At 54.8% G+C, this 376,049-nt stretch carries 322 protein-coding genes, 12 tRNA genes, 8 rRNA genes, 2 other RNA genes, 4 pseudogenes and 1 riboswitch; of the genes and pseudogenes, 190 read left to right on the top strand and 158 right to left on the bottom strand.

The annotated features are described in order from the left end of the window. Position 1: 1 nt before the first annotated feature. Both EA20_RS0108190 and malK read right to left on the bottom strand, forming a co-directional pair. On the bottom strand, positions 2 to 1,300 hold the full coding sequence (locus EA20_RS0108190) for a maltoporin (RefSeq protein WP_200868314.1): 1,299 nt from the start codon (positions 1,298 to 1,300) through the stop codon (positions 2 to 4). 25 nt (positions 1,301 to 1,325) lie between these two features. After that, on the bottom strand, positions 1,326 to 2,435 hold the full coding sequence (malK, locus tag EA20_RS0108185) for a maltose/maltodextrin ABC transporter ATP-binding protein MalK (RefSeq protein ID WP_024966360.1): 1,110 nt from the start codon (positions 2,433 to 2,435) through the stop codon (positions 1,326 to 1,328). 364 nt (positions 2,436 to 2,799) lie between these two features. Here malK and malE point away from each other — a divergent pair, with 364 nt between their 5' ends. The 3 genes from malE (at position 2,800) to malG (ending at position 6,526) form a co-directional block, all read left to right on the top strand. Next, the gene (gene malE, locus EA20_RS0108180; RefSeq protein ID WP_024966359.1) at positions 2,800 to 3,999 is read left to right on the top strand and encodes a maltose/maltodextrin ABC transporter substrate-binding protein MalE; all 1,200 of its coding nucleotides are present in this window, start codon (positions 2,800 to 2,802) and stop codon (positions 3,997 to 3,999) included. Positions 4,000 to 4,066: 67 nt separating this feature from the next. Continuing rightward, the gene (malF, locus tag EA20_RS0108175; RefSeq protein WP_024966358.1) at positions 4,067 to 5,626 is read left to right on the top strand and encodes a maltose ABC transporter permease MalF; all 1,560 of its coding nucleotides are present in this window, start codon (positions 4,067 to 4,069) and stop codon (positions 5,624 to 5,626) included. 9 nt (positions 5,627 to 5,635) lie between these two features. Next, complete coding sequence (malG, locus tag EA20_RS0108170) at positions 5,636 to 6,526, top strand: maltose ABC transporter permease MalG (RefSeq protein WP_024966357.1); 891 nt, start codon at positions 5,636 to 5,638, stop codon at positions 6,524 to 6,526. 617 nt (positions 6,527 to 7,143) lie between these two features. Here malG and malQ read toward each other — a convergent pair. Both malQ and malP read right to left on the bottom strand, forming a co-directional pair. Then, entirely contained in the window at positions 7,144 to 9,231 is a 2,088-nt protein-coding gene (malQ, locus tag EA20_RS0108165; RefSeq protein WP_024966356.1) for a 4-alpha-glucanotransferase, read from the bottom strand. Positions 9,232 to 9,240: 9 nt separating this feature from the next. Further along, a complete protein-coding gene (gene malP, locus EA20_RS0108160; RefSeq protein WP_024966355.1) occupies positions 9,241 to 11,649 on the bottom strand; it encodes a maltodextrin phosphorylase in 2,409 nt (802 codons plus the stop codon). Positions 11,650 to 11,961: 312 nt separating this feature from the next. Here malP and malT point away from each other — a divergent pair, with 312 nt between their 5' ends. Beyond that, positions 11,962 to 14,688, top strand: a complete 2,727-nt coding sequence (gene malT, locus EA20_RS0108155; RefSeq protein WP_024966354.1) for an HTH-type transcriptional regulator MalT — start codon at positions 11,962 to 11,964, stop codon at positions 14,686 to 14,688. 60 nt (positions 14,689 to 14,748) lie between these two features. Here malT and EA20_RS0108150 read toward each other — a convergent pair whose 3' ends face one another. Then, positions 14,749 to 15,744: an acyltransferase gene (locus EA20_RS0108150; protein WP_024966353.1), complete on the bottom strand. Its 996-nt coding sequence runs from the start codon at positions 15,742 to 15,744 to the stop codon at positions 14,749 to 14,751. Between the two features lie 162 nt (positions 15,745 to 15,906). On the opposite strand from EA20_RS0108150, the gene glyQ reads away from it, so the two are divergent. Together glyQ and glyS are read left to right on the top strand one after the other, a co-directional pair. Then, on the top strand, positions 15,907 to 16,815 hold the full coding sequence (gene glyQ / locus EA20_RS0108145) for a glycine--tRNA ligase subunit alpha (protein ID WP_024966352.1): 909 nt from the start codon (positions 15,907 to 15,909) through the stop codon (positions 16,813 to 16,815). A 9-nt stretch (positions 16,816 to 16,824) separates the two neighbouring features. Further along, entirely contained in the window at positions 16,825 to 18,894 is a 2,070-nt protein-coding gene (gene glyS, locus EA20_RS0108140) for a glycine--tRNA ligase subunit beta (RefSeq protein WP_024966351.1), read from the top strand. Between the two features lie 362 nt (positions 18,895 to 19,256). On the opposite strand, the gene EA20_RS0108135 is transcribed toward glyS, so the two are convergent. Then, positions 19,257 to 19,550 carry an HTH-type transcriptional regulator gene (locus EA20_RS0108135; protein ID WP_024966350.1) on the bottom strand — a complete coding sequence of 98 codons (294 nt, stop codon included), beginning with the start codon at positions 19,548 to 19,550 and terminating at the stop codon, positions 19,257 to 19,259. Positions 19,551 to 20,058: 508 nt separating this feature from the next. Here EA20_RS0108135 and EA20_RS0108130 point away from each other — a divergent pair. Continuing rightward, on the top strand, positions 20,059 to 20,775 hold the full coding sequence (locus EA20_RS0108130) for a DUF3053 domain-containing protein (protein WP_024966349.1): 717 nt from the start codon (positions 20,059 to 20,061) through the stop codon (positions 20,773 to 20,775). Positions 20,776 to 21,685: 910 nt separating this feature from the next. Beyond that, positions 21,686 to 22,165: a hypothetical protein gene (locus EA20_RS20965; RefSeq protein WP_200868313.1), complete on the top strand. Its 480-nt coding sequence runs from the start codon at positions 21,686 to 21,688 to the stop codon at positions 22,163 to 22,165. On the opposite strand, the gene EA20_RS20175 is transcribed toward EA20_RS20965, so the two are convergent. From EA20_RS20175 to EA20_RS19585, 3 genes are all read right to left on the bottom strand, one after another. Continuing rightward, positions 22,125 to 22,604, bottom strand: coding sequence for a type VI secretion system tube protein TssD (locus tag EA20_RS20175; RefSeq protein ID WP_071995392.1), 480 nt, complete (start codon positions 22,602 to 22,604; stop codon positions 22,125 to 22,127). The two genes, EA20_RS20965 and EA20_RS20175, sit on opposite strands and share 41 nt — an antisense overlap. Positions 22,605 to 22,798: 194 nt before the next feature. Continuing rightward, a complete protein-coding gene (locus EA20_RS0108110) occupies positions 22,799 to 23,512 on the bottom strand; it encodes a hypothetical protein (protein WP_024966345.1) in 714 nt (237 codons plus the stop codon). Then, the gene (locus EA20_RS19585) at positions 23,491 to 23,949 is read right to left on the bottom strand and encodes a GNAT family N-acetyltransferase (RefSeq protein WP_024966344.1); all 459 of its coding nucleotides are present in this window, start codon (positions 23,947 to 23,949) and stop codon (positions 23,491 to 23,493) included. The genes EA20_RS0108110 and EA20_RS19585 overlap by 22 nt, the downstream gene beginning before the upstream one ends. A 496-nt stretch (positions 23,950 to 24,445) precedes the next feature. Between EA20_RS19585 and EA20_RS0108100 the strand changes: the two genes are divergently transcribed. The 7 genes and pseudogenes from EA20_RS0108100 (at position 24,446) to EA20_RS0108070 (ending at position 30,383) form a co-directional block, all read left to right on the top strand. Further along, positions 24,446 to 26,380, top strand: a complete 1,935-nt coding sequence (locus EA20_RS0108100) for a PTS mannitol transporter subunit IICBA (RefSeq protein ID WP_024966343.1) — start codon at positions 24,446 to 24,448, stop codon at positions 26,378 to 26,380. Positions 26,381 to 26,479: 99 nt separating this feature from the next. Continuing rightward, a complete protein-coding gene (gene mtlD / locus EA20_RS0108095) occupies positions 26,480 to 27,628 on the top strand; it encodes a mannitol-1-phosphate 5-dehydrogenase (RefSeq protein ID WP_024966342.1) in 1,149 nt (382 codons plus the stop codon). An 80-nt stretch (positions 27,629 to 27,708) separates the two neighbouring features. After that, positions 27,709 to 28,254, top strand: a complete 546-nt coding sequence (mtlR, locus tag EA20_RS0108090; RefSeq protein WP_038381548.1) for a mannitol operon repressor MtlR — start codon at positions 27,709 to 27,711, stop codon at positions 28,252 to 28,254. 72 nt (positions 28,255 to 28,326) lie between these two features. Beyond that, positions 28,327 to 28,689, top strand: a complete 363-nt coding sequence (locus tag EA20_RS0108085) for a YibL family ribosome-associated protein (protein ID WP_024966340.1) — start codon at positions 28,327 to 28,329, stop codon at positions 28,687 to 28,689. 541 nt (positions 28,690 to 29,230) lie between these two features. Further along, positions 29,231 to 29,722, top strand: a pseudogene (tssD, locus tag EA20_RS19580) (type VI secretion system tube protein TssD). A gap of 11 nt (positions 29,723 to 29,733) precedes the next feature. Beyond that, a complete protein-coding gene (locus EA20_RS0108075) occupies positions 29,734 to 29,919 on the top strand; it encodes a hypothetical protein (protein WP_024966339.1) in 186 nt (61 codons plus the stop codon). Next, complete coding sequence (locus EA20_RS0108070) at positions 29,916 to 30,383, top strand: hypothetical protein (protein WP_024966338.1); 468 nt, start codon at positions 29,916 to 29,918, stop codon at positions 30,381 to 30,383. The genes EA20_RS0108075 and EA20_RS0108070 overlap by 4 nt, the downstream gene beginning before the upstream one ends. 106 nt (positions 30,384 to 30,489) lie before the next feature. Here EA20_RS0108070 and EA20_RS0108065 read toward each other — a convergent pair whose 3' ends face one another. Beyond that, positions 30,490 to 30,756, bottom strand: a complete 267-nt coding sequence (locus tag EA20_RS0108065) for a type II toxin-antitoxin system RelE/ParE family toxin (protein WP_024966337.1) — start codon at positions 30,754 to 30,756, stop codon at positions 30,490 to 30,492. Continuing rightward, the gene (locus EA20_RS0108060; protein WP_024966336.1) at positions 30,740 to 30,964 is read right to left on the bottom strand and encodes a TraY domain-containing protein; all 225 of its coding nucleotides are present in this window, start codon (positions 30,962 to 30,964) and stop codon (positions 30,740 to 30,742) included. Before EA20_RS0108060 ends, EA20_RS0108065 begins: the two co-directional genes overlap by 17 nt. Positions 30,965 to 31,125: 161 nt before the next feature. On the opposite strand from EA20_RS0108060, the gene EA20_RS21225 reads away from it, so the two are divergent. After that, a complete protein-coding gene (locus EA20_RS21225) occupies positions 31,126 to 31,254 on the top strand; it encodes a hypothetical protein (RefSeq protein WP_255342990.1) in 129 nt (42 codons plus the stop codon). A gap of 320 nt (positions 31,255 to 31,574) precedes the next feature. Here the strand turns inward: EA20_RS21225 and EA20_RS0108055 are convergent, their stop codons facing one another. The 5 genes from EA20_RS0108055 to EA20_RS0108035 all read right to left on the bottom strand — a co-directional run bounded on the left by EA20_RS0108055 (position 31,575) and on the right by EA20_RS0108035 (position 37,567). Beyond that, the gene (locus tag EA20_RS0108055) at positions 31,575 to 32,645 is read right to left on the bottom strand and encodes a sugar ABC transporter substrate-binding protein (protein WP_024966335.1); all 1,071 of its coding nucleotides are present in this window, start codon (positions 32,643 to 32,645) and stop codon (positions 31,575 to 31,577) included. Between the two features lie 71 nt (positions 32,646 to 32,716). Next, positions 32,717 to 33,715, bottom strand: a complete 999-nt coding sequence (locus EA20_RS0108050) for an ABC transporter permease (protein ID WP_024966334.1) — start codon at positions 33,713 to 33,715, stop codon at positions 32,717 to 32,719. Continuing rightward, the gene (locus EA20_RS0108045) at positions 33,712 to 35,217 is read right to left on the bottom strand and encodes a sugar ABC transporter ATP-binding protein (RefSeq protein ID WP_024966333.1); all 1,506 of its coding nucleotides are present in this window, start codon (positions 35,215 to 35,217) and stop codon (positions 33,712 to 33,714) included. Before EA20_RS0108045 ends, EA20_RS0108050 begins: the two co-directional genes overlap by 4 nt. Before the next feature lie 496 nt (positions 35,218 to 35,713). Further along, the gene (gene sodA / locus EA20_RS0108040; RefSeq protein WP_024966332.1) at positions 35,714 to 36,331 is read right to left on the bottom strand and encodes a superoxide dismutase [Mn]; all 618 of its coding nucleotides are present in this window, start codon (positions 36,329 to 36,331) and stop codon (positions 35,714 to 35,716) included. A 210-nt stretch (positions 36,332 to 36,541) separates the two neighbouring features. Continuing rightward, a complete protein-coding gene (locus tag EA20_RS0108035; protein WP_024966331.1) occupies positions 36,542 to 37,567 on the bottom strand; it encodes a LacI family DNA-binding transcriptional regulator in 1,026 nt (341 codons plus the stop codon). Positions 37,568 to 37,911: 344 nt separating this feature from the next. Here EA20_RS0108035 and EA20_RS0108030 point away from each other — a divergent pair, with 344 nt between their 5' ends. From EA20_RS0108030 to alsE, 4 genes are read left to right on the top strand one after another with little or no spacing between them, the layout of a single operon-like run. Continuing rightward, entirely contained in the window at positions 37,912 to 38,370 is a 459-nt protein-coding gene (locus EA20_RS0108030) for a PTS sugar transporter subunit IIA (RefSeq protein ID WP_024966330.1), read from the top strand. Next, on the top strand, positions 38,370 to 38,636 hold the full coding sequence (locus EA20_RS0108025; RefSeq protein ID WP_024966329.1) for a PTS sugar transporter subunit IIB: 267 nt from the start codon (positions 38,370 to 38,372) through the stop codon (positions 38,634 to 38,636). Before EA20_RS0108030 ends, EA20_RS0108025 begins: the two co-directional genes overlap by 1 nt. A 28-nt stretch (positions 38,637 to 38,664) precedes the next feature. After that, the gene (locus tag EA20_RS0108020; protein ID WP_024966328.1) at positions 38,665 to 39,927 is read left to right on the top strand and encodes a PTS ascorbate transporter subunit IIC; all 1,263 of its coding nucleotides are present in this window, start codon (positions 38,665 to 38,667) and stop codon (positions 39,925 to 39,927) included. A gap of 25 nt (positions 39,928 to 39,952) precedes the next feature. Further along, positions 39,953 to 40,633, top strand: coding sequence for a D-allulose 6-phosphate 3-epimerase (gene alsE, locus EA20_RS0108015; RefSeq protein ID WP_024966327.1), 681 nt, complete (start codon positions 39,953 to 39,955; stop codon positions 40,631 to 40,633). Positions 40,634 to 40,833: 200 nt separating this feature from the next. On the opposite strand, the gene fdhD is transcribed toward alsE, so the two are convergent. Continuing rightward, positions 40,834 to 41,646 (bottom strand): formate dehydrogenase accessory sulfurtransferase FdhD, encoded by an 813-nt coding sequence (gene fdhD, locus EA20_RS0108010; protein ID WP_024966326.1) that lies wholly within the window; start codon positions 41,644 to 41,646, stop codon positions 40,834 to 40,836. A gap of 322 nt (positions 41,647 to 41,968) precedes the next feature. Between fdhD and fdnG the strand changes: the two genes are divergently transcribed. The 5 genes from fdnG to EA20_RS0107985 all read left to right on the top strand — a co-directional run bounded on the left by fdnG (position 41,969) and on the right by EA20_RS0107985 (position 48,187). Then, positions 41,969 to 45,019, top strand: coding sequence for a formate dehydrogenase-N subunit alpha (fdnG, locus tag EA20_RS0108005; protein ID WP_071995394.1), 3,051 nt, complete (start codon positions 41,969 to 41,971; stop codon positions 45,017 to 45,019). Positions 45,020 to 45,031: 12 nt separating this feature from the next. Continuing rightward, entirely contained in the window at positions 45,032 to 45,925 is an 894-nt protein-coding gene (gene fdxH, locus EA20_RS0108000; RefSeq protein ID WP_024966324.1) for a formate dehydrogenase subunit beta, read from the top strand. Further along, positions 45,922 to 46,572, top strand: coding sequence for a formate dehydrogenase cytochrome b556 subunit (fdoI, locus tag EA20_RS0107995; protein WP_024966323.1), 651 nt, complete (start codon positions 45,922 to 45,924; stop codon positions 46,570 to 46,572). The genes fdxH and fdoI overlap by 4 nt, the downstream gene beginning before the upstream one ends. After that, complete coding sequence (fdhE, locus tag EA20_RS0107990) at positions 46,572 to 47,498, top strand: formate dehydrogenase accessory protein FdhE (RefSeq protein ID WP_024966322.1); 927 nt, start codon at positions 46,572 to 46,574, stop codon at positions 47,496 to 47,498. The genes fdoI and fdhE overlap by 1 nt, the downstream gene beginning before the upstream one ends. A 74-nt stretch (positions 47,499 to 47,572) precedes the next feature. Next, positions 47,573 to 48,187 (top strand): glutathione S-transferase, encoded by a 615-nt coding sequence (locus EA20_RS0107985; protein ID WP_024966321.1) that lies wholly within the window; start codon positions 47,573 to 47,575, stop codon positions 48,185 to 48,187. A gap of 204 nt (positions 48,188 to 48,391) precedes the next feature. On the opposite strand, the gene EA20_RS0107980 is transcribed toward EA20_RS0107985, so the two are convergent. Then, positions 48,392 to 48,871 carry a type VI secretion system tube protein TssD gene (locus tag EA20_RS0107980; protein ID WP_024966320.1) on the bottom strand — a complete coding sequence of 160 codons (480 nt, stop codon included), beginning with the start codon at positions 48,869 to 48,871 and terminating at the stop codon, positions 48,392 to 48,394. A 241-nt stretch (positions 48,872 to 49,112) separates the two neighbouring features. After that, positions 49,113 to 49,469, bottom strand: a complete 357-nt coding sequence (locus EA20_RS0107970) for a hypothetical protein (protein WP_024966318.1) — start codon at positions 49,467 to 49,469, stop codon at positions 49,113 to 49,115. 608 nt (positions 49,470 to 50,077) lie between these two features. On the opposite strand from EA20_RS0107970, the pseudogene EA20_RS19575 reads away from it, so the two are divergent. Further along, positions 50,078 to 50,725: pseudogene (locus tag EA20_RS19575) on the top strand (NapC/NirT family cytochrome c); the annotation flags it as partial. Between the two features lie 2 nt (positions 50,726 to 50,727). After that, a pseudogene (locus EA20_RS21085) lies at positions 50,728 to 50,964 on the top strand (hypothetical protein); the annotation flags it as partial. Positions 50,965 to 51,045: 81 nt separating this feature from the next. Here EA20_RS21085 and EA20_RS0107960 read toward each other — a convergent pair. Further along, positions 51,046 to 53,037 (bottom strand): autotransporter outer membrane beta-barrel domain-containing protein, encoded by a 1,992-nt coding sequence (locus tag EA20_RS0107960; protein ID WP_024966317.1) that lies wholly within the window; start codon positions 53,035 to 53,037, stop codon positions 51,046 to 51,048. 140 nt (positions 53,038 to 53,177) lie between these two features. On the opposite strand from EA20_RS0107960, the gene EA20_RS0107955 reads away from it, so the two are divergent. The 7 genes from EA20_RS0107955 to ghrB all read left to right on the top strand — a co-directional run bounded on the left by EA20_RS0107955 (position 53,178) and on the right by ghrB (position 60,244). Then, entirely contained in the window at positions 53,178 to 53,741 is a 564-nt protein-coding gene (locus EA20_RS0107955) for a DNA-3-methyladenine glycosylase I (RefSeq protein ID WP_024966316.1), read from the top strand. A gap of 110 nt (positions 53,742 to 53,851) precedes the next feature. Continuing rightward, complete coding sequence (locus EA20_RS0107950; RefSeq protein ID WP_024966315.1) at positions 53,852 to 54,511, top strand: OmpA family lipoprotein; 660 nt, start codon at positions 53,852 to 53,854, stop codon at positions 54,509 to 54,511. 213 nt (positions 54,512 to 54,724) lie between these two features. Then, positions 54,725 to 55,750: a LacI family DNA-binding transcriptional regulator gene (locus EA20_RS0107945; protein ID WP_024966314.1), complete on the top strand. Its 1,026-nt coding sequence runs from the start codon at positions 54,725 to 54,727 to the stop codon at positions 55,748 to 55,750. Between the two features lie 362 nt (positions 55,751 to 56,112). Beyond that, positions 56,113 to 56,862, top strand: a complete 750-nt coding sequence (locus tag EA20_RS0107940) for a sugar phosphate isomerase/epimerase (RefSeq protein WP_024966313.1) — start codon at positions 56,113 to 56,115, stop codon at positions 56,860 to 56,862. A gap of 3 nt (positions 56,863 to 56,865) precedes the next feature. Continuing rightward, positions 56,866 to 57,819 (top strand): sugar kinase, encoded by a 954-nt coding sequence (locus EA20_RS0107935; protein WP_024966312.1) that lies wholly within the window; start codon positions 56,866 to 56,868, stop codon positions 57,817 to 57,819. Positions 57,820 to 57,931: 112 nt separating this feature from the next. Further along, positions 57,932 to 59,215, top strand: coding sequence for an MFS transporter (locus EA20_RS0107930; RefSeq protein WP_024966311.1), 1,284 nt, complete (start codon positions 57,932 to 57,934; stop codon positions 59,213 to 59,215). Positions 59,216 to 59,269: 54 nt separating this feature from the next. Beyond that, the gene (ghrB, locus tag EA20_RS0107925) at positions 59,270 to 60,244 is read left to right on the top strand and encodes a glyoxylate/hydroxypyruvate reductase GhrB (protein ID WP_024966310.1); all 975 of its coding nucleotides are present in this window, start codon (positions 59,270 to 59,272) and stop codon (positions 60,242 to 60,244) included. 127 nt (positions 60,245 to 60,371) lie between these two features. Here ghrB and kduD read toward each other — a convergent pair whose 3' ends face one another. From kduD to EA20_RS0107905, 4 genes are all read right to left on the bottom strand, one after another. Then, complete coding sequence (gene kduD / locus EA20_RS0107920) at positions 60,372 to 61,133, bottom strand: 2-dehydro-3-deoxy-D-gluconate 5-dehydrogenase KduD (protein WP_024966309.1); 762 nt, start codon at positions 61,131 to 61,133, stop codon at positions 60,372 to 60,374. Positions 61,134 to 61,153: 20 nt separating this feature from the next. Further along, entirely contained in the window at positions 61,154 to 61,990 is an 837-nt protein-coding gene (gene kduI, locus EA20_RS0107915) for a 5-dehydro-4-deoxy-D-glucuronate isomerase (protein ID WP_024966308.1), read from the bottom strand. 74 nt (positions 61,991 to 62,064) lie between these two features. Further along, positions 62,065 to 63,072 (bottom strand): 2-keto-3-deoxygluconate transporter, encoded by a 1,008-nt coding sequence (gene kdgT, locus EA20_RS0107910; RefSeq protein WP_051516346.1) that lies wholly within the window; start codon positions 63,070 to 63,072, stop codon positions 62,065 to 62,067. Positions 63,073 to 63,157: 85 nt separating this feature from the next. After that, on the bottom strand, positions 63,158 to 63,631 hold the full coding sequence (locus tag EA20_RS0107905) for a YhcH/YjgK/YiaL family protein (protein WP_024966306.1): 474 nt from the start codon (positions 63,629 to 63,631) through the stop codon (positions 63,158 to 63,160). Positions 63,632 to 64,026: 395 nt separating this feature from the next. Between EA20_RS0107905 and EA20_RS0107900 the strand changes: the two genes are divergently transcribed. Continuing rightward, entirely contained in the window at positions 64,027 to 65,277 is a 1,251-nt protein-coding gene (locus EA20_RS0107900; protein WP_024966305.1) for a valine--pyruvate transaminase, read from the top strand. 36 nt (positions 65,278 to 65,313) lie between these two features. On the opposite strand, the gene ibpA is transcribed toward EA20_RS0107900, so the two are convergent. Beyond that, positions 65,314 to 65,733: a small heat shock chaperone IbpA gene (ibpA, locus tag EA20_RS0107895; protein WP_024966304.1), complete on the bottom strand. Its 420-nt coding sequence runs from the start codon at positions 65,731 to 65,733 to the stop codon at positions 65,314 to 65,316. Between the two features lie 296 nt (positions 65,734 to 66,029). Here ibpA and EA20_RS0107890 point away from each other — a divergent pair, with 296 nt between their 5' ends. Then, positions 66,030 to 66,392, top strand: coding sequence for a YceK/YidQ family lipoprotein (locus EA20_RS0107890; RefSeq protein WP_024966303.1), 363 nt, complete (start codon positions 66,030 to 66,032; stop codon positions 66,390 to 66,392). A 4-nt stretch (positions 66,393 to 66,396) separates the two neighbouring features. Here EA20_RS0107890 and EA20_RS0107885 read toward each other — a convergent pair whose 3' ends face one another. From EA20_RS0107885 to yidA, 8 genes are all read right to left on the bottom strand, one after another. Next, positions 66,397 to 67,674, bottom strand: a complete 1,278-nt coding sequence (locus EA20_RS0107885; protein WP_024966302.1) for a DUF3748 domain-containing protein — start codon at positions 67,672 to 67,674, stop codon at positions 66,397 to 66,399. Positions 67,675 to 67,716: 42 nt separating this feature from the next. Continuing rightward, positions 67,717 to 68,658 (bottom strand): 2-hydroxyacid dehydrogenase, encoded by a 942-nt coding sequence (locus EA20_RS0107880; RefSeq protein ID WP_024966301.1) that lies wholly within the window; start codon positions 68,656 to 68,658, stop codon positions 67,717 to 67,719. Position 68,659: 1 nt separating this feature from the next. After that, entirely contained in the window at positions 68,660 to 69,967 is a 1,308-nt protein-coding gene (locus tag EA20_RS0107875; protein ID WP_024966300.1) for an MFS transporter, read from the bottom strand. 189 nt (positions 69,968 to 70,156) lie between these two features. After that, positions 70,157 to 71,305 carry a galactonate dehydratase gene (gene dgoD, locus EA20_RS0107870; protein ID WP_024966299.1) on the bottom strand — a complete coding sequence of 383 codons (1,149 nt, stop codon included), beginning with the start codon at positions 71,303 to 71,305 and terminating at the stop codon, positions 70,157 to 70,159. After that, positions 71,302 to 71,919 carry a 2-dehydro-3-deoxy-6-phosphogalactonate aldolase gene (locus tag EA20_RS0107865; RefSeq protein ID WP_024966298.1) on the bottom strand — a complete coding sequence of 206 codons (618 nt, stop codon included), beginning with the start codon at positions 71,917 to 71,919 and terminating at the stop codon, positions 71,302 to 71,304. The genes dgoD and EA20_RS0107865 overlap by 4 nt, the downstream gene beginning before the upstream one ends. Beyond that, positions 71,903 to 72,784, bottom strand: coding sequence for a 2-dehydro-3-deoxygalactonokinase (locus EA20_RS0107860; RefSeq protein ID WP_024966297.1), 882 nt, complete (start codon positions 72,782 to 72,784; stop codon positions 71,903 to 71,905). Before EA20_RS0107860 ends, EA20_RS0107865 begins: the two co-directional genes overlap by 17 nt. Beyond that, positions 72,781 to 73,476, bottom strand: coding sequence for a FadR/GntR family transcriptional regulator (locus EA20_RS0107855; protein ID WP_024966296.1), 696 nt, complete (start codon positions 73,474 to 73,476; stop codon positions 72,781 to 72,783). The genes EA20_RS0107860 and EA20_RS0107855 overlap by 4 nt, the downstream gene beginning before the upstream one ends. A gap of 234 nt (positions 73,477 to 73,710) precedes the next feature. Beyond that, positions 73,711 to 74,520: a sugar-phosphatase gene (yidA, locus tag EA20_RS0107850; RefSeq protein WP_024966295.1), complete on the bottom strand. Its 810-nt coding sequence runs from the start codon at positions 74,518 to 74,520 to the stop codon at positions 73,711 to 73,713. Between the two features lie 342 nt (positions 74,521 to 74,862). Between yidA and EA20_RS0107845 the strand changes: the two genes are divergently transcribed. Continuing rightward, complete coding sequence (locus EA20_RS0107845; RefSeq protein ID WP_024966294.1) at positions 74,863 to 75,444, top strand: response regulator transcription factor; 582 nt, start codon at positions 74,863 to 74,865, stop codon at positions 75,442 to 75,444. Between the two features lie 155 nt (positions 75,445 to 75,599). Here the strand turns inward: EA20_RS0107845 and gyrB are convergent, their stop codons facing one another. The 4 genes from gyrB to dnaA form a co-directional block, all read right to left on the bottom strand. After that, positions 75,600 to 78,008, bottom strand: coding sequence for a DNA topoisomerase (ATP-hydrolyzing) subunit B (gene gyrB / locus EA20_RS0107840; protein ID WP_024966293.1), 2,409 nt, complete (start codon positions 78,006 to 78,008; stop codon positions 75,600 to 75,602). A gap of 17 nt (positions 78,009 to 78,025) precedes the next feature. Further along, on the bottom strand, positions 78,026 to 79,111 hold the full coding sequence (gene recF / locus EA20_RS0107835; protein WP_024966292.1) for a DNA replication/repair protein RecF: 1,086 nt from the start codon (positions 79,109 to 79,111) through the stop codon (positions 78,026 to 78,028). A gap of 180 nt (positions 79,112 to 79,291) precedes the next feature. Then, positions 79,292 to 80,392 carry a DNA polymerase III subunit beta gene (dnaN, locus tag EA20_RS0107830; protein ID WP_024966291.1) on the bottom strand — a complete coding sequence of 367 codons (1,101 nt, stop codon included), beginning with the start codon at positions 80,390 to 80,392 and terminating at the stop codon, positions 79,292 to 79,294. Between the two features lie 4 nt (positions 80,393 to 80,396). Then, positions 80,397 to 81,788 carry a chromosomal replication initiator protein DnaA gene (gene dnaA / locus EA20_RS0107825; protein ID WP_024966290.1) on the bottom strand — a complete coding sequence of 464 codons (1,392 nt, stop codon included), beginning with the start codon at positions 81,786 to 81,788 and terminating at the stop codon, positions 80,397 to 80,399. Between the two features lie 600 nt (positions 81,789 to 82,388). Here dnaA and rpmH point away from each other — a divergent pair. From rpmH to mnmE, 5 genes are all read left to right on the top strand, one after another. Further along, positions 82,389 to 82,529 carry a 50S ribosomal protein L34 gene (gene rpmH, locus EA20_RS20165; protein ID WP_003849659.1) on the top strand — a complete coding sequence of 47 codons (141 nt, stop codon included), beginning with the start codon at positions 82,389 to 82,391 and terminating at the stop codon, positions 82,527 to 82,529. A 17-nt stretch (positions 82,530 to 82,546) separates the two neighbouring features. After that, positions 82,547 to 82,906 (top strand): ribonuclease P protein component, encoded by a 360-nt coding sequence (gene rnpA / locus EA20_RS20160; protein ID WP_071995391.1) that lies wholly within the window; start codon positions 82,547 to 82,549, stop codon positions 82,904 to 82,906. Next, on the top strand, positions 82,870 to 83,127 hold the full coding sequence (yidD, locus tag EA20_RS20155) for a membrane protein insertion efficiency factor YidD (RefSeq protein ID WP_071995390.1): 258 nt from the start codon (positions 82,870 to 82,872) through the stop codon (positions 83,125 to 83,127). The genes rnpA and yidD overlap by 37 nt, the downstream gene beginning before the upstream one ends. Before the next feature lie 2 nt (positions 83,128 to 83,129). After that, positions 83,130 to 84,773: a membrane protein insertase YidC gene (gene yidC, locus EA20_RS0107815; RefSeq protein ID WP_024966288.1), complete on the top strand. Its 1,644-nt coding sequence runs from the start codon at positions 83,130 to 83,132 to the stop codon at positions 84,771 to 84,773. A gap of 86 nt (positions 84,774 to 84,859) precedes the next feature. Then, positions 84,860 to 86,224: a tRNA uridine-5-carboxymethylaminomethyl(34) synthesis GTPase MnmE gene (mnmE, locus tag EA20_RS0107810; protein WP_024966287.1), complete on the top strand. Its 1,365-nt coding sequence runs from the start codon at positions 84,860 to 84,862 to the stop codon at positions 86,222 to 86,224. 382 nt (positions 86,225 to 86,606) lie between these two features. Here mnmE and EA20_RS0107800 read toward each other — a convergent pair whose 3' ends face one another. Continuing rightward, entirely contained in the window at positions 86,607 to 87,623 is a 1,017-nt protein-coding gene (locus EA20_RS0107800; RefSeq protein WP_024966286.1) for a saccharopine dehydrogenase, read from the bottom strand. Between the two features lie 106 nt (positions 87,624 to 87,729). Between EA20_RS0107800 and EA20_RS19570 the strand changes: the two genes are divergently transcribed. Both EA20_RS19570 and EA20_RS0107785 read left to right on the top strand, forming a co-directional pair. After that, positions 87,730 to 88,392: a TetR/AcrR family transcriptional regulator gene (locus EA20_RS19570; protein ID WP_024966285.1), complete on the top strand. Its 663-nt coding sequence runs from the start codon at positions 87,730 to 87,732 to the stop codon at positions 88,390 to 88,392. Between the two features lie 1,138 nt (positions 88,393 to 89,530). Beyond that, positions 89,531 to 90,256 carry a 4'-phosphopantetheinyl transferase superfamily protein gene (locus tag EA20_RS0107785; RefSeq protein WP_024966284.1) on the top strand — a complete coding sequence of 242 codons (726 nt, stop codon included), beginning with the start codon at positions 89,531 to 89,533 and terminating at the stop codon, positions 90,254 to 90,256. A 363-nt stretch (positions 90,257 to 90,619) separates the two neighbouring features. Here the strand turns inward: EA20_RS0107785 and EA20_RS0107780 are convergent, their stop codons facing one another. Next, entirely contained in the window at positions 90,620 to 91,930 is a 1,311-nt protein-coding gene (locus EA20_RS0107780; protein WP_024966283.1) for an NCS2 family permease, read from the bottom strand. Between the two features lie 207 nt (positions 91,931 to 92,137). On the opposite strand from EA20_RS0107780, the gene yieH reads away from it, so the two are divergent. After that, positions 92,138 to 92,800, top strand: coding sequence for a 6-phosphogluconate phosphatase (yieH, locus tag EA20_RS0107775; protein ID WP_024966282.1), 663 nt, complete (start codon positions 92,138 to 92,140; stop codon positions 92,798 to 92,800). An 81-nt stretch (positions 92,801 to 92,881) separates the two neighbouring features. Here yieH and EA20_RS0107770 read toward each other — a convergent pair whose 3' ends face one another. From EA20_RS0107770 to ravA, 24 genes are all read right to left on the bottom strand, one after another. Then, positions 92,882 to 94,117 (bottom strand): MFS transporter, encoded by a 1,236-nt coding sequence (locus tag EA20_RS0107770; protein ID WP_024966281.1) that lies wholly within the window; start codon positions 94,115 to 94,117, stop codon positions 92,882 to 92,884. A gap of 113 nt (positions 94,118 to 94,230) precedes the next feature. Further along, a complete protein-coding gene (gene phoU / locus EA20_RS0107765) occupies positions 94,231 to 94,965 on the bottom strand; it encodes a phosphate signaling complex protein PhoU (protein ID WP_024966280.1) in 735 nt (244 codons plus the stop codon). A gap of 17 nt (positions 94,966 to 94,982) precedes the next feature. Next, entirely contained in the window at positions 94,983 to 95,753 is a 771-nt protein-coding gene (pstB, locus tag EA20_RS0107760) for a phosphate ABC transporter ATP-binding protein PstB (protein WP_024966279.1), read from the bottom strand. 43 nt (positions 95,754 to 95,796) lie between these two features. Further along, the gene (gene pstA / locus EA20_RS0107755) at positions 95,797 to 96,684 is read right to left on the bottom strand and encodes a phosphate ABC transporter permease PstA (RefSeq protein ID WP_024966278.1); all 888 of its coding nucleotides are present in this window, start codon (positions 96,682 to 96,684) and stop codon (positions 95,797 to 95,799) included. Then, positions 96,681 to 97,643: a phosphate ABC transporter permease PstC gene (pstC, locus tag EA20_RS0107750; RefSeq protein WP_024966277.1), complete on the bottom strand. Its 963-nt coding sequence runs from the start codon at positions 97,641 to 97,643 to the stop codon at positions 96,681 to 96,683. Before pstC ends, pstA begins: the two co-directional genes overlap by 4 nt. Before the next feature lie 83 nt (positions 97,644 to 97,726). Continuing rightward, positions 97,727 to 98,767 carry a phosphate ABC transporter substrate-binding protein PstS gene (gene pstS / locus EA20_RS0107745; RefSeq protein ID WP_024966276.1) on the bottom strand — a complete coding sequence of 347 codons (1,041 nt, stop codon included), beginning with the start codon at positions 98,765 to 98,767 and terminating at the stop codon, positions 97,727 to 97,729. Between the two features lie 543 nt (positions 98,768 to 99,310). After that, positions 99,311 to 101,140, bottom strand: coding sequence for a glutamine--fructose-6-phosphate transaminase (isomerizing) (gene glmS / locus EA20_RS0107740; RefSeq protein ID WP_024966275.1), 1,830 nt, complete (start codon positions 101,138 to 101,140; stop codon positions 99,311 to 99,313). A 159-nt stretch (positions 101,141 to 101,299) separates the two neighbouring features. After that, positions 101,300 to 102,670: a bifunctional UDP-N-acetylglucosamine diphosphorylase/glucosamine-1-phosphate N-acetyltransferase GlmU gene (gene glmU / locus EA20_RS0107735; RefSeq protein WP_024966274.1), complete on the bottom strand. Its 1,371-nt coding sequence runs from the start codon at positions 102,668 to 102,670 to the stop codon at positions 101,300 to 101,302. 157 nt (positions 102,671 to 102,827) lie between these two features. Next, positions 102,828 to 103,247 carry a F0F1 ATP synthase subunit epsilon gene (locus EA20_RS0107730; protein WP_024966273.1) on the bottom strand — a complete coding sequence of 140 codons (420 nt, stop codon included), beginning with the start codon at positions 103,245 to 103,247 and terminating at the stop codon, positions 102,828 to 102,830. A gap of 89 nt (positions 103,248 to 103,336) precedes the next feature. Next, positions 103,337 to 104,719 (bottom strand): F0F1 ATP synthase subunit beta, encoded by a 1,383-nt coding sequence (gene atpD, locus EA20_RS0107725; protein WP_024966272.1) that lies wholly within the window; start codon positions 104,717 to 104,719, stop codon positions 103,337 to 103,339. Between the two features lie 31 nt (positions 104,720 to 104,750). After that, positions 104,751 to 105,620 carry a F0F1 ATP synthase subunit gamma gene (gene atpG, locus EA20_RS0107720; protein WP_024966271.1) on the bottom strand — a complete coding sequence of 290 codons (870 nt, stop codon included), beginning with the start codon at positions 105,618 to 105,620 and terminating at the stop codon, positions 104,751 to 104,753. Between the two features lie 54 nt (positions 105,621 to 105,674). Further along, on the bottom strand, positions 105,675 to 107,216 hold the full coding sequence (gene atpA, locus EA20_RS0107715) for a F0F1 ATP synthase subunit alpha (RefSeq protein ID WP_024966270.1): 1,542 nt from the start codon (positions 107,214 to 107,216) through the stop codon (positions 105,675 to 105,677). Between the two features lie 14 nt (positions 107,217 to 107,230). Continuing rightward, positions 107,231 to 107,764 (bottom strand): F0F1 ATP synthase subunit delta, encoded by a 534-nt coding sequence (gene atpH / locus EA20_RS0107710; RefSeq protein ID WP_024966269.1) that lies wholly within the window; start codon positions 107,762 to 107,764, stop codon positions 107,231 to 107,233. Between the two features lie 14 nt (positions 107,765 to 107,778). Next, the gene (gene atpF, locus EA20_RS0107705) at positions 107,779 to 108,249 is read right to left on the bottom strand and encodes a F0F1 ATP synthase subunit B (protein ID WP_024966268.1); all 471 of its coding nucleotides are present in this window, start codon (positions 108,247 to 108,249) and stop codon (positions 107,779 to 107,781) included. Between the two features lie 103 nt (positions 108,250 to 108,352). After that, positions 108,353 to 108,592 (bottom strand): F0F1 ATP synthase subunit C, encoded by a 240-nt coding sequence (atpE, locus tag EA20_RS0107700; RefSeq protein WP_003849523.1) that lies wholly within the window; start codon positions 108,590 to 108,592, stop codon positions 108,353 to 108,355. A gap of 50 nt (positions 108,593 to 108,642) precedes the next feature. Next, entirely contained in the window at positions 108,643 to 109,461 is an 819-nt protein-coding gene (atpB, locus tag EA20_RS0107695) for a F0F1 ATP synthase subunit A (protein ID WP_024966267.1), read from the bottom strand. 8 nt (positions 109,462 to 109,469) lie between these two features. Further along, complete coding sequence (atpI, locus tag EA20_RS0107690; RefSeq protein ID WP_024966266.1) at positions 109,470 to 109,850, bottom strand: F0F1 ATP synthase subunit I; 381 nt, start codon at positions 109,848 to 109,850, stop codon at positions 109,470 to 109,472. 838 nt (positions 109,851 to 110,688) lie between these two features. Beyond that, on the bottom strand, positions 110,689 to 111,312 hold the full coding sequence (gene rsmG / locus EA20_RS0107685) for a 16S rRNA (guanine(527)-N(7))-methyltransferase RsmG (RefSeq protein WP_024966265.1): 624 nt from the start codon (positions 111,310 to 111,312) through the stop codon (positions 110,689 to 110,691). Between the two features lie 84 nt (positions 111,313 to 111,396). Further along, entirely contained in the window at positions 111,397 to 113,286 is a 1,890-nt protein-coding gene (gene mnmG / locus EA20_RS0107680; RefSeq protein WP_024966264.1) for a tRNA uridine-5-carboxymethylaminomethyl(34) synthesis enzyme MnmG, read from the bottom strand. A 456-nt stretch (positions 113,287 to 113,742) separates the two neighbouring features. Then, the gene (gene mioC / locus EA20_RS0107675; protein WP_024966263.1) at positions 113,743 to 114,186 is read right to left on the bottom strand and encodes an FMN-binding protein MioC; all 444 of its coding nucleotides are present in this window, start codon (positions 114,184 to 114,186) and stop codon (positions 113,743 to 113,745) included. A gap of 256 nt (positions 114,187 to 114,442) precedes the next feature. After that, entirely contained in the window at positions 114,443 to 114,937 is a 495-nt protein-coding gene (gene asnC, locus EA20_RS0107670) for a transcriptional regulator AsnC (protein WP_200868311.1), read from the bottom strand. A gap of 89 nt (positions 114,938 to 115,026) precedes the next feature. Further along, positions 115,027 to 117,120 carry a 5-histidylcysteine sulfoxide synthase gene (gene ovoA, locus EA20_RS0107665; RefSeq protein ID WP_051516343.1) on the bottom strand — a complete coding sequence of 698 codons (2,094 nt, stop codon included), beginning with the start codon at positions 117,118 to 117,120 and terminating at the stop codon, positions 115,027 to 115,029. A gap of 124 nt (positions 117,121 to 117,244) precedes the next feature. Next, the gene (gene viaA / locus EA20_RS0107660) at positions 117,245 to 118,708 is read right to left on the bottom strand and encodes an ATPase RavA stimulator ViaA (RefSeq protein WP_024966260.1); all 1,464 of its coding nucleotides are present in this window, start codon (positions 118,706 to 118,708) and stop codon (positions 117,245 to 117,247) included. Further along, positions 118,705 to 120,201, bottom strand: a complete 1,497-nt coding sequence (ravA, locus tag EA20_RS0107655) for an ATPase RavA (RefSeq protein WP_024966259.1) — start codon at positions 120,199 to 120,201, stop codon at positions 118,705 to 118,707. The genes viaA and ravA overlap by 4 nt, the downstream gene beginning before the upstream one ends. 256 nt (positions 120,202 to 120,457) lie before the next feature. Here ravA and kup point away from each other — a divergent pair, with 256 nt between their 5' ends. Further along, positions 120,458 to 122,326 carry a low affinity potassium transporter Kup gene (gene kup, locus EA20_RS0107650; RefSeq protein ID WP_024966258.1) on the top strand — a complete coding sequence of 623 codons (1,869 nt, stop codon included), beginning with the start codon at positions 120,458 to 120,460 and terminating at the stop codon, positions 122,324 to 122,326. A gap of 48 nt (positions 122,327 to 122,374) precedes the next feature. Here kup and qseC read toward each other — a convergent pair whose 3' ends face one another. Together qseC and qseB are read right to left on the bottom strand one after the other, a co-directional pair. Next, the gene (gene qseC, locus EA20_RS0107645) at positions 122,375 to 123,721 is read right to left on the bottom strand and encodes a quorum sensing histidine kinase QseC (protein ID WP_024966257.1); all 1,347 of its coding nucleotides are present in this window, start codon (positions 123,719 to 123,721) and stop codon (positions 122,375 to 122,377) included. Further along, a complete protein-coding gene (qseB, locus tag EA20_RS0107640) occupies positions 123,718 to 124,380 on the bottom strand; it encodes a quorum sensing response regulator transcription factor QseB (RefSeq protein ID WP_024966256.1) in 663 nt (220 codons plus the stop codon). Before qseB ends, qseC begins: the two co-directional genes overlap by 4 nt. 219 nt (positions 124,381 to 124,599) lie before the next feature. Here qseB and EA20_RS0107635 point away from each other — a divergent pair, with 219 nt between their 5' ends. The 7 genes from EA20_RS0107635 (at position 124,600) to rbsR (ending at position 131,062) form a co-directional block, all read left to right on the top strand. Next, entirely contained in the window at positions 124,600 to 125,004 is a 405-nt protein-coding gene (locus EA20_RS0107635; RefSeq protein WP_038381552.1) for a YgiW/YdeI family stress tolerance OB fold protein, read from the top strand. Between the two features lie 251 nt (positions 125,005 to 125,255). Continuing rightward, positions 125,256 to 125,675, top strand: a complete 420-nt coding sequence (gene rbsD, locus EA20_RS0107630) for a D-ribose pyranase (protein WP_024966254.1) — start codon at positions 125,256 to 125,258, stop codon at positions 125,673 to 125,675. Between the two features lie 6 nt (positions 125,676 to 125,681). Next, positions 125,682 to 127,190, top strand: coding sequence for a ribose ABC transporter ATP-binding protein RbsA (gene rbsA, locus EA20_RS0107625; RefSeq protein WP_024966253.1), 1,509 nt, complete (start codon positions 125,682 to 125,684; stop codon positions 127,188 to 127,190). Further along, a complete protein-coding gene (rbsC, locus tag EA20_RS0107620; RefSeq protein WP_024966252.1) occupies positions 127,190 to 128,158 on the top strand; it encodes a ribose ABC transporter permease in 969 nt (322 codons plus the stop codon). The genes rbsA and rbsC overlap by 1 nt, the downstream gene beginning before the upstream one ends. A 24-nt stretch (positions 128,159 to 128,182) precedes the next feature. Then, entirely contained in the window at positions 128,183 to 129,064 is an 882-nt protein-coding gene (gene rbsB / locus EA20_RS0107615; protein WP_024966251.1) for a ribose ABC transporter substrate-binding protein RbsB, read from the top strand. A 63-nt stretch (positions 129,065 to 129,127) separates the two neighbouring features. Further along, positions 129,128 to 130,057, top strand: coding sequence for a ribokinase (rbsK, locus tag EA20_RS0107610; RefSeq protein ID WP_024966250.1), 930 nt, complete (start codon positions 129,128 to 129,130; stop codon positions 130,055 to 130,057). 3 nt (positions 130,058 to 130,060) lie between these two features. After that, the gene (rbsR, locus tag EA20_RS0107605; RefSeq protein ID WP_024966249.1) at positions 130,061 to 131,062 is read left to right on the top strand and encodes a ribose operon transcriptional repressor RbsR; all 1,002 of its coding nucleotides are present in this window, start codon (positions 130,061 to 130,063) and stop codon (positions 131,060 to 131,062) included. Here the strand turns inward: rbsR and mdtD are convergent. Continuing rightward, complete coding sequence (mdtD, locus tag EA20_RS0107600; protein ID WP_024966248.1) at positions 131,059 to 132,462, bottom strand: multidrug transporter subunit MdtD; 1,404 nt, start codon at positions 132,460 to 132,462, stop codon at positions 131,059 to 131,061. The two genes, rbsR and mdtD, sit on opposite strands and share 4 nt — an antisense overlap. Before the next feature lie 513 nt (positions 132,463 to 132,975). Between mdtD and EA20_RS0107595 the strand changes: the two genes are divergently transcribed. The 5 genes from EA20_RS0107595 to rrf (EA20_RS0107575) all read left to right on the top strand — a co-directional run bounded on the left by EA20_RS0107595 (position 132,976) and on the right by rrf (EA20_RS0107575) (position 138,326). Then, a 16S ribosomal RNA gene (locus EA20_RS0107595) occupies positions 132,976 to 134,517 on the top strand. 75 nt (positions 134,518 to 134,592) lie between these two features. Continuing rightward, a tRNA-Ile gene (locus tag EA20_RS0107590) sits at positions 134,593 to 134,669 on the top strand. Between the two features lie 145 nt (positions 134,670 to 134,814). Then, positions 134,815 to 134,890, top strand: a tRNA-Ala gene (locus EA20_RS0107585). Between the two features lie 206 nt (positions 134,891 to 135,096). Then, positions 135,097 to 137,999, top strand: a 23S ribosomal RNA gene (locus EA20_RS0107580). 211 nt (positions 138,000 to 138,210) lie between these two features. After that, positions 138,211 to 138,326 (top strand): 5S ribosomal RNA (gene rrf, locus EA20_RS0107575). Together the 16S, 23S and 5S rRNA genes with 2 tRNA genes alongside form the textbook arrangement of a ribosomal RNA operon. Before the next feature lie 81 nt (positions 138,327 to 138,407). On the opposite strand, the gene mobB is transcribed toward rrf (EA20_RS0107575), so the two are convergent. Then, positions 138,408 to 138,935: a molybdopterin-guanine dinucleotide biosynthesis protein MobB gene (mobB, locus tag EA20_RS0107570; protein WP_024966247.1), complete on the bottom strand. Its 528-nt coding sequence runs from the start codon at positions 138,933 to 138,935 to the stop codon at positions 138,408 to 138,410. A gap of 12 nt (positions 138,936 to 138,947) precedes the next feature. Continuing rightward, positions 138,948 to 139,532 carry a molybdenum cofactor guanylyltransferase MobA gene (gene mobA, locus EA20_RS0107565; protein ID WP_369699782.1) on the bottom strand — a complete coding sequence of 195 codons (585 nt, stop codon included), beginning with the start codon at positions 139,530 to 139,532 and terminating at the stop codon, positions 138,948 to 138,950. A 75-nt stretch (positions 139,533 to 139,607) separates the two neighbouring features. Between mobA and EA20_RS0107560 the strand changes: the two genes are divergently transcribed. The 4 genes from EA20_RS0107560 to polA all read left to right on the top strand — a co-directional run bounded on the left by EA20_RS0107560 (position 139,608) and on the right by polA (position 144,821). After that, positions 139,608 to 139,877 (top strand): YihD family protein, encoded by a 270-nt coding sequence (locus EA20_RS0107560; RefSeq protein WP_024966245.1) that lies wholly within the window; start codon positions 139,608 to 139,610, stop codon positions 139,875 to 139,877. Positions 139,878 to 139,960: 83 nt separating this feature from the next. Beyond that, positions 139,961 to 140,953 (top strand): serine/threonine protein kinase, encoded by a 993-nt coding sequence (locus EA20_RS0107555; protein ID WP_024966244.1) that lies wholly within the window; start codon positions 139,961 to 139,963, stop codon positions 140,951 to 140,953. A 46-nt stretch (positions 140,954 to 140,999) separates the two neighbouring features. Beyond that, complete coding sequence (dsbA, locus tag EA20_RS0107550; protein ID WP_024966243.1) at positions 141,000 to 141,629, top strand: thiol:disulfide interchange protein DsbA; 630 nt, start codon at positions 141,000 to 141,002, stop codon at positions 141,627 to 141,629. Between the two features lie 405 nt (positions 141,630 to 142,034). Then, on the top strand, positions 142,035 to 144,821 hold the full coding sequence (gene polA, locus EA20_RS0107540; RefSeq protein WP_024966242.1) for a DNA polymerase I: 2,787 nt from the start codon (positions 142,035 to 142,037) through the stop codon (positions 144,819 to 144,821). A 401-nt stretch (positions 144,822 to 145,222) separates the two neighbouring features. Here the strand turns inward: polA and yihA are convergent, their stop codons facing one another. After that, positions 145,223 to 145,858 (bottom strand): ribosome biogenesis GTP-binding protein YihA/YsxC, encoded by a 636-nt coding sequence (gene yihA, locus EA20_RS0107535; protein WP_024966241.1) that lies wholly within the window; start codon positions 145,856 to 145,858, stop codon positions 145,223 to 145,225. 555 nt (positions 145,859 to 146,413) lie between these two features. On the opposite strand from yihA, the gene yihI reads away from it, so the two are divergent. Continuing rightward, positions 146,414 to 146,941: a Der GTPase-activating protein YihI gene (gene yihI, locus EA20_RS0107530; RefSeq protein ID WP_024966240.1), complete on the top strand. Its 528-nt coding sequence runs from the start codon at positions 146,414 to 146,416 to the stop codon at positions 146,939 to 146,941. Between the two features lie 273 nt (positions 146,942 to 147,214). Further along, positions 147,215 to 148,573, top strand: coding sequence for an oxygen-independent coproporphyrinogen III oxidase (gene hemN, locus EA20_RS0107525; protein ID WP_038381546.1), 1,359 nt, complete (start codon positions 147,215 to 147,217; stop codon positions 148,571 to 148,573). A gap of 112 nt (positions 148,574 to 148,685) precedes the next feature. Here hemN and glnG read toward each other — a convergent pair whose 3' ends face one another. The 3 genes from glnG to glnA all read right to left on the bottom strand — a co-directional run bounded on the left by glnG (position 148,686) and on the right by glnA (position 152,786). Then, entirely contained in the window at positions 148,686 to 150,095 is a 1,410-nt protein-coding gene (glnG, locus tag EA20_RS0107520) for a nitrogen regulation protein NR(I) (protein WP_024966238.1), read from the bottom strand. A gap of 7 nt (positions 150,096 to 150,102) precedes the next feature. Beyond that, a complete protein-coding gene (gene glnL, locus EA20_RS0107515; protein WP_024966237.1) occupies positions 150,103 to 151,152 on the bottom strand; it encodes a nitrogen regulation protein NR(II) in 1,050 nt (349 codons plus the stop codon). 224 nt (positions 151,153 to 151,376) lie between these two features. Continuing rightward, positions 151,377 to 152,786, bottom strand: a complete 1,410-nt coding sequence (gene glnA / locus EA20_RS0107510; protein WP_024966236.1) for a glutamate--ammonia ligase — start codon at positions 152,784 to 152,786, stop codon at positions 151,377 to 151,379. A 434-nt stretch (positions 152,787 to 153,220) separates the two neighbouring features. On the opposite strand from glnA, the gene typA reads away from it, so the two are divergent. The 5 genes from typA (at position 153,221) to fabY (ending at position 158,081) form a co-directional block, all read left to right on the top strand. Next, positions 153,221 to 155,044, top strand: coding sequence for a ribosome-dependent GTPase TypA (typA, locus tag EA20_RS0107505; RefSeq protein ID WP_024966235.1), 1,824 nt, complete (start codon positions 153,221 to 153,223; stop codon positions 155,042 to 155,044). Between the two features lie 139 nt (positions 155,045 to 155,183). Beyond that, on the top strand, positions 155,184 to 155,780 hold the full coding sequence (yihX, locus tag EA20_RS0107495; protein WP_024966234.1) for a glucose-1-phosphatase: 597 nt from the start codon (positions 155,184 to 155,186) through the stop codon (positions 155,778 to 155,780). Further along, positions 155,780 to 156,652, top strand: a complete 873-nt coding sequence (locus EA20_RS0107490) for a virulence factor BrkB family protein (RefSeq protein ID WP_024966233.1) — start codon at positions 155,780 to 155,782, stop codon at positions 156,650 to 156,652. Before yihX ends, EA20_RS0107490 begins: the two co-directional genes overlap by 1 nt. After that, positions 156,649 to 157,086 (top strand): D-aminoacyl-tRNA deacylase, encoded by a 438-nt coding sequence (gene dtd / locus EA20_RS0107485; protein WP_024966232.1) that lies wholly within the window; start codon positions 156,649 to 156,651, stop codon positions 157,084 to 157,086. The genes EA20_RS0107490 and dtd overlap by 4 nt, the downstream gene beginning before the upstream one ends. Before the next feature lie 56 nt (positions 157,087 to 157,142). Further along, complete coding sequence (gene fabY / locus EA20_RS0107480; RefSeq protein WP_024966231.1) at positions 157,143 to 158,081, top strand: fatty acid biosynthesis protein FabY; 939 nt, start codon at positions 157,143 to 157,145, stop codon at positions 158,079 to 158,081. 7 nt (positions 158,082 to 158,088) lie between these two features. Here fabY and rluF read toward each other — a convergent pair whose 3' ends face one another. From rluF to EA20_RS0107465, 3 genes are all read right to left on the bottom strand, one after another. Then, positions 158,089 to 158,961: a 23S rRNA pseudouridine(2604) synthase RluF gene (gene rluF / locus EA20_RS0107475; RefSeq protein WP_024966230.1), complete on the bottom strand. Its 873-nt coding sequence runs from the start codon at positions 158,959 to 158,961 to the stop codon at positions 158,089 to 158,091. 102 nt (positions 158,962 to 159,063) lie between these two features. Then, the gene (locus tag EA20_RS0107470) at positions 159,064 to 160,746 is read right to left on the bottom strand and encodes an AsmA family protein (RefSeq protein WP_024966229.1); all 1,683 of its coding nucleotides are present in this window, start codon (positions 160,744 to 160,746) and stop codon (positions 159,064 to 159,066) included. Positions 160,747 to 160,876: 130 nt separating this feature from the next. Further along, positions 160,877 to 162,265 carry an NCS2 family protein gene (locus tag EA20_RS0107465; protein ID WP_024966228.1) on the bottom strand — a complete coding sequence of 463 codons (1,389 nt, stop codon included), beginning with the start codon at positions 162,263 to 162,265 and terminating at the stop codon, positions 160,877 to 160,879. A 176-nt stretch (positions 162,266 to 162,441) separates the two neighbouring features. On the opposite strand from EA20_RS0107465, the gene EA20_RS0107460 reads away from it, so the two are divergent. After that, a complete protein-coding gene (locus EA20_RS0107460) occupies positions 162,442 to 163,125 on the top strand; it encodes an SDR family oxidoreductase (RefSeq protein WP_024966227.1) in 684 nt (227 codons plus the stop codon). On the opposite strand, the gene recG is transcribed toward EA20_RS0107460, so the two are convergent. The 5 genes from recG to gmk are packed head-to-tail and all read right to left on the bottom strand — an operon-like array spanning position 163,110 to position 168,988. Further along, positions 163,110 to 165,191 (bottom strand): ATP-dependent DNA helicase RecG, encoded by a 2,082-nt coding sequence (gene recG, locus EA20_RS0107455; protein WP_024966226.1) that lies wholly within the window; start codon positions 165,189 to 165,191, stop codon positions 163,110 to 163,112. The two genes, EA20_RS0107460 and recG, sit on opposite strands and share 16 nt — an antisense overlap. After that, positions 165,188 to 165,886, bottom strand: coding sequence for a tRNA (guanosine(18)-2'-O)-methyltransferase TrmH (gene trmH / locus EA20_RS0107450; protein ID WP_024966225.1), 699 nt, complete (start codon positions 165,884 to 165,886; stop codon positions 165,188 to 165,190). Before trmH ends, recG begins: the two co-directional genes overlap by 4 nt. Before the next feature lie 3 nt (positions 165,887 to 165,889). Further along, positions 165,890 to 168,013, bottom strand: coding sequence for a bifunctional GTP diphosphokinase/guanosine-3',5'-bis pyrophosphate 3'-pyrophosphohydrolase (gene spoT, locus EA20_RS0107445; protein WP_024966224.1), 2,124 nt, complete (start codon positions 168,011 to 168,013; stop codon positions 165,890 to 165,892). Positions 168,014 to 168,035: 22 nt separating this feature from the next. Then, the gene (gene rpoZ / locus EA20_RS0107440; RefSeq protein ID WP_016191359.1) at positions 168,036 to 168,311 is read right to left on the bottom strand and encodes a DNA-directed RNA polymerase subunit omega; all 276 of its coding nucleotides are present in this window, start codon (positions 168,309 to 168,311) and stop codon (positions 168,036 to 168,038) included. Positions 168,312 to 168,364: 53 nt separating this feature from the next. Next, on the bottom strand, positions 168,365 to 168,988 hold the full coding sequence (gene gmk, locus EA20_RS0107435; RefSeq protein WP_024966223.1) for a guanylate kinase: 624 nt from the start codon (positions 168,986 to 168,988) through the stop codon (positions 168,365 to 168,367). Between the two features lie 253 nt (positions 168,989 to 169,241). Here gmk and ligB point away from each other — a divergent pair, with 253 nt between their 5' ends. Next, positions 169,242 to 170,933, top strand: coding sequence for an NAD-dependent DNA ligase LigB (gene ligB / locus EA20_RS0107430; RefSeq protein ID WP_024966222.1), 1,692 nt, complete (start codon positions 169,242 to 169,244; stop codon positions 170,931 to 170,933). On the opposite strand, the gene EA20_RS0107425 is transcribed toward ligB, so the two are convergent. Further along, positions 170,908 to 171,525, bottom strand: coding sequence for a trimeric intracellular cation channel family protein (locus EA20_RS0107425; protein ID WP_024966221.1), 618 nt, complete (start codon positions 171,523 to 171,525; stop codon positions 170,908 to 170,910). The genes ligB and EA20_RS0107425 overlap by 26 nt on opposite strands. Positions 171,526 to 171,796: 271 nt before the next feature. Here EA20_RS0107425 and EA20_RS0107420 point away from each other — a divergent pair, with 271 nt between their 5' ends. Continuing rightward, on the top strand, positions 171,797 to 172,198 hold the full coding sequence (locus EA20_RS0107420) for a hypothetical protein (RefSeq protein ID WP_051516342.1): 402 nt from the start codon (positions 171,797 to 171,799) through the stop codon (positions 172,196 to 172,198). Positions 172,199 to 172,308: 110 nt separating this feature from the next. Here EA20_RS0107420 and EA20_RS0107415 read toward each other — a convergent pair whose 3' ends face one another. Next, positions 172,309 to 172,647 (bottom strand): zinc ribbon domain-containing protein YjdM, encoded by a 339-nt coding sequence (locus EA20_RS0107415; RefSeq protein WP_024966219.1) that lies wholly within the window; start codon positions 172,645 to 172,647, stop codon positions 172,309 to 172,311. A 124-nt stretch (positions 172,648 to 172,771) separates the two neighbouring features. Next, positions 172,772 to 173,635, bottom strand: coding sequence for a YicC/YloC family endoribonuclease (locus EA20_RS0107410; RefSeq protein ID WP_024966218.1), 864 nt, complete (start codon positions 173,633 to 173,635; stop codon positions 172,772 to 172,774). Positions 173,636 to 173,991: 356 nt separating this feature from the next. Between EA20_RS0107410 and rph the strand changes: the two genes are divergently transcribed. Further along, entirely contained in the window at positions 173,992 to 174,708 is a 717-nt protein-coding gene (rph, locus tag EA20_RS0107400) for a ribonuclease PH (protein ID WP_024966217.1), read from the top strand. 55 nt (positions 174,709 to 174,763) lie between these two features. Further along, on the top strand, positions 174,764 to 175,405 hold the full coding sequence (pyrE, locus tag EA20_RS0107395; protein ID WP_024966216.1) for an orotate phosphoribosyltransferase: 642 nt from the start codon (positions 174,764 to 174,766) through the stop codon (positions 175,403 to 175,405). 39 nt (positions 175,406 to 175,444) lie between these two features. On the opposite strand, the gene slmA is transcribed toward pyrE, so the two are convergent. The 3 genes from slmA to coaBC all read right to left on the bottom strand — a co-directional run bounded on the left by slmA (position 175,445) and on the right by coaBC (position 177,805). After that, positions 175,445 to 176,041 (bottom strand): nucleoid occlusion factor SlmA, encoded by a 597-nt coding sequence (gene slmA / locus EA20_RS0107390; RefSeq protein WP_024966215.1) that lies wholly within the window; start codon positions 176,039 to 176,041, stop codon positions 175,445 to 175,447. Positions 176,042 to 176,157: 116 nt separating this feature from the next. After that, a complete protein-coding gene (dut, locus tag EA20_RS0107385) occupies positions 176,158 to 176,616 on the bottom strand; it encodes a dUTP diphosphatase (RefSeq protein ID WP_024966214.1) in 459 nt (152 codons plus the stop codon). Continuing rightward, positions 176,594 to 177,805: a bifunctional phosphopantothenoylcysteine decarboxylase/phosphopantothenate--cysteine ligase CoaBC gene (coaBC, locus tag EA20_RS0107380; protein ID WP_024966213.1), complete on the bottom strand. Its 1,212-nt coding sequence runs from the start codon at positions 177,803 to 177,805 to the stop codon at positions 176,594 to 176,596. Before coaBC ends, dut begins: the two co-directional genes overlap by 23 nt. Positions 177,806 to 178,004: 199 nt before the next feature. Here coaBC and radC point away from each other — a divergent pair, with 199 nt between their 5' ends. The 4 genes from radC (at position 178,005) to mutM (ending at position 180,262) form a co-directional block, all read left to right on the top strand. After that, positions 178,005 to 178,676: a DNA repair protein RadC gene (radC, locus tag EA20_RS0107375; RefSeq protein WP_024966212.1), complete on the top strand. Its 672-nt coding sequence runs from the start codon at positions 178,005 to 178,007 to the stop codon at positions 178,674 to 178,676. Between the two features lie 271 nt (positions 178,677 to 178,947). Next, positions 178,948 to 179,184 (top strand): 50S ribosomal protein L28, encoded by a 237-nt coding sequence (rpmB, locus tag EA20_RS0107370; RefSeq protein ID WP_004154798.1) that lies wholly within the window; start codon positions 178,948 to 178,950, stop codon positions 179,182 to 179,184. Positions 179,185 to 179,200: 16 nt separating this feature from the next. Continuing rightward, positions 179,201 to 179,368, top strand: coding sequence for a 50S ribosomal protein L33 (rpmG, locus tag EA20_RS0107365; RefSeq protein ID WP_001051798.1), 168 nt, complete (start codon positions 179,201 to 179,203; stop codon positions 179,366 to 179,368). A gap of 84 nt (positions 179,369 to 179,452) precedes the next feature. Next, positions 179,453 to 180,262, top strand: coding sequence for a bifunctional DNA-formamidopyrimidine glycosylase/DNA-(apurinic or apyrimidinic site) lyase (mutM, locus tag EA20_RS0107360; RefSeq protein WP_024966211.1), 810 nt, complete (start codon positions 179,453 to 179,455; stop codon positions 180,260 to 180,262). 20 nt (positions 180,263 to 180,282) lie between these two features. Here mutM and coaD read toward each other — a convergent pair whose 3' ends face one another. The 8 genes from coaD to EA20_RS0107320 form a co-directional block, all read right to left on the bottom strand. Next, positions 180,283 to 180,759, bottom strand: a complete 477-nt coding sequence (gene coaD / locus EA20_RS0107355) for a pantetheine-phosphate adenylyltransferase (protein ID WP_024966210.1) — start codon at positions 180,757 to 180,759, stop codon at positions 180,283 to 180,285. Then, positions 180,756 to 181,535 (bottom strand): glycosyltransferase family 2 protein, encoded by a 780-nt coding sequence (locus EA20_RS0107350; RefSeq protein WP_024966209.1) that lies wholly within the window; start codon positions 181,533 to 181,535, stop codon positions 180,756 to 180,758. Before EA20_RS0107350 ends, coaD begins: the two co-directional genes overlap by 4 nt. After that, positions 181,536 to 182,810, bottom strand: coding sequence for a lipid IV(A) 3-deoxy-D-manno-octulosonic acid transferase (gene waaA / locus EA20_RS0107345; RefSeq protein ID WP_024966208.1), 1,275 nt, complete (start codon positions 182,808 to 182,810; stop codon positions 181,536 to 181,538). A gap of 104 nt (positions 182,811 to 182,914) precedes the next feature. Continuing rightward, positions 182,915 to 184,048 (bottom strand): glycosyltransferase family 4 protein, encoded by a 1,134-nt coding sequence (locus EA20_RS0107340; protein WP_024966207.1) that lies wholly within the window; start codon positions 184,046 to 184,048, stop codon positions 182,915 to 182,917. Beyond that, positions 184,041 to 185,126 (bottom strand): putative lipopolysaccharide heptosyltransferase III, encoded by a 1,086-nt coding sequence (gene rfaQ, locus EA20_RS0107335; RefSeq protein WP_024966206.1) that lies wholly within the window; start codon positions 185,124 to 185,126, stop codon positions 184,041 to 184,043. The genes EA20_RS0107340 and rfaQ overlap by 8 nt, the downstream gene beginning before the upstream one ends. 76 nt (positions 185,127 to 185,202) lie before the next feature. Further along, the gene (locus tag EA20_RS0107330; protein WP_071995393.1) at positions 185,203 to 186,198 is read right to left on the bottom strand and encodes a glycosyltransferase; all 996 of its coding nucleotides are present in this window, start codon (positions 186,196 to 186,198) and stop codon (positions 185,203 to 185,205) included. An 11-nt stretch (positions 186,199 to 186,209) separates the two neighbouring features. Next, positions 186,210 to 187,307 (bottom strand): glycosyltransferase family 9 protein, encoded by a 1,098-nt coding sequence (locus EA20_RS0107325; RefSeq protein WP_024966204.1) that lies wholly within the window; start codon positions 187,305 to 187,307, stop codon positions 186,210 to 186,212. Between the two features lie 213 nt (positions 187,308 to 187,520). Further along, positions 187,521 to 188,627 carry a glycosyltransferase gene (locus EA20_RS0107320; protein WP_235192640.1) on the bottom strand — a complete coding sequence of 369 codons (1,107 nt, stop codon included), beginning with the start codon at positions 188,625 to 188,627 and terminating at the stop codon, positions 187,521 to 187,523. Between the two features lie 287 nt (positions 188,628 to 188,914). On the opposite strand from EA20_RS0107320, the gene EA20_RS0107315 reads away from it, so the two are divergent. Next, positions 188,915 to 189,877, top strand: a complete 963-nt coding sequence (locus tag EA20_RS0107315) for a deacetylase (protein WP_024966202.1) — start codon at positions 188,915 to 188,917, stop codon at positions 189,875 to 189,877. An 11-nt stretch (positions 189,878 to 189,888) separates the two neighbouring features. Here the strand turns inward: EA20_RS0107315 and EA20_RS0107310 are convergent, their stop codons facing one another. From EA20_RS0107310 to rfaD, 4 genes are read right to left on the bottom strand one after another with little or no spacing between them, the layout of a single operon-like run. Continuing rightward, a complete protein-coding gene (locus EA20_RS0107310; protein WP_024966201.1) occupies positions 189,889 to 190,809 on the bottom strand; it encodes a glycosyltransferase family 2 protein in 921 nt (306 codons plus the stop codon). Next, a complete protein-coding gene (gene rfaC / locus EA20_RS0107305; protein WP_024966200.1) occupies positions 190,809 to 191,801 on the bottom strand; it encodes a lipopolysaccharide heptosyltransferase RfaC in 993 nt (330 codons plus the stop codon). The genes EA20_RS0107310 and rfaC overlap by 1 nt, the downstream gene beginning before the upstream one ends. After that, on the bottom strand, positions 191,789 to 192,850 hold the full coding sequence (rfaF, locus tag EA20_RS0107300; protein ID WP_024966199.1) for an ADP-heptose--LPS heptosyltransferase RfaF: 1,062 nt from the start codon (positions 192,848 to 192,850) through the stop codon (positions 191,789 to 191,791). Before rfaF ends, rfaC begins: the two co-directional genes overlap by 13 nt. A 16-nt stretch (positions 192,851 to 192,866) precedes the next feature. Further along, positions 192,867 to 193,799, bottom strand: a complete 933-nt coding sequence (gene rfaD / locus EA20_RS0107295) for an ADP-glyceromanno-heptose 6-epimerase (protein ID WP_024966198.1) — start codon at positions 193,797 to 193,799, stop codon at positions 192,867 to 192,869. Between the two features lie 231 nt (positions 193,800 to 194,030). Between rfaD and EA20_RS0107290 the strand changes: the two genes are divergently transcribed. Together EA20_RS0107290 and tdh are read left to right on the top strand one after the other, a co-directional pair. Then, positions 194,031 to 195,239: a glycine C-acetyltransferase gene (locus EA20_RS0107290; RefSeq protein WP_024966197.1), complete on the top strand. Its 1,209-nt coding sequence runs from the start codon at positions 194,031 to 194,033 to the stop codon at positions 195,237 to 195,239. Continuing rightward, positions 195,239 to 196,267 (top strand): L-threonine 3-dehydrogenase, encoded by a 1,029-nt coding sequence (gene tdh, locus EA20_RS0107285; RefSeq protein WP_024966196.1) that lies wholly within the window; start codon positions 195,239 to 195,241, stop codon positions 196,265 to 196,267. Before EA20_RS0107290 ends, tdh begins: the two co-directional genes overlap by 1 nt. Before the next feature lie 52 nt (positions 196,268 to 196,319). Here the strand turns inward: tdh and EA20_RS0107280 are convergent, their stop codons facing one another. From EA20_RS0107280 to envC, 4 genes are all read right to left on the bottom strand, one after another. Continuing rightward, on the bottom strand, positions 196,320 to 197,228 hold the full coding sequence (locus EA20_RS0107280; RefSeq protein WP_024966195.1) for a hypothetical protein: 909 nt from the start codon (positions 197,226 to 197,228) through the stop codon (positions 196,320 to 196,322). Then, positions 197,221 to 198,456 carry a glycosyltransferase gene (locus EA20_RS0107275; RefSeq protein WP_024966194.1) on the bottom strand — a complete coding sequence of 412 codons (1,236 nt, stop codon included), beginning with the start codon at positions 198,454 to 198,456 and terminating at the stop codon, positions 197,221 to 197,223. The genes EA20_RS0107280 and EA20_RS0107275 overlap by 8 nt, the downstream gene beginning before the upstream one ends. A 67-nt stretch (positions 198,457 to 198,523) precedes the next feature. Continuing rightward, complete coding sequence (locus EA20_RS0107270; RefSeq protein ID WP_024966193.1) at positions 198,524 to 199,459, bottom strand: divergent polysaccharide deacetylase family protein; 936 nt, start codon at positions 199,457 to 199,459, stop codon at positions 198,524 to 198,526. 3 nt (positions 199,460 to 199,462) lie between these two features. Continuing rightward, positions 199,463 to 200,770: a murein hydrolase activator EnvC gene (gene envC, locus EA20_RS0107265; protein WP_024966192.1), complete on the bottom strand. Its 1,308-nt coding sequence runs from the start codon at positions 200,768 to 200,770 to the stop codon at positions 199,463 to 199,465. A 327-nt stretch (positions 200,771 to 201,097) separates the two neighbouring features. Here envC and EA20_RS0107260 point away from each other — a divergent pair, with 327 nt between their 5' ends. From EA20_RS0107260 to cysE, 5 genes are all read left to right on the top strand, one after another. Continuing rightward, positions 201,098 to 201,529, top strand: a complete 432-nt coding sequence (locus EA20_RS0107260; protein ID WP_024966191.1) for a rhodanese-like domain-containing protein — start codon at positions 201,098 to 201,100, stop codon at positions 201,527 to 201,529. Between the two features lie 15 nt (positions 201,530 to 201,544). Further along, a complete protein-coding gene (gene grxC / locus EA20_RS0107255) occupies positions 201,545 to 201,796 on the top strand; it encodes a glutaredoxin 3 (RefSeq protein ID WP_024966190.1) in 252 nt (83 codons plus the stop codon). A gap of 51 nt (positions 201,797 to 201,847) precedes the next feature. Beyond that, positions 201,848 to 202,312 (top strand): protein-export chaperone SecB, encoded by a 465-nt coding sequence (secB, locus tag EA20_RS0107250; RefSeq protein WP_024966189.1) that lies wholly within the window; start codon positions 201,848 to 201,850, stop codon positions 202,310 to 202,312. Continuing rightward, the gene (gpsA, locus tag EA20_RS0107245) at positions 202,312 to 203,331 is read left to right on the top strand and encodes an NAD(P)H-dependent glycerol-3-phosphate dehydrogenase (protein WP_024966188.1); all 1,020 of its coding nucleotides are present in this window, start codon (positions 202,312 to 202,314) and stop codon (positions 203,329 to 203,331) included. The genes secB and gpsA overlap by 1 nt, the downstream gene beginning before the upstream one ends. Before the next feature lie 65 nt (positions 203,332 to 203,396). Next, the gene (gene cysE, locus EA20_RS0107240; protein WP_024966187.1) at positions 203,397 to 204,218 is read left to right on the top strand and encodes a serine O-acetyltransferase; all 822 of its coding nucleotides are present in this window, start codon (positions 203,397 to 203,399) and stop codon (positions 204,216 to 204,218) included. Between the two features lie 55 nt (positions 204,219 to 204,273). Here the strand turns inward: cysE and trmL are convergent, their stop codons facing one another. From trmL to cpxR, 3 genes are read right to left on the bottom strand one after another with little or no spacing between them, the layout of a single operon-like run. After that, entirely contained in the window at positions 204,274 to 204,744 is a 471-nt protein-coding gene (gene trmL, locus EA20_RS0107235) for a tRNA (uridine(34)/cytosine(34)/5-carboxymethylaminomethyluridine(34)-2'-O)-methyltransferase TrmL (RefSeq protein WP_024966186.1), read from the bottom strand. Between the two features lie 54 nt (positions 204,745 to 204,798). Further along, positions 204,799 to 206,175, bottom strand: a complete 1,377-nt coding sequence (gene cpxA / locus EA20_RS0107230) for an envelope stress sensor histidine kinase CpxA (protein ID WP_024966185.1) — start codon at positions 206,173 to 206,175, stop codon at positions 204,799 to 204,801. Next, entirely contained in the window at positions 206,172 to 206,870 is a 699-nt protein-coding gene (gene cpxR, locus EA20_RS0107225) for an envelope stress response regulator transcription factor CpxR (protein ID WP_024966184.1), read from the bottom strand. The genes cpxA and cpxR overlap by 4 nt, the downstream gene beginning before the upstream one ends. A 151-nt stretch (positions 206,871 to 207,021) precedes the next feature. Here cpxR and cpxP point away from each other — a divergent pair, with 151 nt between their 5' ends. The 5 genes from cpxP to EA20_RS0107200 all read left to right on the top strand — a co-directional run bounded on the left by cpxP (position 207,022) and on the right by EA20_RS0107200 (position 211,804). After that, a complete protein-coding gene (gene cpxP / locus EA20_RS0107220; RefSeq protein ID WP_024966183.1) occupies positions 207,022 to 207,531 on the top strand; it encodes a cell-envelope stress modulator CpxP in 510 nt (169 codons plus the stop codon). 119 nt (positions 207,532 to 207,650) lie between these two features. Next, positions 207,651 to 208,553 (top strand): CDF family cation-efflux transporter FieF, encoded by a 903-nt coding sequence (fieF, locus tag EA20_RS0107215; RefSeq protein ID WP_024966182.1) that lies wholly within the window; start codon positions 207,651 to 207,653, stop codon positions 208,551 to 208,553. Positions 208,554 to 208,761: 208 nt separating this feature from the next. Beyond that, complete coding sequence (pfkA, locus tag EA20_RS0107210) at positions 208,762 to 209,724, top strand: 6-phosphofructokinase (RefSeq protein WP_024966181.1); 963 nt, start codon at positions 208,762 to 208,764, stop codon at positions 209,722 to 209,724. 143 nt (positions 209,725 to 209,867) lie between these two features. Beyond that, positions 209,868 to 210,860, top strand: coding sequence for a sulfate ABC transporter substrate-binding protein (locus tag EA20_RS0107205; RefSeq protein WP_024966180.1), 993 nt, complete (start codon positions 209,868 to 209,870; stop codon positions 210,858 to 210,860). 182 nt (positions 210,861 to 211,042) lie between these two features. Further along, positions 211,043 to 211,804, top strand: a complete 762-nt coding sequence (locus EA20_RS0107200; RefSeq protein WP_024966179.1) for a CDP-diacylglycerol diphosphatase — start codon at positions 211,043 to 211,045, stop codon at positions 211,802 to 211,804. A gap of 172 nt (positions 211,805 to 211,976) precedes the next feature. Here EA20_RS0107200 and yhjD read toward each other — a convergent pair whose 3' ends face one another. Both yhjD and EA20_RS0107190 read right to left on the bottom strand, forming a co-directional pair. Beyond that, complete coding sequence (gene yhjD / locus EA20_RS0107195; RefSeq protein WP_024966178.1) at positions 211,977 to 212,981, bottom strand: inner membrane protein YhjD; 1,005 nt, start codon at positions 212,979 to 212,981, stop codon at positions 211,977 to 211,979. Positions 212,982 to 213,039: 58 nt separating this feature from the next. Beyond that, positions 213,040 to 213,939 (bottom strand): LysR family transcriptional regulator, encoded by a 900-nt coding sequence (locus EA20_RS0107190; RefSeq protein WP_024966177.1) that lies wholly within the window; start codon positions 213,937 to 213,939, stop codon positions 213,040 to 213,042. A gap of 114 nt (positions 213,940 to 214,053) precedes the next feature. Here EA20_RS0107190 and EA20_RS0107185 point away from each other — a divergent pair, with 114 nt between their 5' ends. Continuing rightward, positions 214,054 to 214,812, top strand: a complete 759-nt coding sequence (locus EA20_RS0107185) for an SDR family NAD(P)-dependent oxidoreductase (RefSeq protein ID WP_024966176.1) — start codon at positions 214,054 to 214,056, stop codon at positions 214,810 to 214,812. Positions 214,813 to 214,852: 40 nt separating this feature from the next. On the opposite strand, the gene EA20_RS0107180 is transcribed toward EA20_RS0107185, so the two are convergent. After that, positions 214,853 to 215,704 (bottom strand): PhzF family phenazine biosynthesis protein, encoded by an 852-nt coding sequence (locus EA20_RS0107180; protein WP_024966175.1) that lies wholly within the window; start codon positions 215,702 to 215,704, stop codon positions 214,853 to 214,855. Positions 215,705 to 215,748: 44 nt separating this feature from the next. On the opposite strand from EA20_RS0107180, the gene EA20_RS0107175 reads away from it, so the two are divergent. Then, on the top strand, positions 215,749 to 216,372 hold the full coding sequence (locus tag EA20_RS0107175; RefSeq protein WP_024966174.1) for a glutathione S-transferase family protein: 624 nt from the start codon (positions 215,749 to 215,751) through the stop codon (positions 216,370 to 216,372). 3 nt (positions 216,373 to 216,375) lie between these two features. Here the strand turns inward: EA20_RS0107175 and EA20_RS0107170 are convergent, their stop codons facing one another. Continuing rightward, positions 216,376 to 217,833 carry a PLP-dependent aminotransferase family protein gene (locus EA20_RS0107170; RefSeq protein ID WP_024966173.1) on the bottom strand — a complete coding sequence of 486 codons (1,458 nt, stop codon included), beginning with the start codon at positions 217,831 to 217,833 and terminating at the stop codon, positions 216,376 to 216,378. A gap of 137 nt (positions 217,834 to 217,970) precedes the next feature. Here EA20_RS0107170 and EA20_RS0107165 point away from each other — a divergent pair, with 137 nt between their 5' ends. Beyond that, a complete protein-coding gene (locus tag EA20_RS0107165; RefSeq protein WP_024966172.1) occupies positions 217,971 to 218,552 on the top strand; it encodes a LysE family translocator in 582 nt (193 codons plus the stop codon). Between the two features lie 165 nt (positions 218,553 to 218,717). Here the strand turns inward: EA20_RS0107165 and EA20_RS0107160 are convergent, their stop codons facing one another. The 3 genes from EA20_RS0107160 to EA20_RS0107150 all read right to left on the bottom strand — a co-directional run bounded on the left by EA20_RS0107160 (position 218,718) and on the right by EA20_RS0107150 (position 222,739). Next, positions 218,718 to 221,117, bottom strand: coding sequence for a phosphoketolase (locus EA20_RS0107160; protein ID WP_024966171.1), 2,400 nt, complete (start codon positions 221,115 to 221,117; stop codon positions 218,718 to 218,720). A 146-nt stretch (positions 221,118 to 221,263) separates the two neighbouring features. Next, positions 221,264 to 222,031, bottom strand: coding sequence for a triose-phosphate isomerase (tpiA, locus tag EA20_RS0107155; RefSeq protein WP_024966170.1), 768 nt, complete (start codon positions 222,029 to 222,031; stop codon positions 221,264 to 221,266). Between the two features lie 120 nt (positions 222,032 to 222,151). Next, positions 222,152 to 222,739: a DUF1454 family protein gene (locus EA20_RS0107150; protein ID WP_024966169.1), complete on the bottom strand. Its 588-nt coding sequence runs from the start codon at positions 222,737 to 222,739 to the stop codon at positions 222,152 to 222,154. A 91-nt stretch (positions 222,740 to 222,830) separates the two neighbouring features. On the opposite strand from EA20_RS0107150, the gene EA20_RS0107145 reads away from it, so the two are divergent. After that, on the top strand, positions 222,831 to 223,265 hold the full coding sequence (locus EA20_RS0107145; protein WP_024966168.1) for a DUF805 domain-containing protein: 435 nt from the start codon (positions 222,831 to 222,833) through the stop codon (positions 223,263 to 223,265). Positions 223,266 to 223,295: 30 nt separating this feature from the next. On the opposite strand, the gene fpr is transcribed toward EA20_RS0107145, so the two are convergent. After that, entirely contained in the window at positions 223,296 to 224,042 is a 747-nt protein-coding gene (fpr, locus tag EA20_RS0107140; protein ID WP_024966167.1) for a ferredoxin--NADP(+) reductase, read from the bottom strand. Between the two features lie 305 nt (positions 224,043 to 224,347). Between fpr and emrD the strand changes: the two genes are divergently transcribed. After that, positions 224,348 to 225,526, top strand: coding sequence for a multidrug efflux MFS transporter EmrD (gene emrD, locus EA20_RS0107135; RefSeq protein WP_024966166.1), 1,179 nt, complete (start codon positions 224,348 to 224,350; stop codon positions 225,524 to 225,526). 59 nt (positions 225,527 to 225,585) lie between these two features. On the opposite strand, the gene glpX is transcribed toward emrD, so the two are convergent. The 3 genes from glpX to EA20_RS0107120 form a co-directional block, all read right to left on the bottom strand. Beyond that, positions 225,586 to 226,596, bottom strand: coding sequence for a class II fructose-bisphosphatase (gene glpX / locus EA20_RS0107130; protein WP_024966165.1), 1,011 nt, complete (start codon positions 226,594 to 226,596; stop codon positions 225,586 to 225,588). Between the two features lie 231 nt (positions 226,597 to 226,827). Beyond that, complete coding sequence (glpK, locus tag EA20_RS0107125; RefSeq protein WP_024966164.1) at positions 226,828 to 228,339, bottom strand: glycerol kinase GlpK; 1,512 nt, start codon at positions 228,337 to 228,339, stop codon at positions 226,828 to 226,830. 34 nt (positions 228,340 to 228,373) lie between these two features. Next, positions 228,374 to 229,219: an MIP/aquaporin family protein gene (locus EA20_RS0107120; RefSeq protein WP_024966163.1), complete on the bottom strand. Its 846-nt coding sequence runs from the start codon at positions 229,217 to 229,219 to the stop codon at positions 228,374 to 228,376. A gap of 447 nt (positions 229,220 to 229,666) precedes the next feature. Here EA20_RS0107120 and zapB point away from each other — a divergent pair, with 447 nt between their 5' ends. After that, complete coding sequence (gene zapB, locus EA20_RS0107115) at positions 229,667 to 229,906, top strand: cell division protein ZapB (protein WP_024966162.1); 240 nt, start codon at positions 229,667 to 229,669, stop codon at positions 229,904 to 229,906. An 81-nt stretch (positions 229,907 to 229,987) separates the two neighbouring features. On the opposite strand, the gene rraA is transcribed toward zapB, so the two are convergent. From rraA to priA, 7 genes are all read right to left on the bottom strand, one after another. Continuing rightward, positions 229,988 to 230,473, bottom strand: coding sequence for a ribonuclease E activity regulator RraA (gene rraA, locus EA20_RS0107110; RefSeq protein WP_024966161.1), 486 nt, complete (start codon positions 230,471 to 230,473; stop codon positions 229,988 to 229,990). Between the two features lie 106 nt (positions 230,474 to 230,579). Further along, entirely contained in the window at positions 230,580 to 231,509 is a 930-nt protein-coding gene (locus EA20_RS0107105) for a 1,4-dihydroxy-2-naphthoate polyprenyltransferase (RefSeq protein ID WP_024966160.1), read from the bottom strand. Positions 231,510 to 231,704: 195 nt separating this feature from the next. Beyond that, positions 231,705 to 233,036 carry an HslU--HslV peptidase ATPase subunit gene (gene hslU, locus EA20_RS0107095; protein WP_024966159.1) on the bottom strand — a complete coding sequence of 444 codons (1,332 nt, stop codon included), beginning with the start codon at positions 233,034 to 233,036 and terminating at the stop codon, positions 231,705 to 231,707. A gap of 11 nt (positions 233,037 to 233,047) precedes the next feature. Next, positions 233,048 to 233,578: an ATP-dependent protease subunit HslV gene (gene hslV, locus EA20_RS0107090; protein WP_024966158.1), complete on the bottom strand. Its 531-nt coding sequence runs from the start codon at positions 233,576 to 233,578 to the stop codon at positions 233,048 to 233,050. Positions 233,579 to 233,668: 90 nt separating this feature from the next. Next, entirely contained in the window at positions 233,669 to 234,514 is an 846-nt protein-coding gene (ftsN, locus tag EA20_RS0107085) for a cell division protein FtsN (RefSeq protein ID WP_024966157.1), read from the bottom strand. A 171-nt stretch (positions 234,515 to 234,685) separates the two neighbouring features. Beyond that, complete coding sequence (cytR, locus tag EA20_RS0107080; RefSeq protein ID WP_024966156.1) at positions 234,686 to 235,723, bottom strand: DNA-binding transcriptional regulator CytR; 1,038 nt, start codon at positions 235,721 to 235,723, stop codon at positions 234,686 to 234,688. A gap of 184 nt (positions 235,724 to 235,907) precedes the next feature. Continuing rightward, the gene (priA, locus tag EA20_RS0107075) at positions 235,908 to 238,106 is read right to left on the bottom strand and encodes a primosomal protein N' (protein ID WP_024966155.1); all 2,199 of its coding nucleotides are present in this window, start codon (positions 238,104 to 238,106) and stop codon (positions 235,908 to 235,910) included. Positions 238,107 to 238,320: 214 nt separating this feature from the next. On the opposite strand from priA, the gene rpmE reads away from it, so the two are divergent. Beyond that, positions 238,321 to 238,533, top strand: coding sequence for a 50S ribosomal protein L31 (gene rpmE, locus EA20_RS0107070; RefSeq protein ID WP_024966154.1), 213 nt, complete (start codon positions 238,321 to 238,323; stop codon positions 238,531 to 238,533). A gap of 75 nt (positions 238,534 to 238,608) precedes the next feature. Here rpmE and metJ read toward each other — a convergent pair whose 3' ends face one another. Further along, on the bottom strand, positions 238,609 to 238,926 hold the full coding sequence (metJ, locus tag EA20_RS0107065) for a met regulon transcriptional regulator MetJ (RefSeq protein WP_024966153.1): 318 nt from the start codon (positions 238,924 to 238,926) through the stop codon (positions 238,609 to 238,611). 244 nt (positions 238,927 to 239,170) lie between these two features. On the opposite strand from metJ, the gene metB reads away from it, so the two are divergent. The 6 genes from metB (at position 239,171) to metF (ending at position 246,293) form a co-directional block, all read left to right on the top strand. After that, positions 239,171 to 240,331: a cystathionine gamma-synthase gene (gene metB, locus EA20_RS0107060; RefSeq protein WP_024966152.1), complete on the top strand. Its 1,161-nt coding sequence runs from the start codon at positions 239,171 to 239,173 to the stop codon at positions 240,329 to 240,331. 2 nt (positions 240,332 to 240,333) lie between these two features. Next, the gene (locus tag EA20_RS0107055; protein ID WP_024966151.1) at positions 240,334 to 242,763 is read left to right on the top strand and encodes a bifunctional aspartate kinase/homoserine dehydrogenase II; all 2,430 of its coding nucleotides are present in this window, start codon (positions 240,334 to 240,336) and stop codon (positions 242,761 to 242,763) included. Positions 242,764 to 243,491: 728 nt separating this feature from the next. After that, on the top strand, positions 243,492 to 243,851 hold the full coding sequence (locus tag EA20_RS20140) for a tlde1 domain-containing protein (protein ID WP_071995388.1): 360 nt from the start codon (positions 243,492 to 243,494) through the stop codon (positions 243,849 to 243,851). Next, on the top strand, positions 243,848 to 244,351 hold the full coding sequence (locus EA20_RS0107045) for a hypothetical protein (RefSeq protein WP_024966150.1): 504 nt from the start codon (positions 243,848 to 243,850) through the stop codon (positions 244,349 to 244,351). Before EA20_RS20140 ends, EA20_RS0107045 begins: the two co-directional genes overlap by 4 nt. Before the next feature lies 1 nt (position 244,352). Further along, positions 244,353 to 244,823: a type VI secretion system tube protein TssD gene (gene tssD / locus EA20_RS0107040; RefSeq protein WP_024966149.1), complete on the top strand. Its 471-nt coding sequence runs from the start codon at positions 244,353 to 244,355 to the stop codon at positions 244,821 to 244,823. A gap of 567 nt (positions 244,824 to 245,390) precedes the next feature. After that, the gene (gene metF, locus EA20_RS0107035) at positions 245,391 to 246,293 is read left to right on the top strand and encodes a methylenetetrahydrofolate reductase (RefSeq protein ID WP_024966148.1); all 903 of its coding nucleotides are present in this window, start codon (positions 245,391 to 245,393) and stop codon (positions 246,291 to 246,293) included. A 146-nt stretch (positions 246,294 to 246,439) separates the two neighbouring features. Here metF and ppc read toward each other — a convergent pair whose 3' ends face one another. Further along, entirely contained in the window at positions 246,440 to 249,091 is a 2,652-nt protein-coding gene (ppc, locus tag EA20_RS0107030) for a phosphoenolpyruvate carboxylase (protein ID WP_024966147.1), read from the bottom strand. A gap of 256 nt (positions 249,092 to 249,347) precedes the next feature. Then, positions 249,348 to 250,517 carry an acetylornithine deacetylase gene (gene argE / locus EA20_RS0107025; RefSeq protein ID WP_024966146.1) on the bottom strand — a complete coding sequence of 390 codons (1,170 nt, stop codon included), beginning with the start codon at positions 250,515 to 250,517 and terminating at the stop codon, positions 249,348 to 249,350. 182 nt (positions 250,518 to 250,699) lie between these two features. Here argE and argC point away from each other — a divergent pair, with 182 nt between their 5' ends. The 4 genes from argC (at position 250,700) to argH (ending at position 255,181) form a co-directional block, all read left to right on the top strand. Continuing rightward, positions 250,700 to 251,704, top strand: a complete 1,005-nt coding sequence (gene argC / locus EA20_RS0107020) for an N-acetyl-gamma-glutamyl-phosphate reductase (RefSeq protein ID WP_024966145.1) — start codon at positions 250,700 to 250,702, stop codon at positions 251,702 to 251,704. Positions 251,705 to 251,719: 15 nt separating this feature from the next. Next, positions 251,720 to 252,493: an acetylglutamate kinase gene (gene argB / locus EA20_RS0107015; RefSeq protein WP_024966144.1), complete on the top strand. Its 774-nt coding sequence runs from the start codon at positions 251,720 to 251,722 to the stop codon at positions 252,491 to 252,493. 19 nt (positions 252,494 to 252,512) lie between these two features. Next, the gene (locus EA20_RS0107010; protein WP_024966143.1) at positions 252,513 to 253,727 is read left to right on the top strand and encodes an argininosuccinate synthase; all 1,215 of its coding nucleotides are present in this window, start codon (positions 252,513 to 252,515) and stop codon (positions 253,725 to 253,727) included. 80 nt (positions 253,728 to 253,807) lie between these two features. After that, the gene (argH, locus tag EA20_RS0107005; protein WP_024966142.1) at positions 253,808 to 255,181 is read left to right on the top strand and encodes an argininosuccinate lyase; all 1,374 of its coding nucleotides are present in this window, start codon (positions 253,808 to 253,810) and stop codon (positions 255,179 to 255,181) included. A 107-nt stretch (positions 255,182 to 255,288) separates the two neighbouring features. Here the strand turns inward: argH and EA20_RS0107000 are convergent, their stop codons facing one another. Next, positions 255,289 to 256,020, bottom strand: coding sequence for a glutathione peroxidase (locus EA20_RS0107000; RefSeq protein ID WP_024966141.1), 732 nt, complete (start codon positions 256,018 to 256,020; stop codon positions 255,289 to 255,291). Positions 256,021 to 256,156: 136 nt separating this feature from the next. Between EA20_RS0107000 and oxyR the strand changes: the two genes are divergently transcribed. Beyond that, positions 256,157 to 257,074 carry a DNA-binding transcriptional regulator OxyR gene (gene oxyR / locus EA20_RS0106995; protein ID WP_024966140.1) on the top strand — a complete coding sequence of 306 codons (918 nt, stop codon included), beginning with the start codon at positions 256,157 to 256,159 and terminating at the stop codon, positions 257,072 to 257,074. Here the strand turns inward: oxyR and sthA are convergent. Beyond that, the gene (sthA, locus tag EA20_RS0106990) at positions 257,057 to 258,457 is read right to left on the bottom strand and encodes a Si-specific NAD(P)(+) transhydrogenase (protein ID WP_024966139.1); all 1,401 of its coding nucleotides are present in this window, start codon (positions 258,455 to 258,457) and stop codon (positions 257,057 to 257,059) included. The genes oxyR and sthA overlap by 18 nt on opposite strands. Positions 258,458 to 258,659: 202 nt before the next feature. Between sthA and fabR the strand changes: the two genes are divergently transcribed. Next, a complete protein-coding gene (gene fabR / locus EA20_RS0106985; RefSeq protein ID WP_024966138.1) occupies positions 258,660 to 259,301 on the top strand; it encodes an HTH-type transcriptional repressor FabR in 642 nt (213 codons plus the stop codon). Between the two features lie 11 nt (positions 259,302 to 259,312). Further along, positions 259,313 to 259,672, top strand: coding sequence for a YijD family membrane protein (locus EA20_RS0106980; RefSeq protein ID WP_024966137.1), 360 nt, complete (start codon positions 259,313 to 259,315; stop codon positions 259,670 to 259,672). Positions 259,673 to 259,715: 43 nt separating this feature from the next. On the opposite strand, the gene trmA is transcribed toward EA20_RS0106980, so the two are convergent. Continuing rightward, complete coding sequence (gene trmA, locus EA20_RS0106975) at positions 259,716 to 260,816, bottom strand: tRNA (uridine(54)-C5)-methyltransferase TrmA (protein WP_024966136.1); 1,101 nt, start codon at positions 260,814 to 260,816, stop codon at positions 259,716 to 259,718. Positions 260,817 to 260,940: 124 nt separating this feature from the next. Then, positions 260,941 to 261,126: riboswitch (cobalamin riboswitch) on the top strand. A gap of 69 nt (positions 261,127 to 261,195) precedes the next feature. On the opposite strand from trmA, the gene btuB reads away from it, so the two are divergent. The 8 genes from btuB (at position 261,196) to EA20_RS0106935 (ending at position 269,645) form a co-directional block, all read left to right on the top strand. Continuing rightward, positions 261,196 to 263,061 carry a TonB-dependent vitamin B12 receptor BtuB gene (gene btuB / locus EA20_RS0106970; RefSeq protein ID WP_024966135.1) on the top strand — a complete coding sequence of 622 codons (1,866 nt, stop codon included), beginning with the start codon at positions 261,196 to 261,198 and terminating at the stop codon, positions 263,059 to 263,061. Next, positions 263,006 to 263,857, top strand: coding sequence for a glutamate racemase (gene murI, locus EA20_RS0106965; RefSeq protein WP_038381544.1), 852 nt, complete (start codon positions 263,006 to 263,008; stop codon positions 263,855 to 263,857). The genes btuB and murI overlap by 56 nt, the downstream gene beginning before the upstream one ends. A gap of 373 nt (positions 263,858 to 264,230) precedes the next feature. Further along, positions 264,231 to 265,772: ribosomal RNA gene (locus tag EA20_RS0106960) — 16S ribosomal RNA — on the top strand. 89 nt (positions 265,773 to 265,861) lie between these two features. Beyond that, positions 265,862 to 265,936: transfer RNA gene (locus EA20_RS0106955), tRNA-Glu, on the top strand. 218 nt (positions 265,937 to 266,154) lie between these two features. Continuing rightward, positions 266,155 to 269,057 (top strand): 23S ribosomal RNA (locus tag EA20_RS0106950). Positions 269,058 to 269,268: 211 nt separating this feature from the next. Then, positions 269,269 to 269,384, top strand: a 5S ribosomal RNA gene (gene rrf / locus EA20_RS0106945). Positions 269,385 to 269,484: 100 nt separating this feature from the next. Next, positions 269,485 to 269,561 (top strand) — tRNA-Asp (locus EA20_RS0106940). An 8-nt stretch (positions 269,562 to 269,569) separates the two neighbouring features. Then, a tRNA-Trp gene (locus EA20_RS0106935) sits at positions 269,570 to 269,645 on the top strand. 124 nt (positions 269,646 to 269,769) lie between these two features. Here EA20_RS0106935 and hdfR read toward each other — a convergent pair. After that, on the bottom strand, positions 269,770 to 270,594 hold the full coding sequence (gene hdfR / locus EA20_RS0106930) for an HTH-type transcriptional regulator HdfR (protein WP_024966133.1): 825 nt from the start codon (positions 270,592 to 270,594) through the stop codon (positions 269,770 to 269,772). 121 nt (positions 270,595 to 270,715) lie between these two features. Here hdfR and EA20_RS0106925 point away from each other — a divergent pair, with 121 nt between their 5' ends. Beyond that, positions 270,716 to 271,054 (top strand): DUF413 domain-containing protein, encoded by a 339-nt coding sequence (locus EA20_RS0106925; RefSeq protein ID WP_024966132.1) that lies wholly within the window; start codon positions 270,716 to 270,718, stop codon positions 271,052 to 271,054. 29 nt (positions 271,055 to 271,083) lie between these two features. Here EA20_RS0106925 and EA20_RS0106920 read toward each other — a convergent pair whose 3' ends face one another. After that, positions 271,084 to 272,604 carry a YifB family Mg chelatase-like AAA ATPase gene (locus EA20_RS0106920; protein WP_024966131.1) on the bottom strand — a complete coding sequence of 507 codons (1,521 nt, stop codon included), beginning with the start codon at positions 272,602 to 272,604 and terminating at the stop codon, positions 271,084 to 271,086. 344 nt (positions 272,605 to 272,948) lie between these two features. On the opposite strand from EA20_RS0106920, the gene ilvL reads away from it, so the two are divergent. The 6 genes from ilvL (at position 272,949) to ilvA (ending at position 279,491) form a co-directional block, all read left to right on the top strand. Continuing rightward, positions 272,949 to 273,047: an ilv operon leader peptide gene (gene ilvL / locus EA20_RS20135; RefSeq protein WP_071995387.1), complete on the top strand. Its 99-nt coding sequence runs from the start codon at positions 272,949 to 272,951 to the stop codon at positions 273,045 to 273,047. Between the two features lie 140 nt (positions 273,048 to 273,187). Next, entirely contained in the window at positions 273,188 to 274,834 is a 1,647-nt protein-coding gene (gene ilvG / locus EA20_RS0106915) for an acetolactate synthase 2 catalytic subunit (protein WP_024966130.1), read from the top strand. Further along, a complete protein-coding gene (gene ilvM, locus EA20_RS0106910; protein WP_024966129.1) occupies positions 274,831 to 275,088 on the top strand; it encodes an acetolactate synthase 2 small subunit in 258 nt (85 codons plus the stop codon). The genes ilvG and ilvM overlap by 4 nt, the downstream gene beginning before the upstream one ends. Positions 275,089 to 275,106: 18 nt before the next feature. After that, complete coding sequence (locus EA20_RS0106905) at positions 275,107 to 276,033, top strand: branched-chain amino acid transaminase (RefSeq protein ID WP_024966128.1); 927 nt, start codon at positions 275,107 to 275,109, stop codon at positions 276,031 to 276,033. Between the two features lie 59 nt (positions 276,034 to 276,092). Then, positions 276,093 to 277,943 (top strand): dihydroxy-acid dehydratase, encoded by a 1,851-nt coding sequence (ilvD, locus tag EA20_RS0106900; protein ID WP_024966127.1) that lies wholly within the window; start codon positions 276,093 to 276,095, stop codon positions 277,941 to 277,943. A gap of 3 nt (positions 277,944 to 277,946) precedes the next feature. Continuing rightward, a complete protein-coding gene (gene ilvA, locus EA20_RS0106895) occupies positions 277,947 to 279,491 on the top strand; it encodes a threonine ammonia-lyase, biosynthetic (protein WP_024966126.1) in 1,545 nt (514 codons plus the stop codon). Here the strand turns inward: ilvA and ilvY are convergent, their stop codons facing one another. Beyond that, positions 279,492 to 280,373: an HTH-type transcriptional activator IlvY gene (gene ilvY, locus EA20_RS0106890; RefSeq protein ID WP_024966125.1), complete on the bottom strand. Its 882-nt coding sequence runs from the start codon at positions 280,371 to 280,373 to the stop codon at positions 279,492 to 279,494. It abuts the gene before it with no gap. Positions 280,374 to 280,538: 165 nt separating this feature from the next. On the opposite strand from ilvY, the gene ilvC reads away from it, so the two are divergent. Next, a complete protein-coding gene (gene ilvC / locus EA20_RS0106885) occupies positions 280,539 to 282,017 on the top strand; it encodes a ketol-acid reductoisomerase (RefSeq protein ID WP_024966124.1) in 1,479 nt (492 codons plus the stop codon). Between the two features lie 253 nt (positions 282,018 to 282,270). Here ilvC and ppiC read toward each other — a convergent pair whose 3' ends face one another. After that, positions 282,271 to 282,552, bottom strand: a complete 282-nt coding sequence (gene ppiC / locus EA20_RS0106880; protein ID WP_024966123.1) for a peptidylprolyl isomerase PpiC — start codon at positions 282,550 to 282,552, stop codon at positions 282,271 to 282,273. A gap of 86 nt (positions 282,553 to 282,638) precedes the next feature. On the opposite strand from ppiC, the gene rep reads away from it, so the two are divergent. Next, a complete protein-coding gene (rep, locus tag EA20_RS0106875) occupies positions 282,639 to 284,666 on the top strand; it encodes a DNA helicase Rep (RefSeq protein WP_024966122.1) in 2,028 nt (675 codons plus the stop codon). 46 nt (positions 284,667 to 284,712) lie between these two features. Here the strand turns inward: rep and gppA are convergent, their stop codons facing one another. Together gppA and rhlB are read right to left on the bottom strand one after the other, a co-directional pair. Then, entirely contained in the window at positions 284,713 to 286,197 is a 1,485-nt protein-coding gene (gppA, locus tag EA20_RS0106870) for a guanosine-5'-triphosphate,3'-diphosphate diphosphatase (protein ID WP_024966121.1), read from the bottom strand. A 5-nt stretch (positions 286,198 to 286,202) separates the two neighbouring features. Then, positions 286,203 to 287,495: an ATP-dependent RNA helicase RhlB gene (gene rhlB / locus EA20_RS0106865; RefSeq protein ID WP_024966120.1), complete on the bottom strand. Its 1,293-nt coding sequence runs from the start codon at positions 287,493 to 287,495 to the stop codon at positions 286,203 to 286,205. A 117-nt stretch (positions 287,496 to 287,612) separates the two neighbouring features. On the opposite strand from rhlB, the gene trxA reads away from it, so the two are divergent. The 21 genes from trxA to EA20_RS20125 all read left to right on the top strand — a co-directional run bounded on the left by trxA (position 287,613) and on the right by EA20_RS20125 (position 303,764). Further along, positions 287,613 to 287,945 (top strand): thioredoxin TrxA, encoded by a 333-nt coding sequence (trxA, locus tag EA20_RS0106860; protein ID WP_024966119.1) that lies wholly within the window; start codon positions 287,613 to 287,615, stop codon positions 287,943 to 287,945. A gap of 358 nt (positions 287,946 to 288,303) precedes the next feature. Further along, positions 288,304 to 289,563, top strand: coding sequence for a transcription termination factor Rho (gene rho, locus EA20_RS0106850; protein WP_024966118.1), 1,260 nt, complete (start codon positions 288,304 to 288,306; stop codon positions 289,561 to 289,563). A 291-nt stretch (positions 289,564 to 289,854) separates the two neighbouring features. Continuing rightward, complete coding sequence (gene wecA / locus EA20_RS0106840) at positions 289,855 to 290,958, top strand: UDP-N-acetylglucosamine--undecaprenyl-phosphate N-acetylglucosaminephosphotransferase (RefSeq protein ID WP_024966117.1); 1,104 nt, start codon at positions 289,855 to 289,857, stop codon at positions 290,956 to 290,958. 35 nt (positions 290,959 to 290,993) lie between these two features. Beyond that, positions 290,994 to 292,049: an ECA polysaccharide chain length modulation protein gene (wzzE, locus tag EA20_RS0106835; protein WP_024966116.1), complete on the top strand. Its 1,056-nt coding sequence runs from the start codon at positions 290,994 to 290,996 to the stop codon at positions 292,047 to 292,049. A gap of 23 nt (positions 292,050 to 292,072) precedes the next feature. Then, positions 292,073 to 293,203: a non-hydrolyzing UDP-N-acetylglucosamine 2-epimerase gene (gene wecB, locus EA20_RS0106830; protein ID WP_038381543.1), complete on the top strand. Its 1,131-nt coding sequence runs from the start codon at positions 292,073 to 292,075 to the stop codon at positions 293,201 to 293,203. Continuing rightward, the gene (gene wecC / locus EA20_RS0106825; protein WP_024966114.1) at positions 293,200 to 294,462 is read left to right on the top strand and encodes a UDP-N-acetyl-D-mannosamine dehydrogenase; all 1,263 of its coding nucleotides are present in this window, start codon (positions 293,200 to 293,202) and stop codon (positions 294,460 to 294,462) included. Before wecB ends, wecC begins: the two co-directional genes overlap by 4 nt. After that, positions 294,459 to 295,526, top strand: coding sequence for a dTDP-glucose 4,6-dehydratase (rfbB, locus tag EA20_RS0106820; protein ID WP_024966113.1), 1,068 nt, complete (start codon positions 294,459 to 294,461; stop codon positions 295,524 to 295,526). Before wecC ends, rfbB begins: the two co-directional genes overlap by 4 nt. Positions 295,527 to 295,551: 25 nt before the next feature. Further along, a complete protein-coding gene (rfbA, locus tag EA20_RS0106815; protein ID WP_024966112.1) occupies positions 295,552 to 296,433 on the top strand; it encodes a glucose-1-phosphate thymidylyltransferase RfbA in 882 nt (293 codons plus the stop codon). Beyond that, positions 296,411 to 297,103, top strand: a complete 693-nt coding sequence (gene rffC, locus EA20_RS0106810) for a dTDP-4-amino-4,6-dideoxy-D-galactose acyltransferase (RefSeq protein ID WP_024966111.1) — start codon at positions 296,411 to 296,413, stop codon at positions 297,101 to 297,103. The genes rfbA and rffC overlap by 23 nt, the downstream gene beginning before the upstream one ends. 4 nt (positions 297,104 to 297,107) lie before the next feature. Further along, positions 297,108 to 298,238: a dTDP-4-amino-4,6-dideoxygalactose transaminase gene (gene rffA / locus EA20_RS0106805; RefSeq protein WP_024966110.1), complete on the top strand. Its 1,131-nt coding sequence runs from the start codon at positions 297,108 to 297,110 to the stop codon at positions 298,236 to 298,238. A gap of 1 nt (position 298,239) precedes the next feature. Beyond that, positions 298,240 to 299,490, top strand: coding sequence for a lipid III flippase WzxE (gene wzxE, locus EA20_RS0106800; protein WP_024966109.1), 1,251 nt, complete (start codon positions 298,240 to 298,242; stop codon positions 299,488 to 299,490). Next, complete coding sequence (locus EA20_RS0106795) at positions 299,487 to 300,560, top strand: TDP-N-acetylfucosamine:lipid II N-acetylfucosaminyltransferase (protein WP_024966108.1); 1,074 nt, start codon at positions 299,487 to 299,489, stop codon at positions 300,558 to 300,560. Before wzxE ends, EA20_RS0106795 begins: the two co-directional genes overlap by 4 nt. Then, entirely contained in the window at positions 300,557 to 301,918 is a 1,362-nt protein-coding gene (wzyE, locus tag EA20_RS0106790) for an ECA oligosaccharide polymerase (protein WP_024966107.1), read from the top strand. The genes EA20_RS0106795 and wzyE overlap by 4 nt, the downstream gene beginning before the upstream one ends. A 42-nt stretch (positions 301,919 to 301,960) precedes the next feature. Next, the gene (gene wecG, locus EA20_RS0106785) at positions 301,961 to 302,701 is read left to right on the top strand and encodes a lipopolysaccharide N-acetylmannosaminouronosyltransferase (protein ID WP_024966106.1); all 741 of its coding nucleotides are present in this window, start codon (positions 301,961 to 301,963) and stop codon (positions 302,699 to 302,701) included. 179 nt (positions 302,702 to 302,880) lie between these two features. Then, a tRNA-Arg gene (locus EA20_RS0106780) sits at positions 302,881 to 302,957 on the top strand. Between the two features lie 73 nt (positions 302,958 to 303,030). Further along, positions 303,031 to 303,106 (top strand) — tRNA-His (locus tag EA20_RS0106775). A 15-nt stretch (positions 303,107 to 303,121) separates the two neighbouring features. Then, a tRNA-Leu gene (locus EA20_RS0106770) sits at positions 303,122 to 303,208 on the top strand. A gap of 28 nt (positions 303,209 to 303,236) precedes the next feature. Continuing rightward, positions 303,237 to 303,313, top strand: a tRNA-Pro gene (locus EA20_RS0106765). 78 nt (positions 303,314 to 303,391) lie between these two features. Next, positions 303,392 to 303,468 (top strand) — tRNA-Pro (locus EA20_RS0106760). 34 nt (positions 303,469 to 303,502) lie between these two features. Further along, positions 303,503 to 303,616, top strand: a non-coding RNA gene (locus tag EA20_RS20130) — RtT sRNA. Between the two features lie 34 nt (positions 303,617 to 303,650). Beyond that, positions 303,651 to 303,764: non-coding RNA, RtT sRNA (locus tag EA20_RS20125), on the top strand. 641 nt (positions 303,765 to 304,405) lie between these two features. On the opposite strand, the gene hemY is transcribed toward EA20_RS20125, so the two are convergent. Genes hemY through hemC form a run of 4 tightly spaced genes read right to left on the bottom strand, consistent with a single transcriptional unit; the run spans position 304,406 to position 308,428 of the window. Continuing rightward, entirely contained in the window at positions 304,406 to 305,593 is a 1,188-nt protein-coding gene (gene hemY, locus EA20_RS0106755) for a protoheme IX biogenesis protein HemY (protein ID WP_024966105.1), read from the bottom strand. Positions 305,594 to 305,595: 2 nt separating this feature from the next. Then, on the bottom strand, positions 305,596 to 306,726 hold the full coding sequence (gene hemX / locus EA20_RS0106750) for a uroporphyrinogen-III C-methyltransferase (RefSeq protein WP_024966104.1): 1,131 nt from the start codon (positions 306,724 to 306,726) through the stop codon (positions 305,596 to 305,598). Positions 306,727 to 306,743: 17 nt separating this feature from the next. Next, positions 306,744 to 307,490, bottom strand: coding sequence for a uroporphyrinogen-III synthase (gene hemD / locus EA20_RS0106745; protein ID WP_024966103.1), 747 nt, complete (start codon positions 307,488 to 307,490; stop codon positions 306,744 to 306,746). Further along, the gene (hemC, locus tag EA20_RS0106740; protein WP_024966102.1) at positions 307,487 to 308,428 is read right to left on the bottom strand and encodes a hydroxymethylbilane synthase; all 942 of its coding nucleotides are present in this window, start codon (positions 308,426 to 308,428) and stop codon (positions 307,487 to 307,489) included. The genes hemD and hemC overlap by 4 nt, the downstream gene beginning before the upstream one ends. Positions 308,429 to 308,715: 287 nt before the next feature. Here hemC and EA20_RS0106735 point away from each other — a divergent pair, with 287 nt between their 5' ends. From EA20_RS0106735 to corA, 9 genes are all read left to right on the top strand, one after another. Beyond that, positions 308,716 to 311,271, top strand: a complete 2,556-nt coding sequence (locus EA20_RS0106735) for a class I adenylate cyclase (RefSeq protein WP_024966101.1) — start codon at positions 308,716 to 308,718, stop codon at positions 311,269 to 311,271. Positions 311,272 to 311,425: 154 nt separating this feature from the next. Beyond that, entirely contained in the window at positions 311,426 to 311,704 is a 279-nt protein-coding gene (locus EA20_RS21275) for a lipoprotein (protein ID WP_024966100.1), read from the top strand. Positions 311,705 to 311,731: 27 nt separating this feature from the next. Continuing rightward, positions 311,732 to 312,556, top strand: a complete 825-nt coding sequence (dapF, locus tag EA20_RS0106725; RefSeq protein ID WP_024966099.1) for a diaminopimelate epimerase — start codon at positions 311,732 to 311,734, stop codon at positions 312,554 to 312,556. After that, positions 312,553 to 313,260, top strand: coding sequence for a DUF484 domain-containing protein (locus tag EA20_RS0106720; protein ID WP_024966098.1), 708 nt, complete (start codon positions 312,553 to 312,555; stop codon positions 313,258 to 313,260). Before dapF ends, EA20_RS0106720 begins: the two co-directional genes overlap by 4 nt. Beyond that, a complete protein-coding gene (gene xerC / locus EA20_RS0106715) occupies positions 313,257 to 314,165 on the top strand; it encodes a tyrosine recombinase XerC (RefSeq protein ID WP_024966097.1) in 909 nt (302 codons plus the stop codon). The genes EA20_RS0106720 and xerC overlap by 4 nt, the downstream gene beginning before the upstream one ends. Further along, complete coding sequence (yigB, locus tag EA20_RS0106710; RefSeq protein ID WP_024966096.1) at positions 314,165 to 314,881, top strand: 5-amino-6-(5-phospho-D-ribitylamino)uracil phosphatase YigB; 717 nt, start codon at positions 314,165 to 314,167, stop codon at positions 314,879 to 314,881. The genes xerC and yigB overlap by 1 nt, the downstream gene beginning before the upstream one ends. Positions 314,882 to 314,943: 62 nt before the next feature. After that, positions 314,944 to 317,106: a DNA helicase II gene (gene uvrD / locus EA20_RS0106705; RefSeq protein ID WP_024966095.1), complete on the top strand. Its 2,163-nt coding sequence runs from the start codon at positions 314,944 to 314,946 to the stop codon at positions 317,104 to 317,106. Positions 317,107 to 317,262: 156 nt separating this feature from the next. Beyond that, entirely contained in the window at positions 317,263 to 317,319 is a 57-nt protein-coding gene (gene ysgD, locus EA20_RS21270) for a YsgD/CorL family protein (RefSeq protein WP_369699783.1), read from the top strand. Between the two features lie 142 nt (positions 317,320 to 317,461). Beyond that, positions 317,462 to 318,415, top strand: a complete 954-nt coding sequence (corA, locus tag EA20_RS0106700) for a magnesium/cobalt transporter CorA (protein WP_024966094.1) — start codon at positions 317,462 to 317,464, stop codon at positions 318,413 to 318,415. A gap of 41 nt (positions 318,416 to 318,456) precedes the next feature. Here the strand turns inward: corA and mdtI are convergent, their stop codons facing one another. The 4 genes from mdtI to EA20_RS0106680 all read right to left on the bottom strand — a co-directional run bounded on the left by mdtI (position 318,457) and on the right by EA20_RS0106680 (position 320,923). Next, positions 318,457 to 318,786, bottom strand: a complete 330-nt coding sequence (mdtI, locus tag EA20_RS0106695) for a multidrug/spermidine efflux SMR transporter subunit MdtI (protein WP_024966093.1) — start codon at positions 318,784 to 318,786, stop codon at positions 318,457 to 318,459. Beyond that, positions 318,773 to 319,123 carry a multidrug/spermidine efflux SMR transporter subunit MdtJ gene (gene mdtJ / locus EA20_RS0106690; RefSeq protein ID WP_024966092.1) on the bottom strand — a complete coding sequence of 117 codons (351 nt, stop codon included), beginning with the start codon at positions 319,121 to 319,123 and terminating at the stop codon, positions 318,773 to 318,775. The genes mdtI and mdtJ overlap by 14 nt, the downstream gene beginning before the upstream one ends. Before the next feature lie 369 nt (positions 319,124 to 319,492). Beyond that, on the bottom strand, positions 319,493 to 320,392 hold the full coding sequence (gene rarD / locus EA20_RS0106685; RefSeq protein WP_024966091.1) for an EamA family transporter RarD: 900 nt from the start codon (positions 320,390 to 320,392) through the stop codon (positions 319,493 to 319,495). A 57-nt stretch (positions 320,393 to 320,449) separates the two neighbouring features. Further along, complete coding sequence (locus EA20_RS0106680) at positions 320,450 to 320,923, bottom strand: thioesterase family protein (RefSeq protein ID WP_024966090.1); 474 nt, start codon at positions 320,921 to 320,923, stop codon at positions 320,450 to 320,452. Positions 320,924 to 321,091: 168 nt separating this feature from the next. Here EA20_RS0106680 and pldA point away from each other — a divergent pair, with 168 nt between their 5' ends. Genes pldA through rhtC form a run of 3 tightly spaced genes read left to right on the top strand, consistent with a single transcriptional unit; the run spans position 321,092 to position 324,505 of the window. Next, positions 321,092 to 321,970, top strand: coding sequence for a phospholipase A (gene pldA, locus EA20_RS0106675; RefSeq protein WP_024966089.1), 879 nt, complete (start codon positions 321,092 to 321,094; stop codon positions 321,968 to 321,970). Positions 321,971 to 322,027: 57 nt separating this feature from the next. Then, a complete protein-coding gene (gene recQ, locus EA20_RS0106670) occupies positions 322,028 to 323,854 on the top strand; it encodes an ATP-dependent DNA helicase RecQ (RefSeq protein ID WP_024966088.1) in 1,827 nt (608 codons plus the stop codon). Between the two features lie 24 nt (positions 323,855 to 323,878). After that, entirely contained in the window at positions 323,879 to 324,505 is a 627-nt protein-coding gene (gene rhtC, locus EA20_RS0106665) for a threonine export protein RhtC (protein WP_024966087.1), read from the top strand. Between the two features lie 23 nt (positions 324,506 to 324,528). Here the strand turns inward: rhtC and rhtB are convergent, their stop codons facing one another. Continuing rightward, on the bottom strand, positions 324,529 to 325,152 hold the full coding sequence (gene rhtB / locus EA20_RS0106660) for a homoserine/homoserine lactone efflux protein (protein ID WP_024966086.1): 624 nt from the start codon (positions 325,150 to 325,152) through the stop codon (positions 324,529 to 324,531). Between the two features lie 99 nt (positions 325,153 to 325,251). Here rhtB and pldB point away from each other — a divergent pair, with 99 nt between their 5' ends. Further along, positions 325,252 to 326,244, top strand: coding sequence for a lysophospholipase L2 (gene pldB / locus EA20_RS0106655; protein WP_024966085.1), 993 nt, complete (start codon positions 325,252 to 325,254; stop codon positions 326,242 to 326,244). Positions 326,245 to 326,316: 72 nt separating this feature from the next. After that, on the top strand, positions 326,317 to 327,117 hold the full coding sequence (yigL, locus tag EA20_RS0106650; RefSeq protein ID WP_024966084.1) for a sugar/pyridoxal phosphate phosphatase YigL: 801 nt from the start codon (positions 326,317 to 326,319) through the stop codon (positions 327,115 to 327,117). Between the two features lie 101 nt (positions 327,118 to 327,218). Here yigL and glpQ read toward each other — a convergent pair whose 3' ends face one another. After that, positions 327,219 to 328,277 (bottom strand): glycerophosphodiester phosphodiesterase, encoded by a 1,059-nt coding sequence (gene glpQ / locus EA20_RS0106645; RefSeq protein WP_024966083.1) that lies wholly within the window; start codon positions 328,275 to 328,277, stop codon positions 327,219 to 327,221. A gap of 18 nt (positions 328,278 to 328,295) precedes the next feature. Beyond that, positions 328,296 to 329,645 carry a glycerol-3-phosphate transporter gene (gene glpT / locus EA20_RS0106640; protein WP_024966082.1) on the bottom strand — a complete coding sequence of 450 codons (1,350 nt, stop codon included), beginning with the start codon at positions 329,643 to 329,645 and terminating at the stop codon, positions 328,296 to 328,298. A 375-nt stretch (positions 329,646 to 330,020) separates the two neighbouring features. Between glpT and EA20_RS0106635 the strand changes: the two genes are divergently transcribed. Next, positions 330,021 to 330,872 carry a carboxylate/amino acid/amine transporter gene (locus EA20_RS0106635; RefSeq protein ID WP_024966081.1) on the top strand — a complete coding sequence of 284 codons (852 nt, stop codon included), beginning with the start codon at positions 330,021 to 330,023 and terminating at the stop codon, positions 330,870 to 330,872. A gap of 40 nt (positions 330,873 to 330,912) precedes the next feature. Here EA20_RS0106635 and EA20_RS0106630 read toward each other — a convergent pair whose 3' ends face one another. Continuing rightward, positions 330,913 to 331,389, bottom strand: coding sequence for a DUF1456 family protein (locus tag EA20_RS0106630; RefSeq protein ID WP_024966080.1), 477 nt, complete (start codon positions 331,387 to 331,389; stop codon positions 330,913 to 330,915). A gap of 94 nt (positions 331,390 to 331,483) precedes the next feature. Further along, on the bottom strand, positions 331,484 to 332,425 hold the full coding sequence (gene metR, locus EA20_RS0106625; protein ID WP_024966079.1) for an HTH-type transcriptional regulator MetR: 942 nt from the start codon (positions 332,423 to 332,425) through the stop codon (positions 331,484 to 331,486). A 134-nt stretch (positions 332,426 to 332,559) separates the two neighbouring features. Here metR and metE point away from each other — a divergent pair, with 134 nt between their 5' ends. Further along, positions 332,560 to 334,830: a 5-methyltetrahydropteroyltriglutamate--homocysteine S-methyltransferase gene (gene metE, locus EA20_RS0106620; RefSeq protein WP_024966078.1), complete on the top strand. Its 2,271-nt coding sequence runs from the start codon at positions 332,560 to 332,562 to the stop codon at positions 334,828 to 334,830. A 51-nt stretch (positions 334,831 to 334,881) separates the two neighbouring features. Here metE and EA20_RS0106615 read toward each other — a convergent pair whose 3' ends face one another. Continuing rightward, positions 334,882 to 335,709, bottom strand: coding sequence for a dienelactone hydrolase family protein (locus EA20_RS0106615; protein ID WP_024966077.1), 828 nt, complete (start codon positions 335,707 to 335,709; stop codon positions 334,882 to 334,884). A 288-nt stretch (positions 335,710 to 335,997) separates the two neighbouring features. On the opposite strand from EA20_RS0106615, the gene udp reads away from it, so the two are divergent. The 9 genes and pseudogenes from udp (at position 335,998) to tatD (ending at position 344,258) form a co-directional block, all read left to right on the top strand. Beyond that, positions 335,998 to 336,759, top strand: a complete 762-nt coding sequence (gene udp, locus EA20_RS0106610) for a uridine phosphorylase (RefSeq protein WP_024966076.1) — start codon at positions 335,998 to 336,000, stop codon at positions 336,757 to 336,759. Between the two features lie 168 nt (positions 336,760 to 336,927). Next, positions 336,928 to 338,460, top strand: coding sequence for a DNA recombination protein RmuC (gene rmuC / locus EA20_RS0106605; protein ID WP_024966075.1), 1,533 nt, complete (start codon positions 336,928 to 336,930; stop codon positions 338,458 to 338,460). 74 nt (positions 338,461 to 338,534) lie between these two features. After that, positions 338,535 to 339,290, top strand: coding sequence for a bifunctional demethylmenaquinone methyltransferase/2-methoxy-6-polyprenyl-1,4-benzoquinol methylase UbiE (ubiE, locus tag EA20_RS0106600; RefSeq protein WP_024966074.1), 756 nt, complete (start codon positions 338,535 to 338,537; stop codon positions 339,288 to 339,290). 12 nt (positions 339,291 to 339,302) lie between these two features. Beyond that, positions 339,303 to 339,908 (top strand): SCP2 domain-containing protein, encoded by a 606-nt coding sequence (locus EA20_RS0106595; RefSeq protein WP_024966073.1) that lies wholly within the window; start codon positions 339,303 to 339,305, stop codon positions 339,906 to 339,908. After that, positions 339,905 to 341,542 carry a ubiquinone biosynthesis regulatory protein kinase UbiB gene (gene ubiB, locus EA20_RS0106590; protein ID WP_024966072.1) on the top strand — a complete coding sequence of 546 codons (1,638 nt, stop codon included), beginning with the start codon at positions 339,905 to 339,907 and terminating at the stop codon, positions 341,540 to 341,542. The genes EA20_RS0106595 and ubiB overlap by 4 nt, the downstream gene beginning before the upstream one ends. 106 nt (positions 341,543 to 341,648) lie before the next feature. After that, a complete protein-coding gene (tatA, locus tag EA20_RS0106585; RefSeq protein ID WP_024966071.1) occupies positions 341,649 to 341,894 on the top strand; it encodes a Sec-independent protein translocase subunit TatA in 246 nt (81 codons plus the stop codon). A gap of 3 nt (positions 341,895 to 341,897) precedes the next feature. Continuing rightward, positions 341,898 to 342,306 (top strand): annotated as a pseudogene (gene tatB / locus EA20_RS21080) (Sec-independent protein translocase protein TatB); the annotation flags it as partial. Between the two features lie 331 nt (positions 342,307 to 342,637). Then, positions 342,638 to 343,396, top strand: coding sequence for a Sec-independent protein translocase subunit TatC (gene tatC / locus EA20_RS0106575; protein WP_024966069.1), 759 nt, complete (start codon positions 342,638 to 342,640; stop codon positions 343,394 to 343,396). 70 nt (positions 343,397 to 343,466) lie between these two features. Next, positions 343,467 to 344,258: a 3'-5' ssDNA/RNA exonuclease TatD gene (gene tatD / locus EA20_RS0106570; RefSeq protein ID WP_024966068.1), complete on the top strand. Its 792-nt coding sequence runs from the start codon at positions 343,467 to 343,469 to the stop codon at positions 344,256 to 344,258. A gap of 21 nt (positions 344,259 to 344,279) precedes the next feature. Here the strand turns inward: tatD and rfaH are convergent, their stop codons facing one another. Next, the gene (gene rfaH, locus EA20_RS0106565; protein ID WP_024966067.1) at positions 344,280 to 344,768 is read right to left on the bottom strand and encodes a transcription/translation regulatory transformer protein RfaH; all 489 of its coding nucleotides are present in this window, start codon (positions 344,766 to 344,768) and stop codon (positions 344,280 to 344,282) included. A 234-nt stretch (positions 344,769 to 345,002) separates the two neighbouring features. Next, a complete protein-coding gene (locus EA20_RS0106555; protein WP_024966065.1) occupies positions 345,003 to 345,905 on the bottom strand; it encodes a LysR family transcriptional regulator in 903 nt (300 codons plus the stop codon). Between the two features lie 133 nt (positions 345,906 to 346,038). Between EA20_RS0106555 and EA20_RS0106550 the strand changes: the two genes are divergently transcribed. Continuing rightward, on the top strand, positions 346,039 to 346,764 hold the full coding sequence (locus EA20_RS0106550; protein WP_024966064.1) for a pirin family protein: 726 nt from the start codon (positions 346,039 to 346,041) through the stop codon (positions 346,762 to 346,764). Between the two features lie 175 nt (positions 346,765 to 346,939). On the opposite strand, the gene EA20_RS0106545 is transcribed toward EA20_RS0106550, so the two are convergent. From EA20_RS0106545 to EA20_RS0106530, 4 genes are read right to left on the bottom strand one after another with little or no spacing between them, the layout of a single operon-like run. After that, entirely contained in the window at positions 346,940 to 347,761 is an 822-nt protein-coding gene (locus EA20_RS0106545; RefSeq protein WP_024966063.1) for an alpha/beta fold hydrolase, read from the bottom strand. Positions 347,762 to 347,803: 42 nt separating this feature from the next. Next, positions 347,804 to 349,435 (bottom strand): MFS transporter, encoded by a 1,632-nt coding sequence (locus EA20_RS0106540; protein WP_024966062.1) that lies wholly within the window; start codon positions 349,433 to 349,435, stop codon positions 347,804 to 347,806. Next, entirely contained in the window at positions 349,422 to 349,844 is a 423-nt protein-coding gene (locus EA20_RS0106535) for a DoxX family protein (protein WP_024966061.1), read from the bottom strand. The genes EA20_RS0106540 and EA20_RS0106535 overlap by 14 nt, the downstream gene beginning before the upstream one ends. A 4-nt stretch (positions 349,845 to 349,848) precedes the next feature. After that, complete coding sequence (locus EA20_RS0106530; RefSeq protein WP_024966060.1) at positions 349,849 to 351,723, bottom strand: amidohydrolase; 1,875 nt, start codon at positions 351,721 to 351,723, stop codon at positions 349,849 to 349,851. Between the two features lie 325 nt (positions 351,724 to 352,048). Between EA20_RS0106530 and EA20_RS0106525 the strand changes: the two genes are divergently transcribed. Genes EA20_RS0106525 through EA20_RS0106505 form a run of 5 tightly spaced genes read left to right on the top strand, consistent with a single transcriptional unit; the run spans position 352,049 to position 359,278 of the window. Beyond that, positions 352,049 to 352,735, top strand: a complete 687-nt coding sequence (locus EA20_RS0106525; protein ID WP_024966059.1) for a hydrolase — start codon at positions 352,049 to 352,051, stop codon at positions 352,733 to 352,735. A 57-nt stretch (positions 352,736 to 352,792) separates the two neighbouring features. After that, positions 352,793 to 353,041 carry a DUF1427 family protein gene (locus EA20_RS0106520; protein WP_024966058.1) on the top strand — a complete coding sequence of 83 codons (249 nt, stop codon included), beginning with the start codon at positions 352,793 to 352,795 and terminating at the stop codon, positions 353,039 to 353,041. A gap of 2 nt (positions 353,042 to 353,043) precedes the next feature. Next, the gene (locus tag EA20_RS0106515) at positions 353,044 to 353,298 is read left to right on the top strand and encodes a XapX domain-containing protein (protein ID WP_038381542.1); all 255 of its coding nucleotides are present in this window, start codon (positions 353,044 to 353,046) and stop codon (positions 353,296 to 353,298) included. A 44-nt stretch (positions 353,299 to 353,342) separates the two neighbouring features. Next, positions 353,343 to 353,729, top strand: coding sequence for a response regulator (locus EA20_RS0106510; RefSeq protein WP_024966056.1), 387 nt, complete (start codon positions 353,343 to 353,345; stop codon positions 353,727 to 353,729). After that, complete coding sequence (locus EA20_RS0106505; protein WP_024966055.1) at positions 353,726 to 359,278, top strand: ATP-binding sensor histidine kinase; 5,553 nt, start codon at positions 353,726 to 353,728, stop codon at positions 359,276 to 359,278. Before EA20_RS0106510 ends, EA20_RS0106505 begins: the two co-directional genes overlap by 4 nt. Positions 359,279 to 359,453: 175 nt before the next feature. On the opposite strand, the gene EA20_RS0106500 is transcribed toward EA20_RS0106505, so the two are convergent. Beyond that, complete coding sequence (locus EA20_RS0106500) at positions 359,454 to 360,074, bottom strand: response regulator transcription factor (protein ID WP_024966054.1); 621 nt, start codon at positions 360,072 to 360,074, stop codon at positions 359,454 to 359,456. Positions 360,075 to 360,749: 675 nt separating this feature from the next. Here EA20_RS0106500 and ubiD point away from each other — a divergent pair. Next, positions 360,750 to 362,252, top strand: a complete 1,503-nt coding sequence (gene ubiD, locus EA20_RS0106495; protein WP_024966053.1) for a 4-hydroxy-3-polyprenylbenzoate decarboxylase — start codon at positions 360,750 to 360,752, stop codon at positions 362,250 to 362,252. Positions 362,253 to 362,275: 23 nt separating this feature from the next. Beyond that, on the top strand, positions 362,276 to 362,977 hold the full coding sequence (gene fre / locus EA20_RS0106490) for an NAD(P)H-flavin reductase (protein ID WP_024966052.1): 702 nt from the start codon (positions 362,276 to 362,278) through the stop codon (positions 362,975 to 362,977). A 71-nt stretch (positions 362,978 to 363,048) separates the two neighbouring features. Here the strand turns inward: fre and fadA are convergent, their stop codons facing one another. Together fadA and fadB are read right to left on the bottom strand one after the other, a co-directional pair. Then, on the bottom strand, positions 363,049 to 364,212 hold the full coding sequence (gene fadA, locus EA20_RS0106485) for an acetyl-CoA C-acyltransferase FadA (protein ID WP_024966051.1): 1,164 nt from the start codon (positions 364,210 to 364,212) through the stop codon (positions 363,049 to 363,051). 10 nt (positions 364,213 to 364,222) lie between these two features. After that, a complete protein-coding gene (gene fadB, locus EA20_RS0106480) occupies positions 364,223 to 366,409 on the bottom strand; it encodes a fatty acid oxidation complex subunit alpha FadB (protein ID WP_024966050.1) in 2,187 nt (728 codons plus the stop codon). A gap of 187 nt (positions 366,410 to 366,596) precedes the next feature. Here fadB and pepQ point away from each other — a divergent pair, with 187 nt between their 5' ends. The 8 genes from pepQ (at position 366,597) to EA20_RS0106440 (ending at position 376,008) form a co-directional block, all read left to right on the top strand. Next, the gene (gene pepQ / locus EA20_RS0106475) at positions 366,597 to 367,928 is read left to right on the top strand and encodes a Xaa-Pro dipeptidase (RefSeq protein ID WP_024966049.1); all 1,332 of its coding nucleotides are present in this window, start codon (positions 366,597 to 366,599) and stop codon (positions 367,926 to 367,928) included. After that, positions 367,928 to 368,539, top strand: a complete 612-nt coding sequence (locus EA20_RS0106470) for an IMPACT family protein (RefSeq protein ID WP_024966048.1) — start codon at positions 367,928 to 367,930, stop codon at positions 368,537 to 368,539. The genes pepQ and EA20_RS0106470 overlap by 1 nt, the downstream gene beginning before the upstream one ends. A 30-nt stretch (positions 368,540 to 368,569) precedes the next feature. Then, complete coding sequence (gene trkH / locus EA20_RS0106465; RefSeq protein ID WP_024966047.1) at positions 368,570 to 370,021, top strand: Trk system potassium transporter TrkH; 1,452 nt, start codon at positions 368,570 to 368,572, stop codon at positions 370,019 to 370,021. 17 nt (positions 370,022 to 370,038) lie between these two features. Then, entirely contained in the window at positions 370,039 to 370,575 is a 537-nt protein-coding gene (gene hemG, locus EA20_RS0106460; protein WP_024966046.1) for a menaquinone-dependent protoporphyrinogen IX dehydrogenase, read from the top strand. Positions 370,576 to 370,984: 409 nt separating this feature from the next. Continuing rightward, positions 370,985 to 372,526: ribosomal RNA gene (locus EA20_RS0106455) — 16S ribosomal RNA — on the top strand. A gap of 75 nt (positions 372,527 to 372,601) precedes the next feature. After that, positions 372,602 to 372,678 (top strand) — tRNA-Ile (locus EA20_RS0106450). Between the two features lie 145 nt (positions 372,679 to 372,823). Next, a tRNA-Ala gene (locus EA20_RS0106445) sits at positions 372,824 to 372,899 on the top strand. 206 nt (positions 372,900 to 373,105) lie between these two features. Next, a 23S ribosomal RNA gene (locus EA20_RS0106440) occupies positions 373,106 to 376,008 on the top strand. Positions 376,009 to 376,049 lie beyond the last annotated feature (41 nt).

Genomic DNA, 376,049 nt, shown 5'->3' with positions numbered 1-376,049 from the left:
ATTACCACCAGATTTCCATCTGCGCACCGAAGGTGATCTCATCATCATCGCCCCGGCTGAAGGTTCTGGCGCTGGTGTCGTTCATCGCCAGACCATTGTTCACGCCAGCGTCGCTGTCATAGCCCCACTTCTCATCCCAGTTCGCATAGGTGGCGAAGACGCGGATAGCCGGACGGGACCAGATGCTGTCGCCTGCCTGCCACTGCTGCGCCAGCGTCACCTTATACTGGCCGTTGCGGTCGCCGGTACGCTGAGATTTCACGTTGTCATAACCGGCTTCCAGCAGGGTACTCATCGTCGGTGTCCATTTGTACATCGGACGGACGCCTACCGTATACCAGGTCGTGCCATTGTTGTTATCGCGATCGGTATCCTGATACATCGCCACATACATCAGGCTCCAGGTATCGTTGAAATCCATCGCACCGTGATCCAGGATGCGGATCATGCTGCCATTGTTATTGATGGACGCCCCGTTGGCGTGACCGTTCGCGGCACCGGTATTGGGTGAAGTCATTGAGTCTGCGGCGTACTGCACCACAAATTTGTTATAGCCATTGTAGATGCTCTGGGTGTGCTCTGCGGTCAGCAACCAGCCATCTTTGGTGGCATCATCCGCCAGCGAGTAGCCGTCACGGGCGTTGGCACGGCCATAATCGACACCCAGCTCCAGCACGCCGCCTGGGTTGGTTTGCAGCCCGGCGAGACGCACGTCGAACACGTCGTTGGAGGTGGCAATTTCGTCACGCTGATCGGCGATATAGCCAAATGAGCCGCCGCTTTCGGTGTTACGCGTGGCGGCGAAAGAGAGCTTACCAAAGCCCAGGTCAATGTCTTCCAGACCGGCACCGGGACCGGAGATATCCCAGTAGTAGAAGTCAATCATATGCACGTCATGACGCTGATAGAAGCGCTTACCGGCCCAGATGGTGGAGCCAGGCAGCGCTTCGATCAGGTTTTTCCCCTTCACGTTTGCTTCACGAAAAGCGGGTTCGGTATCTTCCCAGTCATTTTGCTGCGAAACGGAATAGGCGACGTTGGTGTCAAAATAGAAACTTTTGTCGCCCTCTTTCCAGACTTCCTGCCCCAGCTTTAATTCAGCATAGGTTTCACATTCGTTACCGAGGCGGTACTTGCTCTGCGCGCCGGTGGCGGTAAAACACTGTTGTTCGCCGCCGCTGCCGGACCAGCCGATACCGGAACGGGCGTAACCCGTAAAATCAACCGCCAGCGCCTGAGTGGACATTACGCCGGCAGCCACTGCGAGCGCGAGAGTGGAAAGTCGTTTAGTTATCATCATCTTCTCCTGTAGGGGACATGTGCTTTTAAACGCCTGGCTCGGGATGCAACCGGCGGCAGGCCGTCCCGTCTTCACGGAACAGATGACAGCGGTGTGGCGGCAAGCCGATAGCGAATGTGGCACCTTCTTCTACCAGCACCACGTCGTTCTGGCGGTAAACCAGGTTTTGACGAATTGCCGGAATCTGGATATGGATCTGCGTTTCGTTCCCCAGCTGCTCAACGACCTGCACCTCGCCGGAGAGCCTGATTTCAGCCTCTTCGCCCGGCAACAGATGCTCAGGACGGATACCCAGCGACAGGTTGCTGCCTGCGATGACAGCGTTGCCCTCCACGGGCAGCCAGACCCACTGGCGATCGGGCAGCTCGACCTGAACGCGTTCGGGTTCAGCGGCAATGACCTTGACCGGCAGGAAGTTCATTTTGGGGGAACCGATAAAACCGGCCACGAAGCGGTTGGCCGGATAGTGATAGAGCGCCAGCGGCTTGCCGGTCTGCACAATGCGTCCGGCGTTAAGCACCACGATTTTGTCGGCCAGGGTCATCGCCTCAACCTGATCGTGCGTAACGTAAATCATCGTGCGCTTCAGGCGCTTATGCAGGCGGGAAATCTCAATACGCATCTGAACGCGCAGGGCGGCATCAAGGTTAGAGAGCGGTTCGTCCAGCAGGAATACCTTCGGCTCGGCCACCAGCGTGCGGCCAATCGCCACGCGCTGGCGCTGTCCGCCGGAGAGCGCCTTGGGACGACGGTCCAGCAGATGGGCGAGCTGGAGCACTTCCGAAACCTGATTAACGCGATGGTCAATCTCCGCTTTCTTCGTCCGCGCCAGCTTAAGGCCGAAGGACATATTTTCTGCCACCGACAGATGCGGATAGAGCGCGTAGGACTGGAAGACCATACCGATGCCGCGATCCGCTGGCGGGACTTCATTCATCCGCCTGTCGCCAATTTTCAGCTCGCCGGAGGTAATCTCCTCCAGCCCGGCGATCATTCTAAGCAGAGTCGATTTACCACAGCCAGAAGGGCCGACAAAGACCACAAACTCGCCCTCCCCGATCGCCAGATTGATGTCGCTGGAAATCACCGTGTCGCCAAAGGCTTTACAGACGCCGCTAAGGGTAACGCTCGCCATCCTGAACTCCTGTCGGTACTGCGGAAAGATAAGTAATGGCAGGAAGAGTGCGGCTAATGCGGCAAAGCGTAATCATCCGTAACCGGGTTTTTCATGGGGGAGAGGCAGGGAGGATGGGACACAGGCGGCGCCGCCGGTAAGTTCCGTTTAAAAAGCGGTTTCGTGATCGCTGCTGCAAAAAACGATGGTGTTTTCTCTCTCCGGAGGCGTATTCGGGGTGAGTGTGTTAACGGGGTCACATTCTGACAGCTGGGGGCGTAGAGCGGGGGAGGATGAAGCCCGACCAGCTTGAACCCACACTGGCGCCGTACCCTCTCATTCCCTCCGTCACGCGAGCAATCGCCGGAAATAAAAGGACTGGATTATGGCTCTCAGCATACAAACTGTCGTTAAACGCACCCTCGCCCTTTCCGCACTGGCTTCGCTGGCGTTCTCTGCCGCCGCCGTCGCTAAAATAGAAGAAGGCAAGCTGGTTATCTGGATCAATGGCGATAAAGGCTATAACGGCTTGGCGGAAGTCGGGAAAAAGTTTGAACAGGACACCGGCATTAAGGTGACTGTTGAGCATCCGGATAAGCTTGAAGAGAAGTATCCTCAGGTTGCCGCGACCGGCGACGGACCGGACATCATCTTCTGGGCCCACGACCGTTTTGGCGGTTATGCCCAGTCTGGCCTGGTGGCGGAAGTGAGCCCGGATCAGGCGTTCAAAGATAAGCTCTTCCCCTTCACCTGGGATGCCGTGACGTTCAACGGCAAACTGATCGGTTATCCGGTAGCCGTCGAGTCACTCTCGCTGATTTACAATAAAGATCTGATCAAAGAAGCGCCTGAAACCTGGGAAGAGATCCCGGCGCTGGACAAAAAGCTGCGTGGCCAGGGCAAGAGCGCCATTATGTGGAACCTTCAGGAACCCTACTTCACCTGGCCCGTCATTGCGGCTGACGGTGGCTACGCCTTTAAATATGCGGAAGGCAAATACGATACCAAAGATACCGGCGTCAATAATGCCGGTTCGCAGGCTGGCCTGCAGTTCATCGTCGATCTGGTGAAAAATAAACATATCAGCGCCGACACGGACTACTCGATTGCCGAAGCGGCCTTTAACAAAGGCCAGACGGCGCTGACCATCGACGGCCCCTGGGCCTGGGCGAACCTCGACAAGAGCAAGATCAATTACGGCGTGGCGCTGCTGCCAACCTTCCACGGCAAGCCTTCCAAACCCTTTGTTGGCGTCCTGACAGCAGGCATCAACGCCGCCAGCCCGAACAAGGAGCTGGCGAAAGAGTTCCTGGAAAACTACCTGATTACCGATGAAGGCTTAAGCAAGGTTAACAGCGATAAGCCGCTCGGCGCCGTGGCGCTGAAGTCCTACCAGGCTCAGCTGGAAAAAGATCCGCGCATCGCCGCCACCATGGAAAACGCCAAAAATGGCGAAATCATGCCGAATATCCCGCAAATGAGCGCCTTCTGGTATGCCGAGCGCAGCGCAATCATTAACGCCGTCAATGGTCGTCAGACCGTGCCGCAGGCGTTGAAAGAAGCGGAAACCCGCATTAATAAATAACCGCCGCCACTGCTGAATAGCGGAATGGGTCATCGCTGGCCCATTTCGTGCCGAGAAGGATTGTTTTATGCCCTTAACCCAGACCGCTGACCGGAAAAACCGGCCGGTAAACAACGCGATCGCCTGGAGCTTCCTCGGCCTGTTTGCCCTGATAGCCGGTTATTTGATTGTGCTGATGTATGCGCAGGGAGAGATCCTCTTCGCCATACTGACGCTGATCCTCGCCAGCCTCGGTTTATTCATTTATGGCAACCGCCGCGCCTACTCCTGGCGCTACGTCTATCCTGGCCTGGCGGGAATTGGCCTGTTCGTCCTGTTTCCGCTGGTATGCACCATTGCCATCGCGTTTACCAATTACAGCAGCACCCACCAGCTCTCGCTGGAACGCGTCCAGAACGTGCTGATGGATCGCCAGTATCTTGAAGGTAAAACCTGGAGCTTCGCGCTCTATCCCGCAGATGAAAAATGGCAGCTGACGCTGACCTCGCCGGAGAATGGCGATCTGCTGGTCTCAAAACCCTTTGCCTTTACGCCCACCGAACCGCAAACGCTGGCGATGACGCCGCAGAGCGCACCGACCTCGGAGAAAGCGGGCCTGCGCGCAGTCACGCAAAACCGTCAGGCGCTGGGCCAGCTGACGGCGGAGCTTCCCGACGGCACGACGCTGCATATGAGTTCCCTGCGCCAGTTTTCCGCCACCAGACCGCTCTATCAGCAAAGCGAAGATGGCAGCCAGCTGACCAACAATCAGAATGGCAAAATCTACCGCCCGAATATGACTACCGGCTTTTATCAGCAGGTAGACAACCAGGGCGCATGGCAGACTGAGGTGCTCAGCCCCGGCTTTACGGTCAGCATTGGCTGGCAGAACTTCCTGCGCGTTTTCCAGGATGAGGGCATTCAGAAACCGTTCCTGGCGATTTTTGTCTGGACCCTGCTCTTTTCGCTGATCACCGTAATCCTGACCGTCGCCGTTGGCATGGTGCTGGCCTGCGTGGTGCAGTGGGATGCCCTGAAAGGGAAAGCGGCCTATCGTCTGCTGCTGATCCTGCCCTATGCGGTGCCCGCGTTTATTTCCATCCTGATTTTTAAAGGGTTATTTAACCAGAGCTTTGGCGAGATCAACCTGATGCTCTCCACGCTCTTTGGCATCAAGCCCGCCTGGTTCAGCGATCCGCTGACCGCGAAAACCATGCTGGTGATCGTCAATACCTGGCTCGGTTACCCCTATATGATGATCCTCTGTATGGGCCTGCTGAAGGCGATCCCCGACGATCTTTATGAAGCCTCCGCCATGGACGGCGCCACACCGCTGCAGAACTTCTTCCGCATTACGCTGCCGTTGCTGATAAAACCGCTGACGCCGCTGATGATCGCCAGCTTCGCCTTTAACTTTAATAACTTTGTGCTGATCCAGCTGCTGACCAACGGCGGGCCGGACAGGATTGGCACCACCACGCCGGCGGGCCATACCGATCTGCTGGTCAGCTATACCTATCGCATCGCCTTTGAAGGCGGCGGCGGACAGGACTTTGGGCTGGCGGCGGCCATTGCCACGCTGATTTTCCTGCTGGTTGGCGGACTTGCGGCCATCAACCTGAAAGCCTCACGCATGAAATTTGATTAAGGGTCCCTTATGGCGATGGTTCAACCGAAATCGCAGCGCGTCAGGCTGCTGATCACACATCTGTTACTGCTGGGCTTTATCGCCCTGATCCTGTTCCCGCTGCTGATGGTTTTCGCCATTTCGCTGCGGCCCGGCAACTTTGCCACCGGTAGCCTGATCCCCGACAGCATCTCCTGGGATCACTGGAAGCTGGCGTTAGGCATACCGGTTACGCATGCTGACGGCAGCGTCACGCCGCCGCCCTTCCCGGTGATGCTCTGGCTGTGGAATTCGATCAAGATTGCGGTCATCACCTCGATTGGCATTGTGGCGCTTTCAACCACCTGCGCCTATGCATTCGCCCGCATGAAGTTTCGCGGTAAAAGCACGCTGCTGAAAGGGATGCTGATCTTCCAGATGTTTCCCGCGGTGCTGTCGCTGGTGGCGCTGTACGCCCTGTTTGACCGGCTGGGCATCTACGTGCCTTTTCTGGGTCTGAACACCCACGGCGGCGTGATTTTCGCCTACCTGGGCGGCATTGCGCTGCACGTCTGGACGATCAAAGGCTACTTTGAAACTATCGATGGCTCGCTGGAGGAAGCCGCCTCGCTGGATGGCGCCACGCCGTGGCAGGCGTTCAGGCTGGTGCTGCTGCCGCTCTCCGTCCCGATTCTGGCAGTGGTGTTTATTCTCTCTTTTATCGCCGCGATCACCGAAGTGCCGGTCGCTTCACTTTTACTGCGGGACGTTAACAGCTATACGCTGGCGGTAGGCATGCAGCAGTATCTGAATCCCCAGAACTACCTGTGGGGTGATTTTGCGGCAGCGGCCATCCTCTCCGCCATTCCTATCACGGCAGTGTTTCTGATTGCGCAGCGCTGGCTGGTAGGGGGACTGACTTCAGGAGGCGTGAAGGGATGAGTTAAGCCGCAGAAAATCGCGTTTATTATTTGAGAAGTACTTTTAAGAACGTCTTTGCAGTTTGCGCCTGTGTCTCTGGTGGCCGTAAGGCCACCTTTTTTATGCAACTTTTTCTGCATCCGGCTTATTACTCAGCCCGCCTGCGTCAAAAATTCCACTACGCCCACTACTCAGCCCACATTATCTGCATAGCCACTGCCTGCCTCATTCGCGCCCACTTTACTCATCTTCCTGCCCGTTCCCCCTTTTCGTCAGGGTACGAATACTGGCAATCCTTCGTGATTGTCGCGCTCAGTTACCGCAGAAAAGGGAATAAGCCCCGGTTAACATGCAGCATAGTAATGAAATCAGAGTAAATAACGGCAGGCTTAAAGCGACACGCTGTAGATGAGATCAGAAATGCGTCATTCGGCATAAAACGTTTCAGAGGAAGAGGGCTAATCTGTACACAAGATGAAGAGGCAGCCAGTGAGGAACCCGACATTAACCTGATCGCAGCGCATTCAGGGTATCCAGAAAAGAGTCAGGCGGGATATGTTCTCCCGCCTGACGACGTACAATGTAACAGCAACGATAGCCACGCCAGTCACCTCATCAGTGACTGCTGAAGTTTAGGGTCAGTTCACCGAGACTTTCCGGCGGCGCTTATCCAGATCTTTAATCAGTTTATTGACCTCCGGGTCAGCAAACATCGCTTCAAGCGTGTGAGAAAGCTTGCGCCGCCAGTTAGGATATTCATCGCTGGTGCCGGGCACGTTGACCGGGGCTTGCATATCCAGCCAGTCTTCAGGCTGCAGCCCCAGCAGCGCGCAGGCGCTGTCGGCCACATAGCGCTGCATACCGCGTCGCAGTACGGGCGTCAGCGGCATAAACGCTGCCTGGCGCCCGGTGCTTTTCGGCACGCAGCCGTAATGGTGCAGGCTGTTGAGTAAACCCTGGCGTGCCCTGGCCCGCTCCGCGTAGAGCCCCTGCAACAGGGTTTCATCGCGATACAGGCCCAGTTTTTTTCCCAGCGTCAGGTCGTCGCTCTGCCAGTAGCCACGCAGCGTAGGCAGATCGTGCGTGGTTAGCGTCGCCATCGCCTGTACGGGGTAGGACTGTGGCGCGCGAAAGGTGCACTCCGCATCGCGTTCAAAGTAGAGCACTTTATAGGAGTAAACGCCGCTTTCGCGCAGTTTGCTGATGATTTCCACCGGTACGGTACCGAGATCTTCACCAATCACCATACAGCGATGACGCTGGCTTTCCAGCGCGAGTATGGCTAACAGATCGTCGATAGGGTACTGAACGTAAGCGCCTTTATCCGCCGTTCCGCCTGCCGGGATCCACCAGAGACGCAGCAGCGCCATCACATGGTCGATGCGCAACGCGCCGCAGTGGGTCATATTTGAACGCAGCATATCGATAAACGGCTGATAGGCGCGGCTGACCATCGCCCAGGGATCCATCGGCCGCAAATCCCAGTTCTGCCCCTGAGGGCCGAGAATATCCGGCGGCGCACCGACCGAGGCCTTCAGGCAGTAAAGTTCGCCATCGCCCCAGGTCTCTGCGCCGCCTTCCACCACGCCGACCGCGAGATCGCGGTAGAGCCCGATGGACATTCCCGCCTGCTGGCTCGTCTGGTAGCAGGCGGCAAACTGCGTTTCCGCCAGCCACTGTAGCCAGAGGTAAAATTCCACCTCCCCGGCATGCTGTTCACAAAAAGCCCGGACCTCTGGCCCGCGCGCGTGACGGTAGGCTTCCGGCCAGGCGTTCCAGCCCTGCGCCACGCCAGTAGTGGCCGCCAGATGCGCATAGAGCGCATCGTATGCAGCCTGCAGATAGAGGCTCTCGCCGCCCTCGCTGATGAAGCGGGCGAAGGCCTGCCGCTGCGTATCCTGCGCGTTACGGGCGTTGAAGTAACGATTTGCCAGCCGCAGCCCCTGCAGTTTCAGCGTCATCACGCGGCTGTAATCGACCCAGTCCGACTGACGCGCCGCGTTCAGCGCGCTCTGCGTATCGGGGTCCTGCCACCAGCGTTGCGCCGCCTCGCTGAGGCGAAAGTCTTCCACCGCGCCCACATCAATATAAATAACATTCAGCCAGCGGCGGGAGGAAGGGCTGTAAGGGCTGGCCGCTTCCGGATTGCCGGGATAAAGCGCGTGAATAGGATTAAGACCGACGTAAGCGCCGCCGCGGGACGCCACGTTGGTTAACAGCTGCTGCAAGTCACCAAAATCCCCAATGCCCCAGTTATGTTCTGACCGTAGCGTATAGAGCTGGACGCAGGCGCCCCACAGTTTTTTACCGGCCAGCAGGGCATCCGGCTCGTAGCAGCGCTGCGGCGCGACGATAACGCGGCACTCCCAGCTGCGATCGGCCTGGGTTAGCGTTAAGCGGTGATAGCCAGGCAGAATGCGGCCTGAAAGTACCAGCGTCATTCTGCCGTTCACCCGCCCCTGCTGCACCGCCCCGCCTTCCTGCTGGAAATGCCAGTGATATTCGCCCTCACCACTGACCGGCAGCGCATAGCGGCTGCCTTTAGTGAAGACCTTCACTGCCGGGACCGGACTGGCCAGCGGCTGGCGGCCAGCGGTCCAGCCCATCGCGTTCAGCAGCTCCCGCTTGGTTTCGCTGGCGATCGCCTGCTGTTTGCCGTGGGCATTGATAAAGCCGGAAGCAATCCCCGCCTCAAGGGCGGCCTGCTCCAGTGCCTGATTTTCCATAAGATCCCCTTAGCGCTTCGCCTGCCAGATCCGCTGCTGGTAGTCACGAATCGACCGGTCAGAGCTGAACATTCCCACTCTTGCCGTGTTCAGAATGGTGCTGCGCGTCCACTGCTGCGTATCACGGTAAAGCGCCTCGATCTTCTCCTGCGCCGCCAGATAGCTGGCGAAATCGGCCAGCACCAGCCAGTGATCTCCACCGGAAAGCAGACTGTCGAGCATGGGCCGGAACGCCGCTTTATCGCCATTGCTGAAGAAGCCGTTTTCCAGTTCTTTCAGTAATTTATCAAGGAGCTTATCTTTTTTACGCAGCTTCAGCGGATCGTAGCCTTTTTTCAGCAGCGCCTTCACGCCTTCAACCGTAAGGCCAAAGATAACGATATTTTCTTCACCAACCTGCTCAGCAATTTCCACATTCGCGCCGTCAAGCGTCCCGATGGTCATTGCGCCGTTCAGCGCCAGCTTCATATTGCCGGTGCCTGACGCCTCTTTCCCGGCGGTGGAGATCTGCTCAGAGACGTCCGCCGCAGGAATAATCAGCTCAGCAACGGAAACCTTATAATCCGGCAGGAACACCACTTTGAGACGATCGCCCACCAGCGGATCGTTGTTTATCTTCTCTGCCACTTTATTGATGGCGTAGATAATATTTTTGGCCAGGTAGTAACCCGGTGCGGCTTTTGCGCCAAACAGGAAAACGCGAGGCACACAATCTTTCTGCGGATTATCCCGAAGCTGACGGTAAAGCGAGAGGATATGCAGCAGGTTCAGGTGCTGGCGCTTATATTCATGCAGCCGTTTAATCTGCACATCAAAAATCGCGTCAGGGTTCAGCGTGATACCCATCGTTTGCTTAACGTAATGCGCCAGCTTGACCTTATTTTCCCGCTTAATGTGCTGGAACTGCTGCTGAAACGCCGCGTCGTCCACAAAATCTTCCAATCCCCTGAGCGCGTCCAGATCGGTGACCCAGCCGGTCGTGCCAAGCTTGTCGTCAATCAGCGCCGACAGGGCGGGATTACACTGCTTCAGCCAGCGGCGAGGCGTGATGCCGTTGGTGACGTTATGGAATTTCTCCGGCCAGAGCTGGTGATACTCCGTAAACAGATCTTTGACCACCAGATCGGAATGCAGCGCCGCCACGCCGTTAACGGCGAAGCCGCTGACCACGCACAGGTTAGCCATTCTGACCTGCTTATCATGATGAATGGCGAGCTTTTGCCATACGGCGCTGTCACCGGGCCAGCGTGCCTCAACCACTTTTTTAAAGCGGGCGTTCATGGCCTTGATCAGCGAGAAGTGGCGGGGCAGCAGGCTGCGAACCAGTTTTTCATCCCAGCACTCCAGCGCTTCCGGCATCAGCGTATGGTTGGTGTAGGCAAACGTCCCGCTGACGATTTTCCAGGCCGCATCCCATTCCAGCTGATGCTCATCCAGCAGGATCCGCAGCAGCTCCGGAATGGCGATGGTCGGATGCGTATCGTTAAGCTGGATCACTTCATACTGCGGCAGGGTTTCGATGCTGCGGCCCAGGAAATGGTGACGGCGCAGGATATCGCGCACCGAGCAGGCGCACTGGAAATATTGCTGCATCAGGCGCAGACGCTTGCCCGCCAGATGATTATCGTTCGGATAGAGCACTTTCGTCAGCTTCGCGGCATCAATGCCGTTCTGCTCGGCTTTCAGGAACTCGCCGTCGTTGAACAGGCCTAAGTCGAAAGGCTCAATGGCGGTGGCCTGCCACAGCCGCAGCGGCTGGGTGATGCCGTTCTGATAGCCGACCACGGGCAGATCCCAGGCCTCTCCGCGCAGCGTGAAGGCGGGCTGCCACTGCTCGCGGCCCGCCGCATCCTTGATCAGCTTGCCGCCGAAGCTGACATCCACCGCCAGGGCCGTATTGTGATTCGCCCAGGGATAGCTTTCGCGGTGCCAGATGTCGGGCGCCTCCTGCTGTTTCCCCTCCTCAAAAGACTGACGGAACAGGCCGTACTGATAGTTCAGGCCGTAGCCGGTTGCCGGCTGGCCGACCGTCGCCATCGAATCAAGAAAACAGGCCGCCAGCCTGCCCAGCCCACCGTTACCCAGCGCCGGATCGACTTCCTGCTCAAGCACATCAGCCAGATCCACGCCCTGCTCTTTTAACGCTTCGCAGACCGTGTCATACCAGCCGAGGTTGCTCAGATTATTGGCGGTCAGCCGCCCGATCAGAAATTCCATCGACAGGTAATTCACGTGACGCAGCGATGTTTTCTCCGCCATCGCCTGCGGCTGGGCGTTCAGCTGTTCAGAAAGCGCCGCGCTGGTCGCCTGCCACCACTGATGTGGCGTCATATCCTGCGCCTGTTGCAAACCGAAGCCCTGCCACTGGCGCTTTAGCGCGGCCAGAAACTGCGCTTTATCCAACGTAACCTGCTGCATCACATACCCTCACTGTCCGAAATATTGGGGGGAAATTTTTTGACTATGCTGCATCGGGGTCAGACGGGCGGCATCCTCCCGCCAGGGTTTAGTCAGGGAGGAGTCGCGGGGCGTAGCCGGAGGAAAAAGGCGGTGGGGGAACGTACCGGAAAGTCCTATTTTTAGAATTGTGACGAAGTACGACTAAACGAAACGCCAAAATGAAACTAGCTTGCAATCAACGCATTGAAGGCAGACTTTAAGAAACAGGATTAATTACGCCCTCTAAAATAAATAAAAATCCCTCTGGGCTCCGCCATAAGAACCAAAATTATGCTGATACCTTCGAAGCTGAGCCGCCCGGTGCGGTTACAAAATACGGTGGTGCGCGAGCGTTTGCTGACCAGGCTTTCTGCCGTGCCTCAATATCGTCTGACGCTGGTGACCAGCCCGGCGGGTTACGGTAAAACGACCCTGATGGCGCACTGGGCCTCGGGTAAAAATCACCTCGGCTGGTATTCGCTGGACGAAAGCGATAATCAGCCGGAACGTTTTGCCACCTATCTGATTGCCGCTATCCAGTTAGCGACCGGCGATCACTGCAAAAAAAGCGAGGCGCTGAGCCTTAATCACCAGTATGCCAGCCTCTCCGCGCTGTTCGCCCAGCTGTTTGTCGAGCTGTCTGAGTGGAACGCGCCGCTGCTGCTGGTGATCGATGATTATCACTTGATCCATAACGACGCGATCCATGAAGGAATGCGGTTTTTCCTGCGCCATCAGCCGGAAAACGTCTCGCTGCTGGTGCTTTCCCGCACCCTGCCGCCGCTGGGCATCGCCAATCTGCGCGTACGCGACCAGCTGCTGGAACTGAATGCTGACCAGCTCGCTTTTACCCATCATGAAACGCAGCAGTTTTTTGACTGCCGGCTGGCCGATCCGATCGATCAGGCTGACAGCAGCCGCCTGTGCGATGACGTGGCGGGATGGGCCACTGCGCTGCAGCTGATTGCGCTCTCTGCCCGGCAGTCCACCACGCCCGCGCAGCAGTCCACCCAGCAGTCGGCGCGCAAGCTTTCCGGGCTGAACGCCAGCCATCTTTCGCAGTATCTGGTGGAAGAAGTGCTGGACCGGGTGGATAAACCGACCCGCGACTTCCTGCTCCGCTGCTCCCTGCTGCGTTCAATGAATGATGCGCTGATTGTGCGCCTGACCGGCGGCGATAATGGTCAGGAGCGGCTGGAAGCGCTGGAGTGCCAGGGACTGTTTATCCACCGAATGGACGATACCGGGGAGTGGTTTAACTTCCATCCGCTGTTTGCCTCCTTCCTGCGGCAGCGCTGCCAGTGGGAGCTGGCGGGCGAACTGCCGGAAATCCACCGCGCGGCGGCGGAAGGCTGGCTGGCGCAGGGCTTTCCGGCCGAGGCGATCCACCATGCGCTCGGCGCAGAAGATATCACCCTGCTGCGGGACATTTTGCTCCAGCACGCCTGGTCCCTGTTCAATCAGAGCGAGCTGGCGCTGCTGGAATCCTGCCTGAGCGCCCTGCCTTACGATTGCCTGATCCAGAATCCGAAGCTGGTGCTGCTGCAGGCCTGGCTGGCGCAGAGCCAGCACCGCTATGCGGAAGTGGAAGCCCTGATCGCCCGCGCCAGCGATGAAATGCAGCGGTGCAATATTATTATGGATCGGGAGCTTACCGCAGAGTTCGACGCGCTGCGTGCCCAGGTCGCCATTAACGATGGCCGACAGGATGAAGCGGAGCGGCTGGCCAGCGAAGCGTTACGTTACCTTCCCTATGACAGTTATTACAGCCGCATCGTGGCGACCTCCGTCACCGGCGAAATTCTGCACTGCCGGGGAGATTTCGCCCGCGCCCTGCCGATGATGCAGCAAACGGAGCAGATCGCCCGTCGCTATCAGGTTTACCATTACGCGCTCTGGGCACTGCTACAGCAGAGCGAAATCCTGATTGCCCAGGGTTTTTTGCAGGCGGCCTACGAGATGCAGGATCGCGCCTTTGAGCTGGTGCGCGAGCAGCATCTGCAACAGCTGCCTATGCATGAATTTCTGCTGCGTCTGCGCTCGCAGCTGCTCTGGTCATGGTCCCGCTTCGACGAGGCTGAACAGGCGGCACGACAGGGGCTTGAAGTGCTGACCAACTTCCATCCTCAGCAGCAGCTACAGTGTCTGGCGATGCTGGCGAAATGCTCGCTGGCCCGGGGACAGCTCGACAACGCCCACCACTACCTCCAGCGCTGTGAAGCGCTGCTGAAAACCGGTCAGTATCACGTTGACTGGCTGACCAATACCGACAAGACCCGGGTGATTTACTGGCAGATCACCGGCGATAAGGCCGCCGCACGCCTCTGGCTTCAGCAGGCCGCCCGATCGGGCGAAGCGAGCAACCACTTTCAGCAGGGACAGTGGCGCAATATCGCCCGGATGCAGATCCTGCTGGATAAATTTGAGGAAGCGGAAGCGATTCTGGACGAGCTGAACGCTAACGCCCGGCAGTTTCGCCTCGCCAGCGATCTCAACCGCAACCTGCTGCTGCTCAATCTGCTTTACTGGCAGACCGGACGGAAAAGCGAGGCGCAGGTCGCGCTGATTGAGGCGCTGGAGCTGGCAAACCGCACCGGTTTTATCAGCCACTTCGTGATTGAGGGCGAGATTATGGCCCAGCAGTTGCGACAGTTAATGCAGCTTAACCTGCTGCCGGAGCTGGAGCGCCGTCGCGCTCAGCATGTGCTGCGTGAAATCAATCAGCATCATCGCCACAAATTTGCCCACTTTGATGAAGGGTTCGTCAGCAAGCTGCTTAACCATCCGCAGGTGCCTGAGCTGATCCGGACCAGCCCACTCACCCAGCGCGAATGGCAGGTGCTGGGGCTTATCTATTCCGGCTACAGTAATGACCAGATCGCCGGGGAGCTGGATGTGGCCGCCACCACCATCAAAACACATATCCGCAACCTGTATCAGAAAATGGGTATCGCGCATCGCCAGGATGCCGTCCAGCAGGCGCATCACCTACTCCAGGTGATGGGGTATGGCACCTGATGCATCGCCCGTTCAGCCGCCTCCAGGCTGAACGGACAGCGTCCACAGCGAGTTCAGTACTCAACTCACCAGATGCCTGGTATCCAGCCTGCGCAGCACCGTTGCCAGCAGCAGGCTGCCGCCCAGCGTCACCATAAAAATCAGCGGAATATCCAGCAGCGGCCGGTTCGTATAGTCCAGATCGTGGGTGCGCATATAGTGGATAAACAGCGCGTGAAAGCCGTAAATGGGCAGCGAATTGCGGGAAATTAACGCTAAAAACGGCAACGTGCGCTGATTGAGGCAGTTCTTAAACAGCAGCAGCAGGCTGACCGCCGCGATAAAGACTACCGGTCCGCAGTAGAGATACCAGGTGTCGGCAAAGGCGCCGTTGATGGCCATCTGTTTTTTGGTGCCCACCGCAATGCCTGCCACGCTGGCGATAAACGCCAGGCCTGCCAGCCAGCTGAGCCAGCGTCTGTCGGTGTTCATCATGCCGATTGCCCGGCCAAACAGGGCATAGAGCACGTAATAGAAGCTGTCTCCGCTGATGTAGAGGTTCAGCGGTAGCCACTGAAACGATCCGACAGATTGCTCAACGGTATTGGGGTTGGCGAGCACGGCCAGCACTACTGTCACTGCCGCGAGATAGCCCGCCGTCACCGGCTTGACCTGAATCAGCGGCGAGAGCAGATAGATAGTGATAATGGCGAAGAAAAACCATAAGTGGTAGAAGACGGGCTTCTGAAACAGGTTTCTGACCGAAAGCCCCTCGCTAATCGGCGTCAGCCAGGTGATGTAGGCCAGCGCGACCAGGCTGTAGAAAAGAAGGCAGAGCGCAATACGTAAAAAGTGACGGCCCTGAGCGCTGCGCTCGCCAAAAAACAGATAGCCCGAAATCATAAAAAAGATCGGCACGCAGACGCGCGAGGCGGAGTTAAGCAGGTTTGACAGATCCCAGGTCGTTTCGCTGACCGATCCGGCATTGGTCACATACCAGGTCGTCGTATGGATCATAATCACCATCAGGCAGGCGACAGCGCGTAAATTGTCTATCCAGTTAACCTTTTCCTTCATCTCATCCTCAATCCCCAGGCATCAGTGCGTACCAGAGCGTAGCCAGGTGGCTGATAATCAACAACCTGAGCGGACGAAAATCAGATCGGGCTGACTATCGCCCGGTCAAAGGGTATACTGGCGCCCACTTTTTATAACTACTGTCTCGCGTGCGAATCCAACATGCAAAAGTTTGATACCAAGACCTTTCAGGGACTGATCCTGACCTTACAGGATTACTGGGCACGCCAGGGCTGCACCATTGTTCAGCCACTGGACATGGAAGTGGGTGCGGGAACCTCTCACCCGATGACCTGCCTGCGGGCGCTCGGCCCGGAGCCGATTGCCGCCGCTTACGTGCAGCCTTCCCGCCGTCCGACCGACGGCCGCTATGGCGAAAACCCTAACCGTTTACAGCACTACTATCAGTTTCAGGTGATCATTAAGCCGTCGCCGGACAATATTCAGGAGCTTTATCTCGGCTCGCTGAACGAGCTGGGTCTGGATCCGACCATCCACGATATCCGCTTCGTCGAAGATAACTGGGAAAACCCGACGCTCGGCGCCTGGGGCCTGGGCTGGGAAGTCTGGCTGAACGGCATGGAAGTGACGCAGTTTACCTATTTCCAGCAGGTTGGCGGCCTTGAATGTAAGCCTGTGACCGGTGAGATCACCTACGGTCTGGAACGCCTCGCGATGTATATCCAGGGCGTGGACAGCGTTTACGATCTGGTCTGGAGCGACGGTCCGCTGGGGAAAACCACCTACGGTGACGTGTTCCATCAAAATGAAGTTGAGCAGTCGACTTATAACTTCGAGCACGCGGACGTCGATTTCCTGTTCACCTGCTTTGAACAGTATGAGAAAGAGGCGCAAAGCCTGCTGGCGCTGGAGAAACCGCTGCCGCTGCCTGCCTACGAACGTATTCTGAAAGCGGGCCACACCTTTAACCTGCTGGATGCCCGCAAGGCGATTTCCGTGACCGAACGTCAGCGCTATATCCTGCGCATCCGTACCCTGACCAAAGCCGTGGCTGAGGCCTACTATGCGTCTCGCGAGGCGCTGGGCTTCCCGATGTGCAAAACGAAATAAGAGGCAGCCATGACTGAAAAAACTTTTCTGGTGGAGATCGGCACCGAAGAGCTGCCGCCAAAGGCGCTGCGCAGCCTGGCCGAAGCTTTTGCCGCCCATTTTACCGCTGAACTGGACGCCGCTGGCCTGAGCCATGGCGAGGTATGCTGGTACGCCACGCCGCGTCGTCTGGCGCTGAAGGTGGCCAGCCTGAGCGCTGCCCAGCCAGATCGCGAAGTGGAAAAACGCGGCCCGGCGATTGCCGCTGCCTTTGACGCCAACGGCGTTGCCACCAAAGCCGCTGAAGGCTGGGCACGCGGCTGCGGCATTACTGTCGATCAGGCCGAGCGTCTGAGCACCGATAAAGGCGAATGGCTGCTGTACCGTGCGCACGTTAAGGGCGAAAGCGCCCAGTCGCTGCTGCCCGCGATGATCGCCACCTCGCTGGCGAAGCTGCCGATCCCGAAACTGATGCGCTGGGGCAACTCCGACGTCCAGTTCGTCCGTCCGGTGCATACCGTGACGCTGCTGCTGGGCGAAGAGAGTATTCCCGCCACCATTCTGGGTATCGACTCAGCCCGTACCCTGCGCGGCCACCGTTTTATGGGCGAGCCGGCATTCACTATCGACAATGCCGACCAGTATCCGCAGATCCTGCTGGAGCGTGGCAAGGTTCAGGCTGACTACGAAGCCCGTAAAGCCCAGATTAAAGCAGATGCCGAAGCGGCAGCACGCGAGATCGGTGGCGTCGCGGATCTGAGCGACAGCCTGCTGGAAGAAGTGACCTCGCTGGTAGAGTGGCCGGTCGTGCTGACGGCGAAGTTCGAAGAGAAGTTCCTCGCGGTGCCGGCCGAAGCGCTGGTTTACACCATGAAGGGCGACCAGAAGTACTTCCCGGTTTACGACAGTGCCGGCAAGCTGCTGCCAAACTTTATCTTCGTGACCAACATCGACTCGAAAGATCCCCAGCAGATTATTTCCGGTAACGAGAAAGTGGTGCGTCCACGCCTGGCCGATGCGGAATTTTTCTTCAACGCCGATCGTAAAAAGCGTCTGGAAGATAATCTGCCGCGTCTGGAAACCGTGCTGTTCCAGAAAGAGCTGGGCACGCTGCGCGATAAAACCGACCGCATTCAGGCGCTGGCGGGCTGGATTGCCAGCCAGACTGGTGCTGACGTCAATCACGCGACCCGCGCTGGCCTGCTCTCCAAATGCGACCTGATGACCAATATGGTGTTCGAGTTTACCGACACCCAGGGCGTTATGGGGATGCATTACGCACGTCACGACGGTGAAGCGGAAGACGTTGCCGTGGCGCTGAACGAACAGTATCAGCCGCGCTTCGCCGGTGACGATCTGCCCTCCAACCCGGTTGCCTGCGCACTGGCTATCGCGGACAAGATGGATACGCTTGCCGGTATCTTCGGTATCGGTCAGCATCCGAAAGGGGATAAAGACCCGTTCGCCCTGCGCCGCGCCGCGCTGGGCGTGCTGCGCATTATCGTGGAGAAGAACCTGCCGCTCGATCTGCAAACGCTGACCGAAGAAGCCGTTCGCCTTTACGGTACCAAGCTGAGCAACGCCAACGTCGTCGATGAGGTGATTGACTTTATGCTGGGCCGCTTCCGCACCTGGTATCAGGAGGAAGGTCATAGCGTCGATACTATTCAGGCAGTGCTGGCCCGTCGTCCAACCCGTCCGGCGGATTTCAATGCCCGCATGAGAGCGGTATCCCACTTCCGCACGCTGGACGATGCCGCCACGCTGGCCGCCGCCAACAAGCGCGTCTCCAACATTCTGGCGAAATCAACGGAGCCGCTTAATGAGCGCGTTCAGGCTTCGCTGCTGAAAGAGAATGAAGAGATCAAGCTGGCAACCTACGTTTCCGCCCTGAGCAGCAAGCTGCAGCCTTACTTTGCTGAAGGTCGCTATCAGGATGCGCTGGTCGAGCTGGCCCAGCTCCGCCCTGCCGTTGACGCCTTCTTTGAGAAGGTGATGGTCAATGCGGAAGATCGCGAGGTCCGCATCAACCGTCTGACGCTGCTGGCGAAGCTGCGCGAACTGTTCCTGCAGGTTGCTGATATCTCGCTGCTGCAGTAACTAACGTTTCGCTGCCTAAACAAACCCGCCTTTTGGCGGGTTTTTTTGGCTCTCCGTTCTGCCTTACCCCTTAACCCGAACGATAAATCCTTGCTGATGGGTTTCAGCGCACCTGATACGTGAAACCTCCGCCTGGTGCCTTTGTGCGGTGGACATCACCCCTGTTATTCCCTCAGCGGAACCATTCTCTTCATCGACAGCCCGCTTTACCCGAAATGCAGGCAGGCTGAACACTTCAAGCTTAAAGAAGGAGTAGTTATTTATATTCAGCAGAAAGGGGGTTTATCGGAAAGCGAAAAATACCGGTTGGGCAGGCGGGACGCGGCTGAAAGACAAAACCCGCCAACAGGCGGGTTTGCCGGCTACCCCAGCAGCTCACGGCTGAGGCAGGGATTCGACTGAATGAGCTGCATCAGTTTCTGGGCGCTGCGCGAAGGTTTGGTGCGCTTGGCTTCCCAACTTTTCACCGACGAAACGCTCACGCCCATTGCGAGGGCGAACTCATTAATTTCCATGCCAGTAATTTCACGGATACGCTTTGGTTCTGGCGTAGAAACTTCCCCCTTTAATGGGGGCGCCGCTTTAATAACTTCGCGCGTTAATACAATGTGTTCGAGACTGGACAGCAATTCAGTCATAGGATCTTTAGTTTCCATAAAGCACTCCTCATAAAAATCACAAAATGTGAACGACCAGAGGGAAGAACCTGAGACTCAGGCTCATAAAGCTGGCGGGCATTAGCCGCTGAGAAGCTCTTATCAGGAAAGCGAGAGGCAGCTCAAAGAAACGCCAGGAACATAATTATTAGATCAAAAACGCCAGTTTGCGTGATGTTTTTTTGACTATTTTTCGATCTTGCACACTGCCCTGGATTGCCCGGAGACAGCGGTATACGCTGCGATAAGGCATCCTGCCTGACCTGGTAACGGTTACAGTTTAAGAAAGCATTGCTTATCATTAAAAACACTTTAGGAATATTCTGGAGCCTGCTGGCGAAGGTCCGCACCGTTTTACCGGTTATCTGTCACAACGGGGAGATTTCTTCCCTCACCGATCCGCCTTTTCATATCCTCCTGAGGCGAGGTAGACTATTCTTTAGACGCGGCAAAAGCCTCGCTTATTCGAGCCAGATATAAGCCTTTTTTATTTACAGGAGTTACTCCCATGACCTCAGGAATTTCACGCGCCTGGACGCGTCTGCTGGTGCCTATGGCAACACTTATGCTGGTTTTCCAGCTGACCGGCTGTGGCGACAATGAAGCCGACCAGCGCAAAGCCTTTAATGACTTCCTGCAAAATACCGTTATGCGCAGCGGCGAACATTTGCCAAGCCTGAGCGAAGACCAGAAGCAAAAATTTGGTAAATACGTGACCGATTACGCCATTATTTACGGCTTTTCTCAGCAGGTTAATCGCGCGGTCGATACCGGTATGAAGCCCGTCGTTGATGAGCTTTCGGCTATCCGCACGCCGCAGGATTATCTGATCCGTCGTGACTCATTGCGTCAGGCAAGTGGCTCGCTTAACGTGATGACACAGCAGATCCAGTCAGCCAGAAGCCAGGCAGACAGCAGCAAAGCGGCCCTGAAGCAGCCTGACGACCTGAAGCCGACCTATGACAAGGTTTATGACAAGGTAGTAACGCAACCCTCTGATACGCTGATTACGCTGCTGCCTTCGCTGCAGGCGCTCAGTGAGAGTGCGGTGCAGGCCGGTGATTTCCTCCAGCAGCAGGGTGAGCAGGTTACCTTTAACGGTCCGGCTATCCAGTTCCCGACTCAGCAGCAGGCCACCCAGTACAACACGCTGATGAATAACCTCTCCGCGAATGCTCAGGCGCTGACCCAGGCGCAAAGCGCTCTGCAGCAGGATCTCCGTTAACCTGCCTTTCAGAGGCGTAACGGGATATAAAACATTTTGAAAAGCAGCCGGCTGAGGCTGCTTTTTTATATCCGGCTTGCGGATAAAGAGGGATAAATACAGTTATTTATGGTTTAAGCGCCCGCTGAAGATGATGCTCAATAAACCCAGCAATGCATATACCTGATAAGTACGCTGATCCCCGCCTTTAGTAAAATATCGTCGTTCAGAGATGCCGTTTTCATCTCGCGTTTTATACCCGATATGATGAATTTTCCCTATGACCTTGCCGGGCGTAGCCTTTAATAGCGCCCTTTCAGCTTAAAATAATGAAGGCCATCGCCGGGCGTAAGGCACAATTATTACTTTCCGCACAGATATCTGACCTTATTCAGCACGCCAAGTGATTTGCTATCTGGTAAAACTTTTCTACACCATCGGGACAGTTATACCAGGATTAAGGCTCTGCTTTTGACCATTTTCAACCGAAGATACCCTGGTGCCAAACAGTAAGATTAATTTAAGCCAGCCCATAATTCATCCATTCTTTGTGTGGGCATTTTAATTTCATGGAGCGAAGTAAAATCATGGCAATTCCAGCGTATCTCTGGCTGAAAGACGATGATCGTACGGCCTCCATTGGGTGTATTGTTGCCTTATCCGACGTAAGTAAGAAAAGGGCTGACAGGGAGTTAATCGTAAAGTTAAATCAACACCTCTTATTTTTTTATTATTTATCAGCGCCTGCTCTTCAGGCATCAGTGATAATGAAGAGCAGGTGCTATATTGGAAAGTAACATCGGCGATAAATCATCAAGACAGTAGTAATCTTTCAGAATCTGACTATGACCCTATCTCTGAGTATATTTCTGATGGGCGGACGCGCTGGATAACGTTATACCAAGAATTAAATAAGGAGCCATTTCTCGGGATGAATTCTTTTCAGGAGGGGTTAACGATATCAATGGCCTATACTTTGCCTGACCATCCATCAGAGGTGTTGAAATTTGTTGATGAAAATAACGTTAATTCAATATGTGGCATGCCATTTATTGAACCAACCGGGGATGAAATCAATAAGTACTATTTAAAAGCCAGAACCGCAATTATGGCTGTGAATCCAGGTATCCCCTGGAAAAAAAGATGTTTATCCATTATGGATAACATAATGAAAAAGGGCCTGTATCCGCTTACGAACAGAACCAGCGCTAATTCACCTGGCTGTATAAACCATACATCCGGGGGAAACTTATCAGGTGTGTTTCCAGGAGCTTTTCAGGGGATTGTTACCGCTTTTATCCCCTGCTCACCGGAAATACCGCAGCGCATTCTGGCGGTACTAATAACGGATATTATGATAATGCCGCTTTTTAATATGTTGCTCGCTCGTTCCATGAATCGCTATAGATGACATTACCTTCACAATGCTTCCATGTGATTTTCTCATAGCGCAAAAGAAGAGTTTCAAGGTGTGTCCCTGTGCTTGCACCAGGATACAAACCTGGTGTGATTGAAGTTACTTTTACGCCTTCCAAAATAATGTTAAAATATTCTTGCTCTAAACCTGAATCATTTGCTTGATACATTTTTATCGTTGCTGACTTTAGTGTCTTTCCAGAGCTCAATGCCCGAAATAAAAGAGGAGTCACACGGTCAAACTCCTTTTGAATCATAATCGGCATATGTATGCGTGTACCGGTTAATCTCCCTGTATTCCCATCCACAGGAATATTAACGTTATGAGTTAATGACTTTAGTTCAATTGCACCTTCACGCCCGAACACAAGGGAAGGTCCGACCATAGGTGAGCCATTTTCGTCTGTTAACCATAAATAAGCTGGGCTTGACATAAAACCTCCTTGTAAATCATTTGTCGTATTTATCGAATCTTGCGGTGAGCTTCGGTAATATTATTACCAGCGCGATAATTAAAATAATTGTTAATACCAGCCAGTATGTAGGAAAGAACTTCAGAAAGATCAATCCAAATCCAATAAGGCATACCAGAAGAAGCCCTTCATTCAAAATAAGAGACAGAATGGTCTTAAACATGATATTTATTCTTTACGAAGTCATAAATTTCATCGAAGTTACGATAAACCCCCATCTGAACATCTTTTATTACTCTGGATAAGAAAGGCTCGATGAAATAATAAAGCATTTCTAATTGTGCGGAATAGAGTATTGCGTAGTACTTTGGATCAAGCGTTTTTAGCCTACGAGCAGCAAGAGCACATTTCTGATCGGTTCCAAATATCTGGAACATCCAGACAATGTTAGGAATCCGCGCAGCAAGCCTCTCGATGACGGTATCAGATACTAAGTTTGACATATTCAATGCTTCTGATAGCGCAACCGCAAGTCCTATGCGCGTAGCCCTGGCTGTTGTAATACAGGCAGCAATTCCAGCGCTCTTTGTATCAACAGAACGCACCATGCCCTTATGGTCATCATTTCCCGCATCGTTGATGACCATTTGAAAATAGAGATAAAATATGTGGCCTATCACGTCACGGTATCGATAAATGGATATTATTGAATACAACATCCGTTCCTCTTCGGATTGTAATTCTCTACATACATCGTGATATGACGGGATAAGACAGGAGGAATACCAACTTGCTCGCTCAATACCAGAGTAAATATCAGAACCTATGCCCTTCATCGCTTTCCATGTTGATGTGACTCCTTGTTGCCCATAAATGGCCAGCTGCCGATCGCTCTGGAACTTCATTTTTAGATAATCAGATGCCTGCATAATGTATCCATACTCAATGCGTGGTTATGAAAGTGTACATTGAAAAAAGGGCAATTCAAAACGCCATTGGTGGGAGCATTAGGAGTAGAAAACAATGTTAACGCTTTAAAACCGCGCTTACGCGCTTCGTCTTTAATGGCGTTAATAATCTGGCTGCTAAAACCCCATCCGGTATACGCAGGCAGCGTAAAAACAGCCTCAACGCTGCCGGAAGTGAGATCGAGATAACCGGTCGCCGCGGGTCTGGCATCCGGGCCTTCAACAATGAAAAAGGGATTGGCGGCGATAACGGCCCGGTAACTTGCCGGCATAGCGTCAGGAGCCCAGGCATCGATCACCGCAGCAGCATAGCTGCGCTGACATCCATGGCGAATAGCCTGGTTTCTGATATTCCAGCACGCTTCTGCGTCAGCGGGTATCGCCAGCCTGATATTCATCGACTTTCATCTCCTGGTTTTAGCGCTGATAAACGCCTTTATTGTCCGAAGATACTTTACTCGCAGGGTACAGAGTAGCGGGACATGAAAACGCGTGATTTTCTTACGTACGGTGTTTAGCAAAATTGCGGCCAGGGGAAACTGTGAGCGGACGCATTCCAGCCTGAAAATATTTTGTGATATTTATCACATTTCAATCACAAACCTCCTACACCAAAAAGTGATGCAAATCACATTTCAAACCGTTTTTTGCGCGTTTTTACGCCAGCGTCTTTTTTTTACACTACATATTTGTGACATGAGTCACTAAAATACGCCCTAAAGTCCACATAACTTAGTGATTTACGTCACACTTTTCAGGGTCGCTACGCAGCGTCATATTCGCGTGCTAAAGTCCGCGTGCATACAGTAATCCTGACGGTTAACCCGTAATGTCCTCAACATAAATAGCGCGCTCTCTTATTTGTCGGCGCGTACCAATAAGGGGTGTGTTTTTATGTCCTCATCAGATATCAAGATCAGGGTTCAGAACTTTGGTCGCTTTCTGAGCAACATGGTGATGCCAAATATCGGGGCGTTTATCGCCTGGGGTATTATCACCGCACTGTTTATTCCTACCGGCTGGCTGCCAAATGAAACCATGGCCAAGCTGGTTGGTCCGATGATCACCTACCTCCTGCCGTTGCTGATTGGTTATACCGGTGGACGTCTGGTCGGCGGCGATCGCGGCGGCGTGGTAGGTGCGATCACCACCATGGGTGTGATTGTCGGTGCCGACATGCCGATGTTCCTCGGCTCAATGATTGCCGGTCCGCTGGGCGGCTGGGCGATCAAGAAATTCGACAGCGTTGTTGATGGCAAAATCAAAAGCGGCTTCGAAATGCTGGTCAACAACTTCTCTGCCGGTATCATCGGTATGCTGTTGGCGATCCTGGCGTTTCTGGCTATCGGTCCGCTGGTGCAGGGCCTTTCCCTTATTCTCGCCGCAGGCGTGAATATGATGGTGCAGAACAACCTGCTGCCGCTGACCTCCATCTTTGTTGAACCGGCGAAAATCCTCTTCCTGAATAACGCGATTAACCACGGCATCTTCTCGCCGCTGGGTATTCAGCAGGCCAGCGAAGCCGGAAAATCCATCTTCTTCCTGATAGAAGCAAACCCCGGTCCGGGTATGGGCGTACTGATGGCCTATATGTTCTTTGGTCGCGGTAATGCTAAGCAGTCTGCGGGCGGTGCGGCAATTATCCACTTCCTCGGCGGCATCCACGAAATCTACTTCCCGTACGTGCTGATGAACCCGCGTCTGATTATCGCCGTGATCCTGGGCGGTATGACCGGCGTGTTTACCCTGACGCTGCTGGACGGTGGCCTGGTCTCTCCGGCTTCCCCTGGCTCGATTCTGGCCGTGCTGGCCATGACGCCAAAAGGTGCTTACTTCGCCAATATCGCGGCGATTGTGGCAGCATTTGCCGTCTCCTTCGTAGTCTCCGCTATCCTGCTGAAAACCAGCAAGGTGAAAGAAGATGACGATATCGAAGCCGCTGCCCGTCGCGTTAACGAAATGAAAGCGCAGTCCAAAGGACAGAGCGCCACGCCGGTGACTGGCGGCGCGGACGGCATGAACAGCGATCTGAGCCTTGTCCGTAAAATTATCGTTGCCTGTGATGCCGGTATGGGTTCCAGCGCGATGGGTGCAGGCGTACTACGTAAAAAAGTGAACGATGCTGGCCTGACAAATGTCTCTGTCACCAACACCGCGATCAACAACCTGCCTGGCGATGTGGATCTGGTGATTACCCACCGCGATCTGACCGAGCGGGCGATGCGCCAGGCACCTCACGCGCAGCATATCTCCCTGACGAACTTCCTGGACAGCGGCCTTTATACCGACCTGACCTCCCGTCTGGTGGATGCCAACCGCAGCGCAGGACATCGCGAAAAAGTGACGGCCGCGCTGAGCGACAGCTATGACGACAGCAACGAACATCTGTTTAAACTGAGCGCCGCCAATATTTTCCTTGGCAATCAGGCGACGCAGAAAGAGCAGGCGATCCGCTTTGCCGGTGAGCAGCTGGTGAAAGGCGGTTACGTTGAGCCGGAGTATGTGGAAGCGATGCTGGATCGTGAGAAGCTGACCCCAACTTACCTCGGTGAGTCTATCGCCGTGCCGCACGGCACAATTGAAGCGAAAGATCGCGTGCTGAAAACGGGCGTGGTGTTCTGTCAGTATCCTGAAGGTGTGCGTTTCGGCGAAGACGAAGAGGACATCGCCCGTCTGGTAATAGGTATTGCTGCCCGTAATAACGAGCACATTCAGGTGATCACCAGCCTGACCAATGCACTGGACGATGAAACGGTTATCGCCCGTCTGGCCAGCACCACCGACGTTCAGGAAGTGCTGGACCTGCTGTCTGGTAAAAAGCCAGCGTAACGCAGCCGGACAAGTCAGATTCACCCCAGGGCCGGGCATGCCCGGCTCATTTTTCGGGTCGGGTTTGCCCGGCCCTCGATCGTTGAAACGGGAAAAATTATGAAAGCATTACATTTTGGTGCCGGAAATATTGGCCGCGGTTTTATTGGTAAATTGCTGGCTGATGCTGGCGTGCAGTTAACGTTCGCCGACGTCAACCAGGTCGTATTAGAGGCGTTAAACGCGCGGCACGAGTATCCGGTTCACGTTGTGGGCGAACAGGCGCAGGTAGAAATTGTTAAGGGCGTTAACGCCGTCAGCAGCGCCAGTGATGAGATCATCCCGCTGATTGCGGAAGTGGATATCGTTACCACGGCGGTGGGTCCGCAGATCCTTGAGCGCATCGCGGGCGGCATCGCAAAGGGCCTGACTAAGCGCTGCGATAACGGAAACACCCGTCCGCTGAATATCATCGCCTGTGAAAACATGGTGCGTGGCACCACGCAGCTGAAAGGGCATGTGATGAAGGCGCTGCCGGAACAGTACCACACCTGGGTTGAGGAAAACGTCGGTTTTGTGGACTCCGCCGTTGACCGCATCGTGCCGCCGTCCGCTGCAGGAACGACCGATCCGCTGGAAGTGACGGTGGAAACCTTCAGCGAGTGGATCGTGGATAAAACCCAGTTTAAGGGCGAGCTGCCTCTCATTCCCGGCATGGAGCTGACCGACAATCTGATGGCTTTTGTGGAGCGTAAACTTTTCACCCTCAATACTGGCCACGCCATTACCGCCTATCTGGGCCAGCTTGCCGGCCATAAAACCATTCGTGATGCGATCCAGGATGAGAAAGTACGCGCGGTAGTGAAAGGTGCGATGGAGGAGAGCGGCGCGGTGCTGATTAAGCGCTACGGCTTTGATGCAGATAAGCATGCGGCCTATATTCAGAAAATCCTTGGCCGTTTTGAAAACCCTTACCTGCAAGATGACGTTGAGCGTGTAGGACGCCAGCCGCTGCGAAAACTGAGCGCAGGCGACCGTCTGATCAAACCGACGCTGGGTACGCTGGAATATGGTCTGCCGCATGCCAACCTGGTTACCGGTATCGCCGCCGCGATGCGCTATCACAGCGATGAAGATCCTCAGGCCCGGGAGCTGGCAGAGCTGCTCTCCCGCCTCGGTCCGCAGGCGACGCTGGCACAGGTTTCCGGTCTTGATGCAGACAGCGAGGTCATAGCTGACGTGGTGAAAGCCTGGAATGCTATGGCATAATGCCCCCACTTCCGACGTCAAGGGATGAGCGGACAGGGCACGGCAACGTCGTGCCCGTTAGGGCGGCGTGCCGTCTGGCAATGAATGATATGCAGGCTCTTATGGAAAAACCACAGGCTTTTGAGAATCGGGTGCTGGAGCGCCTGAATGCCGGACGTACGGTCAGAAGCTTCCTGATCGCGGCTGTTGAGTTGCTGAGCGAAGCGGTCAACATGCTGGTTATTCAGGTGTTTCGCAAGGACGACTATGCCGTGAAGTACGCGGTTGAGCCACTGCTATTGGGTGACGGTCCGCTGGGTGAACTGTCGGTACGGCTGAAGCTGATTTACGGACTGGGCGTGATCAGCCGCAACGAGTATGAGGATGCCGAACTGCTGATGGCGCTGCGCGAAGCGCTGAACGACGACGGCACCGATTACCGCTTTACGGACGATGCGCTGCTGGGCCCGTTTGGCGAACTACACTGCGTAGCCGCGCTGCCGCCGTCGCCCGACCTTTCCGTTGAGGATGCAGAACTCCGTGCCATGCTGCAGCAGCGTTATCAGCAGGTGGTGCGATCGACGATGGTGCTTTCCCTGACCGAGCTGATTTCCCGCATCAGTCTCAAGCAGGCTTTCAAAAAGTAGCCAATGCCCTTTCCCTCTTCCTGTCGCTTTCGTGTATCCTTGCGGCAATGAATCACTTCACGGTTATTATCTATGAAAGAACAAGTCCAGGCAGAAATCAGAACTCTCAGCGATAAGCTGGATGCCCTGACGCACAAAGAACCGCTGCTGCTGGAATCTGGCGATGCGGAAAAACTCGGCGAACTGCTGAAAGAAAAAGACAAGCTTATTGCTGAGATCGAGCGTCTTCGCGGCGTGCGCGAAGAGAAGCTGAGTAAAGAAGCGCAGCAGCTGAAGCAGCTGCCGTTCAGCCGCGCCATCACTAAAAAAGAGCAGGCCAACCTGGGTGCGCTGAAAAAAAGCGTGCGCGGTATTGTGGTGGTGCATCCGATGACCGCGCTGGGCCGTGAAATGGGCCTGAGCGAAATGACCGGCTTCGCAAAAAAAGCGTTTTAACGCGCCGCCGTTTCTCTGCGCAAGGGTGCGATACACTCACTCTTGCGCGGCTTAGCTTCCCGGCAGCAGAAAGCTGAAGCATCCTCCTCTTTTCCGGCGCTCCCCCACACTAAGAAAATCTTACAAGATCCTTACTGCGCGCCTTTTGCGCTAGCCTATAGTCAAAACGATGAAGTTCGCGCTGGCGCCGAGGTACCCCCATAAATCAGCGCTAATATACCAGCACCCTATTCTGCCAGGTTCTGGCGAGATGATTAATGGAGGTTCTACCGTCAGGTTAAAACACTGAGCATCCGGGAAACCGCAGATGCCACAGGCTACAGCGTCACCCCTATACGCCGAACACAGGCACCTGTTCGTTCGACTGAGCATCAGACCCCAACATTCCACACCATCAGAACCCAAACAGAACGACCTGACGCTGGTCGCTCTGCCCTCGTGGTGTACCCAGCATCAGGTACCCTTTTGCCTGAGTGGTTGATTTTTCATCACCACAGCCATAATATCCCACTCCAGGCAAGGAATTAAGAAAAGTAAGGTGATGGCTATACCTGTTTATCTCTGGCTTACCGGCGATGCAGGAAACCTTGTAAAGGGTGCAGTAGATATACATGGACGTGAAGGAAGCATAAAAGTAACTGCGCTGGCTCACTGCGTATCACTCCCAACAGACAATCTCTCCGGCAAGATAACAGCTACCCGTGAACATGTGCCATTTGTATTCACAAAGGCTGTGGATCCCTCAAGTCCTTACCTTTAACAATTTTCCTGTACGGGAAAAAAATTAAAATCAGCCGAATTAAAATTCTATCGCATTAATCACACAGGTCAGGAAGAAGAATATTTTAATATTTTTCTGGAAAATGCCCGAATTACCTCTGCCGTACCCTGGATGGAGGATGTGAAAGATAGGGATTATGCGCATTACGATCACAAAGAATTGATCGAAATGTCGTATGAAAAAATCATCTGGAAATATCTGGATGGGAATATTGTTCATTCTGATAGCTGGAACGAGCGCAGTATTGCATAAGGAGATCTCACATGGCATGGATTTATTACCAGAGCACTGGCGAACTCAGGCATAAGGGCAAGTTGATCGGCACGGGTTACTCCGGCAACCTGTCCAATAAGAACAACCCCGACCGCCAACACGTTAAAAGCATGGGGCCGGTAGTACGCGGTAAAATTATTCATTCCAGTGATAACACGCCAGAGGTAATAAGATGATTCGGTGTGGTATCGTTCTTGCGATTTTCATTCTGTCGGCCTCCTGTATGGCCTCAGATAGCGACTGGAATGCTTACATCAGGCTAGTGGCCAGCGCTGATCCTACGACAATTCAGGCGTTACCGGAGAAGATCAAAAGCATTGGTGACAGCCTGGATGACGATCGCGCGGAACAACTGACGACCGCTATCAGCATGGCATTGATTAAAGAGCCAATAGCTGTGCTTGATGTCACAAATCAGTTTAAGACGAGTACAAACCGCCTACAACAGCGCTTTGGCACATTACTGATATGCAGCCTCCCACTAATGACGAATGCCACAAAGACACAAGTTGAAGCGTATTTCGTCAAGGCGGAACCGGCACTTGAACAAGCTGGGAAACCGGCAGCGGAATGCCTGAATAACATGCGTGACACGATTGATGAAATCAGGCAAGAAGCGGTTAAATCACCAAAGCAGTAACCTACAAAAGCCCTGCTGGGCTTTTTTCATTGGTGTCTGATGGCTATCCGGATTAAACATGACATCTCGATGCACGCCGCGCATAAAAAAGCCCACATAGCGGGCTTCAGTCGTAGACTTCACGTCGATGGCCGATGATGGCCGCTAGAATAACCAGCTCGTCGTCCCTGATCTCACACAGGATACGATAATCACCGACCCGATAACGCCAGAACTCGCCCAGCTCACCTTTGAGCGGCTTCCCTGACTGACGGGGATCGGCGGCAACGGCAATGCGTAAATCCATAAAATCCACAATCCGTCGCGCGTTTTGCTTGTCCATCTTACGTAACGATTTGAGCGCCCGGTCGGAATAGTTAATCGTCCAGACCAAGTGACTTCCTCACGTCTTCAGACGAATGCACAGGCTCATCACCACGGCGAACGCGTGTCACAGTTTCTGCTGAAAGGTAATAATCTTCCAAGTCTTCCAGATGCGCCAGTATCGCTTCCCGCGCATAGAACGTCTTTGTTCTGCCGGTTTTTTTTGCCAGCGAGTCCAGACGTGCCTCAATCTCATCAGATAATCTGATAGCCAGCATGCAGACCTCCTGAATTACAATCGCTATACGTGTATATCACACTATACAACAGCTCCAATCAAAGGACAAAAAACAATCTATCCATACCTATTGATAACCTGCTTACTGTTGAGATATACAGTTAGAGGGCTTTCCTCCTAAACGCTAAAAGGATATCTGTCATGGCTCTTAAACCTGGTCCTAAAAGAATTGCCGAATCAACAGGGCAACCTGATCAACGCCAACGCGATAATAAAAAAACCCCGGGAAATAATGATAAATTGAAACCCAGTAAATCCTCAGGAAAATAGGCCATTATCCCAAAGCCCCCCGGGGCTTTTTTTACCCGCCACCCGGGCGAATTTACTATAACATCTGTTGCGCGCCCCGCCAGAACAGCACTGACGGCGTTTCCGGTGTCTCCTGAGTAAAAGAGCAGCCTTAAAACCCGGGAAAACATCGGAAACGCACCTGATAAATTTTACCGGGCTGCATAGCTATGCAGCCCGGTGAATGACAGCCAGTGTTAAACAAAATAGCAGTGTCGGCCCTGTTTCTGGCCCTTTGGCGCTGATTGATGGGAATTCCTCAGCGCACTGGCGGGTTTTATACGCGACGTTGACAGGTGCAGTTACTTTTTCGCATATTTCTCATGCAGCGTGGCAAACCAGGGCGCGACAAAATCAGGAGACTCTCCCCATCCTGGAATGATTTTGTTCAGGCTGGCAACGTTGACCGCGCCCGCCTCACTGGCCAGCTGCGCCTGAGAGATCGCCGAAGCCTTAAACTGGTAAGTGGCAGGTGTGGTTTCGCCGCCAATTTTATTGGCAACCAGGCGCATATTGATGGCGCCAATCAGCTTGCTGTCCACCGCCACCGTCTGTTTCCAGGGGCTGTTTTCCTGGTGCATCAGCTGTAAATCCTGATTGGAAACGTCGATGCTGTAGAGCTTGATCTCGGTGCGGCCATTCTCCTGTAACGCTTTATAGGCACCCTGCGCAAACGCATCCCAGGAGGCCCAAATCGCGTCAATTTTGCCTTTCGGATATTTGGCCAGAATCGCGCCAATTTTGTTGGCCGTATCGCCCTGCACATCGGAAGATACAGCGCCGACGGACTCCAACTGATGAATGCCGGGATTGGCCTTCAGCACGTTTTCATAGACCACCTGGCGGCGCTCCATCGCCGGGAAACCCGCCACCCACAGCTTAACGATATTGGCCTTGCCGTTGGTGTCCTTCAGCAATTGATCGAGAGAAAGCTGCGCCAGAGAAGCATCGTCCTGCGCCGTGACGGTCACGCCTTCCACCGTCTGATTCACCGGCGTATCGAAGACGGCAACTTTGATGCCTGCCGCAGCGATGCGCTTCACCAGATCGGTGGCGTAAGGATCTTTGCCGTGGGAGAGGATGATGCCATCATATTTCTGGCTGATGGCCTGGTTCACAAAATCCTGAAAGCGGGCGTCGTCGCCATTGCTCAGAAAGGTGCTGACCTTAAAGCCCAGCTTGCGCCCTTCCTGGATCGCCCCCGCTACAAACTGCGTGGTGTTGTCGTCGGAGCCCAGATTGCGGATTACCGCGATGCGTACCGGGCCGTCGTGACTGGCGATAGCCGCCGGTATGGCAGCGGCAACGTCAGCAAAGGCAGGTGCCGCGATAAGCAGGCTGATAGCCAGCAGCGATGGTGTCAGTTTTTTCATTGTTATGGGTACCCTGTCAACGTAATAAGCGGCTCGCGCCGGTTGTCTGTTCTGTTTCTCTGCTCAGGCCTTTAGCGGCGCTGGATATAGGTAATCGCCAGCGCCAGCGCGAGGACTAAGCCTTTAATAATATCCATGGCGTAATAGGGAACGGAAAGCATGACCAGACCATTTTGCAGCACGCCAAGGATGACGGCACCCAGCAGCGTGCCCAGCGCGTTGGGCTTCCCGGCACCGGCCAGCGAAAGCCCGATCCAGGCGGCCGCCACGGCGTCCATCAGATAGCCGCCGCCGGCGTTAACCTGCGAAGAGCCGATGCGTGAGGCCAGCAGTATGCCGCCCAGCCCGGCCAGCAGAGACGCCAGCACATACGCGAGCACACGGTAGCGATTGGTGCGGATACCCGAAAGGCGCGCCGCTTCCGGATTGCCGCCGATGGCGTACATACGGCGTCCATGTTTAGTCAGCGACAGGCCAATCTGCACCACCACCGTCACCACCAGCATAATAATAACGATGGTCGGCACCTGGCCCAGCAGTGAGAATCCCGCCGGGATCGTCCCTTCCGCCATATCGCCACTTGGCAGCACCATATTCTCGGTAATAGAGCCGCCAAAGCTGTAGGTCATAGCCACACCCTGGACGACGAACAGGCTGGCTAAAGTGGCGAGCATGTCGGGAATTTTCAGGACAACGATCAGAAACGCGTTAAACAGCCCGACCAGCGTACAGAGCAGCAGCGTGATCACAATCGCCTGAGTAGAGCCGAAGCCGTACCAGACGAACAGCGAGATCACCAGCGAGTTGGCCAGCGAAGCCGTCGAGCCGACCGAGAGATCGAAACCGCCCACCGTCAGCGAAATCGAGACGCCCACGGCAATCACCGTGACGATGGCAATTGAGCGCAGGATATTCAGAATATTATTGGGATCGAGGAAGCTGTCAGACGCCAGGCCGAATGCCGCAATCAGCGCCACGACCGTCAGCAACATCCCCCATTTGTAGAGAAATTCAAACAGCTGGTGACGCATGGAAGGCGCCCCCTTAAGGGAAAGTTCTTTGCTGCTCACGCAGGGGTTCCTCCGGTGGAATAAAGTAAAAGCGTTTCTTCATCGATGTGTTGTGCATCCATTTCGGCCACAATGCGTCCGTCCCAGAGCACACAAATGCGATCGCACAGGCCAACCAGCTCGGCAAATTCGCCGGAGGCGTAGATCACGCCTTTCCCCTGCCGCGCCAGCCCATCGATCAGCACAAAAAGATCCGTTTTGGCTTTGATATCGACGCCTTTGGTCGGCTCGTCAAAAATAAGCACGTCTGCGTCGTTACGCAGCCATTTGCCAATCGCCACTTTCTGCTGGTTGCCGCCCGACAGGCGACGCAGCGTCTGCTGCGGGCCGGTGGTGCGGACGCCCAGCTTCTGGATAATCTGCTCTGCCCAGCGCCACGCCTGACGATGACCAAAGAGGCTCCAGCGTGAAAAACTGTTGTCCGCGGTCACGCTGAGGTTCATCGCCACCGACTCGTCGATAAATATGCCCTCTTTGCGCCGCTCTTCCGGGATCAGCGCCATGCGGTTTTCCACCGCCGCGTGCGGCGAAGTGGGTTTCCAGCTTTTTCCGTGCAGTTCGCCACGCGCAATCTGGCTACGGCTGACGCCAAACAGCGCCTTACACAGCTCGGTCTTGCCGGCACCGGCCAGCCCCGCAATGCCCAGAATTTCGCCTTTGCGTAGCGTTAAGGAGATATTTTGCAGCAGATGTTCATCGTACAGCCCCTCCACTTCCAGCAGCTTTTCGTGACTGAAAGCCGGACGGCGCGGCGGGTAGATATCCTCAAGCTGATGCCCCAGCATTTTCTCAACGATCTGTTCGCCGCTGAGCGCGGCCATGGGGCCGGTTTCAACCAGATATCCATCGCGAAGAACCGTCAGCCGATCGCAGATTTCCCGCAGTTCGTGAATACGGTGAGAAATAAATACCACGCCGATCCCGTTGCGCTGTAGCTGCCGTACCACGGTAAAGAGGCGTTCGCTTTCATGCTGATCGAGCGGCGCGGTGGGTTCATCCAGAATTAAAAAACGGCAATGGTGGGAAAGCGCGCGGGCCAGCAGGATCTGCTGTTTTTCGGCCAGCGTGCAGCGTTCGACGCGACGGCGGACATCCAGATTCACGTCCAGCTGCGCCAGCAGCGATCTGGCCTGCTGTCGCATCTCGCGCCAGTGGCAAATCTGCCCGCCCTCAGCCAGCCGATCCAGCATGATGTTTTCCGCCACGCTTAAGCCCGGTATCAGCGCCACATCCACTTCCTGCTGCACCAGATGAATGCCGAGCTGTTTTGCATCCCGGGGAGAACGAATGGCAACCGGCTGGTTATCAAGCAGGATATCGCCGCTGTAGTGATGATGCGCGCCGGACAGCACGGCCATCAGCGTCGATTTGCCCGCGCCGTTAGCGCCGGTCAGCGCATGAACGGAGCCGCCTTCAAGGCTGAAGTCCACGCCGTTAAGCGCGTTAAAACCGCCAAAAGCGATGGCGATTTGACGCATATCGAGGCGATTTATCGCGGTCATGGGCAAAATTCTCAGGTCAGTAAAGGAGTGTACGGCCATCTTTTCAGGCCCGGGCCAGGCTGACCACGAACGTAAGACGCTACGCTACCACAAAACGTTATTAGCCATCCAGACATCCAGACACTTAAGCGGTTATAACTGTCCTGAAGACGCCAGTTGGCAGAAACATCGGGAAGGATCGCGATAGCCAGCATTTCATACGGCATGACGACGAAAAGGCGGCGTTAAACGATGGGCTGGAGGGATAATGGCTGACGATAACGCATTGATAATTGCTGGCCGATCGCTGGTGGTTAGCGATTGATGGCTGATGTTGGCTGATGGTTGTTGTGAGCCAGTTCTCCGGCAATACTACGGTTCCGCGCATGCCAAAGCCTGTTAAAAACGGGAAGCCTGCGCGCATTACAGCAAACCCGCCTGCGGGATTGTGCATATGCAGATATAAAAAAAACCGGCGAACAGATCGCCGGCTTAGCATCGTGATATCACGCGGGAATTATTTCGCTGCGGAGAAAAGCTCTGCTGCTTTATCCCAGTTAACCACTTCCCAGAACGCTTTGATGTAGTCAGGGCGTTTGTTCTGGTACTTCAGGTAGTAGGCGTGTTCCCACACGTCCAGACCGATGATTGGCGTACCGGAAGCACCGGCGATCGCTTCACCCATCAGCGGGCTGTCCTGGTTTGCGGTAGAGACAACAGCCAGCTTGTCGCCTTTTTTAACCAGCCACGCCCAGCCTGAACCGAAACGGGTTGCTGCCGCTTTTTCAAATTCCGCTTTGAATGCGTCAACGCTGCCGAAATCTTTTTCGATGGCGGTTTTCAGATCGCCGCTCAGGGTGGTGCCGGTTTTCAGGCCTTCCCAGAAGAAGCTGTGGTTAGAGTGGCCACCAGCGTTGTTGCGCAGCACGGTTTTTTTGTCTGCAGGAACCTGATCCAGTTTAGCGATCAGTTCGTTAACCGGCAGGTCAGCGAATTCGGTGCCTTCCAGCGCGGCGTTCGCGTTGTTGACGTAGGTCTGGTGGTGTTTGGTGTGATGGATTTCCATCGTCTGCTTGTCGAAATGGGGTTCCAGTGCATCATATGCGTAAGGCAGGGATGGTAGTGAATAACTCATGTTCATCATCTCCATTGGTTTTTGGGCAGCACGTCCCGATGGAGTGCTGCGTAAGCAGTTGGATCATTATAGTTAAATTAATGATCTGGAAAAGGGTTATCAATGCCCCGGTGTTGATAAGGCTATTACTAACAATCTGATTGTACAGGCCTGAACGAAACAGAACAGGCCCTCCGGCCAGTTGACGGCGATAACTCTGCGGTTCGTTTTTCAGCCTTTTCCCGTGCTGGCACGGAGCGTCAGAGTGAACGGCAGTTCGTTCAAGGCGACGGGCTCTTCTCCCTGCAGGGCCGCCAGCAGGCGCCTGCCGGCCAGCCTGCCCATTTCGGCGTAGGGCAATATCACCGTCGTCAGCGGCGGTGAGCAGACGGCGGAAAGGTGACCGCCACCAATACTGGCAACTGCCAGCTGGCTCGGGACATCAATCCCCGCCGCATGGCAGGCCATTACCACCCCGCAGGCCACCTCATCCGTCGTGCAAATCAATACGTCGATTTCAGGCCAGGTCAGACGAATATCTGATAGCAGCGCATGACCGGTCGCAAAGCCGGACGGCTGCGGCGACGTCACTACCCGGTGCGGCGACAGATTGTGCGCCAGCATTCCGCTGTGCCAGCCTTTCAGCAGCTGGCTGAATATGGTGTTGCTGGTTTGCGTGCAGAGCAGAGCGGGATGGCGATAGCCTTTTTCCACCAGAGCCTGCACCAGCTGCCGAAGCGCTTTGGCATAGTCGATGCCGATACTGACGCCCGCTGAATCCTGATGCACGCCGCCAATAGTGATGACCGGCAGGCCGGAGTGACTCAGCAGCCGGTGCGCCGCCTCGGCATTATCAAAATTGAAATGCACCATGGCGGCAGGATTATAAGAGAGCAGCATCTCGATCAGCTCGCTCTCGCCCGCGGCAGAATGGTTGGCTTCCGCCAGCATCATGTTATACCCCTGCGGCCGCAGCATTTCCTGCAAGGCCTCCGACACGATGGCGCAGCCCGGCGTGGCAAAGGAGGGAACCACCATGGTAATCAGCCGCGATGACGCTGAAGCCAGATTGCTTGCCTGGAGGTTTGGCACGTAGCCCAGCTCGGCTACCGCCGCATCAATTTTTTCACGAATATCGGTAGAAACCTTTTCCGGCATCCGTAATGCGCGCGAGGCCGTCATTGCGCTGACGCCGACCAGACGTGCAACATCGGCCAGCGTACTTTTCCCGGTACTGCGCCGCCGTTTCTCTGCCATGAATTCTCCTGCAGACCGCTGTTTCAACTGGACGCAGCTTAAAACCAAATGCCCGGTCGCGCCATGTTAAATAGCCCCTTTATGCGGTTCTGCGAGGCGGCGCAGAAAGGTGTCCGGTAACGACGTCCGTAGCTATCGTCCGCTAACCTTCCTCCCGAGTCCGTTTTTAAACGCAATCTGCCAGATTTCTAGCGCCGTGCCACGATGGCGCGCTGAAAATGTTAGCGATAACACAGAATTTAACAATATCCATGTTAGCGCTAACTTTTGCGACAATAATCACGGAAAAGGGGTCAGAAAACCGCCTACAGTGCAGGGCATCGGGCAATCACCGGAGAGAGATTATGCTGTCAGACTGGCTTAAAGCTGGAAACATTCATGTCACCGAAAGCGTCGGCCACTGGCAGGATGCCGTTCGCCAGGCGGCCGCCCCGCTGCTGGCGCAGCAGGCTGTTACACCGCAATACGTTGAAGCCATTTTGCGCTCTCATGCCGAGCTTGGCCCCTATTACGTACTCGCGCCGGGCCTGGCCATGCCGCATGCCCGCCCCGAAGACGGGGCACAAAAGAATGCGCTGTCGCTGCTGAATATCCGTCAGGGCGTCAGTTTCGGCAGCGCGGAAAACGATCCTGTTTATACAGTGATCATGCTGTGCGCCGTCTCGGGAGAAGAACACATCAAAATGATTAGCGAGCTGGCTGAACTGTTCAGCGACGAAACACGCCTGCAACATTTGTTGACGGCAACCACTCTGCCAGCCATACAGGCTGCTATTAACGACGCCTCCCCGGAGAAAACCTGATGAAAAAAGTGCTGATTGTTTGTGGAAATGGTTTAGGTAGCAGTTTTATTGTCGAAATGAACGTTAAAAAAATTCTCACCGAGCTGGGTAAAACCGCAGAAGTCAGCCATACGGATCTGGCCACTGCCCGCTCAGAGTCAGCAGACCTGATATTAAGCGCGCAGGATATTGCCGATCTCCTTGCCGATCACAGTGCACAGGTATTTGGCCTGAGCAATCTGCTGGATAACGCCAGAATTAAAGCTATCCTGGCCGAACATTTATAAACACGCGGCGCTACGCACGGAGTCGTTTATGCTTCAGTTTATGATTAAAGACGTTCTCGGAACGCCTGCCATACTGGTCGGCCTTTTTTCACTTATCGGCTCATTACTACAGAAAAAATCGTTTTCAGAAGTGATATCCGGCACGCTGAAAACCATCATGGGGTTTTTAATTCTGATTGCCGGTGCCAATTTAATTGCCACGACGCTGACCATCTTCAGCCAGCTGTTTGAGCATTCATTTAATATCCAGGGCGTGGTGCCTAATACCGATGCGATGGCGGCGCTGGCGCAAAAAAACTACGGCACCGCCACCGCGATGATTATGGTATTCGGCATGGTGATTAATATTTTACTGGCAAGGATTACGCCACTGAAATATATCTTCCTGACCGGCCATCACACGCTTTATATGTCCGCGATGCTGGCTGTTATTCTCTCGGTTGGCGGCTTTAGCGGTTTCTGGCTGGTGGCCACCGGATCGCTGATTCTCGGCGCGATGATGGTGATCTCGCCAGCGATTCTGCAACCCTTTACGCGCAAAATTACCCATTCTGACGATCTGGCGCTGGGCCATTTTGGCTCTACCGGTTATCTGCTGGCAGCGCTGGTCGGTAAAATGGTGGGGAAAGGCAGCCCCTCGACCGAAGAGCTGAAAGTACCTAAATCGCTGAATTTCCTGCGTGACTCGTCCGTGGCCATTTCGCTGACGATGATGATCCTGTTTGTCGCGCTGGTGTTGATTGCCGGCAAAACATTTACCGAAAGCCAGGTAAGCGACGGGCAGAATTTTCTGGTGTTCGCCATTATTCAGGCCATCACCTTCGCGGCTGGCGTTTATATCATCCTGGCGGGCGTACGCATGGTCATCGCGGAAATTGTTCCCGCCTTTAAAGGTATTGCGGACAAGCTGGTGAAAGATGCCAAACCGGCGCTCGACTGTCCGACGGTGTTCCCTTTCGCGCCCAACGCGGTGATTATCGGCTTTTTATGCAGCTTTGCCGCTGGCCTGCTCAGCATGTTCCTCTGTCCGCTGTTTGGCCTGAGCGTCATCGTGCCGGGGCTGGTGCCGCACTTCTTCTGCGGTGCCACGGCCGGCGTCTACGGCAATATTACCGGCGGGCGGCGCGGCGCAATGATCGGGGCCTTTGTACAGGGATTGCTGATCTCTTTCCTGCCCGCCATTCTGCTGCCGCTGATGGGCGATCTGGGCTTTGCCGCCACCACCTTTGGCGATGCGGACTTTGGCGTTATCGGCATTATCCTCGGCAAGCTGATTGCGCTCTTTCACTAAGGCTGCCTGAGCACAGGAAAATCATATGAATGCAAAATTCTCACCTTCACTGATGTGTATGGATTTAACCCGCTTTCGTGAACAGATAGAGGCGATGAATAATAGAGCCGCGTTTTATCACGTGGATATTATGGACGGCAGCTATGTGAGAAATATTACACTGTCGCCCTTCTTTATTGAAAATCTGCGGAAAATAACTGATGTGCCCATTGATGTGCATCTGATGGTGAATCATCCGGAAGATATTATCCCGATGTGTATTGATGCCGGTGCCGATATTATCAGCTTTCATCCCGAGACGGCGAATAACAAAATATTTCGTCTGCTGATGCAAATTAAAGCGGCAGGAAGGCGGTGTGGCGTGGTGCTGAATCCGGCCACGCCAGCGGAAGCGATTAATGAATATGCTCATCTGCTGGATAAAGTGACGGTAATGTCTGTCGATCCCGGCTTTGCCGGTCAGCAATTTATTCCACAAACGCTGGATAAAATTCGTCAGCTAATCCGGATGCGCGAACAGCATGGCTGGCATTATCTGACCGAAATTGATGGCTCCTGTAACGCCCGCACCTTTAAACAGATTGCGGCGTCGGGCGTGGAAGTATTTATCGTCGGGACTTCCGGACTGTTCAGCCTTGCGGAAGAGATGAACGAGGCGTGGGCAAAAATGGAAGCTAACTTCAGTCGTGAAACGACCGCTGCATAGAAACAGGCTGGCCGGTTTTGTTGACTAACTATCTGTGCCGGAAAAAGAGATTGCCCGTAAAGGGGTAAAAGCATCACTCCCTGTCAAAGCGTCCCGCGTTCTCCTGCCGCGGGACGCTTTATTCCCCGTCCCTTGACGTTTGCCACCAATCTGGGGCTGGCGTGTTTTCCCGACACACTGGCTGTCAAAAATGTGATGCTTTAAACCAGCCGCTGCGGATGCGTATAGATCGTGGCGCGTCCGGGCTTGCTGAACCCGACCAGCGTCAGGTTGCTGCGCTCAGCCACCTCAACCGCCAGCCTGGTGGCGGCGGAAACGGCAAACAGGATCTCCACGCCGCACATGGCGGATTTCTGCACCATCTCATAGCTCGCCCGGCTGGAAACCAGCACCGCGCCCTGCTGCCACTCTGGCTGACCGCTTCTCAGGCCCAGCAGCTTATCCAGCGCCACGTGGCGGCCCACATCCTCGCAGCCACCGGCAAGCGTACCTTCAGGCGTTATCCATGCCGCGGCATGGGTGCAGCCGGTCAATTGTCCAACCGGCTGAAAACTTTTTAACTGGTTAAGCGCAATATCCAGCGTTGCCAGATCGAAGGTCTGGGTAAAGGGCAGCGGTACGATCGGTTTGCCGATTTCAGCAAGCTGCTCAACGCCGCAGACGCCGCAGCCGGTGCGTCCGGCCATGGCGCGTCGCTGCTCCTTCAGGCCCATAAAACGACGGCTGGAGAGCTCCACCTGCACTTCAATGCCGCCACAGGAGGAGTGAATATCAATGCCGTAGATATCGGCAGGCGACGCGATAATGCCTTCTGAGAGCGAAAAGCCGATGGCGAACGCCTCCAGATCTTTTGGCGTCGCCATCATTACTACGTGAGAAATACCGTTATAGACCAGCGCAACCGGCACCTCCTCCGCCAGCCAGTCATCCTGAGGTTCGCCCAGCGCCCCGCGCTGCGTTACCTGCGCCCGGCTTACTCCCGGTAATGCTTCTCTGTTCTCACTGCTTTTCATTACGTTTCACCATCCGTCATACCGCACCGGGATATCAGTCATCGTTTTTCAGCACGGCCAGTATACATGGCCGTAATTCTGAACCTCTGTCCGCCTCACCGCAAAAATAAATAGTGTCCTTAATGGCGGAATAAGCCCTTACTCCCGGCGGCCGGCAGCCTACGCACCGGGAATGTAATGTCATGTCTGATAAAAGCTACTCCGAAGTGGTTAAATTGTTAAAAATTTGCTGACTAACGTCCTGTTTATTGATGACTGTCAAATCAGGCCCGCCACAGGCTGCTATTTTGCGCGCTTCCAGGAAAGGAATGTGAGCAAAAAAATGCAAATGAACAGACGTAGCTTTTTTAAGATCTGTGCAGGCGGCATGGCAGGAACCTCTTTAGCTTTACTCGGTTTTACCCCGCTGACTGCTTCAGGATCGACCCGCGAATATAAACTACTCCGCAGCAAAGAAACCCGTAACAACTGTACCTATTGTTCTGTCGGCTGCGGCATGCTGATTTACAGCCTGGGCGATGGCGCAAAGAATGTGACCTCCTCGATTTACCATATCGAAGGCGATCCGGACCATCCGGTGAGCCGCGGTTCACTCTGTCCGAAAGGGGCTGGCGTGCTGGACTTTATCCACAGCGAGCAGCGGCTGAAGTATCCCGAATACCGCGCGCCCGGTTCAGATAAATGGCAACGCATCAGCTGGGATGACGCCTTTAACCGCATTGCGCGTCTGATGAAGGACGATCGCGATGCCAACTTTCAGCAGAAAAACGCGCAGGGCACCACGGTTAACCGCTGGTTAACTACCGGAATGCTCTGTTCCTCGGCGGCCAGCAACGAAACCGGCCTGCTCGATCAGAAATTTGCCCGCGCGCTGGGCATGCTGGCGCTTGAGAACCAGGCAAGGCTCTGTCACGGCTCCACCGTGGCGGGCCTGGCGCCCAGCTTTGGTCGTGGTGCCATGACCAATAACTGGACCGACATTAAAAATGCCGATGTGATCCTGATTATGGGCAGCAATCCGGCAGAGGCGCACCCGGTAGGTTTTAAGTGGGTGATGGAGGCGAAAAAGCACAACCGGGCGAAAATTCTGGTTGTCGATCCCCGCTTCAACCGCACGGCCTCTACGGCAGATTTCTATGCGCCGATCCGTGCCGGCAGCGATGCCGCCTTCCTGATGGGCATCGTAAACTATCTGCTTGAACACGATCGTGTGCAGCATGAGTATGTAAAGGCTTATACCAACGCCACGCTTATCGTCGGCGAAGGATACAGTTTCAGCGAAGGTCTGTTCAGCGGGTACGATAAAGAGACGCGCTCCTATGATAAGGCAGGCTGGCAGTATGAACGGGATGAACAGGGCTTTGCGCGCCGCGACGAGACGCTGACTCACCCCCGCTGCGTCTGGAATTTGCTGAAGGCGCACGCCAGCCGCTACACGCCGGAGATGGTAAGCCGGCTTTGCGGTACGGCAAAAGACGATTTCCTGAACGTTTGTCAGCATCTCGCCTCCACCAGCACGCCTGACCGGACCACGAGCATTCTTTATGCGCTGGGCTGGACGCATCATACTAACGGTGCACAGGTTATCCGCACTGCCGCCATGATACAGCTGCTTTTGGGCAACATCGGTATGATCGGCGGCGGTATCAACGCGCTGCGCGGCCACTCAAACGTGCAGGGCTTTACCGATCTCGGCCTGCTCTCACAGAGCCTGCCTGGGTATCTGACGCTGCCTTCAGAAAAGCAAACCACGCTGGAGAGCTGGCTGCAGCAGACAACACCTGTCTCCCTGCTGCCCGATCAGGTGAACTACTGGCAGAACACCTCAAAATTTGCCGTCAGCCTGCTGAAAAGCTTCTATGGCGACAAGGCGCAGAAGGAGAACAGCTGGGGCTTCGACTGGTTGCCGAAATGGGACAAGAATTATGACTGTCTGACCCAGGCCGACATGATGGTTGAGGGGAAATTTAACGGTTACCTCATCCAGGGCTTTAATCCGCTTGCCGCCTTCCCTGATAAAAACAAAGCGTTCCGCGCCTTTTCGCAGCTGAAATATATGGTGGTCATTGATCCCCTCAGCACCGAAACCGCCAGCTTCTGGCAGAATCATGGCGAATTCAACGACGTGGACCCGGCCAGCATCCAGACGGAGGTGTTCCGGCTGCCCTCCTCCTGTTTTGCTGAAGAGGAAGGATCGGTGGCGAACTCCGCCCGCTGTCTGCAGTGGCACTGGGCCGCGGCTAATCCGCCAGGCGAAGCCCTGCATGACGGTAAAATTCTGGGGAATATCTTTCTGCGCCTGCGCGAGCTTTACCGGCAGGAAGGCGGCGTTGCGCCGGAACCCCTGCTGGCGATGCAGTGGGACTACAGCGATCCCTCATCACCCGCGCCGGAAGAAGTTGCCCGCGAGAATAACGGCAGCGCGCTGACCGATATCTTTTATGAACAGGGCAAGCTTGTGCTGAAAAAAGGCGAGCAGCTCAGCTCATTCGCCCAGCTGCGCGATGATGGCAGCACCGCCAGCGCCTGCTGGATTTATTGCGGAAGCTGGACGGCAGCAGGTAACCAGATGGCGCGTCGCGATAATGCCGATCCATCAGGATTAGGTGCGATCAACAACTGGGCGTGGGCATGGCCGCTCAACCGCCGCATCATGTATAACCGCGCCTCCGCCGATCCGCAGGGGAAAGCCTGGGATGCGAAGCGCAAGCTGATTGAGTGGACCGGTCAGCGCTGGGAAGGTATCGACGTTCCGGACTACCCCATCACCGCAGCGCCAGAGAAAAACGCCGGGCCGTTTATCATGCTGCCTGACGGGCTGGGTCATCTCTACGCGCCGGATAAACTCGCCGATGGGCCATTCCCGGAGCACTACGAGCCCTCAGAGAGCCCGACCGGCACAAATCCGCTGCATCCGGAAACGATCTACAGTCCGGTGGCGCGGCTTTTCAAACGCGATGCGGCCGCGCTGGGACGCGCCGACGACTTCCCCTTTGTTGCCACAACGTACTCGATTACCGAGCTGTTCCGCCACTGGACCAAACACGCGCTGCTGAACGCCATCGCTCAGCCGGAGCAGTTTGTCGAAATCGGCAGCCAGCTGGCCGAAGAGAAAGGTATTCAGGCAGGCGACAGCGTGAAAGTCAGCTCAAAACGCGGCTACATCAAAGCGAAGGCGGTCGTGACTAAGCGACTGAAAAGGCTGACCATTGATGGCAAAGCGGTGGACACCATCGGTATTCCCTGCCACTGGGGCTTCGAAGGCGCAGCGCGTAAGGGCTTTTTAGCCAATACCCTCTCCCCGTCGGTGGGCGATGCCAATGCGCAGACGCCCGAGTTCAAGGCGTTTCTGGTTAACGTGGAAAAGGTGTAACGGAGACCGATTATGACTTATCAATCACAAGACATTATCCGTCGCTCCGCGACAAACGGCTTCACGCCCGCTCCGCAGGCCCGTAACCATCAGCAGGAGGTGGCGAAGCTTATCGACGTGACCACCTGCATCGGCTGCAAGGGCTGCCAGGTCGCCTGTTCAGAATGGAACGACATCAGGGATGAGGTGGGCTACAACGCCGGGGTTTACGACAATCCGCTCGATCTGACCGCGAAATCCTGGACGGTGATGCGTTTCTCTGAGGTGGAGGAGAACGGCAGGCTGGAGTGGCTTATCCGTAAGGATGGCTGTATGCACTGCGCCGATCCGGGCTGTCTGAAAGCCTGCCCGGCGGAAGGGGCCATTATTCAGTACGCCAACGGCATCGTGGACTTCCAGTCGGAGCACTGTATTGGCTGCGGCTACTGCATTGCGGGCTGCCCTTTTAACGTTCCCCGGCTGAATAAAGACGATAACCGCGCCTACAAATGTACGCTCTGTGTCGATCGCGTCAGCGTCGGCCAGGAACCGGCCTGCGTTAAAACCTGCCCGACCGGCGCTATCCACTTTGGCAGCAAAGCGGATATGAAGCAGCTGGCGGCGGAGCGCATCAGCGAACTGAAAAGCCGCGGCTACGACCATGCAGGGCTGTACGATCCACAAGGTGTGGGCGGGACGCACGTGATGTATGTTCTTCACCACGCGGACAAGCCGCAGCTTTACCACGGCCTGCCAGTGGATCCTCAGATCAGTCCGGCGGTCACTTTCTGGAAAGGGATCTGGAAACCGCTGGCCGCCGTAGGCTTTGCGGCAACCTTCGCCGCCAGTCTGTTCCATTATGTCGGCGTCGGACCAAACCGGGTGGAAGAGGAAGATGAGCAGCACGGCAAGGAGGAGGAAAAATGAAAAAGCGCGATCGTATTCAACGCTACAGCGCCCCGGAGCGCATTAATCACTGGATCGTGGCGCTCTGCTTTATCTTTGCCGCCTTCAGCGGACTGGGATTTTTCTTTCCCTCGCTGAACTGGCTGATGAACGTGCTGGGCACGCCGCAGCTGGCGCGCCTGCTGCATCCTTACGTGGGCGTGGTGATGTTTATCGCCTTCCTGTTGATGTTTTTCCGCTACTGGAAACATAACCTGGTCGACCGCGAAGACCTGATCTGGGCAAAGAATATCCATAAAATTGCCCTGAACGAGGAAGTGGGCGATACCGGGCGCTATAATTTCGGACAGAAGTGCGTATTCTGGGCAGCTATCTTCAGCTTATTGCTGTTGCTGGCTAGCGGCATTGTCATCTGGCGCCCCTGGTTTGCCGATGCCTTTGCCATCCCGGTTATTCGCCTTGCGCTGGTTGTGCACTCCGTTTCGGCGGTGGCTTTAATCATCGTTATTATGGTTCACGTCTACGCCGCACTCTGGGTGAAGGGAACCATTACCGCGATGGTGGAAGGCTGGGTGCCGGCCGCGTGGGCGGAAAAGCACCATCCGCGCTGGTATCGTGCCGTTCGCGAACAGCAGAGCCGCCCGAAACAACAGGAAAAACGTCCCTGATGACTATTCGCATAATCCCGCAGGAACAGCTGGAGAAAAGCGACAAAACAACGGCGGAGATGATTCCGCCGTTACTTTTCCCCAGGCTGAAAAATTTATACAGCCGCCGCGCCGCGCGACTACGGCAGCTGGCCGATAAAAATCCGCTGGGCGACTATCTGCGCTTTGCCGCCGTGGTCGCCAGCGCTCAGGAGATCGTGCTTTACGATCACCCGTTGCAGATGGATCTCTACGCCCGTCTGGTGGAGACCGCCCCTCTTGGCAAGCCGCCGCTGGATATCCATACGCTGCCGCGCGATCCGCACTGGCAGCGGCTGCTGCATTCCCTCATTGCTGAAATGAAGCCGGAGATGTCCGGCCAGGCGCTGGCGGTGCTGGAAAATCTGGAGAAGGCCTCCGCGCCGGAACTGGAGGCAATGGCGGAGGCGCTGTTTAATAATGATTTTGCCCAGGTCAGCAGCGATAAATCGCCCTTTATCTGGGCGGCGCTCTCCGTTTACTGGGCACAGATGGCGGCGCTGATCCCCGGTAAAGCCCGCGCTGAATACGGTGAACAGCGGCAGTTCTGCCCGGTTTGCGGCAGCGTACCGGTTTCCAGCACCATCCATATGGGCATGGAAAATGGCGGTTTACGCTATCTGCACTGTAATCTGTGCGAGAGCGAGTGGCACGTCGTGCGGTCCAAATGCAGTAACTGTGAACAGACGCGTGATTTACATTACTGGTCACTGGACAGCGAAACGGCGCCCATCAAGACTGAAAGCTGCGGCGACTGCGGCACCTATCTGAAAATGCTTTATCAGGAGAAAGATCCGGCGGTGGAGCCGGTCGCTGATGACCTTGCTTCGCTGGTGCTGGATGCCCGCATGGAGCAGGAAGGCTTTTCCCGCAGCAGCCTTAACCCTTTCCTGTTTCCGGGAGAGTAACAACAGGGCGGAGGCACCTCCGCCTTTACTATTGCAGCAGGCTGGACTGACCGGCCTTCAGGGGAGAATGTGGCATGAAGTTAGTGGGCAGTTATACCAGTCCTTTTGTACGCAAGATTTCGGTGATCCTGCTCGAAAAGGGCCAGACGTTTGAATTTATTAACGCCTCACCCTGGACCAGCGACAGCCCGGTTCCGCACTACAACCCGCTGGGTAAAATCCCGGCGCTGGAGATGGCGGATGGCACCTGGTATGAATCACACATTATTGCCGCCAGGCTTGAGCTGGAAGGCCTGACGCCGTCGCTGCTGCCGGAAGATAAACTGACCGCGTTAAAAGTGCTGCAGCTGGAGGCGCTGGCAGATGGGATTGGCGATGCCGCCGTCATTCTGGTGCGTGAAAGCATGCGTCCGCCGGAATTACAGATGGAAGAGCAGATTATTCGCCAGCGTGAGAAAATTCTGCGCGGTCTGGACGCGCTGGAAAAAGAGGCGGCGCAGGGCACGCTGCTGAACAGCGACACCCTTAATCTGGCCGATATCGCCACCGCCTGTCTGATCGGTTTCCTGAACTTTCGCCGCGTGGTGCCTAACTGGTGCGTCGGGCGTCCGGCGCTGGTCAAACTGGCGGATAAGATGTTTGCCCGCGAAAGTTTTGCCCGGACCGTTCCTCCACAGCCTGAGTCCTGATCCTGCCTTCCACCATCGTGGCCGCTGATTTACAGGCGGTCACGGCTGTCTGCAAAGCTGCCGCCCACCCTTTACGACGTTTAGAGAGGTCAGGCCCGGCATCGGCAGAAGTCATCAAAAGTGACAAAAACACGCAGTTCTGTTTTAAGCGCCGTTTCCGTTCATCCCCAACATCCCTGATGTCGCGCCGTGTCATGACAGGCATTATGCCGTCGCGCGATCGTTCCAGGTATCACGGTAGATAATATTCCCTTCCGTATACTTCCAGACGATCGCTTCATAACGCATTTCCAGCGTTTCCAGATGCGTGCTGCTTAGCCCGTTGGAGGCAAGATAGGGAGAAACCGTAGTGATTTTGACATTTTCGAGGATGATATTGAAATATTCAGCCTCAATGCCCGACTCAAGGATGCGATACATTTTGAGCGTGGCTTTTTTCATTGTACGACCTTCGCAAACGGCGCGGTACAGAACGGGCGAGGTCTGGTCAAACTCCTTAACTATCACCACAGGACGGTGGATACGCGTGCCGGTAAGTTTTCCCCAGTGAGGATCAACGGGAATGGTCACGCCGTGAGAGAATGACTTTAGCTCAATGGAGCCTAAACGCAGCGGCATCATACAACTACCGACAACTGGAGAACCGTTTTCATCTTCAAGCCATAAATGCGCGGGTGTGCACATACTATTATTTCCTTATAAATAAATTCCAGAGAACGTCATATTTCAGAATTTCACCATTTCACATAGCGACCAAATATAACCAGCATGAATAAGAGAAATATAGGTACAGGCCATAAAGGTCCATCAGGGAAAAATTGCACCAGGACGACTGCGAACACGAGCGTGAGTAATGCGGGGCCGTACATCGAAAATAATGATTTGAACATTCTCTTAAAGAATCTTTTGATTAAATTTATCATGGTTATCGAATCATCCTGGCGATGATGTCTGCAATATCACTATCTGATGCCCACTCTGCTTTAAGCGCCTTAGCCCGCTCAAAAAATGGCTCTAACAGGAAATACATCATTTCCAATTCTTGCGCATATAGTGCCGCGTAATAGGAGGGGTAAGTGACGTAAAGGCGATGGGCACTATCTGCTGCTTTCTGAACGACGCCATAGATGCCAGCCGTCGCGATTCCCCTTGCAGCCCATCCGCCTGCCAGTGCGCTGATTTCAAGATTCAGATTCATGCCGAGGGCGACGGACGATGCTGCTGCTAAAGTGAACCCGGCGTTTGTGAGGTAGTTTGCGGCAATATGGATATTTACAGCCATGAGTTTCTGTTTAATATGGTCTATTTGATCGGATGTCTTGTATTTAAATATTTCTTCAAAGTAGGTTTTAATGCTCCGTGCTAATGACTATTCCTTTTCGCTCATCATACCCGCTTAGTTTAAAATACGAAAGGTATATAAATCTGTTCTTTTTTTATTTTTAAAATTGATCGCACCATATTCGGTTTCTTCCAGCACAAGTGCATAGCTAATTATCCAATACGTTAAAAGCAGACATGGTGGCTACTGAAAAAGATTCTGTGTACGTATCAGGCAAAGGTGCTTTTCTCTTCTCATGAAGTCAGTTTAGAAGCGCGTTTAACGTCTTCGCGTTAATAAATGCAGTAATTCGATCAACGTCAATCTGTATGCATTTGCAAAGAATTCGGGTAATAAAAATCATCTGAATTTATTTTTAGCATGCGTTTCCGCCTCACTGTCATTGCCTTCCCTGAAAACATCCTCCCGCCCGACGCGCTTCGCATTTTTACTCCTTTAGTGGCAGGCATCACCTTCATATTGATTAACCACAAAAAAACCTCTCAGCTTGTGTGGGATAACGGGCTGCTTTTTATAAAAACGAGAAAAACGGGAATACAGGAGCAGTTATGGACTCACTCAGGAAAGGGGGCCGCTTCAGATGGCTCCGGGGATGGCGCGGGATAGCGCTGATTTTACTGGGAATAGTGATTGGGCTGCTCGCCGTGGCAGGCAGCGTCACTCTTCTGCATAAAACCAGTGATACTGCCTTTTGCGTCTCCTGCCACAGTATGGAAAGGCCGATGGCGGAGTATCAGGGGAGCATACACTATCAAAATCATGCCGGTATCCGTGCCGAATGCGCCGATTGCCATATACCCGGTCAGCCACTGGCGTATCTGACCACCAAAATAGGTGCAGTAAAAGATATTTACGGCGAACTTACCGGAAAGATCGCTACCGAAGAGCAATACAATGCGCACAAGCTGGCGATGGCGGAATCCGTCTGGAAGACCCTGAAGGCCAACGACTCAGCCACCTGCCGCAGCTGCCACAGCTACGACGCGATGGATATTCTGGCGCAGCGGCCAGAGGCGCGTAAGGCTCACCCTGTGGCGATCAAAGCGGGCGATACCTGCATCGACTGCCATCGTGGCGTGGCACATATTCTGCCGGATATGCGTGAGCGTAACGCTGCCGGAGCAGGCCAGCTGGCAACGCTTGCCGCCGCGACGACCGCAGCGTCAGGCACGCTTTATGCTATTCATACCCAACCTTTGAGGATATCCGGCCCGGCGTGGTGCGCATCAGCGAAGGGGCGTGGTACGACCCTGCCGATCCCACCCAGCCCGGCACGCTGTGCAAAAATGGCAATGTTAACTGCCTGACCTTTGATATCGGCTCCTCCCAGCTGGCGCAGGGAAATTGTGGCCATATGGCGCAGCTGGATATCGAACGGTTTCAGGGAGAGGCACCGGTCAACAGCGCGCATAGCGTTCCACACGGCGCAGCCTGATCCCGCCAGCCAGGCGCTTCAGGCTCAGTTAACGGCGGCATAAACCTCCCTTTTATGCCGCCGTGACGTAAAGAATACGGATTAAAATTGCGCGCTGATGCCGAGGTTATACATAAACTGCTCGCCGGAGCTCAGACCGCCCGTTTGTGAGGCTGACGCAAAAGCGGAGACCGTCTCTCCCAGCGGGACATGCGCACCGACCGAAACGTTCATCCAGTCGCTGTCCTGTCCGGCCACCTCCCGCGTAAAGGAGGTTTGCGTCGATTTCAGTCCGCCGCCAGCCCGCCAGACGTTATCGCCAAACTGGTGGTTATAGGTGACCTCTGCCCAGGGGTTGATCCAGCCGAAGCGGGAATCGACCCGCCAGCCCGCGGTACCGATCTGAGAATGAGCGTTCTGATCGTTAAAGCGCATCGCGGTACTGCTTTCGCCCTGCTCCTGATAGCCGTTTACCGAGCTGTAATCCAGCGCATACTGCACCACCGGCCCTGTCGTTACCCGCGATCCCACCGGGATATCCCAGCCCGCCGTCACGCGGCCGCCCACCTGGGTACCTTCCGTTTCACCTTTTTCGGTGCGCGTTGCCGGACCCAGCACGACGCTGCGTCTGATATCCTCATAATTTACCGAGGCGAACTGCACGTCTGCGTTTATCCAGCCCTGCTCAAAGAGCGTCAGTTCGCTGTAGGCTGACGCCAGCCAGCCGCGCATTTTATAGTCGTAGCGCGGTGTGGGATGCTGGTTGTCGTCAGAGCCGGAGATCAGGGCGCCGACCAGCCAGGCGTCGGTGAGCTGATAATCCACGCCCAGCGTCAGATTATGGGTGGTGGCGTTACCTTCGCCCGCCGTCCGGTTATCCGCATAGTCGTAGTGCTGTCCGGCATAGCCGCCGTACACGCTGAGCGATCCCTGTGGGTTATCCCCATGCCGCTGCTGCTGAAGCCGGCTGTCCAGCGTCGCTCTCGCATCCCGTGACATCGCAAGCGTGGCCTGATTAAGCGCCACCGCCTGTGCAGGCGCGTCCAGCACCGACTGGATATAGTCAGCAATCAGCAGATGCGTTGCCGGCCCCGGATGCAGGCGATCGGCAAACAAATAAGCCTGACTCCCGGAGAAGCCAGCCATATCCGAGGTGCAGTCAGCGGCGGAAACGCCGGGAGGACAGGCCATTCCCGCCGTATTGGTCAGTCCGTAACGGGCCGGATCGTTCAGCACCTCCCTGAACAGTCCATTGACGTCCACGCGCACAATATTACCGCGAAGCTGCGCCAGCCCGTTTTCCTGCTGCTGGTTATAGCTGTCGGTCAGCGCTGCCGCCTGCTCGCTGAGCGCCTCCCAGGCCTGATAAAGCTGCGCAGCGGCCAGCTGGCGGATCGCCTCCACGCTGCTGAGTTCGCCTGTCGCGGCATAAAGCGCCTCACGAATCGCGCTGTTTCGCGACTCCGGCGTGAGTGTGCTCTGCCCGCTCAGCGACTGAAAGGCGGCGGCCAGCGCCGGCGTTGCTACCGGCGCCAGTCCTATCTGTATCACCGCTTCCAGCAACGCTGGCGTCGCCCCCACGTTCGGGACGGTCGGCACAATCACCGTATCCGCCCCGGCCGCCAGCAGCGTTCTGACCTGACTGGCCGCCGCAAACGCGCTGCCGCTGACAATCTCATCCGCGTTCAGCGGATTGAGCGCCGCGGCAGCCAGGTCATTGCCGCCAATCCAGTGAATATACAGCCCATCAGCCTCCGCCTTTCCGCCGTTCGACCTGAGCCAGGCGGCCACCTGATCGGCACTGTTATCGACAGGATTGAGCTGCGGAACGGCCACCGCACTTCCGGCCGCATAGTTGGTCCCGCCAGCATCAGACGGGCGAAGAGACTGATTGATCCTCGCGGCCAGCACTTCATCATAGAGCGGCTGCCGGTCGCTATCCCAGGTGTAGCGACCGTTATTACCGCTGTCGCTCAGGCTGTCACCAAACACGTAGAGCCGTTCCCAGCCAGCGGCGGGCGCGACGGCACAGAGCGAACTGGCGATCCACACCGCCCCAAAGGCCACACGGTGCGTTATGCGTTTCTTTGACATGAAAGACTCCGGATAAGCGCGCAAATAAGGCAAGATGTTTGTATCGTTCATTTCGTAACAGATTAACTATTGCCTGGCGATCGCTAACGTCAAGCGCTGACCGGCTGTTTTTTCCACAATTTTGATGAGGATACGTTATGTTGCAACGCTGCGGCTGGGTGACACAGGATCCCCTTTATCTGGCTTACCATGATGAAGAGTGGGGCGTGCCGGTAACTGACACCCGCGCTCTGTTTGAAATGCTCTGCCTGGAAGGACAGATGGCGGGGCTGTCATGGCTTACCGTATTGAAGAAACGGGAAAATTATCGCCGGGCCTTCCACCAGTTTGCCCCACAGAGAGTGGCGCAAATGAGTGAGGCGGACGTGGAAAGGCTGATGCAGGACAGCGGTATCATTCGTCATCGCGGAAAAATTAATGCCATTATCGCCAACGCCCGCGCCCTGCAGGCGATGGAGAGAGAGGGAGAGTCCTTCAGTGATTTTGTCTGGGCATTTGTTGACCATTCGCCGCAGCGCCATTGCTTTGCAGATTACCGGGCCGCGCCGACCTTCAGCCCGGTATCTGACGCCCTGTCGAAGGCGCTGAAAAAGCGGGGTTTTAAATTCGTTGGTACGACCACCTGTTACTCATTTATGCAGGCTTGCGGTCTGATTATTGACCACACCACCGACTGTTTTTGTCATGCCGACAATCAGAAATAGCTTATCTTTACAATTTCAGACTTTTAGAACGTTATTTCCTCACAATCCACGGGCATAATTCAGCTTTCTACGGCATCTATGCCCACCGTTTTACTTGAGAGAAATAACCCATGAAAAAGCGCTCCGTTACCCTTGCTCTGATCCTGAGCGGTACTGTTGCCCTGGCAGGCTGTACAACTAATCCTTACACCGGCGAGCGCGAAGCCGGTAAATCTGGCATCGGCGCAGGCCTTGGTGCGGCTCTCGGCGCGGGTGTTGGCGTACTCTCTTCCTCTAAAAAGGATCGCGGCAAAGGTGCGCTGATCGGCGCAGCGGCTGGTGCGGCACTCGGCGGCGGCGCAGGTTACTATATGGATGTGCAGGAAGCGAAGCTGCGTGAGAAAATGCGCGGTACCGGCGTCAGCGTCACCCGTCAGGGCGATAACATCATTTTGAATATGCCTAACAACGTTACCTTCGACAGCAGCAGCAGCACCCTCAAGCCTGCCGGTGCCAACACCCTGAGCGGTGTGGCGATGGTGCTTAAAGAGTATCCAAAAACCGCTGTAAATATCACAGGTTATACGGACAGCACCGGTACGCGCCAGCTGAATATGACGCTTTCCCAGCAGCGTGCTGACAGCGTCGGCAGCGCGCTGATCACCCAGGGCGTGGCCGCTAACCGCATCCGTACCAGCGGCATGGGCCCGGATAATCCGATTGCGACTAACAGCACGGAAGCCGGCAAAGCGCAGAACCGTCGCGTGGAAATTACCCTCAGCCCGCTGTAAGCCTCTTTTTCTGCCGGACCTTCCTCCAGGTCCGGCTGCTTCTCTTTGCCCGAGCCGCTTTTTCACTGCTGTCAGCCAGCGTGACAGAGATGGGCGGAACGCCACTTATGTTTTATGATGGTTCCCGTCACGCACTGTCTCCGTGCTTTTCAGAAACAGGACCAGTGATAGCTGAGGCTCCACCTTCTTCTCCGTTACTATTCAAGGATCGCTATGAACCGCAAGGCCGCACGCGCCACCATCAGCGATGTTGCCAGAGCTGCAAATACCGGCAAAACCAGCGTATCGCGCTTTCTGAACGGTGAGCAGCATGTCCTTTCCGCCAGCCTCCGGCAGCGCATCGAGACGGCTATCGCCGAGCTGGACTATCGCCCCAGCCAGATGGCGCGCGGGCTGAAGCGTGGCCGTACCCGGCTGATAGGACTGATTATCGCCGATATCACCAATCCCTATTCGGTGGAAGTGATGAGCGGCATCGAGGCCGCCTGCCGGGCCCAGGGCTTTACCCTGCTGATGTGTAATACCAATAACGAAGTGGATCAGGAACAGCACTACCTTAATCTGCTGAGCAGTTATCAGGTTGAAGGGATTGTGGTTAACGCCGTGGGGATGCGTGAAGAGGCGCTGAGTCATCTCCAGCAGTCGCTGCTGCCGATGGTGCTGATTGACCGTAAAATCCCGGATTTTAGCTGTGACGTGGTGGGACTGGATAACCGGGAAGCCGGTATCCAGGTGACACAGCATCTTATCGATCGGGACTTTCAGTCGATCCTGTTCGTCACCGAGCCGCTGGGCCTGGTCAACACCCGCCATGAGAGACTGGAGGGTTTTCACACTGTCATGGCGCAGCATCCCGCACGCGAGGCTGCACAGGTTGAAGTGGCCATCAACGATCCGGCAGGGCTTGATGCCGTTTTGAAGGATTACACGCAGCGTAATGCCGGGCGACGCTGTGCTGTGCTGGTGGTTAACGGTGCGCTGACGCTGCAGGTTGCCCGCTCGCTGCGGCGACTGGGCCTGACCTGGGGAAGCGATCTCGGCCTGCTGGGCTTTGACGAGCTGGACTGGTCTGAACTGGCAGGCGTCGGTATCACCACGCTGAAACAGCCTACCCGGCAGATTGGCTATTCCGCGCTGGAGCAGGTCATCAAACGCATCGAAGGTGACGACACGCCGCCTCAGGAACAGGTCTTTTCCGGCGAACTGATCGTCAGAAAATCGACGATGGCGGTAGAGTAACGCTGCGGCCAGCATAACTCAGCCTGAAGGCGCCAGGCCGGTTAGCAGCCCGTCGTGCCGTTCGTCAGAATATCAACGAAGGCCGTAGCGTAAAGTGCGATCGGCCATCACTCTGTACAGAGGCAGCCGGGCCAGTCGCGGGTCCATTGCCTTTACGCTTTTCACTGTAGAGCATCCTTCCCCTTAATCGTTTCAACAGCGCCCTGATGTCGTCCTTCACCCGCCATTTTTCAGCCTTTGTCTTAAAACAAATTTTTTACATCGTGAACAGGATCATAAAAACAGCAGCTGCTCCTTTGCTTTGGAACCGGTTCCATCTACCGTTTTTAGCATGCAGTGGCGGAAAGCGCCGGGAGAAGCAGATGAAAAGAGATGTGATTGTGGTAACGGCGGCCTACGGGCGCGACCGGATTAACGCGCTGGGAGGGCAGCAGGCGGTGATACCGATTATCGCCGCTGCTGGCGCACAGGGTATTGAAATTCGCCGGGAACTGTTCAGTGACAAAGAGCTGCTATCCCTGACCGGACTGGGCCACACCATCGCTGACGCCAGTCTGGTGGCCTACTACTCCGTCCCCGAAGCGCTGTTTACCGACGAAGGGCAGCTTAATCCTGAACTGGATCGCCATCTTGAGGAAGCGGAGCAATTACAGGCCAGGTGTCTGAAGTATGCACTGGGAAACTATCCTCGTGGCTTTGGCTTTACCGGCCTGCGTAACAAGCTGGCTTCTCATGCTCTTCAGCTCGTAGTGGAAAACGACCAGACAGCGTGCGGCAAGCTCTCCGCGATGAAAGCTTTCCTTACAGAAGGCGGAGAAGCGCTGAGCCGCTGTGGCATCACCTTCGATATGGGGAACTGGCTCTGGGTAGGCGATGATCCGCTGGCCGCCGCCAGAGAACTCAGCGCCGCCGTCAGCTATATTCACGTTAAGGCGGCGGTGCCACAAGGTGAAGGATGGCGCGCCGTTGCGCTGGATGAGGCTGATAGCCTGTGGCGTGAAACCCTGAATCTTCTTCCGCCGGCGGTGCCTCGCGGAATTGAGTTTCCGCTGGAAGGTGACGATCTGGTCGCGGTCACCCGCCGCTACGTTGACCTGTTGCGAGAGGAGTAAACCATGACCATCACGGAAAACAGCGCACTGGATGCGGTCACAATTGGTGAAGCGATGGCGATGTTTGTCGCCAGCGAGACGGGCGATCTTGCCGCTGCCGGACATTTTGTTAAACGCATCGCGGGCGCCGAGCTGAATGTTGCTATCGGTCTAGCCAGACTTGGCCTGAAAGTAGGCTGGGTCAGCCGTGTCGGTGACGACTCATTTGGCCGCTACACCTGTCAGCAGCTTAAAAAAGAGGGTGTCGATCACCAGCAGGTAATCGTAGACCCGCGCTATCCGACCGGATTTCAGCTTAAGTCGAAGGTGGATGATGGCTCAGATCCACTGGTGGAATATTTCCGTAAAGGTTCGGCCGCCAGCCATCTTTCGCCGGATGACTTCAACCCTGACTATTTTGGCGCCGCCAGGCATCTCCATCTGAGCGGCGTCTCGGCGGCCATCTCCGCCTCTTCGCTGGCGCTGTCAAAATATGCGGCGCAGGAGATGAAGAAGATGGGAAAAAGCATCTCTTTCGATCCTAATCTGCGTCCGGTGCTCTGGCCCAGCGAGCGCGAAATGGTGGAGCAGCTCAATTATCTGGCCGGTTATGCTGACTGGGTGCTGCCCGGCATCAGCGAAGGAAAAATCCTGACCGGTCACGACCAGCCGGAGGCCATCGCAGACTTTTATCTTGATAAGGGCGTTAAGGCCGTCATTGTGAAAACGGGCTGTGACGGCGCCTGGTACAAGACCTCCGCAGGCGAAAAAGGCCAGGTCGCGGCGATCAAAACGGAAAATGTGGTCGATACCGTCGGCGCTGGCGACGGCTTTGCGGTAGGGATCATCAGCGCGCTGCTGGAAGGCAGAACGCTGCCGCAGGCGATAACGCGCGGTAATAAAATCGGCTCACTGGCCATTCAGGTTATTGGCGACAGCGAAGGGCTTCCGACGCGCGCTGAACTGGGTGAAGAGTAACAACACAACTCACACGTACCCTGACACTCTACCTCACTGCATCTGAGGCGCTTCGCTGTTGCAGCGGACGGCTCAGCGCAGTCTGTGGTGACCTCAAAACAGAGGATCGACTATGAAAAAGCAGACAATTGCGCCGAAACGCTGGTGGTACATCATGCCCATCGTGTTTATCACTTACAGCCTGGCGTATCTGGACAGGGCGAACTTCAGCTTCGCCTCGGCGGCAGGTATCAATGAAGATCTGGGGATCACAAAAGGCATGTCCTCGCTGCTGGGCGCCCTGTTCTTTCTCGGCTACTTCTTTTTTCAGATCCCAGGCGCGATTTACGCCGAACGCCGCAGCGTCAAAAAGCTGGTGTTCGTCTGTCTGATCCTCTGGGGGATCTGCGCCTCGCTGACCGGCGTCGTCTCCAATATTCCGATGCTGGCGGCGATTCGCTTTGTGCTGGGCGTGGTGGAAGCCGCCGTGATGCCGGCGATGCTGATCTACATCAGCAACTGGTTTACCAAATCTGAACGCTCGCGGGCGAACACCTTTCTGATCTTGGGGAATCCGGTCACCGTACTGTGGATGTCCGTCGTCTCTGGCTACCTGATCGAGGCTTACGGCTGGCGTGAAATGTTTATCATTGAGGGCGTGCCAGCGGTGATCTGGGCGGTGGCCTGGTGGTTCCTGGTCCAGGATAAGCCCGACCAGGCGAAATGGCTCAGCGACCAGGAGAAGGCAGATCTTCAGGCGCAGTTACAGAAAGAGCAGGAAGGCATTAAAGCCGTCCGCAACTATGGCGAAGCCTTTAAATCGCGCAACGTCATTTTGTTATGTATGCAGTATTTCACCTGGAGCATCGGGGTTTATGGGTTCGTGCTCTGGCTGCCTTCTATTCTGCGCAACGGGATGCAGATGGGCATGGTGGAAGCGGGCTGGCTCTCTGCGGTGCCTTATCTCGCGGCCACCGTGGCGATGCTTGTCGTCTCCTGGGCCTCGGATAAACTCCAGAACCGCAAACTGTTTGTCTGGCCGCTGCTGCTGGTGGGCGCCCTCGCCTTCCTGGGCTCCTGGCTGGTGGGCGCCGATAATTTCTGGCTCTCCTTTACCCTGCTGGTGATTGCTGGTGCCGCCATGTACGCCCCTTACGGGCCGTTCTTCGCCATCATCCCGGAAATGCTGCCCCGCAACGTCGCGGGCGGCGCGATGGCGCTGATCAACTCAATGGGCGCGCTGGGTTCATTCCTTGGCTCATGGGTGGTAGGTTATCTGAACGGCGCCACCGGCAACCCTTCCGCCTCTTACATCTTTATGGGCGCCTCGCTGCTGATTTCCGTCTGGCTGACGCTGATCGTCAAGCCGGCGGAGAACAAACAGCCTCCGGTGCCGAATGGCGCTAAGCACGCCTGACCCTACATAAACGGGCCCGCACGCCCGTTTCCTCAGTTTCAAAGGGAGAAAAGAATGAAACCCTCAGTAGTGCTCTATAAGTCATTACCGGACGATCTCCGCTCAAAACTGGACGAGCATTTTGACGTGACGGAAATCGCCGGGCTGACGCCGGAAACGCTCAGCCAGTACGCCGACGCCTTCCGTCAGGCGGAAGGCATCCTCGGCTCCGGCGGCAAAGTGGATGCAGAATTTCTGGAAAAAGCGCCAAAACTGCGCGCTGCCTCCACCGTTTCTGTGGGCTACGATAATTTTGACGTGGATGCGCTGAACGCTCGCGGCGTGGTGCTGATGCATACACCAACCGTGCTGACCGAAACCGTTGCCGATACCATGATGGCACTGGTGCTCTCATCGGCGCGGCGCGTGGTTGAGGTCGCCGAACGTGTGAAGCAGGGGGAATGGCAGGGAAGCATCGGTCCCGACTGGTTTGGCATCGACGTACATCACAAAAAGCTGGGCATTCTCGGCATGGGTCGCATCGGCCTGGCGCTGGCACAGCGTGCGCACCTTGGCTTCAGTATGCCGATACTCTACAACGCCCGTAAGCATCACGAAGAGGCTGAAGCGCGCTTTGCTGCACAGTACTGCGATCTGGATACGCTGCTCAAAGAGTCCGATTTTCTCTGCATCAGCCTGCCGCTAACCGAGCAGACGCACCATATGATAGGCCGCGAGCAGCTGGCAAAAATGAAGTCCAGCGCGGTGCTGATCAACGCCGGACGCGGACCAGTGATTGACGAACAGGCGCTGATTGAGGCGCTGAACGACGGAACGATCTTTGCGGCAGGTCTTGACGTTTTTGAGAAGGAGCCGTTACCGGTCGATTCGCCGCTGCTGAAGATGGCGAATGTAGTGGCGCTGCCGCATATCGGTTCCGCCACGCATGAAACCCGCTACGGGATGGCAAAAGACGCCGTCGATAACCTGATCGCGGCCCTGTCTGGCAACATAGAGAAAAACTGCGTGAATCCGCAGGTAGTGAAATAGTCCGCCACTCAGGCCGGACCATAAAAAAACCACCAGGCGATAAGGCTTCCCGTGAGGGAGACTTTATTACCTGGTGGCACATTCTACCTGAGGAAAGCCGGGATCCCGTTCAGGCTGCTTGCGGTGCTTAGCGTGCCAGCCAGCCGCCATCCACCGCCAGGGTATAGCCGTTGATATAGTCTGACGCCGGTGACGCCAGGAATACCGCCGGGCCCTTCAAATCTTCCGGTAAACCCCAGCGTCCCGCCGGAATACGCTCCAGAATAGCGGCACTGCGCGCTTCATCAGCCCGTAGCTGCTGGGTGTTATTGGTCGCCATATAGCCAGGCGCAATGGCGTTAACGTTGATGCCATGCTGCGCCCATTCGTTCGCCAGCAGACGGGTTACGCCCATCACCGCACTCTTCGACGCGGTATAAGAAGGCACGCGGATGCCGCCCTGATAAGAGAGCATAGAGGCGATATTAATGATTTTCCCGCCCGTGCCCTGTTTCAGGAACTGCTTCGCCACCGTCTGCGACATAAAGAAGACTGACTTGATGTTAAGGTTCATCACGTCGTCCCAGTCTTTTTCGCTGAAGGAGATCGCATCTTCACGACGAATGATACCGGCGTTATTTACCAGAATGTCGATCTTGCCATATTCCGCGACCGCTCTTTCCAGCAGGCCAGCAAAGCCGCTGATATCGCTCATGTCGGCGGTCAGGCTGAGAAAACGGCGGCCCAGCGCGGTAACTTTCTCAATGGTCTCTTTCGGTTCAACGATGTTGATACCAACGATGTCGCAGCCCGCTTCTGCAAGGCCAACGGCCATGCCCTGTCCCAGACCCGTATCGCAGCCGGTGACCAGCGCAATCTTACCTTCTAAATTGAAAGCTTGTGAAATCATAGAATTACTCCTGAAATGCCTTAGCGAATTTCGCTGACTTTGACATGATCCATATCGTCGAAGACCTGGTTCTCGCCCACCATGCCCCAGATAAAGGTGTAGTTTTTCGTGCCCACGCCGGAGTGAATTGACCAGCTTGGCGAAATCACTGCCTGCTCGTTGTGCACCAGCAGATGACGGGTTTCCTGCGGCTGACCCATCATGTGGAATACGGCGGTTTCTTCATCCATATTGAAATAGAAGTAAACTTCCATGCGGCGATCGTGCGTGTGGCAAGGCATGGTGTTCCACAGATTGCCTTCCGCCAGCTCGGTCAGACCCATCGTCAGCTGGCAGGTCGTCAGCACATCCGGCACCAGATATTTGTTAATGGTACGCAGGTTGCTGGTTTCAGCGCTGCCCAACGTCTGAGGCGAAACCTGATCTTTGGTGACAAGCTTGGTTGGGTAAGTGGTATGCGCCGGGGCGCTGTTGTAGTAGAACTTCGCCGGTTTCTGCGCATCGCTGCTGGCGAACACCACTTCTCTGGCACCTTTGCCGACGTAGAGCGCTTCTTTATTGCCCACTTCATAACAGTGACCGTCAACGGTGATAGTGCCCGGCCCGCCGATATTGATAACGCCCAGCTCACGACGCTCAAGGAAGTAGCTGACGCCAAAGGCTTTACCGACATCACCCGCCAGGGCAACGGTCTGGCTGACAGGCATTACGCCGCCGATAACGATGCGATCGATATGGCTGTAGGTCATGGTGTAACCGTCAGCTTCAAAAATCGTTTCAATCAGAAACTCGCGGCGCAGGCCTGCGGTATCGAGCTGTTTTGCGTGGTCGCTGTGAATGCTTTGACGAACTTGCATGGGATTACCTTTTGTTGTGAGGCGACGGCTGAGACACGTCGCCTGGTGAACAGTTAACCGGCAGTAAAGCCGCTTCAGGACGGTTTCACGTTGCCCAGTATGACGGGTTCTTTCTTCGTTTCTTCAACAGGGGCCTGAGGTGCAAAGCGTTTGGACCACATTGCGGTCAGCACAGGCACCAGTACGGAGGTGACAATCACTGAGGTGGCAACCAGTGCAGTGGCGGCCGGTGCCATTGGCTTGAAGGCCGGCACCATTTCCGCAATCAGCACGGGCGTCGCGACCGCTGCGCCGGCTGAGCTGGAAGCCGCGATCCCGGCCGTTCCGTTGCCGCCGCCAATCAGTTTATCGGCGATGATAAGCGGGATACCCGTGACCACGATGACGCTGAGGCCGAGCAGGCAACCGAGCAGGCCGGTTTCCAGGATAACGTTAAGATTGATGGTGTTGCCCAGCGCAAAGCCGAAGAAGGGGATCAGCGTATGCACCGCTTTACTGAAGAATTCACGCAGATCGGGATCCAGGTTACCCAGCGCAAAGCCCACCAGGAACGGCAGTACCGCGCCGAGGAAAACGTGAGGCTCAAAGGAGGCAATACCTGCCGTACCGAGGATCACCATGGTCATCAGCGGGCCTGACTCCACGGACATCAGCACAAAGGCGCCCGCTTCTTCTTTGGTGCCGTACTGCTGCATCAGTGATGCGTAAAGCCCACCGTTGGTCATATCCATCGCGGCAACCAGCGCCAGGGTAGAAAGGCCGGCAAAAAAGCCTACTTCAACGCCATGCTCCGGGATCACACGGGAAGCAATCGCGGCCACGACCCATGCGGTGGCGATTTTTGTGATCACCAGCGTACCAGATTTACGCAGGACAGTGCCGGTCGCTTTCAGCTGGATGGAAGCGCCCATGCAGAGGAACCAGACCGCCAGAATTGGCACCGTACCGGTCATCAGTCCGTTAGTGAATGAACCAAAATATTTTCCTGCGCCGGGTGCCACGGTATGAATAATTGCCCCGATAAAAAGCGGAACCAGCATCATCCCACCGGGGATTTTTTCGATAGACTGTTTGATTTTCATAAAAATAATCACTCATGTTAGTTTCAGGTGCGGGCGAATCGCACCGGAATCGGAATCATCACGAATTAATAACGTTACAGGGAGACTAATTAAGAAAATCCATTCTCACTTTCAGTACTGCTTTTTTAATTTGCTGCGGGGAATCCTTTACCGCACACAGGGGGCGATGTAATTCTTTTGGTAAGAAAACGACGAGATTACCCGGCTGAAAATGCAGAAATTGCTCATTCGGAATTGCGGTAAAGAAGGCGATATCTTTCTCTTTCAGATGATCCTGCTCTGGCGTGGCGTGGCACTGCGCCAGGCCATATCCCAGCACTTCTTCGCCCTCCAGCAGGATCTGCACATCAAGGTAACGATGGTGAAGCTCTGCAGGACGCTGCGCGTGCGGCTCGGTCTGCGGACGTGAGACGAGCACAAAGGCGGCGTCACCCTCAATATCATAACGACCTTCATCAGGATGGCGTTCAATAATGGCCAGCGCCTGCTCAATCAATGTCTTAAGCTGCGGTGACAGACCATACGTCTGCTGATAATCCTGAATAGTGGAAGCAATCATCTTTTATTCCATCAATATTAAGTTTTATATGCAGCAGGATCCCCGCTGCGGATGGCCTATCATAACGGAACTCAAACGGGCATAACTGTGATCGCAGTCTAAATAAAGATACTTTTGAACTGTTTTTTCCATAAAAACAAAACAGTGTTTCAGTTTTAATATTTCCTGTTTGTTAATAGAGGATTTCTTTATTGGCTTTTGTGTTTCTAATAAGGTTACTTAGCGTTAAAACATTATATTGCTAAGACTATTCTTATCCTCCAACGCCGTCGCCCGATCCGGTTAGCCCGGATGATAAGGTGTAGCCACTGACGCGCGTGGGGAGAAGATTGCATCGCTCACGGGGTGGCGTTAAGGTGAGGTTTCACTTGCCTCAGATAAGCAGTTAATACGTTATGAATTTTTCCGCCTTCGGAGATAAATTTACGCGCCACTCAGGTATCGCACGCCTGATGGAAGATATGGGTGAAGGCTTACGCACGCCGGGCACCGTAATGCTCGGCGGCGGCAACCCGGCCCAGATCCCCGCCATGAATGAGTATTTTGTTCAGCTTTTGCAGCAGATGCACAGCGAGGGCAAACTGGCTGAAGCGCTCTGCAACTACGATGGCCCCAGGGGTAAAACGACGCTGCTGGCATCGCTTGCGGCGCTGTTGCGCGATCAGTTTGGCTGGCAGATCGGGCCGGAGAATATCGCCCTGACCAACGGCAGTCAGAGCGCGTTCTTTTATCTCTTTAACCTTTATGCGGGCCGCCGGTCCGATGGCAGCAAAAAACATGTGCTTTTTCCGCTGGCGCCGGAATATCTGGGTTATGCCGATGCGGGGCTGGATGAAGAGTTGTTTGTTTCCGCCCGCCCGGATATCGAACTGCTTCCTGAAGGGCAATTCAAATACCATGTCGATTTCGCCCATTTGCCCGTTACCGACGAAACGGGGCTGATCTGTGTGTCGCGCCCGACCAATCCGACCGGCAACGTCATTACCGATGAAGAACTGTTAAAGCTGGATGCGCTGGCGCAGCAGCATGAGATCCCGCTGCTGATCGATAATGCTTACGGCGTTCCTTTCCCCGGCATTATTTTCAGCGAAGCGCGTCCGCTGTGGAATCCGAACATTATCTTGTGCATGAGCCTCTCCAAGCTGGGTCTGCCTGGCGCGCGCTGCGGCATTATTGTTGCCGACGAGAAAGTTATCTCTGCAATCAGTAACATGAACGGGATTATCAGCCTGGCCCCCGGCAGTATCGGTCCGGCGATAGCCGATGAGATGATTAAGCGTGGCGACTTGCTGCGGCTGTCGCAGGAGGTGATCGGGCCTTTCTATCTGGAGCGGGTAAAACAGACCATTGCGATAATTCGCCGTTATTTGCCTGAGGAGCGCTGTTTAATTCATAAACCGGAAGGGGCGATTTTTCTCTGGCTCTGGTTTAAAGATCTGCCGGTTTCCACCGAGGTGCTCTACCAGCGCCTGAAGCTTCGCGGCGTACTGATGGTGCCGGGACACTTTTTCTTTCCCGGTCTTGAGCACGACTGGCCGCATACGCATCAATGCATGCGCATGAACTATGTGCCGGAAGGGGAAATTATCGAGAAAGGCATTGTGATCCTGGCCGAAGAAATTGAGCGGGCGCACCGGGAAGGATAAAAAAAGGGCCGCGGATGGCGGCCCTTGTTTCGTCTGTTATTTGATAATTTCAATCCGGCGCGGCTTGTTCTCTTCAGGCACAATACGCTCCAGGTCGATGGACAACAGACCATTTTCCAGGCGGGCATCACGCACGTTCACATGATCGGCCAGCTGGAATTTACGTTCAAAGTTGCGTTCCGCGATACCCTGGTAGAGGTAAGTGCGTTCCTGCTGCTCTTCAGGATGGGAACCGCGAACGGTAAGCAGGTTGTCATGGGCGGTGATGTCCAGTTCGTCCTGGGCAAAGCCGGCCACGGCAATGGTAATCCGGTACTGGTTTTCCGCCACCAGCTCAACGTTATACGGAGGGTAGCCGCCGTTGCTCTGGCCCTGATTTGCTGATTCCAGCATATTAATCAGACGGTCAAAACCGATAGAAGAACGATAGAGAGGTGCAAGATCAAAGTTACGCATGTTACGACTCCTGATTATCAGCGAGATAAGTTTCAAAACCCTCCACGATGGACGGGCTTCCGGTCCCTCCGCGCTGCCCTGTCGGCACAGGCTTCGGTGAACCTGAGAATAAAATGGTGACGGCGCCGGGAGTTTCAAGGGGCCAAAACGCAAATTTCTTAACCCACGTGCTGTGAATGGCATAAACTCAGGGAAGAATTCGTCGTATCAGTGCATGAGTCGCCACAGAGTGACCGGGATCTTCCCTGCATATCGACGATCATAATCAGGGCGGCCTCGCCGCGACTGAAGGGATGATGAATATGATTATAAAGCCATACCGTTTCGCCGGTCTGCTGGCCTGTCTCGCCGTCGTCAGTACCACCGGTTGTTCCAGCATGATGTCTCACTCCGGGCCCGATCAGGGATACTATCCCGGCACCCGCGCCAGCTATGAAACCATCACCAATCCGGAAAGCGGCTGGGTGATGCGCCCGCTGGCCGCCGTTGATCTGCCTTTTTCCGCCCTGATGGATACGCTGCTGCTGCCCTGGGATTATTACCGTTCAGGAAGCGATAAAGCCGCCGACTCTCCGCGTGAAAGGATACTGCGTAGCGAAAAACAGAACGGGACAGCGGCCAGCCTTGCCAGCGCGGCTCCACTTACCACCGCCCATTAAGCCATCAGCCGCGCTGACGCCCCGTCTCCGTAACAAAGAGCTGCTGATAGCGCTGAACGTGGCGCATATAGGCCACATACCGGCCATCAGGGGAGCAGACAACCGCCTCCGCGCAGGGCGCTTCAGGCGTGCGGGCGGTCAGTCGCTGCATTTTCCCGGACGCGATGTCACACAGCATCACGCTGTTATCCTGAATCAGCGCTACCGCATCACCATCAGGGTGCCAGCTGAAGGCTGACTGGATATCGCTCTTCACCGACGTTATCTGTCGCGGCTCGCCGCCATTTGGCGAGATGCACCACAGCTGCACCACGCCCGCCTCATCCTTCATCAAAAAAGCGATGGTGCAGCCCGTGGGTGAACTTCGCAACCAGTGGCGTGGCGTGGTAGCCAGGCCGGGAAAAGTACGCGTATGGGTGAACGTCAGCCTTCGCTGCTTAACCGCTCGCGGCGGCGCGGGCAGCCGCGTTTCTGTTCCCTCCAGCGGGGCATCACCGGCCAGCGCATAGTCCGCCATCTTTTCCGGCAAATCGACGATAAACACTTCCGGCACCGTTTCACCACTGACGGCGCTGGTATCGCCAATAAATGCCAGCGCCCAGCGCTGACGCTGGCCGTCCGGCCGCAAATAGCCCGAGGTGCCGATCCAGCCCTCTTCATAAGCGCGGTTAATTTCATCGCTCCCTGGTCGGGGGGTGGACGTTGTCTGGGTGACCAGAACACAGAAGTGGCTGCCGTCATATTCGCGCGGATACTGCTTCGGCGGACAAACTGGGTGCAGGGGAACCGCCACGCCCACATTACGCAGATCCTCTTTGCTGTCCCGTTCGTGCATAACGTGATCGTTATAGGTAAAACTCAGCCGCGATCCGTCCGGGCTGAAAACATGAACATGAGATCCGCCACGCAGCGCGCCGGGCGTGTAGGGAGGCGTGATATCGCAGGCATCCAGATTTTCCGCCTGGCCATGCTGAATAATCACGCCGCGGCGGTGGTGAAAGTCATACTTCCAGCGGGCATCAGGGCGCTCTGGCCCATGGATACAGACATAGCGCGGCGGCAGATCGGGACTCGCGGTGACGACGCCAACGTGCGCGCCCTCCTTCGCCTGAAAAACAATCTCAGTTTGTCCGCTCAGATTAACCCGTTCAATGGTCAGGCTGGTAAACGAAGCCCCGGAGGGGCGGACGTCGTAAACCAGCCACTGACTGTCTCCGGTCCAGACATTGATATTAGTAAGCTGATGGTTCCGGTCATCAAAAGTCAGCTGCGTTTCCGTCATGTTACCCACCCTTAGACTTAACTGCTGCTAAGGGTAATGCATTCAGCGGGTTTCCGGTACTGGCGTTACCAGTGGCTGTCCGGCGAAAAAGGCGTTCACGTTATCCATCACCCGCTGAGACATCGCCCTGCGCGTGCTCCGGGTGGCGCTCGCCATATGCGGCGTGATAACCACGTTCGCACGATGCTGGAGCGCTTCGGGAACCTGCGGCTCGTGGCTGAATACATCCAGACCCGCGCCGCCAAGCGTACCCTCTTCCAGAGCGGCAATCAGCGCCTCTTCATCCACAACGCTGCCCCGTCCCACGTTAATCAGGATCCCTTCCCGGCCCAGCGCATCCATCACCTCACGGTTGATCAGATGCCGGTTGCTGGCCAAACCCGGTACGCAAATCAGCAGGTAATCACTCTCCTGAGCCAGCCTTAGCAGATCGGGCTGATAAGCGTAATCCACGCCTGGCAACGGCGAACGGTTGCAATAGGCGATGGTCATATCAAATGCCCGGGCACGCTTAGCCGCAGCCAGACCAATGCGGCCTAATCCTACGATGCCAAGGCGCGAGCCGGACATTTTTCGCGTCCAGGGATAGCTTCCCTGTGACCATTTCCCCTGCTGAATAAACGTCTGGGCGCCCACAATCTGGCGTGACGTGGCCAGCATCAGGCCAAGCGCCAGATCGGCAACATCCTCCGTCAGGACGTCGGGCGTGTGCGTTACCGCCACCTTCTGCTGTGCCGCCGCCTTAACGTCCACGCCGTCGTAGCCGACGCCAAATACCGCCACCAGTGCCAGATTCGGCAACGACGCCATAAACTCAGCCGTCACCACGGCTTCGCCATTGGTCAGTACCACCTGAAATTCACCGGCCAGTGCGGCAAAATCCTGGCCGGTCAGGTCAGCGTATTCCACCACGTCATAGCGCGCCCGGAGCGCGGCCAGCAGCGGTTCCGGCAGGCTCGCCTGCTTTAACACTTTCGCTTTCATCTCAGCTCTCCGTCACAGGGTGAGGTGGGGTTTTGGCAGGACGGGACGGGCGGGAAACGATAATGCCAATCACACCGCCGACAATCAGCGCGACCGCCACAATCAGCAGGCCGTACTGGTAGCTGTTCGTGACATCTTTGATTTTGCCGAGGATCGGCGGCAGACCGAGTCCCACAAAATTGGCGACCGTATTGATAAAGGCGATCGAGGCTGCCGCCGCAAGGCCCGCCAGTTTCTCCGTCGTCACCGCCCAGAAGATAGGCGTCAGCGCAAAGTTAAAGCCCACCGTCAGCATCAGCAACAGATAGGAGACCATCAGGTTATTGGCGTAAATAGCCAGGGTCAGGCAGAGGCCGGAGAGGATCAGCGGCAGTCCAAGGTGCCAGGAGCGCTCGTTGGTCCGGTCAGAGTGACGGCCATTCAGATACATAAACAGGCAGGCCATCACAAAAGGCACCGCCGAAAGCAGGCCTATCGCCAGGTTGCTCTGATCGGCCGCCATGCTTTTCACAATCAGCGGCATAAACAGCGTGATGCCGATAGAGCCAAACGCCTGTAAGAACCACACCAGGCTTAGCAGCAGTACGGTTTTATCCTTCAGGGCACGCAGACCATGACCTTTGCCGATCTCAACACCAGCGTTGTCCTGCTGGAGACGCTGGCGAAGCCAGGATTTCTGATCGCTGTTGAGCCAGGGCGCCTGTTCCGGTGTATCCGGCAGCCGCCACAGCACCAGACAGCCCAGGATAACCGCTGGCAAACCTTCTAACGCAAACAGCCAGCGCCAGCCGGCCACATCGGCAATACCGTGCAGGTTGAGTAGCGCGCCGGAGACAGGCAGGCCAATGATGGAGGCCGCTACCGATCCCATATAGAAGAAAGACATCGCACGGGCGCGATTGCTTTTTGGAAACCAGCAGGAAATATAGTAAATAATTCCCGGCGCGAAGCCCGCCTCGGCCATGCCCAGTAAAAAACGCATCACGTAAAGCTGATTGGCGCTCTGCACGAAAGCCATACCGGTACTGACGATCCCCCAGGTGATCATGATGCGGGCAATCCAGCGGCGGGCACCGACTTTGGTCATGATGATATTGCTGGGGATCTCAAAGAGGATATAAGAGATGTAAAACATGCCAACGCCCAGACCGTACATGCTGGCCGAAAGGCCAAGATCGGCGTTCATCTGCAGCGCGGCGATGGAAATATTGGTTTTATCGAGATTCGCCACGAAATAACAGATCATGATAAACGGGATAATTTTGGCGTTGAGCTGCCGGAGCGTGGAGGAGTACAGGTCAGTGTTCATGATAACAACCTCGTTAGCGCCGTCGTCGAATGCGGGCAGCAGGAAGCCAGCCCGCGACGAACAGCAGGTGTATATGAAGGTATTTTTTTAATTATGGATAACTGAAAATCCCGGTAAGGCTATATAAAAGGCCTTCGCGGTACGCTTACTTCAGTAGGGCGGTCGGCGCGCGTAACGCTACCCTGCTTCTCACCATTCGGCGACGGAGCCATCAGGAAAACGCCAGAGCGGATTGCGCCAGTCTGCCGTCTGCCGGCTGCGTTCGATCACCAGCTGTTCATCGATCTCAACGCCAAGCCCCGGTTTGGTCAGCGGTGCGAAGTGGCCGCCTTTGATGCTGAAGTCTTCTTTATTGATGACGTAATCCAGCAGTTCCGCGCCCTGGTTGTAGTGAATGCCCATGCTCTGCTCCTGGAATACAGCGTTGCGTGAGATGAAATCGACATGCAGGCAGGAGGCCAGCGCAATCGGGCCGAGCGGGCAGTGCGGCGCCAGCGCCACATCATAGGCTTCGGCCATCGCGGCGATTTTATGGCATTCGGTGATGCCGCCCGCGTGGGAGAGATCCGGCTGAAGAATGGCGATGCCGCCCGCTTCCAGCACGCGTTTAAATTCAAAACGGGAATACATGCGCTCGCCGGCGGCGATCGGCAGATGCGTCTGGGCGGCCAGTTTTGGATAGTATTCCGCCTGCTCGGCCAGCACGGGTTCTTCGATAAACAGCGGGCGGTACGGTTCCAGCTCTTTAATCAGCACTTTCGCCATTGGCGCACTGACGCGGCCGTGAAAATCCAGACCAAACTCGATATCGTTGCCGAAAACTTCACGAATTTGCGCCACGGTATTCACTGCCGCGTCGATTTTCTGCGAGCTGTCGATGATACCCATCTCCTCGCAGCCGTTCAGCTTAAAGGTGTCAAATCCGATCTCGCGCAGTTTCGCGATGCCATTAATCACTTCTGCCGGACGATCGCCACCGACCCAGCTGTACGCTTTCATTTTATTGCGCACCAGACCGCCGAGCAGCTGCCAGACTGGCGCGCCCAGCACCTTGCCTTTAATATCCCACAGCGCCTGATCGATACCGGCAATGGCGCTCATCAGCACCGGCCCACCACGGTAAAATCCGCCGCGGTACATCACCTGCCATAAGTCATTGATACGTGAAGGATCCTGACCTACCAGATAGTCTGAAAGCTCATGTACCGCTGCTTCCACGCTGCGGGCGCGGCCTTCAATAACTGGTTCACCCCAGCCCGTTACGCCCTCATCGGTTTCGATTTTGAGGAACATCCAGCGCGGCGGCAGGCGATACGTTGTCAGTTTGGTGATTTTCATTGTACGGCTTCCTTCCAGGCTTTAACGAATGCGTGCGCCTGCTCGCGGGTGCGGGAAACGGGCTGACCGGCGCGATAGAGATCGCTGCCAAGCCCGGCACCTGCACAACCAGCGGCAAGAAACGCGGAAAGATTGTCTGGCGTGACGCCGCCCACGGCAAAAACGGGGATTTCCGGCGGCAGCACCGCTTTCAGCGCACTGATATAAGCCGGGCCAAAGGCGGATGCGGGGAAAATCTTCAGCGCCTGAGCGCCCGCTTTGAGCGCGGTGAAAGCCTCAGAAGCCGTTGCACACCCCGCCGCCACAAGCATTCCTCTGGCGACAGCCCGCTGGATCACCGCCGTATCAACGTTGGGCGTAACCACCAGCCTGCTGTTTATCGCCGCCAGACTGTCGACCTGCTCTGGTTCCAGGACGGTGCCCGCACCAATCAGCGCGCGGTCGCCAAATGTCTTCACCATGCTGGCGATACTGAGATGCCACTCCGGCGAATTAAGCGGGATTTCAATGGCATCGAAACCTGCCTCAACCAGCACAGCAACGTGTTCTTCGGCCTCTTCTGGCCGGATGCCGCGTAAAATCGCGATCAGCGGCAGCTTAGTATTCCAGCTCATCTGCAATGCTCCTTATTCCATGCTGGAAAGCGGTATCCCCTTCCAGCAGTTGTGCCCTGAGGCCGGTAAAACGCAACGCCTTCAGGTAGCGTTCCGCCAGCGAACTGCCGGCGATAACCGTGAGCGGCTCTGCGTCACCGGCCAGGAATGTGGCGGACATCAGCGCCGCCTCATGGCCAATCAGCAGGCCTGACAGAAAATCACTGACTGATTCACGCCGCCGGACACCGAGCAGATGCGCGGCACGGACTTCAAACAGGCGCGCCAGCAGGCTCATATCGTTTGCGCCCGTTTCCAGCCCCTGCTGAAAGGCCGCCTCATCCTCCTGTTGAGCCGGTAAGCCCATACCGATCAGCGAATGATTCATCAGAATATGGTGAAGTTCGCCGGTCATCAGGGTACGAAAGTCGACAATTATGTCGCCTTCTGCTTTTACCCATTTAGCGTGGGTGCCGGGCATAACGTAATGATTTGCAGGCGCAAGTTCGACCGCGCCGATTAACTGCGTTTCTTCGCCACGCATGACGTTCTGATTACCGGCGCGATCCAGACTCAGGCCGGGCACGATCCAGGCTTTATCCTCAACCCGGACCAGCCGGGCAGCGATCGCCTTCAGCGAGACCGGGCAGGCCAGATAGGGAACGTTCAGCCAGCCGGCATTACTGCCAACCATGCCCGCCATCACCACGGGCAGCGCATCGACCGGCCAGCCTTCAGTGACGCTGGCGAAGACTTCCGCCGGCGTTTTTCCCTGCAGTCTCGTCACGCCCGCTTCAGAGCGGCGCGTTTCCTGGCATACACCGTTGGCGTAGTGCCAGGCACGAAGGTTGGTGGAACCCCAGTCGATAGCGATATAGCTGGTCACTTGATATCCTTCATCCGTCGGGTTGAGCTGGCGATCATCGTCAGGGCGGCCTGTTCCGCCTCATCCGGCTTCTGGTGGCGGATGGCGTCAAACAGCGCCTTATGTTCCTGTAACGTTTTCGGCATATTTTCGTTATCCGGCATATAAGTCCGTTCAAAAATGGCCCGTTGAAGCGAACTGATCGCCACGCCAAGCTGTTGCAGCACCGGGTTATGCACCGACTCAAGCACCGCCTTGTGGTATTCGATATCGGCCTGATTGAACGCATGCCGGTTATCATGGTTGGCGATCATGGCATTCAGGGCAGTTTCAATATTCGCCAGATCCCCCGAGGTAGCCCTTTCGGCCGACCACCGCGCGATCTGTGGCTCCACGAGATTACGCACTTCACTCATTGCGGCGATTAAGCCAGGGTCCCCGGCGTATTTCAGCGACCACTGCAGGACTTCGCTGTCGAGGAAATTCCACTCGCTGCGCTGGGTAACAAACGCGCCGCGATACCGCTTCATTTCCACCAGCCGTTTCGCCATCAGCGTGCGGAATACCTCCCGGATAATGTTGCGGGAGGTGGAGAACTGTTCGCACAGTTCGGCTTCAGCGGGTAGCGAGGCACCGGGCGCGTATTTGCCCGATACGATCTCCTCGCCAAGCGTCAGAATAATGCGATCCGTTTTACTGAGTTCGTCTTTCATAATGCTCCGTGCCTTCAGAGAATATTCCCTGCCACTTTACCGCCGTTGCGGGAAACCAGCACGACTTACGCCGGGAACTGCGTTCTGCTGAGGTTGGTATTGTAGTACCATAACTATTTATTGTACTACAATGTAGATCACAAAATGTGCAATCCAGCCCGGAAAGCGTGACCGGAAAAAGGGAAAGGGAATGGCGGGGAAAAAATAGTCCCGGCTTAACCGGGACGGGGAGCGTTACAGCACGAACTTCTCTATAGCGTGAGCGACGCCATCTTCCATATTGGTTTTAGTCACATACTGCGCAATCGCCTGCACCGACTCTATGGCGTTGCCCATCGCCACGCCGGTTCCGGCAAATTTCAGCATGGCGATATCATTCTCCTGATCGCCGATCGTCATCACCTGATCGCGCGAGAGGCCTAAACGCTCAGCAAGCGCCTTCACGCCAGCGCCTTTATCTACGCGCTTATCGAGAATCTCCAGATAGTAAGGCGAGCTTTTCATGATGGTATAGCGATCGAGAGCCTCCTGCGGCAGGCGGGCGATCGCCTCATCCAGCTTCTCGGGAGAATCGATCATCATAACTTTTGGAAAAGTGGTGGTGGGATCCATCTCTTCCACGGCACGATAGCGAAGCGGAATACCCGTCATCGCCGATTCGTGGACCGTATATTCACTGATATCTTTGTTCGCGGTATAGAGCAGGGATTTGGTCAGCGCCTGAAAATGGACGCCAAGTTCGCGCGCCAGTTGTTCAAAATAGCGGTAGTCATCAAAATTCAGGGCAACTTCAGCAACGCATTCACCGGTTGCCGCATGCTGAACCAGCGCGCCGTTATTGGTAATGCAGTACTGTCCCTCCTGCTGTAAATCCAGCTCCATCAGGTAGTTCTTTACGCCCACGTACGGCCTTCCGGTAGCCAGCACTATTGCCACACCTTTGTCGCGAGCGGCCTGAATCGCCTGCTTCACGCGAGGGCTGATTTCATGCTGTGGATTAAGCAAGGTCCCATCCATATCAATCGCAATCAGTTTTATTGCCATAACGTCCTCTTAAGCTATCGGATTTAGCTTCATGCTAGCGCGGTTCAGCGTCCAAAGGCCAGCGCGCGCCAGACATTAAATCGGTGGAAAGAGTAGCGTTAACCGCCACTCTGCGCGTAAAGTACCCGAAGTGACTATCACCTCACGAAACGACACGGATAACCGTCCATTTTGGTGATGTCACTGACGGATAGCGCGCTCTATTTCATCAGTGAAGCGCATCGGTGACAGGCAACACTGCCTGACGGGAACAGGTATCTGCCGCTGGCAGCCGTTACCGGATGGGATCTTCATCTCTTCCGACCGGACAAAGGAAAAGCCATTTTCAAGGAGGAAAGATTGATGAATATCCTGATCGTCAGCAAAGACAACTATTTCATTTCGGGCGCTGTCAGCCTGATCGCCCACGCCTGGCCGCGTAACAAAGAAGATTATCCCGTCTTTATCGTTTCCGGGTCAGATACGATCCCATTGCTACCGGACATCATTATCTGCGATGTTAACCGGCTCCTGCCCGGCATTTCTCATCCCCGCCTGGCCAACCGTGTTCCCCGACGGCATGTCACGGTGTTTCTCGCCTCAAGCTGCGAGTGCGGCCCTGGCAGCACCTGCCCGGTGCACAATTTCCGGATTGAGAAAGATAACGCGGCGGAAGCGCTGACGTTGCTGTTCTGCCATCAGCTTAGTGGCGTATTTATGCCCAGAAACCGACCCTGCCGCCAGGCCAGACATTGCCTCAGCAAGCAGCAGGCGATGGTGGTGAACTATACCCGCCAGGGGATGTCACTGACGGAAATCTCCCAGCTGACCCGACTGAGCGTCAAAACGATTAGCACGCATAAACGTGCGATCATGCGTAAGCTGGGGATGAAAAGTAACAGCGAGTTCTATCAGTACGCGCTGGAAAGCCCTCAGCAATCCTGAATTACCGGTGATAATTTAAAAAAAAAGGCAGATCGGATGATCTGCCTGAATGCGTTGAGAATATGTCTGTTACGGGCATCATGCCTTGCAAAAAGCCTGGATGCCCGCCGGCGGCGCGCAGCACTTTTGCTGCCGCTCCGCCACCTTACTGGCCGTCAGATATCGATATTGGCGGCTTTCAGCGCATTCTCTTCAATGAAGGCACGGCGTGGTTCAACCGCATCCCCCATCAGCGTGGTGAAAAGCTGATCGGCCGCGATGGCATCTTTCACCGTCACGCGCAGCATGCGGCGGCTGTCCGGGTCCATGGTGGTTTCCCACAGCTGCTCCGGGTTCATCTCGCCCAGCCCTTTATAGCGCTGTACGGAAAGGCCCCGGCGTGACTCCTTCACCAGCCAGTCCATCGCCTGCTCAAAGCTGTCGATCGGCTGGCGGCGCTCGCCGCGCTCAATAAAGGCATCTTCCTCGATCAGGCCGCGCAGTTTTTCACCGAGCGTACAGATTTTACGGTATTCACCGCCCGTCACGAACTCGCTATCCAGCGGATAATCGGTGTCCACGCCGTGGGTGCGGATACGTAAAACCGGCTCGTAAATACGCAGCTCCAGGTTTTCACGTACCAGCCCGGTGTAGGTGCTGCCGTGCTGTTCATTTTCATTCAGCCGCGTAACCAGACCATCCAGCCAGCTCTGCACGCCAGCTTCTGCGGAGAGATCGTTCAGCGTTTCATGATAGATAAGCGCATTCAGCAGCGCGCTTGGGTAGCGGCGCTCCATACGCTTGATCATCTTGCGCGTGCTGTTGAATTCAGCCACCAGGTTCTCCAGCTGGGCACCGCCCAGCGCAGGCGCGCTGGCATTGGCGTGCAGCGTGGCACCGTCAAGCGCAATGGCGATCTGATACTGATCCATCGCCTCATCATCCTTGATGTACTGCTCCTGCTTGCCTTTCTTCACTTTATACAGCGGCGGCTGGGCAATATAAACGTGGCCGCGCTCGATGATTTCCGGCATCTGACGATAGAAGAACGTCAGCAGCAGGGTACGGATGTGTGAGCCATCCACGTCCGCATCGGTCATGATGATAATGCTGTGATAGCGCAGCTTATCGGGGTTGTATTCGTCACGGCCAATGCCGCAGCCCAGCGCGGTGATAAGCGTCGCCACTTCCTGCGAGGCAAGCATCTTGTCGAAGCGGGCTTTCTCAACGTTGAGGATTTTACCTTTCAGCGGCAGAATCGCCTGGTTTTTACGGTTACGACCCTGCTTGGCGGAACCGCCCGCAGAGTCCCCTTCCACCAGGTAGATTTCAGAGAGTGCCGGATCGCGCTCCTGGCAATCCGCCAGCTTGCCCGGCAGACCAGCCAGATCCAGCGCGCCTTTACGACGGGTCATTTCACGGGCGCGACGTGCCGCTTCACGGGCACGCGCCGCGTCGATAATTTTGCCGACCACGATCTTCGCATCGCCCGGATGTTCCAGCAGATATTCCGCCAGCAGTTCGTTCATCTGCTGCTCAACCGCCGACTTCACTTCGGAGGAGACCAGCTTATCTTTGGTCTGCGAGGAGAACTTCGGATCCGGTACTTTCACCGACACTACGGCAATCAGGCCTTCACGCGCGTCGTCGCCGGTCGCGCTGACTTTGGCTTTCTTGCTGTAACCCTCTTTATCCATATAAGCATTCAGGGTACGGGTCATCGCGGCACGGAAGCCCGCCAGGTGCGTACCGCCGTCGCGCTGCGGAATGTTGTTGGTAAAGCAGTAAATGTTTTCCTGGAAGCCGTCGTTCCACTGCAGCGCCACTTCCACGCCAATGCCATCTTTCTCCGTGGAGAAATAGAAGACGTTGGGGTGAATAGGGGTTTTATTCTTGTTCAGATACTCCACAAAGGCTTTGATGCCGCCTTCATAGTGATAATGATCCTGCTTGCCGTCACGCTTGTCTTCCAGCCTGATGGAGACACCCGAGTTCAGGAAGGAGAGCTCGCGCAGACGCTTCGCCAGGATTTCATATTCGAAATCGGTGACGTTGGTAAAGGTTTGATGGCTTGGCCAGAAGCGCACATGGGTGCCGGTCTGATCCGTATCGCCTGACACGCTCAGCGGCGCCTGCGGCACGCCGTGAACGTAAACCTGCTGGTGAACTTTGCCTTCACGACGGATGGTCAGCTCAAGCTTCTCGGAAAGGGCATTCACCACCGAGACACCAACACCATGCAGACCGCCGGAAACCTTATAAGAGTTATCATCGAACTTACCGCCTGCGTGCAGCACGGTCATGATCACTTCCGCGGCGGAAACGCCCTCTTCTTCGTGGATACCGGTAGGAATACCACGCCCGTCATCCTGAACGGAGACGGAGTTATCCGCATGAATAGTGACCAGGATATCTTTACAGTGACCGGCGAGTGCTTCGTCAATGGCGTTATCCACAACCTCGAATACCATGTGATGCAGACCGGTGCCGTCATCCGTATCGCCGATATACATACCCGGGCGCTTGCGTACCGCATCCAGCCCTTTTAGAACTTTGATACTTGAGGAGTCATAAGAATTCGACATCGACGTTTCTCGCTCATTTAATCTTCAGGTTGAACCGTTATTTTACCTTGTTCCACGTGGAACATCTTGCCCTTTTCGTCAGCCATATCGAACACGTGCTCGGCGCCAATGGCGCTGACAAAAACCTGGGCATGCGTGGCTTTAAGTCGTGAAGCCAGCAGGTGGCGACGCGTCTCGTCCAGCTCGGAGGCAAAATCATCTATCAGATACAGGCAACGTCGCCCGCTCTGTCGGGTGAGAAACTCACCCTGCGCCAGTCTGAGGGCGCACATCAGCAGCTTTAACTGGCCGCGTGACAGTAAATCTTCCACCGGCGTCCCGTCGGCACGGATACGGAAATCCGCTTTGTGCGGGCCACTGGCGGTGTAGGTCAGCGCCCGATCGCGCTCAAACTGACGTTCAAGCAGTTCGAAATAATCCGTTTCTTTGTCCCAACCGCGCTGGAAGGAGAAGCTGAGCTGAAACTCAGGCAGAAACTGGGCGCAGGTGGCGCTGATATCTTCCGCGATCGCCTCGCTGTAGGCAGCCCGCCAGCGGCTAATCTGTTCGGCCAGCGGGGCCAGCTCCTGATCCCAGGCGCGGATTTGCTGGTAACGCGACACCTGACGAAGCGCGGCGTTGCGCTGCTTCAGCAGGCGACGCAGATTGCTCCAGGCGTTGAAAAAGCCCGGCTCATTGTGGAAACAGCCCCAGTCGACATAGGCGCGGCGGTATTTGGGTCCGCCGTTTAGCAGCGTGAAGCCCTCCGGCGTGATCAGCTGCATCGGTAACATCTGGGCAAGCTCAGCCACCTTGTGTCCGTCACTGCCGTCAATGCGTACCTTGCTCTCGCCCGCCCGGTTTTTGGTAAGGCCGATCGCCGTTTCCCGTTCCGTTCCGTCGAGGCGGCCATGCAGCACAAAAGCATCCTGCTCATGACGAATCACTCTTCCGGCCTGCAGGCTGCGAAACGCACGCCCGTGACCCAGCGTATAAATCGCCTCAAGCACGCTGGTTTTTCCGCTGCCGTTGGCCCCAACCAGAAAGTTGAAGCCGGGCGCCAGCGCCAGATCCGCGTTTTCTATATTGCGAAAGTCTTTGATAAGCAGGCGGGTTAAAGCCATGAATCAGTCCAGCGTGAAGGGCGGATAAAGTTATTTCGCCTGACCCTGCGATCCAGGGCGTCAACGGCGAAGCTGGTTCGCGCACGACCAGCGCGAAGACCCTGGGAGTATACTGAAGTATGTGACCAGGGACGGGCACTGCCCGGGCGCAAACCAGCGAGTAAGTTAGCCCGATATATTTTACAAGCGCATTGGCATCACAACATAGGCCGCCGACTGACTGGCCGCGTCTTCAATCTGTACGCTGGAAACGGAGTCGGTCAGCAGCAGCCGCACGTTTTCGCACTTCAGCGCATTGAGCACATCCAGCACGTAGCTGACGTTAAAGCCAATTTCCAAATCCGTGCCGCCGTAGCTGACGTCCAGGATCTCTTCCGCTTCTTCCTGTTCAGGGTTATTGGCGGTGATTTTCAGCTGATTTTCGCTGATATAAAGCCGGACCCCGCGGAATTTCTCGTTAGAGAGAATAGCCGCACGGGAAAACGCCTGCTTCAGCAGATCGCAGCCGGCATCCAGCGTTTTATCGGGGTTTTTGGGCAACACGCGGCGATAGTCCGGGAAGCGGCCATCCACCAGCTTGGAGGTAAAAATAAAATCCCCCACGTGCGCACGAATATTGTTGCTGCCGATTTGCACCTGCATCGGCGTGTCGCCCGCATCCAGCAGGCGAACCAGCTCGATCACGCCTTTACGCGGCACGATGACTGAATGATCCGGCAGCGGCTGGCCCACCGGCATGGCGCAGACCGCCAGGCGGTGCCCATCTGTTGCCACGGTACGCAGTTCTTCCCCTTCCGTCTCAAACAGCATGCCGTTGAGGTAGTAGCGGACATCCTGATGCGCCATGGAAAACTGCGTCGCCTCGATCAGCCGCTTCATGGTCGCCTGGGGAAGGGTGAACTCCACCTCGCTCTGCCAGTCATCCAGATTCGGGAAATCGCTGGCAGGCAGCGTGGAGAGCGAGAAACGGCTGCGTCCTGAACGCACCAGCATTCTCTCGCCGTCCAGGCTTACCGTAATTTCCGCCCCTTCGGGCAGGCCGCGGCAGATATCAAAAAATTTGCGCGCTGGCACGGTGGTCGCGCCCGGCTCGTGGGCCTGCGTCAGCGCGACGCGGGCGACCATCTCCATCTCCAGATCGGTACCGGTAAGCAGCAGAGTGCCTTCATTAACCTGTAACAGCAAATTGCCGAGGATAGGTAACGTTGGCCGGCCACCAAGGGGACTGCTGACCTGCTGTAAGGGCTTGAGTAAATGCTCGCGTTCTATAATAAATTTCATAGCGTCAGGAAGATAATGTTCTGATTAAATTGGAGAAATCTTCTTTAATATCGTGACTCTCTTCACGCAGCTGCTCGATTTTACGGCAGGCATGCAGCACCGTAGTATGGTCACGACCCCCGAAAGCATCACCGATTTCCGGCAAACTGTGGTTAGTCAGCTCTTTCGCCATCGCCATCGCCATCTGGCGCGGGCGGGCGACGGAGCGGGAGCGGCGCTTGGAAAGCAAGTCGGCCACTTTAATTTTATAGTACTCAGCCACCGTCTTCTGGATATTGTCGATGGTGACCAGCTTCTCCTGAAGCGCCAGCAGGTCGCGCAGCGCCTCACGGACGAAGTCGATGGTGATCGCCCGCCCGGTGAAATTGGCGTTGGCAATCACGCGGTTCAGCGCCCCTTCCAGCTCGCGGACGTTAGAACGCAGACGTTTGGCAATAAAGAACGCCACTTCACCCGGCAGGCGGATATCATTCTCATCCGCCTTTTTCATCAGGATCGCCACACGCGTTTCCAGCTCTGGCGGTTCGATCGCCACCGTCAGCCCCCAGCCAAAGCGTGATTTGAGACGATCTTCCACCCCGTTGATCTCTTTCGGGTAACGATCCGAGGTCAGAATGATCTGCTGATTGCCTTCCAGCAGTGCATTAAAGGTATGGAAAAACTCTTCCTGAGAACGCTCTTTATTGGCAAAGAACTGAATGTCATCGATAAGCAGCGCGTCAACGGAGCGGTAGTAACGCTTAAACTCTTCGATCGCGTTGTTCTGCAGGGCTTTAACCATATCCTGCACAAAACGCTCGGAGTGCATGTACACCACTTTCGCATTCGGCTTGCGGGCCATAATACCGTTGCCGACCGCATGCAGCAGGTGCGTTTTACCCAGTCCCGTTCCGCCATAGAGAAAGAGAGGGTTATAGGCGCCGCCAGGATTATCCGCCACCTGACGCGCCGCCGCGCGGGCCAGCTGGTTCGATTTACCTTCCACGAAGTTATCGAAATTGTGCTTGGTGTTGACGTTCGAGCGGTAGGAGAGCTCTGCCGGTGCCGGCATGCTGTCCCAGCTGGGACGCACGGGAGCCGGACGGGCGCCCGCTGGTGGCGCACTGGCCTGGGCGCTCGCCATCACGGGCTGGCTGATTTGACGGGTAACCGGTTTGCTGCCCACTTCGAAACGCAACAGCGGTGTATCACTGCCGCAAAAGTCATTCAACAATGCGTTGATATTATTGAGGTATTTATCCCTAACCCAGTCGAGCACAAAGCGATTTGGTGCATACAAGGCCAGCGTATTGTCGTTTAATTCGGCCTGCAATGGACGTATCCACATGCTGAATTCAGTGGCAGGTAGTTCATCCTGCAAACGGGCAAGGCACTGTTGCCAAAGCGTAAGTGACACGGCGGACTCCACTCGAAAAAATTCGATAAGAAAAAAGGCGCTGAAGCGATAAATTCATCATTGTTGACGCATGCAGATGACACACATACGAACCGCTGTCCGCGGTTGCTCCGCCGCTGATTGACCCGAAGGATCGCAAGCGGGAGGGCGGATCATAGCGTAAAGCGCGGCAGAGATCTTCACTTTCTACACAGTTTTGATCCAATTTATCCACAGGTCTGTGCAGCGGGATAAGTTTAGGCTACTTGCCTTAAAAGGCATTCAGGATCCTCTGCAATGGTGAAATTTTAACGGTGCCGTCACGTTATTATCGCAACGGCACTGCAACGGGATCGGCAGAAGATCCGGAACGATCCTTGCGCTTTATATCAGAGACCGTATAATTCTTGCCCCGGCGTGTTGCGCTCTGGCCCGAACCGGCTGGTTTTGCGGTCGAACGGGATATTCAGACGCGTGTTTAACGCGAAGTCAATTGACTCCGGACTGTACAATTATTACAATCCCGCCTCTTTATTAAAGACACACTGAGGCGTCGGTCGGTTTTCTGACCCTAAAAGCGCGTCACCAAGTGAAATTTTTCAAGTTTAGGTAGAAATCGCCATGAAACGCACTTTTCAACCGTCCGTACTGAAGCGCAACCGTTCACACGGTTTCCGTGCTCGTATGGCAACAAAAAATGGTCGTCAGGTTCTGGCACGTCGTCGTGCTAAAGGCCGTTCACGTCTGACCGTTTCTAAGTAATAAAAGCTAACCGCTGAGTGGTTAAGCTCGCATTTCCCAGGGAGTTACGTTTGTTAACTCCCACTCATTTCACTTTCGTCTTCCAGCAGCCACAAAGAGCTGGCACGCCGCAAATTACTATTCTCGGCCGCCTGAACTCGCTGGGGCATCCCCGCATCGGTCTTACCGTCGCCAAAAAACACGTTAAACGCGCGCATGAACGCAACCGGATCAAGCGATTGACCCGTGAGAGTTTTCGCCTGCGTCAACACGAACTCCCCGCAATGGATTTCGTCGTGGTGGCAAAAAAGGGCATTGCTGACCTGGATAACCAGGCGCTGGTGGAAGCGTTGGAGAAGATATGGCGTCGTCACTGTCGCCTGGCTCGCGGCTCCTGATTGCGCTGATACGCGTCTATCAACGCGTCATCAGCCCGCTCTTAGGACCCCACTGTCGTTTCCATCCGACCTGTTCTCAATACGGTATTGAGGCATTGCGCAGGTTTGGCGTGATAAAAGGCAGTTGGTTGACAATGAAACGCGTATTAAAATGCCACCCCTTAAACCCGGGTGGCGACGATCCAGTGCCGCCGAAAACCGAAGATAACAGAGAACATTAACGATGGATTCGCAACGCAATCTTTTTCTCATCGCTTTTCTGTTCGTGTCTTTTTTGATCTGGCAATCCTGGCAGACGGACCACGCTCCGCAGCCATTGCAGACCCAGACCACACAAAACACGACAGTATCCGGTGATGCCGCCAACCAGGATGTACCTGCCAGCGGCCAGGGCAAAACGATCACCGTTAAGACTGACGTTCTGTCTTTACATATCAACACCCGCGGTGGTGATATTGAGCAGGCGCAGCTGCTGACCTACCCGGATGAGCTGGGTTCCTCGCAGCCTTTCCAGCTGCTGGAAACCACCCCCGGTTTTCTGTATCAGGCACAGAGCGGTCTGACCGGCCGTAACGGTCCGGATAACCCGGCAAACGGCGAGCGTCCTCTGTTTGCTGCCTCTCAGGATACGTTTGAGATGGCCGAGGGACAGAATGAATTGCGCATCCCGCTGACCTTTACCGCTGAAAACGGCGCAACCTTCACCAAGACCTTCGTGCTGAAGCGCGGTGAATATGCGATCAACGTGGATTATCAGGTCAATAACACCACCCAGCAGCCGCTGGAAGTGGCGATGTTCGGCCAGCTGAAGCAGACGATCGATCTGCCGAAGCACCGTGATACCGGCAGCAATAACTTTGCGTTGCATACCTTCCGTGGTGCGGCTTACTCCAGCAGTGAGACCAACTACGAAAAATATAAATTCGATACCATCAGCGATAACGAGAACCTGAGCACCACGACCGCGAACGGTTGGGTTGCCATGCTCCAGCAATATTTTGCTACCGCCTGGGTTCCGCGCACTGCCGGTACGAATACGCTTTATACCAGCAATCTCGGTAACGGCATTGCGGCTGTCGGCTATAAGTCTTCTCCGGTAACCGTTGCGCCCGGTTCGCAGCAGAATCTGGCTGCCACACTCTGGGTAGGTCCGGAAATTCAGGACAAGATGGCGGCAGTGGCCCCGCATCTGGATCTGACCGTGGACTACGGCTGGCTGTGGTTTATCTCCCAGCCGCTGTTTAAGCTGCTGAAGTTCCTGCACAGCTTTATCGGCAACTGGGGCTTCTCGATCATTGTTATCACCTTTATCGTTCGTGGCATCATGTACCCGCTGACCAAAGCGCAGTACACCTCCATGGCGAAAATGCGCATGCTGCAGCCTAAAATTCAGGCGATGCGTGAGCGTTTGGGCGATGACAAGCAGCGCATGAGCCAGGAGATGATGGCGCTCTATAAAGCAGAGAAAGTGAACCCGCTGGGTGGCTGTCTCCCGCTGGTTATTCAGATGCCTATCTTCCTTGCGCTTTACTACATGCTGATGGGCTCGGTCGAGCTGCGCCATGCGCCGTTCGCCCTGTGGATCCATGACCTGTCAGCACAAGACCCGTACTACATCCTGCCGATCCTGATGGGTATAACGATGTTCTTCATTCAGAAGATGTCGCCAACCACCGTGACCGACCCGATGCAGCAGAAGATCATGACCTTTATGCCGGTCATCTTTACGGTGTTCTTCCTGTGGTTCCCATCAGGTCTGGTGCTGTACTACATCGTCAGCAACCTGGTAACGATTATCCAGCAGCAGGTGATTTACCGCGGTCTGGAAAAGCGTGGCCTGCACAGCCGCGATAAAAAGAAAGCATAATCCTCCCTCCTCCCGTTAAAAGGTGAAGGGTGTATGATAAGGCGGTCAGTTGACCGCCTTATTTTTTGCGTAAAAGAGAGTGAATGATGAGTCATAGCGAGACTATCGTCGCCCAGGCAACGCCGCCAGGGCGCGGTGGCGTGGGCATCCTGCGCGTTTCCGGAAACAAAGCCGCTGAGGTGGCGCAGACTCTGCTTGGCAAGCTGCCCAGGCCGCGCTACGCCGATTATCTGCCCTTCCGTGATGCGGACGGCAGCGCGCTGGATCAGGGGATCGCACTCTGGTTTCCCGGCCCGAACTCCTTCACCGGCGAAGATGTGCTGGAACTGCAGGGACACGGCGGCCCGGTTATCCTTGATCTGCTGCTGAAGCGGATTGTGGCCATACCCGGCGTACGCATCGCCCGGCCCGGCGAATTTTCCGAGCGGGCTTTCCTTAACGATAAGCTCGATTTGGCTCAGGCGGAGGCGATAGCCGATCTGATTGATGCCAGTTCCGAGCAGGCGGCACGCTCTGCGCTCAACTCGCTACAAGGGGCTTTTTCGCAGCGCGTTAATCATCTGGTGGAAGCACTCACTCACCTGCGGATTTATGTCGAAGCCGCAATCGACTTTCCGGATGAGGAGATCGATTTTCTCTCCGATGGCAGGATTGAGGCGATGCTGAATCAGGTGATCGGCGATCTGGATGACGTCAGGGCGGAAGCGCGTCAGGGCAGTCTGCTGCGTGAAGGCATGAAGGTCGTGATTGCCGGTCGGCCTAATGCTGGCAAATCGAGCCTGCTTAACGCGCTGGCCGGCCGCGAGGCCGCTATCGTCACCGATATCGCGGGCACCACGCGCGATGTGCTGCGTGAGCATATCCATATTGACGGTATGCCGCTGCATATCATTGATACCGCCGGGCTCAGGGAAGCCAGCGACGAAGTGGAGCGTATCGGCATTGAGCGCGCCTGGCATGAGATTGAGCAGGCAGACCGCGTGCTGTTTATGGTCGATGGCACGACCACGGACGCCACGGAACCTGGTGAAATCTGGCCGGACTTTATCGCACGTCTGCCCGCCAGCCTGCCGATCACCGTGGTACGTAATAAAGCGGACATTACCGGCGAGGGGCTGGGCCTGTCAGAAGTGAATAATCACTCACTTATTCGCCTTTCCGCCCGTACCGGCGAAGGCATTGAGGTATTACGCGATCATCTGAAGGCCAGTATGGGCTTTGCCGGTAATATGGAAGGCGGCTTCCTGGCGCGGCGTCGTCATCTTCAGGCGCTGGAGTTAGCGGCCACTTACTTACAACAGGGGAAAGCGCAGCTGCTGGGTGCCTGGGCAGGTGAATTACTGGCAGAAGAGCTGCGCATGGCGCAGCAGAGCCTGAGTGAAATCACCGGCGAGTTCACCTCAGACGATTTGCTGGGCCGGATTTTCTCCAGCTTCTGCATCGGGAAATAAAGGGACGAGATTATCCGTCCCCCTTCTTAAGTTACACGGCCTCTCTGCCCTGCGCATAAACTTGCAGCGGGCCAGACTGGCCTCCCGCCAGGCTTTTCCGGAGCGTTTGTTGGTGTAGTAAAGGCTGCCGTTTTGAGCGACGTAAACAGCCTGGAGAGATACGTAAAATGTTTTCTTAATATCAATAGATTAATAAAATCCAGGCTGACTACCACGCTTATACGCAGCCTTTACTGGCCGGGAAACCCCTTCTACGTGAAGAGGCGTGTTTATTATCCTGATATAACACCAGGACATCTGCGCCAGAGCTCCTCACCGACGGATAGCGAAGTGCCAGTTATACCGGTGGACAAGTGATAAGCCCACCGGCCTTTGCCTGTTTTCATGCGCCCTGAGACAGCGGCAGTTCCAGCACCTGCCCTCCCTCCTGTGCCAGACGCGCCAGATAGCGTGATGCATTCAGAATCTGCCAGGGAAAGTAGAGGCCTGGCGCGACCGGCGGCATGCCATCCAGCCCCACCAGTCGCTCGACAAGTAAGGCAATCCCCATTCCTGTCAGCGGCGCCGCGCCGCCCGGATGGACCACCGCATGTCGGGTACTGAGCGGCTCTCCTGTATGGTCCCGGCCAGTAAGCTCCAGAATAATCTCCGTTGAAAATGCCCCACCTTTGCGTCTGCTGGAACTGATGCCCGATCCCAGATTGAACTGAACACTTTGCGCGCCAGTAGCCGTTGCTAATCCGACCACATCAATCGATGAGAAGCCGGAAGCCTCTGTTTTGGTTCCATCCAGCGCTGAGAACAGGGTTTTCGCATCATTACCCTCACGCCAGAGATAGACGCCATCCCGGCGCGTCAGGGCCGCGGGTAACAGGTGGTTCAGATGTTCAAAATCAGCGGCCACCGCCGGGCCTCCGACATCTTCCTCATCAACCAGTGCACCGATACGGATTTCATGCACCTGACTGAACGACTTGCTTAATTCGAGCGCTGGAACCGTCGTGGCGCCGACCAGCCATTCATAGCCCAGGACCATCGCCGAGGCAGCAGGAGCCTGCATAAAGCTTGCAACTTCCGGTGCGATCTCGAACACGCCTGAGGAGATACTCAGATGCGGCACGCCGCGTGATTGCGCGAAGCGGAGCGTGGCAAGCGAATGATCTTTATAGAGCACGACCACAGCACTGACATTCTGCTCACCAACGCCCAGATCGGCCGAAGCCGTGTCGATGACGAAACCCTCTGCTCCTCCCATTTCTGCCGCAGCATTTTGCGCTCTGGCCAAATCCCGGCCGCCGATCAGCAGAGGGAGATCAGGATAAGTAGCGCGTAGCGCCCGCGCTGTCTGGCGACCGATGGCGCCGGAGCCGCCCAGAAGTAATACAGGATTGAATGACATAAGCATGTTTCCTTGTTTACGGGGTTTACGTACTAAGCTACCATTAGTAGGAATAGTAGCACGCCGTACAGGAATAGCTACCTTTAGTAGGTTAGGTAAATCAGGTATGATGAAAAACAACGACATCCCGGTATCCGTTTCCCCCTCCCGGCGTTTATCAAAGGCGGAACGGCGGCAACAGCTTCTCAACACCGCGCTTCTGATCGTGCGGGAGGAAGATGTGGATCGCCTGACGCTGGGCCGCCTGGCTGAACGCGCAGGCGTATCCAAACCCGTCGTTTACGATCACTTCGCAACGCGCTCAGCGTTGCTGATTGAGCTTTACAGATGGATCGATACGGAGCGTGTCAGGACATTTACTGACGCGATGGTCGCCTCCCCCGGCAGTACGTATGAAACCGTAGAGACACTTGCCAGTGCTTACATTCATTGCGCCTCAGACAAGACAGATGAGTTCCACTCGGTAGGAGCCGCACTGGTAGGAAGCGAAGAGAAGACTGCCGTTCTCCAGGAACTCCTGGATAACTGTGTTGCTATGTTCGTATCCGTTCTTACGCCTTGTACAAACAGAACGCCCCGATCGTTGCTTCAATGCTGTATTGGTCTGGTCGGTGCAGGAGAAGCGCTGTCCATTGCCCTTGTCCGTGGACGGCTGGAGAAGAAAGAAGCCGTTACTACTTTCACATCGCTGATCTGGGGAGCGCTACGGGTGGAGGATGACAGGCCGGATGAACTGGCCTGGGTATGTGCGGATCGGTCAAAGGCTTAAATCCGCTGAGCGGCAAAGCGAACGGCAGAACGCGCTGAACTGAGTGCGTAATAATGAAGATGTAACCGGCATGAGGCGCTAATCATGCCCTTGCAAGGTAATGTGCAGGGCATGGTTTCAGATTCACGGAAGCTACGTTTCAGTATCATTAAAGTTTAATGACAAGGAATAGAAAATTATCTTAGCATCAGCTTGCGGTTAATTAAAATCTGTCACCATTTTTCATTTTTCATTTTTCATTTTTCATTTTTCATTTTTCATTTTTCATTTTTCATTTTTCATTTTTCATTTTTCATCATTTAAAATAGTAACCTTTAGCTATATTAAAATTAAAGATATTCAAGCAAATTAATTGTATAAAAAATCCCACCTTACCCTGAGAGGGTTGAAATAGTTTGCGTAAAACCCTTCACCTGTGCCGCATCCATCTCTATCTTTTCAGCGTGGGACATACCCCCCACGGATTAATCTGAATAGCGCCGGCGATCTCCACTCAGAATTATAACCAGGATACCAAGGCAATAACGCACAACCTTTCCCTATTTTATTTGGTTTCTGCAGAATGCGTTTGTTTTAATCCCCACAAATGCTTTTTGGGCCGCTACTGTGAAGTCTCTGTGCACCCTGAAGCCATGCGACGCTGCAAAACGTAAGTAGTCCAGCAATGCTTACAAGTTTTCATTGTATATCCAGCGTCCGGTTAAGCTTATTATTGATACTGGGGAAAGGATACTCAGTAGCGTTGTCATATGAAACATTGAAGCCAGCAGACAACACAACCAAAATCCATGCAGAAACAAACACTACGCTGAAAAAAAATTTCAGTTCGCGCTTAACTTGACAGAATTAACCTCTTCTTTATGTCACTTCATTAGCACCTGATATTTATTGAGCGTCCATTCACCCGGCACGCTAATGTTACAGTGCCTGCTGTTATTTATTCAAATACATGTAAGCCGTCTTTAACTTTCTTCTGGCATCGGCAAAACAACCCCCTTACTGATAAAGCTTACCTTCAGGTTTAAACAACAGGCGTTCATTCTGAAAAAATTAAAAGGATGTAAAGGTGGATGAAAGTTGCTAAGAAAATTCTTACAATAACCGCTATGATTTTCTGACCATTTTCATGGAGCGACAGATGGCAAGTCATTTTGCACGGTGGATGATGACCCACGTCAGCGTGCCCGCACGGCATCTTCCCGACCCGGTGATTAATTTCGCCCACAGCCTGCCTGAGAAGCGCCGGGCCCGTTATCTTGCCTCAAGAGCCTTACTGGCCGAGCTGATGCTGCGGGTTTACGGCATATCCGTTCTGCCTGAACTTACCTCGGGTAAAAATGGACGCCCCTGCTTCGCCGATCCTGAGCTGCCCGACTTCAGTATCGCTTATGCAGGCAATATCGTTGGCGTTTTGCTGGCCGATGAAGAAAGTTATGGCGGACTGGGAATGGAATTCGTCCGGGCCCACAGCCGGCAGACAATTGAGCAACTTGCCAGTGGTCTTTCATCAGGTGAAAAAGCCTGGATACGTGCGCAGAACGAGCCTTATGAAGCCGCCACCCAGCTATGGACAATCCGGCAGAGCGTGCTGAAATTACCGGACGAAGCCAATCACGGCGTTCATACGCTGCGGCTGCTGCCCGCCTCTGGCCGTCTGCGATCGCTGGCCTTTCCTGACGCGCAGGCAATTTCGGATGAGGAAGATCTGATGGTCTGGTCCTGTGCTTTTTCACACGGCAGCGACCGGTTGCACCTCTGGGATTACGACGGAACGGTACTGGCGAGGCGGTATGAAATGCTGACGACGTCTCAACACGTTGGGCCACGTGTGCTGCGGCTGACCAGCCTGCCGCTGGAAAAATAAGGAAACTGGCTGAAAAGCGTTACAAACCCGCCTCATGAACACCTCACTATTTCCGCTTCCCCTCACGCCGGTCAGGACAGGTCACTATCAGACAGCCTTTCAGGCATATTTATCCTGACGTTCAGAACGTTCTGCGTGATTCAATTTCCGGCCAACGGCAGGAGAGGATGTGCCATGTGAAGGTTGGAGTAGCGTTGAGGAATTCGGAAGGCCTGACTAACCAGCTAACCAGCTAACCAGCTAACCAGCTAACCAGCTAACCAGCTAACCAGCTAACCAGCTATGTTACACATCTTTTATAAGCAGAAAAAAGCGGGAAAGCACTTCCCGCTTCAGAACATTAGTCAGAGAGTGACTGAAGGGTTATGCATCGATAAAGGCGATTTTTGCCACAAACAGCAGCGCCACCACGACCACACAGCCGCTGATTTCACGCCAGCGTCCCGTACCGGCCTTCATGACGCAGTAGGAGATAAAGCCCAGCGCAATCCCTTCCGTAATGGAAAAGCTGAAGGGCATCATTGCAGCGGTGACGAACGCCGGTACCGCTTCGGTCAGATCATCCCATTTCACGCGGGCCAGGCTTGAGGTCATCAGAACGCCGACGTAAATCAGCGCGCCCGCCGCGGCATACGGCGGCACCATGCCGGCCAGCGGAGAAAGGAACATCACCAGCAGGAACAAAACGCCTGTGACCACGGCCACCAGACCGGTACGCCCGCCGACAGACACCCCTGAAGAGCTCTCAATATAGGCCGTCACGGAGGAGGTACCAATGTAAGAGCCGGCAACGGAGCTGATGCTGTCCACGTAGAGCGCCTGCTTCATACGCGGAAAGGTGCCTTTTTCATCCGCCAGCCCCGCTTTATCCGTCACGCCAATCAGCGTGCCTGAGGAGTCAAACAGGTTAACCAGCATAAAGGAGAAGATGATCCCGGCCATACCGAGGTTCAGTGAACCTGCCAGATCGACCTCACCAACTACGGACGAAATACCGGTCGGTAGGGAGAAAACGCCGCCAAACTGCACGTCGCCGATTGCCAGAGCGATCAGCGTGGTCACCACAATCGAGACCAGAACGGCGATATGAATATTGCGCGAAGCAAGAATGGCGATAATAAAGAAGCCCAGCGCGCCCAGCAGCACGCTGTGAGAGCTGAGATCGCCAACGGCCACCAGCGTATCTTTGTTTGCCACCACGATGCCGGCATTTTTCAGGCCGATCATCGCAATCAGCAGGCCGATACCCGCTGAGATACCCACCCGCAGGCTGACCGGAATATTGGCTATCATCCAGTAGCGCACGCGGAAAATGGTCAGCAGCAGCAGACCTACGGCGCCCCAGAAGATGGCGCCCATGCCCACCTGCCAGGAGATGCCCATCGCGCCGACCACCACAAAAGCGAAGAACGCGTTCAGGCCCATCGCCGGTGCCAGCGCAACCGGCAGATTAGCGATCAGCCCCATAAGGATGCTGCCAAACGCGGCGATAAGACAGGTAGTGACAAACACCGCCTGAGTGTTCATGCCCGCCACGCCAAGAATTTGCGGGTTCACAAAAACGATGTAAACCATCGTCAGAAAAGTGGTGAAACCTGCAATCACTTCTGTACGGGCCGTCGTGCCATGTTCATGAAGTTTAAAGACCCGCTGCAACAGACCAGTGTTGTTCATTGTGTGTATCCAAAACGGAGAAAAGTTAACGAGCGCTATCCTAACCTAAAATTCTGTTTTTGCAGAGAGCGCCACGGAATTTTCGCAACCGATTGCCTGCCTGTTACCGGATAATCGCAACCGTTAACGTAAAATAACATTTGCCGATCGCATTTCCGTGGCAAAGCAGTAAAGTGGAGAGTCACAGCCAAAATGGAGAAGTGCTGAATGACGGTTGAATGTGTTTTTTTTGATTGTGACGGGACGCTGGTAGACAGTGAACTGCTCTGTACCCAGGCCTATGTAAACACTTTTGCGCAGTACGGTGCCGACCTCTCGCTTCAGGAGATGTTTGAAAAATATAAGGGCGTGAAGCTTTATGACATTATTGCCGACGTCTGCGACCAGCATCAGCTTACCGTTCCGGTCGACGTGATTGAACCGGCCTACCGCCAGGAAGTGGCCCGCCTGTTTGAGCTTGAACTGAAGCCCATTCAGGGTGCCAGAGATCTGCTCGATCGGATGCGCGTCCCGGTTTGCGTGGTGTCAAACGGTACCGTGGGAAAAATGCAGCATTCGCTGGGTCTGACCGGCATGCTGAGCTTTTTTGATGACCGGTTGTACAGCGGCTATGATATCAACAGCTGGAAGCCCGATCCGGCGCTGATGCAACATGCCGCCGGACAAATGAAGGTGCCGCTTGAGCGTTGCATTCTGGTCGATGACTCTGAAGCCGGCGCTAAGGCAGGCATCGCCGCAGGGATCCCGGTGTTTTACTACTGTGCCGACGCGCACAATAAACCGCTGGAACATCCTCTGGTGACAACCTTTGACGATCTGGCGCAGCTCCCTGCGCTGTGGCAGGCGAAAGGCTGGCAGCTCACCCGCTAAGGGGCTGCGGCACGGTTAGGGTGCGATGCCTGCGGCAGCAGGCATCGCGTCTCCCTGACGGCTGCCGCAAAAGAGGCCGTTTCAGCCGATAGCACCCAGCCGATCCTCATTACCTTCGGTTTTTGGCAGCAGAAAGAGGGTGGCGAAAATATCCAGCAGGTAAATCAGCGCCAGTAGGGTGATGGCCGCCACGAACGAAATTTTTGCCGCCAGCAGGCCAATCACCAGCGGACCGAAACCGCCCACGCCACGCCCCAGATTAAACAGGATATTTTGCGCCGTTGCGCGCACCTGAACCGGATAGGTATCGGAAATCAGCGCGCCATAGCCGCCAATCATCCCGTTGACGAACATGCCCATCAGCGCGCCGGTAAAGAGCATCACCGTGGGATCGCGTAACTGGGCATAAACGATCACCATCACTACTGCCCCAAACTGATAAAACAGGAAAATTTTCCAGCGGGCGAACCGATCCGCCAGTACGCCAAACAGCCAGATGCCAAAGGTCATACCGACCACCGTCACCGCCGTCCATAAGCCCGATTTGGTCAGCGAAAAGCCAAAGCTGGTGGAGAGGTAGCTCGGCATCCAGATCATCAGGCCGTAATAGCCGAAGTTCTGTACGGAACAGAGGATCAGGATACCCAGACTGGCTTTTGCAGTGGCGACATCATGAAACAGCAGTTTGAGCCGCGCGGTAAACGAGAGGCGCTGCTGTTTATTACTCTGCCGGGTAAACGCTTCGGGTTCACCCACTCCCCGGCGGATGGCAAAGGAGATCAGTGCAGGCAGCAGGCCCACCAGAAACATGCCGCGCCAGCCGATAACGTTCAGCAGCAGCGGCGTGATCAGTGCCGCCAGCAGTACACCCAGCTGCCAGCCAATACCGACCCAGGCCGAAGCGCGGTTGCGTTTGTTAGCAGGCCAGGACTCCGCAATCAGCGCCATCCCGATGCCGAACTCGCCGCCCAGCCCGACGCCTGCCAGCGTACGGTAGATCAGCAAATCCCAGTAACCCTGCGCGATAGCGCAAAGCCCGGTAAAAACGGAGAACATTAAAATGGTGAACGTCAGTACGCGAATGCGTCCGAAGCGGTCGCTGAGATGACCGAAGATAATCCCGCCGATAACCGCACCGATCAGCGTCCAGGTGACCAGTGAGCCTGCCTGGGAAGCGTCCAGCGCTAACGAGACGCTGATTGCCGGCAGCATAAAACCGAGGATAAGCAGATCGAAACCGTCCATCGCGTAGCCGCTGACGGCGGCCAGCATCGCCTTGCCCGGCGTGGCACCTTGTTGAGGCGTCTTGAGAGTCATGCGCGTTTCCTGTCGGGAAAAATGTGCGCCAAGTATAAATTTGCAGGCGGTCACATTCCAACCGAAAAACGCGGGGGGAAAAAGCAGGCCGGGATATCCCGGCCAGGAAGGGATCAGACGGGATTATTGTCGCCGCTATCACCAGTCAGTAGCTTATCTAACTGGTCGCCGCCAACGTGACGGAAGTCCTGCCCCTTCACGAAATAGAAGATGATTTCGCAAATGTTCTGACAACGATCGCCAATACGCTCAATGGCGCGGGCGCAGAAGAGCGCGGTCAGTACGCTGGGAATAGTACGTGGATCTTCCATCATATGGGTCATCAACTGACGAACGATGCCCTCATACTCCTGGTCGACCTTTTTATCTTCCCGGTAAATCTCAATGGCCGCAGTCAAATCCATGCGCGCAAACGCATCCAGCACATCATGCAGCATCTGAATGGTGTGGTGGCCCAGCGACTCCAGACTGACCAGCAGCGGCTGATGATGCTGACCAAATTTTTCCAGCGCGGTGCGGCTGATTTTCTCCGCCACGTCACCGATGCGTTCCAGTTCCGAGATAGTCTTGATGATCGCCATCACCAGCCGCAAATCGCTGGCGGTTGGCTGGCGTTTGGCGATGATACGGACGCAGGCTTCATCGATCGACACCTCCATCATATTCACCTTCTGGTCGCCGTCGATGACCAGTTTTGCCAGTTCGGCATCCTGGTTATGCATAGCGGTAATGGCGTCAGTCAGCTGCTGTTCCACCATTCCCCCCATCGTCATGACCTGGGTACGGATATGCTCCAGCTCGGCGTTGAACTGCCCGGAGATGTGTTTATTCAGATTCAGGTTATCCATGATGTTCTCCAGTCAGATCAACCGTAGCGGCCAGTAATATAGTCTTCGGTCTGTTTCTGGTGCGGCTTGGTAAACAGAGTGTCAGTATCGCTGAATTCGATCAGCTCGCCCAGATACATAAAGGCCGTATGATCGGAACAGCGGGCGGCCTGCTGCATATTGTGCGTTACGATCACCACGGTGTAATCCTGCTTCAGCTCGGTGATCAGCTCTTCAATGCGGCCGGTTGAGATCGGGTCCAGCGCTGAACAGGGTTCATCCAGCAGGAGGACTTCCGGGCGAATCGCAATGCCGCGGGCAATGCAGAGACGCTGCTGCTGTCCGCCAGAGAGGCTGTAACCGCTCTGGTGAAGCTTATCTTTGGTTTCGTTCCACAGTGCGGCTTTCGTCAGCGCCCACTGTACCCGCTCATCCATATCGGCACGGGACAGCCTTTCAAACAGGCGCACGCCAAAGGCGATATTGTCATAAATCGACATCGGGAACGGCGTGGGCTTCTGAAATACCATGCCGACGCGTGCGCGCAGCAGGGCGATGTCCTGGCTGGCGGTGAGAATATTTTCACCATCAAGCAGGATTTCGCCTTCGGCGCGCTGTTCCGGATAAAGAGAAAACATCTTGTTAAAGGTACGCAGCAGGGTGGATTTCCCACAGCCCGATGGACCGATAAATGCCGTTACCTGGTTTTTATTGATGTTCAGGTTAATGTTCTTCAGCGCATGAAACTTGCCATAGTAGAAGTTCAAATCACGAACCTGAATCATATTACCGGACATGTTGTCAGCCATTCTCTTTCTCACTTATTCGCGCCGCCGCAGCCGCGCTTCTCAATTAATGTTTACTCTTGGCAAAAATCACACGCGCCAGGATGTTCAACAGCAATACGCAGACGGTAATCAGCAGCACGCCCGCCCAGGCCAGGCTTTGCCACTCCGCAAACGGGCTCATGGCGAACTTAAAGATAGTGACCGGCAGGTTCGCCAGCGGCTGCATCATATCGGTACTCCAGAACTGATTGGAGAGCGACGTGAACAGCAGCGGGGCGGTTTCACCCGCAATACGCGCAATCGCCAGCAGTACGCCGGTGAGGATGCCTGATATCGATGCTTTCAGCGTGATTGCCGAAATCATCTTCCACTGCGGCGTACCCAGCGCATAGGCCGCTTCGCGCAGGCTGTCCGGCACCAGCCTCAGCATGTTTTCCGTGGTACGGATAACGATCGGGATCTGTAACAGTGCGAGGGCAATCACGCCCGCCAGCCCCGAAAAGTGCTTCATCTGGGCAACAATAATCGTGTAAACAAACAGCCCGACCACAATAGATGGCGCGGAGAGCAGGATATCGTTAATAAAGCGGATAACTTCAGCCAGCCAGGATTTACGCCCATACTCAGCCAGATAAATACCGGCCATAATGCCCAGTGGCGTACCCACAATCGTTGACCAGAGGATCAATAGCCCGCTGCCAGCAATGGCGTTGGCCAGACCACCGCCCGCCGTGTTCGGCGGCGGCGTGTTTTCGGTAAACAGCGACAGCGTCATGCCGTCGATACCACGGGTCACGGTGGTGAACAGGATCCATACCAGCCAGAAGAGGCCAAAAGCCATTGTCAGCAGGGAAAGCGTCAGCGCGATACGGTTTTTGGTCCGGCGCCACGCCTGCATTTTGCGACGGGAAGCGTCCAGTTCAGCGCGTGATTGCAGTTCCATCGCGGTCATGTGCGGGCTCCTTCACTTTTCGCCAGCTTCATCACCATCAGTTTTGAGCAGGCCAGGACAATAAAGGTAATCACAAACAGGATCAGCCCCAGCTCCATCAGCGCGGCGGTATGCACACCCGATTCGGCTTCGGCAAATTCGTTAGCCAGGGCGGACGTGATGCTGTTACCCGGCATAAACAGGGAAGGGCTGTCGAGCTGGTAAGTGTTGCCGATGATAAAAGTCACGGCCATCGTTTCACCCAACGCGCGTCCCAGGCCCAGCATTATCCCGCCGATAACGCCATTTTTCGTGAATGGCAGCACGATGCGCCAGATCACTTCCCAGGTCGTACAACCGATGCCGTAAGCCGATTCTTTCATCATGACCGGCGTCTGTTCAAACACGTCACGCATTACGGAAGCAATGTACGGAATGATCATAATCGCCAGGATAATCCCGGCAGCCAGAATGCCGATACCAAATGCCGGACCTGAAAACAGCGCACCAACGATAGGGATAGTTGACATCAGGTCGCCCAGCGGCGCCTGGAACCAGGTCGCAAACAGCGGCGCGAAGACAAACAGTCCCCACATGCCGTAAACGATGCTGGGGATGGCCGCCAGCAGTTCAATCGCCACCCCAAGCGGGCGACGCAGCCAGCTCGGTGCCAGTTCAGTCAGGAACAGGGCTATACCAAAACTGACCGGTACAGCGATAATCAGTGCAATGAGGGAGGTTACGATGGTGCCGTAAATCGGTACCAGCGCACCAAATTGTTCGTTGGGCGCATCCCAGGTCTTGGTCCACAGAAAGGAGAAGCCAAACTTCTGAATGCTGGGCCAGGAGGAGACGATGAGCGAGACGATAATGCCGCCCAGCAACAACAGCACAATCAGCGCAGCCAGTTTAACCAGCGCACCGAAAATGATATCACCTTGCTTACCGGGAGCCTTAAAAGTCGGCTTGGTTGCAGCCATAGAATTCTCGATGTCGAAAGTGTTAAGGCGGCCCGGTGGCCGCCTCATGGCACGGAGCGAATCATTTCGCTCCCGTGAACTGCTTAGTAGAGCGCTTTACCTGAGCTGTCTTTCACGTTGGTTTTCCAGGCGGCACGGATCTGCTCAACCACGGAGTCCGGCAGTGTCGCGTAATCCAGGCTGGTGGTTGTCTCATCACCGTTTTTATATGCCCAGTCAAAGAACTTCAGTACCGCAGCGCCTTTTTCAGCATTCGCCTGCTCTTTATGCATCAGAATGAAGGTTGTTGACGCGATTGGCCAGGCATTCTCACCTTTCTGGTAAGTCAGGTCCTGAGCAAAGGATTCGCTCCAGTTTGCACCTTTAGCGGCATCGCTGAAGCTCTGCTCGCTTGGCTCAACGGCTTTACCATCAGCATCAATCAGCTTGGTATAGGCCAGGTTATTCTGTTTGGCGTAGGCATATTCCACATAGCCGATCGATCCCGGCAGACGCTGAACAAACGCGGCGACGCCGTCATTGCCCTTACCGCCCAGCCCCGTTGGCCAGTTAACGGTGTTGCCTTTACCAACCTTGCTGTTCCAGTCGCTGCTGACTTTAGAAAGGTAGCTGGTAAACACGAAAGAGGTACCGGAACCGTCAGCACGACGCACTACGTTGATGTTGCTGTCAGGCAGCTGCACATCCGGGTTCAGCTTAACGATTGCCGGGTCGTTCCATTTTTTAATGTTGCCCAGATAAATATCACCCACGGTTTTGCCATCCAGCGTCAGCTGGCCAGACTTCACACCTGGGATATTAACCGCCAGCACCACGCCACCGATCACGGTAGGAAACTGGAACAGGCCGTTTTTCTGCAGGTCTTCTTCTTTCATTGGCGCATCGGATGCACCGAAATCGACGGTTTTAGCGATAATCTGCTTCACGCCGCCGGAAGAACCGATCCCCTGGTAGTTAACCTGTGCGCCTGTTTCTTTGTTGTATTCTGCTGCCCATTTATTATAAACCGGTGCCGGGAATGTCCCGCCTGCGCCCGTCAGATTAGTGGCGGCGAAAGCAGAAACGGCGCTCAACGAAAGGGTGACTGCTACACATTGAGCCAGAGTTTTTTGCATCAGTGTCATGTTCCCTCCAGGGGAAGTTGAAGTCAGGCTTGAAGCCATTTGTCTGAGTTATGATTGCTGCTGAAGGCAAAATAGGACAGTTTCGTGACAGTAAAATGTCGCCTATATGACAGTTTTATGACAGCGGTCAATAAATAACCCGTGATTACCAGACCGCCCAGCTTCTGGCGGAAAGCAGAATACGGCCTGTACGTAATCCGTCATGCGAAATACCAGACATCGAATCAGTCGGATTTTTTTGGCAAAATTCTCCTTTCGCCTACCCACAGGAAAATGACTTAACGGGGCTATGCTGCTTTCAGCATGCTGCATTGAGGAACGGCTTAAAAAGATCGAACGGAGAAAGAACGGGAAAGCGTTGTCGGTTTAACAGGAAGAGGAGGGAATCGGTGTTCAACCGCGTCAGGGTAAATGAAGGTCACTTTTAAAGCATGTGCGCTGCCGCTGAAAAAGAGGCGTCCTGCGCCAGCAAGAGCCAGTCAGTGATGACGCTTACGAATTTTTGCCTGCAACAGCAAAAACGCCCCCGAAGGGGCGTTTTTATTACTCCACGGTCACTGATTTGGCCAGATTACGCGGCTGGTCAACATCCGTGCCTTTAATCAGCGCCACATGATAGGAGAGCAGCTGAAGCGGCACGGTGTAGAAGATTGGCGCGATCACCTCTTCCACATGCGGCAGTGGGATAATCTTCATGCCTTCGCTATCGCTAAAACCGGCATCCTGATCGGCAAAAACATAGAGCAGGCCGCCACGTGCGCGCACTTCCTCTATATTCGACTTCAGCTTCTCCAGCAGATCGTTGTTCGGCGCGACCACGATAACCGGCATATCCGCATCAATCAGCGCCAGCGGTCCGTGCTTCAGTTCCCCGGCGGCATAAGCTTCAGCATGAATATAGGAGATCTCTTTCAGCTTCAGCGCCCCTTCCATCGCAATCGGATACTGATTACCACGGCCCAGGAACAAGGCATGATGCTTGTCAGAAAACTCTTCGGCCAGCGCCTCAATCAGCGTGTCCTGCGAGAGCATCTGCTCAATGCGGCTTGGCAGCGCCTGCAGACCGTGCACGATATCGTGCTCAATCTGCGCGTCCGCGCCCTTCAGACGGCCAATTTTCGCTACCAGCATCAGCAGCACGGTCAGCTGAGTGGTGAAGGCTTTCGTTGACGCAACGCCAATCTCGGTGCCGGCTTTGGTCATCAGCGCCAGATCGGATTCACGCACCAGTGAGGAGCCAGCCACGTTACAAATGGCCAGCGAACCAAGGTAGCCCAGCTCTTTAGAGAGGCGCAGCGCCGCCAGGGTATCCGCCGTCTCACCCGACTGGGAGAGGGTAATCAGCAGGCTGTTTTTACGCACTGCGGATTTGCGGTAGCGAAACTCGGACGCGATCTCCACGTCACACGGTACGTTAGCGAGGGCTTCAAACCAGTAGCGTGAAACCATACCGGAATTGTAAGACGTCCCGCAGGCCACGATCTGGATATGCTCAACCTGGCTCAGCAGATCGTTTGCCTTTGGTCCCAGCTCGGTCAGATCGACTTCACCGTGGCTGAAACGGCCGCTCAGGGTGTTCTTAATCGCCATCGGCTGTTCGTAGATCTCTTTCTGCATATAGTGACGATAGAGGCCTTTATCGCCCGCATCGTACTGTACGCTGGATTCAATCTCGCTGCGCTCAACGGTTTCACCGCGGCGATCGACAATGGTCACATCGCGACGGGTAATTTCGGCAATATCGCCCTCTTCAAGGTAAATGAAGCGGCGGGTCACCGGCAGCAGCGCCAGCTGGTCGGAGGCGATAAAGTTTTCGCCCACGCCGCGGCCAATCACCAGCGGGCTACCGGAACGCGCGGCCACCACCAGAGAGGGATCGCGGCTGTCCATGATGACCATGCCATAGGCGCCACGCAGCTGAGGAATGACACGCTGTACCACTTCACGCAGCGTACCGCCCTGCTTCTGCTCCCAGTGCACCAGGTGAGCCACCACTTCGGTATCGGTTTCGGAGGCAAACTGATAGCCACGGGCCTGCAGCTGCTCGCGCAGCGGCTCATGGTTCTCGATGATGCCGTTGTGAACGATAATGATATGTTCAGAGATATGAGGATGCGCATTGGCTTCAGAGGGTTCGCCGTGCGTTGCCCAGCGGGTATGGGCAATGCCGGTACCGCCCTCCAGCGGCGTGGTTGCTGCTGCTTCTGCCAGCTTCTGGACTTTCCCCAGCCGGCGAAGGCGGGTCACCTCTCCTTGTGCTGTCACCACAGCCAGTCCGGCTGAGTCATAACCCCGATATTCAAGACGGCGTAATCCTTCCAGCAGGATTTCGGCGATATCACGTTGCGCTACTGCACCTACAATTCCACACATAGTGTTTTTCCTGACGTCATGGCGCGATGGCCATTACTTTGTCTACCGATCTGATTAATCCGGTATATTCCGGGTTCCCCGAGCCTTGTAGAGAGTGGGGATTATTGTTTTATGACTGCCTGAACTACAGGCGGAATCGCTCCCGCCCTGAAAAAGAGGTTATGACTTCTTCACCGGTCGCTGCCAGCCGGTTTTCAGATTCTGATCTTTACGGTTATAGACCAGACCTTCGGCAGTAACATCCTGCATCACCGTCGTGCCTGCGGCGATTGTCGCGCCTGCGGCAACCGAAACGGGCGCCACCAGCTGCGTATCCGATCCGACAAAAACGTTGTCGCCGATAAGGGTTTTGGATTTGTTCACGCCGTCGTAGTTGCAGGTGATGGTGCCCGCACCGATATTGACGCTGGCGCCTATCTCCGCATCGCCGAGATAGCTGAGATGGCCCGCTTTAGAGCCTTTACCCAGCGTGGCTTTCTTCATTTCGACGAAGTTACCGACGTGCGCGCCTTCCGCCAGCTTGCTGCCCGGACGCAGCCGGGCAAACGGGCCGGCCGTGCTGGATGGCGCCAGCTCGGCCTCTTCCAGCACGCTGTAGGCGCTGATTTCGCAATCGTCGCCAATGATGCAGTTTTTCAGATGGCAGCCGCTGCCGATTTTAACGCGGTTACCCAGCGTCACCCGCCCTTCGATAATGACGTTGGTATCAATCACCACATCCCGTCCATGCTTCAGCTCGCCCCGTAAATCAAAACGGGCGGGGTCATTGAGCATTACGCCGGCCAGCAGCAGCCTTTCCGCCTGCTCCGCCTGGTAGATACGTTCAAGCGTGGCCAGCTGCAACCGGTTGTTGACGCCGTCGGTCTCCGTTGCCCTGTCCGGGTGAACCGCTTCGGTGATGCGGCCTTCCTGATGGGCCAGAGCGATAATGTCGGTGATGTAGTATTCGCCCTGCGCATTGTTATTGGTCAGTTTGCTGAGCCAGCGCTTCAGGTCAGCGCCGTTAGCCATCAGGATGCCGGTGTTCACCTCATTAATAGCAAGCTGCTCAGGTGAGGCATCTTTCTGTTCAACAATGCCCACAACCGAGCCATTGCGGCGAATGATGCGGCCATAGCCCGTCGGGTTTTCCAGCATTACCGTTAACAGCGCGATGCCGCCAGCGGGTTTAGCGCGCTGTAACCGCTGCAACGTAGGCACGGAAATCAGCGGAACGTCGCCGTACAGCATCAGGATGTCTTCATCATCAGCAAAATGCGGGGCGGCCTGCTGCATCGCATGACCCGTGCCCAGCTGCTCCGCCTGCAAAACCCAGTTCAGGGAAGGATCGGTCAGCGTGGACTGTAAGAGATCGCCGCCGTGCCCGTACACCAGGTGCACCTTTCTGGCACCGAGGCCGTTTGCGGCATCAATAACGTGCTGCACCATCGGTTTTCCGGCAAGCAAATGCAGCACTTTGGGCAGGTCGGAGTACATGCGGGTTCCCTTGCCAGCAGCAAGGATCACCACACTCATCGGGCTGTTAGACATAGTCATCCTGAACATTCTGTAATTAGACGGAAGTAAAACGGTTTGGCGCCGAAATTACTACATTTTTCTCGGTCCAAAATTAGGCGTACAGTCCCCGGAGCGCAAGCAAAAAAAATGCCAGTCAGTTTCCTGACTGGCATTCTTGCTTAAACCTGGGCTACATCGCTTTTTTGGTCAACTCGATCACGCGCAGTTTGGCGATCGCTTTAGCCAGTTCAGCCGATGCGGTTGCAAAATCCACATCGCCGTGAGAGTTGTTCATATGCTCTTCGGCTTTGCGCTTCGCTTCCACCGCACGGGCTTCGTCGAGGTCGGTGCCGCGAATCGCCGTATCAGCCAGCACGGTAACCGCGCCGGGCTGAACTTCCAGCAGGCCACCGGAGAGATAGATATACTCTTCGTCACCTTGCTGCTTCACGATACGAACCATACCCGGTTTAATGGCGGTCAGCAGCGGTGCGTGGCCGGGAAAAATACCCAGTTCGCCTTCGCTACCTGACACCTGGATTTTCTGTACCAGACCTTCGAACATCTTCTGTTCAGCGCTGACGACGTCCAGGTGATAAGTCATAGCCATAATTAACCTCCAGAGAAACTTCCCGGTAATACTTCAGGCTGCACAGGCGGTTTTCCCCTTGCCGCAGCCCGAAATAAGCAGGGATATGATTACAGTTTCTTCGCTTTTTCCACGGCTTCTTCGATCGAACCGACCATGTAGAAAGCCTGCTCAGGCATGTGGTCGAATTCGCCGTCCATGATGCCTTTAAAGCCACGGATGGTATCTTTCAGCGACACATACTTGCCTGGAGAACCGGTAAAGACTTCCGCCACGAAGAAAGGCTGAGAAAGGAAACGCTGCATCTTACGAGAGCGCGCTACCACCAGCTTGTCTTCTTCTGACAGTTCGTCCATACCCAGGATGGCGATGATGTCTTTCAGTTCCTGATAACGCTGCAGCAGTGACTGTACGCCACGTGCGACGTCGTAGTGCTCCTGACCAACGACCAGCGGATCCAGCTGACGGCTGGTGGAATCCAGCGGGTCAACGGCCGGGTAGATACCCAGAGACGCGATCTGACGGCTCAGTACCACGGTTGCATCAAGGTGAGCAAAGGTGGTGGCTGGAGATGGGTCAGTCAGGTCATCCGCAGGTACGTATACGGCCTGTACGGAGGTGATAGAACCGGTTTTGGTCGAGGTGATACGTTCCTGCAGAACGCCCATCTCTTCCGCCAGCGTTGGCTGATAGCCTACCGCTGAAGGCATACGGCCCAGCAGTGCGGATACTTCCGTACCGGCCAGGGTGTAACGATAGATGTTATCGATGAACAGCAGAACGTCACGGCCTTCGTCACGGAATTTTTCCGCCATGGTCAGGCCGGTCAGCGCAACGCGCAGACGGTTTCCTGGCGGCTCGTTCATCTGGCCATAGACCAGAGAAACTTTATCGATAACGTTGGAGTCGGTCATTTCGTGGTAGAAGTCGTTACCCTCACGAGTACGCTCACCCACACCGGCAAATACGGAGAAACCTGAGTGCTCAGCCGCAATGTTACGGATCAGCTCCATCATGTTTACGGTTTTACCGACACCCGCACCACCGAACAGACCAACTTTACCGCCCTTCGCAAACGGACACATCAGGTCGATTACCTTGATACCGGTTTCCAGCAGCTCCTGAGAGTTGGACTGGTCTTCGTATGAAGGTGCAGAACGGTGGATAGCCCAACGCTCTTCTTCGCCGATGTCGCCTTTCATGTCGATTGGCTCACCCAGCACGTTCATGATACGACCGAGCGTTGCGGTGCCGACCGGCACCTCAATTGGGTGCTCAAGGTCAACCACGTCCAGACTGCGCTTCAGGCCGTCTGAAGAACCCATGGCGATGGTACGAACCACGCCGCCGCCCAGCTGCTGCTGTACTTCCAGCACCAGACGCGTATCACCATTTTTGACCTCAAGCGCGCTGTACACTTGCGGTACGGCGTCCTGAGGGAACTCGACGTCCACCACGGCGCCGATTACCTGGACAATCTTTCCAGTAGCCATCTTGAATCCTCTACCTAATCATTTAACCTGGTTAAACCGCGGAGGCCCCACCGACAATCTCGGTAAGTTCCTGGGTGATGCTGGCCTGACGAGCTTTGTTGTATACCAACTGCAACTCTTTGATCAGGTTTCCGCCGTTGTCGGTCGCCGCTTTCATCGCCACCATACGCGCGGCCTGTTCGCTGGCCAGGTTTTCTACAACACCCTGGTAAACCTGAGACTCGACGTAGCGGCGCAGCAGGGTATCCATCAGCGCTTTCGGGTCCGGTTCGTACAGGTAATCCCAGGTACTTTTCTTCACAACGCCTTCGTCTTCATCCGCTGGCGGTAACGGCAGCAGCTGGACGATTTGTGGAGACTGAGACATGGTGTTGATAAATTTGTTGCTGACGATAAACAGCTTGTCGAGACGGCCTTCATCATAGGCCTGCAACATCACTTTCACCGGACCGATCAGATCGGACAGGGAAGGTTTGTCGCCCATGCCAGTGACCTGAGCCACCACGTTGCCGCCAACGGAGCTGAAGAACGAAAGCCCTTTGGAACCGATAATCGCCAGATCGCTCTCAACGCCTTTATCGGACCAGACTTTCATATCAGCCAGCAATTTTTTGAACAGGTTAATGTTCAAACCACCACAAAGCCCGCGGTCGGTAGATACGACCAGGTAGCCGACGCGCTTAACGTCACGCTCTTCCAGGTAAGGGTGCTTGTACTCCAGATTCCCTAACGCAATGTGACCAATCACTTTGCGCATGGTCTCTGCATAAGGACGGCTGGCCGCCATGCGTTCCTGCGATTTACGCATCTTGGAGGCGGCGACCATTTCCATCGCTTTGGTGATCTTCTGCGTGTTCTGCACGCTTCCGATCTTACTACGTATCTCTTTTGCGCCGGCCATAAGCTTCTCCTCAAAGCCTTGCGGCTTGCCCGTTAAGGAGCAAGCCGCCAGACATTACCAGGACTGGGTTTTCTTGAACGTTTCGAGGAGGCCTTTCAGCTTCTCTTCGATCTCGCCGTTGTAATTACCAGACTGGTTGATATCAGCCATCAGCTCAGCATGTTCGCGATCGGCAAAGGCCAGCAGTGCGGCTTCGAAGTCACCGATTTTCGCCAGTTCGACGTCATTCAGGTAACCACGCTCGGCCGCGAACAGCACCAGACCCTGCTGCGCAACGGACATCGGCGCATACTGTTTCTGTTTCAGAAGCTCGGTCACTTTCTGACCGTGGCTCAGCTGTTTACGGGTTGCTTCATCCAGATCGGAGGCGAACTGAGAGAACGCCGCCAGTTCACGATACTGTGCCAGCGCGGTACGAATACCACCGGACAGTTTCTTGATGATCTTGGTCTGAGCAGCACCACCAACACGCGATACCGAAATACCCGGGTTAACTGCCGGACGAATACCGGAGTTGAACAGGTTAGTTTCCAGGAAGATCTGACCATCGGTAATCGAGATTACGTTGGTTGGAACGAACGCAGAAACGTCACCCGCCTGGGTTTCGATGATCGGCAGTGCAGTCAGGGAGCCGGTTTTACCTTTCACTTCACCGTTGGTGAAACGCTCAACGTACTCAGCGCTGACGCGCGAAGCACGCTCCAGCAGACGGGAGTGGAGGTAGAACACGTCACCAGGGAAAGCTTCACGACCCGGTGGACGACGCAGCAGCAGGGAAACCTGACGGTAAGCAACGGCCTGTTTGGACAGATCGTCATAAACGATCAGTGCATCTTCACCGCGGTCACGGAAGTATTCGCCCATGGCGCAACCTGCATAGGGTGCCAGGTATTGCAGTGCAGCGGATTCAGAAGCGGTAGCCACAACCACGATGGTGTTAGCCAGCGCGTTGTGCTCTTCCAGCTTACGAACCACGTTAGCGATGGTAGAGGCTTTCTGACCGATAGCCACATACACACACTTGATGCCGGAATCGCGCTGGTTGATGATCGCATCGATCGCCATCGCGGTTTTACCGGTCTGACGGTCACCGATGATCAGCTCACGCTGGCCACGGCCGATTGGAATCATCGCATCGACTGACTTATAGCCAGTCTGTACAGGCTGATCTACGGACTGACGGTCGATAACGCCAGGTGCGATAACTTCGATCGGCGAGAAGCCGTCGTTGTCGATGGCGCCTTTACCGTCAATAGGTGCACCCAGGGTGTTCACCACGCGGCCCAGCAGGCCACGGCCAACCGGTACTTCCAGAATACGGCCAGTACACTTAACCTTCATGCCTTCGGCAAGGTCAGCGTAAGGACCCATCACGACTGCACCTACGGAGTCACGCTCCAGGTTCAGTGCGATGGCAAAACGGTTGCCCGGCAGTGCGATCATCTCACCCTGCATAACATCGGCCAGGCCGTTTACGCGGATGATACCGTCACTGACGGAAACGATAGTACCTTCATTGTGAGCTTCGCTCACTACATTGAACTGAGCAATGCGCTGCTTGATCAGTTCGCTGATTTCGGTGGAATTCAGTTGCATAAGCTCCAGTCCCCTTAAGACTGCAAGACGTCTGCAAGACGCTCAAGACGGCCGCGTACGCTGCCGTCAATGACCATATCACCCGCACGGATGATTACGCCTGCCATTACAGACTTATCAATTTTGCAATTCAGCTTAACTTTGCGTGACAGACGTTTTTCCATAGCGGCGCTGATTTTGGTCAGCTGTTCGTCACTCAGTGTAGTGGAAGAGATTACCTCAACATCGGCGGTCGCATCGTGTGCGGCACGCAGCTGGATAAACTGTGCCAATACAGCGGGTAGCGCTGGTAAACGTTTGTTTTCAGCCATTACCCTAATCAGGTTCTGACCGGCTTCGTCCAGTTGATCACCGCAGATAGCGATGAACTGTGCAGACAACGCTTCCGGCGCAAGCGCGCCGGAAAGGAGTTCTGCTACCTGTTCATTGCTGGCTACCTCAGTAGCGAACGCCAGCATCTGCTGCCAGCGATCGACACTTTGATGCTCAACAGCAAAGTCAAAAGCTGCTTTGGCGTAGGGGCGAGCTACAGTAGTAAATTCAGACATCAGCCCCTCCCTCCTTACAGTTCAGCGACCAGTTTATCAACGATGTCGCTGTTAGCAGCTTCATCCACGGAACGTTCAATGATTCTCTCGGCGCCGGCGACAGCCAGCATCGCGACTTGCTTACGCAACTCTTCACGTGCACGTTTGCGTTCGGCGTCAATTTCAGCCTGCGCCTGGGCGACGATCTTGTTACGTTCCTGCTCAGCCTCAGCTTTCGCTTCGTCCAGGATCTGCGAACGACGCTTATTAGCCTGTTCGATGATTACCTGAGCCTCTTCTTTCGCTTTCTTCAGCTGATCGGACGCATTACTCTGCGCGAGATCCAAATCTTTCCTGGCACGTTCAGCAGAAGCAAGGCCTTCGGCAACTTCTTTCTGGCGCTTTTCGATAGCGGCCATCAGCGGCGGCCATACGTACTTCATGCAGAACGCGACAAACAGGATGAACGCGATAGCCTGGCCGAGGATTGTTGCGTTAATGTTCACAGCACAATGCCTCTTGTTAAGTTAACTTTTTTCTGCAGTTGCCGGAGCAGACCGCAGAAGCCGTTCATCGCCGAACAGGAACGCCCAGCGATGAACAATCGGTTTACGCTACAGCAAACATCACGTACAGACCCAGACCTACAGCGATCATCGGGATTGCATCCACCAGACCCATTACAACAAAGAACTGCGTACGCAGCAGAGGAATCAGATCCGGTTGACGCGCGGCGCCTTCCAGGAATTTACCTCCGAGGATGCCGATACCGATCGCAGCACCGATTGCCGCTAAGCCCATCATCACAGCGGCAGCCATGTACAGCAGATCCATATTCAGGTTTTCCATGACAGTCTCCAGTTTGTTTCAGTTAAAACGCAGTTGTGTTGAGAAAAATATCAATGTTCTTCAGATGCCATCGACAGATAGACAATCGTTAAGACCATGAAAATGAAAGCCTGCAACGAAATGATCAGGATGTGGAAAATGGCCCATGGCACATTCAGAACCCACTGTGACCACCACGGCAACAGGCCGGCAATCAGGATAAAAATCAATTCACCCGCATACATGTTGCCGAACAGTCGCAAACCAAGCGAAACCGGTTTGGACAGCAGGCTCACCCCTTCAAGGATCAGGTTGATCGGGATGAAAAGAGGGTGATTGAAGGGTTGCAGAGTCAGCTCTTTAGTAAAGCCCCCAATGCCTTTCATCTTGATGCTGTAGAACAGAATCAAAATAAATACGCCAAGCGCCATCGAGAGCGTGATATTCACGTCTGCTGAAGGCACCACACGCAACGCTGGCAGCCCAAACACATGCTCACCGATGTACGGCAGCAGGTCGATAGGCAGCAGGTCCATGAAGTTCATCAGAAAGACCCAGACGAAAATCGTCAGAGCCAGCGGTGCAATAACTTTGCTTTTGCCGTGATACATGTCGCGCACGTTGCTATCGACAAAACCGACAACCAGCTCAATCGCGGCCTGAAGCTTGCCCGGTACGCCACTGGTCGCTGATTTCGCCACTTTGCGAAACAGCACCAGGAACACCAGTCCCAGCACCACAGAGAAAAACATGGAGTCGATATTTAATAACCAGAACGTCGCCGGAGCGTCGTGCGGATTCACTAGCTCGAAGGTACGCAGGTCGATCTGAAGATGTGTCAGATGGTGACCTATGTATTCCTGCGGCGTAGAGATTTCTCCTGCAGCCATGATGCCTCTTACCCTTTGTTGTTAATTACAGCCGGAGCGACGATTTGCACAATCACCACCGATAACCAGGCCAGTCCGAGCGGCATAAAAACCGCCCCAAACACCGCCAGCGCCACGATAAGCAGAAGAATGGTACTCAGCACCTTCAGCACTTCACCCAGTGCGAAACTCCACGCCATGCGCCCCTTAACCGGGTCTCCTGCCTGATGGCGCCAGGCAAAAATCATAAATAATACGTTCGGCAGCCAGGCTGCCATGCCACCCGCCAGCGCGGACAAGCCCCAGCTCAGCTCTTTAAGGGCAAACAGCGCGCCGATTACGACAAAGGTCACCAGCTGTAGAAGCAGCACGGTTCGGGCAAATTTCACTCTGTAAAGGGACACTGACATGACGCTGAAACTCTCCTGCCCCGATAGGGGTATGTCGCGTGTCGTATAAAACTGCCTTTGCTCTTTTGAGTCAAGCAGCAAAAAACGAGCAAATTATACGGTGCGCCCCTGCAATTTCAATGGATAAGTAGCGAAAAGGTGAACAATTATTTAAATTTCTTTCCGCCGCTCACTTTTTCTAATTTGTCAGGAATAGTAAATCACCTAAAATTCCGCGATATTGCGGTGAAACATTGCTCATAAAGCGTGCGGAAGATCACAGAACAGTAATATTAAGCGACCTGGACCAGTAAGAACATTCTTAGTAAATATAACGCTATACAAATAATATTCATATATATCAAGCGGTTGTATTATTTAATTTACAAAACCATCGTTTCCAGGAATTAGAGCCGCTTATTGACTTTAAGCGCCGCTATTTCATTGTTTCAAACGCGCCGTCTGGGGATGCGATAAAACCCTATATTTCCCGCTGTAATCAATTCTTTCTGCAGTCTGCCCTCTGCACGTCATATTTATGATGCCACTTTGTGAAATTAACGTTAAATGTGACAAGAAATTTCCATACAATTCAAGCTGCGTATTTAACGTTAACGAAACATCCTGTCAGGCAAATTTTTTTGCATAAAGCCACCTGAAAGCCTGTTTTTCAGACAACCTCCACGCCGTTATGCCAGGTCTGCATCCGGACCGGCGAAAAGCGTCCTGTGACTTAACTGAAATCCACCGTCGTAAAGCGCTTATTAACTGCAGGGCCTTTCAGGCTGTAGTGGTTTTTTCGCCACAATCTGCCATAAAAATCGCCTCTTTTCCCGTCAGAAAAGGGACAATCGCCACACTATTCTTGCGGGCTATTAATGATGATCAGATGACGTTCACCTTCCAGCTGAGGGACTGAGAGACGGACAACCCGCTCCAGGCTGAATCCCGCCGGCAATGCAGCGATCTCCTCCTCAGGGACTACTCCTTTAAGGGCATAAAAGCGCCCTTCCCTGCCTGGCAGATGATGACACCAGTTCAGCATATCGTTCAGAGAGGCGAAGGCACGACTGATAACGCCATCAAACGGCGGCTCGCCTGGCCAGTCTTCAACGCGACTCTGAACAGGTTCAATATTCTCGAGCTTCAGCTCGTGCTGAACCTGCTTCAGAAAGCGAATACGCTTGCCAAGGCTGTCCAGCAGCGTGAAATGGGCGTCCGGGCAGACAATGGCCAGAGGGACTCCCGGCAGGCCCGGGCCCGTGCCAACGTCAATAAAGCGGCTTCCCTGCAGGTGAGGTGCAACCACGATACTGTCCATGATATGACGAACCAGCATTTGCTCAGGATCGCGAATGGAAGTCAGATTATAGGCCTTATTCCATTTATGCAGCAGTTCAACATAGCCTACCAGCTGCTGTTTTTGTTGATCGGTGAGAATAATACCGGCGGCGTTGAGAAGTGATGAGAGTTTGTTTATCACAAGACGGTCCATAAAATGAGGGCGATAGCGTCGCCCCGGTTTAACGCGACAGGATTGGCAGGTGGGTTTCCCCACCTGCTATTGTCAGGCACTTTTACGCAGTAAACCCTGTTTTTTCAGGTAGATCAACAGAATGGATATCGCAGCCGGAGTAATACCGGAAATGCGTGAAGCCTGACCGATCGAGCCTGGTTTATGATCGTTCAGCTTGGCGATAGCCTCATTGGAGAGACCGCTAACCTGCTGATAATCGAGTCCGGCTGGCAACAGCGTGTTTTCATTGCGTAGCTGACGATCGATCTCTTCCTGCTGACGGGCAATATAGCCTTCGTATTTCACCTGTATTTCAACCTGCTCGGCAGCCTGAGGGTCGCTGAGTGCCGGGGCGAATGTGCTGAGCGTCATCAGCTGCGCATAGGTCATCTCGGGGCGGCGAAGCAGATCTTCACCGCTGGCTTCTTTGGTCAGGGCAGCGCTCAGCACGCTGTTCACCTCCGCGACCTTTTCTGATTTGGGATGCACCCAGATATCCCGGAGGCGCTGACGTTCCTGTTCGATGCTTTCCAGCTTCTCGTTGAAACGCGCCCAGCGGGCATCATCCACCAGCCCCAGTTCCCGTCCAGCTTCCGTCAGACGCAGATCGGCGTTATCTTCGCGAAGCATCAGCCGGTACTCTGCGCGCGAGGTGAACATCCGGTAAGGTTCTTTTGTACCAAGGGTGCACAGGTCGTCGACCAGAACGCCCAGGTAAGCCTGATCGCGGCGCGGCGCCCAGCTCTCTTTGTCCGCCGACTGGCGTCCGGCATTCAGGCCAGCCAGCAGCCCCTGAGCGGCGGCTTCTTCATAACCGGTGGTGCCGTTGATCTGCCCGGCAAAAAACAGTCCCTGGATAAATTTGCTTTCAAGTGTCGGCTTCAAATCACGCGGATCGAAGAAATCATACTCGATGGCGTAACCCGGACGGACAATCTTTGCATTCTCCAGCCCTTTCATGGAACGCACGATCTGCATCTGTACGTCAAACGGCAGGCTTGTCGAAATCCCGTTGGGATAGATCTCATTACTGGTCAGCCCTTCAGGCTCCAGGAAGATCTGATGAGCATTACGATCGGCAAAGCGCATTACCTTATCTTCGATCGACGGGCAGTAGCGGGGGCCGATCCCTTCGATCACGCCAGCGTACATCGGGCTGCGATCCAGGTTGTCTCGAATCACCTGGTGCGTCTGCTCGTTCGTGTAGGTGATATAGCAAGGCACCTGCTGAGGATGCTGCGATGCATTCCCCATAAACGAGAAGACAGGTGCTGGCGTGTCACCGTGCTGCGGTGCGAGCACGCTGAAATCGATGCTTCTGGCGTCAATACGCGGCGGCGTGCCGGTTTTCAGACGGCTGACGCGCAGCGGCAGTTCCCGCAGTCGTCGGGCTAACGGGATGGACGGCGGATCGCCGGCGCGTCCACCGCTGTAGTTATCCATGCCGATATGAATTTTGCCATCAAGGAAAGTACCGACTGTCAGAACCACGGCTTTAGCACGGAACTTAAGCCCCATCTGCGTCACTGCACCGACGACGCGATCGTTTTCCACAATCAGATCTTCCACCGCCTGTTGAAAGATCATCAAATTAGGCTGGTTCTCAAGGACGGTACGTACCGCCTGTCGGTAGAGCACGCGATCTGCCTGAGCACGGGTGGCCCGTACCGCAGGCCCTTTGCTGGCGTTTAGTATCCTAAACTGGATGCCAGCCTGATCGATCGCCTGCGCCATCAGCCCACCCAGTGCGTCCACTTCTTTAACCAGATGTCCTTTTCCGATACCACCGATCGCCGGATTACAGGACATTTGTCCAAGCGTATCAATGTTATGGGTTAATAACAGGGTTTGCTGACCCATTCGGGCAGCCGCCAGTGCGGCTTCGGTACCCGCATGACCACCACCGATTACGATGACGTCAAAAGGATCTGGATAAAACATGGTACTGCACCTCGCGCTTTTGCGGATGGGGGGATTGCTGTCCGGGCCGTGGATTCTACTCAACTTTCGTCGGGTGGGAAACCTCAGGTCCCGGTATGTATTAAAAAGAAGATCTTTTTATTTAGAGATCTCTTTACTAGATCTTCTATTAGGATCGACGATCGCTGTGGATAAGCCATTTTTACTGAACAGGATCATGCCGTTATCAGGGATCGTTTGCTGTGAAAGATCGGTGATCCTGTGGCGTATAAGCTGGGATCAAAATGGCATGTTATGCACAGGGGGCGATCGATGCCTAAGTTGTTCTTTGGATAACAACCGGTTATTACCGGGTATTGAGCGTAGTTATCCACAGTTGATCGCTAAAAAAACGCACGATTTGGGTCTTTATTTACAAAACTCAGTGCGTTTTTTTGATCCCAAAGGTCACCGGGAAGCGATCCAGAGACAGGATCGTCAGTTCAGCAACGTCTTCCAGCCCAGGATCCACTCTTCTGCGGGATCTTCAGGGATCTCATGTTCGAGGACATCGATATCCAGACGATCACCAAGTCGTTCTGCACCGCAGGCGGTCAGCAGCGCATCCATTTTCTCAATGGCACCGCAGAAAAGATCGTATTCACGGTTGCCAATACCTACCGCGCCATAGCGAACCTGGCTCAAATCAGGCTTTGTTTCCATTAAACCATCAAACAGCGGTTGCAGATTATCGGGCAGATCTCCCGCACCATGGGTGGAGGTGACGACTAGCCAGGTGCCTGCCAGCTGAAGGTCTTCCAGCACAGGACCGTGAAGTATCTCCGTGGTGAAGCCATCTTCTTCTAATTTCTCAGCCAGATGTTCAGCCACATATTCCGCGCTGCCTAAGGTACTGCCAGTAATAAAGGTTACATCAGCCATAGAGAGATCTCAGTCGTGCAAAGGCAGTTATTGTACGCTGTGATCAGGCTGGGATCTACCTGTGGAAAAGTGGGGTTTTTGATAAGAGGAGAGCTGCTTCCCGGCTATCAACCCGGACAGCATGGCCCGGTTCTGTGCAAAGAAAAGTGAGGAAAAACGCAGCGCTCCGGCCACCCAGAGTCTGTCTGCGTCAGGAATTGATCCCGGGTATTTATATCGGGCAGAAAAAGCGGCTGTGGATAATATTGTGCACAGATCAGGGCTTGATCGAGCGCATGATCGGGTTCTGAAGGGAGATCAGCGTTTCCGTTGACTGAATTTCATCAATCGTCTGGATCTTGTTGATCAGCACCTGCTGAAGCGCATCGATGGAACGGCACATGACTTTAATAAAGATGCTGTAGTGACCGGTGGTGTACCAGGCTTCCACCACTTCATCAAGGGCATCCAGCTTCGCCAGCGCGGAGGGGTAATCACGGGCGCTTTTCAGGATAATACCGATAAAACAGCAGACATCGTAGCCAAGCTGGCGCGGGTCCACTTCCACACGCGTGCCTTTAATGATCCCCGCCTGTTTCATTTTCTCAACCCTGACGTGAATGGTGCCGGGACTGACGTTAAACTGCTTGGCCAGCTCGGCATAGGCCGTACGGGCGTTTTCCATAAGGGCATTGAGGATACCGCGATCCAGGTTGTCAATTTGCTGATTGTCTGCCACAGAGGCTCCGGGGTTAAGGATTTGACAAAACATGTCCGGATAATGTGCAGGAAATGGCGGGAACTGGCAATAAATGCCTGGTGCAAAGAGCGGGCACAGAGGTGCCCGCCAGATAAGTAAATCTAGCGCTTACGCCAGACGGTCAGCTGAGCGACGGTATGCTGAAATTTGCGGGCCGTTTCACGAATAACGAAAGGGATGTCCTGCGGGGCGGCGGCTTCTTCAAAATCCACCGACAGCAGGCGCTGTAAAGCCTGACAGGTCGTCAACGCTTCGCCATTCTCTCGAATGCCGCCCAGCCAGTTCTCCTTCGGGGTGAATTCTTCCAGCCAGGTATACGGAGAAGAGATCAGCAAAATACCGCCGGGACGCAGCATTCGGGTCACATCCCGCAGGAAACGTTCAGGCTGACGCAGGCGATCGATAAGGTTTGAGGCCAGCACCAGGTCATAGCGCTCCGGTTGCGGTTTGAGATTACAGGCATCGCCCTGTAAGAACTGGATGCGGCTCGCCTGCGCCGGCAGAAGATCGAAGTCCTTCAGGCGGACCTGATGATAATCCACCAGATCGCCCTCTTCCTGCGTGACATACCGGAAGTCTTCTCCCCGGGCAAGCTGAAGCGCAACGTCAATGAAGCGGGCGGAGTAATCCATTCCCACCACCTCGTCAAAATGGCGTGCCAGTTCAAAGCTGGCCCGGCCCGTGGCGCAACCCAGATCCAGCGCCCTGCCGCGTGCAGGGGTCATCTGGCAGGCAATCTCCACCAGAGTCTTGGCATAGTTCGGCGTACCGAAATAGTCCGGGCCATACTGGAAATCGAGGTATTGCGACACCATGCTGTCGGTTTCATAAGGATTGATGCTCATCTCCTCTTTATGACGGGATACCACGTAGCGGAAGCCGGCGTGCTGGAAAAAGTGGCGACGGAAGGCGTAGCGGGCAGATTTGAGCGCCTCATTACCGGTGGAGATCCAGCTGCCGCCTTTTATCAGGGCATGCTTTCCGTCAAAGGTCGGCGTGGAGAAATCATCATATAAAGGATGCACTTTAAAGCCGTCGAGTCCGTTAATGGGCGTGGTTGTCCACTGCCAGACATTGCCAATCAGATCGTAAAACTCACCCTGGGCAAAGCGATCCACCGGACAGGAGGAGGCCCACCAGGCGAGATTGATATTTCCGGGCGTCACCTCCCATTCCGGCTGATCGCCTTCAACCTGTTCGCGGAGCAGAAGCCATTCCGCTTCGCTTGGGAGCTGGACGGACTGACCGGTACTCTCCGCCTTCCAGCGGCAGAACGCGGCGGCTTCAAGCTGATTAACTTCGACAGGCCAGTCCCATGGCATCGGCACTTCTTCCGTCATCAGGCGCAGCTTCAGCTCGTCAGGATTGCTTACCGGACCGCACCAGAAGGTTGGCATGGCAGCACGGGCAAAGTTCCGCCAGCCGAGGCCTTCTTCATCCCACCAGCGCTCATCCTGATAGCCCCCCGCCGCGACAAATTCGAAAAATTCCGCATTGCTGGCCAGCATCTGGCTGGCCCTGAAAGCGTCGACGTCGTGCCTGAGCGTACCGTATTCGTTATCCCAGCCGTAAGTATCATCTGTTTTGCCCTGCTTCAGACGAGCGCCTTCAACCGGAAGCAACTTGTTTTGCGGCGTGCCTGTGCGATCGTGACGCGCCTCCGGACAGGCCGGCCAGTGCGGCTGCGGCTTAACCCATTCCAGAGGCAGCTGGCGGATCAGCACGCTTGAGGTCTCAAGATGGATACGCTCGTGTTCGATCCCCATCAGGATCACCCAGGCCGGGCTGTCCCATTGAATGGGCAGAGTGAGCGGCATCTCCTGAATGAAGTTTTTGACCAGCGTGCGGACGCTGCCGCGATAATCACGCACTTCTGCCAGGCTGGGCCACGAGTAGTTGCTGTTATCCAGATCGTCCCAGCTCATCTCGTCGACGCCGATAGCCATCATCGCCTCAAGAGGGTCATTTACCCGCGCGTCGATCAGACCGCCCGCCATCAGTTTGTTGATATAAAAAGTGGCGGTATGGCCGAAATAGAAGATAAGGGGATGGCGGAGTGAGATCGCTTTGGTGTGGTAGGCCTGTTCATCAGCAATACAGTCGAACAGGCTTTCGTAAAGTATCCATGTCTTGGTGAAATAATCGAGGATTTCCTGGCGTTTCTGTTCTGTGCTACCGCCACTTAACAGTGGCATACGGGTTGGGGCAGGAAGTCCTGATGTCAGCGTTTGTTTTTGTAATGTCACGTGGTGTTCCCAATCTGCCTGGTGATAAAGCGTAAACGTGACTATAGCAAAGGCGTGTTACCGCGATGAGCGATTAGCGCTGCCAGCGCCGCAGCAGGCGGCTTTTCAGGCCGGTATCAAAGCGCCAGATAAAGTCAAAGATGCGCATGATGCCCGGTTTTCCGTGATCGGACAGCGCAACGGCATGAAAACGCTGCTGCTGCTGTTGCTGATGCTGTTTAATGCGCCTGAATAGCTCGTCAGGCAGCCTTTGCGCAATAAAATCGGAAATGATCACCGCATCGGCCTCTTTCCACACAGGCGTGGCAAGTTTGATGAGTACGGCATCCAGGCAGCCAGCCAGATCGGTGCCGCCGCGAAACCGCTGGCTGAGGAAACGGATAGCCTGAGCGATGCCGTCGCCTGCCGTCAGCTCATAGCTGATAATTTCATGCGCAAACAGCATGATATAGCAGCGGCGATTGTCAGCCAGCGCCACCTTCAGCAGCGCAAGGCAGAACGCTTTGGCGCAGCGCTCGTTGAAACCGCCCATCGAGCCGGAGGTATCCACACAGACGATAAATGGTCCCCGAGGCTGTTCATTCAGCTGCTGGTGAGCGACGGGGCGCTGCGTTATTTTGTCATGCCAGGCATCGCCCTGGAGACGATAAGTGAGCAGCCTCTTTTCAACCAGACGCCGGTAGAACTCCAGTTCCAGCTCGCTGATGCCAAGCGTCACCAGCTCCGGGGGCAGAAGACGCAGAATATCGTCGCTCTGGTGCAGGCCGCTCACCTCTTCGGGCACGCCCGCCGGTTCCCTGACCAGATGGTGAAACTCTTCCAGCGGCGCTTCCGCTGCGGGGATCGCCTTTGCCTCACGGCTGCGTCCGAGCTGTTCAGCCAGCTTCATCAGCGAAGGCTGCCCGGCCAGAAAGTTTCCATAGTCGACAATCAGCTGGTAATCGCCCCGCTGGAGAGGGCTGCGGGTGAGATCCCACAGGCGTCCGGCGGCGGCGTCATCACGCTCTGAGAGAACCGGCACCAGCTGGCCGCTCATCGCCATACGTTGTTGCAGTTCAGCCAGCAGCTTTTCCCGTTCTTCTTCCAGCAGTTGCTGATTCAGCGTCAGGGTTTGCAACGTCAGGCTGAGACGCCAGCGCTGGAGAAAAAGCGTTTGCTGCGGCGGGCTCACTACATCCGGCGCGCCTGCGTGGGCAACCAGCGCATGGGCTTTTTCGGCAAAGGGAGAGGCGTGTTGCTTAAGCCAGACGAGCAAAGCGGGGAGCTGTTGGCAGAAATGGGCGTGGCTGAGCAGCTGGAAATGCTGAAAGCGGGAAAACTCCTCTGCCAGATCGCCCGGTACGGCGCTATTCTTAAGCTGTTCCAGCACGCCTGCTTTCCATTTTGGCAGATCCCGCATTATGGCTTTTTTCAGACCGGGGAATTTTTCAAAAAAAAGCACCAGCTGCGGGCTGGCTAACAGGGCTATAGCGAGTTCCTCGATCAGATCATTTTCGCTGACGGCAAGGAACATGCTGAGCGTTTCAAGCGAGATCACCGCCGCGCCTGCTGTAATTCATCCGCAACCTGCTGCAAACTTTCCTCGATCTTTGCCAGCCAGTCGTCGCTGATAAACAGGCAGCGCTGATGCTGGCTGAACAGCATGCGCTGAGTACGCAGCTGATTTTCCACGTCGTCGAGCGCCAGAAGTATCTCCTCCGGCAGGTCGCTGACCTGCTGTTTGCCAGGCAACATCAGCCGGGACGTTTGCAGACTCGCATCGCGCAGCGTGAGACAGTCATTGCCGTCCACATGCAGATCCAGCGTCTGGGCAAAGCCGATACCATTAAGTTTGCCGCGGACGTCACCGCCTTTTTGCAGCCAGTGGTGCAAATCATCGCGGGCAACCACCACATGGGTAACCTGCAGTTCGTGAAGCATCAGCGGCTTTTGCAGCATCAGTGTCAGGGTACTTTCCGCCAGCGTTTCCGGCAGTTCATAATGCGGCTTACGGCTGAACATGCCGCCATGTTTCTCCAGCCTGATCGCCAGCTCAACGCTTTTTTCCTGCTGAAGCACCAGCCGGCGCGACGCCGCCTGCTGAAGTTTAAGAAGCATCGGCTGTTGCTGCCACGCCTGCTGGACAATCAGATTTTCAATTTCACGATCGAGCAGCGCCATGGAGGCCATGTCATGCCACAGGCAATCTTTTAGCAGGATCAGATCAACCGGGGCGATAACGCCACGTCCGCTGTAGAAAGCGCAGGCCTGTAACAGATGAAGGGCTTTTTTCCAGCGGCGATCGGAGATATAAGGGGCGTCCGGCTGGTTTTCCAGCTGCTGACGTAGCATAAAGATAAGCTCAAATACCTCATCCGGCAGCGTGACCTGAGCGATACCTTTTTGCCACGCGCTATACTCTTCATCACTGATGCAGAGGTTATCCGCAACCGGGTTGCTGTTTTCATCCTGCTGGTGGACCAGCATGCTGCGAAAGTTCTGTTTTTCATGCACATTATCCAGCCACAGGCGGATCAGCATGCGATCGTACAGGGCTTCCAGCCCGCTGTCGGCTTCGGGCAGTTCGTTGGAGGCGGTGATAAGCAGACGCATCGGGATCGTCTCTTCGCTGTCACCGTTACGAAAGCGCCGTTCATTAATTGCAGTAAGCAGTGTATTCAGAATCGCCGGGCCCGCTTTCCAGATCTCATCCAGAAAGACGATTTCAGCATCGGGCAGATAGCCTTTGGTCAGCCGCTGATAGCGCCCTTCATCTTTCAGGGCTTGTATAGAGAGTGGGCCGAAGACCTCTTCCGGCGTGGAGAAACGGGTCATCAGATATTCAAAAGCGCGGGCATGCTGAAAGGCATATTTGAGGCGACGGGCAATCAGGCTCTTCGCAATACCGGGCGGCCCGAGTAGAAAAACGCTCTCTCCGCTCAGCGCGGCCAGCAGGCAGAGACGGATGGCATGATGTCGCTCATACAGGCCTTTCTCTAACGCATTGCTGAGGCGGGCAATCCTTTCCGCAATTAAATGGGGCTGGGACATAATAAGGCATCTTCCTCTTCTACGGTCAGGCCAGCAGGCTAACTGGCGAGCGCAAACACTACTGGCTATCATGCTTGAAAGATTTGATAAACGTCAGCTTTTTTCTTTTCAAACATTGACGTGGCTCCTTGAACCCCCTCTCCACATGCTATTTAAGGTAGGCAACAGCGATGAATCATGCATACTGTGCGCTTTTTGATGGCCAGTTAGCCGGTACGCCGTTCAGTACCCCCGGCCCCCAGCAAAAGACGAATCTATGAGTTCTGAAAAGAAGCAGTCGCTCGGCACGGTGACCCTGGCGGCAATAGGCGTTGTGTATGGTGATATCGGCACCAGCCCGCTCTACACCCTGCGTGAATGCCTGTCCGGGCAGTTCGGCTTCGGTGTTGAACGTGATGCGGTATACGGATTTCTTTCGCTTATTTTCTGGTTGCTGATTCTGGTTGTTTCCCTTAAATACATCAGCTACGTAATGCGTGCCGACAACGCCGGCGAAGGGGGGATACTGACCCTGATGTCCCTGGCCGGCCGCAATACGGGATCGCGGGCAACGGCAATCCTGGTGATCATGGGGCTGACAGGCGGCAGCTTCTTTTACGGCGAGGTAGTCATTACGCCTGCCGTATCGGTACTTTCAGCCATCGAGGGGCTGGAAATCGCCGCACCTCACCTTGATGACTGGATCGTGCCGCTCGCAATTGCCGTTCTGACACTGCTGTTTATGATTCAGAAACATGGCACCGGCATTGTTGGCAAACTGTTCGCACCGGTGATGCTGGTGTGGTTTCTGGTGCTGGCGGTGCTGGGCCTGCGCAGCATTCTGGATAATCCCGACATTTTGCATGCTCTCAATCCTTACTGGGCAATGCATTTTTTCATGGAGTATAAGCAGGTCTCTTTCTTTGCCCTGGGGGCGGTGGTGCTGGCGATAACCGGCGTGGAAGCGCTCTACGCGGATATGGGCCACTTCGGTAAGCTCCCGATTCGGCTGGCGTGGTTTGCCGTGGTTTTGCCGTCCCTGGTGCTGAACTATTTCGGTCAGGGCGCGCTGCTGCTCAGGCACCCGGAAGCGATTAAAAACCCCTTCTTCTTACTGGCGCCGGAATGGGCGCTGATCCCGATGTTAATGCTGGCCACGCTGGCCACCGTTATCGCTTCGCAGGCCGTGATTTCAGGTGTTTTCTCACTGACCCGTCAGGCGGTCCGTCTCGGTTATCTGCCGCCGATGCGCATTGTACATACCTCTGAAGAGGAGTCTGGCCAGATTTATATTCCAATGATTAACTGGTTGCTCTATTTTTCGGTGGTGTTGGTCATTATCGCCTTTGAGCATTCCAGTAATCTGGCGGCCGCTTACGGCATTGCGGTGACCGGCACGATGGTACTGACAGCCGTGCTCTGCACCACGGTGGCGATAAAAAACTGGCACTGGAACCGCTATCTGGCGCTGACTGTCCTGGCGGTGATGCTGTGTATTGATGTGTCGCTTTTCTCCGCAAACCTGGTGAAGGTCTTCTCCGGCGGCTGGCTGCCGCTGTGTCTGGCGCTGATGATGTTTATCGTAATGACGACCTGGAAGAGCGAGCGTTTCCGCCTGCTGCGTCGTATGCATGAACACGGTAACTCGCTGGATGCGATGATCGCCTCGCTGGAAAAATCGCCGCCGGTCCGCGTTCCTGGCACGGCGGTTTATATGTCGCGTGCGCTTAACGTGATCCCCTTTGCGATGCTGCATAATTTGAAGCATAACAAGGTGCTGCACGAGCGCGTGGTGCTGCTGACGCTGCGTAACGAAGATGCGCCTTATGTGCATAACATCCGGCGGGTCACGATTGAGCAACTTTCGCCGACGTTCTGGCGCGTGGTGGCAAGCTATGGCTGGCGTGAGACGCCCAATATGGAAGAGATTTTCCATCGCTGCGGGCTGGAAGGCCTCAACTGCCGGATGATGGAAACCTCTTTCTTTATGTCGCATGAGTCGCTGATCATCGGTAAGCGGCCCTGGTATCTGCGACTGCGCGGCAAACTTTTCGTCACGCTGCAAAAGAACGCGCTGCGGGCGCCTGATCAGTTTGAAATCCCGCCTAACCGGGTTATTGAGCTGGGAACGCAGGTTGAGATCTGATAACGCATAAGGGCCTTGTGGGCCCTTATGCGTCGCCTGATGGCAGATTTATCCGCGTATTCTGACCAAAAAACCGCCATGGGATGGATTTTCAAAGCAGATGTCCAATCCGTGTAACCGGGCAATCTGTCTGACGATAGAAAGGCCAAGCCCGCTGCCTGATTTCTCCTGTCCCGGCGGGCGGTAGAAACGTTCTCCGATATGTTCCATCGCCTCCTTGCTGAGTTTTTCGCCGCTGTTCATTACCTGAAGCTGACACGGGTCAAGTGTTAGCACAACCTCACCGCCCGGCGGACTGTAGCGGATGGCGTTATCCACCAGATTACGCACCATCAGTGCCATCAGCAGGGGTTGGCCGTGCTTAATGACGGGGTCGTCAGGGGCTTTAAGAATCATGCTCACGCCGGCGGCCTGGGCTTTTGCATAATGATCCACTACCGACTGCTGAAGGAGTTGTTGCAGATTGACCGGCTGCATCTCCAGCGGGTTCTCTGCATCCAGCCTTGAGAGCGTCAGTAACTGATCCACCAGCCGGGTGGCGCGATCGATGCCGGCATCAAGATTGCCCAGCGCATGGTTACGCATCGCCTCATCGTCATGCGCCAGTTGTGTCACCTCAGTCTGTACTTTCAGCGCGGCAAGCGGGCTTCGCAGTTCATGAGCGGCGTCAGAGGTAAAGCGGCGTTCGCGACTGACCATCTCCCCGATACGGGCAAAAAGCGCATTCAGTTCGTCAACCAGTGGCCGAACCTCCTGCGGCAGCCGGCGTGCTGCCAGCGGTGTACCATCATCCGGCGATCGTCCGCGAAGCTGCTGCGCAATTCGTTTTAACGGCGCCAGCTCGTGAGTGACGAGCCAGAGCAGCAGTAGCAGCATCAGCGGCAGCGCTATCAGCCAGGGAAGCTGATTAGTCTGTACAATATCGCGGGTCATATCATCACGGTATTCCCACTCCTGGCCGACGACGATCACAAACCTTTTATCCGGCGTGGTGAGCCAGACCATTCTCCAGAGATCGTCATCATCCTTTAACATGCCGTCGGTAAAACCGTCACGCGTGGCGCTGAAAATAAAATCTTTGCCGTTATCGCCATCATTCATCACCATTTTGCCGTCACGGGTGAAAACGGCGAACGCCAGTGCGTCATCCTCCTGCTCACCCTGATGATGCCGGAGCAATTTTTTGGTTTTGGGTAGCGTAAGCGGGTCATGGCTTAACTGTTCGGGATTCATCGACACCAGGCGTTTGGCGAAGAGCATTTGCTGCGTATCAAACAGCTCATTAATTTTTTGCTTTGTCTGCCACCAGGAGCTGATGCTGGCGGCTCCCCAGCCCACCAGCGTCAGCAGAATAAATCCCAGCATCAGGCGCAGACGTAAACTCTGATGACTCAAGGCGTCTCTCCCAGCGTGTAGCCCACACCGTGTACCGTGCGGATAAAGGCGCTGCCCAGTTTTTTACGCAGATGATGAATATGTACCTCCACGGCGTTGCTGGAGACATCGTCATCCCAGCCGTAAAGCTTCTCTTCAAGCTGACTACGGGTCAGCACCCGGCCAGGATTCAGTAAAAACAGCGTCAGTAAAGCCAGTTCACGCGCCTTAAGTGGGACAACCTCGCCCTCCAGCGTGACCGTTTGCGAGGCGGTTTCCATCGTCAGCCTGCCGTGGCGCAGAGCCGGCTGTAGCTGTCCATGGCGGCGGCGGATCAGCGCCTGAAGCCGGGCAGCCACTTCACTCAGAGCGAAAGGTTTACAAAGATAGTCGTCGGCACCCAACTGAAGACCGGCTACCCGCTGTTCCAGCGCATCCCGTGCTGTCAGGATCAGTACCGGAATATCCTGCCCCTGTTGCCGCCAGTGACGTAAAATGTCCAGCCCGTCGATTTCAGGCAGGCTCAGGTCCAGTATGACTGCGTCATAGGCGGCGGCTGGCAGCGCATTCATTCCCTCGTTACCCTGAGTGAACCAGTCCACGCTAAATCCCATTTTGCTGAGGCCAGCTTTGATACCGTCGCCGATCAGCCTGTCGTCCTCAATGACTAAAATTCGCATGGCAATTTCCTTATGTGTTTCCGGTTTTATACGAAACAGCCAGCGGGTTTGTACAGTCTGATTAGCTGATTTTCCTGCTTTATCGACAATTCAGAGAAAAGTGGATCGCTGACGGGCACCTTTAAGATCCTCTTAAGTTAACTGTGCTGTAATAGCGTCTGAAAACCCCGAACTGTGCGGTAAATGATGCCGCCACCCCAAGGAATAAAGGTGAATGTGATGAAAAAGTATGCTGCTCTGTTAGCTGTTACTGCCCTGATATCCACGCCGGTTCTCGCTGCCCAGAACGGAGGCTTTGTTGACCCGAACGCCCCAACCACCTCCGTACAGCAAGGCGGATTCAGTGGCCCTAACGGTACTGTGGCAACCGTCAAACAGGCTCAGGATATGAAAGATGATGCCTGGGTGACGATGCGCGGCAAGATAGAAAAACGGGTAGGCGATGAAGAGTACATGTTCCGCGATGCGACCGGCACGATGACCGTGGAAATTGACGATAAGCGCTGGGATGGTCAGAACATTTCCCCTTCCGATAATGTGGAACTCCAGGGCAAGCTGGATAAAGATTTCAACTCTGTCGAACTTGATGTGAAGCAGATTAAAAAGGTTCAACACCAGGCCTGAATAAGCCTCTCATTATTCGCGCTCATTAACACGCCATGGGACAGAATTCCTTTTCTGCCGTGGCGTTTTTACAGGCTCTGTGGCCGTAACAATCCCTGTTCTGACGGCCTTACTCCCTCCCTAAGTCAAACCTGCGCTGGCATCAGGCGAAACGTTTCGATAGCGATCACATTTCCGGGATCAACTCATTGTCTTCGCATTAGCCACAGATACACTCCCCGATAGCGAAACGTTTCGCTCTGGAGTGAAAGATGAAAAAAGGCAGCTTACTGAATTCAGAAATTTCGGCCCTGGTTTCCCGCCTTGGGCATACCGACAGTCTGGTGATCGGCGATGCAGGCTTGCCTGTGCCTGCCGGACCACAGCGCATCGATCTGGCGTTGACGCAGGGTATTCCCAGCTTTATGCAGGTGGTGAAAACGGTAACGGAAGAGATGCAGGTAGAAAGCGCCATCATCGCGGAAGAGATCAAATCTCATAATCCACAACGCCATAGCGAGCTGTTAGCCCTGTTCGAATTACTGCAACAACACCAGGGAAACACCATCACTATCCAGTACGTCAGCCATAGTGAATTCAAACAGCAAACCCGCCACAGTCAGGGCGTGATTCGCAGCGGAGAATGCTCTCCTTATGCGAACGTTATCCTCTTTGCTGGCGTGACTTTTTGAGGCCCTATGCAACCTTTACTGCAACTGCAAGGTATTGAGAAAGCCTTTCCCGGCGTGAAGGCGCTCTCGGGCGCTGCGCTGAACGTTTATCCTGGCCGCGTGATGGCGCTGGTGGGCGAAAACGGTGCCGGGAAATCGACCATGATGAAGGTGATGACGGGCATTTATGCGCGTGATGCCGGCTCGGTGAAATGGCTGGGAAACGAAACCACGTTCAGTGGACCCAAAGCGTCACAGGAAGCCGGTATTGGGATCATTCATCAGGAGCTGAACCTGATCCCGCAGCTCACCATTGCGGAAAATATCTTTCTTGGACGGGAGTTCGTTAACGCGTTTGGCCGCATTCAGTGGAAAAAAATGCATGCCGAAGCCGATCTGTTGCTGAAACGGCTTAATCTGCGTTTTAACAGCCACCGGCTGGTTGGCGATCTTTCTATTGGCGATCAGCAGATGGTCGAAATTGCCAAGGTGCTGAGCTACGAGTCAAAAGTGATTGTGATGGATGAGCCGACCGATGCGTTGACCGACACCGAAACGGCATCCCTGTTTCGCGTGATCCGTGAACTGAAAGCCCAGGGATGCGGCATTGTCTATATTTCCCACCGTATGAAGGAAATTTTTGAGATCTGCGATGATGTGACCATTTTCCGGGACGGCCAGTTTATTGCCGAACGTGAAGTGGTCAGCCTCAGCGAGGACTCTCTGATTGAAATGATGGTGGGCCGTAAGCTGGAAGAGCAGTATCCGCGTCTGGATAAAGCACCCGGTGAGGTCCGCCTTGAGATTGAAAATCTCAGCGGGCCTGGCGTGGATAACGTCAGTTTCTCCCTGCGCAAAGGTGAAATCCTGGGCGTGGCCGGCCTGATGGGCGCTGGCCGTACCGAATTGATGAAGGTGATTTACGGTGCATTGCCGCGCAGCGCCGGACAGATCCACCTTGAAGGCCAAGCCATCACCAACCGTACCCCGGAAGAGGGGCTGGTAAACGGTATTGTTTATATCTCTGAAGACCGCAAGCGCGACGGGCTGGTCCTTGGAATGTCGGTGAAAGAGAATATGTCGCTTACCGCACTAGCCTATTTCAGCCACGGCGGCGGCAGGCTCAGGCATGCCGAAGAGCAGCTCGCCGTCAGCGACTTTATCAAACTGTTTAACGTGAAAACGCCATCAATGGATCAGCCTGTCGGCCTTCTCTCTGGCGGTAATCAGCAGAAGGTGGCGATCGCACGCGGTCTGATGACCCGGCCAAAAGTTCTGATTCTGGATGAGCCAACCCGCGGCGTTGATGTCGGGGCCAAGAAAGAGATTTATCAGCTAATTAATCAGTTTAAAGAAGAGGGGCTGAGCATCATTCTTGTCTCCTCAGAAATGCCGGAAGTGCTGGGCATGAGCGATCGCGTGCTGGTCATGCACGAAGGCCGCCTGAGCGGCGATTTCCCGATTGAACAGGCCACGCAGGAAGTCTTGATGGCGGCGGCAGTAGGTAAGCAACATAGCGTGGAGCTGGCATCATGATGAACACCCAATCCCTACAGGCCAACCGTATTTTCAGTAAGGCCTGGCTGCTGGAACAGAAATCGTTGATCGCGCTGATTGTGCTGATCGCGATTGTCTCCAGCCTGAGTCCCAATTTCTTCACCCTGAACAATATGTTCAATATTCTCCAGCAGACGTCGGTTAACGCCATTATGGCCGTCGGCATGACGCTGGTCATTCTGACTTCCGGCATCGATCTTTCCGTCGGTTCGCTGCTGGCGCTGACCGGCGCGGTGGGCGCTTCGCTGGTCGGCATGGAAGTGAACGCGCTGGTGGCGGTGGCCGCCTCGCTGGCGCTCGGCAGCTTCATCGGGGCGATCACCGGCACCATTGTGGCGATAGGAAAAGTTCAGGCCTTTATCGCCACGCTGGTGATGATGCTGCTACTGCGTGGCGTGACCATGGTGTATACCGACGGCAGCCCGATCAGCACCGGTTTCAGTGACAATGCCGATCTGTTTGGCTGGATTGGTATTGGCCGCCCGCTGGGTATCCCGACGCCAATCTGGCTGATGGCTATCGTGTTTCTGCTGGCTTGGTACATGCTGCATCATACCCGCCTGGGCCGTTACATCTATGCACTCGGCGGCAATGAAGCCGCAACCCGTCTCTCCGGGATTAGCGTTAACCGGGTCAAGATTATCGTTTACGCCCTCAGCGGCATGCTGGCGGCACTGGCCGGCACTATTGAAGTGGCGCGCCTCTCCTCCGCACAGCCAACGGCAGGCACAGGCTATGAGCTGGATGCTATCGCCGCTGTAGTACTGGGTGGCACCAGTCTGGCGGGCGGAAAAGGCAGAATTATGGGGACGCTGATTGGTGCGTTGATTCTCGGCTTTTTGAATAACGGCCTGAATCTGCTCGGCGTCTCGTCTTACTACCAGATGATCGTGAAAGCTGTCGTCATTTTGCTGGCGGTGCTGGTAGACAATAAAAGCAGTAAATAACGCTCTCCCTACAGGAATAAGAAGATGAAAATGAAAAAACTGACTGCACTTGCCGTTCTGCTCGGCGCAACCCTTAGCGCTAACGCACTGGCAAAAGAGACCATCGCGCTGGTGGTATCGACCCTGAATAATCCTTTTTTCGTGTCGTTAAAAGATGGCGCGCAGAAAGAAGCTGATAAGCTGGGCTACAACCTGGTGGTGCTGGACTCACAAAATAACCCGGCGAAAGAGCTGGCTAACGTACAGGATCTGACCGTGCGCGGCACCAAGCTGCTGCTGATCAACCCAACCGATTCCGATGCGGTAGGCAACGCGGTGAAGATGGCCAATCAGGCCGATATCCCGGTGATCACCCTTGACCGCGTGGCGGCTCAGGGCAAAGTAGTGAGCCATGTCGCCTCCGATAACCGCTTTGGCGGCAAAATGGCCGGTGATTTCATTGCGAAGAAAGTGGGCGATAACGCAAAAATCATTGAGCTTTCCGGTATCGCGGGAACTTCTGCTGCACGTGAGCGTGGTGAAGGGTTCAAATCTGCGGCAGATGCGCATAAATTTGCTATCCTGGCCAGTCAGCCAGCTGATTTTGACCGTACCAAAGGCCTGAACGTGATGCAGAATCTGCTGACTGCTCATCCTGACGTGCAGGCTGTCTTTGCACAGAATGATGAAATGGCGCTGGGCGCGATGCGCGCATTGCAAACCGCAGGTAAATCTGATGTGGTAGTAGTTGGTTTTGACGGCACCGCAGACGGCATGAAAGCCGTACAGGGCGGCAAACTGGCCGCCACTGTGGCGCAGCAGCCAGACCAGATCGGCGTTATTGGCGTGCAGACCGCTGATAAAGTGCTGAAGGGCCAGAAAGTTCAGGCTATCAATCCGGTTGACCTGAAGCTGGTCACCAAATAAATCAAAGAAAAGCATGGCATGCGCCACCCTCTCCGGGTGGCGCCTTTTTCTGGACGATCCCCTATGAATAAAACCGGTAAGCTGGCCGTTCTTGGCAGCATTAACGCAGACCATATCCTGAACATGGCGCAGTTTCCCCGGCCGGGTGAAACGGTGATCGGTAAGCAGTATCAGGTGGCTTTTGGCGGCAAAGGCGCGAATCAGGCCGTGGCTGCCGGACGCAGCGGTGCGGATATCGCTTTCATTGCCTGTGTGGGTGAAGATGATACCGGCCAGCGTATTCGCAATCGGCTGGCTGAGGATCGCATCGACGTTGCATCGGTTGAGGCTGTTCCGGACGAGTCGACCGGCGTGGCGCTGATTTTTGTTAATGGCGAAGGTGAAAACTGTATCGCTATCCACGCTGGTGCCAATGCGGCGTTAACACCTGCCAAAGTGGAAAAATATCAGCAGACTATTGCTGACGCGGATGCATTGCTGATGCAGCTGGAGTCTCCACTGGAAAGCGTGCTGGCGGCAGCAAAAATTGCTCGGCAGCATCAGACGCGGGTCATCCTTAATCCCGCCCCGGCTCTCGCGCTTTCCGATGAGTTGCTGGCGCTGGTCGATATGATCACACCTAACGAAACAGAAGCCGAAATTCTGACCGGCGTTCCGGTTGCTAATGATGATGATGCAGCCCGTGCCGCTGCCGTTTTGCATGCTAAAGGGATTGGCAGCGTGTTGATTACGCTTGGCAGCCGCGGAGTCTGGCTCAGTCAGGAAGGGAAAGGTGAACGTATAGCCGGTTTCCGCGTTGACGCCGTTGATACGATTGCGGCAGGCGATACTTTTAACGGCGCGCTGATTACTGCACTGCTTGAAGGTAAGGCGATGCCTGAAGCTATCCGCTTTGCCCATGCGGCCGCGGCGATTGCGGTGACGCGATACGGTGCCCAGCCTTCCGTGCCATGGCGTGAAGAGATCGATCTTTTCTTGCAGCAGCAGGGGTAGCGCTTGGCCACCATGAAAGATGTCGCCCGCCTCGCGGGCGTATCGACCTCTACCGTTTCACATGTCATTAATGACAATCGTTTTGTCAGCGAAGCGGTAAAAGCAAAAATCACTGCGGCCATCGCCGAGCTGAATTACGCGCCGTCAGCGCTGGCGCGCAGCCTGAAGATCAACCAGACAAGAACTATCGGTATGCTTCTGACGGCCAGCAGCAACCCCTTCTATTCAGAAGTGGTGCGGGGAGTAGAACGCAGCTGTTACGAACGGGGCTATAGCCTGGTGTTGTGCAATACCGAAGGTGATGAGCATCGTATGAACCGTAGCCTGGAGACGCTGCTGCAGAAACGGGTCGATGGTCTTCTGATCATGTGTACGGAAAGTCATCTTCCTTCAGCCGACATCCTTAATCGTTACCCGACGATCCCTTCCGTCATGATGGACTGGTCGCCTTTTGAAGGGGATAGCGACATCATCCAGGATAACTCCCTGTTGGGCGGCGAAATGGCCACGCGTTATCTGATTGAGCGTGGCTACCGGCGCATCGCCTGCATCGCCGGACCGCAGGATAAAACGCCGGCCCGCCTGCGTCTTGAAGGTTTTAAACAGGCCATGGCCCAGGCAGAGTTACCGTTGCCAGCGTCCTGTATCGTGAGTGGCGACTTCGAGTTTCAGGGCGGTTATAACGCCATGAACCAGCTGCTGACGCTGGATCCCCTACCTGAAGCGGTATTTACCAGCAATGACGCGATGGCGGTTGGCGTTTATCATGCGCTCTATCAGGCCGGTCTGTCGGTGCCGCAGGATATTGCCGTGGTGGGCTACGATGATATTGAACTGGCGCGCTATATGACGCCTCCGCTGACCACCGTTCATCAGCCCAAGGATGAACTGGGCGAGCTGGCTATCGATACGCTGCTTCACCGTCTGGCTAATCCCGGCGGCAGCCAGCAACTGCTGGTGCTGACGCCGGAACTGATTGAACGCGGCTCTGTTCGCGGCGGTTAAGCGCCTTTCTGCCGTTTCTCTCTGTTGCTTATCAGATGACGTCCATCTCCGGGCTTCAGCAGCAGGAACACCAGGCCTGAAATGACCGTGACCACTCCCATCGTCAGGAAGGTCGCGTGGAAATGCTCTACTGTTGTGCCATCAAAATTATTATAGAAACGCAAAACAGCTGCGCTGACGGCAACACCGAAGCTGATGGCTAACTGCTGCGTGACGGCCAGCATACTATTTCCGCTGCTGGCATTAGCATCGTTCAGGTCAGCCAGCGTGATGGTATTCATGGCGGTAAACTGCGTGGACATCGCCATACCGAGAATAAACAACGGCAGTATCAGCACCACCAGGCCCATCGCCGGTGATTGCAGCGCAAAGGTGGCAATAAGAACCCCAATGATGACGCTTATGCCTACCAATGTGTTCCGGTAGCCGAACCAGCGTAACACCTGGGTGACCGTTGACTTCGCGAGCAGCGATCCCAGTGCGGTTGGCGCCATCATGCAGCCTGCCAGTATGGCGGAATAGCCGAATCCGACCTGCAGCATCAACGGCATCAGAAAAGGTATGCAACCTGTACCGAGACGGGAAGCGATATTCCCTAAAATGCCGACGGAAAACGTGCGGGTTTTAAACATCGGCAGGGGGATAAGTGGCGTGGCTGCCCGGCGGGCATGCACTATATAGAGAAGAAGCATCACAATTCCCCCAAGCGTGACCGCCAGCGCCAGCGTGCTCGTCACGATCCTTTCGCCGAAGAGCTCAATGCCGCTTGAAAGGAAAACCAGTCCAAAACCAAATAAAATAAAGCCCAGCAGGTCAAACCGGCGTTTAGGCGTGGTGAAATCGGGCATATATTTTCTGGCATAGATAACGCCCAGGATACCCATCGGGATATTTATCAGGAAGATCCAGTGCCACGTTGCATAGGTTACCAGTACGCCGCCCAGCATGGGGCCCAGAACCGGACCGATCAAACCCGGCATGGTGACAAAATTCAGCACGGGCAACAGCTCGCTTCGCGGGTAAGCTCTCAGCAGCGCAAGCCTGGCGACAGGCATCATCATCGCGCCGCCCACGCCCTGTACGATTCTGAATACGACCAGCATCGTCAGCGTGCCTGATAACGCACAGGCCAGCGACCCTAAGGTAAAAAGAGAGACGGCGACGATAAACACTTTGCGCGTCCCGAAGCGATCCGCCAGCCAGCCGCTGACCGGAATAAGTAAGGCTACCGTCAGGGTGTAACTGATGACGGCTGACTGCATGGCTAACGGCGAGCGATTGAGACTTTGCGCAATAGCGGGAAGGGCGGTATTCAGTATCGTGGCATCCAGCGCCTGCATAAAGAAGGCCATAGCGGCAATCCACGGAAGTCCGGCCATACTGCGCGCGGATTTTATCATTGTGCATCCTTTTCAGTGCGTTGACGTCGATAAGCGCTTTGATGGGTAGAGAATAGCACTCAGAGACAGCGTCTTATGATATCAAAAGAGGCTTTAAATGAGGTTTTTGTATAAAATAGAGGCGCTGCTTGCAGCTATTTTCACCAGCTGATGAAAAAAAGAACGGTCAGCTATTTTTTTTTAAGAAAAGCTTGTCACCCGTCAGGAACTCCCTATAATGCGCCTCCACTGACACGGAACAACGACTCAACGGTCGCCGGGTCAGGAAGAGAAAAGTGAGAAATTCCTTGACTCTTCAGCGGGAAAGCGTAATATCTGCACCCCGCGCCACACGAGATATGTGGCACTGCTCTTTAACAATTTATCAGACAATCTGTGTGGGCACTCGCAGGATTGATATCAGCGTCTCCGGACGCAAAAAATATCAAGTCTTAAGAGTGAACACATAATGAAATTCATTATGAGTGTTTTACACTTGAGCATCGCTTAACGTGTTTAAGCAAATCAAGCTTTTAATTGAAGAGTTTGATCATGGCTCAGATTGAACGCTGGCGGCAGGCCTAACACATGCAAGTCGGACGGTAGCACAGAGGAGCTTGCTCCTTGGGTGACGAGTGGCGGACGGGTGAGTAATGTCTGGGAAACTGCCCGATAGAGGGGGATAACTACTGGAAACGGTAGCTAATACCGCATAACCTCGCAAGAGCAAAGTGGGGGACCTTCGGGCCTCACGCTATCGGATGTGCCCAGATGGGATTAGCTAGTAGGTGGGGTAATGGCTCACCTAGGCAACGATCCCTAGCTGGTCTGAGAGGATGACCAGCCACACTGGAACTGAGACACGGTCCAGACTCCTACGGGAGGCAGCAGTGGGGAATATTGCACAATGGGCGCAAGCCTGATGCAGCCATGCCGCGTGTATGAAGAAGGCCTTCGGGTTGTAAAGTACTTTCAGCGGGGAGGAAGGCGGTGAGGTTAATAACCTTACCGATTGACGTTACCCGCAGAAGAAGCACCGGCTAACTCCGTGCCAGCAGCCGCGGTAATACGGAGGGTGCAAGCGTTAATCGGAATTACTGGGCGTAAAGCGCACGCAGGCGGTCTGTCAAGTCAGATGTGAAATCCCCGGGCTTAACCTGGGAACTGCATTTGAAACTGGCAGGCTAGAGTCTTGTAGAGGGGGGTAGAATTCCAGGTGTAGCGGTGAAATGCGTAGAGATCTGGAGGAATACCGGTGGCGAAGGCGGCCCCCTGGACAAAGACTGACGCTCAGGTGCGAAAGCGTGGGGAGCAAACAGGATTAGATACCCTGGTAGTCCACGCCGTAAACGATGTCGACTTGGAGGCTGTTCCCCTGAGGAGTGGCTTCCGGAGCTAACGCGTTAAGTCGACCGCCTGGGGAGTACGGCCGCAAGGTTAAAACTCAAATGAATTGACGGGGGCCCGCACAAGCGGTGGAGCATGTGGTTTAATTCGATGCAACGCGAAGAACCTTACCTACTCTTGACATCCACGGAATTTAGCAGAGATGCTTTAGTGCCTTCGGGAACCGTGAGACAGGTGCTGCATGGCTGTCGTCAGCTCGTGTTGTGAAATGTTGGGTTAAGTCCCGCAACGAGCGCAACCCTTATCCTTTGTTGCCAGCGATTCGGTCGGGAACTCAAAGGAGACTGCCGGTGATAAACCGGAGGAAGGTGGGGATGACGTCAAGTCATCATGGCCCTTACGAGTAGGGCTACACACGTGCTACAATGGCGCATACAAAGAGAAGCGACCTCGCGAGAGCAAGCGGACCTCACAAAGTGCGTCGTAGTCCGGATCGGAGTCTGCAACTCGACTCCGTGAAGTCGGAATCGCTAGTAATCGTGGATCAGAATGCCACGGTGAATACGTTCCCGGGCCTTGTACACACCGCCCGTCACACCATGGGAGTGGGTTGCAAAAGAAGTAGGTAGCTTAACCTTCGGGAGGGCGCTTACCACTTTGTGATTCATGACTGGGGTGAAGTCGTAACAAGGTAACCGTAGGGGAACCTGCGGTTGGATCACCTCCTTACCTGAAGATACTTTCCCGCGTAGTGTCCACAACAGATTGTCTGATAGAAAAGTAACGAGCAGAAAAAACCTCTACAGGCTTGTAGCTCAGGTGGTTAGAGCGCACCCCTGATAAGGGTGAGGTCGGTGGTTCAAGTCCACTCAGGCCTACCAAATTTCTTCTCATGCTGCGTTATGCGCGCGGTCGTTTACCGAAGTAAACGTCCCTTCCGCATGCCTTGCCTGAGCAGAAATTACATTCGCGTGTCATCACGAAAATGTAACTCCTGGTAGTAGATGGTCTCTGCAGTAACTGTATGGGGCTATAGCTCAGCTGGGAGAGCGCCTGCCTTGCACGCAGGAGGTCAGCGGTTCGATCCCGCTTAGCTCCACCATGCAGTTTACCACCCTATCTCAAAACTGATTCAGCCGTAAGGCGAGTCACGTTTGAGATATTTGCTCTTTAACAATCCGGAACAAGCTGAAAATTGAAACGACATGTCGTTTTCATTCTCCGTAATAAGAATGAAATTAACGATATGGTCGAGTCTCTCAAATGCTTACAGCACACAGTATCCTGCGGGACGCTTGTGGGTTGTGAGGTTAAGTGACTAAGCGTACACGGTGGATGCCCTGGCAGTCAGAGGCGATGAAGGGCGTGCTAATCTGCGATAAGCGTCGGTAAGGTGATATGAACCGCAACAACCGACGATACCCGAATGGGGAAACCCGGTGCATTTATGCATCATCGCAACATGAATACATAGTGTTGCGAGGCGAACCTGGGGAACTGAAACATCTAAGTACCCAGAGGAAAAGAAATCAACCGAGATTCCCCCAGTAGCGGCGAGCGAACGGGGAACAGCCCAGAACCTGAATCAGTTTGTGCATCAGTGGAAGCGTCTGGAAAGTCGCAGGGTACAGGGTGATACTCCCGTACACGAAGATGTGCTTACTGTGAGTTCGATGAGTAGGGCGGGACACGTGATATCCTGTCTGAATATGGGGGGACCATCCTCCAAGGCTAAATACTCCTGACTGACCGATAGTGAACCAGTACCGTGAGGGAAAGGCGAAAAGAACCCCGGCGAGGGGAGTGAAACAGAACCTGAAACCGTGTACGTACAAGCAGTGGGAGCCTCTTTTATGGGGTGACTGCGTACCTTTTGTATAATGGGTCAGCGACTTATATTCTGTAGCAAGGTTAACCGTATAGGGGAGCCGCAGGGAAACCGAGTCTTAACTGGGCGTTAAGTTGCAGGGTATAGACCCGAAACCCGGTGATCTAGCCATGGGCAGGTTGAAGGTTGGGTAACACTAACTGGAGGACCGAACCGACTAATGTTGAAAAATTAGCGGATGACTTGTGGCTGGGGGTGAAAGGCCAATCAAACCGGGAGATAGCTGGTTCTCCCCGAAAGCTATTTAGGTAGCGCCTCGTGAACTCATCTCCGGGGGTAGAGCACTGTTTCGGCTAGGGGGCCATCCCGGCTTACCAACCCGATGCAAACTGCGAATACCGGAGAATGTTATCACGGGAGACACACGGCGGGTGCTAACGTCCGTCGTGAAGAGGGAAACAACCCAGACCGCCAGCTAAGGTCCCAAAGTCATGGTTAAGTGGGAAACGATGTGGGAAGGCACAGACAGCCAGGATGTTGGCTTAGAAGCAGCCATCATTTAAAGAAAGCGTAATAGCTCACTGGTCGAGTCGGCCTGCGCGGAAGATGTAACGGGGCTAAACCATGCACCGAAGCTGCGGCAGCGACACTTATGTGTTGTTGGGTAGGGGAGCGTTCTGTAAGCCGTCGAAGGTGGACTGTGAGGTCTGCTGGAGGTATCAGAAGTGCGAATGCTGACATGAGTAACGATAAAGCGGGTGAAAAGCCCGCTCGCCGGAAGACCAAGGGTTCCTGTCCAACGTTAATCGGGGCAGGGTGAGTCGACCCCTAAGGCGAGGCCGAAAGGCGTAGTCGATGGGAAACAGGTTAATATTCCTGTACTTGGTGTTACTGCGAAGGGGGGACGGAGAAGGCTATGTTGGCCGGGCGACGGTTGTCCCGGTTTAAGCGTGTAGGCTTGTGTTCCAGGCAAATCCGGAACACTTAAGGCTGAGGCGTGATGACGAGTCACCACGGTGATGAAGCAACAAATGCCCTGCTTCCAGGAAAAGCCTCTAAGCATCAGGTAACACGAAATCGTACCCCAAACCGACACAGGTGGTCAGGTAGAGAATACCAAGGCGCTTGAGAGAACTCGGGTGAAGGAACTAGGCAAAATGGTGCCGTAACTTCGGGAGAAGGCACGCTGGCGCGTAGGTGAAGGGACTTGCTCCCGGAGCTGAAGCCAGTCGAAGATACCAGCTGGCTGCAACTGTTTATTAAAAACACAGCACTGTGCAAACACGAAAGTGGACGTATACGGTGTGACGCCTGCCCGGTGCCGGAAGGTTAATTGATGGGGTTATCGCAAGAGAAGCTCCTGATCGAAGCCCCGGTAAACGGCGGCCGTAACTATAACGGTCCTAAGGTAGCGAAATTCCTTGTCGGGTAAGTTCCGACCTGCACGAATGGCGTAATGATGGCCAGGCTGTCTCCACCCGAGACTCAGTGAAATTGAACTCGCTGTGAAGATGCAGTGTACCCGCGGCAAGACGGAAAGACCCCGTGAACCTTTACTACAGCTTGACACTGAACATTGAGCCTTGATGTGTAGGATAGGTGGGAGGCTTTGAAGCGTGGACGCCAGTCTGCGTGGAGCCAACCTTGAAATACCACCCTTTAACGTTTGATGTTCTAACCTGGCGCCGTAATCCGGCGTGGGGACAGTGTCTGGTGGGTAGTTTGACTGGGGCGGTCTCCTCCTAAAGAGTAACGGAGGAGCACGAAGGTCAGCTAATCACGGTCGGACATCGTGAGGTTAGTGCAATGGCATAAGCTGGCTTGACTGCGAGAGTGACGGCTCGAGCAGGTGCGAAAGCAGGTCATAGTGATCCGGTGGTTCTGAATGGAAGGGCCATCGCTCAACGGATAAAAGGTACTCCGGGGATAACAGGCTGATACCGCCCAAGAGTTCATATCGACGGCGGTGTTTGGCACCTCGATGTCGGCTCATCACATCCTGGGGCTGAAGTAGGTCCCAAGGGTACGGCTGTTCGCCGTTTAAAGTGGTACGCGAGCTGGGTTTAGAACGTCGTGAGACAGTTCGGTCCCTATCTGCCGTGGGCGCTGGAAGATTGAGAGGGGTTGCTCCTAGTACGAGAGGACCGGAGTGAACGCACCACTGGTGTTCGGGTTGTCATGCCAATGGCATTGCCCGGTAGCTAAGTGCGGAAGAGATAAGCGCTGAAAGCATCTAAGCGCGAAACTTGCCTCGAGATGAATCTTCCCTGAGACTATAAGTCTCCTGAAGGGACGTTGAAGACGACGACGTTGATAGGCCGGGTGTGTAAGCGCAGCGATGCGTTGAGCTAACCGGTACTAATGACCCGTGAGGCTTAACCTTACAACACCAGAAGCGTTCTGGTGAGCGTTATGAGAGACGCAACAATTTTCAGCCTGTACCGGATAGAGAATTAGCGGAAACGAAAGATTTTGCGCTGAGGCAAGGCGGCAAGCGCCGGAAAGGAAGGAGCATACTCAGGTATGTGACTGACTTTGCAAGCGCAGGCAACGCGGCATCAGTGAAAAAGATTCGTTTCGTGCACCAAGATTTGCCTGGCGGCTGTAGCGCGGTGGTCCCACCTGACCCCATGCCGAACTCAGAAGTGAAACGCCGTAGCGCCGATGGTAGTGTGGGGTCTCCCCATGCGAGAGTAGGGAACTGCCAGGCATCAAATCGCGATAACCCTGACCTGACGGTCAGGGTTTTTTGCGTTTCAGGGGCCGGGAAAAGTGAGGGGATTGGGCGTACTCATACATCGCCCGGTGCCGGGCCGTTCACGTGATCAAGCCAGACAGTGATAAAATCAGCGATGCTAACAGGCTCATTAAGATTGAGATGAGGAATAGCAAGCTGCGTATCCGTATCGCTGGCAACCGCGATGACATAGTCATCCATAGGGGCCGGAAAAGGGTGCCCTGAGGCTTCACGATGCAGCATAATTCTGGCGACGTTTTCCGCTTTAAAGCCTTCTATCAGAATCAAGTCAAGCTGACTGTCATCCATCTGGCTTGCCAGATAAGTTAAATCCAGTTTTTCCGCTGTTGGCGTTTCGGTCATCAAAGCCCAGCGCTTCTGGCTGGCGACCATAACCTGACTGGCCCCCGCTTTTCGCAATTCATAACTGTCTTTGCCTGGCTTATCCACATCCATGTCGTGGTGGGTATGTTTAATCAGACCGCAGCGAATACCGCGATCCTGAAGAAGAGGAATCAACTGCTTCAGGAGAGTCGTTTTTCCTGTCCCGCTGAAGGCTGAAATTGCCAGTAAAGGAATCATGGAATGTTAACCTTATCGCGTAAGATCTTTCGGTGAGTTGATATTGATGAAAGCATCAGGCTGATCATTGAAAGTGACAGCATGTCCGCCGGCCTGCTTAAGAAAAAGCATGACTTTACGTTCTCCTGCCGCCAGAAAAGCGGCCAGTTCGTCAGCCAGACTGACATTAATCAGGGCGAGAGTTGGATGATCGCGCTCCGCACAGCGTGCCCAGACAACTGGCGCAATGTCTTTGCCATGCCAAAGTTGCGTAACCAGACTGGCTGGTAGCGCAGGTGTATCGCAGGGAGCAAAAACAACCCATTGATGCTGGGCCTGTCGTAGTGCGCTAAGCATTCCCGCCAGCGGGCCGGGAAAGCCACCCAGCGAATCCGTTATTACTCTGTGTCCGCTTTGCTGATAGACCTCAAGATTACGGTTAGCGCTAATACAGATCTCATCTACCTGAGGTTGCAGACGCGCAAGGACATGCTGATAAAGCGGCTTACCCTGCCATACAATCAGCCCCTTATCCTCTCCACCCATGCGGCTGCCTTTTCCACCAGCCAGTATCACACCTGATATGGCCATTTCAGGAACAACAGACATCCCGGACATAATACGTACACCCTCTTTTCTTGTGGGATTAACCCTGCTACCGTTACAGAAACTGACCCAAACAGGGATTAAATGATGAAATGTCATCGTCTGAATGAACTCATCGCGTTACTGCAGCCAGCCTGGCAACAGGAACCCGATCTTAATTTAATGCAATTTTTGCAAAAGCTCGCTGATGAAGCCGGTTTCAAACAGCCTCTGGACGAATTAACTGACGACGTGCTGATCTACCATCTTAAGATGCGTGGAACAGATAAGCATGAAGAAATCCCTGGCCTCAGGAAAGACTATGAGGATGATTTCAAGACTGCGTTGCTTCGTGCCCGCGGTGTGATTAAAGATTAAATTAACACCTTACATCCGTCAGACCCGGTAATGATGATATTCTTTATTACTGTTTCAATTGTCATTATCTACGAGTAGGCCGGATGAAAGAACCCGCTTTTACCTTTCAAAACTTAAATCCAGATACCATTCTCGACGCGCTATGGGAAACCGGCATCCGCGTCGAGTCTGGTTTAACGGCCCTCAACAGCTATGAGAACCGCGTTTACCAGTTTTCAGATGAAGACAAGAAGCGGTACGTCGTGAAATTCTATCGTCCCCAGCGCTGGACGCAGCAGCAGATAGAGGAAGAACATCAGTTTACGGCAGAGCTTTGGGCTGATGAAGTGCCGGTCGCTGCGCCGCTGAACTTACAGGGGCGGACGCTTCACCAGTGCAATGGTTACTGGTATACCGTTTTTCCCAGTATGGGAGGACGTCAGTACGAAACGGACAATTACGATCATCTGGAATGGGTTGGCCGTTTTCTGGGGCGTATACATCAGACAGGCCGTAAAAAAACCTTTACCGTAAGACCCACCTTTGGCCTTGAAGAATACATTACGGAACCGCTGCGTATACTTGAAGCGAGCGCGCTGATCCCTACCCGCCTGAAAGAGAATTTATTGACCAGCGTTCGCCTGATCGGCACAACTTTACAAAAATGTTGGCATACTCAGTGGCAGCCGCTTCGCCTGCATGGCGATTGCCATCCTGGTAATATCCTGTGGCGCGATGGGCCTATGTTTGTTGATCTGGATGACGCGCGAAATGGTCCCGCCGTGCAGGATTTGTGGATGCTGGTTAATGGCGATCTTCAGGAGCAGCGCATTCAGTGGGACATCCTGCTGGAGGCCTACGGTGAATTCAGTGATTTCGACACACATGAATTGACACTGATTGAACCTTTACGCGCCATGAGGATGGTTTATTATCTCGCATGGGTGGTTCGCCGCTGGGAAGATCCTGCGTTTCCTGCCTCTTTTCCGTGGATGACGGATGAAGATTTCTGGCGCAGGCAGATAGCTATTTTCAACGAGCAGGCGAAGCTGTTGCAGGAACCTCCTCTGCAGCTGTTGTCCGCATTCCAGGGCTGACCGTGTATTCTGGTTGGCTTTTTTTGCTGTTAGGAGAGCGTTTTAAATGAAAAAGATTTGGTTTGCGTTGGTCGGCATGGTGCTGGCATTCAGTGCGTCAGCTGCCCAATTCACCGAGGGGCAGCAGTACGTTGCCATGCAGAAAGCCGCAACGGGCCAGCCTCAGGTACTGGAGTTTTTCTCCTTTTATTGCCCTCACTGCTACGAATTTGAACGCGTATGGCACATCAGCGATGCCGTGAAAAAAGGCCTGCCTGATAATACGAAAATGACTAAGTATCACGTTGAGTTCCTCGGTGGCGAAATGGGTAAAACCGTCACGCAGGCCTGGGCGGTTGCCATGGCGCTGGGTGTTGAAGATAAGGTTACCGGACCCATTTTTGAAGGTATTCAGAAAACCCAGACCATCACCGATCCTGCCAGCCTGAAGGAAACCTTCGTTAAGGCAGCCGGTATTACTCCTGAAGAATATGATGGGGCGTGGAACAGTTTTGTGGTGAAGTCACTGGTCGCGCAGCAGGAAAAAGCGGCGGCGGACGTCAATCTTCGCGGTGTGCCAGCCATGTTTGTTAACGGCAAATATATGGTCAACAATGGCGGTCTGGACACCAGCTCACAGGACGCCTACGTGCAGCAGTATGCGAACCTGGTGAAATTCCTTCTGACTCAGAAATAAATTATTATTGCTGATAACGCCGGCTATTTGCCGGCGTTGTTGTTTCAGGCACCTGAACGACCACGTTAAGCGTTGATCGCTATTCACTGTAAAGGATCCTGTGCTGTTACAAGCACTAAGAATTAATATCCACAAATTTGATACTTTGCAAAATGTAAAGCCTGCACCGGTAAAATTTAATAAGCTAATGTATTAATTGAGTTTTTATATGATCCACAAGTTTATATTCTGTTTTTTAAGATAAAGCCAGAAATTTACGCACAAACTTATCCACAGCTTATTGTTCCGTGCCACGCCGCATTTTTCCCCCTTAAACACGGTAATTCCCAGACTTATTTCATCTTTTATACTGAGCTGTGGCATCCTTACCTTATCGATAATATCAACGACGAACGTGATGGAACTATGGCTAAAATCGCAGAAAACCCGCTTATTTTGGTAGATGGCTCATCTTACCTGTACCGCGCTTATCACGCCTTTCCTCCGCTGACTAACAGTAAAGGCGAACCGACCGGCGCGATGTATGGCGTGCTGAATATGCTGCGCAGCCTGCTGCTGCAATATAAACCGAGCCATGTCGCCGTCGTTTTCGACGCCAGGGGAAAAACGTTCCGCGATGAGCTGTTCGAACATTACAAATCCCATCGCCCTCCCATGCCGGACGATCTTCGTGCTCAGATTGACCCGCTGCACAGTATGGTAAAAGCGATGGGGCTGCCGCTGCTCGCCGTATCGGGCGTGGAGGCCGATGATGTAATAGGCACGCTGGCCCTGGAAGCTGGCAAAATCGGCAAACCGGTATTGATCAGCACGGGTGATAAAGATATGGCTCAGCTGGTCACATCAGATATCACGCTAATCAATACGATGAACAATGCCATCCTTGGTCCTGAAGAAGTCGTGGAAAAGTATGGTATCCCGCCTTCGCTGATGATTGATTTTCTGGCGCTGATGGGTGACTCCTCAGACAACATTCCCGGCGTGCCGGGCGTGGGTGAAAAAACCGCTCAGGCGCTGCTGCAAGGGTTAGGCGGCATCAAAGATATCTACGATAATCTGGATAAGGTGGCTGGCTTAACGTTTCGCGGCGCTAAAACCATGTCCGCCAAGCTTGAGCAAAATAAAGAGGTGGCCTTCCTCTCCTATCAGCTGGCCACCATCAAGACTGACGTTGAGCTGGCGCTGACCTGTGAACAACTGACGGTCAGTGAACCGGATGTGGAGACACTGCTTAGCCTGTTCCGCCATTATGAATTTAAGCGCTGGATCGAGGATCTGGAGCAAGGTAAATGGCTACAGGGTAAAAAAAGCAATCCGGCAGCGCAGAAAGCGCTGGTTGAAGAGATTGAGGAAAAGGTTGAAGCAACCAGCATCTTGTCCGCTGACGGTTATGTCACCATCCTTGATGAACAAACCTTCGATGAGTGGCTGACTAAACTGAAAAACAGTCCTCTGTTCGCGTTTGACCTGGAAACGGATTCGCTTGATACGCTCAGCGCAAACATTGTCGGCCTCTCTTTTGCCGTGGCGCCAGGTGAGGCAGCCTATCTACCGGTTGCTCACGACTATCTGGATGCACCTGCCCAGCTGGATCGCAGTAGCGTACTGGAGCGCCTTAAACCGTTGCTTGAAGATGCCAGCCTGCTTAAGGTCGGCCAGAACCTTAAATACGATCGCGGCGTGCTGAAGAACTACGACATTGAACTGCAGGGCATTAAGTTTGACACCATGCTGGAATCCTACGCGCTGAACAGCGTTTCCGGACGCCACGATATGGATTCCCTCGCTTCACGCTGGCTGAATCACAAAACGGTCTCTTTTGAAGAGATCGCCGGTAAGGGCAAAAAGCAGCTTACGTTTAACCAGATCGGCATGGAGCAGGCGGCCCATTATGCCGCTGAGGATGCGGACGTCACCTTACAGCTGCATCTTAAAATGTGGCCTGAGCTGGAAAAGGCGCAGGGACCAAAGCAGGTTTTTGAAAATATCGAAATGCCCCTGGTGTCCGTTATTTCACGCATTGAACGTAACGGCGTGCTGATCGACCAGGGCATACTGGCCACGCACTCTAAGGAGCTGACGGCGCGTCTCGCCGGACTGGAGCAGAAGGCACATGAACTGGCGGGCGAGCCATTTAATCTCTCTTCGACAAAGCAGCTACAGACAATTTTATTTGAAAAGCAGGGGATTAAACCGACCAAAAAAACGCCAGGCGGCGCACCCTCCACGTCGGAGGAAGTGCTGGCTGAACTTGCACTCGACTATCCTTTGCCCAAAGTTATTCTGGAGCACCGGGGGCTTTCCAAGCTGAAGTCGACCTATACCGATAAGCTCCCGCTGATGATTAATCCGGTTACCGGCAGAGTGCATACGTCTTATCATCAGGCGGTGACGGCCACCGGACGACTCTCTTCCACCGATCCAAACCTGCAAAATATCCCGGTGCGCAATGACGAAGGGCGTCGTATCCGCCAGGCATTTATCGCCTCTGATGAGTGCAAAATTGTCGCTGCGGACTACTCGCAAATCGAGCTGCGCATCATGGCACACCTTTCGCAGGATAAGGGACTGTTGAATGCCTTTGCTGAAGGCCAGGATATCCACCGCGCAACGGCCGCTGAAGTTTTCGGTATGGCGCTGGATAAGGTGACCGGCGAGCAGCGGCGCAGCGCGAAAGCAATTAACTTCGGTCTGATTTATGGCATGAGCGCATTTGGTCTCTCCCGGCAGCTCAATATCGGTGCCGGCGAAGCGAAAAAATATATGGATCTTTATTTTGAACGCTATCCGGGCGTCCTTGAGTATATGGAGCGCACGCGCCAGCTTGCCGCCGAAAAAGGCTATGTTTCAACGCTTGATGGCCGCCGGCTTTACCTGCCTGATATCAAAGCCAGCAATGCAATGCGTCGCAAGGCTGCTGAACGTGCGGCGATTAACGCGCCGATGCAGGGAACCGCTGCGGATATCATTAAAAAAGCGATGATCGCCGTGGATGCGTGGCTGACGCCGCAATCTTCTCCGGTCGTAAAAATGATCATGCAGGTTCACGATGAACTGGTATTTGAAGTGAAGGCTTCGGAGGTTGAAGCGGCGTCAGCGAAAATCCGCCAGCTGATGGAAAACAGCATGACGCTGGATGTTCCGTTGCGGGTGGATGTTGGCGTGGGAGATAACTGGGATCAGGCCCATTAATTTTTGATCTTGTTAGCAGGAAAAGGCTGAAACCCTGTGGTTTCAGCCTTTTTTATTATTTAAATACGTTCTGCTTTTTCCGCCATATGCACGGCCACAGGGCATTTCAGGGCGGATTATTTAAGCTTTTATCCTCAAAGCACTTTTTATGTAATTTTGCTACAGGAAGGGTCATTTTATGTGACACGAGTTAGATAACGCCGGGTGTTTTCTGAAAATTAACTACAGAAAAACCTTTTGAGCGCTCAAAAAATGATGTAGAGTTTCAGGCGTAGGGTACAGAGGTAAGATGTTCTATCTTTCAGACCTTTTACTTCACGTAATCGGATTTGGCTGAATTTAGCCGCCCCAGTCGTTATGACTGGGGCGTTTTTTATTGGGCGCTATTCTGCCCCAAAGCCCTATTCTGCGGGGATGTGCTCGTCGGTGGCTGGCGGGATTTCACTGAACCACTTATCGAGTTTCTGGCTTAGCTTATCGACGCCAATCTTTTTCAGTGAAGAGAACATCTCTACCTGAACATCACCGACGAATTCTTTGGCAGCTTCCCGCACCTTATTCAGCTGTGCTTTACGTGCCCCGGAGGCCAGCTTGTCGGCTTTCGTCAGCAATACCAGCACTTCAATGCCGCTTTGGGTGGCCCACAGGATCATCTGCTGATCGAGGTCCTTCAACGGGTGGCGAATATCCATCAAAATAACCAGCCCTTTCAGACACTCACGCATCTGCAGATACTCCGCCAGCGCGCGCTGCCATTTAAGCTTCATCTCTTCCGGGACTTCCGCATAGCCATAGCCGGGGAGATCCACCAGCCGGTAACCTTCGGCCACCTGGAACAGGTTGATCAACTGCGTACGGCCTGGGGTTTTACTGGTTCTCGCCAGCGCTTTCTGGTTGGTCAGCGTATTAAGCGCGCTGGATTTGCCCGCATTTGAACGACCGGCAAATGCCACCTCAATACCGGTGTCGGCAGGGAGATGGCGGATGTCAGGTGCGCTGGTGACAAAGTGAGTAACGTGATAATTCCAGCCAGACAAAATAAAAACTCCAGATAAAAAAGGGCAATTGCGCAGAGTATACCCTGTATAGAATAAAAGCGCTCAGTCGTCCGTTTGCCCGGCTGTATTTTGTAACAGACCAGCCCACCATTTTGGCGTTTTTCCGTTCTTTTTTTACGATATCCGTACAACAAAGCGCCCATGAAAACTTGCGTTAATGGTGGCCCTGATAAAATAAGTAAAAATCTTTCCTGTTTCACCTTGTGAGTCTGTGTCCATGGTCTACAGTATCTGTCATAACCCGGGAGGGGTTACTTCAGGATGAAGTGCTCAGGGAGATCAGGGTAGTGTGGAGCAGGGAAGGAGTGTGCTGTGGAAAAGAGCACGAAAAGGAAGGAGAGCGTCCAGGCAGGACGAAAAGGCAAAGGAAAACAGGGAGGTTGTGTGCTAAAAAGGATTCGGTACGAGTCAATCCTTCTGCGGAAGGTATGAAAAAAGGCGACAGGGTGACCTGCCGCCTTTTTTCTTTGTCTGCTTTCTGCTAGATTTCGCCGCAATTCTATACTGAATGATAAATCCCTGAGAGCAGAAACTATGAAGCAACCTGCACGCGCATCGCTGGACAAAAAACCAGCCGCGAAAACCAAACGCAAAACGCGCGATGACGTTAACGCCGAAGCACGCGATCGCAAACGTGATAAAAAGCATCGCGGCAACGCTTCCGGCAGCCGGGCTAATCCCGTTGTACAGAAACAGAAAGGCAGTGGCGCGGGTGACAGTAAAGATCCACGCATCGGCAGCAAAAAGCCCGTTCCGCTGGTGGCTGACGGCACCAGCAGCAAACCGTCCAAACCGGTGAAAGCCAGCCAGCCTGTAGCAAAAAAACCGCGCCTCTCGCCGCAGGAAGAGCTGACGGCGCTGGAAAACGACGAGCGTCTGGACACGCTGCTTGACCGGCTTGAAAATGGCGAAACCCTCTCTGCCGAAGAGCAGGCCTGGCTTGATGAGACGCTGGATCGTATTGATGTGCTGATGGAAGAGCTGGGTATAGCGCTTGACGATGGCGCAGAAGATGAAGAAGCCGAAGAAGATATGTATCGCCTGCTGAAAGGCGGCCAGTAACCTCCTCGGTCTGAGGGCATATACTGAGGCAGCGCAATCTGGCGCTGTCCTGTAAAAAGGTTTCTCCACTGATGAATTGGCCTGGATCAATTTTAGCGCTGATTCTGCTCTGCATGCTGGGCGGGTTATTTGTTAAACTTTGCCGCCTGTCGCGGCTGAAAACCCGGTTGCGCAGAATCACCTTCCGACCGCCTCTGAATCAGCACTCTCCCTTCATCCGACGGTCGGCTACCAGACGCAGACACCTGCGAAGGAGTGACTATCGTGACACAGATGATTGAATGGGATCAGGGCCTGATCCAGAAGTACAACATTTCTGGGCCACGCTACACTTCCTACCCGACCGCGCTGGAGTTTCATCAGGATTATGATGAAAACGCTTTTATCCAGGCGGCGCAGCGTTATCCCGATCGCCCGCTGTCGCTTTATATTCATATCCCTTTCTGTCATCGCCTCTGTTATTTCTGCGGCTGTAATAAAGTGGTTACCCGCCAGCAGCATAAGGCGGATGCTTATCTGGATGCGTTAGAGAAAGAAATCATCGCCCGTGCGCCACTCTTTGCCGATCGCACCGTCACGCAGATGCACTGGGGCGGCGGAACACCGACCTATCTCAGCAAGCCGCAAATTACCCGCCTTATTGAACTGCTCAAGTCACAGTTTCGATTTGATGCACGGGCTGAGCTTTCAATAGAAGTTGATCCCCGTGAGATTGAGCTTAATGTGCTCGATCACCTTCGTGCCGCCGGATTCAACCGGCTGAGCATGGGCGTACAGGACTTCAACAAAGTTGTGCAGGAGAAGGTTAACCGCGTACAGGATGAAGCGATGATTGTGGCGTTGATCGAGCGCGCGCGCAGTCTGGGCTTTACCTCAACAAATCTTGATCTGATTTATGGTCTGCCGATGCAGACGCCAGAAAGCTTCGCTTTTACGCTGAAAAAGGTCGCCAAGCTAAACCCGGACAGGCTGAGCGTCTTTAATTACGCCCATATGCCAGCACTGTTTGCCGCTCAGCGTAAAATCAAAGAGGCCGATTTGCCAGATGCCCAGCAGAAGCTCGACATACTCCAGCATGCCATCGCCATGCTGACGGCGGAAGGCTACCAGTTTATCGGTATGGATCACTTCGCCCGGCCCGATGATGAACTGGCGGTCGCGCAGCGGGAAGGGAAACTGCACCGTAACTTCCAGGGTTACACTACTCAGGGCGACAGCGATCTGCTGGGTATGGGTGTTTCCGCCATCAGTATGCTTGGCGACAGTTATGCCCAGAATCAAAAAGAGCTGAAAGCGTACTATGCCAGCGTCAGTGAACGGCAAACGGCGCTGTGGCGGGGCGTGGTTCTTTCAGAGGATGACTGCCTGCGGCGGGACGTGATTAAAACGCTGATTTGTCATTTTTCGCTCAATTTTGAGGATTTTGAGCTGCAAGGCCGTACCTTTACCGACTATTTTTCGGAGGACCTGGCGCTGCTGACGCCTTTTATTGAGGATGGGCTGGTGGTGCGTCACGATAAAGGGCTTCAGGTTACGCCTAAAGGGCGTTTACTGATCCGCAATATCTGTATGTGCTTTGACGTCTATATGCGCCAGAAAGCGCGTATGCAGCAGTTCTCACGGGTGATCTGAAAAGGATAAAGCTCCGGACACCGACACGTCATCTCAACTGCCTGAGGCGTTCGGTGTCCGGCTTTACGTTACCACGGTCTGGGTGAGCGCTAAGGCCGCACCCAGGCCGCTGTTACTCCATGCCCAGCTCTTTCAGTTTACGGGTCAGGGTATTTCGTCCCCAGCCCAGCAGCCGCGCCGCTTCCTGTTTATGCCCCTGCGTGTGCCGCAGTGCAGTCGTCAGCAACGTGCGCTCCATTTCAGGCTGTGCTTCTGAGAGCAGGTTTTGATGACCGGAACGCAGTGCGCGATCGGCCCACTGTGCCAGCAGCGTTGCCCAGCTGTCAGGCAGCGACTGTACCGGATTATCCGGCGTGGACGTCTCAAACAGTTCGGGAGGAAGATCCTGGATCAGCACTTCCTGGCCGGCTGCCATTACCGTCAGCCAGCGGCAGGTATTTTCCAGCTGACGTACGTTACCCGACCAGTGCAGCCGGGTCAGCGCCGTTTCGGTTTCCGGATGGAGGATTTTCGCCTCCACGCCCAGCTCCCGCGCCGCAACCTGTAAAAAATAGCGCGCCAGGCGGGGGATATCTTCACGACGCTCACGCAGCGGCGGCAGATGGACGCGGATCACATTCAGACGGTGAAACAAATCCTCCCTGAACGTGCCCTCATGAACGCGCTGTTCCAGGTTCTGGTGGGTGGCCGCAATGATGCGCACATCCACCTTCACCGGCGCATAGCCTCCAACGCGATAAAACTGCCCATCAGCCAGTACGCGAAGCAGGCGGGTCTGAACGTCCAGCGGCATATCGCCGATTTCATCCAGAAACAGCGTGCCGCCATCCGCCTGTTCAAAACGGCCCTGGCGGATCTGGTTTGCGCCGGTAAACGCCCCTTTCTCATGTCCAAAAAGTTCCGACTCAATCAGATCCTTAGGGATAGCGGCCATATTCAGCGCGATAAAAGGTGCTTTAGCCCGCGGACTGTGCCGGTGCAGGGCGTGCGCCACCAGCTCTTTACCGGTACCGGACTCGCCGTTAATCAGCACGCTGATAGAAGAGCGTGAAAGGCGGCCAATGATGCGAAAGACATCCTGCATTGCAGGCGCTTCACCGATGATATCGGTAGTCGGGCCACTTACCGGCTGGTTGCGCGGCTGCTGTTGCTCCTGATAATGGCTGATGGCGCGCTCGACCAGCGCGACCGCTTCATCGATATCAAAAGGTTTTGGCAGATAGTCGAATGCTCCTTGCTGGTAAGCGCTGACCGCCGCGTCCAGATCCGAATGAGCGGTCATTATGATGACCGGAAGCATCGGATGACGCTGTTTTATCTGCTTCAGCAGGGTCAGGCCATCCATACCGGGCATGCGGATATCTGAAAGTAAGACGTCTGGTGTCTTGGTGGCAAGGGCGGCCAGCACTTCATTACCGCTGTTGAAGGTGGCACAGCTTAAACCGGCTCCAGTGAGAGCGCGTTCAAGCACCCAGCGGATTGAGCTATCGTCATCGACGACCCAAACTATCCCTCGTTGCATAGAAACCTCACTGGCGAATAGGCAGGTAAACGGAAAATTCAGTATGTCCGGGCCAACTGTTGAACTCGATTTTTCCGGAATGTTGGTCGATCAGGCTACGGGCTATCGACAGCCCTAACCCCGTCCCGCCCTCACGTCCGCTGACCATGGGATAAAAGAGCGTATCCTGAAGCTGAGCCGGAATACCGGGACCGTCGTCTTCAATATCAATACGGGCGACCAGGCGATAACGCACACCGTGCAGCGTCAGCTGGAACGCCGTGCGGGTACGCAGCGTAATCGTGCCGCCTTCTTCACCCAGTGCCTGAAGCGCATTACGGACAACGTTTAAAAAAACCTGCTCAATTTGATCCGGATCGTGCGGCAGCTCTGGCAGGCTTGGATCGTAATCCCTGACCAGCTTGACGTTATCAGGCAGTTCCATCGAGACGAGGTTAACCACCCGTTCGGCTACCTGATGAATGCTTTGCGTGACATGCATGCCCGGCTGTTGCGGACCAAGCAGGCGATCGACCAGATTGCGCAGTCGGTCTGCCTGCTCAATAATCACACGGGTATATTCTGTTAACGCGGGGTCGGGCAGGGCTTTCGCCAGCAGCTGAGCTGCGCCACGCAATCCGCCCAGCGGGTTCTTTATTTCATGCGCCAGTCCACGGACTAAATCCCGTGCGGCGACCTGCTGCGCATGTTGAATCTGTTCCTGGCTGAGGCGGCGCTGATTATCCATCGGGGCCATTTCGAGCAGAATTAACCCTTCGGGAAGACGCTGAGCCGTCAGCGACATAATATGGGCGCGGCTGTCTACCACCAGCGTAACTTCGCTGTCTGTAAAACCCTGTCCTGCGTTGAGACTCTCATGCATGACGTCGATATTTAGCGAAAAATATCCCATCAGTTCCGGTAGCGGTGTGCCAAACAGCTTGCGGGAACTCTGCGCCAGTAGTTGCTGCGCCGCCGGGTTGGCGTAATGAACCACCAGCGCGCTATCCACCAGTAAGATGCTGTTAAGCAGAGAGTTGAGAATCTGCCCAGCATCGGGCGGCGTGCCTGTTGCCATACAGCGTTCTCCTGCACTCTTTTAGTGCATTATGGGGCGAGATCCGGGAATCGTCTTCCTGAACGATGAGCGCGTGGAGAAAAAAGCCCATCATGAGATGGGCTGACTATTTCCACGGCAACAAAATCCAGGCTGATTAACGCGACAGCACGCTTTGGGCCGGTTTTGCCATCCTGATTGGCGGATGGCACGCCTTCGGCGTAAATCTGCCGGAGACGACCTCATTAAACGCTGTAGTACAGTTCGAACTCGACCGGGTGTGGCGTCATGCGCACGCGATCCATCTCTTCTTTACGCAGCTCAATGTAGGCATCAATGGTGTCATCGGTGAACACGCCGCCACGGGTCAGGAACTCGCGGTCTTCGTTCAGGGCGTTCAGCGCTTCTTCCAGTGAACCCGCTACTTTTGGAATCTCAGCTTCTTCTTCCGGTGGCAGATCGTAGAGGTTTTTGTCCATCGCATCGCCAGGGTGGATTTTGTTGATGATGCCATCCAGGCCAGCCATCAGCAGGGCAGAGAACGCCAGGTACGGGTTCGCGGCTGGATCCGGGAAACGCGCTTCGATGCGGCGCGCTTTCGGGCTGGCAACAACGGGAATACGGATAGAAGCAGAACGGTTACGGGCAGAGTAGGCCAGCATTACAGGCGCTTCATAACCCGGAACCAGACGCTTGTAAGAGTTGGTGGTTGGGTTAGCCAGGGCGTTGATCGCTTTAGCATGTTTGATCACACCGCCGATGTAGAACAGTGCCATTTCAGACAGGCCGCCGTATTTGTCGCCCGCGAACAGGTTATTACCGTCTTTAGAAAGCGACATATGGCAGTGCATACCGGAACCGTTATCACCAAAAATCGGTTTTGGCATAAAAGTGGCCGTTTTGCCGTAGGCGTGGGCAACGTTGTGCACGACATATTTGTAGATCTGAATTTCGTCGGCTTTTTTCGTCATGGTGTTGAAGCGGGTTGCCACTTCGTTCTGACCTGCGGTAGCCACTTCATGGTGGTGAGCTTCAACAACCAGCCCCATCTGTTCCATGGTCAGACACATAGCAGAACGGATGTCCTGTGAAGAGTCGACCGGTGGCACCGGGAAGTAGCCGCCTTTCAGGCCTGGACGGTGACCTTTGTTACCGCCTTCATACTCTTTACCGGTGTTCCAGGCGGCTTCGATATCGTCGATAGCCACATGAGATCCGGACGTGGTGGCACCGAAACGGACGTCATCAAACAGGAAGAATTCAGGTTCAGGTCCAAACAGAACGGTGTCAGCGATCCCGGAAGAGCGCAGGAAGTCTTCAGCGCGTTTCGCGATAGAGCGCGGGTCACGGTCATAGCCCTGCATGGTGCCAGGCTCAAGGATGTCACAACGGATGATCAGGGTGGAGTCTTCAAAAAACGGATCAAGGACAGCCGTGGTGGCGTCCGGCATCAGCACCATGTCGGATTCGTTAATGCCTTTCCAGCCGCCGATTGAGGAGCCGTCAAACATTTTGCCTTCTTCGAAGAAGTCAGCGTTAACCTGGTGAGCAGGGATAGTGACGTGCTGTTCTTTGCCTTTGGTATCGGTGAAGCGCAGATCAACAAACTTGACTTCATGCTCGTTCATCATCGACAGAACGTGTTCAGCGGACATACTTAACTCTCCTGGATTTTGTCATTGTCGTCGTGGTTAGAGAACTTCACGGTGTACTTTGCTTATCTGGCTCAGCCATCCGATAATAAAGATCTCTGACAAGCTATCAACCGTCGTGAAAATGGCGTTTTTCGCTTAAGTGAAATAAAGCGAAATCTATGCCAACTTTTTAATTTGCGCTGAAAAGCGCTATAATACGCGCTCTCGTGAAACGCGAGCTGCACCACAATGGAAGTCGCGCACCATTATGGTGCTTTTGAGTGCCTGATGGGCACTAAATTGGTGCATTTTTTCGATGGAGTGCAATTCTTGCACTGTAAAAGGCTCTGAAAGCAATCCTGACAGTTATCTTTAATTGAAATTTGTGATCCTGTTCAGTCCTTCGATTAATCCGTGTACAATAGCGCGCTATTTCTAATGCCTGAGGCAAAGCTGTGATCGAAAATTTGCGTAACATCGCCATTATTGCCCACGTTGACCATGGTAAAACTACCCTGGTTGATAAATTGCTACAGCAGTCCGGTACTTTTGATGCCCGTACTGAAGCAACCGAGCGCGTAATGGACTCCAACGATTTGGAGAAAGAGCGTGGGATTACCATCCTCGCAAAAAACACCGCCATTAAATGGAACGACTACCGCATTAACATCGTGGATACCCCAGGACACGCCGACTTCGGCGGTGAGGTAGAGCGAGTAATGTCGATGGTTGACTCGGTGCTGCTGGTTGTGGATGCAACGGATGGCCCTATGCCGCAAACCCGCTTCGTGACCAAAAAAGCGTTTGCTAATGGTCTGAAGCCGATCGTGGTCATCAACAAAGTTGACCGCCCTGGCGCACGTCCGGACTGGGTTGTGGATCAGGTCTTCGACCTGTTCGTTAACCTGGACGCGACCGACGAACAGCTCGATTTCCCGGTTATTTATGCCTCCGCACTGAACGGCATCGCCGGTCTTGATCATGCCGAAATGGCCGATGACATGACCCCGCTGTACGAAGCGATCGTAGAGCATGTTTCTCCACCGCAGGTGGAAATGGATGCGCCGTTCCAGATGCAGATCTCCCAGCTGGACTATAACAACTACGTGGGTGTTATCGGCATCGGCCGCATCAAACGCGGTAAAGTGAAGCCAAACCAGCAGGTGACCATTATCGACAGCGAAGGGAAAACCCGTAACGCTAAAGTCGGTAAAGTTCTGACTCACCTGGGTCTGGAGCGTATCGACGCGACCGAAGCTGAAGCGGGTGACATCATCGCTATCACCGGTCTGGGCGAGCTGAACATCTCCGATACTATCTGTGATCCACAGAACGTAGCGGCGCTGCCAGCCCTGAGCGTTGATGAGCCGACCGTTACCATGTTCTTTAACGTCAACACTTCACCGTTCTGCGGAAAAGAAGGTAAGTTTGTGACGTCGCGTCAGATCCTTGACCGCCTGAACAAAGAGCTGGTGCACAACGTGGCGCTGCGTGTGGAAGAAACTGAAGATGCTGATGCGTTCCGCGTATCAGGTCGTGGTGAACTGCACCTGTCCGTACTGATTGAAAACATGCGTCGTGAAGGTTTCGAACTGGCGGTATCCCGTCCGAAAGTTATCTTCCGTGAGTTTGAAGGCCGCAAGCAAGAGCCATTCGAAAACGTGACGCTGGATATCGAAGAGCAGCATCAGGGTTCCGTGATGCAGGCGATGGGTGAGCGTAAAGCTGACCTGAAAAACATGGATCCGGATGGCAAAGGTCGCGTACGTCTCGACTACGTTATTCCAAGCCGTGGCCTGATTGGCTTCCGTAACGAATTCATGACCATGACTTCCGGTACTGGCCTGCTCTACTCCACCTTCAGCCACTACGACGATATCCGTCCGGGCGAAGTTGGCCAGCGTCAGAACGGCGTGCTGATCTCTAACGGTCAGGGTAAAGCGGTTGCCTTCGCCCTGTACAGCCTGCAGGATCGCGGCAAGCTGTTCCTGGGTCACGGTGCCGAAGTGTATGAAGGCCAGATCATCGGTATTCACTCACGCTCTAACGACCTGACCGTGAACTGCCTGACCGGTAAGAAGCTGACCAACATGCGTGCTTCCGGTACTGACGAAGCCACGACCCTGGTTCCGGCCATTAAAATGACCCTGGAGCAGGCTATCGAGTTTATCGATGATGATGAACTGGTAGAAGTGACGCCGCAGTCCGTACGTATTCGTAAACGTCACCTGACCGAAAACGATCGTAAACGCGCCAGCCGCGGTCCTAAAGAGAGCTAATTCTCTTCAGGTTCTGCTGTTTTTAAGGCCGGAGTCTCTCCGGCCTTACTATTTCCTTCCCGTTTTCAAATCCCCCTCCTGTTCAGTCTCCTCATTTACCGCTAGAGTGAATAGCTCACCGGCACAAAAGGAGATGACCATGCTGTATATCTTTGATTTAGGTAACGTCATTGTTGATATTGATTTCAACCGGGTTCTTGGCGTCTGGAGCGATCTTGGCCGGGTTCCTCTGGCAACGTTACAGAGTCGGTTCCAGATGGGAGAAGAGTTCGAACAGCACGAACGCGGTGAGATCAGCGACGAGGCATTCGCGGCCAGAATGTGTGAACAGCTGGATATCGCGCTCAGCTTTGAGCAATTTTCTGCCGGCTGGCAGGCGGTATTCGTGGGCGTCCGGCCGGAAGTGATCGAGATCATGCATAAACTGCGTGAGCAGGGCGATCGGGTTGTTATCCTCTCTAATACCAACAAGTTGCACTGTGCCTGGTGGCCGACCCAGTATCCTGAGGTACAACGTGCAGCAGATAAAATTTATCTGTCTCAGGAGATGGGGCTGCGTAAGCCGGAAGAAGCGATTTTCCGGCGTGTGCTGGAAGAAGAACAGGTCACGGCTGAGAACGCGGTTTTCCTCGATGATAATCTCGCCAACGTTGAGGCAGCCCGGGCGGCCGGTATTCACAGCGTTCATGTGACCGACGCGACAGTCGTACCGACGTTCTTCAGCAACCGTATCTGATGAGCAGGCTTAACCATTTCCGGCACTCGCTGCGGGCCTTCTGGGCATGGCTGAAACTGCTCTGGCAGCGTATTGATATGGATGGCATGACCACGCTGGCCGGGAACCTGACGTTTGTCTCGTTGCTTTCACTGGTGCCGCTGGTCGCTGTGGTGTTTGCGCTGTTTGCCGCTTTTCCGGCCTTTGCCGACATCAGTACCCAACTGAAAAGCTTTATCTTCAGCAATTTTGTACCGGCCTCAGGTAACATTATTCAGAACTACCTGGAGCAGTTCATCTCGAACGTCAATAAAATGACGGCGGTGGGGGCCTGTGGCCTGGTAGTTACCGCGCTGCTGTTGATGTACGCCATCGACAGCGCCCTGAATACTATCTGGCGCAGTAAAAGAAAAAGGCCGCTGGTCTACTCGTTTGCCGTGTACTGGATGATCCTGACCCTCGGGCCGCTGCTGGCCGGGGCCAGTCTGGCGATCAGCTCTTATCTCTTATCGTTGCGCTGGGCGTCTGTGACGGGCGTCAGCTGGCTGATCGACTACGGGTTGCGCATGTTCCCCCTGCTGCTCTCGTGGCTCTCATTCTGGCTGCTCTACAGTATCGTGCCCACCCGCCATGTTCCTGGCCGGGATGCTCTGGTCGGCGCGCTGGTGGCGGGGTTACTGTTTGAACTGGGTAAAAAGGGCTTTGGCCTCTATATAACGATGTTCCCTTCATACCAGTTGATTTACGGCGTGCTGGCAGTCATTCCTATCCTGTTTCTGTGGGTTTACTGGACATGGTGTATTGTCTTACTGGGCGCGGAAATCACCGCAACGCTGGATGATTTTCGTCACCTCAGAGAGCAAGAAGAAAAATTAGAAAAAGAGGAAGTATGATTGCTTTAATTCAACGGGCGCTGAATGCCAGCGTGACGGTGGCAGGAGAAACCATCGGTAAAATCGGACCAGGGTTGGTGATACTGCTCGGCGTGGAAAAGGGCGATGACGAGCAAAAAGCGCAGCGGCTGTGCGAACGCGTGCTGGGCTACCGTATTTTTAGTGATGAGCAGGGCAAAATGAATCTTAACGTACAGCAGGCTGGCGGCAGCGTGCTGGTGGTTTCTCAGTTTACTCTTGCCGCGGATACGCAGAAGGGGATGCGTCCCAGCTTTTCCGGCGGGGCGGAACCTGCCGGGGCAGAGCGCCTCTATGAGTATTTTATTGACTGCTGCCGTCAGAAAAATATCACCACCAAAACAGGCCAGTTCGCTGCCGATATGCAGGTCGCACTGGTGAATGATGGCCCCGCCACCTTCTGGCTCCAGGTTTGAGACTGTTGGGCGAACGGCAGGTCAGCGTAACGGGTTCAGAGAGAGAGAAGCATTTTATGTATCATCTTCGGGTACCTGAAACAGCGGAAGAGCTGGAGACTTACTACCAGTTCCGCTGGGAAATGCTGAGAAAGCCCCTGCATCAGCCGATGGGCTCCGAACGGGATGCCTGGGATGCGCTGGCGCACCATCAAATGGTGGTGGACGAACGCGGCGATCCGGTAGCGGTAGGCCGCTTGTACATCAATGCGGAAAATGAAGCGGCTATTCGCTTTCTGGCGGTGCATCCTTCCGTGCAGGGCAAAGGATTAGGGACGCTGGTGGCGATGACGCTGGAGTCCGTGGCGCGACAGGAAGGGGCGAAGCGCGTGGTCTGCAGTGCGCGTGAAGATGCGATGGAATTCTTTGCCAAGCTGGGATACCTCAACCAGGGCGAGATTACGGTGCCGCAGACGACGCCGGTGCGCCATTTTCTGATGATAAAACCGGTGATCACGCTTGATGATATTCTCCATCGCGCCGACTGGTGCGGACAGCTTCAGCAAGCCTGGTACGATCATATTCCGCTCAGTGAGAAAATGGGCGTGCGTATTCTTCAGTACACCGGCAAGAAATTTATCACCACGATGCCTGAAAACGGCAACCAGAACCCACATCACACGCTGTTTGCCGGCAGTCTTTTTTCGCTGGCTACCCTGACCGGTTGGGGGCTGATCTGGCTGCTACTGCGTGAACGTCACCTGGGCGGCACGATTATTCTGGCGGATGCGCATATTCGCTACAGCCATCCCATTACCGGCAAGCCGGGCGCCGTTGCAGACTTAGGTTCGCTCAGCGGCGATCTCGATCGTCTGGCGCAGGGACGCAAAGCCAGAGTGCAGCTTGAGGTTGAACTCTTTGGTAATGAGGTCTGCGGTGCGGTGTTTGAAGGTATTTATCTCGTACTGCCTGCCGATCCGGATGGCCCTCTTGAAGAGGGCGGATCCGGCGGATAGCGGCGCCTCAGCGCCCTTTCTTTTTACGGCCCGGCTGGGTGAAGCGTTTACGGCCAGCCGGCGCGGCGCTTTTTTCACTGCTTTTTGGCCCGCTGACGGCGGGCTTTTTCGCTGCCGCCGGTTTTTTGGCCTTCGCTTTTTGCGCCGGTTTTTCCTCGGATGAGGAATCTTCAATGAGCCGGAACAGTTCGATCAACTCGTCATCGGTCAGGTCGCGCCATTCTCCCGGTGGCAGCCCTTTCAGGCTGACGTTCATAATGCGGACACGCTCAAGTTTGGTGACTTCATAATCGAAGTGTTTACACATGCGGCGGATCTGCCGGTTAAGCCCCTGTACGAGCGTAATCCGGAAGGCGAACGGCGCTTCTCTCTTTACTTTGCATTTGCGCGTCACCGTTCCCAGCATGGGGACACCAGCGCCCAGGCCCTGGATAAACTCATCGGTCACCGGCTTGTTTACCGTGACGATATACTCTTTTTCATGGTCATTGCCGGCGCGGAGAATTTTGTTTACCAGATCGCCATGGTTAGTCAGAAAGATCAGTCCCTGGGAATCTTTGTCCAGTCGCCCTACCGGGAAGACGCGCTTACTGTGGTTGACGAAATCGACAATATTATCCCGCTCGCCTTCCTCCGTAGTACAGATGATGCCTACAGGTTTATGCAGTGCGATAAATACCAAATCCTCTTCATTACGCGGTTCAATAAGCTGTCCATTCACCTTCACCACATCCCCGGCAAATACCTGCGCGCCAACCCCGGCCCGTTTGCCGTTGATAAACACGTTACCCTGTTCGATGTAACGGTCGGCGTCGCGACGGGAGCAGATGCCGCTCTCGCCAATATATTTGTTCAGTCGAATGGATGAGTTGGTCAGCATAGTTCCTCCGTAAAGAAGCGGACTATACCTTAACTGCGGGGCATTGCGAATATCAGGGGACCACATTACATCCTGTAAGCAATCCCCCTTTAGTGTGACGCCTCAGGGTACAGCGATCGGCTGTCCTGCCTGCAACGTTTGCTGAAGCGTCCTTTCACCGGATGTTACAGACAGCCTGCCGTTCACCGTAGGTTTTAGCGGCTGGTCAGCGGCCAGATTCCCGGTAAGCGTTAACTGGAGATCGCCGTTGCCCTCCAGCGCCACCTCAGGCCAGCCCCAGCGCTGAAGCAGATTAACCGGGACTTCACGCCCGCGCAGGGTCAGCGAGAGCGCACGTTGAGGCTGCTGGGAAAGCGTCGCCAGGCCTTCTGCCATCCCTTCCTGAATAAATGCGCTCATTTCCGTCACTTTGATTGCCTCGTCGTTAGCGGAAAGGGCAATTGACGGATGGCGCATATCTACGCGGTTAAACGTGGCTTCAGCAGCATTAAAGCGCAGATCGCCGGACCAGATCCCCCACTGATGCTGACGTGCCAGCAGCAGATTTTTACCGCTGCCGTCCAGAGCAGTCATCTGGAAAGGGAAATCCGGGTTGATATCAATAATCAGGTTACGGTTCGCTTCGAATTTCGTGACTTCCACGGCGGAAAGCCAGCCGGGAAGCGTCGCCATCCAGCGCTCGCGCCAGTTTAGCGGCAGCGTATACTCGATGCCGGCGACGGCCAGCTCGTCCAGCGTCAGTTTTTTATCGCTGCGGCTCCACTTTCCTGAGGTGCGGATCAGGCCATTGACCCAGCGTGAACTGAGCTGATTAAGCGATACGCCTTCAGGCGAAAACGTCATATTAACAATAGGATCGTTCAACTGGAGGCTACCGTTTACAAAGGATCGGGCATTCATCGACAGTGAACCGTCATTGCTTTCCCAGTCACCGTTATGCAGCGTAATATCTTTCAACGCCAGATTAAGATCGGTGACAGCCCAGTCAGCGCCTTCCAGCCGCGCCCCGGTGACATCAATACGGTTAAAATGAACGTGAGAAAGCTTTTTGAGCGGAGAGAGAAAACCGGTAAGGGATTCTGAGCTTTGCAGGCGAATGCTGTTCAGACGCAGATTGGCCACCTGCCAGGCACCCTGCGCATCACGCTGCGCGCTGGTGGTGATCGAACCCAGCGCAACATCCGCGCCAATATTGCTCATGATCAGCTGCTGTTTGCTGATACGGCCCTGCAGCAGCACGTTTTTCGCCGGGATGCCGTTCAGCGACAGCGCGCCCGCACTCGCTTGGAAGCTGGCATCCGTGCCGATCAAATCACCCTCGACCGGCTTCCATGGAAGGATGCCGCCGTTGACCTGCTGCGCACTCAGAGGCCATTCTCCCCCGGCACGATTGACCGACATCTCAATAAGCTGAAGCCTGTCCGCTTCGAAGGGCAGAGGAGAACCACTATCGCTGATCCTGAGCATCCCTTCCTGCAGCGCAATGGCGGCAAAATGCCCGGGAGCAGTAAACTGTGCCCCACTCAGCGTCAGCGTGACATGGCGAGCCGTCAGCAGGGCAGGCGCTGCCTTTTGACCAAATGAAACATCGTTAAGGACGAACTGTGCAGGATCGGAAAAGTTATGCTCCAGCTTGCTGAAAGCCAGCTGATAGCTGGTATGCTGATTTACGGTACGGCTTATCCATCCCGCACCCCACTGGGTTTGCAGCAGCAGATAGAGCGCAACCAGGGCAAGCAGCAGTAGCAGCACCAGCGTGAGCAGAATTTTTCCAAGTAATTTCATTGCACCCTTTCCTGTGAGCATCCGTTCATGAGTGTGTTATGCCTCATTTAAAACTGAAGCTCAACCATCGATGATGGCGGGCAGTTCACAGACCGCCCGTCTTACGCACCCAGCATGACACAGGAGAGGCTTATTTCTCCTGTGGAAAAATAAGATTCAGAATGATGGCGGTAATACCCCCCGCGGCAATGCCGGAAGAGAACAGGGTTTTCAGCCATTCAGGCGCGAATTGCAGAATCAGCGGCTGCTGAGAAACCCCTAATCCTACCGCCAGTGAAATCGCCATAATCATGATCGCCCGGCGATTCAGCGGCTCGCGTGACACGATACGCACACCGGATGCGGCGATGGTACCAAACATAACCAGCGTTGCGCCGCCCAGCACGGGCTCAGGAATATGCTGCACAAAGCCACTCACTGCCGGGAAGAGGCCCAGCACAATCAGCATCAGCGCCACCACAAAACCGACGTAGCGGCTGGCCACGCCAGTCAGCTGGATCACGCCATTATTTTGCCCAAAGCAGGAGTTAGGGAAAGTATTAAACAGCGCTGAAACAAATGAGTTAAGGCCATTAGCCAGCACGCCGCCTTTCAGCCGCTTCATATAAAGCGGGCCACTGACCGGTTGTTCGGAAACGTCAGAAGTGGCGGTGATATCCCCAATGGTTTCCAGTGAGGTCACCATAAAGACCAGCATCAGCGGAATAAGAAGGTTCCAGTCAATGCTCAGGCCGTAATAGAAGGGCGCAGGGATGACGATCAGCGACTCATTTGCCGCTGCCGGACTCGCTGGCAGCATATCCATCGCCCAGGCCAGCAGATAACCAACGGCCATGGCAATCACCAGCGAGGCGACGCGGAGGTAAGGGTTGCGCTGACGGTTGAGCAGAATAATCACCAGCAAAACGGCGCCCGCCAGCAGCAGATTTTTTGGCGCGCCAAAACTGTGGTCGTTCATTGCCGCAAAACCGCCGCCTATAGACGTCAGCCCCACCTGGATCAGCGAAAGGCCGATGATCATCACCACAATGCCGGAAACCAGCGGAGTGATAATACGGCGGGCAAGATGCAGGACGCGGGAAAGCAGCATCTCAGTACAGGAAGCCAGCATCAGCGTACCAAACAGGGCTGCCATCATCGTGGGCACATCTGCACCGCCGTTTTTCAGCGCAAGTCCGCCCATAATTAACGGTGAGACGAAGTTAAAACTGGTTCCCTGAATCGATAACAGGCCTGAGCCTATAGGTCCCCAGGTTTTAATCTGTAAAACCGACGCCACGCCGGAGGCGAACAGCGACATGCTGATAATGTGCTGCGTATCCTGGGCGGGCAGCCCCAGCGCCTGACAAATCAGCAGTGCCGGCGTGATAACCGCCACAAACATGGCCAGCAGGTGCTGGCAGGCCGCAAACAGCGTCTGCGGCAGCGGCGGGCGATCTTCAAGACGGTAGATAAGCTCACTGCGGGGCGCAGTAGCAGGGCGGCGGGCAGCTTCGGCATCGGAAGTATTCACAGACATTCTCACGGTTCCCTGACGAACAAAGTGGCGATTTTAATCATCTTCCACGTAAAAGCAATCGTTTGCAGGGCGTGAACGTCAGACAAAATGACGGGGGAGGCTCAACGCAGGCAAAAAGAAGCCGCTACACTCGTCTGACTAACCTTCAGGAAAACGATGAAAAAAGCGAGGTACGAATGAGCCGGGTATTTCTTATTGGAGCAACAGGCGGCGTGGGACGACTACTCAGGAAACGCCTGACGACAGCGGGTCATCAAGTGAGCGGGTTGCATCGTCTTGATTCACAGGCGGACGATTTAGTGGCTGATGGTGTGACGCCGGTAAGTGGCGACCTGATGAATACCAGCAGTGAAAGGCTGGCTGAAGCAATGCGCGGATGCGATGTGGTGGTCTTCTCTGCAGGCGCAGGCGGCGCTGGTGTCGATCAGACTGACGGCATAGACGGACGTGGCGCGCGATTTGCTACCGAAGCGGCCAGGCTGGCAGGCATCAGCCGGTTCCTGATGGTATCTGCCTTTCCGGAGGCTGGGCGCGGTAAAACGGTTTCACCCACGTTCGAACACTACATGCAGGTAAAAAAGCAGTCTGACGCTATGCTGGCGGCAACGCCGCTGGACTGGGTCATTCTGCGGCCAGGCACGCTGGTTAATGAGTCCGGTAGCGGAAAAGTACGGACCGGGCTGGCTATCCCGTATGGCACGGTGCCGCGTGAGGATGTGGCGGCAGTGCTGCATGGCCTGATTGAACAGCCGCAGGTAAAACGAGTGATTATCGAACTGACTTCCGGAGAGCAGCCGGTCGAAACGGCGGTAGGTAATATGGCAGCCTTTAGCGGAGCGTCACCTCAGGCGTTGGTATAGCGCTCCGTTTCCGGCAACCAGCGCTCGATTAGCGCCTGAGCCTGCTGTGGATAATGCTGGTGGATATGGCGGGCTACCCGCTGAACTTCCGGGATCATGGCCTGATCGCGCAGCAGATCGGCAACTTTAAACTCGGCGTTGCCGGTTTGCCGGGTGCCAAGCAGCTCGCCCGGACCGCGAATTTCCAGGTCGCACTGGGCGATCACGAAGCCATCATTACTGTCCCGTAACACCCGCAGCCGCTTCTGGGCCGTTTTGCTCAGCGGCGACTTGTAGAGCAACACGCAGTGGGATGCGACGGAGCCACGTCCAACGCGGCCCCGCAGCTGGTGAAGCTGTGCCAGCCCCAGGCGCTCCGGATTCTCAATGATCATCAGGCTGGCATTGGGAACGTCCACACCGACTTCGATGACCGTGGTGGCCACCAGCAGATGGATATCGCCCTGTTTGAACGCCTGCATAACGGCCTGCTTTTCCGCAGGTTTCATGCGCCCATGCACCAGCCCAACCTGTAAATCAGGCAGCGCCAGCTTCAGCTCTTCCCAGGAGGCTTCTGCGGCCTGCGCCTCAAGCTGCTCAGACTCTTCGATCAGCGTACAGACCCAGTAGGCCTGGCGGCCTTCATCACGACAGGCCTTTTTCACGCGCTCAACAATCTCTGCCCGGCGCGTGTCAGGGATGGCGACGGTGGTGACCGGCGTTCTGCCCGGCGGCAGTTCATCAATGGTTGAGGTATCCAGATCGGCATAGGCCGTCATGGCCAGCGTTCGTGGGATTGGCGTGGCCGTCATAATCAACTGATGGGGATGGAACCCCTGCTCTTCGCCTTTCTCCCACAGCGCCAGGCGCTGGTGGACGCCAAACCGGTGCTGCTCATCAATGATGACCAGGGCCAGACCGTTAAACTGGACCTGCTCCTGAAAAATGGCATGTGTTCCCACGATCATCGAAACCTGCCCGGCGGCAATGGCATCCTGTTGTGCCTGACGCGCTTTCCCTTTTTGCTTGCCGGCCAGCCAGCCCACTTCAATGCCCAGCGGCGCAAACCACTGGCGGAAATTACTGGCATGCTGTTCGGCGAGCAGCTCGGTGGGTGCCATCAGCGCAACCTGTTTACCGTACGCGATGACGTTCAGCGCAGTTAGCGCGGCAACCAGCGTTTTCCCGGAACCCACGTCGCCCTGCACCAGCCGCATCATGGGATAATCGTGCGCCAGATCCTGCTCAATTTCACGCACCACGCGGGTTTGAGCAGCAGTAGGGCGAAAAGGTAACGAAGAGAGCAGCTTATCGCTTAAGTCATGTCGTGCGGGCATCGGCAGTGCGTGATAGCGCTGCGCACCCGCCCGAACGGCCAGCATACTGAGGTTATGTGCCAGCAACTCTTCCATAATCAGCCGGCGCTGGGCGGGATGCCTGCCGCTTTCCAGATCGGCCAGCGCCATATCCGGTGGCGGCCGGTGAAGCGTACGCAGCGCTTCAGGAAGGCTCATCATGCCCTGGCTCAGCTCCGGCGGCAGCAGTTCCGCGATGGCGCAGGTATCCAGCAGCGTCAGCGCCTGATCGGTGAGATTGCGCAGGGTCGCCTGGCGAATACCTTCAGTCGTGGAATAGACCGGCGTCAGCGTCTCCTGAAGCTCCACCACGCTGTTATCCCCCTGAACGCGATATTCAGGATGGATAATTTCAGCTCCGCGCTGGCCGCGCTTGATTTCGCCATAGGCGGTGACGCGACGGCCTGGCGCCAGGCTGTTTTTCATGCCCGCATTAAAGTTGAAAAAGCGCAGGGTGAGAATACCGGTACCGTCACTGATCTGGCAGGTCAGCATCCGGCGGCGGCCAAAGGTGATATCGCTGTGCAGAACTTCCCCTTCTACCGTGGCGTAGATATCCGGCAGCAGATCGTTAATGGCATAAAGCTGCGTGCGATCTTCGTAGCGAAGCGGAAGATGTAACAGCAGGTCCTGCACCGTTGCCAGACCCAGCTTTGCCAGCTTGCCCGCCTGGCTTGCGCCAACGCCGGAAAGTGAGTTCAGGGGGACGGCATCCAGCAGGCGGCCTTTCATCTTTTCCGCACCGACGCTTGCATGGTCGCCCACCACTCGGGATCGGCGATCACTTCCCCGCAGTCGTTAATTTCCGGATAGGGCAGCCCTTTATGTTTCGCCACCCTTGCCAGCACGGGATAGCCCCCTTCAAAAAGAAGACGCTGTTGTTCGCTATAGGGTAAGGCGCTGCTTTTACGCTGATACATGCCGGCGTTCTGCCGCTGACGCTGGGCTTCATACAAAATCAGCGCAGAGGCGACGGAAACGTTCAGGGACTGCACCATGCCCACCATCGGGATGATGATGTCCTGATCCGCCAGCGCCAGCGCTTCCTGGGTGATGCCGGTTTTTTCCTGCCCCATTAAAATGCAGGTCGGGCGGGTGTAGTCAATTTCACGGAAATCGACAGCGGTATCGGAAAGGTGAGTCGCCAGAATTTGCATATCCTGGCTTTTGAGATGGCTGACCGCCTCCACGATGGTGCGATGCGTTTTGACCTGTACCCAGCTGTTACTGCCCGCGGCGGAAGAGACCATGGTGCGCATCCGGCTACCGGGCCAGACGGCATGAACCTCATGGACGCCAACGGCATCCGCCGTACGGATCACGGCGGAAACGTTGTGCGGCTTATGAACCTGCTCCATGCAGACGGTCAGATCGTGCTGACGGGCGGCCAACATTTCACAGATGCGGGCATAGCGTTGGGCATTCATACGTCAGTTTCGGTTACGGTGAACTTTAATCACATCCGGCATTACGCGGATTTTACGCATAATATTGGCCAGATGAACGCGGTCGCGGGCCGTCAGACGGATAAAGGCACTGTATACACGGCCATCTTTTTCTTCCGTATTCAGGCTCTGGATATTGGATTTGGCGGTGTTAATCGCCGCCGTCAGGTTAGCCAGCGCGCCCTGATGGTTAAACATATCCACCTTGATTTCCGCCACAAACTCCTGCTCGGAGGTCACTTTATCCCATTCGACGGCCATAAACTTCTCTGGCTCTTTCTGGTAGCCACGGATGTTACGACAGGATTCATGGTGCACCACCAGTCCCTTGCCGGGGCTGACGTGCGCCACAATGGGATCGCCGGGAATCGGACGGCAGCATTTGGCGAACGTGATCAGTACGCCATCTGCGCCTTTGATCGGTAGCTTGCTGCGCGAGGTGGAAGGCGAAGAGATAGCGGCAGGCGTCGCCTGATCGCTCTGCTGAAGGTTTTTCGCCACCACCACGCTCATGGCGTTGCCGAGGCCGATTTCCGCCAGCAGGTCGTCAAGCGTTGCCAGCTTCATGCGGTCCAGTTCGCGCTGTACGTTTTCTGGCGGAATTTCTGCCAGTTTGCGACTGCCCCCCAGCGCGTGGTTGAGCAGGCGACGTCCCAGGCTGACAGAGTCGTCCCGTTTAAGATTTTTCAACAGCTGACGGATCTTGGCGCGCGCTTTGGAGCTGACCACGAAGTTGAGCCATGCGGCATTGGGACGCGCGCCCGGTGCCGTGATGATCTCGACCGTCTGTCCGCTGGTCAGCGGCTGCGACAGCGGATAGGGCTGTCTGTCGACGCGAGCGCCGACGCAGGCATGACCGATATCGGTATGCACGGCATAGGCGAAATCCACCGGTGTGGCACCCGCAGGCAGCTCAACGATACGGCCTTCAGGGGTGAAAACGTAAATCTCATCGGGGAAAAGATCGGATTTCACGCTTTCAATGAATTCGAAGGAACTCCCGGCGCTCTGCTGTAGCTCCAGCAGACTTTGCAGCCAGCGCTGAGCACGGATCTGCGCGGTTGTGCTGGTTTCCCCCTGCTCCTTATAGGCCCAGTGGGCGGCGACCCCCATCTCTGCCATTTGATCCATATCTTCGGTACGGATCTGCACCTCAACCGGCACGCCGTGCGGGCCAATCATTGAGGTGTGCAGAGACTGATAGCCGTTTGCCTTGGGAATGGCAATGTAGTCTTTTACGCGGCCAGGACGGGGCTTATAGAGGCTGTGCATCTGGCCCAGCACCCGGTAACAGGTATCGACATCCCGCACGATGACGCGGAAGGCGTAGATATCCATAATGGAATGGAAACGCTGCTCTTTCAGGTGCATTTTGCAGTAGATGGAATAGAGGTGCTTCTCTCTGCCGCTGACGCGACAGGCGATGTCAGCTTCCTGCAGACGGCCGTCGATTTCAGAAAGGATCTTCTGAATCATCTCCTTACGGTTGCCGCGGGCGGCTTTCACCACCTCTTTAATGACGCGGTAACGGTTAGGGTAGAGCGCCTCAAAGCCGAGCTCTTCCAGTTCGGTTTTAAGGTGATGAATCCCCAGACGGTGCGCCAGCGGGCTGTAGATTTCCAGCGTTTCGAGCGCGATGCGGCGACGTTTATCCGGACGAAGCGAACCAAGCGTACGCATGTTGTGCGTACGGTCAGCCAGTTTGATCAGAATGACGCGGATATCCTGCACCATCGCCATGATCATTTTGCGGAAGTTCTCCGCCTGGGCTTCTTTTTTATCGCGGAATTTCAGCTTATCAAGCTTGGAGACGCCCTCCACCAGTTCGGCAACGCTTTTACCAAACAGCTGTTCCATATCCTGATAGGTGGCGGGGGTATCTTCGATAACGTCATGCAGAAGCGCGGCCATGAGAGTTTCATAGTCGAGCTTCATTTCCGCCAGGATACAGGCGACCGCAACCGGATGGGTGATATAGGGCTCGCCGCTGGAGCGTGTCTGTCCCTCGTGGGCATCACGTGCAACGAGATAAGCTTGCTTGAGGCGCTTAATCTGGTCCTCAGGCAAGTATTTTTCAATCAGCTGATTGAGACTTTCGAACAGATACAAGGGCGAGCCTACCGGCTGGTGATTAACGACGACCTTCAGCGATGGCGGTCACAGCCTGGAGTTCAGCGGCTTCCTGCTCCTGCTGTTCCTGACGATCGCGCACGTCCAGAATCTGGTTAGTGATCAAACCTTCTTCGATCTCGCGCAGGGCGATCACGGTAGATTTGTCGTTTTCTTCCGGAACCAGCGGATCTTTACCGCCTACCTGCATCTGACGCGCACGACGTGCTGCGACCAGAACGAGGTCAAAACGGTTACCAATTTTTTCTACTGCGTCCTGTACGGTTACGCGTGCCATAATTGTGATACTCCACGGGTGAAGAAATGACTGGGCATCATACTGAGTTGTCCTCAGTCTGCCAATAGTTTGCTGATCAATGCATCGTGCCGGGCTTTTTGACGGCCCATGCGCAGTCGCTCAGCGCGAATGATGGTTTTCAAATCGGACAACGCCAGATCGAAATCATCATTCACAATAAGGTAATCGTACTCGGCATAGTGGCTCATTTCGGCGACGGCCTGGGCCATCCGGCGGGCGATAACCTCTTCGCTATCCTGACCACGTCCTCTGAGACGTCGGTCAAGCTCTTCCTTTGAAGGGGGAAGCACGAAAATTGTCCGCGCCTGAGGCATTTTTTCCCGAATCTGCTGGGCGCCCTGCCAGTCAATATCCAGAAAGACATCTACGCCAGTAGAAAGCACCTGCTCAATTGCCTTACGGGAAGTCCCGTAATAATTGCCAAATACCTCCGCATGTTCGAGGAAAGCCTCTTCCTTAATCATGTTGCGGAATTCGTCATGCTTAACGAAAAAGTAATGTTCGCCGTGCTGCTCGCCGGGACGCATTTCCCTTGTGGTATGGGAAATGGAAACCTGCGTATCGTACAGCGGCTGCGTTTTCAACAGTGCAGTAATCAGGCTGGATTTACCCGCGCCGCTGGGAGCAGAAACAATAAAAAGTGTGCCTTGAGCCATGATAATTCTTGATATGCCAATAAAGCGGAGTCTGATTCTTGCACAGTATACACGGCTGAGGCTCATCATGCAGCGTTTCAAACCGGCCACGCCATTATTTCTCACTGTTTGGGCTGCTTCTTCCGCTACTTACGTGGGATTGCAGCGCTGTCAGGTTCTTTTTTCGTAACGCTTTCCATTTTTCAATTTTGTCGCTCGCGGTAAGCGACGCTTGAGTTTTTAATGCCCCGGAGAAACAGAGGGAGAGGCAGGGATGCACTATATAGCACTACTTCTGGCATGTTTTTGCCTGAGCGTCGGGGCGCAGTGCCCTGTCTGGACACCCGCCCGCGCCAGTCAGGAGCTGGCGGCGCTGGAAAAACAACTACGCGACTGGGATGACGCCTACTATCGCAAAGGTGTGAGCGTGGTGGCCGATGAACGCTACGATGACCTCGAAAAAACCTTTCATACCTGGCAGCGCTGCTTCCGGCCAGAGGTGAAACTTCGCGAGCCGACCCTGCCTGAGGGAGGAAAGCGGCTACATCCTGTCGCGCATGCGGGCGTTCGTAAGCTTACTGATAAGCAAGCCGTCGCGCGCTGGATGGAAAACAAAAGCGACCTATGGGTACAGCCGAAGGTAGATGGTGTGGCGGTTACGCTCCATTACCAGAAGGGCAGACTTATCCGGCTGATCAGTCGTGGTAATGGTCTTCGCGGTGAGGACTGGACCGCGAAAGCGCCTCTGATTGCTGCCATCCCCCAATCCGTTCCGCTTGATGCCCCTTCTCTTGTGCTGCAGGGAGAGCTTTTCCTTAAGCTGCACGATCATCAGCAGTCACGTCAGGGAGGCAGCAACGCCCGGGCTGTCGTGGCAGGTGCCATGCGGCGTAACGACGATCTGGCGATACTCCGTCAACTGGGGCTCTTTATCTGGGCCTGGCCAGACGGGCCGCAATCCATGAAAGAAAGAAACCGGAGGCTCAGGACGGCAGGTTTTACGCTGGCGGCGGAGTGGAGTCAGCCAGTCAGCAGTGCTGATGAGGTTGAACGCTGGCGTGAACGCTGGTTCCATCAAAAACTGCCTTTCGCCACAGACGGTGTGGTGATCCACAGTGCGCCTGTTAAGGGCGAACACTGGATGCCGGGCAATGGAGACTGGGCCGTTGCCTGGAAATACCCGCCGGTAAAAGCGAGCACCAGCGTACGATCCGTCGCGTTCAGCGTTGGGCGTACAGGGAAAATCAGTGCGGTCCTCAATCTGGAACCTGTTCAGCTGGATGATAAAAAGGTCAGCCGTGTCAATGTGGGATCGCTGAAGCGCTGGCAACAGCAGGATATCCTGCCCGGCGATCGCGTTACGTTGAGCCTCGCAGGTCAGGGCATCCCGCGCCTGGATGAGGTTATCTGGCGAGTGGCGGAACGCATCCCCGTTCCGGTTCCTGATGTGTCCGCCATGAATGATCAGACCTGTTTTTACCTTACGCCCGGCTGCCGGGAGCAGTTTCTGGCACGGCTCACCTGGCTGAGCAGCCCACCGGTATTAAACATGCGGGGTATCAGTCGCGCTACCTGGCAGCGCCTGACGCAGGCGGGTCTGCTTGAGCATCTCTTTTCATGGTTATCACTTTCGCCGTCAGCGCTGGAAAAAGCGGCGGGTATATCCCCGCACCGGGCCAGGGCGCTTTATCATCAGTTTTCCCTCAGCCCTCAGCAGCCTTTTAAACGCTGGGTGAAAGCATTAGGTGTTCCGCTGCCTGAAGAGGCGCTGAATGCGCTTAGCGATGAAGGGTGGCAGAGGCTGCTTGTCAGAAAAGAGGCAGGCTGGCAGCAACTACCCGGCGTCGGACCGCGGCTGGCGCAGAAAATAACCGCCTTTCTGGCCGCTGAACAGGTCAGGGGACTGATTGACTGGCTGGAGAAAGTGCCTGTTCCCCGGCTCAGTGATCGTCGTGCGGGTAATTGAATACGGGCAGGCCGAGCTTGAAACGTAGCGCCAGCAGACGGCTGATAAAGCCAAACAGCAGGGTAATAATGATGACCGTTTCATGCGAAAACGGCGTTTTCAGTAGCAGGATGTACATCCAGCCTGAAGCAAAGGCGATGCCTGCGTAGAGCTCTTTCTGAAACACCAGCGGAATGCGGTTGCAGAACATATCTCGAAGCACACCGCCAAAGACGCCGGTGATGACGGCGCAGATGGCGGCGATCACGGAAGCATGGCCCATATCCAGCGCTACCTGAGCCCCAATAATGGAGAAGACAACCAGGCCCAATGCATCCAGCACCAGGAAAGCTTTGCGCAGGTGGGTCATCAGGGGCGTAAGCTGCGTGGTGATAACCGCCGCAGCGGCAACAATCATTATATAAACAGGGTGTTGCACCCAGGCAAGCGGATAATGACCCAGCACCATATCCCTCACCGTGCCGCCGCCGATAGCGGTAACAGAGGCGATAATGATAACGCCGAACATATCCATTTTACGCCGGCCAGCCGCCAGCGCGCCCGTCATGGCTTCCGCCGTGATGCCGATGATATAGAGAACGGTGAGTAACATAGCCAGCTCCTGAATAACCGGCGGCAAGCCTGAAGGATCTGCAAAAAATTGGCGACTGAAATTTTTTAAAGCCGCTCATTTGATTTAGTTTATCTAATGCGAAAGAGGGTAATTATTTACGAGTTATCTTCCCAAGTATATTTTTTTAAAAGATATTTTTTCATAATTTCTGAAATATAGGATTAGTTAATAAACAGATTTTTTAAAAAAATCATCATGTATATCAGGAAGGTCGCGCCTTCTCAGCGAAGGATGAGGACAAGGAGAAACAATGATGTCAGCTACGGAACTGTTCAGGCTTCTGGCCAGCGGAATTCATCCTGAAACGGGGGAGCCGCTGCCGCCTGACTCTCTGGTACACCGGCCTGAAGCAATAAGAGTGCTCTTTCTGCTGGCGGAAGAATTTGCCGGTATGCAATTCCGGCAGATGAAACGCCGGGAAAAAGTAAAGCTAACGGTCGAGGAGCGCCGGCAGAAGAACCGGCATACGGGCAGACCAGAGAATGCTTTTCTCCCCTGGCGTGAGGAGGAGAAGCGGCAGCTTGCTAATGAGGTTGCTTGCTACAGCATTCCGGAGTTGGGAAAGCGTCTCGGGCGCTCTCCCCGATCAATTGCCTTACAGCTTGTTAAAATGAAGCTGATAACCACCGACGAGGCTGCGCCCTATGACTGATCTGTGCCACGGGTTTTGACGTCGGCCAGGGTCACCGGGCTGTTGACGTCTGGCTGCGGGGCGGGAGCGATCGCCAGCCCCAGCGTAGAGAGCGTAGGGCGCTTCAGGGATCAGTTTTTCTTCACAAATTCTGATTTAAGCTTCATCGGACCAAAGCCGTCGATTTTACAGTCAATATTGTGGTCGCCCTCAACCAGACGAATACTTTTGACTCTTGTGCCTATCTTCAGCGGGGTGGAGCTGCCTTTCACCTTCAAATCTTTAATGACCGTCACGCTGTCGCCATCGGCCAGCAGATTGCCATTGGCATCCTTCACTACCAGCATGTCGTCTGATGCCGCTTCTGCACCTTCAGACCAGACGTGCCCGCACTCCGGACAGTTAAACAGTGCGCCATCCTGCCAGGTAAACGCAGAGTGGCATTCAGGACAGGGAGGAAGAGTTTGCATAATGAACCTCAAAATTAATCCATAAAAAAACAGGGGGCATTTTAGCCTGGTAAGGCTGGCAAACCTACAATAAAAAACCCGCTGTCAGGCGGGTTAATAGAGGAAGTTGCAGAGCTGGGTGGGGCTATTCAATATTCTGAATCTGCTCACGCATCTGTTCAATCAACACTTTCAGCTCGATAGCGGAGGTCGTGACGTCAGCATTAATCGATTTTGAGGCAAGGGTGTTCGACTCACGGTTGAACTCCTGCATCATAAAATCCAGCCGCCGGCCAACGGCCTCTTTCTTCTTCAGAATGTTATAGGTTTCTTTCACGTGGGCTTCCAGACGATCAAGCTCCTCCGCCACGTCAACGCGCTGTGCCAGCATGATCAACTCCTGCTCAACACGGTTGCTGTCCAGCTGAACCTGAGCTTCTTCCAGTTTGGTCACCAGGCGATCACGCTGCCACTTCAGGACATCCGGCATCTGCGCGCGAACCTTAGTGACTTCCGTGCTGACGCCCTCAAGGCGCTGTTCAATCAGTGATTTCAGCGCCGCGCCTTCCGTTTCACGGGCGATAATGAAATCGTCCAGTGCCGCGTCCAGGCTGCGCAGCAGCTCGGCGGAAATCGCGTCCAGATCCTGCTCTTCAGCAGACATCACGCCAGGCCAGCGCAGGATATCGACCGGGTTAATTTCACCTTCATCGCTCTGCATCTTGACCCAGTTAGCCGCTTTGACCAGCTGGATCGCCAGCTTCTCGTTCAGCACGAGCGCGCTTTGCGCATGAGGATCGGCGTCGAAGCGCAGGTTACATTCGATTTTTCCGCGCGTCAGGCGGCTGCGGATACGTTCACGGATCACCGGTTCCAGGCCACGAAACTGTTCTGGAAGCCGGATGTAGGTTTCCAGGTAGCGCTGATTGACGGAACGAAGTTCCCAGGCGGCGCTGCCCCAATCGCCTTTGGTTTCGCGCCGGGCGTAGGCGGTCATGCTGCGGATCATTTTGCGTACCCGTTTTAAGAGAAAGAAGGACAGATTATAGCGAGCTGGGCTACGGCTTAACAGGAATTCAGTTATAGCGGATAAAATCAGCGAACTTCAAAGCCTGTTTCCGCCGCTGGAGAGTTTGGCAACCTTGCAGCAGTTCATTCAGCAGCCGGTTTTCTTCCATGCTGTGCCAGGAGCGCAGCTGCTGGCTGTAGAGAAGGTCACCTCTCCGGCCTTAAGCCTTCCGGCGTTCTGGATAAATGCCGCAGCCGGAAGGTTTCCGCTGCGTTAGTGTCAGCCTGGCATAGGCATCCGCAGACGAAATCCGTATAATGCGCAGCCAATCATGTTTTGCTAGCCGGAGAGAAACCATGCGTCCAGCAGGCCGAAGCGCACAGCAGGTGCGTCCCGTCACACTGACCCGTCACTATACCAAGCACGCAGAAGGTTCTGTTCTGGTTGAGTTTGGCGATACGAAAGTACTCTGTACCGCCACGATCGAAGAGGGTGTCCCTCGTTTCCTGAAAGGTCAGGGGCAGGGCTGGGTGACGGCCGAATATGGCATGCTGCCGCGCGCTACGCACAGCCGTAATGCCCGCGAAGCGGCCAAAGGCAAACAGGGTGGCCGTACGCTGGAGATCCAGCGGCTTATCGCCCGCTCTCTGCGTGCCGCGCTGGATTTAAAAGCCCTGGGAGAATTCACCATCACACTGGATTGCGATGTGCTCCAGGCGGATGGCGGTACGCGTACGGCGTCAATTACAGGCGCCTGCGTGGCGCTGGCCGATGCGCTGAATCACCTGGTTTCCATCGGCAAACTGAAAGCGAATCCCATGAAAGGCATGGTCGCCGCTATTTCTGTTGGCATCGTCAACGGGGAAGCGCTGTGCGATTTAGAGTATGTCGAAGACTCTGCCGCAGAAACGGATATGAATGTGGTCATGACCGAAGATGGCCGCATGATCGAGGTGCAGGGTACCGCCGAAGGCGAGCCTTTCAGCCATGAAGAACTGCTTGAGCTACTCGCGCTTGCACGAGGGGGTATCGAATCCCTGATTCAGGCGCAGAAAGCAGCGCTGCAAGATTGATTTTTCCAGGCGACCGCAGAGTCGCCTTTTTTTATGACAAATTGAGGATCGAGACATGAAAGCCTGGCAGCGCCAATTTATCGAATTCGCCATCAACAAGCAGGTGCTGAAGTTTGGTGAGTTCACGCTGAAATCAGGACGCAAAAGTCCTTATTTCTTTAACGCCGGCCTGTTCAATACCGGCCGCGATCTGGCCTTGCTGGGCCGCTTCTACGCTCAGGCGCTGATTGATTCAGGTATCGATTTCGATCTGCTGTTCGGTCCGGCCTATAAGGGCATCCCTATCGCCACTACGACCGCTGTCGCCCTTGCCGATCATCACGATCGGGACGTGCCTTACTGTTTTAACCGTAAGGAAGCGAAAGATCATGGCGAAGGCGGGACGCTGGTAGGCAGTCCTTTACAGGGCCGGATTATGCTGGTGGATGATGTGATCACTGCGGGAACGGCCATCCGTGAATCGATGGAAATTATCGCCGCGAATCAGGCCAGTCTGGCAGGCGTGCTGATTTCACTGGACAGACAGGAGCGTGGTCGCGGTAAAGCGTCCGCGATTCAGGAAGTTGAACGAGATTATGGCTGCAAGGTGATTTCAATTATCACCCTTGATGAGCTGATTAGCTGGCTTGAGGAGCATCCTGAACAGGCTGACCACCTCGCGGCTGTACGCGCCTACCGCAAAGAATACGGTATCTGACCGGCTGCGGGCCAGCCAGGCTGGCCCGTACCCAACAGGCTAAACCAGCTGAGCGGCCAGCAGCGGCCAGCGGATCTCAAAATCAGCCGTAGGACGATAACGGAATCCGGAACGGACAAAGCGCGACAGCATTCCCTCACAAAATGAGAGCAGCTGACTTGCCAGCAGCGTTTCATCGGTTGAGTAGCCTTCACCCTCACGCATAACCCTCTCCCGCAGTACCTGACGCAGCTGCATCTCAATACGTTCAAAGAGCTGGTTAATACGGCCCTGCAGGCGATCCTGTTCAAACATCAACGCGTGGCCGGTAAGAATGCGCGTTAAACCGGGATTACGCTCACCAAATGCCAGTATCAGATGAACAATAAGGCGCAGCCGCGACAGCGTCTCTTTTTCATCCTTAAGGATCAGGTTGATGCGGGTAATCAGGCTGTCTTCTATGAATTCAATCAGGCTGTCAAACATCCGGGTCTTGCTGGGGAAATGCCGGTACAGAGCCGCTTCCGATACACCCACGCTGGCAGCCAGCTTGGCGGTAGTAATCCGCTGGCTACCGTCGCTGGACTCCAGCATCTGGGCCAGCGCCTGCAGTATTTCTTCGCGACGATTCCGTTTCGCACTCTTTTTTTCTGCCATGTCCTGTTAGACCTTTGAAATATCACCTTTAACGGCAAATTGCCACGCAACGTCCGTGAGCAAGGTGCTCACGGAGAAGAAAAGACAAATTAAATGCTGAAGCTGAAGACTACCTGCTACTGACGCCCTGAATGACCGAAGCCGCCTTCGCCGCGAATGCTGGTATCAAATTCATTCACCAGGTTAAATTCCGCCTGAACGACAGGGACAAATACCATCTGGGCAATACGTTCGCCGGGCTCAATGATAAAAGCTTCCTGGCTGCGGTTCCAGACGGAAACCATCAGCTGACCCTGGTAATCGGAATCAATCAGCCCGACCAGGTTGCCAAGCACCACACCGTGCTTATGGCCGAGTCCGGAGCGTGGGAGGAGTACGGCGGCCAGCGCAGGATCGCCGATGTGGATGGCCAGACCGGTCGGCACCAGCGTGGTGGCACCCGGTGCCAGCGGCAGCGCGTCATCCAGGCAGGCGCGAAGGTCAAGCCCGGCGGAACCCGTGGTGGCATAAGCAGGCAGCGGGAAATCTTTCCCCACGCGCGGGTCTAAAATCTTAACGTCGATTTTTTTCATCATAAAGGCTGACTATCTCGTCTAATAACTGTTGGCCAAGGAGTGACTTATCGCTAAGCGGTAAGACCTTCTCTCCCTCCTGCCAGAAAAGATGCAGGGCATTCGCATCGCTGTTGAAACCCTGCCCGGCTTTCGATACATCGTTGGCACAGATTAAATCCAGGTTCTTATTTACCCGTTTTTGCCTGGCGTATTCTTCCACATTCACAGTTTCGGCAGCAAATCCCACCACATAAGGACGATTTTCCTGCATGGCGGCGACACCGGCCACGATGTCGGGGTTTTTTACCATTTTGAAGGTAACTTCATCACCCTGTTTTTTGATTTTTTCAGCGGAGATCTCAGCGGCCCGGTAATCGGCTACCGCAGCCGTACCGATAAATATCTGCTGCTGCGCCGCCTGTACCATAACCGCCTGCTGCATATCGGCGGCGGTTACCACATTAATGCGGCTGACGCCTGGTGGCGTTTTCAGTTCAACCGGGCCCGCGACCAGGGTGACGTTCGCACCTCGTCTGGCGGCGGCGGCGGCAATAGCGAATCCCATTTTCCCCGAACTGTGATTGGTAATGAACCGTACCGGATCCAGCGGTTCACGCGTCGGGCCTGCGGTAATCATAATGTTCAGATGTTTCAGTTCCTGGCGCGGGGCGGCCCATTTTACGGCTTCATCCACAATGACCAGCGGGTCAAGCATGCGACCCGGCCCAACATCGCCACAGGCCTGATTGCCGCTGTCAGGCCCCCAAATCAACAAGCCGCGTTCTGAAAGGATCTGAAGGTTATGTTGAGTGGGCAGGGCACGGTACATCTGCTGGTTCATGGCGGGCACCACGGCAACCGGCGCGGCGGTGGCCAGGCAGAGGGTCGTCAGCAAATCATTGGCCATCCCTGCCGTCACGCGGGCAATCAGATCGGCCGTTGCTGGCGCAAGGATAACCAGATCGGCCCACTTGCCCAGCTCGATATGGCCCATGGCGGCCTCGGCAGCAGGGTCAAGCAGATCGTCAGAAACCGGATAGCCGGAGACGGCCTGCAGGCTGAGCGGCGTGATAAACGCCTTAGCAGCTTCGGTCATCACGACGCGTACATCGGCACCACGATCGCGCAGTCGCCTGACGAGTTCAGGTGTTTTATAGGCAGCAATACCGCCGCTTACGCCAAGAACGATTTTTTTGCCTGTTAATCCCATCATGCTGTGTCCGCCCCATAAAGTCAGCGTGATGCGCCCTGTGGCGCCACAATGCGGCTATTTTACCACAGTCGCCCCCTCAGTCCTGTTTTAGCCGCGCGCTGTCTTTGCGAAGCGGCTCAAGAAGTCATCCCAAAATGGTGGTGAAAGTACTGTATATAATGCCATGCTTTTGGGGGTTCAGGAAGGAGATATGCAGATGAGAAAACAGTGGCAGACCCTGCCGCCTCGCGAAAAGCTCTTGCAGGGCGGGGCCAGCACGTTAACCGACACGGAATTACTGGCGATCTTCCTGAGAACAGGCGACAGGGGCGTGCACGTCATGACGCTGGCGCAGCAGCTTCTTAATGAATTTGGATCGCTTTACCGGTTGATGACGGCAGATAAGAAAGCTTTTTCGACGATAAAAGGTGTTGGAACAGCGAAGTTCGCGCAGCTGAATGCCATTGCTGAGCTGGCAAGGCGTTTTTTCGCCTGCCGCGAAGCCCTGGAAGAAAACGTCGTGAACAGCTCGGGTGACATGGTGAATTACCTTTACGGCAGGCTCGCCCACCGCGAGCGGGAGATCTTTATGGTGATTTTTTTTGATAACCAGCACCGGGTGATTGAGGCGTGTGAAATGTTCGCCGGTACGCTCGCCAGCGTGGAAGTTCATCCGCGGGAAATCGTCCGGGAGGCGCTGAAACGTAATGCTGCCGCGCTGATTCTTGCGCACAATCATCCCTCCGGCTTGTCACGTCCCAGCAAGGCGGACCGGGATGTCACCGTGCAAATCATCGCCGCCTGTCAGCTGTTTAATATCCGGGTGCTCGACCATATGGTTATCGGGCGCGGCGAGTATGTTTCCTTTGCGGAAAAAGGGTGGCTTTAACCCGTTTTTAACCGCCGCCAGCCAGACGCAGCGGCGGAAAGGTGAGTCAAATGGAGCAATTTTGCACGATCTATTGGGATCTTTATCTGTTCGGGACTTGAGCACCAGCGCCGCAGGGCGTATACTACGCCACCTTTGAGAATCTCGGGTTTGGCATATGGGCCTGCTCAGCGGGTTCGCATTGAACTCGCCTGGATGGGCTAAAAGCCTGACGAGGCGGCCAAGACCTTATTTTTAAAGCTCGAGCTGATTTGATTTTTGGAGAATAGACATGTCACGAGTCTGCCAAGTAACTGGCAAGCGTCCGGTGACGGGTAACAACCGTTCCCACGCAATGAACGCGACGAAACGCCGTTTCCTGCCGAACCTGCACTCTCACCGTTTCTGGGTTGAGAGCGAAAAGCGCTTCGTTACACTGCGCGTATCTGCCAAAGGCATGCGCGTAATTGATAAAAAGGGTATTGAGACGGTTCTGGCCGATCTGCGTACCCGCGGTGAGAAGTACTAAGGTAAGGAACTGAAACATGGCTAAAGGTATTCGTGAGAAGATCAAGCTGGTTTCTTCTGCTGGTACAGGTCACTTCTATACCACCACGAAGAACAAACGTACTAAGCCGGAAAAACTGGAACTGAAGAAATTCGATCCTGTTGTCCGCCAGCACGTGATCTACAAAGAAGCTAAAATCAAGTAATTGGTTGAAGTGGATTGAGAAAAACCCGGCTCCGGCCGGGTTTTTTTATGTGAAAAACAAAATTTTATCGCTGAGGGAGAGGATATGCCTGAGTTACCAGAAGTGGAAACCAGCCGGCGCGGCATTGAGCCCCATCTTGTGGGCGCCAGAATCGTGCATGCCATTGTGCGCAACGAGCGTCTGCGCTGGCCCGTGTCACAGGAAATCATCAGCCTCAGCGATCAGCCCGTTCTCAGCGTACAGCGCCGGGCGAAGTATTTGCTGCTGGAGCTGCCTGCCGGCTGGATAATTATCCATCTGGGCATGTCTGGCAGCCTGCGCGTCCTGCCGGAAGCGTTGCCGCCGGCAAAGCATGACCATGTCGATCTGGTGATGAGTACCGGTAAGATACTGCGCTATACCGACCCCCGTCGCTTTGGCGCCTGGCTGTGGAGCCGCGATCTTACTGCCAGTAACGTGCTGGCTCACCTCGGACCTGAGCCACTCAGCGAGGCTTTCTCCGCCGATTATCTGTTTGCAAAATCACGCGGCAGACGCACGCCGGTAAAACCCTGGCTGATGGATAATAAGCTGGTGGTTGGGGTGGGCAATATCTACGCCAGCGAGTCGCTGTTTGTTGCCGGGATCCTGCCCGATCGGGCCGCTATGGCGCTCTCTTACGAGGAGGCCGCACTGCTGGTGAAAACGATAAAGGCCGTTCTGCTGCGCTCCATTGAGCAGGGCGGCACCACGCTGAGAGATTTTCTGCAAACTGATGGTAAGCCGGGGTATTTTGCCCAGGAGCTACAGGTTTATGGCCGCGGCGGTGAACCGTGCAGGGTATGTGGCGCGCCGATAGAAAGCGTGAAACACGCGCAGCGCAGCACATTCTTTTGTCCGGTCTGCCAGAAATAAGTGATTCAGCGTCCTCTGACTCAGAGTTTTGCCAGCAGCGCGGTCAGGACCGACGGAGGAAGAAAGGCGCTGACGTCACCGTTATGCCTTGCGACCTCTTTCACCAATGAAGAGGAGATAAAGGAGTAATTGCCGGAAGGCATCAGAAACACGCTCTCCAGTTCAGGCAGAAGGTGGCGATTCATGTTCGCCAGCTGCGTTTCATATTCAAAGTCGGACACCGCACGCAGACCCCTCACCAGCACATTCGCCTGCTGATCCCGCGCAAAGTTTGCCATCAGCTCGCTAAATCCCAGCACTTCTACATTGGGCAGATGCATCACCACCTCTTCCGCCAGCGCGACTCTCTCCTCCAGCGAAAACAGGGGCTTTTTACCGGGGCTGGCGGCAATCGCCAGCACGATGTGATCGAACATCCGCGCCGCGCGGGTAACAATATCAAGGTGTCCGTTAGTCAGCGGATCGAAGGTGCCGGGATAAATCGCTTTTGTACTCATAAGCCGCCCTTGCTGGCATGAGAAGAGTGGTTCAGCGCCCAGAGCGCCGTATATTTATTAAACGTATACTGCGCGTTGACCACCGCCAGCAGCCAGCCCTGCTTACCATCCAGAAAGCCAGCGCGCAGCACCAGCGTTTTGAAAAAAGCGGCCAGCGTATGGGAAAAAATAGCAAACATGGTGCATTTCTTTCCCTGGTGATGACGCTGCTTTGCCCAGGCCTCGGCATAGGTAAACTGTTTCCACTGAAAAGCGGAGAAGTCACGGCATGTCAGATGAAGCAAATCGCCTTTAAGCGGCGTCACCGGCGCGCCCCGAGTATCCAGTGATTCATGCACCAGATGATCGTTGTAGTGATAGCTGGCCGGATAAAGCCGGATCACGCGGTCGGGATACCAGCCGCTGTGGCGCATAAACCGCCCCAGGAAGAGATTGCGTCGCCCCAGGCTGTATATGGTTGCGGAGGGCTTCTGCAGAGCCTCTTCGATAGCATGGCGAAGCGGCGGCGTGACGCGCTCGTCGGCATCGATCATCAAAATCATCGGATGGCTGGCGTAGCTCTGTGCGAGCTGTCGCTGTTTGCCATAGCCATGCCACTCCTTCGAATGAAAAACGCTGGCACCGTGCCGGGCGGCGATTTGCGGCGTGCCGTCGCTGCTGCCGGAATCCAGGACGATTATCTCATCGGCCCAGTCGACGGAGGCAAGACATTCCGGCAGCAGGTCGGCAGCGTTTTTGACAATCAATACCACGGACAGGGGTTGGCGTGCAGACATTTAGTGATTCCGCTGTGGCAGATAAGGTTCGAGTAACTGTAGCAGACGCTGCAGCGCGCCCTGATTCTGATGAAGCACCTCTACGGCATGACGGCCATAGTAAAGACGGTAATCTTCGTCCGTCAGCAGCGTGCCAATTTCTTTATCCAGCGACGCGGCGTCCGTCACGGTAATCATCCCGTCCGCTTGCTGAAGTCTGGCGCAGATATCTTTGAAATTGAAGGTGTGCGGCCCCATCAGAACCGGCAGCGCATGGGCTGCGGCTTCCAGAGGATTATGCCCGCCTCGCTCAACCAGGCTTCCCCCGACGAAGGCCAGATCGGCAATCCCATAAAGCAGCATCAGTTCACCCATGGTATCGCCAATGACGACCTGGGTACTGCCTGAAGGGATCTCACCACTGCTGCGCAAAATAAAGCTGAATCCCGCTTTTTGCGTCAGTTCACGGGCGGTTGAAAAGCGTTCGGGATGGCGGGGCACCAGGATCAGCAGCAGATTAGGAAAGCGGCCCAGGAGGCGTCGGTGAGCGTCAAGGATGATGCTTTCTTCACCTTCGTGGGTGCTGGTGGCGATCCAGACCGGACGACGCGAGGCCCATTGCCGGCGCAGTGTGATCGCCCTGGCGGCCAGTTCTGGCGTGACGGAGATATCAAATTTCAGGCTACCGGTTACCGTCAGCTGTGAACGCCTCAGGCCAAGGCTGACAAAGCGTTCGCCATCTTCCTCGTTTTGCGCGGCGATCAGCGTGATGCGTTGCAGCAACCTCTGCATAAATTTACCCAGCCTGGCGTAACCTTTCGCAGAACGCTCAGAAAGACGGGCATTGGCGATGACCAGCGGAATTTTGCGGTTATGGAGCTGGGCGATCATATTCGGCCAGAGCTCGGTTTCCATAATGATGACCAGGCGTGGATTGACGTTATCCAGAAAGCGATTCATCGAACCAGGCAGATCGTAAGGCAGATAGACGTGATGCACGTCTTTACCGAAAGCGGAGGCGGCACGCTCAGAGCCGGTTGGCGTCATCGTCGTCACGGTAATGGGCATAGAGGGATAGCGATGACGAAGCGCCCTGACCAGCGGCACGGCCGCCAGGGTCTCTCCCACGGAGACGGAGTGCAGCAGAATACCGTCCGGCTTCACTTTGCCTTTGCAGAAACCATAGCGTTCGGCCCAGCGTTTACGGTAGGCCGGCGCTTTCCGGCCGCGCAGCCAGAGCCGGAGCCAGATCAGCGGCTGAATAAGATAGAGCAGAACGGTATAAAGTGTTGTCATCACAGTGTCTTACAAAATGCGGAGAGACTCACGCCGGAAAATACCAAAAAAAAGAACTAATACGGCATGTTAGCAGATAAGTTCCCGGCGCTCACACTACTTCATCAGGGCTGCCGTAAGACTTCTTGATACAGCGCATGAAGTTGGTTCGCCAGCGCCGCAGGGCTGCAGCCAAGCACGCGCTCACGCGCCGCGTCGCCCATGCTGCTGTCGGCGCTACGTTGAGGAATAGCCTGAACTGCTGAGATCAGCGCCGGCACATCGAGCGCATCGCACACATAACCCTGCTGACCATTCACGATAAATTCAGCACCACCGCAGGTAAAACTGGTAATAACCGGAAGGCCGCAGGCCATCGCTTCCAGAATGACGTTGGGAAAAGGATCGTACAGCGTCGGTAGAATCAGCCCGTCGGCAGCATGGTAAAAAGGGATAACGTTATTCTGGACGCCGCAAAAATGAAGGCGGTCTTCGCAGCCCAGCCGTTGGGCCAGTTGACGGTATCGGGACTGCTGCTTATCCTGGCCGACCACCAGAAGGTGAGCGGTGGTGACAGCAATCGCTTCAATGCTCGCTTTCAGTCCCTTACGTTCAAAGCCCGATCCCACATAGATAAAGACTTTGGCGTCGGCAGGCAGCCCCAGGTCGCTGCGGGACTGCTGACGTTGTGAAGCGGTCGCAGGCGTAAAACGCTGGGCGTCGATAGCATTATAAATTACTGCGAACTTCTCTTCCGGCACCTGAAAGCAGCGAATAATATCGTTTTTAACCATCAGCGAGTTACAGATGATTTTCTTCAGCGAGGGCGAGCGGAACATCGCCTCTTCGGCGGCCATAACATAGCGATGGTAGCCGCTGAGCTGGGTGAGCGTACGCTGAAGAGGAGAGATTATGCGCGCACGCTGTTCGAGCCACACGCGATGGACGCCGTCTCCAGCCCGGAAAATATCGCAGCCCACAATGCGCTCATGGCTCTGCACAATATCAAACTGCTCCCGCTGCCAGCACTCGCGTGCAGCGATGGCAAACCCACGTTCACGAGAGATGCGGCCCCACTTCTTTGGGTTGCAGATGTGGAGATGCCACGCCGGCTTGGGTTCTCCCTGCCAGCTACGGGTGATGATGTTCAGTTCAAGGCTGTCATCGTCCAGCGCTTCCAGGGCGCGGGAAATAAAGCGCTCTGCGCCACCATCAGGGCGATACTTTTGCCGGACTATTGCCAGCCGAACTTTACTCATCGAGAAATTTCCTTGCAGCGTTGACAACTTCTTCAAGCGGGATGGCCGAGAGATAGCGGGTTTGCGTTTTGGTATCAATGCTGTCAGGGGCGGGAAGCGGCGCATAGTCACCAGCCCAGATAACCTGATTTTTCTCTCCCCATGGACGCCACTGCGTCAGCTTGGTGGGTCCAAAAAGCGCGATACAGGGCGTATCCAGCGCGGCGGCCATATGCATCGGCGCCGAGTCGACACCAATAAACAGCCGGGCATGATCGATAAGCGCGGCCAGCTGTGGCAGCGTTAGCTGTCCCGCTAACGAGATCACTTGCTGGCTGTGGCAGAGAGAAAGAATATGATCGATCATCGCCTGCTCTTTTTTATCCGGCGCCGCAGTCAGCACAATGTGGGTACCGGCATCGGCGAGCGCATCAATCAGCCCGGCCATTTTGCTGTCTTCCCAGCACTTAAACACCCAGCGTGAAGTGGGCTGGATGACGATATAAGGCCCTGGTTCCGTCTGATGTTTCGCCAGCGCAGCCTGCGTGTTCAGCCAGTCTTCTTGATCGTAATGCATTGCGGCTGACCAGCCCGTGAGGGGAATGCCCAGCGGCGTCAGGGCAACAAGATTCTGTTCTGCGGTATGCAGCTGGCTGTGCTTCTCTGTCGAGACGAGATGAGTATGGGCCAGACGCCAGATTGCGCCGCGCCGCTTATGAAAACCGAAGCCAATTCTGACCTGAGCGCCGGTGAGCGCAGTAAGTATCGCGCTGCGCCACTGGTCTGCAAGGTTGATCACCAGATCGTAGCGGCCCTGGCGGAGGGTGTTGATTAACGCCAGTTCATAGTTGAGCCGTTTAACCCGTCCTTCCTTCTTCCAGTTCCGGTCAATACAGTGAAGATGGCGTATGGCCGGATGCGCCTGGAGCATTGGCCGGGTTTCCTGGTAGAGCAGCACGTCAATATTCGCCTGCGGGTAGCGGTGGCGAAGGGCGTGAATCACGGGAGTGGTAAGCAGCATATCACCGTGATGACGCAGCTTGATGAGCAGAATATTCTGTGGCGCAAACGAAGCAGGAATCGGTTGAGGCGTAGCCATACTCATTGTGTCTCAGTAAAAAGTGAACCGATTGTAAGGCAAACGCCGCGAGGGGAAAAGCCAGCGCGGCGCAACATTACCGTTTCCGCCAGCGCCAGATGCGGCCCAGCCACAACAGAAGCTGATACCACTGGCGAACGCCTCTGGCATTACGCACCATCCGGCCCGGCGTCCCGGTAGCAAAGAGATCGGCGATTATCGCCTGCCGCGCCTGCTCCTCTGGCTCCCGGCGGATAGCGTGACAGACGGTCAGCGCCTCTTTGGTTACCTGACGGTGTAACTCGGGGGAGATTTTAACTTTGTCGCGGTAACGCTGATTGATCTCATCCAGCATCCGGGCGATTTTCAGGTAGTGGCGCTGATAGGCGACGTTTTTCTCGCCGGTGCGTTTCCGGTTGCTGATCGACTGGTCATGAACGTAGTAGCTGTACAGAATCTCATCCGTATAGCGGACGCGTTTAACATTCATCATCAGCTCGGTTGTCCAGGGGATATCCTGATGATGCAGGCCCGGTTCAAACTGAAGATCCAGTTGACGGATAAGCGACAGACGGTAGATGCCCATCCAGACGACGTGCAGATACCGGTTGGTCGCCAGGGCTTTGCTCAGCCAAGCAGGACCATCAAGCACATCCGTTGAACGTAACCGATCGGTGGGAATAAGCGGCTTTGTCCGCCCCCCGGTGAATACGCGCTCCGCATTGCACTGCACGACATCAAGATCGTCCGCGTCAGCCATTGCAATCAGCGTGCTGTACATGGCGGAAGAGAGCGTATCGTCGGCGTCTGGGAAAGTCACGTAGCGGCCACGGGCGATGGCAAGGCCGGCATTTCGCGCTCTCGATACGCCGCCATTTGGCTGGTCGATGACCTGGATATGCGAATGGCTGGCGGCATAGCGGTGCGCCATCTCTGCCGATTCATCGGTAGAACCATCATTGACGATGATAATTTCGAGCGACTGCAGGCGTTGTGCCAGTAGGGATTCCATAAACGCACGGAAGCTTTTCCCGGCATTATACATCGGGACGATCACGCTCAGGCTGGGAAGCCCGTCTTCAGAATGCGGCATCATACTCAGGGTTATATCTTCTGTTCAGGCGTCAGGTCGGGATGACGCGCCATAATAAAGGCGTGAATAGCATCCAGTTTTTGCTGGTTGAGATCGTACAACTGTTCAACCGGATGCGTAAACTGATAAAGAGCATGGAAAACAAAGGATGAAGGGGCGATGTGATCCGGCCCGATCAATAAAACGTCACCCAGCGGACGCTGCTCTTCAACGCAGCAGGGACCATAAATTAAGATGACCGGGACATGTTGCGAATCCGCAATATAAACATTGCCGGAGTCTGATGCCACGTAGAAATCCATGTTACCGATAGCCCAAGGCAAGCCTTCCAGAGAGACTTTACCTATCAAATTCACAATGTTATCGGCCTGTCCGATCTCATTATAGAGCGCATCAAGTCGCGGAAGTTCATTAGGCGAACCGAAAACATAAAACAGGCAGGGCAGGTCGCTCAGGCGGTCAAACAGCCGCTTCCAGATAACGGGCGGGATCGTTTTTGCCTGATTTCCGGCGGAAATGCTGATGCCAATTTTGATTTTGTCCCGGCGGAACACCTCTTGCGGCGTCTCCTGCGGCTTCAGCAACGGCAACGTTGCGTGCTTTGGATAGCTCTCTTTAGTGAGTGAACGATCGGCGAGTTTGAGATAATTTTCCAGCGTCAGCGTGGTTTTCTCATGCTCAACCGTTCCCGTTGCGGTGAGATAAAAGAGCGCCTGGTAGGCTCTGCGCCGGTACATAGAGAGAAATTGCTTGTTGCTGGCATTGCAGCAGGCGGCAAAGAATAAGTTGATGTTATTAGGATGCAGCAGATAAATATTGTCGTATCTGTTCATCAACCGGAAGATGAGCCGGAGCTTCGTCAGCAAACTGTCTTTATGATCCTCAATATAAAAAATCTCATCCAGCGTGGCGTCGTGCCTGGCCAGGGGCGCAACTGAGCGGCTAAGCAGGGCATCGCTGTGCTGTAAATGGCTGAGTAGCGGCGTGATATTGAGAAAATCACCGATTTTCGCCGTCTGGATCACCAGATTGCGTCCGCTTTTTTTCTTTACCAGTTTAAACAGCATCTTGACCGGAAAAAGAAGACAAAATAAAAGAACATAACTCACGCTCTACTCTCCCTGAGCGAACTGAAAAAACCTCTGCAACTGAGAGGCGCTAAACTGTCTTGTACAGGATCGGTGATGAAGCCGTGTAGTTTCACAAAGCTCTGATATCCGTTCCTGTATGTGAGCGTTATCATGGGCTAAACCTTACAAGTAGCGTAAAAATAGGGTAACGGGTAAACCAATAAAGCCTGTCGCGCTGACGTCCGCGCCCGGTTAATCAGGTGTTATAAGATCAAGGTATTGCTGGCATACAGCCTCAATGCTGTAGACCGTTAAATCCAGATTCTCAAGAGCCGGAGGATGCTGATAAACCGCTCTCATGGTGGCGGCGAGCGACTCTTCATTCATCTCAGCAAGCCCCATCGCCAGATCGCCCGTCATGATGCTGGCTGGTCCACCGGGGCAGCGGGTACTGACAATGGGCGTACCGCAAATCAGCGCTTCAACCAGCACGTTGCCAAACCCCTCACTGTCCGAGCTGACGATCAGCGCTCTGGCGTGGCGGATCCAGGGATAGGGATTACAGGTGAACCCTTTGAAAATCACTCTGTCAGCGATATTCAGCGCTTCTGACAGACGCTTAAGCGCCGCGGTCGCTTCGCTGCTGCCCTGGCCAATCAGTACCAGGGGTACAGTTAACGCACTTTTCGCATAGGCACGGAGCAGACGATCGTGGCGTTTGGTCTGATGAAAACGCCCCACATGGATCAGATAGTCTTTTCCTTCCAGACTGCACGGCTCCCGTGAAAGCTGTTGGATTGCCTCAATATCGAAAGGGTTACAGATGACCCGGGCCTTGTCTGGCCTGACGTGAAATACCTCTTTCAGATCGTCGATAACATACTGTGACACACCCACCAGATTGCGATGCCGGTAAACGCTACGCGTTTTTAGCTTCTTAAACCATCGGGAAAATCCTTTACGGCGCGCCAGATAGGACGCAGAAAAAACGCCATGAATGCAAAACCACGTTTTTTCAGGCGGTAGCTGTTTACAGCGGCTGACGATACGGTCCGTTTTATGCAGATGTGATAACACAAGATCGAAGGGGCCTTCCGATGCCTCAGCCGCCTCAACGGCCTCATCAAGCAGCGCAGCACGGCGGTCCAGCTCGGTCAGTTTGCGCCAGGGCTTTTTGCAGCGATCGGCAACGACCTGATAGTCCACACCTTCAGGAATGCTGTATTCGCAAATTGTGCGCAATGAAAAGAGGGTGACCCGATGGCCCCGTTCGATCAGCCCTTTAGACAGAGTGAGTACGACTTTCTCTGCTCCCCCGCCGGGAAGGCCATCAATGATCATCAAGATGCGTCTGGACAATTTTTTACCCTTTCAATGAGGCGCTCACAGCAAAGCAGGGCGGTTGGCTTTCCCTGCACCAGTGAAGTTACCGCTCAGAAATATCCCTTTGTTTTGACAGCGGGATTTTATGCTGTGTTTTTCTCCCGGAAGGAGAAGTTTGTTTTATATGACCAAGGTTATCTTAGAAAATTAAAAAAGATAGCGCTACATTGATTCCCATTTCCCGTAAGGCTTCGGTAAAGCTTTCTGCCGCAACGCTGGCGGCGTAACATAGGCGAAAGGTTATTACGGAGTCTGAAACCGGCATGAACAAACCCGCATTTCTTATTACCATTGATACCGAAGGCGATAACCTTTGGCGTAATCGTTCCGGTGAAGTGACCACCCGAAACGCAGGCTATCTTGCCCGTTTCCAGCAACTTTGCGAAAAATACCGCTTTAAGCCGACCTGGCTGACCAATTATGAAATGGCGATCGATCCGGTTTATATCGAATTTGCCCGCGATGTGATTGCCCGACAGACCGGCGAAGTGGGTATGCACCTGCATGCGTGGAACAGCCCGCCTGCTTTTGATCTCACCGGCGACGACTGGCGTTTCCAGCCTTACCTGATCGAGTATCCCAGCGATGAAATGCATAAAAAGATCGCTTATATGACTCAGCTGCTGGAAGAAACTTTTGAGACAAAAATGCTCAGCCATCGCGCCGGACGCTGGGCTTTTAACGAAACCTATGCCCGGTTGCTGATTGAGTTTGGCTACCGGGTCGACTGCTCCGTGACGCCCCGGGTCAACTGGGCGTTTTCACCCGGTGCGCCGCAGGGTAAGGGAGGCAGTGATTACACGCATTTCCCCCGCCACGCTTATTATCTGGATCCTGAGGCGATTTCGCGGCCCGGTAACTCTCCGCTGCTGGAAGTCCCCATGAGCATTCAGTATAAGCACTCAGGCCTGATGAACGGGTTGAAGCAGGGTTATGATCGCCTGCGTGGTAAACAGCGGAGCCCGTCAGTTCACTGGCTGCGGCCTACCGGCGGTAACGTGCAGCAGATGATCGGCGTTGCGGAAAAAACGCTGGCTGAGGGGGCGGATTACGTCGAGTTTATGCTCCACTCCTCCGAATTTATGCCAGACGGCAGCCCGACCTTTAAGGATGCGGCCGATATCGACCGGCTTTACGACGACCTTGAGCAGCTCTTCAGCTGGCTGCATGCCCGTACCCAGGGAATGACGTTAGCGGAGTATGCGCTGACAAAACCGGCGCCCTGATCCCCTGTGAGCTACAGGCCGCGTCTGCGGACGTTAAGCATTTTGCGCTTGTAGCTCATCCTGATTTTTCCGTTCAGCAGGAATCCCAGCAGTCCGACCCCACGGATACGCTCCAGCAGCGCCCGGCCTTCGGGCGTCCCGCGCAGCTGGCTGTGATAACGGTTCGCCACATCGAGCCAGTGACAGGTAATCAGCGCGTTATAGCGGGCCGGCAGTACGCTATCCAGGTTCTGCGTGGCCGCGATCAGGCAGGCGATTTTTGCATCGTTAATCACCGAAGAAAGACTCTGTTGATGCTTACGATACAGATAAAAGCCCGCCCGGCAGAAGAGCGTTTTCTCGCTTTGCATCAGCATCTGCGGGAAAAGCCAGGTATCTTCGTAACAGATAAAATCGGGAAAGGTATAGTGTTCAAAAAGCCGGCGTGAGAAAAATTGTCCGATGAAATGGGCCTGATAGTCGCGGTGGATCAGGAAGCGCTCAATCGCCTGGTGCTGCGACAGCGTCTCCGGGCTGGTGGGCTGCCACTGAGGAACCGGCGTACCAGATCGCACCTCAATAATTTTGCTGAGCAGAATATCGGGTTTCGCCTGCGCCAACAGTGCCAGCCGGTCGTGTAACGCGCCGGGCAGCAGGGTGTCGTCGCCATCCACCATCAGAATATACTCACCTTTGGCGAGCTGAACCGCATGGTTGCGTACTTTACCGACATTACAAAAATCCGTTCTGCCGAAGCGGATTTGCGGCAGCCTTTCCGCATACGCCTCAATGATCGCCTTGGTACCGTCCGAAGAAGCATCGTTGATGATGATAATCTCCGTCTTCGCCAGCGAACTATCCAGAGAGGCGATAATACTGTCGAGCGTACCGGCGAGGTATTCCTCACAGTTATGCGCGGCGATTAAAACACTTAGCAGACAGGATGCGTTCATTAATACTTTGGGTCAGCCGTCAGATTGCCAATAAGAGGGAGTAGTTTCTCCATCACGTTTTGTGCAGAGATATCTGCCATGTTGCTTCCCTGAGCAGGGCGCAGCACCCACTGATTCTTGCCATAGCCACCAATCAGGCCGGGGTCCGTCGGCCCGTAGAGCGTGACGTTCGGGCGATCCAGGGCCGCAGTCAGATGGCTGAGGCCAGTATCCACGGAAACAACAGCCCGTGCGCCAGCCAGCGTGCGGGCGACCTGCTCCAGCGTCAGCTTAGGCAACACCATGACATGTTCAAATCCCTCTGCCAGCCGCTGGGCGCGCTGATGTTCATGTTCGGCGCCCCAGGGCAGCTTGATCGTCATGCCCGTCTCTTTCAGCAGGTCGATCAATTCACGCCAGTGGCTTTCCGGCCAGTGCTTGGCATCCCGGGTCGTGGCGTGCAGAAAGACCAGGTAACGGCCAGCATCGGCGGGCGGTTCAGCAAGAAAATGGGCGGAAATCGCGTAATCCCCGTCGCTTTCCGGCAGGGCATAGCCGAGGCTTTTGGCAAAGAGTTCGCGCGTGCGCTGAACGGCATGCTGCTGTTTATCTATCTCATGGCGTTTGTCATACCACCAGCTGGCGAAGGGCTCTCTGGCGCTGCGGCTGTCCTGGCCATGCTTAACGCCTTTTGCGATGCGGGTGACCAGCGCGGCGCTTTTGATCAAGCCCTGAGCATCAATCACCAGGTCGTAGTCGCGGGACTGAACCTCGCGCTTAAACAGAAAACGCTCTTCCCTGACCTGACTGCCAAACCAGTGCTTGCGCCAGCGCCGGATGGCGACCGGGATAACACGATCAACGGCAGGATGCCATGAAGGAATTTGCGCAAATCCCTCTTCCACAACCCAGTCGAAGCGGATCCCGGGAATGGCCTTCATGGCATCCGTCAGGGCAGGAAGCGTGTGAAGCACGTCCCCCATGGAGGACGTTTTAACAATCAGGACCTGCATTCAGTCTCCCGGTCTTTTTCCAGCAGGGAATCCAGTTCAGCGATGACGCGTTCTGGCGTGATATCGATCAGGCTCTGATGATACCCCTCTGCGGCATCCCCTTTACGGACTTTGTGGTAGCCGGTAATCAGGCGGATCACGCGGGCTTTAGCGGAAAGCGGCGGGGTGAAGTCCGGGCTGCTTGGCCCATACAGCGCGACCAGCGGACGATCCAGCGCGGCGGCGATATGCATCAGCCCGGAGTCATTACTGATCACTGCACGACAGTGCGCCAGCAGGATCACGGCCTGCTCAAGCTGGGTTTCCCCGGCCAGATTGCGGCAGTACGCGCGCGAGTGCGGCTGCAGGCTTTGCAGGATCTGCTCCCCGGTTTCTTTATCTTTCGCGGAGCCAAAGAGGACAATCTGCGAACCTTCATCGATCAGCTTCTGCGCAAGCGCCGCGTAGTGATAGTGCGGCCAGCGTTTGGCCGGGCCGAACTCGGCACCCGGACAGAACCCTACCAGCGGTCGCTCTGCCACCAGTCCAAATTCGCTGGCGGTGGCCATTTTCTCTGCCTCGCTCACCTGGAGTTTCGGCCAGAGCAGCGGCTGTGGCAGATCGGCAGCGCGGGCGATCTGTGCCTTGTCATAAGCCAGCGCCACATAGCGTTCCACCATCAGCGGAAAGGCTGCTTTATCCAGCACCCGCACATCATTCAGCAGACCGTAGCGCATTTCACCCCGCCAGCCTGTACGGTGCGGGATAGCGGCGAAAAAAGGGACCAGCGCTGACTTAAACGAATTGGGCAACACATAGGCGCGATCGTACCTCTGCGGACGCAGCGCTTTTCCCAGCCGCCGGCGTTCGCCCAGCGCCAGCGCGCCATGGCCGAGCGGCATCGACAGCGCTTCGTTAACCTCAGGCATCCGCGAAAGAAGCGGCCGGCACCACGCAGGCGCCATCACATCGATCACGGCCTCCGGGTGCATGGCCTTCAGCGTGCGATAGAGGCTTTGCGACATCATCATATCGCCGACCCAGGAGGGGCCAATTACCAGAATTTTCATCGCCGGTACCGTCCCGTTATGCCTTGCGGTTCAGCCAGGCCATATAGTCAGCGACCCCTTCAGCTACGGTTTTAAACGGCTTATCGTAGCCCGCCGCGCGGAGTTTTGTCAGATCGGCAAGCGTGTAAGCCTGATAGCGGCCTTTCAGCTTATCCGGGAAAGGGATGTACTCAATTTCACCTTTCTGATGATAATTCAGCGCGGCATCCGCCACTTCCTGGAACGATTCCGCCCGGCCTGTACCGCAGTTAAAGATGCCGGATACGCCATTTTCCCAGAACCACAGATTAACTGAAGCCACATCTTCCACGTAGATGAAGTCACGCTTAAAGCCGTCGCTGCCCTCAAACAATTTTGGATTTTCGCCGTTAGTCAGCTGAGTATTCAGATGGAAGGCGACGCTCGCCATGCTGCCTTTATGGCCTTCACGCGGGCCATAAACGTTAAAGTAGCGGAAGCCACAAATCTGCGACTGCGCTTCCGGCAGGATTTCACGCACATAGTGGTCAAACAGCATTTTGGAATAGCCGTAGACGTTCAGCGGCTCCTCGTACTGACGCTCTTCGATAAAGTTATCGTTGCGTCCGCCATAGGTGGCGGCGGAAGAGGCGTAGAGGAAGGGGATCTGATGATCAAGGCAGTAGTGAAGGAGCTCTTTGGAGTACTGATAGTTGTTATCCATCATATACTTGCCGTCCCATTCGGTGGTGGAAGAGCAGGCACCTTCATGGAAAACCGCCTCCACGTCGCCAAAATCTTCATCGGCGAGAATGGCGATCTGGAAATCTTCCTTATCCATATAATCGGCAATATCCAGATCGACCAGGTTGGCGAATTTGGTGCCATCTTTCAGGTTGTCCACCACCAGAATGTCTTTATGGCCTTTATCATTCAGGGCCTTAATGATGTTGCTGCCAATAAATCCCGCGCCGCCAGTGACGATAATCATGAGCTTTAACCTTAAAGAGTGAGGGTGAAACGGAACGTCTCACGCGCTAATGGCTATTATCATAACATCTCATCACGACGCAGACAGCCAGATGACGCCGTAACGGCCGGAGAATGCCATCCGCTGACGCTAATTATGCTGTGAAACTCACACATCCCGATCGGCTTCCTCGTTCCTTCACCTTACGTTCAGTAAGATGTTCCGCTATTCAGCCCCTTTCGGAGGATAAAAATGCCCTCATCTTTCTATCAACAGCTTTCAACCCAGCTAAATGCCCTGCATGACGAGGGATTGTTTAAGGTGGAACGGCCCATTACTTCCGCACAGCAGGCCGAACTGACCCTGGAGGATGGCGGAGAGGCGATAAACTTCTGCGCCAATAACTACCTCGGGCTGGCGAACCATCCCGCGCTGATTTCAGCGGCAAAAGAAGGGCTGGACAGTTACGGTTTCGGCATGGCGTCAGTGCGTTTTATCTGCGGTACGCAGGAGACGCATAAAACGCTGGAAAACCGGCTGGCGACCTTCCTGGGAATGGAGGACGCCATTCTCTACTCCTCCTGTTTTGATGCAAACGGCGGATTGTTTGAAACGCTGCTCGGCCCTGAGGACGCGGTGATCTCCGACGCGCTTAACCATGCATCGATCATTGATGGCGTCAGGCTGTGCAAGGCGAAGCGCTATCGCTATGCCAATAACGATATGACTGAGCTGGAAGCGCGGCTTACCGAAGCGAAAAGCGCGGGCGCGCGGCATATTATGATCGCCACCGATGGTGTGTTTTCCATGGATGGCGTTATCGCTAATCTGAAAGGCATCTGCGATCTGGCTGACCGCTTCGACGCGCTGGTGATGGTGGATGACTCACACGCCGTCGGCTTCGTCGGCGCGGGGGGCCGCGGTACGCATGAATACTGTGACGTGATGGGGCGCGTGGACATTATTACCGGCACGCTCGGTAAAGCGCTGGGCGGCGCTTCCGGTGGCTACACGGCGGCGCGCAAAGAGGTGGTGGAGTGGCTTCGCCAACGGTCACGGCCCTATCTTTTTTCTAACTCCCTGGCACCGGCCATCGTGACAGCCTCCTTGCAAGTGCTCGATATGCTGATGGAAGGGGATGGCCTTCGCCAGCGGCTGTGGGACAACGTGGCTTTCTTCAGGACGGAAATGACTAAAGCTGGCTTTACGCTGGCTGGCGCCGATCACGCCATTATCCCGGTGATGTTAGGCGATGCAAAGCTGGCTCAGGAATTTTCACGACGTTTGCAGGCTGAAGGCATTTATGTCACCGGCTTCTTTTACCCGGTCGTGCCGCAGGGTCAGGCGCGCATCCGGACGCAAATCTCCGCAAACCACAGCCAGCAGCAGCTGGTACGGGCGGTGGAGGCCTTTACCCGAATTGGTCAGCAACTTGGTGTTATTGCCGGAGAGGAGATGTGATGAAGGGCTTAGCAAAACTGCATGCGAAAGAAGGCATCTGGATGGTTAATGACGCGCCAGTGCCTGAGCCGGGACATAATGATCTGCTGATTAAAATCCGCAAAACCGCCATTTGTGGTACGGATGTGCATATCTATAACTGGGATGAATGGTCACAAAAAACCATACCCGTGCCGATGATCGTCGGTCATGAATATGTGGGCGAAGTGGTTGCTGTCGGGCAGGAGGTAAAAGGGTTCAGCATTGGCGATCGCGTTTCCGGTGAGGGTCATATCACCTGCGGACATTGCCGTAACTGCCGTGCAGGACGTACGCATCTTTGCCGTAACGCAATCGGCGTGGGGGTAAACCGTCAGGGCTGTTTCGCCGAATATCTGGTGATCCCGGCATTCAATGCCTTTCGTATTCCCGACAATATTTCCGATGAGCTGGCGGCTATCTTCGATCCATTCGGTAATGCCGTCCATACCGCGCTTTCCTTTGATCTTGTTGGAGAGGATGTGCTGATATGCGGCGCGGGGCCCATCGGGATTATGGCCGCCGCCGTCTGCCGTCATGTCGGCGCCCGTCATGTCGTTATCACGGACGTTAACGACTATCGTCTTGATCTGGCGCGCAAGATGGGCGTTACGCGTGCAGTGAACGTCAGCCATGAAAAGCTGGAAGATGTGATGCGTGAGTTAGGGATGAGCGAAGGGTTTGACGTCGGGCTTGAGATGTCAGGCGCGCCAGCCGGATTCCGCAGCCTGCTCAGCGTGATGAACCACGGCGGCCGCATTGCGCTGCTGGGGATCCCGCCTTCGGAGATGTCGATTGACTGGAATCAGGTTATTTTCAAGGGCCTGTTTATTAAAGGGATTTATGGCCGCGAGATGTTTGAAACCTGGTACAAAATGGCGGCGCTAATCCAGTCTGGCCTGGATCTCACGCCGATTATCACTCACCGCTTCGGGATTGACGATTTTCAGCAGGGATTCGATCAGATGCGGTCAGGGCAGTCCGGTAAAGTGATTCTGAACTGGGACTGAGTGCTGAAGGGCGATGACTGCCTGTCCGCAGCCATCGCTCACTTTATCCCGCTTACTTCTCTTTTTCCGCATCCGTCAGATAGCGAACTTTCCGGGTATAGTCCTGGCCTTTGAAGGTCAGCGGCGTATCGGGCGAGGTAAGGTATTTCTGCCACTCCGTCAGCGGGAAACCGCCGTGCGCGCCCACTACCTCTTTCGGGATAACGGCGGCGCTGCCACCGATTTTCTTCGACACCGGCCAGTTCATCCAGTCGCCGAGATTAACCGTTTTGATATCCAGCAAATCCAGCAGCGCAGCCAGCGGCAGCTGGTCGGTTGGCGGCTGGGAGTCGTCCATCAGCTCCCAGGTATCCTGAAACAGCGTCAGCCACAGCGGGCAGATACGCTGCCAGGTCTGGCGCGTCGCGGCCAGAAAGGCACCGTTAACGTGATCGACGATATAGGGTCGTACGCTGTTGCGGTAGTAGGCCGGACGATTCTGCTCTGGCGCCTTCATCAGCTTGGCGATCATTTTTCCCTGACGGAAGCTGGAGTAAATATGACCATCATGCATATGAATTTGCGGCATTTGCAGCAGATTCAGGTCGGAATCGATCATCAGAATTCCTTCCGTTTTCGCCTGCAACGGCGCCTGAAGCTTAATCAGGCGGCTGCGGTAAATCTGCTTATAGCGATAGCTCTCTTCACGCGACGGCACCGCCAGGTTGACGACGCGCGTTTTTGCCGGTAGCTCACCAAACTCGGCGGCAGGTCTGTCGCTGACAATCACAATTTCTTCCGCGTCGGGGGCAAAGCGGGCGGCAAACAGCGCGCTGAGCGTCGCTTCTTCAATAAAATCCACGCCGGTACAGGGGATCACAATGGACGTCACCGGCACATTCCCCTGAACTTCTCTGTTCTGGTAGGAAATATTATGGCGGGCGCGGATATGTCGGTACTGAGCATTCAGAAATTCAAACATGCGAAGGTTTTCCATGAGCCGCATTTTTTAAAATGAGTTCCACGCCAGCGACATAATGCTCAATGGCGTAGTGTTGTCTGACGCTGGCGTTGGCCTGCTGGAGAAGCTCGGTGCGTTTACCGGCATCAAGCCAGAGCGTTTTCATCTGTTCAAACAACGCCTGCGTATCACCATAGTCGAACAGCAGGCCGGTTTTGTTGTGTTCGATCAGCTCAGCCGTCCCGGTTACGCGGGAACCTATTACCGCCGTTTTCAGCAGCATCGCCTCCAGCACGACACGGGGTAAGCCTTCACTTTTTGAGGCCAGAATAAAGACGTCAAAAGCGGCAAGGTACTCCAGCGCATTGTTACGAAAACCGGTGAATATTACGCGATCCTCAATACCGGCTTGTTTCGCCTGGCGTTGCAGCGATGCGAGTTCAGGGCCTTCTCCCAGTATCACCATCTTCCAGCGGGCCGTCGGGAAAGCGTCGGCAAATTTTTCCAGCGCCGTCAAAATATGATGATTCGATTTGCGGGGACTGAGCGAACCAATACTGCCAAACACAAAGGTATCATCATCAATCCCCAATAGCTGGCGGCGCATCGCAAGGCGTTCAGGAAGAGGTTGCCAGATATCAATGGCGTTAAATACCGTAAAGCATTTTTCCGGCGCAACGCCGCTTTTCACCAGTTTATCCCGTACGCCGTTCGATACTGCGATCACCGCATCAATGCGCCGGTTCACCATCGACACCAGCTCACTGCTGAGAACCGGCTCAATGCGACAGTGCTGAATAAGCGTGACGGGCAGCGTTTCGGCGGCAAGGTAACCTTCCGCATTTGAGCCGGGCTGGTTATTCATATAGAGCACGTCAAACTGCTGTGATGCCAGGATCGCTTTAATCCTGCTGGCATTAGGGCGGATGCGCCAGAGCGCATCAATGCGCCGGGTAACGCTGAGACGCAGTGTACGGCTGAAAAAGACCAGCGACCGCAGCAGCTCTTTGGACACTTTAGCCCAGCGGGGCTGTTTGCGTTGCGGGATAAAGATGATGGGGAAGCCCAGCGCCTCCAGCACTTGTCCGATCGTGTCGCCTTCGCCACGGGTATAATTATGATAAAAACAGCAGTGGATATCGAACTGGCTCCGGTCGATGCGCTTCAGCAGCTCCAGCATGCTGTTGGTGCCACCGCCCCATTCGTTGCCGGTGTCGAGTAAGAGAATTTTTTTACGCTGTTGATCCATCACGCCGCATCCGTCGCCGTCAGCCCGGCCCTTCCCGAAAAGGACTCCGGAAAGGCGTCTGAGAAATTTAAGGTGTCTTTCCGGGCTCGAACGTTAATCCCGAAAAATAGGTTTTTATATACTGCATCCCCTGACTGTCGGCAATGCTTTCAGCAATCGCTGCCATCGCACGGCTGGTGGGAACAGGTTCCGGTTTGACCGGACAACTCTTCACGCCCCGGAAAGGATTACGCGGTGGAACGGGTTTTGTGACCGGCGCGGGCGGCCTGATGGTGCTGTTCTGCGGTTCGTTCAGCAACTCGCTCGGACGCACCAGGGTAATATCGGCGGGCAGCGTGGGCAGCATTTGTTGCAATACGCGCACCGTCGTGGGGTGAGGATGCCCGATAGCAATTGCCGAGCCATTCCGCTGCGCCAGGCGGACCGCGCGGCTGAACTGCTTGCGAATATCGGCTTCGTTCTGCGTATCGTCAAGAAAGACGCGGCGCTTAATCACTTTCACACTGGTACCCGCCGCCGCACGGGTGGACTGGCTGTTGCCAATTGTCATGCTGTCCAGAAAGTAAAAATTATAGTGGTTAAGAACCTGCATCACTTTTTGCATGCCGGGCAGGCTGGAAGTCATTGCGCTGCCCATATGGTTGTTCAGCCCGACCGCATAAGGCACGTCGGCGACCGCTTTCTGAATGATGCGGGTAATTTCGGCGCTGGACATATCCGGGAAGAGCGTGTCTTTCTCCAGCGGCTGTTTGCTGAGCGGCGCCATCGGTAAATGAATCAGCACCTCATGACCGCGCTGGTGAGCTTTTGTCGCCATTTCACGGGCGTGGGGCGCATTGGGCAGAACGGCGACAGAGATCGCGGTGGGCATTTGCAGAATCTGATTCTCCTGCGCCGGACGGTAACCAAAATCGTCAATGACAATGGCGAGTTTTCCCGCCCAGGCGGTGCTGGTCAGCAACAGGCCGGCAAGCGTAACGCTAAGTGTGCGAAGTAATGACAAAAGTTATTTTCCTAACCACGGGAGTGGGTTGACGGCCTGTCCCTGGCGTCGGATTTCAAAATAGAGTGAAGGAGCGCCCTGGCCGCCGCTGGTACCCACCAGCGCGACAGGCTCGCCTGCCTTAACCTGGGTTCCCACGCTCACCAGCGCACTTTGGTTATAGCCATAGAGGCTCATATCCCCTTTGCCGTGCTCGATGACCACGACCAGACCGTAGCCCTGTAGCCAGTCAGCCATCAACACGCGGCCGTCGGCAATCGCTTTAACTTCTCTGCCTTCAGGCGCGTCGATGACCAGTCCTTTCCAGCGAAGCTCGCCCTGCATTTTTTCACCGAAGCGGTGTGAGATGTTGCCACGTACTGGCCAGTACGCCTGGCCACCGGGACGCCCCAGACCACCGGTCCGGGACATAAGCGAACGCTCGCTTTCCGTTGGCTTATAGGTGGTGCCTTTGCTTTTCGCTTTCGCCTGGCGCTGACGAACCTGCTCGGCTTCACGTGCTTCCCGTTCCGCTCTGGCGCGCGCTTCCCGTTCCGCTTTAGCAATTTTATCGCGCAGGCGGCTCTCGTTCTGACGCATTTCAACCAGCTGCGCCTGTTCTTTCTCCAGCGCAGATTCCAGCGTGGTGAGGGTTTTCTTCCTTGCGACCCGCGCTCCTTCCAGTTTTTTCTGCTGGGTTTGCTGCTGAGCGACCAGCATTTTTTGCTGGGCCTGCTTATCCACCAGCGTCGCTTTTTGCTGGGTGAGATCGCTGCGGGTCTTTTTCAGGTCATCGATAGAGTGCTGGCGGGCGTCATTCAGATAACCAAAATAGGCGAGGATGCGTTCGCTGCGCTGGCTCTCTTCTCCGCTGAGAATAAGCTGGACGCCGCTATGCTGGCCCTGGCGGAACGCCGCATCGAGCTGTTCTGCCAGCATTTTTTCCTGCTGATCCTGCTGCGTTTGCAGTTTGCCGATCGAGGCGGTAAGGCTGGCGATATCGTTATTGAGGCTGCTGAGGGTACGTTGCGTTTCACGTAGCTGCCGGCTGGCCTGGGCGATGATCTTTTCCTGACTCTGAAGCTGGTCGAGCAGCTTGCTGCGCTGCTGCTTCTGTTGCAGGACACGCTTCTCTTTATCGGCAATATCCTGCTGAAGCGAGGTGAGCGCAGATTTATTATCATTCGCGGCACAGCTGACAGCGGGCAGCAGCAGCAGGCCTGCGCAAAGCATGCAGGCGGACAGGGTGAACGCACGGGAAGGGAACAGAACGCCTGTGGCCGATCCGTTACCCTGGGTTCGTTGATATGAAACTGTCGCTTTTTCCCTCATAGGAGAAGGATTATTCCACGATGAACAGCGGCTTACCAGCGATCTATGGGCGGTTTTGCGTTTCCAGCAGTGACAGCGCCCAGCGCCGCGGCTTTCTCCGCTCTGGCAGAATAGCGCAAAGGAGCGGCCTGTTGTGTAACAATTAACCACTCCAGCGGGCTGTTAACCGGCGGCGCAGAGACGAGGTGAACGTAAGGCCCATTTTTTTGAGGTTCAGCCCCAGAAAACGTTACTCTGAGGGCTTCACATCTGTACATGCCTGCACTGGCAGGTATACTCAGAAGCCTTGTTTTCGCTTATTAACCCTTTCGGGAGTTGTTACCCCTCATGCAAGATATTATGCAGTTCGCAGGCAACCATACCATTCTGAGTCTGGCGTGGGTTGTCCTGCTGGTTTTGGTGATCGTGACCACCGTTAAGGGCATGTTCTCCAAGGTAAAAACGGTCACTCGTGGCGAAGCCACACGCTTAATCAATAAAGAAGAAGCCGTTGTTGTCGACGTGCGTGGACGCGATGACTACCGTAAAGGCCACATTTCGAACGCTGTTAACGTGCTGGCTGCCGACATTAAAAAAGGCAGCTTTGGCGAGCTGGAAAAACATAAAGCGCAGCCGATCATCGTGGTGTGCGCTAACGGCACTTCCGCTACTGAGCCGGCGACGCAGTTAAACGCCGCCGGTTTCGAGAAGGTTTACGTGCTGAAAGATGGCGTAGCCGGCTGGAGTGGTGAAAACCTGCCGCTGGTACGCGGCAAATAATGACTGGAGCGGATTATGGCTAATGTTGAGATCTACACCAAAGCAACCTGTCCTTTTTGTCATCGCGCGATCGCGTTACTGAAAGAAAAAGGCGTCAACTATCAGCAGATCGCTATTGATGGCGATGCGGATAAGCGAGAAGAGATGATCAAACGCAGCGGCCGTACTACCGTTCCGCAGATTTTTATTGATGCGCAGCACATTGGTGGCTGTGACGACCTTTATGCGCTTGATGGCCGTCAAGGTCTCGACCCGCTGTTGAAATAAGACGGGTAAGTGGCGCGATAACGGATTATTAACCCATAGGATTACGTAACCATGTCAGAACAAAACAATACCGAGATGTCTTTCCAGATCCAGCGTATTTATACCAAAGATATCTCTTTCGAAGCGCCTAACGCCCCTCAGGTATTCCAGAAAGAGTGGGAACCGGAAGTGAAACTGGATCTGGATACCGCATCCAGCCAGCTGGCGGATGATGTGTACGAAGTGGTTTTACGCGTCACCGTGACGGCGAGCGTGGGCGAAGAAACGGCTTTCCTGTGTGAAGTTCAGCAGGCGGGCATCTTCTCTGTTTCAGGTATCGACGGCAACCAGATGGCGCACTGCCTGGGCGCTTACTGCCCGAATATCCTGTTCCCGTACGCGCGCGAATGCATCACCAGCCTGGTCTCCCGCGGTACCTTCCCGCAGCTTAACCTGGCCCCGGTCAACTTTGACGCGCTGTTCATGAACTACCTCCAGCAGTCAAATGAAGGTGCCGATCCGCAACAGGACGCATAATGCCTTTCAATCACGCTTCAATGAGCGTTATCGGTGCCGGATCCTACGGCACCGCTTTAGCGATTACGCTAGCCCGCAATGGCCATCAGGTGGTGTTGTGGGGCCATAACCCTCAGCATCAGGCCCAGCTTCAGGCCGATCGCTGTAATGCTGCTTTTCTTCCCGATGTGCCTTTTCCTGACTCACTGAGCCTGGAGAGCGATTTAGCCACCGCCATTGCGGCCAGCCGCGATCTGCTGGTCGTGGTACCGAGCCACGTCTTTGGTGATGTTTTGCAGCAAATCAAACCGCATCTGCGTTCCGACTCGCGTATCGTCTGGGCGACCAAAGGCCTGGAAAAAGAGACCGGACGGCTGCTACAGGACGTTGCCAGAGAAATTCTTGGCGACGCTATTCCGCTGGCGGTGATTTCAGGCCCCACCTTTGCGAAAGAGCTTGCTGCCGGCCTGCCCACGGCCATTGCGCTGGCCGCCACGGATGCAACCTTCGCGGATGATTTACAGGCCCTGCTGCACTGCGGGAAAAGCTTCCGCGTTTATAACAATCCGGATTTCATCGGCGTTCAGCTCGGCGGTGCGGTGAAAAATGTCATCGCCATCGGCGCGGGGATTTCTGATGGTATCGGTTTTGGTGCCAATGCGCGTACCGCGCTTATTACGCGTGGGCTGGCCGAAATGACCCGACTCGGCAACGCCCTCGGCGCCGATCCTACCACCTTTATGGGAATGGCGGGCCTGGGTGACCTGGTGCTGACCTGCACGGACAATCAGTCCCGTAACCGCCGCTTCGGCATGATGCTCGGCCAGGGCTCTGACGTGGAAAGCGCGCAAAAAACCATCGGTCAGGTAGTGGAAGGTTTCCGAAATACCAAAGAAGTGAAGGCGCTGGCCGCGCGTTGCGGCGTGGAGATGCCGATAACCGAACAAATTTATCAAATCCTGTATTGCGAAAAAAATGCCCGGGAGGCAGCATTGAGCCTGCTTGGACGAACAAGGAAGGATGAAAACAGTATCAGCTGAAAAGGAAGCTTAGCGTCGTAGCGTGTCGGCGTCCGCCGGACGCTATTTTTGATGGGGAGAGAGTAATGCCTTGCATAGAGCCTGAAAAAGTCTGGGATTATATTAAAGCGGAAGCGCGGGCGCTGGCCGACTGCGAACCGATGCTGGCCAGCTTTTATCATGCCACGCTGTTAAAGCATGACGATCTCGGCAGCGCGCTGAGCTACATGTTAGCCAACAAGCTGGCAAACCCCATCATGCCCGCCATCGCTATCCGGGAGATTGTGCAGGACGCTTACCGGCTCGATCCCTCAATGATTCAGTCGGCGGCCTGCGATATTCAGGCCGTACGTCTGCGCGATCCGGCTATCGACAAATATTCCACGCCCCTGCTCTATCTGAAAGGCTTCCATGCGCTACAGGCGCACCGTATCGGTCACTGGCTTTGGAACGAAGGCCGCCGCGCGCTGGCCGTCTATCTGCAAAATGAGGTTTCCGTGTCGTTCGCCGTGGATATTCATCCCGCCGCGAAAATCGGACGGGGGATCATGCTGGACCACGCGACCGGGATTGTGATCGGCGAAACGGCAGTCGTTGAGGATGACGTTTCAATCCTGCAGTCCGTCACGTTGGGCGGTACGGGCAAAACCAGCGGCGATCGCCATCCTAAAATCCGTGAAGGGGTGATGATTGGCGCTGGCGCTAAAATTCTCGGTAATATTGAAGTGGGGCGAGGTGCGAAAATCGGCGCCGGCTCTGTGGTGCTTCAGCCCATTCCGCCCCATACCACTGCCGCCGGGGTTCCCGCGCGGATAGTGGGTAAACCCGGCAGCGACAAACCTTCCATGGAAATGGATCAGCATTTCAACGGCACGGTGCCCGGCTTTGAGTTCGGCGATGGGATCTGAGCGCGGAAACTGATGGCGCCGCGCGCCGCGCCTGCACCACGATTTTCCTGCCCGTTTATTTTATCTGTGCGCCCGCATAACCCAGCTGGCGCCACGCTTCATACACTACCACCGAAACCGCGTTCGACAGGTTCATGCTGCGGCTGTCAGGCTGCATAGGAATACGGATCTTCTGCTGTGCCGGCAACGCATTCAGGATCTCCGGCGGCAAGCCTCTGGTCTCCGGGCCGAAAAGCAGGTAATCACCCGCCTGGTAGCTTACCGCGCTGTGAGCCGGTGTACCTTTGGTGGTCAGCGCGAAGAGGCGCTGTGGTGCTTCTGCGGCGAGAAAGGCGGCATAATCCGCATGCCGCTGAACGGCGGTAAATTCATGGTAATCCAGACCTGCCCGCCGCAGACGCTTATCGTCCCAGGCGAAACCCATAGGCTCTATCAGATGGAGCCGGAAGCCGGTATTGGCGCAAAGGCGGATAATGTTGCCGGTATTTGGCGGGATTTCAGGTTCAAATAAAACAATATTCAGCATCGGCTTCAGCCCTCTGTTTCGAGGGCCGAAGCATAGCAAATTTACCGGCAGGGATCAGGTCTTGCTGGAGTAGAGAGGAAGCCAGAGCGTCAGGCGCAGACCGCCCAGCGGGCTGTCGTCAGCTTTCACCCAGCCACGATGTTGCTGGATCGCCGTTTCAACAATAGCCAGACCCAGGCCTGTGCCACCAGATTCGCGATCGCGGGCCTCATCGGTACGGTAGAACGGGCGGAAAATCTGCTCGCGATCCTCAGCGCTGATGCCCGGACCATCGTCGTCAACGTGCACGGTGATGCCCAGCTTGTCGACAGAAAAACTTACGCAGATTTTTGAATATGAGTAACGCAACGCGTTACGCACAACGTTTTCGAGCGCGCTTTCCAGCGCGCTGGGGTTGCCGTATAACGGCCAGGGGCCAGGTGGATAAGGTACTTCCAGCGACTTACCCATCTGCTCAGCTTCGAACCTGGCATCTTCCAGCACGCCGGTCCAGAGCTGGTTCGCCTTCATCGCTTCACTGACCAGCGCATTTTTATGCTGTGTGCGGGAAAGCACCAGCAGGTCATTGATCATGCCGTCGAGACGCTGTGCTTCCATCTCAATACGCTGCAGCTCCTTCGCCTCACCGTGGCGACGACGCATCAGCGCGGTGGCCAGCTGAAGCCGCGTCAGGGGCGTACGCAGCTCGTGTGAGATATCGGAAAGCAAACGTTGCTGCGCCGTCATCATGCGCTCAAGCGCGCTGACCATCTGATTAAAGCTGGAGCCGGCGGCCAGAAACTCCTGTGGCCCCGCTTCCAGTTCCGGACGCTGGCGGAGATTACCGGCCGCCACGTCGTCGGCCGCGTGTTTCAGCTTACGGGCAGGTTTCGCCAGGCTCCAGGCCAGCCACAGCAGCAGGGGAGAACTGATGAGCATGGTAACAATCAGCAGCAGCAGCGGGCGGTCAAACAGCAGGTTGATAAAATCTAACTGCGAGCTGCCAGCGGGACGGATCATATAGAGCTGATAGTTATCCTCACCGTCGTGCACGGAAAAAGGCCCCACCATCTCCACACGGCCATATTTCTTCTTCTGGGGGAAATCGGCGTTATCGGACTGGCCGATAAAATTACGGACAACCTGCATTTCATTGTGCTGCGCGCCGATCACCCGTCCTTCGCTGGTGACCAGCAAAAGGCGCTGGCCGGGAGGTGCCCATTTGTCGATGGCGCGAAACAGCCTGCGCCACCACATTAAATCGTTCGGCGGGTCCTGGATAAGCTCCGCCTCGACGTGTTGTTCGATCATGGTACCCTGCCGCTGCTCACTGTCGAGCAGCGGCGTTAACTGGCGCGTATCCAGCTTGGGCACCATTAACACCAGCATCAGCACCAGCGCCAGGGTCAGCCAGAAAATGGCAAAGATGCGGGTGGTCAGACTGGAAATCATGTTGCTGAAACCATCAAATAACCCCGGCCGCGCAGGGTTTTAAACCACGGATGGCCATCCTTGCGTTCAGGCAGTTTGCGGCGAAGATTGGAAATATGCATATCAATAGCGCGGTCAAAAGGCGTCAGGCGTTTGCCCAGCACTTCCTGACTCAGGTGTTCACGTGAGACAACTTGCCCCAGATGCTGGGCAAGCAGGTAGAGCAGGGTAAATTCCGTTCCGGTCAAATCGAGCGTCACATCGTCAAAACTGGCTTCCTGACGTCCGGGATTGAGACGGAGATGATCCACCTCAAGCGTTGGCGAACTGGTATCGTGCTGCTGTTGCTGTTCACTCCAGTTTGAACGGCGCAAAATAGCGCGTATGCGGGCCACCAGCTCGCGATCGTTAAAGGGCTTGGGCAGATAGTCATCAGCACCCAGCTCCAGCCCCAGAACGCGATCAAGCTCGCTTCCGCGGGCCGTCAGCATAATGACGGGTGTCTGATGCTGCTGACGCAGCTCTTTCAGGGTATCAATGCCGTTTTTCTTCGGCATCATTACATCAAGCAATAATAAATCGATCGTGTTATCCAGTAAGGCCAGCGCCTGCTCACCGTCGCCGGCGACCACCACGTCAAACCCTTCCATTTCCAGTAATTCTTTTAGCAGCGAAGTTAATTCGCGATCGTCGTCAACCAGCAAGATCTTATTCATTTTTATCGCCCTCCGCAGGCAAAATACCGTGAACGAATGCTGTCAATCCATGACTTTACGTAGTTTTACACCCCCTGACGCATGTTTGCAGGGGTCCCCGTAGACTGGCTCTCGTTGAATCGAAATGTGGAAACCAACCTGGGAGTAAACGATGCGCAAAGTTACCGCCGTCGTTGTGGTTCCGGCGCTGATGCTAAGTCTCTCCGCCGCTTGGGCTACAGATGTGATGACGATTGACGGGGTGCATCATGATAACGCAGCGCCACGCATTATGACGCAATTTCCGCAGTCTCACATGTTTGATGGCATCAAACTTTCGGAAGAGCAGCGTCGACAGATGCGGGATTTGATGCAGCAGGCGCGTCATGACCGTTCTCCCATAAGCTTGAATGATTTTGAGCAACTGCATGAACTGATCGTTGCAGATGAATTTGATGAAGCGGCCTACAAAGCGCAGCTGAACAGGATTACCCAGGCAGAAATGGCTTATCACGTTGAGATTGCCCGGGTAAGAAACCAGATGTACCACCTGTTAACGCCAGCCCAGCAGGACGTGCTGAAAGAGAAACACCGGCAGCGCATGAATGAAATGCGCGAGCTGACAAACATGCAACGGGCTTCATCGTTGCAGGCAGTGAGTAGTACCGGCAGTAACCAGTAACATAGTATCCCTGTTTTTCCTTGCCATAGACACCATCCCTGTCTTCCCCGCCATGATGGCGGGGTTTTTTTTGTCTGAGATCCAGTATACTTACGCCACTAACCTGAACGGAGTGTGGCATGGATAAACACTACGCGCGCCTGGTCAATTCGGCGGCGCTGGCGGCGACTTGCCTTGCTTCGCTGTTGTTACTGGTAAAGATTTTCGCCTGGTGGTACACCGGCTCGGTCAGCCTGCTGGCGGGGCTGGTTGATTCGCTGGTCGATATTGCTGCCTCCCTGACCAATCTTTTTGTGGTTCGCTATTCCCTTCAGCCTGCTGACGACGAACATACTTTTGGACACGGCAAAGCCGAGTCTCTCGCCGCGCTGGCGCAGAGTATGTTTATTTCCGGTTCCGCGCTGTTTCTCTTCCTGACCGGGTTACAACATCTCGCCTCGCCCGCGGAAATGCGTGCGCCGCTGGTCGGCATTGTCGTTACGCTGATTGCTCTGTTCGCCACGCTGATTCTGGTCGCCTTCCAGCGCTGGGTTGTACGCAAAACCCACAGCCTGGCAATTCGTGCCGATATGCTTCACTATCAGTCCGACGTCATTATGAACGGCGCTATTTTGCTGGCGCTGGCGCTAAGCTGGTATGGTTTCAGGCGGGCGGATGCATTATTCGCGCTGGGTATCGGCGTCTGGATCCTCTACAACGCGCTGCGGATGGGTTATGAAGCCGTGCAGGCGCTGCTGGACCGGGCGCTGCCGGATGAAGAACAGCAGGCCATCGTGGCGATCGCATCGGGCTGGCCTGGCGTGTACGGCGCGCACGATATTCGTACCAGACAATCGGGTCCAACACGCTTTATTCAGCTGCATCTGGAGATGGACGATAATTTCCCGCTTTGTCAGGCGCACAGTCTCGCAGAGCAGGTCGAAAAAGCCCTGCTGAACAGGTTTCCGGGTTCCGATATCATCATTCACCTGGATCCCTGTGCTGCAACGATCTCTCAGCCTGAACAGAAGGCTGGGTTATAATGGTAAATGAATTAAAAGGTTAGCGTTTTCAGGAACGAAAACGGCATACTGAGCGGAAAAAATAGCCGAATGATGCCTGACCTGAATCAATTCAGCTCACAGGCTTTGATATACTATTGCCATCATTAGTCGGTAAGCTCGCCCTCATGCGTCGAACCTCCCCGGCGTCCAGAATTCATAATTTGCATCAACATGTTCAGAGGTTGTCATGATTAAAAAAATCGGTGTACTGACAAGTGGCGGCGACGCGCCGGGTATGAACGCAGCCATCAGAGGCGTGGTCCGGGCGGCGTTGAGCGAAGGGCTGGAAGTGTGTGGCATCTATGATGGCTACCTTGGCCTGTATGAAGATCGTATGGTCAACCTGGACCGCTACAGCGTATCCGACATGATTAATCGCGGCGGCACTTTCCTGGGTTCAGCGCGTTTTCCGGAGTTCCGTGAAGAGTCCGTGCGCGCCGCAGCGATTGAAAATATGAAAAAGCGCGGCATTGACGCGCTGGTGGTCATCGGTGGAGACGGTTCCTACATGGGGGCCAAGCGCCTGACCGAAATGGGCTTTCCGTGCATTGGCCTGCCGGGCACCATTGATAACGACGTGGCGGGTACCGACTACACCATCGGTTATTTTACCGCCCTGGAAACCGTGGTCGAAGCTATCGACCGGCTGCGCGATACTTCTTCATCCCATCAGCGTATTTCCATCGTTGAAGTGATGGGGCGCTACTGTGGTGATTTGACGCTGGCAGCGGCGATAGCGGGTGGTTGCGAATTCATCGTGCTGCCGGAAATCCCTTATACGCGTGAAGAGCTGGTCGCAGAGATTAAAGCGGGCATCGAAAAAGGGAAAAAACACGCGATTGTGGCCATCACCGAACATATCTGTGATATCGACGATCTGGCGAAGTACATTGAGTCTGAAACCCATCGTGAAACCCGCGCCACGGTGCTGGGCCATATCCAGCGTGGTGGCGCACCGGTTGCCTATGACCGTATCCTTGCTTCCCGCATGGGCGCTTACTCTATCGAACTGCTGCTCCAGGGCTACGGCGGTCGCTGTGTGGGTATCCAGAATGAGAAAATGGTTCATCACGATATCATTGACGCCATCGAAAATATGAAGCGCCCTTTCAAAGGCGACTGGCTGGAAACGGCGAAAAAGCTGTACTAACCATTTCGGGGCGCTGTTATCACAGCGCCTTTTTTCTGCCCTGTTATATTCCTGTAGGTTATTAAGGAATTTTTTTTATTCTTTAATTCGCTGTGCTCTTTGTGTCACGCTCCCTCCAACGCAATTTTTAAGGAGAGCAGGCGATGAAAAAGTGGCAGGCAGGATTGACGCTATTACTGGTTTCTACCAGCGTTCTGGCGAAGGACATTCAGCTACTGAATGTCTCTTACGACCCTACTCGTGAACTTTACGAGCAGTACAATAAAGCGTTCAGCACGCATTATAAGCAGGAAACCGGGGATAACGTGGTGATCCGCCAGTCACATGGCGGCTCCGGTAAGCAGGCCACTTCGGTGATTAACGGGATCCGTGCCGATGTGGTTACGCTGGCGCTGGCCTCAGATGTCGATGCCATTGCCGGGCGCGGACGTATCGATAAACAGTGGATAACGCGTCTTCCGCATAATTCGGCACCTTACACCTCCACCATCGTTTTCCTGGTCCGCAAAGGCAATCCGAAGCAGATCCATGACTGGCAGGACCTCATCAAGCCGGGTGTTTCCGTCATTACGCCGAATCCCAAAACATCCGGCGGTGCGCGCTGGAATTATCTGGCTGCCTGGGGCTGGGCGCTGGATCAAAATCAGGGCGATAACGCTAAGGCTCTCGCCTATATCAAAGCGTTATTCAAAAACGTCGAAGTCCAGGACTCCGGCGCGCGGGGCGCGACAAACACTTTTGTTGAACGTGGTATTGGCGATGTGCTGCTCGCCTGGGAAAACGAAGCCTATCTGGCGGTCAACAAGCTGGGGAAAGATCAGTTTGAAATCGTCACCCCAGGCGAATCTATCCTGGCTGAACCCACCGTTTCGCTGGTGGATAAAGTGGTGGACGATCGTGGCACCCGTCAAGTGGCCGATGAATATTTAAAATACCTTTACTCACCGGAAGGACAGGAAATTGCTGCCCAAAACTATTATCGTCCCCGCGATGCGGCCGTATTGAAAAAGTATGCGGATAAGTTTGCGCCGGTAAAACTCTTCTCCATTGACGATCCGAAGTTCGGCGGCTGGGCAGCGGCACAAAAAACCCATTTCGCCGATGGCGGCACCTACGACCAGGCAATGAAACGCTAGTCTCTCTGCGGGTCAGCTGAACCTGCAACAGGCCCTGCTGCCGGTTACAGTGTCGAAATTTGGGATAATTCATGAAAATGGCATGAGCAGAGGTAAAAAGGCGGGCTTCTGCGCTGATTTAGCATGATCTTCATCTTTGCTTCGTTTACATTATGCGCAAATGATGACCTGAGGTTGAGATTATGCAGGGACGAAGGCGGATCCTGATTACGGTAGCACTGGCGGGCCTTATTGTGACCGGTTGTGGCTCGGTGGCGCTCGATTATAAACAGCGATCTGACGCGTTATGGAATATCGTCAGTGAGAAGTGTGTGCCTAACCAGCTTCATCACAACGACCCCACGCCCTGTCGAATGGTGGATCTGCATAACGGCTATGTGGTGCTGAAAGATCGCAACGGCCCGCTACAGTACTTGCTGCTGCCGGTTGAGAAAATTACCGGTATTGAAAGCCCTGAGCTCCTCAATCCTTATACCTCTAACTTTGTCGCTGAAGCCTGGCGTGCCCGCCATTTCATGGCGCAGCGGTGGGGCAGAAAGATCAACGACAGCGCTGTTGCACTTAGCGTGAACTCGCAAACGGGCAGAACGCAAAATCAGCTGCATATTCATATCTCCTGCCTGAGGGCCGATATCCGTCAGCGGCTGGACGGTCTGGACAGCTCCTTGAGCGCCGAATGGCAGTCGGTAGAGTTAGGCGATAATGTCTATCAAGTCAGGGCGGTTACCCGTGACGAAATCAAACGCATGAGTCCTTTTGTGCGCATCGCTAACGAACTGCCAGGCGCGCGGGATGAGATGGGAAAATATAGCTTCGCCGTAGCGGCCCTATCTAATGACCGCCGCGCGTTGATGGTCGTAAAGCGCAATTTGCTCCTGCTTAACCCGGCGTCGGCAGAGGAGCTTCAGGATCACCGCTGTCAGTTACTCAACGCCGCCTCTTAACTTTTCCGACAATGCCCGCTGGCCGTGCTACGCCCCTTATCTGGCTGGGATAAAGCATGGGCTGTCTTAACAATCGACAATTTCTTCACCCTGGCGTCTCCCTCACTCACCGGGCAGGCAAAAAGTCTGCTGTCAGGAGGGGCAAACGCGCTGCCCCTCCTGAGATCAACGATCACGACCTTGTGTGACCCGCTTCGATAGGTTTATCGTCTTTATACTTCGCTGTCGCGATCCAGGCAGCACAAAACAGCGTCAGGCGGGCGAAGAAGTAGAAAAAGGCCATCAGCCCAAGCACTGAGCCGAAAGCGGCACCAGACGGTGAAGAAGCCAGCTTCGGCAGCGTCAGAGTCATAATAAACTTAATCACTTCAAAGCCGATCGCCGCCAGTAACGTACCGCGCAACAGCGCTTTTTTACGTGGCTTATGGCGCGGAAGTATCCAGAAAATCCACAAAAAAAGCAGATAGTTAGCAAAGATTGAGATCGAAAGGGCTATCAGCGTCATGGCGGGCCGCAGCCACTCGATTCCTTCCAGACCCAGCGCACGAACGATAGCCGCCTGTGCCGCGCCCGCAATGGAGGTCAGCGAAAGCGTCACGATCAGCGCCAGCACCAGACCCATCAGCGAGATAAGGTCACGGGTATATTTAAAGTAGATCTTCTCCTGATCCTGCTTGTTACGCTCCCAGACGTCGCGAAACTGGGCCCGTATCGCTTCCCGCAGGTTGCCCATCCAGCTTATGCCTGAATAGAGCGCAATAGCTAAACCGGTCAGGCCCACGGTGGTACGCTGCTCAATAGCTGTGTTAACAGTATTTTTCAGCGTGTTTGCCAGCGTCGGATCGCTGATGTTGTTGACGATCTTATTGATCAGTTCAGTCAGCAAATCCTGATTCGACGCCAGCAAAAAGCCTACACCTGCAAACGAAACCATCAGGATTGGGATCAGAGACAGAAACGAAAAATAGGTAATGGCCGCGCCAAACTGGCTTCCCAGGCGATCGGTGAAGCGTTCGCCGGCCCGGATAAAGTGAGCAACGGTATGGATAGACTGAAACCAGCTGATAAAACGTGACACTCGCGTGATCGATTTATCAACGGTAGCGTTTCCGGTCTTGAAATTAATCAGCGGTTTTTCTTCATCACGCTGGCTTTCTGCTGGTTGGTTTTCCTTCATGAACCCTTCTTGTCAGTTCCCTGGTGAATATTGGCATGGCTAAGATTATAGCCGCTGCTCAGGCAACGTAGCCTCTCAGTGCTTGCGTCAGCCATTCCATAAACACATGTACGCGGCGTGCCAGGTTACGGCGGTGGGGATAAAGTAACGATACCGGCAGCGGCCCGGCCCGGAAATGTGGCAGGATTTCGACCAGTTTTTTTTCGCTGAGGGCCGCCTTCACCCCGATTTCCGGCACCTGAATAATTCCCAGACCCGCCAGACAGGCCGCACGATAAGATGCCGTACTGTTAACCGTTAATGCGCCGCCGGTTTTGAGAGTATGGTATTTTTTCCCGTCAAAAAACGCAAAGCCAGGCGTTTGTGTGCCCAGTTGCTGACCATAATGCACCATCGCATGGTGAGAGAGATCGTCCAGCGATTGCGGCGTACCAAAACGTTCAATATAGCCGGGACTGGCGCAGTTAATCTGCCTCAGTTGCCCCAGCGGCCGCGCTATCAGTCCCGAATCTTCCAGTGCGCCTATGCGGACAACGCAGTCAAACCCTTCACGTATCACATCGACCCGCCTGTCGCTGCTGCTCAGTTCCAGTTCAATGCCGGGATACTGCTGAAGAAAAGCAGGGAGCTGGGGAATAATATAATCACTGGCAAGATTGACCGGCATATCCACACGCAGACGCCCGCTCAGCGTTGCCGGCTCATGCTGAAACAGCGATTCCATCTCCTCCAGCGTGGCCAGAACGTCACGACAGCGCTCAAAGTAGATTTGTCCGTCTTGAGTAAGCTGTACCCGGCGGGTGGTGCGCTGAAGTAGCCGGGTGCCTAATGCATTTTCCAGTGCCTGAATCTGACGGGAAAGGCTGCCTTTCGGCAGGCCCAGGTCATCGGCAGCCTGCGTAAAACTTGTCAGCTCAGCCACCCTGATAAAAACCCGCATCGCGTGAATTTTATCCATTAATTCGCCCATTGTTGTTAGTAATGAAACAGTGAAGCGTCTGCAAGGCAGTTTATAGCCCGGAGTGAAGGTAATATGCTTTTTTTGTCTACAGATAACCAGAGGCAAAGAAAAATGAACTCGAAAATTGCGGTGATCACCGGCGGTAGCAGAGGATTAGGTGAAAATGCGGCGTTAAAACTAGCAAAGGAAGGGGTTGGTATCATTCTGACATGGCGAAGCCAGCAGCAGGAAGCGCTGGCGGTTGTGAGGCGAATTGAGGCGACTGGCACCCGTGCCGTGGCGCTGCAACTGGATGTTGCTGACAGCAGTGGTTTTGCGGAATTTGCTGACGCGGTAAAAAAACAGCTCAGTACAATCTGGCAACGCGACACCTTTGATTATTTAGTAAACAATGCAGGCACGGCGCTTCACGCCAGTTTTATGGAGACAACGGAAGCGCAGTTTGATGAGATGGTCAATATCCATTTCAGGGGGCCGTTTTTTCTGACCCAAACGCTGCTGCCGCTGATGGCTGACGGCGGACGGATACTGAATATTTCCAGCGGCCTGGCCCGCTTCAGCCTGCCCGGTTCCAGTGCTTACGCAGCGGTAAAAGGGGCGATGGAAGTGCTGACCCGCTATCAGGCGAAAGAGCTTGGCGCACGGGGTATTAGCGTCAATATTCTGGCGCCGGGGGCAATTGAAACGGATTTCAGCGGCGGCAGGGTACGCGATAACCCGGAAATTAACGCTTTCATTGCTTCACAGACGGCACTGGGCCGGGCAGGCAAGCCGGATGACATTGGCGATGCGATCGCGCAGATCCTCAGCGATCGCAGCGGCTGGATCAACGGCCAGCGTATTGAAGCTTCTGGCGGAATGTTCCTGTAGCCTGACGCAAAGGGCACCTGGCCGGGTGCCCTTTAGGCTATCAGAGCCGCAGCGTGCCCTCAATCACCGTCAGCGTTTGGCCGCCGATCCAGAGGCCGTCAGCCGCGTAGGTGACGCTCAGCCGGCCCGCACGCGCAATTGCCGTTCCCTGACGAACGCGGTAGTCCAGCTCCACGCCCTGAGCCTGAAAATAGCGGGCAAGGCAGGCATTGGCGCTGCCGGTAACCGGATCTTCCACCAGCGAGCCCCGCTCAGTCAGCAGGCCGCGCACTTCGTAGCGTTCAGCAACACCATCCAGCGGGCCGAAGGGCATCACCCCATCCACTCTGGCCTTGCGCATCAGGCGTTCAAACTCCACCACGTCAGGGTTAATCGCCAGCACGGCGTCGGCTGACTTCATCGGCACCAGCAGCCAGCGGATTCCCATGTCAGCCACGGTGACCGGCAGTTGCGTTTCGATCGCTTCACTGTTCAGTGCGGCGCTGATCGGGGCATCGCTGAATTCGGTCAGTACGGCTTCCGGTGCCGCAAAAGCCAGTGCGCCATCGTCAAAGCGTTTTACCGTTACCAGACCAAGCCCACACTCCTGCACAATTTGCCCTGGTGTTTTAAGCGCGATGCCGCTTTCAAGCAGGGCGTGAGCCGTGCCGAGCGTCGGATGTCCCGCAAAAGGGAACTCGGTATCAGGCGTGAAGATCCTTACCCGATAGTCCGCCTGTGGGTTTTCGGGCGGCAGAACAAAGGTCGTTTCTGACAAGTTAGTCCAGCGGGCGATCGCCTTCATCTGCTCATCTGAGAGGCCTGCACCCTCCATAATCACGGCAAGTGGGTTGCCGCCGAGGGGGGAAGAGGTAAACACATCAACCTGTTTAAAAGCGCGTAACTGCGTCATAGTTAAAGCCCTTCTGAAAATATTTGTTTGAGGGTAACAATATCATGTTGAAAATACTGGGACGCGCCTCGTCAATTAACGTCAGAAAAGTGCTCTGGGCCTGCGATGAGCTGAATATCGCCTTTGAGCGCGAAGAGTGGGGCGAAGGGTTCCAGTCGCCTCAGGCGGCGGCGTTTAAAAAACTCAACCCCAACGCAATGATCCCTGTTATCCGGGAAGACGATTTTGTGCTGTGGGAATCCAACACCATTATTCGTTATCTGGCCAATGCTCATCAGGGAAACTGGCTCTATCCGTTCAATCCCCGTGAGCGGGCGCGTGTCGATCAGTGGATCGACTGGCAGGCGACCGAACTTAACACCGCCTGGCGCTATGCGTTTATGTCGCTGGTCCGGCATTCTCCGGCCCATCAGGATCCCCGCCTGCTGGCAGCAGCCTGTAAAGGCTGGTCGTATACGATGAGTATCCTTAACCGGCAGCTGGAAAGTACCGGGGCTTACGTTGCCGGCAGCGCATTTTCTCTGGCGGATATTCCCATTGGCCTGTCGGTAAACCGCTGGTATGAAACGCCGCTGGAGCATGCTGATCTGCCTGCCGTACGGGCCTACTATGAACGGCTGACCCTGCGTAAAGGCTATGCCGCCTGGGGAAGAAACGGCACGCCCTGACGCTTATGTCATGCCCGCGGCTATGCCACTCATTTCACAGGCCAGCGCGCCGGTGCGCTTCAGTGCATAGGTATAACGTTCGTCAAAGGGGTAGCAGCAGGAGAGCCGAAGCGCACTGCGGCAGCGATCGCTGAGCGTGTATAGCGCGCCCGGCGTCAGGCAGATCTTCTCCAGAAGCAAACGGTGAAACAGCGCAACGCTGTCAACGTCTCCCGGTAGCTCTACCCAGAAAACAAAGCCGCCGCTGGGCAGCGTGGCGCGGGTACCCCTGGGAAAATGGCGGGCAATAATGCCACGCGCTTCGTCAAGCTGTGCCGCATAGCGGCGGCGAAGCGAGCGAAGGTGATGATCGTAGCCGCCGGAAGCCAGAAAGTGGCCAATCGTTTCTGAAAGCAGCCGTGATTCGGCCAGAGAAGAGACCGCTTTCAGCCTCGCCAGGCTTTCACTAAAACGCCCCGCTGCCATCCAGCCGATGTGAAAGTCCGGCGTCAGGGTTTTGGTAAAGCTGGTGCAGTAAATTACCCATCCTTCCCGATCGAAAGCTTTAACGGCGGGGGAGAGCGGCCAGCAAAACTGGAGCTCGCCATACAGGCCATCCTCAAGCAGGGGGACCTGATAATGGTTAACCAGTTTCGCCAGCCGTTTTTTATCCTCCAGCTTCATACTGAAGCCCATCGGGTTCTGCACGGTTGGCATGGCGATGATGGCCTGTAGTCGCTGCTCCTGTAACAGCAGCTCCAGGGCGTCCAGCGACATGCCGTGCTCTGGATCGGTCGGGATTTCAATAATGCTCAGGCCCAGGCTGGCCAGCAGCGGGAAAAGATAAAAGTAAGTAGGCGTCTCCAGCCCGACGCAGTCGCCGGGACGGGTCACGGCGCGCAGGGCCAGCTGGAGCGCTTCCATACAGCCATGCGTCAGCGTGATCTCCTCAGCCCTCAGCGTCATTCCGAGATCCATTGCGCGCCGGGCCACCTCCCGGCGCAGACGCTCGCTGCCAGGCGGAAGCGCGTAACGGCCCGTCAGTGCGGGTTCTTTTCGCAGCAGAGACGCCATGATTCGGTTGATTTTTGCCGTCGGGAAAAAATCACTGTTCTGCGGGCAAGCCAGGGAGATATTGGTGTAGTCCGGATGATTCTGCGCAGCAAAAACGGCATCGATCAAATCCAGTTTCTCACTTCCTGGCGAGCGTACTTTCGCACCATGTTCCTTATGCGCCTTCACCGATGGCAGTACGCCCCGCACATAATACCCCGACTGGGGACGGGCTTCGATCAGGCCACGGTCTTCCAGTATGCGATAGGCTGACAGTACGGTATTCACGCTGACCTGGTGATTACTGGCACAGCGGCGGATGGCCGGCAGGCGACTGCCAGGCGGAAATGTGCCGCAGTGGATGGCGGCGGCCAGCGTTTCCGCCAACTGGTGGTAAAGCGTGTTTTCAGGAGCGTCAATGATGGACACAATGGCCTCGCCTGGTGATGGGTACAGTAGAGAAATAGTTATGATTGTACCCATAACAATAGCTTTCTTCTGAATCTGTTACCATCAGGTTTTCGCGCTTAGGATGGTGTTCTCTTTCAATGACAGGACATCTGACGATGCTTGACCCCTCATTTTTCAGTTATGTAACCGTAATGTCGATAACGCCAGGACCCAATAACTTAATGCTGGCCACGTCAGGCGTGAATTTTGGAATGCGCAGAACGCTGCCGATGTTAATGGGAATTATGGTGGGCTGTGCCATCCAGACAGCCATCGCCGGGATGTTGCTGGAGGTTCTGTTACAGTGGGTGAGTGCTGTCAGAATACCGCTTACCTTACTGGGCTGCGGCTACCTGATCTGGCTCTCCTGGAAAATCTTTCGCGCCGGCGCGCCGGAACTGCAGGAGAAAGCACGCCCTATGACCCTGGCAGGCGGGGCGCTGTTCCAGGCCGTCAACCCAAAGGCCTGGCTGATGGCGACGAACGTGGCGCTGATGTACACCGCTGATAGCGGCATTCTGGTGGTAATGGTAGGTTTTATGGTGCTTAATCTGCCCTGTATTCTGATATGGGCCGCGCTGGGTGACCGGCTGGGCCGGCATTTGCAGGAGGCATGGAAGCTGCGTTTATTCAATACAGTGATGGCGCTCTCTCTGGTCGTCACCACGCTCTGGATGCTGACTGAGGCATTAGGGTAAGGCTGAAACGGGCGGCCTCAGGCCGCCTGAGATCATTGTCAAAGTGCCGGGAACAAACCCTGCCACCTGAAGATGTAACGCATCGTCCCTTACAGAACCGCTCGCGCCCTTACCGGCGCGGGCGGTTTTACTTCCAGTTCCTGTCCGCTGGCTTTGCTGTCAGCGTTACTCCGGCGCGTCACCTTCGCTCGCCTGCGATGGCCACTTCCAGTTCTGCACTTCAGGCAGGTCTTCGCCGTTTTCCCGGACGTAGGCATGGTGAGCCGCCAGTTTTTCTTCCAGCACATCCAGCACGTCGGCTGCGGTTTCCTGCAGGCCGGGTACCCGCAAAATCGCTTCCTGAGCGAGATGGTAGCGATCCAGCTCATTTAGCACGGTCATATCAAACGGCGTGGTGGTGGTGCCTTCCTCATTGAAGCCGCGCACATGGAAATTTGCATGATTAGTGCGCTGATAGGTCAGCCGGTGGATCAGCGTTGGGTAGCCGTGGAAGGCAAAGATAACCGGCTTATCCTGCGTGAATATTGCGTCAAATTTCTCTTCACTCAGCCCGTGAGGATGCTGATCTGCAGTTTGCAACGCCAGCAGGTCAACAACGTTAACTACGCGGACGCTCAGCGCTGGCAGCAACTGATGCAGCAAATCTACCGCTGCGAGCGTCTCCATCGTGGGCACGTCTCCCGCACAGGCCATCACCACGTCGGGAGGCATTCCCGGTTGCTCATTACCGGCCCAGGGCCAGATACCCATCCCGGTTTCGCAGTGCTTAATGGCCTCATCCATACTCAGCCACTGCGGCTCGGGCTGCTTACCGGCGATAATCACATTGATACGGTTCCAGGTCCGCAAACAGTGATCGCCCACCCACAGCAGCGTATTCGCATCGGGGGGCAGATAAATGCGCACAATATCAGCTTTCTTATTGGCAACATGATCGATAAAGCCGGGATCCTGATGGCTGTACCCATTGTGATCCTGACGCCAGACATGGGAGGAAAGCAGATAGTTCAGTGATGAAATGGGCTCGCGCCATGGCAGATCGCGCGTCACCTTCAGCCATTTCGCATGCTGGTTAAACATGGAGTCGATAATGTGGATAAAAGCTTCATAGCAGGTAAAAAGGCCGTGTCTGCCGGTCAGCAGATAGCCTTCGAGCCAGCCCTGACACTGATGTTCGCTGAGGATTTCCATCACTCTGCCGTCGGGCGCCAGCTGTTCATCATAAGAACGGATCGCTTCCATCCAGGTACGGCTGGTAACGTCAAACACTTTACTCAGGCGGTTGGAGGCGGTTTCATCCGGACCGAACAGGCGGAAATTGTCAGGGTTCTGGCTGAAAATGGCGCTGAGATAGCTGGCAAGGACTGCCGTTGATTGCTCCTGCGTGTCGCCGGGGTTTTTCACCTCCACGGCAAACTGACGAATGTCCGGAACGTTCAGTTCCTTACGCAGTCGTCCGCCATTAGCATAAGGGCTGGCGCCCATCCGCTTATCGCCTTGTGGTGCCAGCGCCTTCAGCTCGGGTTGCAGCCTGCCCGCCTCATCAAAGAGATCTTCAGGACGATAGCTTTTCAGCCAGTTTTCGAGAATGCGGCGGTGTTCTTCGTTCTCGCGGCATGCGGATACCGGCACCTGATGCGCGCGCCAGAACCCCTCCACTTTTTTACCATCAACCGTTTTGGGACCGGTCCAGCCTTTCGGGCTGCGCAACACGATCATTGGCCAGCGCGGCACGCTGCTGTTCGCCTCACCACGCCTGGCTTCCTGCTGGAAATGACGGATGCGGTCAAAGGCTTTATCCAGCACTTCCGCCATCTGCCGGTGCATGAGCTGCGGATCTTCACCTTCCACAAATAAAGGTTCGTAACCGTACCCGCTAAAGAGCTGCTGCAAATCACTGTTGCTGGCACGACCGAGCAGCGTTGGATTGGCAATCTTATAGCCGTTGAGGTGCAGTATGGGCAGGACAGCGCCATCGCGTGCCGCATTCAGGAATTTTGTGCCGTGCCAGCTGGCGGCCAGCGGGCCGGTTTCAGCTTCGCCATCGCCGATCACGCAGGGTACGATCAGATCCGGATGATCGAAGGCGGCACCAAAAGCGTGCACCAGCGAGTAACCCAGTTCGCCGCCTTCATGGATAGAGCCCGGTGTTTCCGGAGCGGCATGGCTGGGAATGCCGCCGGGGAAAGAGAACTGCTTAAATAATTTCTGCATACCCTCCGCATCTTCGCTGATGGGGGGATAAATTTCACTGTAGCTACCTTCAAGCCAGGTATTCGCCACCATGCCCGGTCCGCCATGGCCTGGCCCACAGATATAGAGCAGATTCAGGTCGCGCTGGCGGATAATGCGGTTGAGATGGGCATAGATAAAATTCAGGCCGGGGGTGGTGCCCCAGTGGCCGAGCAGGCGCGGTTTGATATGTTCAGGCTGCAGAGGCTGACGCAGCAGAGGGTTATCCATTAGGTAGATTTGGCCAACGGAAAGGTAGTTGGCGGCACGCCAGTAGCGGTCAATCAGGGCGAGTTCCTGGTCGGAAAGTGGTGGTGACAAAGTCGTGTCCATCGTGCTCCTCCTCAGAAGTAAAGTCTGATAAAAGCATAGACGTCAGAGGGCGTTGTGCAGGAAAAGCGCGGCGAAGCTGTGGTATCGGGTGTGGAAAACCGGCAGGAGGAGTGAAATCCTGCCCCGGGACGGGGCAGGATAGGGCATCAGGCGTTTTTCGCCGCGGCGGCAGCTTTCACAATCACCGCGAAGGCATCTGCCTTCAGCGAGGCGCCGCCCACCAGCGCACCGTCGATGTCCGGCTGGGCGAACAGCTCAGCGGCATTTTTATCGTTCACGGAACCGCCGTACTGGATAATGACCTGTTCAGCCACGGCTGCATCCTGCTTCGCAATGTGGTCACGGATAAACTTGTGCACGGCCTGAGCCTGGGCTGGCGTGGCGGATTTACCGGTACCGATAGCCCAGACGGGCTCATAGGCGATAACCACATCCTTAAACGCTTCCGCACCCTGAGTGGTCAGCACCGCATCAATCTGACGTGCGCAGACTTCTTCGGTTTTACCGGCTTCATTTTCCGCTTCGGTTTCACCGATGCACAGCACCGGCACCAGGCCTGCATTTTTTACCACGGCGAATTTCTTCGCGATCAGCTCATCGCTCTCTTTGTGGTAAGTACGACGCTCTGAATGGCCGATAATGATGTACTTCGCGCCCAGATCTTTCAGCATCTCTGCTGAGACCTCGCCAGTGAACGCGCCGGACAGATTCACGTCCACGTTCTGCGCGCCCAGAGCGATGTGGCTGCCGGAAGCGGCGTGTTTTGCCAGATCCAGATACATCACCGGTGGGGCGATGGCTACGCCACAACCATCAACAGTGCTCAGCTCATCGCGCAGACCGGCAATCAGCTCTTTGACCAGAGTTTTACTGCCGTTCAGTTTCCAGTTACCCATGACTAACGGATGTCGCATCTTATCCTCCACGCTTAGCGCGATTCTGTTAAATTACCCTGCCGTAGCAGCGTTGTCTGCCAGACAGTATAGAGATCAAAACCCCGAAAGGCTTTGCTTTTCGTCATCTTTAGCGGCGGCTCAGTCGGCGGCGAGCGACAGTTTCACTGGCTCAACGGCAAAGGTCAGACCTTTATCACCGTTGTCTGCGACCACATAACGCAAGGCCCCGACCGTCTGGGTAAAATAACGCGCGCCTTTACCTTGCTTCAGCAGTTCATCAATGCGTTTCAGACTCTGCTCTTCATCAAGATCGGATTGAAAGAAACGCATCAGCGCGGCCATATAGGCGCGGGCTTTATCCCGTGCCGCCTTCGCCTCAGGTCCGGGAACCGGAAGCCAGGTAACCTGTAACGTTTTGATTTTACCGGTTCCATGTTCCAGTGCGGTGGATGTGTACAGATTTTCATTGATCTTGCTGGCGGCTCGGGTCAAATTACTTTTATCGCCGCGACTGTCGACAGCGCGATAATCAGCAATCTGTAATGCCGGATTCATGGCATTATATTTTTCGCGAAACTGACCGATTGTCATATCAAAAGTGGGCGATTCTGCCAGCAGATAGGGCGCAGTTGGCAATTGCTCAGCGCGGGACTGAGGTGAAGGTTCGCTGGCCCAGGCCGTCGCCTGTACCAGCAGCAACAGGCCTGTAAAGATCGTTTTTTTCATATAATTCGCCCTGATCGCTCCATTCAGCAGAAGATTAGAACGGACAATGACCGACAAAGTCAAAGCCTGCGGCTTTCCTGAGGGATAAAAAATGACCCTGCAAGCGTGGTGTTTCTCTTACCGTGGCAGACTGAAGCGACGCGATCTCTGGATCTGGCTGACGCTCTGGCTGTTACTGATGACGCTGCTTTTTACCCTGGCGGCAAACGGCTGGCTGAGTACGCAAAATGCCGCCTTTGGCGTGGTTTGCCTGCTGTGGCCGACCAGCGCCGTCGTGGTGAAACGGCTACATGACCGGAATAAAGCAGGTTACTGGGGCCTGTTACTTATCGTTGCCTGGATGCTGCTGGCCGGTAACTGGGATATGCTGCCCGCCAGCTGGCAGTGGGTACCGGGTCGCTTTATTCCGGCGCTGATTCTGGTCACGCTCTTTCTGGAGCTTGGCGTATTTCGCGGCACGGCGGGTGACAATCGTTTTGGGAAAGCGCCGCAGCCGGTGAACTATACCGGCCGCAGAGTCGCCTGAGATGTGACAGCCCTGCGGTGAAATGACCTGTTACCAGTAATGCTCGCTGGTCATATGGCCGGGTTTGCGCTTCAGGTGTTTACGCATCTCACGGGTATCCTTAAGCAACTGCTGCGTATCACGCACCATCTGAGGATTGCCGCACAGCATGATATGGCTACTCTCCGCGTCCATCGTTAACCCTACGGCGCGCTCCAGCTCTCCGCTGGCGATAAGCGCGGGCACCCGTCCCGTCAGCGATCCTGGTGCCTCTTCGCGGCTGACCACGGTCTGAATCCGCAACTGGCCATTAAAGCGCTGCTGAAGCGCCTGCATCAGCGGCAGATAGCTCAGATCCTGGGCGTAGCGTGCCGCATGCACCAGTACCACATTTTTAAACCGTTCCAGCCCTTTCCCCTCCTGAAGAATGGAAAGATAGGGGCCGATTGCCGTGCCGGTTGCCAGCATCCACAGCGTCTCGCATTCCGGGATCTCATCCAGTATGAAGAAGCCCGAGGCTTCTTTGGTGATCATCACTTCCTGGCCTGGCATTAACGCATGCAGGCGCGGGCTGAGTTTCCCTTCGGGAACTGTCACCAGATAGAACTCCAGATTTTCGTCGGATGGCGCATTCACATAGGAATAGGCACGTTGTACGCGCTCACCGTCGATCTCCAGCGCCAGTTTGGCAAACTGACCGGCGGTAAAAGGGGCGATGGGCGCGGTAACCGTCAGGCTGAACAAGCTCTCTGTCCAGTTATCCACTTTTTTGACTCTGGCATTTACCCATTCGGCCATAAACAACTCCTTAGTCGTTGTGGGGCGGGTAGCGTTGAAAGTGTATCTTCGCCACTGGGCGCCCTTTTTTCCAGTCTCTGGCGGGGACAAAGCTCGTATCGACAAATGCGCCAGGCGATCCTTCTACTATAACGTACAGTTTGATTTACGGCGTTGCCCGTAAACGCTGACACCTGCCGCCCGGCTATTTCAGGGCCAGCGCTCGCTTTGTCACAGGTTCCTGATATTTTTCACGCCAACAACTCTGGTTTACTGGTCAATTCAATTTCTGAATTGGATTCTGGCCGCTTATTGTGCTGAAGAAAATGAAAAAAATCGAAAACGGGTATCTGCTGATCCTGCTGATTGCGCTGGTCGCTGTCGGACAAATGGCACAAACCATTTATGTTCCCGCCATGACAACCATTGCCGAAGCGTTCAGCGTGCGCGACGGTGCGGTGCAGCGCGTCATGGCCGCTTATCTCATCACCTATGGCAGCTCTCAGCTACTCTATGGACCGCTCTCGGATACGATTGGCCGCCGTCCGGTAATTCTGGCGGGATTGAGCATTTTTATTATCGGTACGCTGATTGCGCTCTGTGCGCCGACTTTCGGCGGGCTGGTCGCAGGCAGCGCGGTTCAGGGCCTGGGCACCGGCGTAGCCGGCGTGATGGCCCGTACCATGCCGCGCGATCTCTATGCGGGCGGCGCGCTGCGTCAGGCGAATAGCCTGCTGAACATGGGCATTCTGGTCAGCCCGCTGGTGGCGCCGATCGTCGGCGCGGTGCTGACGCATCTGTTTGGCTGGCATGCCTGCTTCGCCTTTTTGCTGGTACTTTGCCTGGCCGTCAGCATCGCGATGCTAGTCTGGCTACCGGAAACCCGTCCTGCGCCAGTGGAAAAGCGGGCGCTTTTTTCACGCTACCGTCCACTGCTGGCGGACAGCACATTTATTCGTTACCTGATTATGCTGATGGGCGCGCTCGGCGGTATCGCGGTCTTTGAAGCAAGCTGCGGCGTCCTGATGGGCGGCGTACTTGGCCTGAACAGCCTTACCGTCAGCCTGCTGTTTATTCTGCCGGTGCCAGCGGCCTTCTTTGGCGCCTGGTTTGCCGGCCATGAAAACCGGCCTTTTCCCCAGCTGATGTGGTGGGCGGTGAACAGTTGCCTGCTGGCTGGTGCGTTGATGTGGATCCCCGCCTGGTTTGGCGTCATGTCTATCTGGACGCTGATTGTCCCCGCCGCGCTGTTTTTCTTTGGCGCCGGAATGCTGTTTCCGCTGGCGACAACGGGCGCGATGGAGCCCTGGCCCTACGTGGCGGGCTCGGCCGGCGCGCTGCTGGGAGGGTTGCAAAATCTGGGGTCGGGTCTTGCGGCGTGGCTGTCAGCGCTGCTGCCGCAGAACGGGCAGTTCAGCCTTGGCATGCTGATGTTCGGCATGGCGCTGCTGATACTACTCTGCTGGCTGCCGCTTTCCCGGCGCCCGGAGCCGCATGCGGTATAAGCGGTGCCTGCCGCTCATACTGTGCAGAGGCCAGCCAGAGGGCTGGCCTGAACGGTGCTTTACAAAATAAAAGGATGCAGGCTCTCATCCTTGCGATCCAGGTAATGTATGGACTGAATGCGGCGGATTGTGCGCGACTTGCCCCGGACCAGCAGCGTTTCGCTGGTGGCCATATTGCCCTGACGGGTTATCCCTTTCAGCAGGTCGCCGCTGGTAATGCCGGTTGCTGAGAAAATGACATTGTCGTTTTTCGCCATCTCGGCCAGCTGCAGCACTTTACCCGCTTCAATCCCCATTTGCTGACAGCGTGCCAGCTCCTGCTCGCCAATCTTGCGGTTTTCGGGTGAGTCACCTTTGACCAGATGGCGTGCCAGCAATCTGCCCTGCATATCGCCATCCATCGCGCGGATAACGGCAGCGGAAACCACACCCTCCGGCGCGCCGCCAATGCCATAGAGCACATCAACTTCACTGTCCGGCATGCAGGTCAGAATCGAGGCGGCAACGTCGCCATCCGGAATAGCGAAAATGCGAACGCCCAGTTGCTGAAGGGAGGCGATTACGGCATCGTGACGCGGTTTAGCCAGAATAGTGACGGTAAGGTCGCGCAGCGGCTTCTGCAGCGCCGCAGCGATATTTTTCAGGTTCTCTTCCAGCGGTAAAGCAAGGTCGATCGCGCCTTTCGCACCAGGCCCGACAATCAGCTTTTCCATATACATATCCGGCGCGTTCAGGAAGGTGCCCCGGTCGCCGACGGCCAGCACGGCCAGCGCATTGGCCTGGCCCATCGCGGTCATACGCGTGCCTTCGATGGGATCCACCGCGATATCCACCGCGTCTCCCTGGCCGCTACCGACCTTTTCACCGATATAAAGCATGGGAGCTTCATCGATCTCTCCCTCGCCAATCACGATTTTCCCGTCAATATCCACGTTGTTGAGCATAATACGCATGGCGTGCACCGCCGCGCCGTCTGCCGCGTTCTTGTCGCCGCGTCCCAGCCATTTATAGCCAGCCAGCGCCGCGGCTTCCGTTACGCGTGAAAATTCAATGGCGAGTTCTCGTTTCATAAGGGGCCCCCGAAAATTGTGAGGTGAGAAGTCTGGCATGGCAGGAAGGGAAAACGCCAGCATTCTTAATCATCGCATTGCAGCCGCTTATCGCTGAGCAACGCTGCCGTTTCGGTCAGGCGTAAAAATCCAGTGGTGAATTTATGGTGGATTTTTGAAAAGGGGGGCGCGCAAAGACTGATGTAGTGCAAAGGAGAACGCCCGCAATCATGGCGATTGCGGGCGAGGGGGTTACTCTTCGTGGTCTTCCCATGCCTGAGCACGGGCGACGGCTTTCTTCCAGCCTGCGTAACGGTAGTTACGTTCGCTGGTTTCGATGCCTGGACGGAATTCGCGTTCGATCACCGCCTTGGCGCGAACCTCATCCAGATCTTTCCAGAAGCCTACTGCAAGGCCAGCCAGGTAGGCGGAACCCAGTGCGGTCACTTCCAGCACTTCCGGGCGCTCCACGCGGGTGCCCAGAATGTCGGACTGGAACTGCATCAGGAAGTTGTTAGCTACTGCGCCGCCATCCACACGTAAAGATTGCAGACGAGTACCGGCGTCATTTTGCATCGCTTCCAGCACGTCGCGCGTCTGGTAAGCAATAGACTCCAGCGTGGCGCGAATAATGTGATTCGCGTTGGCACCGCGCGTCAGGCCGAAAATCGCGCCGCGTGCATAGGGGTCCCAGTATGGCGCGCCCAGTCCGGTAAAGGCAGGCACCATGTAAACGCCGTTGCTGTCTTTAACCTTGGTAGCGAAATATTCAGAGTCGGTCGCATCGCCAATCAGCTTCATCTCGTCACGCAGCCACTGAATGGAAGCGCCACCGATAAACACCGCCCCTTCCAGCGCATAGTTCACTTCACCGCGCGGACCGCAGGCGATGGTGGTCAACAGGCCGTGGGTTGAGGTAACCGCTTCGGTGCCGGTGTTCATCAGCATAAAGCAGCCGGTGCCGTAGGTATTTTTCGCCATGCCAGGCTGGACGCAGAGCTGACCATACAGTGCCGCCTGCTGGTCACCAGCAATTCCGGCGATAGGAATACGGGTACCGCCTTTACCACCGATGTTGGTCTGACCGTAAACTTCAGAAGATGATTTTACTTCCGGCAGCATTTCACGCGGGATATCCAGGATATCCAGCATGCGCTGATCCCACTCCAGCTTGTGAATGTTAAACATCATGGTTCGGGAGGCGTTGGTGTAATCGGTGATATGCACCCGACCCTGGGTCATTTTCCATACCAGCCAGGTATCGACGGTACCGAACAGCAGTTCACCGCGCTTCGCACGGTCACGGGCGCCTTCCACGTGGTCGAGGATCCACTTCACTTTGGTGCCGGAGAAGTAAGGGTTAATCACCAGGCCGGTGGTGTGCTGGATATACTCTTCCAGTCCCTCTTTTTTCAGTTTATGGCAGTAATCGGCGGTACGCGGATCCTGCCAGACTATGGCGTTATAGATCGGCTTGCCGGTCTCTTTATCCCAGACAATGGCCGTTTCACGCTGGTTGGTAATGCCGATAGCGGCGATTTCGTCAGAGTTGATATCCGCGTGAGCCAGCACTTCGACCAGTGTGGAGCTTTGTGATGCCCAGATATCCATCGGGTCATGCTCTACCCAGCCCGCTTTTGGGTAAATTTGCTGAAATTCGCGCTGGGAGACCGCCACGATATTGGAGTCATGATCGAGAACCACGGCACGAGAGCTGGTTGTACCCTGATCGAGCGCGACGATATATTTTTTTTCTGTGGTCATAATTCAGTTCCTGATGGTGTAAAGGGTTAGCGACTTACGCTTTACGCTGTTCAGCACGCGCTACCGACTTCTGTTCTTTCTCTTCCACGGTCGTCACCGGGAGGTTGCGGGCGATCAAATAGCGATAGCCAAATGCACCGACGCTGGCACCGACGATTGGGCCAAAGATCGGTACGAGGAAATAAGGAATATCACGGGCGCCGGTAAAGGCCACGTTACCCCAGCCTGCCAGCCATGCGAAGATCTTCGGTCCGAAATCACGCGCCGGGTTAAGGGCGAAGCCGGTCAGTGGTCCCATCGCGCCGCCAATAACAGCAATCAACAGGCCGATCAACAGCGGCGCCATCGGGCCACGCGGCAGGCCGTTGCCGTCATCGGTCAGCGCCATAATCAGACCCATCATTACTGCCGTAATCACGGCTTCGACCAGGAATGCCTGACCCACGCTGATTTGCGGATTCGGGTAGGTTGAGAAGATACCGGCCAGGTCGAGGCTTTCTACCGTGCCGCGAACCATCTGATGGGACTGCTCATAGTCGATAAACAGATTGTAGTAGAGACCGTACACCAGTGCCGCAGAGCAGAAGGCCCCTGCAATTTGCGCAATAATATAAGGTATAACCTTGCGGCGATCGAAACTGGCAAAGAGGCAAAGTGCAATGGTGACAGCTGGGTTAAGGTGTGCGCCGGAAATGGCCGCGCTGAGATAGACCGCCATAGCCACGGCGATACCCCAGATGATACTGATTTCCCACTGGCCAAAGCTGGCACCCGCCAGCTTCATGGCGGCAACGCAGCCAGCACCAAAGAAGATAATGGTGGCGACACCAAGGAATTCGGCGATGCACTGCCCTTTGAGCGTGCTTGTTGTTTGACTCATGATGGTGTTTCCTGAAGGCGAGGTTAAAGGGTGTACCACGTTTTTTTTCTCATTCCCTGAGTCGCCCTAATCTTTTGTAGGGCTGATGTGAATTTATCGTTAACGAGCATAAACGAGAAATAGCGAAATCAAAAGTTGTGCTCTGCGTCAAAAAAATGAGCGTTTTCGAGTATTTTCGCTTTCCTGAAACATCATTTCCCGTTTCCCTTTGCCGTTTTTTTCTCACCTTGTTAACTAAACACTTACTTTTTCTGCCAGTAATGTTGCCATTTCCAGGTCTGCGCTGAAAATTGTTACAGACTGCACCTCGTGCAGGTTCCCCGCTGGACTTGACGGGCTGGTCTACTTACAATCGAGATATCGTTGTTATCCGCGGAATGCCGGCTTACCCCTCATGATCTGCGGCTAGCATCATCAACGCCTTGCGATTAGGAGAGGTCATTTACAATGTCATTTGAAGTATTCGAGAAACTGGAAGCAAAGGTACAGCAGGCGATTGATACCATCACTCTGCTGCAGATGGAAATTGAAGAGCTGAAAGATCAGAACAATGCGCTGAACCAGCAGGTGCAGCAAGCGGCGGGAAACAGCGAATCGCTGGTGCGTGAAAACCAGCAGCTAAAGGAAGAGCAGCAGGTCTGGCAGGAACGTCTGCGTGCCCTGCTGGGTAAAATGGAAGAAGTCTGAATTTAGCGTATGCGAAAACGGGTGCCGCTGGCACCCGTTTTTGTTGGTGACTCAGCGTCACCAGGCTGTATAGCCGCGTGGCTATTCGATGTCGAGCGGATCTTCTGACAAAATGATGCCGGTATTATCAGCATAGAGATGGTCGCCGGAGAAAAAGGTGACGCCACCAAAGTTAACCCGTACGTCGCTCTCGCCAACGCCTTCTCCTGCTGCACCCACGGGGATCGCAGCGATGGCCTGAATACCGATATCCAGCTCTTCAAGATCGTCGACCTGACGCACTGAGCCGTAGACCACAATGCCTTCCCACTCATTCTGCACCGCCAGCTGCGCCAACGCCGCATCAACCAGTGCGCGACGAACGGAACCGCCGCCGTCCACCAGCAGTACGCGGCCACGGCCATTTTCCTCCAGCAAATCAAAAAGCAGCCCGTTGTCTTCGAAACATTTTACCGTGATGATTTGCCCGCCAAACGAGGTGCGCCCACCAAAGTTTGAAAAGAGCGGTTCAACGACGTTCACATCTTCATGATAGATGTCGCAGAGTTCAGAAGTGTCATATTTCATAAGGGGTTCGTCTGTTTGCAGCAGGAAGGCTAAGTATATCGCTTTCCCAAGGGTGTTGGCAAAATCATCAATTGTTAAAAATTGCGATGGGTCAATCACCTCGCAATTAAGGCAGGATCAGGCCGAGTGAAAAAAGGACGTTGACCAGCAGGGCGGCTTTCACGGTTCTTCCCAGCATTGGACACATCGCAGTAGCCGTGGTTTGCCGGAAGATAAAACGCACCTGGCTGAGCAGCAGCGGTACTGCCAGCATAAACAGCCAGCCGCTGATGCCCTGATGCGTCACCAGGGCAAACAGGCTCAGGCAGAGGAGCGAGCCGGCAAGCAGCACGGCATGGTAGCGGCGGGCGTTGAGCGCGCCGAGCCTGACCGCAAGCGTGTATTTACCGTGCTGCCGGTCGCTTTCAATATCACGCATATTATTGACGTTAAGCACGGCGACAGAGAGCAGACCACAGGCCGTAGCGGGTAAGAATAGCGCCGGAGGGAGGCTGTGAGCCTGCAGGTAATAGCTGCCAGCCACGCCCAGCCAGCCAAAAAACAGCAGCACGGAAATATCGCCGAGTCCCAGATAACCATAGGGCTTTTTACCCACCGTATAGGCGATCGCCGCCACGATGGCCAACGCACCCAGCACGATAAAACCCAGCATATCGCTGAGGGAACGACAGGCATAAAGCACCAGCATAATGCCCGACATCATCGTCAGCATGACGGTAATGCCCAGCGCTATGCGCATCTGTGGCGCCGTTATGACGCCTTTTTGCATACCGCGAAGCGGGCCGATACGGGCTGGCGTATCGCTGCCTTTCAGCGCGTCGCCATAATCATTCGCCAGGTTTGAGAGGATTTGCAGCAGGATCGTCGTCAGCAAGGCCAGTATGGCTATCGGGAAGCTGAAGCTGTTTTGCCACCAGGCCAGCGCCGACCCGGTCAGAATAGAGGCGCAGGCCAGCGGGAGCGTACGTAATCTTAAGCTTTCCAGCCAGGCTTTGGCTTGGGAGAGGGCAGGGATTGAATAGATGTTTTCCGTCATAGTCGCGTCGCCTCAGCGGGAAAACGGGCCTGAACCCGGATAATTTTCCGCCAGTTTACTGGCTGCCTGCGGCGTGAGAGTTAATCTTCATCAAGGATAGAGGTGGTCATGAGCTTTTTTGCTTACTGCGCCGGAGCGAACGGCGGGCGTAAAAAAGGAGGCCGTAGCCTCCTTTCCTTCAGCATGAACGGCTGATTAAAGAATAAAGCGGCTTAAATCTTCATCTGCAACCAGCTCATCCAGATGCTTACTCACGTATTCAGCATCAATCGTGATGGATTCACCATCCAGATCGCTGGCATCGTAAGAGATATCTTCCATCAGACGTTCCAGAACGGTATGCAGGCGGCGTGCGCCGATATTCTCAGCCGTTTCATTCACCTGCCATGCCGCTGCCGCGATGCGGGAGATACCGTCATCGGTAAAGTGAATATCCACGCCTTCCGTTTTCATCAGCGCCTTGTACTGCACGGTAACGGAAGCGCTCGGTTCGGTGAGAATGCGTTCGAAGTCGTGTGTGGTCAGCGCCTGAAGCTCAACGCGGATAGGCAGACGACCCTGTAATTCAGGGATCAGATCGGACGGGCTGGCCACCTGGAATGCGCCGGAAGCGATAAACAGAATGTGGTCAGTTTTCACCATGCCGTGCTTGGTGGAAACGGTACAGCCTTCCACCAGCGGCAGCAGGTCACGCTGCACGCCTTCGCGGGAAACGTCCGGACCAGAACTTTCGCCGCGCTTACAGACTTTGTCGATTTCATCGATAAACACGATCCCGTGCTGCTCAACCGCATCGATCGCTTCCTGCTTCAGCTCTTCAGGATTCACCAGCTTGGCGGCTTCTTCTTCCACCAGCATTTTCATCGCATCTTTAATCTTGAGCTTGCGCGGCTTCTGCTTCTGACCGCCCAGGTTCTGGAACATCGACTGAAGCTGGCTGGTCATCTCTTCCATGCCGGGCGGTGCCATAATCTCCACGCCCATTGGCGCCGCGGCCAGGTCGATTTCGATCTCTTTATCGTCCAGCTGGCCTTCCCGCAGCTTTTTGCGGAATGACTGACGCGCAGCAGAAGGTTCAGCCGCGCTTTCTGACTGACCCCAGTTATTTTTAGCGGGTGGGATCAGCACATCAAGGATGCGTTCTTCTGCCATCTCTTCAGCGCGGTAGCGGTTCCGCTCAATGGCCTGAGAACGCACCATCTTAATCGCTGAATCGGTCAGATCGCGGATAATGGAATCCACTTCTTTACCCACATAGCCCACTTCAGTGAACTTAGTGGCTTCTACTTTGATAAAAGGCGCGTTGGCAAGCTTGGCCAGGCGGCGGGCAATTTCCGTTTTACCTACGCCGGTCGGGCCGATCATCAGAATGTTTTTTGGCGTGACTTCGTGGCGAAGCTCTTCATCGAGCTGCATCCGGCGCCAGCGATTACGCAGCGCGATCGCAACGGCGCGTTTGGCACCCTCCTGGCCGATGATAAATCTGTTCAGTTCGCTGACGATCTCGCGCGGGGTCATTGCAGACATAGTTAGGATCCTTACGCTTTAGACGGTAATTCTTCGATAGTGAGGTTATTGTTGGTGTAAATGCAGATATCACCTGCAATACCCAGCGCTTTTTCCACGATGTCGCGTGCGCCGATTTCGGTATTTTCCAACAGCGCACGGGCCGCGGCCTGGGCGTAAGGACCACCGGAACCAATGGCAATCAGGTCGTTTTCGGGCTGAATAACGTCGCCATTACCGGTAATAATCAGAGAGGCATTCTCATCCGCTACCGCCAGCAGGGCTTCCAGTTTGCGCAGCATACGGTCGGTGCGCCAGTCTTTGGCCAGTTCTACGGCCGCCTTCACCAGATGACCCTGATGCAATTCCAGCTTGCGTTCAAAGAGTTCAAACAGGGTAAAGGCATCTGCGGTACCGCCAGCAAAACCGGCAATGACTTTGTCATTATAGAGACGACGCACTTTTTTGACGTTGCCTTTCATAACGGTATTGCCGAGGGTAGCCTGGCCATCACCGCCAATCACTACCTGGCCGTTGCGTCGAACACTTACAATTGTTGTCACGGGCAGACCCCTTGTTGCAGTAAGAAGATGTCCCCACATTTTTCATGTGGGGCATTGATGCAACCAGATATGGGGCGGGATTGAAGGGTTTCAACCCCCGATGGAGAGAGGAATACAATTTGTGTGGCCGGAGCCGCGCAGACGTTTCAACGTGCTGTCCGCGCCTGAACGGTTATTGTACGGCCCGATAACCACCCGATTCCAACCGCCGCCGGTCGTGATATGGCTTTCGAAGCCTTCAAAGGCCAGCTGAGCACGGATCGACTCAGCCTGATCGGTGCCTTTAAATGAGCCACACTGCACCATCCAGCGCTGGGAACTCTCTTTCTTCACCTCTTTTGGCTTCGGCTCCGCTTTTGGCTGTACGCGTGGCTCCGGCACCTGACGAACCGGTTCACGCGGCGCGGCAGGTTGGGTGCGGGCAGGCTGCTGTTGCTGCTGACGCGACTGTTGCTGAAGCTGCGTCTGCTGACGCTGAAGGGTCTGCTGCTGCTGCGCAGGCGTTTGCTCGTTCCACGGCACTTCGTTCAGCTGCGTCGGCTGCTGACGCATATCAGCCTGCATCTGCTCCAGCAGCTGGCGCTGTTCATCGGTAAGCTGCGTTTGAGAATGGACTTCGCCACCTGCTGAAGGTTCTTTTGGCGCCGGCACGGTGATCTGGCGATTTTCCAGTTCTTTTATATAGCGCCAGCGTTCTTCCGGCTTGGGGGGCAAGCCGTTACCCACCGCTTTATGATCGGGGACGGGCGTCTCTTCTTTCTTCTGATGCGCGATAAACCATAAACCGCCGATAAAGGAGACCAGTACCGCAACGGCAAGCACCATCATTATCTTCGATACCCCTGAACCACTACTGCGCTTTTTGCTGCGGCTGTTGCTCTTTTTGCGACGCGTCCCTGTCGAACGCCCGCGGCCTACATAATCTTTTTGTGCCACTATCGTTCCACTAATAATCAAGAGAAGGTGAGGCCGGGCAAAAAAGCGATGCCGCGCCCGGCTGTCAGCTCGCCATGTTACTCAAGGGCCGGAAGTTTGACCAGCAGCGATGCCATTAAGAATCTACTGATTCTGATTTTTGCCGCTCAGCCGCGCAGCGCTTTGCTGGCGTTAACGCTTTACGCGCAGGTGCGGCGCGGTGCTGCCACGAATCTTAAGTTCGAAGTCCAGCAGGCGCGAACCGCTGTTCACTTTCCTTCCCTGAAGCTGTTCCAGCAGCAAATTCATTGCTTCGCGGCCAATATTGAAACGCGGCTGGGCGACGGTGGTGAGCTGAGGATCGCTGTAGCGTGAGAGTTCGATATCATCAAAGCCTATCAGCGAGAGATCCTGCGGTATACGTAACCCCATAATTTTGGCCTGTGACATGGCACCCAGCGCCATAATGTCGCTATGACAGAACAGCGCATCAGGACGCTGAGGCAGCGCCATCAACTGTTTCATCGCGCGGCTTCCGGCATCAAACGTAAAATCGCCACGGACAATATAGTGAGGATCAACCGGCAGACCGTTACGCCTGAGTGCCTGAATATAACCCTGCAGACGATACTGACAGAGCGGCATCTCATGCGGCCCGGCAATGCAGGCGATGCGGCTGTGTCCCAGCTTTAGCAGATGATTAACGGCTTCGAAAGCCGCCGTCAGATTGTCGATATGCACGGTCGGCAGCTCCAGCTCCGGCGCAAATTCATTGGCCATCACCATCGGCGGCAAGTTACGCTGCTCTTCAAGACTGGTATCAAAAGGAACCTGTGAACCCAGCAGCACCATGCCGTCAATCTGCCGGGTAAGCATCAAATTAAGGAAGGATTTTTCCTGACGATTCTGATGGGCGCAGTCGCCAATCAGCACCAGATAATCCTGTTCGGCCGCCACCACTTCAATACCGCGGATCATTTCACTGAAAAAGGGATCGCAAATGTCCGGCACGATGACCAGGATGGTACGTGATTCACTGCGCTTACTGGCCCGCGACAAAGCGTGAGGAGAATAGCCGACGGCGCTTACCGCTTGTTCCACTTTCAGTCGTGTGGCAGCAGAGACCTTTTCCGGGTTCATCAGGGCGCGGGAAACGGTTGCCGTTGATACGCCTGCCTTTTCAGCCACGTCCTTCATGGTCGCGCCTGCTGTCTCTTGATTCTGCTCCAACGCTGCTCTCCTCGCCCGAGACGGCCTTTCTTCGGGGATAATTCTGGTTGATAAGGGAGGGATCTGCCAATTTGCTGACAACCGTCACATTTTTATCAGATGTCAGGTGGCGTCGTTACTCAATTTGCATAAAAAGTGTGACCTGTAACGCTTTTTTCGATGCAGTTCGCAATCTTACCGGCGATTACCCTTCCGTTGGGTCCACGTCCAGCGTCCATTTGACTTTGCGGGCCTGCGGTAGCGTACCGATAAGCGGAAGGGTACTTTTGATCAGTCGTTGCAGCAGACCACGCGAAGGATGCTGCACCAGCAGTTGCCAGCGATAGCGTCCGCCGCGTTTAGGTTGCAACGCCGGAACCGGACCCATTACCCAGAACGCGTCATCTTTCAGCGGGCTGGCCTCCAGCAAATTACGTAACTGCTGAAGGAATAGCGCCGATTGCTGATTATCGTGATCTTCCGATCTGAACAGGATATGGCTGGTGAAAGGTGGCAGGAATACCGCTTCCCGTTCGCTCAGCGCCTGCTGTGCAAAAGCGTCGTAGCCCTGATGCAGCAGCGTTTGCAGCAGCGGATGCTCAGGATGGTGAGTTTGCAGCATGACTTCCCCCTGTTTGCCGGCGCGTCCCGCTCGGCCCGCCACCTGGGTATAAAGCTGGGCGAACCGTTCGGCGGAGCGAAAGTCTGCGGAGAACAGCGCACCGTCCACGTCCAGCAGCGACACCAGGGTTACATCGGGAAAATGGTGCCCTTTTGCCAGCATTTGTGTGCCGACCAGTATCCGTGCGCCGCCACGATGTACGTCAGCAAGGTGCTGCTCAAGCGCTCCCTTACGACTGGTGGTATCACGATCGATGCGGGAAAGCGGAACGTCAGGAAACAGGCCGCTCAGGTTCTGCTCCAGCTGTTCGGTGCCCAGGCCGACCGGCACCAGGTGCGTTGAACCACACTGGGGGCATTGATGCGGAATGGGCCGCTGACTGTCGCAGTGATGGCAGCGAAGCTGCCGCTGATGCTGATGCAGTGTGTAATAGCGATCACAGCGCTGGCATTCGGCCAGCCAGCCGCACTCATGACACAGCATCGCTGGCGAAAAGCCGCGCCGGTTCAGAAACAGCAGAACCTGATTGTCCGCTTTAAGGTGCTGGCTGATTTTTGCGATCAGCGCGGGGGAAAGTCCACCCTGGAGCTTCACCCCTTTTAAGTCGATCAACTGCTGGGTGGCCTGACGGGCATTCCCGGCGCGCTTATTCAGGTTTAGCTGGCGATATTTTCCCATGCGCACATTGTGCAGCGTTTCCAGCGCAGGCGTGGCCGAGCCCATCACGATGGGGATATCCTCCTGGCGGGCGCGGAAAACGGCCAAATCACGCGCCTGATAGCGCCATCCTTCCTGCTGCTTATAGGAGCTGTCATGCTCTTCATCAATGATGATCACTCCCAGACGGGCGAATGGGGTAAACAATGCTGAGCGGGTACCAATGATAATTGCCGTCTCGCCGCTGCGCGCCCGCAGCCAGACCGCCAGTCGCTCGCTGTCGTTAAGGGCGGAATGCAGGACGTCCACCGGGGCATTAAAGCGCTCGCGGAAGCGGGCGATGGTTTGCGGCGTCAGGCCGATTTCGGGCACCAGCACCAGTGCCTGGCCGCCGCCCGCCAGCACGTTTTCCAGTACGCTGAGATAGACCTCGGTTTTACCCGATCCGGTAATGCCGGCGAGCAGCCAGGCGGCAAAGTGGTCGTCCTCGCTGCGAATGGCACCGACAGCCGTCGCCTGCTCGGTGTTCAGGCGGAGCCTTTCGCCGATGACGCGGTATTCAGTCCGCCAGTCCTGACGCGCGCGCGGCTGCGAGCGAAGTTCGCACAGTCCTTTCGCCTTCAGTGCCTGAAGCGTGGCGTCGGAAATATCATGCTGGCTGATTTCGTGGCGATAGAGACCGCGCTGGCGTAATGCGGCGAGCGCCTGTTGCTGTTTTGGTGCGCGCTTCAGGCTCTCCTGCGTCGTGGCTCGTCCCGTTTCACTGATCGTCCACTGATAAAGCGGTGCCTCTTCGGCAGGCTTGCCCTGGCGAAGCAGCACAGGCATGGCATGAAAAAGCACCTCACCCAGCGGATAATGGTAATAGTCCGCCGCCCAGAGCAGAATTCGCCAGAGCGAAGGGGGATAGAGTGACGTTTCGTCCAGAACTTCATGCACCGCTTTGAGCTGATCAATCGGGAAATCGCTGGTTTCACTCAGGCCGACCACCACGCCCACCGCTTTACGCTTGCCGAACGGGACGCTGACGCGTGCGCCAACCGCTGCCATCGGCAGATGAGGCGGTAGCAGATAGTCAAAGTTTCGGGCTAACGGGACCGGCAGGGCGACCTGAACAACGGGCATGAATGCATCCAGATGAAATTGTGAGCGGGATAGTGTACACTGTGTGTTCCTGAATGTGCGGATTCGATTGCAGCGAGCGGTTACTTTCTGTATAGTTCGCCGCCGTGATACGGCATTTTGGTATCATTACACCTGAAATATTAATCTTCGTGTGGTGCCGGTGCAGGGTCAACCCTGGCACGGGAGAGCGACACGGCCTTAACTGAGGTTTCCCATGAAAAAAGGTATTCACCCGAATTACGCTGAAGTTACTGCTAAATGTTCTTGCGGTAACGAAATCAAAACCCGCTCAACCGTGGGTCACGACCTGAACCTGGACGTGTGCGGCAAATGCCACCCGTTCTACACCGGCAAGCAGCGTGATGTTGCGAGCGGTGGTCGTGTTGATCGCTTCAACAAGCGTTTCAGCATCCCAGGCAGCAAATAAGCGACCTGTACGAGACGTAAGTTTCGGATGCAGCGAAAAAACCCAGCTTCGGCTGGGTTTTTTTATACCTGAAAATCAGTACACCCAGGTATCGGGATCGACGCCCATTTCACGCATGATCGCTTTCGCCGCTTCCGGGATTTCATCACTGCGCTCTTTACGCAGATCGACATCATCCGGTAATGGCTGGCCGGTAAAGGCGTGCAAAAACGCTTCACACAGCAGTTCACTGTTGGTCGCATGCCGCAAATTGTTCACCTGACGGCGGGTGCGCTCGTCGGTTAAAATTTTCAGCACTTTTAACGGGATCGATACCGTTATCTTTTTTACCTGCTCGCTCTTCTTACCGTGCTCGGCGTAAGGGCTGATATATTCGCCGTTCCATTCAGCCATGGGTTACCTTAATCATTATCAAATTATTGAAAAGCCGAAATTCGGCTAATTATGCCCGAAGTTAGTGCCCACCACACCGCATTGGCGCAAATTTCTGTTCGCTATAGCGTCATAATCTTAACGGTTATTGCCGGATTGCTCAATCTATACGCAAAGACATTTAGATGTCCAGATGTGTTGACGTCTATTCCTGCCCTGTTATGCTAAGCACTCTTCCTTAATCTGCTTCGGGAACAGAGACACCATGACGCGTAAACAGGCTACCATCGCAGTACGCAGCGGTTTGAATGATGATGAGCAATATGGCTGCGTTGTCCCGCCAATTCATCTCTCCAGCACCTATAACTTCACCGACTTTAACGAGCCCAGAGCACACGATTATTCCCGACGCGGCAATCCGACCCGCGATGTCGTTCAGCGTGCGCTGGCCGAACTGGAAGGCGGTGCTGGCGCGGTGATGACCAATACCGGCATGTCTGCGATCCATCTGGTGTGTACTGTTTTCCTGAAGCCGGGCGATCTGCTGGTGGCACCTCATGACTGCTACGGCGGCAGCTACCGGCTGTTTGACAGTCTCAGCAAGCGTGGCGCCTATCGCGTTAAGTTTGTCGATCAGGGCGATGAAGGCGCACTGCATGCAGCACTGGCAGAGAAACCCAAGCTGGTGCTGATTGAGAGCCCCAGTAACCCCCTGTTGCGGGTGGTGGATATTGCCGCTATCTGTCGGGCGGCGGCGGAAGCAGGCGCGGTCAGCGTGGTGGATAACACTTTCCTCAGCCCTGCGCTGCAAAATCCTCTGGCGCTGGGCGCTGACCTGGTGATTCACTCCTGCACCAAATACCTGAACGGGCATTCGGATGTGGTTGCGGGCGCGGTCATTGCGAAAGATCCGGCCCAGGTGACTGAACTGGCCTGGTGGGCCAATAATATTGGCGTAACGGGAGCCGCTTTCGACAGCTATCTCCTGCTGCGCGGTCTGCGTACGCTGGCCCCGCGCATGGCGGCTGCACAGCGTAACGCGCTGGCCATTGTGGAGTATCTGAAACAACAACCGCTGGTGAAAAAGTTGTATCATCCTTCCCTGCCGGACAATGCGGGTCATGAGTTTGCGGTTCGTCAGCAGAAAGGTTTCGGGGCCATGCTCAGTTTCGAGCTGGACGGCGACGAACAGACGCTGCGACGCTTTCTGAAAGCTCTTGAACTCTTTACCCTTGCAGAGTCGCTGGGCGGGGTTGAAAGCCTGATTTCCCATACGGCGACCATGACCCACGCCGGTATGTCGGCTGAGGCGCGGGCGGCGGCAGGCATTTCTGAAACGCTGCTTCGCGTTTCAACAGGTATTGAAGATCACGAAGATTTAATTGCCGATCTGGATAACGCATTCCGGATAGCGGCCGAGAGGTAAGCATGAGTCAGTCAGCAGTGGCAGCGGGCACACGTCAGCTGCATAAATTTGGCGGTAGCAGTCTCGCCGATGCTAAATGTTATCAGCGCGTCGCCGGCATTATGGCGGAGTACGGCTTGCCGGGAGATGTGATGGTGGTTTCCGCCGCCGGAAGCACCACCAATCAGCTGATTAACTGGCTGAAGCTGAGCCAGAGCGACCGTCTGTCGGCCCATCAGGTGCAGCAGGCGCTGCGTCGTTACCAGAGCGAGCTGATCGGCGGTCTGTTGCCGGCTGACCAGGCTGACGTACTGATTACCGAATTTATCCACGACCTTGAAAGACTCGCCACGCTGCTGGACGGCAAGATAACCGAAGCGGTCTACGCGGAAGTCGTGGGCCATGGGGAAATCTGGTCTGCCCGGCTGATGGCTGCGGTACTGAATCTACGCGATATGAAAGCTTGCTGGCTGGATGCGCGGGATTTCCTGCGCGCCGAGCGCGCCGCCCAGCCTCAGGTTGATGAGGGGAAATCCTGGCCTTTGCTGCAAGAGCTGATGGCGCAGCATCCTGGCGAGCGACTGGTGATCACCGGCTTTATCTCCCGTAATGAGGCGGGCGAAACCGTCCTGCTGGGCCGTAACGGCAGCGACTATTCGGCCACGCAGATAGGCGCGCTGGCCGGAGCGTCGCGAGTGACCATCTGGAGTGACGTTGCCGGTGTGTACAGCGCCGATCCCCGGAAGGTGAAAGATGCCTGCCTGCTGCCGCTGCTGCGGCTGGATGAAGCCAGCGAACTGGCGCGTCTTGCGGCGCCGGTGCTGCATACGCGCACGCTACAGCCCGTTTCCGGCAGCGATATCGATCTGCAATTGCGCTGTAGCTATCAGCCGGAGCAGGGCTCGACCCGCATCGAGCGCGTACTGGCCTCCGGCACCGGCGCACGCATCGTCACCAGCCATGACGATGTCTGCCTGATTGAATTTCAGGTTTCGCCACAGCATGACTTCGCCGCACAATATAAAGAGGCCGATCATCTGCTCAGGCGTGCGCAGCTTCGTCCGCTGGCGATCGGTATACATCCTGACCGCAATCTTCTCCAGCTTTGCTATACCACGGAAGTGGTTAACAGCGCGCTTGAGTTACTTCAGAGCGCCGCACTTCCCGGCAAGCTTCAGCTACGCGAAGGTATGGCGATGGTGGCGCTGGTGGGAGCAGGCGTCTGCCGTAACCCGCTGCACAGTCATCGCTTCTGGCAGCAGCTGAAAGATCAGCCCGTTGAGTTTATCTGGCAGTCTGAAGAAGGGATCAGCCTGGTGGCGGTGCTGCGCGTTGGCCCAACTGAGCATCTGATTCGTGGCCTGCATCAGTCGCTGTTCCGGGCTGAGAAACAGGTAGGGCTGGTGCTGTTTGGCAAAGGGAACATCGGTTCCCGCTGGCTTGAACTGTTTGGCCGCGAGCAGGAAACGCTGTCGGCGCGGACCGGCTTCGAATTCATCCTGGCGGGCGTGGTGGACAGCCGCCGCAGCCTGTTAAGTTATGACGGATTAGACGCGAGCCGTGCGCTGGCTTTCTTTGAAGATGAAGCGGTGGAGCAGGATGAGGAGTCGCTCTTTCTGTGGATGCGCGCGCATCCGTTTGATGACCTGGTAGTGCTTGACGTGACCGCCAGCGAACCGCTTGCCGGGCAGTATCTTGACTTCGCCAGCCACGGGTTCCACGTCATCAGCGCCAACAAGGTTGCAGGCGCGTCCAGCAGCGACCGCTACCGGCAAATCCGTGACGCTTTTGCCAAGACGGGACGACACTGGCTCTATAACGCCACCGTAGGCGCGGGATTACCGGTCAACTATACGGTGCGTGACCTGCGCGAGAGCGGCGACAGCATCCTTTCCATCAGCGGTATTTTCTCCGGCACGCTCTCCTGGCTGTTCCTGCAATATGACGGCACGGTTCCTTTTACCGAACTGGTCGATCAGGCCTGGCAGCAGGGTCTGACGGAGCCGGATCCACGCGTTGACCTCTCCGGCCAGGATGTGATGCGTAAGCTGGTGATCCTTGCCCGTGAAGCTGGCTACGATATCGAACCCGATCAGGTTCGCGTCGAGTCACTGGTGCCGAAAGGCTGTGAGAGCGAATCTGTCGATCATTTCTTTGAAAACGGCGACGCGCTGAATGAGCAGATGCAGCAGCGTTTTGAGGCGGCCTGCGAGATGGGCCTGGTGCTGCGCTATGTGGCGCGGTTTGATGCGAATGGCAAAGCCCGTGTTGGCGTTGAGGCCGTCAGAGAGGATCATCCGCTGGCGGCATTACTGCCTTGCGATAATGTCTTTGCCATTGAGAGCCGCTGGTACCGCGATAACCCACTGGTGATCCGCGGGCCAGGCGCCGGGCGGGACGTGACCGCAGGCGCCATTCAGTCCGATCTCAACCGGCTGGCGCAGCTGCTTTAGCAGAAAGACGTAAGCGTCCGTCGGGGATGCGTAAGATCCGCAGTCTCCGGGCGCCTGGTTCAGGATAAAACCTGAGGATAAGCATCATCCGTAAGGTGCCGAAGGAACAATAAACCCAGGGCAGGATAAGGCCGATGAGGCGCCCTCCGTAAAGTCCCAAGGCACCAGGAGTGCAGGCCGTGGGTAACGTCGTTTCAGATCTTATAACGCTTTATTTCTGCCTGGGCATCCTGCTTTTTACGGTTAGGGGGTTGATGCTCAGTCGAACGGAAACTTACCTTAAGCGAGAAAAGCTGTCTAAAAATCGATTAACAGCCAGGCATGGGTACTAAGTGCCGTTTTTCGATTCATCAGACGGTACTTTAGGTCCGTTTTTTACTGTATATAGTGTTTTGATTTATAAGAAAAAATATTTTTAACGTGTGAAACCATTCCTTTGAGCGTCAAACCCCTCTTCCCACGCCAGCGGGGCTAAATCGTTCGTTTTGCGTGAGGGTAATGTCTACTACTATTGTTCCCCGCCTCTGCGGGGTTTTTGCTTTTCACGCAACGGCGAGAACATTCAGAGCTAGCCTGTCCCCGCTCGCAGGGGGCGAACCCAGGAGGGGAGGAGTCCCCAGATTAACCAGATCTTGATCTCAATTAAGGTATCTTGCAAATTTGTTGATTTGATAAAATGTAAAATAGATACTAAGGATGCTATTCGTTTTTTAACAGGGAGTTAAATTATGACATGGGAATATGACCAAAGCACAGGCGAATTAAGACACAATGGGCAACTTTTCCAAAAAGGATATAGCGGAAATGGGGCGGGAATTAACAACCCTGCAATGGAGTCTGTACGTGGTCACGGTCCGATACCTAAAGGTTATTATAGGATATCAGGATCTCATGATACGATTACACCGGTAACTATTATTCTCGATCCAATTCTTGGAACAAATACATTTGGACGAAGTTTATTCAGGATACATGGGGGGAAAAGAAATGGGGAAAGAACCGCATCAGACGGATGCATTATTATCGATGGTGTAAGCAACAGGCAACATGTTTTAAATAGTGGTGACACAATACTGGTGGTAAGATGATTAAAATAACCACCTATATATTGCTGTTTTTTATTTCGTTCAAAACAATAGCTATAACACCAATAAACCCAGAACAGTTAACCAACAGAATAAAAACCGTTGGTGCTAAGATGGTCATCTCTGAACTATTCAAAGATGATGAATCTGAATGGGGGTTTGTTTTAAGCAAGATAAGTGGTGGCGAAAATAATTGGCTTGCCGTAGCCGCTCTGTTAGCCCCTGAGAGCGATGCTGCATCGGCAGAAACACTTACGGCTGCTGTTGCAAAAGCTATTCCTCATAACCCAGCGGGAGTACTTGCTGTATTGAATGATGATGCTCCACCGTTAAGCACTCAGCGCGTATGTAGCCTGCCATTCTATAGTATTACCGAACGGGACTATAATAAATATATAGTTGATTCAATCCAGAAACTTTATAAGGTTGCCAACAGCAAGGATTGCATCGATACGATGGTTAATACCATCGGGAAATCTGATGGGTTTATAGAGGGAAATTGATATGGCGATTCCAGTTTATATGTTTATGTATGATGATGGCGGTAATATTATTAAAGGTAGTGTTGATGTTAGTGGAAGAGAACACAGCGTAGAAGTTTTAGGGTTACACCATAGCGTCAGTATGCCGACTAATAACTTTAGCGGAAAAATCACAGGAAACAGAAATCACCTTCCCTTTCTCATAGAAAAAGAATTAGATTTTTCATCGGCGTATCTTTATAAAGCATTAACCACTGGCGAGACATTGAAAAGTGTTGAGTTAAAATATTACCGTATTAATGATGCTGGTTATGAGGAGGAATATTTTAATACGTTACTTGAAAATGCTCGTGTCGTTAATGTTATGCCAGTAATTTTTGATGTAAAAGATATTGCAAAGGAAGAATTTAACCATATGGAGGTTGTAGAATTTCGATATGAAAAAATAACCTGGCATTATCTCGACGGTAATATAAAGTACACTGATGTTTAAAAGTAAATCAGTGTAAAGGCGCCCGCGATTGTGCGGACGTCTTGCTGTTGTGTCCGGTCACATCTTCAACCGTGGTTCTTTTTATACTCAGCGAAAGCGTTTTCTAACAGCTCACGCATTGTCAGACCGTTTGCCAGGGCGAATGATTTGTAATCGATGGCGAATTCTGGCTGGCCTTATTTTAGTTGCTCAAATCGTGAAATAATCCCATGTCACCGGGCTTTTTTCCGGAAATGCCCTCACCAGCACACCACGCTTAACTCGCTACACCACAGCCTGTAATTAATCTCCCTCATCAGCAGCTCAGGAGGGCGTTTTGTCACATTACCCTCTGGTTTCTCAGGGAAAGAGCGTGAGCGCTGTTAACTGCGCTGACCATCGCGTCTTCCTTGCTTCTTAAGCAGAAGAAAAATATTCATCGCACCCTGAAAAAAAATCACGCCCGGCAACAATCGCCGCTGTTGACAATATAAGCGATTCAGGTCATTTTGAGTGTCTGGACGTCTAAACGTATGGATGTTCAATAAGGTGTTCTTCGACAAGCCGCGAGCGATGAGGTAAGCAGGTATGAGTTTTTTCCACGCCAATCAGCGTGAAGCGCTGAACCAGAGTCTGGCTGAAATTAGCGGGCGAATTAACGTCTCTTTTGAGTTTTTCCCGCCGCGCACCAGTGAAATGGAACAGACCCTGTGGAGCTCTATCGATCGCTTAAGCAGCCTGAAACCCAAATTCGTTTCCGTCACTTACGGGGCGAACTCCGGCGAGCGTGACCGTACGCACAGCATTATTAAAGGCATCAAGGATCGTACCGGCCTCGAAGCGGCACCGCATCTGACCTGCGTTGATGCCAGCCGGGACGAGCTGCGTGCTATCGCTCAGGACTACTGGAACAACGGTATCCGTCATATTGTCGCACTGCGCGGCGATCTGCCGCCGGGCAGTGGTAAACCTGAAATGTATGGAGCCGATCTGGTGGGCCTGCTGAAAGAGGTGGGGGATTTTGATATCTCCGTAGCGGCTTATCCTGAAGTGCATCCGGAGGCCAAAAGCGCGCAGGCCGATTTGATTAACCTGAAGCGTAAAATTGATGCGGGTGCCAGTCGCGCCATTACCCAGTTTTTCTTTGATGTGGAAAGCTACCTGCGCTTTCGCGATCGTTGTGTGGCGACCGGCATCGATGTGGAGATCGTACCGGGCATTCTGCCAGTTTCTAACTTTAAACAGCTTCAGCGCTTCGCTGCCCTGACTAACGTGCGCGTCCCGGGCTGGATGACCAGCATGTTTGCCGGGCTGGATGACGATCCCGAAACCCGTAAAATGGTCGGGGCCAACGTGGCGATGGATATGGTAAAAATCCTCAGCCGGGAAGGTGTAAAAGACTTCCATTTTTACACGCTTAACCGCGCCGAGATGAGCTATGCCATCTGTCATACGCTGGGCGTACGTCCCGCCAGCATTGCTGCCGCCTGACGTTATGCCATAAAAAGCCATCCTGTTTAACAGGATGGCTTTTTGCTGTCTGTGAACCCACTTTTTTAAGGCCAGGCTGCTACGGATCCGGAGCCAGCCTGGAGAGCGGCGGGCGCTTCTGCCATTCAGACAAAAACGCCCTGCCATCAGCCTGTATTACGCATCCCCGCTGCCACACCGGCAATCGTCACCATCAGCGCCTGTTCAACGCGGGCATCGGGTTCATTGCCTTGCGCTTCCTGCTGGCGTGAGCGGTGCAACAGCTCCGCCTGAAGCACGTTGAGCGGATCGGTGTAGACGTTGCGCAGCGCAATTGACTCCGCAATCCAGGGCTGATCGGCCATCAGATGAGCATCATTGGCAATCGTCAGGACGGCTTTGATGTCGCTGTCCAGCTGCTCGCGCAGCTGTTTACCCAGCGGCCACAATGCCGGTTCAACCAGACGCTGATCGTAATATTCGGCCAGCCACAGGTCAGCTTTCGAAAAGACCATTTCCAACATGCCCAGACGAGTTGAGAAAAACGGCCAGTCACGGCACATCGCTTCCAGCTGATCCTGATGGCCTGCTTCCATCGCGCTTTGCAGCGCGGCACCAGCCCCCAGCCAGGCGGGCAGCATCAGGCGGTTTTGCGTCCAGGCAAAAATCCACGGAATGGCGCGCAGCGATTCCACGCCGCCGGTCGGGCGACGCTTGGCCGGACGTGAGCCCAGAGGTAGTTTACCGAGTTCCTGCTCTGGCGTTGCTGAACGAAAGTAAGGCACGAAGTCGGCGTTTTCACGCACATAGCCGCGATACATCTTGCAGGAATCGGCGGAAAGCTGATCCATAATATCGCGCCATTTCGCTTCCGGCTCCGGCGGCGGCAGCAGGTTGGCTTCCAGAATAGCGCCGGTATAGAGCGAAAGGCTGCTGATGGTCACTTCCGGCAGACCGTACTTAAAGCGGATCATTTCGCCCTGTTCGGTCACGCGCAGACCCCCTTTCAGGCTGCCTGGCGGCTGGGAAAGCAGGGCTGCCTGGGCAGGCGCGCCGCCGCGTCCAATGGTGCCGCCGCGACCATGAAACAGCGTCAGGGCAATGCCAGCTTTTTCACAGGTTTTAATCAGCGCATCCTGAGCCTGATACTGCGCCCAGCTGGCGGCCATAACGCCCGCATCTTTTGCCGAATCGGAATAACCGATCATGACCATCTGCTTGCCCTGGATAAAGCCGCGATACCAGTCGATGTTCAGCAACTGACTCATCACATCGTTAGCGTTATTCAAATCATCGAGCGTTTCAAACAGCGGTGCGACCGGTAGCGCGAAGGTGATGCCCGCTTCCTTCAGCAGCAGGTGAACGGCCAGCACGTCAGACGGCGTTTTAGCCATTGAGATAACGTATGCCGCAATAGAGCCTTTTGGTACTTCCGCCGCAACACGGCAGGTTTCCAGCACTTCCAGCGTGTCGGCGCTCGGCTCCCACTGCCGCGGCAGCAGCGGCCGCTTGGAGTTGAGTTCGCGGATCAGGAAAGCCTGCTTGTCCGCTTCTGACCAGCTTTCGTAATCTCCCAGCCCGAGATAACGGGTGATTTCGGCAATCGCCTCGGTATGACGGGTGCTCTCCTGTCGGATATCAATCCGCACCAGCGGTACGCCAAAGCACTTCACGCGGCGCAGCGTATCCAGGAGCTGGCCGTTGGCAATAATGCCCATACCGCAGGCCTGCAGCGACTGATAGCAGGCATAAAGCGGATCCCACAGCTGATCGTTGGAGATAAGCAGATTCGCCGGACGTGGCAGACGTTCCCCTTTCAGCCGGCGTTCCAGATACGCCTGGGTGCTTAACAGCTGACCGCGAAGATTTTTCATAATCTCGCGGTAAGGCTCCAGCGCTTCCGGATTGCCACACAGCTCGCGCACTTCCGGCGTGCATTCAGACATCGACAGCTCGGACACCAGCACGGCGATATCACGCAGGAACAGATCGGTCGCCTTCCAGCGGCTCAGTTGCAGGACATGGCGGGTAATGTCTGCGGTGACGTTCGGGTTGCCGTCGCGGTCGCCCCCCATCCATGAGGTAAACTGGACGGGCACAAAATCGACCGGAAGCTTGACGCCAAAAGAGGCTTCAACCTGCTGGTTCAGCTCACGGAGAAAGCTGGGTACGCCTTCCCACAGGCTGTTTTCAACCACGGCAAAGCCCCATTTGGCTTCATCGATCGGCGAGGGACGATATTTACGGATCTCATCGGTATGCCAGGCCTGCGCCACCAGCTGACGCAGACGGCGCATAATCTGCGCACGGTCATAGTCTGACAGATCGTTATGATCGAGCTGCTTCAGGCAGCTGTTAACCTCGACCAGTTTATGGATCAGGGTGCGGCGGGTGATTTCAGTCGGGTGAGCGGTCAGCACCAGCTCCAGCGACAGCGATTCAATAGCGCTGCGGATCGCCGCTTCGGAGAGGTCAGGCTGCTGTTTCAGGCGGTCAAAAACGTTGGCCAGAATTTCCGGGTGTTTGGCAACGTCCCCTTTCGGCGAAATGGTGTGATACTGCTCGGCAACGTTGGTCAGATTAAGAAACTGACTAAAGGCGCGCGCCACGGGCAGCAGTTCATCATTGGAAAGATTTTGCAGCGTTGAGAGCAATTCTTTACGGTGGGCGTCATTTCCCGCACGTGATGACTTTGAGAGCTTACGGATGGTTTCTACCCGATCCAGGATGTTCTCTCCAAGCGCATCCTTGATTGTATCCCCGAGCAGTTTGCCGAGCATACTGACATTACTTCGCATTGCGGAATATTGTTCGTTCATATGACCCCTGACACCCTTCTTGTTTTTGTCACTTTATTTCACCGTCGCCGGCATAACCTTGCCTTTTATCTAGCCACGTTCGTTTCCATTCGTCAAATGACTTAAATTTGCCGCCTGCTGTCGCTAAATGTCGGGAAATTATGAAATTTAATTACAACGAAGCGCGATAAGTTATTCTTATCAGCAAACTCGGAATAATGCCGGGGCAATAGTCTGTTTTAACAGTCAAATGCCCCGGAGAACGCCGAAACGGCAACTAGCTTTCCAGCGCGGTTTCCTCATAGCAGAAATGGCGGACAACCTGAGCGATTAAATCACGCGTGGGCTGGATAAACGCGGTATCAAGATATTCGTCCGGCTGATGTGCCTGGTTAATTGAGCCTGGGCCAAGCACCAGCGTCGGGCAGAGCGTCTGGATAAACGGCGCTTCGGTACAGTAATTGACCACTTCGGTTTCCGTGCCCAGCAGTTTCTCAACGACCTGTACCAGCTGATGCTCGCGGGGACATTCATATCCCGGGATCGGCGGATGCAGTTCGCTTACCGTCAGACGACCCGGCCAGCGTTCACTGACCGGGGCCAGCGCTTCATTCAGCAGTCCGTCAAGTTCGCTCAGCGTCAGGCCTGGCAGCGGGCGGATATCCATATGCAGCTCACAACAGGCGCAGATACGGTTGGGCGCATCGCCGCCGATGATATGCCCAAAGTTCATGGTCGGATAAGGAATGGCGAAGCCATCATGGTGATAGCGTCTCTTCAGCGTGTTGCGCAGGGCCATCAGCTCAGTGATCGATTCATGCATCAGCTCAATGGCATTGACGCCGCGTGCCGGATCGCTGGAGTGGCCGGACTGGCCCTGAATGCGGATGGCATGAGAGAGGTGTCCTTTGTGCGCCCGCACCGGTTTCAGGGAAGTCGGTTCACCAATAATGGCGCAGTCGGGGCGAATCGAGGTGGTTTCAGAGAAAAATTTCGCCCCCGCCATCGTCGTTTCTTCATCAGCCGTCGCCAGAATATAGAGCGGTTTTTTAAGGGTCGTGACGTCCACGTCACGCAGCGTATCGAGAATAAAAGCGAAGAAGCCTTTCATATCGGCGGTACCGAGACCATAGAGCTTGTTGTCATGCTCGGTCAGGGTGAAGGGATCGCGACTCCAGCGGCCATCATCAAAAGGCACGGTGTCGGTATGACCGGCCAACAGCAGTCCGCCCGCGCCGCTGCCCGTTTTCGCCAGCATATTGAATTTATGCCGCGTGCCCGGTACCGGCTGTACCTCAACGCTGAAGCCTAAATCGCGGAACCAGCCCGCCAGCAAATTGATTAAAGTTTCATTGCTCTGATCGAGGGCGGCATCGGTCGCACTGATTGACGGTGTGGCGATCAACTCACGGTAAATCTCGATAAAAGGCGGTAATTTTATCTTCACTGTTGACAGTCCTTGCGTTAGGATAGTATCAATATTCATGCACTATTAGTGAATAAAAATACATTAATGGCGTGGGAATGGAAACCGGTAATTATGCCAAATTCCAGCGCCGAAAGCGTGGGAGCACAGCGGTTAACCGCTGCAACCCGGAATCTTGTGACCGAATAAAGGTGGTCAGTCTGATGTTGAATACGCTGATTGTTGGGGCCAGTGGCTATGCTGGCGTGGAACTTGCGACTTACCTGAATCGTCACCCAGAGGTGAACATAACCGCATTAGCGGTTTCAGCGCAAAGTCCTGACGCAGGAAAATTACTCTCCGCGCTTCATCCTCAGCTTAAAGGCATCCTGGATATGCCGCTGCAGCCGCTGAGCAGCGTGGCAGATTTTACCGAAAACCTGGATGTGGTGTTCCTGGCGACTGCCCATGAAGTCAGTCACGATCTTGCCCCTCAGTTCCTGGCGGCGGGCTGCGTCGTTTTCGATCTTTCTGGCGCCTTTCGGGTTAACGATACGGGCTTTTACAGCGACTACTACGGCTTTACGCATCAGCATCAGGACTGGCTGGATAAAGCCGTTTATGGACTGGCAGAGTGGCAGCACGCCCGCATCAAAGAAGCGCAGCTTGTTGCCGTTCCGGGATGTTATCCCACGGCGGCGCAGCTGGCGCTGAAACCTCTGCTGGAAGCGGGACTGCTGAACGGCGCGCAGTGGCCGGTCATCAATGCAACCAGCGGTGTGAGCGGTGCAGGGCGGAAAGCTTCGGTGAATACCAGCTTTTGCGAAGTCAGCCTGCAGCCTTACGGCATTTTTGGGCATCGCCATCATCCTGAAATCACCACGCATCTGGGCGTTCCGGTAGTTTTCACCCCGCATCTGGGCAATTTCCCTCGCGGTATCCTGGCCACCACCACCTGCCGCCTTAATGCGGGCGTGACGCAGGATGATGTGGCTGAAGCTTTCCATAACGCCTATCACGATAAGCCGCTGGTGCGCCTTTACGAAAAAGGTGTGCCGTCCATCAAAGGCGTGGCTGGCCTGCCGTTCTGTGATATCGGCTTCGCCGTGCAGGGCGAGCATGTCATCGTGGTGTCCGCAGAAGATAACCTGCTGAAAGGCGCTTCGTCACAGGCCGTACAGTGCCTGAATATTCGTTTCGGTTTTCCGGAAACGCAGTCTCTTATCTGAATCAGCGAGCGAACAATGACTCCCTTAATTATCAAACTTGGCGGTGTGCTGCTCGACAGCGAAGAAGCACTGGAAAAACTTTTTACCGCGTTGGTCTCCTGGCGCGAAACGCATCAGCGTCCGCTCCTGATCGTGCACGGCGGCGGCTGTCTGGTCGACGAGCTGATGAAGAAGCTTGAGCTGCCCGTGAAAAAGAAAAACGGCCTGCGCGTCACCCCGGCCGATCAGATCGACATCATCACCGGCGCACTGGCTGGCACGGCAAATAAAACGCTGCTGGCCTGGTCGAAAAAACATGGCATTGATGCCGTGGGCCTCTGCCTCGGCGACGGTGGTAGCGTCAACGTGGCGGCGTTTGATGACGAACTGGGTCATGTGGGACAGGCGACGCCGGGCAATCCCAGACTGATTAACACATTGCTGGATGCAGGCTATCTGCCGGTGATCAGCTCGATCGGCATCACTGAAGATGGTCAGTTGATGAACGTCAATGCTGATCAGGCCGCTACCGCGCTCGCCTCAACGCTGGGTGCCGATCTGGTACTGCTCTCCGATGTCAGCGGTATTCTGGACGGTAAAGGCCAGCGTATCGCTGAAATGACCGCGGAGAAGGCGGAACAACTTATCGCTCAGGGCATCATCACTGACGGTATGATCGTGAAGGTGAACGCCGCGCTTGATGCAGCCCGCACCTTAGGCCGCCCGGTCGATATCGCCAGCTGGCGCCATGCTGAACAGCTGCCAACCCTTTTTAACGGCGTGTCGATTGGCACCCGGATCCTCGCTTAACCGGTTCAAGGAAATGACAATGCAAGATAAAAACATCAAAAAAATCGTTCTGGCTTACTCTGGCGGTCTGGATACCTCCGCGATTATTCCCTGGCTGAAAGAGAACTACGGCGGCTGTGAAGTGGTCGCTTTTGTCGCTGACATTGGTCAGGAGCGTGGCGATCTTGAAGGCGTTGAGCAGAAAGCCCTGCAGTCCGGCGCTTCCGAATGCCACGTTGTGGATCTGCGTGAAGAGTTCATCAGCGATTATGTCTATCCCGTGCTGCAAACCGGCGCGCTGTATGAAGGGACCTATCTGCTGGGCACCTCAATGGCCCGTCCGATTATTGCCAAAGCGCAGGTTGAGCTGGCGCTTAAGGTTGGTGCGGATGCGCTGTGCCACGGTGCGACCGGTAAAGGTAACGATCAGGTGCGTTTCGAGACTACTTATACCGCGCTGGCACCGCAGCTGAAGGTCGTCGCGCCGTGGCGTGAATGGAACCTGCGCTCGCGTGAAGCGCTGCTCGACTACCTGAAAGAGCGCAACATTCCAACTACCGCATCGCTGGAAAAGATCTACAGCCGCGATGAAAACGCCTGGCATATCTCTACCGAAGGCGGCGTGCTGGAAAGCCCATGGAATGCGCCAAACAAAGATTGCTGGGTCTGGACCGTCGATCCGCTGGAAGCACCGGATCAGCCTGAGCAGGTGACTGTCTCCGTTGAGAAAGGACGTGTGGTAGCGGTGAATGGTGTAGCGCTAAGCCCGTATCAGTGTCTGGAAAAACTGAATGTGCTGGGCGCGAAGCATGGCGTGGGCCGTATCGATATTGTGGAAAACCGTCTGGTAGGGATTAAATCCCGCGGCTGCTACGAAACTCCCGGCGGCACCATTATGGTCAATGCGCTGCGGGCGGTAGAGCAACTGGTCCTGGATCGGGATAGCTTTAAGTGGCGCGAGCAGCTGGGCCATGAAATGTCCTACGTGGTTTATGACGGACGCTGGTTCGCTCCGCTGCGGAAATCCATTCAGGCCGCTGCCGAATCACTGGCGGAAGAAGTGAACGGCGAAGTTGTGCTCCAGCTCTATAAAGGCCAGGTCACTGCGATCCAGAAGAAGTCTGCTAACAGCCTTTACTCTGAAGAGTTTGCGACGTTTGGCGAAGATGAAGTCTATGACCACAGCCACGCGGGCGGCTTTATCCGCCTGTTCTCGCTCTCTTCACGCATTCGCGCACTGAACGAGAAGAAATAAAACCCGTTGGGGCGGGAGCAATCCTGCCCTTACCGGACTATTTACCTGCATTACTTAACTGAATTAAAGGGAGCACTGACATGGCACTTTGGGGTGGACGGTTTACTCAGGCAGCAGATCAACGGTTCAAACTGTTTAACGACTCGCTGCGCTTTGACTATCGTCTGGCAGAGCAGGATATCGTCGGCTCCGTTGCCTGGTCCAAAGCGCTGGTAACGGTCAATGTGCTGACCCCAGAAGAGCAGCAGCAGCTGGAAAGCGCGCTGAACGTGCTGCTGGAAGAGGTGCGGGCTAACCCGCAGCAAATTCTGGAAAGCGATGCGGAAGATATTCACAGTTATGTGGAAGGGCGTCTGATTGAGAAAGTTGGCGCACTGGGCAAAAAACTGCACACCGGCCGGAGCCGTAACGATCAGGTGGCTACTGACCTTAAGCTCTGGTGTAAGACACAGGTAAGCGAGCTTCTGAACGCCACCCGTCAGCTACAGCAGGCGCTGGTGATGACCGCAGAAGCGAATCAGGATGCGGTCATGCCGGGTTATACCCATTTGCAGCGGGCGCAGCCGGTGACTTTCGCGCACTGGTGTCTGGCTTACGTTGAGATGCTGGCTCGCGATGAAAGCCGCCTGCAGGATACATTGAAGCGTCTGGACGTCAGCCCGCTGGGCTGCGGTGCGCTGGCCGGAACCGCTTACGAGATTGACCGCGAGCAGCTGGCCGGCTGGCTGGGCTTCGCCTCCGCGACCCGTAACAGCCTGGATACCGTATCCGATCGCGACCATGTGCTGGAACTGCTTTCCGACGCCTCTATCGGTATGGTCCACCTCTCGCGTTTCGCCGAGGATCTGATTTTCTTCAATACCGGTGAGGCAGGCTTTGTTGAGCTCTCCGATAAAGTCACGTCAGGCTCATCTCTGATGCCGCAGAAGAAAAATCCGGATGCGCTGGAGCTGATCCGCGGCAAATGTGGCCGTGTTCAGGGCGCGCTTACCGCGATGACCATGACGCTGAAAGGCTTACCGCTGGCCTACAACAAAGATATGCAGGAAGACAAAGAAGGCCTGTTCGATGCGCTGGACACCTGGGCAGACTGCCTGCATATGGCGACGCTGGTGCTGGATGGCATTCAGGTGAAACGCCCCCGTTGTCAGGAGGCCGCCGAGCAGGGCTACGCCAATGCCACCGAACTGGCTGATTATCTTGTCGCGAAAGGAATACCTTTCCGGGAAGCGCATCATATCGTCGGTGAAGTTGTCGTCGCGGCGATTGGCAAAGGTGTGGCGCTGGAAGCGCTCAAGCTGGATGAGCTACAGAGTTTCAGCCAGGCGATCGACGGGGATGTCTATCCTGTGCTGTCGCTGCAATCCTGTCTGGATAAACGTAATGCGAAAGGCGGCGTTTCTCCGCATCAGGTTTCGCTTGCCATTACCGACGCAAAAAACCGGCTGGCATAAGCAAAAAAGGCGGGCCCCAGGCCCGCCAACGCAATTTCGACTTTATTTATCGTTATTGGCACACAAGAGGGCGGTCAATCGTGGTTTTGCCCGCCCTGCCTGTTTAGTTAAACTGCAAAAAACTGGGCCAGATCGTCGCTGCCGCCAATGTGACGCCCGCCAATAAATACCTGAGGGACGGTGGCGCGACCCGTTACGGCACGCAGGCTGACGGTTGTGGCATCCTGCCCCAGCACTATCTCTTCATACTGAATACCGCGATCCTGCAACATTTGCTTGGCTTTGGCACAGAATGAGCAGCCAGGCTTGGTGAACAGAGAGACTGATTCCTGCACCTTAAATTCCGGCGCAAGGTAGCGCAGCATGGTATCAGCATCAGAAACTTCAAACGGATCGCCTGGCTTGTTTGGTTCAACAAACATTTTTTCCACCACGCCGTTACGTACCAGCATCGAGTAACGCCATGAACGTGGGCCAAATCCCAGATCGGCTTTCTCAACCAGCATCTCCATGCCACGGGTAAAATCACCGTTGCCGTCCGGGATAAACGTAATGTTGTCGGCGTGCTGATCCGCTTTCCAGGCATTCATAACAAAAGTGTCATTCACCGATACGCAGAGAATATTATCCACGCCGTGCTTTTTAAAGACGTCAGATAACTCGTTATAGCGCGGCAAGTGGCTTGAGGAGCATGTCGGGGTAAACGCGCCCGGCAGTGAAAACACGATAACGGTTTTATCCTGAAACAGCTCATCAGTCGTGACGTCGACCCACCGGTCGCCCTGACGCGTGTGAAAAGTGACCTGTGGAACAGACTTACCTTCCTGACTTGCAAACATAAAAGCACTCCTGGTTAAGGATAAAAAGTGATGTATTTCCCGAATGGCGGACATTATTGCGTTTGGTGCTTGATAGGGATAATCGTTGATTGCTATCCTATCTATCGCCATGGACTATCGTGGTTCGGAGGATAAGATGAACATTCGTGATCTAGAGTATCTTGTGGCGCTGGCGGAACATCGCCATTTTCGGCGGGCGGCGGATTCCTGCCATGTCAGCCAGCCAACATTGAGCGGGCAAATCCGTAAGCTTGAGGATGAGCTGGGCGTTATGCTGCTGGAGCGTACCAGCCGCAAAGTATTGTTTACCCAGGCGGGGCTGCTGTTGGTGGACCAGGCCCGCACTGTGCTGCGCGAAGTAAAAGTTCTGAAGGAGATGGCCAGCCAGCAGGGCGAGGCGATGTCGGGACCGTTACATATTGGGCTCATCCCCACCGTCGGGCCTTATCTGCTTCCGCAGATTGTCCCTTCGCTGCATAAAACCTTCCCAAAACTGGAGATGTACCTGCACGAGGCGCAGACGCAGCAACTTCTTGCGCAGCTGGACAGCGGAAAGCTCGACTGTGCGATTCTGGCGCTGGTAAAAGAGTCTGAGGCTTTTATTGAAGTGCCGTTATTTGATGAACCTATGAAGCTGGCTATCTATCAGGATCATCCCTGGCATGACCGGGACCGCGTGCCAATGTCCGATCTGGCGGGTGAGAAGCTGTTAATGCTGGAAGATGGACACTGTCTGCGCGATCAGGCAATGGGCTTTTGCTTTCAGGCTGGCGCAGACGAAGATACCCATTTCCGTGCGACAAGTCTGGAGACGCTGCGAAACATGGTGGCGGCAGGAAGCGGCATTACGCTGCTGCCCGCGCTTGCTGTGCCGAAGGAGCGGGTACGCGACGGCGTCTGCTATCTTTCCTGCTACAAGCCGGAACCGCAGCGCACCATAGCGCTGGTCTATCGCCCGGGATCGCCTCTGCGCAGCCGCTATGAGCAGCTGGCAGAAGCCATTCGTACCCATATGCAGAGCTATATGGGCACGACGCTAAAACAGGCGGTTTAAGCCGTTCAGCGCAGCAACACGGTAGGCTTCGGCCATTGTCGGGTAGTTAAAAGTGGTATTCACGAAATATTCAATCGTATTACCACCGTTTTTCTGCTCCATAATGGCCTGGCCGATATGAATGATCTCCGCTGCACGTTCGCCAAAGCAGTGGATCCCCAGGATCTCTTTGGTTTCGCGATGGAAGAGGATCTTCAGACTGCCAACGTTCATACCAACAATCTGCGCACGCGCCAGGTGTTTAAACTGAGCGCGACCCACTTCATAAGGCACTTTAAGCGCCGTCAGCTGCTGCTCGGTTTTGCCAACGGAACTGATCTCAGGAATGGTATAAATCCCCGTAGGAATATCTTCGATCAGATGGGCTGTGGCCTCGCCTTTAATCAGCGCCTGAGCCGCGATGCGTCCCTGATCGTAGGCGGCTGAAGCCAGGCTTGGATAACCAATCACGTCGCCGACAGCATAGATGTGCGGCTGGGCAGTCTGATACATGCTGTTAACTTTCAGCAGGCCGCGTCCGTCCGCCTCCAGACCGACATTTCCCAGCGACAGGGAGTCGGTGTTCCCGGTACGTCCGTTGGCGTACAGCAGGCAGTCCGCTTTGACCTTCTTGCCTGATTTCAGGTGCATAATAACGCCGTCGCTTACGCCCTCAATCTTCTCGAACTCTTCGTTATGGCGGATCACTACGCCGTTGTTCCAGAAATGGTAAGAAAGAGAATCTGAAATTTCCTGATCGAGAAACGCCAGCAGATGATCGCGGGTGTTGATCAAATCCACTTTAACGTTCAAGCCACGGAAGATGGAGGCATATTCGCAGCCGATAACGCCCGCGCCATAAATGATAACGTGGCCAGGTTCGTGATGCAGGTTCAGGATGGAATCGCTGTCGTAGATGCGGGGATGCGAAAAATCGACATCGGCAGGATGATAAGGCCGTGAACCACAGGCGATAACAAATTTCTCTGCGGTAAGACGCTCAACCGTACCATCGGGGCCTTCCACCTCAAGCGTATTGGCATCGACAAAGCGTGCATCACCCTGATAAAGCTCGCAGCGGTTACGTTCATAGAAGCCCTGACGCATACGGGTTTGCTGGCTAACGACGTTTTCGGTGTGATTAAGGATATCCGCAAACGAGGAGCGCAGCAGGCGGGTATGGTCGCTATAGAGGGGGTTCTGATTGAATTCGATAATACGGCTAACGGCGTGACGAAGTGCTTTAGAGGGGATAGTGCCCCAATGCGTACAGCCGCCGCCGATACTGTGATAGCGCTCAATTACCGCGATTCGCGCGCCCTGTTTCACCAGACCCATCGCGGCCCCTTCGCCGCCAGGGCCGGAACCAATTACGATGGCGTCGTAATCATAAGACTGTTGCATACTGATACGTCCTATTTCTTATACAATTTTTCAACGATATTCTAACATCTCGCTGACCACTTCCCAATTCTAACTGCTGTTTTTGCCATCATTTACCAAAACGGGAGTGTTAACAGGGATTCACAAAGTTGATGCAACTGTACGCTGAAATTTTTGTTATAGTGCCGCTTTGGTCAGTCAAACAGGCAGTATCATGGCGAATATGGGCATCAGAGCGCAGCAAAAAGAGAGGACCAGGCGTACGCTGATTGAAGCAGCATTCAGCCAGCTGAGTGCCGAACGGAGTTTTGCCAGCCTCAGCCTGCGTGAAGTTGCCCGCGAAGCCGGCATCGCGCCGACCTCCTTCTACCGACATTTTCGGGATGTTGATGAACTGGGTCTGACAATGGTCGATGAGAGCGGACTGATGCTGCGGCAGTTAATGCGCCAGGCTCGCCAGCGTATTGCAAAAGGGGGCAGCGTTATCCGCACCTCTGTGTCGACCTTTATGGAATTTATCGGCAATAATCCTAACGCCTTCCGTCTGTTGTTGCGGGAGCGTTCCGGTACTTCAGCCGCGTTTCGTGCCGCTGTAGCCCGTGAGATCCAGCATTTTATCGCCGAGCTGGCTGACTATCTGGAAATCGAAAACCGCATGCCGCGAAGCTTTACCGAAGCGCAGGCGGAAGCGATGGTCATTATCGTGTTCAACGCCGGTGCGGAAGCGCTGGATATTGATGTTGATCAGCGTCGCCAGCTGGAAGAGCGGCTGGTGCTACAGCTGAGAATGATTTCTAAAGGTGCGTATTACTGGTATCGACGTGAACAGGAGAGGCTGGCGGTAACGCTGACTTCCCGTGACTAAAGGAGAGTGACATGAGTTTAGCCCCCGGCCGGGACAGAGGCACGCTGCTGCTGGCGTTTTTAACCGGTTTGTCGATCAACGGCTCTTTTGCCGTTTTATTCAGTTCGCTGGTGCCGTTCTCTGTTTTTCCTCTTATCGCGCTGGGTCTTTCCGCCTGGTGCCTGCATCAGCGTTACCTGAATCGTTCTATGCCTGATGGGATGCCCGGCCTTGCGGCGGCGTTCTTTTTACTGGGCATCCTGCTTTACAGCGCCATCGTGCGTGCCGAATACCCTGAGATCGGCTCCAATTTCGTGCCGACCATTCTGATGGTCGCGCTGGTGTTCTGGATTGGGTTGAAGCTGCGTTCCCGCAAAAAATCAAACGACTGAATACACGTTTGCAGGGGCGAGCCGGCGTCGCCCCTTTTCCCTGCTAGCGGCGCGTCAGCAGCACGCCGCACTCCATATGATGCGTATAGGGAAACTGGTCAAACAGCGCCAGCCGCGTCACGCTGTGCGTGTCTGACAGCGTCGCCAGATTCTGACAAAGCGTCTCCGGATTGCAGGAGATATACAGAATGCGTGGGTAGGCCTGCACCATTTTCACCGTCTCTTCATCCAGGCCGCTGCGCGGCGGATCGACAAAAATGGTTTCACACTGATAGCTGGTCAGATCAATCCCTTCAAGGCGATGGAAAGTACGCGTTCCCTTCATCGCCTGAGTGAACTCCTCCGCTGACATACGGATAATCTGCACGTTATCAATCTCATTAACGGCAATATTGTACTGGGCTGAAGCCACGGAAGGTTTGGCAATCTCTGTCGCCAGGACCTTACGGAAATTGCGGGCCAGCGCTAACGAAAAATTGCCGTTACCGCAGTAGAGTTCCAGCAAATCGCCGCAGGCATTCTGGGTAACGTCCAGCGCCCACTCCAGCATCTGAATGTTCATCGCCGCATTCGGCTGAGTAAAACTGTTCTCAACCTGACGGTAGACAATTTTTTTGCCCGCCACCGGCAGACATTCATCGACGAAATCGCGATCGAGGCAGATTTTCGTTTTGGTAGCGCGACCGATGAGATGCAGATCGTAGCCTTCTTCACGCAGCGCATCGCGCAGTACGGCGGCGGCCTGCTGCCACTCAGCCGTCAGCGGGCGGTGATAGAGCATCGACACCACAATCTGATTGCTCATCGTGGAGAGATAATCAATCTGGAAGAGTTTGTGTCGTAACACAGGATTGTCGCGCAGAGCCTCGATCAGTTTTGGCATCAGCTCATTGATTAAGCGGCTGGCTGCCGGGAAACTGTCGACGCGGATGCGCTGCCGCGTCTGCTGATCAAAAATGATATGGTAGAGGTCATCCCCGTCGTGCCAGATACGAAACTCCGCGCGCATCCGGTAGTGGCTGACCGGCGAACGAAATACCTCAACGTCCGGTGCGGAAAAAGGCGCCATCAGTGATGTCAGGCGGCTGACCTTTTCTTCAAGTTGGGCATCGTAGTGTTCTGTCGGCAGCTGTTCGGGCGTCATAGTATATCCTGGGTTGAAGGGCCTTTATTGCCCGGCGATTGTAGGGATTCGTCACTTAATGTCCAGCGTTGTCCGCCTTAAGGCGTTTTCGGATGTCTGGGCGTATAGATTTCTGTTTTCTTTGCGCATAAACTGCGCATCCGGCCTGATTGCAGTTAAAAGGGAATCCAGTGAAAAGCTGGAGCTGACGCGCAGCGGTAAGGAAGAGTGGGATGAGCGCCTCGTGCAGACACTGCTTGATATAAGTGGGAAGTCATCATCCGTCAGACACCTCCAAGCCCGAAGACCTGCCGGAATTACGTCGCACTTCATACGGTCATCGCGTGCTATCGATTGTATGCCTGCGGCATCCTGCATGATTTAGTGGATGCTAGTTACCATGAAAAATAATAAAACCTCGCTGTTGGCGTTTAGCGCAACGGCGATTTCCCTCTGGGCGCAAAACGGCTTCGCACAGGATGCGGAGCAGACGCTGGTGACCACCGCGAACCGTTTCGCCCAACCTGTCTCCTCTGTGCTGGCACCGACGACGGTGGTTACCCGCCAGGAGATCGACCGCTGGCAGGCAAAAAGCGTGGCGGACGTTATGCGGCGCCTGCCGGGTGTGGATATCGCGCAGAGTGGCGGCCTGGGGCAGCAGAGTTCCATGTTTATCCGGGGAACGGAATCGCGGCATATATTAGTGCTAATCGATGGTATCCGCCTTAATCAGGCGGGTATCAGTGGTTCTTCAGACCTCAGCCAGATCCCTCTCTCGCTTATTCAACGTATAGAGTATATCCGTGGCTCGCGCTCTGCCGTTTACGGTTCGGATGCGATTGGCGGCGTGGTCAATATCATTACCGGGCGGGAAAAACCGGGCACCACGCTGACTGCTGGCGTCGGCTCGAAAGGTTACCAGTCTTATGACGGTTCGACACAGCAAATGCTTAGTGAGAACACTCGCGTCACGCTGGCGGGCAACTATACCTATACCAAAGGGTACGATGTTGTGGCGAACTACCCTGACGTCTATGGTACGCCGGCGCAGAAAGATCGTGACGGTTTTATGAGTAAAACGATCTATGGTGCTTTAGAACATCAGATTAATGAAGAATTTAGCGGGTACATTCGCGGTTATGGTTACGATAACAGAACGGCTTATGACAGCAGCTTAACTTACGTCAGGCCAGATACCTTTGTTGATACACGCCAGCTTTATAGCCAGACCTGGGATAGCGGTCTGCGCTTCCACAGCGGGGTTTATTCGTCAGAACTGACGGCCAGCTACGGTCATACCAAAGACTATAATTACAGCCCGGATCTCGGACGGTACGGTGCTGCCTCAACCCTGGATGACTCTCAGCAATATAATCTGCAATGGGGAAATAATATTGCAGTAGGTAACGGTAGCGTAAGCGGAGGGATCGACTGGCAGAAGCAGACTATCGAGCCCGGCACCGGGTCCGTTAATGACAGCCGTGAAACAACCAATACCGGTATCTACGCCACCGCCCAGCAGATGGTGGGAACTGTCACGCTGGAAGGTGCGCTTCGCGGTGACGATCATTCAGAATATGGCTGGCATAACACCTGGCAGACCAGTGCCGCCTGGGAGTTTGTGGCGGGATATCGTTTGATTGCCAGTTACGGTACAGCCTTTAAGGCCCCCACACTTGGGCAGCTTTTCGGCAGTTTTGGCGGCAACAGCAACCTTGATCCCGAAGAGAGCAAGCAGTGGGAAGGCGGCGTTGAAGGGTTAACCGGACCGGTAACATGGCGTCTGTCCGGCTATCGTAACGATATCGACAATCTTATCGATTACAATATGGCAACCAGTGCCTATTACAATATTGGTAAGGCCAACATTAAAGGTGTGGAGGCAACGGCTTCTTTCGAGACTGGCGCAATCTCACATCGCATTTCTTACGATTATGTCGATCCCCGTAATGCAGAAACCAGTGAAATCCTGCTTCGTCGCGCTAAGCAGCAGGTGAAATATCAACTTGATACAGTTATTTATGATTTCGATTGGTCGCTAAGCTATCAGTATCTGGGCGAGCGTTACGATAAAGACTTCAATACAGCCCGTACCGTTAAGCTTGGCGGCGTAAGCTTATGGGATCTCGGCGTGTCGTACCCGGTCACATCAGCGCTCACCGTTCGTGGTAGAATAGCCAACCTGTTTGATAAAGATTATGAGACGGTCTATGGCTATCAAACCCCTGGAAGGGAATACTACCTCAGCGGCAGCTATACCTTCTGATGCACATCCTACTATCCTGGTGTTTGACTCTGGGGTAGGGGGGCTTTCTGTTTATGAGGAAATCCGGCAACTGCTGCCGGATCTTCACTACCTGTACGCCTTCGATAACGTTGCTTTTCCTTACGGTGAAAAGTCAGAGGAGTTTATCGTTGAGCGCGTACTCTCTATTGTTGAGGCTGTCAGCCGTCGCTATCCTCTGGCGCTGGTCGTAATCGCCTGTAACTCCGCCAGCACAGTTACGCTCCCCGCACTTCGTGAACGTTTTGATTTCCCCGTAGTGGGTGTGGTGCCCGCTATCAAACCTGCAGCAAGATTAACGCGTAACGGTATTGTCGGATTGCTTGCAACCCGCGGCACGGTCAGACGTTCTTACACCCATGAACTGGTTGCGCGATTTGCCAGCGAATGTAAAACGGAGATGTTAGGGTCGGCGGAGCTGGTGGAATTGGCCGAAGCTAAGCTACAGGGGCTGCCGGTCTCTCTGGACGATATCCGGCGTATCCTGCAACCCTGGTTGCGGATGAAAGAGCCGCCAGATACCGTCGTGCTCGGCTGTACGCATTTCCCCTTACTTAATGAAGAGCTGCAGCAGGTTTTGCCTGAGGGGACGCGGCTGGTGGATTCCGGTGCGGCAATTGCACGCAGAACGGTATGGCTACTTGAAAAGGCTTCACCTGATGCGCGCTCTGCTGATGATAATATCGCTTTTTGTCTGGAAACTACCGAGCAGGCTGTACAGTTAACGCCCGTTTTGCAACGTTATGGCTTCGCAAAGCTCGAAAAACTGGCGGTTTAAGGCTGTTGTGGGTAAAAAGTAGACGGTTGAAAAGTTTTTTGAAATTAGCACTTGTCACCCGTCAGGAACTCCCTATAATGCGCCTCCACTGACACGGAACAACGACTCAACGGTCGCCGGGTCAGGAAGAGAAAAGTGAGAAATTCCTTGACTCTTCAGCGGGAAAGCGTAATATCTGCACCCCGCGCCACACGAGATATGTGGCACTGCTCTTTAACAATTTATCAGACAATCTGTGTGGGCACTCGCAGGATTGATATCAGCGTCTCCGGACGCAAAAAATATCAAGTCTTAAGAGTGAACACATAATGAAATTCATTATGAGTGTTTTACACTTGAGCATCGCTTAACGTGTTTAAGCAAATCAAGCTTTTAATTGAAGAGTTTGATCATGGCTCAGATTGAACGCTGGCGGCAGGCCTAACACATGCAAGTCGGACGGTAGCACAGAGGAGCTTGCTCCTTGGGTGACGAGTGGCGGACGGGTGAGTAATGTCTGGGAAACTGCCCGATAGAGGGGGATAACTACTGGAAACGGTAGCTAATACCGCATAACCTCGCAAGAGCAAAGTGGGGGACCTTCGGGCCTCACGCTATCGGATGTGCCCAGATGGGATTAGCTAGTAGGTGGGGTAATGGCTCACCTAGGCAACGATCCCTAGCTGGTCTGAGAGGATGACCAGCCACACTGGAACTGAGACACGGTCCAGACTCCTACGGGAGGCAGCAGTGGGGAATATTGCACAATGGGCGCAAGCCTGATGCAGCCATGCCGCGTGTATGAAGAAGGCCTTCGGGTTGTAAAGTACTTTCAGCGGGGAGGAAGGCGGTGAGGTTAATAACCTTACCGATTGACGTTACCCGCAGAAGAAGCACCGGCTAACTCCGTGCCAGCAGCCGCGGTAATACGGAGGGTGCAAGCGTTAATCGGAATTACTGGGCGTAAAGCGCACGCAGGCGGTCTGTCAAGTCAGATGTGAAATCCCCGGGCTTAACCTGGGAACTGCATTTGAAACTGGCAGGCTAGAGTCTTGTAGAGGGGGGTAGAATTCCAGGTGTAGCGGTGAAATGCGTAGAGATCTGGAGGAATACCGGTGGCGAAGGCGGCCCCCTGGACAAAGACTGACGCTCAGGTGCGAAAGCGTGGGGAGCAAACAGGATTAGATACCCTGGTAGTCCACGCCGTAAACGATGTCGACTTGGAGGCTGTTCCCCTGAGGAGTGGCTTCCGGAGCTAACGCGTTAAGTCGACCGCCTGGGGAGTACGGCCGCAAGGTTAAAACTCAAATGAATTGACGGGGGCCCGCACAAGCGGTGGAGCATGTGGTTTAATTCGATGCAACGCGAAGAACCTTACCTACTCTTGACATCCACGGAATTTAGCAGAGATGCTTTAGTGCCTTCGGGAACCGTGAGACAGGTGCTGCATGGCTGTCGTCAGCTCGTGTTGTGAAATGTTGGGTTAAGTCCCGCAACGAGCGCAACCCTTATCCTTTGTTGCCAGCGATTCGGTCGGGAACTCAAAGGAGACTGCCGGTGATAAACCGGAGGAAGGTGGGGATGACGTCAAGTCATCATGGCCCTTACGAGTAGGGCTACACACGTGCTACAATGGCGCATACAAAGAGAAGCGACCTCGCGAGAGCAAGCGGACCTCACAAAGTGCGTCGTAGTCCGGATCGGAGTCTGCAACTCGACTCCGTGAAGTCGGAATCGCTAGTAATCGTGGATCAGAATGCCACGGTGAATACGTTCCCGGGCCTTGTACACACCGCCCGTCACACCATGGGAGTGGGTTGCAAAAGAAGTAGGTAGCTTAACCTTCGGGAGGGCGCTTACCACTTTGTGATTCATGACTGGGGTGAAGTCGTAACAAGGTAACCGTAGGGGAACCTGCGGTTGGATCACCTCCTTACCTGAAGATACTTTCCCGCGTAGTGTCCACAACAGATTGTCTGATAGAAACGTTAGAGCAAGACGGCTGCGAAGTCGTGACACTTCTGTGTCCCCTTCGTCTAGCGGTTAGGACTCCGCCCTTTCACGGCGGCAACAGGGGTTCGAATCCCCTAGGGGACGCCACTTGCTTGGTGACAGGTGAAAGGTGTCTCCACGAAATATCTCAAAACTGGCTTACGAGCCATGTCTGAGATATTTGCTCTTTAACAATCCGGAACAAGCTGAAAATTGAAACGACACACTGCGTTTATCCTCCGTAATAAGGATAAACAGACCGGTGTGTTCGAGTCTCTCAAATGCTTGCAGCACACAGTATCCTGCGGGACGCTTGTGGGTTGTGAGGTTAAGTGACTAAGCGTACACGGTGGATGCCCTGGCAGTCAGAGGCGATGAAGGGCGTGCTAATCTGCGATAAGCGTCGGTAAGGTGATATGAACCGCAACAACCGACGATACCCGAATGGGGAAACCCGGTGCATTTATGCATCATCGCAACATGAATACATAGTGTTGCGAGGCGAACCTGGGGAACTGAAACATCTAAGTACCCAGAGGAAAAGAAATCAACCGAGATTCCCCCAGTAGCGGCGAGCGAACGGGGAACAGCCCAGAACCTGAATCAGTTTGTGCATCAGTGGAAGCGTCTGGAAAGTCGCAGGGTACAGGGTGATACTCCCGTACACGAAGATGTGCTTACTGTGAGTTCGATGAGTAGGGCGGGACACGTGATATCCTGTCTGAATATGGGGGGACCATCCTCCAAGGCTAAATACTCCTGACTGACCGATAGTGAACCAGTACCGTGAGGGAAAGGCGAAAAGAACCCCGGCGAGGGGAGTGAAACAGAACCTGAAACCGTGTACGTACAAGCAGTGGGAGCCTCTTTTATGGGGTGACTGCGTACCTTTTGTATAATGGGTCAGCGACTTATATTCTGTAGCAAGGTTAACCGTATAGGGGAGCCGCAGGGAAACCGAGTCTTAACTGGGCGTTAAGTTGCAGGGTATAGACCCGAAACCCGGTGATCTAGCCATGGGCAGGTTGAAGGTTGGGTAACACTAACTGGAGGACCGAACCGACTAATGTTGAAAAATTAGCGGATGACTTGTGGCTGGGGGTGAAAGGCCAATCAAACCGGGAGATAGCTGGTTCTCCCCGAAAGCTATTTAGGTAGCGCCTCGTGAACTCATCTCCGGGGGTAGAGCACTGTTTCGGCTAGGGGGCCATCCCGGCTTACCAACCCGATGCAAACTGCGAATACCGGAGAATGTTATCACGGGAGACACACGGCGGGTGCTAACGTCCGTCGTGAAGAGGGAAACAACCCAGACCGCCAGCTAAGGTCCCAAAGTCATGGTTAAGTGGGAAACGATGTGGGAAGGCACAGACAGCCAGGATGTTGGCTTAGAAGCAGCCATCATTTAAAGAAAGCGTAATAGCTCACTGGTCGAGTCGGCCTGCGCGGAAGATGTAACGGGGCTAAACCATGCACCGAAGCTGCGGCAGCGACACTTATGTGTTGTTGGGTAGGGGAGCGTTCTGTAAGCCGTCGAAGGTGGACTGTGAGGTCTGCTGGAGGTATCAGAAGTGCGAATGCTGACATGAGTAACGATAAAGCGGGTGAAAAGCCCGCTCGCCGGAAGACCAAGGGTTCCTGTCCAACGTTAATCGGGGCAGGGTGAGTCGACCCCTAAGGCGAGGCCGAAAGGCGTAGTCGATGGGAAACAGGTTAATATTCCTGTACTTGGTGTTACTGCGAAGGGGGGACGGAGAAGGCTATGTTGGCCGGGCGACGGTTGTCCCGGTTTAAGCGTGTAGGCTTGTGTTCCAGGCAAATCCGGAACACTTAAGGCTGAGGCGTGATGACGAGTCACCACGGTGATGAAGCAACAAATGCCCTGCTTCCAGGAAAAGCCTCTAAGCATCAGGTAACACGAAATCGTACCCCAAACCGACACAGGTGGTCAGGTAGAGAATACCAAGGCGCTTGAGAGAACTCGGGTGAAGGAACTAGGCAAAATGGTGCCGTAACTTCGGGAGAAGGCACGCTGGCGCGTAGGTGAAGGGACTTGCTCCCGGAGCTGAAGCCAGTCGAAGATACCAGCTGGCTGCAACTGTTTATTAAAAACACAGCACTGTGCAAACACGAAAGTGGACGTATACGGTGTGACGCCTGCCCGGTGCCGGAAGGTTAATTGATGGGGTTATCGCAAGAGAAGCTCCTGATCGAAGCCCCGGTAAACGGCGGCCGTAACTATAACGGTCCTAAGGTAGCGAAATTCCTTGTCGGGTAAGTTCCGACCTGCACGAATGGCGTAATGATGGCCAGGCTGTCTCCACCCGAGACTCAGTGAAATTGAACTCGCTGTGAAGATGCAGTGTACCCGCGGCAAGACGGAAAGACCCCGTGAACCTTTACTACAGCTTGACACTGAACATTGAGCCTTGATGTGTAGGATAGGTGGGAGGCTTTGAAGCGTGGACGCCAGTCTGCGTGGAGCCAACCTTGAAATACCACCCTTTAACGTTTGATGTTCTAACCTGGCGCCGTAATCCGGCGTGGGGACAGTGTCTGGTGGGTAGTTTGACTGGGGCGGTCTCCTCCTAAAGAGTAACGGAGGAGCACGAAGGTCAGCTAATCACGGTCGGACATCGTGAGGTTAGTGCAATGGCATAAGCTGGCTTGACTGCGAGAGTGACGGCTCGAGCAGGTGCGAAAGCAGGTCATAGTGATCCGGTGGTTCTGAATGGAAGGGCCATCGCTCAACGGATAAAAGGTACTCCGGGGATAACAGGCTGATACCGCCCAAGAGTTCATATCGACGGCGGTGTTTGGCACCTCGATGTCGGCTCATCACATCCTGGGGCTGAAGTAGGTCCCAAGGGTACGGCTGTTCGCCGTTTAAAGTGGTACGCGAGCTGGGTTTAGAACGTCGTGAGACAGTTCGGTCCCTATCTGCCGTGGGCGCTGGAAGATTGAGAGGGGTTGCTCCTAGTACGAGAGGACCGGAGTGAACGCACCACTGGTGTTCGGGTTGTCATGCCAATGGCATTGCCCGGTAGCTAAGTGCGGAAGAGATAAGCGCTGAAAGCATCTAAGCGCGAAACTTGCCTCGAGATGAATCTTCCCTGAGACTATAAGTCTCCTGAAGGGACGTTGAAGACGACGACGTTGATAGGCCGGGTGTGTAAGCGCAGCGATGCGTTGAGCTAACCGGTACTAATGACCCGTGAGGCTTAACCTTACAACACCAGAAGCGTTCTGGTGAGCGTTATGAGAGACGCAACAATTTTCAGCCTGTACCGGATAGAGAATTAGCGGAAACGAAAGATTTTGCGCTGAGGCAAGGCGGCAAGCGCCGGAAAGGAAGGAGCATACTCAGGTATGTGACTGACTTTGCAAGCGCAGGCAACGCGGCATCAGTGAAAAAGATTCGTTTCGTGCACCAAGATTTGCCTGGCGGCTGTAGCGCGGTGGTCCCACCTGACCCCATGCCGAACTCAGAAGTGAAACGCCGTAGCGCCGATGGTAGTGTGGGGTCTCCCCATGCGAGAGTAGGGAACTGCCAGGCATCAATTTAAGACCTATAACAGGGTCGTGACCTTACCTCTGACAAGGTAAGGGCGAAATACCTGAAGTCAGACGCAGTCTGAAGTCAGTACAGAATCGGTGGAGCGGTAGTTCAGTTGGTTAGAATACCTGCCTGTCACGCAGGGGGTCGCGGGTTCGAGCCCCGTCCGTTCCGCCACCCTATTTAGGGGCGTAGTTCAATTGGTAGAGCACCGGTCTCCAAAACCGGGTGTTGGGGGTTCGAGTCCCTCCGCCCCTGCCAGAAAATAATCCTTTGCTTCGGCAAAGGATTTTTTTTGCCTGTAACAAACCTCCCCGCCCCGAATTTATTACGATCAACTTTATATCAACAAGGCCAGTTTCCCAGCCTCTCCGTTATAGCTGGATTAAGTTATATTTACCGGGAACTTGAGCAACTGGCGGATGTGTGCCTGCTGATCGCTGTTTTGTAACCAGACAGCATACATTGGTCTGTTTACTACAGGCGTATCTGGAATAACTGCCAAATCAGGGTATTCACGATGCCAGTCGTCTGGTAAAAAGGCGCAGGCACCTGTTGTATGCAGCAGCTGGCGCGTCAAATGTGCCGAGGTAGTCGTTAAAACGGGTACATCATCTGCGCCCGCCAGATAGCTTTCATGCTGATGAAAATCCGCCCCCCATTCCAGTTTGATGTAATCATATTTTTCACGTTTATCCGTCTTGCGTGACCGACACAGTGTTAGCGAGACATGACCGATTTGCTGACTGGTAAGCTCATCCATTTTGGGTGCCTCGGTCGTGATCAATAAATCCAGCTGACGCTCATGGAGCTGCTTTACCAGCAGATGGCGCTGTGCGACCCGGGCTTCAAGGTGGAGGCTTTCACGGTTCTCATAGAGCGTCTGTAGCCATGGTGTCAGATAAGCCTCCCAGAGCGATGCACTTGCCCCAATAGAGAGTTCGTGATGCTGCTGTGTATGTGATACTTCCTTTTTTGCCATCATCCATGTGCTCATCAGGCTTTCAGCATAAGGAAGGAGTCGCTCGCCGGCAGAAGTCAGCCGGATATTATTGCGGTGGCGGGTAAACAGGTTAACCCCCAACTGCGTTTCCAGCTGTCTGATACGAAAGCTGACCGCTGACTGAGTGAGATAGAGCGCTTCAGCGGCACGTCCAAAGTGGCGGGTTCTGCTCACTTCAAGAAAGGTTTTTAGTAATTCCGTATCCACATCCATCTCCAAAAAAACATTTGTCGTTATGATTTAAATGTTTTGTTTTACACTCTGTCAAGCGTATCTAATACTCCGCGCCATAAATAGCACGGCCATCAAAGAATCAGGAGCGTGTAAAATGGCGGAAAGCTTCGCAACAACTAATCGTTTTTTTGATAACAAACATTATCCTCGTGGGTTCTCCCGTCACGGTGACTTCACCATCAAAGAAGCCCAGCTACTTGAGCGTTATGGTTACGCTTTTAACGAGTTGGATCTGGCGAAACGTGATCCGGTAACGGAAGAAGAGCGCCTGTTCATTGAGGTCTGCCGCGGTATTCGCGAACCTCAAACTGAAGCTGAACGGGTGTGGTCAAAGTATATGACACGCATCAAGCGTCCCAAGCGTTTTCATACCCTGTCCGGCGGTAAACCGCAAATGGAAGGCGTCGAAGACTATTCGGACAGCGATGATTAAGATATAAAAAAGGGCCGAAAGGCCCTTTTTTATTCGAGGCTTTTATGAAGATGGAGAAGTAAGCGATCGATACCTCTGTAACTGAGTGCTTCGTTCAGGTGTACCCGCATCACCTGTTCTTCACCAGCCAGATCGGCTATCGTCCTGGCTACTTTCAGGATACGTTGCCAGGCACGTACCGAAAGGCCTAGCTGATTCAAAACGCCTTCCAGCCATATCGCATCTTCCTGTTTAACGTCGCAGGCATGCTGCATATCCTGCGGCTCCAGTTCCGCATTGATTTTTCCAGAACGTTTTAGCTGGCGTTTGCGGGCGGCCTGAACTCTCTGGCGTACAACCTCGCTTTTCTCTCCAGGCGGCTCTTTTCCACTCAGCGTCCCTGATGGCAGGAGCGGCACTTCCAGCGAGAGATCGAAACGGTCAAGAAAGGGGCCCGAAAGCTTACTAAGATAGCGTAACACCTGCTGAGGCGTAGACCGGTTGTGAGGACCATTATAGTGTCCGGTAGGACTAGGGTTCATTGCTGCGATCAGTTGAAAACGGGCAGGGAATGTCACTTTAGCGCGCGCACGCGAAATCGTTATCTCGCCAGACTCAAGCGGCTCTCTTAGCGCATCCAGCGTTTTACGCTCGAATTCCGGCAATTCATCGAGAAATAATACGCCATTGTGCGCCAGTGAAATTTCGCCAGGCTTAGGCAGTGAGCCACCACCGACCAAAGCGTAGCGCGATGAGGTGTGGTGAGGCGTCCGGAACGGCCTCTGACGCCATTGTCGCGTCATCTCCCTGGTACTCAACAGACTCGCGATTGCAGCGCTCTCCAGCGCTTCATGTTCGCTTAAGGGAGGAAGTAACCCGCTTAGACGCGTAGCCAGCATCGTTTTACCTGTACCCGGCGGGCCGATCAGCAGGAGATTATGTCCTCCCGCTGCGGTAATCTCTAATGCTCTTTTAGCCTGTGACTGTCCGATAATGTCGCTTAAATCTTCTTTCTGCCGGGAAATTGGCGGTAGTTCATACTGCGCGGTAGTTAATTCAGATTGCCCATGCAGAAACGCACATACTTCCAGCAGATGTTTGCCAGTCAGGCAATACCCTTCTTTGATTAGCCCCGCTTCCTGAAAATTATCCTGTGGCAGAATCGGCTGCCGCTGAGAAGCATGCGCGGCCATTGCTGCAGGAATAACACCTTCGACGCCGCGCAATGTTCCTGTCAGCGCCAGTTCCCCAAGAAACTCATATCGGTCCAGTTTTTCACCCGGAACCTGTTCAGAAGCGGCCAGGATAGCGACAGCAATTGGAAGATCATAGCGTCCCCCTTCTTTAGGCAGATCGGCTGGTGCCAGATTGACGGTCATGCGTTTTGCCGGAAAGGTAAATCCACAATTGATAATCGCGCTTCGCACCCGTTCCCGGGCTTCTTTGACCGTCGTTTCAGGTAGTCCCACCAGTGAGAGGGCCGGCAGACCGTTGCTAAGATGAACCTCTACCGAAACGAGTGGGGCCTGGATACCAATAGCGGCACGAGTAAAGACAACTGATAACGACATAAACGCTCCTTGTTTTTTCCCAGCTTGTATAAAAAAAGCGTGCTGGGCCAGAATCAGCGTTGCTGTTTTAGTGAGTGGCCGCAAAGATGTCAGCTGACATAACAAATTTGCAGAAATAACTCCCTACAGCCTCAGAAAAATAACGTCGCTGAAGAAGCTAAGTCGTTATATCAAGTCCGCTATGAATATTTTTCACCATTGTCACTATCCATTGATTAATTTTGCTTTTTTAGAAAAATCAGCTCCGGAACGTAAAATAAAGTCATGAAAAAAGTTGAAGTCTGATCGCTAACTGTGATAACTCTGTAGACATTACTTCGAACAAGCGAAACTATTGAATCCAAATGAAAGCCCTTCTACGAGTCCTAAGCCTGGTCATCATTAGCGTCGTCGTGATTATTATCACGCCGTGCGGGGCTACGCTCGGAGGAAGAAAGGCTTAAAAATCAAGCCTGATTTCGAAAGAACCCCCGCACCGAAAGGTCCGGGGGTTTTTTTTTGGCAGACTAGCAGTGACAGCGAGGCAGAAAATGAGCAGTAGAATAAAATTCTGTTTCTTCCGAAAAGAGACGAGGAAATAACTATGAATGGTGCTCAATGGGTGGTTCAAGCTTTGCGCGCGCAGGGTGTCGGAACAGTTTTCGGCTATCCGGGTGGTGCAATCATGCCGGTCTATGATGCCCTCTATGATGGCGGCGTGGATCACCTGCTGTGCCGTCATGAGCAGGGTGCAGCCATGGCAGCAATCGGCTATGCCCGTTCAACGGGAAAAGTGGGCGTCTGCATCGCTACATCTGGCCCCGGGGCGACCAACCTCATCACCGGACTTGCAGATGCGATGATGGATTCTGTTCCTGTTGTGGCGATCACCGGTCAGGTTTCTTCTGCGTTTATCGGTACCGATGCGTTTCAGGAAATTGACGTCCTCGGTTTGTCGCTGGCCTGTACCAAGCACAGCTTTATGGTGACTTCGCTGGATGAACTGCCCGAGATTATGGCCGAAGCCTTTGCCATCGCAACCTCTGGCCGTCCGGGGCCGGTGCTGATTGATATTCCAAAAGATATTCAGTTAGCCTGCGGTGATCTGACGGCGCATCTGTTGCCTGTTGTTGACGAAGAGGAACATCCTTCTCAAGCGCTTCAGCAAGCGCGAGCCATGCTGGCCGGGTCAAAAAAGCCGGTGTTGTACGTAGGCGGCGGTGTTGGAATGGCGGGTGCGGTGGACACATTCCGCGCGTTTGCCAGAGAGACAGGTATTCCCGTCGTTGCCACGTTAAAAGGACTCGGAACACCAGAGGCTGAAGATCCCTATTACCTGGGCATGCTAGGTATGCATGGCACCAAGGCCGCTAATTATGCCGTTCAGCAGTGCGATTTGCTGATTGCGGTAGGGGCACGTTTTGACGATCGTGTTACCGGCAAGCTGAACACTTTCGCCCCTCATGCCAACGTGATCCATATGGATATCGATCCCGCTGAGCTGAACAAACTGCGGCTGGCGCATATCGCGCTGCGTGGCAACCTCAACAAAATGCTGCCGGAACTTTATCATCCCATCGAAATAGACGCATGGCGTGAACATGTTCAGGCGCTCAAAGCCAACCACGGCTGGCGTTACGATCATCCCGGCGAGGCGATTTTCGCTCCTCTGTTTCTGAAGCAGCTCTCGGTGCGTAAACCTGACAATGCTGTCGTCACGACCGATGTGGGCCAGCATCAGATGTGGACTGCTCAGCATATGACCTTTACCCGCCCTGAAAATTTCATTACTTCCAGCGGACTGGGAACCATGGGCTTTGGTCTGCCTGCTGCGGTAGGTGCGCAGGTTGCCCGCCCCGAAGATACGGTTATCTGCGTATCCGGTGACGGTTCCTTCATGATGAATGTGCAGGAGCTGGGCACGATCAAACGTAAAAAACTGCCGGTAAAAATCGTACTGATGGATAACCAGCGCTTAGGCATGGTTCGTCAGTGGCAGCAGCTCTTTTTCTCTGAACGCTATAGCGAAACCAATCTGTCCGATAATCCCGACTTCCTCACGCTGGCCAGTGCTTTTGATATTCCGGGACAGCGTATCACCCGTAAAGACCAGGTCGACGCCGCATTAGACGCTTTGCTGCACAGTGAAGGGCCATACATGCTCCACGTTGCTATTGACGAAGATGAGAACGTCTGGCCACTGGTGCCGCCCGGCGCCAGCAATGAAAATATGATGGAGAAAATCTCATGATGCAGCATCAGTTATCTATCGAAGCCCGCTTCCGCCCTGAAATTCTGGAGCGCATCCTGCGCGTCGTCCGTCACCGTGGTTTCCAGATTTGTGCCATGAATATGGCGTCGGGAACGAACGCTGACAACATTAATATTGAAATGACCATTGCCAGCCCGCGCTCTGTCGATTTACTGTCAACGCAGTTAAGCAAGCTGATGGATGTTGCATACGTCCAGATTCAACAACAGACAACACAACAAATCCGCGCCTGAGCGCGAAAGGAAATAAGAATGACGAAGAAAGCTGACTTTATCTGGTTCAATGGCGAGATGGTTAAATGGGAAGATGCGAAAGTCAGCGTCATGTCTCATGCACTGCATTACGGTACGTCTGTCTTTGAAGGCGTCCGCTGCTACGACTCGCACAAAGGCCCGGTAGTCTTCCGCCATCGTGAACATATGCAGCGTCTGCACGATTCTGCAAAAATTTATCGCTTTCCCGTCACTCAGAGCGTTGATGAACTGATGGAAGCCTGCCGGGAAGTGCTTCGCGTCAATAAGCTGAAAAGCGCCTATATTCGTCCGCTGGTGTTTGTGGGTGATGTAGGGCTTGGTGTTAACCCGCCTGAAGGATTCAGCACTGATGTGATTATCGCCGCCTTCCCATGGGGTGCCTATCTGGGCCCGGAAGCACTGGAGCAGGGAATTGATGCCATGGTGTCCTCCTGGAACCGCGTTGCTCCGAATACCATTCCAACCGCAGCGAAAGCGGGCGGTAATTATCTTTCCTCCCTGCTGGTCGGCAGCGAAGCGCGCCGTCACGGCTATCAGGAAGGGATCGCGCTCGATACCCAGGGCTACGTCTCTGAAGGTGCCGGTGAGAACCTGTTTGAAATCAAAGACGGCATTCTGTTCACCCCACCATTCACTTCTTCTGCACTGCCAGGCATTACCCGTGATGCGATCATTAAGTTAGCCAAAGACCTGGGCATCGAAGTCCGCGAGCAGGTGCTGTCACGCGAATCGCTCTACCTGGCCGACGAAATCTTTATGTCCGGTACTGCTGCTGAAATCACGCCGGTGCGCAGCGTTGACGGCATAAAAGTTGGAGAAGGTAAGCGCGGCCCGGTTACCGCCCGCATTCAGGCAGCCTTCTTCGGCCTGTTTACTGGCGAAACGGAAGACAAATGGGGCTGGCTGGATTCGGTTAACCCATAATAAATCTATGAGCGGGCGTCATCTGACGCCCGCGCACTACCTGATTCTGGAGTAAGAGCATGCCTAAGTTACGTTCCGCTACCACCACCCATGGCCGCAATATGGCCGGCGCCCGTGCCCTTTGGCGCGCAACCGGAATGACCGATGGCGATTTCGGTAAGCCCATCATTGCGGTAGTTAACTCATTTACCCAGTTCGTGCCGGGCCACGTTCACCTGCGCGATATGGGAAAACTGGTTGCCGAACAGATTGAAGCATCCGGCGGCGTGGCAAAAGAGTTCAATACCATTGCGGTGGATGATGGGATCGCGATGGGGCATGGCGGCATGCTTTACTCCCTGCCGTCGCGTGAGCTGATTGCAGATTCCGTCGAGTACATGGTGAATGCGCACTGTGCTGACGCGATGGTCTGTATCTCCAACTGCGATAAAATTACCCCGGGAATGCTGATGGCTTCCCTGCGTCTGAATATTCCGGTGATTTTCGTTTCCGGCGGTCCTATGGAGGCCGGTAAAACCAAGCTCTCTGATAAAATCATCAAACTGGATCTGGTCGATGCGATGATTCAGGGAGCGAACCCGAACGTCAGCGATGCCGATAGTGAGCAAATTGAACGCTCTGCCTGTCCTACCTGTGGTTCCTGTTCAGGCATGTTCACCGCCAACTCAATGAACTGCCTGACTGAAGCGCTGGGCCTGTCCCAGCCGGGTAACGGCTCGTTGCTGGCGACGCACGCCGATCGTAAAGCGCTGTTCCTGAATGCCGGTAAACGCATTGTGGAGTTAGCCAAACGCTACTATCAGCAGGACGATGAGAGTGCGCTGCCGCGCCACATCGCCAGTAAAGCGGCGTTCGAGAATGCCATGACGCTGGATATCGCTATGGGTGGCTCCACCAATACCGTGCTGCACCTGCTGGCCGCTGCGCTGGAAGGCGATATCGATTTTAATATGTCTGATATTGACCGCCTGTCACGGAAAGTGCCTCACCTGTGCAAAGTGGCACCCAGTACGCCGAAATATCACATGGAAGATGTTCACCGCGCTGGCGGCGTCTTCGGTATCCTTGGTGAGCTGAGCCGGGCTGGTCTGATGAATCAAGACGTCCGTAACGTACTGGGCCTGACGCTTCAGGAGACGCTGGATCAGTACGACATCATGCTGACCAAAGACGAAGAAGTGAAAAAAATGTTCCGTGCGGGACCGGCAGGCATCCGTACCACTCAGGCATTCTCGCAGGACTGCCGCTGGGATACGCTGGATGACGATCGTCAGGAAGGCTGTATTCGTACCCGAGAATTTGCCTACAGTCAGGACGGTGGCCTGGCCGTGCTGTACGGTAACCTTGCGGAAGATGGCTGTATCGTTAAAACGGCTGGGGTGGAAAAAGAGAGTCACACCTTCCGCGGCCCGGCCAAAGTCTACGAAAGTCAGGACGATGCCGTAGAGGCCATTCTGGGCGGGAAAGTTGTGGCGGGCGATGTCGTTGTGATCCGTTATGAAGGGCCGAAAGGCGGACCGGGAATGCAGGAAATGCTTTATCCGACGACCTATCTGAAGTCGATGGGCCTGGGCAAAAGCTGCGCGTTGATCACTGACGGTCGCTTCTCTGGTGGGACTTCTGGCCTGTCCATCGGCCATGTTTCACCGGAAGCCGCCAGCGGCGGTACGATAGCCCTGGTGAAGGACGGTGACATTATTGATATCGATATTCCAAATCGCGGCATCAAGGTAGATGTGCCTGCTAATGAGCTGCACGCCCGCCGTGAAGAGGAAGAAGCACGAGGAGATGCGGCTTATACGCCTCACAATCGTGAGCGGGAAGTTTCCTTTGCTCTGCGTGCTTATGCCCTGCTGGCCACCAGCGCGGATAAAGGCGCCGTTCGCGACAAGAGCAAGCTGGGAGGCTGACGCATGGCTGAGTCTCAACCGCTATCTGACGAACCCTGCGGCGCAGAGTATCTGCGTGCGGTGTTGCGCGCGCCGGTGTATGAAGTGGCGCAGGTCACTCCATTGCAAAAGATGGAGAAAATCTCTTCCCGCCTGGGTAACACCATTCTGGTTAAGCGTGAGGATCGGCAACCGGTACACAGCTTTAAGCTGCGCGGTGCTTACGCCATGATTGCCACGCTTAATGAGGAACAGAAGGCTCATGGCGTCATTACCGCTTCAGCGGGAAACCATGCGCAAGGCGTGGCGCTGTCGGCAACGCGTCTGGGAATAAAATCGCTGATTGTGATGCCGGTAACCACTGCAGATATTAAAGTGGATGCGGTGCGGGCGTTTGGCGGTGAGGCTTATCTGTTCGGCGCTAACTTTGACGAAGCGAAAGCGAAAGCGATAGAGCTGGCGCAGCAGCAGGGTTACACCTTTGTTCCACCGTTCGATCACCCGATGGTTATTGCCGGTCAGGGAACGCTGGCGATGGAGCTGCTACAGCAGGATGCGCACATCGATCGCGTATTCGTGCCGGTGGGCGGCGGCGGTCTTGCCGCTGGCGTGGCCGTGCTGATCAAGCAACTGATGCCACAAATTAAGGTGATTGCTGTCGAAGCCGAAGACTCCGCCTGTCTGAAGGCCGCACTGGAAGCGGGCCAGCCGGTGGATCTGCCTCGTGTGGGCGGTTTTGCTGAGGGCGTGGCGGTAAAACGCATTGGCAATGAAACGTTCCGCCTGTGCCAGCAGTATCTGGATGACATCATCACTGTCGACAGCGATGCTATCTGCGCTGCCATGAAGGATCTGTTTGAGGATGTCAGGGCGGTAGCCGAGCCGTCAGGGGCGTTGGCGCTGGCCGGAATGAAAAAGTATATCCAGCAGCATCAGATTAAGGGAGAACGCCTTGCGCATGTGCTCTCTGGTGCAAACGTAAACTTCCACGGCTTACGTTATGTCTCGGAGCGTTGTGAGCTGGGTGAGCAGCGCGAAGCCCTGCTGGCCGTCACCATTCCGGAGCGGAAAGGCAGCTTCCTGACGTTTTGCCAGCTGTTGGGAGGCCGTTCGGTTACCGAGTTCAACTATCGCTATGCGAATGCCGATAGCGCCTGCATTTTTGTGGGCGTCCGGCTGACGCGTGGGCGGGAAGAGCGCGGTGAAATTTTGCAGCAGCTGGGCGAAGGGGGCTACAACGTCGTCGATCTTTCTGATGATGAAATGGCCAAACTACACGTGCGCTATATGGTTGGCGGACGACCTTCAAAACCGCTGCGCGAGCGTCTGTTCAGCTTCGAGTTTCCTGAATCGCCCGGGGCGCTGCTGCGCTTTCTGCAAACGCTGGGCACACACTGGAACATTTCCCTTTTCCACTATCGCAGCCATGGCACCGATTATGGACGGGTACTGGCCGGTTTTGAGCTGAGCGACAGCGAGCCGCAGTTTGAAGAGCACCTGGCCGAGCTGGGCTATGATTTTCATGACGAAAGTAATAACCCGGCCTTCAGCTTTTTTCTGGCAGGCTAGTTACATCAGTGACCAGAACGCATCGATAAGCGGCTCACTGAGCCGCTTTTTTTGTACACAAACGCCCAGTTCAAATGGCGCGACCATCTCCACGTTATCCAGCTCAAGAATACGGTTACGCACCGACTCCGGACTGTTCTCCAGCACAACGTCAGGCAGCAACGCAATACCACATCCCAGCGCAACCATAGAAACGATCGCTTCGTGGCCAGCTACGGTGGCGTAAATCAACGGATTGGGAATACGGCGGCGGCGAAACCATAAGTCGATGCGCTGCCTTGCGGGACCCTGGTCGGGCAGAATAAAGGGAACCTCAGCCCAGTCTGGCTCTGCGGCTGTCGCCTGGCTACGTACCGGACAGGGCAGCGCCGGTGCAATCAGCACTAGCGGGATAAGCCCAATCGGCGTAAAACCGATACTGGCCGGCAGCGTTTCAGGACGTCCGGCAATGGCAATATCCGCTTCTGTACTCTGTACTTTCTCCACGGCATCTGCGGCATCGCCGGTGGTTAGCTTAATTTCCACAAGGGGATGCTCAGCGCGAAAACGATCCAGGATCGGCGGCAAATGGCTATAGGCCGCAGTCACAGAGCAAAACAAGCGAAGCTCGCCGCTGAGCGACGGGCCATTCTGGCCGATAGCATGGAGCAGGTGCTGATATTGCAACAGCGTATGCTGGGCAAACTGACGAAGCTGCTCGCCAGCATCGGTCAGCGTGACGGTGCGATTATCCCGCAGAAACAGCGCCTGGCCGAGATCCTCTTCCAGCCGCTGGATTTGCCGTGACAATGTGGACGGGCTGACGTGTATAGCTCTGGCGCTGCGGCCAAAATGGCGGCTGTCAGCCAGATGGAGGAACAGTTTCAGGTCACGTAAATCCATGCGATGGCGGCCTCTTTTTTACGTTGCAGTTATTGCAATATCATCTTGTTAATATATCAATTTAAGCAATGCATTTCCTGTCATATGATAAGGTTTATACAGGGTGAGCAGACCGCAGCCTCCCTCTCTTATTAAAAGACCCACATAACCCTATACGGAGTATCCATGGCTAACTATTTCAACACGTTAAACCTGCGCAACCAGTTAGCGCAGTTAGGCAAATGTCGTTTTATGGCGCGTGAAGAATTTGCAGATGAAGCGAGCTACCTGAAAGGGAAAAAGGTCGTCATCGTTGGCTGTGGTGCTCAGGGTCTCAATCAGGGCCTTAACATGCGCGACTCTGGTCTGGACATTGCGTATGCGCTGCGTGAAGAGGCCATTGCTGAAAAACGTGCCTCATGGCGCAAGGCGACGGAAAACGGCTTTAAAGTCGGTACTTATGAAGAGCTGATCCCTGAGGCCGATCTGGTAGTCAACCTGACGCCAGACAAGCAGCACAGCGCCGTTGTCCAGGCTGTTCAGCCGCTGATGAAAGAGGGCGCGGCGCTGGGTTACTCGCACGGCTTTAACATTGTGGAAGTGGGCGAGCAGGTGCGTAAAGATATCACTGTGGTGATGGTTGCACCAAAATGTCCGGGCACGGAAGTGCGCGAAGAGTACAAACGGGGTTTTGGCGTGCCGACGCTGATCGCGGTTCACCCGGAAAACGATCCAAAAGGCGAAGGCATGGCCATTGCGAAAGCCTGGGCGGCGGCCACCGGTGGTCACCGTGCTGGCGTACTGGAATCCTCCTTCGTTGCTGAAGTAAAATCGGATCTGATGGGCGAGCAAACCATCCTGTGCGGTATGCTGCAGGCGGGCTCGCTGCTCTGCTTCGATAAGCTGGTGGCGGAAGGTACCGATCCGGCTTACGCTGAAAAACTGATTCAGTTTGGCTGGGAGACGATAACGGAAGCGCTGAAGCAGGGCGGCATCACGCTGATGATGGATCGCCTGTCTAATCCGGCAAAAGTGCGTGCGTTCGCGCTGTCAGAACAGCTGAAGACCATTATGGCGCCACTGTTCCAGAAACATATGGATGACATCATCTCCGGCGAGTTCTCTTCCGGCATGATGGCTGACTGGGCGAACGACGATAAAAAACTGCTAGGCTGGCGCGAAGAAACCGGAAAAACCGCCTTTGAAACCGCACCGCAGTATGAAGGTAAAATTGGCGAGCAGGACTATTTCGATCAGGGCGTGCTGATGATCGCCATGGTGAAAGCAGGCGTTGAACTGGCGTTCGAAACCATGGTGGATGCCGGCATCATTGAGGAGTCAGCCTATTATGAATCCCTGCACGAGCTGCCGCTGATTGCCAACACTATCGCCCGTAAGCGCCTGTATGAAATGAACGTGGTCATCTCCGATACGGCGGAATATGGCAACTACCTGTTCTCTTACGCCGCGGTACCGCTGCTGAAAGCGTTTATGACCACCTTGCAGCCAGGCGATCTGGGCAAAGCAGCCGCAGCTTCGGCGGCGGTGGATAATGCTCAGCTGCGCGATGTTAACGAAGCGATTCGTCACCATCCGATTGAATCAGTTGGCCGCAAGCTGCGTGGCTATATGACGGATATGAAGCGTATTGCCGTTGCTGGTTAACCGGTAATACATAAGGAGCCTGGCTACTGATGCCGGGCTTTTTTTTGCCTGTTTTCCGGATCTCCAGGCGCTCTTTCGCTGAAAAATGTAAGGCGGTAAAAATGCGCAGCTGTCAGTCTGGGACACAAAATGGCCGCGCTCAGCAAGCTTCAATACCGCCAGCGCACCGGAACAATTTGCAGCAAAAGGAGGAAGCTTCTGAGAGGAGAACCGGCCCTCCCGGAGGAAAGCCGGATCGGCAGTTCCATATCAGTTAATTGCGGTATAACACTTTGATGATATGGAAGCCAAACTGGGTGTGAAGCGGGCCGTAAGGCACAAGAAGCGGGCAGGAGAACACGACCTTATCAAAAGCCGGCACCATCGCGCCTTTTTTGAATTCGCCTAAATGGCCGCCTTTTTTACCTGACGGACAGGTGGAGTGTTTCTTTGCCAGTTTCTCGAAATCGGCGCCCTGTTCCAGCTCAGCCAAAAGATCCTGAGCCAGTTTTTCTTCTTTAACAAGGATATGCATTGCTGCTGCGGTTTTTGCCATGATCGTACCTTGAGTCGTATGGATGCTGCTGGCTATACTACCACGCTGTAATTTCACCTCTGTTATTTTCTTCGGGCTATTTCCCTATGCGTCTTAATCCAGGTCAGCAGCATGCTGTCGAATTTGTTACCGGCCCTTGTCTGGTACTGGCCGGTGCGGGCTCGGGCAAAACGCGCGTCATCACCAATAAAATTGCTCACCTGATCCGGGAATGCGGTTATCAGGCGAAACATATCGCGGCGGTGACCTTTACCAACAAAGCATCGCGGGAGATGAAGGAACGTGTGGCCCAGACGCTGGGCCGCAAAGAGGCGCGCGGCCTGATGATCTCCACGTTCCATACGCTGGGCCTGGAAATTATCAAGCGCGAATATGCCGCGCTGGGAATGAAATCTAACTTCTCCCTGTTTGACGATCAGGATCAGCTGGCGCTGCTGAAGGAACTGACTGAAGAGTGGCTGGAAAATGATAAAACGCTGCTCCAGCAGCTGATTAGCACGATCGGCAACTGGAAAAACGATCTGATGGATCCTGCACGGGCGGCCGCCTCGGTGAAATCGGAACGTGACCGGATTTTTGCCCACTGCTACGCGCTGTATGACAAGCATCTCAAGTCCTGCAACGTACTCGACTTTGACGATCTTATCCTTCTTCCTACGCTGCTGTTTCAGCGCAACAAAGAAGTACTGGAGCGCTGGCAGCAGCGCATCCGGTATCTGCTGGTGGATGAATATCAGGACACCAATACCAGCCAGTATGAGCTGGTAAAGCTGCTGGTTGGTGCCCGGGCGCGCTTTACCGTGGTGGGCGATGATGACCAGTCCATCTATTCCTGGCGTGGTGCCCGGCCGCAGAACCTTGTTCTGCTGAAGGAAGACTTCCCGGCGCTACAGGTAATCAAGCTGGAGCAGAATTACCGCTCATCGGGCCGCATTCTGAAAGCCGCCAACATTCTGATTGCCAATAATCCACATGTGTTTGAGAAACGGCTCTTTTCTGAGCTGGGCTACGGTGCTGAGCTGAAAGTGGTGACGGCGAATCACGAAGATCATGAAGCGGAACGTGTTACCGGAGAGTTGATAGCACACCACTTTATCAATAAGACCCAGTATAAGGATTATGCGATTCTCTATCGGGGTAATCATCAGTCGCGGGTCTTTGAAAAAATGCTGATGCAGAACCGCATTCCCTATCGTATTTCCGGCGGCACCTCTTTCTTTTCACGTCCGGAGATTAAAGATCTTCTGGCCTATCTGCGCGTACTGACGAACGCCAACGATGACAGCGCTTTTATGCGCATCGTCAATACGCCGAAACGTGAAATCGGCCCGGCCACGCTACAGAAACTGGGCGAATGGGCGATGCAGCGCAACAAGAGCCTGTTCAGCGCCAGCTTTGATATGGGGTTGGGGCAGACGCTGACCGGCAGGGGGCTTGAGTCCTTACAGCGCTTCACCTTCTGGTTGCAGGAGATCGCCCAGCTCGCCGAGCGTGAGCCGGTCAACGCCGTGCGCGATTTGATTCGGGGCATCGACTACGAGAGCTGGCTGTTTGAAACCTCCGCCAGCCCGAAAGCTGCCGAAATGCGGATGAAAAACGTTAATACGCTCTTTCAGTGGATGAGCGAAATGCTGGAAGGCAGCGATATTGATGAGCCGATGACCTTAACGCAGGTTGTCACCCGCTTTACGCTGCGTGACATGATGGAACGTGGCGAAAGTGATGAAGAGGCCGATCAGGTTCAGCTGATGACGCTGCACGCCTCGAAGGGACTGGAATTCCCATACGTTTTCCTGGTGGGAATGGAGGAGGGGCTGCTTCCACACCAGAGCAGCATTGATGAAAATAACGTCGAGGAAGAGCGTCGTCTTGCCTACGTAGGCATCACACGCGCCCAGAAAGAGCTGACTTTTACCCTTTGCCGTGAGCGCCGTCAGTACGGTGAGCTGCTCCGCCCTGAACCAAGCCGCTTCCTGCTGGAGCTGCCACAGGACGATCTTAACTGGGAAAGCGAACGTAAAGTGGTCAGCCCTGAACAGCGTATGCAGACGGGGCAAAGCCGCGTGGCAAGCCTGAAGGCGATGCTTGAAAAAGCAAAAGGTGGCACAGGCTGAGTGGCTGGCCAGTCAGTACAAAAGGGGCCAGTTGGCCCCTTTTAGATCAGTGAATGGTCAGCGGCCAGTGAACGTAACTCTGCCAGTGGCATTCCTGTTCCAGCAGCTCAGCCCTCAACGGATGCGCTTCCAGCCAGCCAGGCGGAAGCGTAATGGTCAGGCAGTCTTCATTAGCATGAAGCCGTACCGCAGGCAGGGTGTCGTCGCGGCGGCGGCTGGCAAAAATGATTGCCAGCCGAAGCAGGCGGCAGAGACGCTCAGCCTTGCGCGGCGCAATTGCATTTTGCTGGCTGAGCAGGGCCAGATCGATGCTGTTTCCCTGATTTTGCAGCAGTGTGGCCAGCAGTTTTTTCTGGGCAGGCGTGAAGCCGGGTAAATCGAGATGGCGAATCAGGTAGGCCGCGTGCTGTGAGGCCTGTTTGAAATCCACGCTCAGGCCAATCTCATGGATCTGACAGGCGCTGTCGAGCAGTTCACGACATCGCTCATCCAGCTTCCACTCGGGAGAAACCTGACGGATAAAGCTTTCTGCCAGCAGGCGAACGCGTTCTGCCTGTTCAGAGTCGATAGTGAAGCGGCGCTGGATATTATGCAGCGTACGGCTGCGGATATCGCGATCGACCGGCAGATGCAGCATGCCATAGACCAGCCCTTCACGCAGCGCGCCGCCAGCCAGCGTCATGCTGCTGATATTCAGCTCGTTAAAGATGGCGATAAGAATGGAGAGTCCGCTTGGAAAAACCAGCGCACGTTCCAGCGTCAGGCCTTCAATTTCCAGCTCTTCCAGCTTGCCGCACTGAATCGCCCGCTGTTTAAGCTGCATAAGCTTATTCAGCGTGATGCGCTCATCCATGCCCTGCGCCATCATAATTTCCTGGAGAGCCTGAACGGTGCCGGACGCGCCAACGCAAATCTGCCAGCCTTGTGTCCGGAGCTGTGCGGCAATGGGCGCGATCATCGTACGCGCAGCCTGCTCCGCCTGATCGAAGTTCGCCTGGCCCAGGTGACGGTCGCTGAAATAACGTTCCAGCCAGGTCACGCAGCCCATCGGCAGGCTGAACAGCAGAGTCGTTTGCGAGCCGCTGCCGGTAACCAGCTCCGTGCTGCCGCCACCAATATCAACAACCAGCCGTTTATCGGCACCGCCGGTGGTGTGAGCCACACCCTGATAAATCAGGCGCGCTTCCTCTTCACCGCTGATGACGTTAACCGTGCAGCCGAGGATCTGCTGCGCTTTTTGCAGGAAAGTGCCGGCATTGGCGGCAAGACGTAGGGTTGCTGTGGCCACAACGCGGATCTGATCGGGAGGGATATCCTGAAGCTGTTCTGAAAACAGCCGCAGGCATTGCCAGCCGCGCTCAAGGGCTTCATCAGAGAGGCGGTTCCCGGCGTCCAGACCGGCGGCAAGGCGCACTTTGCGCTTGATGCGCGCAACGGTCTGGATATTGCCAGCCACTTCGCGCACCACCAACATATGAAAGCTGTTCGATCCCAGATCGATCGCAGCATAAAGTGATGATGCGCTCAGCATGGCCGTTAACCTGAACGTTTGCGGTTATTGCTACGCGGTGCGCCGCTGCGGCGGTTGTTATTGCCTCCCCGACGCGGGCCGTTACCGGAACGGGTGCGGGTCAGACGCTTCGGCGGCGGCAGTTCCGTCATCAACGCGTCACTGTTGTAGCGGCTGACGGGAATGCTGTGTCCGATATAGTCTTCGATAGCGGGCAGATTCAGCGCGTACTCTTCACAGGCCAGACTGATGGAGTGTCCGTTAGCGCCGGCGCGACCGGTACGTCCGATACGGTGTACGTAATCTTCGCGATCGTCAGGCAGGTCATAGTTGAAGACATGCGTGACGGCAGGAATATGCAGCCCACGCGCGGCCACGTCGGTCGCGACCAGAATATCAACATCCCCTTTGGTGAAGTCGTCCAGGATACGCAGGCGTTTTTTCTGCGCCACGTCGCCGGTCAGCAGACCCACACGGTGACCATCGGCAGCCAGATGGCCCCAGATATCTTCACAGCGGTGCTTGGTATTGGCGAAAATAATCGCGCGATCGGGCCACTCTTCTTCCAGCAGCGTTTGCAGAAGACGCATTTTTTCTTCATTAGAAGGGTAAAAAAGCTCTTCTTTAATGCGGTGCCCGGTTTTCTGCTCCGGTTCGACTTCGACATATTCCGCATTGTTCATGTTTTCGAACGCCAGTTCGCGTACGCGGAATGAAAGGGTGGCGGAGAACAGCATATTCAGTCGCTGGTTAGCCGCAGGCATCCGGCGGAACAGCCAGCGGATATCTTTGATAAAACCAAGATCGAACATGCGATCGGCTTCATCCAGCACCACGACCTGAATCGCACCGAGATTCACATGATTCTGCTTGGCATAATCAATCAGACGGCCCGTCGTGCCAATCAGAATATCAACGCCGCTTTCCAGCACTTTAAGCTGTTTATCGTAGCCATCGCCGCCGTAGGCCAGCCCGAGCTTAAGTCCGGTGACCTGAGCCAGCGGTTCGGCATCGGCATGAATCTGCACGGCCAGTTCGCGTGTTGGCGCCAGAATTAATGCACGCGGCTGGTTAACCTGACGACCCTCCGGCGCGGGTTGAGAAAGAAGATGATGGAACGTTGACGTCAGAAACGCCATCGTTTTCCCGGTACCGGTTTGCGCCTGTCCCGCTACATCACGCCCTGAGAGCGTGAAAGGCAATGCCAACGCCTGAATCGGCGTGCAGTTATGAAAGCCTTTAGTTTCAAGGGCTTCAATGACCTGTGGGTGCAGGGCGAAGTCGGAAAACTTCTGTTCGGTTAAGTGTGTTTTGCTCATAGTGTGGTAGAATATCAGCTTACTATTGCTTTACGAAAGCGTATCCGGTGAAATAAAGTCAACCTAAGTTGGCAGATTTTACGCCAACCAGCCAGGCATAATCTTTTGGAGTAAGACATGAGCAGCGATAAAATTGTTCACCTGACCGATGACAGCTTCGAAACCGACGTACTGAAAGCAGAAGGTTTGACGCTGGTCGACTTCTGGGCAGAGTGGTGCGGCCCTTGTAAAATGATCGCCCCCATTCTCGATGAAGTGGCCGAAGAATACGACGGCAAGCTGACAATCGCAAAACTGAATATTGACGAAAACCCAGGCACCGCGCCTAAGTACGGTATTCGTGGTATTCCGACTCTGCTACTGTTTAAAAATGGCGAAGTAGCGGCGACGAAAGTGGGCGCCCTCTCTAAAGGCCAGCTCAAAGAGTTTCTGAACGCGAACCTGGGCTGATTCTTTGCCCACGTCAGGCGGAGGGCGAATTTTTAGCTCTCCGCTAGACGCCCGACAAGATGCGTGCTAACTTACTTTTACTGCACTACGCACTTACCTGTAGTTTGAATCTTAGATTTACTCCTTGTTGAATACTGTTTACTTCTGAACGTTACAAGTATTCAGCAATCTGACGGTTAGTTTTCATCAGCATTTCCGGCGTCTTGTCCTTACCGTCTTCACGTCTCAGATCTGCGTTTTCCTGCACGTGATCATCGAGCGGACCCTGACAAGAATGCCATTAACAGGCATGGATTTTTCGCCATACCACTTACGACAATCATTTCGAGATTTACCCCGAGTTTAAGAACCCACCATTATGAATCTTACCGAATTAAAAAATACGCCGGTTTCTGACCTGATTACACTCGGCGAAAACATGGGGCTGGAAAACCTGGCACGCATGCGTAAACAGGACATCATCTTCTCCATTCTTAAGCAGCATGCTAAAAGCGGAGAAGATATCTTCGGTGATGGCGTGCTGGAGATCCTGCAGGATGGCTTTGGTTTCCTCCGCTCTGGAGACAGCTCCTACCTCGCCGGTCCTGATGATATCTACGTTTCCCCCAGCCAGATTCGCCGTTTTAACCTTCGTACAGGTGATACCATCGCCGGTAAAATTCGTCCGCCGAAAGAAGGCGAACGCTATTTTGCCCTGCTGAAGGTTAACGAAGTCAACTACGACAAGCCGGAAAACGCCCGTAACAAGATCCTGTTTGAAAACTTAACGCCGCTGCATGCCAATTCCCGTCTCCGGATGGAACGTGGTAATGGCTCTACCGAAGATCTGACCGCCCGCGTCCTGGATTTGGCTTCGCCAATCGGTCGCGGCCAGCGTGGTCTGATCGTGGCGCCGCCAAAAGCGGGTAAAACCATGCTGCTGCAAAATATCGCGCAGAGCATCGCCTACAATCATCCAGACTGTGTCCTGATGGTACTGCTGATTGATGAGCGTCCTGAAGAAGTGACCGAGATGCAGCGCCTGGTTAAAGGTGAAGTTATCGCTTCTACCTTTGATGAACCGGCATCCCGTCACGTACAGGTTGCGGAAATGGTTATCGAAAAAGCCAAGCGTCTGGTTGAGCACAAGAAAGATGTGATCATCCTGCTGGACTCCATCACCCGTCTGGCACGTGCCTACAACACCGTCGTACCGGCTTCCGGTAAAGTCTTAACCGGTGGTGTGGACGCCAACGCCCTGCATCGTCCAAAACGCTTCTTCGGTGCCGCACGTAACGTTGAGGAAGGCGGAAGCCTGACCATCATCGCCACTGCGCTGGTAGATACCGGTTCGAAGATGGATGAAGTGATCTACGAAGAATTTAAAGGTACCGGCAACATGGAACTGCACCTCGCGCGTAAAATCGCCGAGAAGCGCGTGTTCCCTGCTATCGACTACAATCGTTCCGGTACGCGTAAAGAAGAGTTGCTCACTAGTTCTGAAGAGCTGCAAAAAATGTGGATCCTGCGCAAAATTATCCACCCGATGGGTGAAATTGACGCGATGGAATTCCTCATCAACAAGCTGGCTATGACGAAAACGAATGATGAGTTCTTCGACATGATGAAGCGCTCCTGAGGCGTTTATCTGCCCAGGTGAGTTGCTGAGACAGTACCGCGAATAGCTGTATTTGTGTCAACAACGTTGAAAAGACGCTGATAACGCCACGCTGAGACGTGGCGTTTTTTATTTTTGAGTTATACGATATTTCGTCACGGGTTAAATCAGATAGCTGATGGATACGGGGCGGAAGGAAGGTAACTTTGTCGGGATGTTCTTCCTGCTCAAAAAAAAACAGAATCTTATCGGCGTGTTTGGCACAATGTATGCCTTCAATACACCGGGATTCATAGCAGAGAGCTGGTTAATGTGAATTTACTCAATTTGAGTAGTGAGCTTGCGTTTATTTTCCTGTTTTCACTGGTTTTTTTATTTCTGGCCAGGAAGGTAGCCAAGAAAATTGGTTTAGTGGATAAACCCAATTACCGTAAGCGGCATCAGGGTGTCATCCCGTTAGTGGGCGGAATCTCCGTCTTTGCCGGAATTTGCTTCACTTTTTCTATTACGGATTATTATGTTCCTCACGCGCTGCTCTACATAGCTTGTGCCGGCGCGCTGGTGCTGGTGGGCGCACTGGATGACAGGTTTGATATCAGCGTCAAGTTTCGTGCGGCCGTACAGGCGGGCGTGGCCGTGGTGATGATGGCGGCGGCCAACCTTTATCTGTTAAGCCTGGGTTATATCTTCGGCCCCTGGGAACTGGTTGTCGGCCCCTTTGGCTATGTACTGACGCTGTTTGCCGTCTGGGCTGCGATTAACGCCTTTAATATGGTCGACGGCATCGACGGGCTGCTGGGCGGCCTTTCATGCGTCACCTTTCTGGCGATGGGGATCATCCTGTTAGCCGATGGGCAGCAGAGCCTCGCGATGTGGTGCTTTGCGATGATCGCGGCCATCGTGCCCTATATTTTGCTTAATATGGGCGTATTTGGTCCTCGCTACAAAGTGTTTATGGGCGATGCAGGCAGTACGCTTATCGGCTTTACCATTATCTGGATACTGCTTGAAGCCACTCAGGGACAAACGCACCCTATCACTCCCGTGACGGCATTATGGCTGATTGCTATCCCACTGATGGATATGGTGGCCATTATGTACCGCCGCCTGAGCAAAGGCATGAGCCCCTTTTCTGCCGACCGGCAGCACATTCATCATCTCATCATGCGGGCCGGGTTTACTTCCCGTCAGGCGTTCGTGCTGATTACCGGCGCGGCGGCACTGCTCGCGGCGATAGGCATCCTGGGGGAGTTTCTTACCTTTGTGCCTGAATGGATGATGCTGGTGCTGTTTTTACTGGCCTTTATGCTTTATGGCTATTGCATCAAGCGTGCATGGCGCGTGGCACGGTTTATCAAACGTATGAAACGCCGTATGCGCCGGAACTCTAAGCTCGATAAGCCTTTCACTGACTGAAAGACCTCAGTACTGCATAACAAGGAAAATGATGTATGACGCATCCTGACGTGGTTGATAACGAACTGGATATCCGTGGTCTCTGCTGCGCGCTCTGGCGTGGAAAAATATGGATCGCAGGCGGAGCGCTGATATGTGCCCTGCTGGCGTTCATCTGGTCCCAACTGGTTACGCCAAAGTGGAGCACAACTGCCGTCACCGATCGTCCTACTGTGAATATGCTCAGCAGTTACTATTCGCAGCAACAGTTTCTGAACAATCTCGATTCGCGGGCCAGTGAAGCCACAGAGACCCCGCCTTCCGTTGCCGGTGAAGCCTACCAGGAGTTCGTCATGCAGCTTTCCGCCTATGATACCCGGCGTGATTTCTGGCTGCAGACGGATTACTACAAGCAGCGTAAGAGCGGCAATGCGCACGAAGACGCCGCACTGCTGGTTGAGTTAATCGACAATATCCAGTTTCAGCCTGCCGATCCGGCACGGGGGCTTAATGATACGGTCAGGCTGGTTGCGGAAACTGCCTCCGAAGCGAATACCCTGTTAAGAAGCTATATTGCCTTCGCCAACCAGCGTGCCGCCACCCATCTGAATGAAGAGCTGACGGGGGCCTGGGCTGCCCGGACCATTCAGCTTAAAGCGCAGGTGAAAAGACAGGAAGCGGTCGCTAAAGCGATCTATGACCGTCAGATCAACAGCATTCAGCAGGCGCTCAAAATTGCACAGCAGCAGGGCCTGGAACGGGCCACGACCGATACGCCCTCCGGCGAGCTGCCCGATTCCGAGCTGTTCCTGTTAGGGCGCCCGCTGCTTCAGGCTCGTCTGGAAAATCTCCAGGCGTCCGGCCCGGCTTACGATCTGGAATACGATCAGAATAAAGCCATGCTTGCCACGCTGAACGTGGGGCCCGTACTGGTTGATACCTTCCAGACCTGGCGCTATTTGCGTACGCCGGAAGAGCCGGTAAAACGTGACAGTCCCCGTCGCCTGTTTCTGATGATTATGTGGGGCGCAGTTGGCGCTCTGGCGGGTGCTGGCGTTGCGCTGGTGCGCCGGCCACGTACCCGGATGACTAATAGTCAGTCGGTCAGTTAACAGATGAACGAAAGAGAGTAACAGTGAAAGTACTAACTGTTTTTGGCACGCGTCCGGAAGCGATCAAGATGGCGCCGCTGGTTCACGCACTCGCGCAGGATAGTGAGATAGAAGCGCGTTTATGCGTTACGGCCCAGCATCGCGAAATGCTGGATCAGGTGCTGCAGCTCTTTGCCATCACCCCCGACTACGATCTCAATATCATGCGCCCTGGTCAGGGGCTGACCGAAGTCACCAGCCGCATCCTTGAGGGCCTGAAGGGCGTTTTCGCCGAATTCACGCCGGATGTGGTATTGGTTCATGGCGATACCACCACCACCTTTGCTGCCAGTCTGGCCGCTTTTTACCATCGTATTCCGGTTGGGCATGTGGAAGCGGGTCTGCGCACGGGCGATCTTTATTCCCCCTGGCCTGAAGAGGCTAACCGGACCCTGACGGGGCATCTGGCGACCTATCATTTCCCGCCCACCGAAGCCGCCAGGCAAAACCTGCTGCGCGAGAACCTGAACGCTTCCCGCATGTTCGTGACCGGTAATACGGTCATTGATGCGCTGTTCTGGGTGCGCGATCGCGTACTGAAAGAGGAATCGCTGCACGCAAGTCTGGCAACGCGTTATCCTTTCTTAGATCCAAACAGGAAGATGATCCTGGTGACTGGCCATCGCCGTGAAAGCTTTGGCGACGGTTTCGAGCGCATCTGTAGCGCGCTGGCGGAGATTGCAAGGCTTCACCCGGATGTTCAGATTGTTTATCCGGTGCACCTGAATCCTAACGTCAGCGAGCCAGTTAACCGCATTCTGCGTGGCATTGAGAACATCGTGCTGATTGAGCCTCAGGAGTATCTGCCGTTCGTCTGGCTGATGGTTCATGCCTGGCTAATCCTGACAGATTCCGGGGGTATTCAGGAGGAGGCGCCTTCGCTGGGTAAACCTGTACTGGTGATGCGTGAGACAACAGAGCGTCCGGAGGCAGTTGAGGCTGGCACGGTGCGGCTGGTAGGAACTGATGTGCAGAAAATCGTCAGCGAAGCGACCCGCCTGCTGACCGATGAAGAAGCGTATCACTCTATGAGCCGCGCCCATAACCCTTACGGCGACGGACTGGCCTGCCAGCGTATCGTTGATGCCCTGAAAAATAACCGGATTTCTTTATGACTTTTAACACTATTTCTGTGATCGGCCTGGGCTATATCGGCCTGCCGACTGCCGCCGCCTTTGCTTCCCGCCAGAAAAAAGTGGTGGGCATCGATATTAATGCCCACGCCGTGGAAACCATCAACCGCGGTGAAATTCACATCGTCGAACCCGATCTGGACAGGGTCGTGAAAAAGGCGGTTGAGCAGGGCTTTCTGCGGGCGGCAACGCAGCCTGAACCTGCCGATGCCTTTCTGATTGCAGTTCCCACGCCGTTTAAAGACGATCACCAGCCGGACCTGACATGGGTTAAGGCGGCAGCGGGATCGATTGCGCCCGTATTGAAACGCGGCGACTTAGTGATCCTTGAGTCAACCTCGCCGGTAGGCGCCACCGAGCTGATGGCCGGATGGCTGGCGGCGGCAAGACCCGATCTGACGTTTCCCCAACAGGCAGGCGATGAGGCCGATATCCATATCGCCTACTGCCCGGAACGTGTCCTGCCGGGCAAGGTGATGGAAGAACTGGTGACCAATGATCGGGTCATTGGCGGCATGACATCCACCAGTGCTGCCCTGGCCTGCGATCTGTACAGGATTTTCCTGAAAGGCGAATGCGTCACCACTAACGCCCGCACGGCGGAGATGTGCAAGCTCACCGAGAACAGCTTTCGCGACGTCAACATCGCCTTCGCCAACGAATTGTCGCTTATCTGCGCCGATCAGGGGATTAATGTCTGGGAGCTGATAGCCCTCGCCAACCGTCATCCCCGCGTAAATATCCTGCAGCCTGGTCCTGGCGTTGGCGGCCACTGCATTGCCGTCGACCCCTGGTTTATCGTGGCGCAAAATCCGGTACAGGCCCGTCTGATCCGCACCGCGCGTGAAGTCAACGACGGCAAGCCTCACTGGGTGCTTGAGCAGGTGAAAAAAGCGCTGGCCGACTGTCTGGCGAACAGCGATAAACGCGCCAGCGAACTGAAAATCGCCTGTTTTGGGCTGGCGTTCAAACCTGATATTGATGATCTGCGCGAAAGTCCGGCAATGGATGTGACCAGCATGATTATCGGCTGGCATCCCGGCCAGACGCTGGTCGTTGAGCCGAATATTAATCAGCTTCCTCCCGCGCTGGCGGGTAAAGCGTCGCTGGTGCCACTGGAGACTGCATTACAGCAGGCTGATGTACTGGTCATGCTGGTGGATCATACCCCGTTCAAAGCGGTAGACGTAACGCACATAACGTCGCAGTGGATCGTTGATACCAAGGGAGTCTGGCGATGAAACGCGTTCTGGTCACGGGAGGCGCCGGTTTTATCGGTTCCGCCGTCGTGCGGCATATTCTCAACACCACTGATGATTCGGTGCTGGTGCTCGACAAACTGACCTATGCCGGCAACCTGACCTCTCTTGCCAGCGTGGCCGACAACCCCCGGTTTGCCTTTGAAAAAGTGGATATCTGCGATCGTGCCGCTGTCGATCGGGCGATAACGGGCTACCGGCCCGATCTCATCATGCATCTGGCTGCGGAAAGCCATGTTGATCGCTCCATCGACGGGCCGATAGCCTTTGTCGAGACGAATATCATCGGCACCTATATGATGCTGGAAGCCTCCCGCCATTACCGGGCAACCCTGCCGGAGGCAGAAAAAGCCGCGTTTCGCTTTCACCATATCTCGACGGATGAAGTCTTTGGCGATCTGGAAAACGACACTGACTTTTTCGTTGAAACCACACCTTACGCACCCAGCAGCCCCTATTCGGCGACCAAAGCCAGCAGCGACCACCTTGTCCGCGCCTGGCAACGCACCTATGGCCTGCCGGTTGTGGTGACAAATTGTTCAAACAACTATGGGCCTTACCATTTCCCGGAAAAACTGATCCCGCTGATGATTATCAACGCCCTGGCCGGGAAACCGCTGCCGGTGTATGGCGATGGCGCGCAGATCCGCGACTGGCTTTATGTTGAAGATCACGCCGCCGCCCTCTATCTGGTCGCCAGAGAAGGGAAACCGGGTGAAACCTATAATATCGGTGGGCATAACGAACGCCGTAATCTGGAGGTCGTGGAGACTATCTGCGATCTGCTTGATGAGCTGGCGGAGAGCAAACCGGCGGGCATCGCCCATTTTCGCGACCTTATTCAGTTCGTTGCCGACAGGCCCGGTCACGATCGCCGTTATGCGATTGATGCCGGAAAAATCGAACGTGAGCTGGGCTGGCGGCCACAGGAAACGTTTGAGTCAGGTATGCGCAAAACGGTCAGCTGGTATCTGGCCAACCGCCCCTGGTGGCAAGGCATACTCGACGGCAGCTATCAGGGTGAACGTTTAGGGTTATCGCTATGATCGACTGCGTATCCGGGAGCAAAAGATGAAAGGTATTATATTGGCCGGGGGATCGGGCACGCGCCTCTATCCCATCACGCGGGGAATCTCGAAACAGCTGCTGCCGGTTTACGATAAGCCGATGATTTACTATCCGCTGTCGGTACTGATGCTGGCGGGGATCCGCGATATCCTGATTATCACTACGCCGGAAGATAAGCCGCATTTCCAGCGCCTTCTGGGCAACGGTGACGAGTTTGGTATCCAGCTCACCTACGCCGTGCAGGAGCAGCCGGACGGCCTTGCCCAGGCTTTTATCATCGGTGAAGCTTTTCTTAACGGGGAAAGCTGCTGCCTGGTACTCGGCGATAACATCTTCTTTGGGCAGGGATTCAGTCCTAAGCTCAGGCAGGTTGCCGCGCAAAATCAGGGTGCAACGGTCTTTGGCTATCAGGTTATGGATCCCGAACGTTTCGGCGTGGTGGAATTTGACGATGCGTTCCGCGCCCTCTCTATTGAAGAAAAACCGGAAGCGCCAAAATCCCGCTGGGCGGTTACCGGACTCTATTTTTATGATAACCAGGTGGTGGATTTTGCAAAGCGCGTTCAGCCTTCTGTGCGCGGCGAGCTTGAGATCACCAGCATCAATCAGATGTACCTGGAAAAAGGCGAGCTGAACGTCCAGCTACTGGGGCGCGGATTTGCCTGGCTTGATACCGGTACTCACGACAGCCTGATTGAAGCCAGCACCTTTGTGCAAACCGTGGAAAAACGTCAGGGATTTAAAATTGCCTGTCTGGAAGAGATCGGCTGGCGTAATGGCTGGCTGTCGGATGAGGACGTGCGTCGTTCAGCCCAGGCGCTGGCCAAAACCGGCTACGGCCACTATCTGGTAGATCTGCTAAATGCCCGTCCACGCCAGTATTAACTCCCTGCAATGGGAGAGTGAATTTTTTAACCTGAAAGTCGGGCTGCTCGACTTTTCAGGCGATCGGCCTCTGCATCAGGCTGACTTTCACGCTTATGACATCGTGCAGGCCAAACTGCTCTCTCAGCAGACGGCGGAGCTGGATGAGCTTGGCGCGCTGGGCTTTCGCCTGGTGGAAGGCGAGGCGGATTTTGTCATGGGAATTGATGCCGCATCTCGTCCCGCAGGCATCCGCATCGCGCGGGCTGAACATATTCCCGCTCTGCGAAGCGCGGCGGGGGAAGCCTTTGCCTGGAGCCGGTTTCGTTCACCCTGGTATAAGCCGGGTGAAAGCAGCCGGTTTTACGCGCGCTGGATAGAGAATGCGGTTCTGGGCACGTTTGATCATCAATGCCTGCTCGCCGTGGATGACGCCGGTAATATGCAGGGATTTATTTCGTTGCGCGAGCTGTCCGACGGCAGCGCAAGGGTGGGGCTGCTGGCAACACTGCCCGCCTCGCAGGGGCTGGGTGTGGGACAGCGATTACTGGCGGCGGCTTCCGACTGGTGCCGTGCGCGCCGGCTTACACGCCTCCATGTTGCCACGCAGCTGAGTAACCTGCCGGCACTCCGACTTTATCAACGCTGCGGCGGTGTGATAGAACGCACCGCCTGGTGGCTTTACAGGTGACATTATGATCCCGTTTAACGCCCCACCGATCGTGGGAACCGAACTTGAATACATGCAGTCGGCAATGGGCAGCGGCAAACTCTGCGGCGACGGCGGATTTACCCGGCGCTGCCAGCAGTGGATGGAAAACCGCTTCGGTAGCCAGAAAGTGCTGCTGACACCATCCTGCACCGCCTCGCTGGAAATGGCGGCGATACTGATCGACATTCAGCCCGGCGATGAAGTGATAATGCCGAGCTACACCTTTGTCTCTACGGCAAATGCTTTTGTGCTGCGCGGCGCCACCATTGTTTTTGTCGATATCCGTCCCGATACGCTCAATATGGATGAAAGCCTGATTGAGGCGGCGATCACGGACAAAACCAGAGCCATCGTGCCTGTACACTACGCCGGCGTCGCCTGTGATATGGATAGCATTATGGCTATCGCGGATAAGCATAAATTATATGTTATTGAGGATGCCGCACAGGGCGTGATGTCGGGCTACAAAGGCAGGGCGCTGGGCACCATCGGACATATCGGCTGCTTCAGCTTTCACGAAACGAAAAACTACACGGCAGGCGGGGAAGGTGGAGCCACGCTGATTAACGATCCGGCGCTGGTGGAGCGGGCGGAGATCATTCGTGAGAAAGGCACCAATCGCAGCCAGTTCTTTCGCGGGCAGGTGGATAAATATACCTGGCGGGATATCGGTTCAAGCTATCTGATGTCAGATCTGCAAGCCGCCTATCTCTGGGCACAGCTGGAAGCGGCGGAGGTTATTAACGGGCGCCGTCTTCAGCTATGGCAGCGCTACTACGATGCCTTAAAGCCTGTTGCTGCCAGCGGCAGGATCACACTGCCTTCCTTCCCGCCTGACTGTCAGCATAATGCGCATATGTTTTATATTAAGCTGCGAGACAATGAAGATCGCAGCAGCTTGATAGAGTGGCTGAAGGAAGCGGAGATCCTTGCCGTTTTCCACTATATTCCGCTGCACTCTTCACCGGCTGGCGAGCGCTTTGGGCGCTTCCACGGTGAGGATCGCTATACCCAGGCGGAAAGCGAGCGACTGCTGCGGCTGCCCCTGTTTTACAATCTTTCTGATGATGATCAGACGACGATAATCCATTCGTTGCTGAGCTATTTCTCCTGATATGTCGCTGGCTAAAGCTTCAGTGTGGACGGCTGCGTCCACACTGGTCAAAATCGTTGCCGGGCTGCTGGTGGTTAAAATGCTGGCGGTGGCGTTCGGGCCGACCGGCGTCGGTCAGGCAGGTAATTTCCGGCAGTTAGTTACCGTGCTGGGGGTGCTGGCAGGCGCCGGTATCTTCAACGGCGTGACGAAATACGTTGCGGAGTTTCAGCAGCAGCCTCAGTCCCTGAGGGCAGTAACCGGGACCGCTTCCGCGATGGTGCTGGGGTGTTCAGCGCTGCTCGCCGTGATTTTTTTGCTGTTTGCCGGACCCATCAGCATTGGGTTATTCGGCCACGACCGCTATCAGAACGTGGTCAGAATAGTGGCGTTTTTGCAGATCGGTATCGCGCTGGCTAACTTTTCGCTGGCGATTATCAAAGGCTTTCGCGATGCGCGCGGAAACGCGCTGGCGCTGATTATCGGCAGTCTGGCGGGGGTAGCCGCATGGTTTATCTGCTACTGGCTGGGTGGCTACAGCGGTGCGCTGGTCGGGCTGGCGATGGTGCCCGCGCTGGTCGTGGTACCGGCGTTTCTTATGCTGGCGAAGCGTGAGCATCTGCCGCTGCATTATCTTAAGCCCGCCTGGGATGGCGAGATCGCGCGTAACCTGAGCAAATTCACCCTGATGGCGCTGATCACCTCGGTGACTTTACCCATCGCGTGGATCATGATGCGTAACCTGCTGGCAGAACATGATGGCTGGGAGCAGGTCGGCCTGTGGCAGGGGGTGACCAGCATTTCCGATGCCTATCTGCAATTCATCACCGCCTCCTTCAGCGTTTATCTACTGCCGACGCTTTCCCGCCTCACCAGCAAACAGGCGATCTCCCGGGAAATCTTCCGTTCGCTGAGCTTTGTACTGCCCGCCGTCGCGGCCGTCAGTTTCACCGTATGGCTGCTGAGGGATCTGGCCATCTGGCTGCTGTTCTCCAGCCAGTTTTACGGGATGCGCGATCTGTTTGTCTGGCAGCTGACCGGCGACGTGTTCAAAGTGGGCGCCTATGTGTTCGGCTATCTGGTGATTGCCAAAGCCTCGCTGCGCTTCTACATCCTGACGGAGGTGAGCCAGTTCATCCTGTTGACGGCGTTCGCCCACTGGCTGATCCCGCTGCACGGCGCGACCGGGGCGGCGCAGGCCTATATGGCGACATACATGGTTTATTTCACGCTCTGTACCGGCGTATTTCTTCTCTATCGTAGAAAAAAATGATCACATTGATTCACGTTCTGGGTTCGCCCATTCCACACCATAATCAGACCGTACTGCGCTTTTTTAACGAAGTACTCTCTGAAGCGATCCCCACTCAGGTGCCGCGTCAGTTCTGGATTGTTGGCGAGATGCCAGCAGACACCGAATTTGATGCGCTGGCTATCCGCCATTTTTCGGACAAGCGTGACATCGCCCGGGCGGTAACGGCACGCGCAAAGCAGGACCGGCAAACCCGTTTCTTTTTTCACGGGCAGTTCAATCCCGCCCTGTGGCTGGCGGTGTTGACCGGAAAAATCCTTCCAACACAGTTTTACTGGCACATATGGGGCGCCGATCTCTATGAAGCGGGCAGCGGCCTGCGTTTCCGGCTGTTCTATCTGATGCGTCGCCTGGCGCAAAAGCGTGTGGGGCACGTATTCGCCACCCTTGGCGATATTGTCCATCTGCATCGGCGGCATCCGGATCTACCGGCATCATTACTCTATTTTCCTACCCGTATGGCAAAGACGGCGCTGCCGCCGAGGCAGAAAAGCACCGGACTGACGATTCTTGTAGGGAACTCAGGGGATGCCAGTAATCGCCATATTCAGGCGCTGAAGGATATTCATCTGCAGTTTGGCGATACAGTCTCTGTAATTGTGCCGATGGGCTACCCGCCGGGTAATGAGGCTTATATTCAGCAGGTACGGGAAATGGGCGAAAAGCTTTTTCCCACCGGTCAGCTGCATATCCTCAGTGATAAACTTGAATTTACGGACTACTTAGCGCTGCTCGTCCGCTGCGATTTAGGCTATTTTATCTTCGAGCGGCAGCAGGGCATCGGCACGCTTTGCCTGCTGATTCAGGCTAATATCCCCTTTGTGGTGAACCGCAAAAATCCATTCTGGCACGATTTGGCCGGGCAGAATGTCCCGGTGCTGTTTGCCGGTGATGAACTGAACCCCCAGCTTGTGGAAGAGACCCGCCGGCAAATGACGTTGCTGGATAAAACAGCGATTGCGTTTTTCGATCCCGCCTATGTTGACGGCTGGAAGCAGGCGCTCGAGCTGGCTGAAGGAGAGAGGCGATGACAATGGCCGATTTTGCTGGTTTGCTGGTGGTCTATCTTGTTTCGCTGGGGATTATCCTGACGCTGACCTGGCGCGAATTTCGCCGGGTAAAATTTAATTTTAACGTCTTCTTTTCGCTGCTTTTTTTACTGACGTTTTACTTTGGTTTTCCGCTGACCTGTACGCTGGTATTTGGCTTTGATGTGCAGGTTGTGCCGCCGGAATACCTCCTTCAGGCGTTGCTGTCCGCCACCGGCTTCTACGTCATTTATTATGTGAGTTATAAAACCCGTCTCAGGGCTTCGTCAGCGGCGCCGACGCGTCCGGTTTTCACCATAAACCGGGTGGAGTTGCATCTGACATGGGGAATATTGATGCTGATCGCGCTGGGAACTGTGCTGGTGTTTTTTCTGCATAATGGTTTCCTGCTGTTTAAGCTGCACAGCTACAGTCAGATCTTCTCCGCAGAGGTGTCTGGCGTCGCGCTTAAGCGCTTTTTCTATTTCTTTATTCCCGCCATGCTGGTGGTCTACTTCCTCAACCAAAGCTTCCGCAACTGGCTGTTATTTCTGGTCGCTACCGTAAGTTTCGGCCTGTTAACCTATATGATCGTGGGCGGGACGCGGGCCAATATTATTATCGCTTTTGCCCTGTTTCTGTTCATTGGCATCATCCGTGGCTGGATAACGTTGTGGATGCTGGCGTCGGCAGGCGTGGCGGGCGTTATCGGGATGTTCTGGCTGGCGCTGAGGCGCTATAACCTGGATGTCAGCGGCGCAGAGGCCTTTTATACTTTTCTCTATCTGACGCGCGATACTTTCTCGCCCTGGGAGAACCTTGGCCTGCTGTTGCAAAACTATGACAAAATTGATTTTCAGGGACTGGCGCCGATAGTGCGTGACTTCTACGTATTTATTCCCAGCTGGCTCTGGCCGGAGCGGCCTTCTCTGGTGCTGAACAGCGCAAATTATTTTACCTGGGAAGTGCTGAATAACCATTCGGGGCTGGCTATTTCGCCAACGATTATCGGCTCGCTGGTGGTGATGGGCGGCGTCTGGTTTATTCCGCTGGGCGCGGTGGCAGTCGGGCTGATTATTAAATGGTTCGACTGGCTGTACCAAAAAGGCCAGCAGGAAAGTAACCGCTATAAGGCGGCTATTCTGCAAAGCTTCTGCTTCGGTGCGGTGTTCAATATGATTGTGCTCGCCAGGGAAGGGGTGGACGCTTTTGCTTCCCGCGTGGTGTTCTTCTGCCTGATCTTTGCTGTAACGGTCATTATCGCCAAGCTGCTTTACTGGCTTTTTGATCGGGCAGGATTAGTACGTGTCAGAAAATCAGCGCAGGCTCTGCCGGTAAAACATCCCACTTATCAGGGCTGACTGATGGCCCACATTGTTCCATTTGAACCGAAGGAAAAGATCATGGATGCCCCATCCACAGTACCGCAGTATCAGATCCGTGGTATCACGCTGCTGGGTTTTCGCGATATGGCCGGGTTCCTTGACTACCTCTATCAGGGAGAAACCCTCAAAACCGGTACGCTGGTCGCTATTAATGCAGAAAAAGTGCTCAAGACTGAAAGCCAGCCCGAAATTAAGCAGCTTATTAACGCGGCGGAATATAAATATGCGGATGGCATCAGTATTGTTCGCGCCATCCGGAAAAAGTATCCACAGGCGGAGGTTAGCCGGATAGCTGGAGCCGATCTCTGGGAGGCGCTGATGGCGCGAGCCGGGCGTGAAGGTACACCCGTTTTCCTCATCGGTGGCCAGCCAGCGATTCTGGAGCAGACCACAGATAAGCTTCGCCGTCAGTGGAACGTCAATATCGTTGGTGCGCAGGACGGTTACTTTCCCCCTGGCGAACGTGAGGCGCTATTTGCCCAGATTGCCGCCAGCGGAGCCAGAATTGTCACTGTTGCGATGGGGTCGCCGCGGCAGGAGATTCTTATGCAGGATTGCAAGGCGGCGTATCCCGATGCGCTTTATATGGGCGTAGGCGGCACCTACGACGTGTTTACCGGTCACGTTAAGCGCGCCCCCAAGATCTGGCAGAATATGGGCCTTGAATGGCTCTACCGGCTTATTGTGCAGCCTTCGCGTCTGAGTCGTCAGCTCAGTTTGCTGAAATTTCTCAATTATTACCTGCGCGGCGATCTTTAATTTCATCAACAGACAAAGTAATAGTGGCTGACTGGTGAGGGTTTTTCGGCCAGATTTTGTGCAAAATGTACGTGATTCAGACAGAACGCACAAAGCGTAAGCAAACAGGTGTATTTGTGAAAAAAGCACTGGACAGGATCGGCTCAAATCCGTAGTATGCCCATCCGCAACGGCGCTATGCGCCCGTAGCTCAGCTGGATAGAGCGCTGCCCTCCGGAGGCAGAGGTCTCAGGTTCGAATCCTGTCGGGCGCACCATTAAGTTGTGTGCAAGAGCTGCGGTGGTAATAACCGCGTTAGTAAAGAAGTAAGCAGTAAAGTAGTAGGGGTGGTGGCTATAGCTCAGTTGGTAGAGCCCTGGATTGTGATTCCAGTTGTCGTGGGTTCGAGTCCCATTAGCCACCCCAGATTTTGTCAGGTATGCGAAGGTGGCGGAATTGGTAGACGCGCTAGCTTCAGGTGTTAGTGTCTTAACGGACGTGAGGGTTCAAGTCCCTCTCTTCGCACCACAAAATCAGCAGTAAGAGATGTACTCGTCGGCGAGTAGCGCAGCTTGGTAGCGCAACTGGTTTGGGACCAGTGGGTCGGAGGTTCGAATCCTCTCTCGCCGACCACTTTTTCAAAACCTTGCTGAGGCAGGGTTTTCTGCTTAAGGTCTGCGGATCTGAGCAACAGCAGTAGCAGTACGATTTCGGCGAGTAGCGCAGCTTGGTAGCGCAACTGGTTTGGGACCAGTGGGTCGGAGGTTCGAATCCTCTCTCGCCGACCATTTTAGAAAAGGCCAGCTTCCGAGCTGGCCTTTTTGTCTCTGTTGCTCACAGAGGATGAGAACCTCCGAAGGAGGTTTGAGCCGAGCGCAGCGAGACAACGTTGCTTCAGCAACGGCCCGAAGGGGAATCATCCTCTCTCGCCGACCATTTTAGAAAAGGCCAGCTTCCGAGCTGGCCTTTTTGTCTCTGTTGCTCACAGAGGATGAGAACCTCCGAAGGAGGTTTGAGCCGGGCGCAGCGAGACAACGTTGCTTCAGCAACGGCCCGAAGGGGAATCATCCTCTCTCGCCGACCATTTTAGAAAAGGCCAGCTTCCGAGCTGGCCTTTTTGTCTCTGTTGCTCACAGAGGATGAGAACCTCCGAAGGAGGTTTGAGCCGGGCGCAGCGAGACAACGTTGCTTCGATTCTCCCTTTTCCTCTCATGACAACGTTATCAACGTATTCATTGATGTCACGTGACCATTCGATCGCTCCATATGCTCACTGCTGTCTGTCCGCATTCGCCGTTCTGCCTGACAGCCTCAACACTTTCCTTCGTCTTATACTGCAACGGCGCGTATGTCACCGTAGATGTCATTTTAAATAACGCATAAACACCCGATGGCTATATAGCGCAGCGGCTCCTCTCTGTGGCATGCGCTGTGCTATATTAGTGGGGTAGATGCTCATTCCACTTCTTATGCTTGCTTAGGCTTCATAAACCCGGGAATGATGCAGAGCCCTTTAGGGTACCTGTTGTCCACCCACCCATATCGTCGCAAGACCTTACGGGAGTCCGGATACTACGTTGAGTCAGGTACCAGCCAATTTGTTTTACCGATCTGAATTTTGCACCTGCCTTCTGGCAGGTGTTTTTTTTGGTTTGTGCCGGGGTAATTCAGCTCGGCGGGCAAAAAAAAGCCGGGCGGATGCCCGGCATTGCAGTAACTCGTTAATCAGTTACTCTTCAGCGTCAGTAACAGGCCGTCACGTCGCATTTCAGCCGCTTCCTCAGGCTTATGCAGGCGATCCAGCGTATCCGCCAGCCAGGCATAATCAAAGGCATCAGGACGCTGCTTGAGCGCCTCTCTGAATGCTTCGCTTGCGCGCTCCCATTCGCCGTGTTTCATCAGTAGCTGACCGAGTGTGCTTTGCAGTAGCGGCGTTGCGCCATGCTGCTTAATCTGCTGACGCAGGGCTTTCTCCAGCTGCTCGGGATTGCCTGCGTTGAGGCGAGGCATCAGCAGGATCAGGCGCTCGTCATAGCCACGCTTAAGGCCATCGAGCACGATTTCCTGCGCCGTATCATGATCGTTGCAGACAATTAAGTGATCTGCCATCGCCACCTGCAGTGCGGGCTCATGACGGGTCTTCCGGCTCTGGGCCTGCCACCAGCTTTTCAGGCCTTCGCTGCCCTGTTCCGCCATCGCCTGATTCATCAGACCCAGCCAGGCATCCTGCTTCAGCGCCACGCGATGCGCTTCATCGCCTACCTGGGCTTTTTCCATTGAAGGCAGGATGTCCAGCAGGGCGTTCCACGCACCGGTACGGACATAGGCCTGTTCGGCCAGGCGTAGCACCTCTGGATGACGGGGAGCCACTTCAAGCAGCCGGTCGATGCCGTGGCGGGCGGCATGATCTTCATTGCGTGCCAGCTGAATACGGACACGAGTAATTTCAACCGGCAACTGATCGCCGCCTGCCAGTTCTGCTGCGCGTTCAAGGTGCTGATTCGCACGGATTTCATCGCCACGCTGCTGAGCCGCTTCCGCCGCCAGCAGATAGTTCACCACCGGCTGTTCAGCATGATCGGCATTGCGGGAAAGCAGCTTCTCAACCTGGCGGTAATCCCCCTCCGCCAGCTTAATCAGTGCGGCGTTAGTTTGCTTACGGGCGCGTTTGCCTTTGCGGCCCCGGAACCAGCCACGGGTACGGGCGCCGGTTCTGAGCAGACGACGCAGCACCCACTCGACAATCAGAATGGCGATAAGCGTCAGGATCAGGATAATCGCCAGACCGGTTACGCTGGTTTCGATATTCCAGCCGTCAGTCTGGATCAGCACATAACCCTGATGCCCGGCCAGCAAAGGCCCAAGGACCACGCCCGCCATCAATAACAGAAAAAGTATCAGAACTTTTAGCATGCTTATTCTCCCTGCTGCTGTTGTCCTGCGCCGGGCTGAGCCAGCAGGCTGCGTACGCGCGTTTGCATCAGTTTATCCAGCATCGGCTGGCTTTGCAGCGCTTCAGGTAGATCCATCGACACGCTTTGCTGACTCAGTTCATCCAGCTGGCTCAGGAAGGTTTTTGTCGCCGGGTCCCGGCTGTCAAACCAGGCGCGAACCCAGGCTGAAACCGTATCAATTGACTGTCGGTAGATTTCATCCTGATGACGAGGTACCGCCTGTGCGGCGATCAGCAGACGTGAACGGATATTTTCACGCAGATAAACATCCTGATTCGGGGCAAGAAGCGGTTCAGCGGTGGTGTCACGACGGCGGATGGTAATGAAATCATCCATAAAGTTGTGCCAGCTTTTCACCAGATTCTGGCGCCATTCGCGCAGCGAAGAAGAGAGCTCACCACTGTCAGCGTCCATAGGCGCGTCATCACTGTCGCTGTCAGCGAGCCGCAGATTATCCACGCCGTTAGCGAGCTGATTCAGTTTGAGAATGGTTCCGTCATAGTCAACCTGACTGAGCGCCGCCAGGGTACTGATATCATTATTCAGCGCGCGGCGGGCTTCGATCAGGCTGGGATCGTTCATATCCGCCAGGCTGGCGTCCGCGCTTTTCAGCAGGGCGACCGCGGTGGTGACATCCTGATCGCTCCACAGTTTACGTCCGGCAAGCTTCACCAGGTAATCTGCCTGAGCCAGCAGCCAGGTCTGAGCATCGTTACCGGAAATGGTGGCGACTTTCTGTTTCAGCTCATCAAGCTGCTGGCTGGTGGCAGCCTGCTGCTGGCGTACCCTGTCCAGCTCGCCGGTTGTCGTTGTGAGCTGCTGTTCCAGCGTTTTTTTGTCGCCGTTGGCTTGCTGCTGCAAATCAGCAATCTGCTCAGACAGCGCCTCATTGCTGGCGGCCTGCTGCTGCGCCAGACGTTGACCGTAAAAGTAGAGGCCAGCACCTGAGGCCAGCGCGATAGCGATAGCCAGTATGGCCAGCTTCGTGCCGGTGTTGTTAGCTTTGCGGCGTGGCTTTTGCTCCGGAGTTGAAGGATTGACCGCCGGAGTGGTCTCCTCAACTATGGCAGAGGAATCTTTTTGTTCCGTCATTGTCGCTCTTCCCATCTTTAAGTTTGTTGTAACGCTCGTAACAACGCGTCGTTATCGGCACCATCGGCTACCCGGATATTTTGCCAACGCAGTTCCTTTGCACGGATTGCCAGGCGTTCACTGACGACAATCAGCCGGCAGCGCAAAAGCCACTCCTCACGATCTATCTCAAGGAACAGCGAATAGAGCTGTTGCAGCATTTCGCCGCTGGTCACGACCAGCGTATCAATTCCGCGATCCCGCCAGCGACGGCCTTCCGCCGCGCCCTGATAGATCTTCGCACAGCGTTGATAGCATTCGACAAACTGTACATCAGCGCCGCGCTGTTGCAAGGTTTCCGCCAGTAATTCACGGCCACCGTTGCCACGCAATATCAGCGCACGTTTGCCGGCGACCTGTTGCAGCGCCGGGAGCTGAATCAGGACTTCGCTGGTCTCACGTTCGTGCGGCCAGATAACGTTCAGGCCGCTGGCGGCGTGAAACGTCATGGCGGTGGTGCGCCCTATAGCATAGTAGTTCAGGCTGGAGGGCCATGTGGCACCCGCCCTGGCCATTGCTGGCTGGGCATAATGAATAGCATGCTGCGACAAAATAAAGACTAAATCGCCGGACTGCAGTGCATTCAGTTCGCCGGGCAGGCTGTCTAACGCTGTGCCGGGGGTGAACTCGATAAGCGGCATCGCCCACGCTTCCCTGCCTGCGTTACGCAACCGGCTGACCAGCTCCTGCGCAGCCGGTTCGGGACGCGTGACGAGGATGGTCATACGGGAGGATTTCCCTGATAAACGTCCCTGAGAATTTCACGTGCGCCGTGGTCCAGCAGCTCTTCCGCCAGGGAGATCCCCATTTTCTCGGCATCCTCGCGCGGGCCGCGCCGCTCGCCACGGATCATTTTCGTGCCGTCCGGTGAACCCACCAGTCCGCGCAGCCACAGCGTTTCGTCCTCCAGCACGGCGTAACTGCCGATGGGAACCTGGCAGCCACCTTCGAGACGGGTATTCATGGCGCGTTCCGCTTTTACGCGCGTGGCGGTATCCTCATCGTTAAGCGCGGCGAGCAGCGTAATGGTCTGGGCATCATCCAGACGACACTCAATCCCGACGGCGCCCTGACCTACCGCCGGCAACGACTCTTCGGCAGGCATGGCGTGGCGAATACGCTCACCCAGGCCCAGGCGTTTCAGACCGGCCACGGCCAGGATAATGGCATCATATTCGCCCGCATCGAGCTTACCGAGGCGCGTACCGACATTGCCGCGCAGGGAATGAATGCGCAGATCCGGGCGCCGTGCGCTCAGCTGGCACTGTCGACGCAGGCTTGAGGTACCGACCACCGCACCCTCAGGCAGCGCATCAACCGAGTCGTAGTGGTTAGAAACGAAAGCATCAAGCGGATCTTCACGTTCACAGATCGTCACCAGTCCCAGACCTTCCGGGAAATCAATCGGCACGTCTTTCATGGAATGAACGGCGATATCCGCGCGATCGGAAAGCATCGCCAGCTCCAGTTCTTTGACAAAAAGCCCCTTGCCGCCAACCTTCGCCAGCGGGGTGTCGAGGATCACATCCCCTTTGGTCACCATAGGGACCAGCTCAACGCGAAGCCCCGGATGGCAAGCCATCAGGCGCTGTTGAACATAATGGGCCTGCCACAGGGCAAGCGGACTTTGTCGGGTGGCAATTCTTAAAATTTTGTCTAACATGCTTCTTACCGTTTTGATCGTTCATTGATTATCCTATCATTGATACTGGAATGCTGTCAGTTTCCACGGTTTTAAACGGCAGGAAAGGGACGGATTCTGGGTTCTTCGGCCAGGCTGAACGTAAAACGTGCTAAACTGTTCTGTAGCGCAACTTTCTTTACGGTCAATCTGTCTGGTGTTAGATTGATCACGTTTCCAGCAATAATTTGCACGACTATATCTAAACCAAGCGGCAAATTTCGGAAACAGGGTTTTTTGTAAGCACTGGGATAATCAGGCGAGACGTCTTGTACCTCTACATAGAGACACTGAAACAGAGACTGGATGCCATTAACCAGCTGCGCGTCGATCGCGCTCTGGCTGCCATGGGGCCTTCGTTCCAACAGGTCTACAGTCTGCTGCCAACCTTATTACATTATCATCACCCTCTGATGCCGGGTTACCTTGAAGGTAACGTTCCACATGGCATCAGTTTCTACACGCCTGATGAAAGCCAGATTTCCTATCTGGATGATTTAATAGAAAAATCAGGTTCAGAAGCCCGAATCCCCGCTCAGGGAGAGATGCCGATTACCGGCGTTTATTCGATGGGCAGTACTTCTTCTGTCGGGCAGAACAGCACCTCCGATCTGGATATCTGGGTTTGCCACCAATCGTGGCTGGATAATGAAGAGCGCCTGCGCCTGCAGAAAAAATGCACGCTGCTACAAAAATGGTGTGCGTCGATGGGGGTAGAAGTGAGCTTCTTCCTGATCGATGAAAACCGTTTTCGCCATAATGAAAGCGGTAGCCTGGGCGGCGAAGATTGTGGTTCAACTCAGCATATCCTGTTGCTGGATGAGTTTTACCGGACCGCCGTACGCATGGCCGGCAAGCGTATTCTGTGGAATATGGTGCCGGGAGAAGAAGAAGAGCATTACGACGACTACGTTATGTCGCTGTATCAGAAAGGGGTACTGACCCCTAACGAATGGCTCGATCTTGGCGGACTGAATCAGCTCTCTGCCGAAGAATATTTCGGTGCCAGCCTGTGGCAACTCTATAAAAGTATCGACTCACCGTATAAAGCCGTCCTGAAAACCCTGCTGCTTGAAGCCTATTCCTGGGAGTATCCGAACACCCAACTGCTGGCGCGGGATATCAAGCAGCGTTTGCACGATGGGGAAATCGTCTCTTACGGGCTCGACGCCTACTGCATGATGCTGGAAAGAGTGACGCACTATCTCACCAGTATTGATGACACTGCGCGTCTCGATTTGGTTCGCCGCTGCTTCTATCTGAAGGTCTGTGAGAAGCTGTCGGTTGAGGGCGGTAAACCTGGCTGGCGGCGGGAGATCCTCAGTCAGCTGGTGAAAGAGTGGGGCTGGGATGCACAGCGCCTGGCGATCCTTGACAGCCGTGCCGACTGGAAAATCGGTCGCGTGCGCGAGGCGCACAATGAACTGCTGGATGCGATGATGCAAAGCTATCGCAACCTGATCCGCTTCGCCCGGCGCAACAATCTGAGCGTCAGCGCCAGCCCGCAGGATATCGGCGTACTCACCCGTAAGCTTTATGCCGCTTTTGAGGCGCTGCCCGGTAAAGTCACGCTGGTCAATCCGCAGATCTCGCCTGACCTTTCAGAGCCGCATCTGACGTTTATCCATGTGCCAAACGGACGCGCGAACCGTGCCGGCTGGTACCTTTATAATCAGTCACCGGATATGCAGTCCATCATCAGTCATCAGCCGCTGGAATATAACCGCTACCTGAATAAGCTGGTCGCCTGGGCCTGGTTTAACGGACTGCTCACCAGCAAAACGCAGCTGCATATGAAGGGTAACGAGCTTTGCGATTTGGCACGGCTTCAGGAGCTGGTCGCCGATGTTTCGCACCATTTTCCGCTGCGCCTGCCTGCGCCGACCGCGAAAGCGCTCTACAGTCCCTGCGAAATCCGCCATCTGGCGATCATTGTCAATCTTGAATATGACCCGACGGCGGCCTTCCGTAACCAGGTGGTGCATTTTGACTTCCGCAAGCTGGATGTGTTCAGCTTCGGGCAGCAGCAGCAGTGTCTGATCGGCAGTATCGATCTGCTTTACCGCAACTCCTGGAATGAGGTGCGTACGCTGCACTTTAATGGCGAACAGGCGATGATCGAGGCGCTGAAAACTATCCTGGGCAAAATGCATCAGGATGCCGCGCCGCCGGATGCGGTCGAGGTCTTCTGCTACAGCCAGCATCTGCGTGGTCTGATTCGTACCCGCGTTCAGCAACTGGTTTCCGAATGTATCGAGTTACGTCTTTCCAGCACGCGACAGGAACCGGGCCGGTTTAAGGCGGTTCGCGTGGCAGGCCAGACCTGGGGGCTGTTCTTTGAACGCCTGAGCGTATCCGTACAGAAGCTGGAAAATGCGGTCGAGTTCTACGGAGCGATATCAAATAATAAGCTTCACGGTCTTTCTATCAAGGTTGAGACGGATCAGACGCGGCTTCCTGCCGTGGTGAACGGCTACGCCAGTGAAGGGATCATTCAGTTCTTCTTTGAAGATACAAAAGACGATCGCGGGTTTAATATTTACATTCTGGATGAGACAAACCGGGTGGAAATTTATCATCACTGTGAAGGCAGCAAAGAGGAGCTGGTGCGTGATGTGAGCCGCTTTTACTCCTCTTCGCACGATCGTTTCACCTATGGTTCCAGCTTTATCAACTTTAACCTGCCGCAGTTTTACCAGATCGTGCAGGTCGAGGGGCGTTTCCAGGTGATCCCGTTCCGCAGCCAGACGCTGGCGCAGCTCTGCGCCGTGGCGTCGGACAACGATGCCAGCGGCGATTACGCCAAGCGCTACCAGATTCACTGAGGCAGGGTCGGCCGGTTTTCTCCTGAAAAAAGCGAGACTTCCAGGCCGCTGCTGCGCCTTCTCCGGCGGCAGCGCTTTACCTTTTCCTGTTGCTTTTAGCCCTTCACCTGCGATGATAGACGACCAACAGGCACCTATAACGAGCAGAATAAGCATGAACAAACTGATTTGTCGGATGGCGCTGGCGCTGGCCGTGGCCAGCCTGGTGGGTTGTGGGCTGAAAGGGCCGCTCTATTTTCCGCCAGAGAAAAAGCCGGAACAGCAAACTTCCCCTGTGGCGAAGCCAACCCGCGCAGACGCCCAGGCTGAATCAACGACCACCGATGCCTCACAAACGGATACCCAGGCGGCCCCGGCGACCAGCGATGCGCCGTTAAACGACGGACTGGTTCCCTCGGCGACCACCGAAGCGGATGCGCAATCGGCTCAGTAAACAATGACGCACTCGTCGGAGCAGAAAATGCAGTTCTCCAAAATGCACGGTCTGGGCAATGACTTTATGGTGGTCGATGCCGTGACGCAAAACGTCTATTTCTCTCCTGAGTTGATCCGTCGCCTGGCGGATCGCCATCTGGGGATCGGGTTTGATCAGCTCCTGATCGTTGAACCCCCTTACGATCCCGACCTGGATTTCCACTACCGTATTTTCAACGCCGATGGCAGTGAAGTGGCGCAGTGTGGTAATGGCGCCCGCTGCTTTGCCCGCTTTGTGCGGCTTAAAGGACTCACCAATAAAAGCGATATCCGCGTCAGTACGCAAAATGGCCGTATGGTGCTTAGCGTCACGCAGGATGAACAGGTGTGCGTTAATATGGGCGAGCCTGACTTCGAGCCGCAAAAGGTGCCTTTCCGCGCCAACAAAGCTGAAAACCTTTATCTGATGCGTACCGCCGAACAGACGGTGATGTGTGGCGTGGTGTCGATGGGTAATCCCCACTGCGTCCTGCAGGTCGATAGCGTAATCACGGCGCAGGTTGAACTGCTGGGCCCGGTGCTGGAAAGCCATGAGCGTTTTCCGGAACGGGTTAACGTTGGTTTTATGGAAGTTGCCAGCCGTGAGCATATCCGTCTGCGCGTTTACGAACGCGGTGCCGGTGAAACGCAGGCCTGCGGCAGCGGTGCCTGTGCTGCCGTTGCGGTAGGCATTCAACAAGGCCTGCTGGCTGAGAAAGTGCGGGTCGATCTGCCCGGTGGCGCGCTGAACATTGCCTGGAAAGGGCCGGGTCATCCGCTCTATATGACCGGTCCTGCCACTCACGTTTATGACGGATTTATCCATTTATGAAAAATGTCGGGGAACAACAGCCAGCCAGCGATCTCCTGCTGGACGATCGCGCAGTCAGCGATTACCTGCTGCAAAATCCAGACTTCTTTATCCGTAATGCGCGCCAGGTTGAACAGATGCTGGTGCCGCATCCGGTGCGCGGGACCGTTTCCCTGGTGGAATGGCAACTGGCCCGCCAGCGTAACCATATCACTCAGCTGGAAGAAGAAATTACCCTGCTGATGGAACAGGCAAGCGCCAATCAGCAACTGTTTGACCGGCTGCTGAGCCTTCAGGCTCGTCTGGCTTCTGCGCCAAACCTGCATGATATGCTGAACCGGCTGCACCGCTGGGCCAGGGAGCTGGGACTCGCCGGGGCGAACGTGCGGCTGTTCAGTGAAAAATGGCGCATCGGGGCACCTTCCGGTTTTACCCAACTGGCGCTCTCCCGACAGGCCTTTGAACCGGTCCGCATCCAGCGTCTCGGTAAGCAGCATCATTATCTGGGCAGCCTGAACGGCCCTGAACTGCTGCTGCTGCTGCCACAGGCGAAGGCCATCGGCTCGGTCGCGATGTCGCTGATGGGTGAAGAAGGTGAACTCGGTGTGCTGATTTTCAGCAGCCGTGATACTCAGCACTATCAGTCCGGTATGGGAACGGTTTTACTCCAGCACCTGTCTCAGATGCTGCCTGAGTTGCTGCAACGTTGGGTTGAACGCGTATGAGCACCGCGTCGCTTCTGCAAGCAGACGTGGAGGGATTCCTGCGTTATCTGAAGGTTGAGCGCCAGCTCAGCCCGCTAACGCAAATCAATTATCAGCGCCAGCTTGCGGCCTGCATTCCGCTGCTGGAAGAGATGAAACTGACCGGCTGGGATAAGCTGGATGCCGCGCAGGTGCGCTCGCTGGCGGCGCGCAGCCGCCGGGCCGGGCTCAAGCCCGCCAGTCTGGCGCTTCGTCTCTCCGCGCTGCGCAGCTTTCTTGACTGGCAAATTGCCCAGGGACGGCTGAAAGCCAATCCGGCCAAAGGCGTTGCCACACCCAGGGCACCGCGCCATCTGCCGAAGAATATTGATGTCGATGAAGTCAACCGCCTGCTGGAGATCGATGTGAACGATCCGCTGGCCGTGCGCGACCGGGCGATGCTGGAAATCATGTACGGCGCGGGCCTGCGTCTTTCCGAACTGGTTGGCATTGATACCGGCCATCTCGATCTCGCCTCCGGCGAAGTATGGGTGATGGGGAAGGGTAGCAAAGAGCGTCGTCTGCCTGTTGGCCGTACTGCGGTACAGTGGATGGAGCACTGGCTGGAGATGCGGGAGCTGTTTGCGCCGGAAGATAATGCCGTTTTCCTCTCGATGCAGGGAAAACGGATCTCCGCCCGCAATGTGCAAAAACGGTTTGCGGAGTGGGGCGTCAGGCAGGGTATCACCAGTCATATCCATCCCCACAAATTGCGGCATTCGTTTGCCACGCATATGCTGGAATCGAGCGGGGATTTGCGCGCCGTGCAGGAGCTGCTGGGCCACGCCAACCTGACGACCACCCAGATCTATACCCATCTTGACTTCCAACATCTGGCGTCGGTTTACGATGCCGCCCATCCCCGCGCGAAACGAGGCAAATCCTGATGCATTTCTACCGCCCGCTGCGTCCCGTCGCGGCGATGACCTTCGATCTGGACGATACGCTCTACGACAATCATCCCGTCATTCTGCGCACGACGCAGGAATCCCATTCGTTTTTACAGAACTACCATCCAGCCCTCAGCAAGTTCAGTGTTGAGCAATACCAGCAGCTGCGCGACAGTTTGCGCGAGCAGGAGCCGGATATCTATCATGACGTCAGCGAATGGCGGCGACGCGCGGTGGAGCTGGCGATGCTTAACGCCGGCCTGAGCGGGCCGGAAGCGCAGGAAGGGGCAAGCGCTGTGATGGCGAACTTTGCCTCGTGGCGCAGCCAGATCACGGTGCCCGAAGAAACCCACACGACGCTTGCCGCGCTGGCACAGAAGCTGCCGCTGGTGGCAATCACCAACGGTAATGCAGAGCCGCATCTGTTTGGTCTGGATAAGTACTTTCAGTTTGTTCTGCGGGCGGGGCCACACGGACGGGCGAAGCCCTGGCAGGATATGTATCATCTGGCGGCGGAAAAGCTGAATCTGCCGCTCTCCAGCATTCTGCATGTGGGCGATGACCTCACGACGGATGTGGCGGGTGCCGTGCGCTGCGGTATGCAGGCGTGCTGGATTAATCTGCGGGAAGGTAATCTGCTGCATATCCGCGACAGCCGGCTGCTGCCCACGCTGGAAATTTCGCAGTTGGCTTCGCTGACCGCGCTGATATAATAAGCTGGTTAAATATCCAGTGAGCGGTGCGCCGCTTCTTTTCCTCTTTTCTGGCGGTGCCTATGGACGTTTCTGAATTACTGGACGGCTTAAACGATAAACAACGCGAGGCTGTTGCCGCGCCGCGCAGCAATTTGCTGGTGCTGGCGGGAGCGGGCAGCGGCAAAACGCGCGTGCTGGTTCACCGGATCGCCTGGCTGCTGTCCGTCGAAAACTGCTCACCTTACTCGATTATGGCGGTGACCTTTACCAACAAGGCGGCGGCTGAAATGCGCCACCGCATTGAGCAGCTTATCGGCACCAGCCAGGGCGGAATGTGGATCGGCACCTTTCATGGACTGGCACACCGTCTGCTGCGCGCCCACCACCTGGATGCAAATCTGCCGCAGGACTTTCAGATCCTGGACAGCGAAGATCAGATGCGGTTGCTGAAGCGTCTGATCAAAGCGATGAACCTGGACGAGAAGCAGTGGCCCGCCCGGCAGGCGATGTGGTACATCAACGGCAAAAAAGATGAAGGGCTGCGGCCAAAGCATATCGAAAGCTACGGCAATCCGGTTGAACAAACCTGGCTGCGCATTTATCAGGCCTATCAGGAAGCGTGCGATCGCGCCGGCCTGGTCGACTTTGCCGAACTGCTGCTGCGTGCGCATGAGCTGTGGCTCAACAAACCGCATATTCTCAATCACTACCGCGAACGCTTTACCAACATCCTCGTTGACGAGTTCCAGGATACCAACAACATCCAGTACGCCTGGATCCGCATGCTGGCGGGCGATAGCGGTAAAGTAATCATCGTGGGTGATGACGATCAGTCGATTTACGGCTGGCGCGGCGCCCAGGTTGAGAACATCCAGCGGTTTCTCAACGATTTTCACGGTGCACAGACCATCCGTCTTGAGCAGAACTACCGCTCGACCAACAATATTCTGAAGGCAGCCAATGCCCTGATCGCCAACAATAACGGGCGCCTGGGGAAAGAACTCTGGACGGACGGCAGCGATGGCGAGCCGATCGCCATCTATTGTGCGTTCAATGAGCTGGATGAAGCGCGCTTCGTGGTTAACCGCATTAAGGTCTGGATGGAAAACGGCGGCGCGCTGAGCGACTGCGCCATCCTTTACCGCAGTAACGCCCAGTCGCGCGTGCTGGAAGAGGCGCTGCTGCAAACCAGTATGCCTTACCGTATCTACGGTGGGATGCGCTTCTTTGAACGTCAGGAAATCAAAGATGCGCTGGCCTATCTGCGCCTGATTGCTAACCGTAACGACGACGCGGCCTTTGAGCGGGTGGTGAATACGCCTACGCGCGGCATCGGCGATCGTACGCTGGATGTGGTACGCCAGACGGCCCGGGAACGGCAGCTGACCTTATGGCAGAGCACCCGGGCCTTATTGCAGGAGAAAGCGCTGGCGGGCCGCGCGGCATCCGCACTTCAGCGTTTTAGCGAGCTGGTGGATTCCCTCGCGCAGGAAACCAGCGAGCTGCCGCTGCACGTACAGACGGATCGCGTCATCAAGGATTCCGGCCTGTGGCTGATGTATGAGCAGGAAAAGGGCGAAAAAGGCCAGGCGCGCATCGAAAACCTTGAGGAGCTGGTTAACGCAACGCGTCAGTACAGCTATCAGGATGAGGATGAAGATTTGATGCCGCTACAGGCTTTTCTGTCACACGCGGCTTTAGAAGCGGGTGAGGGACAGGCCGATAAATGGCAGGATGCGGTGCAGCTAATGACGATGCATGCGGCTAAGGGCCTGGAGTTTAAGCAGGTGTTCATCGTCGGTATGGAAGAGGGCATGTTTCCAAGCCAGATGTCGCTGGAAGAGGGCGGCAGGCTGGAAGAGGAGCGCCGGCTGGCCTACGTCGGCGTAACGCGCGCGATGCAGAAGCTCACCCTGACTTACGCTGAAACCCGGCGCCTCTATGGCAAAGAAGTTTATCACCGGCCTTCCCGCTTTGTAGGCGAATTACCGGAGGAGTGTGTGGAGGAAGTACGGCTGCGCGCCAGCGTCAGCCGGCCTGTCAGCCACCAGCGTATGGGCACGCCGGTAATGCAAAATGACAGCGGTTTCGCGCTTGGTCAGCGGGTACGTCACGCCAAATTCGGCGAAGGCACCATCGTCAATCTGGAAGGCAGCGGCGATCACAGCCGTTTACAGGTCGCTTTTCAGGGGCAGGGCATCAAATGGCTGGTGGCCGCCTACGCTAAGCTGGAAACGGTATAACGCCACCGGGCAGCCCCGCTGCCCGCGCGTTTCTGTCTGCGGGCTGGCCTGTTCCGCCTGACGCTGGATATTCGCCCCGCTGACCGGGCTACAGGTTGACGCCATTTTCGGCACAGCGTAACATGCGCCCACCATAACCCTGAGAGGACATTCGCCTTGGACACACCCAGTAGATACTGGCTCATTGACCTGGACACCAGGTACAACTCCTAAGGCTATCCTCCTCTGCCGATAGCCTTCGTGGTTGTTGGCGACCCGCCATACTGTCGCTCTGAGTCAGACCCATCGCTGACTGAAACGCTCGTTTCCCGTGTTCAAGCGCAAGTCCCATGTTACTGCAATTGGGAGTACAGCTATGCTGAGCGCATTTAAACTGGATCATTGCCGCTTAACCCGACTTGAGCTGGACGAGCCCGTTGATGAACTTTCCAGCTCGGTCTGGGTGGATCTGATCGAGCCGGAAGAAAATGAACGCGATCGCGTTCAGAATGAACTGGGCCAGAGCCTGGCCACCCGACCCGAACTGGAAGACATTGAGGCCTCGGCGCGTTTTTTTGAAGACGAGGATGGCCTGCATATCCACTCCTTCTTCTTTTATGAGGATGCCGAGGATCACGCGGGCAACTCAACGGTCGCTTTTACTATCCGTGAAGGACGCCTTTACACGCTCCGCGAGCGCGAACTGCCTGCGTTTCGCCTGTACCGCATGCGAGCGCGTAACCAGATTCTGACCGACGGTAACGCCTACGAGCTGCTGCTCGATCTGTTCGAAACTAAAATTGAACAACTGGCGGATGAAATCGAGAATATCTACAGCGATCTGGAAAAGCTGAGCCGGGTCATTATGGAAGGGCATCAGGGCGATGAATTTGATGCGGCGCTCTCCACGCTGGCGGAACTGGAAGATATCGGCTGGAAGGTACGTCTCTGTCTGATGGACACCCAACGCGCACTGAATTTCCTGGTACGTAAAGCCCGTCTGCCTGCCAATCAGCTGGAGCAGGCGCGTGAAATTCTGCGTGATATCGAGTCGCTGTTGCCCCATAACGAATCCCTGTTCCAGAAAGTTAACTTCCTGATGCAGGCGGCGATGGGCTTTATCAATATTGAACAGAACCGCATTATCAAAATCTTCTCGGTGGTGTCCGTGGTCTTCCTGCCACCCACGCTGGTTGCCTCCAGCTACGGGATGAACTTTGAGTTTATGCCTGAATTAAGCTGGAGCTTCGGCTATCCTGCGGCGATAGGCCTGATGATCCTCGCCGGACTGGCACCTTACGCCTACTTTAAGCGTAAGAACTGGCTGTAACCGGTGATGTTAAGAGAGCGTCTGACGACGCTCTCCCTCCATCAGGCAAACTTAATCAGCACCATACCGACCAGCAGCACGGCGATGCCGAGCCAGCCGCGACGGTTCAGACGTTGGCCGAACAAAATCCAGCCCGCCGCCGCGGTAGCCACAATACCGAAACCGCCCCACAACGCATAAGCGACGGAAAGGTCGATCCCTTTGACGGCCTGCGCCAGCGCGCTGAAAGCGGCCAGTACGGCGATAATTGATGAGAGACCGTACAGCGGACGGCGAAAACCGTTAGAGTACTTAAGTAAAATATTGGCAAGGATCTCCAGTACGACCGCCAGCGCCAGCCAGGCGATATGCGTTCCGTTAAGCGGTAGCATGGCTGGCCTCCTTGCCGCTTATCGTTCCGGATTTCATTAACGCGATCCCTGTTACCAGCGTGACGAGACCTGCAACTTTCAGCAGAGATAAAGATTCTTCAAATAAGATCACGCTGAACAGGGTAATAAACAGTATGCCGATGCCTTCCCATATGGCATAGGCCACGCCTAAGGCAATTTTTTTAACGGCGAAACATAATGTGATATAAGAAAAAGCGATCATTGCCAGCATGAAAAAATAGCCTGTGGCGTGATCGTTAAGGCTGGCCCATTTCATTGCCAGCGTGCCGGTAATTTCAAATACTATGGCAAGCGCCAATAATAACCAGTACAGCATAGTGACTCTCCGGAAATTGAGATAATTAAAGGCGTTAATTAACGCGGAAGAAAAATCCGTAGAGAAGACGCTACAGCGCGAAGCGCCAGTGCTGGTCAGAAACAGGGCAGCAGGAAACCGGCCTGAAGGGAAAAGCAGGAAGGATCAGGGAAAAACTGTCCATAGATTTACAACTCATCCACGTTATTGCTTCAGCCTGTGGAGTGAAAATTGTCCTCTGTAGTAAAACACGTGACGATTCTGACATTAATTGGATTGAATAAGCCAAACTCTTTGCACTGATTTACGATGAGTGTATCAGGTTATAGTTATTTTATGGGTTTGTTACTTTTCACCGGGTAATTGTTTCCCGGTGAAAAGTAATAACAGTCAAACCCCGCTGGGCCGTCCACGTTTTAAGGTCATCAGCGCATCGAAAATAAATATCGCCAGTGCAGCCCAGATAAAACTGAAGGTAACCATTTTGTCCGGTGTCAGCGCTTCATCATAAAAAACGACCGCCAGGAGAAACATCAGCGTCGGGCCGAGATACTGGAAAAACCCCACGGTGGAGAGCCGCAGTCGCGTACAGGCAGCGGTAAACAGCATCAGCGGGACGGTCGTTACTACGCCAGCGGCCACCAGCAACAGGTTCAGCGGGAGCGGGTTTTGCGTCAGGTGGCTGGTAGGGCTGTCTGCCACGCCAAAGAGATAGATTGCCGCCACGGGCAGTAGCCAGCTGGTTTCGACCAGCATACCGGTCTGGGCATCCACGCTAATTTTTTTGCGCAGCAGACCGTAAAAGGAAAAGGAAACCGCTAATCCCAGCGCAATGACCGGCACCGAGCCGAATTTCCATAGCTGGATAAGCACGCCGCAGGCCGCAAGGCCCACCGCCAGCCACTGCATCCGGCGAAAGCGTTCTCCCAGGAACAGCATGCCGACCAGCACGTTAAGCAGCGGGTTAATAAAATAACCCAGGCTGGCCTCAAGCAGATGGTGATTATTCACGGACCAGATGAACAGCAGCCAGTTGCCACAAATGACCGTGGCGGAGAGCGCCAGCAGCAGCACTCTCTTCGGCTGCCTGAGCGTCAGTTTAACGTTGTCCCAGTTACGGGTAAGGCTCACCAGCAGCAGCATAAAGAAGAAGGACCAGATAACCCGGTGCGTCATAATTTCGCCGGGGGCTACTTGATCAATCAGCTTGAAATAGGCGGGTGCCACGCCCCAGATAAAGTAGGCGCCCAGAGCATAAAAAACACCCTGTCGCGTTTGTTGCGCATCCATGAAACATAACTCCAGGGCGGACGGACCGCCGTTATAGGGTGAAACGCTGCAGGCAGTTTAGCCAATCAGATAGGTTGCCGTGGCGCTGGCAATATAAACACCGGCATCATTATGGAGCTCTACGCGGGCCACGGCGACTTTGTTTCCGCCGCGTAGCAGACTACTGCTGGCGATGAAGCGCTCGCCGCGGCCAGGACGGAGATAATCCACGCGCAGATCGATCGTGCCCATACGCGACAGGCGCTGGCGCAGTTCCTCCTCGGTGATACTCTCCTGACGGGTCAGGGCGCTGCTGACGCAAACCAGGCCGGCCGCCACGTCCAGCACCGAGGCAATAACGCCACCGTGCAGAATTTTCTGCGCCACGTTGCCGACGAGCTGCGTCTGATGGCTAAAGCTGAGTTCGGCATAATCGGGCTCAAGTCGATCCAGCGTCAGGCCCAGCGCACGGTTGAACGGCATATCGTAAACAAAAATCTCTCCGATCAGGCCGCGGGCGGCTTCCTGATTCAGCGGGACGGCAGCAGTCATGTAGACATCCTTGCAGCAAATGGTGGGAGTACAGCTTATCAGAATGGCTATTTTAAGCGGATGGGAAAGGGCTTTCCACTTTACAAAATCAGCGCTAATCCCCGGCGACATTTGCGTGTAGAATGGCGTGCTTTTTACACACATTGCGTTTTTATCCAGGAGAAGTTTATGTCTATGCTGAAAGGGTTGCTTGCTGCAGCAATCCTGTTTCCTTCGTTAGTGCTGGCACAGGAAGCCACGGTTAAGGAAGTTCATGACCGCCCTGCCGTTCGCGGTAGCATTATCGCTAACCTGCTGGAAAAGCATGACAATCCTTTCGTCCTTTTTCCTTATGAAAGCAACTATTTACTTTATTCCGTTACCAGCAATATTAATCAAAGCGCTCTCGAATCCTACAGCTGGGCGGACAATGTAAAACGTGATGAGGTGAAGTTTCAGCTCAGCCTGGCGTTTCCACTCTGGCGCGGCATTTTAGGTGATAACTCGGTGCTGGCAGCTTCTTATACTCAGGGGTCCTGGTGGCAGCTCTCTAACCGGGCTGAGTCATCTCCCTTCCGGGAAACCAACTATGAGCCACAGGTGTTTCTGGGCTGGGCGACCGATTACTCGTTCGCTGGCTGGACGCTGCGTGATGTTGAGGTGGGACTGAATCACCAGTCAAATGGGCGTTCCGATCCGACTTCCCGCAGCTGGAACCGCGTCTATGCCCGTCTGATGGCGCAAAACGGCAACTGGATGGTGGAAGCTAAGCCCTGGTTCCGCATCGCGGAAAGCGAAAATAATGATGATAACCCGGATATCACTAAGTACATGGGGTATTATCGCCTGACGGTCGGCTATCAGTGGGGCGAAAGCATTTTCAGCGTGAAGGGCCGCTATAACTGGAATACCGGTTACGGCAGCGCCGAAATGGGCTGGAGCTACCCTATCACCGAGCATGTTCGTTTCTACACCCAGGTATTCAGCGGCTACGGTGAATCCCTGATCGATTACGATCACCGCCAGACGCGTCTTGGCGTCGGCGTGACGCTGAACGACCTGTTTTAATGTTACCGGCGTGGGCTGCTTTCCTGCGGCCCGCCCACCATCAGATTTGAGGAATATGTGTCTACGGCTCCAGTCATAAATCAGGAAGCGCTGGCGGAACAGGTTCTGCAAGAAACCTTCGGCTACCAGCAGTTCCGTCCGGGGCAGCAAACCATCATTCAGGCTTCGCTGAAAGGGCGGGACTGTCTTGTCGTCATGCCAACCGGCGGCGGTAAATCCCTGTGTTATCAGGTCCCGGCCCTGGTCAGGGAAGGGCTGACGCTGGTCGTTTCGCCGCTGATTTCACTGATGAAAGATCAGGTCGATCAGCTCCTGGCTAACGGTGTGGCGGCAGGCTGCCTTAACTCCTCCCAGACACGGGAAGAGCAGCAGGAAGTGATGGCCGGCTGCCGTACCGGACGCATCAGGCTGCTCTATATCGCCCCTGAACGGCTGATGATGGACAACTTCCTCGAAAATCTGCTGCACTGGAACCCGGCGATGCTGGCAGTGGATGAAGCACACTGTATCTCTCAGTGGGGCCATGATTTCCGTCCGGAATATGGTGCGCTCGGGCAGCTCCGGCAGCGTCTGCCCGACGTGCCGGTGATGGCGCTGACCGCGACCGCCGATGAAACCACGCGTAACGATATCGTGCGTCTGTTGCAGATGAGCGATCCGCTGATTCAGGTCAGCAGCTTTGACCGCCCTAATATTCGCTATACGCTGGTGGAAAAATTCAAACCTACCGAGCAGCTTATTCGCTATGTGCAGGATCAGCGTGGCAAATGCGGCATCATCTACTGCAACAGCCGGGCGAAGGTGGAAGATACCGCCGCGCGGCTGCAAAGTAAGGGACTCAGCGTGGGGGCTTACCATGCCGGGATGGATAATGCCCATCGCGGCCAGGTGCAGGAGGCTTTCCAGCGCGACGATCTGCAAATCGTGGTGGCGACGGTTGCGTTTGGCATGGGCATTAACAAGCCCAACGTCCGCTTTGTGGTGCACTTCGATATCCCCCGCAATATTGAATCTTACTATCAGGAAACGGGGCGTGCCGGACGTGACGGCCTGCCTGCTGAAGCCCTGATGCTTTACGATCCGGCTGATATGGCCTGGCTGCGCCGCTGCCTTGAAGAGAAAGCGCCGGGGCCGCTACAGGACATTGAGCGTCACAAGCTGAACGCGATGGGCGCCTTTGCGGAGGCGCAGACCTGCCGGCGTCTGGTGCTGCTTAACTATTTTGGTGAAGGACGCCAGCAGCCCTGCGGCAACTGCGATATCTGTCTGGATCCGCCGCGTCGCTACGACGGACTGGTTGAGGCACAAAAGGCGCTGTCGAGTATTTACCGGGTCGGCCAGCGCTTTGGTATGGGCTATATCGTTGAGGTGCTGCGCGGCGCCAATAATCAGCGCATACGTGACATGCAGCACGACAAGCTGCCGGTCTATGGTATCGGGCGCGACCAAACCCACGAACACTGGATTAGCGTTCTGCGCCAGCTCATTCACCTGGGCCTGGTCACGCAGAATATCGCCATGCATTCAGCGCTACAGCTGACCGAGGCTGCCCGGCCTGTGCTGCGTGGTGAAGCGTCACTGATGCTGGCCGTGCCGCGGATGGTCAGCGTCAAACCCCGCAGCGCAGGACAAAAGTCGTTCGGCGGCAATTACGATCGCAAGCTGTTTGCCAAGCTGCGTAAGTTGCGCAAAGCTATCGCCGATGAAGAGAATATTCCGCCTTACGTGGTATTTAACGATGCAACCCTGATTGAAATGGCGGAGCAGATGCCGGTGACAGCCTCAGAAATGCTGAGCGTAAACGGCGTGGGGCAACGTAAGCTGGAACGCTTTGGCAAACCCTTCCTGATGATGATCAAAGCGCATATTGATGGTGAAGAGTAACGCTTACTTTTAAGGATCAAAACGATGCTGATATTGTTTCTGACGGTTGCGCTGGTGCACTTTATTGCGCTGATGAGTCCCGGACCCGATTTCTTTTTTGTTTCGCAGACGGCGGCCAGCCGTTCCCGCAAAGAAGCGATGTATGGCGTACTGGGCATTACGCTCGGGATCGTTATCTGGGCCGGCGTGGCGCTGATGGGGCTGCATCTGATCCTGCAAAAAATGGCCTGGCTGCATCAGATTATTATGGTTGGCGGGGGCCTCTATCTGCTGTGGATGGGCTGGCAGATGCTGCGTTCAGCGCGTCGCCAGCATTTGCAGCCGTCAGGGCAAACGGAAGAGCAGGGGTTACTGCCGGGAAACCGTCGCAGCTTCCTGAGAGGTTTCCTTACCAACCTTTCCAACCCTAAGGCCGTTATCTACTTTGGCAGCGTCTTTTCGCTGTTCGTCGGCGATGACGTCGGCGCGGGAGAACGCTGGGGACTGTTTCTGCTGATCGTGGCGGAAACCTTTATCTGGTTCAGCCTTGTCGCCAGCATTTTCGCCCTTCCGGTGATGCGTCGCGGCTACCAGCGTCTGGCAAAATGGATCGACGGCGTGGCTGGTGTCCTGTTTGCCGGCTTTGGTATCCATCTGATTCTGTCACGCTGATATCACCGCGTTGCCCGTCATTTTCAGGCGATGCGGCGGGCTGACGCCAGCAGGGCGCCAACGGCAATAAACATCGCGCCAAAGATCCTGTTAAGCAGCTTCATCTGCCGTGGCCCTTTAATCCAGACGGCGATGCGCGTGGCCAGCGTGGCATAGCCGATCATTACAATGATATCGACCACGACGGTGGTCACGCCCAGAACCAGATACTGCATCGCCTGTGGCTGATGAGGAAGGATAAATTGGGGAAACAGCGCCGCCAGGAACACAATACTTTTTGGGTTGGTCAGGTTGACCAGCACCGCCCGCCTGAAGAGTTTCCGTCGCGGCATTGCCATCGCCACCGCCTGAAGATCCAGCGCACCGCCTGAGCGCCATTGCTGAATACCCAGCCAGATCAGGTAGGCGGCACCTGCCCATTTCAGCACCTCAAACGCCATTACGGACTGCGAAAAGATCGCCCCCAGACCAATGCCGACCAGCATGATATGCAGCGAAAGCCCAACCTGAAGCCCGGCAATGGAGGCGGCAGCGCCGCGATAGCCGTGGCTGATGCCGGTGCTCATGGTATTAATGGCGCCGGAGCCGGGAGAAAGGCTGAGAATGCAGGTCGTAAAAAGGTAGGCCAGCCACCATTCGATGGTCATGGGTAAGGCTCCCTGAGAAGGCAGAAGTATGACACAATACGTTATTGTTGAACGTGGCGCTACGGGATCTCCCTGCGCCGCCAGGAGGAGCAAAAGCCGATGAAAAAGCATAAAAGCGGCTGGCCAACGCGGGAAAAGGCGTTTGCGGCTTTTGCTACCGGCCCGCTGCTGGATTTCTGGCAGCAGCGTGAAGAAAACGAGTTTGTGGGGGCGGAAAATGTCACTATCCGCTACGTCCGCTTTGTCTCTCCACAGCACGATAAAGTCATTCTGCTCTGCCCCGGACGCATCGAAAGTTATGTGAAATATCCCGAGCTGGCTTACGATCTTTATCACTGTGGCTATGATGTGGTGATTATCGATCATCGGGGTCAGGGGCGGTCCGGCAGGCTGCTGCAGGATTCCCACCGCGGGCATGTCGAAGCGTTCGATCACTATGTTGCGGATCTCGAAACGCTTTATCAGAAAGAGATTACTGCTTCTCACTATCGTCACCGTTATGCGCTGGCCCATTCGATGGGTGCGGCCATCCTGACGTTGATGCTGGTCCGGCAGCCGGGGGCGTTTGACGCCGTCGCGCTGGCGTCGCCCATGTTTGGCATTTTCCTGCCGATGCCGCTCTGGATGGCGCACCGCATTCTGGAATGGGCGGAAAAACGGCCCGCCCTGCGCGATGGCTATGCCCTCGGCACGGGCAGATGGCAGGCCCGGCCGTTCGGGATTAATGTGTTAACACACAGCCGCGAACGCTATCGCCGTAATCTGCGCTTTTACGCTGACGAACCCGGTTTACGGGTTGGCGGACCGACCTATCACTGGGTTCGTGAAGGCGTTCAGGCTGGCGTCAGCATCGTCAGCCAGGCAAAAAATGTTTCAACACCGCTGCTGCTGTTGCAGGCCGGTGAAGATAAGGTGGTGGATAACCGTGCCCAGGATCTGTTTTGCCAGGCCATGACCGCCGCGGGTCAGCCCTGTGAAGGCGGAAAACCCTATGTTATCGCTGGCGCGCGTCATGAGATCTTATTTGAAAAAGACAGTATGCGGGCCGAAGCGCTGGATGCCATTGTGGATTTTTTCTCACGGCATCCCTGATTTGCATCACTCAGACTTAGCTTATCAGCGGGCGGCGTAAGCCAGCCCGACAACAGATTAACCAGAGGTTTTATGTACCCTATTGTTGCTTCCGATCTTGATGGCACCCTGCTGTCGCCCGACCATCGTTTATCGCCCTTTGCGCGGGAAACGCTACAGTTGCTCACGCAAAAAGGCGTGCATTTCATCTTCGCAACCGGACGTCATTACATTGATGTGGCACAGATGCGCGACAGCCTGGGCATTGACGCCTTTATGATTACTTCAAATGGCGCACGTGTGCATAACACGGCGGGTGAACTGGTATTCAGCCACAATCTGGATGAAGATATCGCGCATGAGCTGTTTGCGCTGCATCACGATCATGAAGACATCTTCACGAATATTTACCGGGATGAAGAGTGGTTCCTCAATCGTCACCGTCCTGAAGAGATGGATTTCTTCCGTGAATCTGACTTCAACTATCAGATCTATCAGCCTGGCGCGTTGCCGACTGACGGCATCAGTAAAGTCTTTTTCACCTGCGGCAAACCGGAGCTGTTGATCCCGCTGGAAGAGGCGCTGGTGGCCCGCTGGGGCGATCGGGTTAACGTCAGTTTCTCTCTGCCGGGCTGTCTTGAAGTGATGGCGGGCGGCGTGTCGAAAGGCCATGCGCTGGATGCCGTCTCCCGCACGCTGGGCTATTCGCTGAAAGAGTGCATCTCTTTTGGCGACGGGATGAATGATAAAGAGATGCTGAGCATGGCGGGTAAGGGCTGCATCATGAGCAATTCGCATCAGCGCCTGAAAGATTTGCTGCCGGAGCTGGAAGTGATAGGTAGCAATGCTGATAACGCGGTCCCGGCCTATTTACGTAAGCTGTATAACGTCTGACCAGCGACATCCCCGCCCGTGACCCAAGAGCGGGGGAGTTGCAGAGAATGAAAAGCGGCCGCGCATTTTGTCGCTAACGATCTGCGCGGCTGGCTTTTCGTTTAGTGCAGCTGGCGCTGTAAAAAACGCACGCCTTTATCCGGGAAGTCGGTAAACACGCCATCCACTCCCGCCTGGTTATAGAGAACATCAAACAGACCGTCGACATTGCCGGCCCAGTCCGGTAGCTGATCTGCACGTACGGTGTAAGGATGCACCACCAGTTTGTTTTGATGTGCTTCCTCTACCATTTTCGTCAGATGAATGGCCTGTTTCGTTGAGCCTTCCGCCACCAGCATATGGTAGTCCGGCCCGATCCCATCGGCATAGCGTGCGATAGTTTTCATCGCGCCAGGTTCAAACATCCAGTCATAGCTGTAGTTGACCCATGTGCCGTTTTTCTGCTCCTGCGTTTCTTCCCAGTCGGTATAGGCCACTAACTGCACCAGCTTGAGGTTCATGTCACGGCTGGGTTCCAGCTCGGTTTTTATCCGCTTCACTTCATTGTAATCAAAGCATTGCAGATAAACGTTGTCGCTTTTACTGCTGTAGCCGTACTGCTTAAGCACATTGAGCACCTGTGCAGAGATATCTTTCCCTTCCTTACGGTGGAACCAGGGCGCTTTAATCTCGGTATAAAGCCCAATATCCCTGCCGGTAGAGTGGTTCAGTCCCTGAATAAACTCAATCTCCTCCTCAAAGGTGTGGATGCGAAAGTCGGATTTCTCCATCGGGAAACGACCAGGGAAAGTTTGTACTTTTTTTCCGTTGCTGAGCGTAAAGCCTTCGGTAAATTTCAGCCCTTTGATTTCAGCCAGCGTAAAGTCGATCGCATAATAGCGGCCATCTTTACGCGCACGCGTCGGGTAGCGTGTTGCCACGTCCGTGACGCGATCGAGATAATGGTCATGAAGGACAATCAGACGATCGTCTTTGGTCATCACCAAATCCTGCTCCAGAAAATCAGCGCCCTGCGCATAAGCCATCGCCTTCGCCGAAAGAGTGTGTTCCGGCAGATAACCACTGGCACCGCGATGGGCGATAACCAGTTTTTCCTGGGCGATCTGCGCCCAGCAGGCGCTGCTTAATAACAGCAGCGCGACACCTGTTTTTACTCTCATATCCTGTTCCTTCTGCCATTACTCATGACGAGCGAGCTGCTGTTTATGCTTTTTCTCACTGAGCATGGTCAGCAGCAGCAGGATAACGGCCATTACGCTGCCGCCCACCATAATGATGAAACCGCCGTCCCAGCCGAAGTAATCAACGGTATAGCCGACGATGGCGCTGGCCGCGACGGAACCACCCAGATAACCGAACAGTCCGGTAAACCCGGCGGCGGTACCCGCTGCTTTTTTCGGTGCCAGCTCAAGAGCATGTAACCCGATCAACATGACAGGACCATAAATCAGGAACCCGATAACGATCATACAGGCCATATCCACGCCGGGATTACCGGGCGGGTTCAGCCAGTAGACGACGGTGGCAATGGTCACCAGCACCATAAAGAAGACGCCGGTCGCACCACGGTTACCTTTGAACACCTTATCGGACATCCAGCCGCACAGCAGCGTGCCGGGGATACCGGCGTACTCATAAAGGAAATAGGCCCAGGAGGATTTATCCAGGGTGAAGTGTTTGACCTCTCTCAGATAGGTTGGCGACCAGTCAAGAATGCCGTAGCGCAGCAGGTAAACAAAGACGTTCGCCAGCGCGATGTACCACAGAAGCTTATTTGGCAACACATACTGCATAAAGATCTGTTTAGCGGTCAGCTCTTCTTCATGTTTTTCATCGTAATCGGGCGGGTAGTCATTTTTATACTCTTCGATCGGTGGCAGCCCGCAGGATTGTGGGGTATCACGCATCAGCGCGAAGGCGAACAGCGCTACGATAATCGCGCCAAAGGCGGGCATATAAAGCGCGGATTTCCAGTCGCTGAACCAGGCCATACCCAGCAGAAACAGCAGCGGAGGCAATCCGCCACCGACGTTATGCGCGCAGTTCCAGACGGAAACGACGCCACCACGCTCTTTCTGTGACCACCAGTGAACCATCGTACGTCCACAGGGCGGCCAGCCCATTCCCTGAAACCAGCCGCAGATAAACAGCAGCCCGAACATCACCATGATGCTGGAGGTTGCCCAGGGCACAAAGCCCATAAACAGCATGACGGAAGCGGCGAGAATCAGCCCGGCGGGAAGGAAAACGCGCGGATTAGAACGATCGGAAACGGAACCCATAATAAATTTTGAGAAGCCGTAAGCGATGGAAATACCGGAAAGCGCGAAGCCCAGATCGCCTCGTGAGAATCCCTGTTCAACCAGGTAAGGCATCGCCAGCGCAAAGTTCTTACGGACCAGATAATAGGCCGCGTAACCAAAAAAGATCCCCAGAAAAATTTGCCAGCGTAGTTTGCGATAAAGCGGATCGATCTGTTTCTCATCGACACGCGCTTTATGTGCGGCTGGCTTAAAAATACTAATCATATCGCCTCCAGTGGCACGATTTTTTTGCAGTTTTACGCCCATGGGCGCCCAGTGAACGAGACAGAACAAAGGGTGAGACTTATGTTCATTTTCGCGCACAGAATAGGCGAAAACGCGCAGGCGAACCGTGAAGGACAACACAAATGTTACAGTTTTATGACAATAAAACACGTCAAATGCATATTTGTAACGTCGGTAAAGTGAGGGGGACACTTTCATAACGGCGCAATTGCGTAAACGAAACGTCTTTCGTTTTTGCGCACATATGCGCATTAAGTGGTGTGTTTTTATTAAGCAGATGTCAACGAAATACTTTCCTGCTCTTTGCGCTGTTTCGCTACACTGTTCGCCCTTTTCACTACCGAGTTTTCTATTGTGACGTTATTGATTGTCACCACCGTTTTATGGGCTTTTTCCTTCAGCCTGATTGGGGAATATCTCGCCGGGCAGGTGGACAGCGTTTTTTCCGTACTGATGCGGCTGCTGCTGGCCACCGCCGTTTTCCTGCCTTTCCTGCGCTGGCGCGGGTATCAGGCCTCTACAATATTGCTCTATATGGCCGTCGGCGCGTTACAGCTGGGGGTGATGTATTTATTGAGCTTTGAGGCTTATCTCTATCTCAGCGTGTCGGAATTTTTGCTGTTTACGGTGATGACGCCGCTCTATATCACGCTGATCTACGATCTGCTCAAAGGGAAAGGTGTGCGTCCCGGCTATGCGCTCAGTGCGCTGCTGGCCGTTGCGGGCGCGGCCATCATTCGCTACGACAAAGTGAGTGAAAGTTTCTGGACCGGGCTGTTGCTGGTGCAGCTGGCCAACCTCTGCTTCGCCGTCGGTATGGTGGGCTATAAGCGCCTTCAGGAAACCCGGCCAATGCCGCAGCATACTGCCTTCTCCTGGTTTTATCTGGGCGCGGCCATCATTGCGGTCATCGCCTGGATGATGTGGGGAAATCCGGAGAAGTTGCCGACAACGTCGCTCCAATGGGGCATTCTGATTTGGTTGGGCGTGGTGGCCTCAGGGCTGGGCTATTTTATGTGGAACTACGGCGCTACCCAAGTGGATGCGGGTACGCTGGGCATTATGAACAATATGCATGTGCCTGCGGGTCTGCTGGTGAACCTGGCCATCTGGCAGGAACAGCCGCACTGGCCGAGTTTTATTATTGGCGCAACGGTGATTTTTGCATCGCTGTGGGTGCATAAGAAATGGATTGCCGGCAGGTAGAACTGCAGCGAGAGGGCCGGACAGACCGGCCCGGCCAGGATCAAGCTTTGGCTTTGACGGGGCGAATCTTTTGCGTCAGGCCTTTCAGGAAGTTACGCAGGATCTGGTCGCCGCATTCACGGTAGTTTTTATGGCCCGGCTTGCGGAAAATGGCGCCGATTTCCGACTGGCCTACGGCAAAATCGGCCAGCTTCAGGATCTCAAGAATGTCGGTCGTTTTCAGGTCGAACGCCACGCGAAGCTTCTTCATGATGATGTTGTTTGTCATCTTGCGCTCAATGGAAGGCGCAGGCGCGTCTTCACTTTTCCCACGGCGCTGAAAAATCAGGCCATTCAGAAAATAGCCCATCACAACATCAGGACAGGCACGAAAGCCCGGCTCATCATCTTTTTTCAGGAAGCTGTTCACTTCCGCTTCGGTTACTTCACTTTCTGCCAGCGCAAGGATACTTACCATCTGTGCATCGCTCAGGTTGAGCATGTAGCGCACGCTGCGCAGAACGTCGTTATTTGTCATAGTTTCTCATCAGGAATAAAAGCCATTACGCGCATTATAAAGATAAACGATCGCAGAAACAGGAAAACTCGCCGACATTAATGCGGATAACGGTTTATGCCTGGCCAATCGATGCCGGTAAAGGCGTACCGGGTACGGAAGCATCCCTGACCCTTGGCAGGTGATCGCAGGCGTGCTGGCGGGCCGAGCGAATAAAGGCTTCAACCACCGGCTGGCGCTGTTCACCATCGCGGACGGCGGCATACAGGCGGCTCCATAATCCTTCCCCCAGCGTTTTAGTCACCACTAATCCCTGATGTTCGAAGCTCTCCACTACCCAGTGCGGCAGTGCGGCGATCCCCATGCCGGCAGAAACCATCTGAATCAGCAGCAGCGTATTATCGACGCTTTTCAGCGCCGGGCTGACGCCCGCAGGCTGTAAGAAATGGCGCCAGATGTCGAGACGCTGCCGCTGGACGGGATAAATCATCAGCACCTCCTGCGCCAGGTCTTCCGGCGTAATGCGATCAACCCGCGCCAGCGGATGATCCGGTGCCAGCACCAGGCGCACTTCAAAATCAAACATTGGCGAGTAGAAAAGGCCGCTGCGGGGAAGAATATCGGAGGTAAGCACGACATCCAGCTCGCCCTGCTGAAGTGCGGGCTGCGGATCGAAAGTGACACCAGATTTAAAATCCATCACCACCTGCGGCCAGCTTTGACGGAAGTTGTTCAGGGCGGGCGTCAGCCACTGGATGCAGCTATGACACTCAATAGCGATGCGCAGCGTCGTCTGATGAGGTTCGTGGCATGCCTGTAGCGCCTGCTGTATCTGCGGCAGGATCTGCTCAGCCAGCTGTAACAGGATCTCTCCCTGCGGCGTGAAGCGCAGCGGCTGGGTCTTACGCACGAAGAGACGGAAGCCCAGCCGCTGCTCCAGATCGCTGAACTGGTGGGATAACGCCGATTGCGTTTGATGGAGCTGCGCTGCGGCGGCAGCCAGTGAACCGGTATTCCGCAGCGCCTGTAGCGTCCGCAGGTGTTTGAGTTCGATCATGAGAGTCCTTCACATCGACAATGAACAATTTGCGCTTGTGATGTCTACAGTACCTGCTGATTATAGATGTGTAAACATCTGGACGTCTAAAAGCCCGAAGCAGCGAGAGCGGGCATCACTTGAGGAAAGTACTGATGACCATTTTGAACCATACACTCGGATTTCCCCGCGTTGGCCTGCGCCGCGAACTGAAAAAAGCGCAGGAGAGCTACTGGGCGGGTAACAGCACTCAGGAAGAATTGCTGGCAGTCGGACGTGAGCTGCGTGCCCGCCACTGGCAGCAGCAAAAGCAGGCTGGCGTGGATCTGCTGCCCGTAGGCGACTTTGCCTGGTACGATCACGTACTGACCACCAGCCTGCTGCTGGGCAACGTACCTGCCCGCCATCAAAACAAAGATGGCTCTGTCGATCTGGATACGTTATTCCGTCTGGGTCGTGGCCGTGCGCCGACCGGCGAGCCTGCAGCAGCGGCCGAGATGACCAAATGGTTCAATACCAACTATCACTACATGGTGCCGGAGTTTACCCAGGGCCAGCAGTTTACGCTGAGCTGGACACAGATCCTGGATGAGGTGGACGAAGCGCTGGCGCTTGGTCATAAAGTGAAGCCGGTGTTGCTCGGCCCGGTAACTTATCTCTGGCTGGGCAAAGTAAAAGGCGAGCAGTTCGACCGCCTGAGCCTGTTAAATGACATTCTGCCGGTTTATCAGCAGGTGCTGGCCGAACTGGCGAAGCGCGGCATCGAATGGGTACAGATTGACGAGCCGGCGCTGGTGCTGGAGCTGCCCCAAGCGTGGCTGAATGCGTTCAAACCCGCTTATGACGCGCTGCAGGGATCAACTAAGTTGCTGCTGACGACCTATTTTGAACGCGTCAGCACCAATCTGGAAACCATCCGTACCCTTCCTGTGCAGGGTTTGCATGTCGATCTGGTACACGGTAAGGATGATATTGCCGAACTGAATGAGAAAATACCTGCTGACTGGCTGCTCTCTGTCGGCGTGATTAATGGCCGTAACGTCTGGCGGGCCGATCTCAGCAGCTGGTTTGAGCGTCTGCAGCCATTAGCCGGTAAACGCCAGCAGCTGTGGATTGGGACGTCATGTTCGCTGCTGCACAGCCCGATCGATCTGAGTACCGAAACGCGTCTGGATGAGGAAGTGAAAAGCTGGTTCGCCTTCGCGCTGCAAAAATGTGAAGAACTGGCGCTGCTGAGCCGTGCGCTGAATCATAACGATCCGCAGTCGCTCGAAGCCTGGAGCGCGCCAATCCGTGCCCGCCGTCAGTCCGCGCGTGTCCATAATCCTGCGGTTGGCAAACGTCTCGCGGGCATTACCGCCCGGGAGAGCCAGCGCGCCAGCAGCTACCAAAGTCGGGCAGAAGCCCAGCGTAAACGCTTCCAGCTTCCCGCCTGGCCAACGACCACTATTGGCTCTTTCCCACAAACGACGGAAATTCGCGGCCTGCGTCTGGATTTCAAACAGGGCCGCCTGGACCGCAACCATTACCGTACCGGCATCGCGGAACATATCAGGCAGGCGATTGTGGAGCAGGAACGTCTGGGCCTCGACGTTCTGGTACACGGCGAAGCCGAGCGTAATGACATGGTGGAATATTTTGGTGAAAACCTGGATGGTTTCGCCTTTACGCAGAACGGCTGGGTACAGAGCTATGGATCGCGCTGCGTGAAGCCGCCGGTGATAATTGGTGATATCAGCCGTCCGGAACCGATCACCGTCGAATGGGCGAAATATGCGCAGTCGCTGACCAACAAGCCGGTAAAAGGCATGCTGACCGGGCCGGTCACAATTTTATGCTGGTCGTTCCCACGTGAAGATGTTTCGCGGGAAACCATCGCCAGACAAATCGCCCTGGCGCTGCGTGACGAGGTGGAGGATCTGGAGAAAGCGGGCATTGGCATCATTCAGATTGATGAGCCCGCGCTGCGCGAAGGGTTGCCGCTGCGTCAGTCTGACTGGGCTGCCTATCTGGAATGGGCCGTGGATGCCTTCCGTCTGAATGCCGCCGTGGCGAAGGACGATACCCAAATCCATACCCACATGTGCTACTGCGAATTTAACGACATTATGGATGCTATCGCTGCGCTGGATGCGGATGTGATCACCATCGAAACGTCACGCTCTGATATGGAACTGCTGGAGTCGTTTGAAGAATTTGACTATCCAAATGAGATTGGTCCGGGCGTTTACGATATTCACTCGCCGAACGTGCCCAGCGTGGAATGGATGGAAGCGCTGCTGCGCAAAGCCGCAAAACGTATCCCGACTGAACGCCTGTGGGTCAATCCGGATTGTGGACTGAAAACGCGCGGCTGGACGGAAACGCGGGAAGCGCTGACGAATATGGTGAAAGCGGCGCAAAACCTGCGTAAAGCCGGAGCCTGATATCTGTGTTGTGTTGTATGACTTTGGGGCGCATCGCGCCCCTTTTTTAAGCTATTTCACGCCATTTTCCCGGAACCACGTCAACATCCTCTGCCAGCCATCTTTCGCCGAAGCTTCATGGTAGCTCGGGCGATAATCGGCGTTAAAAGCATGACCCGCGTCGGGATACACCACAATTTCCGACTTAGCGTTAGCCGCACGCAGAGCCTGACGCATGGTTTCCACGCTCTCCTGAGGAATACTCTCGTCCAGCGCGCCATATAATCCCAGCACTGGTGCGGTGAGATCGACAGCCACATCGACAGGCTGTTTTTGCTGCTTCATCGTTTTTTCCCCAACCAGTTTGCCATACCAGGCAACACCTGCTTTGAGCTGAGGATTATGTGCGGCATAAAGCCAGGTAATGCGACCCCCCCAGCAGAACCCGGTGATCGCCATATTGCGCATATCGCCGCCGTTGCGTGAGGCCCAGTTGGCGACATGGTCCAGATCGGCCAGCACCTGGGTATCCGGCACCTTGCTGACCAGCTCGTTGAACAGGGTGGGGATATCACCATATTCAGAGGGGTCGCCCTGGCGGAAATAGAGTTCCGGTGCCACGGCGAGATAGCCTTCCATGGCGAGACGGCGGCAAATATCACGAATATGCTCATGGACGCCGAAAATTTCCTGAATCACCAGCACGACGGGCAGTGAACCGCTGGCATCTCGCGGTTTGGCCTGAAACGCGGGCATATTCTCGCCCTGGGTCGGAATGGACGTTTCGCCCGACACAATCGCTTCGCTGTGGGTGGTAATAGCGGTGGTTGCGGCAGGCGATACCGCAGGAGCGAACCCATTGTTGCTGATTTTGTGCGACAGATTATCTTCGGTTTTCATTGTCCTCTCCATGCATGCATTAGCGCAATCCGCTAACTATAGCCAGGATTACGTGGGGGCCGGGGGCTTACCTTTTTCCTATCATTAACATTGTTGCCAGCAGGGCTACAGAACATGTTGTGGGAACGACCATCACAGGAATGCTCAATCGTGATTTGTATCACAATTTATTGTTGAGTTAATGTAACCTTCAGTAATCAAAGTGAGATTGCTCACACAAATTCAGGCGGCTTTCCCTTACTCTGGAGGCCTATCCTCTATGCCACCTTCCCGTTACAGGAGTTTGAAATGGCTAAGTCAGATGTTTTCCACCTTGGTTTAACTAAGGAAGACCTTCAGGGCGCAACGCTTGCCATCGTGCCTGGCGACCCTGAGCGCGTGAAGAAAATCGCCGCGCTAATGGATAACCCCGTTCACCTGGCTTCACACCGTGAATTCACCACCTGGCGCGCGGAACTGGAAGGGAAAGCGGTTATCGTCTGTTCTACCGGCATTGGCGGCCCTTCAACCTCCATTGCGGTGGAAGAGCTGGCGCAGCTGGGCGTACGGACTTTCCTGCGTGTCGGTACTACCGGCGCGATCCAGCCCAATATCAACGTCGGAGACGTGCTGGTCACCACCGGCTCAGTACGCCTGGACGGCGCCAGCCTGCACTTTGCTCCGCTGGAATTCCCGGCCGTAGCTGATTTCACCTGTACTACGGCGCTGGTGGAAGCCGCAAAAGCCGCTGGCGCGACGACTCATATCGGCGTCACCGCGTCGTCTGATACCTTTTATCCGGGCCAGGAGCGTTATGACACCTACTCCGGACGCGTGGTCAGCCGTTTCCAGGACTCCATGAAAGAGTGGCAGCAGATGGGCGTGCTGAACTACGAAATGGAATCCGCCACGCTGTTAACCATGTGCGCCAGTCAGGGACTGCGCGCCGGTATGGTGGCGGGCGTCATCGTTAACCGTACGCAGCAGGAAATTCCTGATGCAGAAACGATGAAAAGAACCGAAAGCGATGCTGTCCGCATTGTGGTGGACGCGGCGCGTCGCCTGATGTGATCTTCCTGGCTGGGAACCTCTTTCCCGGCCTGCCTGCTTCCTTTTGCGGAGGCGCTCCAGAATCTGAATGAAATTCAGCCTGGCGGCGTGACACCGCCTGTTTTATCTGGACATTCATACAGTGCGCCTCTACCTTTTCCGTAGTTAAGATCGGGCAGGAGAGCGCGTGTGGATGTGACTATCGGATATGGGATCTGTTTTGGCCTGGCAGGTTTACTGGCAGGCTGGCTTGTCGCCTGGTTTTTCGGCCAGCAGAACGCGGCCAGACAGGAGACAGAACGGCAGCTGCTGATGCAGAGTGCCGATCAGCTGCGTCAGGAACGCGAACGACTCCAGCAGCAGCTCGACACCTCTCAACAGCAACAGAAACAGAATGAAGCGGAGCTACGCCAGCTGCACGGCGCGCTTTCGGCTGCGCAGGAAAAGCTGCATCACCTCGATCACTGGCGTAATGAGAGCGAACAGCTTAACCGGGAGTTGCGTAATCAGCTGGAGATTAACAGCGCTCAGGAAGCTGAACTGCGTGAGGTGTCGATCCGCCTTGAAGAGACGAAGATGGCGGCGGATGAGAAGCAGCGACTGCTGGTTAACAGCGAACAGCGCCTCAACGCCCAGTTCGAAAACCTGGCGAACCGCATATTCGAAAATAGCGGTCGCCGCGTTGACGAACAGAACCGTCAGAGCCTCAACGGCCTCATCTCTCCGTTGCGTGAACAGCTGGAGGGCTTCCGCCGCCAGGTTCAGGAGAGCTTCGGCCAGGAGGCCCGCGAGCGGCACACGCTGTCGCATGAAATCCGCAATCTTCAGCAGTTGAATGCACAAATGGCTCAGGAGGCGATTAACCTGACCAAAGCCCTGAAGGGCGATAATAAAACGCAGGGCAACTGGGGCGAAGTGGTGCTCAGCCGGGTGCTGGAGGCCTCCGGGCTGCGTGAGGGCCATGAGTACGAAACCCAGGTCAATATTCAGCTGGAGCAAAATGCGCGGATGCAGCCGGACGTGATTGTCCGTTTGCCGCAGGGCAAGGATGTCGTGGTTGACGCAAAAATGACGCTTGTCGCCTATGAGCGCTACTTTAACAGTGAAGATGACGCGGCGCGTGAGCTGGCCATCAGTGAACATATTGCTGCGATCCGCGGGCACCTGCGGCAGCTCAGCAGAAAAGATTATCAACAATTGCCCGGTTTACGCTCGCTGGATTATGTGTTGATGTTTATCCCGGTTGAACCAGCCTTTCTGCTGGCGATCGATCGTCAGCCGGAGCTGATCAACGAAGCGCTCAATCAGAACATCATGCTGGTCAGCCCGACCACGCTGCTGGTTGCACTGCGGACGATCAGCAATCTCTGGCGCTATGAACATCAGAGCCGCCACGCGCAGCGCATTGCTGACCGCGCAGGCCGGTTGTATGACAAGATGCGCCTGTTCGTGGATGACATGTCCGCGATGGGACAGAGTCTGGATAAGGCGCAGGAGAGCTATCGGCAGGCGATGAAAAAGCTGTCCGAAGGGCGGGGTAACCTGATCGCTCAGGCGGAAAGTTTCCGGCATATGGGCGTTGAGGTGAAACGGCCCATCAATCCGCGGCTGGCAGAACAGGCGATGCCCGACTTTTCCGATGCTTCAGGCGAGCCAGAAGAGAGTGAGTACAGCGCGTTCAGCCCTGAAGAGGCGTTCCCCCCGGCACGCGTGAGTGAATAAAACGCCAGGCAGTGCCTGCTGTCCGGGACTCTGATACACTTGACGCATTATTGATTGTAGAGCAGGCAAAATAAATGGCAGATGAATCAAAGGACACCACCCATTTTGGCTTTCGCACCGTAGCGAAGAGCGACAAGGCCGATATGGTTGCTGATGTTTTCCACTCCGTGGCGGCCAAATATGATCTGATGAACGATCTGATGTCATTTGGTATACACCGCATCTGGAAGCGTTTCACCATCGACTGTAGCGGCGTGCGCCGTGGACAGCGCGTGCTGGATCTGGCGGGGGGAACGGGTGATCTCACCGCGAAGTTTTCCCGGCTGGTTGGCGAGACGGGTGAAGTGGTGCTGGCCGATATCAACAGTTCTATGCTGAAGGTTGGCCGTGAGAAACTGCGGAACACAGGCATCATCGGTAACGTTAGCTATGTGCAGGCGAATGCCGAAGCGCTGCCTTTTCCCGATAACCATTTTGACTGCATCACCATCGCTTTTGGTCTGCGCAACGTCACTGACAAGGACAAGGCGATCGCCTCGATGTTTCGCGTGCTGAAGCCGGGCGGCCGCCTGCTGGTGCTGGAGTTCTCCAAACCGCTGCTCGAGCCGCTCAATAAAGCCTATGATGCTTACTCTTTCCATATCCTGCCGCGCATTGGTGAACTGGTAGCTAAAGATTCTGAAAGCTATCGTTACCTGGCTGAATCGATCCGCATGCATCCGGATCAGGAAACGCTTAAGCAGATGATGGTGGATGTCGGTTTTGAAAATACCACTTACTACAATCTTACCGGTGGCATTGTTGCGCTACACCGTGGGTTCAAGTTTTAAACAGGAAAGCGAATGACCATTACGCCGCTGTTAACTGCGGGGCTGGAAACGGCGCTGAATCAGATTCTTTATCGCGATCGCAGCCTGAAGGCCGCGCGCCAGCGCCTGAATGGAAAAAGCCTGTCGATCGTGCTGTCGGAGCTGAAACAGCCGCTCACCCTGATATTTAGCGACAGGCAGGTGGACGTGCTCGCGGAGTGGAGCGACGTGCCGGACTGTACGGTGAAAACCCGTCTGGCAACGCTGCCGGCGTTACGCGATCGTCAGCGGCTGACCGGTCTGATCCGCAGCGGAGAGCTGGAGGTGGACGGCAACCTGCAGGTTGTAACGCAGTTTTCGGCGTTGATCGACCTTGCCGAGCTGGATCCGGCCGAGTATCTGGCGCCCTGGACGGGAGATATTATCGCGCATGGGGTCAGCCAGTTTGCCCGGCGTGGTTTCAGCTTCCTTCAAGGTGACCTTGAACGCAAACAGCAGTATCTCGGTCAGGTACTGACCGAAGAGTGGCGTGTAGCACCGGGTGCGCTTGAGCTTGCCTGGTTTGCTGAAGAAGTGGATGCCACGGAGCGAGATGTTGCTGCACTTGAAGCCCGCCTGAATAAGCTGGAGGCCAAATGAGCCCTGGAGAGCTACGCCGCCTCTATTTTATCATCCGCGTATTCCTGAGTTACGGTCTTGATGAACTCATTCCCAAAACGCGACTCACCCTGCTGCCGCGTCTGTGGCGGAAGTGCCTGTTCTGGATGCCGAACCGCCATAAGAATCTGCCTTTTGGCGAGCGGCTGCGTCTGGCGTTAGAACAGCTTGGACCGGTCTGGATTAAGTTCGGGCAGATGATGTCAACGCGGCGCGATCTGTTCCCGCCGCAGATTGCCGATCAGCTGGCGATGCTTCAGGATCGCGTACCGCCATTTGATGGCGTTCTGGCGAAGCAGCAGATTGAGTTGTCGCTTGGCTGCCCGGTGGAGACGCTGTTTGATCACTTTGATATCAAGCCGCTGGCCTCCGCTTCCATCGCTCAGGTGCATACCGCCACGCTGAAGGAGAATGGCCGGGAAGTCGTGATCAAAGTGATCCGCCCTGATATTTTGCCGGTGATCAAAGCGGACATGATGCTGATTAACCGTATGGCGCGCTGGGTGCCACGCCTGCTGCCAGACGGGCGACGGCTGCGGCCGCAGGAAGTGGTTGCGGACTACGAAAAGACGCTGATAGATGAGCTGAATCTGCTGCGTGAAGCCGCCAATGCTATTCAGCTGCGCCGCAATTTTGATAACAGCAAGATGCTCTACGTACCGGAAATTTTCTCCGATTACTGTAGCGAGACGATGCTGGTGATGGAGCGGATCTACGGCATTCCTATCTCCGATGTGGTGGCGCTTGAGCAGCATGGTGTGAACATGAAACTGCTTGCCGAACGCGGCGTGCAGGTCTTTTTCACTCAGGTTTTCCGCGACAGTTTCTTCCATGCGGATATGCATCCGGGCAATATCTTTGTCAGCTACGAGCATCCGGAAGATCCTCAGTATATTGGCATTGACTGCGGTATCGTCGGCTCGCTTAACAAAGAAGATAAGCGCTATCTGGCGGAAAACTTTATCGCCTTTTTCAACCGTGACTACCGTAAGGTCGCCGAGCTGCATGTCGATTCCGGTTGGGTTCCGCCGGACACTAACGTAGAAGATTTCGAGTTTGCTATCCGCACCGTATGTGAGCCTATCTTTGAAAAACCGCTGGCGGAGATCTCGTTCGGGCATGTGCTGCTCAACCTGTTCAACACGGCGCGCCGCTTTAATATGGAAGTGCAGCCGCAGCTGGTTCTTCTGCAAAAAACGCTGCTGTATGTGGAAGGCGTGGGGCGTCAGCTTTATCCGCAGCTGGATCTCTGGAAAACGGCCAAGCCGTTTTTAGAAGAGTGGATCAAAGATCAGATTGGTATCCCGGCGATTGTCCGGGCGCTGAAAGAGAAAGCGCCGTTCTGGGCCGAAAAGCTGCCGGAACTGCCGGAACTTTTTTACGACAGCCTGCGTCAGCACAAGCATTTGCAACATAGCGTAGATAAGCTAACCACGGACCTGAAAAATGAGCGCGTTCGCCATCATCAGTCCCGCTATCTGTTTGGCGTTGGGGCCACCTTGATGCTGGCAGGGACAGCGGTTCTGCTAACCCGCCCGGAATGGGACCTCTTTTCAGCCGTGATGATTGCCGGTGGGGTGGTGACCTGGCTGATTGGCTGGCGCAAAACGGACTGAATGTCATCAAGCGTAAAAGGCCCGTCTGGTTAGCTTTTGTTCATCGTAGCGCACCCCGGGCTGTTATATAATACAAACTGGTTTTTCAACTTTTTAGAGGCATAAAATGGGCGGCATCAGTATCTGGCAATTATTAATCATTGCCGTAATCGTTGTTCTTCTGTTCGGTACCAACAAGTTACGTACGTTGGGTTCTGATTTAGGGTCGTCGATCAAAGGCTTCAAAAAAGCCATGGGCGATGAGAACGAAAAAGAGAAAGATCACGCGAAAGATGCGGATTTCAGTGCAAGTCTGACTGACGAACAGCAGGCGCAGGCAAAGAAAGAAGACGTTAAAAAAGACAAGGTGTAAACCGTGTTCGACATTGGTTTTAGTGAACTGATATTGGTGTTCGTGATCGGGCTGGTTGTGCTTGGCCCTCAGCGGTTGCCGGTGGCGGTAAGAACTGTTGTCGGCTGGATCCGCGCCATGCGTTCGCTGGCATCCAGCGTGCAGAACGAGCTGGCTCAGGAGCTGAAGCTTCAGGAACTCCAGGATAGCCTGAAAAAAGTGGAGGAGGCCAGCAAGAATAGCCTTTCTCCCGAACTTCAGGCCTCCATGGAGGAGCTGAAGGAGTCGGCACAGGCGATGAAGCGCTCTTATCTGGGCGACAATGAAAAAGCCGATGACGAGGCCTGGACGATCCATAATCCGCTGGTGAAAAACCCGGAGGATTCTCATGAGGGCGTCACGCCTGCCGAAGCGGATCATCAGGCCAGCGCGGCGGCGCACTCCCCGGCGATCCCGGATAAAGGGCAGGCCAGGGCGACCTCCTCCGTTCCTCCCGAACCGCAGATGCCAGCAAAGGCCTCAGTAGCCACGGTCAATGCATCTGAAATAACCAATGCTGCGTCATCACCCGCGAGCGCTGAATCGGCTGATTTACCCCAGCAGTCAGAGGGGCAACCGGCAACGGCAAAACCGGCTGTCAGCGTGCCGCCTGCAAGCCCGGCCCATACCGCAGCCACGCCTTCAGCAACCGCAAACAGCGATGCGCCTGTGCTGTCAAGCCGTGCGCCAGCTTCCACCACCCAACCGAGCGATGAACGATAATCATGGCTGTTGAAGATACCCAACCGCTTATCAGTCATTTGATTGAACTCCGTAAGCGGTTGTTAAACTGTATTATCGCCGTTATAGCGATCTTTTTATGTCTGGCTTACTTCTCCAACGATATCTACCAGTTGGTGTCAGCGCCGCTTATCCGCCAGCTTCCGGCCGGTGCCAGCATGATCGCGACCGACGTGGCGTCGCCATTTTTTACGCCGATCAAGCTAACGATGATTGTGTCGGTGTTTCTGGCCGTCCCGCTTATTCTCTATCAGGTCTGGGCATTTGTGGCGCCCGCGCTTTACCAGCATGAACGTAAGCTGGTTATGCCGCTGCTCTTTTCCAGTTCATTCCTATTTTATACAGGCATGGCTTTCGCCTACTTTATTGTCTTCCCGCTGGCGTTTGGTTTCTTTGCTAAAACGGCACCGCAGGGCGTATTGATAGCGACGGATATCAATAACTACCTCGATTTCGTGATGGCGCTGTTTATGGCGTTTGGCGTGTCGTTTGAGGTGCCAATTGCCATCGTACTGCTTTGCTGGACAGGCGTCACGTCTCCGGAAGACCTGAAGAAAAAACGTCCTTATGTGCTGGTGGGCGCCTTTGTGGTCGGCATGGTGTTAACACCACCCGACGTGTTGTCGCAAACGCTTCTGGCGATCCCCATGTACTGTCTGTTTGAGGTTGGGGTGTTCTTCTCCCGCTTTTACGTGGGCAAACGGCGAAGGGATGATGTGAGCGAAGAAGCCGGATCGGAATAGATTTGTCGCCTCGCGTTCGTCTGAAGTAAAAATAACCGCCCGTCAGGGCGGTTACTGTCTGGAAAATCCTATGTTTGATATTGGCGTTAATCTGACGAGTACGCAGTTTGCGAAAGATCGCGATCAGGTCGTGAAACGGGCCAGAGAGGCGGGGATTACCGGGCTGCTGATCACCGGCACTAACGCACTGGAAAGCCAGCAGGCACAAAGCCTGGCCGCGCGCCGCCCCGGCTACTGCTGGTCAACGGCGGGCGTGCATCCTCACCACGCAAGCGAATGGTCTGCTGATACGGCCGCGACGCTAAAACGCCTGGCTGAAAGCGAGCAGGTTGTGGCGATAGGCGAGTGCGGCCTGGACTTTAACCGTAATGTCTCAGAACCTGAACAGCAGGCCTATGCTTTCAATGCCCAGCTGGAGCTGGCAGCCGGACTGGGGCTTCCTGTATTCCTGCACTGCCGCGAAGCGCATGCGCGTTTTCTTTCCATTCTGACCCCCTGGCTACCGAAGCTGCCTGGTGCAGTGATTCACTGCTTTACCGGTAGCAAAGAGGAGCTGGAAGCCTGCCTGGCAGCGGGATTGTATGTGGGGATCACGGGTTGGGTATGTGATGAACGTCGTGGCGGAGAATTGCGTGAGCTGATGCCGCTGATTCCTGCCGGACGCCTGCTGCTGGAAACCGACGCGCCTTATCTGCTACCCCGCGATATGCGACCCCGGCCCGCTACCCGGCGTAATGAACCCTGTTTCCTGCCACATATTGTGCAACAGGTGGCTGCGCTACGTGGCGTAGATGCTAATGAGCTCGGCGAACAGTGCGATCGCAACGCACGGGAATTGTTCAGACTTTCTACCCGGGAGTGAGGGTGCGCCAGCACCGGTAAATCAGAGTTTCTGGAACTGCTTGTTATCCACGCTACGCACGATCTGTTTGTTAAGCATGTTCAGCAGGAGCATGGATCGCGCTTCGCCATCCGGTTCGCTAAAGATGGCGTTCAGGCCTTCGAATGCCCCTTCGGTAATAATCACTTTGTCGCCCGGTTTTGGCAGATCGGGATCGCACAGCGTTTCGGTCGGCTGAGTCTGTAGTGCGGCGATCACATCCAGCGGAACGGTAGCCGGCTGCGCGCCAAAGCGAACAAAATGGCTGACGCCGCGCGTTGCGCTGATGGTGGTGGTATGGATGGATTCAGGATCGAACTCAATAAACAGATAATTCGGGAAAAGCGGTTCGCTAACCTGAGTGCGCTTGCCGCGTACCAGTTTCTCTAATGCAATCATCGGGCTGAGGCAGTGCACCGTCTGGCGCTCAAGATGTTCTTTCGCGCGAAGCAGCTGACCACGTTTGCAATAAAGTAAATACCAGGATTCCATAACGTCACTTTTCGATTATCAGGTCGATAAGAATAACAAAATCGTCGTCAGAGTTATAGCGGCATCAGGGCGAGATACCCTTTCTGCAGGCATTGACGTTTGTGTCTGATGACAGGCTGTAACTTCATATACTCCAGTAATACGCGGCCGGATTTCTGAGATGAAGTCGGTATCAGGTTACCCACTTTACCTTCTTTAAAACCGCAGAAAAAGGGCTGCTGAAAACCGCACTTTTTAGGTGTTATCAACCGGCCGATTGCTGAGAACAGGGCTTTCTTTCAGGAAATCCAGCAGGGCTCGTGTAATGTCGCTGCGCTGCCGGTGCTGCGGATACACGGCGCTGAGTGGCAGGCTTTCAGGATGATACTCATTCATTACGCTGACAAGCTTGCCCTGTGCAACAGCAGCTCCCACGATGAATTCCGGCAGCAGCACCAGTCCCAGCCCCGCCATGGCCGCATCCGCCAGCACTTCGCCGTTATTCGATATCACCGGGCCCTCCACGCTGATAATTTTACGCTTCCCGTTCACGTTAAGCTCCCAGCCCAACTGCCCCTCACGGCCAAAACGCAGGCAGTCGTGTTGATGCAGATCGTCAGGATGAAGCGGGCGGCCTTTACGTTCAAGGTAGGCTGGGCTGGCACAGACGATCCGCCTGATTGTGCCGAGGCTCCGTACGATCAGGCTCGAATCGCTGAGGCTGCCGATGCGGATAGCCATATCAAACCCTTCACCGATAACATCCACATAGCGGTCTGCCAGCTCCAGCTGGAGTTGCACCGCCGGATGTCGCGTCAGGAAAGCGGCAATAAGAGGAGAAAGTGGGTTCATGCCAAATGACATTGGCATACTGAGACGAAATTTTCCCTGAAGCGCCGAGCGCCGTCCGGTCACGGCCTGTTCAGCCTCAAAAACGTCATCCAGAATACGCTGGGCGTGCTGCGCGAAAGTCTGACCAGCATCGGTCACCGACAGTTTTCGGGTGTTACGGATAAGCAATTGTGCCCCCAGCGACGCTTCAAGAGCGGCCATGCGGCGGCTCACATACTGCTTTGAAAGCATCAGCTTCTCAGCCGCAGCGGTAAAACTTCCGGCGCTGACGACGGCCGTGTAAATCCTCAAATCTTCAAGCTGCATATTGTCCACCAGAATGAGACAGTGATTGCCTTTTCAGGGCATTGTGGCGCAACAGAGTTTACTTGTAATCTTTGTTCACCGGAAGGGCAAACGCACTTCACCTTACTGAACTGACCTAATCCAGGAGCGCATCATGATCGAACAAAGACTCTCTCAGGAACGTGGACTTGGGGATCACGGCTGGCTGCATTCACGCCACACCTTTTCGTTTGGTGGATACTGGGATCCAAAGCAGACAGGGTTCTCCGATTTACTGGTCATCAATGATGATCGGGTGGTGGCCTCCCGCGGTTTTGGCGCACATCCGCACAGTAATATGGAAATCATCTCCTACGTGCTCGAAGGTGAACTGGCGCATAAAGATTCCATGGGAACCGGTTCAGCCATTATTCCGGGCGACGTCCAGCTGATGAGCGCGGGCAGCGGCGTGACCCATAGCGAATTCAACAACTCGACAACTGAAGGCGTCCATTTTCTGCAAATCTGGATTGTGCCTTCAGAGAAAGGCACGCCGCCGGGCTATCAGCAGGTGTCGGTGCCGGATGATGAGAAACGCGGCCAGTTTCGGCTTATCGTCTCGCCACAGGGCGAAAACAATGCGCTCAGCGTCCGGCAGGACGTGCGTATCTACGCGGGCCTGTTTGATGGAGAGGAGCAGCAAACCTTTACGCTTGATGAGGACCGGTATGCTTATATCCATGTCGCTCGCGGTGAAGTCACGGTGAACGGACTGGCCTTTAAAGCTGGCGATGGCGCGCGGGTACGCCATGAGCGGGAGCTGAGCTTCACGGCCGGTAAAGAAGCAGAAGTCCTGCTGTTCGATCTGCGTCCGGTTGAAGTTAATCGTTCAATCCGCTGAAAATAAGGGGTCAGGCGCTGGCATTTGTCGGCGCTTTTTTTTAAGAAAAAAATGGCGTTCTCTTTCCGCTCAGTCAGAAAATGTAGGAGATCCCTCTCCTCTGTCTGCTACTTTTCCAGACGAACCTGTTCCTGTTAGCGTACTTTCAGGGCACTATCCGTAACAGAGCATGCACTTAAAGCGATTTCAGGAAGGTCAGCAGGTCTTCATTCAGCTGATCCTGATGCGTCACGGCAAAACCGTGTGGCGCGTTGTCATATACTTTCAGCTCAGCACCGGCGATCATCTCCGCAGCCACTTTACCTGTCGTTTCGAACGGCACGATCTGGTCGTTACTGCCGTGAATGACCAGCGTTGGCACATCAATCTTCGCCATGTCTGGCCGGAAATCCGTCTGCGAGAATGCGGTAACGCAGTCCAGCGTGGATTTCAGCGACGCCAGCAGCGCGATGTTGAGCGTCTGGGTCAGCACGCCTTCGGATACCGTCTGGCCCGCATTGGTGCCATAAAAAGGCGCGGCGAAATCGCTGATAAACTGTGCGCGATCTTTACGCAATCCTTCTTTGATACCGTCAAATACTGAGTGATCAACGCCCTGAGGATAGTCTTCCGCCTGTCCGAAGATTGGCGTAACGGCACCCAGCAAAACGAGGCCTGCCACACGGGAACTGCCATAGCGACCAATGTAACGCGCCACATCGCCGCCGCCCATTGAGAAGCCCACCAGCGTGACATCCTGCAGGTCAAGCGAGGTGATCAGATCGTTGATATCCGACGCGAAGGTGTCGTAATCATAGCCCGTCCACGGCTGATCGGAACGGCCAAATCCGCGGCGGTCAAAGGCGATAACGCGATAGCCGCGCTCAGCCAGGAAGTTCAGCTGACTGTCCCACATGTCGCCATCCAGCGGCCAGCCGTGGCTGAAAAGCACCGGCTTACCCGTGCCCCAGTCTTTAAAATAGAGCGTAGTGCCGTCAGCGGTTTTTAGTGTGCTCATGAGCTTTACCTTACAGTGATAGGTGGAAGTGAGTGTTGTGATTCAAACGGGTGCGACCAGATAGCGTACCTGTGGCAAACGTTCGTCCTGATGAAAGGCATAAATACGGTTCTGGATCTTCTGATCGTTCATGGTGTAGCGTTCCAGCTGGCGCATATATTCCATCCATGAGCCCACGACGAACGCCTCAACGAAAATACCCGGCTGCAGAATATCTTCGTAAACTGACCAGTTTATGGCACCACCGCGTCGGCGCACGCGGCGCATATCCTGCATACAGAGGGCAAAGGCGTGTGCATCTTCCTGGCGAATAAGGTATTCGTAGCTCACCATCACCGGACCGCGATCGTGATGGATATCCAAAGCCGGAATGGGCGTGCCGATATTACTGACGTCCAGATTGAGGTCTGGATCTTTATCCAGCTGCCAGCGCCGGACAGTCAGCAGGCTGGCCAGAATCATGCCGATGGTGGCCACGCACAGCGAAACGGCGATGCCATAATGGGAAGCAAGCTGTCCCCAGACGGCGCTGCCGACGGTCATTGAACCGAAGAACACCGTCAGATAAACCGCCAGCGCACGCGCCTTCACCCATTTCGCCGCGCTGCGCTGTGCACCGAGGTTCAGGGTGGAGAGCACCGCAATCCAGGCGAAGCCGGTAAAGAACTCAAAGGCGTTAAGCAGCCAGACGTTGCGGACAAACGCCAGCGCAAGCATGGTCAGCGCAAACATCAGGCTTGCCAGCACCAGCAGGCGATCGGGATTGAACCGCTTACGCAGACCAGGCAGCATGACGGCGCCGCAGATAGCGCCGACGCCAATAAAGGCCAGCATAATGCCATAGCCGCCCGGTCCTAAGCCAAGCTCGCGGCGTGCCACCAGCGGCAGAAGCGCCCACCCGGCGCTGCCGAACAAAAAGAAAGCGACGGTGCGGACCAGCACATTACGCAGCACCGGCGCCGCATGTACGTAGCGCAAACCCGCCCGTACGGCAGAGAAAAAGTGCTCTGGCGGCAGACGCTGCACGTTGGGTTCTGCCTTCCAGCGGTAGAGCACCCAGGCGACGCCCAGTACCGAAATCGCATTCAGCAGGAAGACCATCCAGGGACCGACAAACGAAAGAATCAGTCCCCCTAGTGCCGGACCGATCGCCCGGCTGATATTGATGCCCAGCGAGTTGAGCGCAATCGCCGGTCCGAGTTCTTCCTTACTGACCAGATCGGGCACGATGGCCTGAAAGGGCGGGGAACTCATCGCCATGCCGGCGCTGAGCAGGAACGCGGCGATCAGCAATATCACTGGCGTGACGTGGCCAGTAAAAGAGAGCACGGTCAGCCCCGTCGCGGCGATAAAGACCCATAGCTGAGAAAACAGCAGATATTTGCGGCGATCGATGATATCGGCCATCACGCCAGAAGGCAGCGCGAACAGAAACATCGGCAGGCTGCTGGCCGCCTGCACCAGCGCCACGCTCAGCGGATCGGCACTGAGCGTCAGCATAGTCCAGTTAACGCCAACATCGTTCATCCATGAACCAATATTAGACACAACCGTCGCGATCCACAGCATGCGGAATATCGGCTGGCGCAGCGGTTGCCACGGCGAAGCGCCGGTAACCGGTACCACCGCGGCGGCATCCTGTGTGACCTGCTGAATATCATTAACCTGCGCCATAACGCACCTCGCGACGGCGTGCCGATCCGATTCGCCAGTTTCCCGGCCCGGTAATGGCTAAGGTACCGAAGACAATCAGCAGCAGCCAGCCAAACTGACCTTCGGCGATACTCCAACCCGGATGGACAAAGACCATCGCCACCAGCAGAACGCCGATAATAGGCAGGCAGGCGAGTCGGGCACCGACACCGGCAATAATAAAAAGTGGACAGATAACTTCGGCAAAAATGGCCGGAAGCAGGCTCATATAGGGACCGAGGCCAAAGGGATCCTCGATACGCGTCAGTTCTTCGCTGAAATGAAATACCTTGGGCAGGCCATGCACGTGAAGCAAAAGCAGGCTGCCGGTCAGGCGCAGGAAGAACAGCCCCGCATTGATACGGGGCGGCTGAGAGATAAGGTTCTTCATCTTATCAGAAGGCAAAGCAACTGCAGCCGAGCGCGCCCCAGAAGGCGTTATCTTCGGATACAGGAACGTTTGAGCCGCGGGCAACATCGTGCGAATGATTATGTACGCCGCACGGGCCACTACAATGGTGAGCCTGGGGCATCATTCCGACGCGGCTTGCCGTTGGCGGGGCGCTGCGGTAATGGCCCGGGAATTTAACGACCGGTGACCAGTCCGGCAGCACCGGAATAGACGGCGGCGCTTCAGCGCTGAACGATCCTGCCGCATAGACAATGTCGCCATTCACGATCGTCAGCACAGACTCAATGCCCTTGATCTCTTCCTCTGGCACGCTAAAAAAGTCTTTGCTCAGGATGGCGAGGTCGGCCAGCTGGCCGGTTTTAATCTGGCCCTTTTTCCCCTGCTCGCTGGAGAACCAGGCGCTGCCCTGTGTCCAGAGCATCAGGGCCGTTTCGCGATCCAGGCGCGCGTTCACGTCGTACATCTGCATCCCGCCAACGGTACGGCCAGAGACCAGCCAGTAAAGCGCCGTCCAGGGGTTGTAGCTGGCAACGCGGGTGGCGTCCGTTCCCAAACCGACCGGGACGCCAGTTTCCAGCATACGGGCAACCGGTGGCGTATGGCGGGTGGCTTCAATGCCGTAGCGCTCGGCAAAATATTCACCCTGGAACGCCATGCGGTGCTGTACAGCGATGCCGCCGCCCAGCTCCTTGATACGGTCGATGTTACGCTGCGTCACGGTTTCGGCGTGGTCAAAGAACCAGTGCAGACCGTTAAACGGAATATCGCGGTTTACCTTTTCGAAGACGTCCAGCATGCGGCTGATCGATTCATCATAGGTTGCGTGCAGACGGAACGGCCAGCGATGTTCGACGAGATGACGCACCACGCGCTCAAGCTCATCCTCCATGCCCGGCGCCAGATCGGGACGCGGCTCCAGGAAGTCTTCAAAGTCTGCTGCCGAGAAGACCAGCATTTCACCTGCGCCATTGTGGCGGAAGTAATCGCTTCCCTGGCCTGGCGTCAGCATATCGGTCCATTTCTCGAAATCTTCCAGTTCATGTCCCGGACGCTGGGTAAAGAGGTTGTAGGCGATACGGAGGGTCATCTGCTTCTTCTCATGCAGTTCAGCGATGACCTCGTAATCTTCCGGGTAATTCTGGAAGCCGCCGCCCGCATCAATCGCGCTGGTCAGGCCCAGCCGGTTCAGCTCGCGCATAAACTGGCGCGTCGAGTTAACCTGTTGCTCAAGCGGCAGTTTCGGGCCTTTTGCCAGCGTAGAGTAAAGGATCATCGCATTGGGCCGGGCGATAAGCAGGCCGGTTGGATTACCGTTGCTGTCTCGCTGAATCTCACCGCCTGGCGGGTTCGGGGTATCTTTGGTATAGCCCACCACTTTCAGCGCGGCGCGGTTCAGCAGGGCGCGATCGTAAAGATGCAGAACGAACACCGGCGTATCCGGGGCCGCTTCGTTGATTTCATCCAGCGTCGGCATACGGCGCTCGGCAAACTGGAATTCCGTCCAGCCGCCCACCACGCGCACCCACTGAGGCGAAGGCGTGCGCATCGCCTGCTCTTTCAGCATACGCAGCGCGTCCGCTACGGAAGGCACACCTTCCCAGCGCAGTTCAAGGTTATAGTTCAGACCACCACGGATGAGGTGAAGGTGAGAGTCATTCAGGCCAGGAACAGCGGTATGGCCTTTCAGGTCGATAACTTTGGTGCCTTCACAATGGTGCTGCATCACCTCAGCAAGCGTGCCAACTTCAAGGAATTTTCCGTCGCGAATGGCCACGGCGTCCGCCACCGGTTGTTCGCGATCGACAGTATGAATTCTGCCATTGATTAAAATGACGTCAGCTTTACCAAGGATAACCATAGAACCTCCTGAAGAGAGATGCCCGCATCGGGCTCGCTGGCCGCGGACAAAGAACACCCCTGCTGGAAGCGCAGGGTGTGGAAATGGCGAGATTATGGTCAGGTGGGCTGAAGAGCGTCTAGTTATACATACGGATAGGTATACGTTCGTATACCTATACACAGAGATAATAGCCGGGCAAAAAAAAGCCTCATACACTGCGCTCAGACAGTGACCGCTGGTCTGACGAACACATATCTTCTGCGTCAGTTGCCCGGCTGCTGTCTTTTAATTTCCGGCGTGATAACACACGGAACTCAGCAACATAACCTCAATGGGCACAATCATGACCAACAAAAAACTTGAAGTACTGACGCCAGACAACTGCCAGATCATCTTCATTGACCAGCAGCCACAGATGGCGTTTGGCGTACAGTCGATTGACCGCCAGGTGCTGAAAAACAACGTCGTGGCGCTGGCTAAAGCCGCTAAAGTCTTCAATATCCCTACCGTGCTGACGACCGTGGAAACGGAAAGCTTTTCTGGCAACACCTTCCCGGAACTGCTGGATGTGTTCCCAGGCCAGGACATTCTTGAGCGTACCTCAATGAACTCCTGGGATGACCAGAAAGTCCGTGATGCGCTGGCGGCCAACGGTAAGAAAAAAGTTGTTGTGTCCGGTCTGTGGACGGAAGTGTGTAATAACAGCTTCGCACTGTGCGCCATGCTGGAAGGCGATTACGAAATTTACATGGTTGCCGACGCGTCAGGCGGCACCACGAAAGAAGCCCATGATTATGCGATGCAGCGTATGGTTCAGGCCGGCGTAATCCCGGTGACCTGGCAGCAAGTAATGCTGGAATGGCAGCGTGACTGGGCGCATAAAGATACCTACAACGCGGTGATGGATATCGCCAAAGAGCATTCAGGTGCTTACGGCATTGGCGTTGATTATGCCTATACCATGGTGCACAAAGCGCCTTCACGCCAGAAGAGCGAGCACAAGACTCTGGCACCGGTTTCGGCACGCTGATTGTCTTGCAGGCCAGCGTTTAGCTGGCCTGCACTGACTTCTCACAGGAGGGCCTTGATGAGTCCTTTACTGATTTCTCTGGGTGCTGGGGTAGCGATCGGTCTGCTGTACGCCCTGCTCAACGTACGTTCGCCTGCGCCGCCCGCCATTGCGCTGGTGGGGTTGCTGGGCATGATTATCGGCAGCCAGCTTAGCGCGCAGTTTACGCAAGTCACCACGGCGGGCCTGCACATAAAGCCCGCTGAGCTGAGTGCTGGTGCAACAACGCCATCCCGGCTGCCACTGACTGCTGGCAGGGTGGGCTGACGATGCTGAAATCCTACATTATCGCGCTGGCAACCGGCATTCTGGCCGGCGTGGTGTACGCCATAATAGACGTCAATTCTCCCGCGCCGCCCATCATCGCGCTGCTTGGCCTGTTTGGGATGTTAATTGGCGAACAGATTATTCCGCTGTGTAAGAGACTGATCAACCGCCAGCCTGTTACGATGGCCTGGTTTCGCCACGAGTGCGTCCCTAAAATTAGCGGTACGCCCCCGCCTTCAGGTGATAAGCCTTCCTAAGGAAGCCTCTCACGTCAGCGTGAGTATGATCAAAGGATAACAGCATGACGTTGCCGAGGCGTATTGTCGTCGTTGATGACGAACGTTCCGTTCGTAATGGGCTCAGTAACTTAATTCAGTCAGAAGGTTACACAACGCTGGTTTTCGAATCGGGGGAAGCGCTGCTCGGTGACGACAGCGCGATGGCTGACGCTGCCCTGTTTATCATCGATGTGCATCTGAAAGGCATGAGCGGCTTTGAGCTTTTTACCGAACTGACCCGGCGGCTTATAAACCCACCGGGGATTATCATTTCCGGTAACGGTGATGAAGCCATGCTTCACTACGCCATCAGCCTGGGCGCGATCGCTTTTTTGCGAAAACCGATCGAAATTGATACGTTGTTTGACCATATCCGACTGGAACTTTCCTCGGGAGAGGCCCACCCATGAGCGCGATTCCCCTGACGCTACTGTCTGCTGAAACTGAGGGTTTTTTGCTGTCAGAGGAGGTCATCATGACGCCACTGGCACAGGAAGGAAGTATTGAGTGGCTACTTTGCCGGGATACTTCTACCGGTGAAACCTTTACCCTGGCGACGGCCTCCAGCGAGGAGGCCGTTTTTCAGGTCACGCAGTTGCTGAAAAATGAACTTTCGCTGCGGGATAAGCTGTCAGCGCAGTGGGCGGTAAAGCCGGGCGGGCACACCTACTATCACGGGCGATACGCGCTGATTTATCCGGCCTTTAACTACAAAACGCTGGCTGACTCCCCGTTTTTGCCGCCGGAAACTCTGCTGGATTTTCTTAACAGAGCGGTGATGCTCTGTACTGCGCTCGGCCTGATGCATCAGCAGGGAATAGTGCACGGCGACATTAAGCCTGCGAATTTTTTTATCGCGGATGAGGGGGCGTTTCGTCTGGGAGGGTTTGGCCTGGCGAGGATTGCCTCCGATACGCAGCAGAGCCAGCTGCCCGTTACCGGCGGTACGCTGGCTTATATGTCTCCTGAGCACACCTCACGTACGCCTCACCGGGTCAGCAGCCAGAGCGACCTCTACAGCCTCGGGATTGTCTTATATGAGCTGCTTACCGGCAGGCTGCCTTTTGGTCATGTGGAAGAAGGGCACGCGGAATGGGTACATCACCACATCGCCTCAGAGCCGCAGCCGCCCCATCTGCTGCGCAAGGATATTCCAGTCGTTCTCTCCGCCATTATCCTGCGTCTGTTAGCTAAATCGCCGGAAGCCCGCTATCAGACGGCGGAAGGCCTGCTGGCCGATCTCTGCCGCTGCCAGTCGACTCTGATGCCGGATGGGATGCTCGATGCTTTTGCGCTGGGGCTGCAGGATAGCCAGCCTGCCGGAACGATCTCCGATGCGCTTTATGCCGATCATCCGCAGGTTGCCGATGTGCTGGCTGCCTACGAGGATGTTCACAGCAGCGGCAAGCATTCGCTGGTGGCGATCAGCGGCGCACAGGGGACGGGAAAATCGTCGCTTATCGCCTCCGCGGTAAAAATCCTTCAGCAGAAAAAAGCGTTACTGAGCGTTGTTAAAGCGGATCAGCATTCCCCCGTTCTTCCCTATGCGGTCTTTACCTCAGCCTTTCGTTCCCTGACGCTTCACCTGCTTGGTTTGCCTGCCGCAGAGATGGCGCGATGGAAGCTGCAGATTACCCGGATTCTGGGAGATCATGCGGGCTTTGCCGTGAGTCTGATACCTGAGCTGGGCGTGCTTCTCGACCAGAAAGCGAAGCTGCCTCCAGAGGCTCACGTGCTCGACATCCGGGACAAATTCAACGTGATGGCCTGTCGTCTGGTAAAAGCGTTCACAGCGCCGGGCAGGCCGCTGGTGATGTTAATAGATGATCTACATTGGGCCGATCAGGCAACGCTGCAACTGCTGCAAAACTTGCTCAATCAGAGTGAAGATCTTCCTTTACTGTTAGTTATTTCCCATCGGGATACTCTCTCTTTACCCAGCACGGCAGTCGCGGCCAATCTGGTGAAGATTTGCTCGGCAGCGACGCGTGTGACCACGATTATTCCCGAGCCGCTTTCCGTTAAACATATTGCCCGATGGCTGGCCGGTCTGTTCCATACCCGTTCGTCGGCTACCACGGAACTTGCGCAGCTGATTCATGAAAAGACGGAGGGGAATCCCTTATTTACCCATGAATTTTACCGGCAGGCTGTCCGGGACGGGCTGATAACGCACCATATGACGAAGTGGGTGTATGACCGTCATGCCATTAAAGGATCTCATTACGCCGAAAACGTGGCCGCTGGCGTGTTACAGCAGATAGAGACTTTGCCCCTCTCCGTCCGCACGTTACTGGGGCAGGTAGCCTGTCTTGGCGGGTCGGGAGATCTGCTGCTGCTCAGTAAGATCCTCACTGTGCCGGTCAGCGATCTCAAAGCCAGGCTGACGCCCGCCGTGACGGCCCGCCTGATTACGTTCTCCGGCGATGATTACGCTTTTATGCATGACAGAATGCATGAAGCGGCACGGGATCTTATCTCCTCCGGGGAGAAAGATACGTTGCACTATCAGGCGGCTCAGACCCTTGCCAGCATAACGAAGGAAACGGTAAATCACGATCCTCTGTTCAGGGCCGTACACCATATCGCCGCCGTAAAAAATGTCTCACTGATCCTGCCGGATGCAGAGCGATTTTGTGCGCTTATTCTTCAGGCAACGAAGCGGGCAAAGATTACCGGCGACTTTGTTTCCTCGCTACGCTTTCTACAAACCGCCCATGCGCTGAACGCGCAGATCAATGCCAGAGATAATGTCGAGCTGCTGCTGGAAGAGGCGGAATGTGAATTTCTGAACGGTAACCTGACTACAGCCCTGGAACGCTGTACGGCCTTGCTCACGGCGCCCGGCGAGCTGACGGATAAAGCCGTGGCAGCCTGTCTGATCGCCGAGATCCATATGCGGCAGTCGGACAGCCAGCTGGCGCTTGAAACCATTATCGCCTGGCTTGCGGTATTCGGGATCCGGCTCAGTCGCCATCCTGATAAAGCAGAGTGTGACGCCGCCAGAATTGCCCTGAAGGAAGATGTCGGGAAGAATCCCTATACCCGCTTCAGATCGCTGCCGCGGGTTACCTGCCGCCAGACGGAAGCCGTGATGAACCTGATGGCCAGCGCCAGCACGTTCGCGGCCTTCGTCAATCCGCGCCTGCAGTTTATGATTATCTGTAAGCTGCTTCACCTGACGATGGCCAGAGGGATGACCGGAGCGTCAACATTTGCGCTCTCCTGGTATGGTGTTCTGTGCGGCGACCATTACGACGAATACAGCCGGGGATTTGCCAGCGCCTTGCTGGCCCGGCAGCTCGTCTATAAACATGATTTTGCCAGCTACAAAGCACGCACGCTTCTGCCGCTGGATCAGGTCAGTATCTGGACGATGCCGGTGACCTACGCGATTGAACGCGCTAAGGCTACTTTCGATGTTGCCGTGGAAAATGGCGATCGCACCTCAGCCTGCCTGGCGCTCCGGCATCTCACCATGAATTATCTGGCGCGGGGAGACCATCTTGACGCCGTACAGACCTCCATTGAGCGAGGACTGACCTATGTTCGTAAAGCGCAATATCACGATGTGGAAGTCATTATGCAGATGCAGCGTGACTTCGTTTTATACCTGAGGCGTCCGGGCATTGGGGCCTTTACGGGAGAGGACTTTATGCCGCCCGCGGCGGGTCACTCTGTGCCGATAAAAGCGATGCAACCCCTGTTTTTGATGCAGTTCTGGACGCTGCTCTATAAGGGCATGGCGCATTTTTTTGCGGGCGAACATTCCGCCGCCAGCCGTTATTTCGCCGATGCGGCTCCGCTGGCCGAACTTATTCCGGGGCATATTCATATGCTCGATTTCCACTTATACAGCGCCCTCTCTTTATCCATCCCCCTGACGGAGAGGGAGTTCAGTGAGGAAATCCGGGGGCGTTTTATCAAGCATCTGGATAAAATCACGGTATGGTGCATCGAAAACGCGAAGACATTTTCTGATAAAGAGGCACTTCTGCAGGCGGAGCTTTCACGACTGGAAGGGCATAAGTTTCAGGCTGCAGAGCAGTATGAAGCCGCCATGACGCTCTCGCGGGAAGGACAGTTTCACCATATCAATGCGCTGGCCTGTGAGCTGGCTGCCCGGTTTTCGGCCTCCAGCGGGCTGAAGGTTGCCGCTGAGGCCTATATCAGGGGAGCGATGACCGCCTGGGAACTCTGGGGCGCCGGGGCCAGGCTGCGTCAGCTTGAGACCTTGTATCCTCATCTGGTTACGCAGCGTAAGGAAACGGCGCTGAACACCATCAGCTTTAAACAGAATGCACTGATCAGCGATTTACAGAGTATGGTGACGGCTATCCGTGCCCTGACGGAAGAGATCAATCTGGATCGGCTGATCAATATTTTGATGATAATGCTTGTTGAGCGTGCAGGCGCGCAGCACTGCCTGTTGATCCGTTTAACCGAAGGCAATATCCCTGAAATTCAGGCCCGGGCGACCACCACCGCTGAAGGCATTAAGGTCAAAATTGTCAAAGAAACGCCGCTGGCGACCGATCTGCCGCTCTCGGTGCTGACGGCCGTTATCCGCACCGGGCAGGAAATCCGCACCGGCAAACCGGAGCTATTCAGTCCGTTCAGCCAGGACCACTACCTTGTCGCATCGGGGGCGGCCGTGATGTGTGTGCCTATGTTCAAACAGGCGCAGATGGTTGGCGTTCTCTATCTGGAAAACCGCCTGATACCGGACGTCTTTACCGCCGAGCATTCCAGGATCGTCTCAATGCTGGGCGCGCAGGCGGCCGTCTCGCTTGAGACCGCGCGGCTTTACGCCGAACTGATGGATGAAAACATTCAGCGGCGGCGGGTGGAGAAACAGCTTCGCGCCAGCCAGACCTCGCTGATGTTGGGCGAAAAAATCAGTAATACGGGCACGTGGCACTGGCATCTGGAACCCGACATTCAGCTGATATCGGATGAGTACAAGCGCATTATGGGGCTGCCGGCGGAACAGGCCAGCACATCAATGGCGGAATTTCAGAGTCGTGTTCATCCTGATGACATTCCCTCGCTCAGAGAGCTGATTGAAACAAGCGTGCGCAAAGGCACCATAATGCAGGCGGAGTTTCGTATCATCCGTTCAGACGGCGAGTGCCGTTATATTAAAGGGATTGGCGAACCGGTGGACAGCTGGCCGGAGACGCAGGAATACTTCGGTACGCTGACGGATATCACCCACCAGCGTATGGCGGAAGACGCCGTCCGTATCGCCCAGGCCGATCTGGCACGGGTATCACGCGCCACGACGGTAGGGCAGCTTACCTCTTCCATTGCGCATGAAATCAATCAGCCGTTGATGTCTATCGTCACCAATGCGGGCGCCAGTCTGCGCTGGCTGAAACGGGAGCCGCCGCAGCTCGAAAAAGCGCGTGAGAGCATAGAAGAGATCATCCAGGAAGGCAGTCGTGCGGGAGATATTATCCGTGGATTGCAGTCGCTTACCCGAAATCAGGTGTCGGAGTTCGCCCCCGCCAGGCTTCATACGCTGGCGCTGGATATTCTTTCTCTTTCCCGGCTGGAATTTGAACGCAGATATGTTTCGCTTGAGTTGGATCTGCGGGCTGACAACGATCATATTTTTTGTGAACGCGTGCAAATTCAGCAGGTTTTACTGAATCTGGTGATGAATGGCATTGATGCTATGGCTGAAAATACCGGCTCCCGTGTGCTGCGGCTAACCTCTTTCCATCCTTCTGCCGATGTGGTGCGGTTTGAAGTAGCGGACAACGGTGTTGGCCTGAGTGATGACGTGATTGGCAAAATATTTGACTCTTTTTACACCACAAAGGCGGAAGGGATGGGCATGGGCCTCACCATCAGTGATGACATCATCAAGCGCCACGGAGGTAAGCTGAACGCCTGTAACAGGGAAAGCGGGGGAAGCCTGTTCTGGTTTACGCTGCCAGTCGAATCAGTATAAGTCCTCCGGTGGCTCGGGTGTTTTTTTAAAGCATAGCGCCACGTGGTGCGCAGGAAAGCTGCCTGGTGAAGCAGTGGATTGCCGAGGTATTTAGTGATTACGGGGAGGTTTTTCTTTTTCAGGCGGCATGCTGGCGCTGCCTGAGATAATGCAGTGGTATAAACCGGTGTCTGAACTAAACGTTCGGCTGTTTAAATAAGTTCAGTCGTTCAGTCGCTCTGACTAAATCGGAGATGGAGCGTACCTTCATTTTTTCCATCACCCGGCGCTTATGTACCTTCGCCGTGATCTCGCTAACGCCCATTTCCGCCGCAATTTGTTTATTCAGCAGGCCGCTTACGGCCAGCAGCAATACCTCATGTTCCCGTGGCGTCAGTGAGCGCAGGCGCTCTGTGAGATCCAGGTTCTCAAGCGATGTCGCCATCGTCTCTTCGGCACTTCGCAGGGCTTCAGAGACCGCCTGCAACAGAGGCTCCGGCATGACTGGCTTGGTCAGAAATTCACAAGCGCCCGCTTTCATCGCCTTAACGGTGATAGGGATCGTGCCAAAACCGGTCAGGAATATGGTGGGAATGGAATAGCCCCGTTCATGAAGAATACGTGAGACATCAAAGCCATCTGTGCCGGGCATATTGATATCAACAATCAGACAGCTGGGCATCTCATACCCTGGCTGCGCCAGAAATGACTGAGGGGAGGTAAAAGACGCAATAGTATAACCTTCCGAATTCAGAAGATTACGTAGCGCAGCGATTACCGATTCATCATCATCAACGACATAAACCGTAGAATTCATTTGAATGGCTCTTTTAGTAGGCTCATGGAAGCGTCACTGGCTGACAAATAATTATATGGTGTTATGTAATCGCTACCATTCGCGATGGGCTTTCAGATAGTATAAAAAAAACCTCAACATATCAAATTATATAATCCTTTGATTTTTCAGAAATATAAAATATACACACAGTAAATTAAGGGTATTTATTCAGTTTTATCTTAATTTTTTATGGGTTAAGCGAGTGCTTATTGCCATGCCGTTTCTGTAATAAACCCACACACTTTTAAGGTGTTTGACTGGCCGTCTGATATTCGTCTTAAATCATTCTGTGAATGGGGATGTAATAATTCAATACGGACAACGCCATTATTATTCCTGGCGATTGCGGCTGTTTAAAGCAGAACATTATCCGGCTTTTGTTTAAAATTTATGGCAAGTCAGCGTACAGTTATATGAGCTAGTTACTCGTTTTTATCAGGGGTTAACGTTCAGTTTGGGAGTCCGGTGCTGGTGATGGAAACAGGCATCGCGCCGCCCTTTCAGCATCGTCACCGCAGGATGCTTTCCGACAGGTGTATCAGGAAAAATCTGCCGCTACGTCCGATTGGCTTTGTAACCCCCCTCGAAAAACTAAGCATACGTGCGTAATCATCCCTATAATGGCCGATTCACTGACCCTATTGATGAGAAGTCATGAAATACCACGACTTACGTGATTTCCTCGCGCTGCTTGAACAGCGGGGAGAGCTGAAACGCATTAAGCATTCGATCGATCCCGATCTGGAAATGACCGAAATCGCTGACCGTACCCTACGGGCGGGCGGGCCGGCGCTGCTGTTCGAAAACCCAAAGGGCTACAGTATGCCAGTGCTCTGCAACCTCTTCGGTACGCCCAGGCGCGTCGCCATGGGGATGGGCCAGGAAGATGTCAGTGCGCTGCGCGATGTGGGACGGCTGCTGGCCTTCCTGAAAGAGCCGGAGCCACCGCGCGGCTTTCGTGATTTCTTCGATAAAATTCCGCAGTGGAAACAGGTCCTCAATATGCCGACCAAACGGCTGCGGGATGCCCCCTGCCAGCAGCAGATCTGGCAGGGCGAAGAGGTGGATCTGCATAAAATCCCGGTGATGAAATGCTGGCCTGAAGATGCGGCACCGCTGATCACCTGGGGCCTGACGGTCACACGTGGTCCGCATAAAGAGCGGCAAAACCTGGGGATTTATCGGCAGCAGGTGATTGGCAAAAACCGCCTGATTATGCGCTGGTTGTCCCACCGCGGCGGTGCGCTGGATTATCAGGAATGGTGTCAGCAGCATCCCGGCGAGCGCTTCCCGGTTGCCGTCGCGCTGGGGGCCGATCCGGCCACTATTCTGGGCGCGGTTACGCCGGTGCCGGACACCCTTTCTGAATACGCCTTCGCTGGCCTGCTGCGCGGCACGAAATCGGAGGTCGTCAAATGCATCTCAAACGATCTCGAAGTGCCCGCCAGCGCGGAAATCGTGCTTGAAGGCTATATTGAACCGGGTGATATGGCCCCGGAAGGACCTTACGGCGATCATACGGGTTACTATAATGAAGTAGACGATTTCCCGGTGTTCACCGTGACGCACATTACGCAACGTCGCGATGCCATTTATCATTCAACCTACACTGGCCGTCCGCCCGATGAACCTGCCGTGCTCGGCGTGGCGCTCAATGAGGTTTTCATCCCGATCCTGCAAAAGCAGTTTCCTGAAATTGTCGATTTTTATCTTCCTCCGGAGGGCTGTTCCTATCGCCTGGCGGTGGTGACAATGAAGAAACAGTACGCGGGCCATGCTAAACGCGTGATGATGGGCGTCTGGTCTTTCCTGCGACAGTTTATGTATACCAAATTTGTTATTGTGTGTGACGACGATGTAAACGCGCGCGACTGGAATGATGTTATCTGGGCCATTACCACGAGAATGGACCCGGCGCGGGATACCGTACTGGTTGAGAATACGCCGATCGATTACCTGGATTTCGCCTCGCCGGTGTCAGGCCTGGGTTCGAAAATGGGCCTGGACGCCACCAATAAGTGGCCGGGTGAAACCGATCGTGAATGGGGGCGCCCGATCCGCAAAGATCCTGCCGTCACGGCGCGCATTGATGCGATCTGGGATGAACTGGGTATCCTGACTGAGACCACCGGACGCAGTGCCGCCTCCGGTAAATGAATTCGACCCGACAGAGGGAACGCATGACAACGTTAAGCTGTAAAGTGACCTCGGTAGAGGCGATTACCGATACCGTTTACCGGGTCCGCATGGTGCCTGAAGCAGAATTCAGCTTCAAAGCGGGCCAGTACCTGATGGTGGTGATGGACGAGCGTGATAAGCGCCCGTTCTCACTGGCCTCCACGCCGATGGAAAAAGAGATCATTGAGCTGCATATCGGCGCGTCCGATCTGAATCTCTATGCGATGGCGGTGATGGAGCGGATCCAGCAGCAGCGCAAAATCACCGTGGATATTCCGCACGGCGATGCCTGGCTGCGCGAAGAGAGTGAGCGCCCTTTGGTCCTGATCGCGGGTGGCACCGGCTTCTCCTATGCCCGTTCCATCCTGCTGACCGCGCTGTCAAAACAGCCCGATCGCCATATCGCGCTCTACTGGGGCGGACGGGAGCTGAAACACCTCTACGATCTGGAGGAACTGGACGCACTGGCCGTGAAGCATCCTAATCTTAAGATCATTCCTGTCGTTGAACAGCCTGAAGCGGGCTGGGAAGGACGTAGCGGCACCGTGCTGACGGCGGTGATGCATGACTTTGGCACGCTTGCCGGCCATGATATCTATATTGCAGGACGCTTTGAGATGGCCAAAATTGCCCGTGAACGTTTCTGCGCAGAACGTGAGGCAAAAGAAGAGCAGATGTTCGGCGATGCCTTCGCTTTCATCTGAATGGCGCTTTGATAAAAAAAACCCGCCTCAATGGGCGGGAAGAAGAGCAGTAAACTTTCCAGATCAACGTATTATGCGCGTTCAAAGACGGTGGCGATGCCCTGGCCCAGCCCGATACACATGGTGGCCAGGCCAAACTGGGCATCCCGCCGTTCCATCAGATTCAGCAGCGTGGTGCTGATCCTTGCCCCGGAGCAGCCGAGGGGGTGGCCCAGCGCAATGGCGCCGCCGTTGAGGTTCACCTTTTCATCCATCACTTCCAGCAGACCGAGATCCTTAATGCAGGGCAGTGTCTGGGCAGCAAAGGCTTCGTTCAGCTCAAAGACGCCAATATCGCTGATGCTTAAGCCCGCCCTTTTCAGCGCCAGCGTCGATGCAGGAACCGGACCATAGCCCATGATGGAGGGATCGCAGCCGACGACGGCCATTGATTTTACATAAGCGCGCGGCGTCAGCCCCCGCGAGCGGGCAGCAGATTCACTCATTACCAGCATGGCGGCCGCACCGTCTGAAAGCGCTGATGAACTGCCTGCGGTCACCGTGCCGTTGACGGGATCAAAGGCCGGACGCAGGGCGGCCAGGCCAGACGCTGTCGTTTCGGCACGGATCACTTCATCGTAGTCATAGCATTTAAGCACGCCGTCGGCATCATGGCCGCTGGTGGGGACGATCTCATTTTTGAAATGGCCCGCCTGAGTGGCCTCCCAGGCACGCTGATGCGAACGGGCGGCAAAGGCATCCTGCATTTCACGGCTGATATGGTGCATTCGCGCCAGCATTTCTGCCGTCAGCCCCATCATGCCTGCCGCTTTGGCTACCGTTTTGCTCAATCCCGGATGGAAATCCACGCCGTGACTCATCGGCACATGTCCCATATGTTCAACGCCGCCGATCAGGCAGGCTTCGGCATCGCCCACCATAATGGCGCGGGCGGCATCATGCAGAGCCTGCATCGAAGAGCCGCACAGCCGGTTGACGGTCGTTGCCGGCACGCGATGGGGGATTTCCGCCAGCAGAGCCGCATTCCGCGCGATATTAAATCCCTGTTCCAGCGTTTGCTGTACGCAGCCCCAGTAAATATCATCAAGTTCATCCGCCGCCAGCGACGGATTACGGCTTAACAGGCTACGCATCAGATGCGCTGATAAATCTTCTGCCCGGACATGGCGATACGCACCGCCTTTCGAACGGCCCATCGGCGTGCGGACCGCATCAACAATCACTACTTTTTCCATTTCGCTCTCCTCACGCCGTTTGGGGAATGACATCGCCGATGGGCGCTGCCTGGGGATACCACTTTTCATCACGCCCGGCTTTATCCAGTAAGCCCGCTGGCGGCAGATATAGCGCGCCAAGCTGGCTGTATGCCGCGGCCTGGTCAACAAAATGCGCGTTGCCTGTTGTATCGAGATAGCGGAAGGCACCGCCGTGGAACGGTGGGAAACCCAGACCGTAGACCAGGGCCATATCCGCTTCCGCTGGCGTGGCGATAATGCCTTCCTCCAGACAGCGGGCCACTTCATTAATCATGGGGATCATCATTCTCAGCAAGATTTCTTCATCACTGAAAACGCGACCGGGCTGGCAAACGGTTTGCAGCAGCTCATCCACCGCCGGATCCACTATTTTCTTCTGCTTACCTTTGCTGTCTGTTTCCCAGCGATAAAAGCCTGCCTGATTTTTCTGACCAAATCGCTTCGCCTCAAACAACACATCTATCGCATCCCGGTAATCTTTTTTCATTCGCGAAGGGAAGCCTTCCGCCATCACGCTTTGCGCATGATGCGCCGTATCAATACCTACCACATCCAGCAGCCAGGCCGGACCCATTGGCCAGCCGAACTGTTTTTCCATCACTTTATCGATCTGGCGGTAATCCGCGCCGTCGCGCAGCAGCAGGCTGAAACCAGCAAAATAGGGAAACAAAACGCGGTTAACAAAAAAGCCGGGGCAGTCTTTCACCACGATGGGCGTTTTGCCCATTTTGCTGGCCCAGGCTACGACTTTTGCCAGCGTGGCCTCTGCGGTTTTTTCGCCGCGTACCACTTCGACCAGCGGCATCCGCGGCACCGGGTTAAAAAAGTGCATACCGCAGAAATTTTCTGGCCGCTGAAGGGCCTGCGCCAGCTGGCTCACCGGAATGGTGGAAGTATTAGTGGTGAGAATGGTGTTATCGCCGACGTGACGCTCGGTTTCCGCCAGCACCGCCGCTTTGATTTGCGGGTTCTCAACCACGGCCTCAACCACGATATCGGCCCGGCCAAAATCGGCATAGCTGAGGGTAGGCTGAATGGTCCCAAGAATGCTGGCCATCTTCATGCCGTCGATTTTGCCCCGCTCAAGCTGTTTGTTCAGCAGCCTGGCGGTTTCCTTCATACCAAGTTCCAGAGATGCGGGGCTGATATCTTTCAGCATCACCGGAACGCCGGTGGTGGCGGACTGCCAGGCGATACCGCCGCCCATGATGCCTGCGCCCAGCACCGCTGCCTGCTCAGGTACTTCCACGTCACGGGTCAGTTTTTTAGCTTTGCTCTTAACAGCCTGGTCGTTAAGGAATATGCCTACCAGCGCACGAGCCTCTTTCGATCCTGCCAGAGATACGAAAGCTTTCGTTTCAAGTTTTAATGCATCATCGCGCCCCAGCCTTGCGGCGGCCTCGATGGTTTTTACCGCGGTTAACGGAGCAGGGTAATGTTTACCTGCCGTTTGCTGCACCATGCTTTTCGCCAGGGTAAAACTCATGGCGGCTTCGATATTGCTCAGCTTCAGCGGATCAAGCTTAGGCTGCCGGCGCGCGCGCCAGTCTTGCTTACCGGCAATCGCTTCCCGCAGGATAGCCAGCGCCGCCTCATGCAATTTATCCGCCTCAACCACAGCATCGACCAGGCCCAGCGCAAGTGCCCGTCCGGCATTAACATCTTTCCCGGCGGCGATAATTTCCAGCGCGCTGTCTGCGCCCAGTAAGCGTGGCAGGCGTACCGATCCCCCAAAGCCCGGCATAATGCCCAGTTTGGTTTCGGGCAGGCCAATACGGGCGTCTGGCGTAGCGATGCGAAAATCGGTGGCCAGCACGCATTCACATCCACCGCCCAGCGCATAGCCCTGTATCGCCGAAAGCGTAGGCACCGGCAGATCTTCCAGACGGTTAAAAATACCATTAGCAAAATGCAGCCATTCAGCCAGTTTTTCAGCTGGAGCGGCAAATAGCGAAAGAAATTCGGTGATATCTGCGCCCACAATGAAGGCGGGCTTACGCGAGCTGAGCAGGAGTGCGCGTAGTCCGGATTGCTTTTCCAGAACCGCAATGGCCTCACTCAGGCTGGCGACGGTTCGGGTATCCAGCTTATTGACGGAGCCGGGCGCATCGAAGGCCAGTTCAGCGATGCCATCGTCCAGCCAGTTCAGGGTCAGGGTTTCGCCTTGGTAGAGCATGTGTATCTCCTGATGCAGCGATGAGGGGATCTGGTCATACCAGATGAGCGAGAGTGTGGGATGTATGTTAATTATTTGCAAACGACTGTTTGCTAATTTGCAAACAAGATCACAGCAGCGGCAGAACGGCATCGCGGCAATGCCTGTGGTAATATGCGGGCAATTTCGCGATAACGGAGGCAGAGTTATGGAATCGTTGGTGACGCTTTATCAGGGCCATCTGAAGACGCTACAAGAGCGGGCTCAGCAGGTTCTGGCACGTTTTGAGCTGGATGCAATGCTGATTCACTCCGGAGAACTGATGACGGTTTTCCTCGATGATCATCACTATCCTTTCAAGGTGAATCCTCAGTTTAAAGCCTGGGTTCCGGTGACGTCCGTTCCCAACTGCTGGCTATGGATAGATGGCGTTAATAAACCCAAACTTTGGTTCTATTCGCCGGTTGATTACTGGCATAAGGTCGAACCGCTGCCGCAAAGCTTCTGGACGGACGAAGTGGAGCTTATTGCGCTGACAAATGCGGAGGATATCGACCAATTACTGCCTGCCCAGCGCCAGAACGTGGCGTATATCGGGCCGGTGCCTCAGCGCGCAGCCCAGCTTGGCATGAAATCCGACCTGATCAATCCACAGGGCGCGATCGATTTCATGCATTACCATCGTTCTTATAAAACTGATTATGAGCTTTATTGCCTGCGCGAAGCGCAAAAAAGCGCGGTGGTCGGACATAAAGCGGCGAAAGAAGCTTTTCTGTCTGGTATGAGCGAATTTGATATTAATAACGCCTATCTCAGCGCAACAGGACACCGGGATACCGATGTGCCTTACGGTAATATTATTGCGCTTAATGAGCATGCGGCTGTATTGCACTATACCCAGCTTGATCTTCTGCCGCCGGAACACTCGCGCAGCTTTCTGATTGATGCCGGGACGGAATATAATGGCTATGCGGCAGATTTAACGCGTACTTATGCCGCGCATGACGACAGCGAATACGCGCAGCTGATCAAAGCGATGAATGCCGAAGAGCTGGCGCTGATTGCTACACTGAAAGCGGGCGTCCGCTACAGTGAATACCATCAGCAGATGCATCAGCGTCTGGCGAAACTTCTGCTGAAATTTCAGCTGGTCAAAGGTATCAGTGAGGAAGCGATGATTGCTGACGATCTGACCGGGCCATTTATGCCACATGGGCTGGGCCATCCGCTGGGACTTCAGGTACATGATGTGGCCGGATTTATGCAGGATGATAAGGGTACCCATCTCCCTGCTCCGGCACAGTATCCGTTCCTGCGCTGTACAAGGGTACTTGAACCCGGCATGGTGCTGACGATTGAACCCGGTATCTATTTTATCGACTCCCTGCTGGCGCCCTGGCGCGAAGGTAAATTCAGCCACCATTTTGACTGGGACCGTATTGATGCGCTGAAGCCTTACGGTGGGATTCGTATTGAAGATAATGTGGTGATCCAGCGAAACGGTGTGGAAAACATGACGCGGGATCTGAAACTCGATTAATGAACGCCTACGATATTCCTGCTGGTGAATTCAGCTTCAGCGAGGAAATAAAGAAAAGTCGTTTTATCACGCTGATTGATCATACTGAGGGCATCGAAGCCGCCCGCGCCTTTGTTCAGCGGGTGAAAAAAGCGCATCCAACGGCCCGGCATCACTGCTGGGCCTGGGTGGCTGGCGCGCCTTCGGATTCACAGCAGTTAGGCTTTTCAGATGACGGTGAACCATCAGGTACCGCAGGGAAACCGATGCTCGCTCAGCTTATGGGAAGTCATATTGGTGAAATCACCGCGGTAGTGGTTCGCTACTACGGCGGGATACAGCTGGGCACGGGCGGCCTGGTGAAAGCCTATGGCGGCGGCGTGCAGCAGGCGCTGAAGTTATTACCCCGTCAGCAAAAAATACCAATGCGCCATTTTTCCTTAACCTGCGACTATGCTCAGTTGGCTGAGGTTGAAAGAATGATTCAGCGGTTTAACGGACAGCTTCTTGATAACACGTTCGGGGAGCAGGTTGCTTTGTCGCTGGCACTCCCGCATGGTCAGATTGACGGGTTCACGCAAAACCTGACTGATTTTAGCCGCGGAGCGCTCGCTCTGGTGCCACACAACTAACACTATTATTGGCAGGAAAGGAACAGCTGAATGCACTTTCGCACCATTACCCGCATAGTGGGTTTGCTGGTCATTTTGTTTTCAGGGACGATGATCGTGCCTGGGCTGGTGGCCTTGATCTACCGTGACGGTGCAGGACGCGCATTCACCCAGACATTTCTTATGGCGCTCCTGATTGGCTCAGCGCTTTGGTGGCCTAACCGGAAGCAAAAAAGCGAACTGAAGCCGCGCGAAGGTTTTCTGATCGTGGTGCTGTTCTGGACAGTGCTGGGCAGCGTTGGGGCAATGCCCTTTATCTTTTCCGAGCATCCGGATTTGTCGCTGACGGATGCCTTTTTTGAATCCTTCTCGGGATTAACCACCACCGGTGCCACCACGCTGGTGGGGCTGGATTCTCTACCCAAGGCAATCCTTTTCTACCGGCAGATGCTGCAATGGCTTGGCGGTATGGGAATTATTGTGCTGGCCGTCGCTATCCTGCCTATTCTGGGGGTCGGGGGAATGCAGCTCTACCGGGCTGAGATGCCCGGCCCGCTAAAAGATAATAAAATGCGGCCCCGTATTGCTGAAACGGCAAAGACCCTGTGGCTGATTTACGTCCTGCTGACGGTTATCTGTGCCCTGGCGCTCTGGCTGGCGGGCATGTCGCTGTTTGACGCTATCAGTCATAGCTTTTCAACCATCGCGATAGGTGGCTTCTCCACCCATGATGCCAGTATTGGCTATTTTGACAACGCAACGATCAATAACATCATTGCTATTTTCCTGCTGATTTCGGGATGTAACTACGGCCTGCACTTTACCTTGCTTAGCGGGCGTAGCCTTCGTGTTTACTGGCGAGACCCGGAATTTCGTATGTTCATTGGCGTTCAGCTGACGCTGGTTATCATCTGTACACTGGTGCTCTATTTTCATGACGTCTATGACAGCGGCCTGCAAACCCTTAATCAGGCTTTTTTCCAGGTTGTCTCAATGGCGACTACCGCAGGCTTTACGACGGACAGTATCGCCCGCTGGCCGCTTTTCCTGCCGGTGCTGTTGCTCTGTTCTGCTTTTATCGGTGGCTGTGCGGGGTCGACCGGCGGCGGGCTGAAGGTCATCCGTATCCTGTTGCTGTTTAAGCAAGGCTCCCGTGAGCTTAAACGACTGGTACACCCGAACGCGGTATATACAATTAAGCTTGGGCATCGCGCGCTGCCGGAGCGTATCCTCGAAGCCGTATGGGGCTTCTTCTCAGCCTATGCGCTGGTTTTCCTGCTGAGTATGCTGGCCATTATCGCGACGGGAGTAGATGATTTTTCTGCTTTTGCGGCGGTGGCGGCAACGCTAAACAATCTGGGGCCGGGATTGGGGGTAGTGGCAGACAACTTCACCACCATGAACGATACGGCGAAATGGATTTTGATTCTGACCATGCTTTTTGGTCGCCTTGAGGTCTTTACACTATTAGTCCTGTTCACGCCGACTTTCTGGCGTGAATAACCGAGTTGAGTATTTCTATGAAAGCGCTAATCCTTTTTTCCAGCCGTGATGGTCAGACTCGCGAAATCGCGTCTTATATCGCTAACCAGCTAAAGGAGCATCAGGAGTGCGAGCTGATGAATATCCTTCATGCTTCGACGATCAACTGGTCGCAGTACGATCGGGTACTTATCGGCGCCTCTATCCGTTATGGACATTTCCATCCGCAGCTGAATAAGTTCGTAAAGCAGAATCTCGCAGAACTGCAGCAGCGTCCCAGCGGTTTCTTCTCCGTTAACCTGACCGCCCGCAAAGCTGAGAAGCGTTCGCCACAGACGAATGCTTATACGCGTAAATTCTTACTTCAGTCTCCCTGGGCACCCGATTGCTGTGCCGTCTTTGCGGGCGCGTTGCGCTATCCGCGCTATGGCTTTTTTGACCGCATGATGATTCAGCTGATTATGCGTATGACCGGAGGGGAAACCGATACCCGTAAGGAAGTGGAATATACAGATTGGGATCAGGTGAGCCGTTTTACCCATGAATTTGCTGGATTAAACAGCAAATCGCGTTAAAAAAAGACGTGTTGTTGAAAATTGAGGCTGTCAGTCATTAATTTGTAATAAATACTTGTCAGCCGTCGGGAACTCCCTATAATGCGCAACCACTGAGACGGCACAACGGCTTACAGGCCGGCGGCTCAGGAGGTTCAGGAAGCTGAGCCGCCGGAGAAAAACTTCTGAAAAAGAGGTTGACTCTGAAGGAGGAAAGCGTATTATACGCCACCTCGCAGTAAGTCGCCAAGGCGCTTACCGCAACGCTCTTTAACAATTTATCAGACAATCTGTGTGGGCACTCGCAGGATTGATATCAGCGTCTCCGGACGCAAAAAATATCAAGTCTTAAGAGTGAACACATAATGAAATTCATTATGAGTGTTTTACACTTGAGCATCGCTTAACGTGTTTAAGCAAATCAAGCTTTTAATTGAAGAGTTTGATCATGGCTCAGATTGAACGCTGGCGGCAGGCCTAACACATGCAAGTCGGACGGTAGCACAGAGGAGCTTGCTCCTTGGGTGACGAGTGGCGGACGGGTGAGTAATGTCTGGGAAACTGCCCGATAGAGGGGGATAACTACTGGAAACGGTAGCTAATACCGCATAACCTCGCAAGAGCAAAGTGGGGGACCTTCGGGCCTCACGCTATCGGATGTGCCCAGATGGGATTAGCTAGTAGGTGGGGTAATGGCTCACCTAGGCAACGATCCCTAGCTGGTCTGAGAGGATGACCAGCCACACTGGAACTGAGACACGGTCCAGACTCCTACGGGAGGCAGCAGTGGGGAATATTGCACAATGGGCGCAAGCCTGATGCAGCCATGCCGCGTGTATGAAGAAGGCCTTCGGGTTGTAAAGTACTTTCAGCGGGGAGGAAGGCGGTGAGGTTAATAACCTTACCGATTGACGTTACCCGCAGAAGAAGCACCGGCTAACTCCGTGCCAGCAGCCGCGGTAATACGGAGGGTGCAAGCGTTAATCGGAATTACTGGGCGTAAAGCGCACGCAGGCGGTCTGTCAAGTCAGATGTGAAATCCCCGGGCTTAACCTGGGAACTGCATTTGAAACTGGCAGGCTAGAGTCTTGTAGAGGGGGGTAGAATTCCAGGTGTAGCGGTGAAATGCGTAGAGATCTGGAGGAATACCGGTGGCGAAGGCGGCCCCCTGGACAAAGACTGACGCTCAGGTGCGAAAGCGTGGGGAGCAAACAGGATTAGATACCCTGGTAGTCCACGCCGTAAACGATGTCGACTTGGAGGCTGTTCCCCTGAGGAGTGGCTTCCGGAGCTAACGCGTTAAGTCGACCGCCTGGGGAGTACGGCCGCAAGGTTAAAACTCAAATGAATTGACGGGGGCCCGCACAAGCGGTGGAGCATGTGGTTTAATTCGATGCAACGCGAAGAACCTTACCTACTCTTGACATCCACGGAATTTAGCAGAGATGCTTTAGTGCCTTCGGGAACCGTGAGACAGGTGCTGCATGGCTGTCGTCAGCTCGTGTTGTGAAATGTTGGGTTAAGTCCCGCAACGAGCGCAACCCTTATCCTTTGTTGCCAGCGATTCGGTCGGGAACTCAAAGGAGACTGCCGGTGATAAACCGGAGGAAGGTGGGGATGACGTCAAGTCATCATGGCCCTTACGAGTAGGGCTACACACGTGCTACAATGGCGCATACAAAGAGAAGCGACCTCGCGAGAGCAAGCGGACCTCACAAAGTGCGTCGTAGTCCGGATCGGAGTCTGCAACTCGACTCCGTGAAGTCGGAATCGCTAGTAATCGTGGATCAGAATGCCACGGTGAATACGTTCCCGGGCCTTGTACACACCGCCCGTCACACCATGGGAGTGGGTTGCAAAAGAAGTAGGTAGCTTAACCTTCGGGAGGGCGCTTACCACTTTGTGATTCATGACTGGGGTGAAGTCGTAACAAGGTAACCGTAGGGGAACCTGCGGTTGGATCACCTCCTTACCTGAAGATACTTTCCCGCGTAGTGTCCACAACAGATTGTCTGATAGAAAAGTAACGAGCAGAAAAAACCTCTACAGGCTTGTAGCTCAGGTGGTTAGAGCGCACCCCTGATAAGGGTGAGGTCGGTGGTTCAAGTCCACTCAGGCCTACCAAATTTCTTCTCATGCTGCGTTATGCGCGCGGTCGTTTACCGAAGTAAACGTCCCTTCCGCATGCCTTGCCTGAGCAGAAATTACATTCGCGTGTCATCACGAAAATGTAACTCCTGGTAGTAGATGGTCTCTGCAGTAACTGTATGGGGCTATAGCTCAGCTGGGAGAGCGCCTGCCTTGCACGCAGGAGGTCAGCGGTTCGATCCCGCTTAGCTCCACCATGCAGTTTACCACCCTATCTCAAAACTGATTCAGCCGTAAGGCGAGTCACGTTTGAGATATTTGCTCTTTAACAATCCGGAACAAGCTGAAAATTGAAACGACATGTCGTTTTCATTCTCCGTAATAAGAATGAAATTAACGATATGGTCGAGTCTCTCAAATGCTTACAGCACACAGTATCCTGCGGGACGCTTGTGGGTTGTGAGGTTAAGTGACTAAGCGTACACGGTGGATGCCCTGGCAGTCAGAGGCGATGAAGGGCGTGCTAATCTGCGATAAGCGTCGGTAAGGTGATATGAACCGCAACAACCGACGATACCCGAATGGGGAAACCCGGTGCATTTATGCATCATCGCAACATGAATACATAGTGTTGCGAGGCGAACCTGGGGAACTGAAACATCTAAGTACCCAGAGGAAAAGAAATCAACCGAGATTCCCCCAGTAGCGGCGAGCGAACGGGGAACAGCCCAGAACCTGAATCAGTTTGTGCATCAGTGGAAGCGTCTGGAAAGTCGCAGGGTACAGGGTGATACTCCCGTACACGAAGATGTGCTTACTGTGAGTTCGATGAGTAGGGCGGGACACGTGATATCCTGTCTGAATATGGGGGGACCATCCTCCAAGGCTAAATACTCCTGACTGACCGATAGTGAACCAGTACCGTGAGGGAAAGGCGAAAAGAACCCCGGCGAGGGGAGTGAAACAGAACCTGAAACCGTGTACGTACAAGCAGTGGGAGCCTCTTTTATGGGGTGACTGCGTACCTTTTGTATAATGGGTCAGCGACTTATATTCTGTAGCAAGGTTAACCGTATAGGGGAGCCGCAGGGAAACCGAGTCTTAACTGGGCGTTAAGTTGCAGGGTATAGACCCGAAACCCGGTGATCTAGCCATGGGCAGGTTGAAGGTTGGGTAACACTAACTGGAGGACCGAACCGACTAATGTTGAAAAATTAGCGGATGACTTGTGGCTGGGGGTGAAAGGCCAATCAAACCGGGAGATAGCTGGTTCTCCCCGAAAGCTATTTAGGTAGCGCCTCGTGAACTCATCTCCGGGGGTAGAGCACTGTTTCGGCTAGGGGGCCATCCCGGCTTACCAACCCGATGCAAACTGCGAATACCGGAGAATGTTATCACGGGAGACACACGGCGGGTGCTAACGTCCGTCGTGAAGAGGGAAACAACCCAGACCGCCAGCTAAGGTCCCAAAGTCATGGTTAAGTGGGAAACGATGTGGGAAGGCACAGACAGCCAGGATGTTGGCTTAGAAGCAGCCATCATTTAAAGAAAGCGTAATAGCTCACTGGTCGAGTCGGCCTGCGCGGAAGATGTAACGGGGCTAAACCATGCACCGAAGCTGCGGCAGCGACACTTATGTGTTGTTGGGTAGGGGAGCGTTCTGTAAGCCGTCGAAGGTGGACTGTGAGGTCTGCTGGAGGTATCAGAAGTGCGAATGCTGACATGAGTAACGATAAAGCGGGTGAAAAGCCCGCTCGCCGGAAGACCAAGGGTTCCTGTCCAACGTTAATCGGGGCAGGGTGAGTCGACCCCTAAGGCGAGGCCGAAAGGCGTAGTCGATGGGAAACAGGTTAATATTCCTGTACTTGGTGTTACTGCGAAGGGGGGACGGAGAAGGCTATGTTGGCCGGGCGACGGTTGTCCCGGTTTAAGCGTGTAGGCTTGTGTTCCAGGCAAATCCGGAACACTTAAGGCTGAGGCGTGATGACGAGTCACCACGGTGATGAAGCAACAAATGCCCTGCTTCCAGGAAAAGCCTCTAAGCATCAGGTAACACGAAATCGTACCCCAAACCGACACAGGTGGTCAGGTAGAGAATACCAAGGCGCTTGAGAGAACTCGGGTGAAGGAACTAGGCAAAATGGTGCCGTAACTTCGGGAGAAGGCACGCTGGCGCGTAGGTGAAGGGACTTGCTCCCGGAGCTGAAGCCAGTCGAAGATACCAGCTGGCTGCAACTGTTTATTAAAAACACAGCACTGTGCAAACACGAAAGTGGACGTATACGGTGTGACGCCTGCCCGGTGCCGGAAGGTTAATTGATGGGGTTATCGCAAGAGAAGCTCCTGATCGAAGCCCCGGTAAACGGCGGCCGTAACTATAACGGTCCTAAGGTAGCGAAATTCCTTGTCGGGTAAGTTCCGACCTGCACGAATGGCGTAATGATGGCCAGGCTGTCTCCACCCGAGACTCAGTGAAATTGAACTCGCTGTGAAGATGCAGTGTACCCGCGGCAAGACGGAAAGACCCCGTGAACCTTTACTACAGCTTGACACTGAACATTGAGCCTTGATGTGTAGGATAGGTGGGAGGCTTTGAAGCGTGGACGCCAGTCTGCGTGGAGCCAACCTTGAAATACCACCCTTTAACGTTTGATGTTCTAACCTGGCGCCGTAATCCGGCGTGGGGACAGTGTCTGGTGGGTAGTTTGACTGGGGCGGTCTCCTCCTAAAGAGTAACGGAGGAGCACGAAGGTCAGCTAATCACGGTCGGACATCGTGAGGTTAGTGCAATGGCATAAGCTGGCTTGACTGCGAGAGTGACGGCTCGAGCAGGTGCGAAAGCAGGTCATAGTGATCCGGTGGTTCTGAATGGAAGGGCCATCGCTCAACGGATAAAAGGTACTCCGGGGATAACAGGCTGATACCGCCCAAGAGTTCATATCGACGGCGGTGTTTGGCACCTCGATGTCGGCTCATCACATCCTGGGGCTGAAGTAGGTCCCAAGGGTACGGCTGTTCGCCGTTTAAAGTGGTACGCGAGCTGGGTTTAGAACGTCGTGAGACAGTTCGGTCCCTATCTGCCGTGGGCGCTGGAAGATTGAGAGGGGTTGCTCCTAGTACGAGAGGACCGGAGTGAACGCACCACTGGTGTTCGGGTTGTCATGCCAATGGCATTGCCCGGTAGCTAAGTGCGGAAGAGATAAGCGCTGAAAGCATCTAAGCGCGAAACTTGCCTCGAGATGAATCTTCCCTGAGACTATAAGTCTCCTGAAGGGACGTTGAAGACGACGACGTTGATAGGCCGGGTGTGTAAGCGCAGCGATGCGTTGAGCTAACCGGTACTAATGACCCGTGAGGCTTAACCTTACAACACCAGAAGCGTTCTGGTGAGCGTTATGAGAGACGCA

The organism is Pantoea sp. IMH (assembly GCF_000599885.1).
Classification (GTDB): domain Bacteria; phylum Pseudomonadota; class Gammaproteobacteria; order Enterobacterales; family Enterobacteriaceae; genus Erwinia.
The sequence above is the reverse complement of the archived record's forward strand: the minus strand, read 5'-3'. Positions and strand labels throughout refer to the sequence as shown.

Coding starts and splice junctions, on each gene's coding strand:
- EA20_RS0108190 (WP_200868314.1), bottom strand. CDS start 1,300: ATGATGATAACTAAACGACTTTCCACTCTCGCGCTCGCAGTGGCTGCC.
- malK (WP_024966360.1), bottom strand. CDS start 2,435: ATGGCGAGCGTTACCCTTAGCGGCGTCTGTAAAGCCTTTGGCGACACG.
- malE (WP_024966359.1), top strand. CDS start 2,800: ATGGCTCTCAGCATACAAACTGTCGTTAAACGCACCCTCGCCCTTTCC.
- malF (WP_024966358.1), top strand. CDS start 4,067: ATGCCCTTAACCCAGACCGCTGACCGGAAAAACCGGCCGGTAAACAAC.
- malG (WP_024966357.1), top strand. CDS start 5,636: ATGGCGATGGTTCAACCGAAATCGCAGCGCGTCAGGCTGCTGATCACA.
- malQ (WP_024966356.1), bottom strand. CDS start 9,231: ATGGAAAATCAGGCACTGGAGCAGGCCGCCCTTGAGGCGGGGATTGCT.
- malP (WP_024966355.1), bottom strand. CDS start 11,649: ATGCAGCAGGTTACGTTGGATAAAGCGCAGTTTCTGGCCGCGCTAAAG.
- malT (WP_024966354.1), top strand. CDS start 11,962: ATGCTGATACCTTCGAAGCTGAGCCGCCCGGTGCGGTTACAAAATACG.
- EA20_RS0108150 (WP_024966353.1), bottom strand. CDS start 15,744: ATGAAGGAAAAGGTTAACTGGATAGACAATTTACGCGCTGTCGCCTGC.
- glyQ (WP_024966352.1), top strand. CDS start 15,907: ATGCAAAAGTTTGATACCAAGACCTTTCAGGGACTGATCCTGACCTTA.
- glyS (WP_024966351.1), top strand. CDS start 16,825: ATGACTGAAAAAACTTTTCTGGTGGAGATCGGCACCGAAGAGCTGCCG.
- EA20_RS0108135 (WP_024966350.1), bottom strand. CDS start 19,550: ATGGAAACTAAAGATCCTATGACTGAATTGCTGTCCAGTCTCGAACAC.
- EA20_RS0108130 (WP_024966349.1), top strand. CDS start 20,059: ATGACCTCAGGAATTTCACGCGCCTGGACGCGTCTGCTGGTGCCTATG.
- EA20_RS20965 (WP_200868313.1), top strand. CDS start 21,686: ATGAATTCTTTTCAGGAGGGGTTAACGATATCAATGGCCTATACTTTG.
- EA20_RS20175 (WP_071995392.1), bottom strand. CDS start 22,604: ATGTCAAGCCCAGCTTATTTATGGTTAACAGACGAAAATGGCTCACCT.
- EA20_RS0108110 (WP_024966345.1), bottom strand. CDS start 23,512: ATGCAGGCATCTGATTATCTAAAAATGAAGTTCCAGAGCGATCGGCAG.
- EA20_RS19585 (WP_024966344.1), bottom strand. CDS start 23,949: ATGAATATCAGGCTGGCGATACCCGCTGACGCAGAAGCGTGCTGGAAT.
- EA20_RS0108100 (WP_024966343.1), top strand. CDS start 24,446: ATGTCCTCATCAGATATCAAGATCAGGGTTCAGAACTTTGGTCGCTTT.
- mtlD (WP_024966342.1), top strand. CDS start 26,480: ATGAAAGCATTACATTTTGGTGCCGGAAATATTGGCCGCGGTTTTATT.
- mtlR (WP_038381548.1), top strand. CDS start 27,709: ATGAATGATATGCAGGCTCTTATGGAAAAACCACAGGCTTTTGAGAAT.
- EA20_RS0108085 (WP_024966340.1), top strand. CDS start 28,327: ATGAAAGAACAAGTCCAGGCAGAAATCAGAACTCTCAGCGATAAGCTG.
- EA20_RS0108075 (WP_024966339.1), top strand. CDS start 29,734: ATGGCATGGATTTATTACCAGAGCACTGGCGAACTCAGGCATAAGGGC.
- EA20_RS0108070 (WP_024966338.1), top strand. CDS start 29,916: ATGATTCGGTGTGGTATCGTTCTTGCGATTTTCATTCTGTCGGCCTCC.
- EA20_RS0108060 (WP_024966336.1), bottom strand. CDS start 30,964: ATGCTGGCTATCAGATTATCTGATGAGATTGAGGCACGTCTGGACTCG.
- EA20_RS21225 (WP_255342990.1), top strand. CDS start 31,126: ATGGCTCTTAAACCTGGTCCTAAAAGAATTGCCGAATCAACAGGGCAA.
- EA20_RS0108055 (WP_024966335.1), bottom strand. CDS start 32,645: ATGAAAAAACTGACACCATCGCTGCTGGCTATCAGCCTGCTTATCGCG.
- EA20_RS0108045 (WP_024966333.1), bottom strand. CDS start 35,217: ATGACCGCGATAAATCGCCTCGATATGCGTCAAATCGCCATCGCTTTT.
- sodA (WP_024966332.1), bottom strand. CDS start 36,331: ATGAGTTATTCACTACCATCCCTGCCTTACGCATATGATGCACTGGAA.
- EA20_RS0108035 (WP_024966331.1), bottom strand. CDS start 37,567: ATGGCAGAGAAACGGCGGCGCAGTACCGGGAAAAGTACGCTGGCCGAT.
- EA20_RS0108030 (WP_024966330.1), top strand. CDS start 37,912: ATGCTGTCAGACTGGCTTAAAGCTGGAAACATTCATGTCACCGAAAGC.
- EA20_RS0108025 (WP_024966329.1), top strand. CDS start 38,370: ATGAAAAAAGTGCTGATTGTTTGTGGAAATGGTTTAGGTAGCAGTTTT.
- EA20_RS0108020 (WP_024966328.1), top strand. CDS start 38,665: ATGCTTCAGTTTATGATTAAAGACGTTCTCGGAACGCCTGCCATACTG.
- alsE (WP_024966327.1), top strand. CDS start 39,953: ATGAATGCAAAATTCTCACCTTCACTGATGTGTATGGATTTAACCCGC.
- fdhD (WP_024966326.1), bottom strand. CDS start 41,646: ATGAAAAGCAGTGAGAACAGAGAAGCATTACCGGGAGTAAGCCGGGCG.
- fdnG (WP_071995394.1), top strand. CDS start 41,969: ATGCAAATGAACAGACGTAGCTTTTTTAAGATCTGTGCAGGCGGCATG.
- fdxH (WP_024966324.1), top strand. CDS start 45,032: ATGACTTATCAATCACAAGACATTATCCGTCGCTCCGCGACAAACGGC.
- fdoI (WP_024966323.1), top strand. CDS start 45,922: ATGAAAAAGCGCGATCGTATTCAACGCTACAGCGCCCCGGAGCGCATT.
- fdhE (WP_024966322.1), top strand. CDS start 46,572: ATGACTATTCGCATAATCCCGCAGGAACAGCTGGAGAAAAGCGACAAA.
- EA20_RS0107985 (WP_024966321.1), top strand. CDS start 47,573: ATGAAGTTAGTGGGCAGTTATACCAGTCCTTTTGTACGCAAGATTTCG.
- EA20_RS0107980 (WP_024966320.1), bottom strand. CDS start 48,871: ATGTGCACACCCGCGCATTTATGGCTTGAAGATGAAAACGGTTCTCCA.
- EA20_RS0107970 (WP_024966318.1), bottom strand. CDS start 49,469: ATGGCTGTAAATATCCATATTGCCGCAAACTACCTCACAAACGCCGGG.
- EA20_RS0107960 (WP_024966317.1), bottom strand. CDS start 53,037: ATGTCAAAGAAACGCATAACGCACCGTGTGGCCTTTGGGGCGGTGTGG.
- EA20_RS0107950 (WP_024966315.1), top strand. CDS start 53,852: ATGAAAAAGCGCTCCGTTACCCTTGCTCTGATCCTGAGCGGTACTGTT.
- EA20_RS0107945 (WP_024966314.1), top strand. CDS start 54,725: ATGAACCGCAAGGCCGCACGCGCCACCATCAGCGATGTTGCCAGAGCT.
- EA20_RS0107940 (WP_024966313.1), top strand. CDS start 56,113: ATGAAAAGAGATGTGATTGTGGTAACGGCGGCCTACGGGCGCGACCGG.
- EA20_RS0107935 (WP_024966312.1), top strand. CDS start 56,866: ATGACCATCACGGAAAACAGCGCACTGGATGCGGTCACAATTGGTGAA.
- EA20_RS0107930 (WP_024966311.1), top strand. CDS start 57,932: ATGAAAAAGCAGACAATTGCGCCGAAACGCTGGTGGTACATCATGCCC.
- ghrB (WP_024966310.1), top strand. CDS start 59,270: ATGAAACCCTCAGTAGTGCTCTATAAGTCATTACCGGACGATCTCCGC.
- kduD (WP_024966309.1), bottom strand. CDS start 61,133: ATGATTTCACAAGCTTTCAATTTAGAAGGTAAGATTGCGCTGGTCACC.
- kduI (WP_024966308.1), bottom strand. CDS start 61,990: ATGCAAGTTCGTCAAAGCATTCACAGCGACCACGCAAAACAGCTCGAT.
- kdgT (WP_051516346.1), bottom strand. CDS start 63,072: ATGAAAATCAAACAGTCTATCGAAAAAATCCCCGGTGGGATGATGCTG.
- EA20_RS0107905 (WP_024966306.1), bottom strand. CDS start 63,631: ATGATTGCTTCCACTATTCAGGATTATCAGCAGACGTATGGTCTGTCA.
- EA20_RS0107900 (WP_024966305.1), top strand. CDS start 64,027: ATGAATTTTTCCGCCTTCGGAGATAAATTTACGCGCCACTCAGGTATC.
- ibpA (WP_024966304.1), bottom strand. CDS start 65,733: ATGCGTAACTTTGATCTTGCACCTCTCTATCGTTCTTCTATCGGTTTT.
- EA20_RS0107890 (WP_024966303.1), top strand. CDS start 66,030: ATGAATATGATTATAAAGCCATACCGTTTCGCCGGTCTGCTGGCCTGT.
- EA20_RS0107885 (WP_024966302.1), bottom strand. CDS start 67,674: ATGACGGAAACGCAGCTGACTTTTGATGACCGGAACCATCAGCTTACT.
- EA20_RS0107880 (WP_024966301.1), bottom strand. CDS start 68,658: ATGAAAGCGAAAGTGTTAAAGCAGGCGAGCCTGCCGGAACCGCTGCTG.
- EA20_RS0107875 (WP_024966300.1), bottom strand. CDS start 69,967: ATGAACACTGACCTGTACTCCTCCACGCTCCGGCAGCTCAACGCCAAA.
- dgoD (WP_024966299.1), bottom strand. CDS start 71,305: ATGAAAATCACCAAACTGACAACGTATCGCCTGCCGCCGCGCTGGATG.
- EA20_RS0107865 (WP_024966298.1), bottom strand. CDS start 71,919: ATGAGCTGGAATACTAAGCTGCCGCTGATCGCGATTTTACGCGGCATC.
- EA20_RS0107855 (WP_024966296.1), bottom strand. CDS start 73,476: ATGAAAGACGAACTCAGTAAAACGGATCGCATTATTCTGACGCTTGGC.
- yidA (WP_024966295.1), bottom strand. CDS start 74,520: ATGGCAATAAAACTGATTGCGATTGATATGGATGGGACCTTGCTTAAT.
- EA20_RS0107845 (WP_024966294.1), top strand. CDS start 74,863: ATGAATATCCTGATCGTCAGCAAAGACAACTATTTCATTTCGGGCGCT.
- gyrB (WP_024966293.1), bottom strand. CDS start 78,008: ATGTCGAATTCTTATGACTCCTCAAGTATCAAAGTTCTAAAAGGGCTG.
- recF (WP_024966292.1), bottom strand. CDS start 79,111: ATGGCTTTAACCCGCCTGCTTATCAAAGACTTTCGCAATATAGAAAAC.
- dnaN (WP_024966291.1), bottom strand. CDS start 80,392: ATGAAATTTATTATAGAACGCGAGCATTTACTCAAGCCCTTACAGCAG.
- rpmH (WP_003849659.1), top strand. CDS start 82,389: ATGAAACGCACTTTTCAACCGTCCGTACTGAAGCGCAACCGTTCACAC.
- yidD (WP_071995390.1), top strand. CDS start 82,870: ATGGCGTCGTCACTGTCGCCTGGCTCGCGGCTCCTGATTGCGCTGATA.
- yidC (WP_024966288.1), top strand. CDS start 83,130: ATGGATTCGCAACGCAATCTTTTTCTCATCGCTTTTCTGTTCGTGTCT.
- mnmE (WP_024966287.1), top strand. CDS start 84,860: ATGAGTCATAGCGAGACTATCGTCGCCCAGGCAACGCCGCCAGGGCGC.
- EA20_RS0107800 (WP_024966286.1), bottom strand. CDS start 87,623: ATGTCATTCAATCCTGTATTACTTCTGGGCGGCTCCGGCGCCATCGGT.
- EA20_RS19570 (WP_024966285.1), top strand. CDS start 87,730: ATGATGAAAAACAACGACATCCCGGTATCCGTTTCCCCCTCCCGGCGT.
- EA20_RS0107785 (WP_024966284.1), top strand. CDS start 89,531: ATGGCAAGTCATTTTGCACGGTGGATGATGACCCACGTCAGCGTGCCC.
- EA20_RS0107780 (WP_024966283.1), bottom strand. CDS start 91,930: ATGAACAACACTGGTCTGTTGCAGCGGGTCTTTAAACTTCATGAACAT.
- yieH (WP_024966282.1), top strand. CDS start 92,138: ATGACGGTTGAATGTGTTTTTTTTGATTGTGACGGGACGCTGGTAGAC.
- EA20_RS0107770 (WP_024966281.1), bottom strand. CDS start 94,117: ATGACTCTCAAGACGCCTCAACAAGGTGCCACGCCGGGCAAGGCGATG.
- phoU (WP_024966280.1), bottom strand. CDS start 94,965: ATGGATAACCTGAATCTGAATAAACACATCTCCGGGCAGTTCAACGCC.
- pstB (WP_024966279.1), bottom strand. CDS start 95,753: ATGGCTGACAACATGTCCGGTAATATGATTCAGGTTCGTGATTTGAAC.
- pstA (WP_024966278.1), bottom strand. CDS start 96,684: ATGACCGCGATGGAACTGCAATCACGCGCTGAACTGGACGCTTCCCGT.
- pstC (WP_024966277.1), bottom strand. CDS start 97,643: ATGGCTGCAACCAAGCCGACTTTTAAGGCTCCCGGTAAGCAAGGTGAT.
- pstS (WP_024966276.1), bottom strand. CDS start 98,767: ATGACACTGATGCAAAAAACTCTGGCTCAATGTGTAGCAGTCACCCTT.
- glmS (WP_024966275.1), bottom strand. CDS start 101,140: ATGTGTGGAATTGTAGGTGCAGTAGCGCAACGTGATATCGCCGAAATC.
- glmU (WP_024966274.1), bottom strand. CDS start 102,670: ATGTCTAACAGCCCGATGAGTGTGGTGATCCTTGCTGCTGGCAAGGGA.
- EA20_RS0107730 (WP_024966273.1), bottom strand. CDS start 103,247: ATGGCTATGACTTATCACCTGGACGTCGTCAGCGCTGAACAGAAGATG.
- atpD (WP_024966272.1), bottom strand. CDS start 104,719: ATGGCTACTGGAAAGATTGTCCAGGTAATCGGCGCCGTGGTGGACGTC.
- atpG (WP_024966271.1), bottom strand. CDS start 105,620: ATGGCCGGCGCAAAAGAGATACGTAGTAAGATCGGAAGCGTGCAGAAC.
- atpA (WP_024966270.1), bottom strand. CDS start 107,216: ATGCAACTGAATTCCACCGAAATCAGCGAACTGATCAAGCAGCGCATT.
- atpH (WP_024966269.1), bottom strand. CDS start 107,764: ATGTCTGAATTTACTACTGTAGCTCGCCCCTACGCCAAAGCAGCTTTT.
- atpE (WP_003849523.1), bottom strand. CDS start 108,592: ATGGAAAACCTGAATATGGATCTGCTGTACATGGCTGCCGCTGTGATG.
- atpB (WP_024966267.1), bottom strand. CDS start 109,461: ATGGCTGCAGGAGAAATCTCTACGCCGCAGGAATACATAGGTCACCAT.
- atpI (WP_024966266.1), bottom strand. CDS start 109,850: ATGTCAGTGTCCCTTTACAGAGTGAAATTTGCCCGAACCGTGCTGCTT.
- mnmG (WP_024966264.1), bottom strand. CDS start 113,286: ATGTTTTATCCAGATCCTTTTGACGTCATCGTAATCGGTGGTGGTCAT.
- mioC (WP_024966263.1), bottom strand. CDS start 114,186: ATGGCTGATGTAACCTTTATTACTGGCAGTACCTTAGGCAGCGCGGAA.
- asnC (WP_200868311.1), bottom strand. CDS start 114,937: ATGTTTTGTCAAATCCTTAACCCCGGAGCCTCTGTGGCAGACAATCAG.
- ovoA (WP_051516343.1), bottom strand. CDS start 117,120: ATGCCACTGTTAAGTGGCGGTAGCACAGAACAGAAACGCCAGGAAATC.
- ravA (WP_024966259.1), bottom strand. CDS start 120,201: ATGTCCCAGCCCCATTTAATTGCGGAAAGGATTGCCCGCCTCAGCAAT.
- kup (WP_024966258.1), top strand. CDS start 120,458: ATGAGTTCTGAAAAGAAGCAGTCGCTCGGCACGGTGACCCTGGCGGCA.
- qseB (WP_024966256.1), bottom strand. CDS start 124,380: ATGCGAATTTTAGTCATTGAGGACGACAGGCTGATCGGCGACGGTATC.
- EA20_RS0107635 (WP_038381552.1), top strand. CDS start 124,600: ATGAAAAAGTATGCTGCTCTGTTAGCTGTTACTGCCCTGATATCCACG.
- rbsD (WP_024966254.1), top strand. CDS start 125,256: ATGAAAAAAGGCAGCTTACTGAATTCAGAAATTTCGGCCCTGGTTTCC.
- rbsA (WP_024966253.1), top strand. CDS start 125,682: ATGCAACCTTTACTGCAACTGCAAGGTATTGAGAAAGCCTTTCCCGGC.
- rbsC (WP_024966252.1), top strand. CDS start 127,190: ATGAACACCCAATCCCTACAGGCCAACCGTATTTTCAGTAAGGCCTGG.
- rbsB (WP_024966251.1), top strand. CDS start 128,183: ATGAAAATGAAAAAACTGACTGCACTTGCCGTTCTGCTCGGCGCAACC.
- rbsK (WP_024966250.1), top strand. CDS start 129,128: ATGAATAAAACCGGTAAGCTGGCCGTTCTTGGCAGCATTAACGCAGAC.
- mdtD (WP_024966248.1), bottom strand. CDS start 132,462: ATGATAAAATCCGCGCGCAGTATGGCCGGACTTCCGTGGATTGCCGCT.
- mobB (WP_024966247.1), bottom strand. CDS start 138,935: ATGATTCCTTTACTGGCAATTTCAGCCTTCAGCGGGACAGGAAAAACG.
- mobA (WP_369699782.1), bottom strand. CDS start 139,532: ATGTCCGGGATGTCTGTTGTTCCTGAAATGGCCATATCAGGTGTGATA.
- EA20_RS0107560 (WP_024966245.1), top strand. CDS start 139,608: ATGAAATGTCATCGTCTGAATGAACTCATCGCGTTACTGCAGCCAGCC.
- EA20_RS0107555 (WP_024966244.1), top strand. CDS start 139,961: ATGAAAGAACCCGCTTTTACCTTTCAAAACTTAAATCCAGATACCATT.
- dsbA (WP_024966243.1), top strand. CDS start 141,000: ATGAAAAAGATTTGGTTTGCGTTGGTCGGCATGGTGCTGGCATTCAGT.
- polA (WP_024966242.1), top strand. CDS start 142,035: ATGGCTAAAATCGCAGAAAACCCGCTTATTTTGGTAGATGGCTCATCT.
- yihI (WP_024966240.1), top strand. CDS start 146,414: ATGAAGCAACCTGCACGCGCATCGCTGGACAAAAAACCAGCCGCGAAA.
- hemN (WP_038381546.1), top strand. CDS start 147,215: ATGATTGAATGGGATCAGGGCCTGATCCAGAAGTACAACATTTCTGGG.
- glnG (WP_024966238.1), bottom strand. CDS start 150,095: ATGCAACGAGGGATAGTTTGGGTCGTCGATGACGATAGCTCAATCCGC.
- glnL (WP_024966237.1), bottom strand. CDS start 151,152: ATGGCAACAGGCACGCCGCCCGATGCTGGGCAGATTCTCAACTCTCTG.
- glnA (WP_024966236.1), bottom strand. CDS start 152,786: ATGTCCGCTGAACACGTTCTGTCGATGATGAACGAGCATGAAGTCAAG.
- yihX (WP_024966234.1), top strand. CDS start 155,184: ATGCTGTATATCTTTGATTTAGGTAACGTCATTGTTGATATTGATTTC.
- EA20_RS0107490 (WP_024966233.1), top strand. CDS start 155,780: ATGAGCAGGCTTAACCATTTCCGGCACTCGCTGCGGGCCTTCTGGGCA.
- dtd (WP_024966232.1), top strand. CDS start 156,649: ATGATTGCTTTAATTCAACGGGCGCTGAATGCCAGCGTGACGGTGGCA.
- fabY (WP_024966231.1), top strand. CDS start 157,143: ATGTATCATCTTCGGGTACCTGAAACAGCGGAAGAGCTGGAGACTTAC.
- rluF (WP_024966230.1), bottom strand. CDS start 158,961: ATGCTGACCAACTCATCCATTCGACTGAACAAATATATTGGCGAGAGC.
- EA20_RS0107470 (WP_024966229.1), bottom strand. CDS start 160,746: ATGAAATTACTTGGAAAAATTCTGCTCACGCTGGTGCTGCTACTGCTG.
- EA20_RS0107465 (WP_024966228.1), bottom strand. CDS start 162,265: ATGTCTGTGAATACTTCCGATGCCGAAGCTGCCCGCCGCCCTGCTACT.
- EA20_RS0107460 (WP_024966227.1), top strand. CDS start 162,442: ATGAGCCGGGTATTTCTTATTGGAGCAACAGGCGGCGTGGGACGACTA.
- recG (WP_024966226.1), bottom strand. CDS start 165,191: ATGAAAGGCCGCCTGCTGGATGCCGTCCCCCTGAACTCACTTTCCGGC.
- trmH (WP_024966225.1), bottom strand. CDS start 165,886: ATGAATGCCCAACGCTATGCCCGCATCTGTGAAATGTTGGCCGCCCGT.
- rpoZ (WP_016191359.1), bottom strand. CDS start 168,311: ATGGCACGCGTAACCGTACAGGACGCAGTAGAAAAAATTGGTAACCGT.
- gmk (WP_024966223.1), bottom strand. CDS start 168,988: ATGGCTCAAGGCACACTTTTTATTGTTTCTGCTCCCAGCGGCGCGGGT.
- ligB (WP_024966222.1), top strand. CDS start 169,242: ATGCACTATATAGCACTACTTCTGGCATGTTTTTGCCTGAGCGTCGGG.
- EA20_RS0107425 (WP_024966221.1), bottom strand. CDS start 171,525: ATGTTACTCACCGTTCTCTATATCATCGGCATCACGGCGGAAGCCATG.
- EA20_RS0107420 (WP_051516342.1), top strand. CDS start 171,797: ATGATGTCAGCTACGGAACTGTTCAGGCTTCTGGCCAGCGGAATTCAT.
- EA20_RS0107415 (WP_024966219.1), bottom strand. CDS start 172,647: ATGCAAACTCTTCCTCCCTGTCCTGAATGCCACTCTGCGTTTACCTGG.
- EA20_RS0107410 (WP_024966218.1), bottom strand. CDS start 173,635: ATGATCCGCAGCATGACCGCCTACGCCCGGCGCGAAACCAAAGGCGAT.
- rph (WP_024966217.1), top strand. CDS start 173,992: ATGCGTCCAGCAGGCCGAAGCGCACAGCAGGTGCGTCCCGTCACACTG.
- pyrE (WP_024966216.1), top strand. CDS start 174,764: ATGAAAGCCTGGCAGCGCCAATTTATCGAATTCGCCATCAACAAGCAG.
- slmA (WP_024966215.1), bottom strand. CDS start 176,041: ATGGCAGAAAAAAAGAGTGCGAAACGGAATCGTCGCGAAGAAATACTG.
- dut (WP_024966214.1), bottom strand. CDS start 176,616: ATGATGAAAAAAATCGACGTTAAGATTTTAGACCCGCGCGTGGGGAAA.
- coaBC (WP_024966213.1), bottom strand. CDS start 177,805: ATGGGATTAACAGGCAAAAAAATCGTTCTTGGCGTAAGCGGCGGTATT.
- radC (WP_024966212.1), top strand. CDS start 178,005: ATGAGAAAACAGTGGCAGACCCTGCCGCCTCGCGAAAAGCTCTTGCAG.
- rpmB (WP_004154798.1), top strand. CDS start 178,948: ATGTCACGAGTCTGCCAAGTAACTGGCAAGCGTCCGGTGACGGGTAAC.
- rpmG (WP_001051798.1), top strand. CDS start 179,201: ATGGCTAAAGGTATTCGTGAGAAGATCAAGCTGGTTTCTTCTGCTGGT.
- mutM (WP_024966211.1), top strand. CDS start 179,453: ATGCCTGAGTTACCAGAAGTGGAAACCAGCCGGCGCGGCATTGAGCCC.
- coaD (WP_024966210.1), bottom strand. CDS start 180,759: ATGAGTACAAAAGCGATTTATCCCGGCACCTTCGATCCGCTGACTAAC.
- EA20_RS0107350 (WP_024966209.1), bottom strand. CDS start 181,535: ATGTCTGCACGCCAACCCCTGTCCGTGGTATTGATTGTCAAAAACGCT.
- waaA (WP_024966208.1), bottom strand. CDS start 182,810: ATGACAACACTTTATACCGTTCTGCTCTATCTTATTCAGCCGCTGATC.
- EA20_RS0107340 (WP_024966207.1), bottom strand. CDS start 184,048: ATGAGTAAAGTTCGGCTGGCAATAGTCCGGCAAAAGTATCGCCCTGAT.
- rfaQ (WP_024966206.1), bottom strand. CDS start 185,126: ATGGCTACGCCTCAACCGATTCCTGCTTCGTTTGCGCCACAGAATATT.
- EA20_RS0107330 (WP_071995393.1), bottom strand. CDS start 186,198: ATGCCGCATTCTGAAGACGGGCTTCCCAGCCTGAGCGTGATCGTCCCG.
- EA20_RS0107315 (WP_024966202.1), top strand. CDS start 188,915: ATGAACAAACCCGCATTTCTTATTACCATTGATACCGAAGGCGATAAC.
- EA20_RS0107310 (WP_024966201.1), bottom strand. CDS start 190,809: ATGAACGCATCCTGTCTGCTAAGTGTTTTAATCGCCGCGCATAACTGT.
- rfaC (WP_024966200.1), bottom strand. CDS start 191,801: ATGCAGGTCCTGATTGTTAAAACGTCCTCCATGGGGGACGTGCTTCAC.
- rfaF (WP_024966199.1), bottom strand. CDS start 192,850: ATGAAAATTCTGGTAATTGGCCCCTCCTGGGTCGGCGATATGATGATG.
- rfaD (WP_024966198.1), bottom strand. CDS start 193,799: ATGATTATCGTCACTGGCGGCGCGGGATTTATTGGCAGCAACATCATT.
- EA20_RS0107290 (WP_024966197.1), top strand. CDS start 194,031: ATGCCCTCATCTTTCTATCAACAGCTTTCAACCCAGCTAAATGCCCTG.
- tdh (WP_024966196.1), top strand. CDS start 195,239: ATGAAGGGCTTAGCAAAACTGCATGCGAAAGAAGGCATCTGGATGGTT.
- EA20_RS0107280 (WP_024966195.1), bottom strand. CDS start 197,228: ATGTTTGAATTTCTGAATGCTCAGTACCGACATATCCGCGCCCGCCAT.
- EA20_RS0107275 (WP_024966194.1), bottom strand. CDS start 198,456: ATGGATCAACAGCGTAAAAAAATTCTCTTACTCGACACCGGCAACGAA.
- envC (WP_024966192.1), bottom strand. CDS start 200,770: ATGAGGGAAAAAGCGACAGTTTCATATCAACGAACCCAGGGTAACGGA.
- EA20_RS0107260 (WP_024966191.1), top strand. CDS start 201,098: ATGCAAGATATTATGCAGTTCGCAGGCAACCATACCATTCTGAGTCTG.
- grxC (WP_024966190.1), top strand. CDS start 201,545: ATGGCTAATGTTGAGATCTACACCAAAGCAACCTGTCCTTTTTGTCAT.
- secB (WP_024966189.1), top strand. CDS start 201,848: ATGTCAGAACAAAACAATACCGAGATGTCTTTCCAGATCCAGCGTATT.
- gpsA (WP_024966188.1), top strand. CDS start 202,312: ATGCCTTTCAATCACGCTTCAATGAGCGTTATCGGTGCCGGATCCTAC.
- cysE (WP_024966187.1), top strand. CDS start 203,397: ATGCCTTGCATAGAGCCTGAAAAAGTCTGGGATTATATTAAAGCGGAA.
- trmL (WP_024966186.1), bottom strand. CDS start 204,744: ATGCTGAATATTGTTTTATTTGAACCTGAAATCCCGCCAAATACCGGC.
- cpxA (WP_024966185.1), bottom strand. CDS start 206,175: ATGATTTCCAGTCTGACCACCCGCATCTTTGCCATTTTCTGGCTGACC.
- cpxR (WP_024966184.1), bottom strand. CDS start 206,870: ATGAATAAGATCTTGCTGGTTGACGACGATCGCGAATTAACTTCGCTG.
- cpxP (WP_024966183.1), top strand. CDS start 207,022: ATGCGCAAAGTTACCGCCGTCGTTGTGGTTCCGGCGCTGATGCTAAGT.
- fieF (WP_024966182.1), top strand. CDS start 207,651: ATGGATAAACACTACGCGCGCCTGGTCAATTCGGCGGCGCTGGCGGCG.
- pfkA (WP_024966181.1), top strand. CDS start 208,762: ATGATTAAAAAAATCGGTGTACTGACAAGTGGCGGCGACGCGCCGGGT.
- EA20_RS0107205 (WP_024966180.1), top strand. CDS start 209,868: ATGAAAAAGTGGCAGGCAGGATTGACGCTATTACTGGTTTCTACCAGC.
- EA20_RS0107200 (WP_024966179.1), top strand. CDS start 211,043: ATGCAGGGACGAAGGCGGATCCTGATTACGGTAGCACTGGCGGGCCTT.
- yhjD (WP_024966178.1), bottom strand. CDS start 212,981: ATGAAGGAAAACCAACCAGCAGAAAGCCAGCGTGATGAAGAAAAACCG.
- EA20_RS0107190 (WP_024966177.1), bottom strand. CDS start 213,939: ATGGATAAAATTCACGCGATGCGGGTTTTTATCAGGGTGGCTGAGCTG.
- EA20_RS0107185 (WP_024966176.1), top strand. CDS start 214,054: ATGAACTCGAAAATTGCGGTGATCACCGGCGGTAGCAGAGGATTAGGT.
- EA20_RS0107180 (WP_024966175.1), bottom strand. CDS start 215,704: ATGACGCAGTTACGCGCTTTTAAACAGGTTGATGTGTTTACCTCTTCC.
- EA20_RS0107175 (WP_024966174.1), top strand. CDS start 215,749: ATGTTGAAAATACTGGGACGCGCCTCGTCAATTAACGTCAGAAAAGTG.
- EA20_RS0107165 (WP_024966172.1), top strand. CDS start 217,971: ATGCTTGACCCCTCATTTTTCAGTTATGTAACCGTAATGTCGATAACG.
- EA20_RS0107160 (WP_024966171.1), bottom strand. CDS start 221,117: ATGGACACGACTTTGTCACCACCACTTTCCGACCAGGAACTCGCCCTG.
- tpiA (WP_024966170.1), bottom strand. CDS start 222,031: ATGCGACATCCGTTAGTCATGGGTAACTGGAAACTGAACGGCAGTAAA.
- EA20_RS0107150 (WP_024966169.1), bottom strand. CDS start 222,739: ATGAAAAAAACGATCTTTACAGGCCTGTTGCTGCTGGTACAGGCGACG.
- EA20_RS0107145 (WP_024966168.1), top strand. CDS start 222,831: ATGACCCTGCAAGCGTGGTGTTTCTCTTACCGTGGCAGACTGAAGCGA.
- fpr (WP_024966167.1), bottom strand. CDS start 224,042: ATGGCCGAATGGGTAAATGCCAGAGTCAAAAAAGTGGATAACTGGACA.
- emrD (WP_024966166.1), top strand. CDS start 224,348: ATGAAAAAAATCGAAAACGGGTATCTGCTGATCCTGCTGATTGCGCTG.
- glpX (WP_024966165.1), bottom strand. CDS start 226,596: ATGAAACGAGAACTCGCCATTGAATTTTCACGCGTAACGGAAGCCGCG.
- glpK (WP_024966164.1), bottom strand. CDS start 228,339: ATGACCACAGAAAAAAAATATATCGTCGCGCTCGATCAGGGTACAACC.
- EA20_RS0107120 (WP_024966163.1), bottom strand. CDS start 229,219: ATGAGTCAAACAACAAGCACGCTCAAAGGGCAGTGCATCGCCGAATTC.
- zapB (WP_024966162.1), top strand. CDS start 229,667: ATGTCATTTGAAGTATTCGAGAAACTGGAAGCAAAGGTACAGCAGGCG.
- rraA (WP_024966161.1), bottom strand. CDS start 230,473: ATGAAATATGACACTTCTGAACTCTGCGACATCTATCATGAAGATGTG.
- EA20_RS0107105 (WP_024966160.1), bottom strand. CDS start 231,509: ATGACGGAAAACATCTATTCAATCCCTGCCCTCTCCCAAGCCAAAGCC.
- hslU (WP_024966159.1), bottom strand. CDS start 233,036: ATGTCTGCAATGACCCCGCGCGAGATCGTCAGCGAACTGAACAGATTT.
- priA (WP_024966155.1), bottom strand. CDS start 238,106: ATGCCCGTTGTTCAGGTCGCCCTGCCGGTCCCGTTAGCCCGAAACTTT.
- rpmE (WP_024966154.1), top strand. CDS start 238,321: ATGAAAAAAGGTATTCACCCGAATTACGCTGAAGTTACTGCTAAATGT.
- metJ (WP_024966153.1), bottom strand. CDS start 238,926: ATGGCTGAATGGAACGGCGAATATATCAGCCCTTACGCCGAGCACGGT.
- metB (WP_024966152.1), top strand. CDS start 239,171: ATGACGCGTAAACAGGCTACCATCGCAGTACGCAGCGGTTTGAATGAT.
- EA20_RS0107055 (WP_024966151.1), top strand. CDS start 240,334: ATGAGTCAGTCAGCAGTGGCAGCGGGCACACGTCAGCTGCATAAATTT.
- EA20_RS20140 (WP_071995388.1), top strand. CDS start 243,492: ATGACATGGGAATATGACCAAAGCACAGGCGAATTAAGACACAATGGG.
- EA20_RS0107045 (WP_024966150.1), top strand. CDS start 243,848: ATGATTAAAATAACCACCTATATATTGCTGTTTTTTATTTCGTTCAAA.
- tssD (WP_024966149.1), top strand. CDS start 244,353: ATGGCGATTCCAGTTTATATGTTTATGTATGATGATGGCGGTAATATT.
- metF (WP_024966148.1), top strand. CDS start 245,391: ATGAGTTTTTTCCACGCCAATCAGCGTGAAGCGCTGAACCAGAGTCTG.
- ppc (WP_024966147.1), bottom strand. CDS start 249,091: ATGAACGAACAATATTCCGCAATGCGAAGTAATGTCAGTATGCTCGGC.
- argC (WP_024966145.1), top strand. CDS start 250,700: ATGTTGAATACGCTGATTGTTGGGGCCAGTGGCTATGCTGGCGTGGAA.
- argB (WP_024966144.1), top strand. CDS start 251,720: ATGACTCCCTTAATTATCAAACTTGGCGGTGTGCTGCTCGACAGCGAA.
- EA20_RS0107010 (WP_024966143.1), top strand. CDS start 252,513: ATGCAAGATAAAAACATCAAAAAAATCGTTCTGGCTTACTCTGGCGGT.
- argH (WP_024966142.1), top strand. CDS start 253,808: ATGGCACTTTGGGGTGGACGGTTTACTCAGGCAGCAGATCAACGGTTC.
- EA20_RS0107000 (WP_024966141.1), bottom strand. CDS start 256,020: ATGTTTGCAAGTCAGGAAGGTAAGTCTGTTCCACAGGTCACTTTTCAC.
- oxyR (WP_024966140.1), top strand. CDS start 256,157: ATGAACATTCGTGATCTAGAGTATCTTGTGGCGCTGGCGGAACATCGC.
- sthA (WP_024966139.1), bottom strand. CDS start 258,457: ATGCAACAGTCTTATGATTACGACGCCATCGTAATTGGTTCCGGCCCT.
- fabR (WP_024966138.1), top strand. CDS start 258,660: ATGGGCATCAGAGCGCAGCAAAAAGAGAGGACCAGGCGTACGCTGATT.
- EA20_RS0106980 (WP_024966137.1), top strand. CDS start 259,313: ATGAGTTTAGCCCCCGGCCGGGACAGAGGCACGCTGCTGCTGGCGTTT.
- trmA (WP_024966136.1), bottom strand. CDS start 260,816: ATGACGCCCGAACAGCTGCCGACAGAACACTACGATGCCCAACTTGAA.
- btuB (WP_024966135.1), top strand. CDS start 261,196: ATGAAAAATAATAAAACCTCGCTGTTGGCGTTTAGCGCAACGGCGATT.
- murI (WP_038381544.1), top strand. CDS start 263,006: ATGGCTATCAAACCCCTGGAAGGGAATACTACCTCAGCGGCAGCTATA.
- EA20_RS0106925 (WP_024966132.1), top strand. CDS start 270,716: ATGGCGGAAAGCTTCGCAACAACTAATCGTTTTTTTGATAACAAACAT.
- EA20_RS0106920 (WP_024966131.1), bottom strand. CDS start 272,604: ATGTCGTTATCAGTTGTCTTTACTCGTGCCGCTATTGGTATCCAGGCC.
- ilvL (WP_071995387.1), top strand. CDS start 272,949: ATGAAAGCCCTTCTACGAGTCCTAAGCCTGGTCATCATTAGCGTCGTC.
- ilvG (WP_024966130.1), top strand. CDS start 273,188: ATGAATGGTGCTCAATGGGTGGTTCAAGCTTTGCGCGCGCAGGGTGTC.
- ilvM (WP_024966129.1), top strand. CDS start 274,831: ATGATGCAGCATCAGTTATCTATCGAAGCCCGCTTCCGCCCTGAAATT.
- EA20_RS0106905 (WP_024966128.1), top strand. CDS start 275,107: ATGACGAAGAAAGCTGACTTTATCTGGTTCAATGGCGAGATGGTTAAA.
- ilvD (WP_024966127.1), top strand. CDS start 276,093: ATGCCTAAGTTACGTTCCGCTACCACCACCCATGGCCGCAATATGGCC.
- ilvA (WP_024966126.1), top strand. CDS start 277,947: ATGGCTGAGTCTCAACCGCTATCTGACGAACCCTGCGGCGCAGAGTAT.
- ilvY (WP_024966125.1), bottom strand. CDS start 280,373: ATGGATTTACGTGACCTGAAACTGTTCCTCCATCTGGCTGACAGCCGC.
- ilvC (WP_024966124.1), top strand. CDS start 280,539: ATGGCTAACTATTTCAACACGTTAAACCTGCGCAACCAGTTAGCGCAG.
- ppiC (WP_024966123.1), bottom strand. CDS start 282,552: ATGGCAAAAACCGCAGCAGCAATGCATATCCTTGTTAAAGAAGAAAAA.
- rep (WP_024966122.1), top strand. CDS start 282,639: ATGCGTCTTAATCCAGGTCAGCAGCATGCTGTCGAATTTGTTACCGGC.
- gppA (WP_024966121.1), bottom strand. CDS start 286,197: ATGCTGAGCGCATCATCACTTTATGCTGCGATCGATCTGGGATCGAAC.
- rhlB (WP_024966120.1), bottom strand. CDS start 287,495: ATGAGCAAAACACACTTAACCGAACAGAAGTTTTCCGACTTCGCCCTG.
- trxA (WP_024966119.1), top strand. CDS start 287,613: ATGAGCAGCGATAAAATTGTTCACCTGACCGATGACAGCTTCGAAACC.
- rho (WP_024966118.1), top strand. CDS start 288,304: ATGAATCTTACCGAATTAAAAAATACGCCGGTTTCTGACCTGATTACA.
- wzzE (WP_024966116.1), top strand. CDS start 290,994: ATGACGCATCCTGACGTGGTTGATAACGAACTGGATATCCGTGGTCTC.
- wecC (WP_024966114.1), top strand. CDS start 293,200: ATGACTTTTAACACTATTTCTGTGATCGGCCTGGGCTATATCGGCCTG.
- rfbB (WP_024966113.1), top strand. CDS start 294,459: ATGAAACGCGTTCTGGTCACGGGAGGCGCCGGTTTTATCGGTTCCGCC.
- rfbA (WP_024966112.1), top strand. CDS start 295,552: ATGAAAGGTATTATATTGGCCGGGGGATCGGGCACGCGCCTCTATCCC.
- rffC (WP_024966111.1), top strand. CDS start 296,411: ATGCCCGTCCACGCCAGTATTAACTCCCTGCAATGGGAGAGTGAATTT.
- rffA (WP_024966110.1), top strand. CDS start 297,108: ATGATCCCGTTTAACGCCCCACCGATCGTGGGAACCGAACTTGAATAC.
- wzxE (WP_024966109.1), top strand. CDS start 298,240: ATGTCGCTGGCTAAAGCTTCAGTGTGGACGGCTGCGTCCACACTGGTC.
- EA20_RS0106795 (WP_024966108.1), top strand. CDS start 299,487: ATGATCACATTGATTCACGTTCTGGGTTCGCCCATTCCACACCATAAT.
- wzyE (WP_024966107.1), top strand. CDS start 300,557: ATGACAATGGCCGATTTTGCTGGTTTGCTGGTGGTCTATCTTGTTTCG.
- wecG (WP_024966106.1), top strand. CDS start 301,961: ATGGATGCCCCATCCACAGTACCGCAGTATCAGATCCGTGGTATCACG.
- hemY (WP_024966105.1), bottom strand. CDS start 305,593: ATGCTAAAAGTTCTGATACTTTTTCTGTTATTGATGGCGGGCGTGGTC.
- hemX (WP_024966104.1), bottom strand. CDS start 306,726: ATGACGGAACAAAAAGATTCCTCTGCCATAGTTGAGGAGACCACTCCG.
- hemD (WP_024966103.1), bottom strand. CDS start 307,490: ATGACCATCCTCGTCACGCGTCCCGAACCGGCTGCGCAGGAGCTGGTC.
- hemC (WP_024966102.1), bottom strand. CDS start 308,428: ATGTTAGACAAAATTTTAAGAATTGCCACCCGACAAAGTCCGCTTGCC.
- EA20_RS21275 (WP_024966100.1), top strand. CDS start 311,426: ATGAACAAACTGATTTGTCGGATGGCGCTGGCGCTGGCCGTGGCCAGC.
- dapF (WP_024966099.1), top strand. CDS start 311,732: ATGCAGTTCTCCAAAATGCACGGTCTGGGCAATGACTTTATGGTGGTC.
- EA20_RS0106720 (WP_024966098.1), top strand. CDS start 312,553: ATGAAAAATGTCGGGGAACAACAGCCAGCCAGCGATCTCCTGCTGGAC.
- xerC (WP_024966097.1), top strand. CDS start 313,257: ATGAGCACCGCGTCGCTTCTGCAAGCAGACGTGGAGGGATTCCTGCGT.
- yigB (WP_024966096.1), top strand. CDS start 314,165: ATGCATTTCTACCGCCCGCTGCGTCCCGTCGCGGCGATGACCTTCGAT.
- uvrD (WP_024966095.1), top strand. CDS start 314,944: ATGGACGTTTCTGAATTACTGGACGGCTTAAACGATAAACAACGCGAG.
- corA (WP_024966094.1), top strand. CDS start 317,462: ATGCTGAGCGCATTTAAACTGGATCATTGCCGCTTAACCCGACTTGAG.
- mdtI (WP_024966093.1), bottom strand. CDS start 318,786: ATGCTACCGCTTAACGGAACGCATATCGCCTGGCTGGCGCTGGCGGTC.
- mdtJ (WP_024966092.1), bottom strand. CDS start 319,123: ATGCTGTACTGGTTATTATTGGCGCTTGCCATAGTATTTGAAATTACC.
- rarD (WP_024966091.1), bottom strand. CDS start 320,392: ATGGATGCGCAACAAACGCGACAGGGTGTTTTTTATGCTCTGGGCGCC.
- EA20_RS0106680 (WP_024966090.1), bottom strand. CDS start 320,923: ATGACTGCTGCCGTCCCGCTGAATCAGGAAGCCGCCCGCGGCCTGATC.
- pldA (WP_024966089.1), top strand. CDS start 321,092: ATGTCTATGCTGAAAGGGTTGCTTGCTGCAGCAATCCTGTTTCCTTCG.
- rhtC (WP_024966087.1), top strand. CDS start 323,879: ATGCTGATATTGTTTCTGACGGTTGCGCTGGTGCACTTTATTGCGCTG.
- rhtB (WP_024966086.1), bottom strand. CDS start 325,152: ATGACCATCGAATGGTGGCTGGCCTACCTTTTTACGACCTGCATTCTC.
- pldB (WP_024966085.1), top strand. CDS start 325,252: ATGAAAAAGCATAAAAGCGGCTGGCCAACGCGGGAAAAGGCGTTTGCG.
- yigL (WP_024966084.1), top strand. CDS start 326,317: ATGTACCCTATTGTTGCTTCCGATCTTGATGGCACCCTGCTGTCGCCC.
- glpQ (WP_024966083.1), bottom strand. CDS start 328,277: ATGAGAGTAAAAACAGGTGTCGCGCTGCTGTTATTAAGCAGCGCCTGC.
- glpT (WP_024966082.1), bottom strand. CDS start 329,645: ATGATTAGTATTTTTAAGCCAGCCGCACATAAAGCGCGTGTCGATGAG.
- EA20_RS0106630 (WP_024966080.1), bottom strand. CDS start 331,389: ATGACAAATAACGACGTTCTGCGCAGCGTGCGCTACATGCTCAACCTG.
- metR (WP_024966079.1), bottom strand. CDS start 332,425: ATGATCGAACTCAAACACCTGCGGACGCTACAGGCGCTGCGGAATACC.
- metE (WP_024966078.1), top strand. CDS start 332,560: ATGACCATTTTGAACCATACACTCGGATTTCCCCGCGTTGGCCTGCGC.
- EA20_RS0106615 (WP_024966077.1), bottom strand. CDS start 335,709: ATGAAAACCGAAGATAATCTGTCGCACAAAATCAGCAACAATGGGTTC.
- udp (WP_024966076.1), top strand. CDS start 335,998: ATGGCTAAGTCAGATGTTTTCCACCTTGGTTTAACTAAGGAAGACCTT.
- ubiE (WP_024966074.1), top strand. CDS start 338,535: ATGGCAGATGAATCAAAGGACACCACCCATTTTGGCTTTCGCACCGTA.
- EA20_RS0106595 (WP_024966073.1), top strand. CDS start 339,303: ATGACCATTACGCCGCTGTTAACTGCGGGGCTGGAAACGGCGCTGAAT.
- ubiB (WP_024966072.1), top strand. CDS start 339,905: ATGAGCCCTGGAGAGCTACGCCGCCTCTATTTTATCATCCGCGTATTC.
- tatA (WP_024966071.1), top strand. CDS start 341,649: ATGGGCGGCATCAGTATCTGGCAATTATTAATCATTGCCGTAATCGTT.
- tatC (WP_024966069.1), top strand. CDS start 342,638: ATGGCTGTTGAAGATACCCAACCGCTTATCAGTCATTTGATTGAACTC.
- tatD (WP_024966068.1), top strand. CDS start 343,467: ATGTTTGATATTGGCGTTAATCTGACGAGTACGCAGTTTGCGAAAGAT.
- rfaH (WP_024966067.1), bottom strand. CDS start 344,768: ATGGAATCCTGGTATTTACTTTATTGCAAACGTGGTCAGCTGCTTCGC.
- EA20_RS0106555 (WP_024966065.1), bottom strand. CDS start 345,905: ATGCAGCTTGAAGATTTGAGGATTTACACGGCCGTCGTCAGCGCCGGA.
- EA20_RS0106550 (WP_024966064.1), top strand. CDS start 346,039: ATGATCGAACAAAGACTCTCTCAGGAACGTGGACTTGGGGATCACGGC.
- EA20_RS0106545 (WP_024966063.1), bottom strand. CDS start 347,761: ATGAGCACACTAAAAACCGCTGACGGCACTACGCTCTATTTTAAAGAC.
- EA20_RS0106540 (WP_024966062.1), bottom strand. CDS start 349,435: ATGGCGCAGGTTAATGATATTCAGCAGGTCACACAGGATGCCGCCGCG.
- EA20_RS0106535 (WP_024966061.1), bottom strand. CDS start 349,844: ATGAAGAACCTTATCTCTCAGCCGCCCCGTATCAATGCGGGGCTGTTC.
- EA20_RS0106530 (WP_024966060.1), bottom strand. CDS start 351,723: ATGGTTATCCTTGGTAAAGCTGACGTCATTTTAATCAATGGCAGAATT.
- EA20_RS0106525 (WP_024966059.1), top strand. CDS start 352,049: ATGACCAACAAAAAACTTGAAGTACTGACGCCAGACAACTGCCAGATC.
- EA20_RS0106520 (WP_024966058.1), top strand. CDS start 352,793: ATGAGTCCTTTACTGATTTCTCTGGGTGCTGGGGTAGCGATCGGTCTG.
- EA20_RS0106515 (WP_038381542.1), top strand. CDS start 353,044: ATGCTGAAATCCTACATTATCGCGCTGGCAACCGGCATTCTGGCCGGC.
- EA20_RS0106510 (WP_024966056.1), top strand. CDS start 353,343: ATGACGTTGCCGAGGCGTATTGTCGTCGTTGATGACGAACGTTCCGTT.
- EA20_RS0106505 (WP_024966055.1), top strand. CDS start 353,726: ATGAGCGCGATTCCCCTGACGCTACTGTCTGCTGAAACTGAGGGTTTT.
- EA20_RS0106500 (WP_024966054.1), bottom strand. CDS start 360,074: ATGAATTCTACGGTTTATGTCGTTGATGATGATGAATCGGTAATCGCT.
- ubiD (WP_024966053.1), top strand. CDS start 360,750: ATGAAATACCACGACTTACGTGATTTCCTCGCGCTGCTTGAACAGCGG.
- fre (WP_024966052.1), top strand. CDS start 362,276: ATGACAACGTTAAGCTGTAAAGTGACCTCGGTAGAGGCGATTACCGAT.
- fadA (WP_024966051.1), bottom strand. CDS start 364,212: ATGGAAAAAGTAGTGATTGTTGATGCGGTCCGCACGCCGATGGGCCGT.
- fadB (WP_024966050.1), bottom strand. CDS start 366,409: ATGCTCTACCAAGGCGAAACCCTGACCCTGAACTGGCTGGACGATGGC.
- pepQ (WP_024966049.1), top strand. CDS start 366,597: ATGGAATCGTTGGTGACGCTTTATCAGGGCCATCTGAAGACGCTACAA.
- EA20_RS0106470 (WP_024966048.1), top strand. CDS start 367,928: ATGAACGCCTACGATATTCCTGCTGGTGAATTCAGCTTCAGCGAGGAA.
- trkH (WP_024966047.1), top strand. CDS start 368,570: ATGCACTTTCGCACCATTACCCGCATAGTGGGTTTGCTGGTCATTTTG.
- hemG (WP_024966046.1), top strand. CDS start 370,039: ATGAAAGCGCTAATCCTTTTTTCCAGCCGTGATGGTCAGACTCGCGAA.